At 59.4% G+C, this 450649-nt stretch carries 424 protein-coding genes, 7 tRNA genes, 3 rRNA genes, 5 pseudogenes and 2 riboswitches (1 of these 441 running past the window's edge); of the genes and pseudogenes, 231 read left to right on the top strand and 208 right to left on the bottom strand.

Annotation, left to right across the window (positions count from 1 at the left end):
* Nucleotides 1-17: 17 nt before the first annotated feature.
* Entirely contained in the window at nucleotides 18-1103 is a 1086-nt protein-coding gene (locus tag Q0V31_RS04095) for a GGDEF domain-containing protein (RefSeq protein ID WP_298184749.1), read from the top strand.
* A 130-nt stretch (nucleotides 1104-1233) separates the two neighbouring features.
* On the top strand, nucleotides 1234-2595 hold the full coding sequence (locus Q0V31_RS04090; protein WP_298184747.1) for an EAL domain-containing protein: 1362 nt from the start codon (nucleotides 1234-1236) through the stop codon (nucleotides 2593-2595).
* A 421-nt stretch (nucleotides 2596-3016) separates the two neighbouring features.
* On the opposite strand, the gene dsr1 is transcribed toward Q0V31_RS04090, so the two are convergent.
* Nucleotides 3017-6802 carry an anti-phage defense-associated sirtuin Dsr1 gene (gene dsr1 / locus Q0V31_RS04085; protein WP_298184745.1) on the bottom strand — a complete coding sequence of 1262 codons (3786 nt, stop codon included), beginning with the start codon at nucleotides 6800-6802 and terminating at the stop codon, nucleotides 3017-3019.
* An 80-nt stretch (nucleotides 6803-6882) separates the two neighbouring features.
* Entirely contained in the window at nucleotides 6883-7653 is a 771-nt protein-coding gene (locus tag Q0V31_RS04080; RefSeq protein ID WP_298184743.1) for an NERD domain-containing protein, read from the bottom strand.
* Nucleotides 7654-7879: 226 nt separating this feature from the next.
* Here Q0V31_RS04080 and Q0V31_RS04075 point away from each other — a divergent pair, with 226 nt between their 5' ends.
* The 3 genes and pseudogenes from Q0V31_RS04075 (at nucleotide 7880) to Q0V31_RS04065 (ending at nucleotide 9248) form a co-directional block, all read left to right on the top strand.
* A complete protein-coding gene (locus Q0V31_RS04075; protein WP_298184741.1) occupies nucleotides 7880-8131 on the top strand; it encodes a helix-turn-helix domain-containing protein in 252 nt (83 codons plus the stop codon).
* A pseudogene (locus Q0V31_RS04070) lies at nucleotides 8131-8964 on the top strand (HipA domain-containing protein); the annotation flags it as partial. The gene Q0V31_RS04075 and the pseudogene Q0V31_RS04070, both read left to right, overlap by 1 nt.
* A 207-nt stretch (nucleotides 8965-9171) precedes the next feature.
* Nucleotides 9172-9248: transfer RNA gene (locus tag Q0V31_RS04065), tRNA-Ile, on the top strand.
* A gap of 29 nt (nucleotides 9249-9277) precedes the next feature.
* Here the strand turns inward: Q0V31_RS04065 and Q0V31_RS04060 are convergent.
* From Q0V31_RS04060 to rpsU, 4 genes are all read right to left on the bottom strand, one after another.
* Nucleotides 9278-9553 (bottom strand): hypothetical protein, encoded by a 276-nt coding sequence (locus Q0V31_RS04060; RefSeq protein ID WP_298184739.1) that lies wholly within the window; start codon nucleotides 9551-9553, stop codon nucleotides 9278-9280.
* A gap of 307 nt (nucleotides 9554-9860) precedes the next feature.
* Nucleotides 9861-11708 (bottom strand): RNA polymerase sigma factor RpoD, encoded by a 1848-nt coding sequence (rpoD, locus tag Q0V31_RS04055; protein ID WP_298184737.1) that lies wholly within the window; start codon nucleotides 11706-11708, stop codon nucleotides 9861-9863.
* Nucleotides 11709-11775: 67 nt separating this feature from the next.
* The gene (gene dnaG / locus Q0V31_RS04050) at nucleotides 11776-13761 is read right to left on the bottom strand and encodes a DNA primase (protein WP_298184735.1); all 1986 of its coding nucleotides are present in this window, start codon (nucleotides 13759-13761) and stop codon (nucleotides 11776-11778) included.
* A gap of 140 nt (nucleotides 13762-13901) precedes the next feature.
* A complete protein-coding gene (gene rpsU / locus Q0V31_RS04045; RefSeq protein ID WP_003296736.1) occupies nucleotides 13902-14117 on the bottom strand; it encodes a 30S ribosomal protein S21 in 216 nt (71 codons plus the stop codon).
* Between the two features lie 206 nt (nucleotides 14118-14323).
* Between rpsU and tsaD the strand changes: the two genes are divergently transcribed.
* Nucleotides 14324-15349 carry a tRNA (adenosine(37)-N6)-threonylcarbamoyltransferase complex transferase subunit TsaD gene (gene tsaD, locus Q0V31_RS04040; RefSeq protein ID WP_298184733.1) on the top strand — a complete coding sequence of 342 codons (1026 nt, stop codon included), beginning with the start codon at nucleotides 14324-14326 and terminating at the stop codon, nucleotides 15347-15349.
* A gap of 45 nt (nucleotides 15350-15394) precedes the next feature.
* Here the strand turns inward: tsaD and plsY are convergent, their stop codons facing one another.
* Complete coding sequence (gene plsY / locus Q0V31_RS04035; protein ID WP_298184731.1) at nucleotides 15395-15964, bottom strand: glycerol-3-phosphate 1-O-acyltransferase PlsY; 570 nt, start codon at nucleotides 15962-15964, stop codon at nucleotides 15395-15397.
* A 73-nt stretch (nucleotides 15965-16037) separates the two neighbouring features.
* On the opposite strand from plsY, the gene folB reads away from it, so the two are divergent.
* Nucleotides 16038-16394: a dihydroneopterin aldolase gene (gene folB / locus Q0V31_RS04030; RefSeq protein ID WP_090243999.1), complete on the top strand. Its 357-nt coding sequence runs from the start codon at nucleotides 16038-16040 to the stop codon at nucleotides 16392-16394.
* A complete protein-coding gene (gene folK / locus Q0V31_RS04025) occupies nucleotides 16385-16921 on the top strand; it encodes a 2-amino-4-hydroxy-6-hydroxymethyldihydropteridine diphosphokinase (RefSeq protein ID WP_298184726.1) in 537 nt (178 codons plus the stop codon). The genes folB and folK overlap by 10 nt, the downstream gene beginning before the upstream one ends.
* Here the strand turns inward: folK and Q0V31_RS04020 are convergent.
* The 11 genes from Q0V31_RS04020 to Q0V31_RS03970 all read right to left on the bottom strand — a co-directional run bounded on the left by Q0V31_RS04020 (nucleotide 16918) and on the right by Q0V31_RS03970 (nucleotide 31130).
* Nucleotides 16918-18171: a multifunctional CCA addition/repair protein gene (locus Q0V31_RS04020; RefSeq protein WP_298184724.1), complete on the bottom strand. Its 1254-nt coding sequence runs from the start codon at nucleotides 18169-18171 to the stop codon at nucleotides 16918-16920. The two genes, folK and Q0V31_RS04020, sit on opposite strands and share 4 nt — an antisense overlap.
* Nucleotides 18172-18328: 157 nt before the next feature.
* The gene (locus tag Q0V31_RS04015; protein ID WP_298184722.1) at nucleotides 18329-19897 is read right to left on the bottom strand and encodes a SpoVR family protein; all 1569 of its coding nucleotides are present in this window, start codon (nucleotides 19895-19897) and stop codon (nucleotides 18329-18331) included.
* Nucleotides 19894-21165 (bottom strand): YeaH/YhbH family protein, encoded by a 1272-nt coding sequence (locus tag Q0V31_RS04010; protein ID WP_298184720.1) that lies wholly within the window; start codon nucleotides 21163-21165, stop codon nucleotides 19894-19896. The genes Q0V31_RS04015 and Q0V31_RS04010 overlap by 4 nt, the downstream gene beginning before the upstream one ends.
* A 96-nt stretch (nucleotides 21166-21261) precedes the next feature.
* Entirely contained in the window at nucleotides 21262-23184 is a 1923-nt protein-coding gene (locus Q0V31_RS04005; protein WP_298184718.1) for a PrkA family serine protein kinase, read from the bottom strand.
* Nucleotides 23185-23460: 276 nt separating this feature from the next.
* A complete protein-coding gene (glpE, locus tag Q0V31_RS04000; RefSeq protein WP_298184716.1) occupies nucleotides 23461-23790 on the bottom strand; it encodes a thiosulfate sulfurtransferase GlpE in 330 nt (109 codons plus the stop codon).
* Nucleotides 23787-24608 carry a symmetrical bis(5'-nucleosyl)-tetraphosphatase gene (locus Q0V31_RS03995; protein ID WP_298184714.1) on the bottom strand — a complete coding sequence of 274 codons (822 nt, stop codon included), beginning with the start codon at nucleotides 24606-24608 and terminating at the stop codon, nucleotides 23787-23789. Before Q0V31_RS03995 ends, glpE begins: the two co-directional genes overlap by 4 nt.
* The gene (gene apaG / locus Q0V31_RS03990; RefSeq protein ID WP_298184712.1) at nucleotides 24608-24988 is read right to left on the bottom strand and encodes a Co2+/Mg2+ efflux protein ApaG; all 381 of its coding nucleotides are present in this window, start codon (nucleotides 24986-24988) and stop codon (nucleotides 24608-24610) included. The genes Q0V31_RS03995 and apaG overlap by 1 nt, the downstream gene beginning before the upstream one ends.
* 40 nt (nucleotides 24989-25028) lie before the next feature.
* Complete coding sequence (rsmA, locus tag Q0V31_RS03985; protein WP_298184710.1) at nucleotides 25029-25832, bottom strand: 16S rRNA (adenine(1518)-N(6)/adenine(1519)-N(6))-dimethyltransferase RsmA; 804 nt, start codon at nucleotides 25830-25832, stop codon at nucleotides 25029-25031.
* 108 nt (nucleotides 25833-25940) lie between these two features.
* Complete coding sequence (gene pdxA / locus Q0V31_RS03980; RefSeq protein ID WP_298184708.1) at nucleotides 25941-26942, bottom strand: 4-hydroxythreonine-4-phosphate dehydrogenase PdxA; 1002 nt, start codon at nucleotides 26940-26942, stop codon at nucleotides 25941-25943.
* 149 nt (nucleotides 26943-27091) lie between these two features.
* A complete protein-coding gene (locus Q0V31_RS03975) occupies nucleotides 27092-28384 on the bottom strand; it encodes a peptidylprolyl isomerase (RefSeq protein ID WP_298184706.1) in 1293 nt (430 codons plus the stop codon).
* A complete protein-coding gene (locus Q0V31_RS03970; RefSeq protein ID WP_298184705.1) occupies nucleotides 28365-31130 on the bottom strand; it encodes an LPS-assembly protein LptD in 2766 nt (921 codons plus the stop codon). The genes Q0V31_RS03975 and Q0V31_RS03970 overlap by 20 nt, the downstream gene beginning before the upstream one ends.
* A gap of 125 nt (nucleotides 31131-31255) precedes the next feature.
* Here Q0V31_RS03970 and Q0V31_RS03965 point away from each other — a divergent pair, with 125 nt between their 5' ends.
* The 3 genes from Q0V31_RS03965 to Q0V31_RS03955 are packed head-to-tail and all read left to right on the top strand — an operon-like array spanning nucleotide 31256 to nucleotide 33703.
* The gene (locus Q0V31_RS03965; RefSeq protein WP_298184703.1) at nucleotides 31256-32272 is read left to right on the top strand and encodes a phosphotransferase; all 1017 of its coding nucleotides are present in this window, start codon (nucleotides 31256-31258) and stop codon (nucleotides 32270-32272) included.
* On the top strand, nucleotides 32269-32940 hold the full coding sequence (gene murU, locus Q0V31_RS03960; protein ID WP_298184701.1) for an N-acetylmuramate alpha-1-phosphate uridylyltransferase MurU: 672 nt from the start codon (nucleotides 32269-32271) through the stop codon (nucleotides 32938-32940). The genes Q0V31_RS03965 and murU overlap by 4 nt, the downstream gene beginning before the upstream one ends.
* A gap of 1 nt (nucleotide 32941) precedes the next feature.
* Nucleotides 32942-33703 carry a DnaJ domain-containing protein gene (locus tag Q0V31_RS03955; RefSeq protein ID WP_298184699.1) on the top strand — a complete coding sequence of 254 codons (762 nt, stop codon included), beginning with the start codon at nucleotides 32942-32944 and terminating at the stop codon, nucleotides 33701-33703.
* Nucleotides 33704-33706: 3 nt separating this feature from the next.
* On the opposite strand, the gene Q0V31_RS03950 is transcribed toward Q0V31_RS03955, so the two are convergent.
* Nucleotides 33707-34723: an alpha/beta hydrolase family protein gene (locus Q0V31_RS03950; protein WP_298184697.1), complete on the bottom strand. Its 1017-nt coding sequence runs from the start codon at nucleotides 34721-34723 to the stop codon at nucleotides 33707-33709.
* Between the two features lie 135 nt (nucleotides 34724-34858).
* Between Q0V31_RS03950 and rpe the strand changes: the two genes are divergently transcribed.
* The 4 genes from rpe (at nucleotide 34859) to Q0V31_RS03930 (ending at nucleotide 39350) form a co-directional block, all read left to right on the top strand.
* Nucleotides 34859-35533 (top strand): ribulose-phosphate 3-epimerase, encoded by a 675-nt coding sequence (rpe, locus tag Q0V31_RS03945; RefSeq protein WP_298184695.1) that lies wholly within the window; start codon nucleotides 34859-34861, stop codon nucleotides 35531-35533.
* Complete coding sequence (locus tag Q0V31_RS03940; RefSeq protein ID WP_298184694.1) at nucleotides 35530-36249, top strand: phosphoglycolate phosphatase; 720 nt, start codon at nucleotides 35530-35532, stop codon at nucleotides 36247-36249. The genes rpe and Q0V31_RS03940 overlap by 4 nt, the downstream gene beginning before the upstream one ends.
* A gap of 213 nt (nucleotides 36250-36462) precedes the next feature.
* Nucleotides 36463-37956, top strand: coding sequence for an anthranilate synthase component I (trpE, locus tag Q0V31_RS03935; RefSeq protein WP_298184692.1), 1494 nt, complete (start codon nucleotides 36463-36465; stop codon nucleotides 37954-37956).
* A 188-nt stretch (nucleotides 37957-38144) separates the two neighbouring features.
* A complete protein-coding gene (locus tag Q0V31_RS03930) occupies nucleotides 38145-39350 on the top strand; it encodes an integrase arm-type DNA-binding domain-containing protein (protein ID WP_298184690.1) in 1206 nt (401 codons plus the stop codon).
* Between the two features lie 75 nt (nucleotides 39351-39425).
* Here the strand turns inward: Q0V31_RS03930 and Q0V31_RS03925 are convergent, their stop codons facing one another.
* Nucleotides 39426-40274, bottom strand: a complete 849-nt coding sequence (locus tag Q0V31_RS03925; RefSeq protein ID WP_298184687.1) for a hypothetical protein — start codon at nucleotides 40272-40274, stop codon at nucleotides 39426-39428.
* A 461-nt stretch (nucleotides 40275-40735) separates the two neighbouring features.
* Here Q0V31_RS03925 and Q0V31_RS03920 point away from each other — a divergent pair, with 461 nt between their 5' ends.
* Both Q0V31_RS03920 and Q0V31_RS03915 read left to right on the top strand, forming a co-directional pair.
* Nucleotides 40736-40936: an AlpA family transcriptional regulator gene (locus Q0V31_RS03920; protein ID WP_298184685.1), complete on the top strand. Its 201-nt coding sequence runs from the start codon at nucleotides 40736-40738 to the stop codon at nucleotides 40934-40936.
* Nucleotides 40937-41240: 304 nt separating this feature from the next.
* Entirely contained in the window at nucleotides 41241-41897 is a 657-nt protein-coding gene (locus tag Q0V31_RS03915; protein WP_298184683.1) for an inovirus Gp2 family protein, read from the top strand.
* A gap of 41 nt (nucleotides 41898-41938) precedes the next feature.
* On the opposite strand, the gene Q0V31_RS03910 is transcribed toward Q0V31_RS03915, so the two are convergent.
* The 3 genes from Q0V31_RS03910 to Q0V31_RS03900 all read right to left on the bottom strand — a co-directional run bounded on the left by Q0V31_RS03910 (nucleotide 41939) and on the right by Q0V31_RS03900 (nucleotide 44203).
* Nucleotides 41939-42193 (bottom strand): hypothetical protein, encoded by a 255-nt coding sequence (locus Q0V31_RS03910; RefSeq protein WP_298184681.1) that lies wholly within the window; start codon nucleotides 42191-42193, stop codon nucleotides 41939-41941.
* Nucleotides 42194-42259: 66 nt separating this feature from the next.
* Entirely contained in the window at nucleotides 42260-42463 is a 204-nt protein-coding gene (locus Q0V31_RS03905; RefSeq protein WP_298184679.1) for a hypothetical protein, read from the bottom strand.
* Nucleotides 42464-42517: 54 nt separating this feature from the next.
* Nucleotides 42518-44203, bottom strand: a complete 1686-nt coding sequence (locus Q0V31_RS03900) for an NUDIX hydrolase (protein WP_298184677.1) — start codon at nucleotides 44201-44203, stop codon at nucleotides 42518-42520.
* A gap of 161 nt (nucleotides 44204-44364) precedes the next feature.
* On the opposite strand from Q0V31_RS03900, the gene Q0V31_RS03895 reads away from it, so the two are divergent.
* The 5 genes from Q0V31_RS03895 to Q0V31_RS03875 all read left to right on the top strand — a co-directional run bounded on the left by Q0V31_RS03895 (nucleotide 44365) and on the right by Q0V31_RS03875 (nucleotide 52104).
* Nucleotides 44365-45240, top strand: a complete 876-nt coding sequence (locus tag Q0V31_RS03895) for a WYL domain-containing protein (RefSeq protein ID WP_298184675.1) — start codon at nucleotides 44365-44367, stop codon at nucleotides 45238-45240.
* An 81-nt stretch (nucleotides 45241-45321) separates the two neighbouring features.
* Nucleotides 45322-46902, top strand: coding sequence for a type I restriction-modification system subunit M (locus tag Q0V31_RS03890; RefSeq protein WP_298184673.1), 1581 nt, complete (start codon nucleotides 45322-45324; stop codon nucleotides 46900-46902).
* Nucleotides 46899-47900, top strand: a complete 1002-nt coding sequence (locus Q0V31_RS03885; protein WP_298184671.1) for a virulence RhuM family protein — start codon at nucleotides 46899-46901, stop codon at nucleotides 47898-47900. Before Q0V31_RS03890 ends, Q0V31_RS03885 begins: the two co-directional genes overlap by 4 nt.
* Nucleotides 47897-49066 (top strand): restriction endonuclease subunit S, encoded by a 1170-nt coding sequence (locus tag Q0V31_RS03880; protein ID WP_298184669.1) that lies wholly within the window; start codon nucleotides 47897-47899, stop codon nucleotides 49064-49066. The genes Q0V31_RS03885 and Q0V31_RS03880 overlap by 4 nt, the downstream gene beginning before the upstream one ends.
* Nucleotides 49063-52104: a type I restriction endonuclease subunit R gene (locus tag Q0V31_RS03875; protein WP_298184667.1), complete on the top strand. Its 3042-nt coding sequence runs from the start codon at nucleotides 49063-49065 to the stop codon at nucleotides 52102-52104. Before Q0V31_RS03880 ends, Q0V31_RS03875 begins: the two co-directional genes overlap by 4 nt.
* Before the next feature lie 77 nt (nucleotides 52105-52181).
* Here Q0V31_RS03875 and Q0V31_RS03870 read toward each other — a convergent pair whose 3' ends face one another.
* The 9 genes and pseudogenes from Q0V31_RS03870 to Q0V31_RS03830 form a co-directional block, all read right to left on the bottom strand.
* Nucleotides 52182-52361, bottom strand: a complete 180-nt coding sequence (locus tag Q0V31_RS03870) for a hypothetical protein (protein ID WP_298184665.1) — start codon at nucleotides 52359-52361, stop codon at nucleotides 52182-52184.
* Nucleotides 52362-52373: 12 nt separating this feature from the next.
* On the bottom strand, nucleotides 52374-52871 hold the full coding sequence (gene radC, locus Q0V31_RS03865) for a DNA repair protein RadC (protein WP_298184663.1): 498 nt from the start codon (nucleotides 52869-52871) through the stop codon (nucleotides 52374-52376).
* Nucleotides 52852-53793 carry a hydrolase or metal-binding protein gene (locus tag Q0V31_RS03860; protein ID WP_298184661.1) on the bottom strand — a complete coding sequence of 314 codons (942 nt, stop codon included), beginning with the start codon at nucleotides 53791-53793 and terminating at the stop codon, nucleotides 52852-52854. The genes radC (Q0V31_RS03865) and Q0V31_RS03860 overlap by 20 nt, the downstream gene beginning before the upstream one ends.
* Nucleotides 53794-53882: 89 nt before the next feature.
* A complete protein-coding gene (locus Q0V31_RS03855) occupies nucleotides 53883-54884 on the bottom strand; it encodes a lambda-exonuclease family protein (RefSeq protein ID WP_298184659.1) in 1002 nt (333 codons plus the stop codon).
* 79 nt (nucleotides 54885-54963) lie between these two features.
* Entirely contained in the window at nucleotides 54964-55932 is a 969-nt protein-coding gene (locus Q0V31_RS03850; RefSeq protein ID WP_298184657.1) for a DUF932 domain-containing protein, read from the bottom strand.
* A 95-nt stretch (nucleotides 55933-56027) separates the two neighbouring features.
* A complete protein-coding gene (locus Q0V31_RS03845; RefSeq protein ID WP_298184655.1) occupies nucleotides 56028-56357 on the bottom strand; it encodes a hypothetical protein in 330 nt (109 codons plus the stop codon).
* A 140-nt stretch (nucleotides 56358-56497) separates the two neighbouring features.
* On the bottom strand, nucleotides 56498-56716 hold the full coding sequence (locus Q0V31_RS03840) for an SOS response-associated peptidase family protein (RefSeq protein WP_298184653.1): 219 nt from the start codon (nucleotides 56714-56716) through the stop codon (nucleotides 56498-56500).
* Between the two features lie 172 nt (nucleotides 56717-56888).
* Nucleotides 56889-57074: pseudogene (locus Q0V31_RS03835) on the bottom strand (integrase core domain-containing protein); the annotation flags it as partial.
* 341 nt (nucleotides 57075-57415) lie between these two features.
* On the bottom strand, nucleotides 57416-58435 hold the full coding sequence (locus tag Q0V31_RS03830) for an AraC family transcriptional regulator (RefSeq protein WP_298184652.1): 1020 nt from the start codon (nucleotides 58433-58435) through the stop codon (nucleotides 57416-57418).
* A gap of 179 nt (nucleotides 58436-58614) precedes the next feature.
* On the opposite strand from Q0V31_RS03830, the gene Q0V31_RS03825 reads away from it, so the two are divergent.
* From Q0V31_RS03825 to Q0V31_RS03810, 4 genes are read left to right on the top strand one after another with little or no spacing between them, the layout of a single operon-like run.
* Nucleotides 58615-59799: an acetyl-CoA C-acyltransferase family protein gene (locus Q0V31_RS03825; RefSeq protein WP_298184651.1), complete on the top strand. Its 1185-nt coding sequence runs from the start codon at nucleotides 58615-58617 to the stop codon at nucleotides 59797-59799.
* A 17-nt stretch (nucleotides 59800-59816) separates the two neighbouring features.
* On the top strand, nucleotides 59817-60668 hold the full coding sequence (locus Q0V31_RS03820; protein WP_298184649.1) for a 3-hydroxybutyryl-CoA dehydrogenase: 852 nt from the start codon (nucleotides 59817-59819) through the stop codon (nucleotides 60666-60668).
* Nucleotides 60669-60722: 54 nt separating this feature from the next.
* Nucleotides 60723-61406, top strand: coding sequence for a TetR/AcrR family transcriptional regulator (locus Q0V31_RS03815; RefSeq protein ID WP_298184647.1), 684 nt, complete (start codon nucleotides 60723-60725; stop codon nucleotides 61404-61406).
* Between the two features lie 55 nt (nucleotides 61407-61461).
* A complete protein-coding gene (locus tag Q0V31_RS03810) occupies nucleotides 61462-63240 on the top strand; it encodes an acyl-CoA dehydrogenase C-terminal domain-containing protein (RefSeq protein ID WP_298184645.1) in 1779 nt (592 codons plus the stop codon).
* Between the two features lie 446 nt (nucleotides 63241-63686).
* On the opposite strand, the pseudogene Q0V31_RS03805 reads toward Q0V31_RS03810, so the two are convergent.
* Nucleotides 63687-64271 (bottom strand): annotated as a pseudogene (locus tag Q0V31_RS03805) (IS66 family transposase); the annotation flags it as partial.
* Between the two features lie 147 nt (nucleotides 64272-64418).
* Here Q0V31_RS03805 and Q0V31_RS03800 point away from each other — a divergent pair.
* The 6 genes from Q0V31_RS03800 (at nucleotide 64419) to Q0V31_RS03775 (ending at nucleotide 75140) form a co-directional block, all read left to right on the top strand.
* The gene (locus Q0V31_RS03800) at nucleotides 64419-66092 is read left to right on the top strand and encodes a DUF1302 domain-containing protein (RefSeq protein ID WP_298184644.1); all 1674 of its coding nucleotides are present in this window, start codon (nucleotides 64419-64421) and stop codon (nucleotides 66090-66092) included.
* A gap of 16 nt (nucleotides 66093-66108) precedes the next feature.
* Nucleotides 66109-67479 carry a DUF1329 domain-containing protein gene (locus Q0V31_RS03795; protein WP_298184642.1) on the top strand — a complete coding sequence of 457 codons (1371 nt, stop codon included), beginning with the start codon at nucleotides 66109-66111 and terminating at the stop codon, nucleotides 67477-67479.
* Between the two features lie 145 nt (nucleotides 67480-67624).
* Entirely contained in the window at nucleotides 67625-68842 is a 1218-nt protein-coding gene (locus Q0V31_RS03790; RefSeq protein WP_298184640.1) for a YCF48-related protein, read from the top strand.
* Nucleotides 68839-71202 (top strand): efflux RND transporter permease subunit, encoded by a 2364-nt coding sequence (locus tag Q0V31_RS03785; RefSeq protein ID WP_298184638.1) that lies wholly within the window; start codon nucleotides 68839-68841, stop codon nucleotides 71200-71202. Before Q0V31_RS03790 ends, Q0V31_RS03785 begins: the two co-directional genes overlap by 4 nt.
* A 78-nt stretch (nucleotides 71203-71280) precedes the next feature.
* The gene (locus Q0V31_RS03780) at nucleotides 71281-72330 is read left to right on the top strand and encodes an MBL fold metallo-hydrolase (protein ID WP_298184636.1); all 1050 of its coding nucleotides are present in this window, start codon (nucleotides 71281-71283) and stop codon (nucleotides 72328-72330) included.
* A 17-nt stretch (nucleotides 72331-72347) separates the two neighbouring features.
* The gene (locus tag Q0V31_RS03775) at nucleotides 72348-75140 is read left to right on the top strand and encodes a LuxR C-terminal-related transcriptional regulator (RefSeq protein WP_298184633.1); all 2793 of its coding nucleotides are present in this window, start codon (nucleotides 72348-72350) and stop codon (nucleotides 75138-75140) included.
* Nucleotides 75141-75163: 23 nt separating this feature from the next.
* Here Q0V31_RS03775 and Q0V31_RS03770 read toward each other — a convergent pair whose 3' ends face one another.
* The 6 genes from Q0V31_RS03770 to Q0V31_RS03745 form a co-directional block, all read right to left on the bottom strand.
* Nucleotides 75164-76339 carry a CaiB/BaiF CoA-transferase family protein gene (locus tag Q0V31_RS03770; protein WP_298184631.1) on the bottom strand — a complete coding sequence of 392 codons (1176 nt, stop codon included), beginning with the start codon at nucleotides 76337-76339 and terminating at the stop codon, nucleotides 75164-75166.
* A gap of 521 nt (nucleotides 76340-76860) precedes the next feature.
* Complete coding sequence (locus Q0V31_RS03765; RefSeq protein WP_298184629.1) at nucleotides 76861-78102, bottom strand: thiolase family protein; 1242 nt, start codon at nucleotides 78100-78102, stop codon at nucleotides 76861-76863.
* A 122-nt stretch (nucleotides 78103-78224) separates the two neighbouring features.
* Nucleotides 78225-79790: an AMP-binding protein gene (locus Q0V31_RS03760; protein WP_221104601.1), complete on the bottom strand. Its 1566-nt coding sequence runs from the start codon at nucleotides 79788-79790 to the stop codon at nucleotides 78225-78227.
* 207 nt (nucleotides 79791-79997) lie between these two features.
* Nucleotides 79998-80774 (bottom strand): SDR family NAD(P)-dependent oxidoreductase, encoded by a 777-nt coding sequence (locus Q0V31_RS03755; RefSeq protein WP_298184625.1) that lies wholly within the window; start codon nucleotides 80772-80774, stop codon nucleotides 79998-80000.
* Between the two features lie 90 nt (nucleotides 80775-80864).
* Nucleotides 80865-81653: an enoyl-CoA hydratase/isomerase family protein gene (locus tag Q0V31_RS03750; protein WP_298184622.1), complete on the bottom strand. Its 789-nt coding sequence runs from the start codon at nucleotides 81651-81653 to the stop codon at nucleotides 80865-80867.
* 29 nt (nucleotides 81654-81682) lie between these two features.
* Nucleotides 81683-82828, bottom strand: coding sequence for an acyl-CoA dehydrogenase family protein (locus Q0V31_RS03745; protein ID WP_298184620.1), 1146 nt, complete (start codon nucleotides 82826-82828; stop codon nucleotides 81683-81685).
* 468 nt (nucleotides 82829-83296) lie between these two features.
* On the opposite strand from Q0V31_RS03745, the gene Q0V31_RS03740 reads away from it, so the two are divergent.
* From Q0V31_RS03740 to trpC, 4 genes are all read left to right on the top strand, one after another.
* On the top strand, nucleotides 83297-83578 hold the full coding sequence (locus Q0V31_RS03740; protein WP_298184618.1) for a hypothetical protein: 282 nt from the start codon (nucleotides 83297-83299) through the stop codon (nucleotides 83576-83578).
* A gap of 462 nt (nucleotides 83579-84040) precedes the next feature.
* On the top strand, nucleotides 84041-84634 hold the full coding sequence (locus Q0V31_RS03735; protein ID WP_298184616.1) for an aminodeoxychorismate/anthranilate synthase component II: 594 nt from the start codon (nucleotides 84041-84043) through the stop codon (nucleotides 84632-84634).
* Entirely contained in the window at nucleotides 84634-85683 is a 1050-nt protein-coding gene (gene trpD / locus Q0V31_RS03730; protein WP_298184614.1) for an anthranilate phosphoribosyltransferase, read from the top strand. The genes Q0V31_RS03735 and trpD overlap by 1 nt, the downstream gene beginning before the upstream one ends.
* On the top strand, nucleotides 85680-86516 hold the full coding sequence (gene trpC, locus Q0V31_RS03725) for an indole-3-glycerol phosphate synthase TrpC (protein WP_298184612.1): 837 nt from the start codon (nucleotides 85680-85682) through the stop codon (nucleotides 86514-86516). Before trpD ends, trpC begins: the two co-directional genes overlap by 4 nt.
* 60 nt (nucleotides 86517-86576) lie before the next feature.
* Here the strand turns inward: trpC and crp are convergent, their stop codons facing one another.
* Nucleotides 86577-87221 (bottom strand): cAMP-activated global transcriptional regulator CRP, encoded by a 645-nt coding sequence (crp, locus tag Q0V31_RS03720; RefSeq protein ID WP_298184610.1) that lies wholly within the window; start codon nucleotides 87219-87221, stop codon nucleotides 86577-86579.
* Nucleotides 87222-87456: 235 nt separating this feature from the next.
* Here crp and Q0V31_RS03715 point away from each other — a divergent pair, with 235 nt between their 5' ends.
* Nucleotides 87457-87882 (top strand): OsmC family protein, encoded by a 426-nt coding sequence (locus Q0V31_RS03715; RefSeq protein WP_298184608.1) that lies wholly within the window; start codon nucleotides 87457-87459, stop codon nucleotides 87880-87882.
* Nucleotides 87883-87951: 69 nt separating this feature from the next.
* Here Q0V31_RS03715 and coq7 read toward each other — a convergent pair whose 3' ends face one another.
* The 3 genes from coq7 to Q0V31_RS03700 form a co-directional block, all read right to left on the bottom strand.
* Entirely contained in the window at nucleotides 87952-88599 is a 648-nt protein-coding gene (gene coq7, locus Q0V31_RS03710; protein WP_298184605.1) for a 2-polyprenyl-3-methyl-6-methoxy-1,4-benzoquinone monooxygenase, read from the bottom strand.
* 113 nt (nucleotides 88600-88712) lie between these two features.
* Nucleotides 88713-89552, bottom strand: coding sequence for a formylglycine-generating enzyme family protein (locus tag Q0V31_RS03705; protein WP_298184603.1), 840 nt, complete (start codon nucleotides 89550-89552; stop codon nucleotides 88713-88715).
* The gene (locus Q0V31_RS03700) at nucleotides 89537-89875 is read right to left on the bottom strand and encodes a histidine triad nucleotide-binding protein (RefSeq protein ID WP_298184602.1); all 339 of its coding nucleotides are present in this window, start codon (nucleotides 89873-89875) and stop codon (nucleotides 89537-89539) included. Before Q0V31_RS03700 ends, Q0V31_RS03705 begins: the two co-directional genes overlap by 16 nt.
* Nucleotides 89876-89931: 56 nt before the next feature.
* On the opposite strand from Q0V31_RS03700, the gene Q0V31_RS03695 reads away from it, so the two are divergent.
* Nucleotides 89932-91413, top strand: coding sequence for an AAA family ATPase (locus Q0V31_RS03695; protein WP_298184600.1), 1482 nt, complete (start codon nucleotides 89932-89934; stop codon nucleotides 91411-91413).
* Between the two features lie 9 nt (nucleotides 91414-91422).
* Here the strand turns inward: Q0V31_RS03695 and Q0V31_RS03690 are convergent, their stop codons facing one another.
* The 4 genes from Q0V31_RS03690 to hemJ all read right to left on the bottom strand — a co-directional run bounded on the left by Q0V31_RS03690 (nucleotide 91423) and on the right by hemJ (nucleotide 94788).
* Nucleotides 91423-92214, bottom strand: a complete 792-nt coding sequence (locus Q0V31_RS03690) for an SDR family oxidoreductase (protein ID WP_298184598.1) — start codon at nucleotides 92212-92214, stop codon at nucleotides 91423-91425.
* Nucleotides 92215-92270: 56 nt separating this feature from the next.
* Entirely contained in the window at nucleotides 92271-93203 is a 933-nt protein-coding gene (locus Q0V31_RS03685) for a DUF805 domain-containing protein (RefSeq protein WP_298184595.1), read from the bottom strand.
* 167 nt (nucleotides 93204-93370) lie between these two features.
* Nucleotides 93371-94333: a nitronate monooxygenase family protein gene (locus Q0V31_RS03680; protein ID WP_298184593.1), complete on the bottom strand. Its 963-nt coding sequence runs from the start codon at nucleotides 94331-94333 to the stop codon at nucleotides 93371-93373.
* A gap of 26 nt (nucleotides 94334-94359) precedes the next feature.
* On the bottom strand, nucleotides 94360-94788 hold the full coding sequence (gene hemJ, locus Q0V31_RS03675; RefSeq protein ID WP_298184591.1) for a protoporphyrinogen oxidase HemJ: 429 nt from the start codon (nucleotides 94786-94788) through the stop codon (nucleotides 94360-94362).
* Between the two features lie 135 nt (nucleotides 94789-94923).
* Here hemJ and argC point away from each other — a divergent pair, with 135 nt between their 5' ends.
* The 4 genes from argC (at nucleotide 94924) to erpA (ending at nucleotide 97536) form a co-directional block, all read left to right on the top strand.
* Entirely contained in the window at nucleotides 94924-95958 is a 1035-nt protein-coding gene (argC, locus tag Q0V31_RS03670) for an N-acetyl-gamma-glutamyl-phosphate reductase (RefSeq protein ID WP_298184589.1), read from the top strand.
* A 53-nt stretch (nucleotides 95959-96011) separates the two neighbouring features.
* Nucleotides 96012-96689 carry a DUF6776 family protein gene (locus Q0V31_RS03665; RefSeq protein ID WP_298184587.1) on the top strand — a complete coding sequence of 226 codons (678 nt, stop codon included), beginning with the start codon at nucleotides 96012-96014 and terminating at the stop codon, nucleotides 96687-96689.
* A gap of 9 nt (nucleotides 96690-96698) precedes the next feature.
* On the top strand, nucleotides 96699-97109 hold the full coding sequence (locus Q0V31_RS03660) for a polymer-forming cytoskeletal protein (protein WP_298184585.1): 411 nt from the start codon (nucleotides 96699-96701) through the stop codon (nucleotides 97107-97109).
* 76 nt (nucleotides 97110-97185) lie between these two features.
* A complete protein-coding gene (erpA, locus tag Q0V31_RS03655) occupies nucleotides 97186-97536 on the top strand; it encodes an iron-sulfur cluster insertion protein ErpA (protein WP_298184583.1) in 351 nt (116 codons plus the stop codon).
* Nucleotides 97537-97605: 69 nt separating this feature from the next.
* On the opposite strand, the gene Q0V31_RS03650 is transcribed toward erpA, so the two are convergent.
* Together Q0V31_RS03650 and Q0V31_RS03645 are read right to left on the bottom strand one after the other, a co-directional pair.
* On the bottom strand, nucleotides 97606-98697 hold the full coding sequence (locus tag Q0V31_RS03650; RefSeq protein ID WP_298184581.1) for an anhydro-N-acetylmuramic acid kinase: 1092 nt from the start codon (nucleotides 98695-98697) through the stop codon (nucleotides 97606-97608).
* 3 nt (nucleotides 98698-98700) lie between these two features.
* Nucleotides 98701-100107 carry a peptidoglycan DD-metalloendopeptidase family protein gene (locus Q0V31_RS03645; protein ID WP_298184578.1) on the bottom strand — a complete coding sequence of 469 codons (1407 nt, stop codon included), beginning with the start codon at nucleotides 100105-100107 and terminating at the stop codon, nucleotides 98701-98703.
* Nucleotides 100108-100319: 212 nt separating this feature from the next.
* Between Q0V31_RS03645 and tyrS the strand changes: the two genes are divergently transcribed.
* The 56 genes from tyrS (at nucleotide 100320) to bfr (ending at nucleotide 144104) form a co-directional block, all read left to right on the top strand.
* Nucleotides 100320-101522, top strand: a complete 1203-nt coding sequence (gene tyrS, locus Q0V31_RS03640) for a tyrosine--tRNA ligase (protein ID WP_298184576.1) — start codon at nucleotides 100320-100322, stop codon at nucleotides 101520-101522.
* A 702-nt stretch (nucleotides 101523-102224) separates the two neighbouring features.
* Nucleotides 102225-103761: ribosomal RNA gene (locus tag Q0V31_RS03635) — 16S ribosomal RNA — on the top strand.
* 65 nt (nucleotides 103762-103826) lie between these two features.
* Nucleotides 103827-103903 (top strand) — tRNA-Ile (locus Q0V31_RS03630).
* A gap of 31 nt (nucleotides 103904-103934) precedes the next feature.
* A tRNA-Ala gene (locus Q0V31_RS03625) sits at nucleotides 103935-104010 on the top strand.
* Nucleotides 104011-104254: 244 nt separating this feature from the next.
* Nucleotides 104255-107144 (top strand): 23S ribosomal RNA (locus tag Q0V31_RS03620).
* A 138-nt stretch (nucleotides 107145-107282) separates the two neighbouring features.
* Nucleotides 107283-107398, top strand: a 5S ribosomal RNA gene (gene rrf, locus Q0V31_RS03615).
* Together the 16S, 23S and 5S rRNA genes with 2 tRNA genes alongside form the textbook arrangement of a ribosomal RNA operon.
* 142 nt (nucleotides 107399-107540) lie before the next feature.
* Complete coding sequence (gene birA, locus Q0V31_RS03610) at nucleotides 107541-108512, top strand: bifunctional biotin--[acetyl-CoA-carboxylase] ligase/biotin operon repressor BirA (protein ID WP_298190903.1); 972 nt, start codon at nucleotides 107541-107543, stop codon at nucleotides 108510-108512.
* Nucleotides 108502-109248 carry a pantothenate kinase gene (locus Q0V31_RS03605; protein ID WP_298184574.1) on the top strand — a complete coding sequence of 249 codons (747 nt, stop codon included), beginning with the start codon at nucleotides 108502-108504 and terminating at the stop codon, nucleotides 109246-109248. Before birA ends, Q0V31_RS03605 begins: the two co-directional genes overlap by 11 nt.
* Before the next feature lie 7 nt (nucleotides 109249-109255).
* Nucleotides 109256-109927, top strand: coding sequence for an SPOR domain-containing protein (locus tag Q0V31_RS03600; protein ID WP_298184572.1), 672 nt, complete (start codon nucleotides 109256-109258; stop codon nucleotides 109925-109927).
* A gap of 141 nt (nucleotides 109928-110068) precedes the next feature.
* Nucleotides 110069-110153, top strand: a tRNA-Tyr gene (locus tag Q0V31_RS03595).
* A 24-nt stretch (nucleotides 110154-110177) separates the two neighbouring features.
* A tRNA-Gly gene (locus Q0V31_RS03590) sits at nucleotides 110178-110251 on the top strand.
* 25 nt (nucleotides 110252-110276) lie between these two features.
* A tRNA-Thr gene (locus tag Q0V31_RS03585) sits at nucleotides 110277-110352 on the top strand.
* An 83-nt stretch (nucleotides 110353-110435) separates the two neighbouring features.
* Complete coding sequence (tuf, locus tag Q0V31_RS03580; RefSeq protein WP_298184550.1) at nucleotides 110436-111629, top strand: elongation factor Tu; 1194 nt, start codon at nucleotides 110436-110438, stop codon at nucleotides 111627-111629.
* 54 nt (nucleotides 111630-111683) lie between these two features.
* Nucleotides 111684-111759: transfer RNA gene (locus Q0V31_RS03575), tRNA-Trp, on the top strand.
* A gap of 43 nt (nucleotides 111760-111802) precedes the next feature.
* Nucleotides 111803-112171 (top strand): preprotein translocase subunit SecE, encoded by a 369-nt coding sequence (gene secE, locus Q0V31_RS03570; RefSeq protein WP_298184570.1) that lies wholly within the window; start codon nucleotides 111803-111805, stop codon nucleotides 112169-112171.
* A gap of 9 nt (nucleotides 112172-112180) precedes the next feature.
* Nucleotides 112181-112714 (top strand): transcription termination/antitermination protein NusG, encoded by a 534-nt coding sequence (gene nusG, locus Q0V31_RS03565; protein WP_298184568.1) that lies wholly within the window; start codon nucleotides 112181-112183, stop codon nucleotides 112712-112714.
* 116 nt (nucleotides 112715-112830) lie between these two features.
* Nucleotides 112831-113262: a 50S ribosomal protein L11 gene (rplK, locus tag Q0V31_RS03560; protein ID WP_298184566.1), complete on the top strand. Its 432-nt coding sequence runs from the start codon at nucleotides 112831-112833 to the stop codon at nucleotides 113260-113262.
* Nucleotides 113262-113957: a 50S ribosomal protein L1 gene (gene rplA, locus Q0V31_RS03555; RefSeq protein WP_274087698.1), complete on the top strand. Its 696-nt coding sequence runs from the start codon at nucleotides 113262-113264 to the stop codon at nucleotides 113955-113957. Before rplK ends, rplA begins: the two co-directional genes overlap by 1 nt.
* Before the next feature lie 199 nt (nucleotides 113958-114156).
* Nucleotides 114157-114657: a 50S ribosomal protein L10 gene (gene rplJ, locus Q0V31_RS03550; protein WP_298184563.1), complete on the top strand. Its 501-nt coding sequence runs from the start codon at nucleotides 114157-114159 to the stop codon at nucleotides 114655-114657.
* Between the two features lie 79 nt (nucleotides 114658-114736).
* On the top strand, nucleotides 114737-115102 hold the full coding sequence (rplL, locus tag Q0V31_RS03545) for a 50S ribosomal protein L7/L12 (RefSeq protein WP_298184561.1): 366 nt from the start codon (nucleotides 114737-114739) through the stop codon (nucleotides 115100-115102).
* A gap of 219 nt (nucleotides 115103-115321) precedes the next feature.
* Complete coding sequence (gene rpoB / locus Q0V31_RS03540; protein ID WP_298184559.1) at nucleotides 115322-119395, top strand: DNA-directed RNA polymerase subunit beta; 4074 nt, start codon at nucleotides 115322-115324, stop codon at nucleotides 119393-119395.
* Between the two features lie 64 nt (nucleotides 119396-119459).
* Nucleotides 119460-123659, top strand: coding sequence for a DNA-directed RNA polymerase subunit beta' (gene rpoC / locus Q0V31_RS03535; RefSeq protein WP_298184557.1), 4200 nt, complete (start codon nucleotides 119460-119462; stop codon nucleotides 123657-123659).
* Between the two features lie 152 nt (nucleotides 123660-123811).
* Complete coding sequence (rpsL, locus tag Q0V31_RS03530; protein ID WP_003463319.1) at nucleotides 123812-124183, top strand: 30S ribosomal protein S12; 372 nt, start codon at nucleotides 123812-123814, stop codon at nucleotides 124181-124183.
* 120 nt (nucleotides 124184-124303) lie between these two features.
* Nucleotides 124304-124774: a 30S ribosomal protein S7 gene (gene rpsG / locus Q0V31_RS03525; RefSeq protein ID WP_073269011.1), complete on the top strand. Its 471-nt coding sequence runs from the start codon at nucleotides 124304-124306 to the stop codon at nucleotides 124772-124774.
* A 30-nt stretch (nucleotides 124775-124804) separates the two neighbouring features.
* Nucleotides 124805-126910 carry an elongation factor G gene (fusA, locus tag Q0V31_RS03520; protein WP_298184552.1) on the top strand — a complete coding sequence of 702 codons (2106 nt, stop codon included), beginning with the start codon at nucleotides 124805-124807 and terminating at the stop codon, nucleotides 126908-126910.
* 30 nt (nucleotides 126911-126940) lie between these two features.
* Complete coding sequence (gene tuf, locus Q0V31_RS03515) at nucleotides 126941-128134, top strand: elongation factor Tu (RefSeq protein WP_298184550.1); 1194 nt, start codon at nucleotides 126941-126943, stop codon at nucleotides 128132-128134.
* 141 nt (nucleotides 128135-128275) lie between these two features.
* Nucleotides 128276-128587: a 30S ribosomal protein S10 gene (rpsJ, locus tag Q0V31_RS03510; protein ID WP_010486970.1), complete on the top strand. Its 312-nt coding sequence runs from the start codon at nucleotides 128276-128278 to the stop codon at nucleotides 128585-128587.
* An 84-nt stretch (nucleotides 128588-128671) separates the two neighbouring features.
* Nucleotides 128672-129307: a 50S ribosomal protein L3 gene (gene rplC, locus Q0V31_RS03505; RefSeq protein ID WP_298184548.1), complete on the top strand. Its 636-nt coding sequence runs from the start codon at nucleotides 128672-128674 to the stop codon at nucleotides 129305-129307.
* 12 nt (nucleotides 129308-129319) lie between these two features.
* Nucleotides 129320-129922 carry a 50S ribosomal protein L4 gene (rplD, locus tag Q0V31_RS03500; protein ID WP_274087706.1) on the top strand — a complete coding sequence of 201 codons (603 nt, stop codon included), beginning with the start codon at nucleotides 129320-129322 and terminating at the stop codon, nucleotides 129920-129922.
* On the top strand, nucleotides 129919-130218 hold the full coding sequence (gene rplW / locus Q0V31_RS03495; protein WP_274087707.1) for a 50S ribosomal protein L23: 300 nt from the start codon (nucleotides 129919-129921) through the stop codon (nucleotides 130216-130218). The genes rplD and rplW overlap by 4 nt, the downstream gene beginning before the upstream one ends.
* Nucleotides 130219-130232: 14 nt before the next feature.
* Nucleotides 130233-131057, top strand: coding sequence for a 50S ribosomal protein L2 (rplB, locus tag Q0V31_RS03490; protein WP_298184545.1), 825 nt, complete (start codon nucleotides 130233-130235; stop codon nucleotides 131055-131057).
* A gap of 16 nt (nucleotides 131058-131073) precedes the next feature.
* Nucleotides 131074-131349: a 30S ribosomal protein S19 gene (gene rpsS / locus Q0V31_RS03485; RefSeq protein WP_010486981.1), complete on the top strand. Its 276-nt coding sequence runs from the start codon at nucleotides 131074-131076 to the stop codon at nucleotides 131347-131349.
* An 11-nt stretch (nucleotides 131350-131360) separates the two neighbouring features.
* The gene (gene rplV, locus Q0V31_RS03480; protein WP_003210077.1) at nucleotides 131361-131693 is read left to right on the top strand and encodes a 50S ribosomal protein L22; all 333 of its coding nucleotides are present in this window, start codon (nucleotides 131361-131363) and stop codon (nucleotides 131691-131693) included.
* A 13-nt stretch (nucleotides 131694-131706) separates the two neighbouring features.
* The gene (rpsC, locus tag Q0V31_RS03475; RefSeq protein WP_069519907.1) at nucleotides 131707-132393 is read left to right on the top strand and encodes a 30S ribosomal protein S3; all 687 of its coding nucleotides are present in this window, start codon (nucleotides 131707-131709) and stop codon (nucleotides 132391-132393) included.
* Nucleotides 132394-132405: 12 nt separating this feature from the next.
* Complete coding sequence (rplP, locus tag Q0V31_RS03470) at nucleotides 132406-132819, top strand: 50S ribosomal protein L16 (protein WP_042552939.1); 414 nt, start codon at nucleotides 132406-132408, stop codon at nucleotides 132817-132819.
* Entirely contained in the window at nucleotides 132819-133010 is a 192-nt protein-coding gene (gene rpmC / locus Q0V31_RS03465) for a 50S ribosomal protein L29 (protein WP_002555481.1), read from the top strand. The genes rplP and rpmC overlap by 1 nt, the downstream gene beginning before the upstream one ends.
* Nucleotides 133011-133012: 2 nt before the next feature.
* Nucleotides 133013-133279: a 30S ribosomal protein S17 gene (gene rpsQ / locus Q0V31_RS03460; protein ID WP_090243097.1), complete on the top strand. Its 267-nt coding sequence runs from the start codon at nucleotides 133013-133015 to the stop codon at nucleotides 133277-133279.
* A gap of 23 nt (nucleotides 133280-133302) precedes the next feature.
* Nucleotides 133303-133671, top strand: a complete 369-nt coding sequence (gene rplN / locus Q0V31_RS03455) for a 50S ribosomal protein L14 (RefSeq protein ID WP_014854220.1) — start codon at nucleotides 133303-133305, stop codon at nucleotides 133669-133671.
* An 11-nt stretch (nucleotides 133672-133682) separates the two neighbouring features.
* The gene (gene rplX / locus Q0V31_RS03450; RefSeq protein ID WP_274087708.1) at nucleotides 133683-133997 is read left to right on the top strand and encodes a 50S ribosomal protein L24; all 315 of its coding nucleotides are present in this window, start codon (nucleotides 133683-133685) and stop codon (nucleotides 133995-133997) included.
* Between the two features lie 20 nt (nucleotides 133998-134017).
* The gene (gene rplE / locus Q0V31_RS03445; protein ID WP_298184537.1) at nucleotides 134018-134557 is read left to right on the top strand and encodes a 50S ribosomal protein L5; all 540 of its coding nucleotides are present in this window, start codon (nucleotides 134018-134020) and stop codon (nucleotides 134555-134557) included.
* Nucleotides 134558-134570: 13 nt separating this feature from the next.
* Complete coding sequence (gene rpsN, locus Q0V31_RS03440) at nucleotides 134571-134876, top strand: 30S ribosomal protein S14 (RefSeq protein WP_090243102.1); 306 nt, start codon at nucleotides 134571-134573, stop codon at nucleotides 134874-134876.
* 181 nt (nucleotides 134877-135057) lie between these two features.
* Nucleotides 135058-135450 (top strand): 30S ribosomal protein S8, encoded by a 393-nt coding sequence (gene rpsH / locus Q0V31_RS03435; protein WP_090243103.1) that lies wholly within the window; start codon nucleotides 135058-135060, stop codon nucleotides 135448-135450.
* 13 nt (nucleotides 135451-135463) lie between these two features.
* Nucleotides 135464-135997 carry a 50S ribosomal protein L6 gene (gene rplF, locus Q0V31_RS03430; protein ID WP_090243104.1) on the top strand — a complete coding sequence of 178 codons (534 nt, stop codon included), beginning with the start codon at nucleotides 135464-135466 and terminating at the stop codon, nucleotides 135995-135997.
* A 10-nt stretch (nucleotides 135998-136007) separates the two neighbouring features.
* Nucleotides 136008-136358, top strand: a complete 351-nt coding sequence (gene rplR / locus Q0V31_RS03425; protein WP_079204532.1) for a 50S ribosomal protein L18 — start codon at nucleotides 136008-136010, stop codon at nucleotides 136356-136358.
* Between the two features lie 3 nt (nucleotides 136359-136361).
* On the top strand, nucleotides 136362-136862 hold the full coding sequence (rpsE, locus tag Q0V31_RS03420; protein ID WP_090243105.1) for a 30S ribosomal protein S5: 501 nt from the start codon (nucleotides 136362-136364) through the stop codon (nucleotides 136860-136862).
* 2 nt (nucleotides 136863-136864) lie between these two features.
* Nucleotides 136865-137044 (top strand): 50S ribosomal protein L30, encoded by a 180-nt coding sequence (gene rpmD / locus Q0V31_RS03415; protein WP_090243106.1) that lies wholly within the window; start codon nucleotides 136865-136867, stop codon nucleotides 137042-137044.
* Nucleotides 137045-137047: 3 nt separating this feature from the next.
* A complete protein-coding gene (gene rplO / locus Q0V31_RS03410) occupies nucleotides 137048-137482 on the top strand; it encodes a 50S ribosomal protein L15 (RefSeq protein ID WP_090243121.1) in 435 nt (144 codons plus the stop codon).
* Nucleotides 137483-138811, top strand: a complete 1329-nt coding sequence (gene secY / locus Q0V31_RS03405) for a preprotein translocase subunit SecY (protein ID WP_298184531.1) — start codon at nucleotides 137483-137485, stop codon at nucleotides 138809-138811.
* Nucleotides 138812-138837: 26 nt separating this feature from the next.
* The gene (gene rpmJ / locus Q0V31_RS03400) at nucleotides 138838-138954 is read left to right on the top strand and encodes a 50S ribosomal protein L36 (RefSeq protein ID WP_014854209.1); all 117 of its coding nucleotides are present in this window, start codon (nucleotides 138838-138840) and stop codon (nucleotides 138952-138954) included.
* 130 nt (nucleotides 138955-139084) lie between these two features.
* On the top strand, nucleotides 139085-139441 hold the full coding sequence (rpsM, locus tag Q0V31_RS03395; protein WP_298184526.1) for a 30S ribosomal protein S13: 357 nt from the start codon (nucleotides 139085-139087) through the stop codon (nucleotides 139439-139441).
* Between the two features lie 30 nt (nucleotides 139442-139471).
* Nucleotides 139472-139861 (top strand): 30S ribosomal protein S11, encoded by a 390-nt coding sequence (gene rpsK / locus Q0V31_RS03390; protein ID WP_013789773.1) that lies wholly within the window; start codon nucleotides 139472-139474, stop codon nucleotides 139859-139861.
* A gap of 17 nt (nucleotides 139862-139878) precedes the next feature.
* Nucleotides 139879-140499: a 30S ribosomal protein S4 gene (gene rpsD / locus Q0V31_RS03385; protein ID WP_298184524.1), complete on the top strand. Its 621-nt coding sequence runs from the start codon at nucleotides 139879-139881 to the stop codon at nucleotides 140497-140499.
* Nucleotides 140500-140521: 22 nt separating this feature from the next.
* Complete coding sequence (rpoA, locus tag Q0V31_RS03380) at nucleotides 140522-141523, top strand: DNA-directed RNA polymerase subunit alpha (protein ID WP_136665573.1); 1002 nt, start codon at nucleotides 140522-140524, stop codon at nucleotides 141521-141523.
* A gap of 42 nt (nucleotides 141524-141565) precedes the next feature.
* Complete coding sequence (rplQ, locus tag Q0V31_RS03375) at nucleotides 141566-141952, top strand: 50S ribosomal protein L17 (protein ID WP_069519894.1); 387 nt, start codon at nucleotides 141566-141568, stop codon at nucleotides 141950-141952.
* Nucleotides 141953-142118: 166 nt separating this feature from the next.
* Nucleotides 142119-143498, top strand: coding sequence for a Na+/H+ antiporter NhaC family protein (locus tag Q0V31_RS03370; protein WP_298184523.1), 1380 nt, complete (start codon nucleotides 142119-142121; stop codon nucleotides 143496-143498).
* Between the two features lie 141 nt (nucleotides 143499-143639).
* Complete coding sequence (gene bfr / locus Q0V31_RS03365; RefSeq protein WP_298184522.1) at nucleotides 143640-144104, top strand: bacterioferritin; 465 nt, start codon at nucleotides 143640-143642, stop codon at nucleotides 144102-144104.
* 73 nt (nucleotides 144105-144177) lie between these two features.
* Here bfr and uvrA read toward each other — a convergent pair whose 3' ends face one another.
* Entirely contained in the window at nucleotides 144178-147012 is a 2835-nt protein-coding gene (uvrA, locus tag Q0V31_RS03360) for an excinuclease ABC subunit UvrA (RefSeq protein WP_298184521.1), read from the bottom strand.
* A 134-nt stretch (nucleotides 147013-147146) separates the two neighbouring features.
* Here uvrA and Q0V31_RS03355 point away from each other — a divergent pair, with 134 nt between their 5' ends.
* From Q0V31_RS03355 to Q0V31_RS03340, 4 genes are read left to right on the top strand one after another with little or no spacing between them, the layout of a single operon-like run.
* Entirely contained in the window at nucleotides 147147-148535 is a 1389-nt protein-coding gene (locus Q0V31_RS03355; protein WP_298184520.1) for an MFS transporter, read from the top strand.
* Between the two features lie 17 nt (nucleotides 148536-148552).
* Nucleotides 148553-149047: a single-stranded DNA-binding protein gene (locus tag Q0V31_RS03350; protein ID WP_298184518.1), complete on the top strand. Its 495-nt coding sequence runs from the start codon at nucleotides 148553-148555 to the stop codon at nucleotides 149045-149047.
* Nucleotides 149048-149069: 22 nt separating this feature from the next.
* Nucleotides 149070-149954, top strand: a complete 885-nt coding sequence (locus tag Q0V31_RS03345; RefSeq protein ID WP_298184516.1) for a sugar nucleotide-binding protein — start codon at nucleotides 149070-149072, stop codon at nucleotides 149952-149954.
* Nucleotides 149947-150882: an NAD-dependent epimerase/dehydratase family protein gene (locus tag Q0V31_RS03340; protein WP_298184514.1), complete on the top strand. Its 936-nt coding sequence runs from the start codon at nucleotides 149947-149949 to the stop codon at nucleotides 150880-150882. The genes Q0V31_RS03345 and Q0V31_RS03340 overlap by 8 nt, the downstream gene beginning before the upstream one ends.
* A 57-nt stretch (nucleotides 150883-150939) precedes the next feature.
* Here the strand turns inward: Q0V31_RS03340 and Q0V31_RS03335 are convergent, their stop codons facing one another.
* Nucleotides 150940-151626: an OmpW family outer membrane protein gene (locus tag Q0V31_RS03335; RefSeq protein WP_298184512.1), complete on the bottom strand. Its 687-nt coding sequence runs from the start codon at nucleotides 151624-151626 to the stop codon at nucleotides 150940-150942.
* Nucleotides 151627-151863: 237 nt separating this feature from the next.
* Here Q0V31_RS03335 and Q0V31_RS03330 point away from each other — a divergent pair, with 237 nt between their 5' ends.
* The 6 genes from Q0V31_RS03330 to Q0V31_RS03305 are packed head-to-tail and all read left to right on the top strand — an operon-like array spanning nucleotide 151864 to nucleotide 156721.
* Nucleotides 151864-152634, top strand: a complete 771-nt coding sequence (locus Q0V31_RS03330; protein WP_298184510.1) for a DUF3450 domain-containing protein — start codon at nucleotides 151864-151866, stop codon at nucleotides 152632-152634.
* Nucleotides 152631-153977, top strand: a complete 1347-nt coding sequence (locus Q0V31_RS03325) for a MotA/TolQ/ExbB proton channel family protein (RefSeq protein ID WP_298184508.1) — start codon at nucleotides 152631-152633, stop codon at nucleotides 153975-153977. The genes Q0V31_RS03330 and Q0V31_RS03325 overlap by 4 nt, the downstream gene beginning before the upstream one ends.
* Nucleotides 153970-154518 (top strand): MotA/TolQ/ExbB proton channel family protein, encoded by a 549-nt coding sequence (locus tag Q0V31_RS03320; protein ID WP_298184506.1) that lies wholly within the window; start codon nucleotides 153970-153972, stop codon nucleotides 154516-154518. The genes Q0V31_RS03325 and Q0V31_RS03320 overlap by 8 nt, the downstream gene beginning before the upstream one ends.
* A 10-nt stretch (nucleotides 154519-154528) precedes the next feature.
* Nucleotides 154529-154939 (top strand): biopolymer transporter ExbD, encoded by a 411-nt coding sequence (locus Q0V31_RS03315; RefSeq protein WP_298184504.1) that lies wholly within the window; start codon nucleotides 154529-154531, stop codon nucleotides 154937-154939.
* Nucleotides 154939-155622 (top strand): energy transducer TonB, encoded by a 684-nt coding sequence (locus tag Q0V31_RS03310; protein ID WP_298184495.1) that lies wholly within the window; start codon nucleotides 154939-154941, stop codon nucleotides 155620-155622. The genes Q0V31_RS03315 and Q0V31_RS03310 overlap by 1 nt, the downstream gene beginning before the upstream one ends.
* A 1-nt stretch (nucleotide 155623) precedes the next feature.
* Complete coding sequence (locus tag Q0V31_RS03305; protein WP_298184482.1) at nucleotides 155624-156721, top strand: hypothetical protein; 1098 nt, start codon at nucleotides 155624-155626, stop codon at nucleotides 156719-156721.
* A 17-nt stretch (nucleotides 156722-156738) separates the two neighbouring features.
* Here Q0V31_RS03305 and Q0V31_RS03300 read toward each other — a convergent pair whose 3' ends face one another.
* The 4 genes from Q0V31_RS03300 to Q0V31_RS03285 are packed head-to-tail and all read right to left on the bottom strand — an operon-like array spanning nucleotide 156739 to nucleotide 159864.
* On the bottom strand, nucleotides 156739-157260 hold the full coding sequence (locus tag Q0V31_RS03300) for a DUF3299 domain-containing protein (RefSeq protein WP_298184480.1): 522 nt from the start codon (nucleotides 157258-157260) through the stop codon (nucleotides 156739-156741).
* Nucleotides 157261-157268: 8 nt separating this feature from the next.
* Nucleotides 157269-158534 (bottom strand): ABC transporter permease, encoded by a 1266-nt coding sequence (locus Q0V31_RS03295; protein WP_298184478.1) that lies wholly within the window; start codon nucleotides 158532-158534, stop codon nucleotides 157269-157271.
* A gap of 2 nt (nucleotides 158535-158536) precedes the next feature.
* Entirely contained in the window at nucleotides 158537-159244 is a 708-nt protein-coding gene (locus Q0V31_RS03290) for an ATP-binding cassette domain-containing protein (RefSeq protein ID WP_298184476.1), read from the bottom strand.
* Between the two features lie 47 nt (nucleotides 159245-159291).
* Nucleotides 159292-159864 carry a DUF2796 domain-containing protein gene (locus tag Q0V31_RS03285; protein WP_298184474.1) on the bottom strand — a complete coding sequence of 191 codons (573 nt, stop codon included), beginning with the start codon at nucleotides 159862-159864 and terminating at the stop codon, nucleotides 159292-159294.
* Nucleotides 159865-159991: 127 nt separating this feature from the next.
* On the opposite strand from Q0V31_RS03285, the gene Q0V31_RS03280 reads away from it, so the two are divergent.
* A complete protein-coding gene (locus Q0V31_RS03280; protein WP_298184472.1) occupies nucleotides 159992-160345 on the top strand; it encodes a hypothetical protein in 354 nt (117 codons plus the stop codon).
* Nucleotides 160346-160450: 105 nt separating this feature from the next.
* On the opposite strand, the gene trxA is transcribed toward Q0V31_RS03280, so the two are convergent.
* From trxA to Q0V31_RS03265, 3 genes are all read right to left on the bottom strand, one after another.
* Entirely contained in the window at nucleotides 160451-161323 is an 873-nt protein-coding gene (trxA, locus tag Q0V31_RS03275) for a thioredoxin (protein ID WP_298184470.1), read from the bottom strand.
* Between the two features lie 87 nt (nucleotides 161324-161410).
* On the bottom strand, nucleotides 161411-162067 hold the full coding sequence (locus tag Q0V31_RS03270; RefSeq protein ID WP_298184468.1) for a 50S ribosomal protein L11 methyltransferase: 657 nt from the start codon (nucleotides 162065-162067) through the stop codon (nucleotides 161411-161413).
* A complete protein-coding gene (locus tag Q0V31_RS03265; protein ID WP_298184466.1) occupies nucleotides 162064-162522 on the bottom strand; it encodes a YbaY family lipoprotein in 459 nt (152 codons plus the stop codon). The genes Q0V31_RS03270 and Q0V31_RS03265 overlap by 4 nt, the downstream gene beginning before the upstream one ends.
* A 113-nt stretch (nucleotides 162523-162635) precedes the next feature.
* Here Q0V31_RS03265 and nrdR point away from each other — a divergent pair, with 113 nt between their 5' ends.
* From nrdR to Q0V31_RS03200, 13 genes are all read left to right on the top strand, one after another.
* Nucleotides 162636-163100 (top strand): transcriptional regulator NrdR, encoded by a 465-nt coding sequence (gene nrdR / locus Q0V31_RS03260; RefSeq protein ID WP_298190900.1) that lies wholly within the window; start codon nucleotides 162636-162638, stop codon nucleotides 163098-163100.
* Nucleotides 163100-164218 carry a bifunctional diaminohydroxyphosphoribosylaminopyrimidine deaminase/5-amino-6-(5-phosphoribosylamino)uracil reductase RibD gene (gene ribD / locus Q0V31_RS03255; RefSeq protein WP_298184464.1) on the top strand — a complete coding sequence of 373 codons (1119 nt, stop codon included), beginning with the start codon at nucleotides 163100-163102 and terminating at the stop codon, nucleotides 164216-164218. The genes nrdR and ribD overlap by 1 nt, the downstream gene beginning before the upstream one ends.
* A gap of 82 nt (nucleotides 164219-164300) precedes the next feature.
* Nucleotides 164301-164463: riboswitch (FMN riboswitch) on the top strand.
* A 171-nt stretch (nucleotides 164464-164634) separates the two neighbouring features.
* Complete coding sequence (locus Q0V31_RS03250) at nucleotides 164635-165297, top strand: riboflavin synthase (RefSeq protein WP_298184458.1); 663 nt, start codon at nucleotides 164635-164637, stop codon at nucleotides 165295-165297.
* A gap of 12 nt (nucleotides 165298-165309) precedes the next feature.
* Nucleotides 165310-166389, top strand: a complete 1080-nt coding sequence (gene ribBA, locus Q0V31_RS03245) for a bifunctional 3,4-dihydroxy-2-butanone-4-phosphate synthase/GTP cyclohydrolase II (RefSeq protein WP_298184456.1) — start codon at nucleotides 165310-165312, stop codon at nucleotides 166387-166389.
* An 81-nt stretch (nucleotides 166390-166470) separates the two neighbouring features.
* Complete coding sequence (gene ribE, locus Q0V31_RS03240) at nucleotides 166471-166947, top strand: 6,7-dimethyl-8-ribityllumazine synthase (protein ID WP_090243179.1); 477 nt, start codon at nucleotides 166471-166473, stop codon at nucleotides 166945-166947.
* Nucleotides 166944-167435, top strand: a complete 492-nt coding sequence (nusB, locus tag Q0V31_RS03235; protein ID WP_298184442.1) for a transcription antitermination factor NusB — start codon at nucleotides 166944-166946, stop codon at nucleotides 167433-167435. Before ribE ends, nusB begins: the two co-directional genes overlap by 4 nt.
* A gap of 15 nt (nucleotides 167436-167450) precedes the next feature.
* Nucleotides 167451-168419, top strand: coding sequence for a thiamine-phosphate kinase (gene thiL / locus Q0V31_RS03230; RefSeq protein WP_298190898.1), 969 nt, complete (start codon nucleotides 167451-167453; stop codon nucleotides 168417-168419).
* Nucleotides 168412-168942 carry a phosphatidylglycerophosphatase A gene (locus tag Q0V31_RS03225; protein ID WP_298184440.1) on the top strand — a complete coding sequence of 177 codons (531 nt, stop codon included), beginning with the start codon at nucleotides 168412-168414 and terminating at the stop codon, nucleotides 168940-168942. The genes thiL and Q0V31_RS03225 overlap by 8 nt, the downstream gene beginning before the upstream one ends.
* Before the next feature lie 53 nt (nucleotides 168943-168995).
* Nucleotides 168996-169688 (top strand): transporter substrate-binding domain-containing protein, encoded by a 693-nt coding sequence (locus Q0V31_RS03220; protein WP_298184438.1) that lies wholly within the window; start codon nucleotides 168996-168998, stop codon nucleotides 169686-169688.
* A 17-nt stretch (nucleotides 169689-169705) separates the two neighbouring features.
* A complete protein-coding gene (locus Q0V31_RS03215) occupies nucleotides 169706-170353 on the top strand; it encodes a TIGR02281 family clan AA aspartic protease (RefSeq protein ID WP_298184435.1) in 648 nt (215 codons plus the stop codon).
* Nucleotides 170354-170475: 122 nt separating this feature from the next.
* Complete coding sequence (gene ribA, locus Q0V31_RS03210) at nucleotides 170476-171096, top strand: GTP cyclohydrolase II (protein ID WP_298184433.1); 621 nt, start codon at nucleotides 170476-170478, stop codon at nucleotides 171094-171096.
* Entirely contained in the window at nucleotides 171093-171509 is a 417-nt protein-coding gene (locus Q0V31_RS03205; RefSeq protein ID WP_298184431.1) for an MFS transporter, read from the top strand. The genes ribA and Q0V31_RS03205 overlap by 4 nt, the downstream gene beginning before the upstream one ends.
* On the top strand, nucleotides 171509-172306 hold the full coding sequence (locus tag Q0V31_RS03200; RefSeq protein ID WP_298184429.1) for a cobalamin-binding protein: 798 nt from the start codon (nucleotides 171509-171511) through the stop codon (nucleotides 172304-172306). The genes Q0V31_RS03205 and Q0V31_RS03200 overlap by 1 nt, the downstream gene beginning before the upstream one ends.
* A gap of 64 nt (nucleotides 172307-172370) precedes the next feature.
* Here Q0V31_RS03200 and Q0V31_RS03195 read toward each other — a convergent pair whose 3' ends face one another.
* The 4 genes from Q0V31_RS03195 to Q0V31_RS03180 all read right to left on the bottom strand — a co-directional run bounded on the left by Q0V31_RS03195 (nucleotide 172371) and on the right by Q0V31_RS03180 (nucleotide 181697).
* Nucleotides 172371-174326, bottom strand: a complete 1956-nt coding sequence (locus tag Q0V31_RS03195) for a TonB-dependent receptor (protein ID WP_298184426.1) — start codon at nucleotides 174324-174326, stop codon at nucleotides 172371-172373.
* Between the two features lie 98 nt (nucleotides 174327-174424).
* A riboswitch (cobalamin riboswitch) is annotated at nucleotides 174425-174640 on the bottom strand.
* Between the two features lie 66 nt (nucleotides 174641-174706).
* Nucleotides 174707-176608, bottom strand: a complete 1902-nt coding sequence (gene dxs, locus Q0V31_RS03190; protein ID WP_298184425.1) for a 1-deoxy-D-xylulose-5-phosphate synthase — start codon at nucleotides 176606-176608, stop codon at nucleotides 174707-174709.
* Nucleotides 176609-176730: 122 nt separating this feature from the next.
* Entirely contained in the window at nucleotides 176731-180009 is a 3279-nt protein-coding gene (locus Q0V31_RS03185; RefSeq protein WP_298184423.1) for a carboxyl transferase domain-containing protein, read from the bottom strand.
* Nucleotides 180006-181697, bottom strand: a complete 1692-nt coding sequence (locus Q0V31_RS03180) for an AMP-binding protein (protein WP_298184421.1) — start codon at nucleotides 181695-181697, stop codon at nucleotides 180006-180008. The genes Q0V31_RS03185 and Q0V31_RS03180 overlap by 4 nt, the downstream gene beginning before the upstream one ends.
* A 160-nt stretch (nucleotides 181698-181857) precedes the next feature.
* Here Q0V31_RS03180 and Q0V31_RS03175 point away from each other — a divergent pair, with 160 nt between their 5' ends.
* Nucleotides 181858-182808 carry a LysR family transcriptional regulator gene (locus tag Q0V31_RS03175; RefSeq protein WP_298184419.1) on the top strand — a complete coding sequence of 317 codons (951 nt, stop codon included), beginning with the start codon at nucleotides 181858-181860 and terminating at the stop codon, nucleotides 182806-182808.
* On the opposite strand, the gene ispA is transcribed toward Q0V31_RS03175, so the two are convergent.
* Together ispA and Q0V31_RS03165 are read right to left on the bottom strand one after the other, a co-directional pair.
* Nucleotides 182784-183671, bottom strand: coding sequence for a (2E,6E)-farnesyl diphosphate synthase (ispA, locus tag Q0V31_RS03170; RefSeq protein WP_298184417.1), 888 nt, complete (start codon nucleotides 183669-183671; stop codon nucleotides 182784-182786). The two genes, Q0V31_RS03175 and ispA, sit on opposite strands and share 25 nt — an antisense overlap.
* Nucleotides 183668-183913, bottom strand: coding sequence for an exodeoxyribonuclease VII small subunit (locus tag Q0V31_RS03165; protein ID WP_136665536.1), 246 nt, complete (start codon nucleotides 183911-183913; stop codon nucleotides 183668-183670). The genes ispA and Q0V31_RS03165 overlap by 4 nt, the downstream gene beginning before the upstream one ends.
* A gap of 319 nt (nucleotides 183914-184232) precedes the next feature.
* Here Q0V31_RS03165 and Q0V31_RS03160 point away from each other — a divergent pair, with 319 nt between their 5' ends.
* On the top strand, nucleotides 184233-185504 hold the full coding sequence (locus tag Q0V31_RS03160; protein WP_298190896.1) for a serine hydrolase domain-containing protein: 1272 nt from the start codon (nucleotides 184233-184235) through the stop codon (nucleotides 185502-185504).
* 188 nt (nucleotides 185505-185692) lie between these two features.
* On the opposite strand, the gene Q0V31_RS03155 is transcribed toward Q0V31_RS03160, so the two are convergent.
* From Q0V31_RS03155 to Q0V31_RS03145, 3 genes are read right to left on the bottom strand one after another with little or no spacing between them, the layout of a single operon-like run.
* A complete protein-coding gene (locus Q0V31_RS03155) occupies nucleotides 185693-186148 on the bottom strand; it encodes a DUF2214 family protein (protein ID WP_298184412.1) in 456 nt (151 codons plus the stop codon).
* A 28-nt stretch (nucleotides 186149-186176) separates the two neighbouring features.
* Nucleotides 186177-187205 (bottom strand): sensor domain-containing diguanylate cyclase, encoded by a 1029-nt coding sequence (locus tag Q0V31_RS03150; protein ID WP_298184410.1) that lies wholly within the window; start codon nucleotides 187203-187205, stop codon nucleotides 186177-186179.
* A complete protein-coding gene (locus Q0V31_RS03145) occupies nucleotides 187192-188562 on the bottom strand; it encodes an MATE family efflux transporter (protein WP_298190894.1) in 1371 nt (456 codons plus the stop codon). The genes Q0V31_RS03150 and Q0V31_RS03145 overlap by 14 nt, the downstream gene beginning before the upstream one ends.
* A 187-nt stretch (nucleotides 188563-188749) precedes the next feature.
* Between Q0V31_RS03145 and Q0V31_RS03140 the strand changes: the two genes are divergently transcribed.
* Nucleotides 188750-193672, top strand: coding sequence for an alpha-2-macroglobulin (locus Q0V31_RS03140; protein WP_298184408.1), 4923 nt, complete (start codon nucleotides 188750-188752; stop codon nucleotides 193670-193672).
* Between the two features lie 50 nt (nucleotides 193673-193722).
* On the opposite strand, the gene Q0V31_RS03135 is transcribed toward Q0V31_RS03140, so the two are convergent.
* Nucleotides 193723-194016, bottom strand: a complete 294-nt coding sequence (locus Q0V31_RS03135) for a hypothetical protein (RefSeq protein ID WP_298184406.1) — start codon at nucleotides 194014-194016, stop codon at nucleotides 193723-193725.
* 137 nt (nucleotides 194017-194153) lie between these two features.
* Between Q0V31_RS03135 and pbpC the strand changes: the two genes are divergently transcribed.
* Nucleotides 194154-196535 carry a peptidoglycan glycosyltransferase PbpC gene (gene pbpC, locus Q0V31_RS03130; protein ID WP_298184404.1) on the top strand — a complete coding sequence of 794 codons (2382 nt, stop codon included), beginning with the start codon at nucleotides 194154-194156 and terminating at the stop codon, nucleotides 196533-196535.
* A gap of 189 nt (nucleotides 196536-196724) precedes the next feature.
* A complete protein-coding gene (locus Q0V31_RS03125; protein WP_298184401.1) occupies nucleotides 196725-198656 on the top strand; it encodes a methyl-accepting chemotaxis protein in 1932 nt (643 codons plus the stop codon).
* A gap of 160 nt (nucleotides 198657-198816) precedes the next feature.
* On the opposite strand, the gene Q0V31_RS03120 is transcribed toward Q0V31_RS03125, so the two are convergent.
* The 12 genes from Q0V31_RS03120 to Q0V31_RS03065 form a co-directional block, all read right to left on the bottom strand.
* Nucleotides 198817-199938, bottom strand: coding sequence for a GGDEF domain-containing protein (locus tag Q0V31_RS03120; RefSeq protein WP_298184399.1), 1122 nt, complete (start codon nucleotides 199936-199938; stop codon nucleotides 198817-198819).
* 143 nt (nucleotides 199939-200081) lie between these two features.
* Complete coding sequence (locus tag Q0V31_RS03115; protein WP_298184397.1) at nucleotides 200082-200933, bottom strand: universal stress protein; 852 nt, start codon at nucleotides 200931-200933, stop codon at nucleotides 200082-200084.
* Nucleotides 200934-201090: 157 nt separating this feature from the next.
* Nucleotides 201091-202578: a SulP family inorganic anion transporter gene (locus Q0V31_RS03110; protein WP_298184395.1), complete on the bottom strand. Its 1488-nt coding sequence runs from the start codon at nucleotides 202576-202578 to the stop codon at nucleotides 201091-201093.
* Nucleotides 202579-202877: 299 nt separating this feature from the next.
* On the bottom strand, nucleotides 202878-203327 hold the full coding sequence (locus Q0V31_RS03105; protein WP_298184393.1) for a DMT family transporter: 450 nt from the start codon (nucleotides 203325-203327) through the stop codon (nucleotides 202878-202880).
* A gap of 108 nt (nucleotides 203328-203435) precedes the next feature.
* Nucleotides 203436-203999, bottom strand: coding sequence for a DUF4136 domain-containing protein (locus Q0V31_RS03100; protein WP_298184391.1), 564 nt, complete (start codon nucleotides 203997-203999; stop codon nucleotides 203436-203438).
* A gap of 23 nt (nucleotides 204000-204022) precedes the next feature.
* Nucleotides 204023-204616, bottom strand: a complete 594-nt coding sequence (locus tag Q0V31_RS03095) for a DUF4136 domain-containing protein (protein ID WP_298184389.1) — start codon at nucleotides 204614-204616, stop codon at nucleotides 204023-204025.
* A 30-nt stretch (nucleotides 204617-204646) separates the two neighbouring features.
* Nucleotides 204647-205396 carry a methyltransferase gene (locus tag Q0V31_RS03090; protein WP_298184387.1) on the bottom strand — a complete coding sequence of 250 codons (750 nt, stop codon included), beginning with the start codon at nucleotides 205394-205396 and terminating at the stop codon, nucleotides 204647-204649.
* The gene (locus Q0V31_RS03085) at nucleotides 205389-205709 is read right to left on the bottom strand and encodes a nucleotide pyrophosphohydrolase (RefSeq protein WP_298184385.1); all 321 of its coding nucleotides are present in this window, start codon (nucleotides 205707-205709) and stop codon (nucleotides 205389-205391) included. Before Q0V31_RS03085 ends, Q0V31_RS03090 begins: the two co-directional genes overlap by 8 nt.
* A 102-nt stretch (nucleotides 205710-205811) precedes the next feature.
* Nucleotides 205812-206582 carry a sulfite exporter TauE/SafE family protein gene (locus tag Q0V31_RS03080; protein WP_298184383.1) on the bottom strand — a complete coding sequence of 257 codons (771 nt, stop codon included), beginning with the start codon at nucleotides 206580-206582 and terminating at the stop codon, nucleotides 205812-205814.
* 82 nt (nucleotides 206583-206664) lie between these two features.
* Nucleotides 206665-207312 (bottom strand): class I SAM-dependent methyltransferase, encoded by a 648-nt coding sequence (locus Q0V31_RS03075; RefSeq protein WP_298184381.1) that lies wholly within the window; start codon nucleotides 207310-207312, stop codon nucleotides 206665-206667.
* A gap of 33 nt (nucleotides 207313-207345) precedes the next feature.
* Nucleotides 207346-209433: an LTA synthase family protein gene (locus tag Q0V31_RS03070; protein ID WP_298184380.1), complete on the bottom strand. Its 2088-nt coding sequence runs from the start codon at nucleotides 209431-209433 to the stop codon at nucleotides 207346-207348.
* 3 nt (nucleotides 209434-209436) lie between these two features.
* Nucleotides 209437-210363, bottom strand: a complete 927-nt coding sequence (locus Q0V31_RS03065) for a hypothetical protein (protein WP_298184378.1) — start codon at nucleotides 210361-210363, stop codon at nucleotides 209437-209439.
* Nucleotides 210364-210608: 245 nt separating this feature from the next.
* On the opposite strand from Q0V31_RS03065, the gene eptA reads away from it, so the two are divergent.
* Both eptA and Q0V31_RS03055 read left to right on the top strand, forming a co-directional pair.
* Nucleotides 210609-212282 (top strand): phosphoethanolamine transferase EptA, encoded by a 1674-nt coding sequence (gene eptA, locus Q0V31_RS03060; RefSeq protein ID WP_298184376.1) that lies wholly within the window; start codon nucleotides 210609-210611, stop codon nucleotides 212280-212282.
* Nucleotides 212283-212315: 33 nt separating this feature from the next.
* Entirely contained in the window at nucleotides 212316-213095 is a 780-nt protein-coding gene (locus Q0V31_RS03055; RefSeq protein WP_298184375.1) for a hypothetical protein, read from the top strand.
* A 39-nt stretch (nucleotides 213096-213134) separates the two neighbouring features.
* Here the strand turns inward: Q0V31_RS03055 and Q0V31_RS03050 are convergent, their stop codons facing one another.
* A complete protein-coding gene (locus tag Q0V31_RS03050; RefSeq protein WP_298184373.1) occupies nucleotides 213135-214259 on the bottom strand; it encodes a class I SAM-dependent methyltransferase in 1125 nt (374 codons plus the stop codon).
* Between the two features lie 71 nt (nucleotides 214260-214330).
* Between Q0V31_RS03050 and Q0V31_RS03045 the strand changes: the two genes are divergently transcribed.
* A complete protein-coding gene (locus tag Q0V31_RS03045; protein ID WP_298184371.1) occupies nucleotides 214331-215107 on the top strand; it encodes a ferredoxin--NADP reductase in 777 nt (258 codons plus the stop codon).
* Here the strand turns inward: Q0V31_RS03045 and Q0V31_RS03040 are convergent.
* The 3 genes from Q0V31_RS03040 to Q0V31_RS19690 all read right to left on the bottom strand — a co-directional run bounded on the left by Q0V31_RS03040 (nucleotide 215098) and on the right by Q0V31_RS19690 (nucleotide 216983).
* Nucleotides 215098-216135, bottom strand: a complete 1038-nt coding sequence (locus tag Q0V31_RS03040; RefSeq protein WP_298184369.1) for a CNNM domain-containing protein — start codon at nucleotides 216133-216135, stop codon at nucleotides 215098-215100. The genes Q0V31_RS03045 and Q0V31_RS03040 overlap by 10 nt on opposite strands.
* 134 nt (nucleotides 216136-216269) lie before the next feature.
* Complete coding sequence (mscL, locus tag Q0V31_RS03035; RefSeq protein WP_298184366.1) at nucleotides 216270-216683, bottom strand: large-conductance mechanosensitive channel protein MscL; 414 nt, start codon at nucleotides 216681-216683, stop codon at nucleotides 216270-216272.
* Nucleotides 216684-216752: 69 nt separating this feature from the next.
* On the bottom strand, nucleotides 216753-216983 hold the full coding sequence (locus Q0V31_RS19690; RefSeq protein WP_366915229.1) for an EAL domain-containing protein: 231 nt from the start codon (nucleotides 216981-216983) through the stop codon (nucleotides 216753-216755).
* A 209-nt stretch (nucleotides 216984-217192) separates the two neighbouring features.
* Here Q0V31_RS19690 and Q0V31_RS03030 point away from each other — a divergent pair, with 209 nt between their 5' ends.
* The gene (locus tag Q0V31_RS03030) at nucleotides 217193-217435 is read left to right on the top strand and encodes a DUF465 domain-containing protein (protein WP_298184364.1); all 243 of its coding nucleotides are present in this window, start codon (nucleotides 217193-217195) and stop codon (nucleotides 217433-217435) included.
* 166 nt (nucleotides 217436-217601) lie between these two features.
* On the top strand, nucleotides 217602-218966 hold the full coding sequence (radA, locus tag Q0V31_RS03025) for a DNA repair protein RadA (protein ID WP_298184363.1): 1365 nt from the start codon (nucleotides 217602-217604) through the stop codon (nucleotides 218964-218966).
* A gap of 45 nt (nucleotides 218967-219011) precedes the next feature.
* Here radA and Q0V31_RS03020 read toward each other — a convergent pair whose 3' ends face one another.
* Both Q0V31_RS03020 and Q0V31_RS03015 read right to left on the bottom strand, forming a co-directional pair.
* Nucleotides 219012-219383, bottom strand: coding sequence for a PilZ domain-containing protein (locus tag Q0V31_RS03020; RefSeq protein WP_298184361.1), 372 nt, complete (start codon nucleotides 219381-219383; stop codon nucleotides 219012-219014).
* A gap of 155 nt (nucleotides 219384-219538) precedes the next feature.
* Nucleotides 219539-220147: a TetR/AcrR family transcriptional regulator gene (locus Q0V31_RS03015; protein ID WP_298184359.1), complete on the bottom strand. Its 609-nt coding sequence runs from the start codon at nucleotides 220145-220147 to the stop codon at nucleotides 219539-219541.
* 99 nt (nucleotides 220148-220246) lie between these two features.
* On the opposite strand from Q0V31_RS03015, the gene Q0V31_RS03010 reads away from it, so the two are divergent.
* From Q0V31_RS03010 to Q0V31_RS02995, 4 genes are all read left to right on the top strand, one after another.
* On the top strand, nucleotides 220247-221089 hold the full coding sequence (locus Q0V31_RS03010; protein WP_298184357.1) for a crotonase/enoyl-CoA hydratase family protein: 843 nt from the start codon (nucleotides 220247-220249) through the stop codon (nucleotides 221087-221089).
* 646 nt (nucleotides 221090-221735) lie between these two features.
* Nucleotides 221736-222707 carry an inovirus-type Gp2 protein gene (locus tag Q0V31_RS03005; RefSeq protein ID WP_298184355.1) on the top strand — a complete coding sequence of 324 codons (972 nt, stop codon included), beginning with the start codon at nucleotides 221736-221738 and terminating at the stop codon, nucleotides 222705-222707.
* A 285-nt stretch (nucleotides 222708-222992) separates the two neighbouring features.
* Nucleotides 222993-223325, top strand: a complete 333-nt coding sequence (locus Q0V31_RS03000) for a DUF2790 domain-containing protein (protein ID WP_298184353.1) — start codon at nucleotides 222993-222995, stop codon at nucleotides 223323-223325.
* A gap of 173 nt (nucleotides 223326-223498) precedes the next feature.
* Entirely contained in the window at nucleotides 223499-224824 is a 1326-nt protein-coding gene (locus Q0V31_RS02995; protein WP_298184351.1) for an OprD family porin, read from the top strand.
* 347 nt (nucleotides 224825-225171) lie between these two features.
* Here the strand turns inward: Q0V31_RS02995 and Q0V31_RS02990 are convergent, their stop codons facing one another.
* The 6 genes from Q0V31_RS02990 to Q0V31_RS02965 all read right to left on the bottom strand — a co-directional run bounded on the left by Q0V31_RS02990 (nucleotide 225172) and on the right by Q0V31_RS02965 (nucleotide 230112).
* Entirely contained in the window at nucleotides 225172-225627 is a 456-nt protein-coding gene (locus Q0V31_RS02990; RefSeq protein ID WP_298184348.1) for a DUF411 domain-containing protein, read from the bottom strand.
* Nucleotides 225617-226480, bottom strand: coding sequence for a cytochrome c (locus Q0V31_RS02985; protein WP_298184346.1), 864 nt, complete (start codon nucleotides 226478-226480; stop codon nucleotides 225617-225619). Before Q0V31_RS02985 ends, Q0V31_RS02990 begins: the two co-directional genes overlap by 11 nt.
* A gap of 18 nt (nucleotides 226481-226498) precedes the next feature.
* A complete protein-coding gene (locus Q0V31_RS02980; RefSeq protein WP_298184344.1) occupies nucleotides 226499-227509 on the bottom strand; it encodes a copper resistance protein B in 1011 nt (336 codons plus the stop codon).
* A complete protein-coding gene (locus tag Q0V31_RS02975; protein ID WP_298184342.1) occupies nucleotides 227499-227816 on the bottom strand; it encodes a hypothetical protein in 318 nt (105 codons plus the stop codon). Before Q0V31_RS02975 ends, Q0V31_RS02980 begins: the two co-directional genes overlap by 11 nt.
* A gap of 12 nt (nucleotides 227817-227828) precedes the next feature.
* Nucleotides 227829-229709, bottom strand: coding sequence for a copper resistance system multicopper oxidase (locus tag Q0V31_RS02970; protein WP_298184340.1), 1881 nt, complete (start codon nucleotides 229707-229709; stop codon nucleotides 227829-227831).
* Between the two features lie 196 nt (nucleotides 229710-229905).
* Nucleotides 229906-230112, bottom strand: coding sequence for a co-regulatory protein PtrA N-terminal domain-containing protein (locus tag Q0V31_RS02965; RefSeq protein ID WP_298184338.1), 207 nt, complete (start codon nucleotides 230110-230112; stop codon nucleotides 229906-229908).
* A 318-nt stretch (nucleotides 230113-230430) separates the two neighbouring features.
* On the opposite strand from Q0V31_RS02965, the gene Q0V31_RS02960 reads away from it, so the two are divergent.
* From Q0V31_RS02960 to Q0V31_RS02945, 4 genes are all read left to right on the top strand, one after another.
* The gene (locus Q0V31_RS02960) at nucleotides 230431-230691 is read left to right on the top strand and encodes a hypothetical protein (RefSeq protein ID WP_090250697.1); all 261 of its coding nucleotides are present in this window, start codon (nucleotides 230431-230433) and stop codon (nucleotides 230689-230691) included.
* Nucleotides 230692-230736: 45 nt separating this feature from the next.
* Entirely contained in the window at nucleotides 230737-231579 is an 843-nt protein-coding gene (locus tag Q0V31_RS02955) for a DUF692 domain-containing protein (protein ID WP_298184333.1), read from the top strand.
* Entirely contained in the window at nucleotides 231570-232385 is an 816-nt protein-coding gene (locus tag Q0V31_RS02950; RefSeq protein ID WP_298184331.1) for a DNA-binding domain-containing protein, read from the top strand. The genes Q0V31_RS02955 and Q0V31_RS02950 overlap by 10 nt, the downstream gene beginning before the upstream one ends.
* Before the next feature lie 164 nt (nucleotides 232386-232549).
* Nucleotides 232550-232942: a YkvA family protein gene (locus Q0V31_RS02945; protein WP_298184328.1), complete on the top strand. Its 393-nt coding sequence runs from the start codon at nucleotides 232550-232552 to the stop codon at nucleotides 232940-232942.
* Between the two features lie 146 nt (nucleotides 232943-233088).
* On the opposite strand, the gene Q0V31_RS02940 is transcribed toward Q0V31_RS02945, so the two are convergent.
* Genes Q0V31_RS02940 through Q0V31_RS02930 form a run of 3 tightly spaced genes read right to left on the bottom strand, consistent with a single transcriptional unit; the run spans nucleotide 233089 to nucleotide 234908 of the window.
* Nucleotides 233089-233751, bottom strand: coding sequence for a transmembrane anchor protein (locus Q0V31_RS02940; protein ID WP_298184326.1), 663 nt, complete (start codon nucleotides 233749-233751; stop codon nucleotides 233089-233091).
* Nucleotides 233752-233763: 12 nt separating this feature from the next.
* Entirely contained in the window at nucleotides 233764-234501 is a 738-nt protein-coding gene (locus Q0V31_RS02935) for a HupE/UreJ family protein (RefSeq protein ID WP_298184324.1), read from the bottom strand.
* Between the two features lie 47 nt (nucleotides 234502-234548).
* Nucleotides 234549-234908: a hypothetical protein gene (locus Q0V31_RS02930; RefSeq protein WP_298184322.1), complete on the bottom strand. Its 360-nt coding sequence runs from the start codon at nucleotides 234906-234908 to the stop codon at nucleotides 234549-234551.
* A 119-nt stretch (nucleotides 234909-235027) separates the two neighbouring features.
* Here Q0V31_RS02930 and Q0V31_RS02925 point away from each other — a divergent pair, with 119 nt between their 5' ends.
* The 5 genes from Q0V31_RS02925 (at nucleotide 235028) to Q0V31_RS02905 (ending at nucleotide 237855) form a co-directional block, all read left to right on the top strand.
* Nucleotides 235028-235315, top strand: a complete 288-nt coding sequence (locus tag Q0V31_RS02925) for a metal-sensing transcriptional repressor (RefSeq protein ID WP_298184320.1) — start codon at nucleotides 235028-235030, stop codon at nucleotides 235313-235315.
* Between the two features lie 9 nt (nucleotides 235316-235324).
* Nucleotides 235325-236455, top strand: a complete 1131-nt coding sequence (locus Q0V31_RS02920; protein WP_298184318.1) for a nickel/cobalt efflux transporter — start codon at nucleotides 235325-235327, stop codon at nucleotides 236453-236455.
* 4 nt (nucleotides 236456-236459) lie between these two features.
* Nucleotides 236460-236900, top strand: a complete 441-nt coding sequence (locus Q0V31_RS02915) for a YqaA family protein (RefSeq protein WP_298184316.1) — start codon at nucleotides 236460-236462, stop codon at nucleotides 236898-236900.
* Complete coding sequence (locus Q0V31_RS02910; RefSeq protein WP_298184314.1) at nucleotides 236897-237613, top strand: TraX family protein; 717 nt, start codon at nucleotides 236897-236899, stop codon at nucleotides 237611-237613. Before Q0V31_RS02915 ends, Q0V31_RS02910 begins: the two co-directional genes overlap by 4 nt.
* A gap of 107 nt (nucleotides 237614-237720) precedes the next feature.
* Nucleotides 237721-237855: a YHYH domain-containing protein gene (locus Q0V31_RS02905; protein ID WP_298184313.1), complete on the top strand. Its 135-nt coding sequence runs from the start codon at nucleotides 237721-237723 to the stop codon at nucleotides 237853-237855.
* A 294-nt stretch (nucleotides 237856-238149) separates the two neighbouring features.
* Here Q0V31_RS02905 and Q0V31_RS02895 read toward each other — a convergent pair whose 3' ends face one another.
* From Q0V31_RS02895 to Q0V31_RS02875, 5 genes are all read right to left on the bottom strand, one after another.
* Nucleotides 238150-239472 carry an OprO/OprP family phosphate-selective porin gene (locus tag Q0V31_RS02895; RefSeq protein WP_298184312.1) on the bottom strand — a complete coding sequence of 441 codons (1323 nt, stop codon included), beginning with the start codon at nucleotides 239470-239472 and terminating at the stop codon, nucleotides 238150-238152.
* Nucleotides 239473-239670: 198 nt separating this feature from the next.
* On the bottom strand, nucleotides 239671-240585 hold the full coding sequence (locus Q0V31_RS02890) for a LysR family transcriptional regulator (protein ID WP_298184311.1): 915 nt from the start codon (nucleotides 240583-240585) through the stop codon (nucleotides 239671-239673).
* A 227-nt stretch (nucleotides 240586-240812) separates the two neighbouring features.
* On the bottom strand, nucleotides 240813-242072 hold the full coding sequence (locus tag Q0V31_RS02885) for an OprD family porin (RefSeq protein ID WP_298184310.1): 1260 nt from the start codon (nucleotides 242070-242072) through the stop codon (nucleotides 240813-240815).
* Nucleotides 242073-242205: 133 nt separating this feature from the next.
* Complete coding sequence (locus Q0V31_RS02880) at nucleotides 242206-243609, bottom strand: heavy metal sensor histidine kinase (protein ID WP_298184309.1); 1404 nt, start codon at nucleotides 243607-243609, stop codon at nucleotides 242206-242208.
* Nucleotides 243606-244280 (bottom strand): heavy metal response regulator transcription factor, encoded by a 675-nt coding sequence (locus tag Q0V31_RS02875; RefSeq protein WP_298184308.1) that lies wholly within the window; start codon nucleotides 244278-244280, stop codon nucleotides 243606-243608. Before Q0V31_RS02875 ends, Q0V31_RS02880 begins: the two co-directional genes overlap by 4 nt.
* Before the next feature lie 641 nt (nucleotides 244281-244921).
* Between Q0V31_RS02875 and Q0V31_RS02870 the strand changes: the two genes are divergently transcribed.
* From Q0V31_RS02870 to Q0V31_RS02855, 4 genes are all read left to right on the top strand, one after another.
* Nucleotides 244922-246124, top strand: coding sequence for a TolC family protein (locus tag Q0V31_RS02870; protein WP_298190891.1), 1203 nt, complete (start codon nucleotides 244922-244924; stop codon nucleotides 246122-246124).
* Nucleotides 246125-246276: 152 nt separating this feature from the next.
* Complete coding sequence (locus Q0V31_RS02865; protein WP_298184306.1) at nucleotides 246277-247866, top strand: efflux RND transporter periplasmic adaptor subunit; 1590 nt, start codon at nucleotides 246277-246279, stop codon at nucleotides 247864-247866.
* A 14-nt stretch (nucleotides 247867-247880) separates the two neighbouring features.
* A complete protein-coding gene (locus Q0V31_RS02860; protein ID WP_298184304.1) occupies nucleotides 247881-248222 on the top strand; it encodes a P-II family nitrogen regulator in 342 nt (113 codons plus the stop codon).
* An 11-nt stretch (nucleotides 248223-248233) separates the two neighbouring features.
* Nucleotides 248234-251356: a CusA/CzcA family heavy metal efflux RND transporter gene (locus tag Q0V31_RS02855; protein WP_298184302.1), complete on the top strand. Its 3123-nt coding sequence runs from the start codon at nucleotides 248234-248236 to the stop codon at nucleotides 251354-251356.
* Nucleotides 251357-252168: 812 nt separating this feature from the next.
* Here the strand turns inward: Q0V31_RS02855 and Q0V31_RS02850 are convergent.
* The 4 genes from Q0V31_RS02850 to Q0V31_RS02835 all read right to left on the bottom strand — a co-directional run bounded on the left by Q0V31_RS02850 (nucleotide 252169) and on the right by Q0V31_RS02835 (nucleotide 257518).
* Nucleotides 252169-252402, bottom strand: a complete 234-nt coding sequence (locus tag Q0V31_RS02850) for a hypothetical protein (RefSeq protein ID WP_298184300.1) — start codon at nucleotides 252400-252402, stop codon at nucleotides 252169-252171.
* Nucleotides 252403-252622: 220 nt separating this feature from the next.
* Complete coding sequence (locus Q0V31_RS02845; protein ID WP_298184297.1) at nucleotides 252623-253948, bottom strand: OprD family porin; 1326 nt, start codon at nucleotides 253946-253948, stop codon at nucleotides 252623-252625.
* A gap of 908 nt (nucleotides 253949-254856) precedes the next feature.
* The gene (locus Q0V31_RS02840; RefSeq protein WP_298184295.1) at nucleotides 254857-255219 is read right to left on the bottom strand and encodes a DUF3703 domain-containing protein; all 363 of its coding nucleotides are present in this window, start codon (nucleotides 255217-255219) and stop codon (nucleotides 254857-254859) included.
* A 16-nt stretch (nucleotides 255220-255235) separates the two neighbouring features.
* Complete coding sequence (locus tag Q0V31_RS02835; protein WP_298190889.1) at nucleotides 255236-257518, bottom strand: heavy metal translocating P-type ATPase; 2283 nt, start codon at nucleotides 257516-257518, stop codon at nucleotides 255236-255238.
* A 235-nt stretch (nucleotides 257519-257753) separates the two neighbouring features.
* Between Q0V31_RS02835 and cadR the strand changes: the two genes are divergently transcribed.
* Complete coding sequence (cadR, locus tag Q0V31_RS02830; protein WP_298184292.1) at nucleotides 257754-258206, top strand: Cd(II)/Pb(II)-responsive transcriptional regulator; 453 nt, start codon at nucleotides 257754-257756, stop codon at nucleotides 258204-258206.
* A 298-nt stretch (nucleotides 258207-258504) separates the two neighbouring features.
* Here cadR and Q0V31_RS02825 read toward each other — a convergent pair whose 3' ends face one another.
* Nucleotides 258505-258873 carry a DUF3302 domain-containing protein gene (locus Q0V31_RS02825; protein WP_298184290.1) on the bottom strand — a complete coding sequence of 123 codons (369 nt, stop codon included), beginning with the start codon at nucleotides 258871-258873 and terminating at the stop codon, nucleotides 258505-258507.
* A 132-nt stretch (nucleotides 258874-259005) separates the two neighbouring features.
* Nucleotides 259006-261582: a heavy metal translocating P-type ATPase gene (locus tag Q0V31_RS02820; protein WP_298184288.1), complete on the bottom strand. Its 2577-nt coding sequence runs from the start codon at nucleotides 261580-261582 to the stop codon at nucleotides 259006-259008.
* A gap of 287 nt (nucleotides 261583-261869) precedes the next feature.
* Between Q0V31_RS02820 and Q0V31_RS02815 the strand changes: the two genes are divergently transcribed.
* From Q0V31_RS02815 to Q0V31_RS02805, 3 genes are all read left to right on the top strand, one after another.
* Complete coding sequence (locus Q0V31_RS02815) at nucleotides 261870-262475, top strand: DUF6088 family protein (RefSeq protein ID WP_298184286.1); 606 nt, start codon at nucleotides 261870-261872, stop codon at nucleotides 262473-262475.
* Between the two features lie 103 nt (nucleotides 262476-262578).
* Complete coding sequence (locus Q0V31_RS02810; protein WP_010490707.1) at nucleotides 262579-263562, top strand: AAA family ATPase; 984 nt, start codon at nucleotides 262579-262581, stop codon at nucleotides 263560-263562.
* Nucleotides 263563-263756: 194 nt separating this feature from the next.
* Complete coding sequence (locus Q0V31_RS02805; RefSeq protein ID WP_298184281.1) at nucleotides 263757-266009, top strand: S8 family peptidase; 2253 nt, start codon at nucleotides 263757-263759, stop codon at nucleotides 266007-266009.
* A gap of 201 nt (nucleotides 266010-266210) precedes the next feature.
* On the opposite strand, the gene Q0V31_RS02800 is transcribed toward Q0V31_RS02805, so the two are convergent.
* The 6 genes from Q0V31_RS02800 to Q0V31_RS02775 all read right to left on the bottom strand — a co-directional run bounded on the left by Q0V31_RS02800 (nucleotide 266211) and on the right by Q0V31_RS02775 (nucleotide 271060).
* Entirely contained in the window at nucleotides 266211-266411 is a 201-nt protein-coding gene (locus Q0V31_RS02800) for a heavy-metal-associated domain-containing protein (RefSeq protein ID WP_298184279.1), read from the bottom strand.
* A 157-nt stretch (nucleotides 266412-266568) separates the two neighbouring features.
* Nucleotides 266569-268947, bottom strand: coding sequence for a heavy metal translocating P-type ATPase (locus Q0V31_RS02795; RefSeq protein WP_298184277.1), 2379 nt, complete (start codon nucleotides 268945-268947; stop codon nucleotides 266569-266571).
* 5 nt (nucleotides 268948-268952) lie between these two features.
* Nucleotides 268953-269198, bottom strand: a complete 246-nt coding sequence (locus Q0V31_RS02790) for a DUF2933 domain-containing protein (RefSeq protein ID WP_298184276.1) — start codon at nucleotides 269196-269198, stop codon at nucleotides 268953-268955.
* A 103-nt stretch (nucleotides 269199-269301) separates the two neighbouring features.
* A complete protein-coding gene (locus Q0V31_RS02785) occupies nucleotides 269302-269835 on the bottom strand; it encodes a cupredoxin family protein (protein ID WP_298184275.1) in 534 nt (177 codons plus the stop codon).
* A gap of 145 nt (nucleotides 269836-269980) precedes the next feature.
* A complete protein-coding gene (locus Q0V31_RS02780; protein ID WP_298184273.1) occupies nucleotides 269981-270538 on the bottom strand; it encodes a plastocyanin/azurin family copper-binding protein in 558 nt (185 codons plus the stop codon).
* Nucleotides 270539-270700: 162 nt separating this feature from the next.
* On the bottom strand, nucleotides 270701-271060 hold the full coding sequence (locus tag Q0V31_RS02775; protein WP_298184271.1) for a co-regulatory protein PtrA N-terminal domain-containing protein: 360 nt from the start codon (nucleotides 271058-271060) through the stop codon (nucleotides 270701-270703).
* A gap of 206 nt (nucleotides 271061-271266) precedes the next feature.
* Between Q0V31_RS02775 and Q0V31_RS02770 the strand changes: the two genes are divergently transcribed.
* The 6 genes from Q0V31_RS02770 to Q0V31_RS02745 all read left to right on the top strand — a co-directional run bounded on the left by Q0V31_RS02770 (nucleotide 271267) and on the right by Q0V31_RS02745 (nucleotide 276502).
* Entirely contained in the window at nucleotides 271267-271950 is a 684-nt protein-coding gene (locus tag Q0V31_RS02770) for a heavy metal response regulator transcription factor (protein WP_298184269.1), read from the top strand.
* Nucleotides 271947-273323, top strand: a complete 1377-nt coding sequence (locus Q0V31_RS02765) for a heavy metal sensor histidine kinase (protein ID WP_298184267.1) — start codon at nucleotides 271947-271949, stop codon at nucleotides 273321-273323. The genes Q0V31_RS02770 and Q0V31_RS02765 overlap by 4 nt, the downstream gene beginning before the upstream one ends.
* 10 nt (nucleotides 273324-273333) lie before the next feature.
* Nucleotides 273334-273531: a hypothetical protein gene (locus Q0V31_RS02760; RefSeq protein WP_298184265.1), complete on the top strand. Its 198-nt coding sequence runs from the start codon at nucleotides 273334-273336 to the stop codon at nucleotides 273529-273531.
* A 9-nt stretch (nucleotides 273532-273540) separates the two neighbouring features.
* Nucleotides 273541-274275, top strand: coding sequence for a helix-turn-helix domain-containing protein (locus Q0V31_RS02755; RefSeq protein WP_298184263.1), 735 nt, complete (start codon nucleotides 273541-273543; stop codon nucleotides 274273-274275).
* Nucleotides 274276-274404: 129 nt separating this feature from the next.
* On the top strand, nucleotides 274405-275262 hold the full coding sequence (locus Q0V31_RS02750) for a sterol desaturase family protein (RefSeq protein ID WP_298184260.1): 858 nt from the start codon (nucleotides 274405-274407) through the stop codon (nucleotides 275260-275262).
* Between the two features lie 892 nt (nucleotides 275263-276154).
* Nucleotides 276155-276502, top strand: coding sequence for a helix-turn-helix transcriptional regulator (locus Q0V31_RS02745; RefSeq protein ID WP_298184258.1), 348 nt, complete (start codon nucleotides 276155-276157; stop codon nucleotides 276500-276502).
* On the opposite strand, the gene Q0V31_RS02740 is transcribed toward Q0V31_RS02745, so the two are convergent.
* From Q0V31_RS02740 to Q0V31_RS02700, 9 genes are all read right to left on the bottom strand, one after another.
* Nucleotides 276489-276794, bottom strand: coding sequence for a hypothetical protein (locus tag Q0V31_RS02740; protein WP_298184256.1), 306 nt, complete (start codon nucleotides 276792-276794; stop codon nucleotides 276489-276491). The two genes, Q0V31_RS02745 and Q0V31_RS02740, sit on opposite strands and share 14 nt — an antisense overlap.
* A 60-nt stretch (nucleotides 276795-276854) precedes the next feature.
* On the bottom strand, nucleotides 276855-277064 hold the full coding sequence (locus tag Q0V31_RS02735; protein WP_298184254.1) for a hypothetical protein: 210 nt from the start codon (nucleotides 277062-277064) through the stop codon (nucleotides 276855-276857).
* Between the two features lie 12 nt (nucleotides 277065-277076).
* On the bottom strand, nucleotides 277077-277574 hold the full coding sequence (gene radC, locus Q0V31_RS02730) for a DNA repair protein RadC (RefSeq protein ID WP_298184252.1): 498 nt from the start codon (nucleotides 277572-277574) through the stop codon (nucleotides 277077-277079).
* The gene (locus tag Q0V31_RS02725) at nucleotides 277546-278496 is read right to left on the bottom strand and encodes a hydrolase or metal-binding protein (protein WP_298184250.1); all 951 of its coding nucleotides are present in this window, start codon (nucleotides 278494-278496) and stop codon (nucleotides 277546-277548) included. Before Q0V31_RS02725 ends, radC (Q0V31_RS02730) begins: the two co-directional genes overlap by 29 nt.
* Nucleotides 278497-278587: 91 nt before the next feature.
* Nucleotides 278588-279589, bottom strand: coding sequence for a lambda-exonuclease family protein (locus Q0V31_RS02720; protein WP_298184248.1), 1002 nt, complete (start codon nucleotides 279587-279589; stop codon nucleotides 278588-278590).
* A 79-nt stretch (nucleotides 279590-279668) separates the two neighbouring features.
* A complete protein-coding gene (locus tag Q0V31_RS02715; protein WP_298184245.1) occupies nucleotides 279669-280637 on the bottom strand; it encodes a DUF932 domain-containing protein in 969 nt (322 codons plus the stop codon).
* A 94-nt stretch (nucleotides 280638-280731) separates the two neighbouring features.
* Nucleotides 280732-281004 (bottom strand): hypothetical protein, encoded by a 273-nt coding sequence (locus Q0V31_RS02710; protein WP_298184243.1) that lies wholly within the window; start codon nucleotides 281002-281004, stop codon nucleotides 280732-280734.
* Nucleotides 281005-281175: 171 nt separating this feature from the next.
* On the bottom strand, nucleotides 281176-282594 hold the full coding sequence (locus tag Q0V31_RS02705; protein ID WP_298184241.1) for a YfjI family protein: 1419 nt from the start codon (nucleotides 282592-282594) through the stop codon (nucleotides 281176-281178).
* Between the two features lie 70 nt (nucleotides 282595-282664).
* On the bottom strand, nucleotides 282665-283009 hold the full coding sequence (locus Q0V31_RS02700; protein WP_298184239.1) for an AlpA family phage regulatory protein: 345 nt from the start codon (nucleotides 283007-283009) through the stop codon (nucleotides 282665-282667).
* A gap of 374 nt (nucleotides 283010-283383) precedes the next feature.
* Here Q0V31_RS02700 and Q0V31_RS02695 point away from each other — a divergent pair, with 374 nt between their 5' ends.
* Nucleotides 283384-284481, top strand: a complete 1098-nt coding sequence (locus Q0V31_RS02695) for a hypothetical protein (RefSeq protein WP_298184237.1) — start codon at nucleotides 283384-283386, stop codon at nucleotides 284479-284481.
* 357 nt (nucleotides 284482-284838) lie between these two features.
* Here the strand turns inward: Q0V31_RS02695 and Q0V31_RS02690 are convergent, their stop codons facing one another.
* The 8 genes from Q0V31_RS02690 to Q0V31_RS02655 form a co-directional block, all read right to left on the bottom strand.
* Nucleotides 284839-286041: an integrase arm-type DNA-binding domain-containing protein gene (locus tag Q0V31_RS02690; RefSeq protein ID WP_298184235.1), complete on the bottom strand. Its 1203-nt coding sequence runs from the start codon at nucleotides 286039-286041 to the stop codon at nucleotides 284839-284841.
* Between the two features lie 216 nt (nucleotides 286042-286257).
* On the bottom strand, nucleotides 286258-286785 hold the full coding sequence (gene ppa, locus Q0V31_RS02685) for an inorganic diphosphatase (RefSeq protein ID WP_298184234.1): 528 nt from the start codon (nucleotides 286783-286785) through the stop codon (nucleotides 286258-286260).
* A 78-nt stretch (nucleotides 286786-286863) separates the two neighbouring features.
* Nucleotides 286864-287703 carry a M90 family metallopeptidase gene (locus Q0V31_RS02680; protein WP_298184233.1) on the bottom strand — a complete coding sequence of 280 codons (840 nt, stop codon included), beginning with the start codon at nucleotides 287701-287703 and terminating at the stop codon, nucleotides 286864-286866.
* A gap of 191 nt (nucleotides 287704-287894) precedes the next feature.
* Entirely contained in the window at nucleotides 287895-288362 is a 468-nt protein-coding gene (locus tag Q0V31_RS02675) for a GNAT family N-acetyltransferase (RefSeq protein WP_298184231.1), read from the bottom strand.
* Between the two features lie 135 nt (nucleotides 288363-288497).
* Entirely contained in the window at nucleotides 288498-289310 is an 813-nt protein-coding gene (gene eutC / locus Q0V31_RS02670; RefSeq protein ID WP_298184229.1) for an ethanolamine ammonia-lyase subunit EutC, read from the bottom strand.
* A 14-nt stretch (nucleotides 289311-289324) separates the two neighbouring features.
* Nucleotides 289325-290719, bottom strand: coding sequence for an ethanolamine ammonia-lyase subunit EutB (locus tag Q0V31_RS02665; protein ID WP_298184227.1), 1395 nt, complete (start codon nucleotides 290717-290719; stop codon nucleotides 289325-289327).
* An 84-nt stretch (nucleotides 290720-290803) separates the two neighbouring features.
* Nucleotides 290804-292084 (bottom strand): ethanolamine utilization protein EutH, encoded by a 1281-nt coding sequence (eutH, locus tag Q0V31_RS02660; RefSeq protein ID WP_298184225.1) that lies wholly within the window; start codon nucleotides 292082-292084, stop codon nucleotides 290804-290806.
* Between the two features lie 171 nt (nucleotides 292085-292255).
* On the bottom strand, nucleotides 292256-293776 hold the full coding sequence (locus Q0V31_RS02655; RefSeq protein ID WP_298184224.1) for an aldehyde dehydrogenase family protein: 1521 nt from the start codon (nucleotides 293774-293776) through the stop codon (nucleotides 292256-292258).
* Between the two features lie 302 nt (nucleotides 293777-294078).
* On the opposite strand from Q0V31_RS02655, the gene Q0V31_RS02650 reads away from it, so the two are divergent.
* The 4 genes from Q0V31_RS02650 (at nucleotide 294079) to Q0V31_RS02635 (ending at nucleotide 298497) form a co-directional block, all read left to right on the top strand.
* Entirely contained in the window at nucleotides 294079-295983 is a 1905-nt protein-coding gene (locus Q0V31_RS02650) for a sigma-54-dependent Fis family transcriptional regulator (protein ID WP_298190887.1), read from the top strand.
* A 115-nt stretch (nucleotides 295984-296098) separates the two neighbouring features.
* Entirely contained in the window at nucleotides 296099-297451 is a 1353-nt protein-coding gene (gene mpl, locus Q0V31_RS02645; RefSeq protein WP_298184222.1) for a UDP-N-acetylmuramate:L-alanyl-gamma-D-glutamyl-meso-diaminopimelate ligase, read from the top strand.
* A gap of 121 nt (nucleotides 297452-297572) precedes the next feature.
* Nucleotides 297573-298205, top strand: coding sequence for a flavin prenyltransferase UbiX (gene ubiX / locus Q0V31_RS02640; RefSeq protein ID WP_298184220.1), 633 nt, complete (start codon nucleotides 297573-297575; stop codon nucleotides 298203-298205).
* Nucleotides 298198-298497, top strand: coding sequence for a YceK/YidQ family lipoprotein (locus Q0V31_RS02635; RefSeq protein WP_298184218.1), 300 nt, complete (start codon nucleotides 298198-298200; stop codon nucleotides 298495-298497). Before ubiX ends, Q0V31_RS02635 begins: the two co-directional genes overlap by 8 nt.
* Before the next feature lie 8 nt (nucleotides 298498-298505).
* On the opposite strand, the gene Q0V31_RS02630 is transcribed toward Q0V31_RS02635, so the two are convergent.
* From Q0V31_RS02630 to Q0V31_RS02610, 5 genes are all read right to left on the bottom strand, one after another.
* A complete protein-coding gene (locus tag Q0V31_RS02630; protein ID WP_298184216.1) occupies nucleotides 298506-299372 on the bottom strand; it encodes an MBL fold metallo-hydrolase in 867 nt (288 codons plus the stop codon).
* Nucleotides 299373-299473: 101 nt separating this feature from the next.
* Nucleotides 299474-300652 (bottom strand): acetyl-CoA C-acetyltransferase, encoded by a 1179-nt coding sequence (locus Q0V31_RS02625; protein ID WP_298184214.1) that lies wholly within the window; start codon nucleotides 300650-300652, stop codon nucleotides 299474-299476.
* 124 nt (nucleotides 300653-300776) lie between these two features.
* The gene (locus Q0V31_RS02620; protein ID WP_298184212.1) at nucleotides 300777-302549 is read right to left on the bottom strand and encodes an acyl-CoA dehydrogenase C-terminal domain-containing protein; all 1773 of its coding nucleotides are present in this window, start codon (nucleotides 302547-302549) and stop codon (nucleotides 300777-300779) included.
* 192 nt (nucleotides 302550-302741) lie between these two features.
* Nucleotides 302742-304112, bottom strand: a complete 1371-nt coding sequence (locus Q0V31_RS02615; RefSeq protein ID WP_298184210.1) for a solute carrier family 23 protein — start codon at nucleotides 304110-304112, stop codon at nucleotides 302742-302744.
* 173 nt (nucleotides 304113-304285) lie between these two features.
* A complete protein-coding gene (locus Q0V31_RS02610; RefSeq protein ID WP_298184207.1) occupies nucleotides 304286-305908 on the bottom strand; it encodes an acyl-CoA synthetase in 1623 nt (540 codons plus the stop codon).
* 245 nt (nucleotides 305909-306153) lie between these two features.
* Here Q0V31_RS02610 and Q0V31_RS02605 point away from each other — a divergent pair, with 245 nt between their 5' ends.
* On the top strand, nucleotides 306154-308427 hold the full coding sequence (locus Q0V31_RS02605; protein ID WP_298184205.1) for a PAS domain S-box protein: 2274 nt from the start codon (nucleotides 306154-306156) through the stop codon (nucleotides 308425-308427).
* 40 nt (nucleotides 308428-308467) lie between these two features.
* Nucleotides 308468-309115, top strand: a complete 648-nt coding sequence (locus tag Q0V31_RS02600; protein ID WP_298184203.1) for a response regulator transcription factor — start codon at nucleotides 308468-308470, stop codon at nucleotides 309113-309115.
* A gap of 43 nt (nucleotides 309116-309158) precedes the next feature.
* Here Q0V31_RS02600 and Q0V31_RS02595 read toward each other — a convergent pair whose 3' ends face one another.
* The 5 genes from Q0V31_RS02595 to Q0V31_RS02575 all read right to left on the bottom strand — a co-directional run bounded on the left by Q0V31_RS02595 (nucleotide 309159) and on the right by Q0V31_RS02575 (nucleotide 313204).
* Nucleotides 309159-309770: a class I SAM-dependent methyltransferase gene (locus Q0V31_RS02595; protein ID WP_298184201.1), complete on the bottom strand. Its 612-nt coding sequence runs from the start codon at nucleotides 309768-309770 to the stop codon at nucleotides 309159-309161.
* Between the two features lie 21 nt (nucleotides 309771-309791).
* Nucleotides 309792-310142, bottom strand: coding sequence for a DUF5629 family protein (locus Q0V31_RS02590; RefSeq protein WP_298184198.1), 351 nt, complete (start codon nucleotides 310140-310142; stop codon nucleotides 309792-309794).
* Between the two features lie 15 nt (nucleotides 310143-310157).
* Nucleotides 310158-310799 carry an oxidoreductase gene (locus tag Q0V31_RS02585; RefSeq protein WP_298184197.1) on the bottom strand — a complete coding sequence of 214 codons (642 nt, stop codon included), beginning with the start codon at nucleotides 310797-310799 and terminating at the stop codon, nucleotides 310158-310160.
* 84 nt (nucleotides 310800-310883) lie between these two features.
* Nucleotides 310884-312611, bottom strand: coding sequence for a C13 family peptidase (locus Q0V31_RS02580; RefSeq protein ID WP_298184195.1), 1728 nt, complete (start codon nucleotides 312609-312611; stop codon nucleotides 310884-310886).
* A gap of 137 nt (nucleotides 312612-312748) precedes the next feature.
* Nucleotides 312749-313204: a MaoC family dehydratase gene (locus Q0V31_RS02575; RefSeq protein WP_298184193.1), complete on the bottom strand. Its 456-nt coding sequence runs from the start codon at nucleotides 313202-313204 to the stop codon at nucleotides 312749-312751.
* 216 nt (nucleotides 313205-313420) lie between these two features.
* On the opposite strand from Q0V31_RS02575, the gene Q0V31_RS02570 reads away from it, so the two are divergent.
* Genes Q0V31_RS02570 through Q0V31_RS02560 form a run of 3 tightly spaced genes read left to right on the top strand, consistent with a single transcriptional unit; the run spans nucleotide 313421 to nucleotide 315091 of the window.
* On the top strand, nucleotides 313421-313780 hold the full coding sequence (locus Q0V31_RS02570) for a CidA/LrgA family protein (RefSeq protein ID WP_298184191.1): 360 nt from the start codon (nucleotides 313421-313423) through the stop codon (nucleotides 313778-313780).
* A 2-nt stretch (nucleotides 313781-313782) separates the two neighbouring features.
* Nucleotides 313783-314493 carry an LrgB family protein gene (locus Q0V31_RS02565; protein WP_298190885.1) on the top strand — a complete coding sequence of 237 codons (711 nt, stop codon included), beginning with the start codon at nucleotides 313783-313785 and terminating at the stop codon, nucleotides 314491-314493.
* A 10-nt stretch (nucleotides 314494-314503) separates the two neighbouring features.
* Complete coding sequence (locus Q0V31_RS02560; protein WP_298184189.1) at nucleotides 314504-315091, top strand: LON peptidase substrate-binding domain-containing protein; 588 nt, start codon at nucleotides 314504-314506, stop codon at nucleotides 315089-315091.
* Here Q0V31_RS02560 and Q0V31_RS02555 read toward each other — a convergent pair.
* Nucleotides 315085-316401: a bifunctional DedA family/phosphatase PAP2 family protein gene (locus Q0V31_RS02555; RefSeq protein WP_298184187.1), complete on the bottom strand. Its 1317-nt coding sequence runs from the start codon at nucleotides 316399-316401 to the stop codon at nucleotides 315085-315087. The two genes, Q0V31_RS02560 and Q0V31_RS02555, sit on opposite strands and share 7 nt — an antisense overlap.
* Nucleotides 316398-317114: a DNA-3-methyladenine glycosylase gene (locus tag Q0V31_RS02550; protein ID WP_298184184.1), complete on the bottom strand. Its 717-nt coding sequence runs from the start codon at nucleotides 317112-317114 to the stop codon at nucleotides 316398-316400. The genes Q0V31_RS02555 and Q0V31_RS02550 overlap by 4 nt, the downstream gene beginning before the upstream one ends.
* 183 nt (nucleotides 317115-317297) lie before the next feature.
* Here Q0V31_RS02550 and Q0V31_RS02545 point away from each other — a divergent pair, with 183 nt between their 5' ends.
* The 11 genes and pseudogenes from Q0V31_RS02545 (at nucleotide 317298) to lipB (ending at nucleotide 327506) form a co-directional block, all read left to right on the top strand.
* The gene (locus Q0V31_RS02545) at nucleotides 317298-318563 is read left to right on the top strand and encodes a glutamate-5-semialdehyde dehydrogenase (protein WP_298184182.1); all 1266 of its coding nucleotides are present in this window, start codon (nucleotides 317298-317300) and stop codon (nucleotides 318561-318563) included.
* Nucleotides 318563-319222 (top strand): nicotinate-nucleotide adenylyltransferase, encoded by a 660-nt coding sequence (gene nadD, locus Q0V31_RS02540; RefSeq protein WP_298184180.1) that lies wholly within the window; start codon nucleotides 318563-318565, stop codon nucleotides 319220-319222. Before Q0V31_RS02545 ends, nadD begins: the two co-directional genes overlap by 1 nt.
* Nucleotides 319223-319265: 43 nt before the next feature.
* Nucleotides 319266-319637 carry a ribosome silencing factor gene (gene rsfS, locus Q0V31_RS02535; RefSeq protein ID WP_298190882.1) on the top strand — a complete coding sequence of 124 codons (372 nt, stop codon included), beginning with the start codon at nucleotides 319266-319268 and terminating at the stop codon, nucleotides 319635-319637.
* A 12-nt stretch (nucleotides 319638-319649) separates the two neighbouring features.
* Nucleotides 319650-320117: a 23S rRNA (pseudouridine(1915)-N(3))-methyltransferase RlmH gene (gene rlmH / locus Q0V31_RS02530; RefSeq protein WP_298184178.1), complete on the top strand. Its 468-nt coding sequence runs from the start codon at nucleotides 319650-319652 to the stop codon at nucleotides 320115-320117.
* 27 nt (nucleotides 320118-320144) lie between these two features.
* Nucleotides 320145-322034, top strand: a complete 1890-nt coding sequence (gene mrdA / locus Q0V31_RS02525) for a penicillin-binding protein 2 (RefSeq protein WP_298184176.1) — start codon at nucleotides 320145-320147, stop codon at nucleotides 322032-322034.
* A 38-nt stretch (nucleotides 322035-322072) separates the two neighbouring features.
* Nucleotides 322073-323176 carry a rod shape-determining protein RodA gene (rodA, locus tag Q0V31_RS02520; RefSeq protein ID WP_298190877.1) on the top strand — a complete coding sequence of 368 codons (1104 nt, stop codon included), beginning with the start codon at nucleotides 322073-322075 and terminating at the stop codon, nucleotides 323174-323176.
* A gap of 17 nt (nucleotides 323177-323193) precedes the next feature.
* A complete protein-coding gene (gene mltB / locus Q0V31_RS02515) occupies nucleotides 323194-324204 on the top strand; it encodes a lytic murein transglycosylase B (protein ID WP_298184174.1) in 1011 nt (336 codons plus the stop codon).
* Nucleotides 324204-325209 (top strand): annotated as a pseudogene (locus Q0V31_RS02510) (septal ring lytic transglycosylase RlpA family protein). The gene mltB and the pseudogene Q0V31_RS02510 overlap by 1 nt, the downstream one beginning before the upstream one ends.
* Before the next feature lie 119 nt (nucleotides 325210-325328).
* Nucleotides 325329-326504 (top strand): D-alanyl-D-alanine carboxypeptidase family protein, encoded by a 1176-nt coding sequence (locus Q0V31_RS02505; protein WP_298184172.1) that lies wholly within the window; start codon nucleotides 325329-325331, stop codon nucleotides 326502-326504.
* 73 nt (nucleotides 326505-326577) lie between these two features.
* Entirely contained in the window at nucleotides 326578-326853 is a 276-nt protein-coding gene (locus tag Q0V31_RS02500) for a DUF493 domain-containing protein (RefSeq protein WP_298184170.1), read from the top strand.
* Complete coding sequence (gene lipB / locus Q0V31_RS02495) at nucleotides 326853-327506, top strand: lipoyl(octanoyl) transferase LipB (protein ID WP_298184168.1); 654 nt, start codon at nucleotides 326853-326855, stop codon at nucleotides 327504-327506. The genes Q0V31_RS02500 and lipB overlap by 1 nt, the downstream gene beginning before the upstream one ends.
* A 64-nt stretch (nucleotides 327507-327570) precedes the next feature.
* On the opposite strand, the gene lipA is transcribed toward lipB, so the two are convergent.
* The 6 genes from lipA to leuS all read right to left on the bottom strand — a co-directional run bounded on the left by lipA (nucleotide 327571) and on the right by leuS (nucleotide 334733).
* Nucleotides 327571-328623 (bottom strand): lipoyl synthase, encoded by a 1053-nt coding sequence (gene lipA, locus Q0V31_RS02490; protein ID WP_298184166.1) that lies wholly within the window; start codon nucleotides 328621-328623, stop codon nucleotides 327571-327573.
* Between the two features lie 160 nt (nucleotides 328624-328783).
* Nucleotides 328784-330067 (bottom strand): lytic murein transglycosylase, encoded by a 1284-nt coding sequence (locus Q0V31_RS02485; RefSeq protein WP_298184164.1) that lies wholly within the window; start codon nucleotides 330065-330067, stop codon nucleotides 328784-328786.
* A gap of 72 nt (nucleotides 330068-330139) precedes the next feature.
* Entirely contained in the window at nucleotides 330140-330298 is a 159-nt protein-coding gene (gene arfA / locus Q0V31_RS02480) for an alternative ribosome rescue factor ArfA (RefSeq protein ID WP_298184162.1), read from the bottom strand.
* A gap of 82 nt (nucleotides 330299-330380) precedes the next feature.
* Nucleotides 330381-331412, bottom strand: coding sequence for a DNA polymerase III subunit delta (gene holA / locus Q0V31_RS02475; protein WP_298184160.1), 1032 nt, complete (start codon nucleotides 331410-331412; stop codon nucleotides 330381-330383).
* A 39-nt stretch (nucleotides 331413-331451) separates the two neighbouring features.
* Complete coding sequence (lptE, locus tag Q0V31_RS02470) at nucleotides 331452-332063, bottom strand: LPS assembly lipoprotein LptE (RefSeq protein WP_298184158.1); 612 nt, start codon at nucleotides 332061-332063, stop codon at nucleotides 331452-331454.
* 57 nt (nucleotides 332064-332120) lie between these two features.
* Nucleotides 332121-334733, bottom strand: coding sequence for a leucine--tRNA ligase (leuS, locus tag Q0V31_RS02465; protein ID WP_298184156.1), 2613 nt, complete (start codon nucleotides 334731-334733; stop codon nucleotides 332121-332123).
* Between the two features lie 198 nt (nucleotides 334734-334931).
* On the opposite strand from leuS, the gene Q0V31_RS02460 reads away from it, so the two are divergent.
* Both Q0V31_RS02460 and Q0V31_RS02455 read left to right on the top strand, forming a co-directional pair.
* Nucleotides 334932-335375, top strand: a complete 444-nt coding sequence (locus tag Q0V31_RS02460) for a hypothetical protein (RefSeq protein WP_298184154.1) — start codon at nucleotides 334932-334934, stop codon at nucleotides 335373-335375.
* A gap of 26 nt (nucleotides 335376-335401) precedes the next feature.
* Nucleotides 335402-336181, top strand: coding sequence for a YdcF family protein (locus Q0V31_RS02455; protein ID WP_298184151.1), 780 nt, complete (start codon nucleotides 335402-335404; stop codon nucleotides 336179-336181).
* Nucleotides 336182-336196: 15 nt separating this feature from the next.
* On the opposite strand, the gene Q0V31_RS02450 is transcribed toward Q0V31_RS02455, so the two are convergent.
* The 6 genes and pseudogenes from Q0V31_RS02450 to Q0V31_RS02425 form a co-directional block, all read right to left on the bottom strand.
* On the bottom strand, nucleotides 336197-337168 hold the full coding sequence (locus Q0V31_RS02450; protein WP_298184149.1) for a peptide ABC transporter ATP-binding protein: 972 nt from the start codon (nucleotides 337166-337168) through the stop codon (nucleotides 336197-336199).
* Nucleotides 337168-338143 (bottom strand): annotated as a pseudogene (locus tag Q0V31_RS02445) (ABC transporter ATP-binding protein). The gene Q0V31_RS02450 and the pseudogene Q0V31_RS02445 overlap by 1 nt, the downstream one beginning before the upstream one ends.
* Nucleotides 338144-338153: 10 nt before the next feature.
* Entirely contained in the window at nucleotides 338154-339062 is a 909-nt protein-coding gene (locus tag Q0V31_RS02440) for an ABC transporter permease subunit (protein ID WP_298184147.1), read from the bottom strand.
* Between the two features lie 151 nt (nucleotides 339063-339213).
* Entirely contained in the window at nucleotides 339214-340224 is a 1011-nt protein-coding gene (locus Q0V31_RS02435; RefSeq protein ID WP_298184146.1) for an ABC transporter permease subunit, read from the bottom strand.
* Nucleotides 340225-340509: 285 nt separating this feature from the next.
* A complete protein-coding gene (locus tag Q0V31_RS02430; RefSeq protein WP_298184142.1) occupies nucleotides 340510-342108 on the bottom strand; it encodes an ABC transporter substrate-binding protein in 1599 nt (532 codons plus the stop codon).
* Nucleotides 342109-342331: 223 nt separating this feature from the next.
* On the bottom strand, nucleotides 342332-343045 hold the full coding sequence (locus Q0V31_RS02425) for an SIMPL domain-containing protein (protein WP_298184140.1): 714 nt from the start codon (nucleotides 343043-343045) through the stop codon (nucleotides 342332-342334).
* A 206-nt stretch (nucleotides 343046-343251) separates the two neighbouring features.
* Between Q0V31_RS02425 and Q0V31_RS02420 the strand changes: the two genes are divergently transcribed.
* From Q0V31_RS02420 to Q0V31_RS02410, 3 genes are all read left to right on the top strand, one after another.
* The gene (locus tag Q0V31_RS02420; protein ID WP_298184138.1) at nucleotides 343252-344505 is read left to right on the top strand and encodes an ATP-binding protein; all 1254 of its coding nucleotides are present in this window, start codon (nucleotides 343252-343254) and stop codon (nucleotides 344503-344505) included.
* A 13-nt stretch (nucleotides 344506-344518) separates the two neighbouring features.
* Nucleotides 344519-345079: a response regulator transcription factor gene (locus Q0V31_RS02415; protein ID WP_298184137.1), complete on the top strand. Its 561-nt coding sequence runs from the start codon at nucleotides 344519-344521 to the stop codon at nucleotides 345077-345079.
* 349 nt (nucleotides 345080-345428) lie between these two features.
* Entirely contained in the window at nucleotides 345429-346370 is a 942-nt protein-coding gene (locus Q0V31_RS02410; RefSeq protein ID WP_298184136.1) for an AEC family transporter, read from the top strand.
* Between the two features lie 80 nt (nucleotides 346371-346450).
* Here the strand turns inward: Q0V31_RS02410 and Q0V31_RS02405 are convergent, their stop codons facing one another.
* The 5 genes from Q0V31_RS02405 to gatC form a co-directional block, all read right to left on the bottom strand.
* Nucleotides 346451-347539: a calcium/sodium antiporter gene (locus Q0V31_RS02405; RefSeq protein ID WP_298184135.1), complete on the bottom strand. Its 1089-nt coding sequence runs from the start codon at nucleotides 347537-347539 to the stop codon at nucleotides 346451-346453.
* Nucleotides 347540-347639: 100 nt separating this feature from the next.
* Complete coding sequence (locus tag Q0V31_RS02400; protein WP_298184134.1) at nucleotides 347640-348011, bottom strand: septal ring lytic transglycosylase RlpA family protein; 372 nt, start codon at nucleotides 348009-348011, stop codon at nucleotides 347640-347642.
* Between the two features lie 146 nt (nucleotides 348012-348157).
* On the bottom strand, nucleotides 348158-349606 hold the full coding sequence (gene gatB, locus Q0V31_RS02395; protein WP_298184133.1) for an Asp-tRNA(Asn)/Glu-tRNA(Gln) amidotransferase subunit GatB: 1449 nt from the start codon (nucleotides 349604-349606) through the stop codon (nucleotides 348158-348160).
* Nucleotides 349607-349617: 11 nt separating this feature from the next.
* Nucleotides 349618-351069, bottom strand: a complete 1452-nt coding sequence (gene gatA, locus Q0V31_RS02390; protein ID WP_298184132.1) for an Asp-tRNA(Asn)/Glu-tRNA(Gln) amidotransferase subunit GatA — start codon at nucleotides 351067-351069, stop codon at nucleotides 349618-349620.
* Between the two features lie 15 nt (nucleotides 351070-351084).
* The gene (gatC, locus tag Q0V31_RS02385) at nucleotides 351085-351372 is read right to left on the bottom strand and encodes an Asp-tRNA(Asn)/Glu-tRNA(Gln) amidotransferase subunit GatC (protein ID WP_298184130.1); all 288 of its coding nucleotides are present in this window, start codon (nucleotides 351370-351372) and stop codon (nucleotides 351085-351087) included.
* A 238-nt stretch (nucleotides 351373-351610) separates the two neighbouring features.
* On the opposite strand from gatC, the gene mreB reads away from it, so the two are divergent.
* The 9 genes from mreB to Q0V31_RS02340 all read left to right on the top strand — a co-directional run bounded on the left by mreB (nucleotide 351611) and on the right by Q0V31_RS02340 (nucleotide 362887).
* A complete protein-coding gene (gene mreB / locus Q0V31_RS02380) occupies nucleotides 351611-352648 on the top strand; it encodes a rod shape-determining protein MreB (protein WP_108096189.1) in 1038 nt (345 codons plus the stop codon).
* Between the two features lie 135 nt (nucleotides 352649-352783).
* The gene (mreC, locus tag Q0V31_RS02375; protein ID WP_298190875.1) at nucleotides 352784-353743 is read left to right on the top strand and encodes a rod shape-determining protein MreC; all 960 of its coding nucleotides are present in this window, start codon (nucleotides 352784-352786) and stop codon (nucleotides 353741-353743) included.
* 5 nt (nucleotides 353744-353748) lie between these two features.
* Nucleotides 353749-354228: a rod shape-determining protein MreD gene (gene mreD / locus Q0V31_RS02370; RefSeq protein WP_298184125.1), complete on the top strand. Its 480-nt coding sequence runs from the start codon at nucleotides 353749-353751 to the stop codon at nucleotides 354226-354228.
* Between the two features lie 45 nt (nucleotides 354229-354273).
* A complete protein-coding gene (locus Q0V31_RS02365; RefSeq protein WP_298184123.1) occupies nucleotides 354274-354876 on the top strand; it encodes a nucleoside triphosphate pyrophosphatase in 603 nt (200 codons plus the stop codon).
* 79 nt (nucleotides 354877-354955) lie between these two features.
* A complete protein-coding gene (gene rng / locus Q0V31_RS02360) occupies nucleotides 354956-356413 on the top strand; it encodes a ribonuclease G (RefSeq protein WP_298184122.1) in 1458 nt (485 codons plus the stop codon).
* 31 nt (nucleotides 356414-356444) lie between these two features.
* A complete protein-coding gene (locus Q0V31_RS02355; RefSeq protein WP_298184120.1) occupies nucleotides 356445-360278 on the top strand; it encodes a YhdP family protein in 3834 nt (1277 codons plus the stop codon).
* 87 nt (nucleotides 360279-360365) lie between these two features.
* The gene (locus Q0V31_RS02350) at nucleotides 360366-361214 is read left to right on the top strand and encodes a carbon-nitrogen hydrolase family protein (RefSeq protein ID WP_298184118.1); all 849 of its coding nucleotides are present in this window, start codon (nucleotides 360366-360368) and stop codon (nucleotides 361212-361214) included.
* A gap of 2 nt (nucleotides 361215-361216) precedes the next feature.
* Entirely contained in the window at nucleotides 361217-362674 is a 1458-nt protein-coding gene (gene tldD, locus Q0V31_RS02345; protein ID WP_298184116.1) for a metalloprotease TldD, read from the top strand.
* Nucleotides 362675-362677: 3 nt separating this feature from the next.
* Nucleotides 362678-362887, top strand: a complete 210-nt coding sequence (locus Q0V31_RS02340) for a hypothetical protein (RefSeq protein ID WP_298184114.1) — start codon at nucleotides 362678-362680, stop codon at nucleotides 362885-362887.
* A gap of 86 nt (nucleotides 362888-362973) precedes the next feature.
* Here the strand turns inward: Q0V31_RS02340 and yjgA are convergent, their stop codons facing one another.
* Nucleotides 362974-363492, bottom strand: coding sequence for a ribosome biogenesis factor YjgA (gene yjgA, locus Q0V31_RS02335; protein WP_298184111.1), 519 nt, complete (start codon nucleotides 363490-363492; stop codon nucleotides 362974-362976).
* A gap of 103 nt (nucleotides 363493-363595) precedes the next feature.
* Here yjgA and pmbA point away from each other — a divergent pair, with 103 nt between their 5' ends.
* Nucleotides 363596-364942 carry a metalloprotease PmbA gene (pmbA, locus tag Q0V31_RS02330; RefSeq protein ID WP_298184108.1) on the top strand — a complete coding sequence of 449 codons (1347 nt, stop codon included), beginning with the start codon at nucleotides 363596-363598 and terminating at the stop codon, nucleotides 364940-364942.
* Between the two features lie 61 nt (nucleotides 364943-365003).
* Here the strand turns inward: pmbA and Q0V31_RS02325 are convergent, their stop codons facing one another.
* The 10 genes from Q0V31_RS02325 to Q0V31_RS02280 all read right to left on the bottom strand — a co-directional run bounded on the left by Q0V31_RS02325 (nucleotide 365004) and on the right by Q0V31_RS02280 (nucleotide 372137).
* Nucleotides 365004-365276: an HPr family phosphocarrier protein gene (locus Q0V31_RS02325; RefSeq protein WP_298184107.1), complete on the bottom strand. Its 273-nt coding sequence runs from the start codon at nucleotides 365274-365276 to the stop codon at nucleotides 365004-365006.
* Between the two features lie 12 nt (nucleotides 365277-365288).
* A complete protein-coding gene (gene rapZ / locus Q0V31_RS02320; RefSeq protein WP_298184105.1) occupies nucleotides 365289-366146 on the bottom strand; it encodes an RNase adapter RapZ in 858 nt (285 codons plus the stop codon).
* 2 nt (nucleotides 366147-366148) lie between these two features.
* Complete coding sequence (ptsN, locus tag Q0V31_RS02315; protein ID WP_298184103.1) at nucleotides 366149-366622, bottom strand: PTS IIA-like nitrogen regulatory protein PtsN; 474 nt, start codon at nucleotides 366620-366622, stop codon at nucleotides 366149-366151.
* A 15-nt stretch (nucleotides 366623-366637) separates the two neighbouring features.
* On the bottom strand, nucleotides 366638-366946 hold the full coding sequence (gene raiA, locus Q0V31_RS02310) for a ribosome-associated translation inhibitor RaiA (protein ID WP_298184101.1): 309 nt from the start codon (nucleotides 366944-366946) through the stop codon (nucleotides 366638-366640).
* Nucleotides 366947-367135: 189 nt separating this feature from the next.
* On the bottom strand, nucleotides 367136-368650 hold the full coding sequence (locus Q0V31_RS02305) for an RNA polymerase factor sigma-54 (RefSeq protein ID WP_298184098.1): 1515 nt from the start codon (nucleotides 368648-368650) through the stop codon (nucleotides 367136-367138).
* A 138-nt stretch (nucleotides 368651-368788) separates the two neighbouring features.
* Nucleotides 368789-369514: an LPS export ABC transporter ATP-binding protein gene (lptB, locus tag Q0V31_RS02300; RefSeq protein ID WP_298184096.1), complete on the bottom strand. Its 726-nt coding sequence runs from the start codon at nucleotides 369512-369514 to the stop codon at nucleotides 368789-368791.
* 2 nt (nucleotides 369515-369516) lie between these two features.
* Nucleotides 369517-370059 (bottom strand): lipopolysaccharide transport periplasmic protein LptA, encoded by a 543-nt coding sequence (lptA, locus tag Q0V31_RS02295; RefSeq protein WP_298184094.1) that lies wholly within the window; start codon nucleotides 370057-370059, stop codon nucleotides 369517-369519.
* Complete coding sequence (gene lptC / locus Q0V31_RS02290) at nucleotides 370046-370615, bottom strand: LPS export ABC transporter periplasmic protein LptC (protein WP_298184077.1); 570 nt, start codon at nucleotides 370613-370615, stop codon at nucleotides 370046-370048. Before lptC ends, lptA begins: the two co-directional genes overlap by 14 nt.
* A gap of 8 nt (nucleotides 370616-370623) precedes the next feature.
* A complete protein-coding gene (locus tag Q0V31_RS02285; RefSeq protein WP_298184068.1) occupies nucleotides 370624-371163 on the bottom strand; it encodes an HAD family hydrolase in 540 nt (179 codons plus the stop codon).
* Complete coding sequence (locus Q0V31_RS02280; protein ID WP_298184060.1) at nucleotides 371163-372137, bottom strand: KpsF/GutQ family sugar-phosphate isomerase; 975 nt, start codon at nucleotides 372135-372137, stop codon at nucleotides 371163-371165. The genes Q0V31_RS02285 and Q0V31_RS02280 overlap by 1 nt, the downstream gene beginning before the upstream one ends.
* A 246-nt stretch (nucleotides 372138-372383) precedes the next feature.
* On the opposite strand from Q0V31_RS02280, the gene Q0V31_RS02275 reads away from it, so the two are divergent.
* From Q0V31_RS02275 to hisC, 10 genes are all read left to right on the top strand, one after another.
* The gene (locus Q0V31_RS02275) at nucleotides 372384-373193 is read left to right on the top strand and encodes an ATP-binding cassette domain-containing protein (RefSeq protein ID WP_298184054.1); all 810 of its coding nucleotides are present in this window, start codon (nucleotides 372384-372386) and stop codon (nucleotides 373191-373193) included.
* On the top strand, nucleotides 373193-373990 hold the full coding sequence (gene mlaE, locus Q0V31_RS02270; protein ID WP_298184052.1) for a lipid asymmetry maintenance ABC transporter permease subunit MlaE: 798 nt from the start codon (nucleotides 373193-373195) through the stop codon (nucleotides 373988-373990). The genes Q0V31_RS02275 and mlaE overlap by 1 nt, the downstream gene beginning before the upstream one ends.
* Nucleotides 373990-374460: an outer membrane lipid asymmetry maintenance protein MlaD gene (mlaD, locus tag Q0V31_RS02265; protein WP_298184051.1), complete on the top strand. Its 471-nt coding sequence runs from the start codon at nucleotides 373990-373992 to the stop codon at nucleotides 374458-374460. Before mlaE ends, mlaD begins: the two co-directional genes overlap by 1 nt.
* A 14-nt stretch (nucleotides 374461-374474) precedes the next feature.
* Nucleotides 374475-375107 carry a phospholipid-binding protein MlaC gene (locus Q0V31_RS02260; RefSeq protein WP_298184049.1) on the top strand — a complete coding sequence of 211 codons (633 nt, stop codon included), beginning with the start codon at nucleotides 374475-374477 and terminating at the stop codon, nucleotides 375105-375107.
* On the top strand, nucleotides 375104-375412 hold the full coding sequence (locus Q0V31_RS02255; protein ID WP_298184046.1) for a lipid asymmetry maintenance protein MlaB: 309 nt from the start codon (nucleotides 375104-375106) through the stop codon (nucleotides 375410-375412). Before Q0V31_RS02260 ends, Q0V31_RS02255 begins: the two co-directional genes overlap by 4 nt.
* 131 nt (nucleotides 375413-375543) lie before the next feature.
* Nucleotides 375544-375783: a BolA family protein gene (locus Q0V31_RS02250; protein WP_298184044.1), complete on the top strand. Its 240-nt coding sequence runs from the start codon at nucleotides 375544-375546 to the stop codon at nucleotides 375781-375783.
* A gap of 12 nt (nucleotides 375784-375795) precedes the next feature.
* Nucleotides 375796-377061 carry a UDP-N-acetylglucosamine 1-carboxyvinyltransferase gene (gene murA, locus Q0V31_RS02245; RefSeq protein ID WP_298184042.1) on the top strand — a complete coding sequence of 422 codons (1266 nt, stop codon included), beginning with the start codon at nucleotides 375796-375798 and terminating at the stop codon, nucleotides 377059-377061.
* Between the two features lie 4 nt (nucleotides 377062-377065).
* Nucleotides 377066-377701, top strand: a complete 636-nt coding sequence (gene hisG / locus Q0V31_RS02240; protein ID WP_298184040.1) for an ATP phosphoribosyltransferase — start codon at nucleotides 377066-377068, stop codon at nucleotides 377699-377701.
* Nucleotides 377702-377822: 121 nt separating this feature from the next.
* The gene (gene hisD, locus Q0V31_RS02235; protein WP_298184038.1) at nucleotides 377823-379133 is read left to right on the top strand and encodes a histidinol dehydrogenase; all 1311 of its coding nucleotides are present in this window, start codon (nucleotides 377823-377825) and stop codon (nucleotides 379131-379133) included.
* A gap of 83 nt (nucleotides 379134-379216) precedes the next feature.
* On the top strand, nucleotides 379217-380269 hold the full coding sequence (gene hisC / locus Q0V31_RS02230) for a histidinol-phosphate transaminase (protein WP_298184035.1): 1053 nt from the start codon (nucleotides 379217-379219) through the stop codon (nucleotides 380267-380269).
* 127 nt (nucleotides 380270-380396) lie between these two features.
* Here hisC and algW read toward each other — a convergent pair whose 3' ends face one another.
* Nucleotides 380397-381539 (bottom strand): Do family serine endopeptidase AlgW, encoded by a 1143-nt coding sequence (gene algW, locus Q0V31_RS02225; protein WP_298184030.1) that lies wholly within the window; start codon nucleotides 381537-381539, stop codon nucleotides 380397-380399.
* A 112-nt stretch (nucleotides 381540-381651) separates the two neighbouring features.
* On the opposite strand from algW, the gene Q0V31_RS02220 reads away from it, so the two are divergent.
* The 3 genes from Q0V31_RS02220 to cysN all read left to right on the top strand — a co-directional run bounded on the left by Q0V31_RS02220 (nucleotide 381652) and on the right by cysN (nucleotide 385512).
* Nucleotides 381652-382410 (top strand): Nif3-like dinuclear metal center hexameric protein, encoded by a 759-nt coding sequence (locus tag Q0V31_RS02220; protein WP_298184028.1) that lies wholly within the window; start codon nucleotides 381652-381654, stop codon nucleotides 382408-382410.
* A 276-nt stretch (nucleotides 382411-382686) separates the two neighbouring features.
* Nucleotides 382687-383604: a sulfate adenylyltransferase subunit CysD gene (gene cysD / locus Q0V31_RS02215; protein ID WP_298184026.1), complete on the top strand. Its 918-nt coding sequence runs from the start codon at nucleotides 382687-382689 to the stop codon at nucleotides 383602-383604.
* 12 nt (nucleotides 383605-383616) lie between these two features.
* The gene (gene cysN, locus Q0V31_RS02210; protein WP_298184024.1) at nucleotides 383617-385512 is read left to right on the top strand and encodes a sulfate adenylyltransferase subunit CysN; all 1896 of its coding nucleotides are present in this window, start codon (nucleotides 383617-383619) and stop codon (nucleotides 385510-385512) included.
* A gap of 85 nt (nucleotides 385513-385597) precedes the next feature.
* Here the strand turns inward: cysN and Q0V31_RS02205 are convergent, their stop codons facing one another.
* A complete protein-coding gene (locus Q0V31_RS02205; RefSeq protein WP_298184022.1) occupies nucleotides 385598-386035 on the bottom strand; it encodes a DUF1043 family protein in 438 nt (145 codons plus the stop codon).
* Nucleotides 386036-386162: 127 nt separating this feature from the next.
* Between Q0V31_RS02205 and Q0V31_RS02200 the strand changes: the two genes are divergently transcribed.
* From Q0V31_RS02200 to Q0V31_RS02185, 4 genes are all read left to right on the top strand, one after another.
* The gene (locus Q0V31_RS02200) at nucleotides 386163-386792 is read left to right on the top strand and encodes an alpha/beta fold hydrolase (protein ID WP_298184019.1); all 630 of its coding nucleotides are present in this window, start codon (nucleotides 386163-386165) and stop codon (nucleotides 386790-386792) included.
* 45 nt (nucleotides 386793-386837) lie between these two features.
* Nucleotides 386838-388184: a tryptophan--tRNA ligase gene (locus Q0V31_RS02195; protein WP_298184017.1), complete on the top strand. Its 1347-nt coding sequence runs from the start codon at nucleotides 386838-386840 to the stop codon at nucleotides 388182-388184.
* 433 nt (nucleotides 388185-388617) lie between these two features.
* Complete coding sequence (gene zapE / locus Q0V31_RS02190) at nucleotides 388618-389712, top strand: cell division protein ZapE (RefSeq protein WP_298184015.1); 1095 nt, start codon at nucleotides 388618-388620, stop codon at nucleotides 389710-389712.
* Between the two features lie 147 nt (nucleotides 389713-389859).
* Nucleotides 389860-391200, top strand: a complete 1341-nt coding sequence (locus tag Q0V31_RS02185) for a DEAD/DEAH box helicase (protein ID WP_298184012.1) — start codon at nucleotides 389860-389862, stop codon at nucleotides 391198-391200.
* A 2-nt stretch (nucleotides 391201-391202) separates the two neighbouring features.
* On the opposite strand, the gene Q0V31_RS02180 is transcribed toward Q0V31_RS02185, so the two are convergent.
* The 3 genes from Q0V31_RS02180 to Q0V31_RS02170 all read right to left on the bottom strand — a co-directional run bounded on the left by Q0V31_RS02180 (nucleotide 391203) and on the right by Q0V31_RS02170 (nucleotide 394025).
* The gene (locus Q0V31_RS02180) at nucleotides 391203-391664 is read right to left on the bottom strand and encodes a PAS domain-containing protein (RefSeq protein WP_298184010.1); all 462 of its coding nucleotides are present in this window, start codon (nucleotides 391662-391664) and stop codon (nucleotides 391203-391205) included.
* A gap of 11 nt (nucleotides 391665-391675) precedes the next feature.
* Nucleotides 391676-392695 (bottom strand): response regulator, encoded by a 1020-nt coding sequence (locus Q0V31_RS02175; protein ID WP_298184007.1) that lies wholly within the window; start codon nucleotides 392693-392695, stop codon nucleotides 391676-391678.
* 85 nt (nucleotides 392696-392780) lie between these two features.
* Nucleotides 392781-394025 carry a TIGR03862 family flavoprotein gene (locus Q0V31_RS02170; RefSeq protein WP_298184004.1) on the bottom strand — a complete coding sequence of 415 codons (1245 nt, stop codon included), beginning with the start codon at nucleotides 394023-394025 and terminating at the stop codon, nucleotides 392781-392783.
* 115 nt (nucleotides 394026-394140) lie between these two features.
* On the opposite strand from Q0V31_RS02170, the gene Q0V31_RS02165 reads away from it, so the two are divergent.
* Nucleotides 394141-395274 carry an aminotransferase class V-fold PLP-dependent enzyme gene (locus Q0V31_RS02165; RefSeq protein ID WP_298184003.1) on the top strand — a complete coding sequence of 378 codons (1134 nt, stop codon included), beginning with the start codon at nucleotides 394141-394143 and terminating at the stop codon, nucleotides 395272-395274.
* A 13-nt stretch (nucleotides 395275-395287) separates the two neighbouring features.
* Here the strand turns inward: Q0V31_RS02165 and Q0V31_RS02160 are convergent, their stop codons facing one another.
* The 4 genes from Q0V31_RS02160 to Q0V31_RS02145 form a co-directional block, all read right to left on the bottom strand.
* On the bottom strand, nucleotides 395288-396130 hold the full coding sequence (locus Q0V31_RS02160) for a DMT family transporter (protein WP_298184001.1): 843 nt from the start codon (nucleotides 396128-396130) through the stop codon (nucleotides 395288-395290).
* A gap of 96 nt (nucleotides 396131-396226) precedes the next feature.
* Nucleotides 396227-396628, bottom strand: a complete 402-nt coding sequence (locus Q0V31_RS02155) for a DoxX family protein (protein ID WP_298183999.1) — start codon at nucleotides 396626-396628, stop codon at nucleotides 396227-396229.
* 72 nt (nucleotides 396629-396700) lie between these two features.
* Nucleotides 396701-397378, bottom strand: coding sequence for a haloacid dehalogenase type II (locus tag Q0V31_RS02150; protein ID WP_298183997.1), 678 nt, complete (start codon nucleotides 397376-397378; stop codon nucleotides 396701-396703).
* An 88-nt stretch (nucleotides 397379-397466) separates the two neighbouring features.
* On the bottom strand, nucleotides 397467-398018 hold the full coding sequence (locus tag Q0V31_RS02145; protein ID WP_298183995.1) for a carboxymuconolactone decarboxylase family protein: 552 nt from the start codon (nucleotides 398016-398018) through the stop codon (nucleotides 397467-397469).
* Nucleotides 398019-398158: 140 nt separating this feature from the next.
* On the opposite strand from Q0V31_RS02145, the gene Q0V31_RS02140 reads away from it, so the two are divergent.
* Nucleotides 398159-398767 (top strand): TetR/AcrR family transcriptional regulator, encoded by a 609-nt coding sequence (locus tag Q0V31_RS02140; RefSeq protein WP_298183989.1) that lies wholly within the window; start codon nucleotides 398159-398161, stop codon nucleotides 398765-398767.
* Between the two features lie 56 nt (nucleotides 398768-398823).
* Here the strand turns inward: Q0V31_RS02140 and Q0V31_RS02135 are convergent, their stop codons facing one another.
* Nucleotides 398824-399753, bottom strand: coding sequence for a histone deacetylase (locus tag Q0V31_RS02135; protein ID WP_298183987.1), 930 nt, complete (start codon nucleotides 399751-399753; stop codon nucleotides 398824-398826).
* A 183-nt stretch (nucleotides 399754-399936) separates the two neighbouring features.
* Between Q0V31_RS02135 and tesB the strand changes: the two genes are divergently transcribed.
* On the top strand, nucleotides 399937-400806 hold the full coding sequence (gene tesB, locus Q0V31_RS02130) for an acyl-CoA thioesterase II (protein WP_298183984.1): 870 nt from the start codon (nucleotides 399937-399939) through the stop codon (nucleotides 400804-400806).
* Nucleotides 400803-401390 (top strand): HAD family hydrolase, encoded by a 588-nt coding sequence (locus Q0V31_RS02125; protein WP_298183982.1) that lies wholly within the window; start codon nucleotides 400803-400805, stop codon nucleotides 401388-401390. The genes tesB and Q0V31_RS02125 overlap by 4 nt, the downstream gene beginning before the upstream one ends.
* 12 nt (nucleotides 401391-401402) lie before the next feature.
* Here the strand turns inward: Q0V31_RS02125 and cueR are convergent, their stop codons facing one another.
* Together cueR and Q0V31_RS02115 are read right to left on the bottom strand one after the other, a co-directional pair.
* Nucleotides 401403-401795 carry a Cu(I)-responsive transcriptional regulator gene (gene cueR / locus Q0V31_RS02120; RefSeq protein ID WP_298183980.1) on the bottom strand — a complete coding sequence of 131 codons (393 nt, stop codon included), beginning with the start codon at nucleotides 401793-401795 and terminating at the stop codon, nucleotides 401403-401405.
* Nucleotides 401796-401932: 137 nt separating this feature from the next.
* Nucleotides 401933-404320, bottom strand: coding sequence for a heavy metal translocating P-type ATPase (locus Q0V31_RS02115; protein ID WP_298183978.1), 2388 nt, complete (start codon nucleotides 404318-404320; stop codon nucleotides 401933-401935).
* 252 nt (nucleotides 404321-404572) lie between these two features.
* On the opposite strand from Q0V31_RS02115, the gene Q0V31_RS02110 reads away from it, so the two are divergent.
* On the top strand, nucleotides 404573-404746 hold the full coding sequence (locus tag Q0V31_RS02110; RefSeq protein WP_298183975.1) for a heavy-metal-associated domain-containing protein: 174 nt from the start codon (nucleotides 404573-404575) through the stop codon (nucleotides 404744-404746).
* Here the strand turns inward: Q0V31_RS02110 and Q0V31_RS02105 are convergent.
* Entirely contained in the window at nucleotides 404725-405387 is a 663-nt protein-coding gene (locus Q0V31_RS02105; protein WP_298183973.1) for a TetR family transcriptional regulator, read from the bottom strand. The two genes, Q0V31_RS02110 and Q0V31_RS02105, sit on opposite strands and share 22 nt — an antisense overlap.
* Before the next feature lie 137 nt (nucleotides 405388-405524).
* Between Q0V31_RS02105 and Q0V31_RS02100 the strand changes: the two genes are divergently transcribed.
* From Q0V31_RS02100 to Q0V31_RS02090, 3 genes are all read left to right on the top strand, one after another.
* Nucleotides 405525-406664: an efflux RND transporter periplasmic adaptor subunit gene (locus tag Q0V31_RS02100; protein ID WP_298183971.1), complete on the top strand. Its 1140-nt coding sequence runs from the start codon at nucleotides 405525-405527 to the stop codon at nucleotides 406662-406664.
* Between the two features lie 13 nt (nucleotides 406665-406677).
* Complete coding sequence (locus Q0V31_RS02095; RefSeq protein ID WP_298183969.1) at nucleotides 406678-409806, top strand: efflux RND transporter permease subunit; 3129 nt, start codon at nucleotides 406678-406680, stop codon at nucleotides 409804-409806.
* A gap of 130 nt (nucleotides 409807-409936) precedes the next feature.
* Nucleotides 409937-411154, top strand: a complete 1218-nt coding sequence (locus tag Q0V31_RS02090; RefSeq protein WP_298183967.1) for a multidrug effflux MFS transporter — start codon at nucleotides 409937-409939, stop codon at nucleotides 411152-411154.
* A gap of 51 nt (nucleotides 411155-411205) precedes the next feature.
* On the opposite strand, the gene Q0V31_RS02085 is transcribed toward Q0V31_RS02090, so the two are convergent.
* From Q0V31_RS02085 to Q0V31_RS02075, 3 genes are all read right to left on the bottom strand, one after another.
* Nucleotides 411206-413047, bottom strand: coding sequence for a PAS domain S-box protein (locus Q0V31_RS02085; RefSeq protein WP_298183965.1), 1842 nt, complete (start codon nucleotides 413045-413047; stop codon nucleotides 411206-411208).
* A gap of 154 nt (nucleotides 413048-413201) precedes the next feature.
* Nucleotides 413202-414218: a zinc-binding alcohol dehydrogenase family protein gene (locus Q0V31_RS02080; protein WP_298183963.1), complete on the bottom strand. Its 1017-nt coding sequence runs from the start codon at nucleotides 414216-414218 to the stop codon at nucleotides 413202-413204.
* 12 nt (nucleotides 414219-414230) lie between these two features.
* Complete coding sequence (locus Q0V31_RS02075; protein WP_298183959.1) at nucleotides 414231-414524, bottom strand: putative quinol monooxygenase; 294 nt, start codon at nucleotides 414522-414524, stop codon at nucleotides 414231-414233.
* Nucleotides 414525-414629: 105 nt separating this feature from the next.
* Here Q0V31_RS02075 and Q0V31_RS02070 point away from each other — a divergent pair, with 105 nt between their 5' ends.
* The 3 genes from Q0V31_RS02070 (at nucleotide 414630) to Q0V31_RS02060 (ending at nucleotide 416621) form a co-directional block, all read left to right on the top strand.
* Nucleotides 414630-415547: a LysR family transcriptional regulator gene (locus Q0V31_RS02070; RefSeq protein WP_298183957.1), complete on the top strand. Its 918-nt coding sequence runs from the start codon at nucleotides 414630-414632 to the stop codon at nucleotides 415545-415547.
* 82 nt (nucleotides 415548-415629) lie between these two features.
* Nucleotides 415630-416013 (top strand): DUF2946 domain-containing protein, encoded by a 384-nt coding sequence (locus tag Q0V31_RS02065; RefSeq protein WP_298183955.1) that lies wholly within the window; start codon nucleotides 415630-415632, stop codon nucleotides 416011-416013.
* 140 nt (nucleotides 416014-416153) lie between these two features.
* A complete protein-coding gene (locus Q0V31_RS02060; protein ID WP_298183953.1) occupies nucleotides 416154-416621 on the top strand; it encodes a copper chaperone PCu(A)C in 468 nt (155 codons plus the stop codon).
* Between the two features lie 238 nt (nucleotides 416622-416859).
* On the opposite strand, the gene Q0V31_RS02055 is transcribed toward Q0V31_RS02060, so the two are convergent.
* The 9 genes from Q0V31_RS02055 to Q0V31_RS02015 form a co-directional block, all read right to left on the bottom strand.
* On the bottom strand, nucleotides 416860-417807 hold the full coding sequence (locus Q0V31_RS02055; protein ID WP_298183950.1) for an adenosine deaminase: 948 nt from the start codon (nucleotides 417805-417807) through the stop codon (nucleotides 416860-416862).
* 182 nt (nucleotides 417808-417989) lie between these two features.
* Nucleotides 417990-418955, bottom strand: a complete 966-nt coding sequence (locus Q0V31_RS02050; protein ID WP_298183936.1) for a 2-oxoglutarate and iron-dependent oxygenase domain-containing protein — start codon at nucleotides 418953-418955, stop codon at nucleotides 417990-417992.
* A 218-nt stretch (nucleotides 418956-419173) separates the two neighbouring features.
* Complete coding sequence (locus tag Q0V31_RS02045; RefSeq protein ID WP_298183934.1) at nucleotides 419174-420256, bottom strand: BMP family ABC transporter substrate-binding protein; 1083 nt, start codon at nucleotides 420254-420256, stop codon at nucleotides 419174-419176.
* Nucleotides 420257-420458: 202 nt separating this feature from the next.
* Nucleotides 420459-421385 carry an ABC transporter permease gene (locus Q0V31_RS02040; protein WP_298183932.1) on the bottom strand — a complete coding sequence of 309 codons (927 nt, stop codon included), beginning with the start codon at nucleotides 421383-421385 and terminating at the stop codon, nucleotides 420459-420461.
* Between the two features lie 61 nt (nucleotides 421386-421446).
* Nucleotides 421447-422550, bottom strand: a complete 1104-nt coding sequence (locus tag Q0V31_RS02035) for an ABC transporter permease (protein WP_298183930.1) — start codon at nucleotides 422548-422550, stop codon at nucleotides 421447-421449.
* A gap of 11 nt (nucleotides 422551-422561) precedes the next feature.
* Nucleotides 422562-424136 (bottom strand): ABC transporter ATP-binding protein, encoded by a 1575-nt coding sequence (locus tag Q0V31_RS02030; protein WP_298183928.1) that lies wholly within the window; start codon nucleotides 424134-424136, stop codon nucleotides 422562-422564.
* Between the two features lie 301 nt (nucleotides 424137-424437).
* The gene (locus tag Q0V31_RS02025; RefSeq protein ID WP_298183922.1) at nucleotides 424438-425022 is read right to left on the bottom strand and encodes a YigZ family protein; all 585 of its coding nucleotides are present in this window, start codon (nucleotides 425020-425022) and stop codon (nucleotides 424438-424440) included.
* Nucleotides 425022-425696, bottom strand: a complete 675-nt coding sequence (locus Q0V31_RS02020; RefSeq protein ID WP_298183920.1) for a TetR/AcrR family transcriptional regulator — start codon at nucleotides 425694-425696, stop codon at nucleotides 425022-425024. The genes Q0V31_RS02025 and Q0V31_RS02020 overlap by 1 nt, the downstream gene beginning before the upstream one ends.
* 118 nt (nucleotides 425697-425814) lie before the next feature.
* On the bottom strand, nucleotides 425815-426669 hold the full coding sequence (locus Q0V31_RS02015; RefSeq protein WP_298183917.1) for a LysR family transcriptional regulator: 855 nt from the start codon (nucleotides 426667-426669) through the stop codon (nucleotides 425815-425817).
* Nucleotides 426670-426766: 97 nt separating this feature from the next.
* Here Q0V31_RS02015 and Q0V31_RS02010 point away from each other — a divergent pair, with 97 nt between their 5' ends.
* Nucleotides 426767-427231: a multidrug/biocide efflux PACE transporter gene (locus Q0V31_RS02010; RefSeq protein ID WP_298183915.1), complete on the top strand. Its 465-nt coding sequence runs from the start codon at nucleotides 426767-426769 to the stop codon at nucleotides 427229-427231.
* Between the two features lies 1 nt (nucleotide 427232).
* On the opposite strand, the gene Q0V31_RS02005 is transcribed toward Q0V31_RS02010, so the two are convergent.
* Nucleotides 427233-428150: a LysR family transcriptional regulator gene (locus Q0V31_RS02005; protein ID WP_298183913.1), complete on the bottom strand. Its 918-nt coding sequence runs from the start codon at nucleotides 428148-428150 to the stop codon at nucleotides 427233-427235.
* Nucleotides 428151-428298: 148 nt separating this feature from the next.
* On the opposite strand from Q0V31_RS02005, the gene Q0V31_RS02000 reads away from it, so the two are divergent.
* The 3 genes from Q0V31_RS02000 (at nucleotide 428299) to Q0V31_RS01990 (ending at nucleotide 432307) form a co-directional block, all read left to right on the top strand.
* On the top strand, nucleotides 428299-429645 hold the full coding sequence (locus Q0V31_RS02000) for an aspartate aminotransferase family protein (RefSeq protein ID WP_298190873.1): 1347 nt from the start codon (nucleotides 428299-428301) through the stop codon (nucleotides 429643-429645).
* Nucleotides 429646-429744: 99 nt separating this feature from the next.
* A complete protein-coding gene (locus Q0V31_RS01995) occupies nucleotides 429745-431241 on the top strand; it encodes a CoA-acylating methylmalonate-semialdehyde dehydrogenase (protein WP_298183909.1) in 1497 nt (498 codons plus the stop codon).
* A gap of 283 nt (nucleotides 431242-431524) precedes the next feature.
* On the top strand, nucleotides 431525-432307 hold the full coding sequence (locus Q0V31_RS01990; protein ID WP_298183907.1) for a gamma-glutamyl-gamma-aminobutyrate hydrolase family protein: 783 nt from the start codon (nucleotides 431525-431527) through the stop codon (nucleotides 432305-432307).
* A 133-nt stretch (nucleotides 432308-432440) separates the two neighbouring features.
* On the opposite strand, the gene Q0V31_RS01985 is transcribed toward Q0V31_RS01990, so the two are convergent.
* A complete protein-coding gene (locus Q0V31_RS01985) occupies nucleotides 432441-433523 on the bottom strand; it encodes a type I restriction endonuclease (RefSeq protein ID WP_298183905.1) in 1083 nt (360 codons plus the stop codon).
* 94 nt (nucleotides 433524-433617) lie between these two features.
* Nucleotides 433618-434154, bottom strand: coding sequence for a transposase (locus Q0V31_RS01980; protein ID WP_298183903.1), 537 nt, complete (start codon nucleotides 434152-434154; stop codon nucleotides 433618-433620).
* 821 nt (nucleotides 434155-434975) lie between these two features.
* Between Q0V31_RS01980 and Q0V31_RS01975 the strand changes: the two genes are divergently transcribed.
* Nucleotides 434976-435947 carry a mechanosensitive ion channel domain-containing protein gene (locus Q0V31_RS01975; protein WP_298183899.1) on the top strand — a complete coding sequence of 324 codons (972 nt, stop codon included), beginning with the start codon at nucleotides 434976-434978 and terminating at the stop codon, nucleotides 435945-435947.
* Nucleotides 435948-436072: 125 nt separating this feature from the next.
* On the opposite strand, the gene Q0V31_RS01970 is transcribed toward Q0V31_RS01975, so the two are convergent.
* The 4 genes from Q0V31_RS01970 to Q0V31_RS01955 all read right to left on the bottom strand — a co-directional run bounded on the left by Q0V31_RS01970 (nucleotide 436073) and on the right by Q0V31_RS01955 (nucleotide 438783).
* Complete coding sequence (locus tag Q0V31_RS01970) at nucleotides 436073-436651, bottom strand: HD domain-containing protein (protein ID WP_298183897.1); 579 nt, start codon at nucleotides 436649-436651, stop codon at nucleotides 436073-436075.
* Between the two features lie 185 nt (nucleotides 436652-436836).
* Nucleotides 436837-437241 carry a hypothetical protein gene (locus Q0V31_RS01965; RefSeq protein WP_298183893.1) on the bottom strand — a complete coding sequence of 135 codons (405 nt, stop codon included), beginning with the start codon at nucleotides 437239-437241 and terminating at the stop codon, nucleotides 436837-436839.
* A gap of 150 nt (nucleotides 437242-437391) precedes the next feature.
* Entirely contained in the window at nucleotides 437392-437973 is a 582-nt protein-coding gene (locus tag Q0V31_RS01960) for a DUF1415 domain-containing protein (protein WP_298183888.1), read from the bottom strand.
* Nucleotides 437974-438057: 84 nt separating this feature from the next.
* On the bottom strand, nucleotides 438058-438783 hold the full coding sequence (locus Q0V31_RS01955) for an endonuclease I family protein (RefSeq protein WP_298183885.1): 726 nt from the start codon (nucleotides 438781-438783) through the stop codon (nucleotides 438058-438060).
* A 296-nt stretch (nucleotides 438784-439079) separates the two neighbouring features.
* Here Q0V31_RS01955 and Q0V31_RS01950 point away from each other — a divergent pair, with 296 nt between their 5' ends.
* A complete protein-coding gene (locus Q0V31_RS01950; protein ID WP_298190871.1) occupies nucleotides 439080-439823 on the top strand; it encodes a hypothetical protein in 744 nt (247 codons plus the stop codon).
* 29 nt (nucleotides 439824-439852) lie between these two features.
* Here the strand turns inward: Q0V31_RS01950 and Q0V31_RS01945 are convergent, their stop codons facing one another.
* From Q0V31_RS01945 to Q0V31_RS01920, 6 genes are all read right to left on the bottom strand, one after another.
* Entirely contained in the window at nucleotides 439853-440044 is a 192-nt protein-coding gene (locus Q0V31_RS01945; RefSeq protein ID WP_298183880.1) for a hypothetical protein, read from the bottom strand.
* A gap of 28 nt (nucleotides 440045-440072) precedes the next feature.
* Nucleotides 440073-440795, bottom strand: a complete 723-nt coding sequence (locus Q0V31_RS01940; RefSeq protein WP_298183878.1) for a transporter substrate-binding domain-containing protein — start codon at nucleotides 440793-440795, stop codon at nucleotides 440073-440075.
* Nucleotides 440796-440950: 155 nt separating this feature from the next.
* A complete protein-coding gene (locus Q0V31_RS01935; RefSeq protein ID WP_298183876.1) occupies nucleotides 440951-441292 on the bottom strand; it encodes a zinc ribbon domain-containing protein YjdM in 342 nt (113 codons plus the stop codon).
* A gap of 66 nt (nucleotides 441293-441358) precedes the next feature.
* Entirely contained in the window at nucleotides 441359-441853 is a 495-nt protein-coding gene (locus Q0V31_RS01930) for an LEA type 2 family protein (protein ID WP_298183874.1), read from the bottom strand.
* A gap of 148 nt (nucleotides 441854-442001) precedes the next feature.
* Complete coding sequence (locus Q0V31_RS01925; protein WP_298190869.1) at nucleotides 442002-442796, bottom strand: outer membrane protein OmpK; 795 nt, start codon at nucleotides 442794-442796, stop codon at nucleotides 442002-442004.
* A 299-nt stretch (nucleotides 442797-443095) separates the two neighbouring features.
* Nucleotides 443096-443383: a hypothetical protein gene (locus Q0V31_RS01920; protein WP_298183871.1), complete on the bottom strand. Its 288-nt coding sequence runs from the start codon at nucleotides 443381-443383 to the stop codon at nucleotides 443096-443098.
* A gap of 490 nt (nucleotides 443384-443873) precedes the next feature.
* Between Q0V31_RS01920 and putA the strand changes: the two genes are divergently transcribed.
* Complete coding sequence (putA, locus tag Q0V31_RS01915; protein WP_298183869.1) at nucleotides 443874-447815, top strand: trifunctional transcriptional regulator/proline dehydrogenase/L-glutamate gamma-semialdehyde dehydrogenase; 3942 nt, start codon at nucleotides 443874-443876, stop codon at nucleotides 447813-447815.
* A 502-nt stretch (nucleotides 447816-448317) separates the two neighbouring features.
* Here the strand turns inward: putA and Q0V31_RS01910 are convergent.
* Nucleotides 448318-450285: an alkyl sulfatase dimerization domain-containing protein gene (locus Q0V31_RS01910; protein ID WP_298183867.1), complete on the bottom strand. Its 1968-nt coding sequence runs from the start codon at nucleotides 450283-450285 to the stop codon at nucleotides 448318-448320.
* 92 nt (nucleotides 450286-450377) lie between these two features.
* On the opposite strand from Q0V31_RS01910, the gene Q0V31_RS01905 reads away from it, so the two are divergent.
* Nucleotides 450378-450649, top strand: partial view of a LysR family transcriptional regulator gene (locus tag Q0V31_RS01905; RefSeq protein WP_298183865.1) — the start only. The gene runs 676 nt beyond the window's last position; only the first 272 of its 948 coding nucleotides appear in the window; it begins with the start codon at nucleotides 450378-450380; its stop codon lies off the right edge, out of view.

The raw sequence follows: 450649 nt of genomic DNA, 5'->3' as shown, positions 1-450649 counted from the left end.
TTATGCAGTGGCGAAGCATGTTCTTCCAACCGCAAGACACGCCGGATGATGACAGCAGTGCGGCCGTCAATGATCTGCAGGATGTAGGTCGGCGTTCGCTGGTCCGGATCATCTTTGCCATCACCGGGCTGACGCTCGGGGTGTTCTGCGCGCTGCAGTTTATGGCCGGCAATTACCTGTTCGCCAGCCTGGAGCTGACTCTCAGCGTGTTACTGCTGTGGGGCGCGTGGCGCATCGTCAGGGCGCACAATCTGTTGCCCTGGATCTACCTCTACCTGCTGCCGACCTTCAGCTTTCTGCTGTACATCATCGTCATTCCTAATGCCTCCAAGACAGCATTCGTTTGGGTCTACAGCATCCCCGTCGTCTCCTACCTGCTGCTCGGGCGTAAGCGCGGTAGCCTGCTGGCGCTGCCCTTTGTACTCGGTGCCTGCCTGCTTTACCTGTACACCTACCCGGTGCGCCTGGATGCAGAAGGCTTGATTGACCTGGGGAATGCGCTGTTCTGCGGGGTTTTGCTGATCGTCTTTGTGCACCTCTATGAGTCCCGCCGCGCCTCGGCGCACAAGCAGTTGCGGCGGATGGCCCGCACCGACGCCCTGACTGGCGTGGCTAACCGTGGCTCCTTTCAGCAAAGCCTGGAGCTGAGCATTCGTGAGGCGCAGCGTAGTCAGGCGAAGTTGGTGCTGGTGATTCTTGATGTTGACCACTTTAAGGGGGTCAACGACCAGCATGGCCATGCCGCTGGCGACCAGGCGCTGCGGCATATCTGCAACACCCTCAACCAGCGCCTACGCAGCACCGACACCCTGGGGCGGCTGGGCGGCGAGGAGTTTGGCCTGTTGCTACGCAGTACCGAGCACAGCGCGGCCGAGCCCTTGGTGGAAATGCTGCGTGAGCAAATCGCCAGCACCCCACTGCACTATGGCGACCAGCAGATCTTCCTCACGGTGACCTTTGGCATGGCCGAATGGCCCAGCGATGGGCAAACCGTAGAGCAGCTTTACCACTGTGCCGACCAGCGCCTGTATCGCGGCAAAACGCTAGGCCGCAATCGGCTCGTCGGCCGCGCCATGCCTGAGGTTCAGCTCAGCGCTTTCTAAGCGCCGTCCGCTGCCGCGCAAAGCACTCAAGCAGCGCCGGCTACACTCACTGGTTAATACCCCGTGGCCACTGCAACGCAGGTGCGCCGGCGTACTGTTTGCCGATCAATAAGTTCATCAGGGGTCTTCCATGGCCATTCTTTCGACCTTTGCCAGGCAGGTCGTCACGCTTTGGCATTCATCTGATCTGGTCTTAATCGGTCAGCGCCGGGAGCGGCGCATGCGCCTGCTGGCCAGCCTGGTGTTGCTGTTGGTGGGTGGCTTCTGGTGCATCTTTTTTACCCTGAAAGGTGCTTGGGGCATTGTCCTGATGGACCTGGTGTTGATCCTCAGCGGCCTTGGCGTATTTATCCTGACCCTGCGTCACCAGGCGCGCTTCGCTAATTTGTTGCTGTTCGGCGTGATCATCTCGGTGATCGTCGGCATGACCTTACTGCTGGACCCGCCCAGCGCAGCAGCGCCACGGGCCACCCATCTGTACCTGCTGCCTTTCGCGGTCATGGCGCTGATGGCTTTTCGTGATGAGCCCGTGTGGCTGCGTTACGGCGTCAGCGTGCTGTGCCTGGGGCTGTTCACCGTACTGGCGTCATCCTCCTGGGCCCCGGCCAGCACCTATAGCCTGCCAGATGACGTGCGGGTGATTGGCTCTTGGCTGCAGAGCATTGCGGCGATGCTGATGCTGTTTGTGCTGCTGCATATTCTGCAGAGCGATGCGGCCGAGCGCTCGATACTCGACCGCGACTTGCACCTGGCCCTGCGTGAGCAGCAGTTCGTGCTGCATTACCAGCCTCAGTTGAACCAGACCGGCAAGGTGATCGGCGCCGAAGTGCTGATCCGTTGGCAACACCCGCAGCGCGGGCTCGTGGCACCCGCGGAGTTTATTGCGCATGCCGAGCAGACGGGAATGATCATCCCGATGGGGCAGTGGGTGCTGGAGCAAGCGGTTAAGCAGCTGCGCTGCTGGAGGCATGACCCACTGTACGCAGGGATTAACCTCGCGGTGAACATCAGCCAGAAGCAGTTTCGCCAGCCCGGTTTTGTCGCCGAGGTACTCACACTGCTGGATGCACACGCTATCGATGCGCACCTTCTCGACCTGGAACTGACCGAGACCTTAGTCGTGCAGGACATCGACGACCTGCTACGCAAGATGGCCGCCTTGGCCGAGCGGGGAGTGCGCTTCTCCCTGGATGACTTCGGCACCGGCTTCTCGTCCCTCAGTTACCTCAAGCGCCTGCCCCTCGACACCCTGAAAATCGACCGCTCATTTATCTGCGACGTGCTCACCGACAGCAGCAGCGCCACCATCGTGCGCAGCGTAATTGGCTTGGGGCAAAGCATGGGCATGACCGTAATCGCCGAAGGCGTCGAGACCGCCGCCCAGCAACAGTTCTTGCTCAGTTGCGGCTGCACGCAATTCCAGGGTTACCTATTCAGCAAACCGCTGCCGCTAGAGGCGTTCGCGGCATTCGTCGCCCAGCAAAACGGCTAAGCGAGAGCGAGCCTGCAAGGGCGTGTTGGCGGCAATGAAAAAGCCGCGCAGTGCGCGGCTTTAAAGGTGCTGGGCCCACACGGACTCGAACCGTGGGGCAAAGGATTATGAGTTGCCTAGAAACGCTGCAAGCCCAGTGGAATCGTGCGTAGCTTAACGTAGGTACAGTTAGCTGAAAGTATCGTCGTAGAGCGTGTTAAGCGAGATTTGTAAAAGCTGGTCACTGTACCGTCAGCGTACTGTTTTTTGTACCGTTAAGGCTTCAGATGCCAAGCGATCAGCCTTGCTGTTGAGAAGTGCGGCTTGTCGATAAGCTGATGGCCTACGCGCGAGTCTAGGTGGCTTGGGCTGCGAATTCGCAGTTGTGCCGGTATGAATGCCTGCGTTGGATGAAATCCAGAGGATGAAAGAGAGGGCAGCCCTATCTCTCTCTTCCATGTTTGCGTAAATACACCATCAGCTGATCAAAGCGCGGGTTAGCCTCGAGTTCCGGCGCGGCTGTCCGGATTGCCTCAAGGCAGGTGCCGAGGTCGCGCGGAGGCCATTGGGTCTGATCTCCTATCACCAGACTCAGAAACTCCAGAGCCTGCTCCGGGAATTTACCGCAAAGAGCTGCGTCATGAAGGCGATGCACTAGGTAGTCGGGGTGGGCCGGCGGTTGCAGCCAGGCACGAAGCAGCGCCAAGGCTTCGGGGAACGCATCTTGGGCCGCTACGCACAGGCGGCCGAGGCTTTCTGCAATGGCTGGTGAAATATTGTCCCGGGTTTTGGGCCAGATGGCGTGGAGGTAAGGGACAACGCGGTTGGTCCAGTAGTCGGCCCGTTGATCGCCCGATCCCTCGAACGCTCTCACCAGCGTTTGCGCAGCGCTTTGTAGACCGTCCGGCGGAAGTGAGCGTGTAGCGACGGCCAACTCGACGGTTGTGAACGTATCACCCGGCTCGAGGGCTGCGAATGTAAGTAGAGCAGCGTATTGTCCGTCGTGTTTTCCTAATGCCGCATAGTGACTAGCGGTGACGAGGAAGGCTGGTTTGAGCATTTCCATCAGAGGACGGTATAGGCGTGGTGACGATAGGAAGCCCTCCCACGCCGCTCGTGCTTCGGCTTCGGAACGTCGCCAATCAAAATGCGGCAACAGGTGTTGTGTTGCCCAATCGCCATCTACGCGGAACAGCGCAATGATATTGGCTGCCAGCAGTACTCGGCCATGTCGGAACTTGTCGATACGGGTGTCGCAAAGTTCGGTGAGTGTGGGCTTGAGTTCTTCCGGTAAGCCTTGTCCATCCTCCAGCGAGCGTCGATACCACCAGCGAAGCAGTGCCTCGGTGGCGTGGCCCACTGGATGGTTGATAGCGCGCATTACAGGTTCGTCGGTATCGACGCCGTCCTGATGATCCAGAGCCAGGACAAGGCGAGCGAGCACAAAGAAGAGTGCTTCGTGGCCTTCGAAGGTCTTCGCAATAGCCTGCAGCCACCAGCTGACGCCGTGGGCGAGCGTCTGTAGTACCTCGCCAGGCGCGGTAGCTAGGGTCGGCGCCATGTAGTGCCAAGAGCGCTTCAGGAGCTTCTCCTCTGACCAGGCCTGCAGGGCTTCGCGCCAGTGTCTCGTCGGCCAGATGCCTTCCCGGGCTAATGCGTACAAGGCACACGCAGTGGTGGCGAAGTCATCGCGGCAGCGCTGCCGCCAGTCATCCTCCTGTCTAGGATCTGGGGTCGGTTGCTGCCTCAGCCACTCGATCAGTTCACGCCGAAGACGCGGAGTAGCGATGAACTTGCGCCACTCGTCGCTCTCGCCCATCCAGAAAGGAAATTCATCGCGCTGATCCGCTGCGAGCTTCCACTCCTGATACTTTGCCGAGAGCCCTTTGAGTCGATCATTACCGTCAGCACCCAAGACTGCGCCAGTGTCAGCCATTTTAGCCAGCCGCAGCCAGACCTCATGTCCGACGATACGGGTCCAGCGCTCCGGCTCGATGTCCTCCTTGAACATGTCGCGCGGAGGCCCGGTGAGTACGGCCTGTTCCAGTTCCTGCTGCATCACCTCATCTAAATGTGGCGTCATCGCCACTAGTAAGCGCATGGCTTCCCGTTGGGTTTCCACCGACCACAGCCACCAGTGATCGTCCGCCAACAGCCAATCGAGTGCCTGGCGATGGGGGATCACATTGCCCTGCGCCGCGGCAAAGAAGGCGAGGCGCCGGAACAGCGGATAGGGCGTGTGCCACCAGGACTGTGCCACCAGTGCTGCCAGCGCCTGTGATTGCGCAACAGTGGCGAGCCACGCATCCCGAGTCAGGTCGATCAATGCGGTCCAGTCGTGGAAGTCTTGGTTCTGTGGGTGTTCACTGATCGAGGGGTGATGCATGTAGGACAGGTCGCTCCTGTCCTCTGCACTGCCAAGTTCGCACATAAGATCGAGCGCATCGCGTAACAAGCCGCTGGCATCGGACAGCAGCGCTGGCAATGCGGCGTCCCAGCGCTCATCTTTTGGCAGATCGCGCAGGCTGGAATGGACATGATCCGTCGAGAGCACGACTTCCCATTCCACTAGATCCTTGATGCGCTCCGACTCACTGCTTTCACCGTCATCGGTGTGCCAGCGCAACGGTGCGCGCAAAGATACGCGAGGCGTCAGCATCTCCCGTAGTTCCACGCGTAGGGTAGCGGTGAGCCCATCGCGATTGAATCGGTCCCTCCAGCGGTACAAGTCGAAGTCGCGCAGCCATGACTTCACGCGCCCAGTTAGCAGTAGCCGCCATAGTGTGCGCATCAGCGGACCCGGGATCGCGTTGGGTGCAGCCTCACCAATGCGCGTCAGCTCGGCGGTGTTGCCATCTCGTTCAAGTTTGGCCAGCTCGTCCAGGCGATGTTCAATCCACCACGCTAGGTCGTCATGAAGCTGCCCGCCGTACTTGACCAACCAAAGCAGCAGCGCAGGGTCGTTCAGATGACGGGTCAGCCATCGCGCTAGCTGCCGCATTACCTCGTCCCAGCGGCTGCCGCGCACACCTGCATCGGAGATGCACATCAACGGTGCGAGCGGATAGGGCGAAGGTCGGCGAGTCAGGCTGAATGTGAGCTTTTCATCTACGGTCGTTCTGGACGGGACACCGAAGCGGCTCAGGTCGGTATGCCGGTAGCGTTCCTCGCACAGCGGCTCCAGCCAGTCCAGTGACGGCACTGGATCAAGGTCGGCAAATCGCCTGGCGGGCAGCCCGCCTGGATCGCTCAGAGCCCACAGCAGGCGGCCCACGAAGTCGTCCTGCCGGGTGCTTGCCAAGGGGCGGGCCATGGCGCATTCGACCACGATGCGCTCCTTGCCTCGCACTCCGTCCCGATAGGTTTCGGCCCACGCGCGCAGAGTCTTGTGCAGGTAGGCATGCCGGTTGTGCTCGCGGTAGAGGATGGGTGTGACGTTCTTGGCCCGCCACTCGTTGCTCCGTTCTTCCTCTTTTCCTTTGGAGAAACTGCCGAAGGCGAACATCTCTGGCGGGGACTCACCCAGCAGACGGTCGGCAGCGAGCGCGTCCATCATGTAGCGCAGCACGGGGTCGTTGATGCTGTAACCGACGAAGCATACGGTGTAGTTGCGGAGTAGTTCGCTGACAAAACGTGCTGCCCAGCGTTCGGTGAGATAGGCCAGGCCGAAATCTCCGCTTGATACGACCAGACGATCCAGCTCGCTCCCTGTCGGTGTGGTGCCAAGCTGACCATGCAGATACACCAGTCCATCCCAGCGGTTTTTCGGCACTGGTAAAAGGGGCGCTTTGAACTGCTTGATGGGCAGCGACTTTGCCGCAATCACCTCCTCGAAGAGGCGGTCGAAGTTGGTCGTAATAAGGCGGTTATAGCCATTGCGACACTTGCTCAGGGTCAGCAAGGCTTCATGTGTTGCAGTCGCGTTTGGTGCGCTGAGATTGGGGGTCAGGATGCTGGCCAGTGCCATGCGCACTGTCTCGCGGCCGCCGACGATGTCTGCTTCTAGTAGGCCGATGGCAGTGTCGAACTGCCCGGCCTTGATTGCCGCCTGCTGCACCGCGTTGGGTATGGTGCCCAGGGCTTCATACACCTTCGTTACCAGCCCGGCGAAGCCAGGCAAGCGCGCGGGGTATGAGATGCCTGCACCGCAAAAGAATACGACGCGTCCGTCCTCATGTGCCTGCAGCAGGCGTTCAGGTATATCGGGGCCTTGGCGGACAAACTGCATTCAGAGAGCCTCGGAAGAGATAAGGAGCGCAGATTTATTCGTTGACGGGAACCATCTTGATCGTCTCACCGCTCTACCTCTCAAAGAATCTGCATCGTTCGGCACTTGGGAAACCCCGAGCAGCCCCAAAACTGCTGCCCCAATTTCGCCCCTGATTTCACGGTGCGAATCAGCAGCGCGCTCCCACATTTCGGACATTGCCGCTCGGCTGTTGGATCGCTACGGCGCTTAAGGTTTTGCACGTGCTTACGATGGGTGGCGAGGGCCGGCGCGCGGCGGCCGGTTTGCAGGGCGTGCAGCATGGCGTCGACTTCAGCCGCGCTGAATACCGGCTGCTGGAATGATTGGATATAACGGATAAAGCCGATGCCCTGGGTCACGTTGGCCGGCACTTCGGTTTTGAAGGTGCTGCCGCCGACAAAGGTGATGACCGAGTGCAGGTGCTCGGGGTTTACGTCAAGGGTGGCTTCCAGCGCTTTGAGGTGTTTGTAGTTCTGCCGCAGCGGGTTCTGGAATTTGAACGTGCGTTTGTAGAGCTTCTGCGTCCACTGCGCCTGCTTCTCGCTGCCGAAGATCCAGCCGCTCATGTTCTTCGTTTCCAGCACGAAGATGCCGTAGGGGGAGAGGAAGACGTGGTCGATCTGCGTGGTGCCGTCTGGCGTGCTCAGGGTGACGTTGTGCAGGCGGCGGTAGGTCTGCTTATACAGCTGGAAGTGAGCGAACAGACGTACCAGCAGTTCGCCAATATAGCCCTTGGCCCAAGGCGACTTGAGCAGGCCGATCAGCAATACGCCTGGGATAAGCCAAGCCAGCATGCCCCAGACCTGGGCGATGACAGGGGTGAAGTCCATTTCTCAACCTGCAGTAATCCTGAGTTAACCGGATAGTACCGAAACTAAGCGTAATTGGACGAACGTATTCAACGACGACATTCGGCTTATTGCGTGAGCCGAATAGTCAGGCTATTCGGCTCACAAACCCTTTAGCGCATCCCTGGCTGAGTAACCGCTGCGACGTTGATTTTCTGCTGGGTCAGGTATACGTTACATTCAATCAATTTAGTAACGTATTCATGACATGGACTATTCCCTAATCACGCAACGCCTCGGTGAGCAGCTTCGGCAACGTCGCTTAAATCGCGGGCTAACTCAGGCCGCGCTCGCTTCCCTGGCTGGCATTACCCGGCAAAAGGTTATCGCTATCGAGAAGGGCGACCTCTCGGTGGGGATGATGGCCTATGCACGCGTGCTGGCTGCCCTCGACGCTGAGCTCACTGTGGTGTCGGCAGCCATGCCCACGCTGGATGAAATCCATGGAGTATTCGATTGATGCCAGCCGTGCTGCACGTTGCAACTCCACAAGGCGAGAGCGGGAAGATCCTGACCAGCGCCGGGGACTATTTGTTCCGTTACCACGAGGATGCAAAGGCGCGTGCAGCAATCAGTTTGCTGATGCCGGTGCGCCTGGATGAATACCGCCATCGGGAACTGCACCCAATTTTCCAGATGAACCTGCCGGAAGGCTACGTCCTGGAGCAGCTGCGCAACCGTCTGGCCAAGGTAGCAAACGTTGATCCAATGCTGTTGCTGGCACTGTCTGGCAGCAGTTCGCCTATCGGGCGGGTGGCGGTCAGCTCGCCTGAGGTTGATGCGCTGCTGGCACGTCAGCAGTTCCCTGGCGAAAAGCTGGAAGAAATACTGGCCTGGGATGGTGCAGAGGATATTTTTGTTGGCCTGGTGGATCGCTACATCCTGCGCGCCGGTATATCGGGCGTGCAGCCCAAAGTACTGGTGCCAGAGCATCAGGATTCCGCGCCACAGCGCTTCACCTCGAAAACTTCTGACTTGATCATCAAGAGCGGTCGGGATGAATTTCCGGGGCTGGCAATCAATGAGTTCCTTTGCATGTCTGTAGCAAAGGAAGCGGGCATTGCAGTGCCGGAGTTCTATCTGTCCGATAACGCCAAGCTGTTCGTGATGCGCCGCTTTGACCGAGATGAACAGCTGAACCCGATCGGCTTTGAGGACATGGCGGCACTGATGGGGTTGGCTGCGGAGCAGAAGTACAGCAAGAGCTATTCGGCCATCGCCAAGGCCATCCGTATGTACCGCCCACCTGAGCACGTGCAGGGCTCCTTGGCGCAGCTATTCGCTATGGTCACTTTTATCGAGCGCCCGCAGCACCCCGAGGATGCAGGCCATAGAAGCCAAAGGCCAGGAGCTGTTCCTGGCCGCCAAAAGCTGCGAACAGGCCCAGGGTTTATCATCAGCCGCGCCATCCATAGCGAAGCCATCGCACAAAACTTCCTCACCCCGCGCCATTCGGTTGGCGCTAGCGAGAAGGCCCCGTTATAATCCGCCGGCTTCTGAGGGCCCATAGCTCAGTTGGTTAGAGCAGAGGACTCATAATCCTTTGGTCCACGGTTCGAGTCCGTGTGGGCCCACCAACTCCAAAGCCGCGCACTGCGCGGCTTTTTCATGTCTGCAGCAAGCGCGACGCCGAAGGCTGGGTACGCCGCACCGCAGGCGAAATGGTCGGGGCGGGTGCATCCAGCGCAGCGGCTGCGAATGCATGACCTTGGAAATGGCGCTGAAACGCGACCTCAGTGAAGTCAGCCCGCCCAAGCAGCCGACCACCCAGCGTGCCGAAGTCAGCAAACCCCAGCAACTGATCAGCCATCTGGGCAAATACGTCATGGCCGCCCTCTGCGCTGCAATCATCGCGGCTAAAGCGCAGGTCGTTCGGGTCCATTTGCCAGGCGCTGGCATTCAGGTTTACACCAGGCGTGATAGTGCTGCTCGCTGTTGCGCCGCTCACCTTCCAATAAGGTGTGGTTAAGCACTTTGCTGCATAGGCGGTGGTTGATGCGCAGGATGCTGAAGATGATCAGCAGTGCGCCCAATAGTCCAAGTAAGCCAAACAGTGCAGGGTGCGCCTGGGGGAGGGTTGCAGCATGGGGTGGCTCGTTTGGCGGGCAGTGGGGGCGTGTAGGCCCGTCTGGTTGGTTTTGTTGGATGCCCAGAATGCAAAACCCCCGGCAGGGCCGGGGGTTTTGGTGTTACTCGTCGAGGAAGGAGCGCAGATGCTCGCTTCTCGTCGGGTGGCGCAGCTTGCGCAGCGCCTTGGCTTCGATCTGACGAATCCGCTCGCGGGTTACGTCGAACTGTTTACCAACCTCCTCAAGGGTGTGGTCGGTATTCATGTCGATGCCGAAGCGCATGCGCAGTACCTTGGCTTCACGTGCAGTGAGGCCGGAGAGTACATCGCGGGTCGCTTCTTTAAGGCTCTCTACAGTGGCGACATCGATTGGCGACTGCATGGTCGAGTCTTCGATGAAGTCACCCAGATGGGAGTCTTCGTCATCACCGATCGGGGTTTCCATGGAGATCGGCTCTTTAGCGATCTTCAATACCTTGCGGATCTTGTCCTCAGGCATTTCCATGCGTTCGCCCAGCTCTTCCGGGGTCGGTTCGCGGCCCATTTCCTGCAGCATCTGCCGGGAAATACGGTTGAGCTTGTTGATCGTCTCGATCATGTGCACCGGAATACGAATGGTGCGGGCCTGGTCGGCGATCGAGCGAGTGATCGCCTGACGGATCCACCAGGTGGCATAAGTCGAGAATTTGTAGCCGCGGCGGTATTCAAACTTGTCCACCGCCTTCATCAGGCCGATGTTGCCCTCTTGAATCAGGTCGAGGAACTGCAGGCCACGGTTGGTGTACTTCTTGGCGATCGAGATCACCAGACGCAAGTTGGCTTCAACCATCTCTTTCTTCGCGCGGCGGGCCTTGGCCTCACCGATCGACATGCGACGGTTGATGTCCTTGATCTCAGCCAGGGTCAGCTCGCACTCGGCTTCCAAGGCAGACAGCTTTTGCTGGCAGCGCTGGATGTCGCCTTGCAGGTTACCGATGGCTTCTGCGTACTTGGCTTTGCCTTTGGCGAGGCCGGTAGACCACTCGGGGTCGATTTCATTGCCTGGGAACAGGCGCAGGAAGTCGGCACGTGGCATCCGCGCATCACGAACGCAGAGCTGCATGATGGCGCGTTCTTGGGCGCGCAGGCGCTCAAGGGAGCTACGCACACGCACAACCAGCGCTTCGTACTGCTTGGGGATCAGCTTGATCGGCATGAACAGCTCGGCCATTTCTTTCAGCGCGGCAATGCCTTGCTTACTGTCGCGGCCATGCTTCTTCAGGGCTTTCTTGGCAAGCTCGAGGGCTTCGCCAATCGCGGTGAAGCGGCGCAGGGCCTCTTCAGGATCCGGACCGCCGTCGCCTTCTTCTTCTTCCTCGTCGTCACTGTCATCGCTATCGTCGTCGTCGCTGTCTTTATCAGCGTCGCCGTCTTTGGCGGGCACAGGCGCGGCTGTTTCGGCCGGGGCGATACCATCGTCCGGGTCGATATAACCGTTGAAGACTTCAACCAGGCGACCACCGTCGGTGGTGACACGGGTGTATTCGGCAAGAATGCTGTCGACAGTGCCGGGGAAATGAGCGATAGCGCCCATCACTTCACGGATGCCTTCCTCGATGCGTTTGGCGATTTCGATCTCGCCTTCGCGGGTCAGCAATTCCACGGTACCCATTTCGCGCATATACATGCGCACCGGGTCCGTCGTGCGGCCGATATCCGTCTCAACCGCAGCCAGCGCGGCAGCTGCTTCTTCAGCGGCTGCCTCGTCGGTGTCGGCGTCGGCCAGCATAAGAGAATCCTTATCTGGCGCAACCTCGAATACGTTGATCCCCATGTCGTTAATCATGCGGATGATGTCTTCCACCTGTTCCGGATCAGAAATATCTTCCGGCAGGTGGTCGTTGACCTCGGCGTAAGTCAGGTAACCCTGCTCACGACCTAGTGTGATCAACTCTTTGATACGAGACTGCTGTTGCGCTTTTCCGGACATAACACCCTATCCACTGAAGGTCTTGGCGGGCAAAAAACAAGCCGCGGATTATACCCGAGTACTTCCCCTAAGCGCCAGTTGGGCTTGGGATTACCGGTGACGCATTACGGCTCAGCAAGTTGCGCAGCTGGTCTTTCTCTTCTGCGCTCAACTCACTTTGACGGGCTTTGCGCAGCAAATGTTCCAAGCTGCGCTCGCGTTGGCGGGCTACTAGACTAGTTATAGTGTCGAAAAACTGTTGTTCAAGGTTATCGGCTGAAATTAGCCATTCCTTTTCTGCCAGGGCGCGTAATAAACGCCCCTGCTCGGTTCCGTGCCAGCGGGCGATCAGTTGCAGCGAGCGCATATTGGGATTCTTTTGCAGGGCGCCGAGCAGGGCGACCAGTAGTTGCGCGTAGGTGTCGTCTTCGCCGGCAAAATGACTGACATCTTCGACCTTCTGCGCCAATTGTGGGTGGTGCAGCAGGGTGCGTAAGGCGCTCAGATGTGGCGACTCGACGCTGACGGCGGTGCGTGGTGCGCGCGGCGCGAATTCGCCCTGGCCTTTCTTGCTCCACTTGCCGCCGTCTTTCTTCCAGTTGCCTTTGCTTTTATTGCGCTCGAGCTCGGGTGCGGGGCTGGGATTTTCGTATTCGTTGCGGCTTGGCTCGACATCGTAATAGGCGCTGTCGGGAATACTGGTGTAGTCCGGGTAGTCGCTGGGTGGTGCGCTGCTGTGGCTGAGTTGGCTGCTGTGCGCGGCCGGGGTCATCTGCTGCATGGCTTCGCCGGACAGGCCGGTGATCTCGCTCAGGCGCTGGCGCATCAGGGCGCGCAGGTTGTTGCCGGGGATCTTGTCGATCAGCGGTGCGGCCAGGGTCATCAGGTGCGCTTTGCCTTCCAGGGAGCGCGGGTCGGCTTCTTCGCTGAGCTGTTGGAAGAAGTAATCGGCCAGTGGTTGGGCGTGTTGATTGATGCGGGCGCGAAAGGCGTCGGTGCCCTCGCTGCGTACCAGGGTGTCGGGGTCTTCGCCGTCGGGCAGGAACAGAAAGCGTGCGCGGCGGCCGTCTTGCAGGCTCGGCAAGGTGGCTTCCAGGGCGCGCCAGGCGGCGTTGCGACCGGCGGCGTCGCCATCGAAACAGAACAGTACGCTCGGTACGACGCGGAACAGGCGCTTGAGGTGTTCTTCGCTGGTGGCGGTGCCGAGCGTGGCGACGGCATTGCGCAGGCCTTGTTGGGCTAGGGCGATAACGTCCATATAGCCTTCGACTACCATGATCTCGTCGAGGTCGCGGTTATGTTTGCGTGCTTCGAACAGGCCGTAGAGTTCCTGGCCTTTGTGGAATACCGGGGTTTCCGGGGAGTTCAGGTATTTGGGTTTTTCGTCGCCGAGCACGCGGCCGCCAAAGGCGATGACGCGGCCACGGCTGTCGCGAATGGGGAACATGATGCGGTCGCGGAAGCGGTCGTAGCGCTTAACTTTTTCCGGATTGTCGGCGTTTTCAATCAGCAGGCCGGCGTCGATCATGGCCTTCTGCTGCAGGCTGTCGCTGGCCAGGTGCTTGAGCAGGTTGTCCCAGCCGGGTGGGGCGAAGCCCATGCCGAAATCGCGGGCGATTTCGCCTGAGAGGCCGCGGCCTTTTAGGTAGTCGATAGCTGCTTTGCGTTGCGGGTGGCCTTTCAATGCCTGCTTGTAGAACTCGGCGGCAGCAGTCAGTAGCGGGTACAGCGGTGAGTCGGTGGGCTGGCGCGGTTTGTTATTGCGTCCGCCTTCCTCGCGTGGCACTTCCATGCCGGCGCGCTTGGCCAGGTCCTCGATTGCCTGGGGAAAATCCAGTTGGTCGTGGTCCATGACAAAGCCCAAGGCGTTGCCGCCCGCGCCGCAGCCAAAGCAGTAATAGAACTGTTTGTCCGGGCTGACGCTGAACGAGGGGGTCTTTTCTTTGTGGAAAGGGCAGCAGGCGGTGTAATTCTTGCCGGCCTTTTTCAGCTGGATGCGCGAAGCAACCACGTCGACGATGTCGGTGCGGTTGAGTAGGTCATCGATAAAAGACTGCGGGATCAGGCCGGCCATAGGCGCTCAGAATACTGTCATGCGCTGAGGCAGAACAGGTATGGGCAAAAACTAAAAGACTCCGATCGTCACCCGAAGGTTACGCGGAGTCTAAAAGCGAAACCCGGCCGAAGCCGGGTATCAGGCGCTGCTTGTACTGATTAGTACAGGCGAACGCTGCGGCGCTGTTCGCGCTGCACTTTCTTGGCGTGACGCTTAACAGCGGCTGCTGCCTTGCGCTTACGCTCGGAAGTCGGCTTCTCGTAGAATTCACGGCTGCGAACTTCAGCCAGAACACCGGCTTTTTCACAGGAGCGCTTGAAACGACGCAGAGCTACGTCGAAGGGTTCGTTCTCTTTAACTTTGACGGCTGGCATCCAGGGCGTACCTTCTTTCATTACCGGTGAGTAACGTTACTCCTGGCAGATGGCGCTGGAGAACGTAGTTTTTAAGGGTTGCGGATGTTACCGCCTCATCACGAGGAATGCAAAGCCTCTGATCGAAAAGCGCTGGCCGGCGTGCGGTAGCCGCCATTATCATGCGCGCCTTCGAAGTTGCACACTCTACTACAAAGGCACAGCCCATGCTGGTTCTGGGATTGGAAACCTCTTGCGATGAAACCGGTGTCGCGCTCTACGACAGCGAGCGTGGTCTGCTGGCCGATGCGCTGTTCAGCCAGATTGATCTGCACCGCGTTTATGGTGGCGTGGTGCCGGAGTTGGCTTCGCGCGATCACGTCAAACGCATGCTGCCACTGATCCGCGAGGTGCTCGAGGAAGCTGGCAAGCGCAACTTAGACATCGATGCGATCGCCTATACCGCGGGCCCCGGCCTGGTTGGCGCGCTGCTGGTCGGCGCTTCCTGTGCGCAGGCGTTAGCGTTCGCCTGGGGCATCCCGGCGCTCGGCGTGCACCACATGGAAGGTCATTTGCTGGCACCGATGCTGGAGGAGCAGCCACCGGCTTTTCCGTTCGTCGCTTTGTTGGTGTCAGGCGGCCATACCCAGTTGGTGCGCGTCGATGGTATCGGCCTTTACCAGCTGCTCGGTGAGTCGCTTGACGATGCGGCCGGTGAGGCGTTCGACAAGACGGCCAAACTGATGGGTCTGCAATACCCGGGCGGGCCGGAAATTGCCAAGTTGGCGCTGAACGGCACGCCAGGGCGCTTCAAGTTCCCCCGGCCGATGACCGACCGGCCCGGGCTGGAGTTCAGCTTCAGCGGCCTGAAGACCTTTACCCTGAATACTTGGCAGCAGTGCCAGGCCGCAGGCGACAACTCCGAGCAGACCCGCTGCGACATCGCCTTGGCGTTCCAGCAGGCGGTGGTCGATACCCTCACCATCAAGTGCAAGCGTGCGCTTAAGCAAACCGGGTTGAATAATCTGGTAATCGCCGGCGGAGTGAGCGCCAACCAGGCGCTGCGTCAGTCGCTGGAGAAAATGCTCGCTGAGCTGAAGGGCGAAGTGTTCTACGCGCGCCCGGCATTCTGCACCGATAACGGCGCGATGATCGCCTACGCGGGTTGCCAGCGTTTGCTGGCGGGGCAGCATGAGGATTTGAGTATCAAGGTGCAGGCGCGTTGGCCGATGGAGCAACTTCCGGGGCTGTAAGTATGGCGCGCTGCTCGGGTGAAGAGCTGGGTTCAGCGTGCGGGTTTAGAAATGCCGCTCACGGCCGGCATAAAGATCGCGTAAATTGCTCCGGTGCCGCCAGACAATCAGCCCGGTCAGTACACAGACCGGGATAAGCGCCGCGGGTTGTTGCCAGGCTAACAGTGGCAGCGTCAGTGGTGTGGCAATCAGGGCCGCCAGTGAGCTGGTCCGGGTCAGGATGAAGGTCAGCAGCCACGCGGCAATCGCCAGCAAGGCGGCGGGCGGATACAGGCCCAGTAGCATGCCGGCAGCCGTGGCGACGCCTTTGCCGCCATGGAAGTTAAAGTACAACGGGTACATGTGGCCGATGATCGCGGCTAAACCGATCCAGGCTTGCTGCTGCAAGCTGAAGTCGAGCAGGTTGGCGATCAACACCGGTAGTAGGCCCTTGAGCAGGTCACCGATCAGCGTCAGGATGGCCAGGCGTCTGCCAGCTAGCCGGAACATATTGGTGGCACCGGGGTTGCCTGAACCGCTGGCGCGCGGATCGGGTCCGCCGGCCAGGCGGCTGAGCAGAATGGCAAAGGACAACGAGCCGAGCAGGTAGGCGAGGGTCGCCAGCAGCCAAAACATGGTATCCATTCCGGGCAAGGGAGCCCTGATTCTAACTAGGTGCGACAGCCTTGTCGTGCCGCGGAGAGCGTGCTTGGACACAGTTTTTATCGAGGGTCTGGAAGTCGATACGGTGATTGGTGCCTACGACTGGGAGCGGACCATTCGCCAATGTTTGCGTTTGGACCTGTATCTGGGCTGGGATAACCGTCCAGCGGCGGCCGGCGATGAGCTGGACAAAGCGCTGGATTACGCCAGCGTATCGCAGCGTATTCAGGCGTTTGCCAGCGAGTCGCAATTCATCTTGGTGGAAACCTTTGCCGAGCGTCTGGTGCAGGTGCTGATGAGCGAATTCCATATCCCTTGGGTACGCCTCAAGCTGACCAAGCCTGGCGCGGTACCCGCAGCCAGTGGCGGTGTTGGTGTGGAGATCGAGCGCGGATGTCGCTAACTCGGGTTTTTTTGGGGCTGGGTAGCAATATCGAGCGCGAGGCGCACCTGCATGCCGGGCTCGAAGCCGTTGCCGATTTATTGCGCGAGATGCGTTGCTCGCCGGTATTCGAAAGTCAGGCGGTAGGCATCAAGAGCGGGCCGTTCTTCAATCTCGTGGTGGCCGGTTACAGCGAGCTGTCGCTGGCGGATCTGGACCGGCGGCTGAAATTTATCGAAGCCGACAACGGCCGCTATGCGCCAGAACGCAAAGGCCTGCCGCTGGACATTGATGTATTGCTGTATGGCGATCTGGTCGGCAACTTTGACGGCCTGATTCTGCCGCGTGCGGAAATTCTGAAGAATGCCTTTGTGCTCTGGCCGCTTTCGCTGCTCGCGCCGGATATTCTGCATCCGGCGCAACAGTGCAGCTTTGCCGAGCTCTGGCAGACGGCACAGATTGAGCAGCAGCTGTGCCCGGTGGCGTTCAGCTGGCGTGACCAGCCGTTGACCCCGGCGGAGTTGCTCCAGGCGCATCCCGCCTGTTAGTTAGCTCCGTGCGGCATGGGTTGCGCGGCAGCGTTCGCCTTGTAGGCGCTGAGTGCATTCAGCCGCTCTCGATTTAACGCCTCACCCAGTTCCGCGCCCTTGAACCCCTGCGCCAGCAGTGGCGGCACAGCCACCGCGCGGGCTGCGTGCATGGCGGCGCGCAGATAGTCGGCCTGCGGGTAGGGGCGTTGCTCCAGGCCTAGCCGACCGCGCGCATCCATTTCGCAGGCGGCGATAAACTCTTCAAAGCGTTGCGGGCGGCGAAACACATCGAAGCCTTGCAGCAGCTTGAGCAGGGTCGCGGCCTTCAGCTCCAGAGCGCGGTGGCCGTGTGTGTGGAATTCGCCGACTTGCAGGGCCAGTTCCTGGCAATCCTTGGGTGCCTTGCAGCGCTGGTTGATCGCGCGGATCAGCTTCAAGCCTTTGACCTCATGGGCGATATGCCGCGGCCACTCGGCCTCGGGCGTCAGCCCCTTGCCGACATCATGCAGCAGGCAGGCCCAGCGTACCGTCAGCGGTTGTTGGTGCTCGGCGCACTGGCGCAGCACGCTGAGGACATGCACGCCGGTGTCGATTTCCGGGTGATGGGCAGGTGGCTGCGGGATGCCGAACAGACAGTCGACTTCAGGCAGCAATACGCGCAATGCGCCGCAGTCACGCAGCACCTGGATAAAAACGTCCGGGCGCGGCTCCATCAGTGCGCGGGATATTTCCTTCCAGCTGCGCTCGGGCGTCAGCGCGGTCAACTCACCGGACTCACTCAGCTCGCGCATCAGGCCCATGGTCTCGTCGGCCACACGGAAGCCCAGCGGCGCGTAGCGTGCGGCAAACCGCGCGACGCGCAGCACGCGCAGGGGGTCTTCGGCAAAGGCCGGGGAGACATGCCGCAGCAGCTTGGCGTCGAGGTCGTGCTGGCCGCCATAGGGGTCGATCAACGCGCCCTGTGCGTCTTCAGCCATGGCGTTGACGGTGAGGTCGCGGCGAATCAGGTCTTCTTCCAGGGTGACTTCAGGGCTGGCGAAGAAGGTAAAGCCGCCGTAGCCGTGGCCGCTCTTGCGCTCGGTGCGCGCCAGGGCGTACTCCTCGCCGGTTTGCGGGTGCAGAAACACCGGGAAGTCGGCACCGACCGGGCGATAACCTAATTCGAGCATCTGTTCGGCGCTGGCCCCGACGACGACCCAGTCGATTTCACTGATGTGTCTGTGCAACAAACGATCGCGTACTGCGCCGCCCACTTTGTAAATCTGCATGCCAAATCCTCCGTTGCGCAAAGCATAACGGCTGGCTGGCGTGGTTGTCTGGATAGTGCCGTGGTCGAGCACGATTTTCCCCGCTTAAGCCACACCGAGGCTTGCCCATTGTGGGGCTTAAGGCGGTTGGTTGCGCCGCATCAACGCGGGCAAGCGCTCAAATGGGCGGAATCATCAGGTCGAGGCGTGGATAGTCGCTGCCTTGTTCCGCGTCATGCTGGGGCGGTACGTGCTGGGTGCCGATCAGCTGATCGCCTTGGTACATCTCCAGGTGGATATTGAAGCCCCACAGGCGATGCAGGTGCTTCAGTACTTCCTCGGTCGAACTACCCAACGGTTTGCGCTCGTGCTGCTGGTGGCGCAGGGTTAGCGAGCGGTCGCCACGCCGGTCGATGCTCCAGATCTGCACGTTGGGCTCACGGTTGCCCAGGTTGTATTGCGCCGCCAGGGTTTCGCGGATGGCCTGGTAGCCGGGTTCATCGTGGATCGCCGGGACATAGAGTTCATCTTTCTGGTCGTCATCGAGAATGCTGAACAGCTTGAGGTCGCGAATCACCTTGGGTGACAGGTACTGCAGGATAAAACTCTCATCCTTGAAGCTGCTCATGGCGAATTTCACGGTGCTCAACCAGTCGCTGCCGGCAATCTCCGGGAACCAGCGGTGATCTTCTTCGGTCGGCTCTTCGCAGATCCGGCGGATGTCGCGGTACATCGCAAAGCCCAGGGTGTAGGGGTTGATGCCGCTGTAATGGGGGCTGTCGAACGGTGGTTGGTAGACCACGCTGGTGTGCGACTGTAGGAACTCCATCATGAAACCTTCAGTAACCAGGCCCTCGTCGTACAGGTCGTTCATCAGGGTGTAGTGCCAGAAGGTCGCCCAGCCTTCGTTCATTACTTGGGTCTGGCGTTGCGGGTAGAAGTATTGGGCGATCTTGCGCACGATACGAATGATCTCGCGTTGCCAGGGTTCCAGCAGCGGTGCGTGTTTTTCCAGGAAGTAGAGGATGTTTTCCTGCGGTTCGGCGGGGAAACGCGTGTTGTCTTTATCGTCGTTCTTGCTGGCGCTCTTCGGAATGGTGCGCCAGAGGTCGTTGATCTGTTTCTGCAGGTGTTCTTCACGGTCCTTCATGCGCCGCCGTTCTTCCTCGGCGGAGATTGGGTAGGGGCGCTTGTAGCGGTCGACGCCATAGTTCATCAGGGCATGGCAGGAGTCGAGCAGGTCTTCCACGGCATCGATGCCGTGGCGCTCTTCGCACTGCATGATGTACTGCTTGGCGAACACCAGGTAGTCGATGATCGAGCTGGCATCGGTCCAGGTGCGGAACAGGTAGTTACCCTTGAAGAAGCTGTTGTGGCCGTAGCAGGCGTGGGCAATCACCAGGGCCTGCATGCAAATGGTGTTTTCTTCCATCAGGTAGGCGATGCACGGGTCGGAGTTGATCACGATCTCGTAGGCCAGGCCCATCTGCCCGCGCTTGTAGCCTTTTTCGGTGCTGAGGAAGTGTTTGCCATAGGACCAGTGGTGATAGCCCAGCGGCATGCCGACCGAGGCGTAGGCGTCCATCATCTGTTCGGCGGTGATCAGCTCGATCTGGTTCGGGTAGGTGTCCAGCGCGTAGCGTTCGGCCAGTCGGCTGATTTCGCGGTCGTACTGGCGAATCAGCTCGAAGGTCCACTCCGAGCCCGTTGAAATCGGTTGGCGTCGTTTCTCTTGGCTGTTGCTCATGTGGCAAGCCTCCGCTGGAACAGGTCGCGGAATACTGGGTAGATATCACCGGCGGAAACCAATTGCTGTTGAGCGAAGGTGTCGGCGAATGCCTCGCTGACCTGTTCGTACTCGAACCACAGCGCCTGGTGCTCGCGCGGGGTGATTTCCACGTAGGTGAAGTACTGCACAAGCGGCATGATCTGATTGATCAAGATATCCCGACACACCGGCGAATCGTCATTCCAGTTATCGCCATCCGAGGCTTGGGCGGCATAGATATTCCATTCATTGACGGGGTAGCGCTCGACCATCACCTCCTGCATCAATTTCAGGGCGCTGGAGACGATGGTGCCACCGGTCTCGCGTGAGTAGAAAAACTCCTCTTCGTCGACCTCTTTGGCGCTGGTGTGGTGGCGGATAAACACCACGTCGATCTTGTCGTAATTGCGCTTGAGGAACAGGTACAGGAGGATAAAGAAGCGCTTGGCGATGTCTTTGGTCGACTGGGTCATCGAACCGGAAACGTCCATCAGGCAGAACATCACCGCCTTGGAGCTGGGGTTGGGTTGTTTGACCAGCAGGTTGTACTTGAGGTCGAAGGTGTCGAGGAACGGCACCCGCTTGATCCGCGCGCGCCACTTGCAGATGTCTTCTTCAAGCGCCTGAATGTCGCCGAGATTGTCCGGTTGCTCCAGTTTGAGTCGCTCAAGCTCGGCCTCGGCGTCTCTCAGTTTGTGGCGGCTGCTGCCGGACAGGGCAATGCGTCGGGCGTGAGCCGAACGCAGGGTGCGGACGATATTGATGCGCGAAGGGTTGCCTTCGTTGCTGATCCCCGCGCGCACGTTTTTAAACGTATCGCTGCCGGTTAGGTGGCGTTTGATCAGGTTGGGCAGTTCCAGGTCCTCGAACATAAAGTCGAGAAACTCTTCCTGGGTGATCTGGAACACGAATTCATCCAGGCCTTCCCCGGAGTTGCTCGCCTTGCCCGCGCCTTGCCCGCCACCGCCGCCTTGCGGCCGGGCAATGTGTTCGCCGGTGGTGAATTCACGGTTGCCGGGGTGCACGGTGGTCTGCCGGCCACCGCGGCCGTGGTGCAGCACCGGCTCGTCGATGTCGCGGCCGGGAATGCTGATTTGCTCGCCGTGCTCCATGTCGGTAATGGAGCGGCGGCCGACCGCCTCTTCCACGGCCTTCTTGATGTGGTCACGGTAACGCCGCAGGAAACGTTGGCGGTTCACCGTGCTCTTGTTCTTGCCGTTCAGGCGTCGGTCGATCACATGGCTCATAACTGCCCTCCGTGCGCTGCAGGCATCAGGCGCGGATACGGCAGAGTGGCTGATATCTACTCTGCACGAATCCGCGACCTGGCGCGTCAGGCCGTTTTATTGCGATTTACGAACCCGCAGGTACCACTCGGAGAGCAGGCGCACCTGCTTGTCGGTGTAGCCGCGCTCGACCATGCGTGTGACGAAGTCGTTGTGTTTCTGTTGATCCTCCTTGCTGGCCTTGGCGTTGAAGCTGATGACCGGCAGCAGATCCTCGGTGTTGGAGAACATCTTCTTCTCGATCACCACGCGCAGCTTTTCGTAGCTGAGCCAGGTTGGGTTCTTGCCATTGTTGTTGGCGCGGGCGCGCAGCACGAAGTTGACGATCTCGTTGCGGAAATCCTTGGGGTTGCTGATGCCCGCAGGTTTCTCGATCTTCTCCAGCTCTTCGTTGAGCGCCACACGATTGAGGATCTCGCCGGTTTCCGGGTCGCGGTATTCCTGGTCCTGAATCCAGAAGTCGGCGTACAGCACATAACGGTCGAAGATGTTCTGCCCGTACTCGCTGTAGGACTCCAGGTAGGCCGTCTGGATTTCCTTGCCGATAAACTCGATATAGCGCGGCGCCAGGTATTCCTTGATAAAGCGCAGGTAGCGTTCGCGGGTTTCTGCGGGGAACTGCTCTTGCTCGATCTGCTGCTCCAGCACATACAGCAGATGCACCGGGTTGGCGGCGATCTCGTGGGGGTCGAAGTTGAACACCTTGGAGAGGATCTTGAAGGCAAAGCGGGTCGACAGGCCGTTCATCCCTTCATCAACGCCGGCAGTGTCGCGGTACTCCTGGATCGACTTGGCTTTGGGGTCGGTGTCCTTGAGGTTCTCGCCGTCATACACGCGCATCTTCGAGTAGACGTTGGAATTTTCCGGCTCCTTCAGGCGGCTGAGGACGGTGAACTGGGCGAGCATTTTCAGCGTGTCCGGCGCGCAATGGGCCTTGGCCAGGGAGCTGTTGAACAGCAGCTTGTCGTAGATTTTGATCTCGTCAGTTACCCGCAGGCAGTACGGCACCTTGACGATGTAGATGCGGTCGATGAAGGCTTCGTTGTTCTTGTTGTTGCGGAAACTGTGCCATTCCGACTCGTTGGAGTGGGCCAGCAGAATGCCGCTGTAGGGGATCGCACCGAGGCCTTCGGTGCTGTTGTAGTTACCTTCCTGGGTGGCCGTGAGCAATGGGTGCAGCACCTTGATCGGTGCCTTGAACATCTCGACGAATTCCATCAAACCCTGGTTGGCTCGGCACAGTGCGCCGGAGTAGCTGTAAGCGTCGGCGTCGTTCTGTGGGTATTCCTCCAGCTTGCGGATATCTACTTTGCCGACCAAGGCGGAGATGTCCTGGTTGTTCTCATCGCCCGGTTCGGTCTTGGCCACGGCAATCTGGTTGAGGATCGAGGGGTAGAGTTTGACCACGCGGAACTGGCTGATGTCGCCACCGAACTCCTGCAGGCGCTTGGTCGCCCAGGGCGACATGATGCTGCCGAGGTAGCGCCGTGGGATGCCGTAATCCTCTTCGAGGATGGCACCGTCTTCGGCGTCGCTGAACAGCCCCAGCGGCGACTCGAACACCGGCGAGCCCTTGATCGCGTAGAACGGTACTTTCTCGATCAGGTGCTTGAGCTTCTCTGCCAGCGACGATTTACCGCCGCCGACCGGACCGAGCAAATACAGGATCTGTTTCTTCTCTTCCAGGCCCTGCGCGGCATGGCGGAAGTAGGAGACGATCTGGTCGATGCATTCTTCCATGCCGTGGAAGTCGGCAAAGGCCGGGTAGCGGCGGATAACCTTGTTGGAGAAAATTCGCGACAGCCGCGAGTTGTTCGACGTGTCGAGCAGTTCGGGCTCGCCGATGGCCATCAGCAGGCGCTCGGCCGCTGAGGCATAGGCGCTGCGGTCCTGCTTGCACAGTTCGAGGTACTCCTGGAGGGAGAATTCCTCCTGGCGAGTCGCTTCGAAACGTTGTTGGAAGTGGCTGAAAATGCTCATGACTTCACCTCGCTCGATGCGCAGAGCCGGTGCGGGGTCGGTCAGGTGCTTGGTTGCTCCGGTGCGAATGCAGCCGGGATGAATTCCCCAGATCACCTAAAAGTCATACCGATGGCCCGATGCCGTTTGGCCGGCTCTACCTTGTTTTGGATGGCCTGAGCTAAAGGATAGTTCGAATTCGGCGGGGGCAAGTGGCGCGCAACGATAACAGGATATTACCGTCGGTCGGGAGTCGCCGGCAGGCCGCTGCTGGTGCGGCCTGGGCACTGGGAAAATTTATTCTTCAGGTGCTTGGGCGGTGTCGTCAGGGAAGGTCGCTCGCCACAGCTCGAAACCGCCATCGAGGCTGTAGACCTCAGTGAAGCCCTGGCCGATCAGGTAGGCGGCCGCGCTTTGGCTGGAGTTGCCGTGATAGCAGGCGACAATTAGCGGCGCATCGAGGTCGGCCTGGGTGATAAAACCGTGCAGTGAGTGGTTATCGAGGTGTTGCGAGCCACTGATGTGGCCAGCGGCGAAGCTCTGCGGGTCGCGGATATCGACCACCACTGCGCCTTGCTGACGTAAGGCCTGAGCCTGCTCGGGGGGAATGCGTTTGAATTCGCTCATCGTTGCTCCTTACAGTCGCAGCTGTATTTCTCGCCGCTGTCGATATTCATCAGGGTCATGCTGGCGCCCCATACACAGCCGGTGTCCAGGGCTACCACGTCGGGTTCTTGGGCGTGGCCTTCGAGCGCTGCCCAGTGGCCGAAGATGATCCGCTGGCCACGGGTTTTACGCTGTTTGTAACTGAACCAGGGGGCGTAGCCGGCTGGCGCGCTGCCTGCGCCTTCCTTGGTTTTCAGGTCGAGGGTGCCATCGGCTTTGCAAAAGCGCATCCGCGTGAAGTAATTGGTGATTACCCGCAGGCGGGTTACGCCTTGTAGATCACCATCCCAGCGGGCGGGCTCATTGCCATACATGCCGTCGAGAAATAGCGGCATGCGTGCATCGTCGCGCAGTGCTTCTTCGACTTCGGCGGCGCGCTTGAGCGCTTTGCCCATGGTCCATTGTGGCGGGATGCCGGCATGCACCAGTGCGGTGTCGCGGGTTTCATCGTAGTGCAGAAGCTTCTGCTGGCGCAGCCAGTCGAGCAGGTCGGCGGCATCCGGCGCATCAATAATCTCGCGCAGGGTGTCGCCTTTTTTCAGTCGCTCGATATTGTGCGCCACGGCCAGCAGGTGCAGGTCGTGATTGCCCAGCACACAGGTCAGGGCGTCGCGGATGCTGTAGAGAAAGCGCAGGGTGGCGAGTGATTCGGGGCCGCGATTGACCAGGTCGCCGACCAGCCACAGTTTGTCCTGAGTCGGGTCGAAAGCGACGCGTTCGAGCAGGCATTGCAGGGGTTTCAGGCAGCCTTGCAGGTCGCCAACGGCATAAGTCGCCATTAGTGCAGCGAGCCCGGCACCGCCAAGCGGAAGGGCGCAATCATGGCGTCAAAGCGTTTGCCGTCCTCGGCGAGCATTTGATAGCTGCCCTGCATGATGCCGACGCGGGTGGTCATCACCGTGCCGCTGCTGTAGGTGTAGCTTGCGCCCGCCTCAATCAGCGGTTGCTGGCCGACCACGCCGGCACCGCGTACTTCCTGCACGCGGCCATCGCCATCGGTGATCACCCAATGCCGCGAGAGCAGCTTGGCCGGCAGCTCACCGGAGTTGCTCACCGTTACGGTGTAGGCGAAGGCGAAGCGGTTTTGCTCCGGCTGCGATTGTTCCGGCAGGTAGCGGGTCACGACGCTGACGTCGATGTTGTAGCGCGAATCGCTCATGCGTAATCACTCGGTAGGCGAAAAGCCAATCTAGCCGCGGTCAGTCGGCGATGGTTTGCTCAGCCAGTTTGTCGGCCAGGCGTACAAATGCCGCCAGGTCCAGTTGTTCGGGGCGCAAGCTGCCATCCACGCCCGCCGCTGCAATGGCGTCGGCCGGCAGCAGATTCTTCAGGGTGTTGCGCAGGGTTTTGCGCCGCTGATTGAAGGCTTCGCGTACCACGCGTTCGAGCAGGCGATGGTCCTTGGCCGGATGCGGCAGCACCTCATGCGGTACCAGGCGGACAATGGCCGAGTCGACCTTGGGTGGCGGGTTGAATGCGCCCGGACCGACGTTGAACAGGTGCTCTACGCGGCAATGGTACTGCACCATGATCGACAGGCGGCCCCAATCGCCACCGCCCGGCGTTGCGGCGAGGCGCTCAACCACTTCCTTCTGCAGCATAAAGTGCATGTCGCGAATCAGCGCGGCGTTATTGAGCAGGTGGAAGATCAGCGGGGTGGAGATGTTGTACGGCAGGTTACCGACCACGCGCAGGCTGTGCGGAGCGGCTTGCAGCTGGTTGAAGTCGAACTTGAGGGCGTCGCCCTGGTTCAGGCGAAAGCGTGGGTTATCGCCGAACTGGCCTAGCAGGATCGGGATCAGGTCACGATCGAGCTCAATCACGTCGAGCTGCGCGCCGCTGTTCAGCAGACCTTCGGTCAGCGCACCTTGGCCTGGGCCAATCTCCAGCATGTGCTCGCCTTCGCGGGCGTGGATGGCGCGCAGAATGCGGTGAATCACCCCAGCATCGTGCAGGAAGTTCTGGCCAAAACGCTTGCGCGCGCGGTGTTGGTATTCGGACATGCAGCAGCTCCAGGCTTCAAGCCAAGGGCTTGAAGCGAATGTAACGCGTGTAGAAAGCCCGGCAGTTTAACAGCATTGGCGGCGTTCGCCCCTTACCGGCTGTAGCCGTCAGTGGCTTGCTACTTGGCTGGCGGCCATGGTGTACGCGGTTTGTAGGGCGACTTGCAGGCTGCCGCTGTCAATCTTGCCGCTACCAGCGAGATCCAGTGCTGTGCCATGGTCAACCGAAGTGCGGATGATCGGCAGGCCCAGGGTGATGTTCACCGCCGCGCCAAAGCCTTTGTACTTGAGCACGGGTAAACCCTGGTCGTGGTACATCGCCAGCACCGCGTCACAATGCTCGAGGTGTTTGGGGGTGAATAGGGTATCGGCCGGTAGCGGGCCGATCAGGTTGATGCCTTCGCTGCGCAGTTGTTGCAGGGTCGGCTCGATGATCTCGATTTCTTCGCGCCCCAGGTGGCCGCCTTCGCCTGCATGTGGGTTAAGGCCGCAGACCAGAATGCGTGGCTGGGCGATGCCGAACTTGCCGCGCAGGTCGGCGTCGAGAATACGCGTCACCCGGGCGAGACGTTCGGCGGTGATGGCTTCGGCAACATCCTTGAGCGGCAAGTGTGTCGTTACCAGGGCCACGCGCAGGCCGGTTGTTGCCAGCATCATCACCACCTGTTCGGTGTAGGTCAGCTCGGCGAGAAACTCGGTATGCCCAGAGAACGCAATCCCTGCTTGGTTGATCACACCCTTGTGCACGGGGGCGGTGATCATGCCGGCGAAGTGCCCGTCTAGGCAGCCTTGGCCCGCGCGGGTGAGGGTTTCCAGGACATAGGCTGCGTTGCTTTCGTTCAGTGTCCCAGGTTTTACCGGCGCGGCCAGTGGCGTGTCCCAGACATACAGGCTGCCTGCTGGTGCCGCTTGGGTTGGCCAGTGCTCAGGGCTGACTGCGATCAGTTGGATGCTCAGGCCCAGCAGTTGCGCCCGCTCGGCCAGTAAATCCCGGCTGGCGATGGTGACCAGGGCGTGTGGCTGCGCCTCGCGGGCCAGCAGCAGGCACAGGTCTGGACCTATGCCGGCGGGTTCGCCAGGGGTTAGGGCAAAAAGACGGGTGGCGGTCATCGGCGGGCTCTCGGTTATGCGCCAACTCAGTTGGGCGTCAGTTAAAAGTAGCGGCGCGGTTATCGTCCGGCATTAAAAAGCCCGGCTATGCATGTGCATGAGCCGGGCTTGAGCTGTAACGTTGCTGAGCGTGGCTCACGCCTAGCCGGTCAGAGCTTGGTCTCAACGTAGGCTTCGTCACGAATCTGGCGCAGCCAGGACTGCAGCTCTTCATCGTACTTGCGGTTGCGCAATACCGTCATCGCCTGCTGCTCGCGGTACTGCTCGCTGCTGTCAGTGGCGCGGCGGCCCATAACTTCCAGCACGTGCCAGCCGAACGGGCTCTTGAAGGGCTTGGACAACTCACCCGCTGGCGTGTTGTTCATGACTTCGCGGAACTCGGGGACCAATACGTTCGGGTCGATCCAGCTAAGTGTGCCGCCATTCAGCGCCGAGCCTGGGTCTTCGGAGAAATTCTTTGCCAGTTCGGCGAAGTCTTCGCCAGCCACAATGCGCTGATACAGGCGCTCGACCAGGCGTTTGGTTTCGCCTTCGCTGCGGATTTCGCTGGGTTTGATCAGGATATGGCGAACATTCACTTCGTCACGTACCTGGCTGTCGCCACCACGTTTTTCCAGCAGCTTGATCATGATAAAGCCGCCAGGGGTGCGCATCGGCTCGGTCACCTGGCCAACTGACAAGGCGCTGAGCATGGCATCGAACGGCGGTGGCAGTTGCCCGGCTTTACGCCAGCCCATTTCGCCGCCTTCCAGTGCGGTTTCACTGGCCGAGCGGGCAATGGCCAGTTGAGCGAAGTCGGCACCTTGTTGCAGTTGTTTATAGACCTCGCTGGCTTGGCGATCAGCTGCCTGAATGTCCTCGGGGGAAGCACCTTCGGCCACCGGGATGAGGATGTTGGCGAGGCGGTACTCCTCGGAAAGCTGCATCTTGCCCAGATCCGAAGCGAGGAAGTTCTGCACTTCCTGATCCGTTACCTGGATGCGCTCGGCCACGCGGCGCTGGCGCACGCGGCTGATGATCATCTCGCGGCGCACCTGATCACGCGCATCGGTGTAGGACAGGCCGTCTTTCGCCAAGGCGGCGCGGAACTGTTCGATGCTCATGCCATTGCGCTGGGCAATCGTGCCGATGGCCTGATTCAGTTCTTCGTCAGTAATCCGAATGCCTGAGCGCTCACCAATCTGCAGCTGAATGTTCTCGATGATCAGGCGCTCCAGCACCTGCTGACTGAGTACTTCTGCTGGCGGTACGGCTGCGCCACGCTGAGCAATCGTCTGCTGCACTTCACGCAAGCGAGCGTCGAGTTGGCTTTGCATGACAACATCGTTATCAACAATCGCCACGACACGGTTGAGAGGTCGTACTTCGGCATGTGCCGCAGTACCCAGAAACAGCGCGCCCAACAGCAGGGGGCGCACGCAATCAGAAAGCTTGATCTTCACGTTCACGATAACCTTGAATGCCTTGGTCGAGGAAAGACTCCACTTTATTGCCGGTAACACCGCCGAGACCTTTAAGGACGATCTGCAGGAAGATGCCGCGGTCAGCCTGGTCGTTCAGTGACGGGTTCAGGCTGACTTCGTCATAGTCGATCCAGTAGCGGTTGATCAGGCGTAGTTTCCAGCAGCAACTGTCGTACTCGAAGCCGGCAAAGGCTTCCAAGGTACGGTCGCGGCCGTAGTCATACTGCCAGCGGGAGATTGCGTTCCACTGCGGCACGATTGGCCAGATAACCGAAAAATCGTGCTGGCTGATCTTGTAGTAGTCCTTGATGTACTCAGGTGAACCCGGTGTCCCGTAATCGCTGCCGAAGCCCCATTCGCCTTTGGATTCATCAAAGCGCACGGTGTCATTGCGATAGCGGTAACCGGCGTTGACCACCTTGTTCGGGTTGTCTTCTGGCTGGTAGTGGAACATTGCACTGCCGGAGCGGGTGCTACCGCTATCCGGGTCCCAGTTGAAGTCGGACGAGAAGCGCCAGTCGCGGTTAAAGCGATACAGGTATTCGAGGGCATAGGGTGAAACCGAGGCGGTTGCCTCGCCGCGCGTGCGGTAGTCGATGCCCGGCATCTGTACCTGGCGATCTTCGAAGTAAATCGCCTGGCCAATGCTGAAGCGCTGGCGTTCAAAGCCATTCGGTTCAATCCAGCGGTTGGTGACGCCCAGCGACAGTTTGTTCTCGTCACCGATGCGATCCTTGCCGGAGAAGCGATTCTCACGCCACAGCGAGGAGTAGCTGAAGGTGCTTTCGCCCGTGTCGAAGACCGGAATATCGGTCTGGTCTTCTTCTGGCACATAAAGGTAGAAGGCGCGTGGCTCCAGTGTTTGGCGGTACTGTCTGCCGAACAGCTGGGTGTTGCGGTCGAAGTACAGGCCGCTGTCTAAGCTGAACATGCCTACGCCACGGCTCTGGCTGCTCTTATATTCCTGCTCAGCCAGCAAGGTATTTTTACCTTGTTGATCCAGGCTCAGGTCGTAGTTGGTCTGCAGGTATTTGACCTGCGGCTTGATATAGCCCCAGCTCCAGTTCAAAGGCAGGCTAATACCAGGCTCAACATGCAGGCGGTCACCGTTGGCGCGGGCCAGGCCTTTCAGGTTGGTGTCGTACCAGTTGGTAAGCGCGCCGTTTTCGTCGGAGAACTGGCCGCTACGCAGGCTGCGATCGAAGCGCACAAACTCCGTGCCGTAGGTCATGTTGAGACCTGCCGGCTGGAAGGGTAGCTTGCCGTCCAAGGTGATCTGCGGCAGGCGGTTGTACGGCGTGATATCGGTGATATTGGCCAACTCGTAAGCGTGCGCGTTCAGTCGCGCGGTATAGCTGTCGCCACGGTAGGTCAGGGTGCCGCGTTGGTTTAAGTAGGTATCGAGGCCAATGCCCAGGTCTGTGCTCAGGTCTTGGAAGTAATACGGGTCGCTAATGTCGGTGTAGTCAACTTCAGCCAGCAGGCGATCGTTGAGGCCCTGCTTGTGCTGCCAGCTGTACATCCAGCGCTGGTCTTGGTACTCGGACTGCAGTTTGCGGTCGTCGTTGCTGTCTTGCAGGATGCCGCCGCCGACCTGGCCTTCGCTGTTCTTGGTGAGGTAGCGGAATTCGCCTTCCATCAGCAAGCCGCGGTCGCTCATATAAGTTGGGTACAGCGTGGCGTCGTAGTTCGGTGCCAGGTTGAAGTAGTAAGGCGTCTGCAGGGTCAGGCCGTTATCGCCTGAGCTGCCGATGCTTGGCGGCAGGAAGCCGGACTGGCGACGGTCATCAATCGGGAAGTAGATATAGGGTGTGTAGAACACCGGAATATTCTTCACGCGCAGGGTGACGTTGGTCGCGGTGCCGAAGCCGGTAGCCGGATTCAGGGTGATGTTATTGCCCTTGAGGTGCCAGGTGTTGCTGCCAGGTTCGCAGCTGGTGTAGGTGCCGTCTTTCAGGCGAATAATCGCGCTTTCTTCACGCTTGGCGTAGAGCGCATTACCGCGGATATGACTCTTGTGCAGCACATATTCGGCGTTATCGACTTTGGCTTCGCCGTTGTCCAGTTGCAGTTCGGCGCGATCACCGACCACCAGCATGCCCTGATCTCGCAGGCGTACATTGCCGATCAGCTCGCCACGGTTTTCCGCCTGGTGCAGGTTGGCCTCATCGGCTTCGACCTGCATACCGGCCTGGCGCAGCACAACATCTCCGGCGAGGGTCGCGACCTGCTCTTCCTGAGCATAGCGCGACGCTTTGGCCGAGATAAACATCGGCGCTTCATCCATCGGCGTCGTGTCGTTCATGCCTGGGCGGGTTGGCTCTACGTAAGCACCGGCGCAGTAAGGGCCGGTTTCAGCCAGCTGGGCAGCGCTGAGGCTCTCACGTGGGACCCAGTCGAGGTGGCTGTAATCCGCGCTGCGCGCAGCCAGGCCTTTACCACGGCTTTCGGTAACCAGAGTGGCTTGCGCGGCTTTAGCTTGGCGGGGTTCGGCGTTGCCGTCAGCCGCCTTGCTACTGGCGAGCGAATCACGTTGTACTGGCCGGGCTGGCAGTGCAGCATTGCTGGTTTTCGGGGCGCATGCCCAGCCGCCGGTGGCGGAAACCTGGCAATCGTACTGCTCGGCAGCGACAGCAAAAGGAATGGCTACGGGTTGCAGCGCCAGAAGGCTGCTAGTAACCAGTAGGGGGAATTTTTTACGAAACGCGGGGTATTTTACTGCCATCTTATTTTATCCGGGCTTCCTGCGCGCCATTGGCCCTGAGGCCGCACGCCTCTCGATGGGCTTGAAAAGATGCTGGATAATAAAGCATGACCCGCGCAACGGCTAGCGCCGTCGGAGACCTTGTAATGCCTGATGAAGATGTACGCCTGAAACTCCTTGAAAACTGGCTGGATCAATTGCTGCCTGAGCTGTTTGCCGAGCAAGGCTGGGGCGCTGTGCCGGCTGCGACACTGACGTCGGCCAGCAGTGACGCCAGTTTTCGCCGTTATTTCCGCTGGCAAGGCGCGGCGCGGACGCTGATCGTGATGGATGCGCCGCCGCCGCAGGAAGACTGCCGGCCCTTCGTTAAAGTGGCGCAGTTACTGGCCGAGGCGCAGCTCAACGTGCCGCAGATCCTCGCCGCTGATCTTGAGCGGGGCTTTCTCTTGCTCAACGATTTAGGTCGGCAGACTTACCTGGATGTCATCAATGATGACAACGCCGATGGATTGTTTGCCGATGCCGTGCAGGCGTTGCTGGCATTTCAGCGGCTGCCGATGAGCACGCCATTGCCCAGTTATGACGACGCCTTGCTGCGCCGCGAGCTTCAGCTATTCCCTGAATGGTATGTGCAGCAGCATCTGGGTGTTGCGTTCAGTTCGCAGCAGCAGGCACTCTGGCAGCGGGCGAGCCAGTTGTTGATCGATAGCGCTCTGGCCCAGCCCAAGGTGTTGGTGCATCGCGACTACATGCCGCGCAATCTGATGCTCAGTGAGCCGAATCCCGGAGTGCTGGATTTTCAGGATGCGGTCTATGGTCCGGTGACCTATGACATCACCTGCCTGTTCAAGGATGCGTTCCTCAGTTGGCCGGAAGCGCGTGTACGCAGTTGGCTGGAGCAGTACTGGCAGCAGGCGCGTGATGCCAGCGTGCCCGTTCAGCCAGTATTAGACGACTTTCTCCGGGCCAGCGACCTAATGGGCGTGCAGCGCCATCTCAAAGTGATCGGCATCTTCGCGCGCATTTGCCACCGTGATGGCAAGCCCAAGTACCTGGCTGATGTACCGCGCTTCTTCTCCTATATAGAGGCAGTCCTGGTGCGCCGACCGGAGTTGGCTGAATTGGCTGAGCTGCTGGCCAGCCTGCAGCGGGAGCCGGCATGAAAGCGATGATTCTGGCGGCGGGCAAGGGCGAGCGGTTGCGTCCGCTGACATTGCACACGCCGAAACCTTTGGTGCGCGCGGCCGGTGTGCCGTTGATCGAGTATCACCTGCGCGCCTTGGCGGCGGCCGGCTTTACCGAGGTGGTGATCAATCACGCCTGGCTCGGTCAGCAGATCGAGGATTACCTCGGTGATGGCTCGCGCTTTGGCCTGAGCATTGCCTATTCCGCGGAGGCTGAGCCGCTGGAAACCGGCGGCGGGATCTTCCAGGCCCTGCCGTTGTTGGGTGATCAGCCGTTTGCGCTGATCAATGGCGATATCTTCACCGATTACCCCTTGGCTGAGCTGCGTCGACCACTGACTGGGCTGGCGCATCTGGTCCTGGTGGCTAATCCCAGTCATCACGCGGGCGGTGATTTTTGCCTGCGAGACGGGCAGGTCAGCGATGCGCAGGCCGCGCCGGACAGTCTGACCTACAGCGGCATGGCCGTGTTGTCGCCGGCGTTGTTTGCCGACTGCCAGGCCGGAGCCTTCAAACTTGCCCCCTTGCTGCGTGCGGCGATGGCGGCTGGACAGGTCAGTGGCGAGTCGTTTGCCGGTTGCTGGGTGGATGTCGGTACCCATGAGCGGCTGGCCTATGTCGAGTCCTTGCTTGAGGCGCGCGGTTAGGATGCTCTGGCCAGCGACCCTGTTGGGGGCCGTTGCCGGGCTGGCCGTCGCGAGTATTCCGGGTGCGCTGCTGGGCGGTCTGCTGGGTCAGGTGCTGGATCGGCGCTTGCGTTTGCAGTCCTGGGCGGCCTTGCGCGAGCGCTTGGGCGGTCGCGCCGAAACGCGCGGTGAGTGGTTGCTGTTTGTCTTGCTGGGACGCTTGGCCAAGAGCGGCGGGCGGGTCATGCCTGCGCACATTCAGCAAGCGCGGGCGGAAATGCAGCGCCTGGGGCTGGATGCTGAAGGGCAGCGTCAGGCAATCGCGGCCTTTGCCCAAGGCAAGACGGGGCGCGACAGTTTGCGCGCACCTCTGCAGCGTCAGCGTCAACGTAGCGACGCACTGCTGCGTGCCTGCTGGCGGATGGCCTGGGTTGATGGGCGGGTTGATCAGGCCGAGCGCGAGCTGATCATGCTGTGGGGCAAGTGGTTGCAGGTCTCGACAGCCACCCAGGTGCAGCTCAGTGATGCTTATGCGCCGCAGCGCAGGCCGCTGACGCCGAGCGCGAGCAATGCCTATCAGCGTGCCCTGAGCCTGTTGAATGTCAGTGCCGATGCCGAGCCTGCGCAGATCAAGCAGGCGTATCGGCGTTTGTTAAGTCGCCATCATCCCGACAAGTTGGCCGGTAGCGGCGCTTCTGCAGAGCGGGTGCGCGAGGCCACTGAGCGCACCGGTGAATTGCATCAGGCCTATGACCTGGTTCGCCAGCGCCACGGTTTTCGCTAAAGCCTATTGCGCCTCAAGCCTCATCGTCAGCCAGCCGCGGATGCGCCGGTAGAGTTGCTCCTGCTCAGCGTCGCGGTTGCCCGGCAGGGCCCGCATGGCAATCTGCACGTACGCAGGATGCTGCTGGCGTTTGCTGGCCTGTGAGCGTTTGAGTGCCGCCAGTCGGTCGCTAGGCAGGTCTTTGTAATAGAAGTCACCGGTGGCCAACTGCAGCTGCGCGATCAGCTCATCCAGAGATGGCGCGTAGCCGGTGGGTAATGCGGCGGCCACCCATAACAGGTTGCGGATATTATCGGGTTTGCGCTCGGCCAGGTAGCGCGCCGCCCAGTAGGCCCCGCTGCCGTGTCCAAGCAGGACGACGGTCTTGGCTTGCTGTTGCTCGGCAAAGCCGATGGCTGACTCGATACGCGCCATGACGCGCTGTGCGTGGGCCTGCTGTTGCTCTTCGCTATTTTTCGCTTTGCTTGCAGTGGCTTCGGCGCTGTCGATCGGTTTGCTGTTAGCTACTGTGTTGGTCTGATCTGCGCTTGTGCTGAGCTCTGCTGTCGGCGTGCTTGCCGGGCCACTTTCGGCTGAGTCGTCAGGGTCTGGCGCTGGGCTGCGCAGTGGCGCGGCATCACCCTTCGGGTCGGGCAGCGTCAGGCTGAGGCTGTGCCAGCCATTGTTGGGCAGCTTGCGGCGCAATGGGCCGACACTTTGCGGCCAATCGGCATGTTCAGCGTCGCCCGGCACGATAATTACTGCGCCGCTGGGCTCGGGCGTATTGGCCGGTAGCCAGAGCGCCAGAAAGCGTTCATCGCCAGCCTGTAGCTGCTGCTGTTCTTTTTGCCCCAGTTGCTGCTCAAGTGCGCTGGCTTCCACTTCGCTGCGCTCGGCCAGGGGCGCGCGTGCGGCTGCGCTCGGTTCTGCGGTGGTGTCAGTCGCAGTTGGGGCTTGGTTCGCGGTGTCTGGCTCTTCGGCATGCAACGGGCCGGTCAGTAGCAGCAAGCTCAGGGCAAGTGCGGCAGGGGGCGAAAGCATCGGGCTCTCCAGCGAGTATCGTGTTTGCCCAGCCTAGCCTTTTCAGACCTGTCTTGTCAGGTGTCGGTGAGCGCGCCAGGCCTGGGATGGGGCTGGTACAATGCGCGCCATCCGTGAATGCCACCGAGGTGCGTTATGCAACCCTTCGCCATTGCTCCGTCGATTCTTTCCGCTGACTTCGCTCGCCTGGGTGAGGAGGTGGATAAGGTGCTCGCCGCCGGGGCTGACATCGTGCACTTCGATGTAATGGATAACCATTATGTGCCGAACCTGACGATTGGCCCGATGGTCTGCGCGGCGCTGCGCAAGTACGGCATCACCGCGCCAATCGACGCGCACCTGATGGTCAAGCCAGTGGATCGCATCATTGGCGACTTTATTGAGGCGGGCGCGAGTTACATCACCTTTCATCCGGAGGCGTCCGAGCATATCGACCGCTCCCTGCAGCTGATCCGTGAGGGCGGTTGCAAGGCCGGCTTGGTGTTCAATCCCGCCACCCCGCTGGATGTGCTCAAGCACGTGATGGACAAGGTCGATATGGTCCTGCTGATGAGCGTCAACCCAGGCTTTGGCGGGCAGAAATTCATCCCGCATACCCTGGAAAAGCTTAAGCAAGCACGTGCGTTGATCGATGCCAGCGGCCGTGACATTCGCCTGGAAATCGACGGCGGGGTCAATGTGCAGAACATCCGTGAAATCGCGGCGGCCGGTGCTGATACCTTCGTCGCGGGCTCGGCGATTTTCAATCAGCCGGACTACAAAACGGTGATTGACGCCATGCGCACCGAACTGGCTCTGGCGCGCGGGTGAGCCTGCTACGCGAGCTGTTTCACGGCGAGTTGCCGCGCCTGGTGATGTTTGACCTGGACGGCACGCTGGTCGACTCAGTCCCGGATCTGGCAGCGGCGGTCGACAAGACCCTGCTGCTGCTGGGGCGGCCTGCTGCAGGCATTGAGCGAGTGCGTGACTGGGTGGGCAATGGCGCGCGGGTGTTGGTGCGCCGTGCCCTGGCTGGCAGCCTGGAACATGCGCAGGTCGATGAGGGGCACGCTGAACAGGCGTTGCAACTGTTTATGCAGCATTACGCCGAAAGCCATGCCCTGACCCAGGTCTACCCCGGGGTGAAGCATACGCTGGACTGGTTGCGCGAACAGCAGGTCGAGCTGGCGCTTGTCACCAACAAGCCAGAGCGTTTTGTTGGGCCCTTGCTGGATGAAAAGGGCTTGGGCGGCTATTTCCGCTGGATTGTCGGTGGCGATACCTTGGCGCAGCAGAAGCCCGACCCGGCGGCGTTGTTGCATGTCATGCGGCTAGCGCGGGTTGATGCCGCGCATGCGCTGTTTGTCGGCGACTCGCGTAATGATGTGCGTGCGGCCAAGGCGGCCGGCGTGCCTTGCGTGGCGTTGAGCTACGGCTATAACCATGGCCGGCCGATTGCCGAAGAGAACCCCGCGCACGTATTGGACAGCCTGATGGGTTTGCTTTGCCCGGCTGAGCCGCCGCTTTTGCCGGGCCTTGCGGGTTGATTCGGCTCTGACCCTGCGCTAGTGTGGCCGGATTCCTATCCCGCCTGAATTAAGAGAGCTTCGTGGTGGCTACCTGCATGCGTTGGTCGACACGCACCGACATGAACATCATCAAGGCCCTGGCCCGTTGGCGCTGGCGCCTCTGACCTGATCTTGGCCGCACAGTCGGCACGCTTGCACACGACCGAATTACCTCAAGCCACGAGGCTGATCATGACCCGCGATGAATTCCTGCGTTTAGCCGCTGCCGGCTATAACCGCATTCCTGTTGCCTGCGAAACCCTGGTGGATTTCGATACGCCACTGTCCATTTATTTGAAGCTGGCCGATGAGGCCAACACCTACCTGCTTGAGTCCGTCCAGGGCGGCGAGAAGTGGGGGCGTTACTCGATCATCGGTCTGCCGGCACGTACGGTGCTGCGCGCCTATGCGCACGACGTGTCGATCAGCGTGGATGGCGTGGAAGTCGAACGCCACCACTGCGAAGACCCCTTGACCTTTGTCGAGCAGTTCAAGGATCGCTACAAGGTACCGACCCTGCCAGGCCTGCCGCGCTTCAATGGTGGCTTGGTCGGTTATTTCGGTTACGACAGCGTGCGCTACGTCGAGCCCAAGCTGGCCAAAGGGGTGAACCCGGACGCACTGGGGACCCCGGATATTCTGCTGATGGTCTCCGATGCCGTGGTGGTGTTCGACAACCTGGCCGGCAAGATGCACGCCATCGTCCTGGTTGACCCTGCCGATAGCGATGCGCTTGAGCAAGGCCATGCCCGGCTACAAGAAATTCTGCACAAGCTGCGTCAGCCGATTACCCCGCGTTTGGGCGTCGACCTGGCCGCCCCTGTGACTGCCGATCCGGATTTTGTCTCCAGCTTTAAGCGTGACGATTACGAACAAGCGGTTAAGGCGATCAAGGAATACATCCTCGCCGGTGACTGCATGCAGGTGGTGATCTCGCAGCGCATGTCGATCCCGTTCAAGGCCGCGCCGATTGATCTATACCGCGCCCTGCGCTGCATCAACCCGACGCCTTATATGTACTTCTTTAACTTCGGCGACTTCCATGTGGTCGGCAGTTCACCGGAAGTGCTGGTGCGTCTGGAGGATGGCTTGGTGACAGTGCGTCCAATTGCCGGCACCCGCCCACGCGGCGCCAATGAAGAGGCCGATCTGGCCCTGGAAGAAGACCTGCTGTCCGATGCCAAGGAAGTCGCCGAGCACCTGATGTTGATCGACCTGGGGCGCAATGACGTCGGCCGGGTGGCGAGTACGGGCAGCGTCAAGCTCACCGAAAAGATGGTCATTGAGCGCTATTCCAACGTCATGCATATCGTCTCCAACGTCACCGGCCAACTCAAGGAAGGCCTTACGGCGATGGATGCCCTGCGCGCGATTCTGCCGGCGGGCACCCTGTCCGGTGCGCCGAAGATTCGCGCCATGGAAATTATCGACGAGTTGGAGCCGGTCAAGCGCGGTGTTTACGGTGGTGCGGTGGGTTACCTGGCCTGGAACGGCAATATGGACACCGCCATCGCCATCCGTACGGCGGTAATCAAAGACGGTGAGCTGCATGTGCAGGCCGGTGCCGGCATTGTTGCCGACTCGGTGCCCGCGCTGGAATGGGAGGAAACGCTGAACAAGCGTCGCGCCATGTTCCGTGCTGTGGCCCTGGCCGAGCAAACCGTTCCTGACCAGACTAAGCGCTGAGGAGTCCTGCCATGCTGCTGATGATTGATAAGCAGCATCGACTTCTTTTGATGTCCACTAACGTCTACGGATTTTTCTGGGGGGCAGTGTTTTCGGGGATTTTAAGTCCTCTCTCGTCCATGGCGTTCGTTGGCATCTATGGATAATGCGGGTATCGTTGCGGGTATCAAAGTACGGATACCCGCACCATGCCCTTGACCGATGCCAAGATTCGCAACTCCAAGGCTGGCGACAAGCCGCTAAAACTCACCGATGGTGGTGGGTTGTATCTGGAGGTTCGTCCGACCGGTGCCAAGCTATGGCGGCTACGCTACCGCATAGATGGCAAGGAGAATGTGTTCGCCATCGGTGGCTATCCGGAGATCGGGCTGGCCGATGCGCGTAACGAGCGGGAAAAGGCTAAGCCGCTGATTCGCCAAGGTATCCATCCTTCGCACAACCGGCAAGCTGAGCGGCTGGCTACCAGCGTTGCGAATGCGAACACCTTCGAGGCGGTGGCGCGCGAGTGGATCAAAAAGAAGACACCAGGCTGGACGCCTTACTACTTGCGGCAGGTTGAGAGGTTCATGGCGGCAGACGTCTTCCCTTTCGTGGGTAAGCTGCCGATACGCAATGTTTCGGCCGCACACCTGTTGGAGATTCTCGGCCGGATTGAGACCCGAGGTGCTGCAACGGTGGCGCTGCTCGTAAGGCAGTGGTCATCGGCAGTCTTTCGATATGCTGTCGCGACATTGCGTGCTGATGCTGATCCAGCTGCGGCTCTGAAAGGCGCTATCCATCGCCCCAAGGTGCAGCATCACAAGCCGCTCACTCGTGAGCAGATAGCCGACTTCTCTAAAGCCCTGGAACAATACGGCGGCTACAGAACAACGGTGATCGCGCTTCGTATAATGCTGCTTACATTCGTGCGCACTGTAGAGCTCCGCAAGGCGGAGTGGATCGAATTCGATCTGGATCGTGCCGAATGGCGTATTCCAGCTGAGCGCATGAAGATGCGCGAGTCGCACATAGTTCCTCTATCGAGGCAAGCGGTCGAGCTGCTGCGTGAGCTGCACACTCACACAGGCGGTCGCCGGCTGCTATTTCCGAACTATCGCAAGCCGAACGAATGTATGACAGCAACGACGCTGAACCGGGCACTTGAGCGCATGGGGTTCAATGGCAAGGACAGCATCGGTTTTTCGGCCCATGGCTTCCGCGCGACAGCCTCGACCATGCTGAACGAAATGAGATATCGCTCAGACGTTATCGAGCGTCAGTTGGCTCATGCCGAGAGAAACAAAGTTCGAGCAAGCTACAACCAAGCTGAGTATCTGGAAGAACGACGCCAGATGATGCAAGCCTGGGCCGACTATATTGATGAGGAAGTTGCGATTAAACTTCAATTGGTTTAGTTTTCCGGGCTTGTGTCTAATTTGGTTTGTATTTGATTTCTGTTAAGTAAATATTTCCTGTCACGGTTGCCCTGTTTAGATGTCTCTCAGGGGCTTCAGTTTTTCTGGTATATAAATTCCTTTTTCTTCCTCTATCTGTAGCAGTATCTCCAAGACTTCGGTTCTTTTTAAGTCGTATTTATCGGCTAGCTTGTCAAGCCGCTTAATGGTCTTGTCGGATAGGATGAAGTTGTACTGCTTCTTGCCTGTCTGTTTGGCGCGATATTTATTTTGGCTCCATCGCTTCTTGATGGAGTCCATGAGTAGTGTCTTTTCGGGTGCGGTGATGGGTTGAGCATCAAGAAAAATTACTAAATCATCTTTTTCTCGGGGTGGGTTTTGCTGGAAAGTTAGGAGTGGATATTTGCTTTTTATTATCTCCCATGCCGTGTTTAGTTTTTGTTCGGTGTCTGGTGTGTCGAACCATTTGAATATATGGTCTTGGCTTGAGTGTTGTTCCCACTCGGTTTTTATTTGATAGATTATCGATGATTTTAGATTTTGGTCTATTGCCAGAATATCAATCATTGCAATGATTAGATCTCTGCCGGTCAGGTTTATTGGTCCAATAATTGGGGTGTTCCCATTCCTTTCGATCAGCTTTCTGGTTAGAAATAAGTTTTGTCTTTTGTTGCTTGTTATCCACTCTAAATATTCCTTTGGTAGCAGGAATGCGGCGCTTTGAGCCTCAATGCTTTCTGCACCTGTCGGGGTGTTTTGGATGAGCTCTGCCATGCGATCTCGCATACCTGGGCTGCCGAGCTCCCCCAGATTGGCCTGAGGAACTCGCCCCTTTAGAAATAGCCATAGCCAGGTGCTTAGCCTGCTATCGACATTGAGGCCGTTAAGTGTCTTTTGGAGCTTGTCGTTGATTGGGTTGGTCATGCTGAAGGCTCTGTCCGGATGGAATCTCTAGTGGATTTATAGCGTTTAATTAGAGGCTTTAGTGTTGTTTTATGACGATATTTTAATGGTTTTCAAGAGGTCTTAATTCATTTGAGCTCAGTATACATGCGGATTCATTGAGGAGATCTAGCTCTGAATAGCTTTATGCCTCCCCTAGAAAGGTGCGCTGGCATTGACGGGGATGCGGCATGTCGTGCTGTGAGGCCTGTACTGACGCCAGGTGATAATCGGCTGGCGGCTCGCTTTGGTTGCAGCATGGCTGAGCGCTCAGTCGTTATGTCTGAGTGCCGACCTCCAGGGTCGCTCGCCTTTTAGGTTGAGACGTATGAGGCGGTGGGGCTGTTGTGGGATGGGCGATGCTGCCGCCCAAACTGGTGCTCTGATGGGGTGTAAAGAAATACGGGGAAGCCAGATCTGATGAGTCAAATTAGGAGCTCATCATGAAAGTGATTCGATTGCAGCACGTAATGGAGATGACTGGCCTCGGGCGCTCCACGATTTACAAATATGTCTCAGAAAGCTGGTTTCCGAAGCCGATTCCCTTGGGTGGGCGGAGTGTGGGGTGGCTGGAGAGCGAGGTCAGTGAATGGATACTGGAGAGGGTGGCGGAGCGGGATGCACAAGAAGTCGTTTTGGCGTGACTTGTAGCCTACCTTTGGGGATTGGTAATGCTTGTCAAAGTCGGAATGCTCCGGCTTTGACAATATTTTCCCAGAGTTGATTTTTCATGTTTTTCTTGGCTCTTACCTAGATGTTTAAGGTGATTAGCTTGTGGTTTTCGGGGTTTGGTTCTCGGTATTGGTATTATGCTTTACTCATCTTGTTTTAGTGTTGTTGGTAGTGCATGGCAGGCACTTATTGGTGCCTGTCTTAGGTTTGTAAGTTGGGCTGTAAAAAACTACTTGCTGTTAGAAGTATATGAAACTAACAGCGAGGTATTCAGTAATGCAGCGTCATAATCAAAACCATAATCTGATAATCCATGAGGGGAGTGGGTATTGTGGACTGCCGATTCAGGGCGATAAGGGGCCATTTTTTCAGCAGTATCTAAGAAGACTCCGTGATACGGTAGAGCAGGCTGTGCAGCAATATTCTAGAGTATTGGCTTTTAGGGTTGATCTAAGGTTTCCTGCTGGAATAGATCTGCCTGAGTGCTATTACCTGAATCAGGTGGTAGAGCGCTTTTTAGAATCGTTTAAAGCGAAGATACGTCACAATCGCCGAATGGCGCGCGTAGATAACAAGAATGCGCATGACAGCAATGTACGGTTCGTATGGGCGCGGGAGGTAGGGCTGTATGGAAGACCCCACTATCACATGGCTATTCTGCTGAATTTTGATGCGTTTAATGCCCTCGGTAAATTCGAGACCGGAAGGGGCAACATGTTCAATCGTCTCGAACAGGCATGGGCAAGTGCCTTGGGGCTATCAGTGGAAGCGGTCAGGGGGCTGGTAGAGATACCGGCCAATCCAGCCTATTGCGTACGTCGCAATGATCCGCAGAGCCAGGCCGAATTTTTCTATAGGGCCAGCTACCTCTGCAAGGTCGCCACCAAGGTCTACGGGAATGGCCTGCATGGTTTCGGGGCAAGCAGGCTCTGATTACCTGTTGCGCTGTCGCTTGCGTTGAGCCCCGGCTGGGCTCAATCGCGCTGGCAGGTTTGGCAAGGGGAGTCACTATGGCGCTGGGTGGATGGCAAGGAGCTTGTTCCAAGCACCGCCTGGGCCTTGTGGATCACTTCCGTAAGCAGGAGCTCTTCCGGTTCGCTGCCCGGTTTATCTGAAAGCTGGCGCAGCCGATCTCGAGCTTTGCGCAAAATCTCTCTTTCCACGCGGTCTGTTTCGCGAGCCAGACGGTCTAGGTCAATCAGCCGCGTTTGTATCTCGTCGGCACTCATCGCCGCACCTCAGCCAGGCACCGGCTGCGCAACGCAGAATCTTGAATCGCACAGCAGCGACCTGAGTCATTGTGCGCGAGAGCCAGGCAGTAGGTCCTGGCATCCCCATATACTGCCCAGCTCATCGAGCCGCGATTCGATCCAGTAGGTGAAGCTCTCCTTCGAGCCGGCCTGGGTGTATTCATCCAGCGTCATGGTTGCCAGTCGTGAAGCCGGCCAGGCTGTCAGAAACTCATCCCACAGGGCGTATTTTGGGGCGAAGTCACTCATCGTGTAATTGCCTTATATGTGCTGTTGGCAGGCTTGGTGGCATGGGATGTTCGATTATTCCCAACTAAAGTCCCTGAGCGTGATACCTGGATGTGTCACGCTGTTGGTGCCGAGCATCACTGCCGTGGCGAATCGGTGCAGTTCGTTGAGCTGAGGTAGGGCATCTCGCTCCCATTGCGCGTCGTCATCTGTTTCAAAGCCGCTAAGCAATTCGCCAATCGTCAGCTGCAGTGCAGCCAATCCCTCTGAGACCAAGCAGCAGAGGTTCTCTCCTTCGCAATAGTCTTCATCCAGATTGCAGGAATGCACCAATGCTTTACCAAGTTGCTGCTCGCTGTGCCATCCAGGCATGCGGATATAGCCTTCCGTATCCTCAGAAAAAATCACGGAAAGTTTTTTGATCACGGCAAGCGGTGCTCCCCTTTCCACTGTGCCTTTGCGCTGCTCGACGACGGCGATAAACAACTCTTGCAGCAGCTCGCCGACGACTTGAGGTGACCCCAGGTAGCCAGGCTGAGTCGACTGCAGCAGCGCCTGAGCAAAGCCATCGACCGTCGGCTCTACTGGGCCATGGATCAATAGGTGTTCGATGATTGAGTCCAGTAGTGCCAGATCTTCTCGGTCACTGGTCGCGTTGTATTGCCCAGGGTGCCGGTTGATTTCCACTTGCCATGCTTGCCAGCCGCTATCGCAGGGCTTGAAGTGAACTCGGAAAATGCAGATGCCTGTCCAGCTGCGGTGACAGTGCAACACGCCGTCTTCGTAGAAGATGAACCACTTCTCTTCCATCGCGGTCGGCACGAAGCCGCGGATAATGGTGGCCATTTCCTGAAGCGAGTAGCGAGTTTCCAGAGGCACAGTTACCCGTGCAGCGGGCATGAATTTGCTTTGCCAGTCGGTACGGCGAGCCATAGCACGTTTCAGTGGTGGTTCGGCAGGCAGAAGGGCCAGCGCGGCCTGAAGAATGGCAAGGTCGCGCTCTAATCCTTTACTGTTGGTTGATTGCGCGATCAGTCGCTTGGCTTCCTCTGGGGTTGCCCAGATCAGGCGCTCAGTCTCCCGGTTACTAAAGGTGAGGTCTGGTGTTCCACGGTCTGTCAGCATCAGGAAGTAACGATTGATCGTGGTGCCGCCAGCAAATTCGCCGTGTATGGCTGAGAGAATGGTGGCATCTATGCCCATCTCTTCGCGGACTTCGCGCAGTGCGGTCTGCCTTGGACACTCCCCTTTATCCTGGCGGCCTTTGGCAAATGTCCACACATAGCCATCGAAGTGGTTTTTCACCTCGCGCATCAGCAGGTAGCCATTGGGGTCGATCACCACGCCGCCATATGCCAAGGCTTTGCCGGTGCTGGCGCTTTGTTGCCAGGATAGGCCCTCGAAGCCGTCCGGATGGGGTTCGTGCAGATCATCCGGCATATCGTAAAGCGCCGACCAGATTTTGCCGTAGCGCTTGGCACGATCCTTCCCTAGGCCAAGTGCTACTTCGTCCTTGAAGATCGCATAGTCAATGTCCTGCGCAATAACGCGCATTGCCTCGCCCAAGGCGGTGGGTGATGTGGTGGCCCGCCAAGGGTAGTCGGTGCCTTCGTGGGCGCGGGAGGGCGAAAGCGAGGGCAGATAGTGATTGCGGAGTCGGTCCAGATCACTCTTGGTGCGGCTGCGCACCGTGAGTTCATCGTTATCGCCCTTGTTCACGACTGAAAAGAAGCCGAATTTGGTAAACAGCCACATGTACATGCCCGTCCCTGAGTTTGTGGGTCGGGCAGCGGGTCGCCCGAAGATTGCCTTAGGCTATTACGAATCAAAATGATCTGTAAATGGTGTGTTCGTGATTTTTAATTGCGGGTGTTGTGATCGCAATTTATGCTGTCCCGGCTTTAACTAAGGCCAGTCCAAGAATGACCACTGAAGCTCTCTCGCAACTAACGCAAGCCCAGCGCGATCGCCTGGCCTACCTGGAGTTGCGCCTGCGATTCGTGGGGGAGATAGGCCGGCAGGACCTGATTCAGCGCTTCGGCATTCAAACGGCGGCCGCCACCCGTGACCTCGCCACCTATCGTGAGCTCGCCGGCAACAATTTGGCGTATGACCGCAGCAGTAAAATTTACACGCCGACCAAGGAGTTCCGACCGATCTTCACCTTCTCTGCTGACCGGGTACTGGCCTGGCTGGCAGAGGGTTTTGGTGATGGCGAGCCTGCAAGCAGTGCGCCGGGAATCTCCTGCGTAACGTCCGGGCGTCTTACCCAGCCGGATCTGGATACGCTGGGTATCGTGACTCGTGCCATTTACCACCGCTGCGCTCTGCGCGTGGAGTACTACTCCCTAGGCAGCGGCAAGACCCAGCGGGAGATCGTGCCTTTTGCCCTCATCGATACGGGCTTGCGCTGGCACGTGCGCGGCTATGACCGCAAGCGCGGTGCGTTTCGGGACTTCGTGGTCACCCGCATCAAGCGGCCGAAGCTGCTGATGGAGTCTCCCGTCGCCGAGAACGAGCGACCGGAGCAGGATGTCCAGTGGAGCCGGATATTGGAGGTCGAACTGGTGCCGCACCCCGACCAGCCGCATCCGGACATCACCGCCATGGATTACGCCATGCAAGACGGTGTGCTGCGCCTGAGGTTGCGCGGGGCCACGGCGGGTTACGTACTGCGCAAATGGAGCGTCGACTGCTCGCCGGATCATCGGCTGCGTGATCCGGAGTACCGCCTCTGGCTGAAAGATCCCCTGCTGCTCTACGGCGTGGAAACAGCGGTGCTGGCGCCCGGTTACTGAGCAGCCTGAGCGAACGATTACATACACGCCGCGATGCGTTAGTCATCCGGCGACACGAAAACTGAGAGTGATTACCGTCCCATGAGCAACACCAGAGATCTTGAACGCGCCGAACTGCACAAAACCATCTGGCGCATCGCCAACGACCTGCGTGGCAGCGTCGATGGCTGGGACTTCAAGACCTACGTTCTTGGCATGCTGTTCTACCGCTTCATCTCGGAGAACCTGACCAACTACCTCAACGCACAGGAGCGCCGCGCGGGTAGTGCGGATTTTGACTACAGCGATTTGGCAGACGCCCACGCTATCGTGGGCCGTTACGAAACGGTTCAGGAAAAGGGCTTCTACATCCTGCCGTCGCAACTGTTTGCCAATGTGCGCAAGCGCGCCCGCCATGATCCGAACCTCAACGAAACCCTGTCGAAAGTGTTCAAGGACATTGAGGCCTCGGCGTCGGGCGCTGGTAGCGAGGATGACTTCAAAGGGCTGTTCGATGATCTGGACGTCAACAGCAGCAAGCTCGGCCACACCGTGGCCAAACGCAACGAAAAGCTGGTGAAGCTGCTCGACGCCATCGGCGATCTGCCGCTGGGCAACAGCTCGGGCAATTTTGCCGACAACAGCATCGACCTGTTCGGCGACGCCTACGAGTACCTGATGCAGATGTATGCCTCCACCGCCGGCAAGTCCGGTGGCGAGTTCTATACCCCGCAGGAGGTCTCAGAACTGCTGGCCCGCATCACGGTGGTGGGCAAGAAGGAGGTCAACAAGGTTTATGACCCAGCCTGTGGCTCCGGTTCGCTGTTGCTGAGCTTTTCCAAGGTGCTAGGGCACAACAAGGTGCGTCAGGGTTTCTACGGCCAGGAAATCAACCTCACCACCTACAACCTGTGCCGGATCAACATGTTCCTGCACAACGTGAACTATGAGAAGTTCAACATCGCCCACGGCGACACGCTGACCGACCCGGCGCACTGGGATGACGAGCCTTTCGAGGCCATTGTTTCCAACCCGCCGTACTCGATCAAATGGGATGGCGATGCCAACCCGCTGCTGATCAACGACCCGCGCTTCGCTCCGGCCGGCGTGCTCGCGCCCAAGAGCAAGGCCGACCTGGCCTTCACGTTGCACATTCTAAGCTGGCTGGCGGTCAACGGCACGGCTGCCATTGTCGAGTTCCCCGGCGTGCTCTATCGCGGCGGTGCGGAAGCCAAGATTCGCAAATACCTGATCGACAACAACTACGTCGATGCCGTTATCCAGTTGCCACCGGATCTGTTCTTCGGCACCACCATCGCGACCTGCATCATCGTGCTGAAGAAGTCCAAGCGCGACAACGCCACGCTATTCATCGACGCCTCCAGCCTGTTCGTGCGCAGCGGCAACAAGAACAAGATGTTGCTCGATCACCAGCGGAAAATCCTAGACGCATTCACCGGTCGCCAGAACATCGACCATTTCGCACGTATGGTTGAGAACGGCGACATCGCCGCCAACGGCTACAACATCGCCGTCTCCAGCTATGTCGAGCAGGCCGACACCAGTGAAGTGGTGGATATTCGTGAGCTCAATGAAAAAATCAGCGGCATCGTTGTCAGGCAAACGGAGTTGAGAAAGCAGATCGACGCCATTGTTGCGGATCTGGAAGGAGCCCAGGCATGAGCGAGCAGCCTGCAGGGGAGATCATTCTTTACCAACGTGGCGATGCAACCGCCATCGATGTGCGGCTAGACGGCGATACGGTCTGGCTGACGCAGGAGCAGATGGCAGAGCTGTTTGGCAAGGCGAAGTCGACCATCAACGAGCACATCAAGAACGTCTTCGAAGAGGGCGAGTTGGTGCCGGAGCAGGTGATGAGAAAAATCGGAATTTCCGAATTTTCTACCAAGCCGACCAACTTCTATAACCTCGACGTCATCATCTCGGTCGGCTACCGGGTCAAGTCGCAGCAGGGCACGCGCTTCCGCATCTGGGCCACCGAGCGCCTGCGCGAGTACCTGGTCAAGGGCTTCACCATGGATGACGCGCGCCTGAAGAACCTGGGCGGCGGCAGCTACTGGAAAGAACTGCTGGATCGCATCCGCGACATTCGCTCCAGCGAGAAGGTGCTCTACCGCCAGGTGCTCGACCTGTACGCCACCAGCGTGGATTACGACCCTAAGGCCGAAGCCAGCGTGGTGTTCTTCAAGGCCGTACAGAACAAGCTGCATTATGCGGCCCACGGTCATACAGCGGCGGAAGTGGTCAGGCAGCGTGCCGATGCCGGTAAGCCCTTCATGGGCCTGTTGTCCTTCAGCGGCAAGCAGCCCACCAAGGCTGAAGTCGCCAACGCCAAGAATTACCTCAACGCTGACGAGCTAAAACGGCTGAATACGCTGGTTTCGGCTTATTTCGACGCCGCCGAATTTCGGGCCATGAACCACGAACCGACCTATATGAAGGATTGGCTCGCGCACCTGGAGCAACTAATCCTGGCCATGGGCGGCAAGGCCCTGGAAGGTGCCGGCAAAGTCAGCCACCAGCAGGCCATTACTCACGCCGAAAAGGAGTACGCCAAGTTTCGCGCCCAGTTGGCCGAGCAGCCGAGCGAGGTGGAAACGGCCTATCTGGAAACCGTGAAGACGGTGCAGAAGAAAATTACCAGGAAGAAAGAGCCATGAGCCGGATCGATGCGTTGATCGCCGAGATTTGCCCGGAGGGGGTGGAGTTCAAGGAGATTGGCTCTCTAATAAAAATAAATTTTGGTGAGCGAATCACGAAGCTGGAGCACTTAGGCACCCTTTACCCTGTATACGGTGGCGGAGGTGAGAGCTTTCGTACGGATCTTTTCAATCGTGAAAATGAATATGTCGTGTCCCGTTTTGCTATGTCGGAGCGGTGCGTACGCCGTGTCGCAGGTAAGTTCTGGATGCTCGACTCGGGGTTCACCTTTGATCCGATAGATGAGTCTATCGATAAGGATTTCATCGCTTACCTTCTGTTCAACATGCAGGCAGAGATATATGCCTGTAGCAGCCAAGGTGCGCAGAAGAATTTACAAACTGATGCCTTCAAGCAGCTTCGAATTCCTGTGCCGCCCTTGGAGGTTCAGCTGCAAATCGTGAAAGTTCTTGACGCTTTCACGGAGCTTGAGGCGGAGCTTGAGGCGGAGCTTGAGGCGGAGCTTGAGGCGCGTCGCCGGCAGTACAAGTACTACCGCGACGCCTTGCTCGCTTTCAGCGATCAAGATATTCGCTGGGCCGCGATGGCCGAGGTGGGAGAGTTCTTCCGGGGGCGGCGGTTTACCAAAGCAGATTATGTGGATGCCGGAATTGAGTGCATTCACTATGGTGACATTTATACGCAGTATGGCACCGTCGCCGAGACGGCGGTTTCCCATGTGCGTACCGATATGCCATCTACCTTACGCTTTGCACGTCCAGGCGATTTGATAATCGCTGGCGTGGGCGAGACGGTTGAGGATGTGGGCAAGGCAGTGGCATGGCTTGGCCATGGTGAGGTGGCGATTCATGACGACTGCTTTGCCTTCCGGCATTCGCTGAATCCTCGGTTCGTTTCCTATTACTTCCAGAGCACAGCGTTTCACGCGGAGAAGAACAAGTTTGTCGCCCGAGCCAAGGTGAAGCGCTTGTCCGCAGAAAGCTTGGCCAAGCTGACCATCCCTGTTCCCTCGCCTGAGGAGCAGGCACGCATCGTCGCAATCCTCGACAAGTTCGATGCGCTGGTAAATGACATCTCTGTCGGTCTGCCTGCCGAGATCGCCGCCCGTCGCCAGCAGTACGCGCATTACCGCGCCCGTTTGCTCACTTTCAAGGAAGCCGCATGAGCATTGAGAACCAGCCCTATCGCTACGAGGCCATTGCACTCTCCAACGAGAGCACCGTGGTGGCCGAGTTTCTGCCGGATGCGCTGGGTGTACGCGAGACCGGCTACCAGAGCGAGGCGGCGCTGGAGAGTGCTTTTATCGAACAACTGCAGCGGCAGGCCTACGAGTACCTGACGATCAGTTCGGAGGCCGAGCTGGTCGCCAACCTGCGGACTCGGCTGGAGCAGCTCAACAAGATCGTGTTTTCCGACGCCGAGTGGCAGGGCTTCTTCGCGACCTGCATTGCGGGCAGCAATGACGGCATTCTGGAAAAAACTGCGCGCCTGCAGGAAGACCACGTCCAGGTCCTGAAGCGCGATGACGGCAGCAGCAAGAACATCTACCTGATCGACAAGGCCAATATTCACAACAACGTCTTGCAGGTGATCAATCAGTACGAAACGCCAACCGGCGAGCAGGGCGGCAGGCACGCCACGCGATTCGATGTGACAGTGCTGGTCAACGGCCTGCCGATGGTGCATGTCGAGCTCAAACGCCGTGGCGTGGACATCCGCGAAGCCTTCAACCAGATCAACCGCTACCAGCGCGACAGCTTCTGGGCGGGCTGCGGTTTGTTCGAGTACGTGCAGCTGTTCGTGATCAGCAATGGCACGCTGACCAAGTACTACAGCAACACCGTGCGCGACGGGCACTTGAAGGAGCAGTCCGGCAAGCGCAGTAAAAGCAAAACATCCAACAGCTTTTCCTTCACCAGTTGGTGGGCTGACGCGCGCAATCAGCCGATCACCGAGTTAGTGGGCTTTACCAAGACCTTCTTCGCCAAGCATTCGCTGCTGAACGTGCTGACCAAGTACTGCGTGTTCGATGTGGATCGTAAGCTGCTGGTGATGCGGCCCTACCAGATCGTTGCCGCCGAGCGCATCCTGCAACGCATCGCCACCTCAACCAACCACCGGCAATTGGGAACGCTGGCAGCGGGTGGTTACATCTGGCACACCACCGGCTCGGGCAAGACGCTGACCAGCTTCAAGGCTGCCCAGCTCGCCCGTGGCCTGCCGGACATCGACAAGGTGCTGTTCGTGGTGGATCGCAAGGATCTGGACTACCAGACCATGCGCGAATACGAGCGTTTCGAGAAGGGCGCGGCCAACTCCAATGCCTCCACCTCGGTGCTGCAGAAGCAGCTGGAAGACCCAAACGCGCGGATCATCATCACCACCATTCAGAAGCTCTCGCGCTTCGTGGCCAAGAACAAGAAGCACCCGGTGTACGAGGCGCATGTGGTGGTGATTTTCGACGAGTGCCACCGCAGCCAATTCGGCGACATGCACAGCGAAATCACCCGTGTGTTCAAGCGCTACCACCTGTTTGGTTTCACCGGCACGCCGATCTTTGCGAAGAACTCGGGAACCGGTGGCAACCCGTTGCGCCGCACTACCGAGCAGGCCTTTGGCGACAAGCTGCACACTTACACCATCGTCGATGCGATCAACGACAAGAACGTCCTGCCGTTTCGTATCGACTACATCAATACCCTCAAGATGCAGGCGCGGATCAAGGACAAGCAGGTCTCGGCCATCGACACCGAGCGCGCCCTGCTGGCGCCGGAGCGTATCGGCCAGATCGTCGGTTATATCCGCGAGCATTTTGATCAGAAGACCAAGCGCGCCAGCACCTATCGTCATGATGGTAAGCGGGTGGCGGGCTTCAATTCGCTGTTTGCCTGTGCCTCGATTGATGCGGCCAAGCGTTACTACGCTGAATTTGCCGCGCAGCAGCAGCAGGAACTGCCCGAGGCCCAGCGGCTCAAGGTTGGGCTGATCTACAGCTTTGCCGCCAACGAGGACGACGAAGACGGCCTGCTTGGCGAGGAGGAGTTCGAGGCCGAGGGGCTGGATCAGAGCTCGCGGGATTTTCTGGATGCCGCGATCAAGGATTACAACGCGCTGTTCGGCACCAGCTTCGACACCTCGGCGGACAAGTTCCAGAACTACTACAAGGATCTATCGCAGCGCCTGAAGAAACGCGAGCTGGACCTGGTCATCGTGGTCAACATGTTCCTGACCGGCTTCGACGCCACCACGCTGAACACGCTGTGGGTGGACAAGAACCTCAAGGCGCATGGCCTGATCCAGGCGTATTCGCGCACCAATCGCATCCTCAACTCGGTCAAGACCTACGGCAACATCGTCTCCTTCCGCAATCTGGAACAGGAAACCAACGATGCGTTGGCCCTGTTCGGCAACAAAGACGCCAAAGGGATCGTGCTGCTGAAGCCTTATGCCGAGTATTACGCTGAATACCAGGCGCGAGTCGGCGAGCTGCTCGACAAATTTCCACTGGGGCAGGCCATCGTTGGCGAAGCGGCGCAGAAGGCATTTATCAAGCTCTTCGGTTCGATCCTGCGGCTGAAAAACATTCTGACGGCCTTCGACGATTTTGCCGGGCATGAAATTCTCAGCGAGCGGCAGTTCCAGGATTACCAAAGTCTTTACCTGAATCTGTATGCCGAGTTTCGTGCTACGTCAGAGGCGGAGAAGGAGTCGATCAACGACGACGTGGTCTTCGAGATCGAGCTCATCAAACAGGTGGAAATCAACGTCGACTACATCCTGCTGCTGGTCGAGCAGTACCTGAAGAAAAAGGGCTCGGGGGACGACAAGGAAATCCGCGCCACTATCGAGCGCGCCATCAACTCCAGCCTCAGCCTACGCAACAAGAAGGATCTCATCGTTCAGTTCGTGGAGTCGGTCAATACCACGGCCAGGGTGGATGCTCAGTGGCAGAGCTTCATGGCGGCCAAAAAGACCGAGGAGCTGGAGCGCATCATCACGGAGGAAAACCTCAACGCCGAAGCGGCGCGGGAGTTTATTGATAATGCTTTCCGTGACGGCGGTATCCCTACTAATGGCACTGCCATCACCAAGATTCTGCCGCCCGTGTCGCGGTTCTCGCAGAACAACGGGCATGCGTCCAAGAAGCAATCGGTACTCGGCAAGCTGGCAGTGTTCTTCGAGCGTTATTTCGGACTGGCTTGACGCTGAGTGAACCAAAAAAAATGAGCAAATCAGCAGCATGGGCAGCCCAAAGGCTGCCCATGCTGTATTTGTTGTGTTTATGGAGATGGTTTTTCTCTGGCGCTCAACAACCTGCTGACAATCCAGCAGGTCAGCAACACAGCGACCAGTAGCGGTGGAAAACGCACCATCAGAATCACCAACAGCAATAATGCCAGGCACCCGGACAGGATGCAGGTGAACATGGCTGCGGCAGTCAAGACGCGTAGTAGCTTCATCGTTTGCTTTCCTCACAGGTCGCCCTGTTCCGCCAACGACACGCAGCCTTCGCGACCCACGACGACGTGGTCCAGCGTCCTCACCCCGACTAGATTTAGAGCGTCCCTCAGTTTGTGGGTCAGATTGCGGTCAGCCTGGCTGGGCTCGGGATCACCGGAAGGGTGGTTGTGTACCAGCACCATTGCTGCAGCGTTGTGCTCCAGCGCAACCTTGACGACCTCCCGTGGGTAGACGCTGGCACCGTCCAGGGTGCCCCGGAACATCTCTTGGAAGGCAATCACCCGATGTCGGCTGTCGAGCATGAGCAGGGCGAATACCTCATGTTCGTAATCGCCCAGCAGCGTCTGCAGGTGGCTGAACACTTCCGTTGGTGAGGTCAGTGCTCGCCCCCGTCGCAGACGCAGATTCGCCAACTGCCGGGCCATCAGAAGGATGTCGGTTTCGGTGACCGGCGACTCGACTAGGTAGGTGCCGGTCGACTCACTGGCCTTAAGCTTGTGCAGGCGCATGGTGGGCTCCTTGATGGTTATCTGTCGGTGGGGTACGGCGCTGGGCTTGCGCGTCCAGCTTCTCGGCCAGGCTGGCTTTCGCAGATCGCTGGGGAGTGTTGGTGGCTGGAGATGGGTTTTCTTCGGCGGGGTAGAACTCCTCGGCGATGGCGCCAGCGTCTTCCTCGCTGTCCTCGAAGGCGCCATTGCCAAAGCCACGCTGCGCCGCTTCATCCAGTGCTGCTTGATCGAAGCCTGCAGCTTGCCGCTGCGCATCGAGCTCGTTGGCTGCCTGCAGAGCCTCCGCCACGTCCATACCGCTGCGCACCGTGAGGTCGACGTAGAAGATCGGCGTGCCATGGCTCTGCCGTGTCGATTTCCCGCGCAAACGCAGCTCCAGCGGCAGGCAGGCCAAACGGTTGCCCGAGATGGCCTGGAAGTAATGCAGGCGTGCAACCAGGGTACGGATGCTGTTGAATCCGGTGGTGCGGAACACAAAACTGCCCAGGGGATCGTCATCACCAATCAGCACATTCATCCGGCCGTAAGGCTTACAGGCACCGCCTTTGGCGAGTGGGCAGGCATCTGGCGAAGGGCAGGGCAGTGATTGCATGCCGTCTTGAGTGGCCCGCTTGCAGGTCTCACCATTGCCCACGCACAACGGCCTGCCAGACTGCCGGTCGAACAGCGTGTAGTCGGCGCGGAAATTCAGCTCCGGCTCGTTGAACAGCAGGCGTACCGGAATGCTGCGGAGTTTGTCGTCCTTGCTTTGGCGCAGCTCATCATTGAGCGGATGCAGCAGCCAGCCTTCCTTACCTTGCACCTGAGACGTGATAGTGAACTGGTCATCCTTTTCCGGCAGGCGTTTGCCGTTTCTCTCGATGACCTTGCCAATGGAAATGCGCCCGAGCACGGGTGGAGTGATCGCCAAACCTTTGAGCATGGTGGTTCTCCTGCAAACGAAAAAGGCCAGCCACGCAGCGCGAACTGCATGGACTGGCCAAGGGGAGGGAATGGTTGAGCGGGGTGGGATTAGCCGACCAAGAAGCGCCGGCTGCCTTGCTTTTGCTTGGTGTAGCGGGCCTGCAGGTAGGGTTTGTCCTTCAGCATGCTTTCGACATCGAGAACGGTGCTGTCTTTGGACTTCTTCCAGCTGATAAAGCCGTGGCTGAACTCCGCGCGGGTAGCGTCACCCATGGCCTGTTGCAGCATCTGCTTGAGCTGGGCTTCACGGGTTTCTTTCTCGGCAATCGACTGACGCACCACCTTCAGCTCGATGTAGGCAGCGGTCAGCCCAGCATGATTGCTGAGGTCCAGCGTCTGGCCGTTGTCCTCCGGATAGAGTGCGCGCAGTGCCATTTCAGCCGAAGCTGATCCATCGGCAGGCGGTGGCGTATCGGTTTCCACGTAGTGCCAGAACTTACGCTCCAATTCGATCAGGCGAGCAATCATCTGCTCGTCCCGTTCTATACGGTGGATCTCCAGCGTCTGACCACCGAGCAGTACAGCGACATCTGCCGCCTGCTTGCCAGTGACCGCGAGCTGGTGCATCACTTGTAACTGCACATACTCAGGCACGCCCTCCTTCCAGAGGCGTGCACCGTTTATACCGGCGGTTTTGCATTCGAGGATCTGCACATCGTCGGCCCCGATCACCTCGCGGTCGATGTTGGCCAGCATCCAAGGCAACTCCGGATCTGGGTGCTGCAGCACGGCGTTGATGCGCCGCACGCGGTTGCTGGTGCGCTTGCTGTAATGCCAGGCCACGACCGGTTCCAGCACATTGCCCCAATACATCGGACTTTCCTCATCGTGCGGATCGGCCTTGGGTAATGTGGTGTCGCGGCCGGTTTTCTCCAGCCATAGCTCGAGCTGCGATTTATAGGGATTTAGGCCTACCGCAGCGCCGGCATCCGAGCTGCCGATACCCTGTTTACGCACGGCCAACCAATCTTCACGCGGTAATTCCTTGGTCCTGATCAAGCGCAGCGCCGGGCGCGGTTTGCTGGCGCAGCTCATCGAAGTAGCTTTCATAGCGTTCACCTTGCGAAATTAGAAACGCCCGATCAGCAACTAGACTGATCGGGCGTTATGGGGTGGCGTAAGTAAGCGGTCAGGCGACCAGTTGCAGAGCGGTGTCCAGTGCACGCTGTTTGATCTGCGCGCCCTGGCCAAACCAGGCCGAATCCAAACGGTATTCGGTACTGCGTGCACGGCGCTCGTGGTCGACGTACTCCGTGACTGCGTTGAGCAGGCCCCATGCAGTACCGCGCGCTGATTCCAACTGACTGCCACGGCCACGTCCTTCGTAAAGCTCCTGCACCTTGTGCAGGGCGCGTTCGTTAGGAAGCTGTTCCGGTAACTGGCTGTTCGGACTGACGTCGCACATGACGTTCATGAAGAAACCCATCGCCTCATGCCACTGCACCTTACGTTCAGCTAAGTGGCGCATGCGGTACATGAAGTCGTCCCATTGCGAGACGGCGATACCCAGCTGCTTCTTCACTGCCTGAGAATTGAAGCGCGTGTTGTGCGGCACCTTGATGGCGCGGCTGGTGCCATCCAGGGCGATGGTCAGGGTGTTGTTGCATACCACACGAACGGTAGTCGGCGTTGCTGTTGTGGCCAGCGTGCCGTCACAGGACGTGGCCAGCAGCAGGTAGCCGTTGACCTGATCGTTCCCCTTGATCGACGTACCTTGGCCGGTGCGTGCCAGCGCCCAGAACTTACGACCACCCTTGAGCACCCCTGCCGTCTCCAACTCGTAGCCGGAAACCTCGGTGAGATCTCGGTAGAACTCCAGTACCTCACGCGGCTGCACGGTGTGGTAGCGCTGGGAAACTACCGACAGAGGGGCCTTAGTGTCTGAGCGAAACAGTACTTTTTGCTCGGGGAAGGAGTGGATTGTGCCCAGGTGGCCAATGGCATCCGACTTGAAGTGCACCGGGCTTTCTTGGATCTGCCAGTCCATACCGGCTTCACGTTGCCAGATTTCAATGGGCTGTTTCTTGGGAAGGTTGTTGCCCAGACCGTGCCACGGGGTAGCGCCGACGTAGGCCATTTGTTCGATGAGATGAGCCATGGTTGAGATTCCTTTGGTTGCAGGCCGGCATAACGCGCCGCGCATTGCGCAGCACCGTCCGGGCGATATGAATAGATAGAAGTGGTACGGCCAGATCAGGCCGTTAGGTTGAAGCGGTGACCGCAGAGCAAGCAGAGGTTGTGAGCCAGAACGTGTCGGTCGAGCGTGTCGCCCAGCTGCGCGCCGAGCGCACAACCGCCAACACCTCCGGCCAGACCGCCGAGGATGGCGCCCGACACAGAGCCGAACGCGATGCCGGCAGGGCCAGCGAAAGCACCAATAAGCGCACCAGCCTGACTACCTGCCAGTGCAGCGCTTACACCGCGCGCAGCACCACCCACGGTGCCGATAGCCGCGCCGACTTTCATGGCGTGATGGAAGGAAGCAACTTTTGGGGAGTGACAGCGAGGGCATTGCAATGACATGGGGCGAACTTCCTTGGTGGTGATGTCATTGCAGTTATGTAGGGCTGAGATTTTTTGGAATCGAAAACGGCTATTCCTCTAGTGGCGGAGAGGGGCTGATTTTACTCAAGGTGTTGATGGGAGTCGTAGATTTCGCTGATTCACGGTTTAGACAGGCTGACCGCCTGAATCAGCTCGGGCGAATCGTGCTTCACATTGCCAACAGCCTTGGTCACCGGGTACCAGATGAAGGCAGTTGCGGGTAACCCTTGGCTCTGCGCCAGCTCTTCCGCTTTAACGGGGGTTAACTCTGAGTCTATCCAGCGGCGGGCCGCATCTGGTGCCAGCACCACGGGCTGTCGGTCATGAATGGCCTGCATGTCGCCATTGCTGGCCTGGGTGATGATGACCACACCATCGCCTTCTCTCTTCGCCATCGTCTATTGGGTATTGCCCCAGCGCAGCAAAGAACAGCGGCGCACCGCTTTTGAGTTTGATGAAGTAAGGCTGGTTCCTCTTCGGGTCGGCTTCATCCTTTACGTCGAGTGGGTGCACCTCGGCGATGCGCTTGGACAAGTAATGCCCCAGCCAGTAGTAACGCACCGTGCGGTTGTAGCGCTCGACATAGGCGTTCTGCTGTGGATTTCCAGGCTGGATATGCTCTAAATGAATACCGTGCTTTTCAGCCCACAGCAGTAGCTAGATGCTGATGTACTCCGGGCCGTTATCGTAGCGTATGGCGTATGGCGTATGGCGTATGGCGTATGGCGTATGGCGTATGGCTTGCCGCGCCACTCGAGCGGTTCGGATTTACACCAGGCGCCTATCGAGTGCGGTTTTACTTGCCATGGTTGAATGAGCTGAAATGATTATTGGAGGGGTTGATCGGGTCAAGTTATGTCGAACTCTGGTTTTTCCTGAATAGCAATGACGCTCAGCAACTACTTCCAGCGATCCTTCGCGAACGTACCGGGAGGCGAAAATAACTGTTTTACCCGCAGTTTTTTCTGCAGTGAGCTGGAAAACAGCTGTGCTGTGATCTCCGGCCGGCTGGCGATGGCGCGGGTAGAGGTTCATTGCTAATCAGGTTGATTTCTAAGGCGTATATCTATTCTGAAGTGCCCTGGGCTTTTTCCGGTCCATTGTTTGAACGCCCGGTGAAACGCACTTGCTTCACGAAAGCCGGCCTTCTCGGCGATCGCGGTGATACTCAGATCGGTGTTGCGCAAGCATTCGAAGGCGATGGCGCGGCGAACCTCGTTTTTCAACCCCTGGAAGGAGGAGCCCTCTCGTTGCAGCTTGCGGCGGAAGCTGGCGATGCTCAGTGCACGTTCCTCGGCCATATCGGCTAGGGTAGGCCAGTGCTCGTAACTGCAGTTGCGCAACTCTTTGTATACCTGGGAGCTTAGCCCCTGGCGGTTGCTGAAGCGCACTATCAGCCATTTCGGTGAGGTGCGCAGGAAGGTTTTCAGTGTCGCCAGATTCTGTACCACCGGCAGGTCGAGATAGCTGACGGCGAACTCGATTTCGCTATGGGCGGCCTCGAAGGTCAGGTTGGGGCCCCAGAACAGGTGATCGTCACCATGCTCCGGTCGCGGGTGGGAAAATTGCGAACGGTCGATGGGAATGCGCCGGCCCGCCAGCCAGCAGACCAGGCCAAGCACCACGGTCAGGTAGATTTCCTCGATCGCGCTGCGCGCCAGCGGGTCTGGCTGGCAATTGTGCAGGCTGATCACTGCGCGGTCGCCGCGTACCGACAGGCTGCCGCGGATATCCCGCAAGAACAGACCGAGGCCGCTCAGACACTGACGCAATGCCTGGCCGATGTTGTCTGATTGGATCAGGCTGCGGCAGATCAGGGCAAAGCTACCTTGGGGCATACCGTGTGAATCATGGCCGAGGAACTCGTCGTCCAGTTCCTCGGCGACGGCCAGCCACAACTTAGCCAGCTGCGTGGCTGCGACCCGGGCCTGGCCTTCCAGTAGTGGCTCGGCAATGCCCGCCTGGGCCAGCAACTGCGCACTGCGTTGCGGGTTGTCGCGCAGCCCGTAGAGGGCGGCCCGGACGAAATACACGGCCACCGAGTCCTTCTCTTGCATAACGTTCGCTCGCTGCGTGTCAGTTGCCAGGGGTTGCAAAAAGTATCAGTAAAATCGGTGATTTTCGGCATAGGCCGGCGTTCATCGGCTCCCTAGACTACCCAAGCCAGAGCAGTGCGCCGCCAAAGCTTGCGCGCCGTCTACGCATCAGTTGGATCTCAATGCCACCGGAGTCTCCTATGCCTAACCCCGAAGTCTATATCGTCAGCGCTGTCAGAACTGCAATCGGTTCCTTCGGCGGTACGCTCAAGGATACCCCGCCATGCGAACTGGCCACGACCGCGGTCAGCGCCGCCCTGCAGCGCAGCGGTTGTGCTGCCGAGCGCATCGGACATGTGGTAATGGGCAATGTCATTCCTACTGAGACGCGAGATGCCTACATTTCCCGGGTGGCCGCGATGAATGCCGGTATCCCCCAGGAAACCCCCGCATTCAACGTCAATCGGCTCTGCGGTTCCGGCCTGCAGGCGATCATCTCGGCGGTGCAGAGCCTGCTGCTGGGTGACTGCGACATCGCCATCGGCGGTGGTGCCGAATCCATGAGCCGCGGTGTCTATTTGCTGCCCGGCGCACGCTGGGGTGGTCGCATGGGTGACATGCAGGTAGTGGACTACATGCTCGGCATCCTCCACGACCCGTTCCAGCGGATTCACATGGGCATTACCGCCGAGAATATCGCCGAACTGCATGGCATCAGCCGCGCAGAGCAGGACGCCCTGGCGCTGGTCAGCCAGCAGCGTGCGGCGCAAGCGATTGCCGAAGGACGTTTCGCCGGCCAGATCGTGCCGGTGGAAATCAAGACGCGCAAAGGCACGCAGCTGTTCGAGGTCGATGAGCATGTGCGTGGCGACATCTCGATCGAGCAACTGGCGGACATGAAGACCGCATTTAAGCAGGGCGGCACGGTCACCGCCGGCAACGCCTCGGGACTCAACGACGGCGGGGCGGCGGTAGTCTTGGCCACCGGCGCAGCGGTGCAGGCCGATAACCTGCGCCCGCTGGCCCGTCTGGTCAGCTACGCGCATGCCGGTGTCGACCCCGTGCTGATGGGCTTGGGGCCGATCCCGGCAACCCGCCTGGCCCTGCAACGCGCCGGCCTTAAGGTCGCCGACCTGGATGTGATCGAGGCCAACGAAGCCTTTGCCGCCCAGGCCTGCGCCGTGGCCCGCGAGCTCGACTTCGACCCAGCCAAGGTCAACCCGAATGGCTCGGGCATTTCCCTCGGCCACCCGGTCGGTGCCACCGGAGCGATCATTGTCACCAAGGCCATCCACGAACTGCATCGCACCCAGGGCCGTTATGCCTTGGTGACCATGTGCATCGGCGGCGGCCAGGGTATTGCCGCAATCTTCGAGCGCGTTTGAGCGGGCGGGAGACGACCATGAGCGACGAGACTATCGGTGTCATTGGCGGCGGCATCATGGGCAGCGGTATTGCCCAGGTGTGTGCCCTTGCAGGTCTGTCCGTCGCGCTGGTGGATATATCCGAAGTCGCCTTGGCCAAGGCGCTGGCGAGCATTGATCGCAGCCTCGAACGGCAAGTGGACAAGGGCACGCTGACGGGACAGCAGCGCATTGCCGCGCTGGGACGCATCAGCACCAGTAGCGACTATGCCAGCCTGAGCGACGCCGGCTTGGTGATCGAGGCGGCCACCGAGAACCTGGACCTGAAGCTGTGCATTCTCAAGCAGATCAGTGAGCAGGTCGGTGCCGAGGCCATCATCGCCAGCAATACCTCGTCGTTGTCGATCAGTCAGTTGGCCGCCCAGGTGCAACGTCCCGAGCGCTTTATCGGCCTGCATTTCTTCAACCCGGTAGCGCTCATGACCCTGGTGGAAGTGATTCGCGGGCTGGCAACCGCCGAGGTTTTCCATGCCCGCACCCTGGCGTTCGCCGAGCGCATTGGCAAGACCGCGATCAGCGCCGGTAACCGCCCGGGCTTCGTGGTCAACCGGATTCTGGTGCCGATGCTCAACGAAGCCATCTTCACCCTGCAGGAAGGCCTGGCCACTGCCGAGGATATCGATACCGGCATGCAGCTCGGTTGCGGCCAGCCCATGGGGCCGTTGGCGCTGGCGGACCTGATTGGTCTGGATACTCTGCTGGCGATTCTGGAGTCTTTCCAACAGGGGTTCGGCGATTCCAAATACCGCCCGGCCCCCTTGCTCAGGGAGCTGGTGGCCGCCGGTCGCCTCGGGCGCAAGAGCGGTCATGGTTTTTATCGCTATAGCTGATCAGCGGTTGCCAGGGATGGGCTACCGCTGGCTTTTTCCGAGAGACATGTGGCCATGAATACCAAGCGATCACTCGTCTCGGCATGCCCTGACTCGCCAGGCGAGGCACCGTTCTCGCGCCTCGAGCAGATCCGCGGCAAGGCGCTCGAGCTGTTCGCCGAGCGCGGTTTTGCTGAGGTGGGCATGCGTGAACTGGCTCTGCACCTGGGGATTGGCACGGGGTCCTTTTATCACCATTTCGAGAACAAGGAACAACTGCTTTTCGAGCTGATCGAGGAACTCTATGAGGACCTGCTTGACGCGGTCCTGCTCACCGACCACGGCCACGGCCACGGCCGCCTTCAGGCGCTGTTACGGGCGCATATCGCCCTGCACGAGCACCGCGGCCTGCATTTCCTGATAGCCGAACGGGAGTATCGCTGTCTCTCGCCGCAGCACCAGGGACAGATCCAGCAGATGCGCAGGCGCTATGAGGATAAGCTCCTGGCGCGCTTGCTGGAGGCCGGCGCTACAGGCCCGCTGCCGGTGCTCAAGGCGACCGTGCAAGGTGTCGTCGCCTGGCTGAATAACCTGTCGGCCTGGCTGGATCAGTCTGGTTTACTCCCGGCGCAGAGGTGGGAGGTGATCGGCGGGATTGTCCTCGGTTCTCTATCAGGCGCTCTCAAGCAGCCGACAGCGGCTGAAGATAGCGCAACCGTAGTTCCCTTGCGCGTCCCTGGGACTGGCCTACGAGGCTGACCTTTCTATTAACCGGGGCATGCCAATGCCCGCACACTGTCTGAGTAATTCAATCATGGCTGACTACCAAGCTCCCCTGCGCGATATGCGCTTCGTACTCAATGAAGTGTTTCAAGTCTCCAAGCTATGGGCCGAACTGCCGGCTCTGGCCGAGGTGGTGGATGAAGACACCGCCAACGCCATTCTCGAAGAGGCCGGCAAGGTCACTGCGGGCGTGATCGCACCGCTGAACCGCAGCGGCGACGAGGAGGGCTGCAGCTGGGACAATGGCGCGGTGAAGACCCCCGCCGGCTTCCAGGCGGCCTATCGGACCTACGCCGAAGGTGGCTGGGTCGGCGTCGGTGGCGACCCGTTGTTCGGTGGCATGGGCATGCCCAAGGTGATCTCCGCGCAGGTCGAGGAAATGGTCAACTCGGCCAACCTGTCCTTCGGCCTGTACCCGATGCTCACGGCCGGCGCCTGCCTGTCGCTCAACGCCCACGCCAGCGCCGAGCTGAAGGACAAGTACCTGCCCAATATGTACGCCGGCACCTGGGCCGGCTCCATGTGCCTGACCGAGCCCCACGCCGGCACCGACCTGGGCCTCATCCGCACCAAGGCCGAGCCGCAGGCTGACGGCAGCTACAAGGTCAGCGGCACCAAGATCTTTATCACCGGCGGCGAGCACGACCTGACCGAGAACATCATTCATCTGGTGCTGGCCAAGCTGCCGGACGCCCCGGCCGGGCCCAAGGGCATCTCGCTGTTCCTGGTGCCCAAGTTCCTGGTCAACGCCGACGGCTCGCTGGGCGAGCGCAACGCCCTGTCCTGCGGCTCGATCGAGCACAAGATGGGCATCAAGGCCTCGAGCACCTGCGTGATGAACTTCGACGGCGCCACCGGCTGGATCATCGATGCGCCGAACAAGGGCCTGGCAGCGATGTTCACCATGATGAACTACGAGCGCCTGGGCGTCGGCATCCAGGGCCTGGCGACCGGCGAGCGCTCCTACCAGAGCGCCATCGAGTACGCCCGCGAGCGCATCCAGAGCCGCGCGCCGACTGGCCCCCAGGCCATGGACACGGCCGCCGACCCGATCATCGTGCACCCCGACGTACGCCGTATGCTGCTGACCATGAAGGCGCTGAACGAAGGCGGCCGTGCCTTCTCCAGCTACGTGGCCCTGCAGCTGGACACCGCCAAGTTCAGTGAAGATGCGCCCACGCGCAAGCGCGCCGAGGAACTGGTGGCGCTGCTGACCCCGGTGGCCAAGGCCTTCCTCACCGACATGGGCCTGGAAACCACTATCCACGGTCAGCAGGTGTTCGGCGGCCACGGCTTTATTCGCGAGTGGGGCCAGGAGCAGCTGGTGCGTGATTGCCGCATCACCCAGATCTACGAAGGCACCAACGGTATCCAGGCCCTCGACCTGGTCGGGCGCAAGGTGGTTGGCAGCGGCGGCGCGCTGTACAAGCACTTCGCCGAAGAGATCAAGGCCTTCACCGATTCGGCCGACAGCAGCCTCAGCGAGTTCAGCGAGCCGCTGAAGGCCGCTATCGCCAACCTCGAGCAGATGACCGCCGACCTGCTGGAACGGGCCAAGTCCAACCCCAACGAAATCGGCGCGGCCTCGGTCGAGTACCTGCACGTGTTCGGTTACACCGCTTACGCCTACATGTGGGCCCTGATGGCCAAGGCCGCGCTGGGCAAGGAGGCTCAGGACGACTTCTACGCCGCCAAGCTGGGCACCGCTCGCTTCTTTTTTGCGCGCATCCTGCCGCGCATCCACTCGCTCAGCGCCTCGGTCAGGGCCGGTAGCGAGAGCCTGTACCTGCTGGATGCCGCACAGTTCTAGGCACCGTTAATAGATGGGGCCGTGACGAGTGAGTCAGATAGGACGCATGAGGTCAGAAAGTAATCCGTCATGGTTTGTACTCGCCAGTGAAGACTCGAACTATATGACCGGCAGCGAGCTGGTGGTTGACGGTGGTTATTTGGCGCAGTGAACGGCCATGAAACGGGGACAAAAGAGTATGCATGATGCTGTCGGAGCTACGCTTCCTCGCCCTGGCAGCGATTGTACTGGTCTATGCCGCCTGGCCTGCTGTCGCCCCCGCAGGCTCAGCTCAACGGCATGTGCGGGGGGCTCAAGACCCACTAGTTTGTGAGCGTTTTGGCGGCCTTAGGGCCGCCATTTTTTTCGGTGGACATGTAGTCTGGCTGCAGCGAAGTCGAGTTCGACCTCGATAATAGCTGGAGCGGGTACTACCGTAAGCGTACGCCGAACTCACCTTGCGTGACTCAGGCAGGTACCCACTGATGCGGCAGCAGTTGGCCGATCTCACTCGCCCGCTGCGTCGGCAGTCGTGTCAATACGTCCTTGAGATAGGCATACGGATCATGTCCGTTCATGCGGGCCGACTGGATCAGGCTCATGATTGCCGCCGCCCGTTTGCCGCTGCGTAGCGATCCGGCAAACAACCAGTTCGAGCGTCCAAGGGCCCATGGCCGAATCTGGTTCTCGACCTGGTTATTGTCGATAGGCACAGCACCATCCTCGACATAGCGAGTCAGTGCCAGCCAGCGTTTTAGGCTGTAATCCAAGGCTTTCGCCGTTGCTGATCCGTTGGGCACCCGATCACGCTGGGCCAGCATCCAGTCATGCAGCGCGTCGAGGATCGGTGAGGCCTTTTCCTGCCGTATTCGCCAGCGTTCTTCATTGCTCATGTCCCGTGCTTGCCGTTCGATTTCGTACAGGCCGCCAATCGCGTGCAGTGCTTGTTCGGCCAACTGGCTTTTGTTCGCAGCGTGAAGATCGAAGAACTTGCGCCGCGCGTGAGCCATGCAGCCGATTTCGGTGATGCCCTGCGCGAAGCTGGCCTTGTATCGGGGGTGACCAGAATCATTGAGCTACAACAGTAGGCTGTCTCCATCCATACCCTTACCTATGGGGGGGGGGGAGTCACCCAGCCTTCGATAGCATTGAGGATGCTGCTACGAAAAGAACTTACGAGAGCGTTTGAAGGGATTTATATGAAAAATAAGAACAAGAGTCCGATTGCTCCAGGCTGGCTGATGCTACTCGGCTGCTCGACTCTCCTTGCCTTCCCCTGGGGCCATGCGCAGGCACAGAGTTTCGACCTGGAAAACGGCGTGACCATCGATTGGGATACTTCTCTGGCCTACGGCGCTGCCTGGCGGGTTCAAGGGCAAAACAGCCGTTTGCTGAACGGCTTTACTACTGCGGACAGTGGGTTCGTTCCATCGACGGTCAATACCGCGGTCGGACCTCTGCCGGTCAATGGGGCCACTAATTTCGCGACTGGTGGCAATAACAAGGACGATGGTAACCGTAACTTCAATAAAGGGCTGATCTCCAGCAGGATGTCCTTCGTCACCGAGGCCGATATCAAGTATTCCGATATGGGTCTGTTCGTCCGTGCCCGTGGTTGGTATGACTATGTCTATAACAAAAGCAATGATCACAACCTCCCCTCGACGGTCAATACGGTAGGTGATCGCAGCAATAGTTTCGCGAAGAATACCCGAAAGGTACATGGTCGGGACGCTGAGTTCCTCGATATGTTCGCTTATGGCAATTTCACGCTTGGCGACACGCCGGTAAGTGTTCGGTTGGGCCGGCAGACTGTGAGCTGGGGCGAGAGTCTTTTCATTCTCACCGGTATTTCTTCGGCCCAAGGGCCTCTGGATATCACCAAGGCCAATGTGCCAGGCGTCCAGATCAAGGAGATCTTCCTCCCGGTACAGCAGGCGTTCGCCCAGATAGGCCTGACTGAAAATCTCAGTTTAGAAGGTTATGTGCAGTTCGAGTGGGAGGCCCATCGACTGGATGAAAGTGGAGCCTACTTCAGTACCCTCGATTACCTTGGGGACGGAGCAGAGTGCGTATATCTTGGGCGCCTTCCCTGCTCTGCCATCCAGCGTGGAAAGGACGAGAAGGCCGGTGACTCCGGGCAGTTCGGAGTCGCGCTGCGTTATATGGCGGAAAGTCTTAACCATACTGAGTTCGGTCTCTACTACATCAACTATCACGACAAGCTGCCGCAGTTGGTGCTCGACCCTCTGGCGCTGGGTGTTCCAGGCTATCCGGAGCCTGCCAATTACCACCTGCGTTATAAGGAAAATATCAACTTAATCGGCGCCAGCTTCGGCACTGTCATCGGCAATACTAATGTTTCCGGTGAAGTGTCTTACCGCCGCAATCTACCGGTACTGCAACAGGATGCCGCGCTAGTGTTCGGTGCGTTGCCAGTAACAATCTATACAGAGGCGCCTGTCGTTCAGGCGCAGCTTTCGGCTGTGCATATTGTCGGCCCGACCAGCTTCGCCGATAACGTGACCGTCTTGGGTGAGGTGGGCATCAACAAAGTGAATGGCCTTGAGCGAAATGAATTGGAAAAAGACAAGTGGGGTTGGGGGTATACCGCTCGTGTGTCGCTCGACTACTACAACGTTATTCCGGGAGGCAACCTTTCCATCCCCGTCACGTGGAGCCAAAACGTCAAAGGCCGGTCTGCGGCCGGCCAGTTCAACGAAGGTGACAACCGTTTGGGCGTCAAGGCGGTATTGAACTATGGCGACCGTATGGCTTTCGACGTCGGCTACTCGAGGTTCATGGGGGACCCGGCGGATAGCGCTCTCACCGACCGCGACTTTATCGCTGTCAGCGCCTCCTACAGTTTCTAATTCAGCGGGGTAAGTTATGAAAAACTTCAAACAATGGAAAATAGCTTTCCTTGTGAGCGCGATAATAGGCTGTTCCTCCGCGAACGGAGCGGTTTCTCAAGAGGAGGCTGCGCGGCTGGGCAATGACCTGACACCATTCGGCGGTATCAAAGCAGGCAACGAAGAGGGCACCATTCCCGCATGGACCGGCGGTTTGACGAACGGCCCGCAGGGGTACACCTACAAGCCGGGCGATTTCCTGCCAAACCCTTTTGCGGATGAGAAGCCGCTTTTTGCTATCACCGCACAGAATATGACTCAGTATGCGGACAAGCTATCAGCCGGCCAGCGGGCCTTGCTGGAGAAGTACCCCGATAGCTACCGTCTGGACGTCTATCCGACTCACCGTACCCACGCCGTTCCTGACTGGGTGGCAAGGAACATCCGACAGAATGCCGTGAACGCGAAACTGGTGGACGGTGGCAACGGCATTGAGGGCGCCTATGGTGGTGCGCCTTTCCCGATACCTTCCAGTGGCGAGGAGGTGATGTGGAACCACTTGCTACGCTGGCAAGGGGAGTCTTCCGAGTATCGCTATCACGCATTGGTGGTACAGCCCAATGGCACCATAACCACTGGTGAAAGTATCGCAACCGAGCAGTCTGCCTTTTATCTGCCCAGCGGCTCGGTCGAGACCTTTGGTGGCGACTACTTCTCATTGCTGGTCAACTATCAGGCCCCTGCGCGGCGCAAGGGCGAGGTGCTGTTAATCGTTGATCCGATCAATCAGGTGAAGAGCCCGCGGAAGGCCTGGCAGTACCTGCCGGGGCAGCGTCGTGTCCGTCGGGCCCCGACGGTCGCCCACGATACTCCGAATCCCAATTTCAACGGTGTGGCGACATACGATGACACCTACATGTTCTACGGGTCGCTCGAACGTTATGACTGGAAGCTCGTAGGCAAGCGTGAACTCTATGTACCCTACAACAACTACAAGCAGGATTCTCCCGCCCGTTATACCGAGGTGATGAAAGGTGGTCATACCAACCCCGACTATGACCGCTGGGAACTGCACCGGGTCTGGGAAGTCGAGGCTACCTTGAAAGATGGTGAGCGGCATATATATGGCAAGCGAACCTTCTACATTGACGAGGACAGTTGGTTAATCGTTCTGACCGATAGCTCCGATACGCGCGGCAACCTCTGGCGCACAAATACCATGCATAACCTGGCCTATTGGACTGTGCCCGGGGTGATGCGTGGATCCTTCGTGCATCACGATCTGGAGAGCGGCGTCTACGGTGTTAACGTTGCGGTCAATGAGCAGGCTAGAGCAGCGGTGTTTACCGAGGCGCGTGAGGCGGAGTTCTTTACTCCGGCATCGTTGCGCAGACAAAGCCTTCGTTGATTTCTCGAGTTCTCCAGAGAGGATCTGGCTGCCCGTCCCGGATGGGGGGCAGCCATTTCTCTTGGGCGCTATATCAGGATCTGCGGTCAAGATTCTGGGGCGCACTGCAAGCGTCAAGGCAAGTTATAACAATGAAGAGCCATCTATGTCGCAGAAAAAGCTATCGGTCGAGTTTCACACGCTTCTTTCAAGGCTGCGGGCCGCTCCACTCCGGCTGGCTCGGCGGCTAATATCCGGATTGCTTGCGCTGTTACTGTCGGGGGCGAATGCCCTGCATGCTAGCGCTCTCGACCCTCTGGAAAGCTCATCGCTGGAGAGGTCGAATGTAGAGAAGTCCATTTTCATGGATATCGCTCTTGCCGGTAATCGGCTTGTGGCGGTTGGCGAACGCGGGCATATCCTTTACAGCGATGACGCTGGCTCGCATTGGCGGCAATCGGAAGTCCCTGTCAGCGTTTCGCTCACATCGCTACATTTCGTCTCACCTCTACAAGGCTGGGCGGTGGGACACGATGGTGCGATTCTCAACTCCATGGACGGTGGAGCCTCCTGGCGGCTTCGCTTCGACGGTTTCTCCCTCAATAAGTTGCTTCTTGAGAGTACCGAGAGGGCTTTTCTCGAGGCCGAGCAGGCCTTTGAGTTGGGCGAACTGGATGAGCGTACCTTCGAGGATCTGAGCTTCGCCCTGGAAGACCTGCAGCATATGACCGACATTGGCGCCACCCGGCCGCTGATGAAAATCTGGTTCGCCAATGCCAGGAGCGGTTTTGCGCTGGGCGCGTACAACACCTTGTTGAAGACTGCCGACGGTGGCGAGACCTGGCAGTCCTATGGCGCCAAACTGGACAATCCCCAGAATTTCCACCTGAACGCAATTACCGCGAGCGCCAACGGGGACTTGTTCATCGTTGGCGAGTCCGGTCTGGTGTTGCGCTCCAGTTACCAGGGGGAAGCATGGGAGCGACTGGACTTTCCCTATCGGGGTTCGTTGTTCGGCGTGCTGGCTAGCCGTGAGGGCTGGATAGTCGCATTTGGTCTGAGGGGGAATCTGTTTCTTTCTGGGGACAATGGCGATTCCTGGGAAAGGATCGACACTCATACGAGTGCTTCCATCTTTGGCGGAAGCCTGTTCGCTTCCGGCGCTGGAGCCGCATTAACAACCGAGGATGGAGAACTGCTCATCTTTGACAATGAGAGGAAACGCATCGGTAGGAAATCTCCCGATCAGGGCTACCCGCTCCTTGCCCTAGAGCATCTCCCGCGTTCTGATGACGATGTCCTTCGCTTTGCAGTCGCAGGCGCCAGAGGCATCCAGATAGTCGAGGTCGGCTCTGACTCGTTCGATATGGAGGCTGGAAAGTGAGTTTGTCCAAAGCGGCTGGCTATACAGCAAGAATTGAACCGGTCTTGGAGAACTGCATCTTCGTCTACCGGTTCTGGATTCTGGCGGGCTTCGTGCTGGCGACCTTGTTCCTCGGGCTGCGTGCAATGGATCTGCGTCTCGATGCCAGCTACACCAAGATGATTCCAACGAACCACCCCTACATCGTGAACTACTTGCAGCACCAGGATGACCTTGCCGGTTTGGGTAACGCTCTAAGGATCACTGTGTCTGCCAGGGAGGGGGACATATTCAATGCCCACTTTCTCGAGCGTCTCCGTGAGATTCACGATGAATTGTTCTATATCCCCGGCGTCGAACGGGCGTGGGTCCAGTCCATCTGGTCGCCTACCGTCCGCTGGACCGAGGTTACCGAGGATGGTTTCATCGGTGGTCAGGTCATGCCGGATGACTACGATGGCAGTGCGGCAAGCCTCGATACCGTAAGGGACAATCTCGGAAAGTCCGGGCAGATTGGTTCTCTGGTCGCCAACGACTTTCGTTCCGCCCTAATTTTCGTTCCGCTGCAGAATACTGCCCCTGAATCCGGAGAGCCGCTGAACTACCGGCATCTTTCGAAATTGCTCGAAGAAAGAATCCGCGATAAATACCAGGATGATGGAATAGACATCCGGATCACCGGCTTTGCCAAGCTGACGGGGGATCTAATCGAGGGCGCCTCCATCGTGATGCTGTTCTTCATGGGCGCCTGCGTGGTCGTGTTTACCTTGCTGCTGCTTTACAGTCGCTGCTTGAGGAATAGCGCCTTGGTGCTTCTTTGCGCGCTCGTCGCGGTGGTCTGGCAGCTTGGCTTGCTCAGCCTGTTCGGCATAGACCTCGATCCTTATTCCATGCTGGTGCCATTCCTGGTGTTTGCCATTGCGGTCAGCCATGGCGTCCAACTGGTCGGCAGTATTATCGCCGACGCCAGTCACGGCGTGGACAGGATGACCGCGTCGCGCAACAGCTTTCGTACCCTTTTCTATCCCGCCCTGACGGCCCTGATGAGTGACGGTATCGGCTTCGTCACCCTGGTGGCCATCGATATCGAGGTGATCAAGGGGGTGGCCTATGCCGCCAGTATCGGTGTGGCCACCATCGCCCTGACTAACTTGGCATTGCTGCCCGTGCTGTCGTCTTTCCTCGGTGTCAGTAAGCGAGGTATCGACTACCACAAGCGCATGGAAGTGGGGCGCCACCCGTTCGCCCATTACCTGGCTCACTTCACGCAGGCTCGTTATGCACTGCTGGCCATCGGGGCTTCTCTGCTGCTAGTGGGGTGGGCGGTATACCAGGCCCAGTCCCTGCAGGTCGGCGATCTGGATGAGGGGGCTCCCGAACTGCGCCCCGACTCCCGCTACAACCTGGACCAGAAGTTCCTTACCGAGAACTACTCCACCTCCACCGACGTGTTTGTGGTAATGGCCAAGACACCGGCTGATGGTTGTGCTTCCTTCGAAGCCCTAACGAAGCTCGACCGCTTGCACTGGGAGATGAGCAACCTGCCGGGCGTGCAGGCGGTCAGTTCGCTTTCCGGCGAGGCCCAGCGGGTCATAGTCGGCATGAACGAGGGTAATCTGCGCTGGCTGGGGCTCAGCCGGGACCCGGCGGTGCTCAATGCCTCCATCTCACGGGCGCCCGAAGGGTTGTTCAACCGGGACTGCAGCCTTTCCCCCGTACTGATTTACCTAAATGACCACAAGGCCGAAACCTTGAACTCGGTCGTGGCAGCGGTGCAGGACTTTTCGGATCGTCATAACAGTGAGGGGGTGGAGTTTCTGATGGCTGCGGGAAATGCGGGCATCGAAGCTGCGACCAATGACGTGATCAAGCATGCGCAGATCGTCATGCTGGTTCTTGTCTATGCAGTGGTGCTGGTGTGCCTGCTGACTTTCCGTTCATTGAAAGCGGTCATCTGCATCATGCTGCCGCTGATGATGACCTCGCTGCTGGCTCAGGCGCTCATGGCTCTGCTGGGGTTCGGCGTGAAGGTCGCCACGTTGCCAGTCATCTCGCTCGGTGTCGGTATAGGCGTGGATTATGGAATCTATATCTACGCCCGCCTCAAGGAGCGGCTCGATGCCGGCGAAAGTCTGGAGGATGCATACTATGCAGCCCTCAAGGCATCCGGCCGGGCAGTTGCTTTCACAGCCATCACGTTAGCAATCTGCGTGGGGTCATGGGCGTTCTCACCGATCAAGTTCCAGGCCGACATGGGGATACTGTTGGCCTTCATGTTCCTCTGGAACATGCTTGGCGCCCTGTTGCTGCTACCGGCACTGGCCTGGCTCACCGGCGGCAGGCGCAAGGCAGCGGGCAGATGGTTGAGCGTCCAGGCGTGAATTCCGCCTTTTTCTACTACTCACTGAGCCTGACTTCCATCATTTCAGGCGATATTGATCGAATCGAGGACGTTGCGAATGACCGGTTCTACATTTCTGCAGATCGATCCACCCAGTCCGGGCCACTGGGTTCAGGTCAGTGAGGGGCTACTCTGGGCTCGTATGCGGATACCGGCGAAGCTGGACCATATCAATATTTACCTGGTCGAGGATGATGATGGTTGGTTTCTGGTTGATACCGGGCCGGATACCTTAGTCAATCGTGACCTGTGGCGGGAACTGGTTACCGGGCTGCCGCGTCGGGCAAAGCTGAGTCGGGTCCTGGTTACCCACTCTCACCCCGACCATATTGGCCTGGCGGGCTGGCTGCAGGCCGAACTCGGCGTGCCGATCTACATCTCATCGGGGGCGCAGCACTGGGCACTTCGTGAGGCGGAAGAGAGGAAGGGCAGGAGCGCCCAGGCGGTAGCAGCCTTCTATGGCCGAATGGGCGTGCATCCCGAGGAGGTTGTTCACCTGCACGCGGCGTTGGGCCAGATGGACCCGCTGTTCGGGCCAGTAGCTAGCGAGGTCAGCCTGGTACAGGCCGGTGGGGTGATGCGGATCGGCGGCCGGGACTGGGAGCTGTGGGTGGGCTCCGGGCATTCGATAGAGCATGTCTGCCTGTATCAGAGGGCGTCGCGGCTGCTGATTGCCGGCGACCAGGTACTGGCGAAGATCACGCCTCTGGTAGGCGTGAGCTATATGAGCCCGGAGGGCAATCCGTTGGCGGAATGGTTCGCCTCCCTGACGGATATGCAGTGCTGGTTACCTAACGATGCCTTGGTGTTGCCGGCGCACGGTCAGCCCTTCTACGGCGGCGCCCGGCGTATCGGAGCGGTGCTCGAGCATCACGAAAGTTCCTTGGCGACGTTACGCAGCAACCTGGTAGACTGGTGCACAGTCCATGAGCTCAGCCACGTGCTCGGCTGGGGGGGGCTGAAAGGGATGGCGCGCTATATGGCGCTGGATGAAACCCTGGCCCACATCACCTATCTTGTCCGCAGAGGAGAAGTCGTCGAGTCACCCTCTACGATTGGTGGCGTGTATCGCTACCGCCTTGATCTGCCACCTTCCGCGCCATCCTGAATCGAAGGTGAGCTTTCGTGAAGCAATCTGACATAGACGATCCTATGGCCATGGGAGGTGTTAGAGGCTGGAAGCTGCCACTGATCCCGACCAAGCTTTCACCTCCCCGTGGTGCCGCGCAGCCTGTCGAGAGGGCTCGCCTCGACGCTCGCAGGAGCGAAATCCTCGATACCTCGCTAACTCTGGTCATTGCGCCGGCGGGCTATGGCAAGACCACTCTGCTGGCGCAATGGCGAGCGGGCCTGCAAGCAGCCGGAACCGCGGTCGCTTGGGTCAGCCTTGCAGAGGAGGATAACAGCCCGCACCGCTTGCTCTCCTATATAGCCGCCGCATTCTCTGCGGAGTGCCCGCATCTCTGCGATGGCACCAGCGAGATGCTGTGCGCCGGCCCCATGGTTCCGGTGCAGGCGGCGGAGGCTGTTCTGCTTACCGAATTGCAGGTCAGTGAAAGGGAACTGGTACTGGTTCTGGATGATTACCATTGCCTGGGTGGTTCGGGCGTCCAGCTCCTGATGGGGCATTTCCTCCACAACCTGCCGGCCAACGTGCACCTAGTGCTTTCCTCCCGCACCGAGCCGGCCCTGAATCTGACCCGCCTGAAGGTCAACCGGCAGTTGCTGCGGATCGGGGTTGAGGATATTAAGTTCGACCTTGGGGACCTCGGTCTCTTTGTGCGGAACTCGCTGAGCCTTGAACCCAGCTCCACGCTGCTGAGAGACCTCCATGATGTCAGCGAGGGCTGGATTGCCGGTGTTCAGCTCGCCACATTGTCACCCCGTTTCAAGAGCGAGCCTCAACTCTACCTGAAAGAGTTTTCGTCAAAGTCGAAGGACCTTCATGCCTACCTGGCGGAGATGGTGCTGGACCTGTTGCCGGGGGAGCTCGAGACGGTACTGCTGCGCTGCGCCATCCTTGATCGTTTCAGCGCCGAACTGTGCGAAGTGGTCGCCGGCGTGCCGGATGGCAAGGCACTGCTGGTCGAACTGATAAAGGTCAATCCGTTCATTTCGGCACTGGATGAGCAGGGCGAATGGTATCGCTTCCATCGCCTGTTTCTTGAGTTTCTGCGCGAGCGTCTGGAGCTCGCTCCGACCGAGGACGTCATGTCGCTGCACCGGGTCGCCTGCGACTGGTTCGCGGCCCGGAGCCTGTGGGCCGAGGCGGTACAGCATGCCCTGGCCTGCGGTGAGAACGAAAAGGCTCGGGACTTCATCGAGCGCTGCGCCCTGGACATGCTAGGGCGCAGCCGTACCGGGAAGCTGCTGAGCTGGGGACGGCGCTTGCCGGAGGACATGCTGCGCAAAAAACCGGAGCTGCGGCTGGCCATCGCACGCGCACAGGTACTAATGATGGACCTGCGTGGCGCCTCTACGCTGCTCGAGGGGTTGGCGGAGAGCCAGGCCGACCTGGGCGCCGGTGACGAAGGATTCGCTGTCCAACAGCAGATCATCCGTGGGCTGATATTTGCTCTTGACGATCACTTTGACGCCGCACTGGCGCAGGTGCTGCCCGTTTTCGAGAGGCTGCGGGATCTCAATATTACCGATCGGGAGATGCTGCTCAACACGTTGACCCTGGTCTACCTCTATCAGGGCAGGTTCGATCAGATCGACGCCGTGCAGTCATGGCAAATGCCGGACCCGGGCATGCATTTCGGCGTGGCCTACCGCCATCTGCTGGAGGGGCTCGGCTGGATGTGGCGGGGACGGCTGGACAAGGCGGAATACATTTTCAACAAGGCGCGGCAGTATTCTGAGCAGTATGCCGGGCGCCGCTCTATGGTTACGATTGCCTGTATTATCTGTCTGGCGGACCTCTACTACGAACGCAACCAGCTTGAAGAGGCCGAGGAACTGCTGACTTCGGTGCACACCGTCCCACTGGACCTGGGCATATTGGGAATTATCCAGAGTGGCTACAGGACCATGTCGCGCATCAACCAGATTAATGGTGCAAAGACTGAGGCCTGGGTGCTGCTGGATGAGATGGAGGCCGTGGCTTTCAAGCGGCGCTGGCCTCGTCTGGAGGCGAACTGCCGAGCACAGCGCATACAGTCGGAAATCTGGAGCGGAGACCTGAGCGCAGCCAGGAGCGAATTCGCCCGGCTGTCTTGCCTGTCGGACCATAAGCAGCTGGATCCTGTTGCGCTTAGGTTGATCGAGGATGAAACGCTGATCTCTAGGGCCAGGATCTGCTGTGTCACGGGCCTGAACGCCGAGCTGATCGAGAACCTGGGACGGAGAGTCGCTGATCTGGAGGCGGTGGGCGTGCATTATCTCGGTGCCCGCATGCGAATGCTGCTCGCATTGCTGCACTGGCACGCAGGAGAGCGGGTGGCGGCAACCCGGGCTCTTCTTCCAGTCTTGGCACTGGCCAAGGCGCAGGGGCTATGTCGTATCTTCATCGATGAGGTGCGCCACATGCCCGAGGCACTGGTTGGCATCTGCAACGAGTTGTCCCGCGTCGATGCCAGCCTCAGGTCTTACCTTGACAGTTTGCTCGCGGAGGCCGGGGCCGCCGGGCTTCCGCCAGAGGGCCAGGAAGGGACTGCTGGAGGCGGCCGGACGACAGAGGAGGGCGTTTGCGGGCTCTCCGATCTGGACCTGCTGAGCAGTTCCGAGATTACCGAGCGAGAGAAGGAGATTCTCACTCAGGTCGCCAACGGGCTCTACAACAAGGAAATTGCACGAGTGCTGGGCATATCTGAAGGCACGGTGAAGTGGCACCTGAAGAACTTGTATAGCAAGTTGTCTGTCTCCAGCAGAACTCAGGCCTTGAAAAAAGCCAAGCTGCTGGGGCTGATCGACTGAGCCCCGTTGGGGCTCCGCCCAGGTCAACCAACCACGCCTTTTTTTCTGAGGGCGTCGATGGCGTCCCTGTCGAAGCCGAGCTGCCCAAGCACCTGTTCCGTGTGGGCGCCGAGCTCGACTCCGGTGAATTTGTACTCATGGGCGTTGCGGGAGAAGCGTATAGGATTCGCAACCTGCCGTTGCACTTTGCCACCAGGCTCCCTCAGCTCGATCACCATTCCCCGAGCGCGCAGCTGTGGGTGTGCGGCCGCTTCCGAAACGCTAAGAACGGGTTCCACGCAGGCTTCGATGTCGGCAAAGACCCGTTGCCAGTCGGAGAAGCTTTGGCTCTTGAAAGTAGTGGCCAACACTTCGCGCAGTTCCTGGTGATCGGTGGGATTCTGGCTCAGGCCCTTACTGACCAGGTCCGGCCGTCCAAGCACCCCGCACAGTAGCCGCAGGAACTTGGGCTCCAGTCCGGCCACGGAGAAGTAGCGGCCGTCGGCTGTTTCGTAGTAGTCATAGAACGATCCGCCGTTGAGCATCATGCCCGGGCCAGGCTCGACCCTGGTGTTCAATGCGCTTACGCCGGCGAAGGTATTCAGCGCGAAGGCAGCATCGGTCATGCTGATATCTATGTGTTGTCCCAGGCCGCTGTTCTGGCGCTCAATGACCGCGCTGAGAATGCCAGTCATCGCCAGCAGCGAGCCGCCGGCGATGTCTGCGACAGCCACGCCCAGCGGCAGGGGGCCCTGGCCGGCCCGGCCGGTATGGCTGGCGACGCCCGAGATAGCGAGGTAGTTGAGGTCGTGCCCAGGCCGGCCGGCATAGGGGCCGGTCTGGCCGAAACCAGTGATCGAGCAATAGATCAGGCGAGGATTGATTGCTCGTAGCGCTTCGTAACCGAGCCCGAAGCGCTCCATCACACCGGGACGGAACTGCTCGAGCACGATATCGTACTCTTTGACCAGGGCCTCAACGATGGCGACCGCTTCCGGTTCTTTCAGGTTCAGTCCTATGGAGCGCTTGGAGCGATTGAGGTAAGTGTGGTTATAGGAGGCACCGTCTGCGTTGAAGGGTGGTAGCTGCCGGAGCAGATCGGCTCGCTCCGTCGCTTCTACCCGCAGCACATCCGTGCCCAGATCCGCCATCATCATGGTAGCGTAGGGGCCGGGAAGTAATGTCGAGAAATCCAGTACCTTCAGATTGCGTAAAGGCATTGCTTTGTTGTCCTTTTCAGTGAGCTGCAATTCGCGCGTTGCTGCAGGTAGCTTATTCTGGGCAGGTGGCGGTATAACCTCTCAAAGGGAGTGCTTGCGGGTTTTCCATGTGTAAGGAGAGGGCCGACGAGTGCATCGTACGCGCGCTATAACCCCCTCTTTTTATGATGGGCTTGGCTGTCAGGATGCGATTGCAGGTGTACAGCTCTAAGGTAGTAGCGCCTCGTAGCCTTCGACGTTGTTGACCTGAGGTAGGCGTTCGAGGATGTCGCGCAGTTAGGCATTAGGCTCCTGGCCATTGGCATCCTCATCCCATAATCCGCTTCGGCGTTAAAGCCCAAGGCAGGAGCCATATGCGTTAGTTCCGCACGTACGGATCTGTGCGGGGGGCTACCGCGGCCAGTGCATCACGGCCACTACCCTCTCCGGGTTGCGAAGCACCGATCCGCCGTGTCGCGCCCTGACAGAGACTAGGACCCCGGCATCAGGGGCTGCCGGGGGGGGGCTTGCAGTAGCTAGTCTTATTGTTTGGCGAAGATGTTAACGACCGCAGTCGCTTCTTCTATGCCATACAGCCCGCCACCATTCTCCTGGATAGCAATGCGGGCGCCTTCGACCTGGCGTTTGCCGGCCTCGCCGCGCAGCTGGCTAACCAGCTCGAAGACCTGACCGAGGCCCGTGGCCCCGATCGGATGGCCCTTGGACTCCAGGCCGCCGGATGGGTTGATCGGGATCCGCCCGCCAATAGTAAAGTCACCGCGTTCGGCCGCCGCGCCGGCCTCGCCGAAGGGGACCAGTTGCAGGTTCTCAGCCTGGATGATCTCGCCCATGGCGGTGGCGTCATGCACCTCGGCGACATCGATATCCGCCGGGGAGATGCCGCTCTTCTCGAAGGCTTCGGCCGCTGCAAGGGCGGTAATGTGGTTCCGGTAGTCACTATAGTGGCGGTCGGTGCTGGAGCGCACGACACTTCCGAGCAGTTTCACTGCGCGTGATGCATCACCTTTCAGGCGTTTCAGGCCACTGGCATTGCATAGCACCACAGCCGCGGATCCGTCCGAAATGGGAGCGCACATGGGGAGGGTGAGTGGATAGGTGATGGCCGGGGCCGCCAGGACTTCATCGATGCTATAAGCGTTCTGGTACTGGGAGCGCGGGTTGTGCATGGAGTGCAGGTGGTTCTTGGCCGAAACGGCCGCAATCTGGCGCTGGGTGGTGCCGAAGGTCTTCATGTGCTGGCGGCAGAAGGCCGCGTAAACATCCATGAACATGGAATAGGGACGGCTGGACTGTGAGCCTTCGGGGCATTCCACGTTGGCACCCATTTGCATCAGGGAATCGCGGTTCGCGTCGAGGGTTGATACATCCCAGGCCGAGTCGAAGGCCGCAAACATCTTGGCCTTGTCGGGGCTATTCATTTTTTCAGTGCCGACGGCAATGGCTATGTCGCAGCTCCCCGCCTTGATGGCTTGGGCGGCCAAGTACAGTGCCGTGGAGGCGGAAGCACAGGCCCCTTCCAAATTGAAGATGGGAATGCTGGAAAACCCCATCGAGCGCAGGGCCACCTGCCCGGGAATCATGTGCTGGTCTTGCATGAAGCCAATGACACAGGAAGCGAAGTAGGCCTGACGGACATCCTGCAATTCGGCCCCCGCATCGGTTAGGGCCTGCTCGACCGCTTCGCGGGTGAGGTCTTTGTAACTGCGCTGAAGGTGGCGACCGAATTTGGTCATGCCAATGCCGGCAATGAAAATATCGCTCATGCTGAAGTTCCTTGTTTTAAAGGTGGTATATCTGGAGCGCCAGAGCGCCAGAGCGCCAGAGCGCCGGCACGGTAACGCCAGTCAGGTGCCGCCTTGAGTGGCTCCTGGAATCGGTAGTGTGCTCAGGAGATCTTGCGTCCCTCGCCCCAGTAACGCTCGCGGACTTTTCGGCGCAGGATCTTGCCCACCACGCTCATCGGCAACTCTTTCACCACTTTTACGGATTTCGGGGCCTTATAGTTGCCTATCCTGTTTTTCACGAAGTTGATCAGTTCTTGCTCCGAGACCTCGCTGTGATCGTGCAGGACCACTTCTGCATGGACCGACTCCCCCCATTCCTCGTGGGGGATGCCGACAACGGCAGACATCAGGACGGCCGGATGACTGTTCACCGCCCCCTCAACTTCATTGGCGTAGATGTTGAAACCGCCGGAAATAATCATGTCTTTCTTGCGATCTATCAGGTGGATGAATCCATCTTTGTCCATGTAGCCAATATCGCCGGATTTCCAGAAGCCGTTATGGAATTCTTCCGCGGTCTTTTCCGGCGCGTTGAGGTAACCCAGGCAGATGCTACGGGAGCGCATCCAGATCTCGCCGCTTTCACCCGGGGCAACCTTCTGGCCATTCTCGTCGACAATAATGAACTCGACGCCGGAAGTGGGCTGGCCCGCGGAACTGAGACGCACTTCATCTTCTGGCGTTCTGATGATGTGCTGCTCGATACTCAGATTAGAGCAAAAGCCGAAGTGCTCGGTGGAGCCATATACCTGAACGAAAATGTTGCCCATCTTGGCCTGCAGCTGCTTGAGCTTGCTGGGGCTCATCGGGGCCGCGCCATATAGCATGTAGCGCATGGAGGACATGTCGGCGTCGATTTTGAGCAGGCGGTAGAGGATGGTAGGCACCAGGAAACTATGGGTGATCCGCTCTTTTTGGATATTCGTGCAGTAGTGTTTCAGATCCGGCGTATTCTGGGTCACATTGCAGCCGCCGGAATAGAAGCTCGGCAGGTATAGCATGCCGCTGCCATGGCTAATCGGGGCGATATGCAGGACCCGGGTCGCTTCCGACCACATGCCCTTGTCGGTAATGGCGAATGCCGTATCGCGGCAGCTCAGCCAGTTGTCGATGCTGTACATCGCAGGCTTGCCCTTGCCGGTCGTGCCGCCGGTAAAACGGATGATTGCGCAGTGGTCGCGGTCATCCAGTTCAACCTCGGGATTATGGTCGAGGGCGGTTTCGAGCAGATCCCAGAAATAGTGGACGCCTTCCTTCGGTTCATCTGGCCGGTCCATGACTACGACAGTAACCTGGCGCTCCCGCAGCATGTCGTAATGGGTGCCGAGCATCTCTTTCTCGATGAAGGCCACTTTTGCCTTGGCGCATTCGACCTGCCAAGTATGCTCCGGAAGGGGGTCCCGGTAGTTGCAGAAGGCGGCAGTGGCCGGACCTTTGAAAATTGTAGGGAAGTGCAGAAGCGATAGATTGTCGTTCTCGAGAATGTTGATGAACCTGTCGTTCAGGCCCAGCCCCAAGGTGGATTGCATCATGTTTACAATCCGGTTGGTTAATAGGTGGAACTCTCTGTAAGAGTATCGTCGGTTGCGCTCAGTATTGACGATGGCTTCTCGGTCTCCAAAGCGGTTGACCAGAGACTCGAAATGATTACTGAAGTTGATCAGCATAGGGCGTTCTCTATTGTGTTTGTTGTTAGGGATGGACTGAAGCAGCCATGTGTTTCTGGTTGTCTTCAGTCCCTGCCGATTTTGAAAGCAGCAAATCGATTGCGAAGGATCAGACTCACCGCTCGTTTCTGCGTTTATTGCCGCCACGGACGCCTCGCGGCGGTTGTTTCTCGTAGGCTAGTGTGTCGACAGCGAGCGCTGTGGTGGTTACTTGGCCTGCATGGTAGTGGCTGCATCTAGGCGGATGGTACGGCCATTCATGTAGCTGTTTTCGATAAGGAAGGTGCAAGCCATGGCAAATTCCTCCATCTCGCCCATGCGCTTCGGCGCCTCGCACATGGCAGTCAACGCCTCCTGCACCTTGGGGTTCAGGGACTTGATCATGGGGGTTGCGAACAGTCCTGGGGCGATCGAGTTGACGCGGATGCCCAGAGGTCCCAGTTCGCGGGCCGCTGGCATGTTCAGGCCGTTGATGCCCGCCTTTGAGGCGCTGTAGCCGCACTGGCCGATCTGGCCCTCGAACGCAGCACCGGAAGAAATGTTCACGATGACGCCGCGCTCGCCTTTTTCGTCGGGCTCGTTCAGCGCCATCCTTTCCGCACACTTCGCCATCACGGTGAACAGGCCGATAAGGTTGATGTTGACCACGCTCCGAAACTTCTGCAGCCCCGAGGCCTTGCCTTCCTTGTCGAGGAGCTTGGACGGCAGAGGAATCCCAGCAGCATTGATGCTTGCATGAATGGCGCCGAATCTGCCGATAATGGCGTCAAGCGCCGCTTCTACCTCCTGCTCGACCGTGACATCGACACGATAGAAGGCGGCATTCGCCTCGCCCAGTTCGTTCACTGCTTCCTTGCCAGCAGCTTCGTTGATATCCAGCAGTGCTACCTTGGCACCCTTTTCCCGAACCAGGTAGCACGCGGTTGCCTGCCCTAGGCCGGAGGCGCCACCGGTAATCACCACGACTTTGTTCTGTAGGTTCATTGTTCTTCTCCATATCGAATTTCGCGAATAAGCCCGGCTTTCAGGGAATCCTGAGAAGCGGGCCCATGCTCGAATATGTTCTGGCTAGGGTCAGTAGCCCTTGAAGCAGGGGGAACGCTTTTCGCTGAATGCCCGCAGGCCTTCGGTGACGTCGTAGGAGCGCATGTGCTTCCGGAACATTACCGACTCATGCTGCAATGCAGCGTCACGGCTCTTGTCGCCGGCCGTGTTCGCAACTTCCTTCATGCGCCGTAGGGCGATCGGGCTCTTCGCGGCAATTTCCTCGGCCAGGGACTGGGTTGCTTCGCGCAGAGCGTCGCCGCTCACCACTTGGTTGACGAAACCATAGGCTTTCATTTCTTCAGCTGACAATGTTTTGCCTGTGAGCAGCAGGTACTTGGCAACATTGAGTGGCACGATGCGCGGCAAGACGGCGGCGCCGCCAGCGCCGGGGTAAACACCATAGTTAGCGTGCGCGTCGCCGATCTTTGCGCTATCCGTTGCAAGCACTATGTCAGCGCACAGCGCCATCTCTAGGCCTCCTGCCATGGTAATGCCGTTCAACGCCGCGATTACCGGCTTGGGAAAGTCGCGCAAGGGGTTGATAACCCGATCGGTCAAGCGGTCGATGAAGTCCGGTTCGCCCGGCGGTAGCTGGGACGAGGCTAGTACTTCCTTCAAGTCTGCCCCGGCGCAGAAGGCCGGCCCCTGTCCGGTAATGGCCAGAACCCTTATGTCGTCGTTGTCTGCAATCTCCGGAAGCAACTCTTCAAAGGCAGCAATCATGGCGAGGTTGATGGCATTCATGGCCTTTGGACGGTTCAGGATTATCCAGCCAACCGGCCCAACCTGTTCAAACAACAGTGCAGCATCACTCATACTTCTCTCCTGCTATCGGATATCTGTTGTTATCTGAACGCCTGGATGCCCGTCAGCAGTCGGGCAATCAGCAGCTTCTGGATTTCCGTTGTGCCGTCGGGAATCGGGCCGATGATTGCCTCGCGCGCCAGGCGTTCAACAATGAATTCCTTGGTCACGCCGTTGCCACCGTGAATCTGTACCGCGTCACGGCAAGCTTTCACGGCCATCTCGGTGCTGTACCACTTGGCCATCGAGCACTCTTTGTCGCAGCGCTGGCCGTTATCGATCATCTCCGCGGCACGAAGGGTCAGCAGTCGGGCTGCATCGATGTGGGTGGCCATGTCGGCGATCTTTTCCGCTATCAACTGGTGGCCTGCAATCTGCTTGCCGTGCTGGCTGCGGATCTGGCTGTAATTGATGGACTCTTCAAGTGCGCGGCGGGCTATGGAGTATCCCCAGGCGGCCATGTGACAACGGGCACGCTCGAAGGTAACCAGGGTGTTCTTCAGGCCCAGGCCCACACCACCAATGGTGTTCTCCACCGGTACCCGTACATCCGACAGGAAGACCTGGGAGGTCGACTGGCCGTTTAGGGCCATCTTGGCGATACCGCGGGTTTCCAGGCCTGGCGTGCTGGCATCGATGGCGATATGGGTCAGCTCACCCTTGCCGGTCTTGCAGGTACAGATGAACAGATCCATATACTCACCGCTGGAAATCCAGGTTTTCTCGCCATTGATGACCCAGTGATCTCCATCGCGAACGGCACGGGTCTTGGCGGCGGCTACATCCGAGCCCACATCGGGTTCGGAAATGCCTATGCCGGCAAACATCTCGCCTGACAGTAGGCCTGGCAGGTACTTCTGCTGGATATGCCCGGGAGCCTGATTGATCAGTAGGTCGGCAGCGCACACATTGATCAGGATCGGCATGGCCAGATCCAGTGAACTGACGGCAACTTCCTCCCACAGCCGTAGATGAGTCACCCAGTCCATTCCCAGCCCCCCCCACTCTTCCGGATGCGGTGCTTTGATCAGGCCATACTCGGCCAGGGCGCTGACTAGGCTCTTCATCATGTTTTTGGGGATAAAGCTTTCGCCATGGGCGCGAATTTTCGGTTCGATCTCTTTATCCAGAAACTTTCGCAGTCCCTCTACGGCCATTTTCTGTTCTGCGGTCATCATCGTGCTCATGGAATCACCTTGTACTTTTTCATGGATCCGGTCAGCGCATGTTGCAATGTGTCAGCAATGGCTGTGGGTGCTAAATGGCTTGGCGTGTACCCGATACGGCGGCTGAAAACCGGTATGGCAGCACTGATTCCATATCTGGGAGTTCGCTGCTGCCACACTTTTTAAGCGAAGCCTTTTTGTTTCCTTCGCGAGATTGGCTACAGAGCCTTAGCCTCTTTCTCGGGCAAGGGGAGGAATCAGGCCGGGGGAGGTGGAGAGCTCTATTGCTTCCGCCGACGACTCAGGCTAACCAGTTCGTGTTTGGTGCAAACCTCTCAAAAGAGGGGGGGGCTCTGCGTTCTTATGGAGGGACTGAAATACACTTCTCGATCTGGTGAAGTAGGCCGCCAACCTCTCTGCAACCCCATTGCATGAAGTAGCGGTCTTTCGCCGATGTCGAATTCACCGGCAAGCGCAAACAGACTCGCTGTGAGCGCTTCCTCAGTGCAAATCCCGGAGCAACTTGCTGCGGACAAGAGCGTCGAGGTCCGCATTCAGCTCGCGAGCAACCCCTCGCTTCCCGAAGTCCTTCAACTTCGGCTTGCCATCGACAAGAGCTACGCCGTCGTAGCCGCTCTGATCGAGAGCTCGTCTCTGGTGATTCACTCCAAAGTCCTATGGTGGGCCTTAAGCGTTGAGGTTGAGGTGCTGTTTGGTGCTGGTTTCGGCATCAAGAGCGTCGTCAGTGATTACGCATGGCGGCGCGTATGATCGTCGTTACGACTGCCCCGAGAGCGCAGGCCCCAGAACCTGCCTAAGCTCGGTCGTTCTGTTCGTTGGTATGCTGCCGTATCACTGGCGGCTAGAGTCGGCCAGGTGCTGTGCTGCCGCGGTCGGCAATTGGTGTAGGGGCATGGAAAATATTAGATATAGTGATATTGCACCGTATTGCGTGCTGGGCTACTGTGCCCGAATCTCAACGCGAGATATCGCCGTGACCTCGAGCAGTACTCTCCTGATGCGCATCATCAAGGCCCACGCCCGTTGGCGCTGGCGCGCCTGACCTTCTCCTCGCCGGCTCGGCCGGTCTTTCTTTGTCCGCTTCTGTTTTCTTCGGCCGATGGCTGTTTTACCCCATGCTCTCCGCAGCAAAAGAAAGAGAGGGTATATATGCGGGTATCATGGCAGGAAGGTCTGATTAAAAATAAGTAAAATCAAAGGGTTGCACTTAAAATGCTGCTGATGATCGATAATTACGACTCCTTTACCTACAACGTGGTGCAGTACCTCGGTGAGCTGGGGGCTGATGTGCACGTGATTCGTAATGACGAGCTGAGCATCGCCGAGATCGAGGCGCTGCAGCCCGAACGCATCGTGGTGTCGCCCGGCCCATGTACACCGACTGAAGCCGGAGTGTCCATCGAGGCCATCCTGCATTTTGCCGGCAAGCTGCCGATTCTCGGTGTGTGCCTGGGCCACCAGAGCATTGGCCAGGCGTTTGGCGGTCATGTGGTGCGCGCGCGTCAGGTGATGCACGGTAAAACCAGCCCGGTGTTTCATAAGGATCAGGGGGTGTTCGCCGGCTTGAATAACCCACTGACGGTGACTCGTTACCATTCACTGGTGGTCGAGCATGCAAGCCTGCCGGACAGCCTGGAAGTGACTGCCTGGACCCAGCATGCCGATGGCGCTGTGGATGAAATCATGGGGCTGCGGCATAAGACCCTGCATATCGAGGGCGTGCAGTTTCACCCTGAGTCGATTCTCACTGAGCAGGGCCATGAATTGTTCGCCAACTTCCTCAAGCAACAAGGAGGCCTGCGCTGATGAATATTAAGGAAGCCCTCAACCGGGTGGTGAGCCAGCTCGATCTGAGCACCGCAGAAATGCAGGACGTCATGCGCGAGATCATGACCGGCCAGTGCACGGATGCGCAGATTGGCGCGTTCCTCATGGGCATGCGCATGAAAAGCGAAACCATCGACGAGATCGTTGGTGCGGTTTCGGTGATGCGCGAGCTGGCCAGTCACGTGCACCTGCAGACGCTCGACCATGTGGTTGACGTGGTGGGCACTGGTGGCGACGGGGCGAATATCTTCAACGTATCCACCGCCGCCAGTTTTGTTGTGGCCGCAGCCGGCGGCAAGGTCGCCAAGCATGGTAATCGCGCGGTTTCGGGCAAGAGCGGCAGCGCCGATCTGCTTGAGGCCGCGGGTATTTATCTGCAGCTGACACCCGAGCAGGTGGCGCGCTGTATCGACAGCGTCGGTGTCGGCTTTATGTTCGCTCAGGTGCATCATTCGGCCATGAAGTACGCCGCTGTGCCACGGCGTGAGCTGGGCCTGCGCACCATCTTCAATATGCTTGGCCCGCTGACCAATCCGGCCGGGGTCAAGCATCAGGTGGTGGGGGTATTCAGCCAGGCGCTGTGCCGGCCGCTGGCCGAGGTGCTCAAGCGCCTGGGTAGCCAGCATATTCTGGTGGTGCATTCGCGCGATGGGCTGGATGAGTTCAGCCTGGCTGCCGCCACCCATGTGGCCGAATTGAAAGATGGGCAGATCAGCGAGTACGAGGTGCTGCCGGAAGACCTCGGCCTGCAGAGTCAGAGTTTGGTTGGCCTGGCGGTGGAAAGCCCAGAGGCGTCGCTGGCGCTGATCCGCGATGCCTTGAGTAAACGCAAGACCGACGCCGGGCAGAAGGCCGCAGACATGATCGCGCTGAATGCCGGTGCGGCGCTGTATGCGGCGGACCTGGCGAGCACCCTTAAAGAGGGCGTGCAGCTGGCGCATGATGCCTTGCATACCGGGCTGGCCTGGGAAAAGCTGCAGGAGTTGGTGTCCTTTACCGCCGTATTCAAACAGGAGCATGCCGGGTGAGTATTCCAACCGTTCTGGAGAAAATCCTCGCGCGCAAGGCTGAGGAAGTAGCGGCGCGCCGCGCCATCGTCAACCTCGCTGAACTTGAGCAGCAAGCCCGCAGCGCCGATCCGGTGCGCGGCTTTGCCCAGGCGCTGCTGGCGCAGGCCAAGCGTAAGCAACCAGCGGTGATTGCCGAAATCAAAAAAGCCTCGCCGAGCAAGGGCGTATTGCGTGAGCACTTCGTGCCGGCTGAACTCGCCCAGAGCTACCAGAGCGGTGGCGCCACTTGCCTGTCAGTGCTCACCGATATCGACTTCTTCCAAGGTGCCGACCGTTACTTGCAGCAAGCGCGGGCGGCCTGTTCGCTGCCGGTGATCCGCAAAGACTTTATGCTCGATCCATATCAGATCGTTGAAGCGCGCGCGCTCGGTGCCGATTGCGTGTTGCTGATCGTTTCGGCGCTGGAAGATGGCCAGATGGCCGAGCTGGCCGCGACGGCCAAAGCTTTTGATCTGGATGTGTTGGTCGAGGTGCATGACGGCGATGAGCTAGAGCGGGCGCTGAAGACGCTGGACACACCGCTGGTGGGCATCAACAACCGTAACCTGCACACCTTTGAACTCAGTCTGGAAACCACCCTTGACCTGCTGCCGCGCATTCCGCGAGACCGCCTGGTGGTGACCGAGAGTGGCATTCTCAATCGTGCCGATGTCGAGCTGATGGAGATCAGTGAGGTGTATGCCTTTTTGGTCGGCGAGGCGTTTATGCGCGCCGATAATCCGGGGGCTGAGCTGGAGCGGCTGTTCTTCCCCGAGCGTAAGCGGCTGATTGCCTCGTCAGACGTGGACTGAGCGATCAAGCCAGAAAAAAGCCGACGCATGCGTCGGCTTTTTCATGGGCGCTTACTCGGTTTAGCGGGTGCCGAAGACCACCATGGTCTTGCCCTTGACGTTAACCAGGCCTTGCTCCTCCAGGGCTTTGAGTACGCGGCCGACCATTTCCCGCGAGCAGCCAACGATGCGGCCGATTTCCTGGCGGGTAATCTTGATCTGCATGCCGTCTGGGTGAGTCATGGCGTCGGGTTGCTTGCACAGGTCGAGCAGGGTGCGTGCAACGCGGCCGGTAACATCGAGGAAGGCCAGGTCGCCCACCTTGCGCGTGGTGTTGCGCAAGCGTTCGGCCATCTGGCTGCCCAGGGCGTAGAGGATGTCCGGATCTTGCTGGGTGAGTTCGCGAAACTTGGCGTAGCTGAGCTCTGCCACTTCGCATTCGGTCTTGGCACGGACCCAAGCGCTGCGTTCTTTCTCGGTACCGTCCTTTTCGAACAGGCCCATTTCGCCAAAGAAGTCGCCGGTGTTGAGGTAAGCGATGATCATTTCCCGACCATCATCGTCTTCGATCAGAATAGTGACCGAACCTTTGACGATGAAGAACAGCGTTTCGCAACGGTCGCCTGCGTAGATGATGGTGCTCTTGGCGGTGTAGCGGCGGCGGTGGCAGTGTGCGAGAAGCTTGTCGAGATTTTTTATTTTAGGTGTGAGGGTAATAGCAACCATGCCCGAATCCCGAATATATAAAAAGTAAGCCGTTGTTTGGCTGGCGTTTCTAATAATAGTTATCTGTACAAGTGTGCCAGTTATCCGACGCCAGCTTAACAAACAGTTCTAAGCGAGGTGCAGTTTTGCGACCTGGCTAACATATAGCTGTGGAACTTAAGCGGGAATGGGGGGTGGCCGCTTGGCAAAAGTGCTGTGCTAAGCTGCGTTCCTTTTTAACAGCGGAGCCTGGGTAATGAAAGCGCGTATTCAGTGGGCCGGCGAAGCCCTGTTTATTGGTGAGTCGGGCAGTGGTCACGCGGTGGTCATGGACGGCCCGCCGGAGAGCGGTGGGCGTAACCTCGGTGTGCGGCCGATGGAGATGGTGCTGATTGGCCTAGGCGGCTGCAGTAACTTCGATGTGGTCAGCATCCTGAAGAAGTCCCGTCAGGCCGTGGAAAGCTGCGAGGCTTTTCTCGAGGCTGAGCGGGCCACGGAAGAACCTAAGGTGTTCACCAAGATCCACCTGCATTTTGTGGTCAAGGGCCGCGGCCTGAAAGAAGCCCAAGTCAAGCGTGCGGTCGAGCTTTCGGCCGAGAAGTACTGCTCGGCTTCGATCATGCTCGGGCGTGGCGGTGTTGAAATTACTCACGACTACGAAATTATCGAGTTGGCTGAGTAAACCGCTGTATTGATCGCGTGATAGGCAAAAGGGCACCGAGGTGCCCTTTTTTGTGCCGCTGACTTAGCGCTAGACGCGGTAAGTGGTGCTGGTCATCACCTTGGCCAGCAGGCTCATGCCGAACTTCACTGGCGCCGGGAAGCGCAGGCCGCCGGCAGCCAGCGCATTGCAGGCATGCTGTTCTTCATCGCTGCGCATCTGCTCGAGAATCGCCCTGGACTTTTGGTCTTCTTGGGGGATTTGCTGCAGGTGCTCGTCGAGGTGTTTGACCACCTGATCTTCGGTGGCGGCGACAAAGCCGAGGCTGACCTTGTCGCTGATCAGCCCAGCCGCTGCGCCTACGCCAAACGACAAGCCATAGAACAGTGGGTTGAGCAGGCTCGGCTGGCTGCCGAGCTGGCGGATGCGCTGTTCACACCAGGCCAGATGATCGATCTCCTCATCGGCGGCGTGCTCCATGGCTTTGCGTATCTGCGGCAGTTTGGCGGTCAAGGCCTGGCCTTGATACAGCGCCTGAGCACAGACCTCACCGGTATGGTTGATGCGCATCAGGCCCGCGACATGCTGCGCCTGTGCCTCATCCATCTCGGCTTCTGGCTGCACGATGCCGGGTGACGGCCGAGATGGTTGGCCGCTGAAGGGCAGCAGGGTGCGCAGCGCGGCATCGGCTTGCAGTAACAGACGATCAACAGGTGAGAAGTGACGTTCGCTGGCCATAGGGACCTCCGGCGCTGACTACGGCGGCCAGTTTACTCCAAACCATGCAGAGGGTCTGTTGACGTTTCGTCGCAGCCGCCGCGCCGCGCCAACCGCTCTGCACCTACGCGGGTTCAGGGCAACTCACGGAGTACGCGAAAACCCAGGGCGTAGTCTTTGTACTGAGGCTGCTTCATGTCCCGCTGACTGCTGCGCAGGTAGCTGGGGCCGCTGTTCCACGCGCCGCCGCGTACCGCCCTGGGGCTGCTGTCGAGCAAGCTGGCGGTATGCTGCTCACTGCCGTCGAAGGGGCTGGCAAAACGTGAGGCGGTCCATTCCCAAACATTGCCCGCCGTGTCGTACAGGCCAAAGGTGTTGGCGGCAAATTGGCCGCCGCGTGCGGTTATGTTCTGAATCAGGCGTGAGGTGGCGCAGCCGCGACAGTGGGCGCGCGGCCGGGTTTCCGGGCTGTCGAGCTGTTCGCCCCACCAGTAATAGCTGTCAGTACCGGCGCGCGCGGCATATTCCCATTCGGCCTCGGTGGGCAGTCGATAGCGCTGCCCTGTGACCTTGGACAGCCATTGGCTGTAGGCCATGGCTTGGTGCCAGGACACATGGATTACCGGTCGCTGTGACGATAAGCCCCAGCCTTCGTTATCCGGCATCGCCGTGGCCGTTGCCTCTGCGTAGTGCTGCCAGTCGGCAAAGCTGACTTCGTAGCGAGACATGGCAAACGGGCGCTCGATTGCAATGGGCGTCAGTGGGCGCTCGTTGTGATTGCCGCGGCCGCTGTGGTCGCCCATCAGGTAACCGCCGGCGGGCACCACAATCAGAGACGGCCCATGTTGGCCTTTGTTCAGGCGATCGCTGAATACGCGGCCAGGGGGTTGCGTTTGCGCGTGCGCCGGGATGCCGCTCAATAGGCCGAGCAGTACCAGTGTGGTGAGGTGCTGGCGCTTCAACCCGGCGGCCATGCCAGCTGGCGTTGACCCAGCACGTGCATATGGATGTGGTACACGGTCTGGCCGCCCAGTTCGTTGCAGTTCATGACTACGCGGAAGCCGTCATCGCAGCCTTGCTCCTTGGCCAGGCGTTGAGCCGTCAGGAAAATATGCCCGGCCAATGGTTTGTCGGCCTCGCTGAGATCGTTGAGGGTGCTGATATGTTTTTTCGGGATGACCAGAAAGTGCACCGGCGCCTGTGGGCCAATATCGTGGAAGGCAATCACTTGGTCATCTTCATAAAGCTTGCGCGCGGGTATTTCACCAGCGACGATCTTGCAAAACAGACAGTCCATGGACAGTCTCCTGGCCGGTCAAAAGAGGCACCGAGTTTAGTAGACAAGGAGTGCGGGTGAAAAACGATATTCACGATCTGGGCTTGGTGCTGGATTCCAAGACCAAGCTGGTGCTGATTGAGTCCTGGGATGAGGCGCGGGTTCTGCAGACCCTGACCAGCCTCGCCGTGCGCCGCGGACTGGGTTTGCAGGTGTGGTCAGTAACCGAGGGTTTGCAGCGCCTCGGGTTCTCCGTGCAAGAACCGGTCGACAGCAGCACCTTGGAGCCGGAAACCGCGCTGCGTCTGATCAAGGCTGATCCGCAGCCGACCTTGTATGTGATGTGTGACCTGCATCCGTTTCTCGACGACAACCCCAAGCTGGTGCGCCTGCTCAAAGAAATCGCCATGAGCGAGTTGCCGAGCAAGCCGACGCTGGTGCTGGTTTCCCATGCGTGCAGGTTGCCGCCGGAGGTGCAGCGTTACGCCTCGCGCTTCAGCCTGTCGCTGCCGTCCGAGGAGGAGCTATTGGCGATTGTGCGCGACGAGGCCTCTGGCTGGAGCGCGCGCAACCGCAACGCGCGGGTGCGTACGGATAACCGTACCTTGCAACAGGTGGTGAAGAACCTGCGCGGCCTCAGTCACGCCGAGGCGCGTGCGCTGGCGCGTAATGTGATTTGGGATGACGGCGCGATTACCCAGGAAGATCTGCCGGAGCTGAACAAGACCAAGTTCAAGTTGCTCGATCTAGATGGTGTGCTGAGTTTCGAGTACGACACCGCCCGTTTCGCCGAGGTCGGTGGGCTGGGCAACCTCAAGCGCTGGTTGGCTGAGCGGCAAGGCATCTTCCTCGAAGGCAAAGGCGTCGATCTGCCCAAGGGCGTGCTGCTGGTCGGCGTGCAGGGCGGCGGCAAGAGTCTGGCGGCCAAGGCGATCGCCGGTCTTTGGGGGCTGCCCTTGCTGCGTTTGGATTTTGCCTGCCTGTACAACAAATTCTTTGGCGAAACCGAACGCAACCTGCGTGAAGCCTTGAGGCTGGCCGAGCAGATGGCGCCTTGCGTGCTGTGGATGGACGAGATCGAAAAAGGCTTGGCCAGCGGCGACCATGACGGAGGTGTCAGCCAGCGCGTACTTGGCACCCTGCTGACCTGGATGGCTGAGCGCAAGGCCCCGGTATTTATGGTCGCTACCGCCAACGTCATCTCACGGCTGCCTCCAGAGTTGGTGCGCAAGGGGCGCTTCGATGAGTTGTTCTTTGTCGATTTGCCGGATGCCAGCGTGCGTGCCGAGATTTTCCGCATTCACTTGGCGCGCCGTGAACTCGAGGTGAGTGCTTTCGACCTGGCGCAACTGGCGGCTGCCTGTGAAGGTTTTTCCGGTGCGGAGATTGAGCAGGCGGTGGTCAGTGCCCTGTATGCCGCACAAGCTCAGCAGCAAACAGTCACCCAGGCCTTGCTGCAGCAAAGTATCCAGGGCACTGCGCCGTTGTCAGTGGTGATGGCGGAAGACCTGGCCGCCTTACGTGCCTGGGCCGATGGGCGCACGGTGAATGCCGGCTAGATATGTCGCTTAGAGCGGCTTGGCAAACCGGCGATTTATCTGCGCACTGATTCGTCGTACCAACCAGCGCGGTGCCAGGCGCGAGCTGAGGGCGAGCAGGCGGTTGCGCCAGCCGGGGATGATAATCGCGCGGTTTTTCTCCAAGGCCCTAACGGTGATCAGCGCCACTTCTTCGGCGCTCAGCATCAGCGTGCTGTCCTGCAGGGCTGTGGCATCCATATGGGCTGTGCGGAAGAATGCGCTGCGGGTTGGCCCCGGGCACAGCACGGATACGTTGACGCCGTAGGGTTTGAGTTCCTCGCGCAAACCTTCGGAGAAGTGCAGCACGTAGGCCTTGCTGGCGTAGTAGTTGCTCATGCCAGGGCCTGGCTGAAAGCCGGCCAGCGAAGCCACATTGAGAATCTGCCCGCTGCCCTGGCCGGCCATGATGGTGCCGATGGCGTGGCAGAGGCGGGCGAGGGCCAGGATATTCAGCTCAATCAACTGCTGTTCACGCGCCCAGTCTTGGGCCACATACACCCCGGCACTGCCTATGCCGGCGTTGTTGACCAGCAGGTCGATATGCAGCCCGCTTTCTTCCAGTTCATGCAGCAGGCCGCTGACGCGCAGTGGCTTGCTCAAATCGCAGGTGCGAAACAGCACCTCCACGGCAAAGCGCTGAGTCAGTTCGCAAGCAATGCTTTCCAGTGCGTCGCGTTGCCGTGCCACTAGAATAAGATTACGACCCCGCCGGGCCAAGGCTTCAGCCAGGGCCAGGCCGATGCCGCTGGAGGCACCGGTGATCAGCGCGTAACGGGGCATAGGATTCTCCGTGACGGGGCCTTTCGACCCCGACTACCGCGTAACAAACGTACGAGTTACAGGCCCGAGCCGGAGTAACCCATAAGGGCCGGTATAGTGATGGCCGCGATGATGCCGAGGGCAATCATCGCCAGCCACAGCAGGGCGAGGACTTTTACCGCGCGGCTGTTGGGCGGCGGCGGTGAGCCAAAACGGTTAGCCTCGGTGCTGCCGGGGATGATAAACAGCAGCAGCGAGAACACCCCGCCGACCACTGGCACCAGGCTAACCAGCAGCAGCCAGCCAGACCAGCCGATGTCATGCAGGCGCTGCACACCAAACATGATGCCGACCACGGCGACCGCGATACCCACCACGACCATCAGTAAACCGCCGAGAATCTCCGAGGCGGCGAAGAAGCCGGCCGCGATCGCAAACAGCGGCATACACGCCAGCATCAGCACCATCGACCAAGCCAGGTAGCGCAAGCGGCCAATTCGCCCATCGGTGGTAAAAGCCTTCAATTCGCCGAACTCCGGCAGGTCTGCGGCCACGGCGGCTTTCGGTGTGGCATAAGGTGTGGCCGCTGGCGGCGGGTTTTCCGCGAGCATGGCCTGGCGCGCAATGAATTTCTCGATGACGATGCCGCACACCGAGCACTCGATGGCCTTGGCTTGCGTGTGGGCGCATTTGGGGCAGGTCATTTGAACGTTGCTAACCGCTTCACTGCCAGGCTCGCGGTGGTCATCGGTTTCCACCAGGCTCAGGCTGGCAGCCAGGTCCGATTCCTTGCGCACTTTTGCCCCGGCACCCTGCAGGGCTTTGAGGTATTGATCGGCCTCATTTTCGCTGAGGTCGCGCTTGATATCGACAGTGGCGCCGTTAAACAGTGAGTTGATTCGGGTGTGGTCGCTCTTGAACAGGCGCACGAGATTTTCTTTGGCTGTTTCCAGGCTTATGTCAGGCATTAACTCGCCGTTAAACACAATCTTGAAGCGGGCTTGGGTCATGTCGGCGTCCTTGTCGGTGCCAGAATTGAGTCGCGTAACAGACTAGCTGGCCGGGCGGTCAGTCAACAAGCTGCGCAGTGTGCAAATGTGCGTTGGCTTACGCTCTTGCCGCAGGCGGCTATGGCGCGGCCGGAGAGGCTGGCCACAGTCCCATCGGCGCTATCGACTCAGCGCGCCCAGCGTTTCTGCAAGCTCAGGTTGTGCTTGAGCGCCTCGCGGTATTCATTGTCGAGGCGGGCGATCAAGTGCGCAACGCTCGGCAGGTCGCGGATGTTGCCCACGCCTTGGCCGGCAGACCACACGGTTTTCCAAGCCTTGGCTTCCTCATCCATAGGCTTGAGCTTCTCGCCATAGTTGACCTCGCCTTTGCTTTGCAGTTGTTTGAGGTCGTAACCGGCCAGCGCCAGGCTTTGGCGCATAAAGCTCGCCGGCACCCCGGACACCGCTGGGGTGTGAATGATGTCGGCGGCTTTGGCGTCGAGGATCATCTGCTTATAAGCCTCGGAGGCTCCGTTTTCCTTGGTAGCGATCAGGCGGGTGCCAAGGTAGGCCAGGTCGGCGCCGAGCAGTTGCGCGGCCAAGACTTCATGGCCTTGGTTGAGGCAGCCAGCCAATAGCAGGGTTTTGTCGAAGAACTGACGGATCTCGGCGATCAGCGCGAACGGACTCCAGGTTCCGGCATGCCCGCCGGCACCTGCGGCCACAGCAATCAAGCCGTCGACACCGGCTTCGGCGGCTTTCTCGGCATGCCGGCGCGTGGTCACGTCATGGAACACCAGGCCGCCATAACTGTGCACGGCGTCAACCACTTCCTTCACCGCGCCCAGGCTGGTGATGACGATCGGTACGCGTTGTTCGACGCAAATTGCCAGGTCTGCCTGCAGGCGCGGGTTGCTACCATGCACGATCAGGTTGACCGCATAAGGCGCCGCCGTACTGTCCAAACCAGCGGTTATTTCTTGTAGCCAGGCCTTGAAACCACTGCTCTCGCGCTGGTTCAGCGCAGGGAAACTGCCGACGATGCCATTGTTGCAGCAGGCCATTACCAGTTGCGGGTTAGATACCAGAAACATCGGCGCGGCGACGACGGGCAGGCGCAGGCGTTGTTCGAGCAGGGCCGGAAGGGACATGCAGAAATCCTCTTGTTGTAGGCAGGTTAGAAAGGCCGAACCACGACCAAGATGACGATGCCGAGCAAGGCCAGCACGGGCGCCTCATTGAACCAGCGGTAGAACACATGGCCGCGTTGGTTCTCGCCACGGGCAAAGGCCTTGAGTTGAGCGCCGCACATCAGTTGGTAAACCACCAACAGCGCCACCAGGCTCAGCTTGGCATGCATCCAGCCCTGAACGAAGTAGTGGCTGGGGTTGAGGCTGATCAGCCACAGGCCCAGGCCCAGGGTCGCAATCAATGAGGGCCACATAATCCCGCGGTAGAGTTTGCGCTCCATGATGCAGAAGCGTTCGCGGCTCACCGCGTCGGTGCTCATGGCGTGGTAGACAAACAGACGTGGCAGATAGAACAAGCCGGCGAACCAGCAGACCATGGCAACGATGTGCAGGGCCTTGAGCCATAGGTAGAGCATTATTAGAACTCGTGCAGAAAAGTGCCCCGATAGTAGTGCTCGTGAACGTCGCCGTCATCACTGGCGGTTGGCCCCTGGCCGAAGCAGCCGTATCATCGTCATCTTTCCACTGCTGGTATTGCAAAGGGGCAAGTGATGATCAAGGTCGGAATCGTCGGCGGCACAGGGTATACCGGAGTCGAATTGTTGCGTTTGCTGGCGCAGCACCCGCAGGCGCAGGTCGAGGTGATTACCTCGCGCTCCGAGGCCGGCATGCGTGTCGACGAGATGTACCCGAATCTGCGCGGTCATTACGACAGCCTGGCGTTCAGTGTGCCGGACGTCGCCACCTTGGGCGCCTGCGATGTAGTGTTCTTCGCCACCCCGCACGGCGTGGCTCACGCGCTGGCCGCTGAGTTGCTGGCGGCGGGCACCAAGGTGATCGATCTGTCGGCCGACTTCCGCTTGCAGGACGCCGCCGAGTGGGCCAAGTGGTACGGCCAGCCGCACGGCGCGCCGGACTTGCTCCCCGAGGCGGTTTACGGCTTGCCAGAGGTCAATCGTCAGGCGATCAAGCAGGCGCGTCTAATTGCTGTGCCGGGTTGCTACCCTACTGCCGCGCAACTGGCGCTGATCCCGCTGCTGGAGGCCGGCCTGGCCGATACCGCGCAGATTATTGCCGACTGCAAATCCGGCGTCAGTGGTGCCGGGCGCGGTGCCAGTGTCGGCTCGTTGTTCAGCGAAGCGGGCGAAAGCATGAAGGCCTACGGGGTTAAAGGTCATCGGCATCTGCCGGAGATTCGCCAAGGGCTGCGTCGGGCCGCCGGTAAGGATGTCGGCCTGACATTTGTGCCGCACCTGACGCCGATGATTCGCGGCATTCACGCCACGCTTTACGCCACCGTGCTCGACCGTTCGGTAGACCTGCAGGCGCTGTTCGAGAAACGTTATGCCAATGAGCCGTTTGTGGATGTGATGCCTGCCGGCAGTCATCCAGAAACCCGTAGCGTGCGTGGGGCCAACGTCTGCCGTATCGCTGTGCACCGGCCGCAGGATGGCGACCTGGTGGTGGTGTTGTCGGTAATCGACAATCTGGTCAAGGGCGCGTCGGGTCAGGCGGTGCAAAACATGAACATTGTCTTCGGCCTCGACGAGCGCCTGGGCCTTTCTCACGCCGCCATGCTGCCCTGATGGCAGGCTGGGAGGTTCTGCCAAGCGACCCCAGGCGCGCACGGCGGCAGCGTATGCTCGGCTGGCTGCTGCTGCTGAGCATTCCGTTGGCGTTCTACGCTGGCAGCTTGTGGCGGTTGCATCTGCAGTCTGCTGCAGTTGCTGGATATGCCAGCGAGCAAGGCCGTGATGAACAGTTAGCCCGCGAGGTCGAGGAGTTGCGCCAGCGCGTTGTGGTATTGAGCAGCGCGGAGAAGGTTAGCCAGCAAGCGAATGAGCAGAGCCGTCTGACGATCAAGTTGCTGGAAGAACAAATCTACAAACAGCAGCAAGATTTGGCTTCCTACAAGGGCGTGTTGGCACCTGCCAGTCGTCGTGAAGGGTTGCGCATTAAGACCTTTGAGTTGCAGGCCACGGACAGGCCTGGGCATTTCCGCTACAAGATACTGCTGAGCCGCGTGGGTAAAGGCGAGAAGCCACTCGAGGGCCAGTTGCAGGTCTCGATTGTTGGTGCGCAAGCCGGCAAGAACGTCACGCTAGAACTGGCGGCGTTGAGCGCAGACTTGCCGGATGCGTTGCCTGAGCAACCGATTACCTTCGCTTTCAAACACTTTCAGGCAATTCCAGAGGCCGGGCGATTCGCCGAGTTGAAGCTGCCTGAGGGGTTTGTCCCGAGCGAGATCAAGGTGCGCGCTGAAGTGAAGGGCGAAAAGCCTTTGCTGCGCACATTCAAATGGAACAAAGAGGGGTAGCTGTTCCTTATGTGGAATAAAGACAAGGCGCGCACTGATGTGCAGCGCTTCGCGGGCAAGACCAGCCTCATTGCAGTGGGTGCCGAGTTGCATGGTGACTTGCACTTTCAAGGGGCTGTGCAGGTCGATGGTAAGGTTGTCGGTAACCTGGTGGCCGGTGAAGGTATGGTGCGTGTCAGCGTGCAGGGCCAGGTTGAAGGTGAGATCCGTGCACCCCATATAGTGATTGATGGTGAAGTGGTCGGCGATGTGCACGCCAGTGGCCATCTTGAGCTGGGTGCACGCGCACAGGTGCGCGGCAATCTGTACTACGCGCTGATGGAAATGGCCATGGGGGCGCAAATCGAGGGTCGCCTTTGCCGTTTACCTGACGAGGCGCGTCCGTTGGAGTTACCGCAAGGACTCGTTGAAGCACAATAGTTGACCGCTTTTGTAGGGTAAGCGGATAATGCCCATCAAAATGCAGTATGGCGCGTAGCGCCGGGAGTTAATCAGCATGAGCGTCGAAACCTTCACCCCTAGTGCTATGCAATTTACGCAGGGCGCGGCGAACAAGGTGAAGAACCTGGTCGATGAAGAGGGCAACCCGCGCCTGAAGTTACGTGTGTTCGTAACGGGCGGCGGCTGTTCCGGCTTCCAGTATGGTTTCACCTTCGATGAAGACGTCGCAGAAGATGACACCATCATCGAGCGCGAAGGCGTGAGCCTGGTGGTCGACTCGATGAGCTTTCAGTACCTGGCTGGTGCCGAGGTCGACTATCAGGAAGGCTTGGAAGGTTCGCGGTTTGTCATCAACAACCCGAACGCCACGACCACTTGCGGTTGCGGGTCCTCATTTTCGATCTGATTTACAGGCTGTACACATCAACGCCGTGCCTTGTGCACGGCGTTTTCGTTTGTGCGCGCAGTTGAGTTACTAGGCGGGATAGATTGCGCCGAGTACGCGCAGCCCCTGCGCGCCGGTGACACTCGGCCGGTTGGCGGCTATGCCCTCTAGGCAGCAATGTGCCAGCCAGGCAAACGCCATGGCTTCGACCCAGTCAGCGGGTACGCCATGCACATCGGTACTGCTTACCTGGCTGTTGGGGAGTAGCTGTGCAAGACGACGCATCAAGGTGCGATTGTGTGCGCCACCACCACACACCAGCAGCATCTCGGTGTTCTGCTGGGCAGCCTTGAGCGCTTCGCTAATGCTGATTGCGGTCAGTTCCAGCAGGGTTGCTTGCACATCCGCTGCAGCGAATGCTGGCTGGCTCTGCAGGTGCTGGTCCAGCCAGGCAATGTTGAACAGTTCGCGACCCGTGCTTTTCGGGCCTTGGGTCTGGAAGTAAGGATCACCCAGCAAGGCGTGCAGAAGCAGCGGTTGCACCGAGCCACTGGCGGCCCATTGACCGTCTTGATCGTATGCCAGGCCTTGGTGGCGTTGAATCCAGGCATCCAGCAGCACATTACCTGGGCCGCAATCGAAGCCATGTACCGGGCGATCCGGCGCTAGCAAGCTGAGGTTGCTGAAGCCCCCAATATTGAGAATGGCGCGAGTGCTGTTTGGGTGTGCGAACAAGGCATCGTGGAACGCTGGAACCAGCGGTGCACCTTGGCCGCCGGCTGCTACATCGCGACGGCGGAAGTCGCTGACGACGCTGATGCCGGTTAATTCGACCAATAGGGCGGGGTTTCCGATTTGGATACTGAAGCCGCGAGTGGGCTCGTGGCGCACGGTTTGACCATGGCTGCCGATGGCGCGAACACTGCTTGCCTCTATATTGTGCTGCGCCAGTAGCTCATTGATGCCTTGAGCCGCGAGTTGCACCCACTGTTGCTCGGCAATAGCTGCGCGCGCCAGTTCATCGGGGCCTGAGGCGCACAGGCTAAGCAAGGTGCAACGCAGCTGATCTGGCATAGGCAGGTAGCGCGTGCCGATGAGGCGGGTGCTGTGATCTTGCTCGACTAGCGCAATGTCCAAGCCATCCAGGCTGGTGCCGGACATTACGCCGAGGTAGAGAGGCATGCTTTAGCGTTGATTGTTGAGAGCGAGCATTGTCGACTTCTCTTTGTCCATCTGCGCCATCAGCGGTTTGCTCAGTTGCATAAACCGGGCTTTTTCGTTGCTGGCGATAGGGTCTGCCATTGGCAGCTTCTGGCTCAGAGGGTCAACGTGTACGCCGTTGACCTGGAACTCATAGTGCAGATGCGGCCCAGTGGACAGCCCAGTGGTGCCAATGTAGCCAATGATTTGCCCCTGCTTGACGTTGCTGCCGCTGCGGATGCCCTTGGCAAAGCCGTTCATGTGCGCGTACAGCGTGCGGTAGCGTTGGCCGTGCTGGATCACCACTGCATTGCCGTAGCCACCATGGCGACCGGCGAGTGTGATGCGACCATCGCCGGCAGCCTTGATCGGAGTGCCGCGCGGAGCAGCGTAATCCACGCCCTTGTGTGCGCGGATCTTGTTCAATACGGGGTGGCGGCGGCCCGTGGAGAAGCGTGAGCTGATGCGGGCGAAGTCCACCGGCGTGCGGATGAAGGCCTTGCGCATGCTCTCGCCATTGGCGCTGTAGTAGCTGCTATTGCCTTGTTTGTTGGTATAGCGCACGGCGGTGTACGTCTTGCCGCGGTTGGTGAAGCGTGCGGAGAGGATGTTACCGGTGCCTACCTGCTTGCCGTTAACCACTTTCTTTTCGTAGATCAGTTCGAATTCGTCGCCTTCGCGAATATCCATGGCGAAGTCGATGTCGTAACCGAACACGTTAGCCAGGTCCATCGTCAGGTTATGCGACAGGCCGGCACGCTTGGCCGAGAGAAACAGTGAGCTATTGATCACGCCGTGGCTGTAAGCAGTTTTGACTTCGGGCTTGACCAGGTCACGTTTAAAGCTGAAACCTTTCTCGCTCTTGGTCAGGACAATGCTTTCCAAGTCGCTGAGTTTGCTATGCAGGCTTTCCAGCTGGCCGTCAGCGCTCAGGTTGAACTCAAGGGCCTGGCCTACTTTGAGGCGTGTCAGCTGCTTGGCTTCCTTGCTGCTGTTGATCACTTCATGCAGGGTGGTGGCGCCTAAGCCGACTTTGGCAAATACAGTGGACAGCGTGTCGCCGTTTTGCACATTAATAATGCGGTGCAGCGGGTCGGCTTCTTGCGGTTTCTCAGTCTGAGTCGTTTGCAGTTCATCGACTGCTGAGGAGTCTGTTGCGGCCGTATTGGCGAAGGGCGACTGACGCGAGGATGAAGTGGCTGGTTCCGGTTCACTCTGTTGTTCGGCGTACCCCGAGCCATTGTCAAGCTCAAGGTCGATGTAGGTCTTTTTGGCTTCAACTTCGCGTGTGGGGAATACCAGTAGGGCTAGGCTCAGTAGGGCGGCGACGCCACTGGCCGCCAAAATATGGCTTTTTGGGTACAAGGGTGGCGCTTTAGTTGTAGAGGTCATAGGTGGCTTTTGACTTTGGAAAATGGAAAGAAATAGATAAAAAAATGATGAATATGCAGTAACTGTATAAAATATAACCAAATCGCTTGCTAGGCAACCCCGGTTGTTGCAAGCAGGTCTTAGCTGACGCGGGTGGTGGGCAGAACTTGTGATTTGTCCGCGATCTTGTATGGTTGGTTCCCTTTTGTTTTTGAGTGGTCGTGAGTCCTGTCATGAAGTCGGTTGAAGAGCAGTTGGCGCTGATCAAGCGTGGCGCGGAAGAGGTTCTGGTTGAGGCTGAGTTGATTGAAAAGCTCAAGCGTGGTCAGCCGCTGCGCATCAAGGCAGGTTTTGATCCGACTGCGCCGGATCTACACCTTGGGCATACCGTGCTTATTAATAAGCTACGGCAGTTCCAGGATCTGGGGCATCAGGTGATTTTTCTGATTGGTGATTTCACCGGGATGATTGGTGATCCCAGTGGTAAGAGCGCGACGCGTCCGCCACTGACGCGTGAGCAGGTTCTAGAGAACGCGGAGACCTATAAAACGCAGGTGTTCAAGATTCTCGACCCAGCGAAAACCGAGGTTGCGTTTAACTCCACGTGGATGGACAAGATGGGGCCGGCCGACTTCATTCGCCTGACCTCGCAATACACGGTCGCCCGCATGCTTGAACGCGATGACTTCAGTAAGCGTTACTCGACCCAGCAGTCGATTGCTATTCATGAGTTTCTCTACCCGTTGGTGCAGGGGTATGACTCGGTTGCGCTGCGTGCCGACGTCGAGCTGGGTGGTACTGATCAGAAATTCAATTTGCTCATGGGGCGCGAGTTGCAGCGCGCCTATGGGCAGGCGTCGCAGTGTGTAGTGACCATGCCATTGCTCGAAGGGCTGGATGGCGTGAAGAAGATGTCCAAGTCGTTGGGCAACTATATAGGCATCCAGGAAGCGCCGGGCGTCATGTACAACAAGCTTGTATCGATGCCTGACGCTTTGATGTGGCGCTACTTCGAGCTGCTCAGCTTTCGCTCAATGGAAGAAATCGAGCAGTTCAAGTACGAGGTTGAGCTGGGGGCTAATCCGCGCGATATCAAAATCAAGTTGGCCGAAGAAATCGTTGCGCGCTTTCATGGTGAGGAAGCTGCGCTCTCTGCGCATCGTTCGGCGGGAAACCGCATGAAAGAAGGCGAACTGCCGGAAGACCTGCCAGAAATCGTGGTGGTGTCTATCGAGGACATGCCTATTTCCGCGCTGCTTAATAAGGCGGGCCTGGTCAAGAACGCAGCTATGGCGCGTGATCTGCTCGGCTCAGGCGGTGTGCGCGTGGATGGTGAGGTGGTGGATCGCACCTTTATATGTAAGGTAGGTGCTGTGCATGTCTGTCAGGCCGGCAAGAAAGCATTTGCGCGCATTACGCTCTCGTTCGAGAAATAAGGTGAGGTATTTGCCTCATGACCTTGGCCGGCGCTAGCGCTCCAGTTGTTGCTAGGCACGACAAAGCCGTTGAAGCGTCAGATTCAACGGCTTTGTCGTTTCTGTAGATTGCACGCGTTGCTGGGTGGCTAGGTCGTAAATTGGAGTGTGAAGGTAAAAACCTAATAAAGGATTGAACTTCTATAGGTAATCTCTATACTGCGCAGCTGTTCAGGCGCATACGGCCCTTAAATCTCTTGCAAAACAAGAGGTTAGGTTTAGTAGAGGGGTTGCAAAGCAGCGAAAGCTGCGTAGAATGCGTCGGGCTGACAGGGTGGTGGTTTTGCTCTGTTGGTTGTTCGGTCGAGTAGATCGGAAGCGGTAAAAGAGGTGGTTGACAGCGGTTTGAAACGCTGTAGAATTCGCCTCCCGCTGACGAGAAGCTAGAGGTTGATCGAAAGCGCAAGTGGTTGAGTTTGAAAAGAAATTTTCGAAATCACTTGACGAAAGAAGAGGTTGCTGTAGAATTCGCGCCTCGGTTGAGACGAAAGACTTAACCACCCGCTCTTTAACAACTGAATCAAGCAATTCGTGTGGGTGCTTGTGAAGTAAGACTGCTAGTCGCAAGATTATCAGCATCACAAGTTACTCCGCGAGAAATCAAAGATGTAACCAACGATTGCTGAGCTAAGTTTAGGGTTTTCTCAAAACCCAAGCAGTATTGAACTGAAGAGTTTGATCATGGCTCAGATTGAACGCTGGCGGCAGGCCTAACACATGCAAGTCGAGCGGTAGAGAGAAGCTTGCTTCTCTTGAGAGCGGCGGACGGGTGAGTAATGCCTAGGAATCTGCCTAGTGGTGGGGGATAACGTTCGGAAACGGACGCTAATACCGCATACGTCCTACGGGAGAAAGCGGGGGACCTTCGGGCCTCGCGCCATTAGATGAGCCTAGGTCGGATTAGCTAGTTGGTGAGGTAATGGCTCACCAAGGCTACGATCCGTAACTGGTCTGAGAGGATGATCAGTCACACTGGAACTGAGACACGGTCCAGACTCCTACGGGAGGCAGCAGTGGGGAATATTGGACAATGGGCGAAAGCCTGATCCAGCCATGCCGCGTGTGTGAAGAAGGTCTTCGGATTGTAAAGCACTTTAAGTTGGGAGGAAGGGTAGTAACTTAATACGTTGCTACTTTGACGTTACCGACAGAATAAGCACCGGCTAACTTCGTGCCAGCAGCCGCGGTAATACGAAGGGTGCAAGCGTTAATCGGAATTACTGGGCGTAAAGCGCGCGTAGGTGGTTCAGTAAGTTGGATGTGAAATCCCCGGGCTCAACCTGGGAACTGCATCCAAAACTGCTGAGCTAGAGTACGGTAGAGGGTAGTGGAATTTCCTGTGTAGCGGTGAAATGCGTAGATATAGGAAGGAACACCAGTGGCGAAGGCGACTACCTGGACTGGTACTGACACTGAGGTGCGAAAGCGTGGGGAGCAAACAGGATTAGATACCCTGGTAGTCCACGCCGTAAACGATGTCAACTAGCCGTTGGGAGTCTTGAACTCTTAGTGGCGCAGCTAACGCATTAAGTTGACCGCCTGGGGAGTACGGCCGCAAGGTTAAAACTCAAATGAATTGACGGGGGCCCGCACAAGCGGTGGAGCATGTGGTTTAATTCGAAGCAACGCGAAGAACCTTACCTGGCCTTGACATGCTGAGAACTTTCTAGAGATAGATTGGTGCCTTCGGGAACTCAGACACAGGTGCTGCATGGCTGTCGTCAGCTCGTGTCGTGAGATGTTGGGTTAAGTCCCGTAACGAGCGCAACCCTTGTCCTTAGTTACCAGCACGTAATGGTGGGAACTCTAAGGAGACTGCCGGTGACAAACCGGAGGAAGGTGGGGATGACGTCAAGTCATCATGGCCCTTACGGCCAGGGCTACACACGTGCTACAATGGTCGGTACAAAGGGTTGCCAAGCCGCGAGGTGGAGCTAATCCCATAAAACCGATCGTAGTCCGGATCGCAGTCTGCAACTCGACTGCGTGAAGTCGGAATCGCTAGTAATCGTGAATCAGAATGTCACGGTGAATACGTTCCCGGGCCTTGTACACACCGCCCGTCACACCATGGGAGTGGGTTGCACCAGAAGTAGCTAGTCTAACCTTCGGGAGGACGGTTACCACGGTGTGATTCATGACTGGGGTGAAGTCGTAACAAGGTAGCCGTAGGGGAACCTGCGGCTGGATCACCTCCTTAATCGAAGACTTCAGCTTCTTCATAAGTTCCCACACGAATTGCTTGATTCATTGAAAAAGACGATTGGGTCTGTAGCTCAGTTGGTTAGAGCGCACCCCTGATAAGGGTGAGGTCGGCAGTTCGAATCTGCCCAGACCCACCAATTGTTGTGGGGTTTGGCCTTGTACGAATATGGGGCCATAGCTCAGCTGGGAGAGCGCCTGCCTTGCACGCAGGAGGTCAGCGGTTCGATCCCGCTTGGCTCCACCATATACAGCACCGTAAGAGTTCAGAAATGAACGTTCCTGCTACAAGCAGATGAATGTTGATTTCTGGTCTTTGACCAGTAAGAAAATCGTTCTTTAAAAATTTGGGTATGTGATAGAAGTGACTGATTGATTACTTTCACTGGTAATTAATTTGGTCAAGGTAAAATTTGTAGTTCTCAATTGCAAATTTTCGGCGAATGTCGTCTTCACGTTAGAGACAGTAACCAGATTGCTTGGGGTTATATGGTCAAGTGAAGAAGCGCATACGGTGGATGCCTTGGCAGTCAGAGGCGATGAAAGACGTTGTAGCCTGCGATAAGCTCCGGGGAGTCGGCAAACAGACTTTGATCCGGAGATCTCTGAATGGGGGAACCCAGCCAGCATAAGCTGGTTATCACACACTGAATACATAGGTGTGTGAGGCGAACCAGGGGAACTGAAACATCTAAGTACCCTGAGGAATAGAAATCAACCGAGATTCCCTTAGTAGTGGCGAGCGAACGGGGACTAGCCCTTAAGTTGATTTGAGAATAGTGGAAGGCTCTGGAAAGTGCCGCCGTAGTGGGTGATAGCCCCGTACACGAAATTCTCTTATCAATGAAATCGAGTAGGACGGAGCACGAGAAACTTTGTCTGAATATGGGGGGACCATCCTCCAAGGCTAAATACTACTGACTGACCGATAGTGAACTAGTACCGTGAGGGAAAGGCGAAAAGAACCCCGGAGAGGGGAGTGAAATAGATCCTGAAACCGTATGCGTACAAGCAGTGGGAGCCCACTTTGTTGGGTGACTGCGTACCTTTTGTATAATGGGTCAGCGACTTATATTCAGTGGCGAGCTTAACCGAATAGGGGAGGCGTAGCGAAAGCGAGTCTTAATAGGGCGACAGTCGCTGGGTATAGACCCGAAACCGGGCGATCTATCCATGGGCAGGTTGAAGGTTGGGTAACACTAACTGGAGGACCGAACCGACTACCGTTGAAAAGTTAGCGGATGACCTGTGGATCGGAGTGAAAGGCTAATCAAGCTCGGAGATAGCTGGTTCTCCTCGAAAGCTATTTAGGTAGCGCCTCGTGTATCACTGCTGGGGGTAGAGCACTGTTTCGGCTAGGGGGTCATCCCGACTTACCAAACCGATGCAAACTCCGAATACCAGCAAGTGTCAGCACGGGAGACACACGGCGGGTGCTAACGTCCGTCGTGAAAAGGGAAACAACCCAGACCGTCAGCTAAGGTCCCAAAGTTATGGTTAAGTGGGAAACGATGTGGGAAGGCTTAGACAGCTAGGAAGTTGGCTTAGAAGCAGCCATCTTTTAAAGAAAGCGTAATAGCTCACTAGTCGAGTCGGCCTGCGCGGAAGATGTAACGGGGCTCAAACCATACACCGAAGCTACGGGTTCATCTTAGGATGAGCGGTAGAGGAGCGTTCTGTAAGCCTGTGAAGGTGAGTTGAGAAGCTTGCTGGAGGTATCAGAAGTGCGAATGCTGACATGAGTAACGACAATGGGAGTGAAAAACTCCCACGCCGAAAGACCAAGGTTTCCTGCGCAACGTTAATCGACGCAGGGTGAGTCGGCCCCTAAGGTGAGGCAGAAATGCGTAATCGATGGGAAACGGGTTAATATTCCCGTACTTCTAATTACTGCGATGGAGGGACGGAGAAGGCTAGGCCAGCACGGCGTTGGTTGTCCGTGTTTAAGGTGGTAGGCTGATTTCTTAGGTAAATCCGGGAGATCAAGGCCGAGAACTGATGACGAGTTATCTTTTAGATGACGAAGTGGTTGATGCCATGCTTCCAGGAAAAGCTTCTAAGCTTCAGGTAATTAGGAACCGTACCCCAAACCGACACAGGTGGTTAGGTAGAGAATACCAAGGCGCTTGAGAGAACTCGGGTGAAGGAACTAGGCAAAATGGCACCGTAACTTCGGGAGAAGGTGCGCCGGTGAGGGTGAAGCATTTACTGCGTAAGCCCATGCCGGTCGAAGATACCAGGCCGCTGCGACTGTTTATTAAAAACACAGCACTCTGCAAACACGAAAGTGGACGTATAGGGTGTGACGCCTGCCCGGTGCCGGAAGGTTAATTGATGGGGTTAGCTAACGCGAAGCTCTTGATCGAAGCCCCGGTAAACGGCGGCCGTAACTATAACGGTCCTAAGGTAGCGAAATTCCTTGTCGGGTAAGTTCCGACCTGCACGAATGGCGTAACGATGGCGGCGCTGTCTCCACCCGAGACTCAGTGAAATTGAAATCGCTGTGAAGATGCAGTGTATCCGCGGCTAGACGGAAAGACCCCGTGAACCTTTACTATAGCTTTGCACTGGACTTTGAGTTTGCTTGTGTAGGATAGGTGGGAGGCTTTGAAGCGTGGACGCCAGTTCGCGTGGAGCCAACCTTGAAATACCACCCTGGCAACCTTGAGGTTCTAACTCTGGTCCGTTATCCGGATCGAGGACAGTGTATGGTGGGTAGTTTGACTGGGGCGGTCTCCTCCTAAAGAGTAACGGAGGAGTACGAAGGTGCGCTCAGACCGGTCGGAAATCGGTCGTAGAGTATAAAGGCAAAAGCGCGCTTGACTGCGAGACAGACACGTCGAGCAGGTACGAAAGTAGGTCTTAGTGATCCGGTGGTTCTGTATGGAAGGGCCATCGCTCAACGGATAAAAGGTACTCCGGGGATAACAGGCTGATACCGCCCAAGAGTTCATATCGACGGCGGTGTTTGGCACCTCGATGTCGGCTCATCACATCCTGGGGCTGAAGCCGGTCCCAAGGGTATGGCTGTTCGCCATTTAAAGTGGTACGCGAGCTGGGTTTAGAACGTCGTGAGACAGTTCGGTCCCTATCTGCCGTGGACGTTTGAGATTTGAAAGGGGCTGCTCCTAGTACGAGAGGACCGGAGTGGACGAACCTCTGGTGTTCCGGTTGTCACGCCAGTGGCATTGCCGGGTAGCTATGTTCGGAAAAGATAACCGCTGAAAGCATCTAAGCGGGAAACTTGCCTTGAGATGAGATCTCACTGGAACCTTGAGTTCCCTAAAGGGCCGTCGAAGACTACGACGTTGATAGGTTGGGTGTGTAAGCGCTGTGAGGCGTTGAGCTAACCAATACTAATTGCCCGTGAGGCTTGACCATATAACACCCAAACAATTTGATGTTTGTGTGTCTCTATGAAGACTGCAACAGCCGAAAATTTGCACAACTACAAACCAAATCACATACCCAATTCGAGGTAGCGAGCCGCGCAAGCAGCACGACATCTCAGCTGAATCGCTTGACGACCATAGAGCATTGGAACCACCTGATCCCATCCCGAACTCAGTAGTGAAACGATGCATCGCCGATGGTAGTGTGGGGTCTCCCCATGTGAGAGTAGGTCATCGTCAAGCACCTATACCAAAACCCCCGATCGTGAAAACGGTCGGGGGTTTTACTTTTGCGCGCGATAAATCTACGGCAACGTGCAGACCTGGATAGGCAACTAAACAGTGCGTCGTTATCATGCGTGCCTTATTGCGTGGCGGGATTCTAATGCTTGCATTGTTAAGGCTTCTTCAAGACGGGCGCTTCCATTCTGGCGAGGAGCTCGGTGCTGCTTTGGGTGTCAGTCGTTCGGCGGTATGGAAACAACTAAAGGTTCTTCAGGCCGAGTTGTCATTGCCGCTGCATAAGGTGCGAGGGCGTGGCTATAGGCTGGCGGCGCCTTTACAGCTGCTGGATGCTGATTGGTTGGCGGCCCAGGCGGAGTCTCCGCAGTGGCGGGCTTGTGTCATGCCAAGTGTGGGCTCGACCAATGCTGAGGCGCTGCGACTGCTGGCTGGGCCGCCAGTGCCTGCGCTACCGTTCTATGTATTGGCAGAGCGGCAAACAAGTGGTCGGGGAAGGCGCGGGCGCAGTTGGGTCAGTCCTTTTGGCGAGAATCTGTATTACAGCCTAGTCGTGCGTGTCGACGGTGGTATGCGTCAGCTTGAGGGCATGAGTCTGGCTGTGGGCTTGGCGCTGCTCCAGGTTATACGCGGGTTTGGTGTGGTCGAGGCTGGGCTGAAATGGCCCAATGATGTGCTGGTTGGTGAGCGTAAGCTGGCGGGAATTTTATTGGAGCTGTCGGGTGATCCCGCGGATGTTTGTCATGTGGTCATTGGAATTGGCTTAAATGTGAACATGCTGGCAGCTGGGTCAGCGAGTATTGATCAGCCGTGGACCTCAATGTGCGCAGAGCTAGGGCGTCCGTTAAACAGGAACGAGCTGGTTAGTGAGCTGAATAAGCAGTTGTCGCGCTACTTGGAAATACAGTTGCGTACTGGCTTTGGCGCGCTGCGTGATGAGTGGCAGGCTAGTCACCTCTGGCGGGGGCGAACGGTTTCGATAACAGCAGGTGCTGAGCCTGTAGAGGGTAAGGTTTTAGGGGTAGATCATTCTGGAGCCATTCAATTATGCGTTGATGGGATTGAGCGAAGCTTTAGTGGTGGTGAGATTAGCTTGAGGCTGCGTGATGATTCTTGAACTCGACTGCGGTAATACCCTAATAAAGTGGCGCCTGCTCAGTGGTTGCAATACTGCAGCCAGTACGGGTGGTGTAGTTGAGTCTGATCAGGCGCTTATAGAGGTTGTCCGCAAGCAGGGTGTGTATCTGCGTGCCTGTCGCTTAGTAAGTGTGCGCAGCGATGAAGAAACTGCCCAGTTAGTCTCGCTGCTTGAGCAAGCCTTTGCTGTTAAGTGTTGCTGTGCTCAATCCACAGTATCTTTAGCAGGTGTGCGTAACGGTTATGAGCAGCCTGAGCGCCTCGGGCTTGATCGTTGGCTTGCGGTGGTCGGTGGCTATCAGTTGTCGCGCAAGGCTTGTCTGGTTGTCGACCTCGGCACCGCCGTCACCTCTGATTTCGTCGGTGCGGATGGTGAGCATCTCGGGGGTTATATCTGCCCTGGTGTGCCCTTGATGCGGACGGAGTTACGCACCCATACGCGGCGAACGCGCTACGACAGTCGTGAGGCTGTCAGGGCGCTTGAGGAGTTGCTGCCTGGGCGTGCAACTGCGCAGGCTGTGGAGCGTGGCTGCTTATTGATGTTGCGTGGCTTTGTGGCTGGACAGGCAAGCATGGCGGCCGAGCTCTTTGGGGGGGATTTCCATGTGTTCCTTACGGGGGGGGATGCTGCCTTGGTGAGGGATGTAATTCCGGGCGCGCGAGTTGTGCCTGATTTGGTATTTATCGGCTTGGCGATCGCTTGCCCCATCGATTGAGGTCTGCATGCGCTGGATGTTCTTGTGGTTAATTGTGCTGAATTTGTTCTATTACGTTTGGCATCAGCAGCAGGCGCCGTTGCGTGTTACCGAAATTGCGCCACTTAACATGGCTCAAGGCAGTAAGCGCGACATCCGTCTGTTGAGCGAGTCGAGTGCGCCGGCACGCAGAGAGCGGGTGGAGGCGCAGCCTGTTGAGGCGGTGTGCTTGTTTCTCGGCAGTTTTGAGTTGATGGCGGATGCGTCGGCGGTCGAGCAGCGCTTGCTTAGTCTGGATATTCAATCGCGAGTGCAGAGCATGGATGCAGCGGCCGGGGTTGATTATTGGGTCTACCTGCCGCCTTTGGCCTCGCGGCAAGCTTCGCTACGTCAGCTGCGTGAGCTGCAGGCAAGGAAAATAGATAGCTACATCATTACTCAGGGCGACTTAGCCAATGGTATTTCCCTGGGTATCTTTCCGCGCAGTGATTCGGCACAGAGTGTTATGCAGCGCCTGCGGGACGCTGGCTATGAGCCGTCATTGCGCGAATTGACCCGTGCGCATCGTAGTTTCTGGGTGCGCGTATCCCCGCAAAGTCGGCGTTTGGCGGATGATTCGGTGTTGCAACGTTTAGCTTTTGACTTCAAAGGCTTAGAACAGCAATTAATGCCGTGCGAGGGGGTTGCAAGGTCTTTGTAGAATGCATAGAATGGCGCCCGCTCAGCAGGGTGGCGCTTACAAGTGCTCTGCAGGGTTGCTGTCAATGTAGCTAACCTCAGGTTTTTTAATGAGAAATTGCTTGACAGTAGGTCGGCATCGAATGAGAATGCCGCCCCGTTTGGAGGGATTCCCGAGTGGCCAAAGGGATCAGACTGTAAATCTGACGTCATCGACTTCGAAGGTTCGAATCCTTCTCCCTCCACCAGATTTAGCAAGAGCTGTAAATTGAGCGGGTATAGTTTAGTGGTAGAACCTCAGCCTTCCAAGCTGATGATGCGGGTTCGATTCCCGCTACCCGCTCCAGTTTTCTGCTCTTGCATTGTGTTTTGCTCATGTAGCTCAGTTGGTAGAGCACACCCTTGGTAAGGGTGAGGTCAGCGGTTCGAGTCCGCTCATGAGCTCCATCTAATAAAGGCAGATATGCAAGTATCTGCCTTTGTTTTATGGCGGTGATGCTGAGTTAATTCTTCTCTCGGAGGCAGTCAAAATGGCTAAAGAAAAGTTTGAGCGTAACAAGCCGCACGTCAACGTTGGCACTATTGGTCACGTTGACCACGGTAAAACCACGCTGACCGCTGCTCTGACTCGCGTCTGCTCCGAAGTATTCGGTTCTGCCGCTGTTGCTTTCGACAAGATCGACAGCGCGCCGGAAGAGAAGGCTCGTGGTATCACCATCAACACTTCGCACGTAGAGTACGATTCCACTATTCGTCACTACGCCCACGTTGACTGCCCAGGCCACGCTGACTATGTGAAGAACATGATCACCGGTGCTGCGCAGATGGACGGCGCTATCCTGGTTTGCTCTGCAGCTGACGGCCCGATGCCACAGACTCGCGAGCACATCCTGCTGTCCCGTCAGGTAGGTGTTCCGTACATCGTCGTGTTCCTGAACAAGGCTGACATGGTTGATGACGCCGAGCTGCTGGAGCTGGTGGAAATGGAAGTGCGCGATCTGCTCAGCACTTACGATTTCCCAGGCGACGACACTCCGATCATCATCGGTTCTGCGCTGATGGCGTTGAACGGTCAAGATGACAACGAAATGGGCACTACCGCTGTTAAGAAGCTGGTAGAGGTTCTGGATACTTACATCCCTGAGCCGGTTCGTGCGATCGATAAGCCGTTCCTGATGCCAATCGAAGACGTGTTCTCGATCTCCGGTCGCGGTACTGTTGTTACCGGTCGTATTGAGCGCGGTATCGTCAAGATCCAGGAAGAAATCGAGATCGTTGGTCTGCGTGACACCACCAAGACCACCTGTACCGGTGTTGAAATGTTCCGCAAGCTGCTCGACGAAGGTCGTGCTGGTGAGAACTGTGGCGTTCTGCTGCGTGGTACCAAGCGTGACGACGTAGAGCGTGGCCAGGTTCTGGTTAAGCCGGGTTCGGTTAAGCCACACACCACCTTCACTGCAGAAGTGTACGTGTTGGGCAAAGAAGAAGGCGGTCGCCACACTCCGTTCTTCAAGGGCTATCGTCCTCAGTTCTACTTCCGCACTACCGACGTAACCGGTAACTGCGAACTGCCGGAAGGCGTAGAAATGGTAATGCCAGGTGATAACGTTCAGATGACCGTTACCCTGATCAAGACCATCGCTATGGAAGAAGGTCTGCGTTTCGCCATTCGTGAAGGCGGTCGTACCGTCGGCGCCGGCGTCGTAGCAAAGATCATCGCGTAATCGATTGATCTGTTTTGATCGGGCCGGCATAATGGTCGGCCTGATTCAGTTTTTAGGTCAGTAGCTCAATTGGCAGAGCGACGGTCTCCAAAACCGTAGGTTGGGGGTTCGATTCCCTCCTGACCTGCCATATTCAATAGAATTTGGCGCGTCTTTTTACAGGATACTAGTAGATGAATGTTAAGGCTGAAGCCAAAGACTCTCGCTTTGATCTGCTGAAGTGGCTCTTAGTTGCTGCTCTGGTAGTTGTAGGCGTGGTTGGTAATCAGTATTTCTCTGCTGAGCCCATCTTGTATCGTGTTCTGGCTTTGCTGGTGGTTGCGGCATTGGCAGGCGTGATTGCCCTGCAGACCTCAAAAGGTAAGGCCTTCTGGGTTCTGGCAAAAGAAGCGCGCGTCGAAATTCGTAAGGTCGTTTGGCCTACTCGCCAAGAAACCACGCAGACAACTCTAATCGTTGTGGCTGTTGTTTTGGTTATGGCGCTGTTGTTGTGGGGGCTAGATTCCCTGCTTGGTTGGCTTGTTTCGTTGATTGTCGGTTAAGGGTGTCCCGTGGCTAAGCGTTGGTATGTAGTGCATGCTTACTCGGGTTACGAGAAGCATGTTATGCGTTCGTTGCTCGAGCGCGTAAAGCTCGCCGGTATGGAAGATGTGTTTGGCGAAATCCTTGTGCCTACCGAAGAAGTGGTAGAGATGCGCAATGGTCAGAAGCGCAAAAGTGAGCGCAAGTTCTTTCCTGGTTACGTGTTAGTCCAGATGGAAATGAGCGAGGCGACTTGGCACTTGATCAAGAACACCCCGCGCGTCATGGGCTTCATTGGTGGTACTGCTGACAAGCCGGCGCCGATCACTGAAAAAGAAGCGGATGCGATTCTGCGTCGAGTTGCTGACAGTGGTGATAAGCCGAAGCCGAAAACACTGTTTGAGCCGGGTGAGATGGTGCGCGTGACTGATGGTCCGTTTGCCGATTTCAGCGGTGTTGTAGAAGAAGTTAACTACGAAAAGAGCCGCATCCAGGTGGCAGTGACTATTTTTGGTCGCTCTACACCGGTCGAGCTGGAGTTCAGTCAAGTCGAAAAGGCATAACTGACATAAGCATCCCTTACCCCGCAGCCCTGGGCTGCGGGGTTTTGTCGTCACTGGGATAAATAGGTAATAACTGGGGAGCCGCAAGGCGCTAGAACCCAAAACTGGAGTAGCTCATGGCTAAGAAAATCACGGCTTATATCAAGCTGCAAGTAAAGGCTGCACAAGCCAACCCGTCGCCACCTGTCGGTCCAGCTCTGGGTCAGCATGGCGTGAACATCATGGAATTCTGCAAGGCGTTCAACGCCCGTACCCAGGGCCTTGAGCCGGGTCTGCCGACTCCAGTGATCATCACTGTCTATAGCGACCGTAGCTTCACCTTTGAAACCAAAAGCACGCCTGCTGCGGTTCTGTTGAAGAAGGCTGCTGGTCTGACCGCCGGTTCGGCTCGTCCGAACACCGTCAAGGTCGGCACCGTAACTCGTGCTCAGCTGGAAGAGATCGCCAAGACTAAACAGGCTGATCTGACTGCTGCTGATATGGACGCTGCTGTGCGTACTATCGCCGGCTCCGCTCGTAGCATGGGCCTCAACGTGGAGGGTGTGTAATGGCTAAGTTGACCAAGCGTCAAAAGGCAATCGCTGAGAAGGTTGAAGCTGGTAAGGCATACAACTTCGTTGAAGCGGCCGCCCTGCTGGCTGAGCTGTCGGCAGTCAAGTTCTCTGAGTCCGTAGATATCGCTGTTAACCTTGGTGTTGATCCGCGTAAGTCTGACCAAGTTGTGCGTGGCGCTACCGTGCTGCCGAATGGTTCGGGCAAAAGCGTTCGTGTTGCTGTGTTCACTCAGGGCCCGGCTGCTGAAGCCGCTCTGGCTGCCGGCGCTGATCGCGTAGGTATGGACGATCTGGCTGCTGAAATGAAAGGCGGCGACCTGAACTATGACGTGGTTATTGCTTCCCCGGATGCGATGCGCGTTGTTGGTCAGTTGGGTCAAGTGCTCGGTCCACGTGGCCTGATGCCTAACCCGAAAGTCGGTACCGTTACTCCTGACGTTGCTACTGCTGTGAAGAATGCCAAGGCAGGTCAAGTGCGTTTCCGTACTGACAAGAACGGCATTATCCACGGTTCCGTTGGCAAGGTCGGCTTCGACGCTGAGAAGCTGAAGCAGAACGTTGAAGCGCTGATTTCGGACCTTAAGCGTCTGAAGCCATCGACTTCGAAAGGTATCTACGTCAAGCGCGTAACCCTGAGCACCACCATGGGTCCAGGTCTGATCATTGATCAAGGCTCGCTCGACGCGTAAGGCATAGAAGTGGCGCAAGCGATTGCGCCACTTCGACACTTTGGGGTCCCTGCTTTGCGGGGGCTATCCAAGACCGTAGGTGGCGCAAGTCTTAAACTTAAAGCCTACGCAGATGGTGCTCCCGATTCTTACCGAATCAGACACCAAAACGACATCCAGCTTCGGCTAGATGAAACGGTAACAAGCAGGAGTTAAACCCGTGGCAATTAAACTCGAAGACAAGAAGGCCATCGTCGCTGAAGTCAACGAGGCTGCCAAAGTCGCTCTGTCCGCTGTCGTGGTTGATGCACGCGGTGTGACTGTAGGCGCTATGACCGGACTCCGTAAAGAGGCCCGCGAGGCTGGTGTATACGTGCGCGTTGTACGTAATACCCTGCTCAAGCGCGCTGTTGAAGGCACAGATTATGCTGTCCTCAACGACGTGTTCAAAGGCCCGACCCTGATTGCATTCTCCAAGGAACATCCGGGCGCTGCTGCTCGTATTTTCAAAGAGTTCGCCAAGGGTCAGGATAAGTTCGAGATCAAGGCAGCTGCGTTCGAGGGCAAGTTCCTCGCAGCAAACGAGATCGACGTGTTGGCTTCGCTGCCGACTCGCGACGAAGCTATTGCGAAGCTGATGAGCGTGATCCAAGGCGCTACCAGCAAGCTGGCTCGTACTCTGGCGGCCATTCGCGACCAGAAAGAAGCTGCTGCTGCCTAAGGCATCAACAGTTCTTTCAAAATCATATGTTTAATTTGATGGCTGCGTAGGCTGTCACCCCAATACAGGATTTAAAGTCATGTCTCTGACTAACGAGCAAATCATCGAAGCAATCGGCCAGAAAACTGTTCTGGAAGTTGTTGAACTGATCAAAGCAATGGAAGAAACCTTCGGCGTTACCGCTGCTGTTGCCGCTGCTGGCCCAGCTGCTGCCGCTGCTGTTGTTGAAGAGCAAACCGAATTCAACGTGATGTTGCTTGAAGCCGGCGAGAAGAAAGTAAACGTGATTAAGGCAGTTCGTGAACTGACCGGTCTGGGCCTGAAAGAAGCCAAGGCTGTAGTTGACGGCGCTCCTGCCATGGTTCTGGAAGCTGTTGCGAAAGAAGCAGCTGACAAAGCCAAAGCTGCTTTGGAAGAAGCTGGCGCTAAAGTCGAGCTTAAGTAAGCGACGACCTTGCGTCTACAGCCGAAGCGACTCGCGTAAGGCTGATGGCTGGTGGCTTTTGCCACCGGCCTTTTTCCGTTCTAGGTCGGCTAATCATAGGTTGGCCTGGGGTGTGAAAGTCCCGCCCGATGTGGCGGCGCAAACTTAGGGTTTGCAAGAGTTTCTGGCAACTCCCGTCGGAGGGGCCAAATAAGCAGGTGACCAAGCTGGGGAACGCTGATGGCTTACTCATATACTGAGAAAAAACGTATCCGCAAGGACTTTAGCAAGTTGCCGGATGTCATGGATGTGCCTTATCTCCTGGCCATCCAGCTGGATTCGTATCGCGAATTCCTGCAGGCAGGGGCGAGCAAGGACCAGTTCCGCGACATTGGCCTGCATGCGGCCTTCAAGTCTGTTTTCCCGATCATCAGCTATTCCGGCAATGCTGCTCTGGAGTATGTCGGTTATCGCCTGGGCGAGCCGGCTTTTGATGTCAAGGAATGTACGCTGCGTGGCGTAACCTATGCCGTGCCGTTGCGAGTCAAAGTCCGTCTGATCATTTTCGACAAGGAATCGTCGAACAAAGCGATCAAGGACATCAAGGAACAAGAAGTGTACATGGGCGAAATTCCGCTCATGACCGAGAACGGTACCTTCGTAATCAACGGTACCGAGCGCGTTATCGTTTCCCAGTTGCACCGTTCCCCTGGCGTGTTCTTTGACCACGACCGTGGCAAGACGCACAGCTCGGGCAAGCTGCTGTACTCGGCACGGATTATTCCTTACCGCGGTTCCTGGTTGGACTTCGAGTTCGACCCGAAAGACGCCGTGTTCGTGCGTATTGACCGTCGTCGCAAGCTGCCGGCTTCCGTGCTGCTGCGCGCACTGGGTTACAGCACTGAAGAAGTGCTGGACGCGTTCTATTCGACCAACGTATTCCATGTGAAGGGCGAAACCCTTAACCTGGAATTGGTGCCGCAGCGCCTGCGTGGTGAGATTGCCGTCCTCGATATCCTGGACGACAAGGGTAAGGTCATCGTTGAGCAGGGTCGCCGGATTACCGCGCGCCACATTAACCAGCTGGATAAGGCTGGTATTAAAGAGCTGGAAGTACCGATTGATTACCTGATCGGTCGTACCTCAGCCAAGGCCATCGTGCACCCGGCTACCGGCGAAATCATCGCTGAGTGCAACACCGAGCTGAACGTCGAAATCCTGGCCAATGTGGTCAAGGCTCAGGTTGTACGCATCGAGACGCTGTACACCAACGACATCGATTGCGGTCCGTTCATCTCCGATACCTTGAAGATCGACAGCACCACCAATCAGCTGGAAGCGCTGGTTGAGATCTATCGCATGATGCGTCCTGGCGAGCCACCAACCAAGGATGCTGCCGAGACCCTGTTCAACAACCTGTTCTTCAGCCCAGAGCGTTACGATCTGTCGGCTGTAGGTCGGATGAAGTTCAACCGTCGTATCGGTCGTACCGAGATCGAAGGTTCGGGCGTGCTGAGCAAGGAAGATATCGTTGAGGTGTTGAAGACCCTCGTTGATATCCGTAACGGCAAAGGCATCGTCGACGACATCGACCACCTGGGTAACCGTCGTGTTCGCTGCGTAGGCGAAATGGCCGAGAACCAGTTCCGCGTTGGCCTGGTGCGTGTAGAGCGTGCGGTCAAAGAGCGTCTGTCGATGGCTGAAAGCGAAGGCTTGATGCCGCAGGACCTGATCAACGCCAAGCCGGTTGCCGCTGCCGTTAAAGAGTTCTTCGGTTCCAGCCAGCTCTCGCAGTTTATGGACCAGAACAACCCACTCTCGGAGATCACCCACAAGCGCCGTGTTTCGGCTCTTGGTCCGGGCGGTTTGACCCGTGAGCGTGCAGGCTTCGAAGTCCGGGACGTACACCCGACCCATTACGGCCGTGTGTGCCCGATCGAAACGCCGGAAGGTCCGAACATTGGTCTGATCAACTCGTTGGCAGCCTATGCGCGCACCAACCAGTACGGCTTCCTCGAGAGCCCGTACCGTGTGGTGAAAGACACCCTGGTGACTGACGAAATCGTCTTCCTGTCCGCCATTGAAGAGGCCGATCACGTGATCGCCCAGGCTTCGGCGACCATGAACGACAAAGGCCAGCTGGTTGATGAGTTGGTGGCGGTACGTCACCTTAACGAATTCACCGTTAAAGCGCCTGAAGACGTCACCTTGATGGACGTGTCGCCTAAGCAGGTAGTGTCGGTTGCTGCTTCGTTGATTCCGTTCCTCGAGCACGACGACGCCAACCGTGCGTTGATGGGTTCGAACATGCAGCGCCAGGCTGTACCGACTCTGCGCGCTGACAAGCCGCTGGTAGGTACCGGTATGGAGCGCAACGTGGCGCGTGACTCCGGCGTTTGCGTCGTGGCACGTCGTGGCGGTGTGATTGATTCGGTGGATGCCAGCCGTGTTGTAGTTCGCGTCAATGACGACGAAGTTGAAACTGGCGAAGCCGGTGTCGACATCTACAACCTGACTAAGTACACCCGCTCCAACCAGAACACCTGCATCAACCAGCGTCCGCTGGTGAGCAAAGGTGACAAGGTTGAGCGCAGCGACATCCTGGCCGACGGCCCGTCCACCGATATGGGTGAGCTGGCGCTTGGGCAGAACATGCGCGTCGCGTTCATGCCGTGGAACGGTTACAACTTCGAAGACTCCATCTGCCTCTCCGAGCGCGTGGTGCAAGAAGATCGTTTCACCACTATCCACATTCAGGAACTGACCTGTGTGGCGCGTGACACCAAGCTCGGCTCGGAAGAAATCACTTCCGACATCCCGAACGTCGGTGAGTCTGCGCTGAATAAGCTGGACGAAGCAGGCATCGTGTATGTCGGTGCTGAAGTCGGTCCTGGCGACATTCTGGTCGGTAAAGTGACGCCGAAGGGCGAAACCCAGCTGACCCCAGAAGAGAAGCTGCTGCGTGCGATCTTCGGTGAGAAGGCGTCTGACGTTAAAGACACCTCCCTGCGTGTGCCGACTGGCACCAAAGGTACCGTTATCGACGTGCAGGTCTTCACTCGCGATGGCGTTGAGCGTGATGCGCGTGCCCTGTCGATCGAGAAGAGCCAGCTCGACGAGATCCGTAAGGACCTCAACGAAGAGTTCCGTATCGTTGAAGGTGCAACCTTCGAGCGTCTGCGTTCTGCTCTGGTTGGCAAGAAGGCCGAAGGCGGCGCTGGCCTGAAGAAGGGCGCAGAAGTCACCGACGAGTTCCTCGACGGCCTCGAGCGTGGCCAGTGGTTCAAGCTGCGTATGTCTGACGATGCGCTGAATGAGCAGCTGGAAAAGGCCCAGGCTTATATCTCCGACCGCCGTCAGTTGCTCGACGACAAGTTCGAAGACAAGAAGCGCAAGCTGCAGCAGGGCGATGACCTGGCTCCAGGCGTACTGAAGATCGTCAAGGTTTACCTGGCTATCCGCCGTCGCATCCAGCCGGGTGACAAGATGGCCGGTCGTCACGGTAACAAGGGTGTGGTCTCGGTGATCATGCCGGTTGAAGACATGCCGCACGACGTCAACGGTACGCCGGTCGACATCGTTCTCAACCCGCTGGGTGTTCCATCGCGTATGAACGTTGGGCAGATCCTCGAAACTCACCTGGGCCTCGCGGCTAAAGGGCTGGGCGAGAAGATCAACCGCATGCTCGAAGAGCAGCGCAAGGTCGCCGAGCTGCGTAAGTTCATGCAGCAGATCTACAACGAGATCGGTGGTCGTCAGGAAAGCCTGGATGAGCTGAGCGATCAGGAAATCCTCAAGCTGGCGCACAACCTCAAGGGCGGCGTGCCAATGGCTACCCCGGTGTTCGACGGTGCCAAGGAAACTGAGATCAAGGCCATGCTCAAGCTGGCAGATCTGCCTGAGAGCGGTCAGATGCAGCTGGTTGACGGTCGTACCGGCAACCTGTTCGAGCGTCCGACTACCGTTGGCTACATGTACATGCTGAAACTGAACCACCTGGTGGACGACAAGATGCACGCGCGTTCCACGGGTTCCTACAGCCTGGTTACCCAGCAGCCGCTGGGTGGTAAGGCGCAGTTCGGTGGTCAGCGCTTCGGGGAGATGGAGGTCTGGGCACTGGAAGCCTATGGCGCCGCCTACACCCTGCAGGAAATGCTGACCGTGAAGTCGGACGACGTGAACGGCCGTACCAAGATGTACAAAAACATCGTGGACGGTGATCACCGTATGGAGCCGGGCATGCCCGAGTCCTTCAACGTACTGATCAAAGAGATCCGTTCGCTGGGTATCGACATCGATCTGGAAACCGAATAACACGTGACGCGAATCGAGAGCGCGGCTGCATAGCCCGCTCTCTGCTCCGCCAGGAGGAAAGGCCTTGAAAGACCTACTGAATTTGCTGAAAAACCAGGGTCAAGTCGAAGAGTTCGACGCAATCCGTATTGCGTTGGCGTCGCCTGAGATGATCCGTTCGTGGTCGTTCGGTGAAGTTAAAAAGCCGGAAACCATCAACTACCGTACGTTCAAGCCTGAGCGTGACGGCCTGTTCTGCGCCAAGATCTTTGGCCCGGTAAAGGATTACGAGTGCCTGTGCGGTAAGTACAAGCGCTTGAAGCATCGCGGCGTGATCTGCGAGAAGTGCGGCGTTGAAGTGGCCCTGGCCAAGGTTCGTCGTGAGCGCATGGCGCACATCGAACTGGCTTCGCCAGTGGCGCACATCTGGTTCCTCAAGTCGCTGCCGAGCCGTATCGGTTTGCTGATGGACATGACCCTGCGTGATATCGAGCGCGTGCTCTATTTCGAGAGCTACGTGGTTATCGATCCAGGCATGACCACCCTTGAAAAAGGCCAGCTGCTGAACGACGAGCAGTACTTCGAAGCCCTCGAAGAGTTCGGTGATGACTTCGACGCCCGCATGGGTGCTGAAGCCGTTCGCGAACTGCTGCACGCGATCGACCTGGAGCACGAGATTGGCCGTTTGCGCGAAGAAATTCCGCAAACCAACTCGGAAACCAAGATCAAGAAGCTGTCCAAGCGCCTGAAGCTGATGGAAGCGTTCCTCGGTTCGGGCAACCTGCCTGAGTGGATGGTGTTGACCGTTCTGCCGGTTCTGCCGCCAGACCTGCGTCCGTTGGTGCCGCTGGACGGTGGCCGCTTCGCGACCTCGGATCTGAACGATCTGTATCGCCGCGTAATCAACCGTAACAACCGCCTCAAGCGCCTGCTCGACCTGTCCGCGCCGGACATCATCGTGCGCAACGAAAAGCGCATGCTGCAGGAAGCAGTCGACGCCCTGCTCGACAACGGTCGTCGCGGTCGCGCCATTACCGGTTCGAACAAGCGTCCATTGAAATCCTTGGCTGACATGATCAAGGGTAAGCAAGGTCGTTTCCGTCAGAACTTGCTCGGTAAGCGCGTGGACTACTCCGGTCGTTCGGTAATTACCGTGGGCCCAACCCTGCGTCTGCACCAGTGCGGCCTGCCGAAGAAAATGGCTCTCGAGCTGTTCAAACCGTTCATTTTTGGCAAGCTGGAAATGCGTGGTCTCGCCACCACCATCAAAGCTGCGAAGAAGATGGTTGAGCGTGAGCTGCCAGAGGTTTGGGACGTTCTCGCCGAAGTGATTCGCGAACACCCAGTGCTGCTTAACCGTGCACCAACCCTGCACCGTCTGGGCATCCAGGCGTTTGAGCCGGTGCTGATCGAAGGTAAAGCGATTCAGCTGCACCCGCTGGTCTGCGCCGCGTACAACGCCGACTTCGACGGTGACCAGATGGCCGTACACGTACCGCTGACGCTGGAAGCCCAGCTGGAAGCGCGCGCGTTGATGATGTCGACCAACAACATCCTGTCGCCAGCCAACGGTGAGCCAATCATCGTGCCGTCGCAGGACGTTGTACTGGGTCTGTACTACATGACCCGTGAAGCGATCAACGCCAAAGGCGAGGGTCGTGTGTTCGCTGATCTGCAGGAAGTTGACCGCGTATTCCGTGGCGGCGAAGCCTCGCTGCATGCTCGCGTTAAAGTGCGCATCAATGAAGTGATCAAAGATCGCGACGGCAGCATCACCAAGAACACCCGTATCGTCGACACCACTGTCGGCCGTGCGTTGCTGTTCCAAATCGTGCCGGCTGGCCTGTCGTATGACGTGGTCAACCACCCGATGAAGAAGAAGGCGATCTCCAAGCTGATCAACCAGTGCTACCGCACCGTTGGCTTGAAAGACACCGTGATCTTCGCTGATCAGCTGATGTACACCGGCTTTGCCTACTCGACTATCTCTGGTGTGTCGATTGGTGTGAATGACTTCGTTATCCCGGATGAGAAGGCGCGCATCATTGACGCCGCCACCGAGGAAGTTAAAGAGATCGAATCGCAGTACGCCTCCGGCCTGGTAACCCAGGGCGAGAAGTACAACAAAGTGATCGACCTTTGGTCCAAGGCCAACGACGAAGTCTCCAAGGCGATGATGGCCAACCTCTCGAAAGAGCCGGTAGTCGATCGCGACGGCAACACCGTTGAGCAAGAGTCGTTCAACTCGATGTACATGATGGCCGACTCCGGTGCGCGGGGTTCTGCTGCGCAGATCCGTCAGCTCGCCGGTATGCGTGGTCTGATGGCCAAGCCAGACGGCTCGATCATCGAAACGCCGATCACCGCGAACTTCCGCGAGGGTCTGTCGGTTCTGCAGTACTTCATCTCCACGCACGGTGCGCGTAAAGGTCTTGCGGATACCGCGTTGAAAACTGCTAACTCCGGTTACCTGACCCGTCGTCTGGTAGACGTTGCGCAGGATCTGGTGGTTACCGCGATCGATTGCGGCACCGAGCACGGTCTGCTGATGACGCCGCACATTGAAGGTGGCGACGTGGTAGAGCCGCTGGGTGAGCGCGTTCTGGGTCGAGTGATCGCCCGTGACGTATTCAAGCCAGGCACCGAAGACGTCATCGTGCCAGCTGGCACCTTGGTCGACGAGCAGTGGGTTGAGTTCATCGAGCTGAACAGCATCGACGAAGTTATCGTGCGTTCGCCGATCAGCTGTGAAACGCGCTACGGCATCTGCGCCAAGTGCTACGGTCGCGACCTGGCTCGTGGTCACCAGATCAACATCGGTGAAGCAGTCGGTGTTATCGCTGCTCAGTCGATCGGTGAGCCGGGTACCCAGCTGACCATGCGTACGTTCCACATCGGTGGTGCGGCTAGCCGGACCTCGGCGGCTGACAGCGTACAAGTTAAAAACGGTGGTGCGATTCGTCTGCACAACTTGAAGCACGTTGAGCGTCTCGACGGCAACCTGGTGGCGGTTTCCCGCTCCGGCGAGCTGGCGATTGCTGACGAGTTCGGTCGTGAGCGCGAGCGCTACAAGCTGCCGTACGGTGCTGTTATCTCCGTGAAGGAAGGTGACAAGGTTGACGCTGGCGCCATCGTCGCCAAGTGGGATCCGCACACCCACCCGATCGTTACCGAAATGAAAGGTACCGTGACCTACGTGGGCATGGAAGAAGGCATCACCATCAAGCGTCAGACCGACGAATTGACCGGTTTGACCAACATCGAAGTCCTCGATCCGAAAGATCGTCCGGCTGCCGGCAAGGACATTCGTCCTGCGGTGAAGATGGTTGGTGAAGATGGCAAAGATTTGCTGCTGCCAGGTACCGACGTACCGGCTCAGTACTTCCTGCCGGCTAACGCCCTGGTGGGTGTGGCAAACGGTGCTCAGGTGGGCGTGGGTGATGTAATCGCTCGTATCCCGCAAGAGACTTCCAAGACCCGTGACATCACCGGTGGTCTGCCGCGCGTTGCTGACTTGTTCGAAGCTCGTCGCCCGAAAGAAGCGTCGATCCTCGCGGAAATCAGCGGCACCATTTCGTTCGGTAAAGAAACCAAAGGCAAGCGCCGTCTGGTTATTACGCCGACCGATGGCAGCGATCCATACGAAGAGCTGATTCCGAAGTGGCGTCACCTGAACGTGTTCGAAGGTGAACAGGTCAACAAGGGTGAAGTTATCTCCGACGGTCCGAGCGACCCGCACGATATCCTGCGTTTGCTGGGTGTCAGCGCGCTGGCCAAGTACATCGTCAACGAGATTCAGGACGTGTACCGCTTGCAGGGCGTGAAGATCAACGACAAGCACATCGAAACCATCCTGCGCCAGATGCTGCGCAAGGTTGAAGTGGCTGAGTCGGGCGATTCCACCTTCATCAAGGGTGACCAGATGGAGTTGACCGCGGTGCTGGGTGAAAACGAGCGTCTGGCAGCAGACGATAAGTTCATCGCCAAGTACAACCGCGTGCTTTTGGGTATTACCAAGGCGTCGCTGTCCACCGAGTCGTTTATCTCGGCGGCCTCTTTCCAGGAAACCACTCGGGTTCTTACCGAAGCAGCGGTTACTGGCAAGCGCGATTACCTGCGTGGCCTGAAAGAAAACGTGGTTGTGGGTCGTCTGATCCCAGCCGGTACCGGTCTGGCCTACCACGCTGAGCGTAAGCGCAAGCGTGAAGCCGACAAGCCGGTACGTGTTAGCGCCAGTGAAGTGGAAGCTGCACTGACCGAAGCGTTGAACTTCAGCAGTAATTAAGTACAAAGCCCTGCTACTTCGGTAGCGGGGCTTTGTCTTGACTGGGGCGGTGAGTCTCATTAGACTCATGCACCCCTAAATTTGGCAGGGCACGTGCTCTGCCATTTTGTTTAGTAGGGTAATAGCGTCGCAAGACAACAGTGGAGCTTAAGATGGCAACTATCAACCAGCTGGTACGTCAGCCGCGTAAGCGTATCGTCGAGAAATCCGACGTGCCTGCGCTGCAGAACTGCCCGCAGCGTCGTGGTGTGTGCACTCGCGTGTATACCACTACGCCGAAAAAACCTAACTCGGCACTGCGTAAAGTATGCCGTGTGCGCCTGACCAACGGTTTCGAGGTTTCCTCGTACATCGGCGGTGAAGGTCACAACCTGCAAGAGCACAGCGTCGTTCTGATTCGTGGCGGTCGTGTAAAAGACTTGCCAGGTGTTCGTTACCACACCGTGCGCGGTTCGCTGGATACCTCCGGCGTTAAAGACCGTAAGCAGGGTCGTTCGAAGTACGGTACCAAGCGTCCGAAGTAATCGGCGCTTGTACTGAATAACGTGTTTCTATTTATCTGAGTCGATAAGAGTAAGGTCGGGCGTCCATCCGCAGCGGATGCAGTCCCGGGCTAACCTGAAGACCGTTTGAGGGCTTATCACATGCCAAGACGTCGTGTAGCAGCCAAGCGCGAAGTGCTTGATGATCCAAAATACGGAAGCCAAATCCTGGCCAAGTTCATGAACCACGTGATGGAAAGCGGCAAGAAAGCCGTTGCCGAGCGTATCGTTTATGGTGCTTTGGACAAGGTTAAAGAGCGCAAGAACAGCGATCCCCTGGAAATCTTCGAGAAAGCTCTCGACGCCATCGCTCCGCTGGTCGAAGTGAAGTCGCGCCGTGTAGGCGGTGCTACTTACCAGGTTCCGGTCGAAGTTCGTCCGTCCCGTCGTAATGCTCTTGCCATGCGTTGGTTGGTAGATTACGCCCGTAAGCGTGGCGAGAAGTCTATGGCTCTGCGCTTGGCTGGTGAGTTGCTGGATGCCGCTGAAGGCAAAGGTGCTGCAGTTAAGAAGCGTGAAGACGTGCACCGTATGGCTGAAGCCAACAAGGCTTTCTCGCACTACCGCTTCTAATTTTCGCGCTTCTAAATTTGCGAGGGCTTTATGGCTCGTATTACCCCGATTAGCCGCTACCGTAATATTGGTATCTGCGCCCACGTGGACGCCGGTAAAACCACTACTACAGAGCGTGTGCTTTTTTACACTGGCAAAAGCCACAAGATGGGCGAGGTGCATGATGGCGCCGCGACCACAGACTGGATGGTGCAGGAGCAGGAGCGTGGTATTACCATTACTTCTGCTGCTATCACCGCCTTCTGGAAAGGTTCCGAGAAGCAGTACAAGGACGAGCATCGCTTCAACGTTATCGATACCCCTGGCCACGTAGACTTCACCATTGAAGTTGAACGTTCCCTGCGCGTACTCGACGGCGCTGTCGTTGTGTTCTGTGGTACCTCGGGCGTTGAGCCTCAGTCGGAAACCGTATGGCGTCAGGCCAACAAGTACGGCGTCCCACGTCTTGTTTACGTTAACAAGATGGACCGTGCCGGTGCTGACTTCCTGCGCGTAGTTGAGCAGATCAAAAAGCGTCTGGGTCACACCCCGGTGCCGATCCAGCTGGCTATCGGCTCTGAAGACAACTTCCAGGGCCAGATCGATCTGATCAACATGCAAGCTGTTTACTGGGACGACGCTAACAAGGGTACCGTCCCTGTTCGCAAGGATATCCCGGCTGAGCTGTTGGCAGACGCTGAGAAGTGGCGCAGCAACATGGTTGAGGCTGCGGCCGAAGCCAATGAAGAGCTGATGAACAAGTACCTCGAGGGTGAAGAACTCACCATCGCGGAAATCAAGGGTGCTCTGCGTCAGCGTACTATCGCTGGTGAGATCGTTCTGGCTGTTTGCGGTTCTTCGTTCAAGAACAAGGGTGTTCCCCTGGTTCTCGACGCTGTTATCGACTTCCTGCCTGCGCCTAGCGATATTCCTGCCATCAAGGGTACTGACCCGGATGACGAGACTATCGAGTTGGAGCGTCATGCTACCGACGACGAGCCGTTCTCGGCGCTGGCGTTTAAAATCGCTACCGACCCATTCGTGGGTACCTTGACCTTCGTCCGCGTTTACTCGGGCGTGTTGAACTCCGGTGACGGCGTGATCAACTCGGTTAAGGGCAAGAAAGAGCGCGTGGGTCGTATGGTGCAAATGCACGCAAACGCCCGCGAAGAAATCAAGGAAGTGCGCGCTGGTGACATCGCGGCCTTGATCGGCATGAAGGACGTCACCACCGGTGAAACTTTGTGCAACGCTGACAAGCCAATCATCCTGGTTCGCATGGACTTCCCGGAGCCGGTTATTTCGGTTGCCGTAGAGCCTAAGACCAAGGACGATCAGGAAAAAATGGGTATCGCTCTGGGCAAGCTTGCTCAGGAAGATCCGTCTTTCCGTGTTAAGACTGATGAAGAGACTGGTCAGACGATCATCTCCGGCATGGGCGAGCTGCACCTGGACATCCTGGTTGACCGGATGCGCCGTGAGTTCAACGTCGAAGCCAACATTGGTAAGCCTCAGGTTTCTTATCGTGAGCGCATCACGAAGAGCTGTGAAATCGAAGGCAAGTTCGTTCGCCAGTCCGGCGGTCGCGGCCAGTTCGGCCATTGCTGGGTTCGCTTTGCCCCTGCTGACGAAGGTCAGGAAGGTCTGCAGTTCGTGAACGAAGTAGTGGGTGGTGTGATTCCTAAGGAATACATCCCGGCTATCCAGAAGGGTATCGAAGAGCAGATGAAGAACGGTGTTGTTGCCGGCTATCCGCTGATCGGCCTGAAGGCTACCGTGTTCGATGGTTCTTACCATGACGTCGACTCTAACGAGATGGCGTTTAAGGTGGCCGCTTCGATGGCAACCAAGCAGTTGGCCCAGAAGGGTGGCGGTGAGTTGCTTGAGCCGATCATGGCGGTAGAGGTTGTTACCCCTGAAGACTATATGGGTGACGTGATGGGCGACCTTAATCGCCGTCGCGGTATGATCTTGGGTATGGAAGACACGGTCTCCGGCAAAGTTATCCGCGCCGAAGTGCCGCTGGGTGAGATGTTCGGTTATGCGACCGACGTCCGTTCCATGTCTCAGGGTCGCGCAAGCTACTCTATGGAATTCAAAAAATACAATACAGCTCCGTCGCACATCGTCGAATCTGTAACCAAAAAACAAGGCTGATTCAGCCCTTTAGGCAAGGAGTTAATTGTCGTGGCTAAAGAAAAATTTGAACGTAACAAACCTCACGTCAACGTTGGCACCATTGGTCACGTTGACCACGGTAAAACCACGCTGACCGCTGCTCTGACTCGCGTCTGCTCCGAAGTATTCGGTTCTGCCGCTGTTGCTTTCGACAAGATCGACAGCGCGCCGGAAGAGAAGGCTCGTGGTATCACCATCAACACTTCGCACGTTGAGTACGATTCCACTATTCGTCACTACGCCCACGTTGACTGCCCAGGCCACGCTGACTATGTGAAGAACATGATCACCGGTGCTGCACAGATGGACGGCGCTATCCTGGTTTGCTCTGCAGCTGACGGCCCGATGCCACAGACTCGCGAGCACATCCTGCTGTCCCGTCAGGTAGGTGTTCCGTACATCGTCGTGTTCCTGAACAAGGCTGACATGGTTGATGACGCCGAGCTGCTGGAGCTGGTGGAAATGGAAGTGCGCGATCTGCTCAGCACTTACGATTTCCCAGGTGACGACACTCCGATCATCATCGGTTCTGCGCTGATGGCGTTGAACGGTCAAGATGACAACGAAATGGGCACTACCGCTGTTAAGAAGCTGGTAGAGGTTCTGGATACTTACATTCCTGAGCCAGTTCGTGCGATCGACAAGCCGTTCCTGATGCCAATCGAAGACGTGTTCTCGATCTCCGGTCGCGGTACTGTTGTTACCGGTCGTATCGAGCGCGGTATCGTCAAGATCCAGGAAGAAATCGAGATCGTTGGTCTGCGTGACACCACCAAGACCACCTGTACCGGTGTTGAAATGTTCCGCAAGCTGCTCGACGAAGGTCGTGCTGGTGAGAACTGTGGCGTTCTGCTGCGTGGTACCAAGCGTGACGACGTAGAGCGTGGCCAGGTTCTGGTTAAGCCGGGTTCGGTTAAGCCACACACCACCTTCACTGCAGAAGTGTACGTGTTGGGCAAAGAAGAAGGCGGTCGCCACACTCCGTTCTTCAAGGGCTATCGTCCTCAGTTCTACTTCCGCACTACCGACGTAACCGGTAACTGCGAACTGCCGGAAGGCGTAGAGATGGTAATGCCAGGTGATAACGTTCAGATGACCGTTACCCTGATCAAGACCATCGCTATGGAAGAAGGTCTGCGTTTCGCCATTCGTGAAGGTGGTCGTACCGTCGGCGCCGGCGTCGTAGCCAAAATCATTGCGTAAGTGATGGTTTAAGAAAAAGCCCTCGCTTGCGAGGGCTTTTTTATTGGGTTGACACCTGCTAGGGGCGTCTATAGAATCACGCCTCCTTTTAACGGGCGTATTGCGTCCGTTGGGAATAGCAGCTTGGAATCTGAGGTCAAAATGCAAAACCAACAAATCCGTATTCGGTTGAAGGCTTTTGACCATCGCCTGATCGATCAATCAACCCAGGAAATCGTGGAAACCGCGAAACGTACTGGTGCTCAGGTGCGTGGTCCTATTCCTCTGCCTACCCGCAAAGAGCGGTTCACCGTACTGACTTCACCGCACGTCAACAAAGACGCGCGCGATCAGTTCGAGATCCGTACTCATAAGCGTGTTCTGGACATCGTCCAGCCGACGGATAAAACCGTTGATGCGCTGATGAAGCTTGATCTTGCGGCTGGTGTGGAAGTGCAGATCAGCCTCGGCTAAGACCGCTTTAGGTTTTAGTCGTGTAACGCTCTGAAATGGGCGGCCATAGCGGGTGAAAGCCCCGTACACTCATGAGGTTACAACATGACAATTGGTGCAGTCGGACGTAAGTGCGGTATGACCCGCATTTTCACCGAAGAAGGTGTCTCCATTCCGGTTACGGTCATTGAGATCGAGCCGAATCGCGTCACTCAGTTCAAAACTGAAGAGACCGATGGCTATCGTGCAGTGCAAGTCACTGTCGGTGAGCGTCGCGCTTCTCGTGTCAGCAAGGCGCAAGCCGGTCACTTCGCTAAGGCGAACGTCGCGGCAGGTCGCACTGTTATGGAATTCCGTCTTGAAGAAGGCGAGTACCAGGCGGGCGACGTAATCAACGCTGAAATATTCCAAGCTGGTCAACTGGTGGATGTCACTGGTCAGTCCAAAGGTAAAGGCTTTGCCGGTACCATCAAGCGTTGGAACTTCCGCGGCCAAGACAACACTCACGGTAACTCCGTGTCCCACCGTGTTCCGGGTTCTATTGGCCAGTGCCAGACTCCAGGTCGCGTATTCAAGGGCAAGAAAATGTCCGGTCACATGGGTGCTGAGCGCGTGACTGTGCAGTCCCTGGAAGTAGTGCGCGTCGATGCTGAGCGCAACCTGCTGTTGGTCAAGGGTGCCGTTCCTGGCGCTACTGGCGGCAACTTGGTTGTTCGTCCGGCAGCCAAGGCTCGCGGTTAAGGGGAAGCTGACATGCAATTAAATGTAAATGGCGCTCAAGCAATCGAAGTATCCGAAGCCACTTTTGGCGGCGCATACAACGAGACCCTGGTTCACCAAGCAGTTGTGGCCTACATGGCCGGCGGCCGTCAGGGCAGCAAGCAGCAGAAAACCCGTTCTGATGTGTCCGGTGGCGGTAAGCGTCCATGGCGTCAGAAGGGTACCGGTCGTGCTCGTGCGGGTACCACTCGTGGTCCAATCTGGCGTGGCGGTGGTGTGACCTTCGCGGCTCGCCCACAGAATCACGATCAAAAGCTGAACAAGAAGATGTATCGCGCGGCCATCCGCTCGATTCTTGCTGAGCTGGTTCGTACTGATCGTATGATCGTTGTCGAAGACTTCAGTGTTGAAGCTCCGAAGACTAAAGATCTGCTGAACAAGCTCAATGGCATGGGTCTGACCGACGTGTTGATCGTGTCCGATGCTATTGATGAAAATCTGTACCTGGCTGCACGTAACCTGCCGCACGTTGAAGTTCGCGATGTGCAGGGTTCCGATCCGGTCAGTCTGATCGCGTACGAGAAGGTGTTGGTCACCGTATCTGCCGTGAAGAAATTCGAGGAGCTGCTGGGATGAACCAGGAACGCGTATTTAAAGTGCTGCTTGGCCCGCACATCTCCGAGAAGGCAACACTTCTGGCTGATAAAAAAAGCCAATTCGTTTTCAAGGTTGCAATTGATGCAACCAAGCTGGAAATCAAGAAGGCCGTCGAAAGCCTGTTCAGTGTGAACGTTGCTGCTGTCAACACCGTGAATGTTCTCGGTAAGACTAAGCGCACCGCTCGTGGTCTGGGCAAGCGTAACGACTGGAAGAAAGCGATCATTTCGCTTGAGCCAGGCCAAGATCTCGATTTCGCCAGCAGTGCTGAGTAAGGAAGGGGTGCATCATGGCAATCGTTAAATGCAAACCGACTTCCCCTGGCCGCCGTTTTGTGGTCAAGGTGGTCAATCAGGAGCTGCATAAAGGCGCTCCTTACGCTCCGCTGCTTGAGAAGAAGTCGAAGACTGGCGGTCGTAACAACAATGGTCGCATCACTACCCGTCATATCGGTGGTGGTCACAAGCAGCATTACCGCTTGGTCGATTTCCGTCGCAACGACAAAGATGGCATTCCAGCCACTGTCGAGCGTATTGAATACGATCCGAACCGTACTGCCCACATCGCTCTGATGCTTTACGCAGACGGCGAGCGCCGCTACATCATCGCCCCTAAGGGCGTGAGTGCTGGCGACCAGCTGATCGCTGGTATCATGGCTCCAATCAAGCCGGGCAACAGCATGCAACTGCGCAACATTCCAGTTGGTAGCACTGTGCACGGTATCGAGTTGAAGCCGGGTAAAGGCGCGCAAATCGCTCGTTCCGCTGGTGCTTCGGCTCAGCTGATTGCGCGTGAAGGTGTCTACGTGAGCCTGCGTCTGCGTTCCGGTGAAGTGCGTAAAGTCCTGGCTGAATGCCGTGCGACCCTGGGTGAAGTCTCGAACTCCGAGCACAGCCTGCGTTCGCTGGGTAAAGCTGGTGCCAAGCGCTGGCGTGGCGTTCGCCCAACCGTTCGTGGTGTTGCCATGAACCCGGTTGACCACCCACATGGTGGTGGTGAAGGTCGTACCTCTGGTGGTCGTCATCCGGTGTCTCCATGGGGCTTCCCGACGAAGGGCGCGAAGACTCGTGGTAACAAACGCACCGACAACATGATCGTCCGTCGTCGCAAGTAAATAGAGGGATACGACAGTGCCACGTTCTCTGAAAAAAGGTCCTTTTATTGATCTTCACCTACTGAAGAAGATCGAAGTGGCGGTGGAAAAGAACGATCGCAAGCCGGTGAAAACCTGGTCGCGCCGTTCCATGATCCTGCCGCAAATGGTCGGTTTGACCATTGCTGTACATAACGGTCGTCAACATGTCCCAGTTCTGGTGAACGAAGACATGGTCGGCCACAAACTGGGCGAATTTGCCGGCACTCGTACCTATCGTGGGCACGTGGCTGACAAGAAAGCCAAGCGTTAAGGGGTAGGGAAATGGAAGTAGCCGCTAAGTTGTCGGGCGCTCGCATCTCCGCCCAGAAAGCCCGCTTGGTCGCCGACCAGATCCGCGGGAAGAAGGTGGGCGAGGCGCTCAACCTCCTGGCTTTCAGCAGTAAGAAAGCCGCCGAGATCATTAAGAAAGTGCTGGAGTCGGCTGTAGCCAACGCCGAGCACAACGAAGGCGCAGACGTTGATGACTTGAAGGTCAGCACCGTTTTCGTCAACGAAGGGCGTTCGCTGAAGCGAATCATGCCGCGTGCCAAAGGCCGCGCTGATCGCATCGTCAAGCGGTCTTGCCATATCACTGTCAAGGTTGCGGACAAGTAACGGAGTCGATCAGATGGGTCAGAAAGTACATCCCATTGGCATTCGCCTGGGAATCGTCAAGGAGCACACCTCCGTCTGGTACGCCAGCGGTCGGACTTATGCGGACTATTTGTTCGCTGATCTGAAGGTGCGTGAGTATCTCCAAGACAAACTAAAAAGCGCGTCCGTAAGCCGGATCGACATTGCTCGCCCGGCTCAGACTGCACGTATCACCATCCACACTGCTCGTCCCGGTATCGTTATCGGTAAGAAAGGTGAAGATGTTGAGAAGCTGCGTCAGGACCTGACCAAGCAAATGGGTGTGCCTGTGCACATCAATATCGAAGAGATCCGCAAGCCGGAACTCGACGGTATGCTGGTTGCGCAGAGCGTAGCTCAGCAGCTGGAGCGTCGTGTGATGTTCCGTCGCGCTATGAAGCGCGCTGTACAGAACGCCATGCGTATTGGTGCCAAGGGCATCAAAATCCAAGTGAGCGGTCGTCTCGGTGGTGCTGAAATTGCACGTACCGAATGGTATCGCGAAGGTCGTGTGCCGTTGCACACCCTGCGTGCCGATATCGACTATGCCACGTACGAAGCGCACACCACTTACGGTGTGATCGGTGTCAAGGTTTGGATCTTCAAAGGCGAAGTAATTGGTGGCCTTAAAGAAGAACTGAAACCACAAGCACCTGCGCCTCGTAAAAAAGCTGCTAAGTAAGGGGTACGCCAAATGTTGCAACCAAAGCGTACGAAGTTCCGTAAGCAGATGACCGGCCACAACCGTGGTCTGGCTCAGCGCGGTAGCAAAGTCAGCTTCGGCGAGTTCGCGCTGAAGTCTGTTGCCCGCGGTCGTCTCACCGCCCGTCAGATTGAGTCCGCTCGTCGTGCTCTGACTCGTCACGTTAAGCGTGGCGGGAAAATCTGGATTCGCGTTTTCCCGGACAAGCCGGTAACCAAGAAGCCTCTCGAAGTGCGGATGGGTAAAGGTAAGGGTAGCGTTGAATATTGGGTAGCCCAGATCCAGCCAGGCAAGGTCCTGTATGAGATCGAAGGCGTTTCCGAAGAGTTGGCGCGTGAGGCTTTTGCCCTGGCTGCTGCAAAGCTGCCGCTCGCCACCACTTTTGTTAAGCGGACGGTGATGTGATGAAGGCGAATGAACTTCGTGAAAAATCAGCACAGCAGCTGAACGAGCAACTGCTCGGCCTGCTGCGCGACCAGTTCAATCTGCGTATGCAGAAAGCAACTGGCCAGTTGGGGCAGTCTCACCTGCTCTCGCAAGTTAAGCGCGACATCGCTCGTGTGAAAACTGTGCTCAACCAGCAGGCAGGTAAGTGATCATGGCTGAAGCCGAAAAAACAGTCCGTACGCTGACCGGCCGTGTGGTCAGCGACAAGATGGACAAGACCATCACCGTATTGATTGAGCGTCGCGTTAAGCACCCGATCTACGGCAAATATGTCAAGCGTTCGACCAAGCTGCACGCGCACGACGAAACCAACCAGAGCAAGATCGGCGACAAAGTTTCCATTCGTGAAACGCGTCCCGTAGCCAAGACTAAGTCTTGGGCGCTGGTTGAGATCCTCGAACGCGCAGTGGAAGTCTAAGGGCTAAGGGTCGGAGAAATTATATGATTCAGACTCAATCCATGCTCGACGTCGCTGACAACAGCGGTGCTCGTCGCGTTATGTGTATCAAGGTGCTGGGCGGTTCTCACCGTCGTTATGCTGGCATCGGCGACATCATCAAAGTGACCGTTAAGGAAGCAATTCCGCGCGGTAAAGTGAAGAAAGGCCAAGTGATGACTGCAGTAGTAGTCCGCACGCGTCACGGCGTTCGTCGCCCTGATGGCTCGATCATTCGCTTCGATGGCAACGCTGCTGTTCTGCTGAACAACAAGCAAGAGCCAATTGGCACTCGTATTTTTGGGCCAGTGACTCGTGAACTTCGTAATGAGAAGTTCATGAAGATCGTCTCGCTCGCCCCTGAAGTGCTCTAAGGAGATCCGACATGCAAAAGATTCGTCGTGACGACGAGATCATCGTGATCGCCGGTAAAGACAAAGGTAAGCGTGGCAAGGTGCTTAAGGTACTCGCTGACGACCGTTTGGTCGTTGGTGGGATCAACCTGGTAAAGCGCCATACCAAGCCGAACCCGATGTCGGGCGTTCAGGGCGGTATCATCGAGAAAGAAGCGCCTCTGCACGCTTCTAACGTTGCCATTTTCAATGGCGAAACCAGCAAGGCTGACCGCGTTGGTTTTAAAGTTGAAGACGGTAAGAAAATTCGTGTCTTCAAGTCGACCCAAAAAGCGGTTGATGCTTGAACACTGCTAGGTAGAAGACCATGGCACGACTAAAAGAGATTTACCGGAAAGAAATCGCGCCGAAGCTTAAGGAAGAACTTAAGCTCGCGAACGTGATGGAAGTTCCGCGCATTACCAAGATCACCCTTAACATGGGCCTGGGCGAAGCAATCGGTGATAAGAAAATCATCGAGCACGCTGTTGCCGACCTGGAAAAGATTACCGGTCAGAAAGTCATTGTGACTTATGCCCGTAAGTCGATTGCAGGCTTCAAGGTTCGTGAGGGCTGGCCGATTGGCGTCAAAGTTACTCTGCGTCGCGAAAAGATGTACGAGTTCCTGGATCGTCTGCTGTCTATCTCCCTGCCGCGCGTGCGTGACTTCCGCGGCCTGAATGCCAAGTCCTTCGATGGTCGTGGCAACTACAGCATGGGCGTTAAAGAGCAGATCATCTTCCCGGAAATCGACTACGACAAGATCGATGCTCTGCGTGGTTTGGATATTACCCTGACCACCACCGCCCGTTCGGATGATGAAGGTCGCGCCTTGTTGCGTGCTTTCAAATTCCCGTTCCGTAACTGATTGGAGTCCGATCATGGCCAAAACCAGCATGAAAAACCGCGAGCTGAAGCGTCAGCAAACGGTAGCTAAGTACGCTAAAAAGCGTGCTGAGCTGAAAGCTACCATCGCCGATCTGAACGCCAGTCCGGAAGCGCGTTGGGAAGCTCAAGTAGCGCTGCAGAAGCAGCCGCGTGACGCCAGCGCTTCGCGCCTGCGTAATCGCTGCCGCATTACCGGTCGTCCGCACGGCGTTTATCGCAAGTTCGGTCTGTCGCGTATCAAGCTGCGTGAAGCTGCAATGCGTGGTGATGTACCAGGTCTGGTTAAAGCCAGCTGGTAAAAAACAAAGCCGGCCTAGTGCCGGCTTTGTCTTATCTGTGAATCAAGCCCCTTTGGGGCTTGATTCATTTTTGATCAGTCTCTAGAATGCTCGGCTCGCCTGAGCCTGGGTTGGTTTTTCCAGAATTCTCAGCGACTGTAGCCGTAAGGCTAATTCTTTTTGTATCAGGAGCGTCTAGCCCATGAGTATGCAGGACCCGTTAGCGGACATGCTAACTCGTATCCGTAATGCCCAGATGGCTGAAAAGTCCGTCGTAAGCATGCCGTCTTCCACGTTGAAGGTGGCTGTAGCCAAAGTTTTGAAAGACGAAGGTTATATTGCGGGTTATCAGATCAGCGGTGAAGTTAAGCCGCAGCTGTCCATCGAGCTGAAGTACTTCGAGGGCCGTCCGGTTATCGAAGAAGTTAAGCGCGTGAGCCGTCCAGGCCTTCGCCAATATAAATCCTCTGATGACCTGCCGAAAGTTCGTGGCGGTCTCGGGGTTTCCATCGTCTCCACCAATAAAGGTGTGATGACGGACCGCGCTGCGCGCGCTGCCGGTGTCGGCGGCGAAGTGCTTTGCACAGTGTTCTAAGGGGGGAATAAGCATGTCTCGCGTTGCTAAGAACCCCGTTACGCTGCCCGCTGGTGTTGAGGTCAAACTCGCCGGCCAACAGCTTTCGGTAAAGGGTGCCAAGGGTACTCTCGAACTGAATGTTCACTCGTCCGTTGAAGTCCTGCATGAGGCCGGTGAGCTGCGTTTCGCTGCTCGCAATGGTGATCAGCAGACTCGCGCCATGGCCGGCACTACTCGTGCTCTGGTCAACAATATGGTGATCGGCGTCCACGCTGGCTTTGAGCGTAAGCTTCAATTGGTCGGCGTTGGTTACAAGGCGCAAGCCAAAGGTCAGGTGTTGAGCCTCTCTCTGGGCTACTCCCATCCGATTGAGTACGAATTGCCGGAAGGCATCGTGGCTGAGACTCCCAACCAGACCGAGATCCTGATCAAGGGTACGGACAAGCAAGTGGTTGGTCAGGTCGCTGCGGAGATTCGTGACTTCCGTCGTCCTGAACCTTATAAGGGCAAAGGTGTTCGTTACGCTGACGAAGTCGTCCGCCGTAAAGAAGCCAAGAAGAAGTAGGGCATAGCAAATGACCGACAAAAAAGTTACTCGACTGCGTCGCGCTCGCAAAGCACGCCTGAAAATGCACGAGCTCGAAGCCGTGCGTCTCTGCGTGTATCGCTCTTCGCAGCACATTTATGCCCAGGTCATTTCGGCCGACGGCAGCAAGGTTCTGGCCAGCGCCTCTACCTTGGACAAAGCACTGCGTGACGGCGCCACTGGCAACGTCGACGCGGCCAAGAAAGTTGGTGAGCTGGTTGCCGAGCGTGCGAAAGCCGCTGGTGTGACTCAGGTTGCATTCGACCGTTCTGGCTTCAAGTACCACGGCCGCGTCCAGGCGCTGGCTGATGCTGCTCGTGAAGGCGGGCTGGAGTTCTAAGTTATGTCAAATAACGACCAAAAGCGCGACGAAGGCTACATCGAGAAGCTGGTACAGGTTAACCGTGTTGCCAAAACCGTTAAGGGTGGCCGGATCTTCACTTTCACCGCGTTGACCGTGGTAGGTGATGGTAAGGGTCGCGTCGGTTTCGGCCGTGGTAAGTCCCGTGAAGTGCCAGCTGCTATCCAGAAGGCGATGGAAGCTGCTCGTCGCAACATGATTCAAGTAGATCTGAACGGTACAACCCTGCAGTACGCCATCAAGTCTAACCATGGCGCCTCCAAGGTTTACATGCAGCCTGCTTCGGAAGGTACCGGCATCATCGCCGGCGGCGCTATGCGTGCCGTTCTGGAAGTCGCTGGTGTGCAGAACGTTCTGGCTAAGTGCTACGGCTCGACTAACCAAGTGAACGTGGTTTACGCCACTTTCAAGGGTTTGAAAGCTATGCAGTCGCCAGGTTCTATTGCGGCCAAGCGTGGCAAGAGCGTCGAGGAGATTCTCTAATCATGGCTACTACCGTAAAAGTTACGCTGATCAAAAGCATGACCGGCCGCATCCCTAACCATAAGCTCTGCGTTAAGGGTTTGGGTCTGCGTCGCATCGGTCACACCGTAGAAGTACTGGATACTCCCGAGAATCGCGGGATGATCAATAAGGCTTACTACATGCTCCGCGTCGAGGGTTAATACATGTACCTGAACGATTTGAGTCCTGCGCCGGGTTCCCGTCGCGAGAAGCACCGTCCGGGCCGTGGTATCGGTAGCGGTTTGGGTAAGACTGGTGGCCGCGGCCACAAAGGTCAGACCTCCCGCTCCGGTGGCACCATTGCTCCGGGTTTTGAAGGCGGCCAGCAGCCTCTGCACCGCCGTCTGCCTAAGTTCGGTTTCGTTTCTTTGAAGGCTATGGACCGCGCACAAGTGCGTACTTCCGAGCTGAACAAGATCGAAGGCGGCATTGTTACTCTGCAGTCGCTGAAGGATGCCAACCTGATCAACCAAAACGTACAGCGTGTGAAAGTCATGCTGTCCGGTGAAGTTACTCAGGCAGTCACCCTTAAAGGTATCGCCGTCACCAAAGGTGCGCGCGCGGCTATCGAAGCAGCTGGCGGTAAGTTCGAGGAATAAATGGCTAAGCAAGGTGCTCTCTCAGCGCTCAGCAATGGCGGGTTATCCGAGCTCTGGGCTCGTCTGCGCTTTCTGTTAATGGCGATTATCGTCTATCGGATAGGTGCACACATCCCCGTTCCCGGTATCAACCCTGATCGGCTGGCGGACCTGTTTCGACAGAATGAGGGGACCATTCTTAGCTTGTTCAACATGTTTTCCGGCGGTGCGCTGGAGCGTATGAGCATTTTTGCACTGGGGATCATGCCGTATATTTCGGCGTCGATCATCATGCAGCTCATGACCGCTGTCAGCCCGCAGCTGGAGCAGTTGAAGAAGGAAGGTGAGGCTGGCCGTCGCAAGATTAGCCAGTACACCCGCTACGGCACCCTTGTCTTGGCTTTGGTTCAGGCTGTCGGCATGTCCGTTGGTCTGGCCAGTCAGGGCGTAGCGTTTTCGGTTGATTTCGGCTTCCACTTCGTTGCGGTCACCACATTTGTGGCGGGCGCGATGTTTATGATGTGGCTGGGCGAGCAAATCACCGAGCGCGGTGTTGGCAACGGTATTTCGATGCTGATTTTTGCAGGCATCGTAGCCGGTCTGCCGTCGGCGGTTGGGCAGTCTTTCGAGTCTGCTCGCCAGGGTGATATCAATATCTTTGCCCTGATCGCCATCGGTTTGCTGGCAGTAGCGATTATCGGTTTTGTGGTGTTCATTGAGCGTGGTCAGCGTCGCATTGCGGTGCACTACGCCAAGCGTCAGCAGGGTCGCAAGGTCTTTGCTGCGCAGACCAGCCACTTGCCGTTGAAGGTGAATATGGCGGGGGTTATCCCGGCCATTTTTGCCAGCAGCCTTCTGTTATTCCCGGCTTCGCTGGGTGCCTGGTTTGGTCAGTCTGAGGGTATGGGCTGGCTGCAGGATATTTCACAGGCTATCGCTCCTGGTCAGCCGTTGAACATTTTGCTGTTTAGTGCGGGAATTGTATTTTTCTGCTTCTTCTACACAGCGCTGATGTTTAACCCGAAAGACGTAGCGGAAAACCTGAAGAAGTCCGGTGCCTTTATTCCCGGTATCCGTCCAGGTGAGCAGTCTGCGCGCTATATCGATGGCGTGTTGACGCGTTTGACCATGTTCGGTGCTCTGTACATGACGGCCGTATGCTTGTTGCCCCAGTTCCTGGTGGTGGCTGCCAACGTACCGTTCTATCTTGGCGGGACCTCGTTGCTGATCGTGGTAGTGGTTGTGATGGACTTTATGTCGCAAGTACAATCGCACCTCGTTTCGCACCAGTACGAATCCCTGATGAAGAAAGCCAACCTGAAGGGCTACGGCAGCGGCATGCTGCGCTGAAGTCCATAAGGTTCGAGGAGTTGGTGATGAAAGTTCGTGCATCGGTGAAAAAGCTGTGCCGTAACTGCAAGATTGTTCGTCGCGAAGGTGTTGTTCGCGTGATTTGCAGCGCGGAGCCGCGTCACAAGCAGCGCCAAGGCTGAGTGTGAAGAAGTGATAAGCTCGGCAGCTAGTGCGCTGCCGGGTTGATTATTTGTTTTTACAGCGTTAATATCTCGCGCCCTATTTCTTGGCTTCCGGGGCGTAGGTAGCTGTCAATTGGAGTTCCACTGAATGGCCCGTATTGCAGGCGTTAACATTCCGGATAACAAGCACACTGTTATCTCGTTGACTTACATCTATGGTGTTGGTCGCACTACTGCACAGCAAGTCTGTGCTGCCGCCGGCGTTAATCCGGCTGCGAAAATCAAAGATCTCTCTGACGAGCAGATCGAGCAGCTGCGTGGCGAAGTAGCCAAGGTGAATACCGAAGGCGACCTGCGTCGTGAAGTGAACATGAAAATCAAGCGTTTGATGGACCTGGGTTGCTTCCGTGGTCTGCGTCATCGTCGCGGTCTACCGGTTCGCGGTCAGCGTACCAAGACCAACGCGCGTACCCGTAAGGGCCCGCGTAAGCCGATCCGCAAGTAATCGCATTCGCGCATCGACAGGAATTTAGTCATGGCAAAACCTGCTGCTCGTACTCGTAAGAAAGTCAAAAAGACAGTGGTTGATGGTATCGCCCACATCCACGCTTCATTCAACAACACAATCGTGACCATTACTGACCGTCAGGGCAATGCTCTGTCCTGGGCTACCTCTGGTGGTTCGGGTTTCCGCGGCTCGCGTAAAAGCACCCCGTTCGCCGCCCAGGTGGCTGCAGAACGTGCTGGTCAAGCTGCGCTGGAATACGGCCTGAAGAACCTCGACGTTAACGTCAAGGGTCCCGGTCCGGGTCGTGAGTCCGCTGTCCGTGCTTTGAACGGCTGTGGCTATAAGATCGCCAGCATCACCGATGTGACGCCCATCCCGCATAACGGATGCCGTCCTTCGAAGAAGCGTCGCGTGTAATCAGGAGACAGTGAGAAATGGCTCGTTACATTGGTCCCAAATGCAAACTGTCTCGTCGTGAAGGCACAGATCTTTTCCTGAAAAGCGGTGTACGCGCTCTGGAATCGAAGTGCAACATCGAAGCAGCCCCAGGTATTCACGGTCAGCGCCGTGGTCGTCAGTCTGACTACGGCACCCAGCTGCGTGAAAAGCAAAAAGTTCGTCGTATCTACGGCGTACTTGAGCGTCAATTCAGCGGTTATTACAAAGAAGCGGCCGGCAAGAAGGGCGCTACTGGTGAGAACCTGCTGCAACTGCTCGAGTGCCGTCTGGATAACGTGGTTTATCGCATGGGCTACGGCGCCACTCGCGCTGAATCCCGTCAGCTGGTATCGCACAAGTCGATCAGCGTAAACGGCAAAACTGTAAACGTTCCGTCCTACCAGGTTAAAGCTGGTGACGTTGTTGCAGTTCGCGAGAAGTCGAAGAATCAGCTGCGCATTGTTCAAGCTCTCGAGCTGTGTGCCCAGCGTGGCCGCGTTGAATGGGTAGATGTAGACACTGAGAAGAAGTCTGGCGTGTTCAAAAGCGTCCCGGCTCGCAGTGATCTCTCCGCTGACATCAACGAAAGCCTGATTGTCGAGCTCTACTCCAAGTAAGGGCTAGAAAATAGGTGCATCCATGCAGATTTCGGTAAATGAGTTCCTGACCCCCCGTCACATTGATGTGCAGGTGGTCAGTCCGACCCGCGCCAAGATCACTCTCGAGCCTCTCGAGCGTGGCTTTGGCCACACCCTGGGCAACGCGCTGCGCCGCATCCTGTTGTCCTCTATGCCTGGCTGTGCAGTAGTTGAGGCCGAGATTGACGGTGTACTCCATGAGTACAGCGCCATCGAAGGTGTTCAGGAAGATGTCATTGAAATCCTGCTCAACCTTAAAGGTCTGGCTGTCAAACTGCACGGTCGTGACGAAGTGACACTGACTCTGGCGAAGAAGGGCTCGGGTGTAGTTACCGCTGCCGATATTCAGCTGGATCACGATGTCGAAATCGTCAATGGCGACCACGTAATCGCCAATATGGCTTCCACTGGCGCGCTGAACATGAAGCTCACCATAGCTCGTGGTCGCGGCTATGAGCCGGCTGACGCTCGTCAGAGCGATGAAGACGAAAGCCGCAGCATTGGTCGCTTGCAGCTGGATGCTTCGTTCAGCCCGGTACGCCGTGTGTCGTACGTGGTGGAAAACGCTCGTGTTGAGCAGCGTACTAACTTGGACAAGCTGGTTATCGACCTGGAGACCAACGGTACTCTGGATCCTGAAGAGGCCATTCGTCGTGCCGCAACCATTCTGCAACAGCAGTTGGCTGCGTTCGTCGACCTCAAGGGTGACAGTGAGCCTGTTGTTATCGAGCAAGAAGATGAGATCGATCCGATCCTTCTTCGTCCAGTTGATGACCTGGAACTGACTGTACGTTCGGCTAACTGCCTCAAGGCAGAGAACATTTACTACATCGGTGATCTGATTCAGCGCACCGAAGTAGAATTGTTGAAAACGCCGAACTTGGGCAAGAAATCCCTGACTGAAATCAAGGACGTTCTGGCTTCTCGCGGTCTTTCCCTCGGTATGCGCCTCGACAACTGGCCGCCGGCAAGTCTGAAGAAAGACGATAAGGCGACTGCCTGATCGTCATCATCACCGAACGTGAGTTTGGTAAGGAATTGAACCATGCGTCATCGTAAAAGTGGCCGTCACCTCAGCCGCACCAGCGCACACCGCAAGGCCATGTTCCAGAACATGGCGGTATCGCTGTTCGAGCATGAGCTGATCAAAACTACTCTGCCGAAAGCCAAAGAGCTGCGTCGCGTTGCTGAGCCGCTGATTACTCTGGCTAAAGAAGACAGCGTTGCCAATCGTCGTCTGGCCTTCGACCGTACGCGTTCGAAAGCTATCGTCGGTAAGCTGTTCAACGACCTGGGCAAGCGCTACGCCACCCGTCAGGGCGGTTACCTGCGTATCCTCAAGTGCGGCTTCCGTACTGGCGACAATGCTCCAATGGCCTATGTTGAGCTGGTTGACCGTCCGGTCGCTGGTGCAGCTGTAGACGCTGAGTAAGTTGTTGGTTGTATAAAAAACCGGGCCTTGGCCCGGTTTTTTATTTCTAGTGGTGGTTAATATTGCGCACGCTGTGTTTGATATTGTGTGCGGGTGGTGGCTCGGGTAAGGTGCGTCGGTATTCCGTTCACGCCGCCTGGCGGCCCCTATAAGAACAATTCCCATCATGTCTGAACCTACCGCTTTAAGCTTGATCCCTCCTGCCGTCGTGCTGCTGTTGGCTGTATGGCTGCGCCGCCCCATCCTAGCCCTGATCTGCGGCGCCTCCGCTGGCCTGTTGCTGCTGTCTCCACAGGACGCGATGAGCAATTTCTCCGAGATTTCGCTCAAGGTTATGCAGGATGAAACCATTGGCTGGTTGATTCTGGTATGCGGCAGCTTTGGCGCTCTGATTGCTCTGCTGATCAGGACTGGTGGCGCCTTGGCCTTTGGTCGCGCTGCATTGCTGCTGGCCAAGGGCAAGCGTTCGTCCTTATTCATGACCTTCGTCCTTGGCCTGGTGATCTTCGTTGATGATTACCTCAATGCCCTGACAGTCGGTGAGACCATGAAGCGGGTCACTGACCGTTTCCGTATCTCTCGCGAGAAGCTGGCCTATGTAGTGGACTCTACTGCGGCGCCTATTTGTGTGTTGGTACCGCTGTCGACCTGGGCGGTGTTCTTCGGCGGGCTATTGGAAAACAATGGCATCGCCGCCACGGGGCAGGGCATTGCCACTTATATTCAGGCTATTCCGTACATGCTTTATGCCTGGGCCGCGGTGCTGTTGGTGCTGTTGGTAGTGCTCGGTTTAGTGCCGGATATTGGCCCGATGCGCACGGCTGAGATGCGTGCTCAGCATGGCTCCGCCGGCGCTATGCGCGTGGGTGAGCTGAACCCCGAACAGAACTTTTCGATGAAATCCATGGAAGAGGAGTTTGAAGGGGCCAACAAGGAAAGCGGCAAGCTTTATAACTTCTTAGTGCCGTTGTTGATGTTGGTGGGCTTTACCATTTACTTCGATATCGACGTGTGGATGGGCATGATCGCCACCATGCTGCTGACCGTTCCCTTCTACATGGTTCAGCGTCTGATGCCGTTGGCGGAAATGCTTGAGCAGATGATGGACGGCTTTAAAACCATGTTGCCTGCTATCGGCATCTGCGTTGCTGCCTTTATCTTCAAGGATGTCTGCGATCAACTGATGCTGCCGCAGTACGTGGTGAATAGCCTCAAGCCCTACATGACCCCGCAGATGCTGCCGGCTATGGTGTTTCTGTCTATGGCGGTGCTGTCCTTTGCCACTGGTTCGTCCTGGGGCATCTTTGCCGTGACCATTCCGATCGTCATGCCGCTGGCCTTTGCGCTGGAGGCCGATGTGCCATTGGTGATAGGTGCGTTGATGTCGGCCTCGGCCTTCGGCAGTCAGGCCTGCTTCTACAGCGACTCCACCGTGCTGGCGGCGCAAGGTTCGGGTTGCAACCTGATCAGTCATGCGGTGACCCAGTTGCCTTACACCCTGATCGCCGCAGCGCTGGCGTTTGTCGGCTTTATCCTGGTGGCCTAAGGATGTCTCCGCGTCAGTCGCGTTGCTGACGCCTGAGCCAAGCGCCTCCTTTATGGAGGCGTTTGGTTTTCTGCTTGACCGGCCTGCGGGCGGGGGGGAGCATGGTCGTCTGTTTATGCCGTGTGTTTAAGGATTTGCCCCATGAAAGGTCATGTAGAAGTCATTGATTACCTGAAAATGCTGCTTAAAGGCGAGCTGGCGGCGCGTGATCAGTATTTTGTGCATTCGCGCCTGTACGAGGACTGGGGCTTCAGTAAATTGTACGAGCGCATCAACCATGAAATGGAAGAGGAGACTCAGCACGCGGATGCGATCCTCAAGCGTATTCTGTTTCTTGAGGGCACGCCGGACATGGTTGCCGATAGCTTTAGCTTCGGGCAGACCGTGCCGGAGATGCTTAAGCTCGACCTGGCGTTGGAGTACCAAGTGCGTGCGGCCTTGAGCAAAGGCATTGCGCTATGTGAACAGCACCAGGACTATCAGAGCCGGGACATGCTGCTGGTTCAGCTCAAGGACACCGAGGAGGATCATGCTTACTGGTTGGAGGTTCAACTGGGGTTGATCGATAGAATTGGCCTAGAGAACTACCTGCAAGCGCAGATGTAAGAGGTTCTTCGATAACAAAAAGCCCCGGTTTTCCGGGGCTTTTTGTTATCGCCTACTGACTAACGGGGCGCGACTAGTCGCGGTCGCGTTCCAGCAGCGGCTTGAGGAAGTAGCCGGTATGCGACTGTGGCATTTCGGCGACTTCTTCGGGCGTGCCACAAGCAATAATCTGCCCGCCTTTGGATCCGCCTTCCGGGCCGAGGTCGACCAGCCAGTCGGCGGTCTTGATCACGTCGAGGTTATGCTCGATCACTACCACGGTGTTGCCGTGATCGCGCAGGCGATGCAGCACGTCGAGCAGCTGCTGGATATCGGCGAAGTGCAGGCCAGTGGTCGGCTCGTCGAGGATATACAGGGTCTTGCCGGTGTCGCGCTTGCTCAGCTCGCGGGAGAGTTTTACCCGTTGCGCTTCGCCGCCCGATAGGGTCGTCGCGCTTTGTCCCAGCTTGATATAGGACAGGCCGACATCCATCAGCGTCTGCAGCTTGCGCGCCAGCGCTGGCACTGCATCGAAGAACACTCGGGCTTCCTCGATGGTCATGTCGAGCACTTCTGTGATGCTCTTGCCCTTGTACTTCACTTCCAGGGTTTCGCGGTTGTACCGCTTGCTCTTGCACACGTCGCAGGGCACGTAGATGTCCGGCAGGAAGTGCATCTCGACCTTGATCAGGCCGTCGCCCTGGCAGGCCTCGCAGCGCCCGCCCTTGACGTTAAAGCTGAAGCGCCCTGGGCCGTAACCGCGTGAGCGTGATTCCGGCACGCCAGCGAACAGCTCGCGAATTGGGGTGAACAGGCCGGTATAGGTCGCCGGGTTGGAACGTGGCGTACGGCCAATTGGGCTCTGGTCGATGTCGACTACTTTATCGAGATGCTGCAGGCCGTCGATGCTGTCGTGCGCGGCAGCTTCCAGGGTCGTCGCGCCGTTAAGCGCAGTGGCGCTCAGCGGGTAGAGGGTATTGTTGATCAGGGTCGACTTGCCCGAGCCGGATACGCCGGTCACGCAGGTCAGCAGACCAATCGGAATGTCCAGGTCGACATTGCGCAGGTTGTTGCCGCGAGCCCCTTTAATCTTCAGCGAGAGTTTTGGGTCGCGCGGTGTGCGCTTGCCCGGCACGGCGATTTTCACCCGGCCGGAGAGGTACTTGCCGGTCAGTGAGTCCGGGTGCGCCATGACTTCGGCGGCAGTGCCCTGGGCGACGATCTGGCCGCCATGCACGCCAGCCCCTGGGCCAATATCCACCACGTAGTCGGCCATGCGGATGGCGTCCTCGTCGTGTTCCACCACGATCACTGTGTTACCAATATCGCGTAGGTGGCGCAGGGTGCCAAGCAGGCGCTCATTGTCGCGCTGATGCAGGCCAATGGACGGTTCGTCGAGGATGTACATGACCCCGACCAGGCCGGCGCCAATCTGGCTGGCCAGTCGGATACGCTGCGCCTCGCCGCCGGAAAGGGTGTCGGCGCTGCGGTCCAGGGTCAGGTAGTCGAGGCCGACGTTGACCAGAAACTGCAGGCGCTCGCGGATTTCCTTAAGGATTTTTTCAGCGATTTCACCGCGACGGCCCGGCAAGGCCAGGCTGCCGAAATACTCGGTGGCATCGCCAATCGGCATGCCGCTGACGGCGGGCAGGGTTTTCTCACCGACCCATACGTGGCGAGCTTCGCGGCGCAGGCGGGTGCCCCGGCAATCTTGGCAGGCCTGCGTGCTGAGGAACTTGGCCAGCTCTTCACGCACGCTGGTGGATTCGGTTTCGCGGTAGCGCCGCTCCAGGTTCGGCACGATGCCTTCAAAGGGGTGTGAGCGCTTGACGATATCGCCACGGTCGTTGAGGTATTTGAAGTCGACGTTCTGTGTGCCGCTGCCGAACAGGATGCACTTCTGGTGCTCGGCGCTGAGTTCGTCAAACGCGACTTCCAGGCTGAAACCGTAATGTGCGGCGAGTGAGCCGAGCATCTGGAAGTAATAGACGTTGCGCCGATCCCAGCCGCGGATTGCGCCCTCGGCCAGGGTCATCTCGCCATTGACCAGGCGCTTGGTGTCGAAGAACTGTTTAACCCCGAGGCCATCGCAGGTCGGGCAGGCGCCGGCCGGGTTGTTAAAGGAAAACAGCTTGGGCTCCAGCTCGCTGATCGAGTGGCCGCAGGTCGGGCAGGCGAAGCGCGCGGAGAAGATGATCTCCTCGTCTGGTTCACCTTCCATGGGGGCGATCAAGGCTAATCCATCCGCCAGTTTCAATGCGGTTTCGAAGGATTCCGCCAGGCGTTGCTGCAGATCGCCGCGGGCTTTGAAGCGGTCAACCACGGCATCGATGCTGTGTTTTTTCTGCTTGTCGAGCTTGGGCAGCTCATCCAGTTCGTAAATCTTGCCGTTGACCCGCACGCGCACGAAGCCTTGGGCGCGCAGCTCGTCGAAGATCGCCAGGTGTTCGCCTTTGCGCTCGCGAATCACCGGGGCCAGCAGCATCAGCTTGCTGCCTTCGGGCAGGGCTAGAACCTGGTCGACCATCTGGCTGACGGTTTGCGCTTCCAGTGGCAGGTCGTGGTCCGGGCAGCGCGGAATGCCGGCGCGGGCGTAGAGCAGGCGCAGGTAGTCATAGATTTCGGTGATGGTGCCGACGGTCGAGCGCGGGTTGTGCGAGGTGGATTTCTGTTCAATGGAGATTGCCGGCGACAGGCCTTCAATGGTGTCGACGTCGGGTTTTTCCATCATCGACAGGAACTGCCGGGCGTAGGCCGACAGCGACTCGACATAACGGCGCTGCCCCTCGGCATAGAGGGTGTCGAAGGCCAGCGATGACTTGCCAGAGCCAGACAGGCCGGTGATCACGATCAGCTTGTCGCGCGGCAGGGTCAGGTCGATATTTTTCAGGTTATGGGTGCGCGCACCCCGGATCAGAATCTTGTCCACAAACAGCAGCCTCGCATGGCGGGCGGAAAACCAACGAGTATACGGGGCCAAAGGCGGGCGCGGCAAAGCGTCACTGCTGTGCCGCGCCCATTGAGGCTGCTAGAATCGCCGCCTATTTCGACAGGGCGTTTCCTATGCATGATCCGCACAGCGAGCGCATGAGCGGCAGTGAAACCCGCGCGGCCGGTGGCCTGGCGTTGGTATTCGCGTTCCGCATGCTCGGTATGTTTATGGTGCTACCGGTGTTGGCGACCTATGGCATGGAGTTGCAGGGCAGCACGCCTGCCTTAATCGGCCTGGCCATCGGTGCCTATGGGCTGACTCAGGCGTTTTTGCAGATTCCTTTTGGTATGCTCAGCGACCGCATCGGCCGCCGCCCGGTGATCTATGCCGGGTTGGTGATCTTTGCCGCCGGTAGTCTGCTGGCGGCGAATGCCGACTCGATCTGGGGGGTGATCGCCGGGCGCGTGCTGCAAGGTGCCGGGGCGATCTCGGCGGCGGTGATGGCGCTGTTGTCTGATCTGACCCGCGAGCAGCATCGGACCAAGGCCATGGCCATGATCGGCATGAGCATCGGGCTGTCCTTTGCCGTGGCGATGGTGGTGGGGCCGCTGCTAACCCGCGCTTTTGGTTTGTCTGGATTGTTTCTCGCCACTGCGGCCATGGCGCTGCTGGGTATCGTTATCGTTGCAGGCCTAGTGCCGTCTTCCGCCGGACCGTTGCAGCATCGCGAGTCGCGGGTGAGCACGCAGGCGTTGCTGCCGACGCTCAAGCACGCCGATCTGCTGCGTCTGGATCTCGGCATTTTGGTGCTGCATGCCATCCTGATGGCCAGCTTTATCGCCTTGCCGCTGGCGCTGGTGGAGCAGGGCGGGCTGGCCAAGGAGGAGCATTGGTGGGTCTACCTGACTGCGCTGCTGGTTGGGTTCTTCGCCATGGTGCCGTTTATCATCTACGGCGAGAAAAAGCGCCGCATGAAGCAGGTGCTGCTCGGCGCGGTGAGCGTACTGCTGCTGTGTGAACTGTTCTTCTGGTGGTTTGGCACCAACCTGCGCGCGCTGGTGCTGGGCACTGTGGTGTTTTTCACCGCGTTCAACCTGCTGGAGGCGTCGCTGCCTTCGTTGATCAGTAAAGTCGCGCCGGCCGGTGGCAAAGGCACGGCAATGGGGGTGTACTCCACCAGTCAGTTCCTCGGTGCGGCCATCGGCGGCATCCTCGGTGGCTGGTTGTATCAGCACTACAGCTTGTCGGGCGTGTTCGCCGGCTGTGCCTTACTGGCTCTTTTTTGGCTGGCCTTTGCTGTTACTATGCGCGAACCGCCGTATGTAACCAGCCTGCGCCTGCCGCTTTCAGCGGCAGCCTTGCGAGAAGCTGGGTTGGCCGAGCGTTTACAGGCAGTGCCCGGAGTGGCGGATGCCGTAGTGGCGCGTGATGAAGCGGCCATCTATATCAAAGTGGATACCCAACAATTGGATCGTACGTCCCTTGAGCGCCTGATAGAGCCGGCGCCGGTGACGTGCTGACAGCCTAGGAGAACGTTATGGCCCGTGGGGTTAACAAAGTCATTCTGGTCGGTACCTGCGGACAGGACCCGGAAACCCGCTACCTGCCAAATGGCAACGCGGTCACCAACCTGAGCCTGGCCACCAGCGAGCAGTGGACCGACAAGCAAACCGGGCAGAAGGTCGAGAAGACCGAATGGCACCGCGTTTCGATGTTCGGAAAAGTTGCGGAAATCGCCGGTGAATATCTGCGTAAAGGTTCGCAGGTGTATATCGAAGGCAAGCTGCAAACCCGTGAGTGGGAAAAAGACGGCATCAAGCGTTACACCACTGAAATCGTTGTGGATATGCAGGGCACCATGCAGCTGCTCGGCGGTCGTCCGGACAACACCGGTGGCGATTCCGCGTCGCGTCAGCAGCGTCCGGCTGCGCCTCAGCGCGCGCCACAGCAACCTGCGCCGCGCCCAGCCCCGCAGCCGGCGGCTCAGCCTGCGCCGGACTTCGACAGTTTTGATGACGATATCCCGTTCTGATTAGCTGAGTTAGCGTTCAATTATGCGTATGCGGCTAATGCTGTTGGGTGGCGGTAATGCGTTAGGGCAGGCGTTGATCCGCCTTGGCGCTGAAGAAGACATCAGTTTTCTCGCACCCAGGCCGCCGGAATCGGGCTGGGATCCTGCCAGCCTGACCCAGTTGCTGGATGACACCCGTCCAGATGCCTTGATCAACCTTGCCTACTACTTCGACTGGTTCCAGGCCGAAAACGTCAGCGAGGCGCAATTTGCTGCCCAGGAGCGCTCTGTCGAGCGTCTGGCGGAGTTGTGCCAGCATCACCAGATACGACTGCTGCAACCGTCCAGCTATCGCGTCTTCGATGGCGTGCGCGCCACCGCCTACAGCGAGAAGGAAGAGACTCAGCCGCTTGGCGTGCGTGGGTCGGCACTCTGGCGTTTCGAGCAGCGCGTGCGCGCCACCTGCCCGCGGCATGTGTTGCTGCGTTTTGGCTGGCTACTGGACGACAGTGCCAATGGCTTGCTCGGGCGTTTTCTTGTGCGCGCCGCAGAGGATTCGCCGCTGCTGTTGGCCGATGACCGGCGGGGTAACCCGACTCCGGTCGACGATGCCGCCCGGGTGATTCTTGCGGTACTCAAGCAGCTGGATTGCCAGACGCCCTTGTGGGGCACCTACCATTACGGCGGGCATGAGGCAACCACGTCGCTGGCGCTGGGGCAGGCCGTGCTCAGTGAGGCGCGCAACTTTCGTAGCAACCTTATCGACGAGCTGAGCCCGCAGGCCCACAGCGCCCGTACGGATGCTGCCGAAGAACCGCAGCATGCGGTGTTGTCCTGCAAGAAAATTCTGCACACCTTCGGTATTAAGCCGCGCGCCTGGCGCTCGGGTTTGCCGAGCCTACTGGATCGCTACTACCGCCATGTCTGATTCCCGCCCTATCTTGGTTACTGGGGGAGCCGGCTTTATCGGCTCGCATTTGGTCGACGCGTTGCTGGCGCAGGGTCGCCATGTGCGTGTGCTGGATAACCTGTCGATGGGCCGGCTGGAGAACCTGCCGCTGGATAATCCCCGGCTGCAGTTTATTCAGGGTGACGTGGCCGATGCGGTTGTCGTGGCTCAGGCGGTTGCCGGCTGTGCGGCTGTGGCGCACTTGGCTGCGGTGGCCTCGGTGCAGGCGTCGGTGGACGACCCGGTGAGCACCCACCAGAGCAATTTTGTCGGCACCTTGAACGTCTGCGAGGCGATGCGCCTGCATGGCGTCAAGCGCGTGCTGTTTGCCTCCAGTGCGGCGGTCTACGGCAATAATGGTGAGGCCCTGGCGATTGATGAGGATACGGCGAAGGCTCCGCTGACGCCCTATGCGGCTGACAAGCTGGCCAGTGAGCAGTACCTGGATTTCTACCGCCGCCAACATGCTCTGGAGCCGGCGATCTTCCGCTTCTTCAATATCTTCGGGCCGCGCCAGGATCCGTCGTCGCCGTATTCTGGGGTGATCAGCATCTTCACTCAGCGCACCCAGCAGGGTCTGCCGATCAGCGTGTTTGGTGATGGTGAGCAGACCCGTGACTTCTTTTTTGTCGCCGATTTGGTGCACGTGCTGATGCAGGCACTGAATGCGCCGCAAGTGGTGGCGGGGGCGGTGAATGTCGGCTGGAATCAGGCGGTTAGTTTGAACCAGTTGCTGGCAGAAATTGGCCAGCTATGCGGCGGCTTGCCTGCCGTTAGTTACCAGGCGCCGCGTGCCGGCGATATTCGCCATTCGCGCGCGAATAACCAGCGTTTGCAAGCGCACTATCAGCTCCCCCAAGCAACGCTTATGCAAGAAGGTTTGCGGCGTTTGTTAGCGCAGTCTTGAGGTGTAGGTAAACGAACAAGCCGGCCACCTAGGCCGGCTTTTTTCTGCCGTTTAGTCTTAGAACTTGTAGCCCAGACCGACCATGTAAACGAGCGGGTCGACATCGACGTCGACTTTAACCTTCTGGCCGCCGAATGAGGTGGTGCCGGTGGTTTCGATATCGATGTAACGCACTTGGGCATTGAACATGATGTTGTCAGTCAGCAGGTAGTCCATGCCCACTTGCGCCGCCAGGCCCCAGGAGTCCTGCATATCCAGCCCGCTGAAACCTTTGCTTTGCGCCTCGCTGCTTAGCTTGGTGTCGAAGAACCAGGTGTAGTTAATGCCTGCGCCGACGTAGGGCTGGAAGGCTGAGCCGGCATCCAGCGGGTAGTACAGCACGCTCAGGGTTGGCGGCAGGTGCTTGAGTTCACCCAAGTTGCCGTTCAGGCCCGCGAAAGCACCGGGCATGCCTTTTACGCCCACGTTATGGCTGAACGGGGTGGCTGCCAGTAGCTCAATGCCGATGTTGTTGGTCAGCATGTAGGCGAAGTTCAGGCCCAGCTGGGTGTCGCTGTCCAGGGTCGCCTGGGTGCCGGCCACGTCAGTGTTAAGCGCACCCACCCAGATGTCACTGCTGCTTTCCTGCGGGTCAACGCTGATGGCCCCGGCACGTACGATAATCTCGCCTGCCTGGTGCGCCTGCGCCAGCGGGGTAGCGATGGTCAGAGCCAGCAGTGAGGCGGTAAAAAGTGAAGTACGCATGGTGTGCTCCCATAAAGCATCGGTTCGTATTGGCTGAGCGCAATGTTAGGGGCGCGGAAAAAGCGACTGTTGATCCAGCTCAATAAAGTAGTTAGCTATCTATTTCTTCGTGTTGGTGGCTTTAGATCGCATGGCTCGCGAGCCATGGCTGGAAATGCTTGGCTGTGCGGGTTGCTTGCGATGAAGATGCGGTTGATAATGGTTCTCTTTACTGTCGCATTTAACAAGGAATGCCCCATGATCCCTCTGCCGAAGCGCCTGCTGGCAGTCGCTCTGGTTCTGGTCAGTGCGCCACTTGCGGCCACTTCTCTGGATGCCGCACTGGATGAAAGTCAGCAGCTGGCTAGCGAGGCCAAGGCCTCGCAAGCGCGTATCGATCAGCTTGATGACAGCAGTCGGGAAATGCTTAGCGAGTACCGCAACGCCCTGCAGCAGGCCGAAGCCCTGCAGGGTTACAACGCTCAGTTGCGCGAGCTGGTCGCGGCGCAGCGCAAGGAGCTGGCCGGTTATCAGCAGCAGCTGGACGGCATTGAGCGCACGCAGGAGGCGGTGACGCCGCAGATGCGCCGCATGGTTGAGGTGCTGGGCGAGTTCATTGCCGCTGACCTGCCGTTCCTTCCCGATGAGCGCAGTGACCGTTTGGCGCAGTTGCAGGATCTGCTGCCGCGTGCCGATGTCAGCCTGGCGGAAAAATACCGGCGCATTCTTGAGGCGTACCAAGTGGAGAGCGATTACGGCCGCACTCTGGAAGCCTGGCGCGGTGAGCTGCCGAGTGAAGGTGTCTCGCGCAGTGTCGAGTTCCTCCGTCTGGGTCGGGTGATGCTGTACTTCCAAACCCTCGATGGCCATGAAAGCGCTTGGTGGAACCCGCAATCCCGTAGCTGGCAAATCCTCGATGGCAGTGCGCGTCGCCCATTGCGCCAAGCCATTGCGATTGCCCGTCAGGAGCAAGCGCCTACCTTGCTTGAACTGCCCGTGAAATCCCTGGTGCTGGAGGCCAAGCAATGAGTCGTCGTGTTCTCGCTTTTACTCTGGCGCTGCTGCCCGCCCTGGCTGGTGCTGCCGAACCCCTGAGCCCAGATCAACTATTGCAGCGCATCCGCAGTGAGCGCGCCGCAGAAGTCAGCGCCATGCACAGCCGTGAGCAGGCGTTTATTGCCGAGCGCGGCGAGCGTGCGCAACTGTTGGCCACTGCGCGTAGCGCCCTGGCCACGCAGAAGGCTGAAGCCGAACGGTTGAAGGCCGAGTTCGACCGTCAGGAAAGCCTGCTGGCCGAACAGGAAAAGCTACTGACCCAGCGCGTCGGTCACCTCGGTGAGTTGTTCGGTGTGGTGCGGCAAAGTGCCGGTGATGTGGCGGGGCAGTGGCAAGACAGCCTGCTCAACGCCCAATACCCCAAGCGCCTGGCCAGTCTCAAGGCGCTGGCTGAGAGTCGCACGTTGCCATCGGCCGCTGATCTCGACGGCTACTGGATGCTGCTGCTTGAAGACCTGATTGCTAGCGGCCGGGTCGAGCAGTTGCAGTTGCCGGTGGTCGCGGCGGATGGCACACGTACGCCGCAAAACGTGCTGCGCGTCGGCGCGTTTTCCGCCTATGGTGCTGATGCGTTCCTGCGCTACGACGCCGATGCGGGCGAGCTGCTGGCACCGCCGCGTCAGCCGTCCGGGTTCGGCCAGGTGGCGGATTACCTGGACAGTAGCGACACCGTTGCCAGCCTGCCAGTTGACCCGAGTCGCGGCACGTTGCTGGCGCAGTTGCAGCGTCAGCCTGGGTTGTGGGACCGCGTCCAGCAAGGTGGTTTGGTCGGTGGGGTGATTCTTGCCCTGGGCCTGTTTGGTCTGCTGTTGGCGCTCTGGCGCATGGTCTTTTTGACCCGTGTGGGCCGGGGCGTTAATGCACAGATGCATGACCTCAGTGCGCCGCGTGCGGATAACCCGTTGGGGCGGATCATCGGTGTGTTGGGGCCCAAGCCGCAATTGTCCGACCTGGAAACCCTGGAGCTCAAGCTCGATGAGGCGATCCTGCAGGAAACCCCGCCGCTGGAAAAAGGCCAGGGCTTGCTCAAGCTGCTCTGTGCCGTGGCGCCGCTACTCGGTCTACTGGGTACTGTGACCGGCATGATCGTCACCTTTCAGGCGATTACTCAAGGCGGCGGCGGTGATTCGCGGTTGATGGCCGATGGTATCTCGCAAGCGCTGGTCACCACCGTGCTGGGCCTGGTGGTGGCGATTCCGCTGCTGTTCCTGCACACCCTGTTGGCCAGTCGCAGTAAGGGTTTGATCCAGCTGCTTGAACAGCAGAGTGCCGGCTTGATTGCCCTGCACCTGTCAGGCGCTCCGCGTCGTGACTGATTGGCTGGCGCTGTGGTTGCGCCTGGTTGACAGCAGCCATGCCCTGCTCGATTTCATGAGTGCGGGCGGCGTGGTGATGTGGGCGCTGGCGGGGCTCTGCGTAGTGTTCTGGACCCTGGTGTTCGAGCGCTTCTGGTACATGCGTCGAGTCTTTCCGGAGTGGGTGCGCGAGCGCCGTCAGGCCTGGCAACAGGTGCTCAGTGATGACCCCGGCAACTGGCAGCGGGCGGTGCGCAGTGCCTGGCTGGCGCAAGCGCAGCAGCACTTGCTCGGGCCGTTGCGCCTGGGTAAGACCCTGGTGGCGATGTACCCGCTGCTGGGCTTGCTCGGCACGGTCAGTGGCATGGTCGCGGTGTTTGACGTGTTGGCCATCAACGGCACCGGCAACCCGCGCGGCATGGCCGCTGGTGTCTGGCAGGCGACCCTGCCGACCCTGGCCGGCATGGTGCTGGCAATTACTGGATTGTTCAGCCTGGCGCGTCTTGAACGTGACGCGCGCCGGGCACTAGAGCGGCTGGCTGACCAGCTGCGGCATGACTGAGATAACTGACATGAGAATGCGTCGTCACCACCAGCAAGACGAAGACACCGGCATCGACCTGACACCGATGCTCGACGTGGTCTTTATCATGCTGATCTTCTTTATTGTTACCAGCTCCTTTATCAAGGAAGCCGGTGTAGAAGTGCAGCGGCCCCAGGCAGAAACTGCCAGCCCGCAGGACAAAGGCAATATCCTTATCGCCATCACCGCCGACGGGCAGGTGTGGATGGACAAGAAAGTCGTCGATGTGCGCAGTGTGCGTGCGCATGTTGAGCGTATGCGCGTCGACCAGCCGGACGGCGCGGTGGTGGTGCAGGCCGATCAAGACGCGCGCACGGGGTTGGTGGTGCAGGTGATGGATCAGGCGCGTCTGGCCGGTGTGCAGGATGTGGCCTTGGCCGCTACGGCGGGAACGCACTGATGCGTTTGCCCCTGTCGTTTGCTGCCGCCTGCGTGATGGCGCTGGCGCTGTTTGGCCTGATGCTTTACATGGTCGCGCCGCCCAGCAGCCAGCCCAGCGATGAGCCGCTGACGGTGGCCAATTTCGTCCGTCTGGACGGTAAGGTCAGTGAGGCCGCGACGCGTAGCCGGCAACAGGCACCGCAGCCACCACAGCCGCAGACGCCACCAGCACCGACCCCGCCGACGCCAATGGCCGCCACCCCCAGTGCCAATCTACCAGCGCTGGATTTGCCCGTGCCGAGCCTGAGCAGCGCTGTCGCGGTTAACAGCGCCCCCACGCCGAGTTTGGCCGGGCTGGCAGCGGGGGCTGCGGCACCGAGCGCCCCGGCACCCAGCGCTGCCGACGGACAACCCGCGGGCCCGGAGAGCGAGGTGATGCCGCTCAATGATGTCAGCCCGGAGTACCCGCGCTATGCCCTGCAGCGCGGTATTGAGGGGCACGTGAAACTGGCGTTCACCATTAACCGCGCCGGGACAGTGGAAAACGTCCGGGTGGTTGAGGCTTCCCCGCAGAACGTATTCGAGCGTGAGGCGCGGCGTGCGGCCGTGCGTTGGCGTTTTGCACCGCGTACTGAGGGTGGTTTGGCGGTGGCCCGTGAGGCGGTGAAAACCTTGTACTTCCGCTTAGAGGGAGGCCGCTGATATGTATCGCTTACTGCTGCTGATTGCGCTGTGTGGCGCGGGCACGCTACAGGCGGCCGGGCAGGTGGTAGACCCGGCGGTGTTTCGCGCCCTGAATACGGCGCAAAGCGCGCAGGAAAAAGGCGATTACGCCGCCGCGCGCCGCGCCCTGGATGCCGCCCAACCCCAGTCCGATAGCCTGGAGGAAACCCTGCTGTGGCGCAGTCGCGGCTACCTGGCCTGGGCCGAAGGGCAGAGTCCCCGGGCAATTGAGTGGTTGGAGAAGGCGTTTAACAGCGGCAAGTTGGATGCTGAGCTACAGGCTGCCGAGGCGCTTAATCTGGCGCGCCTGAACCTGGCTGAGCGGCGTTATGCACGGGTGGTGAGCCTGCTCGCGCCAGTGTCGGCGAATGCCGGTGAAGAGGTTCTGCAGATGCTGGTGCAGGCTTACCAGGGGCTCGCTCAGCCAGCCAAGGCGCTGCCGCTCGCCGAACGTTATGTGCAGGCCAATCCGCAGGCCGCTGATAGCTGGTTGCAGTTTCTGGTGGCGATGAATGCCGAGCTGAAAAAATATGCCGCCGCCGAGCGCTGGCAGCGCCAGTTGCTGGCGCGCCAGCCAGACAATGCCCAAGGCTGGCGGCAGTTGGCGGCGTTGCAACAGCTGAGCGGGCGTCATGACAAGTCACTGGCAACCCTGCGCACGGCGTATCACAAGGGCCTGCGCTTTAACGAAAGCGAGCTGGATAACCTGGTGCTGCTGGCTGGGGCTGCCGAGCAACCCTGGCAGGGCGCGACGTTGCTCGCCGGTATGCTCGATCAGCAGTTGCTGCCGCGCAGCAGTGCCCGCGAAGAGCGTCTGGCGCTGTTGTGGTGGCAAGCCCGCGAGCGCGCTAAGGCTGCGCTGATCTTTCGCGAGCTGGCTGCGCGTACGGGCAGCGCTAAGCATTGGCTGTACGTGGCGCAATTGGAACTGGAGCAAGCGCGCTGGCAGGCCGGCCTCAACGCCTTAAGCAAGGCCGAGCGAGCGGGTGCTCAGCGAAGCAAAGTGCGCGCCTGGCGTAACTGGGCGGAAAGCGAATTGAGTGTTGAGCGGGAAAAGCGCGTGGCCAGCGCCGGCTAGTGGCTGCGTCATAGCGCTTAGCTGTCTGGCAGTTCGTAGGCGTAAATTTTCTCGGCCTGCATCTGATAGCCCGCTTCGGCCAGCTCGCTGCTGGTCTGCTCGACCTTGAGCGGGCCTTCGATCCAGAACGGCTGATACAGCGCATCCATCAAAACGCCCAGCTCGGCCGTCACATGCACGATCTGGTTCGAAGGCGGTGGCGGTACATGGATGCACGCGCCGAAGTAAGGCACCAAGAGAAACTCGATCACCCGGCCTTCCTCGGTGACATCCAGCGGCACGATATAGCCTGGCAGCTTCACCGCTTGGCCATCCAGCGTCTTTACCACCGGCGCTGCCGGGGATTGCTGCATGGCTGCCGGGCCGGACTCGGCCAGGGCATCGGCCAGCTGCGACAGGTCGTGCATGGGCCTCGCTTCTATGATCTGCGGCGGCGCATCAGGCGGAATCATTTCCGACCAGGTCAGCTCGCGCACCTCGGCAGCTGCCAGCGGCAGGGCCAAAGTGAACAGCAGGGTGGCGAGCAGAGAGCGGTGCATGGTCAGCCTCATAAACGAATCGATAAACCATCGGCCAGGGATTGCCGGTACGCGCGCCAGGCCGGTATACAGCCCATCAACAGGGCGGCGCTGAGGATAGCGCCGAGCAGCGTCCACTCATAGCGGCTCGGCAGATTCAGTGGCAGATACAGGCCGTAACCTGCCTGGATATAGCCCTGGGCGCCGGCGATGCCGAGATACAGCAGCAGTAGGCCGAGTAGCACCCCGGCCAAGGCCAGGGCAAAAGCCTCGACAATCAACAGGCTGGCGATATGCCAAGGCCGCGCACCGACCGAGCGCAGAATGGCCATTTCCCGGCGGCGCTCATTGAGGCTGGTGAGAATGGCGGTGAGCATGCCGATCAGCCCAGTCAGCACGACGAACAGCGACACCACAAACAGGGCTTTTTCGGCGGTGCCCATCAGGCTCCACAACTCCTGCAACGCCACGCCGGGCAGGATCGCCAGCAGCGGCTCGCCACGGAACTCGTTGATCTCCCGTTGCAGGCTGAAGGTGGCGATCTTGCTATTTAGGCCAAGCAACACGGCGGTGATCTGCTTGGGCTGCAGGTCCATGGCGCGCGCCTGTTCAGCGCTGACCTTGGCTGCGCCGCGCGCCGGCATGCCGTTTTGCCAGTCGATATGCAGCGCCTCCATGCCCGCCAGGGAGACATGCAGGGTGCGGTCAACCGGGGTGCCGGTGCGCGCTAGGATGCCGACCACCTTGAACGGTTTGTCGTCATGGTTGACCAGGCTGATGCTGGCCACGCCATGGGCCAATACCAGCTCGCTGCCGAGGGTGTAATCCAGCGCTTCGGCCACTTCCGCGCCGAGCACCACTTCGAACGGGTCATCGTTAAAGGCGCGGCCGCTGCTCAGTTGCAATGCCTGCTTGCGCGCATAGCGGTAGTGTTCGAAATACGCCGGGCTGGTGCCCATCACCCGGTAGCCACGGTGTGAGTCGCCCAAGGAAATCGGGATGGCCCATTTCACCTGGCGGTGCTCGGCGAGGTGCTCGAAGCTGTCCCAGCGGATGTTGTTGGTGGCATTGCCAATGCGGAATACCGAGTACAGCAGCAGGTTAACGCTGCCCGAGCGCGCGCCAACGATCAGGTCGGTGCCGCTGATGGTGTTGGCAAAGCTGGCGCGCGCTTCGGTGCGCACCCGCTCGACTGCGAGCAACAAACACACCGATAACGCGATGGCGAAGACGGTGAGCAGGGCGGTAAAGCGGCGGTTGTTCAGGCTGGCCAGGGCGAGGCGCAGAAGGTACATGGTTAAATCTCCGCCAGTTGTGTGGCACGGTTGAGTTCGGCCAGCGACAGGCTACGGTCGAACAGGCGCGCCAGGCTCTGGTCGTGGCTGACGAACAGCAAGCTGGAACCGGCTTCGCGGCATTCGGCGAACAGCAGTTCGAGAAAGGCTTCGCGGGCGTCGGCATCCAGTGCCGAGGTGGGTTCGTCGGCGATCACCAGTTCCGGTTGGCCAATCAGTGCGCGCGCGGCGGCGACGCGCTGCTGCTGGCCGATCGACAAGTCACCGGCGCGGCGCTGCAATAGCTCTGGTTGCAGGCCCAGGTGGGCGAGCAGGGTGCTGGTGGCTTTGGCCACACTGCCATGCCGTTGCACCGCACGACGGGTGCGCAGCGTGGAGAAGTGGCAGGGCAACTCGACGTTCTCGCGTACCGAGAGAAACGGCAGCAGGTTGAACTGCTGGAAGATATAGCCGGTGTGATCGACGCGAAAACGATCGCGCGCGCCGGCAGAGAGTTTGCTTAGTTCTTGGTCGAGTAGCTGAATGCTGCCGCGATTGGGCAGCTGCACGCCGCCAAGCAGGCCCAGCAAGGTGGTCTTGCCGCTGCCGCTGGGGCCTTTGAGGAACAAGCTTTCGCCGCGTTGCAGGCTGAACGCGGCGATGTCCAATAACTCGGGCTGGCCGGGCCAGGCAAAACCAAGATTGGACAGGTGGATCAGGGCTGTACTCATAAAGTAAGCGGCCGGGTTGCCCCGGCCGATCTGCTGCAAAGGAGTGATTAGAAGCTCAGGGTCGGCTGTGCGGGCGTTAGTTCAAGGCCCTGCTGGCCATTCGGGCCGATCAGTTGTACCTGAATTTTATCGGTGGCGGGGAAGCGCTTGAACAGCTCGCGTAGGTCAAGTTGTTGCAAATCGTCAGGCTGATCACAGGTGAATGTGTAGTGCGCCTGGATATCACTGTGCTCGCTGGCATGCTCATGCTCATGCTCATTCGAGTCGACATGCGCGGCGAACATCGGGCTTTCCAGCTCTTGCTTGGCGACGGTGCAGTCACCAGCGCTCAGCCCGAACAAAGCTTGGGGTTGTTCCAGCTGGCTGCGTACAGCCGCGATCTTGGCTTTATCTGCCGTGCTCTTGGGCGCATGTTCGAAGCCCACTAGGTTCATGGCCGGGCTTTGCAGCTGCAACTCCAGCGCCTGGCCGTCGAGCACGATGTTGAGTTGCGCGGCGCCGTGCTGGTGGGCGGCCAGGCTGCCGTGTTCTCCGTGCTCATCGTGCGCGTGGTTATGTTCGGCGGCGCTCACGGCAGGTGGCAGTAAGGCAAAAGGCAGGGCGAGTAACAGGTGGCGCATGGCTGTCTCCGGTCAGGCAGGTAATTGTTGTTACGTTATAACAACTTTTCGCGGGTCATGACCAGTCCTGCTTGGCGCTGCTGGGCGGACGTGGGAGCATCGCTGCTGATTAAGTGAGGGCAGAGTGATGGTGCGAATTCGTGGGCAGATCGGGGCCTGGCCGGTGGACCTGACGGTTGAGCTGGATGCACAGGATTGGGCACAGTTGGCGCAGCACATCAGCCTTGATACGCCGCCTGTTGAGGTCGTGCCTGAGCGTGCAGCGGCAGCCACACCGGCAGCAGGTGATGCCTTGTGGCAGACCACGCTGGAGTTGTTGCGTAAGGCTGGGCAGGTCGAGGGGCCGCACTTGCTCGCGCAGCTGACGGCTTTGGCGGGCGGGGAGGCGGCGGGTAAGCGCCTGCTGGTGCGCTTACGCCACTGTACGCAGGTGCGCATGGAGGCCGGCGTGGATGCGCCAATCTATCACTGGATTGGCTGACGATAACCGGCTTACCTGTCGCGGCTAACGCCCCTGCCACAGTTGCAACCAACTTCGTGGGCAGGGCGTTAGCCGCAAGATCCGCTGCAAGCGCCAGGTAGGCGCTTAGTAAATCGCCTGGTACAGCTTGCGGCGGTAGGCCGTGACCAGCGGGTGGTCATTGCCCAGTAGCTCGAAGACCTGCAGCAGAGTTTTGTGCGGCAGGCCGTCGGCGTAGTTGCGGTTGTGGATAAACAGCTTGAGCAGCGCCTCTAGCGCCGGCTCGTAGTGTTGGCGCGCCAGTTGTTGAATGGCCAATTGGTAGCTGGCTTCCTCGTCCTCTGGGTTTTGCGCCAGGCGGCTTTTCAGGCTGGCTGCGTCGGGTAGTTCGGCTGCCTGGCGCAGAAAGGTCAACTGTGCGCGGGCACCGGCTAAGGCTGGTTTGTGCTCGTCGCCTTTGACCGCGCCGAGTACGCTCTCGGCTTCGTCCAGTTCGCCACGTTCGGCCAGGCAGCGGGCGTAAAGAATCAACGCCGCGGCGTGTTCATTGTTTTCCGTCAGCAGCGCCTTGAGCACGGCTTCGGCGTCAGCAAAGCGACCCTCGCTGAACAGCGCTTGCGCCGCTTCCATCGGGTCGGCAGCCGCCGGCGCAGGCTCGGCGACATGCGGTTTGAGCAGCTCGCGGATCGCCGACTCAGGCTGCGCCCCGGCGAAGCCATCGACCGGCTGACCGTCCTTGAACAGCACCACGGTGGGCAGGCTGCGGATGCCGAAGCGGGCGACGATATCCTGCTCGAGGTCGCAGTTGACCTTGGCCAGCAGCAGCTCGCCCTGATACTCCTCGGTGATCTTCGCCAGCAGCGGCATGAGTGCCTTGCAGGGCGCGCACCATTCGGCCCAGAAATCCACCAGCACGGGTTTTCTAAAGGAGTTCTCGATGACCAGCTGCTCGAAGCTGGCACTGCCTGCGATATCAAAAATGTAAGGGGAGTCGCTCATGGTCGGTCTCGGCTGGGCGCAAGTGGGGATGGGCGGGAATGCGATGGACTATAAATGCGGGCGCGGTGCGCCGGATACAAGGGGGCGTCAAACGCGCGTTGCGTGATACAGGCTGACGTGGCGAAATTCGGCAGGTTCGGCCAAGTCCGGCCAGGTGCAGGCCTCCAGAATGCCGAGGCGTTGATACAGCGGGTGCTGGAAGTCGCGTACCCGTGAGTCGGCCACCAGTGCCTGGCGGCCACGGCTGAGAAACTGGTCGAGCAGCGGCAGGTTGGCGCGGTCGTAAAGCACGTCGGCGACGATGATCAGGTCGAAGCGGTCGGCCTCCTGAAAGAAGTCCGCTGAGTAACTGAGCGCCACGTCATTCAACGTGGCGTTGGCCCGGCAGGCCTCGATAGCCAGCGGGTCGAGATCGCAGGCCACCACTTCCAGCGCGCCGGCTTTCGCTGCCGCGATCGCCGCTACGCCAGAACCGGCACCGAAATCCAGCACGCGTTTGCCGCGCACCCACTCCGGGTGTTCGGCCAGCCAGCGTGCCAGTACCAGGCCGCTGGCCCAGCAGAAACTCCAGTAGGGCGGCTCCTCGAGGATACGTCGGGTTTCTTCCGGGCTGAAAGCGCGGTCCATGTTGTTGGCATCGATCAACCAGAGTTTGAGGTCAGTGCCGGGCAGGGTTTCCGCGCTGAGCTGGGCGTCGCCGAGCAGCTCGCTAAGCGCCGCTTGCAAGGCGGCGGGGGGCGTCATGGTGCCGGTACCAGGCTCAGTTCGCCGAGTGCCTGGGTTTCGCTGCGGGCAATCGGTTGTGGCGGCAAACGCAGAATCAGCCGGCCGGCCTGATTGGCGCGGCCATGCAGCTCGACGCGCGAGTGTTTGTTGAAGGTCTGCGGATTAAACGGCAGGCGAAACTGCAGCGGCTTGCCGGTACCACGCAGCTGGATATTGCCCAGTAGCGCCTGAGGCTTGCCGCGCGGGTCGACCGCTAACAGGGCCAGCTCGACCTCCGCCTCATTGGGCACATTGAGCAGGCTGCCGCTCAGCTCGCGTTGGTGGGCCGGCAGTGGCGCTGCGGTTGCCGGGGCCTGAGGTGTTGTGGCTGTTTGCGCCGGCGCCGTGGAGGGCTGGCCATCGCTGGCGCAAGCTGTCAGCAGGGCGATCAGGCTGAGTAAAAGCAGTGGGCGCAACGGCGTATGGGCGTTCATCGAGGTCATTCACTCCGTTGGTTTGGATGGGCGCCTGTATACCGCAAAGCCCTCGGTTTGTCTTGCCAGAGGGATGCGCTAACATGGCCGCTTTCGTCCGAGGCTGCTTCTATATGCACTGCCCTTTTTGCGCTGCCAATGACACCAAGGTGATCGACTCACGGCTGGTTGCCGAGGGAGGCCAGGTGCGTCGTCGGCGCGAATGCCTGGCCTGTGAAGAGCGTTTTACCACCTTCGAGACCGCCGAGCTGGTGATGCCCCGGCTGATCAAGCAGGACGGCAGCCGTCAGCCGTTTGATGAGGACAAGCTGCGTGCCGGCATGCAGCGCGCGCTGGAAAAACGCCCGGTGAGTATCGAGCGCCTGGAAGCCGCCATTGCCCACATCAAGCACAATCTGCGCGCCACCGGTGAGCGAGAGATCAAATCGCTGGTGCTCGGTGAGCTGGTTATGGGCGAACTGCAGAAGCTTGATGAAGTGGCGTATATCCGTTTCGCCTCGGTGTACAAACGCTTTCAGGATCTCAACGAGTTCCGCGAGGAAATCGACCGGCTGTCCCGTGAACCTGCCAAAGGCTGATGATGAATTCCGATCACGCCTTTATGGCCCGCGCGCTGGAACTGGCCCGTAAAGGCCTGTACTCCACCCACCCCAATCCCCGTGTCGGCTGTGTGATCGTCCGTGATGGCAAAGTTGTCGGCGAAGGCTGGCATGCCCGCGCGGGCGAGCCCCACGCGGAAGTGCATGCGCTGCGTCAGGCTGGGGACAAGGCCCGTGGTGCAACGGCTTATGTGACTCTGGAGCCCTGCAGCCATCACGGCCGCACGCCGCCTTGCGCCGATGCGTTGGTCAATGCCGGTGTCGTGCGCGTGGTGGCCGCCATGCAGGACCCTAACCCGCAGGTCGGCGGTAATGGCCTGCTGCGGTTGATGCAGGCTGGTATCGCGGTGCAGAGCGGCGTGCTGGAAGCTGAAGCGCGGGCGCTGAATGCCGGCTTTATCAAGCGCATGGTGCAGGGCCTGCCGTTTGTGCGGGTCAAGCTGGCGATGAGCCTGGATGGACGTACCGCCATGGCCAGTGGTGAAAGCCAGTGGATTACCGGCCCGGCGGCGCGCGCGGCGGTGCAACGCCTGCGTGCGCGCTCAAGCGTGGTGCTAACCGGTGCCGATACGGTGCTGGCCGATGCTGCGCGCTTGACCGTACGCCCCGATGAATTGGGCCTGGGCGCCGAGTTGACCGCCCTGGCGCAGGCGCGTCCGCCATTACGCGTGCTGGTCGATGGGCGCTTGCGCGTCCCGCTGAGCGTACCGTTTTTTCAGGCGGGTGCGGCCATGGTGGCGACCTGTGCAGCGGCCTCAGCACGTGATCGCTATCTCGACGATGGGCACGAACTATTGGCGGTGCCAGGCAGCAACGGGCATGTTGACCTGCGCAAGCTGCTGGTCGAGCTGGCCGGCCGGGGCGCCAACGAGGTGTTGGTGGAAGCGGGGCCGCGACTGGCAGGGGCGTTTGCTCGCTTGGGCCTGGTGGATGAATATCAGTTATTCGTTGCGCCTAAGCTGCTCGGCTCAAGTGCCAGGCCGTTGCTTGACCTGCCGTTGGCGCGCATGGCCGATGCGCCGGCGCTGAAAATTGTCGAGATGCGCGCAGTCGGTGACGACTGGCGAATCATCGCGGTGCCGCAACCGGCTGGCTGATTGCGAGCCATTCAGGCGGTCGCTTGGCCATGCAGGGTGGTGGCAAATGTGGTAAAACGCGTCTCGGCTACGCAGGTGGCCGTAACGTTCTCAGGGCGGGGTGTAATTCCCCACCGGCGGTAATGGTGCGCAAAGTGTCTAGCCCGCGAGCGCTTGTCCGAGGTGTGTAAGCCCCAGGGCAAGGTCAGCAGACCCGGTTTGATTCCGGGGCCGACGGTTAAAGTCCGGATAAAGAGAGAGCGGGATTGCCTCAATTAGGCGCATTTTATAACTGCGTCTTGAAATCCCTATCGATCAAACACGCCCTGTTTTTTTATAAAACAGGAGTTGGTCTAAATGTCTGATTTATTTTCCGTGCCGCGCACACTAGGCCCTATTCGCCAGTGCTTTGCCGTGGGCGCGACGCAGGGGGTGGCATGTTTACCGGCATAATCGAAGCCATTGGCAGCATCCGCGCACTGACGCCCAAGGGCGGGGATGTGCGGGTGTATGTGGAAACCGGCAAGCTCGACCTCGGTGACGTCAAACTCGGCGACAGCATTGCGGTGAATGGCGTGTGCCTGACTGCCGTGGAGCTGCCGGGTGATGGGTTCTGGGCGGACGTTAGCCGCGAAACCCTGGCACGCACCGCGTTTATCGACTTCAAGGCCGGTAGCAAGGTCAATCTGGAGAAAGCGCTGACCCCGACCAGTCGCCTGGGTGGTCATCTGGTCAGTGGGCATATCGACGGCGTCGGTGAAATCATCGCCCGTGCCGATAATGCCCGCGCCGTGCAATTCACCATTCGTGCGCCGCGCGAGCTGGCCAAGTACATCGCCCACAAAGGCTCGATCACCGTCGATGGCACCAGCCTGACCGTCAATGCGGTGAACGGTGCCGAGTTTGAGCTGACCATCGTGCCGCACACCCTGGCCGAGACCATCATGGTCGACTATCGCGCCGGTCGCTCGGTCAACCTTGAAGTAGACCTGCTCGCCCGTTACCTAGAGCGCCTGCTGCTCGGTGACAAGGCTGCCGAGCCTGCGGCCTCGAGCATGACCGCCAGTTTTCTCGCCGAACACGGCTACCTGAACAAATAAGGAATCGACAGCATGGCTCTTAACAGTATTGAAGAACTGGTCGAAGACATCCGCGCCGGCAAGATGGTCATCCTTATGGATGACGAAGACCGCGAGAACGAAGGCGATCTGATCGTCGCATCTGAGTGCGTCACCGCCGAGCACATCAATTTCATGGCGCGCTTTGCCCGCGGCCTGATCTGCATGCCGATGACCCGCGAGCGCTGCGAAACCCTCAAGCTGCCGCTGATGGCGCCACGCAACGGTTCCGGTTTTGGCACCAAATTCACCGTCTCCATCGAAGCCGCTGTTGGCGTCACCACCGGTATTTCTGCCGCTGATCGCGCCTGCACCGTGCAAGCCGCTGCAGCGAAGAATGCTCAGGCCGACGATATTGTCAGCCCCGGCCACATCTTCCCGCTGATGGCTCAGCCTGGCGGCGTGCTGGCCCGTGCCGGCCACACCGAAGCCGCCTGCGACTTGGCGCGCATGGGTGGTTTTGAACCGAGCGGGGTGATCTGCGAGATCATGAACGACGACGGCACCATGGCGCGTCGCCCTGAGCTGGAAGTCTTTGCCGCCGAACACGGCATCAAGATTGGCACCATCGCCGACCTGATTCACTACCGTTTGATTAACGAGCGCACGGTTGAGCGTGCCAGCGAGCAGGTGCTCGACACCGAGCTGGGCCAGTTCAACTTGGTGACCTATCGCGATGGCGTGGAGAACACCGCGCACATGGCTCTGACCCTGGGCACTGTTTCAGCCGAAGTGCCGACCTTGGTGCGGGTGCACAACATGGACCCGCTGCGCGACCTGTTTCTGGTCAATCAGCCGGGGCGTTGGAGCATGCGCGCGGCCATGGCCGAGGTGGCCAAGGCCGGTAGCGGCGTGGTGCTGCTGTTGGGCAACCCGCTGACCGGGCCGGAACTGATGGCCCTGCTGGATCGCCAGCAACCGGCCAGCCCGGCTATTTACAGCACGGTCGGTGCCGGTTCGCAGATTCTGCGTGACCTCGGTGTGCGCAAAATGCGCCTGATGAGTTCGCCAATGAAGTTCAATGCGATATCCGGCTTTGACCTGGAAGTTGTAGAATACCTGCCCGCTGAATAACGACTGCCGCGCTGTGCGCTGTTTCGTTGGGCTATACATTTTTTGCCCCCTGGCTCTTTAACGCTATATGAGAATTGTTCCATGACCCTGAAGACCATCGAAGGTACTTTCATCGCCCCACAAGGCAAATTCGCCCTGGTCGTCGGCCGCTTTAACAGCTTCGTTGTCGAAAGCCTGGTAAGCGGCGCCGTTGACGCCCTGGTCCGCCACGGCGTGAAGGAAGACGACATCACCATCATCCGTGCACCGGGTGCCTTCGAAATTCCACTGGTGGCACAGAAAGTCGCCCAGCGTGGTGACTTTGACGCGATCATCGCCCTCGGCGCAGTGATTCGTGGCGGCACTCCGCACTTCGAATACGTGGCGGGTGAATGCACCAAGGGCCTGGCCCAGGTGTCCATGGAGTTCGGCGTACCGGTTGCTTTCGGCGTGCTGACCGTCGACTCCATTGAGCAAGCCATCGAGCGCTCCGGCACCAAGGCCGGCAACAAGGGTGCAGAAGCTGCATTGTCTGCCCTGGAAATGGTCAGCCTGCTGGCGCAGTTGGAGGCCAAGTGAGCCAGACCGACGGTAACGGGCAGCCGCCACAAGCGCCGAAGAAAGGCCCCAGTACTAAAACCCTCGCGCGTCGTCAGGCGCGCACCTTGGCCATGCAGGCGCTGTATTCCTGGCACATGGCGGGCCAGTCGCTGAACGAGATCGAAGCGCAGTTCCGCGTCGATAACGACTTTACGGCCGTGGATGGTGCTTACTTCCACGAGATTCTGCACGGCGTACCGCGGCAGAAAACCGAGATCGATGGTGCGTTCGCGTCGTTGCTGGACCGCCCGCTGGATGAAATCGATCCGGTTGAGCTGTCAATCCTGCGTCTGTCGACCTTCGAACTGAAAAACCGCATTGATATTCCTTATCGCGTGGTGATCAACGAAGGTATTGAGCTGGCCAAGGTGTTTGGCGCAACCGACGGGCATAAGTTCGTCAACGGCGTGCTGGACAAGTTGGCTCCGCGCCTGCGTGCGGATGAAGTTCGCGCGCACAAGCGCTGATCGGGCTTGCCTGTTTTGGGTGAGTTCGAGCTGATCCGCCATTACTTCGCCGCTGCGTCCTGTGCGCAGGCCGGCGAAGGCGTGGCACTGGGCATTGGCGACGACTGTGCCCTGCTGGAATTGCCGGCTGGCGAGCAGCTGGCAATCTCCACCGACACCCTGGTTAGCGGGGTGCATTTTCCCGAATCAGCTGACCCTTTTCTGCTCGGCCAACGCGCGCTGGGTGTCTCGGTCAGTGATTTAGCCGCGATGGGCGCGACGCCTATCGGCTTTACCCTTGCCTTAACTCTGCCTAGCGCCGACCCAGACTGGCTGCAAGCCTTTGCCTGTGGCTTAGACCGGATGGCGCAGCGCTGTGCTATTCGGCTGATTGGCGGCGATACCACTCGCGGTCCTTTGAGTCTTACCCTGACGGTTTTCGGTCGTGTGCCGACGGGCATGGCGCTGACCCGCAAGGGCGCGCAGGTGGGTGATCTCCTGTGCGTCGGCGGTGAGCTGGGTGATGCCGCCGGTGCTTTGCCGCTGGTGCTCGGCCAGCAACAGGCCACGCCTGCTGTGAGTGAGGCGCTACTGGCGCGTTACTGGTCGCCCATGCCGCAGCTTGAGTTGGGCCAGGCCCTGCGTGGCAAGGCCACGGCGGCACTGGATATCTCCGATGGTCTGCTCGCCGATTGCGGGCATATTGCGGCGGCATCTGGCGTGGGGTTAGTTATCGAACTGGCGCAGGTGCCACTTTCCGCTGCCTTGCGGGCGTTCGCCGGGGAGTCGGCGGCGCGTCAATGTGGGTTAAGCGGTGGCGATGATTACCGACTGGCCTTTACCTTGCCGGCGCACTATTTGCCTGGGCTACAGCAGGCCGGTTTGCCAGTATGGGTGATTGGCCGGGTTGCGCCCGGTCAAGGCGTTACCCTGCTGGACCCGCAAGGTCAGCCCGTTCAGCCGTGCCAAAGCGGCTATCAACATTTTGGAAGTGCCCGTGACTGATCATCCCAACCAAGTACCCGCCGAGTTCGTGCCGCCTTCGGTATGGCGCAATCCCTGGCATTTCCTGGCCTTCGGCTTTGGCTCCGGCACCTTGCCGAAAGCCCCGGGTACCTGGGGCTCGCTGGTGGCGTTGCCGTTTATCCCGCTGTTTCAGCTGCTGCCGGACTGGGGCTACTGGCTGATGCTCGGCGTCACCATGCTGTTTGGCTTCTGGCTGTGCGGCAAGGTGGCCGATGACCTGCGTGTGCATGATCACGAAGGCATCGTCTGGGACGAAATGGTCGGCATGTGGATCACCTTGTGGCTGGTGCCGGAAGGTTGGGGCTGGCTGCTGCTAGGCTTTCTGATGTTCCGCCTGTTCGACATCCTCAAGCCGTGGCCGATTCGCTGGATTGATCGGCACGTGCATGGTGGTGTCGGCATCATGCTCGATGATGTGCTCGCGGGTGTGTTCGCCTGGATGGCGCTACAGCTAGTCGTTTGGGGTTGGGCTAACGGATTGTCCGCTGCGCTGGGTTGGTAATCAGGAAGGAATCTCTAATGAACCGCTGCTCTCGGTGGTTACTGTGTGTGCTAATGAGCGTTACCAGTGCGCTGGTTTGTGCTGCACCGCCCAGCCAGATCCGTATTGCCAGTGAGGCCTGGGCAGGGCGTACCAACGGCGATGGCAGTGGTTTGGCCTGGGATATATTGCGCGCCATCTATGAGCCGGCAGGCGTACAGCTGAGTATTCAGAGCGTGCCCTACACGCGCTCGATTGGCCTCGTGCAGCGCGGTGCTGCTGATGCTTGGGCTGGTTCCTACCTCAATGAAGTTGAGCATGGCGTGTTTTATCCGCGCTTGAGTTACGACGCTGACCAGATTGTCGCGCTCAGCTTGTTGGATCAGCCGATTCCCACTCTGGGCTCGCTTGGCGGGTTCCGCCTGGCGTGGATGCGCGGCTATGAATTCCAGCGTTATCTGCCAAATTTGCAGCAGTATCGCGAAGTGCTGCGGCGTGACGGTGTCCTCAGTATGCTGGACGCGGGGCGTGCAGACTTCTATCTGGACGCCCTGACCGAGGTCGATGATGTATTGAGCAAGGCGCGCCAGCCTGCTCGCTACCGCACTACCCTGTTGACCAAGCTGCCGATATATCTGGGCTTTGCCGAAACCCCGCGTGGCCACATCCTGGCCGAGCTGTTCGACAAACGTATGGAAACGCTGATCGCGGATGGCAGTTTGCGGCCAATTTTCCAGCGTTGGCAGCAACCCTATCCATTTGATTAATCTGTGCGAGACAGCCCATGTACGCCCTAAAACTAATCCTGTTGAGCGTGTCGCTGTTAGTGAGCAGCTGGACTATGGCGGCCACCCAGGTTCGCGTCGTCGGTCTGTTTCCGGGCGCGGCGGTGTTGAATGTCGAGGGGCAGCGCAAGCTGGTCAAAGTTGGTCAGGTTGGCCCGCGCGGTGTACAGGTGATCAGTGCCGACAGCCGTGGTGCGGTGTTGCGTGTCGACGGCGTGCAGCGCAGTTACAGCCTTAGCCGCGAATACAGCGACGGCTTTGCCGAGGCGCAGAAAAAGCAGCTCAGCGTGGCCAAGGGTATTGGTGGGCATTACTGGGTGGCCGGCTCGGTCAATAGTCAGTCCATCCAGTTTCTAGTCGATACCGGCGCCACCTCGGTGGCGTTGAATGATGAGCATGCGCGCCGCCTTGGTATCGATTATCGGGTTGTCGGCGTGCCCCTGCAGGTCAGTACTGCCAGCGGCACCGCGCGCGGTTGGCGGGTGACGCTGGATCGGGTCAAGATCGGTGAGTTGGAAGTCTTGGGCGTCGATGCCGTGGTGCTGGAAGGCGGCTCGCCAACCGAGGCGTTGCTGGGAATGAGCTTTCTTAGCCGAGTGGGCTGGAAGGTTGAACAAGATGTGCTGGTGCTGGAGTCCAAGTACTAACGCTTTAGCAGTCTTGCGTTGGCTCGATGTTTATCATCAGTAATTCAGGCTAAGCGGCTGTTAGGGCCTGCTGTTACAATGCCGGGCTTATTATCCCTGCCCATTTTCTTTAGGAGCATCCGGTGTCCGTCGTGTTTGTCGCCGCCTCCCAGTTGCCTACGCCTTTTGGCATATTCACCATGCACGGCTTCCTCGAAGAGGCCACAGGCAAGGAGCACGTTGCTCTGACCTTTGGTGATGTGGCCGATGGCGCCCCCGTATTGGGCCGTTTGCACTCCGAATGCCTGACCGGCGATGCCTTGTTCAGCTTGCGTTGCGATTGCGGTTTCCAGCTCGAAGCGGCGCTGCGCGCGATTGCCGATGAAGGCCGTGGCGTGCTGCTTTATTTGCGTCAGGAAGGTCGCGGTATTGGCCTGCTGAACAAAATCCGTGCTTATGAATTGCAGGATGGCGGTGCCGATACGGTCGAGGCCAATGAGCGCCTGGGCTTCGGCGCTGATCAGCGTGACTACGCGATTTGTCTGCCGATGCTCGATCACTTGGGCATTACTCAGCTCAAGCTGATGACCAACAACCCGCGCAAGGTCAAGGCGCTGGGCGATATGGGCATCAATGTGGCGACCCGTGTGCCACTGCAGATCGGCCACAACCCGCACAACAAAAAGTACCTGGCGACCAAGGCCGGCAAGCTTGGGCATATGCTCGGCAGCCTGCACCAGGGTGAGGTTGAGGAAAGCCTGTGACCCGCAGCGAAGTACGTCGGCGACTGGCGCTGGAGTGGTGGCGGCAGCTGGCCGTGACCTTGCTGCCGCTGTTTGTACTCAATTGGCTGTTTGCTGCCGAGCAGCAGACTGGCCTGCTGACCATGCCGCTGTTTATCGCCGGGCTGGCTTCAATGTTTGTCAGCCTGCCATTGTTCAGTGCTTACAAGCGCGCACTGATAGCGACTGAAAAAGCTCTCGATAGCGCGGCTGAACAGGATGCCTGGCTTGAGCTGGCGCGCGTGCGGCGCTTGGGGTTGCTCGGTGCCGCCCTGCCAGCCTGGATCGCTGCTGCTGCGCTGTTCGCCGGCCTGGAAGCGATCCCGCTGATCCTCCTGGCGATTTCCAGCGTCGTGATGTTGTACCTCTACCGCATCCCTCGCCAACTCGGCTAATGCGCGCGCTCGTGCTCGGCCTGTTGGCGCTGCTGGTTTGGCCGGCAGTGGCTGTCGAACGCGTGGTGACTCTGGCGCCATCCCTTACCGAAATCATGCTGGAGCTGGAAGCGGGCGATCTGCTGGTCGGTCTGCTGGATGGTGGGGACAGGCCTGTGGCGGTGCAGCATCTGCCGTCGGTCGGTAATTTTGGCCAGTTGGAGTTGGAGAGCCTGCTCAACCTGCAGCCCGACCTTGTGTTGCTCTGGCCGGATAGCATCAGCAACGCACAACGCGAGCAATTGCAGCGCCTGGGTATTCCGACAATGCTCGTCGAGCCCCGAAAATTGGCTGATCTGGCGGCGCAGTTTGCCGAGATCGGTGCGCGTATCGGGCGTGCCGAGCAAGGCCAGCGTCTGGCGCAGCAATTCAATCAGGGCCTGCAGCGCCTGAGCCAGCGTTACCAGCGCGAGCAGCCGTTGCGTCTGTTCTACCAGGTTTGGGATGTACCGCTGTACACCCTCGGTGGCCAGCAGATCATCAGCGATGCCCTACGTGTTTGCGGCGCCGAGAATATCTTTGCCGACCTAACCTTGCCGGCCCCGCAAGTCAGCGTGGAGGCCGTGTTGCAGCGCAATCCCGAGATTATTTTGGCCGGTGATCAGGCGCAGCTGGATGCCTGGCGGAACTGGCCAGTCGTGCGCGCCGTCGAATTGGACCAGCTCTGGCTGGTGCCCGACGATGGCCTGGAGCGGCCAAGCTTCCAGATGCTCGGGGCGATGGAGAAACTCTGTGAGCAGTTGGCCAAGGCGGAGTGAGCTGTTAAGAAAATTTAAATAAGAGGGCCGCCCAATAGGCGGCCCTCTTGTAGATGCGGCGTGGTTAGAAACGATAACCGACGCTTAGCTGTACCTGCTCTTCGGGGGCCGGGTAGCGGCTGCTGACAGAGGCAAAAGCATCGTATTGCTTGCCGGTGAGGTTATTAACCCGCAGCTTGCTGTTGAATTGCTTGTAGTCATAGCTGAGCGCGGCGTTGAGCAGGGTGTAGCTACCGGCTTTTTGTTGGTTGTTGGCATCATCGCCTGAGTAGTAGCGATTCCCGGTATATACCGCTTCCAAGTAACTTTTAAGACCTGGCAGGATTTCATAGCTCAGGTGAGCACTGGCGCTGTGTGGCGCAACCCAGGGCACGTCATTACCTTTGAAGCTTCCGGCGCGATACTTGGCATCGGTAAAGCTGTATTGGCCGCCGGCGCTCAAGCGCTCGCTTAGTTGACGCTCAGCTTCTAATAGCAGTCCATCGCGGCGGGTTTTGTCCAGGTTAATGTTTGCCCCGCGACCACCAAAAAAGCTATTGGGGTTTGTAATTATTGAGTCGTACATCAGCTCATCTTGTAGATCCATTCGATACAGCGTCGCTTGGTAGCGCTGTAGGCCGTCTTGCCACTCGATACCGCTTTCCCACGAGACGCCGGTTTGTGGTTTAAGAAACACGACGTCAGGCAAGGTAGCGGCATTGTCGTTAACGTTGGCCCAGCGCAGCACATCCTCACGCTTGATAAATACGCGGGTTTGCTGGTCAGCCTGCCAGCTAAAGCCGATGCTGGTGCTGTCTTCGCTATTGCGATGCTTGAGTTGTTTGGATTTGTTGTTGTCGTCAGCTTCGCTGTTGCGATAACCCAGGGTCAACGTCAGATCATTCCCGAGCTTCTGGCTGAGCTGGGTGTACCAGTCGCGCTGTGTCTGCTGCGCGACGGTACTGCTCCAGTCATCCTTATATTCGTAGTCACTGCTGATGTGGTCATGTCCAAGCAGCCACTCGGCATAACCCAGAGGTGAGTCAAAGCGTGCCGTGAGGCGTGGGCTGAAGGTCTCGATGCGAGTGCCTTGAGTAAAGGGCGAGATAGCTATGTTACCGGCCCAAGAATCGAAGTAACGGAACGCACCGACACCATCTTGGTCGCTCTGGCTGTAATCGAAATTGGTGGTCCAAACATCGTCTAGCTGTTGTTCAAGAGCGAAACGGTGAACTTGGGTTTTGCTGTTGTTGTAGCCATTGCTGTTTGCGTCATAGCTGGCTTTCCGGTCAGCCCTTCGCTCAGCAAGACTCAAGCTTCCTGGGTAAAGCAGTTCATCATCCACTGTCTGGTATTCGTACAGGGCCTGGCCGCTGTCATGGTCATGGCGCAGGCGAGCGAAGGCATTACTGTAGTTGGCGTTGTTATGGTCGCGGTAGTTGTCGGTGTTGCGGGTTTCGCCGCTGGCATACAGTGAGAAACCGGCGCCCAGCTGTTGGCTGATATGGCCGCGGTAGGCTTCGAGGTCGTGACTGCCGATGCTGCTCTCGATATAGGCTTCATTGCTAGAGGGCGTGCGGGTAATGATGTTGATCACCCCGCCTACGGCTTGGTCGCCATAAAGCACAGTGCCCGCGCCGCGAATGATCTCGATGCGCTCAATGTTGGCCAATGGCACGCTGTTAAAGTCTGGCCCGGCCTGTGACGGTTGGTTGAGGCGACGCCCATCAACCAGCACTAATGTGTTGTTCGCCGCGTTCTCGCCAAAACCGCGCAAACTTAGGGCCGCTCGGTTTCCGTCACCCATCGTGTCGCGTATCTGCAAGCCAGCCTGACTGCGCAGGACATCAATTAGCGAGCTGGCTGCGCTGGCCTCGATTTTTTCACGATCAATCACTCGGACGCTGGCGGGGGCAGCGGTTTGCAATGGAGTGGCGCGGGTGATCACCAGCGGCGGCAATTCATAACTGCCTGTATCGGTAGCAGCAACAGTGAGGCTCGGCGCCAGCGCCACAGCCAGGGCAAGACGGGATAATTTCATCTAAGAATCCTCAAAAGGTCGGAAGACTTTTGAGGAGGGCAGGTGCAAGAACGGGCGCGCAAAAGCCGCCTGAGCTTGACGGTGATGCCCTCCGCAACACCTGTCACATCCAGCAAGGCCGGTCTCCGGGCTCTCGACGTACGCCGCCTCGCCTTCCCGGAACACTCCAGTGGCTTATGAGTTGGCGTGCAGCATCATTCTGCAGTCGATTACCGTTGCGGGGGCAGCGCCGGGATGGCTCGTGATGAGCGCACCGGCTTCCCGTTTAACACCACTTCGTCGAAGAAGGGCGCACCTTGGCGGAAGTAAAACGCCGCGCACCTTAATGCGCGGGTGAGTGAATTACAAGCAAGCGAAGTTCAGCTTTGGATGAGCGGTGCTCATGCAGAAAGGCTGGCGAGTCGTGCGCGTACTGCCGTATCGATACCGGCGGCGTCTAGCCCGCATTCGGCGAGCATCTGCGTTGGTTTGGCGTGCTCGACATAGTAGTCAGGCAGGCCCAGGTGCAGCACCGACTTAAGCATGCCACTGGCGGCCAGGTATTCGCTGACTGCGCTGCCAGCGCCGCCCATCACGCTGTTCTCTTCGATGGTCACCAGCAGCTCATGGCTGGCGGCCAGCTCGCGAACTAGGGCTTCATCCAGCGGTTTGACGAAGCGCATGTCGACCACAGTGGCGTTCAGGGTTTCGCCAACCTTGAGCGCTTCACTCAGTTGCACGCCAAACACCAGTAGGGCCACTTGAGTGCCCTGGCGGCGGATGATGCCTTTGCCGATTTCCAGCGGTGCGAGGCCTGGCTCGATGGCGGCATTCGGGCCGCTGCCGCGCGGGTAGCGGACTGCCGCCGGCCCGTTGAACAGATGGCCGGTGCTGAGCATGCGGCGCAGTTCGTTTTCATCGCTCGGCGTCATCACCAGCATGCCGGGGATGCAGCGCAGGTAGGCAATATCGAAGCTGCCGGCGTGGGTCGGACCGTCTTCGCCGACCAGGCCGGCGCGGTCAATGGCGAACAGTACGTCGAGGTTTTGCACAGCGACGTCATGGATCAACTGGTCATAAGCGCGCTGCAGAAAGGTCGAGTAAATCGCCACCACCGGCTTAACCCCGTCGCAGGCCATGCCGGCCGCCAGGGTTACCGCATGCTGTTCGGCGATGGCTACGTCGAAATAGCGCTCGGGGTAGCGCTCGCTAAAGGCCACCAGATCTGAGCCTTCCTTCATCGCCGGGGTGATGCCGACCAGGCGTGGGTCTTCGGCGGCCATGTCGCACAGCCACTGGCCGAATACCCCGGAGTACTTGGGGCCGCTGGGCTTTTTCGGTTCGGCGCTGACGGCGGGGTTGATCGGTTCCAGCTTGGTGATCGCGTGATAACCAATCGGGTCGGCCTCGGCCGGGGCGAAGCCCTTACCCTTTTTGGTCACCACATGCAGGAATTGCGGGCCGTCGAGCTCACGCATATTGCGCAGCGTGGCCAGTAGGGTCGGCAGGTCGTGGCCGTCGATGGGGCCGATGTAGTTCCAACCGAGCTCTTCGAACAGGGTGCCGGAAACCAGCATGCCTTTGGCGTGCTCTTCGGTTTTACGGGCGATCTCCCAGGCGCCGGGCAGCTTCGACAGCACTTTCTTGCTGCCTTCGCGCATGTTGGCGTAGGTGCGGCTGGAGAGAATCTTGGCCAGATAAGTGGACAGGCCGCCGACATTTTTCGAGATCGACATGTCGTTGTCGTTCAGCACCACCAGCATATTGGCTTTGACATCAGAGGCGTGATTGAGCGCCTCGAAGGCCATGCCAGCGGTCAGTGCGCCGTCACCGATCACCGCGACTGACTTGCGCTTGCTGCCTTGCATGCGCGCGGCAATCGCCATGCCCAGCGCGGCGCTGATGCTGGTGCTGGAGTGGCCGACGCCAAAGGTGTCGTATTCACTCTCGCTGCGTCGTGGGAAGGCGGCAATGCCGTCCTTCTGCCGTAGGCTGCCCATTTGTTCGCGGCGCCCGGTGAGGATCTTATGCGGATAGGCTTGGTGGCCAACGTCCCACACCAGGCGGTCGTCCGGGGTGTCGAAGACGTAGTGCAGGGCTACGGTCAGCTCGATCACGCCGAGGCCCGCGCCGAAATGCCCGCCGGTCTGCCCGACTGTGTACAGCAGGTACTGGCGCAGCTCGTCGGCCAGGGTTTCCAGCTCGGCTTCGCCCAGGCGACGCAGCTGGTCCGGCGTGTTGGCACGGTCTAGAAGGGGCGTCAGCGGGCGCTCACGGGGAATCTCGTGGAAGGTCGTCGGCATCAGGCAGATCGTTATAGGCGTAAAAGATGCGGCAGTTTACCCGAAGCGCTGGAAACTGCCCAAACATGCTTCGGCTCAGCGCACCCCGTAGCCCGGATTGCATCCGGGCTACGTCGAGTCTGTTACCAGGTGTCGATCGAGCGCTTCTTGCCCTCGCGCTGCGCAGGCTTGGGCGCGGTATTCAGCCCGCGCAGCAGCCAGGCGCGGGTTTCCACCGGATCGATCACTGCATCGATCTCGAGGAAGCTGGCCATGTTGATGCCCTTGCCGCTCTGGTAGGCCTTAGCCACGAGCTTGTCGAACAGTTGCTGGCGCTCGGCGAGGTCGTCGAGGGCTGCCAGCTCCTTGGCAAAGCCCAGTCGCACCGCACCTTCCAGGCCCATTGCGCCAAACTCGGCGCTGGGCCAGGCAATGGTGAACAGCGGCGAATGGAAGCTGCCGGCTGCCATGGCCTGGGCACCGAGGCCGTAGCCCTTGCGCAGCACCACGGTGAAGAACGGCACCGTGAGGCTGGCGGCGGCGACAAACAAGCGCGACACATGGCGCACCGTGGCCTGTTTCTCCGCCTCCGGGCCGACCATAAAACCGGGGGTGTCGCACAGCGACAGCAACGGTATATCGAAGGCATCGCACAGCTGCATAAAGCGCGCCGCCTTGTCGCCGGCTACCGCGTCGATGGCGCCGCCGAGATGCGCCGGATTATTCGCCAGCAGACCAAAGGGCTTGCCCTCGATGCGAATAAACGCGGTGATCAGCCCAGGGGCGAATTGGCGGCGCAGCTCCAACACCGAGTCCTGATCCGCCAGGGTGGCGATGACCTGGCGAATGTCATACACGCGCAGGCGGTTCTCGGGGATTAGCTGGCGCAGCTGGCGTTGGTCCGCGCACTGCCAGTCACTCAGGCTGCCCTGGAAGTAGCTTAGGTACTGCTTGGCCATCCGCACCGCTTCGGCTTCGTCAGCCACCAGTACGTCGATCACGCCGTTGGGCCCTTGCACGCTGACCGGGCCGACTTGCTCCGGCTTGAAGCTGCCGAGGCCGCCGCCTTCGATCATGGCCGGGCCCGCCATGCCGATGCTGGCGTTCTCGGTGGCAATAATCACATCACAGCAGCCGAGCAAGGCGGCGTTGCCGGCAAAGCAACGGCCAGACACCACGCCCACCAACGGCACCAAACCGGAGAGCTTGGCCATGCCGACAAAGGTGTGGCAGTCCAGCCCTGCCACGCCGACGAAATCGGTGTCGCCAGGGCGGCCACCACCACCTTCGGCGAACAACACCAGCGGCAAGCGCCACTGCGCCGCGAGGCCGAGCATGCGGTCGGTTTTCTTGTGGTTCATCACGCCTTGGGTGCCGGCGAATACGGTGTAGTCGTAGGCGATGGTCATGCAGCGCGCGGCGTGATCACCGAAGAGTTCGGCATTCACCGTGCCGGTGCCGGCGACCAGGCCATCGGCCGGGCTTTGTTCAATCAGCTCATCCAGAGAGCGGCGTCGGCGTTGCGCAGCCAGGGCGAGCGCGCCGTATTCATTGAAGCTGCCATCATCGAGTAAGTCGGCAAGGTTCTCGCGCACCGTACGCTGGCCAGTCTTGCGGCGTTTCGCCACGGCCTGGGGGCGGCGCTCGTCGCGGGTGATGGCGTGGCGTTCGAGCACTTCGGCGAGATCCGCGCGAATGTGTGCCAGGTCCAGGCTCTGTTCGCTCTCGCTGTGCGCCGCCGCAACCTCGGCAGGCTCGATAAACAGCAGCGCCTGGCCTTCATTCAGCGCACTGCCGACCTCTACCGCCAGTTGGCGAACAATGCCGCTGTGGCTGGCTTTGAGGACAAACTCCATCTTCATCGCTTCCAGTACGGCGATGCTCTGACCGACGGCGATGGCGTCGCCTTCGGCCACGTCCAGGCTGACCACCACGCCAGTGCTGTGGGTCAGGAGCGGTAGGCAACCGGCGGGGGCGTCCTGTGCCTGTGCGCTGGTTTGGCTTGTCGCCTGCGCAGCGGCAAAGAAATGGTGCGGATGGGCCTGCGGTTGCGCCGCCAGGAGTTCGCTCAATTGGCTTTCGACAAAGCGCGTGGTCAAGTCATAGCTCACCACTTGCGGCAGGCGCAGCAGGTTTTGCAGCAGGTGCAGGTTGCTGGCTACGCCTTCCAGGCGGAACTCACAAAGGGCGCGGTAGGCGCGGCGCAAGGCGCTTGGGTAATCCGGCGCATGGGCAATCAACTTGGCCAGCAACGAGTCGTAGCTGGGGCTGACCGGGTAGCCGGCGTAGCCATAGCCATCCACGCGCAAACCTGGGCCGCTGGGCGGTTGGTAGGCGCTGAGTGTACCGGCAGCCGGGCGGGTGCTGCCGTCGGCGTTCATGCTTTCCAGGTTGATGCGCAGTTGTACGGCGCAGCCATTCAGCGCGGGCGGTTGCAGCAGGCCGAGATCGGCCAGGGTCTGCCCGGCGGCGAGCTTGAGTTGGGTGTGCAGCAGGTCAACGCCGGTGACCTGCTCGGTGACGGTGTGTTCAACCTGGATGCGCGGGTTGGCCTCCATAAAATAGAAGCGCTCGGGGTGTTCGGCATCCAGCAGAAACTCGAAGGTGCCCAGGCCCTGGTAGCGGGCGGCGCTGGCCAGTTGCAGCGCTGCGTCGATCATGCTTGCGCGGGTTTCAGCGGGCAGGTCCGGGCTGGGCGCGATTTCCACCAGCTTCTGCTGACGGCGCTGCAGGCTGCAGTCGCGCTCCCACAGGTGGCTGACCGCGCCCGTGGCATCGCCCAGTACCTGGATTTCGATATGCCGGGCGCGGCTGACCAGTTGCTCGATATACAGCGCATCGTTGCCGAAGGCGGCACGGGCTTCCGACTGACAGCGAGCAAAGGCTTCATCCAGCTCGGCAGGCGTGAGCACAGGGCGCATGCCACGGCCACCGCCGCCGGCCAGGGCCTTGAGCATTACTGCGCCATGCTCGGTGAGAAAGGCATGGGCCTGTTCCAGGCTGATCGCCTGATTGATCCCCGCGACCAGCGGCACGTTGCAGCGTTCGGCCAGTTCGCGCGCAGCGGCCTTGTCGCCAAACAGCTGCAGCACCTCGGCGCTCGGGCCGACAAAGCACAGGCCGACGGCCTGGCAGCGGCGGGCGAACTCGGCGTTCTCGGCGAGAAAGCCGTAACCCGGATGCACGGCATCGCAGCCTTCGGCCAGAGCGATGGCGATCAGCTGATCCATATCCAGATAGGCCGCGACGCCACGGCCCCTCAGCGCCACGGCGCTATCGGCCTGGCGCAGGTGCAGGGAGGCGGCGTCATCCTCGGCATACACGGCCACCGAGCGAATACCCAGCTCGCTGGCGGCGCGCGCGATGCGAATGGCGATTTCGCCACGGTTGGCGATCAGCAGGGCGGTAAAAGGCGCGCTCACAATTGGCTCTCCAGTTCGTTCTTCTTCACCTTGCCGGTGGCCGTCATGGGCAGTGCCTCGACCACGCGAATCTCCGGGACCTTGTAGCTGGCCATGACCTCTTTGCACCAGGAGTGCAGGCTGGCGGCGTTCTCGTGGCTACCTGCTTTGAGAACCACAAAAGCCACCGGGCGTTGGCCGCTGCTGGCATCTGCGCGGCCGATCACTGCGCTGGCAAGCAAGGAAGGGTGCTGGCCGAGCATGGCTTCCAGCTCACTGGGGAATACGCTCATGCCATTGACCTTGAGCATCTCCTTGCGCCGTCCCAGGTAGCGGATAAAGCCCTGTTCGGTGATCTGGCCGAGGTCGCCAGTGTGCAGCCAGCCGTCCTTGAGCACTGCAGCGGACTCTTCCGGGCGTTGCCAGTAACCGTGCAGCAGCGACGGGCTGCGCACGCACAACTCGCCTTCGCTGCCCAGCGGCAGCAATGCGCCGCTGTTGAAATCGCAGACTTTGAACGTGGTGCCGGGGACTGGTAGGCCGACGAAGGTCGGCGCGCTGGTCAGGTCAAAGTCGTCATCTTGCAGGCCGTAGGTGAAGGTGTCGCAGGTGTGGGTTTCGGTCATGCCAAAGCTGAACTCAAACAGCTTGCAGCCGGTCAGCGCGTGCCAGCGTGCACGGTAGTCGCGGGTGAGTTTTTTGATGAAGGAAATACTGCCGGTGCGCTGCAGGGAGTCGAAACGAAACGCGCCCACGTCGGGGTGCTCGAGCACCTCGGCGGCGCTGTCGACCAGCAAGCCGCAATGGCTGACCCGGTAATGCTCGATGGCCGCCATAAACGCCACGGCATCCCAGCGCGCCAGGAGTACCAGGCGACAACCGCTGAATACCGGGAACAACAGCCCTGCGTTTTCCCCGGCAATCCAGAACTCGGGCAGGAAGTTGAGCATCACGCTGTCAGTTTGTAGCCCCAGCGCGACGGGGACGAAGCTGGCGCAGGTGTAGAGCATGTCGCCGTGGGTGTGCACGCAGCCTTTCGGCAGGCCGGTGGTGCCGCCGGTGTAGTTGAGCGCGGCGATGTCATCCAGCTGTGGACGGTGGCTGGGCGTGGCGCGCTGGCAGTGTTCCAGCGCCGGGAGAAAGTCGATGGCGTCATCGGCCTGAACCTTGGGCGCGAGCAGCAGGTCGGCCACCGGGATGCTCGGCACGCTGGGGTGCAGTTCCGACAGGCTGGTGCTCAGTACCTGGCTGAGCGCGCAGTCCTCGCGCACCGCCCGGACTACGGGCAGCAATTGGTCAAAGCAGAGGATGACCTGCGCGCCGCTGTCCTTGAGTTGGTAAGCCAGCTCCAGCGGTTTGCTCAGCGGGCTGACCGGTGCATACACGGCGCCACACTTGAGGATGCCGTAGAAGGCGATGTGCAGTTGCGGGCAGTTGGGCATAAACACCGCGACCCGGTCCCCGGCTTTAACCCCCAGTTCGTCGAGCAGGGCGGCGCAGCGGTCGGACAAGCGGTCCAACTCGGCCCAAGTGATGCTGTGGCCGTAAAAGTCCAATGCCGGCTGGTCGGGCTGCTGTTTCGCCCAGGCGCGCAGGTACTCGCTGAGCGGTTGCTGGCCGTGTGGGTAGTGCGCTTCACGTGGGGTGTTGGCGGGCCATGCGGCGGCTTGCAGGCTGGCCAGGTGGTCGAGGTAAGCGTTTTCAAGCATGACGGGAGAGCCTCGGTGTTCTTGTTTGCGGGCATCTTAGGCAGCCTTGGAGGTGCGGTAGAACTGATGCTTATGCATCGTTATCCATGAGCTGAATTCATGGTTTATTCGATGCGCATGGCTGTTAGGCTGCGGCTATGTGCTATTTCAGGCGGTAATCATGAATCAGCAGCATGAATGGTCGAAGATGGAACGCATCGACCTGAACCTGTTTCGAGTATTTGAGGTGATTTACCGTGAGCGCAACCTGACCCGCGCCGCGGTTTTGTTGCACCTCAGCCAGTCAGCGGTCAGCCATGCGCTCAATCGTCTGCGCGAGCAGCTGGGCGATCCATTGTTTGTCCGTGAGGGGCGCGGCGTCGCACCGACCCTGTTGGCTACGCAACTGGCCCCCGGTATTCAGGAGGCGCTGGCCGGTTTGCTGCGTAGCGTGACGCGCGGGCAAGACTTCGACCCGCTGCGTGATCGGCGCACCTTCACCTTGAACATGCCCGAGCAGATGGAGCCGATAGTGCTACCAAGCATCGTCGCCCACCTGCGTGAGGTGGCCCCGCAACTGGAGGTGCGTTGCAGCAGCGTGCACTGGGCCGAGTTGCAAAAGGAATTAATGGTGGGGCGGGTCGATCTGGCCATTGAAATCGCCCGCCCCACGGACCCCGAGCTGCGCCAGCAGCTGCTCTTGAGTGACCCGCTGTGCGTGGTGGCCGGGCCGGGCTTTAGCGGGGAGTTGAGTGCGGCGGGTTATTTGGCTGCCGAGCACATTGCGGTGACGTCACGGCGGCGTGGTATCTGCGTGGAAGACCTGGCGTTAGCACGGCAGGGTTTAGCGCGACAGGTGCGGCAGCGTTGTCAGCATTACCTGTCGGCGGCTTTGCTGGTGGCACAGAGTGAGTGGCTGCTGACCATGCCGAGGCGTTACGCCGAGCTGATCAATGCCGGCTTGCCCAATCGGCTGCTGGATTTGCCGCTAGCTCTGCCGCCGGTGAACCTTAATCTCTATTGGTCCATGCAGGTGGAGAGCCAGGCGGGGCATAGTTGGTTGCGTGAGCAGATGCTGACATTGGCTGGCAGCCGCTCGGCAGTCAATCAGCTACGCCGCTCGACGATATAGCGGGCCAGCTCGCGCAGCGGCTCGGCGGTTTGGTCGAAGGTGCGCAAGGCATGCAACGCCTGGTCGCGCAGTTCCACGGCATACGCCTTGGCCGCGTCGAGGCCGAGCAGGGCCGGGTAGGTGGGCTTGTCGTGGGCTTGGTCCTTGCCTTGGGTCTTGCCCAGGGTGGCGGTGTCGCTCTCCACGTCGAGGATATCGTCCTGCACCTGGAAGGCCAGGCCGACTGCGCGGGCGTAAGTGTGCAACGCCTTCAGGGCATGCTCATCGGCGTGGCCGCTAGCGAGAGCGCCGAGTTGTACGCTGGCTTCGATCAGTGCGCCGGTCTTGTGCCGGTGCATGGTTTCCAGAGCTTTCTGGTCGAGGCTTTTGCCGACCGAACCGAGGTCGATGGCCTGGCCGCCGACCATCCCGGCCGGCCCCGCAGCACGCGCCAGGGCGCTGAGCATGCTCAGGCGCAATTCGGCATCAAGTGGGTTGTGCGTGGCGTCGGCGAGTACCTCGAAGGCCAGGCTCTGCAGGCCATCGCCGGCGAGGATGGCGCAGGCTTCGTCGAAGGCTTTATGGGTGGTCGGCTGGCCGCGGCGCAGGTCGTCATCGTCCATTGCCGGCAGGTCGTCATGCACCAGCGAATAGGCGTGGATCAACTCTACCGCGCAGGCGGCTGCATTGGCGCGCTCCGGCGTACCACCGAGGGCTTCGCAGGCTGCGTAGGTGAGCAGTGGGCGCACCCGTTTACCACCATTGAACAGACTGTAGCGCATGGCCGCATACAAACGTTCCAGCTCTGGACGCGGGCTGCTCAGCAGGCTGTCCAGGGCTGCATCGACGCGCTGCTGGCAGCTGCTCTGGTACGCCGCAATCATGCCTGTTGATCCGCGTCGAAGGGGGCTTCCTCCAGCTCGCCGTCGCGCTCCATGAGGATTTGCACTTTCTGCTCGGCCTGGGCCAGGGCGGTCTGGCAGTCGCGGGTCAGGCGCACGCCTTGCTCGAAGGCGGTCAGCGAGTCTTCCAGTGATAGCTCGCCGTTTTCCAGGCGCTCGACCAGGCTTTGCAGGTCGGTCAGGGATTGCTCGAAGTCGAGCGCGGCTTTTTTGCGGGCGGCCATGGCGAATTTCTCGGGGTAGAACGGGGGAGTTGGAACCGGCGCGACACTAGCAGAGCAGAACCGTGCGGGCAAATTGGCAGGCTTATGTCGGCTATGTGGCTGTTCGATGTTGCATACAGTCGGGGGTATGTTGGCGCTTAGCGCAGCGCAATTCAAAAGGCATTTGTATGCCTCGTTAGGGGCGAGCTGAAGGCACAGTTTGTGTGGGCGATATTCTGCCCCTGCAGGACGACAGTGCAGCTAATTGTCGTTATGGTTAGGCGCAAACACCCTGACCCCCTTTTCCACTAATAGCTAAAAGTAAGGACTTGAGATGTCGATGAAGATGCGAGCAGCAGGTGGTTTATTCACGATGACTGTTGGCCTGCTGCTGAGCGGGTGCGCGCAGACTGCCAGTACGCCAATCGAGGCTGCAAACGACTCATCCAAGCAGGAAAAACGCGCCTATATCGGGCGCGCCCAAGACCTGTACGATCTGTCGCCGCTGTATCAACCCGACACTTACCGCAACATGGATCAGCTGTATTTCACCCGTGACGTTGCGCGGGGTGAGAAGGTGTATCCGTTGCCGCAGAAGCCAAATATTGACGTCACCTATCAAGCTGACGGCGCCCAGCAAACGGCTGATGATTTTATGCGCCGCAACCATGTGGGCGGGGTATTGATCATCAAAGACGGCAACGTGGTGCTGGAAAAATATGGCCTGGGTAACGACGCCGATAGCCGTTGGACGTCATTCAGTGTGGTTAAGTCGATCTCGTCGACCTTGGTTGGCGCGGCCGTGCAGCAAGGCCATATCAATGTTAAAGCGCCAATAACGCAGTACCTGCCCGCGCTTAAAGGCGGTGCTTATGACGGCGTTACCGTGGAGCAGGTGTTGCGCATGAGTTCTGGCGCAGGCTGGAATGAAACTTACCGTGATCCTGCGTCTGATCGCCGCAGAATGTTCGAGCTGCAACTGTCGAACACGCCGGGTGCATTGGTTAAGCAACTGAGCCAACTTAAGCGCAAGTCGACGCCCGGAACTGTTTTCAAATACAGCACAGGCGAGTCGCATTTGCAGAGTGAGTTGATTCACGCCGCGACGGGCATGACCACCAGCGATTACTTGTCCGACCGTATCTGGGCGCGCATGGGCATGGAGCAGCCGGCTTACTGGCAACTGGATGCACAAGCCGGCCAAGAAATCGGCAGCAGTGGCTTTTCTGCAACGCTGAAAGATTACGGGCGTTTCGGCCAGTTCATTCTTAATGACGGCGTTATCGATGGGCAGCGTATTCTGCCTAAGGGCTGGCTGGATAAAGCCACCGAGGTAGACCCGGCTTCCTACCTAGCACCGGGCAAACTGTATGGCGGTGATTACATTCTCGGTTATGGCTACCAGTGGTGGTTGTTCCCTACTGGCGAAGCTGCGCGCGACCAGCATGATGGCGCCTTTGAAGCGCAGGGCATCTTCGGCCAGTTTGTTTACGTTAACCGCAAGGAAAACGTGGTGGCGGTGGTCTGGAGTGCATGGCCAGAACCGGAGATGGATAAGCGGGAGATGGAGACTTACGACTTTATCGCTGCCGCGATTAAAGCCTTGAAGTAAGCCTGTCGTCACCATCAGGCTAAACATAAAAAGGGGCAGGCCGAGAGGTCTGCCCCTTTTTATTGCGCCGCGATTGGGCACTGAAGCGTCGGGTTGTGCGGGTGTGGCAGCCATGAGTAGCACCGGCTCGGGGCTGGAGCGCTAGGACGATTTGCCTGGGCAGACGCATGGTCTGTCAGGGGGGCTGGTCAGGCGGTCACGCCATAACCGTTCGCCATAAGCACCGCTAACAGTGGGATAACCAGCAGCAATAGCAGTTCCAGACGAATCACCAGGATCACCAGGCGGCCCTGGCGTGCGCTGATCTGCGGCACCTCGCCGGCTTTGAGGCTGTTGCGCCAGTTGAGGAAGACGAAGGTCGGCAGCACAGAAATCAGCCCGAGCAGAATAAATAGGCCGACCTTGGCGTGAAACAGGCTGTTGCCCAGGTAGTAGTCCAGGCCCTTGCCATACCAGAGCACTCGGGCCAGGCCGCTAAACAGCACCACACCGGCGCAGATGCCGTAGGCGATATCGGTGATGATCAGGCTGCGCGCGCGGCGCAGATCCAACGGCAGCTTGAACTGCACGTGCTCGATGCTGAGCAGGGCGAATAGCAGAAAAATCGACAGGTAATGCAGGTAGGCGACGAGCGCGTGGCCCATGCTGGCGTCCTTTCACATACTCAGTGGTTTAGCTGGCCAACTCAACGCGGTTACGGCCGTTGCCTTTGGCCTGATAAAGCGCTTGGTCGGCGCGGTTCAGGGTGTCGCTTGGGTCTTCCTGCGCGGCACGCAGGGTAGCGCCGATGCTGATGGTCAGATTGTGTTGATGGTTGTCGATATCCAGTGGCTCGTTGCTCATGGCGCTGCGAACCCGTTCGGCAATCTGCAGCAGCTCACGCTCGTCACGCACATGGAGCAGCACCACAAACTCCTCGCCGCCACTGCGGGTCACGACGTCCTGCGGGCGCACGGCGGCGCTGATACGCCGTGCCGCTTCCCACAGCACCTGGTCGCCGGCGGCATGACCGTGGTTGTCGTTGACCAGCTTGAAGTAATCCAGGTCGCAGAACAGCACACCCAGTTGCAGGCCAAGGTCGTCGGCCTGTTGCTGGTGCAGCGGCAAAAAGTGGTTGAGACCGGCGCGGTTCCACACTTGGGTCAGCGGGTCGAGCATGGCGCGGCGCTGTTCGCGGCTTAGCGCCGCCCGCAACTGTGCGGTCTGCTCACTGTCGTTGCGCAGTTTCAGGTAGCCCTCAACCAATGCGGCCATGTCGTTAAACAAGTGTTGTTGTTTATCCGTGAATTTCTGCGGCAACGGGTCGATCAAGCACAGAGTACCCAGCGTTTGGCCTTCCTTGGACAGCAGCGGTCGGCCGGCATAAAAGCGGATCTGTGGGTTGTTGAGCACCAGCGGATTGTCGTGAAAGCGCGGGTCGCTATGGGTGTCTTCGACGATAAACGGCTGGGTGGCCAGAATCGCGTGGCCGCAGAAGGAGATGGCACGCGGTGTTTCGATGACATCCAGGCCAATGCGCGCTTTAAACCACTGACGATCACGGTCGATCAAACTGACCAGTACGGTCTTAACCGCAAACACCTCGCGTGCCACCCGCACTAACGTATCGAGGTAGGGGTCGGCAGGCGTGTCGAGCAGGTCTTGGTCATCGAGAATCTGCTGGCGCAGCACTTCATCGTCGGGCATTTCAGGACTGAGCATGGGGTGCACCTGAGGAACAGCGGGCGAACCATTGATCGGCCCTTGTTAGGCGATAAGCATAACCCCCTAGGCACAGGCTGCGTAGCCCCATAAAACTCAGGAAGGCCAACCATAAACCCTGGTTGCCCAGCGGTTGCAGGGCCCAGGCCAGCGGCAGGCTGAGCAGCAAGGCCAAGAGCATGGCGTCACGCATCTCGCGGGCGCGGGTGGCGCCGATAAACAGGCCGTCGAGCAGGTAACTCCAGACCGCGATCAGCGGCAATACAGCGAGGTACGGCAGGTAGACGAAGGCCGCTTCGCGTACCACCTCGATGTTGGTCTGCAAGCTGATAAACCACTGCCCAGCGAGCAGGAAGAACAGCGCAAAACCAAGGCTGGCGAGCAGCGACCAGCCGCCCGCGACGATCAGCGTTCGCCGCAGCGCGTGACGATCACGCGCGCCGAGGGCATGCCCGCACAGCGCCTCCAGAGCATGGGCCAAACCATCCAGGGCGTGGGCCACCAACAGCAGGCCATTGAGCAGCAGGGCGTTGGCTGCCACGGTGGCATCGCCCAGGCGAGCGCCCTGCACGGTGATCAGGAAGAACACCGCCTGCAGCGCCAGGGTGCGGATAAACAGGTCACGGTTGACCGCCAGCAAGGGCCGCCAATTCAACCAAAGGCGTAGCGCCGCCCAGTCCAGCGTGCCGGCGTAGGCGCGTAGGGCGCGGCGCGCCAGGTACAGGCCGAGCAGGGCACCGCTCCATTCGGCAATCACCGAGGCCCAGGCGGCGCCAGCCACGCCCCAATGCAGGCCGAGGACAAACAGCAGGTCGAGGGCGACATTCAGCAAGTTGGTGGTCAGCAGAATAGCCAGCGGCCCGCGCGCGTTTTGCGTGCCCAGCAACCAGCCGACCAGGGCATATGTGGTCAGCGCCGCCGGCAGGCCGAGCAGGCGGATATGCAGGTAGCCGCGTGCCAGCTCGTCGAGTTGCGCCGAGGGGTTCATCAGGCTCAGTGCCGCGCTGCTCAGGGGGATGGCCAGGCTGATTAACAGCACGGCCAGCAGCATGCCGAGCAGTAGGCCTTGCACCAGGACCTGACGCAGCGCACCGCCATCATCACGGCCGGCTGCCTGCGCACTGAAGCCGGTGGTGCCCATGCGCAAAAAGCCCACCGCCCAGGTCAGTAGGGTATACAGGCTGCCGCCCACGGCCACCGCGGCCAGTTGGTGGGCGTGTGGCAGATGGCCGATCACCGCGCTGTCGACCAGCGCCACCAGCGGCACCGAGAGGTTGCTCAGAATCATCGGCGCAGCCAGTGCCCAGACCCGCTTGTGGGTGGACGCATGCTGCCAGGCGTCGCGTACGGCGTTTATCACAGGCACTCCAAAGCGAATGGAACGAGCGCCAGGGCAATGCGCTGGCGCGTGTCACAGGCGGGCTATTAAACACTGATCGACGGGCGCGCGCTGATGAGCCGTTTTGCGCACGTCCGCTTAGTTGTCACTAAGCGCCTCGACTATAGTGTCAACCCTCTGCACTTATCCCCTGTTGGAGCCCGTAATGCCGAAGAATGGACTGCTTCTGGCACTTGTCCTGAGCCTGCTCAGCGCCTGTGATTCATCCTCCCCTGAGCCGGCCGAAGTAACGGCGACTCAAGCCGCTCCCGTCCGCAGTGAGGCGGCCAAGCCTGCGCTCGACCTTAAGGCACTGGCTGAGCGTTACGCCGGTCGTGAGTTGAGCGTGGTGGATGTTTCGGAAGTGCAGTTGGAGGGCGCGAGCACTCTGTCGGTGAGCTTTTCAGTGCCGCTTGATCCCGAGGAGAAACTCAGCGAGCGCCTGCACCTGGTCGACAGCAAAAGCGGCAAGGTCGATGGTGCCTGGGAACTCAGCGACAACCTGATGGAAGTACGCCTGCGCCATCTGCAGCCGCAGCGCAAACTGGTGCTGACGGTGGATGCCGGGCTGCTCGCACTGAATGGCAAAAAACTCGCCGCCGAGCAGGTGACCCGCCTGAAAACCCGTGACCTGCAGGCCAGTGTCGGTTTCGCCAGCCGTGGTTCCTTACTGCCCACGCGACTCGCCGAAGGCCTGCCGGTGATTGCCCTGAACGTCGACAAGGTGAATGTCGAGTTCTTCCGCATCAAACCCGAGTCGCTGCCGGCCTTCCTCAACCGCTGGGGCCGCTCCAGCAACCTGGATAACTGGGAAGCCCGCAGCCTGTTACCGATGGCCGAGCTGGTCTACGGCGGTCGCTTCGACCTCAACCCGGCGCGCAATATCCGTGAAACCTTGCTGCTGCCCATTGCCGGCCTGCAGCCCTTCAAGCAACCTGGCGTGTACTTGGCGGTGATGCGTGAAGCCGGCAGCTACAGCTATTCGCAGCCGGCCACGTTGTTCACCCTGAGCGATATCGGCCTGTCCGCGCGGCGCTACCAGACGCGCATTGATGTGTTTACCCAGGCGCTGGCCGGCGGCGCTGCCCTCAGCGAGGTGCGCCTGGAAATCCTCAATGGTGAGGGCCAGGTGCTGGCCGAAGGCGAGACCGACAGCGCCGGCCATGCGCAGCTGCCGCTGCCGGCCAAGGCCGAAGTGCTGCTGGCCCATCAGGGTGAGCAAACCAGCTTGCTGCGCCTCAACAGCTCGGCGCTGGACCTGGCCGAGTTCGATATTGCCGGGCTTGTCGCCCATCCCTTGCAGTTCTTTGTATTCGGCCCGCGTGATCTCTATCGCCCGGGGGAAGTCGTGTTGCTCAACGGCCTGCTGCGTGATGCCGATGGTCGCGCGCTAAAAGCTCAGCCGGTGAATGTTGAGGTGCGCCGCCCGGATGAGCAGGTCAGTCGCAAATTCGTTTGGCAGGCCGATGACGCCGGCCTTTATCAGTACCAATTACAACTGGCCGACGAAGCGCCGACCGGGCGCTGGCAGTTGCTGTTCGACCTGGGTGATGGCCGCCAGCAGTTGTATGAATTCTCCGTCGAGGATTTCCTCCCAGAGCGCATGGCGCTGGAGCTCAAGGGCAGTGATACGCCCTATATCCCCTCTGAAAGCGCCCAGTTTGAAGTGACTGGGCGCTACCTGTATGGCGCGCCGGCGGCGGGCAATCGCCTCAGTGGTCAGCTCTATGTGCGGCCGCTGCGTGAGGCGGTGGCCAGCCTGCCGGGTTACCAGTTCGGTTCGGTGACCGAAGAAGAGCTGAGCGAGGACATCGAGCTGGATGAAACCAGCCTGGACGAGCAGGGCATCGCCAATCTGGATATCGAAAGTCGCTGGGCCGACGCCAAGTCGCCGCTGCGCTTGATCCTGCAAGCCAGCCTACAAGAGTCAGGCGGCCGGGCGATTACCCGGCGGCTGATTCAGCCGGTCTGGCCGGCCGAGCGTCTGCCGGGCGTGCGTGGGCTGTTTGACGGCGAGGAAGTGGATGCCGACAGCCTGGCCGAGTTCGAAGTGCTAGTGGCCGATGCGGCCGGCAACAAGCTGGCGGCCGAGCAGCTCAGCGTGCGCCTGATTCGCGAGCGCCGCGACTACTTCTGGAACTTCTCCGAGAGCGATGGCTGGAGCCATAACTACAACGAGAAATTTCTCACCCTTAACGAGGAAACACTCGAAGTCGCTGCTGGCGGCACCGCGAAAATCAGTTTTCCAGTGGAGTGGGGCCCTTACCGCGTCGAAGTCATCGATGCGCAAACCGGCCTGCTCAGCAGTCTGCGTTTCTGGGCCGGTTACCGCTGGCAGGACAACGCCGACGGCGGCGCGGTGCGCCCGGATCAGGTCAAGCTGGCGCTGGATAAACCAGCGTATGTCGACGGCGAAACCGCGCAGGTCACTGTCACTCCGCCTGCTGCAGGCAAGGGCTACCTGATGGTCGAGTCCAGCGAGGGGCCGTTGTGGTGGCAGGAGGTCGAGGTGCCGGCCGAGGGCAAGGCCTTCGACATCCCGATTGCTAAGGACTGGGCACGGCATGACCTGTATGTCAGCGCCTTGGTGATCCGCCCCGGTGAGCGCCAGAGCAATGCCACGCCCAAGCGTGCGGTCGGCTTGCTGCATCTACCGCTGGAGCGCGCGCCGCGCAAGCTGGCGCTGACGTTGAGCGCCGCAGAGAAAATCCGTCCCAACCAGTCGCTCACTGTCAAGGTTCAGGCGCGCAACGCCGATGGCAGCATCCCGAAGCAAGCGCATGTGCTGCTGGCAGCGGTGGATGTCGGCATCCTCAATATCACCGAGTACGCCACGCCTGATCCCTTCGCCAACTTCTTCGGCCGTAAGGCTTATGGCGCTGATCAGCTGGATATTTACGGGCAGTTGATCGAGGCCGGCCAGGGCCGCGTAGCCAAGTTGGCCTTCGGTGGTGACGCGGCGCTGGCCGCCGGCGGCAAACGCCCGGACACCAGCGTGCTAATCGTCGCGCTGCAAAGCCAGCCGCTGGCGCTGAATGAGCTGGGTGAGGGCGAAGTCAGCCTAAATATCCCTGACTTCAACGGCGAGCTGCGCCTGATGGCGCAAGCCTGGACCGACGAGCATTACGGCATGGGCGAAGGCAAAACGCTGGTCGCCGCGCCGCTGATCGCCGAATTGTCGGCGCCGCGCTTCCTCGCCGGTGGCGATGAAACCACCCTGGCCCTGGACCTGAATAACCTGTCCGGGAGTGAACAGAAACTGGATGTACAACTGAGCGCCGAAGGCCAGCTGCGTTTGGCGCAGAACCCAGGCGTGGCGGTTGCACCTATCACCCTGGCCGATGGACAACGGAGCATTTTGCGCATTCCCGTGGTGGCGCTGGGTGGCTACGGTCAGGGGCGGATCAAGGTCAGCGTGAATGGTTTGCAGTTGCCAGGAGAGGAACTACCGCCGTTCAGCCGTGAGTGGCAACTGGGTATCCGTCCGGCTTATCCGGCGCAATTGCAACATTTTCGCGCCGTACTCAAGGACGAGCCCTGGTTGTTGCCGGCCGATGCCCTGAGTGCTTTCGAGGCGGCGGGGCTGGAAGCGCGTTTGGCGATTTCCAGCCGGCCGCCGCTGAACCTTGGCGAGCAAATTCGCGCCCTTAAAGCCTACCCCTACGGCTGCTCAGAGCAGACCACCAGTGGCCTGTATCCATCGCTCTACGCCGACGCTGGCACGCTAAAGCGCCTGGGTGTGGACGCTGAGCCGGATGAGCAGCGCAAACGCGCCATCGAACTGGGCATCGAGCGCTTGCTGAGCATGCAGCGTTACAACGGCAGTTTCGCGCTGTGGAGCGCGGACGGTGATGAAGAGTATTGGCTCACCGCCTATGTCAGCGACTTCCTCCTGCACGCTCGCGAGCAGGGCTTCGATGTGCCGGAAGAGGCGCTGAAAAAAACCAACGAACGGCTGCTGCGCTACCTGCAGGAGCGTCAGCTGATTGAGGTCAACTACAGCGACAACGCTAACCACAGCCGCTTCGCCGTGCAGGCCTACGCGGGTTACGTGCTGGCGCGCAGCCAGCAGGCGCCACTGGGCGCACTGCGTAGCCTGTATGAGCGGCGTAGCGATGCCTTGTCCGGCTTGCCGCTGGTGCACTTAGCCGTAGCCTTGCAGAAGATGGGCGACCAGCCGCGTGCCGATCAGCTGCTGACTGCCGGCCTGGCCCGTGGCCGCGAGAGCAACACCTGGCTGGCGGATTACGGCAGCCCGCTACGCGATCAGGCGCTGATTCTGGCACTGTTGGAAGAACACGATTTGGCAGGTGATCGTCGTGAGGAGCGCCTGTTCAATTTGGCTGATGAGGTGGCCGTGCAGCAGTGGTTATCCACCCAGGAGCGCAACGCGCTGTTCCTGGCCGGGCGCAATCTGCTGAGCAAGCCGGAGCCGAGCTGGAGCGCGCAGTTGCAAAGCGCCAGTTTGGCCTTCGAACTGAGCAATGCTCAATCGGGCCTCAAGTTGGAGGGTCGCGATCTGGCGGCACCGCTAAGCATCAGCAATTCGACGAGTAAACCAGCGGATACGCCGCTGTACCAGCAGCTGACCCTGTCCGGTTACCCGAGCCAAGCGCCTGCCGCCGGCGGCGAAAACCTCAGCATCTACCGCGAGTACCTGGGTATGGACGGGCGCAAGCTGGATCTAAGCAACTTGCGCAGTGGCGAGTTGGTGCTGGTGCATTTGGCTGTAGCGGCCAAGCAGCGGGTGCCAGATGCCCTGGTGGTCGACCTGCTGCCGGCGGGCCTGGAGTTGGAAAACCAGAACCTTGCGCAAAGCGCGGCCAGCTTGGAAGACGCCAGCAGCGCGGTGAAGGAGTGGCGTGAGTCGATGCAGAACGCCGCGATCAAACACCAGGAGTTCCGTGGCGATCGTTACGTCGCCGCTGTGGATATAAACGGCTACGACACCACTCACCTGTTGTACCTGGCCCGCGCCGTCACCCCCGGCAGCTACCGCGTACCGCCACCGCAGGTGGAGTCGATGTACCGGCCGAACTGGCAGGCACTGGGTGAAACACCGGGACGTTTAGTGGTTAGAGAACGTTAAAAGGTATAAGGCCCGCCAAGGTGGCGGGCCTTATTGTCTGCTCGGTAGGCTTAGCTGATTAGGCCGCTGAGCAACCACAACCCGAGCACCAGCCAGATCACCCCGGCAATGATCGAGCGACGGATAAAAGCGCGCACCGCCAGGTAAAGCAGCCACAGACCGGCCACCAGCACCACAATGCTGAGCAATGAGGGTGTCACCCCTAAGGCCTTGGACATGCCCGCGATAAAACTGCTGATGGCACCGCTGAGCATGCCGAAAAAACCGCCCAGGCCTTCGACGATAAAGCGGATTACCGAGCCGACGGCTTCGCCAAGGGATTCAAAAAAACCTTCTACAGCCATAATTTCTGTTCCAAACGAGCGTATGTGATGGTTGCTGCGCGTCAGTGTGCCAGCCATTTGGCAGAATGGCAGCGCTGTTGGTGGGGCGAGCCGCTAATTGGCAGAACACCCTCGCGATGCAAGGAATGGATCAGCGCATGACCCGCGTAAAGCAGTTCTACCTGTTGGCTCTGTGTGTTTGGCGTAAGCGGCTTTGGCCACTATTACGCCGCACCTGGCTGTGGCTGCCGCTGTGCCTGGCATTGCTGCTGGCGCTGGCTGATCGGTTGTTTCCGCTACCTTTACCCGCCGATGACCTGGCCCGAGTGGTGTTGGCCGAGGACGGCACGCCGCTGTGGCGCTTTGCCGACCATGACGGCGTATGGCGTTATCCCGTCAGTCCCGCTGAGGTATCGCCTTATTACCTGGACGCGTTGCTGACCTATGAAGACCGCTGGTTTTACCAGCACCCAGGGGTTAACCCGCTGGCGCTGGGCCGTGCTGCCTGGCAGAACCTTAAGGGTGGGCGGGTGCTGTCGGGCGGCAGCACGCTGTCGATGCAGGTGGCGCGCCTGCTCGATCCGCACGCGCGCACTTATCCCGGCAAGCTCAAGCAGCTGTGGCGCACCGCGCAGCTGGAATGGCACCTGTCCAAGGCTGAAATACTCACCCTCTACCTCAATCGCGCACCGTTTGGCGGCACCCTGCAAGGCGTGGCGGCGGCCAGTTGGGCCTACCTGGGTAAGTCGCCACGGCAGCTGACCCGTGCTGAGGCGGCCTTGCTCGCCGTCTTGCCACAAGCGCCGAGTCGCTTGCGTCCGGATCGTCACCCTGAGCGCGCCCAAGCCGCGCGGGACAAAGTGCTGCAGCGCCTGGCCGATTTTGCCGTGTGGCCACAAGCGGCGATCAACGATGCGCGGGAGGAACCGGTGCTGCTGGCGCCGCGTCAGGAGCCGCGTCTGGCCCCGCTGCTGGCGCGGCGTCTGAATACCTTCGGCAGCCCGCCGCTAATTCGCTCCACCCTTGATGCTGGCTTGCAACGGCGCCTGGAAGACCTGCTGCTGGGCTGGCGCGCGCGACTGCCGGAGCGCACCTCGGCGGCGATTCTGGTGGTTGAACAACCGAGCATGGCGGTACGTGCTTACCTCGGGTCGGTGGATATTGGCGATGCCAAGCGCTTCGGCCATGTCGACATGATCAGCGCGGTGCGTTCGCCCGGCTCTACACTGAAACCCTTTCTCTATGGCATGGCGTTGGATGACGGGCTGATCCACTCCGAATCCTTGCTGCAGGACGTGCCGCGCCGCTACGGCGATTACCGCCCAGGGAACTTCTCTACTGGCTTTAACGGTGCGGTGTCAGCCAGCCAGGCCTTGGCCACCTCGCTTAACTTGCCCGCGGTGCAGTTGCTGGAAGCCTACGGGCCGAAGCGTTTCGCCGGCGAGTTACGCAGCGCCGGCGTGCCCTTGCTGTTGCCGCCGCTGGCCGAGCCCAATCTGGCGTTGATTCTCGGTGGCGCGGGCAGCCGCCTGGAGGACTTGGTCAGCGGCTACAGCGCCTTTGCCCGTGGCGGCAAGGCCGCGCGGCTGCGCTTTCAGCCGCAGCAGCGCCTGCATGAACGACGCCTGCTGTCACCTGGCGCCGCCTGGGTCGTGCGGCGCATTCTCAGCGGCCAGGCACGGCCCGACCGTGACCCACGCGCGCAGTTGCTGCAGCGCCCCAGCCTGGCCTGGAAGACCGGCACCAGTTACGGCTTTCGCGATGCCTGGGCGATTGGGGTCGCGCCGCGTTACCTGATTGGTATCTGGATCGGTCGACCGGATGGCACCCCGGTGCCAGGGCAGTTTGGCCTGGCTTCAGCCGCACCCTTGCTGCTGCAAGTGCATGATTTGCTGGTGAACCGCGACAGCCAGCGTGGCATTGGCCTGCCGACTGATCCACAACCCGCCTCAGTCGGCGTGGCCGCAATCTGCTGGCCACTTGGGCAACCTATGGACAGCAGTGACCCCAACTGCCGCCGCCAGCGTTTTGCCTGGACCCTGGGTGGCACCACGCCGCCGACCTTGCTGGCGCAGGACCAACCGCTGGGTTTGGGCTTGCAGGAACGCTTTTGGGTTAACGCCGCTGGGTTGCGCGTCGATGCCCGCTGCCCCGGCGCGACCGCACAGCAGCTGGCGTTGTGGCCAGCGCCATTGGAGCCCTGGTTGCCGCGACGTGAGCGGCGCAGTGTGCGTTTGCCAGTTGTTGATCCGCAATGCCCTCCGCAGCACGTCGTTGCGGCGGCGCCGTTGTCGATTGTCGGGGTGCGCGACGGTGACCGCTTGCGCCGTCCTGTGGGCAGCACCGAGGCACTGCGTTTGCGCCTGTCGGCACTGGGCGGCCATGGTCGGCGTTGGTGGTTTGTCGACGGTCAGCCGGTTGCCGAAACCAGCGCGCAAGCGCCGCTTAGCCAGCGCTTTGAGCGCGCTGGCCGTTATCAGCTGAGCGTCCTCGATGAAAGCGGGCAAACCGCCCAGCTGAGCTTCAGCCTGCAGAACTAAAATCGCCGTGCGGCTGACCAGTAGGAGCATTGCTCGGCGCTTTTCCAGCTGTACACGCGGTAGCTGATAGATCGATTAAAGCTGGCAGATGGTGCGGCCGATAGCGGTTATACGTCGGTAGGAAATTGAATTTGTATACAAAATTGTATTCAATTGGCTTCTTGCAAAAATAACTAAAAGGTAGTCTCCATGGGCTTGTGGAAGCGCAGCATTCAGTGGCAACTGATTCTCAGCATGGGCGCGGCCCTGCTCGTCAGCATTCTGATCGTCGTGGGCGTTTACTCAGCAGTGGTTAATCGCCTCAGCGAACGCTTTCTGGTGGAAGAGGCGTTGCCGGCCAAGGTGTTGGCGATTCGCAATGACCTGGAGCGCGTACTCACTGCGCCGATCACCGCCAATGCCGGGATTGCCGCCAACGTGTTTATTCAGGACTGGCTGGGCGCAGGCGAAGACCCGGCGCTGCGTGATGCGGTGGCGCGTTACCTGGAAGGCGTGCGGCAACAGCAGAACGCCCTGACCACCTCGGTTGCCGTGTTGGAAAGCGGCAATTACTTCACCGGTGATGGGTTGAGCCGGGTGATCAACCGTAATCAGGCCGAGAATCAGTGGTTCTACCGGCTGGTCGACGGCAGCCGTGACCAGGTTATGGAAGTCGATATCGACAAGGCCACGCGCTTGCCGACGCTGTTTATCAACCAGCGGATCAAGCAAAACGGCAAAGTTCTGGGCGTTGCTGGCCTGGGATTCAGCCTGAAAGCCATGTCAGAAATGATTCGTGACTTTCGTTTTGGCGAGCGCGGTCAGGTGTTTTTGATCGATGCCAAGGGCGTTATCAAGGTGCATCCGCAGGCTGACTTGAGCGGCAGTGGCAGCCTCGCTGCGCTATTTGGTCAAGACCCGGCTGAGCAGCTGCTGAACAGTGACGGCCAGGCGGTGCGCTTCGAGCGTGACGGAGAGGTCTATCTGGCGGTGGCGCAGAAGCTCAGCAGCATCGACTGGTTGCTGGTTAGCGAAGTGCCGGAGGCAGAGATTTATGCTGAAGCGCGTCAGGCGCTGTTTATGACCAGCGCCATTGGCGTGGGGGTGGCGCTATTTTGTTTAGGCCTGGTGGTGCTGCTGGCGCGTGGTTTGGTGCGGCCGATCCGCCAGGTGACCACGGCGTTGGTGGAAATTGGTGGCGGCGGCGGTGACCTGACTCGGCGTCTGGATGAGTCGCGTGAAGATGAGTTGGGCGATCTGGCCCGTGGCTTCAATCGCTTTATCGGTGGCCAACGCAATTTGATCAGTGCCGTGCTGGCCACCAGCGAACGCTTGCGCGCCTCGGTCAGCCAGGTGGCGCAGGTGGTCGACAACACCGCCGGGCGCTCCAGTCAGCAGCAGGAAATGACCGACATGGTGGCCACTGCGGTGCACGAAATGGGCCTCACCGTGCAGGAGATCGCGCGCAATGCCAGCAGTGCCGCGCAGGCATCGCAAACGGCGCGCAGCGAGGCGCAAGGGGCGCGCAGTGAAGTTGGGCAGTCGATTGCGCACATTGAGGGTATGTCCACCGATATTGGTGATGCGGCTGCTGCGGTGAGTGAGTTGGCCGAGCAGGTGGCGTCTATCGATCAGGTGTTGGCGGTGATCCGTGGCATTTCCGAGCAGACCAATCTGCTGGCGCTAAACGCCGCCATTGAAGCCGCGCGCGCTGGGGAAATGGGCCGAGGTTTTGCCGTGGTGGCGGATGAGGTGCGTACCCTGGCCAGCCGTACACAAAGCTCCACCGATGAAATTCAGCAGATGATTCAGCGCCTCAAGCAGGGCGCGGACACGGCCGTGAGCTCCATGCATGCCGGGCAAAGCGCGACGGGTACCGGCGTTGCTGCCAGCCAACGCACCGGGCAATCGCTCAGCGCCATCACCGAGCAAATTGAACGCATCAGTGACATGAACACCCAGGTGGCCACCGCGACTGAGGAGCAATCCTCGGTGACCGAAGAAATTAACCGCAATGTGCAAGGTATTGCCGACTTGGCGCACGCCACTGCCGGTGAGGTGTTGGTGTGTAAAGAGGACTGCAAGACGCTGCGCGGTCTGGCCGATGACCTGGCCACGCAGATGGGCAGCTTCCGTCTTTAACGGTGGCCATGTTTGAGTGGGCTGCTGCGCGAACGGAGCCGGTAGAAGCTGCGCCGCCAAGGCCGCTCCTAGAGTTTGCGTAGAGCCCGCTAGCATGGCGGCACCCGCGGCTGGCTCGATTGCCTCAATGCTACCCGGCGGCCTGCTTATGCCGCCAGGCTCAGGCTAGCTGCAGGCGGTTGCGCCCGGCCGCCTTGGCTTGATACAGGGCATCATCGACCCGCTTGAAGAAACCCTCGGCGCTGCTGTCGCGCTGTCTGTCGTAACAGCCCACGCCCAGGCTGGCGGTCAGCGGCAGGGTCTCCCCCGAGATATTAAAGCCTTCGCGCTCCAGCGCCTGACGAAACTGCTCGGCGAGCAAGCGCGCCTGCTCCAGTGAGGTATTGGGCATCAGGATGCCGAACTCTTCACCGCCCAAGCGCAGCAGGGTGTCGCTGTCACGGCGGAAGCTCTGGCGCATGCGTTCGGCAAAGTCACTTAGGCAGCTGTCGCCACAGCCATGGCCAAACTCGTCATTGATCCGCTTAAAGAAGTCGATATCCAGCAGGACCAATGACAACGGCTGGTTCTGCCGTTGAGCGTTGGCCAGCAGCGCTGGGAACAGGCTGTTGAACTGATAACGGTTGCCCAGCTGGGTCAGGCTATCGGTACGGCTAAGGTGTTCGAGGCGCTCTTGCTGGTCGAGCAGTTGCAGCTCGAGGGCCAGGGTGTTGTGGTATTCGCGGTGGCTGCGGTTAAGCACCAGTAGCAAGTAGCTCAGGTAGAAGCTCAGGGTGATGAGGGTGGCGTACTGCTCGCGCCAGGCCAGTGCCAGGGTTAGCAGGCCGGGCAGGTAAATCAGCAGCAGCGCCAGGATGGCGTGTTGCTTGCGCATGGCAAAGCTGAAAGCCAAGGCGGTGCTGAAGGCGATGGTGCTGAGGGTGGCAATAGCCGCCGAGCTGCTGAACAGCGGGTTGATTTGCGCCTGGGCATTGATCAGTCCCCAACTCAGCGCAGTAATCAGCATCAGGCACCAGTGCAGGTTGATCCAGCGTTGCAGTGCTTCGCAGGTCTGCTCCTGAGGAAGCCGGTGCAGCACGCGCAAGGCCAGCAGCAGGGCAAATAGCGCAGCGCCGAGGATGCCGGGCAGCAGCAGTGCGCCAGGCGTATTGCTGAATATCCAGAGGAGTAGCCACGCCAGCAGGTAATAGATACCGCCCAGAGGCGAACGCGAGTGCGTGTCCTGGGCTTCGCGCCAGAGTGCGAAAACGTGTGGTTGGCGTGGGACGTGAACTTCAGTCATGGCCTGTGATCACAAAATAACGGCGTGATTGCAGCATAACGGGTTAATGGTGAAAAAGCTGTCAGAGGGCCAGCAGAAAATGTGTGTGGCTTTTTCGCTGTATGCCGCTACAGCGGCCAGCGATAGGCCGCTGTAGCGGGAGATCAGCGCAGGATTAGCAGTGCGCTGTTGCTGGTGCGCAGCAGGGTCGTGGTGGTGCTGCCAAGCAGAAACTGGCGAATCCGCGAATGCCCGTAAGCACCCATGGCCAGCAAGTCGATGCCTTGCTCAAGCTGGTAAGCGTGCAGCGCAGGTTCCACTTCACCAGCACGAATGACCTGATGCACTTCACTCGCCGAGTCTTGCACTACACGTGCAGCCGCTTTCAGTTGTTCGCGGGCATCGCTGGTGTCTGCGCCGATCATCACCAGATGGCAGGGCAGGCCTTTGAGCAACGGGCTGGCGGCGATCAACTCCAGGCTTTTACGCGCCGTGACGCTGCCGTCATAGGCCAGCATGTAGCTTTGCGGTGCCTTGAACTCGCCACAGCTGACCAGTATTGGACGGTGCAGGGTGCGGATGACGTTCTCCAGGTGGCCGCCGAGCAGTTGCTTGAGGCTGTCGCTGGCGGTGCCTTGGCGGCCGATGACCAGCAGGCGGATGTCTGCTTGCAGTTCATCCAGGCATTCGACCAAGTCACCATGGCGTTGGCGCAGTTGGGCCGTCTCGACGCCATCGGCCTGCACCCGCTCACGCGCCGCTTCGAGCATCAGGCGGCCTTGCTCCATGGCCAGCGTGTGGCGTTGCTGGTCCAGGCTGGCTAGCTCTTCAAGCAAATGCTCACGGCTGCCCAAACCAATCGTGCCGGACAGGTTCGACTGGGTCGGATACTGCATTGCATCCAATACGTGCAGCAGGGTCAGCGGCGCACTCAGGCGCTGGCTGGCCCAGGCGGCGTAATCACAGACCGCGCGCGTGGATTGCGAACCATCAATGCATGCCATTACTTGGGTCATCGTTGTTCTCCATGTTTAGAGGGAATTTACAAAAGTAGCGAGCGATGGACAGGCAAGGCGAAGTCAGCCGAAAAAGCGGAGTGTACGAGTAGTACATGAGCATTTTGAGGCTGACTTCAACACTGCATGGCCGAGCGCAGTAATTTGTAAACCCCTCTTAGTGGCCCGACAGCAGATCGGTGGCGTTGTCCTTATCGTGCACACCAAAGCGGTCGACGATGGTGGCGCTGGCTTCGTTGAGGCCCAGCACTTCGACTTCGGTGCCTTCGCGGCGCAGCTTGATCACCACCTTATCCAATGCAGCGACGGCGGTAATGTCCCAGAAGTGCGCACGGGACAGGTCGATAATGACCTTGCTCACGGCTTCCTTGAAATCAAAGGCTGCCACGAACTTGTCGGCCGAACTGAAGAACACCTGGCCGACAACGGTGTAGGTGCGCTGACTGCCATCGCTGTCGGCTTCTGAGTTGATGTAGAGGAAGTGGCCGATCTTGTTGGCAAAAAACATCGCGGCCAGCAGCACGCCGACGAACACGCCGTATGCCAGGTTATGGGTGTAAACGGTGACGGCCACGGTGGCGAGCATGACGATATTGGTCGAGAGCGGGAAGGTTTTCAGGTTGCGGATCGAGTCCCAGCTGAAGGTGCCGATCGACACCATGATCATCACCGCCACCAGTGCGGCCATGGGGATCTGGCTGACCCAGTCACTGAGAAACACCACCATCAACAACAGCACCGCGCCGGCCACCAGGCACGACAGGCGGCCACGGCCGCCGGATTTCACGTTGATCACCGACTGGCCGATCATCGCGCAGCCGGCCATGCCGCCGAGCAAACCGGACGCGATATTCGCTACGCCTTGGCCTTTGCATTCGCGGTTTTTGTCGCTGTTGGTGTCGGTGAGGTCATCAATGATGGTGGCGGTCATCATCGATTCCAGCAGGCCGACCACGGCCAATGCGGCGGCGTAAGGGAAGATGATGCCAAGGGTTTCCAGGTTCAGCGGTACGTCTGGCCAGAGGAAGATTGGCAGGGTGTCTGGCAGTTCGCCCATGTCACCGACGGTGCGGATATCCAGGCCGAAGTACATCGCCACGGCAGTCATGGTCAGAATGCATACCAGTGGCGAAGGGATCAGCTGGCCGAGCTTCGGCACATAGGGGAATAGGTAGATGATGCCCAGGCCTGCGGCGCACATGGCGTAAACGTGCCAGGTAACGTTGGTCAATTCGGGCAACTGCGCCATAAAGATCAGAATCGCCAGGGCGTTAACGAAACCGGTAACCACCGAGCGCGAGACGAAGCGCATCAGGCTGCCCAGCTTGAGGTAGCCAGCGAGAATCTGCAGTGCCCCGGTCAGCAGCGTGGCGGCCAGCAGGTATTGCAGGCCATGCTCCTTGACCAGTGTCACCATGACCAAGGCCATGGCCCCGGTCGCGGCGCTGATCATGCCTGGACGACCGCCGACAAAGGCAATCACCACGGCAATGCAGAACGAGGCGTACAGGCCGACTTTTGGGTCAACCCCGGCAATAATGGAAAACGCGATGGCTTCCGGGATCAGCGCAAGCGCGACGACGAGGCCGGCGAGTACATCGCCGCGAATATTAAAGAACCAGGTGTTTTTCAGGCTTTGTAGCATCGTGGGTTCCGAAGGCTGGGCTCCGCAAATGCACGCAAGGGCAGGGCGGATGGGCTAATAAAACGGGGTACATCGAGCGTAGCGCAGCCTAATTGGGCGTGCGCATGAGCAACGCCGGGCGCGGTGTTTAACCTGCCGGGCTTTGCGCGATAGGGGCAAAACGCTATGGCGGCGTAGGCAACCAACGTGATGGTCGGGCCAGTGTCATTGCGACCTGCCTCTATCCAGTCAGGCGAAAAGGGCGGCCACCTTAACATACCGAGTATCGGCAGACACCCTGGCAGGCCGCGGCCTCCGGCCTAGCCGCGGCGGATTAGCCAGATGCCGGCGATGATCAGCAGCAGGCCGCCAAGCTTGCCGGCGCTAATCGGTGCCTCGCGAAAGCCAGCCCAGCCGAAGTGGTCCAGGGTTACGGCCATGCTCAGTTGCCCGGCGATCACCAGTGCCATAAACAGCACGGCACCGACCTTGGGCCCGGCAAAGGCGGCGGTGGCGATAAACATCACCCCCAGAAAACCGCCGCTCCAATGCCACCAGCTCAGGCCTTTCAAGGCTCCGAGGCTGGGGACCTCACGTTGGGCCAGCACTAATATCAACAGGGCCAAGGTGCCTACGGCAAAGGACACCAGCGACGCGGCCAAAACACTGGAGACGTGCTTGGCCAGCTGACCATTGATGCCCGCTTGCAGCGGCAGGCAGGCGCCGGCAAAAAATGGCAGGGCCAGTAACCACCAGATTGGGGCAGGCATGGGGCGCTCCAGAACAGCTAAAGCGGGCGATTATGCCGCAAAAGCTGGTTGCCTCGTCAGCTTTAGGCTGCCTGGGTGCTTGCCTGACGTATCGCGAGTAAGCGTTGCTTAGCGCGGCGGGTATTGGCTCAGCACTTCGGCGACGGTCTGGCGAATCGCGGTTTCACGCTCGCGTGGGGTGGGTTGGCGGTTACGCAGCACCTGTTCGGCACTGCCGCGCCAGACCAGTTGGCCGTCTTTGCCGTCGAGCAAATCAATCTGCAAGGTGCTGACCTGATAGTCCACGTTGCGGGTTTCCACATAACTCGGCCCGCCCCAGAAGCCGCCGCCCCATGGGTCGCCCCAGCTCCCGCCAACCTGGGTGCTGACTTGCTGCTGGCGCTTGTCGACGATCAACCAGACCTGCACCTTGAGGTCGCCTGGGGTGTTGCCTGCCGCAGCGCGCAGGCCGCGCTGTTCGAGTTGCTCGCTGACTGCGGCGCGGATGCGCTGGCCGGTGAGGTCGCTGTTGAGGCGTGGGTCATCGGGCTTGTACTGCACGCCAGGTTCCTGCCAACTCCAGTTGCGGTAGGCGGCAAAGTCGCGGTTGGGATCAAAGTCGCGTTCCAGTAGTGGCGTCTGGCAGGCGCTGAGTATCAGCAGCAGGGGCAATAGCAACAGTAATGCACGCATGAGGCGCTCCTCGGAGACTGCGGTCAGTTCGGTGGGTAAGCCGTCATGGCCTGTTGAATAGCGTTGCGCAGGGCGGCCGCGCGTTCACTCTGGCTGCCGCTGCTCAGGGTTTCGGCGCTGGCGCTCCAGACGGGTTGACCATCTTGGCCGTCGAACAGGTCAATGCGCACCACGATGACCTCTTCGCTATAGCTGCGCACCAGCGGTGCGCTGCCCCACATGCCGTATTGGTCGCCATAACGGCTGTTACCGTAATGGCTGCCGTAGTCTTCGCGAACCTGACGGACACGCTGTTCCACGCGCAGCTCGGCAGTGACCTGTAGGTCGCTGCTGGCCCCTGCCCGGTACGGGCGCAGGCCGCGTTGGTCGAGGGCGTTGCTCAGGGCTTCCTGCACCTGTTCGGAACTGGCCCAGGCGGTAGCGGCCGGCAGGCGTTGCCAGCTCCAGGTGCGGTAGCGGGCGTAATCACGCGGCGGTGCCGGGTAGGCGCTGCGATCCAGCGGCTGGGCGGTGTGCGCGGGTGCTGGCGCCAGGCGCTGGCTATTGGGTGCATAGGGGTTCTGGCTCTGGCAAGCCGCCAGGGTGAGCAGTAGCAGTAGAACGCTGAACTTGAACATGTGCTGCCTCCAGAGCCGGTGGCGGTGAAATCATTGGGGCCGACAAATCCAGTGTAGATAACGACCTAGGCCGGCAAAGCTGGGATGGCGTCGGTAGGCCAGCTCCATTTCCAGCAGGTCGATCAGCTCGGCCTTGGCCTGGAACGGCTGCGGCATATAGTCGTGGAACACCCGTACACCACTCTGGCTTTCGACTCGCCAGCTCGGTTCAAGTTGCGCTGTCAGCTCGCGTGGATCAAGCGGCATTTGTGGGGTCAGGCTTTGTTTCTCGCCGGCGAACTCGGCTTTGCGCAGTTTGCGGAAGTGCCCTTTGAGCAGGTTGCGGTAGATCAAGGCATCCTTGTTGTAGAACGCCAGCGATAACCAGCCGCCCGGTGCGCACAGCTGATGCAGCACCGGCAAAATACTGTGCGGCTCGGCCAGCCATTCCAGTACCGCGTGGCAGATCACCAGGTCAAAGGGCTGCTCTAGTTGGCCGAGCAAGTCCTGCCATGGGGCTTGAATAAAGCTAGCCGGCTGGCCGGCGGCGGCAAAGCGCTCGCGGGCGCCGGCCAGCATCGGCGCGGCGGGTTCGGCCAGGGTCACCTGATGGCCGCGCTCAGCCAGCCATAACGACATATGGCCCAGCCCCGCGCCGATATCCAGCACCCGCAGCGGGCGGTCGGGCAAGGCTTCAGCCAGGTCCGCCTGCAGCACGGCGAGGCGAATCGCGCCCTTGGCGCCGCCATAGATCTTTTCCGCGAAGCGCGTGGCCATTTCATCGAAGTGCCGATCAGTCATTGTGCGCTGCCCCTAAAAAGCGGTTTTCGTTGTCGGCCAGTTTGGCGCGCACCACTTGCTCCATATCCAGGCCCAGCTCAGCGCAGAGGAGGATCAGATAGAGCACGATATCGCCGACTTCCTGGCCGGCATGCGCGAGTTGTTCGGCGGGCAGCTGGCGTGACTGCTGCTCGGTCAGCCACTGGAAAATCTCCACCAGCTCGGCCATTTCCACGCTGGCGGCCATGGCCAGGTTCTTCGGGCTGTGGAAGGGCCGCCAGTCGTTGCGATCACGAATGGCGTGCATGCGGGTGGTCAGTTCGGCGAGGTTCATCAGGCGCTCCAGTCAACAGGCGCATAGCTTCGGGGGTTCATCGACGCTGTGCAAGCGGCGGCTAGATCGCTGTTGTTGAGTGCCTGCGCTGGCTGGTCCCGGCTATTGAGCGAAGTAAGTGACCCAGAAGTAGTAGGCGGTCATGCCGCTGCCCACGCCGATCACCAGCAGACGCAGCAAGCCGGCAGGCAAGCGTTGCCCCAACGCGCCGCCGACATAACCGCCGACTGTCGCCCCGACCAGCAGAATCACCAGCTCATACCAACTGACCCGCCCGGCAATGATAAAAGTGGCGGTGGCCACGCTGTAGATCACCGCTGAAATCAGGTTTTTCAGCGCGTTGGCGCGGGCCAGTGGGTGGCCTTCGATGGAGAAGGCCGCCAGCTGCAAAATACCCATGCCGGCACCGAAATAGCCGCCATAAATTGACACGCCGACGTGGGCGGCAAGCGACAGGGGTGTGTGCGGTGGCTGCGCGGCTTCGGCGCGCCGCGCCGCCAGCCAGCGGCTGAGCCAGGGGCTGGCGGCAAACAGGCTGGTGGCGGCCAGCAGCAACCAGGGAATCAGCTTGGCAAATACCGCATCGCCGCCCACCAGCAGCAGCAGACCGCCGAGCAAACCGCCGGCCAGGCCGGCGGCGAGCAACGGCACTAAATAGCCGCCCAAGGGCCGCAGTGAGGCCCGCGCCGCCCAAGCCCCCGCCAGGCTGGCCGGCCACAGCGCCACGGCATTGGTGGCGTTGGCGGTTACTGGTGGCAGGCCGGCGGCGAGCAATGCCGGGAAGGAGAAAAACGTGCCGCCACCGGCCAGGGCATTCATCCCGCCGGCGGCAAAACCGGCAAGTACCAATAGCAGAATATCGGACACAGGCATGGCAATCGCTCGCACAAAAAAGGCGCAGCATACCCAGCCCCGTGCGGTTCGACCATGTCGATCAAGGTCGTAGGCGTTTTCGTTAGCTGCGTTTGTGCAGCACATACAGGCGCAGCATGGCCACGCCCGGGATAAAGTCGCGGTGGCCGCCGATGCGAAAGCCCGCCTCAGTGAACTCGCGCTCAATCTGCGCCCGAGGCTGAACCTGGCCGTTGCGCGGGCTGAGCGCGGTTTGGCGCGCCGCTTCGAGGTTGCCATCGACCCAGACTGAAACGATCACACTGTCGCGCGTGACCCGGTTGAACTCGCGCAGCAGGGCCAGCCGGCGCTGTGGATCGTCGACTAGATGCAGGGTGTGCATGCAGAAAATACAGTCCACGGCATTGGCCCCCAGGTCAATCGCCAGCAGCGAGGTTTGCAGGGGGTGAACCCGGCAGGCGAGGGCCGGCGCAAGCCCTGCCAGTGCGGCTGTCAGGCGCTCAGTAGTGGTCTCGGCGGCAATCACCACACGACTATTACTGGTGTGCAGCAACGGCCAGAAGCCGTCGGCGGCACAGGGCAGGTCGAGCACCAGGCTGGGCTCGTCGGCTAATTTCAGGGCGCTGCTGATCAGCTGCCGGGCGCGCCACTGTGCCGCACGGCGGACCATGCGGCTCAGCATGCGCCTGGCGGACGATTGGCCCACCCCGACGTTTGGCAGGTGTGGCGTGCTGTGCGGGTGGCTCGACATAGGGCGGTCCGGGGGCTCGCGATCACGGCTGGGTTATGGGCTGTTGTGCGCGGCGGTCTGCCCCGCGCTGGGCTGCGTGTTGCCGACCCCGGCGGTGTTGCTCAACAGGCTCTGGGTGGCGACTTGCAAAAAGGCCTGCAGGCGCGGCAGCAGGTGCTGTTGCAGTGCGGCGTTGTCGAGGGCTTGCACGCCTGCGTGCTCATGCAGCTTGTAGTCATACAGGCGCGGCGCGCCGTCGCGCGGCTGAATCAACAGGTTGGTCCCGGACACCAGGGCGACGGTCTGATCGCTGCCGGAGGGCTTGATCACGCCTATGCCCGGATCGGCCGGGTCCAGCGCCAACAGGTCGCGGCCCCAGCATTGCTGCTGCACCGGGCCGCCAAGCCGACCCATGATGGTCGGCACGATGTCCAGCTGGGTGCCGGCAATGTCATTGCGTGTGCCGAACTGTTCCTGAATACCCGGGGCAATCACCAGCAGCGGCACGTGGAAGCGATACAGGTCGATGTCGCTGAGCTGCTCGGGGCTGCCAAAGCCGTGGTCGCCGACGATCACGAACAGGGTGTCCTTGAAGTAGGGGGCTTTACGCGCCTTCTCAAAGAACTGGCCCAAGGCCCAGTCCGAATAGCGCATAGCCGTGAGGTGTTCGTCGTTGGAGCCGAAGCCGCTGACCGGCGCCACCGGCAGTGGGTCGGGCAGGGCATAGGGGGTGTGGTTGGACAGGGTTTGCAGCAGGGCATAAAACGGCCGCTGGCGATCCAGCTTGCGCAGTTCCTGGTCGGCGCGGGCAAACATGTCCTGGTCGGAAACGCCCCAGGTCGGGTCGGAAAACACCGGGTCGACGTAGTCATTGCGGCCAATAAAGTGGCTCATGCCCTGGTTGCCGAAGAAGCCTTTCTGGTTGTCCCAGCCAAAGTCGCCGTTGTACACATAGAGGTCGTCATAGCCGCGCTCGCCGAGCAACTGCGGCAGCCCGGAGAAGTTATTGGCCCCTTCCGGGCTTTGCATCAGGTACTCGAAGCCCGGCAAGTTGGGGAAGCAGGCCATGGTGGCGAACATGCCCTGGTGGGTGTGGGTGCCGTTGGAGAAGTAGCGGGTGAACAGCAGGCCCTCCTCAGTCAAACGGTCGAAGTTCGGAGTGATAGCGCCTTGGCCGCCGAGCGCGCCGACATAGTGGCCGGCGAAACTTTCCATCAGGATCACTACCACATTGCGCACCGGCAATTGCAGCTGTGGCTTGGGCGTACTGATACGGCGGATCGCCGCTTGGTCGGCGTCGATAAGCTGATCCTGCGGGGTCAGCAGCATCTGCCGCACCAGCGCTTGGGCTGCGTCTGCGGGCAGGCTGGCCTTCCATTGGTTGTCACGGTGATCGGACCAGCGCGCTTTGCCCGCATCGATCAGGCTCAGGGTGCCGTTGAGGCCCAGTTGGTTGGCGAACACCGACTCGGTGGTGCTGGCGTCGCCCCAGCGCAGCGGTGGGCCCTGGCGTAAGGTGCCGCGCGCCGAGACGACGGCGAGCAGCAGGCACAGGGTGAACACGCTGATGCGCCAGTACCAGCGCTCGCCCGCAACTGGCGTGAGGCTTGGGTCGGCCGGCGGTGCCAGGCGGTGGATGGCTTGCAGGGTCTTGAACAACAGCCAGCTGGCCAGTGCCCAGGCGATCAGGTAGCGGCCGACCGGGAAACCATGCCAGAGCATGCTCAGCACGGTGCCAGGGTCTTCGCCGAGGTACTGAAACACCAGCGCATTGAGACGCTGGTGAAATTCGCGGTAGAAGTCCAGCTCCAGCACGCCGAGAAACAGGGTCAGGCTGGCCACTGCGCTGAGCCAGATCAGTTGCCAGGTGCGCGCGGCCATCAAGCGCCGGCTGCCCATCACCAGCAGCAGTGGGGCCAGGGCAAAAACCACCAGGCGCAGATCAAAACGCAGGCCGTTACCGAAGGCTTCAAGCAGGTCGCGGGTGCTGGTGTCGCCGATCAGCTCATGGTTGTAAACCAGTAGCGCCGCACGCAGCAGGCTGTACATCAGCATCAGCAGAATGCCGCTCAGCGCCGTGAACAGCAGGTGTTGCTGCAAACCGTTGCGGCCTGAGGCGGAGCGGGTAGAGGTGGCGGGCATCAATCAATTTCCTGTCGGGTGGCGTTGCAGGCTCAGCACGCGGTTGCGGCCTTGTTCGGCGAGTAGGTAATGACCCGGGCGGGTTTCAATCAGGCTTTGTGCCGAGCGCAGGTGCGACAGCACCGTGTGCAGTTGGCCGTCCGGGGCAAGGCGTAGTAGGCGCGCCATGTGCGTGGCGTCTTCGGTAATCCACAAGCCCTCGCTGTTGCACAGGAGAAAGCCGGGTTGGTTAAGGCCGCTCAGCACCACGCTGTCATGGCCTTCTGCATGCAGCTGCGAGACCGTGCCGTTTTTCTTCTCGCTGTAGAACAGGCGGCCATCGGGGCAAGCGCTAATGGCTTCGGCTTGATCCAGGCCGGTGCGCAGCACCAGGGTGGTGTCGCTGACCGGGTCGTAGCGCAACAAGCGCCCATCGCCGTGGCGGTCCTCAATGGCATAGAGGTACTGGCCATCATTGGCGAGGCCTTCGACATTGCTGCCGGCGAACAGTTCGACGGTGCGTTCCGGGGTGCGCCAGAGTACGGCTTCATCGCCTTGCTCCTGGCTGAACACTACGCCGCCACGGTAGCTGATCATGCCGTCGGGCTTGGACAGGCCAGCCTCGACCGGCTCAAGGCTGCCGTCGGCGCTGTAACGCAGAATACGCCCCTCGCCGCTTTGCAGCTCTTCGCTGAGCAGCAAGCCGCCTTCGGCATCCAGGGCTATCGCGCTGACTTTCTCGATGCCGTCGAGGAACACCGCATAGCGCCAGTCCGTTTCCGCTACAGGTGGATACAGGTGACGCCAGCCCATGTAGGCGAACGTGGCAAGCAGCACCATCAGCGACAGCTGCGCCACCAGCAGGCCGCTGCGTTTACCGCTCGGCTTGAGCGCATTGAGCAGGTCGGCGGGCGCGGACAACGGCTTGTCGAGTAAGGATGTGGGCAGCATGGGCAATATCCATCGGTAGGCAGTGCTGCATCCTAGAAGCCGGGCATTCAATTTCGCGTCAAAAGAGTGTGAAAAATTCGTGAGTCGCCGGCGGCTCAACAATGGCCGGGCCTTGCGTGTTTGCACGGGGTTGAAAGTCGAAAGCTAGCGGATAAAACGCGACAGTTTTTTCACATATCGCCGACAGGCGTTTCACAAGCGCCTGAGTAGATTCGCTGCAGTCTTGTTATCTACTCGGGTGCGCTGTGAGCGAATCGATTGTGAAGCGGTTGGCCGTAAGCCGTAACGTGCTGACCATGCTGGTGGCGTTGTGGTTGATGGTCAGTATGAACCTGCCGTTCTGGCATACGGTCTGGCAGGGCGTGGGCGGCATGAGCAATGACAGCCCGCTGTTTTTGCTCAGCCTGCCGCTGTTTGTGTGGATCTGGCTGTACGTGCTGCTCAGCCTGCTGGCCTGGGGCCGTCTGACTAAACCGGTGCTGTGCGCGCTGGTGCTGGTGTCGGCCGGGGCCAGCTACTTTATGCACAGCTACGGCATCGTCATCGACTACAACATGCTGACCAACGTGCTGCAGACCGATAGCGCCGAAGCCAGCGAATTGTTCAATGGCCGTCTGCTGCTCTGGCTGCTGTTGCTGGGTGTGCTGCCTGCGCTGTTGATCAGCCGTATGCCGACTCGCGCCCTGACGTGGCGGCGCGAGCTGGCGGGCAAGCTGGCGAGCATGGCGGCGCTGCTGGGCGTATTTGCCGTGCTGGTCATGAGTCAGTACCAGCCTTATGCCTCGTTGATTCGTAATCACCGCGAGGTGCGCCTGATGCTGGTGCCGTCGAATGTGGTGGCGGCGGTGCACGGCTACCTCAAGCGTGAACTGGCCGCGCCAGCGGTGCTTGAAGTGGTGGGTGCCGACGCGCATCGCATCAGCGTGGTCAGCACCCAGCAGCGGCCGCGCGTCACCGTGTTGGTGGTGGGTGAAACGGCGCGTGCGGCGAATTTTTCCCTTAACGGTTATGCGCGGCCGACCAACCCGGAGCTGGCGCAGCGCGACGTGATCAACTTCCCAAATGCCTCCTCCTGCGGTACGGCCACGGCGGTGTCGGTGCCGTGCATGTTCCAGGACCTCGGCCGCGCCGATTACAAGGACGCGATGGCCAGTAATCGTGAAGGCTTGCTGGATGTGTTGCAGCGCGCCGGCGTCGGCGTGCTCTGGCGCGACAACAATTCCGGCTGCAAGGGCGCCTGTGATCGGGTGCCCCGTGAGGATGTATCGCACCTCAACCTGGCTGAGTTCTGTGACGCAGGTGAATGCCACGACGCGGCGCTGCTGCATAACCTGCAGACCTACCTCGACAGCCTGACGCGTGACAGCCTGGTGGTGCTACACATGAAGGGCAGCCATGGCCCGGCCTATTACAAACGCTACCCCGCCGCCTTCGAGCGCTTCACCCCGGTGTGTAAAGAGGTGCAACTGGATCGCTGTGACAGCGCCAGCATCGTCAATGCCTACGACAACAGCCTGCTCTACACCGACCATGTGCTGGCCGCCACCATCGACTTGCTGCGCAGCAATGCCGCGCGCCTGGACACGGCCATGCTGTACCTGTCGGACCATGGCGAATCGCTGGGCGAGCACGGCATGTACCTGCACGGTGTGCCCTACGCGATGGCACCGAGCGAGCAAACCCATATCCCCATGCTGCTGTGGTTCTCTGATGGCATGCAGCGCAGCAGCGGTATTTCCGCCGACTGCCTACGCCAGCAGGCAAGCCAGCCGGTGTCGCATGACAACCTGTTCCATTCGCTGATCGGCCTGATGGGGGTGCGTACTTCGGTTTATCAGCCGCAGCTGGATATCTTCCACGGCTGCATGCCGACCACTGTGGCTCAGCAGGTTGAGCACAGTGACCTGCGTGCCGACTGACGCAGAAACAGATGATTCGCGAGAGGTGATGTGATGCACGCTGCCCATGCTGTAGAGCCCGCGCTGAATAAAGTGCCGGCGGTGACACTGGTGTTCTGGTTGATCAAGATTATGTCCACCACGGTGGGGGAAACCGGTGCCGATTTTCTGATTTTCAAACTGCATGTCGGCCTGCCCGTCACCACCCTGATCATGGGTGCGCTGTTACTGCTGGTCATGGCCGTGCAGTTACGTCGCGCGCAGTACGAGCCCTGGGCGTACTGGTTGTGCGTGGTGCAGGTGAGCATCTTTGGCACGCTGCTGACGGACAGTTTGGTCGACACCTACGGCGTGGCGTTGACCAGCACTACGGTGTTTTTCAGCGTGGCGTTGGCACTGACATTTGCGCTTTGGTATGCCTGCGAACGCAGTTTGTCGATCCGCACCATCTATCGCGGGCGACGTGAGTATTTCTACTGGCTGGCGATCCTCATGACCTTTGCTCTCGGCACGGCGGCAGGCGACTGGGTGGCTGAGGAAATGCGCCTGGGCTATGCCGTGTCCGCGCTGTTGTTCTTGGCGGCGATTGGCTTGGTGGGCGTGGCGCATTACCTGTTCAAGCTCGGCGCGGTGCCGAGTTTCTGGATGGCCTACATTCTCACCCGACCGTTTGGCGCATCCTGTGGCGACTGGCTGTCGCATTCGGTGGCCAAAGGCGGGCTGGGCCTGGGTGTGGTCGGCACCAGCGAAGTATTTGCGGTGATTATTGTTGGCCTGGTGGCGTTGCTGACCTGGCAACAACGCCGTGCGGCGCTCTCTGCAACGCGGCGTTAATGGCTGCGCGGAACTGGGTGTGCAGGCGCGGCGTGGGGATTACTTGATCGCCTTGAGCACCACAAACTTCGGCGTCGCTGCCACCTGCTCGACGCCGCGGAACAGGCGCTTCAGCTTGGCGTGGTAGCCCAGGTGGCGGTTGCCGACTATCCACAGTTCGCCGCCTGTCACCAAGGCGGCGCGGGCCTGTTGGAACATGCGCCAGGCGAGGAAGTCGCCGACCACCTGTTGCTGGTGGAAGGGCGGGTTGCACAGCACCAAGTCCAGCGAGTCCGCAGGCTGTTCGGCCAAGCCATCCTCTGCGCGGATGTCTACTGGCCGTTCACCAAGGGCGGCGCGCCAGTTTTCCTCAGCGGACTGCACGGCCATATAGGATTCATCCACCAGCGTCAGTTCGGCCTGCGTGCTGCCCAGGGCGTAAGCGATAGCGAGCACGCCATTGCCGCAGCCGAGATCGGCCACGCGCATGCGGCTGAGGTGTTTGGGCAGGTGCGGCAGGAAGGCGCGGGTGCCGATATCCAGGTCTTCGCGGCAGAACAGGTTGGCGTGGTTGCGCAGCTCAATCGCGGGTTTATCCAAGCGGTAAGCCGTGGGGTAGGGCGATCGCGCCGCTGGTTTAGCTTCTGGCGTGGCGAACAGCAGGCGGGCCTTTTTCACCGCCAGCGAAGCCTGCACCGGACCGATGTAGCGCTCCAGCAGATCACCGGCGGCGCGTGGCAGGTGTTTGACCATGGCGGCGGCAATCACCTGTGCGCCAGGCGCGAGCTGGCCGTGCAGGCGTATCAGCTGCTCCTCCAGCAGTGCCAGGGTTTTCGGCACGCGGATCAGCACCAGATCAAATGGCCCCTGCGCGGTGGCACTGGCCGGGACAAAACGCACGGCATCTGCCGGCAGCTGGTTGCGCTGCAGGTTGACCTGCAAACCTAAGTGGCCGAGGTGCGAGTCACCGCTGCTGGTGATGTGCGCCTGACCGGCGAGGCTGGCCGCCAGTGCGCCGAAACTGTCATTCAGCACTAACACTCGCGCAGCGTCAGGCTGCCCGTGCTCATGCACATGGTTGAGCAGGTATTCGTCGGCGGCATCGAATGCCTGCAGCGGCTCATGCAGCTGGTCGGGTTGGCGAATCAGGTCGAGTTGGGCGAAAGGCGTAACGAATATAGGCATATAGGCTGCTGGTGTTTGTTCGAGGCGGTTTGCGGGACACTGGGCTGAGGTGTCACCAGAGTGGAGCCAGTATGACTGCCAGCGAAGACAAGTTCACCCAGCAAACCCTGACCGATATTCAGGTTTGGTCGCCCAGCCTGTTCAGCCTGCGCTGCAGCCGCGATGCGGGGTTTCGTTTTCGCGCCGGGCAGTTTGCCCGCCTGGGCGTGCAAAAGGCCGACGGCACCTGCGTCTGGCGGCCTTATTCGATGGTCTCGGCCCCGCATGATGAATTCCTCGAGTTTTTCTCCATCGTCGTGCCGGGCGGCGAGTTCACCTCCGAGCTGAGCCGGCTGCAGGTCGGCGATAGTTTATTGGTGGAGAAACAGGCGCAGGGCTTTCTCACCCTCGATCGATTTGCCGATGGCCACGATCTCTGGTTGCTCGCGAGTGGTACCGGCCTGGCGCCTTTTCTGTCGATTCTCCAGGGCCTGGAGGTGTGGCAGCGGTTCGAGCGGGTGGTGTTGGTGTACAGCGCGCGCACGGCCAGCGAACTGGCCTACCAGCCGCTGATTGAGGGGCTGATGCAGCAGGAGCATTTGCAGGAATACGCCGAGCGTTTCGTTTATCTGCCGTTGGTGACCCGCGAGCAGGTGCCCGGTTGCCTGGGCGGACGGATCACCACCTTGCTGGCGAGTGGCGAGTTGGAGCGCGCTGCTGGGTTACGCCTGGACCCGGCTCATTCGCGGCTGATGATCTGCGGCAACCCGCAGATGATCGACGATACCCGCGCGCTGCTGAAGCAGCGCGGCCTGCAACTCAGCCTGACGCGGCGGCCGGGGCAGGTGGCAGTGGAGAACTACTGGTAAGTGCTTTCACTGGCGATGGCCTTGACTCGGCTTTCCCAGCGACGTTTGGCAAAGCGGCGCATATTCGGGATGTCATCGGTTTCATCAAGGATCGCCTTACCAATGATGGTCTCCATGATGTCTTCCAGAGTGACCAGGCCGCGCCAGCTGCCGAATTCGTCATAGACCAGGCACATGTGCTGACGCTCCTGCATTAGCAAGGTCATCAGGTTTTCGACGTTCATGGTTTCCAATACCACTTTGAGTGGCTTGAGAATGCTGGTCACGAGTTCGTCGTCATTCTCAGCGGACAGCGCGTCATAGCGGAACACCATGCCCAGCGGCGACTCATTGGCGTCGATCACGGGGTAGCGAGAGAACTGGCTTTGCTTGATTCGCAGCTTGAACGCACTGATCGTTTCGCCTGGCGTCACGGACTCGCAGACGATGCGCGGGGTCATGATGTCGCGTAGCTTGATGTCGTGCAGGTCGAGGATATTGCTAATCACGCGTTGCTCGTCCTCATCCAGTTGGCCAGATTCGCGGCCTAAGAGTGTCAGCGCTTTAATTTCCTGGCGGATATCGTGCTCGGGCTCTTTACCGCCCAATAGACGCATGATCGAGTCAGAGAGAAAGATAAAGGGCTTGAGTAAGAGGATCATTGCGCCCAGCAGGCCAGGTAGAAAAGGCGCCAGTGTCCGCCAGTAACGTGCGCCAATGGTTTTGGGCAGGATTTCTGACAGCACCAGAATCAGTAAGGTCATAACGGCCGATGCCACGCCGAGGTAGCCATCACCAAAGACCACGGTCACTTGAGCTCCGACGCCGGTTGCGCCCACGGTATGGGCCACAGTATTCAGCGTAAGGATCGCGGCAAGCGGTTGATCGATTTGGTCTTTTAGCGCTTTCAGCCGCTCATAAAGCTTGGGCTTGGTTGCCCTCTGCTGGACGATATAGCTCGGTGTCAGCGAGAGCAGTGCGGCTTCGAGAATGGAGCAGATAAATGATACGAGGATGGAGAGAACAGCAAACGCCAGTAAGAGTGTCATTGGGCTGGGTGTGTGGCTAATGGGCGCTTAATGTACCTGACCACGCGGCACATTCGCGTTTTGCTGGGGCAGCAAGCTGCAACAAATCATGTACATGCCAGGGACCCCAGGCCCCGGGCATGTACTGAGCCGACTTACTCCTTGCCTTGCTGCGCCTTGAGTAGGTCACGGATTTCGCTGAGCAGCTGCTGTTCCTTGCTCGGCGCGGCAGGAGCAGCAGGGGCGGCCTCTTCTTCGCGCTTGAGCTTGTTGATCACCTTGACGCCCATAAAGATGGCGAAGGCGACGATCACAAAGTCGATGATGGTCTGGATGAACTTGCCATAGCCGAGGGTCACTGCCGCCACATCGCCTTCGGCGGCTTTCAGCACAACGGCGAGCTCAGAGAAATCCACCCCCCCGATGAGCATGCCCAGCGGAGGCATGATCATGTCGCCGACAAAGGATGAGACGATCTTGCCAAAAGCGGCGCCGATGATGATGCCCACGGCCATGTCGACCACATTGCCCTTAACCGCAAAGGACTTGAACTCGCTGATTATGCTCATGTTGTTTTCCCTAAGTAGATGAGGCGGGGCTGGTTTAAGTTTGGGTGATGGCAGTTTGCCGGCTAGATTTTAGGTCGTTAAGTGCGCGTCTGGAAGGGATCCGAACGCCGGTTTGGCCAATAGGTGGCTCTGCAATAGCGCCATGCCCATTGCCTGCAATGTACGCAGCTTGCCCAGGCTTTCAATGCCTTCGGCAATCACCTGAATGTTCAGTTTGCGGCACCTCTCCAAGCTCGTCTCGAGCAGAATCTGGCGTACGCTGTCTTGGTCGAAGTCCTGCGCCTGCTCATGCGTGGTGATCGCGACGGTGAGGCGCTCAGTGGTGAGCCTAGCACTTGGCTGTCACGGCAAGTCACGCATCCGGTTGTTGTACGCGAGGCCTGTTCTCGTGTGTGTTGCGATAGCTGGGCAAGAGAGTAGAAGTTGGCTGGCACCTTCATTTCAGGTGCGGCGGCAGAGCAGGCATGACTGGGCTAGGCTCAACCCAGGCCCACCATGAGGATGCCGTTATGCCACTGGAACATCACCCGTTGCACCGCGAGTTTTCCGAGTTCAAGACGCAGTTGCACACCTTGCTGTCCAGTGATGGGCATTTCGTGCGCTTGGCCGAGGAGTACGAAGAGCTGGATAAGCGCATCTATGAGGTTGAAAGCGGGCGCGTGGCCATGGATGAGATTCTGCTGCTCGGGTTGAAGATGCAGCGTGTCAGCCTCAAAGACGAACTCGCCGTATTTTTGCGTAACGTGCCATAGCGTTGCGGCCTGCCGACGCGCGTCGACCTTAAGGGTGAGCTGTCGCGGCAGCTCAAGTTGGCGGCTGTGGCAGAGGCAGCAACGCTTAAGCGCTCTAAGCTTGTTTGACTGTAAATATATCCAGCTATTTCGTATGATCCGGGCTTAGTTTTTATAGGAGTCCGGCATGGCCAAGGCCAAGCGCATGTATGGCTGCACCGAGTGCGGCGCGACCTTTCCCAAGTGGGCCGGCCAGTGCGGCGAGTGCGAGGCTTGGAACACCCTGGTTGAAACGGTGCTCGAAGCCCATGCGGCCACCCCAAGCGGGCGCGCAGGCTGGGCCGGTGAGCAGGTGCAGATCAAAACCCTGGCCGAGGTCAGCGTCGCCGAAGTGCCGCGATTTTCCACCGCCTCCGGTGAGCTGGATCGGGTGCTCGGCGGCGGTCTGGTGGATGGTTCAGTGGTGCTGATCGGCGGTGATCCGGGCATCGGTAAGTCAACCATCCTGTTGCAGACCCTGTGCAATATCGCCATTCGTTTTCCCGCGCTGTATGTCACCGGCGAAGAATCCCAGCAGCAGGTGGCTATGCGCGCCCGCCGCCTGGGTTTGCCGGAAGACAAACTCAAGGTGATGACCGAAACCTGCATCGAAAGCATCATTGCCACCGCGCGCCTGGAAAAGCCCAAGGTGATGGTGATCGACTCGATCCAGACCATCTTTACCGAGCAGCTGCAATCGGCTCCCGGTGGCGTTGCCCAGGTGCGCGAGAGTGCGGCGCTGCTGGTGCGCTTCGCCAAGCAGAGCGGCACGGCGATCTTCCTGGTGGGCCACGTGACCAAAGAAGGCGCGCTGGCCGGGCCGCGTGTACTCGAGCACATGGTCGACACGGTGTTGTATTTCGAGGGTGAGTCCGATGGTCGCCTGCGCTTGTTGCGTGCGGTAAAGAACCGTTTTGGCGCGATCAACGAGCTGGGTGTGTTCGGCATGACCGACAAGGGCCTCAAGGAAGTCACCAACCCCTCGGCGATCTTCCTCACCCGCGCCCAAGAAGAAGTGCCTGGCAGCGTGGTGATGGCCACCTGGGAAGGCACCCGGCCGATGTTGGTGGAGGTGCAAGCGCTGGTCGACACCAGCCATATGGCCAATCCACGCCGGGTGACGTTGGGCCTGGATCAAAACCGCCTGGCTATGCTGTTGGCCGTGTTGCACCGGCATGGCGGGATTCCCACCTATGACCAGGATGTGTTCCTCAACGTGGTTGGCGGGGTCAAGGTGTTGGAAACCGCCTCCGACCTGGCACTGATGGCCGCGGTGATTTCCAGCCTGCGCAACAAGCCGCTGGCGAATGATTTATTGGTCTTCGGTGAGGTGGGCTTGTCGGGTGAAATTCGCCCGGTGCCGAGCGGTCAGGAGCGGCTGAAAGAGGCTGCCAAGCACGGCTTTAAGCGCGCCATCGTGCCCAAGGGCAATGCGCCGAAAGATCCGCCTCCCGGCTTGCAGGTGATTGCCGTGACGCGTCTGGAGCAGGCGCTGGATGCGCTGTTTGAATAACTGAACGGTGAGGTATTAAAAAGGAGGACGAGGCCTCCTTGGGTTTTACTGCTCTTCGCCGAGTGCGGCGAGCTCGCGTTCGAGCAGGCCCTCATCGCCGAGGTTGAGCTCCACCAGGCGGCGTAAGTGACTGATCGAGTCGAGGTCGATATGCCGGCAGACAAAGCCAAGCAAGTCTGCCTGGATGCGGGTCAGCACCACTTCCATCGTCACGCGGGTGTCATCGGCCAGTTGGATGCTGGCTGTAAACGGCTGATTAGGGTCGCCGTTCCAGTCGTCGGGACGTTTGGTCAACAGGCCCTTCAGCGAAACGTCATGCAGCTCGACTGCCCAACGCCGCTGCCCTTGCACAATCTCGGTGGGGGCGTCGAAAGCGATGCGGTGGAAGCGCCGCCGCTCATTGGCTGTATCGCTCATGCAAATAAACTCCTGCGAGGTTTCAGCCACTATAGCCAAGGCCACTGCCAATGGCTTGGTTTTATCGGCGTGACGATGCCGTATGTGTGCAGGCTAAACCTTAGCGTTGGCGCTAAATGCGGCCCTGCAGCGTTACCCAGTGGCTGCCTGGGTGTTTATGAGGCTCGAAAGCGCGCAATCGTATAGCGGGCGATCTCTGCCAAGTCATCGTGCTTAACAAACAGGCCGTCTGAAGCCAAGTGGGCCAAGCCATGCATGGCCGCCCAAAGTAATTGGGCAAGGCGCAAGGTGTTTTCACTGCTGGGCAAGTCACCGGCCGCTTTGAGTAAGTCAAATAACTGCACGTATTGGCGGAAGCAGTCTTTCGCGTAGCGCTGAAATTCATCAGTGTCTTCGTGTGCGTGTTCGGCGCGCCAGAGAGTCTGGCCGAACATCAAGCGGTACAGCGCGGTGTGATCAAGGGCGAAGTTCAAGTAGCCCAATACGGCTTGATACAGGCGTTCATCCAGGCTCAATGTCTGATCATCGGTGACGATGGCGAGTATTTGATTGAGCCGTGAGAAACCCTCCTCACCAATCGCCGCCAGTAACGCCTGTTTGTCTCTGAAGTGGTGGTATGGCGCTTGCCGTGACACGCCAACTTCTTCGGCCAAGCGGCGGAGCGAGAGGGCATCAAAGCCTTCGTTATCCAGCAGCTTGATACTGGCCTCAAGCAGGCTTTGGCGCAGGTTGCCGTGATGGTAATCCGATGTGCTGCTGCTCATTACTGCGCGTTCCCCGCTAACTTGACAGTGTCAGGATGGCCCTTATATCTTGACGGCGTCAATATGTGGCCAATATACCGCCCTCTCTAAGGTGCCTCTATGTCTTACAAAAGTTTTAACGTCAGCCTGAACGATCGCGTCGCTCACGTGCAGCTTTGTCGCCCAGATGCGCTCAATTCGATGAATACCGATTTTTGGCTTGAGCTGCCGCAGTGCATGCGCGAGATAGAGGCCTCGGGTGAGGCGCGGGCCATCGTTATTTCCTCCACCGGCAAGCACTTCTCTGCGGGCATGGACTTAGGGGTATTCACTAACCCGAAAGCCGTTCCTATGGGCGGTGATCCGGGCCGCATGGCGGAAAACTTGCGCCGCACTGTCCTGCAACTGCAAGCCACCCTCAGCTCCCTCGAAGAGATCCGCGTACCGGTGCTGGTAGCGATTCAAGGCGGTTGCATCGGTGGCGCACTGGATATGGTTTGCGCCGCAGATAGCCGCTATTGCAGCGCCGACGCCTACTTCACCATCAAGGAAACCGAGCTGGGTATGACGGCGGATGTAGGCACCTTGCAGCGCCTGCCCAAGCTGCTGCCGCAAGGGGTGGTGCGCGAACTGGCCTACACCGGCCGCAAATTCAGCGCGGCCGAGGCCAAGGCGCTGGGTTTCGTCAATGAGGTGTACGAGACTCAGGAGGCCATGCTTGCAGGCGTCATGGCCATCGCCCAGCAGATTGCCCAACATTCACCACTGGCAGTCAGTGGCTGTAAGGAAATGCTCAACTACAGCCGCGACCACAGCGTAGAAGACAGCTTGAAGTATATGGCCACCTGGCAGTCCGGCATGTTCCGCCCCAATGACATGCTCAAAACCTTCCAAGCCAAAGCCATGAAAACAGCCCCAGCCTTCGATAACTTGTTCCCGGTTAAAGAACTGTTTTCCGAATAAGCACTGATCAGCACCTGCTGGCTGGGTTTCAGGCACCTCTACATAGGCGCATAGGCGTGTGTAGAGGTGCCTTTGCCGGCTTTGGCGTCTGCCTGGGCGTGACGTGGATATTGAGGCGAGCCTTGGCCTGGAGGCTATCGTTCCTGGGTTTTGTACGCTTGGCTGGTTTTCTTCAGGCAATAAAAAAGCCGGCTTGTGGGCGGCTTTTTCAAATATATAAGTATTTGATTAATATAATATTATTTTTTAATAATATATTTGTCCCCCCACTTGTCCCCCCATGCCAATTTTACGTGACAATATCCGCTCCTTGGGTGCATGGACAGTTGTGTTGGGCGCCTTCGACTGGTCATGGTGGTTATGCCGTTGCTAAGAGCGCTCTGCTCTCAGCTAACTCCCCCAAAGCTCAATACGGAAAAACTCTCGGCAGGCTTGGCAATCCTGCTCCCCACTACCCGGCCTGATCGGGGGGGCGGCAGTGGGCAATGCTGCATCTATTGATATAGCTATTAGCTATCTATTCAGCGCCTTCAATAGTAAGTAACAATATTCCTGCTCAGCATTGGCTACAAACACAGGAAAAGGAGAGCGGTTAAAAAATACACATCACGTACTTGGTATGAGTTCAACCAGCCAGGTACCCATCATGAGCAACCGGAATATTTACACTCACCTCTCTCAATCCGATATTGCCCTACAGATTGAGTCACTAGTCCAGGCCATCGAAAAGTCCGACACACCGGCATTTCGCATAACGCAAAGCCGCTCAGGTTACGAGCGCGTCGAGCAGACCAGACTCTCCCGGCATTTCACCCGCATTCAACAGATGATCGACCTTTTTGATGATCGCGTTGAGTACAGCTACAGCGAGCACCTGCAGGCGTTCAGCGAGGCATGCCAGGACATACGCCTTGAGCGTCATCCTGATGGTCCTGCCTGTCTGAATGAACGGGGTACGGCTTACCTCGACCACCACCACAGCATGAACGTCCTAGTCGCACGGATTCGTCAATTGACCCGTCAGCGGTGGTATCAGCGTAGGCCTGGGGATCGTCGCTTTGAGGCCCGTAAGCAGGAGAGGGAGATCGTTGAGTACACGGATGCTGTGAGGAGCCTTTACTCGCGTACTACGATCATCAGAGTCAATCTTTACTACCGTTCTGAAGCTCAGGCCAGGCTACGAGCGGAGCATGTCTTTGATGACCTGCAGCAGTTGGTTACCGCGCATAAACGTAATCCGATCTTCGAACATCTCATTGGCTACATCTATGCGGTGGAGCAGGGGGATCGTCAGGAAGGGAGGGGCTATCACATCCATGCAGCTTTCTTCTTCAATGGCAATGTGGTGTGCCGGGATGTCTGGAAGGCGATTGAGATCATCGATTTGTGGGAGGAAATCACGCGTGGTCAGGGCTATGCCCATAGCTGCAACCATGACAAGGAGCAATATGGTGAGAAGCGTGGCATCGGTCATATCGAGAGGGGAAATCAGGCGATACGGCCCCATGTACACGAGGCGATGAAGTATCTCGTCAAGGATAGCCAGCACCTGCTCTTGAGGCCTGAGGGTGCTCGATGCCTGCGGACGGGGCAGCTGAAGCGTCTCCGTCGAGGGTGAAGGTGTCTGAAAACCGCTGCCTTGCTAGCGACCTTGCAGAGGCCGCTACGAAATCCTTTGGTGTCTGCTTTCCTTATCGCGCGCCATGGCTGCTTAGGCGTGCTGGCTGCTGCGCTGTGGGTGAGTTCTTTTCTCAACGCGCAGGCGGAGCCCCTCACATTTCATATCTTCAACCACTGAAAAGCCCCTTTGATATTGCAATTACGAAGATGTAATTTTCGCTTCACTTTGATGACAGGTGCATACGTTTATATTTCCACTACAACCTAAGTAGAGGGATTAAACGTGAACATTCTTAAAGCAGTATTGGCGGTATCGGTTATTTCTGCATCGTCCCTGGTTATGGCCGAAGGCGGTGGTGATCGGGTCTATGGTCGAATGATTCAAGACAACGAAAGAGCGATGCAGGAATACGCTGCTGCTCGTGGCAAGACTCCGCCCGAGGTGACTCACTATCGCTACGGCATGAAGTTGGACATCGCTAAGGTCGTACATACGAGCCCTACAGGCTCCGGTTGCGAGGTAATGCCGGCTCAGATGACCTATGAGGACTCTAACGGCGATTTACAGACTGTTGAATATCGAGCGATGGGTACAGCTTGCCGCAACCAAAACTGAGCTATATAGGAGCTTACAGTTCACTGACTTAAAAGTAATTTTCAAGTCACCCTGATGTTATTTGGCATGTGGAAGTATGGCGCAAGCGCGCACGGGCTATGCCTGGCGCGCTACGGCAACTACTACAAGAAATCTCCCAGAGATAAAACTGCCAAATAATTCAGGAGCGTCACATGAATAATAAACCCCTGTTCTGCTTATCGCTGATAGCTCTGTGTATCGGCACCGGGCAGGTTGCCATTGCCTCCGAAGAAACGGCTGAAGGCTTCGTCGAGGGCAGCAGTTTCACCATTCTGAACCGCAACCTCTACTTCAATCGCGACTTTCGTAAGGGGCAGTCGAGCAGCACAGGAAATGGTTACTCGGAAGAATGGGCCCATGGAATCATCGGGCAGTTTGAGTCTGGATTCACCGAGGGTACCGTTGGCTTTGGCATCGACGCGTTTGCGATGCTGGGCCTAAAACTCGACTCTGGTGATGGGCGATCCGGCGCAGGCGGCTCCGTTGATGTGATGCCATACAACAGCGCAGGGCAACCCGAGGATGACTACTCCAAGGTGGGCGGTGCAGTTAAAGCCAGGTTCATGGATACAGTCATCAAAGCTGGCGACGTTTTTCCTGTCAGCCCCGTCGTTCAATACGGCGACTCGCGGCTCCTGCCCGAAAGCTTTCGCGGTATCACCGTGGCCAACAGCAGTATTGACGGCTTGGCACTGCAAGGTGGCCGCCTGCATTCAATGAGCGAGCCCAACTCAAGCAGCATGCGCGATGGCTTCGCAACGTTCTATGCCGGCTCCGTCGACTCCCCCTGGATCGCCTATTTTGGCGGCGATTACTCGGTCAACGGCAACATTGGCATCAGTCTCTATACCAGTCGTCTCAAAGATGCATGGAACCAATACTACGCTGGCACCACGTTGAGCTATCCACTTTCCGATGATGTCACCCTAATCGGTGGGCTCAATTACTACAAAGCTGTCGATGAAGGGAAACAACAACTGGGTAGCTTCGATAACAACATCTGGAGCGGCAAGGTCGGAGTGCAATTCGGTGCCCATACCGTCTCGGTTGGTGTTCAGCGTAACAACGGCGATGACGACTTCGATTATTTGCGTCAGTCCGACTCGATCTACCTGGATAACTCCATCCAGTACAGCGACTTCAACTCGCCCAAGGAAAAATCCTGGCAGGTGCGCTACGACTTGGACATGGAGCCTTTTGGTGTGCCCGGCCTGAGCTTTATGACCCGTTACGCGCAGGGCTGGGATGCGGACTACACCAACGCCAACGAGGTGTACATGCGCCGCGATGACGATGGGAATCCGCTGACCAACCAAAAGCGTTGGGAGCGAGATATCGAAGCCAAGTACGTCGTGCAAGCCGGCTCAATGAAAGACATGTCTTTTCGTATTCGCCAAGCGACTACCCGTGCAACAGATTTCGAATCGGACCTGGATGAGGTTCGTCTTATCGTCGAATACCCGCTCGAAGTGCTTTAAAGCGTAATCGGCGAGTGCCTGCGGGCACTCGCCTTGCTCGGCCGCTGTCTCCTTTAGTGCTCCTTTGGTTTGGAGACGGCCTTCGGCACCCTCGGGTGCCTTTTTTTTGCGCAATTTTCAACGGTTTTGACCGACCAGACATCGAAGCTAAGTGGCTCGTAGCGACCCAGAAGTGAAACTCACAGATATGTACTGAGTATGGAGTTTGAAAAGGGCGAAGGACTAAGCAGTCATGATTCCAAGCACTCGGCCTATAAAAGAGTGAGTGCTCGGTTTTAGCGGGGTGTTGTGGCTCAATGATTCTGGACACCCCGATAGGGCGTTATGCTTCGCTCAGCAATGAGGTGTTACTTCGCGGGATAGTCGGCAATCACTTGTTCAGTACCTGCCTTGGTCAATCCGATCACCTGATAGGCGTGCTGGGTACCGCCAACTTCCATACCCGGCGACCCAGCCGGCATCCCAGGAACGGCGATGCCAGCCAGATCATCACGCTTAGAAAGTTCGATGACCTGCGCGGCTGGCACATGGCCCTCGACGAATTTTCCGTCGATTACGGCGGTGTGGCAGGACGCCAGTCGGGGTGCAACGCCGAGTCGCTGCTTCACCGAGGTCATGTCGAGCTCGACATGGTCGATGACGTTGAAGCCATTCGCTTCCAGGTGCGAGATCCACTTCTTGCAGCATCCGCAATTTGCATCACGGTGTACGTCGATTGTCAGCGGGTCAGCTGAATGAACGGCGGAGGTCATAAACAAGGCGGCCAGCATCGCCACTCGCGCGCCTTTACGTTTAGCTGTCATGGAGGTGCTCCTTGCCATCGGCGTGGGTGTGGTTTTTGGGCGCGGCGGTCGGGGCCTGCTCCTGTTGAGTTGGCTCTGTTGCGTGATGATCAGCGCCACCCTGCGCTTTCTGGGCATCCGCCGCATGGTGGTCTGCGCCGCTATCTGATGGTGTCATATCTGCTGCGTGGTGATCCGTACTCTTCGCCGAATCGCCATGATGACTGGCACTTGCGTTCGCTTTTGGGCTATCTGGAGCATGATGATCTGGCGCAGCTTCAGGCTCGGCATGATGATCCGACTTGGCGCTGCCATGCTGGCCTTCGTGGTTATGCATCTGGGTCTCGCCACCGCCATGCTCGTGACCACCGCTCGATGCAACCAGTGCTTGATACTGCTGGGCATCCATTTTTGGTAACTGGTTGAGGAATGCGACCATGCCCCAGATGTACGGGTCGCCCATGCTCTTGCCCCAAGCCGGCATGCCAGTGGCCTTGATGCCATGTTTGATCACCCAGAACGCGGCGGCTGGACTGCCATCGATACCAACCTTCACGAGGTTAGGCGGAGCGGGGTAAAGTGCTTGGCTTAGCTCAGTTTCCGCGACGCCCGGTGCCAAATGGCAGCCGATGCACATCGAATTGTAGTTGCCTGCGCCAGCTTTAATCAGCGCCTCGTCATTCAGGTTAGGCACCTCAATGTTCTTGGCGCGTACTTCGATGGAGCGGTCTCGGGCCATCGCCAGGAATGCATGCACTGCTGGGAAGTGAGGGTCATCGGCCCCCACGTTGATCAGGCCCATATAGGCCACAGCACCTATCGCGAAACTTCCGACTACGCTCGCCGCCACCAGGGTTTTAATTGTTTTTTTCATGTCAGGCTCTTCAGGTTCTCAAAACCACATCCGAATACCGGCAACCAAGCGTGCCTCTTCAACATCCCCGCCCTCATCGCGCACTAAGTCGGCAGTGTTGCCGTAGGAGCGACTCCAGGAAACGCCGATGTAGGGTGCGAACTGGGGAATGATCTCGTAGCGCAGACGCAAACCGACCTCAGCATTGGCCAGGCCTGACCCTATGCCGCGCTCGGGATCGTTCTTGCCGTAGAAATTCATTTCTGCGGTAGGCTGGAGGATCAGACGGTTGGTCAGCAGGATGTCGTAATCGCCTTCTAAGCGTGCAGCCGTCTGGCCGTTTTCGCCGACAAAGGCGGTGGCCTCAGCCTCGAAGGCGTATAGCGCCATACCCTGAATGCCGAAGGCAGCCCAGGTCTGTGGCGACTCTGGTTTGAAGTCCTGGCGAACCCCCGCGACTACATCCCACCATGGGCCGATTGAGCGGCCGTACAGGGCCTGCAGCTCAGCGTCCTCAGTGACACCATTGGTGCGTTCACCCTCGGAGCGCAGCCACAAGCGATTGATGTCACCGCCAATCCAGCCGGAGGCATCCCAGGCCAAGGTGCTGCCTTCATCGGCATCCTGGTATTCGAGTTGGTCGAGCAGGAAAAAGCTGTTGATGGCGCTGTCGTGAACCTTGTGCCCGGGTAACGGCGGAAACGCGGCTTCACGGTCCGCATCTGTCAGAACCGGGATAGGCGTGCGACTGGTCGTTCTCGGGGTTACAGCGGAACCATGGTTCATCTTTGTATGATCCATACCCTCCATCTGCCCTTGCATGGCGCCGTGACCCATCTTGCTGTGGTCCATAGCCGGAGCTTTTTTTGGGGGCTGGCTTTGGCTGTGACCCATCTGGCTATGATCCATGCCCGGCATCGGCTCTTTGGCAGAGCCGTGGCCCATTGCCGAATGATCCATTTCTTCTGCAGCGTAGGTTAACCCGCTGCTAAGCATGCTCAGCGACACTGCCAGTGCTATTAGGGACGGGTGTAAAAGCTTAGTGGTCATGGTTCGAACCTGCTTCGGCTTCGGTGCCGCCATGCTTATCCATCATGTTTTCGTGATCCATGCCGCCTTGAGTCATATCCCCATGATTCATGGAACCATGATCCATTTGCTGACTAGCAGGAGCCGATTCCTTTGCTTGCGCGGCATTTCTTTCACCTGCGGCTTCAGACGCAGGTACTTCAGCAGCATGTTGTTCGTGCTCACTGTGACCTGCACCGGCCAATGACAGCGGAACATACAGAGCAGCCAAAAGGCTCAACATAGCAGCGCTGCTAACCAGGGCTTTTCGCTTCATTAAAGTGCTCATCAGATATCTCCTTTACTCATCCACACGAACTTCACGGAACATGCCCATTTCCATGTGGAGTAGCAGGTGGCAGTGGTAGGCCCAGCGACCCAATGCATCAGCCGTTACTCGATAGCTGCGTTTGGAACCTGGCGGCATGTCGATGGTGTGCTTTCGAACCATGAAGTTGCCGTTCGCATCCTCCAGATCACTCCACATGCCGTGAAGGTGGATGGGGTGCGTCATCATGGTGTCGTTGACCAGCGTGATGCGCACGCGCTCGCCGTACTTAAGGCGCAATGGCTCGGCATCCGAAAACTTGATGCCGTCGAATGACCAGGAAAATTTCTCCATGTGCCCGGTGAGGTGCAGCTCAATGGTTCGGCTGGGCTCACGGCCGTCCGGGTCGGGAAAGGTACTTTTCAAGTCGGAATAGGTCAGTACGCGACGACCATTACCACGCAGCCCGATGCCCGGATCGTCCAGCTTGTGGGTCGGGGTCATGGTCTGCATGTCGACCAGCGGGTTATTGGTTTCAGAGGCTGGGTGCGCTTGCATTGCTGCGCCTGCGCCCATCCCGGCCATGCCTGAGTGGTCCATGCTGGCCATTTTGCTGTGATCCATGCCCGCCATGTCACCTTGCATGGCACCAGGGATCATGCCAGCCATCTTGCTGTGGTCCATGCCGGCCATGTCACCTTGCATCCCGCCAGCGCCCATACCGGCCATCTTGCTGTGATCCATGCCGCTCATGTCGCCTTGCATGCTGCCATGGTCCATACCCGCCATGCTGCCGTGATCCATACCCATGTCACCCATGGCGATCAGGGGGCGAGGATCCGTTTCGGGTACTGCAGCGCTCAAGCCCTCTCGTATAGCCAGTGTGCCTCGGGCATAGCCGGTGCGATCCATGGACTGAGCAAAAATGGTGTAAGCCTCTTGCTCGGCGAGCTCGACAATCACGTCGTAGGTCTCGGCAACGGCGATACGGAACTCGTCGACACTGACCGGGCTTACGTACTGGCCGTCGGCGGCCACCACGGTCATCTTCAAACCGGGGATACGTACGTCGAAGTAGCTCATCGCTGAACCGTTGATAAAGCGCAAACGGAGTTTTTCACCCGGCTTGAAAATACCGGTCCAGTTGCCATTAGGTGCCTGGCCGTTCATCAGGTAGGTGTAGGTATAGGCGCTGACGTCGGCGAGATCGGTGGGGCTCATCTTCATTTCAGCCCACATCTTGCGATCTGCAATTGTTGCCGACCAACCTTGCTCGCTGACGTCGTTGATAAAGTCGCCAACGGTGCGTTTATGAAAGTTGTAGTAGTCCGACTGCTTTTTGAGCTTGGCCAATAACCGGGTTGGGTCCTCATCGGTCCAGTCAGTCAGCATCACCACGTAGTCACGGTCATAGCTGAATGGCTCAGGCTCTTTGGCATCGATGACCAAAGCGCCGTAAACGCCGATCTGCTCCTGCAACCCCGAGTGGCTGTGGTACCAGTAGGTACCGTTTTGATTGACCTTGAACCTGTACTCGTACATGCCATCGGGCGCGATGCCGTGGAAGCTCAAGCCAGGTACACCATCCATGTTGGCGGGCAAAATGATGCCGTGCCAGTGAATCGAGGTGTCTTCGGCCAAGCGATTTTTCACCCGCAACGTGACGGTGTCACCTTCCTTCCAGCGCAAAATTGGCCCTGGAATAGACCCGTTAATAGCCATCGCGGTGCGGGTTGCGCCGGTTATGTTTACTGGCGTTTCACCAATGAACAAGTCGAAGTCGGTGCCAGTCAGTACGTTGGGTTGGCCTGGGCTGGTCACCGCCCAAACGGGCGTGCGCCACAAGCCAAGGCCTCCGAGAATGCCGGTGGCTGCCAGGCCTTTAACGAAGGTTCGTCTTGAGCTTTTGTGCATACCGTTATGTCCAATCAGTTAGAGGTACCAGGGTAAACAACCGTGACTTTAGGTTGATTGTCAGCTTCATCCTGGGAGGGTTTTCCTATCAGCCTTGCCTACTGCCGTGATTATTCAACTCAATCCGACAGCAAGCTTGAGAAACTGCCATATCTCGACCGGCTAAGTGATTACATTTCTGTCAGGTTGGCCTGTACTAGCAGTTGGCGTGGTCGGCTGTTTGGGTTTTATTGCCTGCAACCGGAGACTCTTTTTTCTGTTGCTGGGCCAGTTGATAGGCTTCCATCGATACCTTGCTGGCCTGTTCCATGCGAGCAAAAGTACGATCAGCACCGCCTTCGGCCATCGCCAAGGAAGAAGCGGTAAGCGCGATAACCACGAACAGGGTTTTGATTGATTTCATCTTGGCGTTCCTCGATTCAGTTCAGTTCGCCCGGTGACCCAAGGTGGGTCGTTATCGGGCGTTGAGCTTCAGGCTCGAAGTAACCTTAACCAGAGCGCCCTGTCATAAACCTGAGCTGAACATTACAGTTCTGTCAGGTTGCTACTTCTCTCTTGTCGAGTCTCCACGGGCCTCTGTAGTGTCTACTCATGCCCGTTTATGAAGCCTGTGCGGATTCGTTTTATGGCATGCCCGGCAGCGATGCCTAAGCTTCTTCCGGTCAGTGGCGCTAACTAAATAGTCCTGACCCCCACACAACGCTCAAGAGAGATAGCCACTATGTCGACGAAAAATACTGTTGCTACCGGTGCTGCATTGGCGCTGGTTGCCGCCAGCCTATTCGCCACCCTGCCGGTTCAAGCGGCTCAGGACGCGAAAACAGCCGAAGTGAAATGCTTTGGTGTGAATGGCTGCAAAGGCCAAAACGATTGCATGACTGCGAAGAACGCCTGCAAAGGCCAGGGGGAATGCAAAGGCCAGGGCTTCAATTTGATGACCCAAGAAAAATGCGATGAGGCCGGTGGCAAAACCAGCGAGTAAGTCCATCCAAGGGAGTGCAAGTCACTCCCTTGACTCGGAGTTCTAATGAGCAAAAGCAACACGCTGGGTTTTGGCCTGGGCTTACGTAGCGAGTATTACCAGAAGATCCTGGAGCAGCGCCCTGCAGTCGACTGGTTCGAGATCATCTCGGAGAACTACATGGTCGGCGGGGGGAAAGCCCTCTACTTTCTCGATGCGATCAGAGAGCAGTATCCGCTGGTCATGCATGGGGTTTCTTTGTCGATTGGCGGCCCGCATGAGATCGACGCCGATTACTTGCGGCAATTGAAAACCTTGGCCGACCGAGTTCAGCCCTGTTGGGTCGCTGATCATCTGTGTTGGAGTCGGGGCAGTGCCCATCACCTGCATGATCTGCTGCCGCTGCCATTCACCCAGGAAAGCCTGCTGCATGTCGCGTCGAGGGTTCGGCTGGTTCAGGATGTATTGCAACGCCCCCTGGTGCTTGAGAACGTGTCGGCCTACGTGCAGTGGAAAACGTCCTGTATGAGCGAGTCCCAGTTTCTGGCCGAGCTGAGTAGTCTGACGGGCTGCGAGATATTGCTCGATGTGAACAATGTCTACGTCAGTTCGCGCAACCAGGGATTCGATCCTTGGCAATTCATCATGGAGTTGCCCCATGAGCGAATTCGCCAGATCCACCTAGCCGGCCATAGCGACTACGGCCATTACCTCATTGACACTCACGATCAGCCGATTGCCGATCCGGTTTGGGCCCTGTACGGCAAGGCGTTGAGCTACCTGGGCGCTACTGCCACCTTGATTGAACGAGATGATCATTTCCCGCCTTTCGACGAGCTTTTGGCGGAACTGTCCAAGGCACGTTCTATTGCCGCCAATGTTCTGAAGACTGCACCACCATGCGCCTGAGGGTTCAGCAAGAGGCGCTCGAAAATTACCTGGCCACAGGCGATAGCACGATCCCTCCTGAGCTATTGGCGCAGATTCAAGGCAGCAATACGCTGCCCGCCGCAGATGGTCTGATGATTTACCACAATGCCTATCGCGCCAGGCTTCTTTCAGTCATGAGGGACGACTTTCCAGCGCTGCATCGCTGGCTGGGTGACGAGTCATTCGAACAGCTGGCGTTGGCTTACATCAGTGCGTGGCCGCCGAGACATTTCAGCTTGCGCTGGCTGGGCGAAAAGCTGCCGGAGTTCGTCCGGGGCTATATTGCCGAGCCGCAGCGTTCTCCCATGCTGGAACTCGCCACACTTGAGTGGGCCTTTACCCTGGCCTTCGACGCAGCCGATACAGTGCCGCTGTCGTTGGATGTGATGAGTGGTTTTTCAGCCGATGACTGGGTCAATCTGCGGGTTTCCCTCATCCCCTCGGCTTGTTGGTTGCAGCTACAGCACAACACGGTGGATATGTGGAAGGCCGCCAAGGCAGAAGCCGATATTCCAGATGCTGTTGTTCTGTCCGTCCCCATGGACTGCCTGGTTTGGCGGCATGAGTTGGTGTGTCAGTACCGCACTCTAGAACCAAGTGAAGCCTCGGCTCTGCGGTTGCTCACCGATGGCGGCTCGTTCGCTTCGATGTGTGAGTACCTAGTAAGTACGCATGGCGAACAGGCACCGTTGCAAGCTGCTACCTGGCTGCAAAGATGGGTCAGCGATGGTCTTCTGGTGCGTACATGCCGAGTAGGGACTTTGGACGTAATTGCTCTGAATTGAGCAGATCGCTACGTCGCACTGGGTAAGGTCAACGGCATAGCCAAGTGCATTTCAAGCACGTTGGTGGGTGTACTCTGGACCGCTGTATCGCCAGTGATAGCGTTTACGGTGGCGGCGTTATTGATGTCCACCGGTACTTTCGCTCTGACCCGGATTTCTCGAAAGTGAGCAACGTATTGCAACGAATCCGCAGCTGGGCCAAGGCCCTGAAACGGCAGGTGATGATGTTGTGGTTTAGTTACCGGCATCCGCAAACACCATGGTTGCCGAAGATGGTGGCGATGATCGTAGTCGCTTATGCCCTGAGCCCTATCGATCTGATTCCAGACTTTATTCCGATTCTTGGCTACCTGGACGATGTGATCTTGCTACCTTTGGGCATCTGGCTAGTAATCAAGCTGATGCCCGCAGATGTACTGGAGGAATGCCGGCAGCTGACCTTGGCGTGGGAAAAGACTCAGCAACCGCGCCCGGTGAATCGAGTCGCAGCAATAGTGATCATCTTGCTCTGGTTGGTACTGTCGGCCGGGCTCTGGAAGTTTTACACCCGCTATTGAGTCGGGGTTGCATTCCCACATTTGGGCTCATGAGTGAAACTGCTCGATGTGTTGAGAGTGTAAACCTTGGCAGTTTGCCGATTAGTTCGCTGAGCGTTGAGGACATCAACGCCCAGCTACCATCCTGATAACGATTGGTGCGTGTTTTAAATAACTCGTTTAACGCTCAGGTACTCACCTTTGGTCTTGAGCGTGATGGTCACATCGCTATTGCTGCGGTTGCGCCAGAACCAGCCGTGGGTGCCGTCGAAGATGGCGGTGAATTCGCCCTTGTCGCTTTTGATCTGCTTACCCTTGCTGTAGCTGTGGTAGTAACCCTTGGGGCCGTTGTAGGGCTCACCGTGAGTGTCGTGGTTGACCGGAACATCATTAGTTGTCCACTCGTAACTGACTGTGGCTTTGTCGAGCATTTCCAGCTTGATTTCACTGGCCTCGCCCGGCTTCAGAGTGACGCTTATCTCATCGGACTTTAAGGCGGGCTCGGGCGCTGATGCCGGTTCGGCCACAGGTGCTGCCGCAACTTGCTCTTGAGCCACAGGCTGAGCAGGCGCAGGAGCCTGAGCGACTGGAGCCGTAACAGGCTGGACCGCTGCATCTGCTGCCGCTTCTTCTGCCAGGGTTATTTTCAATTCGCCCATCTGGGTCAGTCCGAGCACGCGGCCTGCGCCTGTTGGGTCGATAGCGTATTCCGATGGCATGACTACGGTGACCAGCAAGGCGGCGGCAACACCTATGGCTATCACGGTGGAGCGCAGCAGTTGGCGACTGGTCGGCAATTCATTAATGGTTGGAAGCTTGGTATTGAACATGCTGAGAATTCCTTATTGAGACACGATCAGGCCGGTGAGCTGGTAACCCATCAAGAGGAAACCGGCGCTCATCATGGCGACGTTGGCGGTGTAGGCATGACTCCAGAAGCTGGCGGTGCGCCGCCAGTAGCCCATGACAATCAGGATGGCGCTCAGGGCCAGGAGCTGGCCGATTTCAACGCCGACGTTGAAGGCGATCAGGTTAGGGATCAGGCCGTCTGCTGAGATCTCGTATTCCTGGATCTTGGTCGCCAGACCAAAGCCGTGCAGCAAGCCGAAGATCAGCGTGGCGGCTTTGGTGTTCGGCTGGTGGCCAAACCAGCGCTGGAATGCGCCCAGGTTATCCAGCGCCTTGTACACCACCGAGAAACCGATGATGGCGTCGATCACATAGGAGCTGATGCTGATTTCCGCCAGTACGCCCAGCAGCAGCGTCACGGTGTGTCCTACAGCAAACAGAGTGACGTAGAGCCCCACGTCTTTCAGGCGGTAGAGAAAGAAGATCACCCCGAACAGGAACAGCAGGTGGTCGTAGCCGGTGATCATGTGCTTTGCGCCCATGTAGATGAACGGCAGCACCATCACCCCGGAGCTTTCCTGGATAAAGCCCTTGTCGCCCTCGGCAACCGCGTGGGCCAGTGCGTCAGGCATGCCGAGAAACAGCAGAGCCGTGAACAACAGCAACAGTAGTAGCGAGCGATTCGGGCGCACGGCAGGTGCGTCCATTGCGCTCATAGATAGCGAATGCATGGTTGAGTCCTATATTGCAGTGGTCTTGGGCCGCACAGCGGCCTGTGTCAGAGCACGAATGTAGGGCGTGGTGGCCGCTCGATCAGGAAGATCGGGCTGGGGGGAATGGAGTGGCGCGGAGCATCTATTGGCTGAGCCCGCTCTGGCTGCGTGATGATGCTGAGCAGCGTGGTTAGGTGCGGTGTTTCATGCAGGTGATCGGCTGTCAGCGAAGAGTGGTAGTGATCCGCGCATGCCGCGCAGGCAAATGCGCCGTCGCTGTGAGCATGCGAATGAGTACCGTCATTGCCACTCGAAGCCGGCTGACTCGACCCCATAAACAGCGCAGAGGTATGCCCAGCCCAAGCCATCAAGATGGCGAGAGCAAGGGCAAAAATCACCTTAGTGCTGATGGGCTTTCTGAGCATTTCGTGGTTCTTTTGATGCCTACGCGGTTGGCCTTTTCTGGAGGGGCGGTACGTTTGACCATATCCCCCCCAGGGGGATAGCATGCGAGCGTAATTCATCGACGCATGAGACTCAAGGCATGAGCGATCACGAACACGGCCATCAGCACCAAAGCCATAAAGAAATCGTCAAAAGGTTGAAGCGGGCGGAGGGCCATCTGCGCAGCATCGTCACCATGATCGAAGACAGTCGGGCTTGCGTCGACATCGCTCAGCAGCTGCATGCTGTGGAAAAAGCCGTCTGCCAGGCCAAGCGTGTTCTGATCCAAGATCACATTGATCACTGCCTAGAGCACACAGTCGAAGCACTCGCGGCAGGCGAGCGCACATCTCTTGAAGACTTCAAGCAAATCACCAAGTACCTCTAGGTTCCTCTCATGTCGAGCTTCGCCGAACTGCTACAACAGGGGGCCTCGCAGGCCTGGCTGTACTTTCCCAGCGCTATCCTTCTAGGGGCCTTGCACGGTCTGGAACCGGGGCATTCAAAGACCATGATGGCAGCGTTCATCGTGGCCATTCGTGGCTCAGTGAAGCAAGCGGTGCTCCTGGGGCTGGCCGCGACGCTCTCGCATACGGCGGTTGTGTGGGCGGTGGCCATGGCCGGCATGTACCTCGGGCAGAACCTGGACGCCGAAACCACCGAGCCGTATTTCCAGCTGGCCTCCGCCGCAATCATCATTGTCATCGCGGTGTGGATGCTTTGGCGTACCTGGCGGGGCGAGCAGATGTGGCGTTTCGAGGAAGGTGATGATCATCCGCATGACCACCACCACGATGAAACGCAGCGCATTGACACCGGGCACGGTCGTGTCGAGCTGTCGATCTTCGAAGAAGGCGTCCCGCCGCGCTGGCGACTGAGGAACCTGGGTGGCCATGACTGGCCAGCTGCTGAAGTGAGCCTGCTGACGACTCGCCCCGATGGGTTGGCCAAGCAGTTTCGCTTCGTGGGTCGGGGTGACTACCTAGAGTCACTGGACGAGATTCCCGAGCCCCATGAGTTCACCGCACGCCTGAGCCTGGGCCATACCGGTCATTCACACGACTATGACCTGGAGTTTCGCGAGCACAGCCACGTTCATGACCATGATCACACTGAGTTGGAGGGGCTGGAGCTGTCGCTGGATGGCTATCAGGATGCCCATGAACGCGCGCACGCTAACGACATCCGCAAGCGCTTCAGCAACCGGAATGTCACCACTGGCCAGATCATCATGTTCGGCCTCACGGGTGGACTGATTCCCTGCCCGGCAGCGATCACCGTGCTGCTGCTTTGCCTGCAAGTGAAGGAAGTGGCGCTGGGGGCTGTCCTAGTACTTTGCTTCAGCATTGGCCTGGCCATTACCCTAGTCACTGTTGGTGCCGCCGCCGCTCTCGGCGCACGCAAAGCGTCCAATCGTTGGCCCTGGTTTGGCATCGTGGCGCGTCGCGCTCCGTACCTGTCCAGCTTGTTGATTATCGGCGTGGGGATTTACGTCGGCGTCCATGGCTGGATCGGCCTGAACGCCTAGCGTGATGTGGGAGTTATCCGGCTATGTCGGCCTGTTCCTCGCCGCCTTCGGTGCCGCCACACTTCTACCCATGCAGTCAGAGGCGGTGCTGGTCGGGTTGCTGCTAACTGACCGCTATGCGGCCTGGACACTGTTGGCGGTGGCGACCACGGGCAATGTGCTGGGCTCTGCGCTGAACTGGCTGCTGGGTCGCTCTATCGAACATTACCGGCACAAATGCTGGTTTCCTGTCAGCGAAGGCAAGCTGGAAAAGGCCCAGCTGGCTTATCACCGCTTCGGTCGATGGTCACTGCTGCTCAGCTGGGTGCCGATCATTGGTGACCCACTCACCGTCGTTGCCGGCGTCATGCGCGAACCCTTTTGGAGTTTTCTGTTGATCGTGACATTGGCCAAGGCCACCCGCTATCTGCTGCTGGCTGCCGTGACGTTGGGGTGGCTCGGATGAGCCCGCAGGTACGCGACGCGAACTTGGATCTGATCAAGTGGCTGGCGATGCTGACCATGTTGCTGGATCACCTACGCTACCTCTGGCCCGAAACCGAATGGTTGTTCATCGTCGGGCGTTTGGCGTTCCCGCTTTTCTGTCTGGGGATCGCGGCCAACGTCGCACGCTCGCGATCTAACGAGCTGTACACCGAGGACAACGTTCGCTACCTGGGCTGGATGGCTGCGTTTACCGTGATTTCAGAGTTGCCATATCGCCTACTTTCCAGCGACAGCAGCACGCTCAATGTAATGCCCTCACTGATGCTGGGTCTGCTCATCGCCTGGGGCGCGCACCACCGAGGACGCGGTGGCTTTATCCTGGCCATGGCCGGCGTAACCGTGACGGTGCTGATTCGGGAGCGCCTGATGTATGGCGTTTTCGGTACGCTGTTGCCGGCAGCATTGTTACTGGCCATTCAGCGCCCCGGTCTTGTGTGGCTATTGCCTGCCGCACTTTGCGTACTAGCCAACAGTCGCAACCGATGGGGCGCGGAGTGGGAGTTGCAGCCATATACGTTGCTAATCATGCTCACAGCGTTTTCCGCCCCCTTGCTTGGGCTATGGCTGCTTCGTCGGGTGCGTCATTTCAGAGTTTGGCCGGTCAAGCGCTGGGGCTATTGGTTCTACCCCGGCCATCTAGCAGCTCTGCACCTGATCCGCTCGCTCAGTTAGTGATGATGCCTCTCTTCAGAAACCTTCTTGCGCCATGAAGGCCTTTTGCCATACCGTTCAGGTGTGACGCGTGTCACATATAACAAGAGGCTGAAAAGGAGTTCCTCATGAAGAAGTTTTCTGCTGTCCTTATTGCTGCTGTTTTCGCCCTAACCTCCGTAGCAGCCCTTGCTCACAGCGGCGGTACGGACTCGAAAGGTTGCCACCGCAACCACAAAACAGGCGATTACCACTGCCACTGAGTCTTATCGCTCTGTAGCGCTACCATTTGCTTTGAAGTGCTACTGCGCCGACGCCGCCAGGCGTCTTACGCCTCTGAGGCTGCCAAGGTAGCCGAGCAGTTGGATCAGGTCAGGGCTCGCATTCGTGATTTACAGGTCCTTGAGCAGGAACTGCAACGACTGCTGTCCTGTTGCCATGGGGTGGCGATTGATGAGTGTCGGATTATTGAATCGTTGACCCGACAGTACGTCTGATATTTGAACGAACACTAGGGCGTCATGCACCCCAGTGTTCTGCAGTGAGGATAAGGGCAGTCAGAATGCGTACTGTAACCGCATCACCACACCGTCGCCGCTGTCATCGCCTACAACGTTGCTAACCTTTTCGGTGCTGGCCTTTACGTAGTTCGCACTGACTTTTACGGATTCATTCGCGTACCAGTTTACCCCCAGAGTATGCAGCTTGCCCTCGGCATCACCCACCTGACGAGTCGCACTGCTAGCGGTCAGGTTGTCATCCTCCACGGTAATGGAATCGTAGCGGTAGAATACTTCCCAGGCTCCAAGCTGCTTATTGGCAGGCTTGATGGAGTCGAATTTTGCACCGTCGAGCTTGTATATGCGTGGCTCGCCAGTGAGCGTGTAGGCCACCTGGGCGTAGTAGCCGCTGGCGTCGATATCGTTCTGCGCTGTATCGGCCTTCAGCGTGCGGCTCAGGTATTCGGCCTGTACTGATAGCGCGTCCATCGCCCAGGCACCCTCAACGCCCCACACCGAATCATCTTCCCACAATCCTTCGGTGGCGGTTGCGCCGCCGAATAGGCCGCGGTTGCCATTCGCGCCGGCGCTGCTGCCTCCATTGGTGTCGACGCCGCGCATACCCATGCGGGACCGAATGCGCGTGTCGACGGCGCTGTCTTGTAAGTCTCGGTAGGCATACTGCAGACCTACGTGCAGCACATTGCCCGGCTCACTCATCGGGGCGAACACGCCACGTAGGTTGTAGCGTTTGACGCTGTCGCCGTCGGTGTCGTTGTTGTTCTCGCTGAACAGGCTGCCAGAGAGGAATGCCATATTGCCTACCACGCTGTTGGCCTGCACACCCATACCGGAGTTGTCGTTGACCCACTCGGCCAGGTCATAGGACAAATTGCGTTCCAGCGCCGTAGTCCATTTCGAGCTGGTCGCCTTCTCTAGGCCGAAGTCTGTATAAATTCGGCCCATCTTCAAGTTCACCGGAGCGAAACCGGTATAGGTCACGCTTGCCTCATCGAGGTAACCGCTGCTGTCGTTGCCGGTGTTGCGCGAAAGATCGTAGTTGATCTGATACTTCCAGTCCTTGTAGGCCGTGCCGCCGAGCTCAAGGAAGGCCCGACGTAGGTAACCGGCATCCGCAGAGTTGCCGTTACGGGTGTAGTAATCGTCGAACATGGAGTAGTCCGCCTGCAGGCGTCCGCCGACTTTGAAGCTGAATTCCCTGTCAGTGGTGGCGACTTCAAGTCCCCCTTTGGTCTTGATGACCAGATCAGCGCCGTCGGTGGTGACCGTGCCGGCTTGGGCTGACAAGGTGCAGGCGCTCAGTAAGAGGCCCAAAGTGATGCGATTGAGCCATTGAGTGTTGGCGTGGGCAATGAACATGTACTTCTCCTCGTTGCTGCGTGTTGTGGTTGACGAGGCGCAGGCTCGGGGAGGCGTATGACGGTTCTGTATATTTTTAGTGGCGTTTTTATTTCAGCTTGCGTGTGTCGAATGAAAGCCACTGGGGACGAGGGTTGCAGCGTGCGGAGAGAGAATTTGGTTTGTTTCAGGCCAGTGACAATATGGAGAATCGTCGCGCTAGCGAGACTGTTCGGGATCAGCGAACCAGCTGCGGCGATCATCGAACGCCTTGTGGATGAGCGACACCAGAGTTTGTACTTCGGGCTGCTCTGCCGTCAGCGGTGACGTGGATATCCACACTACCCGCTCCAAGTCAGGCTCGAACAGTTTTTCGAGGGATAGCAGATTACGATCTATGCGAGAGATGTATTCGGGTAGTAGACCGATGCAGGACGTGTTTCGGACCAAATCCGCGACCCACTCTTGCGAGTACACCTGAGTGACCGAACTCTGACGCTGGCGGATCAGCCGATTCCATGGCTCGAAGCTGCCAATCGTGGCGTTCGCCGCGTGTTGAACCAGCATAAAGTCCTTCAGGTCAGCGGCTGTGCCGGGCAGGCGCTTGCCTGCAAAGCGCTTGGCCATATGAGCACGATAAGCAATGCGTGCCAGCATCAATGGCCTGCTCATTGCAAAGCCGGGATTCGGTCGTAGTCTGTCGGGATCAGCGATCCACACCATGACCTCGGCTAACTTATCCGGCTCGCCCTCCAGCGGTATTACCTCCAGCCTAACCGCAGCATCCTTACGCAGCCAGGAGATCAAATCACGGGCCAGCAGGTCGGTGAGCAGTGCTGACGGTACAGCCAGACGTACCAGCGGACGCTGGGCACTGACAACCTCCGGCTGCAGGTCGCCGAAGCGCTCCGTCAGTGCTCGTTGCAACTCGCGCCCAACTGAGCTGAGGCGAAGCTCCCGTCCTTCGTAGAGGAATAACGGACTGCCTACACAGGCTTCTAGTTTTTTGAGTTTTTTGCGCATCGATACGATGTGCAGGTTCAGGCTGCGTGCTGTCTGCCGAAAGCAGAGGCAGCGCGCGCTGGTTAAGAAGACCTGCGCCAGTTGGCGGTCGATTGTGAGTGGGTCGAACATGGGTCAATCGGAGCTCGTGCCAAGCAGGCTATATCAAAGCCCTGAGAGGTAAGAAGCTTATCGGTGTGAACCTAACGCGGGGATCGCAGCCGGATTACTAATTTGTAATGTGGTGGGCGTGAGCGCTCCGATGCTCTGGTTTTGTCTCACGGTAGTCATCACTTTTTATTAGTGAGGAGACCTAACGCGCGGCACTCTTAGTTGAGTGCCGCGCTGAGGATTGCTGATTACAACAGCGGAAGGGTGTAGCTGACGATCAAGCGGTTCTCGTCAACGTCGTTGCCGAAGTTGGTAGAGCGTAGTGTGGCGTTGCGCCACTTCACGCCGAGATTTTTCAACGCGCCGTCCTGGAAGACATAAGCAATATCCGTGTTGCGCTCCCATTCTTTGCCATCGGCTTTGCCAGCCCCTAGATCAATATTCTCCCCGGTCAGGTAACGGGTCATGAACGTCAGACCAGGAATACCCACGCTGGCGAAGTTGAAGTCATAGCGGGCCTGCCAGGAGGTCTCATCTTTATTGGCGAAGTCACCGATCTGCACGTAGTTGACCAGGAACGGATCGGTGCCGTTGATGTAGGCGTAACCGGTGTCTCCGCTCATGTTCTGGTAGCCAACACCCAATGCATGGCCGCCAAAGGCGTAGGTAAACATCGCACCGAATGCCTTGTTGTCGACGTTACTGTTGCCTTCATCGGTGGAGCGGGCATAGCGAAGATCACTCTTCAGCGACTGTTTTTCACCCAACGGCAACGTGTGCAGGACCGTGAAAATATGCTGCTTATAGAACTCATCCAGGTTGCCGTAGTTGTAGCCGGTGGCCAGGTTGCTGTTCCATTTGTAGGTCGCCCCAGCGAAGCTGAACTCATCGCTGCTCTGAGTTCCGCCACCACTGATAGCTCGGGCAGATCCGCTGGTGATACTGAGGTCTTCGCTGTCGGAGGAGTCGCGCTGGCTGACTTGCTTGAGCTGACCTGCATCGAAGGTCAGTCCGTCAATTTCCAGCGCGTTGAGATGGCCACCCTGAAATGTCTGCGGCTGCAGGCGCGAGTCGTTAGCTTGGACGGTTGGTAGCCTGGGCTGCAGCGTGCCCACTTTCAGTACACTGTTGGACGCACGAAGTTTGGCGGTTAAACCAATCTCGCCATATTCGTCTTGTGCGGCCCGAGGCGCTTCTTTATCGCGCTTGAGCAGGCCTGAACCTGAGCGGTCGGCACTGGAGTCGAGCTTGAGGCCAAGCATGCCGATGGCATCGACGCCTACGCCGACGGTTCCCTCGGTGAAGCCGGATTCGTAGCGCAGCAGGAAGCCCTGAGCCCATTCTTCTTGCTTTGATTGGTTGGCTGAATCTTGGCGGAAGTCGCGATTGAAATAGAAGTTACGCGCCTCCAAACCCGCTTTGCTGTCGGCAAAAAAGTCAGCGGCCGCTGGTTGGCTAAGACTGAGCCCTCCAGTGCTAATCACGACTGCCAAGGTGGTCTTTTTCATTGGTGTTTCTCCATGCTCAGGTGGTTGGCATATCGGGAGCCGTCGCTGTATGCCGTACTCTCCGAATAGGGTGACCCAGGCTCCTCTACGGCCAGCACTCGGCGGGTTGCTTCGCATGTTCGCTCGCCGGCTTCTAGACCGAAGAACCATTGCGAATTTTGGGGAAGATCAAGCGGAAAACGGTAAAGCTGCCTGGCAGACTGCTGACCTCAACCGTGCCCTGGTGCAGGCTCATGATTGAGCGAACAATTGCCAGGCCAAGCCCCGTTCCACCCTCTGCGCGTGAGCGGCTGGTATCGACGCGGTAGAAGCGTTCGAACAATCGGGGGATGTGCTGGGCGGGGATACCAATCCCGGGATTTCCGACCGAGAACGATACGGTTTCACTGTGCTTCTCGATCAGCAGCGAGATGTTTGCGCCGATGGGGCTATGCCGAATCGCGTTGGACAACAGGTTTGAAATGGCGCGTTGCACCATCAGCCGATCACCGAAGGTTCGGCCTGTTCCGGAAATGCTCAGGCTGATCTGTTTCTCTTCGGCGGAGATGCTCAACAGATCCACAACGCGGCGTGCCTCGTCTTCCAGTGCAATCTTCTCGAAGGGAACTAGGGACGCAGGGTGACTGACTTGAGCGAGAAACAGCATGTCGGACACGATTCGGGTGACGCGTTCAAGCTCTTCTGTGCAGCATTCCAGTACGGCTTTGTATTCCTCTGGAGGGCGTTCTCTGGAGAGCGTTACCTGGGCTTTACCCATCAGATTTGTGATGGGGGAACGAAGCTCATGAGCCAGGTCATCAGAGAACTGCGATAGCTGCTGAACACCCCCGTCAAGCCGATGCAGCATGAAGTTGATGCCATGGGCCAGCGCGCTCAGCTCTTGCGGAAGTTTGTCCACGGAAAGTCGATGAGTCAGATCTTGGGTGGAGATCAGTGAGGCTACCTGGCGAAACTGCCGGAGCGGAGCAAGGCCCCGCTGTACGATCCACCATGCGCCCATACCAATCAACGCGAGTAGTAGAGGGAGCGCGATCAGCGTTGACTTGAGGTAGGCACTGAGCAGTGCCTCGTCGGCGGATCGATTAATGGAGAGCAAGACACGGACGTGATCGCCGTCGTTGAGCAGCATCACTTTGGCTGCGGTCAGAAAGTTGTTTCCCTCGGTATCCGACCAGCTCTGGTAACTGGGGGTGTCGCCTGCCGGTATGCTGGCAAGAATGGGCTCTAGGGATTTCTCACCAAGGTTCAGGAGTAACTTGGTGCCTGATTTTTTCCCGTAAATCGTCAGGTGCAGGTTGTCATGCCCCATGACCAAGTCCAGCAGCTCGTGAGGCTGCTGGGCAATTGCATGGGCGCTAATGTCCTCGGCGAGATTGTGCTGAATTTGCTCCAGTTTGCCGTCTAGGCTCTTCTTGGCCAAAGAATCCAGCTCATGGGTCAGCGCGAAGTAGGCGAGTGCCGCAAGCAGAACCACCAGCGCCGCCCCCATTACGCTGACTGACAGGCCAAGGCGCATGGACAGGCTGGCCGGCTTCATGCGCGCTCCTCAAGTACATAACCGACGCCCCTTAGGGTGTGGATCAGTTTGTTATCGAATGGGTCATCGATTTTGGCGCGAAGCCGGCGGATGGAGACCTCGACGACGTTTGTGTCGCAGTCGAAGTTCATGTCCCAGACCAGCGAAATGATCTGGGTGCGCGATAGCACTTCTCCAGAGCGGCGCATCAGCAGGTGCAGTAATGCGAACTCTTTGGTCGTCAGGTCGATCCGCTGTTCACCACGGAACGCGCGGTGCCTGGCAGGGTCGAGCTCAAGGTCGGCTACCCGCAGCACTTCCGGTACCGGAATCTGCTCGCTGCGTCGTAGCAGCGTGCGAATTCGTGCAAGTAACTCAGGGAATTCAAATGGCTTGACTAAATAGTCATCCGCCCCCAAGTCCAGGCCTTTTATTTTATCCACTAAACGCCCGCGTGCAGTTAGCATTATTACGCGAGTACTGCTGTTGCTGCGTATATGCTCAAGCACGCCCCAGCCATCAATTCCGGGCAGGTTTACATCGAGAACAACTAAGTCGTAAGCATGTTGCCTGACAAGGTGGAGACCATCTACACCAGTAGCTGCTTTGTCAACTACATAACCACTTTCGCTTAAGCCTTGGTGTAAGTACTCGGCAGTCTTGGGCTCGTCCTCGATAATAAGGATTCGCATAAAAATTCACCTTGAGATATGCGGGAAAATATTAATTTGAATAGTTGTTTTATTGTAGAGGCAGCGTATTTTCAATTCGTTTTTTGGTGATCACGGAAAGCGCCGGTGGCCTTTCAGGTTGCTCCAAAGCTAAAGCCTGAAGGGGCTTCAGGGTCAAGGTGCAATCCCCGTTTTGCTTGGCTAAGAGGGGCTGGGTGACAACATGTCGCATGCGCTCGCAACTCTCCCATTACTCAAATTTTGACTGGCAGAGCAGCGCCGGTGGCGCTGCGCTTGGGGCAACCCTTTATTTGTCTGTGTGTGTTTCTAGTTGTTACTGGGCGCTAAGCTGTCCGCACTTTTGAACGCTAGCAATATTAATACAGGCCCGCCTGGAGTGGTGCTGGATAACGTATTTGTAATTTTCCAGTCACCTTGTTGATAGGCATCGGGAACTACATTCTGCCGGGAATTGGTCTTCTACTCGTATTCCTGAGCATTAATCGATAACCCCGCCAGGTTCATCTAGTAGTAAATTCTTTGTTTATCCGCGCGGCGCTAGTGCCGTAGAAGGTTTTAAAGTGTATGTAAAAAAATTAAGCGCTCGTGGAGAAAGCATAGTTAAGCGCTCTGTTTTTTCAGGCCTGTTGGCTGCATTGTTAATGACTCCAGCAATAACAATTGCAGCCGAGTCAGTCGGGCAAGCAATCACAATTGAGATCGCGTTGGCAAAAGCGCTAGCGGAGAATCCAGAACTCGCAGCAGCCCAGTGGAATACAGGCATTGCCGAAGGCTCGCGTGCTCAAGCTGGGCTGATTCCCAATCCGGAGTTGTCCTGGAGCGTCGAGGACACGCGTAGTGAATCGCGCGTCACCAGCATTCAGGTATCCCAGCCAATTGAGTTGGGTGGTAAACGTGGCGCGCGAATCGATGTTTCTGAGCGTGACCAGGACGCTGTAGCGATTGATCTTGAGCGTAGAAAAAACACCCTGCGGGCTGAGGTTATCCAGGCCTTTTATTCAGCACTGCGTGCCCAGGAAGGCTTGCAGCTGTCTACCCAGTCGCTGGACCTTGCCAATCGCGGACTCCAGGTGGCCGAAGGGCGCGTAAAGGCTGGCAAGGCATCCCCAATCGAAATTGCGCGTGCCCAAGTGCAGCGCTCTGAGATTCAACTGGAGTTGAACCGAGCTCGTCTCAGTCAAAGCAATGCCTACAAGCAACTGGCGCTCATAACGGGTGCTGCTACACCGAATTTCGCGCATGTCGAGGGTGATCTTGAGCGCCTGCCGTACCTGCCAGCGCAGACCGAGATGCTTGCACGCATAACGGATACCGCAGATGTGCGGTTGGCGGGCATGCAAATCCAGCGTGCCGAGTCCTCTTTGGCGCTGGAAAAGTCGCAGCGCATTCCCGACATCACAGTCAGCCTTGGCAGCCAATACGACGAGGGGCTGGGTGAGCGCGTCAATCTGCTCGGCTTGTCGGTGCCTATTCCGTTGTTCAACCGCAACCAAGGCAATGTGCTGGCTGCTGCTTATGGGGCTGACCAGGCGCGCGATCTGCGCAACGCCACCGAGCTTCGCCTACGAGCACAGGCCCAGCAGGCGTTTGAGCAGTGGGAAAGCGCCAGAAGCGAGGTCGATTCGATCCGCAGCACCTTGCTTCCCACTGCGCAGCAAGCGGTAGAGGGTGCCGTCCGTGGATTTGAGATGGGCAAGTTTGCCTTTATCGATGTGCTCGATGCTCAACGCACCCTTGTCAGCATGCGCTCCCAGTACCTAAACAGCCTGGATGAGGCTATTTCGGCGTGGGTGAGTTTGGAGAAGATTTATGGCTCCCAACTCAACGTCGAATTCAAAAAATAAGCACCCAGCGCCCCTATACAACGCTCCAGACGGTCGCGTCATGCGGCATGAGGCCTCGCCTGTTTACCAGACGGTTTCGTGCTTTTTGAGCGTGTTTAATCACCGCCGGGGCATGAGACACATTCAATACGTTTGATTATTTGGAGTTACCAATGGCATCAACAACTCCCAGAAAGCAGTGGCTAATGATTGCGGCTGTTGTCGCAATCGGTCTGGTCGTGGCGGTTCTGATTCTAAGTGGTAGCCCTGGTCAGTCCGGGGAAGAAGGCCATGGTCATGATGAAAGTCATGAAGATGCATCGGCTCACGCTGATCCCGAGCACCATGGGGAGGCTTCGGCCGAGGAGCACGAAGAGAACGACGAGCATGCGGATGGGGAACACCATGAGGCTGTAAAGCCTACAGCGGGCGAGCATGGCGGCAAGCTTTTCACTGAGGGTGATTACGCGCTTGAGGTGACGATTTTTGAGGCGGGCGTAGAACCACAATTCCGGCTTTATACCTATCTGGACGGCAAGCCTCTAGACCCCGCAGCCAGTACTGCGCAAGTAACTCTGGCGCGCTTGGGGCAGCCTGCGCAGATCATCAACTTCAGCAAAGAGAATGACTATCTGCGTGGTGATGCGGCGGTTGTAGAGCCGCATTCGTTCCAGGTTGCCATCAGCGCCAAGCACAGTGGCAAAAGCTATTCGTTCGCTTACGAGCAGGTTGAGGCTCGCGTGGCCATGACCGATGCCCAGCTTGAGCAGGGTGGCGTCACGATTGGCACAGCGGGTCCCGCGAAAATTGCTTCCACGCTGCAGGTGCTGGGCGAGGTTCGCTACAACGGCGACCGTACTGTTCAGGTAACTCCTCAGCTTGCCGGTCGGGTTGACTCGGTGGCGGTCAGCGCTGGTGATTCGGTTCGCAAAGGCCAGGTGTTGGCCAAGATATCCAGTCAGGCGCTTGCTGAACTGCGTGGCGAGCTGCTTGCCGCCCAGCAGCGTTCGGCGCTCGCCCGCACGACCTATGCGCGGGAAAAGCAGCTGTGGGAAGAGAAAATTTCCGCAGAGCAGGACTTCCTGCAGGCGCAGGTGGCCATGCAGGAAGCTGCTATCGCGGTGCAGCGCGTGCAGCAACAAATCGCCTCGCTGGGTGGTGCCCCGGCTAAAGGCCAGAACCTCACCGAGTTCGAGATTCGTGCCCCTATTGATGGCGTGATCACCAGCAAGAGCATATCGGTCGGTGAGGTTCTCAAAGAGGACTCTGCGGTCTTTACCGTTTCGGATCTGTCGACGGTGTGGGTGGATTCAACAGTCGCGGCGAAAGACCTGGGCGTAATCGCCGAAGGGCAAAAAGTTGTCGTGAGCTCCAGCGCATTCGCAGCCAAGGCTGAGGGCCGTATTTCGTATGTCAGCGCTCTAGTTGGGACGCAAACCCGCTCGGCTACGGCCCGTATCGTGCTCGATAACCCAGATAGGGTATGGCGTCCTGGTTTGCCGGTGACGGTCGAGGTGGTTGCTGAGGAGAACGACGTGCCTGTAGCTGTGGCAGTCGAAGCAATCCAGACCGTGCGTGATTGGCAAGTGGTGTTCGGCCGCTTCGATAACCAGTTGGAGGCCCGGCCTCTTGAGCTTGGCAAGTCCGACGGACGCTTCGTCGAGATTATCTCGGGTCTGAAGGTGGGTGATCGTTACGCACTGAAGAACAGCTTCCTGATCAAAGCTGAGCTGGGCAAAGCCGGCGCGAGCCATGACCACTAATTTGGAGTCGAGCCATGAAACAAGTGACAGCTATATTTCGCCCGATCCGGCTTGAGGCCGTCGAGCAAGCGTTGCACGCACTGCCGCATCTGCCTGGCTTTACCATTTTGCCGGCCCATGGTCACCCGCGTGGTCACGGTAAGGATCACAGCTTTATCGCTGACGAATGGAACCCCGACGCCCACCAGCATCTCGTGCTGTTGGCGTTCTGCTCCGACGAGGTTGCCGATGAGATCGTCCAGGCCATCGAAAAGGCTGCCCACACTGGTGTACCTGGTGACGGAATCGTCGCCGTATCCCCGTTGACCGACGCATTGCGCATCCGTACCGGAGAGCGCGGTGATGCTGCGCTTTAGGGGAAATTGACATGTACGAACGATTAATTCGCTTCGCCATCGATCAGCGCTGGCTGGTCTTGCTGGCTGTGCTCGGCATGGCAGCGTTGGGTGTTTACAGCTACCAGAAACTGCCGATTGATGCGGTTCCCGACATCACCAACGTGCAGGTGCAGATCAACACCGAGGCCAAAGGCTATTCGCCGTTGGAGACCGAGCAGCGTGTGACCTTCCCGATTGAGACGGTCATGGCGGGGCTACCCAACTTGCAGGAGACACGCTCCATCTCGCGTTATGGGCTGTCGCAAGTCACCGTCATCTTCGAGGACGGTACGGACATCTACTTCGCTCGCCAGTTGGTGAATGAGCGGATACAGGAAGCCCGTGGCAATCTACCCAGTGAGCTGTCGCCAAGCATGGGGCCCATTGCCTCTGGCCTGGGCGAGATCTACATGTGGACCGTCGAGGCGGAAGATGGCGCAAAAAAGCCGGATGGCAGCGCCTACACGCCGATGGATCTGCGTGAGATTCAGGACTGGATCGTCAAGCCGCAACTGCGCACCGTAAAAGGCGTTACCGAAATCAACACCATTGGCGGTTATGCCAAGGAGTTCCAGGTTTCGCCCATGCCGGACCGCCTAGTCGCCCATGGCCTAAGTTTGCCGGACATCGTAGCGGCGCTGGAAAACAACAATGCCAACGTTGGTGCGGGCTATATCGAGCGCAGCGGCGAGCAATACCTGATCCGCGCGCCAGGGCAGTTAGGCTCTATAGCCGACATCGCCAACATCATCATTAAGAGTACCGATGGTGTTCCTGTGCGTATCGGTGATGTTGCCGAGGTGGGTTTGGGTAAAGAGCTGCGTACCGGTGCTGCTACCGAAAACGGCCAGGAGGTGGTGCTTGGCACGGTATTTATGCTGATTGGCGAGAACAGCCGCGATGTGTCGCAGGCTGTCGATCAGCGGATGAAGGAGATCAATCGCAACCTGCCGAAAGGGGTCATGGCGAAGACGGTCTATGACCGCACTGTGTTGGTCGACAAGGCTATTAATACGGTAAAGAAGAACCTGATCGAAGGTGCACTGCTGGTTATCGCGATCTTGTTCCTGTTCCTGGGCAATATCCGTGCAGCCCTTATCACCGCAATGGTGATCCCATTGTCGATGCTATTCACCTTCACGGGGATGGTCAGTAATAAGGTCAGCGCGAACCTGATGAGCCTCGGTGCGCTCGACTTCGGCATTATCATCGATGGTGCCGTAGTGATTGTTGAGAACTGCGTGCGTCGCCTGGCTCATGCCCAAGCCGTCGCCGGAAGAACCTTGACTCGTAACGAGCGCTTCCATGAGGTGTTCGCGGCCTCGAAGGAGGCGCGTCGTCCGCTGTTGTTCGGCCAGTTGATCATCATGGTGGTTTATCTGCCGATCTTTGCCCTTACAGGTGTAGAAGGCAAGATGTTCCACCCGATGGCGTTCACCGTGGTGACGGCTCTCCTCGGTGCCATGATCCTTTCGGTGACGTTCGTCCCGGCGGCTGTTGCGCTGTTTCTCAATGGCAACGTCAGCGAAAAAGAAAACCGTTTGATGGTCTGGCTAAAGCAAGGCTACGCACCGTTGCTGGATTGGGTCATGGTCAGCAAGCCGCTGGTACTGACCATTGCGGCAGTCATCATGGTGCTGTCGGGCTTGACCGCTTCGCGGATGGGCAGCGAGTTTGTGCCGAGTCTGGATGAGGGCGATTTCGCGCTGCATGCCATGCGCATTCCAGGCACCAGCCTCACGCAGGCGATTGACATGCAGGTGCAACTCGAAAAAATAATCAAATCCTTTCCCGAGGTTGATACGGTGTTCGCCAAATTGGGCACCGCCGAAGTCGCGACCGACCCAATGCCGCCGAACGTGGCGGACAACTTTGTCATGCTCAAGCCGCGCGAACAGTGGCCCGATCCTGAGCGCAGTAAAGCCGATTTGGTTGCGGCGATTCAGGAGGCGGTCGAGCAGGTTCCCGGCAACAACTACGAGTTCACCCAGCCTATTCAAATGCGCTTCAACGAGCTGATTTCCGGTGTGCGCAGCGATGTTGCGGTCAAGGTGTTTGGCGATGACATGGATGTGATGAACGAGACTGCTGAGCAAATTGCAGAAGTCCTGGAAGGTATTCCGGGTGCCGCTGACGTAAAGGTTGAACAGACCACGGGTCTGCCGATGCTTAGCGTGCAAATCGACCGTGAAAAAGCCGCGCGCTATGGTTTGAATGTCTCGGAGATTCAGGATGCCATTTCCACCGCCATTGGCGGGCGCGAGGCCGGTGCATTGTTTGAAGGTGATCGACGTTTTGATATTCAGGTTCGCCTCGCGGATGAGTGGCGCAATGATGTCGACAAAATCCAGCAGCTACCGATTCGCCTAGCGAGTGGCGATGGTTTGGACGGCCCGGGGTTTGTGCGCTTAGCTGATGTCGCGAGCGTGGTGTCCGCACCCGGTCCGAACCAGATCAGCCGTGAGAGCGGCAAGCGCCGCGTGGTGGTCACCGCTAACGTTCGTGGTCGCGATATTGGCTCTTTTGTCGCCGAGGCCGAGAGCAAAATCGCCCAAGCGGTAAGCGTCCCTACAGGTTACTGGACGACCTGGGGCGGCACCTTCGAGCAGCTGCAATCGGCGGCCAAGCGCCTGCAGATTGTCGTGCCGGTGTCGCTGCTACTGGTGTTCACGCTGCTCTTCATGATGTTCGGCAACGTCAAAGATGGCCTGCTGGTATTCACTGGTGTGCCCTTCGCGTTGACCGGTGGGATCATGGCTCTGTGGCTGCGTGATATTCCGCTCTCGATCTCTGCAGGGGTGGGTTTTATTGCGCTGTCGGGGGTGGCGGTGCTCAACGGCCTGGTGATGATTTCCTTTATTCGCAGTTTGCGTGAAAACGGCATGGGGCTGGACGAGGCCATTCGCGAAGGCGCGTTGACGCGTCTGCGGCCGGTGCTGATGACTGCCTTGGTGGCGTCCCTGGGCTTTATTCCAATGGCCACAGCCATTGGCACCGGTGCCGAGGTTCAGCGGCCTCTGGCCACGGTGGTGATTGGCGGAATACTGTCCTCAACGGCGCTGACGCTGCTGGTGTTGCCACTGCTCTATCGATTAGCTCATCGCTTGCGTTAAGTGCGCACCGCTATTTGTGTACGACTGAAAAGCCCCGCTCTTGAGCGGGGCTTTTTGTTGCATGTACTGCTATGTCAAGATTGTGTGTATTACAGACTCTGCTTGTGTGTTGCCATCTCTGATGGCTAGTTTGTGCGGCACGCGCGACTCATCGCTGGTATTGCCGCAGGACTATTCGACGTTGAGACGGGGCGGGTCGAGTTTGGGAGCAGCTATAGCAGGATCACGTTGCCTGCTGTGCTGCTCGCACGGCGTGCACAAGCTTGGATATTTGAATCCAAAATAGTGACGCGTGTAAGGCGGCGAAAAGCTGGGACTGCTCAATCTGTGGGCGAAAATACGTGAATTTGTAAGTCAGGGTCGCGGCACTAAGTCCCACTCTATTCGTTAAATCTGTAAAAGCTATCGAGTGCGTATCGGGTTCTTTACGAAGGGAAACAGTTGCCGTCATGCTTTGGCGCAGTGACAGTCGGCCTCCGTGGCCCTCTCTCGATCCCCGTCCGCGCCCAGAGCGGTATCATTCAGCGCTGCGAGTTGCTGGTTTCGCCGATACTAGGCTGGCAAATATAAAAGCTTTCAATGCGTATCATTTTGCTCTGGTTGATACACGCTGATGGTGATGGTCGGTTTGAATTATTTGCGAAGGACTAGAGTTTTGTTCTCTACCGAGATAGCTTTTTATATTTGATAGCATAGCTATTGGGTATGAAATTTTTTGAATAAAAAAAGCGCCTCGAAGGGCGCTTAGGGTACACCTCTTTCCAAAGGAGCTCGGGAGCTTCTAGAGGTGAACATCGTTCGGAAGTGAGCGGTTATTCAGCTTTAGTTTCGTTATTCATGTCGGTGTTTTCCCGATCTCGGCTGATGGTCTTAACCTTTAACTCATCCGCTGGCCTAGCCGCGGGCTCAGTTCCGTGAATTCGTTTTTGATCTGCTTTGAACTGTGCTTGTCTCTTAATTGAACGGTCGTAGCCGTCTTCTGCATAAGTCTGTACGGATCCGAAAATAAGTACCGATCCAATAGCTAGGGCTTTCAATATGTTCATAAGGCAGGCCTCGTAAAATTCAATTAATAACTTGTCGAGATTTATGGGCAAGCTCTACAGGTTCGAGTGAAGTTTACGGGGGTAAAGCTAACAGCAAGGTGAGCCAAAAATTACATTCTTGAAATATAGTGAGTGATTTTATGGTGTCACTGAAGTTTGGTGCGTTGCCTTGGCATATATAAGCGGGCGGAGCATTGAGAGCCCGCCCGCTCATAGATTTTTAGAGCACGCTCAGTGGGTACTCGACGATCAGGCGAACCTCATCCAGATCCGACTCGTAAGCCGTTGCGCGGGTTGTCATCTGGCGAACGCGGAAGGACATATCTTTCAGCGAGCCAGTTTGTACGACGTACTTGGCTTCGATATTGCGCTCCCAGCGCTTCTGGTCTGTCAGTGGATTGCCATCAGCATCGCGACGCATATACACATTGTTGGCGTCGGAGTAGTCAGCATCTGTACCCAGCGCGTAGCGCGTCATAAAGGTCAGGCCAGGAACGCCATAACTGGCCATATCCAAGTCGTAGCGCAACATCCAGGACTGCTCCTTCGGCGAGTTGAAGTCGCTGTACTGGATGGAGTTGTCCAGGAAGATGGAGTCAGACTGGCGCAGGTAGTCGAAATCGTCGTCGCCGTTGTTGCGCTGGTGCGACAGGGCAACACTGTGTGCACCGAACTGCACGCCCACTTTGCCGCTGTAAATGTCGTTGTCGAACTTACCCAGCAGCTGCTTGCCTTCATCTACAGCCTTGTAGTAGTTCAGGCCGCCGAACAGCGACACTTCCTCAGACAGCTGATGGCTCCAAGACATGCCCGCGTAGTGCTGGTTCCAAGCATCCTTCAGGCGGCTGGAGTAGAGGCTGAACGCCAGATTGTCGTTCAGCGTGTAGTCGCCGCCGAAGTAGGCCGCCCACGGGGCGTTTACACCACCGGCATAGAAAGTGGCGAAGTCTTCATCCATGCCACTCTGTTGCGGCTGACTCATCGCGTGAACACGACCGCCTTGCAAGGTCAGGCCATCGATGCTGTTGTTGACGGCGGTTACACCCTTGAAGCTTTCCGGCAGCAAACGAGAGTCACCGTAGTGAACAACCGGGGTCATGGGAAAAACATCGCCCACTTTGACAACGGTGTCGAGTACGCGGGCTTTTACTGCACCGCCCACTTTTGAATAGTTGTCCTCTGCTTCGCCGTCACTGTTTACAGGAAGTAGGTTAACAGTGCCGCCTGGACCATAACGACCATCACCAGTATCTAGCTTAAGGCCGAGCATGGCGAAGGCGTCAATACCAAAGCCTACAGTGCCTTGGGTGAACCCAGACTCAAACTTACCGATGATCCCGTGAGCCCAAGCCTCAGTGTAACCATTACCAGTATTGCTGGACTGGCCCTTGCGGAAGTCGCGGTTCATGTAAAAATTACGGTTAAGAACATTGAAGCTACTGCCTTCTACAAAACCTTCGGCCTGTTCTTCTGCAGCCGCCATCAGAGGCGCTGCACCGACAATAGCCGAAAATACTGCAAGGGATAGTTTGGCTTTATTACGCATGTATTGCTCCTTTATTGTTGGCAGTTATTAGTGTGATTTTCGCCATGGCGTTCTTATTAGGTATTGCCCTCTCAAGCGCTCTGCGCCTTCGGAGAGCTGAGCCCTATCCTTGCAAGTCGAAGATAACTTGAAGATGATTGGAAAATTACAATTTTGTAATCTTCGTGAGGTGGTAATAAACTTGTGTCTGAGCGACATTTTTGTATAGCTTTCGGCGGGGATATTGCGCCGGTCTTGGGCGTAGTCACCACTGCTGGGCAGGGCTACTAGAGTGCGGGGAGTGGTTGACTCATCGTGATGATGTGCAGCTTATAGCTAGCCTGCTGCCTGGGGTGTTAATTGCCAAAGCACGATCGCCGCTGATTCAGCGCTTGCTGTGAGTTGGACGAGCATGCGCCAAGTACCGAGCGGGGTCTGGTTACTACTGGGGCTGAGTGCTTTCGTAGTTAAAGCCATTAGCCGCCAAGGTTGCCCAGCGCCCCTGACGGTGGGCGTAGAAAAAAGCGCGCAAAAAACCACACGAAAGGGGTGAGGATGCCTGCCTCGATAGTCACTCGATCCCGGTATAGCGTTCCACCACTGGCCTCTTGCACCGTAATCAGGTGATCCCACCTGCGAATAAGAGGGCTTTAGCCGTTGTCTCTAAGCATGAACGTGTCAGCGTTTTCCGCCTGGCGGTAGGTGATCACAATCGCCTGACGCCCGATGGGAAGTACGCCGAGTAGTTTTAAGTCTGGCCCAGTTAGTATCCTCACCCCAGGTCGTAGGAAATTCTGTGGAGCGCAGCGGGATAAAGCTCAGTAGTGGTGATGCTACCTGACGAAGCAGGCGTTGCGTGTGTACCTCGGCGATCACTTCAGCAGGTGAGCAAGGAAGCTGGGTAGCGAGATCAATTTGCATGAGCGTAATCACCGGCTGGGTGGATTCGGGTCGTCGTTTGCAAGCAAGATCTGCAGTTCTTCAGGAACCGGCATTGGCCTGAAGGCGCTGATCCTGGAGCGGCCTGTATTGCCGATGGGCACCCAGATTTTGGAAAACAGCAGGGCCGCGACAATACGCGGTAGTTGCCCTGCAACCTCGCGATAATCGCCAACCTGCCAGCCGAGTGTGAGCATCAGCCAATGTGACCTAGCATGCATTACGGGGTGGCGTTGGGTCAGGATGTGCGCGCGCTCCAGCCAGTGAAAGGCATCTGCACTGCGCTTCTCCTGCATGGCTTGCTCGGCCTGTTGAAAAGCTTGTTCAATCGCGAGTTGCAATGCTGCTTTCATTTCCAACCCTCCTTCCCTACTTTTTAAGTAAGCGTAGGCCGTTGAACACCACCAGTAAGCTCACGCCCATATCTGCAAAGACAGCCATCCACATGGTGGCTTGCCCCGTGAGGGTAATGACGAGAAACAGGGCTTTGATCCCCAGCGCCAACACGATGTTCTGCTTGAGGATGGCGGCGGTTTGTTGCGACAGGCGGATAAAGGTCGGGATCTTGCGCAGGTCGTCATCCATCAATGCTACATCCGCTGTCTCAATGGCCGTGTCCGTGCCGGCGGCGGCCATGGCGAAACCAATTTCCGATTTCGCTAATGCCGGTGCATCGTTGATGCCATCACCGACCATGCCGACGACGTAACCGCGCGCTTGCAATGCTTCAATAGCTTGCAGTTTGTCGACCGGCAGGAGGTTGCCGCGCGCCTCGTCGATGCCTACCTGCTTAGCAATAGCCTCTGCGGTGTGCGGGTTATCGCCTGTCAACATCGTGGTCTTCACCCCAAGCGCGTGAAGCTCCTCAATTGCCTCGCGACTGGAGTCCTTCACGGTGTCAGCCACGGCGAACATGGCTATGGCGCGCTGGGGGTTGCACAGGACTACCACCGTTTTGCCTTGGCGTTCGAGGCGTTCCAGCGTCGCTTCCAGCTCTGGAGAACAGAGGCCAAGCTCTTCCACCAGCCTGTGGTTACCTAGGTGAAAGTCCGTACCCTCAATGGAGCCTCGAACGCCTCGCCCCGCTAGGGCTTCGAATCCATCAACAGTGGCAAACGTCAGCCCATTCTCAGTGGCATGCTTGGCTATCGCTTGCGAGACCGGGTGGTCAGACCGGCTGGCGAGGCTGGCGGCATGTTTGCGGTAGGCTTCTGAGTCCTGCTCAGTCAATGGCATGTAATCGGTCTGTACCGGTTTGCCGTGAGTGATAGTCCCAGTCTTGTCTAGGGCCAGGAAACCAAGCTTGCCGCCGGACTCTAGGTAAACCCCACCTTTGATCAAGATGCCTTTACGTGCAGCGGCAGCCAGGCCACTGACAATGGTTACCGGCGTCGAGATAACCAAAGCGCAAGGGCAGGCGACTACCAGCAGTACCAGAGCGCGATAGATCCAGTCGTACCAGGGCGCGGCCATAAACAGTGGCGGCACAATCGCTATAGCCAGAGCGAACAGGAATACTACGGGGGTGTACACCTTGGCGAATTGATCAACAAAACGTTGGGTCGGGGCGCGCGAGCCCTGCGCTTCCTCAACCGCATGGATGATGCGGGCCAGTGTGGTGTTGGCTGCAGCTGCCAAGACCCGGTATTCCAGCGAGCCGGCTTCGTTGATGGTTCCAGCAAAAACCGGATCGCCAATGGTTTTCTCTACGGGCAAGCTCTCCCCGGTGATGGGCGCTTGATTGATGGTGGAGTTGCCGGCAGTTACTTCGCCATCGAGGCCAATGCGCTCGCCAGGACGAACCCTGACCAGCGCGCCCACTGCGATGGTTTTAACCTCGACCTCAAGCCATGTGCCGTCGGCCTGCTGCACCGTGGCGCTTTCTGGGGTTAGATCCATCAGACCACGGATGGCATTGCGCGCCCGGTCCAGCGATTTCGCTTCGATCAGCTCGGCGACAGCAAAGAGGAACATGACCATTGCTGCTTCTGGCCATTGCCCAATCAGCACCGCACCGGTCACCGCGATGCTCATTAGCGCATTGATGTTCAGGTTACGGTTCTTCAGGGCGATCCAACCCTTTTTATAGGTGGTCAGGCCGCATAGAAGAATGGCGAGCAGTGCCACTCCAGCCACTACCCACTCGGGCGCAAGTTCGGCAAAGTGGATCACCTCAGCCGATACGGCGGCCACGCCCGATAGCGCCAAGGGCCACCAGGCCTTCTTGCGAGGGGCTTCTTGCGAATCCTCGTTTGAGGTGGCTGATCCCTCAACCATTGGACTGAAACCAAGGTCGCGAATAGCTGCCAGTGCTGTAGGTAGAGCATCCGCTGTGTGGTGAAGTGTTAGCACACGCTGGAGCAGGTTGAACTCCAGCGCGCTGATGCCAGGCATCGAAGATAGCTTGTCACGGATCAGCTGTTCTTCCGTTGGGCAGTCCATCTGTTCGATTTTGATGCGGGTTTGCCCTTCAACGGATAGCGGTTCTGCCTGCATGCCCAAAGATGAAATCGCCGCTTCGATGGGCGCGGTCGACGGCAAGCTGTGCCATACCCCGAGAATGCGGTTAATCAGGTTGAATTCGAGCTTATCTACGCCTGCGAGCTTACTCAGCTTGTCCTGAATCAACGTCTGTTCGGTAGGGCAGTCCATTTGTTCAATGCGAAAGCTGGTGAGCCTTGAGCTGGCCATGGCGTTTACCGTTCTGGTTGCAGTGGAGGCGCACTTAATCGCTTCGCCGGGGTCACAGCTGGCATCCTTTGAAATTGCTTCAGGTTTGTGTTCGTCGCCGCAGCAACCAGTCATGGGGGTATCCTCATTGATCAGTGTCGTAGAGTGGACACCCTGAAGCCACTACAGGGTCAAGCGTTTGCAGAAGAGGTATTGCATGAAAATTGGAGAGCTGGCCAAGCTTGCTGATTGTCAGGTCGAAACGGTTCGTTACTACGAGCGTGAAGGACTGTTGCCGACCCCGGCCCGCAGTGAGGGTAATTACCGCCTGTACAGTAGTGAGCATCTAGTGAGGCTTACATTCATCCGTAATTGCCGAACACTGGATATGACTCTGGACGAGATCAGAAGCTTACTGGCGCTGATGGACAGTCCGGAGGAAAGCTGTGAGGGTGTGAATAGCTTAGTGGATGAGCACATTGATCATGTGCAAGCACGCGTGAACAGCCTAATTGCGCTGCAACAACAGCTGGTTGAGTTACGACATCGATGCGTTTCTAAGCAGGGCATGGATAAATGTGGAATCCTGCAGAAGCTTACGGTCAGTGGTGGGGTCAGAAATCTTCCAGATCATGGCCAAACACATGTTGGAAAAAGCCACAGCCATTAGCCTTAATGGTGGCCTAGTGATAGCTGCGCTGGCTCGATTAAAAGTCCAGTAGCTACTTGTGTTGTGTTGCCGCTCGTTGCCGCCAGCCTATTTGCCACTATGTCGGCTCAGGATGCGAAAACAGCCGAAGTGAAATGTTTTGGTGTTAGTGGCTGAAAAGGCCAAAACGATGGCATGACTGCAAAGTATGCCTCTAAAGACCAGGGTTTCAACTTGACGGCTCAGATAAATGCGACGAAGTTGGCGACAGCATCAGCGAGTGAGCACGGCTCACCTCTAACCATGATTAGTCGTACTACTAGCCAGGCTCTCTTACTTGCACTACTGCTTTATTTGGATGAGCCAGCCTGATCTGCTGCTCCAGCACGTCAACCTGCTCTTGCAGCGCTAACAGTCTATCTGTCAGATCATCATCGGCAGCAACGCTGCTCTTCAAGCCCTCCCCCCAACCTCGATCCTCTCGGTACAAGGTTGCCCATATCCACAGAAACGGCCAGATAACATTTAATGTGAGCAGGCTGATCCAGCCCGCCACATGGATAGTATCTTGGTGGGGATGGTTACGGTGTTTTGCTATTTCATAGGGGATGTCATGAATGACAATAACGCCATAAAAAAGGACGAGAGCAGTGAATATCAAAATACCGAGGGAGGTGTATTCCAGCATGAGTACTGCTCTCCATTCAGAACGAAGTTAACTCGCTTGCACTACCGACGCCGAGTTGACGCGTCTCCCCAGCACAGTAAGCACCAACAATAGCAACAGTCCGATTAATCAGGCAGTTATAGCTTCTGGTTTCTAGGATAAACGATTATTCAGTGTGTCTGTCTTGTCCGATTTCGGGCCGCTAATAGGCATATCGATACGAGGCTCAACCACCATAGGTGCCCGGAAGCGTTTGAGTCGGAGCGCGTTGCCGAGAACGAAGACGCTAGAGAACGCCATTGCGGCAGCAGCGAAGATTGGCGAAAGCAGCGTGCCGTTCACCGGGTAGAGCGCACCCGCCGCGACTGGGATAAGCACAGCGTTGTAGGCGAAGGCCCAGAACAGGTTTTGCTTGATGTTGCTGATCGTCGCCTTGCTTAGGGCGATTGCATTTGGCACGCCGCGCAGGTCACCCGACATCAGCACCACGTCAGCCGCTTCAATCGCAACATCGGTTCCAGTGCCGATGGCGAGCCCAACGTCGGCTTCGGCTAGCGCCGGTGCGTCGTTGATACCGTCGCCGACGAAGGCGACCCGTGCACCGTTACTGCGGAACTTCTTCAGCGCTGCGACCTTCCCGTCGGGCAAGACCTCGGCAGCGACTTCATCAATGCCTAGCTGCTTGGCGATTGCAGCGGCTGTAGCTGCGTTGTCGCCGGTGATCATCGCGACTTTGAGTCCGAGCGCGTGCAGCGCCTTGATCGCCGCGGGCGTCGTTTCCTTGATCGGGTCGGCGACCGCGATAACCGCTGCCAAGCGGCCGTCTATCGCAGCATAGAGCGGGCTCTTGCCTTGCTCGCCTAAGCGCTGGGCGGTCGGCAGGAAGCCCGACACGTCAAGACCGAGCTGCTTCATGAACCGGTCCGCGCCGACGGCGACAGTCCGACCGGCGACCTTGGCCGATACGCCGAAGCCCGGTGTTGCGTCGAAGTGCTCGATGGGGGCGAGCGCGATGTCCAGCAGCTTTGCGGCTGCGACGATCGCTTCGGCGATCGGATGCTCGGAGCGGGTCTCGATCGCCGCCACGAGAGCCAGAACTTCGTTGTATTCGAAGCCCTCGGCGGGAACGAGATCGGTCAGCTCGGGGCGTCCTTTGGTCAGCGTGCCGGTCTTGTCGAGCGCGATCACGCTCACATCGCGCAGCGCCTGCAAGGCTTCGCCCTTGCGGAAGAGAATGCCGATCTCGGCCGCGCGGCCCGTGCCGACCATGATCGAGGTCGGCGTGGCTAGGCCCATGGCGCAAGGACAGGCGATGATGAGAACCGCGACCGCATTCACTAGCGCGAAGGTAAGGGCCGGTTCCGGACCCAAGATCAGCCAGAATAGGAAGGTCAGCGCCGCCGCTGCCATCACCGCCGGGACAAACCACATGGTCACCTTGTCGACCAGCGCCTGGATCGGCAGCTTGGAACCCTGCGCTTCCTCGACGAGGCGGATGATCTGCGCGAGCACCGTGCTCGCGCCGACCTTGGTGACGCGGAAACTGAAAGCGCCCGTTTTGTTGATCGTGCCGCCCACGACCTCGGCTCCCGCCCCCTTGGATACAGGCACCGGCTCGCCAGTGATCATGCTCTCGTCAACATAAGAGGTGCCCTCGACGACTTCGCCGTCGACCGGAACCTTCTCGCCCGGACGAACGAGCACGACATCACCAGTCATTACCTGATCGAGCGCAATCTCGATCGTCTCGCCGTTGCGCTCGACGCGCGCGGTCTTGGCTTGAAGTCCAACGAGCCGCTTGATTGCTTGCGAGGTTCGCCCCTTGGCGCGAGCCTCCAGCGTGCGTCCGAGCAGGATCAAAGTCACGATGACCACGGCGGCTTCGAAATAGACGTTGGCGGTACCTTGCGGGAGCAATTTGGGTGTGAAGGTCGCGACCACCGAATAGCCGTAAGCCGCCGCAGTGCCGAGCGAAACCAGCGAGTTCATGTCGGGGGCACCGCGCAGCAACGCCGGCACGCCCTTGTGGAAGAAGCGCAAGCCCGGCCCGAACAGTACAAGGCTGGCCAGCGCGAACTGGACATACCAGTTCGTCTGCTGCCCCATGACGCCCATCACCCAATGGTGCATGGCGGGAATGAGGTGAGAGCCCATCTCAAGGATGAATACTGGCAAGGTGAGGACTGATGCCACAAGCAAGGCCAGCCGCAGTTCCCGTGCCTCGCTCTCACGACGCTCGGCGTGCTGATCGCTAGCAGTCGCCGTTTCGGCGGACAAGCGGCGGGACTTGTAACCCGCCTGCTCGACCGCAGCTTCAAGGTCGGTCGTGGATACGACCCCAGCAAGGTGGCGCACCCGCGCGCGCTCGGTTGCCAGATTGACAGTGGCTTCGAGCACGCCAGGGATTTTTACGAGCGCCTTCTCAACCCGGCCCACACACGACGCGCAGGTCATGTCCTCGATCGCGAGCTCAGTGGTCTCTTCGCGAACGGTGTAGCCGGCGCTCTTGATGGCGCGCACAGCCGCCTGCGGATCGGCCAAGCTGGTGAGCGTGATGTCGGCGCGCTCGGTGGCCAGATTGACCACAGCCGTCTGCACGCCGGGGACCTCCTTCAGCGCGCGTTCTACACGGCCGACACACGAGGCACACGTCATCCCTTCGACCGGTAGGCTCAGGCGAGAGACCGAGGGCAAGGATGGATTGACGCTTTTTTGGGCAACGGAAGCCATTGAGTTATCCCTTGGATGTTTCTGTTGAAGGGAAGTCTCAAGCTTCCCCGCATGGGAAGGTCAAGGCCTCTAAGTGATTTATTTCACGCGAAAGTTCGAACTGCCGCATTAGCCTGCGCGCACATTTCGCCTGCGCGCCGTCGCAGCGTTCAGCGCGACCTAGGACACCGGTAGCTCAATGAGAAAGAGCAGGCCAGCTAAGCCCTGGAGACAGTAGACGAGCGGCTGTTGATCAAATGTCAGATATATAATTAAATATCTGACATTAATAGGAGCCGAGTTTTCATATGCGATCGATTCCGCAAGCGATCTTGCAGCGCAGCCAATCCCTCGACGAGGGCGGAGTGCTCGCGCCCAAGGAGTTTCTTCATCTTGGTAGTCGTGCTGCGATTGATCAGGCGTTTTGTCGCTTGGCTAAAGCAGGGCAATTGATGCGGATCGCGCGTGGTACTTACGTTGCGCCGGTGCGCGCCAATAGCCGTACCAGAGTCCCGTCGACAGAGTCATTGGTGAAATCAATCGCCGCACAGGGCAAGCAGTGCATTTCGCCCGACGGTGCACGGACCGCAAAAGCAATGGGGTTGACGCGAGCGGCTTCGACGAGAGATGTGTACCTCACTACAGGGCGCAGTAAGCGGTTGGCAATCGGCTCACGGACAATTCACCTCCAGCACGCGCCATACTGGCTGTTTTCCTTGGGGGCGACACCAGCCGGGGATGCGCTCAGAGCAATGGCCTGGGTGGGCAAAGAACAGGCGGAAGGTTCGGCCCAGAAAATGCGCAGACGCTTAGCAAAAGCGGAGTGGGAAAGTCTGAGTTCGGTTCGTGCGAGCCTCCCCAGCTGGATGGCCGCCGCCCTTGGCAAGGCCTCGATGCAAGATGAAATGCGCTGAATTCAGCTCAGATACTGATCGTCGATACAAATAAAGTTGACGCATTCAAGGCCATAAGCGGGTCTTAACGATTAAACTAATTCCTACGGGAAGGTAGAAAACCATGGCTAGCGGCGAACAACTGAAAGCGCTTTTGCGCTCGCATATCAAGGGAGATGACACGCACTTCCTAGCCGTTGCTATGCAGATGGCGGCCCATGAGGCTAAGCAGGGGCACGGAAAGCTTGCAGAAGATCTGCGGGCCCTAATTGATTCGGCCAAGAAAAATCGCCTGCCCTCCGGCCAACCGGTGCCTATCGGCCAGCCTCGCGGTGAACTGAGCAACTTGCTTTCAGTAGCTCTTCCGAAAACTCGCTTTTCGGAAATGATTCTGGACGAGGCTACTCATGCCCGCCTCGGAAGAATCATCAATGAGCAGCGCAACTTCGAGAAGATTCGTGCCCACGGCCTCTCACCTCGCCGCAAGCTGCTTTTGGTAGGGCCACCTGGTACAGGCAAGACCATGACCGCCTCGGCGCTTGCCGGCGAACTCGGCATTCCGCTGTATATCGTTCGCCTTGATAGCCTCATCACCAAATACATGGGTGAGACCGCCGCTAAGTTGCGCCAGATTTTCGATGCTATCCGCGATACCCGCGGCATCTACTTCTTCGACGAGTTTGATGCCATTGGCTCTCAGCGTGGTCTTGCCAACGATGTAGGCGAAATCCGTCGCGTCCTGAACAGCTTTCTGCAGATGATCGAGCAGGACCAATCCAATAGCCTGATCATTGCTGCCACCAACCACCCTGAGATTCTTGACTACGCCTTGTTCCGGCGCTTCGATGATGTTATCGAATACGGGCTGCCCAATCAGGAACAGACCAAGGCTGTGCTCAAGAATCGACTAGCGAATTTTTCAAAGTCGATTCGCAGTTGGGACAAACTCTGCAAAGTCGCAGAGGGGCTCAGCCACGCAGAACTAGCGAGGGCAGCAGACGACGCGATCAAGGACACGATCATTCATGATCGTACCGAGATGGCAGTCAAGGACGTGGAAAGACACCTCGAAGAACGGAAGACTTTCCACGGGAGACGGCACTCCTAACGTAGTAGAGCATTTAGATGACGGAATCGATCAACGGACAACGGCCTCATTTTCACCTCCAGGGACAGGGACTACCCGAACGGTTCCGATCTACAGCATCAGCATCAGCAACACGAGACCCCCGCTACCCCACGCCAAACCGAGGGGCTCATGGCGGAAAACTACTCGCTCAACTCCAGCATGTCAGCGTCCAGATGGCCTCTGCAGTGCAGTTGCAGCGCGAAGCATCGGAAAGGCAATTGTTACAAGGAGGCAGGCCTGAAGGTGGATATGGCCTGCAAATAGAATTTCGCAGTGAGCCTGGTTACGCGCTTGCATTCGAAGGACTTGCCCGAGGCGCTCAGCGCATCGAGCTTATGAACCTGCGTCATGACCCCGCCACGAATACTGACTTCGCCACTGTGTTCGTTCCAGATGGTCAGCTCAAAGCCTTTGAGAACCTCGTAAGGCAGTACCTAGAGGCAGAAACCTCCAAAGGAAGTCCGCGCAACGCTCCGCTCCTGAATCCAATCCAAGAAATCCGAGTCGCAGCTTTCAACGCTCTGTGGACTGATGATCCCGCAGTGTTGCCGCTAGATGAAAACGAAACCATTTGGTGGGAATTCTGGCTCCCTATCAGGGAAGGCCGTGAAGCAGTGCTGAACCGCTTTACGTCGGTTGCCGAAGCATGTGGTTTTCATACCTCTGAAAAAGTGCTGAAGTTTCCTGAGCGGACAGTCCTCAACGTCTACGCCTCGCGAGCAGCTATCACTCAGTCACTCTTGTTGCTCAATGAAGTCGCCGAGATTCGTAGAGCCAAGGACACCGCCGAGTTTTTTGATGCCCTTGCGCCGCAAGAACAAAGAGAATGGGTCGAGAACCTGCTTGAACGAACCACACACGCAGGGGAAGACAGCATCCGCGTCTGCCTTCTGGATACTGGTGTCAATCGGGGTCACCCGCTCTTAGCTCAACACATAGGCGCGGATGACCTATATACAGTCGATTCCAATTGGGGTCTTGCGGACACGACGGGCCATGGTACGGAGCTAGCTGGAATCGCACTTTATGGTGATTTGTTTGACCCTCTTAGTGGACAAGGCCCCATTTCGATCGAGCACCGCCTTGAGTCGGTAAAACTGCTCCCTGCCGCCCAGGGAAATCAAAAGGAGCCCTACGGCGCACTGATGATCGACGCTGTAACCCAACCGGATACTGCCAAGCCAGAAGTGCGCCGTGTCTACAGCATGGCGATCACCAGTCTCGATTACCGAGATCGTGGCCGCCCTTCAGCATGGTCAGCCGCAGTTGATGAGCTTGCATCCGACGTATTGGGGGAGAGAGCCAACCCTCGGCTGATCGTCGTGTCTGCCGGTAATGCTGACAAGAACCAGGCCACCCTCTACCCGCATAACACCACCACAGACGGAATTCATGATCCGGCACAGGCCTGGAATGCGCTGTGCGTAGGTGCTTACACCCAAAAAGCCACTATCGACCCTCCCAATCCTGGATTGCGCCCGATCGCTGCCGCAGGCAGCCTAAGCCCATACAGCACGACTTCTGGGACCTGGACCAACTCGGCCTGGCCCTTGAAACCCGATGTAGTGTTCGAGGGAGGCAACCTGGCCACAGATGGGCAGACAGCGTACACCGAGCCCTGCCTATCCCTCGTAACCACTGCCCACGAACCAGAGCGGCGGCTGTTGACGACGACCAGCGCCACCAGTGCAGCATCCGCGCTGGCCGCTCGCATGGCAGCACAAGTAACGACGAATTACCCACAGTTCTGGCCCGAAACTGTACGGGCCCTAATCGTGCACTCGGCTGAGTGGCCTGATCGTATGCGACAGGATTTCCTTGCTGCTGGCACTAAGGCCGGCTACGAAAATCTGGTTAAGCACTGCGGCTTTGGCGTACCAGACCTGAGTCGTGCCCTGTGGAGTGCCGGCGACTCCTTGACCATGATTGTCGAGGACCATCTGAGGCCGTTCATGAGGCAGGGCACCAAGCCGCCCACGGCGCGGGACATGCATCTTCATCTGCTTCCCTGGCCGCAGGAGGAGCTGCTCAACCTAGGCAATATCGAGGTTGAAATGCGAGTGACACTTTCCTACTTCGTAGAGCCAAATCCCGGCATAGCCGAACGCGGTATCAAAGGGCGCTATCGCTACGAGTCGCATGGCTTACGCTTTGATGTCAGCCGCCCAAACGAAGACCGAGACCAGTTCCGCCAGCGCATCAACAAGCGTGCACGGGATGAGGAGGAAGGTGGTTACCAGGGCGGTGGCTCAGATCCGAATTGGTTGCTCGGTACCCAGACTCGGCATCGAGGCTCACTCCACTCGGACATCTGGCGAGGCACTGCAGCCGAACTAGCAGGGCGGGGAATGCTTGGTATCTATCCCGCTCTGGGGTGGTGGAAAACTCTTGTTAAGCAGCAGCGATATGACGACACCGTTAGGTAGAGTTTGGTGGTGTCGATCAAAACTCAGCAAACGGACGTTGACCTCTACGCAGCAGTGGAAAATCTGATCGAAGCACAGACAGCGGTACTGGTCTGACATCAAGAGTTTCAAATGAGGTCATGGCCCCGAAGCCATGACCTCAGCGTCGCAAAAGCTCGGATTAAGGGCGTCAAATGGTGTCGATCACAACCCAGTCGGCTTTTAGGCGCTGATCTGTGCGGCATAACCCAGGTCTTGAATCACCTTGCGGATAGATTCCGCAGGTTCTTGGCTGTCTACCGATACCTTACCGGCAGCCCGGTCAACTTCCACTTTTGCGTCTTCATCTACCGCCTGAATTGCCTTTGTGATCTTGCTAACGCAACTGCCACAACCCATTCCTGATACCTGTAGAACGAACATAAATTACCTCGTTGGTTAGGCGGCATAGATGCCGTAACCTGAGCATCAACCTTGACACGATGGTAAGGTCAAGCCTGTTTTTTAGCGTTGGTCGATGTTCTTTCGGAGTTGATGGAATTGCCGGCACCTGTCGACTGGTTTTAGATCCATGCTCATTTCAGTCGATGCGGATTTTCCGCAGCCTCAATGCATTGAATACAACCGATGCCGAGCTGACGCTCATGGCCAAAGCCGCAATCATGGGTGATAGCAGGTGACCGGTCAGGGGGTAGAACAACCCTGCCGCGAGTGGTATGCCCATTGCGTTGTAGATGAAGGCAAAGGCCAGGTTCTGGCGCATATTTTTCACCGTGGCTACGGACAAGGTTCTTGCCCGTAAGATGCCCATCAGATCACCTTTGACCAAGGTCACCTGAGCACTGTTCATGGCCACGTCAGTACCGGTTCCCATCGCGATACCGACATCGGCACGGGCCAGTGCGGGGGCATCGTTGATGCCGTCGCCAGCCATAGCCACTCGGCGGCCGTAGCTCTGCAGGTCGGCCACCAGCTTTTCCTTGTCCTGAGGTTTAACCTCGCCATGGACTTCTTCGATACCCAGTTCCTTGGCCACAGCTCTTGCGGTCGTGAGCCCATCACCGGTGGCCATGATGACTTTCACATCGACCTCTTGAAGCCGGATGACTGCTTGCTTGGCGGTCGGTTTGATCGGGTCAGAGACAGCCAGCAGCCCTGCCAGTACGCCATCTACCGCCAAGTAAATAATGCTGATGCCCTCCAGTCGAAGTTGCTCTGCACGGTTGCGCAGAGGGGTGACATCTACTCCGGCCTCTTCCATCAGCGCCGTATTACCCAGTTGAAGTTGTCGACCGTCCACGTGGCCACGCACACCAATGCCTGAGCCCGACTCGAAAGAACCCGGTTTGGCCAATTCAACGCCTTGTGCGCGGGCGTGGTCAACGATTGCATGGGCCAGCGGATGCTCGCTGCCTTGATCGAGGCTTGCAGCCAAGCGCAGCACCTCGTCCGGCGCGAACTGACCGCTACCCTCAGCGCTATGAAATACAGGCCGTCCCTCGGTCAGCGTGCCGGTCTTGTCGACGATCAGCGTATCGATCTTGCACAGGTTCTCTATGGCACTGGCATCGCGGAACAAGACGCCACTGGTGGCAGCTTTGCCGGTCGAGACCATCACCGACATGGGGGTCGCCAAGCCCAGTGCGCAAGGGCAGGCAATGATTAGTACGGCAACCGCGTTGATCAGGCCGAATACCCAGCCCGACTCCGGGCCGAACAAGCCCCAGCCGAAGAACGTGAGGATCGCGATGGCGATCACGCCGAGCACGAAATAGCCCGCGACTGCATCGGCCATGCGCTGCATGGGGGCCTTGGAGCGCTGCGCCCGGGCGACCATCTGCACGATCTGGGACAGCATGGTATCGGCCCCCACCTTCTCCGCCTGCATGACCAGGCTACCGTGGGTATTCATAGTTGCGCCGATCAGCGGATCGCCAACGCGCTTGGTTACCGGTAGCGGTTCGCCGGTCAGCATGGCCTCATCGACGGCGCTCTCACCTTCGAGAACGGTTCCGTCCACTGGGACTTTCTCACCGGGACGTACTCGCAGATGGTCGCCCAGGTGCACATGGGTCAACGGCACATCTTCTTCCTGGCCGTCAGGGTTGATGCGCCGCGCGGTTTTAGGGGCCAGGCCCAATAGCGATTTAATGGCGGCTGAGGTTTGTGAGCGGGCCTTGAGTTCGAGCATCTGGCCCAATAGCGTCAGCGAGATGATCACTGCCGCAGCCTCGAAGTAGACGCCAATACGTCCGTCCTGGAAGAACGCTTGGGGAAACAGCTGTGGGGCAAGGGTCGCTGCAACGCTGTATAGGTAGGCTGCCGCTGTGCCCAGGCCAATCAGTGTCCACATATTTGGGCTGCGATGGCGGATCGAATCGATGCCTCGGGCAAAGAATACCCAGCCGCCCCAGAGCGTCACAGGCGTCGCCAAGGCAAGCTCAACCCAGTTCTGCGTTGCACCATGGAATAGCGTTAATGAGTGGCCGGCCATCGCCAAGACCGTGACGATAATCGTGAGCGGGAGTGTCCACCAGAATCGCTGGGTGAAATCCTGGAGCTCTGAACTCTCCTCTTCCTCCAGCTCCGGAATCACTGCCTCCAAGGTCATGCCGCAGATGGGGCAATTACCAGGTCTTGGCTGGCGTATTTCCGGATGCATCGGGCAGGTGTATTCTGCAGCCCCTGTGGCACCTGGTGAGGGCGGCGCAGCTTCATGATGCTGATGTTCCGCATGCTGGGGAGGCTTCACATAGCGGCTAGGTGCTGCCCTGAACTTTTCCTGGCATTTCGCGCTGCAGAAGCGGTGTGTCTGACCTTCGTGGTTCTCACTAAATGGGCTGTCTGGCTTGACGGCCATGCCGCACACCGGATCGTGCTGGCCCCCATGTTGGTCTTCCTGATGCTTGGAATGGTCATGGTCATGGTCATGGTCAAGATGGCACGAGGTGGTGTGCATAGTGCTTACTTCCGGTTGTCGTCCTTGGGGGTATCGGCACCATCCTGATGGGAGTGCCCACCATGGTTGTGGCCGAACATGTGCATCAGTGGGCACAGCAGTAGAATCAAGTAAGGCAGTGCCTGAGACAGGTGGCCAAAATGCTCGCGGGCCACATAAAACACGCCGATGACGGCCAGCATGATCAGCGCAATGCCAATTTTGCTTTTCCAAAATGGCAATTCAGAGCCTGGGCGGTGGGAGTGGTCCATAGCTCGGTCCTCGTTTGAGTTGAGGCGGTACTGGTGGGATAGCAAATGATAATAGTCTCTACTGCGCTCAGGCGATTGACCTGTATCAATCCAAACTCAACGATTAGCGTACGTTCACTTTGCCGACCATCCCCGATTGGTAATGACCTGGGATGTTGCAGGCGAACTCAAGGCCCGTTGCCTTGGTAAAGGCCCATACCAGTTCTTCAGTGGCTCCCGGCTCGATCAAGACGCTGTTTGGATCGTCGTGTTTCATGCCGACCATCTTCATCCCGCCCATGGCGTGATCCATGTTGCTCATGTCCTGTGCGCCCGTTGGGGAAAGTGTGCCGTTCTGAAACATTGCGGCCATTTCTTTTTGATGGGCGGCATGTGCAGCTGCCATGCCCAGGTTGAATTCATGCAGCAGCGAGCCCTCATTCTTGAGCACGAAGCGGACGGTTTCTCCCGCTGTGATATCAATACTCTTCGGTTCGAAGAAGATATCGCCCATCTTGATTTCGATGGTGCGATCAGCTTGCTTGGCGTCTCCTGGTTGGCCTATAGCGCTTTTACTATGGCTCGGGTTAGCCATGGCAGCAGAGGCCGAGAAAACCAGGGTTGTGGCGAGAAAAAATGAAGTTAGTTTGGTTTTCATAATGAATCTCTGAAATGGAGTTGTTGGGCACAATATCGATGCTAACCAGGCAATGCTGTCAGTTGGCTTACGCGAAAACTACAAACTCGAAAGATGTACTGAAGTCAGGTGCGGCCTAGCTTTTGCTGGGCCGCTGGTTATTGAGTCAGCGAAGTACGAACTCACCGACCATCCCCGCTTGATAATGTCCAGGGAGGGTGCAGGCGAAGTTGAGGTTGGCCGAGTCGCTGAAGGTCCAGACAAACTCCTTGGTAGTTCCGGGCTCAACAAGTATGGCGTTAGGGTCATCATGTGCTGCTTCAACGACTTCAGGGATACCCGGTGGGTTGGAGTCTCCTAGGCCCGACCGTTCATGCCAGACGATGGACTTTGCTTTGCCTGTTGGCGTCAGTGTGCCGTCTTTGAACAAGGCTGCCATTTCGCGTTGATGATTCAGTTGCGATACGGCTTTACCGATATTGAATTCGTGCATCAGCGCTCCTTCATTCTTCAACACGAAGCGGACAGTTTCGCCAGGCCTCACATCGATAGATTTCTGGCCGTAGCTGATGTCATCCATCTTGATGAAAACGGTACGCGTAGAGGGGGTCGCTTGGGTCTGCTGGTCAATGTTGGGTGCACTGCTGGAAGTTTGCGCAGAGGCTTGAGTTACAGCTACGAAGAGAAGTGCTGTGACCAAAAGTTGTGACGGTGAACGTTTCATGATGAGACCTCATTGAGGTGGTTGGAAATCTCATGCTATTCCCCGCATCCTGCCGGGGGGCTTACCCCAAAACTACAAATTAGTAAGCTTGAAAAAATGCGGCACCGTCGAGGCGCCGCTAGGCCAAAGGAGCAATCATGAAGGCCTTGAAGATGGGAATTCTTAAGGGTGGCACTCTTTATCAGCCATCATGAGCTTGTGCTCACGAATCATTTGCGCGAGGACGTCATCAACCAGTTTGTCGTGTCGCTCCATCCATGCGAGATGTTCTTCAGTGGTAATACCTGGATCCGGGTGCTGACTGTGGAGCTGACTCATCATGTCGCCTAGCATCCCCATGTGCTCTTTCATGTGCACATGGCGCTCGCTTGCCGGGGCTTTTTCCGCCTGAATCAGTACCGCTTCAGCTTTGTCGCGCATATCCTCCATGCGCTCGAAGAGGCGGTCACCCCCACCCTCGGCCCAAACAACGGAAGAAAGTAGAAGTGAACCAACCAGAATTAAAGGCTTAAGCAATTTCATTGGGCAGTCTCCTCAGTTAAAACTGTGGCGGCTCTCGGCGTCGTTATGCACTCGAGGGCCAAGAGCACAACCTAGTGCTCATGCCTGCACCCTAGACAAGTCATCCTTACAGATACATGAGGCTAGGATTACATTTTCGTCAGCTTGTGGTTGGGAGGGGGATTTGACTGCACACTCAGGCTACTCAAAATTTGGGAACAGCCCGCATGAAACTTCTGGTCGCTGAAGACGAGCCAAAAACAGGCACTTACCTGCAACAGGGCCTCACAGAGGCTGGATTCAACGTCGACCGTGTTATGACGGGAACGGATGCGCTTCAGCATGCACTGAGCGAAGCCTATGACCTGTTGATTCTGGACGTGATGATGCCTGGCCTAGATGGCTGGGAAGTCCTGCGGATGGTTCGTGCTGCAGGCAAGGATGTGCCGGTACTATTTTTGACGGCCCGTGACGGTGTTGAAGATCGCGTGAAAGGCTTAGAACTGGGGGCGGACGACTACCTAGTCAAGCCATTCGCCTTTTCTGAGTTGTTAGCGCGCGTCAGAACATTACTGCGGCGCGGCAATAGTTCGCCCACGCAGACCACCATGAAAATAGCCGACCTTGAAGTTGATCTGCTTAAGCGGCGTGCCGTGCGCAGTGGCAAGCGAATTGACCTGACCGCGAAGGAGTTCGCGTTACTGGAACTACTGCTGCGCCGCCGCGGCGAAGTCCTTCCCAAGTCGTTGATCGCTTCTCAGGTATGGGACATGAATTTTGACAGCGACACCAATGTGATCGAGGTGGCTATCCGACGCTTGCGGGCGAAAATTGACGATGATTTTGAATTGAAGCTGATTCATACCTCACGTGGTATGGGTTATATGCTCGATGCACCGGAGTCTGAATGACGCATCTGTCGCTGACCGCACGTATGAGTTTGATGTTTATGCTTGCGGTTATTGCAGTCCTCACGGTGGCCGGCCTGGGCTTCAATCATTTTAGCCGGCATCATTTTATGATGCTCGACCAGCAGACGCTGGACGAGAAGCTTGAGTCGACCCAGGCAATCCTGAGCAACGCCCGCAGTCATGCAGACCTTGAAGGAGTGCTGCCTCAGCTAAAAGCGCTGTTAGGAGCCCACCACGATTTAGCGGCAATCATCCTGGCAAACGACGGTACGGTACTTTTTGCCGAGCCACAGCTGTTCAATGTTCCCGAGAAGTACCGCTTCAACCGTGACTACGGTATGTGGGAGTGGGAGCAAAATGGGCACAAGTACCGAGGTATGACTGCGCCGGTATCAACAGAGGATGAACCCGCGTTCCTAACGGTTTTGCTGATTCTCGATGTGACCAACCACGTGCATTTCTTTGAAACGTTGCAGCGGTGGTTCTGGATCGGTCTAGTAATTAGCGCACTGGTCAGCGCTGCGTTGGGCTGGGTGGTCGCGCGTAGTGGATTGAGACCCCTGCGACAGGTTACTCAGGTTGCAACGTCTATGTCGGCAAGGTCACTGAAAGAGCGTATCCCACTGGGGCCCGTCCCCCTTGAGCTTCAGCAGTTGGTGACTTCGTTTAATGCGATGCTTGCCAGACTTGACGACGCATTTGTTCGGCTCTCAAATTTCTCTGCCGATATCGCTCATGAGTTACGCACACCTCTTAGCAACCTGATGACGCATACCGAGGTGGTACTTACCCAAAAACGCAATCTCGAAGCTTATGAAGAGAATCTCTACTCAAATTTAGACGATCTGAAACGTATGTCGCGAATGATCGATGACATGCTGTTCCTGGCAAAATCGGACAACGGCTTGATCATTCCTCAGCAAAAGCGTATTGAGCTCAGCGAGGTAGCCACCAAGCTGATTGAGTACTACCACCTGTTAGCAGACGAGCAAGGCATCCAGTTGGTTGTGACCGGCACTGGCAGCGTGCTGGGTGACAAGCTGATGCTGGATCGGGCGATCTCGAACTTGTTGTCCAATGCTCTGCGCTATACACCTGCCGGACAGACGATATTAGTAACGGTCAAGTCGACCGCAAGTGCTGTCACGCTCACCATCGCGAACCCAGGTGAAACCATCAAACCGGAGCACCTGGATAAGCTTTTCGACCGGTTCTATCGAGTAGACCCGGCGCGTCGTGAAGGCAGTCCGAGCAATGCTGGGCTTGGCTTGGCCATTACTCGATCCATCGTTGAGTCCCACAAAGGAAAGATCTGGTGCACCTCCTGCGACGGAACCACAGCCTTCCACATGGAATTTCCCCAGCAGCCATAATAGGGGCATCATGACCAAAGACGAGTTGAGAGCTGAACTTGAGCGACAAGCACAAAGCTTTGTCGCCACCACGGGTGGTGAAATTTTGTTGTACGCCGCTCAGCGCAAGCCTGACCGCCAGCCCTGGCGCAAGAAGCCGAACCTGTTGGATGAGGCTTTTCAAGCCGAAATTCGCAAAATCGAACAGCAGCACGACACAAAAGTCTGAGGGGCTCAAATGGCCATTTCCGAAGGTGTCTGCTGGCGTGGAAAAGCTTGGGTGTCCCCAGGGCTAGGGATTTTCTTGGGGTACACCGGCAGCCATGAGCGGCATAGCCACATGGCGCACCAAGTGACCATTGGCCTTGGCGGCCAAGTAACGGTGCGAGCGCAGAGTCAGGCGCTTACTGCACCGGCCATCTGCATAAAGGCCGGCACACTGCATCAGATTGAAGGCGATGAAGTGCTTTCGATCTACCTCGATGCGCTGTCAGAAGAGGCCCGTGCCATGAACTGTATAGCGGCTGCCCAGCTGGTCTCGATCCCGGCAGGTAATACGTCGGCCATCGAGCAGCTACTTGAAACGCCGGAGTTACCTGCTCAACTGGTTCGCGAGGAGGTCAGGCGGTTGCTGGGTCTGAAAATGCCGCAGGCGGCTGATCCGCGTATGCGGGCTGTGCTTCAGGCGCTTGAGGAGCGGCAAGATGATCGGGCGCGACTGGCCGAGCTTGTGCATCTGTCGCCCACCCGTTTCTCTCATTGGTTTGTCGAGCAAACCGGCCTTCCACTGCGTAGCTATCGCAAATGGAGTCGGCTGGTCGTAGCGCTACGGTTCGTATCTGTCGGCCATAACCTGACAGCTGCCGCCCATGCCGCTGGATTTGCCGACGCAGCCCATTTTTCACGTTCGTTTCGTGCGCTGTTTGGGCTCGACCCCTCTTCAGCGCTCGGTCATGTGAGGCTAAGAAGCTGATATTCATTTCAACCGGGATATTTTTGCTGATGCGGTTTGCGTATCCGCATCCTAAGTGATCAGCTCCTTCGTTCAAGCCTGTAGCAGGCGAACAGTTCAAAGTGAAACCTACTGCATGGAGGGTTCACAATGGGCAGCACGTCGAGGTTTTTGCTTCGCTGGTTTAGTTATCCGGCGATTTTCGGTGGTATATCGGCAGTGATGATCTGGCTGCTCTATCAAGGCATTCCTTACTGGCCAAGTACAGCCATACTGGCAGCCGTGGGCGTCGGCTGCGTAGCTGGCCTGGAGCGACTCCAGCCTTTCCGGCAGGACTGGCTCAGCGATCACGATGACACCCTGACGGACTTTATTCACCTTGTCGTGAATTTATCGGTCATCCAGTTCACTGCCGCTGTTCTATCTCGCGTGGGGGATCTTGTGCCTGCTGAGCTGAGTGGGTTTCCTACCGGGCTGCCTCTCTGGTTACAACTGCTCATCGTGGCAGCTATCTTGGACCTGAGTTTGTATGCCATGCACCGCCTGAGCCATCACGTCCCCTGGCTGTGGCACCTACACGAGCCTCATCATAGCGCTGAGCGGCTCTACTGGATGAATGGAGAGCGTCGGCATCCTCTTCATGCCGCAATCATGGCCGGCCCTGGATTGCTCGTACTTTTCGCGATGGGCACGCCATCAGAATTGGTGGCAGCCTGGTTTGGGATACTTACAGTGCATTTGGCTTTCCAGCATTCCAATGTGGACTACTCGCTAGGATTGTTGCGGCGCATTATCGGCGTGGCTGAAACGCATCGCTGGCATCACAAGCGTGACTTTGAGGATGCCCAGGTTAATTTCGGTGAGTTCCTGCTGGTGTGGGATCTGCTCTTCAAAACCTTCTACGACAGTGCCAAGCAACCTAGTAGTAATGATGTCGGCCTGCGTGATCGTCGTTACCCCTCGGGATATGTAGATCAGTTGGCTGAACCATTCAGAGGTAACACTTAGAGTTACACGTGGTGATTCATTCATCGATTTTGGTCGGAAGGGTTCGCTAGCTGTCTAGCTAATTTGATTATCCAAGTGCTTGCATGTGCATCACAGATATAACTGCATTGCACTGCAGAGATTAAACTTACCGCAGTAATCTAAGTTATGCTGTTTTTTATCGAGCTTGCATTTCGTTTCGTAGAAATTTCTTCGCGGGATGAACGCTTACACGAGGCTTAGGTCAGTACCTTGAGTTTGCCGGCTTAGGAAATATATGGTCTGGTTGAAGTGCCCAAGAATGCGATTTGTCGTTTGAGTTCTGAGTCGCGCTATATATTTAGTCCTGACGATGCTGATGCCTTTAGTAAGCTTTACTAAATAGTGAGTTATCTCTTTAAGGCCAAGTATACGGTGATGACAGGCATGGCGTCGGTTCTAGTGCTCTGAAAAAAACGTAGGGAAAAGAAAAACCATTAACCAGTGCGGTCAGCCCATGGGCAGCCCGCACTGGATGACGGCAGAGCGGATATCCGCTTAATAGTACTCGTTACGGCAACCGCCCTTCGCTACACCAGTCTTGCCACTCAGTAAGCTGCTCGCTCACGATCATCGCATCCTCGCCCATATCTTCGTGGAAGGCGCTAATCCAAGCGTCAAGGCAGTTTTCATTAGTGGCTCCTGAGTTGTTTTCGCGTTGCTAATCGTTGCGGTTGAGGACATTTCCTTCATTTTGAATTTTCCTTTTGTGTTGGTACTTGCGCTGACGCGCTGTTCTTCATCTGCAGTTCCTCATTAGGGGAACTGAAAAGGACTTCAGGCCTTATCAACCTTTTGAGGTGAGTTTCGGTTCGTAAAGTCATTCATGTCAACGGGGTGGTGTTCGACCATTTGAGTTGACTTGGAGGGTGGGATGCCAAAAATCGATTCGAAGCAGTTAGCGACACTCGTTGGCCAGGCGATTGCTCGACAGCGTGTTCGCTGTGACCTGAGCCAGGAGCAGGTTGCCGAGAAGCTTGAGATTGGCAGTGAAGCGGTGTCGCGCATCGAGCGTGGGATCGTGATGCCCAACGTCGAGCGTCTGGTGGAGTTGGCAGCGATCTTTAACTGCGACGCGGCCGAGTTATTGACCGAGGGCAGCACGCGCCCGGAGGATCAGACGCGTCGACTGCAGGGGCTGCTGTCCACGCTGAACGTGGGTGATCGTGCGCTGGTACTGGAAGTAGTGGAGCGTCTGGTGGAACGCCTCAGCCGGGGCTAAGGCCCTCCTGACTTTCTGCTGTCTCATCAAACAAAGCGCCGCAGCGCAGGCACAGGCAGTCGAAGCCGGCGAAGTGAAACCGCGCGACATCCTCTGCCGCCTTCCGGGCCTCAGGGTAAGCAGGTTCGACTGCTGCCAGTCCGCTGAGGAGGTCGGCATGGCCGCTCCCTTTATGCGTGCGCTGAGCCCCCTTTATCGCGCCATTGAACAGCCCGACCAGTAGGGTCAGTCCTTTGGCTGCGTCCCGTGTCAGTACCGCCCGAGATTCGCAGATCAAACACTGTCTGTTCATCGTAATGCTCCCTATCGAGTTGAGGCGGCCAGTGCTTGTCTGGCTGCTCAGGGGTAGTGATTATTTTGGTGGTGCAGTGGTGGGTTTTGCCGTTGCTTTCCCTGGTGCCAATACCTTCACCAGGCGGCAGAAAATCCAGCTCGCCAGCAGCACAGCGATCAGCAGCGGCGGAAAGCGCACCATCAGGATCACCAGCAGCAGAAGGGCCAGGCAGCCGGCGAGGATGCCGGCAAACATGAAAACGGCAGCAAAGATCCGCAGTAGCTTCATCTTCGTTTCTCCTCACAGGTAACCCAGTTCCGCGAGCGACACGCAGCCTTCCTGGCCCACCACGATATGGTCGAGTGTCCGCACCCCCACCAGATTCAGGGCCTCCTGCAATTTGTGGGTGAGGGTGAAATCCGCTTGGCTGGGTTCTGGATCACCGGAAGGGTGGTTGTGTACCAGCACGGTTGCCGCGGCGTTGTGCTCCAAGGCAGCCTTGACGATTTCTCGGGGATAGACGCTGGCACTGTCCAGCGTGCCCCGGAACAGCTCGTGAAAGGCAATCACCCGGTGCCGGCTGTCGAGCAGGAGCAGGGCGAATACCTCATGCTCGTAATCGGCCAGCAGCGCCTGCAGGTGGTTGAACACATCCTTCGGTGAGGTCAGTGCTCGCCCCCGGCGCAGACGCAGGTTCGCCAACTGCCGGGCCATCAGCAGGATGTCGGCTTCCGTGACCGGCGACTCGACCAGGTAGGTTCCGGTCGAGTCACTGGCTTTGAGCTTGTGCAGGCGCATGGTGGGCTCCTTGATGGTTATCTGTCGGAGGGGTGTGGCGCTGGGCTTGCGCATCCAGCTTCTCGGCCAGGCTGGCTTTCGCAGAGCGCTGCGGCGTGTTGCTGGCTGGCGGTTGGCTTTCTTCGGTGGGGTAGAACTCCTCGGCGATTGCCCCCGCGTCTTCCTCGCTGTCCTCGAAGGCACCATTGGCCAAGCCACGCTGCGCGGCCTCATCCAGCGCGACCTGATCAAAGCCTGCGCTTTGCCGTTTGGCATCCAGTTCGGTGGCAGCTAGCAGCGTCTCGGCCATGTCCATGTCGCTGCGTACCGTCAGGTCGACATAGAAGATCGGCGTACCATGGCTCTGGCGAGTCGACTTGCCGCGCAGGCGCAGTTCCAGCGGCAGGCATGCCAGCCGATTGCCAGAAATAGCCTGGAAGTAATGCAGTCGAGCGGCCAGGGTGCGAATGCTGTTGAAGCCGGTGGTGCGAAACACGAAGCTGCCGAGCGGATCGTCATCACCAATCAGCACGTTTAGCCGGCCATAGGGCTTGCAAGCGCCGCCCTTGGCCAGTGGACAGGCATCCGGTGAAGGGCAGGGGAGCGACTGCATGCCGTCTTGGGTGGCGCGTTTGCAGGTCTCGCCATTGCCCACACACAGCGGTCGACCGGACTGCCGTTCAAACAGCGTGTAGTCGGCGCGAAAGTTCAGCTCCGGCTCGTTGAACAGTAGGCGTACCGGGATGCTGCGCAGCTTGTCGTCCTTGCCCTGGCGCAACTCGTCGTTGAGCGGGTGCAGCAGCCAGCCGTCCTTGCCTTGCACCTGGGAAGTGATGGTGAACTGGTCATCTTTCTCCGGCAGGCGTTTGCCGTTCTTTTCGATGACCTTACCGATAGAAATCCGCCCGAGCACCGGCGGGGTGATAGCCAGACCTTTGAGCATGGTGGTTCTCCTGGAAATGAAAAAAGGCCAGCCACGCAGCGCTAACTGCATGGGCTGGCCAAGGGGGGAGGGAATGGTTAAATGGGGGTAATCAGCTGACCAGGAAGCGCCGGCTGCCTTCCTTGAGCTTGGTATAGCGAACCTGCAGGTAAGGCTTATCCTTCAGCATGGTTTCCACGTCGAGCACGCTGCTGCCCTTGGCTTTCTTCCAACTGATAAAGCCGTGGCTGAACTCGGCGCGGGTGGCATCGCCCATAGCCTGTTGCAGCATCTGCTTGAGCTGGGCTTCGCGGGTTTCCTTTTCTGCCATCGACTGGCGTACTGCTTTCAGTTCGATATAGGCGGCTGCCAAACCCGCACGGCCACTAAAATCGACGGTCTTGCCGTTGTCTTCAGGATAGAGCGCGCGCAGAGCTATTTCAGCCGAGGCTGAGCCATCAGCCGGCGGTGGCGTGTCGGTCTCGACGTAGTGCCAGAACTTGCGTTCCAGCTCGATCAGGCGAGCAATCATCTGCTCGTCCCGTTCGATGCGATGTATCTCCAGCGTCTGGCCACCCAGCAATACCGCCACATCGGCCGCTTGCTTGCCGGTGACGGCGAGCTGGTGCATTACCTGCAACTGCACATACTCGGGCACGCCTTCTTTCCAGAGGCGTGCGCCGTTTATGCCGGCTGTCTTGCATTCGAGGATCTGCACATCGTCAGCACCAATGACCTCGCGGTCGATGTTGGCCAGCATCCAGGGCAGCTCAGGATCAGGGTGTTGCAGCACGGCGTTGATGCGCCGGACCTTGTTCTTAGTGCGTTTGCTGTAATGCCAGGCCACGACAGGCTCCAGCACATTGCCCCAGTACATCGGGCTTTCCTCATCGTGCGGATCGGCCTTGGGCAGAGTGGTGTCACGCCCGGTTTTTTCCATCCACAGCTCCAGCTGTGATTTATAGGGATTAAGGCCCACAGCCGCACCTGCATCCGAGCTGCCGATGCCTTGCTTGCGCACTGCCAGCCAGTCTTCACGTGGTAATTCCTTGGTGCTGATTAAACGCAGAGCCGGGCGCGGCTTGCTGGCGCTGCTCAACGGAGTAGCTTTCATAGCGATCACCTTGCGAAAATAGAAACGCCCGATCAGCAACTAGGCTGATCGGGCGTTATGGAGTGGTGGGGTTAAGCGGTCAGGCGACCAGTTGCAGAGCGGTATCCAGGGCACGTTGTTTGATCTGCGCGCCCTGGCCGAACCAGGCTGAGTCCATGCGGTACTCGTTGCTGCGGGCACGGCGCTCGTGATCGACAAACTCGGTCACGGAGTTGAGCAGGCCCCAGGCAGTGCCGCGTGCTGAGTCGAGCTGACTGCCCCGACCACGACCTTCGTACAGTTCCTGGACTTTGCGCAGTGCGCGCTCGTTGGGCAGCACCTCCGGTAGAGCACCGGTCGGACTGGTCTCGCACAGCACGTTCATAAAGAAGCCCAGTGCCTCATGCCACTGCACCTTGCGCTCGGCCAGTGCGCGCATGCGGTACATGAAGTCGTCCCATTGCGAGACGGCGATGCCGAGTTGCTTCTTCACCGCCTTTGGATCGAAGCGGGTGTTGTGCGGTACCTTGATAGCCCGGCTGGCACCGTCCAGGGCGATGGTCAGGGTGTTATTGCAGACCACCCGTACCGTGGTTGGCGTGGCAGTGGTGGCCAGGGTGCCGTCGCAGGATGTGGCCAGGAGCAAGTAGCCATTAACCTGATCGTTACCCTTGATCACAGCACCTTGCCCGGTACGCGCCAGCGCCCAGAATTTGCGCCCGCCTTTCAGTACACCAGCAGTTTCAAGCTCGTAGCCAGAGACCTCAGTGAGGTCTCGATAAAACTCCAGCACCTCGCGCGGCTGCACAGTGTGGTAGCGGTTGGAGACCACTGACAGCGGTGCCTTAGTGTCCGAGCGGAACAGCACCTTTTGCTCGGGAAACGAGTGGATAGCGCCCAGCGTACCGATGCTGTCCGATTTGAAATGCACCGGGCTTTCCTGGATCTGCCAGTCCATGCCGGCTTCGCGTTGCCAGACTTCGATGGGTTGTTTCTGAGTGAGTTGATTGCCCAGACCGTGCCACGGAGCAGCGCCAGCGTAGGCCATTGTTTCGACGAGATGAGCCATGGTTGAGATTCCTTTGGGTGCAGGACGGCATAAAGCGCTGCGCAAGGCGCAGCACCGTCCGGACGATATGAATAGAAAGAGAGTGGGAGCCGGATCAGGCCGGCAGGTTGAAGCGATGGCCGCAGAGTAGGCAGAGGTTGTTGGCTAGGACATGACGGTCGAGCGTATCGCCCAGCTGCGCGCCGAGCGCACAACCACCAACCCCGCCGGCCAGGCCACCGAGGATGGCACCTGATACATAGCCGAGTGTGATGCCGAAAGGTCCAGCGATAGTGCCAACTAGCGCACCTGCTTGGCCGCCGGCCAGTGCAGCGCTGACACCACGCGCAACACCGCCTACGGTGCCGATGGCTGCGCCAACTTTCATGGCTTGATGGAATGAAGCGACTTTGGGTGAGTGACAGTGAGGGCAGCGCAATGACATGGTAAAAAACCTTTTTGGTGGTGATGTCATTGCAGTAATGTGTGACTGAGATTATTTCGAATCGTATTACAAGTAAAAAAAGCACCGGCGCAAGGCCGGTGGTAAAGTGCTGGGTTATAAAAAGCTTCTGTTTATTTCAATCCGGACTGGTCTAACTTTATCATTCACAATTATTTTTCCCGAGGCCACTAAGCAGTCTAATGTGGGGTTGAGTTTCGAAACTGCGCGAAACTTTGATGGGCCTTTTCGGAGAATGTCGTTTTTATCAACCCAGTTAAATATATTCGAGTTTTTACAGTTGGATTGAATCCAGGCGAATAAAATTTCTGAATCACTGATGATCTTGGGCATAAATGTAAATTCATTTCGAAAAGTTTTTGAGCATTCGAGGACGATTTTTTCTGCCGCTTGAAGCTCTTCTAGGGTGATAAGCCCTTCGCCGAATTCGAAGTAACGTAAAAGTGCAGCTACGCGAGCAATATTCTCGCTGAGCTTAGATGCATGATCCTTAGATCTTTCATATGTGCCACCTACTTGCAGTTCTGACTCTATCTTGTTGTATGATTCAGTCCAGTACGCAGCTGCACTGGTTGATAAGCTTATTGTTTTCTTTTCTTCGGAAGTATTGCGTAGGCGGTGCATGCATTTTTCCAGCAGGTTGTGCACTCGTTCGTTATATTTTGCGATAACTTCGTTATTGATGGCTTTGTTCTTTATGAAGCGCGTTCCCTGAGTCGATTCTGGATGAAAAACTAAGGCGCGAGATAGTAATCCAACAGAGCGAGCAAGATCCCCCTTGCCCTCTAGATACTCTTTTAGTACTTCGAGCTGAATCATAATCCCTAAAGTCAGTCTTGCATCATGTAGTGAACAGCCTTCAACTGTTGCTCGTGATACGTCTATAGTGCTTCCGGTCCATAATGCATTAATCTTACCGAAGTCATTGAATACGCCTTTTAAAACCGAAATCCCTTCACTAGACATTAGTGCTGCCCAAGGCATGTCAAGTCGCATGCCCTTTATAAGGGCTGCTGTAGTAGCGTCTTCGTAAAACGGGTTGAATGCCCGTGGTCGTTCAGGTTTATGTTCTTGATGGCGTAGCAGCTCACTTTCATGTAATTGGTATTCTGGTTCAGTTTGAGGCGTATTGCTCATGTCTTTGATGATTTTCCGCTTTCGTGCTTCCCAAACTTCCAATTTAACACTCCAGGCGAGTAGTTCTTTCTGGTGTGTGATTAATGCATTCTTTACATATGTTCTAATATATCCTAGAAACATACTCTCGATTGTTGACTTTCTCTCGCCGGAGCTTGCAATGCTAATGATCAAAAGTGAAACTGGTCCGATCATATTTCCTGGTCGTTTTACATCTATTAATGGCTGGCATAGCATTGAGATTGTTGATAGGGCCGAAGCTAGGGCTAGCTCAAGCGGAGCTTGTGTGGTTTCGGCTACTTCAACAATAAATTCTTTCAGTAGGGGAAATTTATTAAGTGCTGAGAGGATTGTTTTATTTGTGGCTTCTTGGTTCATGTTAGTGTCTCTTTTCGGTTACATTTCCGTGATGCTTTTTCAAGGCACCATGTTTTCCATTTCTTGATAGTTAGCCGCGGCTGTCGAGCCATGCCATGATTGATTCCAATCGCCAGCCGACTGCACCGCCGTTTTTTCGTCCGGATAACCGAATTTGTTTCGGAAAGAGTGGGTCGTGCCTCGGTGATCTTGGGTTTAACCAGTCATACACGCAGGAGCGTGAGATCGACAGCATCTCAGTGAGTTGGCTTAACCGAATTATTTGGGGTTTTGATATTTCCTCTGCATGTGTGTTCGCCTCCTTTGTCCGTAGCTCGGATATCGAGTTGCGTACATTTGTGTAGCGCTCGGCTTGATGAAGAAAGGTTGCATGCCTTTCAGCAGTGCTCGCCTCGACTTCGTGTTTTTCAGTCATTTTTTTGCCTCCGATTTGGTAAGGCGATGCTATGCCTATGACCTTTCGCCTTCACTTGCTCTACTTAGCTGGAATTTTTTACCTGACACAGGGGCTGCAAGCATTGGTGTTGATTTTTATGTTCTTGCGTGGTAGTGGCTTGCGCGGTTGACTAAGGGGCAGGTGTCCAATACCCGCGATAGCTGCGACAGCTGTCGCAGCTATCGCGGGCTTTTGGCTCTTCCTCTATTTATTTTCTATGAAGAAAGCGGGCCGCCCCTGGGCGTGGGCTCAGATGGTGCTGAAGGAAGATGGAGGCCTGTTCCGCATGAGAAGCTGGTCTCATGGGACTATGGTGAGTGCTAGGCATGGTCGGGAATTGAGGAGATAGGCTAATGAAGCTTGCTGTGCCAGAAGCTGGTCATTACGGGGCATTAATTACTAATGACTCTTTTGAGGTTTTGATGCGTAAGGATATAAATTATTCGAAAGGTTTGTTTTTAAGATGGGAGCATAATTCAGATTGTGCACCAAGCAAGTTGGTCCGCTCTCGGTTGGCGGAAGATTTTTGTATTAGCGCCGACTTTATAAAAGTTCCTGTTCATTTGATATTTTTTAAGGGGGGTACGCTTGTTAACTTTCTTATGAGGTGTTCAGGTTGCGACATAGATTCTGCTGGTTTTAAGTGGGTTTCTATACGAGAGGCTTGGGACGAAGTAGCTAAATTGAATGGTGATGAGCTTCACGTTGGTGAGTGCAATTCGTTAAGTATTTTGAATGACTGGATTCATCACCAAAGGCGTAAAATTGCCTTAAAAGAAGTTACGGAAGGTCAAGTTGAGTATTATGAGAGGTTTGATGCGCTCTGTCATCGCGCGCGAGCCGCGCTGGATATGTACCCTAGATACTTTGATGGGGTTGGAATGTATTCAGAGTTTATGCAGTCAATGATTGAAGCGGCTGTGGGGGAAATAGATGGAATTGATAATTATCCTTTATATTTAGATGACTTGTGTTCCAAAGCAGAAAAGCCTGGCAGAAGTTCCATTCGGGAGAAGGATCTTGTAAAGATTGTTCGTTTCAGTCTCGCGAGTGCATATCGTCGTTTGTGCGAAGAGAATTCTGACGGTTTTTCAGCAGAGTGTTTTCGTGTTGAGAAATTTATAGGTTTTCTTGAGCATATTTATGCTAAGGGTTCGCCAGAAATGAGAGCTCGTGCCATTAAGGGTGGGGGTGCGAGGAGGAGAGGTCATGCTAACCCAGATGAGATCAAGAAGTTGGAGTCTGTTATTCTGAAGGTCCTTGGGAATGAAAAATTATATGGCAAGCATGATCAGCAATATGAGATTGCACGCAAGATAACAGCTAATGTATTGAGTGAAATTTCAAGTTTGGGTGTTGGTGATATTTTTAGTTCTGTGGATTTGCGTCAGTTTATCTGGGATTTTTTAATCGAGAACAAGTCTGCAAGAAAATTTTTGAAAGAAAAGTAGCGCATGATTGTGAGGTTTTTATTTACTCTGATGTGATTTTAAGTGTTTACCTAGTGCGTTCATCCCTTCTGGTATCCCTTCTGGTATCTCTTTTGAGTAGCTATGTCTTTGATAGGTTCTTTTGACTTTACTTTCCTCTGTATGGTTTAGGCATCTCTCGCAACTTCGGGTAGGACAGCCTAAGGCTGTTATTGTCGCCGCGCCGGTTCGTCTCAGGTCGTGAAGTCTCCACTTCCCGCCTTTCAGGCAAAGGGCCTCTGCCTTGGTGCTGTGGTCACTAAATGCTTGTTGTCTGACTGAAGTTTTCTTATCTTTTAAGTCATTTGATGTTGGCGCGACTGTATTTGCTCCTAGGGGTTAGAATGTTTTTGTGCTCAGATATTTCGCCCAATCTTCCATTAGTTCTCTGCGCTTTTCTAAATAGTCAGATCTGGAGTATGCCCCTTCGGTTTGATCGCGTTCGTCATGTGCAAGTGCCATTTCACAAATTTCACGTGGGTAGTGTGTGCGCTCACCAGCCCAGTCGCGAAATGATGAGCGGAAACCATGTCGCGTAATAGATTTATATCCCATGCCATGTAGTAGGGTGCGAATCGCATTTACATGCATTAAACCGCTTTTACCTTGGCCAGGGAATAAGAATGGACTGCCTTCAATACGTGGAATATCTCGCAGGCAATCAATTACCTGGTTAGCAAGTGGTATGACGAAGGCGACGCGCATTTTCATTCGCTCTTCGGGAAGTGACCACGTACGAGCTTCAAAATCAAACTCATCCCAGCGAGCGAATCGCACCATGTGCGCGCGCGCGGCGGTCATGATCAGCAATTGTGCGGCAAGAGATGGCGCTGTCATGTTCGCTTTCAATTGATGCATTAGCTTTGGTACGTCTTGCCACGGCATTGCGGGAAAGTGCTCGCGCTTTCGAGCTTTTTTCTTTTCCGCCCGACTGAGTAAGTTGTCCAGGTGGCCACGCCACCGTGCTGGGTTTTCTCCGTCACGAAGTCCGCGCGCTTTTGCTGCGTCCAGAATTTGTTCGATCTGTCCGCGTACCTCGTCAGCTGTCCGGGTTTTGGTGGTCCAGATGGGCTGCAGAACCTTGAGAATATACGCAGTGTCGATCTGCTCGGCAGCCAGTTTGCCGATGTGGGGGAAGGTATAGAGCTCTAGCTTGCGCATCCAGCCTTTACGCCACTGCGCAGACCAGCTCCCGCCGTGGGCTATCCAGTAATCTGTTGCCAGTACTTCAAACTTGAGCTGTTTTGCCTCTTGGGCTCGTTGAGCCTCGCGCAGGGCTTCACGTTCCTGATCTCGGGCGGCAAGTGGGTCGACACCGTCTATCAGCTGGCGGCGTTTAGTGCTTGCTTCGAGTCGGGCGCTCTTGAGGCTGATCTCCGGATACGAACCTAAACCCATTTCCCGGCGACGACCAGCGAGCTGGAAGCGCAGTAGCCAAGACTTGCGCCCTGTTTGTTTGACGACCAGGCGAAGCCCATCTCCATCTTCGTAGGTGCCAGGTTCTGTCAGGTTCTCGACCTGTTTCGGATTTAGCTTGCCCATAGTGTCCTCCGCCGAAATGCCATTTCTGCTTGTCCCCCCACTTGTCCCCCCACTTAGTCATCGGATGGGGTTGTATTGCATTGGACTCGGTTGGTTGGGTAAATGGCTGTAGACCTTTATTTATCAAGGCTACCAGCTTATGTTTCGGATTCGGTAGGACTATTTCGGGCATAAAAAAAACCGGCTTGTGGCCGGCTTTTAGGGGGTGGGCGCGACTTATTTTTGGTAAGCAGCGACCGCCTTCATAATTAGACCACGGGCTTCTTCAGCGCCGCCCCAGCCTTCAACCTTGACCCACTTGCCTTTTTCGAGATCTTTGTAGTTCTCGAAGAAGTGCTTGATCTGCTCGATCAGCAGGGGCGGCAGGTCGGTGTATTCCTGAACATCTTTGTACAGCACGGTCAGTTTGTCGTGCGGTACGGCAACCAGCTTGGCGTCGCCGCCGGCTTCGTCGCTCATGTGCAGTACGCCAACGGGGCGGGCGCGGATGACCGAGCCTGGGGCTACCGGGTACGGGGTCACAACCAGCACGTCGAGGGGGTCGCCGTCGTCAGCCAGGGTGTGAGGGATAAAACCGTAGTTGGCCGGGTAGAACATTGGGGTGGCCATAAAGCGATCAACCATCAGGCAATCAATGTCGTGATCGATTTCGTATTTGATCGGCGCGTGGTTGGCCGGGATCTCGATGGCGACGTAGATGTCGTTCGGCAGGTCTTTACCAGCAGGGATTTTGCTGTAGCTCATGGGGCGACTCCCGAGGGGTGGGCCAAAAAAGTGGCGCGATTATAGGCGTATTCCCCCAGCGTTGCTACGTCGGCTTATCTAGCCATTGGTCGTGAACGGGCTGTTTTTCGCCTGGCTTTGCTGGGGCGAATTACACGGGTGGAGTTGCTGCAGGCGCTGCAGCGGGTTCTGGCGGTAGAACAGTGCCAGTTGCGCGTAGACCGCCGGGTAGGCCTCGATGAGCAGGTCCGGCGCGCTGAAAAAGTATTCGCTGGTCACCGCGAAGAACTCCGCTGGGTTTTCCGCGGCATAAGGGTCAATGCGGGTGTCGGCCTCGGGGTTGGCATCCAGTTCGGCGTTCAACTGGTCGAACGCGCTCTGCATGGCCTTGGCCCATTCCTCGACAGGCATGTTGTTGTGCAGCGGTGGCAGGCCGTTGGCGTCGCCGTTGAGCATGTCCAGCTTGTGCGCCAGCTCGTGGATTACCAGGTTGTAGCCGTCCCACTGACCGCTGGCTAGCACCCCTGGCCAGGCGAGAATGACCGGGCCTTGCAGCCAGGCTTCGCCGCTGTGTTCGGCATCCCACTCATGCTCCACACCGCTGGCATCGCGGTGGCGCTGTGGGCTGACGAAGTCGTCTGGATAGAGAACGATCTCATGAAAACCCTGATACCAGTTGAGGTCGGCCAAATGCAGCAGTGGCAGCTCAGCCTGCACGGCCAGCAGCAAGCGAGCGTGGGCGTCCAGTTCAAGGCCGGGCAGGGCGCTAAGGTGCTTGTGGTGCAGAAACAGCACGGCCCGCTCACGCAGGCGCTGCTGCTCGGCGGCATCCAGGCCGTCGAGGATTGGCAGCTGTTGCAGGATGGCGTCCCACTGCGTGCGACTGATGGGGTGACGGGCAAGGATGCGCTGGCGACGCCAGGCACGTAGCGACCACATGGGCTGTGCTCAGGTTTTAGGAGGCGTCCACCATAAGCTTGAGGCGCGGCGCTGGGCAAGTCGATGCAACGGCTGCAATGGCCTGCCTGTCCGCGATCTACAGGCGGCTTTGCGCGCGGTGTCTGGCGGCTGAGGCCGGATGGCCCAGCACGAAAGCCCGCGAGCAGGGTCTCGCGGGCTTCGTCTGGCGCTTAGGGCGCGGTGAGGTCTTCGGTGATCGGCAGGGTGAAGTTCTTAAACTCGGTGTCTTCTTTGAAACCGATGGATTCGTAGAGCTTGTGCGCGACGTCGTTATCGACGCTGGAGGCAACGCGCAGGCGCACGGCGTTGGTTTCCTTGGCCATTTGCTTGGCGGCCTGGATCAGGCGATCAGCCACCAGCTGGCGGCGCGCATCCTGGCAGACGTAGATGTCGTTAAGAATCCACACGCGCTTGAGCGACAGTGAGGAAAAGCTCGAATAAAGCTGACAAAACCCGAGGATCTTGTCTTCATCATCGGGCATCGCCAGGTAAATCACCGACTCATTGCGGTTGATGCGGTTTTCCAAAAACTTGCGTGAGGATTCAGGGTAGAGCAGCTGACCGAAATGCTCGCGGTAAGTGGCGAATAGCGGGGCAAGTTGATCGAGATGCTCCAGGGTCGCTTGAACGATGCGCATGGTGAGCCTCTACTTCAGTCATATGGATGGCTTCGGCAACACGCCAGTGCTGCCTGCAAACGACCCGATGCTGCCTAAAGCTTTTGGAAAGTGCAATCCAAACAAGCGTTTGGTTGTAGTCGCCCATTTAGCGCTTTAGCCCAGCAGAAAGTTGTCATTACGAGCGGCGCCAGCCAGTACCGGCACTTCGGCTTCATCCTTCAGGTTGACCCCTGATAACTGGCGTCGGCAGGCTTCACGCATCAGGTACAGCAGGCGATGACTGGCCATGGCGTAGCTCAGGCCTTCCGCGCGCACGTTGGAGATGCAGTTGCGGTAGGCGTCGGTCAGGCCGACCTTGGGCGCGTAGGTGAAGTACAGCCCGAGGCTGTCCGGTGAGCTCAAGCCTGGGCGCTCGCCGATCAGAATTACCACCATGCGCGCACCCAGCCGCTCGGCCACTTCATCGGCGACAGCGACCCGGCCCTGGCTGACCAGGGCTACGGGGGCCAGGCTCCAGCCTTCGGCTGCGGCCTGTTCGCTGATGCGCTCGATCATGGGCAGGGCGTTGCGGTGCACGGCCAGTGCGGAGAGGCCGTCTGCGACGACGATGGCCAGGTCGTAACCATCCGGGTTGTTTTCGCGGTGCTGGCCCAGCACCTCGGCGGATTCAGGGCTCAGGCGCCGGCCTAAATCGGGGCGCTGCAAGTAAGTGTCGCGATCCACGGCGGCGCTATGCAGCAGTAGGCTCTGGCGATGCTGGCTGGCCAGACCGGCGGCCAATGCTGCATGGTCGAACGGCAAGTGCACAGCGTCGCGGGCCTGGGCGTGGGCGAACTGGAAATCCAGCTGCGCGCGGGTCGGCATGCTGGTGCCGGCGCGGCCTAGGGCGATACGCGCCGGAGTCAGGTTGCGCAGTTGCTGCCAGGGATTTTCACTGGTGCCGCTGAGTGGGCTGTCATCGTACATAAGCGGCTCCTTAATTAACCAAGCTGCGCCAGGGCCTGACGAAACGCCGGCGGCAGGCTATTGCCCATGCGCGGTGGCCCGTCGGTCTGAGTGAATATGCCCATGCGCTGCAGCCAGCCTTCGAACTCGGGGGCCGGTTTCAGGCCCAGGCTCTGGCGGGCATACAGGGCGTCATGAAAAGAAGTGGTCTGGTAGTTGAGCATCACATCGTCGGAACCGGGGATGCCCATGATGAAGTTGATGCCGGCCACGCCGAGCAGGGTCAGCAGCACGTCCATATCGTCCTGATCGGCTTCGGCGTGGTTGGTGTAGCAAATATCGCAGCCCATAGGCAGGCCCAGCAGTTTGCCGCAGAAGTGGTCTTCCAGGCCGGCGCGGATGATCTGCTTGCCGTTATACAGGTACTCGGGGCCGATAAAGCCGACCACGGTATTCACCAAAAACGGTTTGAAGTGGCGGGCCACCGCATAGGCGCGGGTTTCGCAGGTCTGCTGGTCGAGGCCATGGTGCGCGCCGGCCGACAGTGCGCTGCCTTGGCCGGTTTCGAAGTACATCAGGTTGTCGCCGAGAGTACCGCGCTTGAGCGACAGGCCGGCGTCGTAGCCTTCCTGCAGCACCTGCAAATTGATGCCGAAGCTGGCGTTGGCTGCCTCGGTGCCGGCAATCGACTGGAACACCAGATCCAGCGGCACACCGCGGTTGATCGCCTCGATTGAGGTGGTGACGTGGGTCAGCACGCAGGCCTGGGTGGGGATCTCATAGCGCTGAATGATGCCATCGAGCATGCGCAGCATTTCGCTGATCGAGCTGAGGCTGTCGGTGGCCGGATTGATGCCAATCATGGCGTCGCCATTGCCATACAGCAGGCCATCGAGAATGCTCGCGGCGATACCCGCAGGTTCATCGGTCGGGTGGTTGGGCTGCAGACGGGTGGACATGCGCCCGCGCAGGCCGACGGTGTTGCGAAAACGGCTGACCACGCGGATTTTCTGCGCGACCAGTACTAAATCCTGCACGCGCATGATCTTCGACACGGCTGCGGCCATTTCCGGGGTCAGGCCCGGTGCCAGCGCGCGCAAGCTGGTTTCGTCAGCGCTGTCACCGAGCAACCAGTCGCGGAAGCCACCGACGGTCAGGTGGCTGACCGGGGCGAAGGCGGCGGCGTCATGGCTGTCGATGATCAGCCGGGTGACTTCATCGTCTTCATAAGGGATCAGCGCTTCATTGAGAAAATGCTTGAGCGGAATATCCGCCAGGGCCATCTGCGCCGCGACCCGCTCACCGGCATTGCTCGCGGCCACGCCGGCGAGAAAGTCGCCAGAGCGCGCCGGGCTGGCTTTGGCCATGACTTCTTTGAGGTCGTCAAAGCGGTAAGTCATGGCGCCAGCAGTATGGGAAAAACTTGCCATTTAACGCTCCGTTTCAAATAGGGAGATGCGCGCGCCGCCATGCGATGTTCAGCTATGGGGCGGGCGCACCTCAATACAGCGGATTCAGGCCGTTACGTTTTGACCGGTCAGGGCAGGGGTTTCGGCGACTGGCAAATCCAGGTACTCGCCTTCGGCGATGATCCCGGCGGCGCGGTCTTCGGCTTCCAGTTGCAGGGCCTTGGGCACCGACAGCCAGTATGCCAACCCGACGGCGAGGAAACCTGCACTTATCTTGCCAATCAGCACAGGCACGATGATGGTGGGCTGGAAGTTAGCGGTGAACGACAGGTGATCGCCCAAGAGGAAGGCGGCGCACACACCGAAGGCGATGTTGATCACTTTGTCCTTGGGCGGCATAAAGCGAACCAGGCGGAACATGGCCAGGATGTTGGCGATGGTGGCCAGCATGCCGGCGCTGCCGACCGCACTCAGGCCGATCTTGCCGCCCAGGCTTTCCAGCGGCGTGCCGAGGTATTTGCGCAGCAAGTAGACCATCGGGAACGCGCCGGCCAGCATGATGCCGATGTAGCCGGCCGTTTCCAGTGCGCGGGTCTGGTCTTCGGCGTCGGCGATAATCGGGTGGAAGCCCCAGCCGCCGAAGACCAGGCTGAATACCCCGGTGAAGTATTCGACGATGGAGAACACCAGCACCAGTTTGATCGCCGCATCCAGTGTGCGGCCGAAGATGATGAAGCCCTTGATCATCATGTCCGGCAAAAAGCGTAAGCCCAAGGCCAGAGCTACGACGAAAATCAGAATCGGCAGCAAGTTGGCGAAAATGCTGCTCAGGCCCAAGGCCAGTTGGAAGGTCGCCTCGCCGTTGGTTGAAACCAGCTCGCGGACCAGCGGGTTGCTGAACGCCAGGATCACACTGGCAATCAATACGCCCAGGGGGATGGTCAGAATCCCCGACATGATGCCCAGAGCCATGTACTTGTGGTCGCGTTTATCAAGCATCGCCAGGCCCATGGGGATCGAGAAGACGATGGTCGCGCCGCCCATAAAGCCGGTAATCAGCGCCATTACCAGCGCTTCTTTGCTGGCCGCCAGGGCCGAGGCCAGGTGATAGCCGCCCATGTCTGAGGCGATGATCATGGTCGCGGCCAAGGCCGGGTCAGCCCCGAGGGCGCTGAAGAATGGACCGAAGACTTTTTCGATGACCACGGTCAGGTAGGGGATGGAGGCCATGATGCCCGCCGCTGGCACGAAGATGTAGCCAGTGGCGTGGATGCCTTCCATGAATTCTTTGCCAAGTCCTTCGTCGCTGTTGCGGATTGCCGCGAAGGCACCCAGCACGGCGCAGAACATGATGAGGTAGAGCACGTAATTACCGATCTGATCCATTGCGTTGTACCTTTTATTGTTGTTCTAGCACGCAGCGGTTGGTGCACGAGACGGCAAACGGTACGTTCGGTGAACGTCACGCTTGCCGAGCACTTGAGCCAAATACGTTGCGAAAAACTCAGAGCGAGGGGGTAAAACATCTCCCGGCGAGTGAGTCGCCGGGAGGGTCGATCAGAAGAAGCCCATCGGGTTGATGTCGTAGCTTACCAGCAGGTTTTTTGTCTGCTGGTAGTAGTCGAGCATCATTTTGTGGTTTTCCCGGCCTACGCCGGACTTCTTGTAACCGCCGAACGCCGCGTGCGCCGGATACAGGTGGTAGCAGTTAGTCCACACGCGGCCCGCTTTGATCGCCCGGCCCATGCGGTAGGCGCGGTTAATGTCGCGGGTCCACAGGCCAGCGCCGAGGCCGAACTCGGTGTCGTTGGCAATCGCCAGGGCTTCGGCTTCATCCTTAAAGGTGGTGACGCTGACCACGGGGCCAAAAATCTCTTCCTGGAACACGCGCATCTTGTTGTGGCCCTTGAGCAGGGTCGGCTGGATGTAGTAGCCGCCGTCCAGGGTGCCACTGAGTTTCTCTACTGCGCCGCCGGTGAGCAGTTCGGCGCCTTCTTGCTTGGCAACTTCCAGGTAGCTGAGGATTTTGTCGAACTGCTGCTCGGACGCCTGGGCACCGACCATGGTCTCGGTATCCAGCGGGTCGCCGCGCTTGATCTGGGCCACTTTCTTCATCACTTCCGCCATAAAGGCCGGGTAGATCGACTCCTGCACCAGTGCACGGGACGGGCAGGTGCAGACTTCGCCTTGGTTGAAGAAGGCCAGCACCAGACCTTCAGCGGCTTTTTCAATAAAGCTCGGCTCGGCCTGCATGATGTCTTCGAAGAAGATGTTCGGCGACTTGCCGCCCAGCTCTACGGTGCTCGGGATGATGTTCTCGGCGGCGCATTTAAGAATGTGCGCGCCTACCGGCGTGGAGCCGGTAAAGGCGATCTTGGCGATGCGCGTGCTGGTGGCCAGGGCTTCGCCGGCTTCTTTGCCGAAACCTTGCACCACGTTGAGCACGCCGGGCGGCAGCAGGTCGCCGATCAGCTCCATTAATACACTAATGCCCAGCGGCGTCTGCTCGGCTGGCTTGAGCACCACGCAGTTACCGGCGGCCAGCGCTGGTGCGAGTTTCCAAGCGGCCATCAGCAGCGGGAAGTTCCACGGGATGATCTGCCCGACTACGCCCAGCGGTTCGTGGAAGTGGTAGGCGGCGGTGAGTTCGTTGATCTCGGCGCTGCTGCCTTCTTGGGCGCGGATGCAGCCGGCAAAATAACGGAAGTGATCGGCGGCCAGCGGGATGTCGGCGTTGAGGGTTTCGCGCACCGCTTTGCCGTTGTCCCAGGTTTCGGTGATAGCCAACACCTCAAGGTTTTCTTCGATGCGGTCGGCGATTTTCAGCAGCACCCGCGAGCGATCCTGCGCCGAGGTTTTGCCCCAGGCGTCTGCTGCGGCGTGGGCGGCGTCCAGTGCCTTGTCGATGTCTTCGGCAGTGGAGCGGGGGAACTCAGCAATCGGCAGGCCGTTGACCGGCGAGGTATTGGTGAAGTACTGGCCTTTAACGGGGGCGACGAACTCGCCGCCGATGTAATTGCCGTAGCGGGACTTGAACGAAACGAGTGCACCTTCGGTGCCGGGATGAGCGTAACGCATGCTGAATATCTCCTGATTCTTATGTTTGTTCTGATGCTGCCGCGGAGAGCGCTGTGGCGCTTGCCGGAGAACCAGAGCAAGGGCCGGGCCAGAAGTTGCAAAGGCCTGATTTAGAAGGCTTGCGTCGATTTATCCGATGGCTATTGCGGTGTGCGTGTATCGGCTGTGGCGCAGCCCTGGTGACACTTTGTACCAAGGGCGATACGGCGCAGCGACTCAGCGGTCAGGCTGCCTTGCAATGGCCGGGCGGCTGGGCGATGCTCGGCCAATTACGTGCGGCTCCAGAGTGGAGAACAAGAACAATGCACAACCCAGCAAAGCTTCACGCCGAGCGCGTGCTCACAGCGGCTCAGGGCCGTGGACAGATCGCCGGCCCGGCGACTGATTCTTCAGTGGCGAAGTCCTGGCTGCGCTGCCTGCAGCAGCACAACCTCGACCCGGCGCAGGATCTACAGCCGGCAGTGGCCGAGCAGGCACGCCTGCTCGAGCGCCGCGAACAATTGCAGCAGGTGCTGGAAATCTCCACTGTTGAAATGAACAGCCTGCACCGCCAGTTGGCCAGCAGTGGCCACGCGGTGCTGCTGACCGATGCCCGCGGGATGATCCTTAACTGCATCACCGAGCAGGCGGAAAAGCGCACGTTCGAGCGCGCCGGCTTATGGTTGGGGGCCGACTGGAGTGAGGCCTGTGAAGGCACCAACGGCATTGGCACCTGCCTGGTCGAGCGGCAACCGCTGACCATTCATCAAAACGAGCATTTCCGCAGTCGGCACACCGGCTTGACCTGCTCGGCCAGCCCGGTGTTTGACCCGCACGGTGAGCTGCTGGCGGTGCTGGATGTGTCCTCGGCGCGCGATGATGTCTCGCGGCAGAGCCAGTTCCACACCATGGCCCTGGTCAACCTGTCGGCCAAAGCCATCGAGGGCTGCCATTTTTTGCGCAGTTTCGAGGATGAGTGGCTGTTGCGCTTCCACGTTCAGGCTGAATACATCGGCCAGTTCAGCGAGGGTTTGCTGGCGTTCGACGGCGATGGCCGGGTGCGGGCGGTGAACCAGAGCGCAATCAACCTGCTCGGTTTGTCCCGGCGACAACTGCTTGGGCGCACCTTGGTCGAAGTCTTCGACTGTCATCTGGATGATCTGCTCGGCCGCGCCTCGGCCCAACCAAGCGCCAGTTGGCCGCTGTATACCCAGCGTGGCCAGCTGCTCTTCGCCATGCTTCGCGGCCAGCCGCGGCGCAGCTTTAAAGTGCTTGGCACGCCGGCAGCGGCGCCGCCAGCGCTGTGTTTGGCCGACCCTGAGTTGCAGAACAACTTCCGCCGCGCTCAGAAGGTTTATGAGCGCGATGTGCCGTTGTTGATCGGCGGTGAAACCGGCACCGGCAAGGAGGCCTTTGCCAAGGCTTTGCATCAAGTCAGCTCACGCGGCGCTAAGCCTTTTGTCGCGCTGAACTGTTCGGCGATCCCCGAGAGCCTGATCGAGAGCGAGCTGTTTGGTTATCGCGGCGGCAGCTTTACCGGGGCCCTGAAAGAAGGCATGCGCGGTAAGTTGCAGCAGGCCGATGGTGGCACCCTGTTCCTCGATGAAATTGGCGACATGCCGCTGGCGCTGCAGACGCGTTTGCTGCGGGTGCTGGAAGAGCGCCGGGTCGAGCCGATTGGCGGCGAGTCGCAGGCCATCGATGTGCGGGTGATCAGTGCCAGTCACCGTGACCTGAATGAGCGGGTAGGCAATGGCCAGTTCCGTGAAGACCTGTTCTACCGCCTCAATGGCCTGATGGTCGAGTTGCCGGCGCTGCGTGAGCGGACGGATAAGCGCGAGTTACTGGAGTTTCTCCTGGCTGAGGAAGCGCGTGGGCAACCCGTTCACCTCGAAGCGCCCGCCCGTGAGGCGCTGCTGGCGTTCGCCTGGCCGGGCAATGTGCGGCAGCTGCGCAATGTGCTGCGCACGCTGTGTGCGCTCAGCGAGCACGGGGTGATCAAGCTTGCAGAGTTGCCTGTGGAGATTCGTCATGCACGGGCAGCGCCCACGCTGTCGTCCGTGGCGACGTCAGACCAGTTGGGCGACGCCGAACGACAGGCATTGCTCGCGGTCTTAGAGGCGCAGCACTGGCACATGAGCCGCAGTGCCGAGCAGTTGGGCATCAGCCGCAATACGCTGTATCGCAAGTTGCGCAAGCATGGGCTCAAGGTGCGCTCAGCAGTCTGAGATCAGCTGCGCAACGCAGCGCCTGGCCTCTGCTGGGCGGCGGCGCTGTGCTAACCTGCGGCCAGTTTTTAGCGCGCCTACTCCCCGGTTTTTGAGAGCACCTTCAAGGTAAATCATGCATATCCATATCCTCGGCATCTGCGGCACCTTTATGGGCTCGCTGGCGGTGCTGGCCAAAGAACTCGGCCACCGTGTAACCGGCTCCGACGCCAACGTTTACCCACCCATGAGCACCCAGCTGCAAGCTCAGGGCATCGAGCTGACCCAGGGCTATGACGCCGCCCAGCTTGAGCCCGCACCGGATCTGGTGGTGATCGGCAATGCCCTGTCGCGCGGCAACCCGGCGGTGGAATACGTGCTGAACAAAGGCCTGGCCTATGTCAGTGGCCCGCAGTGGCTGGCAGATCACGTGCTGCAGGGCCGCTGGGTGATGGCCGTGGCCGGCACCCATGGCAAAACCAGCAGTTCGAGCATGCTCGCTTGGGTGTTGGAGCATGCCGGCATGAGTCCGGGTTTCTTGATCGGTGGCGTGCCGCAGAACTTCGGCATTTCCGCACGTCTCGGTGGTACGCCATTCTTTGTGGTCGAGGCCGACGAATACGACAGCGCGTTTTTCGACAAGCGCAGCAAGTTCGTTCACTACCGCCCGCGCACCGCGATTTTGAATAATCTGGAATTCGATCACGCCGACATCTTCCCCGATCTTCCGGCCATCGAGCGGCAGTTCCATCACCTGGTGCGTACCATTCCCGGCGAAGGCCTGATCATTCACCCGACTAGCGAACCTGCGCTCAAGCGGGTGATCGAGATGGGTTGCTGGACGGAGGTCGCAACCACTGGTGAAGGCGGCCAATGGCAGGCGCGCCTGCTCAGCGCAGACGGCTCGCGCTTTGAAGTGAGCTTCGAGGGTAAAACGGCAGGCGTGGTGGACTGGCAGCTGACTGGCCAGCACAACGTCGCCAATGCCCTGGCCGTATTGGCCGCAGCGCGGCATGTCGGCGTGGTGCCGGAGCTGGGCATCGCCGCGCTGTGCAGCTTTATCAACGCCAAGCGGCGGATGGAGAAGGTCGCCGAAGTCAATGGCGTGACCATCTTCGATGACTTCGCCCATCACCCAACGGCGATTGCCACCACCCTCGATGGCCTGCGCAAACGTATCGGCACGGCCAAACTGATCGCGATTGTCGAACCGCGCTCCAACTCGATGAAGCTCGGTGCGCACCGCGATGGCTTGCCGGAGTCGGTGGTGCAGGCTGACTCGGTGTACTGGTACGCGCCGCCGAATCTGGGCTGGGACTTGGCCGGTACGGTGGCCACGTCGACGGTGCCGACTCAAGTCTGTGACTCGCTGGAGGTGATCATCGCCGGGGTCAAGGCCGAAGCAGCGCCGGGCACCCAGATTGTGGTGATGAGTAACGGCGGTTTTGGCGGGCTGCACGGAAAATTGGCAGTGGCCCTGGCTGAGTAGGATGGGTTGAGGCGCGCAGCGACGATACCCATCGAGCCGATATTGATGGGTATCGCTTCGCTCCACCCATCCTACGACCTAGTCGAGTAGATATCAGCGCAGCAGCTTTGAGAGTGAATTTATGAACGGTCCCGAACGCATTACCCTGGCCATGACCGGCGCTTCTGGCGCGCAGTACGGTTTGCGCCTGCTCGACTGCCTGGTGCGCGAAGACCGCGAGGTGCACTTTCTGATTTCCAAGGCCGCGCAGCTGGTGATGGCCACCGAAACCGACGTGACCTTGCCGGCCAAGCCGCAGGCCATGCAGATGTTTTTGAATGAATACACCGGCGCCGCACCAGGGCAGATTCGCGTGTATGGCAAGGAAGACTGGATGGCCCCGGCGGCCTCGGGCTCCGGAGCGCCTTCGGCGATGGTGGTGGTGCCCTGCAGCACCGGCTCGTTGTCGGCGATTGCCAATGGCGCGTGCAATAACCTGATCGAGCGCGCGGCGGATGTGGTGTTAAAGGAGCGCCGCCAGTTGATTCTGGTGCCGCGCGAAGCGCCGTTCTCCAGCATTCACCTGGAGAACATGCTCAAGCTGTCGAACATGGGCGCGACCATCCTGCCGGCGTCACCGGGCTTCTATCACCAGCCGCAAACCATCGATGACCTGATCGACTTCGTCGTGGCGCGCATTCTCAACTGCCTGGGTGTGCCGCAGGACATGCTGCCGCGCTGGGGTGAGCATCACCAGAGCACCCCGGATGAATAAGCAACTGGCCCGCGCGGCCGCCGCTGTGCTGTTGAGCCTGACCCTCAGCAGTTGCGCCACTGTGCGCACCCTCGATGCGGCCAAACCGGGCGCGCCGGTGGTGTATGCCGGTACGCGCCTGGATTGGTACGCGTTGCAGGGTGGTTGCTGCGCCATTGATCGCTTCGGTGCCGAAGCCCCGACTTACCCGGTTGTCGATCTGCCGGCCAGCGCCTTGCTCGACACCCTGCTGCTGCCGCTGTCCCTGGCCACTGCTATCGGCCTCAACCTGGGCGTCAGTGGCGGGCTGTAGCGCATCGCTCAGCTGGCCAGTTCTGCCACGTGGCTCAGCGTTTGCTGCAGGCCGTAGCGGCCTTTTTCATCGCGGGTAACCCGGCCCATGGCGGTCGCCGGGTCGTGGGTGAACACCAGGCGTCCGCCGCGCTCGAAGAGGTCGGCCAGCAGCGCTTCCTTTTCTTCGATCAAACCTTCGGGGAAACGGTCGTAGCCCATGGTGATCGGCAGGTGCACCCACGGCGCGCCGGGGATCAGGTCGGCGGGGAATACCACCGGGCCATCTGGCATGGCCACCTCGGGAATCAACTGGCCCGGCGTGTGGCCATCGCTCCAATGCAGGCGCCAGTCCGCGCCCAATAGCTCGCAACTCTCGGTTTCATCGAGCAGGTGCAGGCGGCCGCTGGCCTCCAGCAGTTGCAGCAACTCCGGGATATAGGACGCACGGTCGCGGGCGTGCGGCTGACAAGCGCGCTGCCATTGGCGGCGACCGGTGACGAACTGGGCGTTGGGGAACAGCAGGCGCGCCGGTTTATCGGCGTCCCACGCGGCGAGCAGGCCGCCAGCGTGGTCGAAGTGCAGGTGGGTGAGTACCACGATGTCGATATCCACATGGCTCAGGCCGGCCGCTGCCAGGCTGTCGAGCAGCACGTGGCGCTCTTCCTGCACGCCGAAGCGCTGTTTCATCTCCGGGCTGAAAAACGCGCCGATACCGGTTTCAACCAGAATATTGCGCTCAGCGTCCTGCACCAGCAGGGCGCGGCAGCCGAGGTCGATGCGGTTCAGTTCATCTGGGGTCATCCAGCGCTGCCACAGCGCCTTGGGCGCATTGCCGAACATGGCACCGCCGTCGAGCTTTTGGCTGTTGCCGGTCAGGGTTGTCAGGGTTCGCATGGGCTTCTCTTCTTGTTGTGCGGGTGTTGTTGTCAGGGTGGCGGGTGCCGCCGCCGGCGACTATTACACCTTAGGGTGATACCCGCTCGCGTCGTGCAGGTCTAGCGTTCGATGGCCAACGCTACACCTTGACCGCCGCCGATGCACAGGGTGGCCAGGCCTTTATGGGCGTCACGGCGGAGCATTTCATGGATCAGGCTGACCAGAATACGGCAGCCGGACGCACCGATCGGGTGACCCAGTGCGATGGCACCGCCGTTTACGTTGACCTTGGCGCTGTCCCACTGCAGTTCGCGGCCGACCGCAATGGCCTGGGCGGCGAAGGCTTCATTGGCCTCGATCAGGTCGAGTTGCTCCAGGCGCCAGTCGGCTTTCTCCAGGGTGCGGCGGGTGGCGAATACCGGGCCAATGCCCATGGTCGCCGGGTCGACGCCGGCACTGGCGTGGGCCTTGATCCGCGCCAGCACCGGCAGGTTCAGCTCGGCGGCCTTGCGCGCGCTCATCAGCAGCACGGCGGCCGCGCCGTCATTCAAGGTTGAGGCATTGCCGGCGGTGACGCTGCCGTCACGCTTGAACGCCGGGCGCACTTTGCCCAGGGCCTCCAGAGTGCTGCTGGCGCGCGGCTGTTCATCGGCGGCAACGATCAGGCTGTCACCCTTGCGCTGGGGGATTTCGATCGGGGTGATCTCGTTGGCAAAGCGCCCGGCCTCGACTGCGGCGCAGGCGAGCTGCTGCGAGCGGGCGGCGAAGTCATCCTGCTCGGTGCGGCTGATGCCGTATTGCTCGGCCAGGTTCTCGGCAGTGATGCCCATGTGGTAATCGTTGAAGGCATCCCACAGGCCATCGTGGATCATTGTGTCGAGCAGCTGGCCGTGGCCCATGCGCAGGCCATTGCGCGAACCGCTCAAGACGTGCGGTGACTGGCTCATGTTTTCCTGGCCGCCGGCGATGATCACCTCGGCGTCACCACAGCGGATCGCCTGGGCCGCCATGATCACGGCTTTAAGACCAGAGCCACAGACTTTGTTCAGGGTCAGCGCCGGCACGGTGTGTGGCAGGCCGGCTTTGAGTGTGCTCTGGCGAGCCGGATTCTGCCCGGCACCGGCGGTGAGCACTTGGCCGAGTATGACTTCATCCACCTGCTCGGCGGGCAGGCCAGTGTCTGCCAGCAGGCGGCGGATGACGGCGGCACCCAGATCAACAGCAGCAACGCTGCTCAACGTTCCCTGAAAGGCGCCGATGGCGGTGCGGGTGGCGGCGACTATGACGACTTCTTGCATGTGCTTCCTCGTGCTGCCGGGGCAGCCAGTGGCTCGAATAAAAAACGCGACGCCCAATCAGGGCGTCGCGCAAACGCTCAACCGTTGAGCGCAGTTGCCGCCATGTGGCGGTGGCGAGTGGGCGTCAGAATTGCTCGGCGCGCAGGCCGTAGAGCGAGTCGCTGCCGGCGCGGATGCTGGCTTCCAGGGTCAGGCTACGCGGCAGCAGGCGGGCGAAGAAGAACTCGGCAGTGGCCAGCTTGGCGCTGTAAAACGCCTCATCCTCGCTGCACTTGGCCTGAGCCACGGCGGCCATGCGCGCCCACATCCAGGCGTAGGCGGTGTAGCCGAACAGGTGCAGGTATTCCACCGAGGCCGCGCCGGTTTCGTGCGGGTTGCCGGCGGCGCGCTCCTGCAGCCAGCTGCTGGTGCGCTCCAGGCGCTCGACGGCATCCAGCAGAGCAGCGGCATACGGCGTGTCGGGCTGTTCGGCGAAGCGGCGGATCTCCGCGGTGAACTGGCGCAGGGCCACGCCGCCATTGGCGATCACCTTACGCCCGAGCAGGTCGAGGGCCTGGATACCATTGGTGCCTTCGTAGATCTGCGCGATGCGCACGTCGCGCACCAGTTGTTCCTGGCCCCATTCGCGGATATAACCGTGGCCACCGAAAACCTGTTGGCCATGGATGCAGCTGTCCAACCCGGTGTCGGTGAAAAACGCCTTGGCCACCGGGGTGAGCAGGGCGACCAAGGCGTCGGCGGCCTGGCGCTCGCTGCTGTCGTCGCTGAACTTGCTGAGGTCAAGCTGTTGGCCGACATAGCAGGCAAACGCCCGGCCGCCTTCGGTGAGGGCCTTCATGGTCAGCAGCATGCGCCGCACATCGGCGTGCACGATGATCGGGTCGGCGGCTTTGTCCTGCGCTTCCGGGCCGCTGGCGGAACGGCTTTGCAGGCGTTCGCGGGCGTAGTCGCGAGCGGCCTGGTAAGAGGCTTCGGCGCAACCAATGCCCTGGATGCCGATGGACAGGCGCTCGTAGTTCATCATGGTGAACATCGCCGCCAGGCCTTTGTTTGGCTCGCCGATCAGGTAGCCGGTGGCACCGTCGAAGTTCATCACGCAGGTGGCCGAGGCCTTGATGCCCATCTTGTGTTCGATCGAACCGCAGCTCACCGCGTTGCGCGCCGCCAGGCTACCGTCGGCATTGACCAGCACCTTGGGCACCAGAAACAGCGAGATGCCGCGTGCGCCGGCGGGGGCGTCGGGCAGCTTGGCCAGTACCAGATGGATGATGTTTTCGGTCAGGTCCTGCTCGCCACCGGTGATAAAGATCTTGCTGCCGCTGATCTGGTAGCTGCCATCGGCTTGCGGTTCGGCCTTGGTGCGGATGATGCCCAGGTCTGTGCCGGCATGGGCTTCGGTCAGGCACATGGAGCCGGCCCAGCGGCCTTCGTACATCGGCGGCAGGTAGGTGGTTTTCAGTTCTTCGCTGGCGTGGGCGTCGATGGCCAGGCAGGCCCCGGAACTCAGCGCCGAATACAGGGCGAAGCTGGAACCGGCGGCGTAGAGCATCTCTTCAAACGCCACGGCGAGCATCTTGGGCATGCCCATGCCGCCGTAAGCTGGGTTGCCGGCCAAACCGACCCAGCCGCCTTCAATGTAGGTGGCATAGGCTTGCTTGAAACCCGCCGGGGTGCGCACATCGCCATTCAGCCACTGCGCGCCTTCTTCATCACCACTGCGGTTGAGCGGGGCGATCAAGCCGCCGGTGACTTTGGCGGCTTCCTCCAGAATGGCATCGGCGGTGTCGGCATCGACCGTTTCGGCCAGGGCCGGCAGACGTGCCCACAGGCTTGGGGCATCGAACACTTCATGGAGGACAAAGCGCAGGTCGCGCAACGGGGCGTTGTACTCGGGCATCGACAGTTTCTCGCACAGATGCCGCGCAAGGCGCGGCGATTAAACGGCTCAGACGTCAGGGCGCCTGGGTTGTTGCAGAAATAAAACCATGGCCAGGCCATGGTTAACGCCGCGTGGCGACGACCAGCAGGGTCGCCGCCATGGGCGCTCGGGTATAAAAAAACGGCCCGCGATGACGTGGGCCGTGTAAGGTCAATCGGCCTCGGCTTGGCCTTTGACGGAGGTTTTAGTGGTGAATTTGAGCAGGTGAGTACGTTCGATCAGGATGTACAGCGCGGCACCTGCAGCCAGGCCCCAGCCCGCGCCGTAGACGGCCAGTACCACGCCCATGGTGCCGGCGACGCCGCGCTCGGTGTTGTTGCTCAGCTGCTCGAAGCCGACCATCAGGCAGATATAGCCGGTGAGGATCAGGGTCAGCGACAGGGCAACCGGCAGCACCGGCTGGAAGAAACTCACCAGCGGCAGGGCAAACAGGGCGATAAAACCGGTGATCCAGAAGGTACCGCCGCCGCTGTAGATCGAGTCCATGGCTTTGCGGCCGTACTTGTAGCGCTCGGCCATGGTCGCCGCTACGGCGGTCCATAGCGGCCCGGCCAGACCTGGGTAAGGCGCGAAGAATGCATGCAGGGCGTTGCGCAGGGCGGTGACCAGGTGCACGCGGTCGATGTTGTTCTCGATCACTTCATCGGTGCGCAGTTCATCGGCGCGCTGCATCAGTGACTGACCGACGATGATGTCGCCGAAGGCGATCACGTAAGCAATCACCGCCGTAGGCACGGCCAGCAGGAATACATCCAGGCTGGGGAAGCCAACGCTGAACGGCAGGTAGTTCCACATCTCGGCGAAGGCCGGCGCGGTGATGCCGAATTTTACGTCGGGCATCTTGTACTCGCCCACGGCAATGCCGATGAAAATCGCAATCAACATGCCCGGCACCATGCCGTAGTTGACGATCTTGCGCGCCAGCGGCACGCGCTCGGTGAGGCCTTTAAAGGACACCGAGAACATCAGGTACAGGCAGATCAGGCTACCCAGCACCAGAGAGATCGGCGTATTGGCCAGGCGCCCACCGGTAGAGATTTCACCCATCAGTGCGGCGATACCGGCACCGATGATGATCCCGCCTTTCATCGAGTTGGGAATCAGCCTGACCAGGGTGCTGCCCAGGCGGGTGACGCCGAGGAACAGGAAGATCACGAAGACCAGAAATTGCAGGGCAAACAGTGCCTGAATCGCCTCTGGGCCGGGCTTGAAGTTACCGAGAAACAGCAAGACCACCGGAATGCCGGGGGTGATCCAACCGGGCACGAAGGGCACGCCGAGCAGCGCTGGCAGCATAAAGCCGACACCGCACACCACCACATAGGCCAGGGCTACGTCGTAGGGCAGGCCGAGGTATTTTTCCAGCAGCGGGATCATCGCCAGGCTGACCACGAACATGATCAGCGCCTGGAGCATTTCCGCGGTTTCCCAGCGGTAGTGGACAAAGGGCAGGCGCACTTTGAACGGGCCGACTGGCCAGTGGGGCTGCTCGTCGCCGTCGCGGCGTTTATATACTTGCATCAGAAATCTCCGTCGGCCCTCGGGGCCGGTTTTATTGTTGTTGTACAAACGGTGTGTTGATCCCTTCCTCTGCGGCGGGCTTGCGTATGCACCGACCCGCCGCTAAGCCGACATGTCGGTGGTGCCGCTGCTGGGGGAGGGTGCATACACAAATGCTTGCTGAGGTTGGGCGCTTACAAGGCCTTGGCCATATCGCGCAGGACAAACTTCTGGATCTTGCCGGTGCTGGTCTTCGGCAGTTGGGTGAAGACCACGGTTTTTGGCACTTTGAAACCGGCCAGATGTTCTCGGCAGAAGCTGATGATGTTCGCCTCGCTGACCTGCTGTTGGTCGGCCTTGAGGGTGATAAAGGCGCAGGGCGTCTCGCCCCATTTCTCATCCGGGCGGGCCACCACAGCGGCTTCGAGCACCCCGGGGTGACGGTAGAGCACACCTTCCACCTCGATGGTGGAGATGTTCTCGCCGCCGGAGATAATGATGTCTTTCAGGCGATCCCTGATTTCCACGTAGCCGTTCGGGTGACACACCGCCAGGTCGCCGGTGTGGAACCAGTCGCCGGCAAAGGCCTCGGCGGTGGCGCTGGGGTTTTTCAGGTAACCCTTCATCACGGTGTTGCCGCGCATAAAGATTTCGCCGATGGTTTCGCCATCGCGCGGGGTTGGCTCGAGGGTTTTCGGGTCGGCCACCATCACCCCTTCCAGCGTTGGGTAGCGCACGCCCTGACGGGATTTGAGTACCGCGCGCTCGTCCAGCGGCAAGGCGTCCCATTCGGCATGCCAGGCGCACAGGGTCACCGGACCGTACACTTCGGTCAGGCCGTAAACGTGGGTGACGTGGATGCCCATTTCTTCGACCGCGCCAATCACCTTGGCCGGTGGTGCCGCGCCGGCCACCATGGCCTTGACCGGGTGATCGATGGCCGCCTTGGCTTCGGCTGGCATATTCACCAGCGCGTTGAGCACAATCGGTGCGCCGCACATGTGGGTGACCTGCTCGCTGCGAATCAGGGTGAGAATCTTCGCCGGGTCAACGCGGCGCAAGAACACATGCACGCCGGCCAGGGCGGTGATGGTCCAGGGGTAGCACCAGCCGTTGCAGTGGAACATCGGCAGGGTCCAGAGGTATACCGGGTGGTTGCCCATGGCCCAGGTCATCTGGTTGCCCAGCGAGTTCAGGTAAGCGCCACGGTGGTGGTAGACCACGCCCTTGGGGTTGCCGGTGGTGCCGGAGGTGTAGTTGAGGCTGATCGCCTGCCATTCGTCTGCCGGCCACTGCCAGGCAAACTGCGGGTCGCCCTCGGCCAGAAAGGCCTCGTAGTCGAGCTCGCTGACCGCTTGGCCTTCGCCGTACTCGGGGTCGTCGACGTCGATCACCAGCGGCGGATGATCGAGCATGCCCACGGCGGCCTGGATCACCTCAGAAAACTCGCGGTCGGTGATCAGCACCTTGGCTTCGCCGTGTTGCAGCATAAAGGCGATGGCTTCGGCATCCAGGCGCACGTTAAGCGGGTTGAGCACCGCGCCGATCATCGGCACGCCGAAATGCGCTTCGAGCATCTGCGGAATGTTCGGCAGCATCACCGCCACCGTGTCGCCTTTACCGATACCCCGGCCGGCCAGCGCCGAGGCCAGGCGCCGGCAGCGCGCGTAGGTCTCGGCCCAGTCGCGGCGAATCGAGCCGTGCACCACGGCCGGGTAGTGCGGGTAAACACTGGCGGTGCGCTCGATAAAGCTCAGCGGCGAGAGGGCGATATGGTTAACAGCGGCAGGCTCAAGGCCCTGTTCATAGATCGACATGCAAGTACCCACGGCAGATTGGATGCTCGGGCCGCTGTGCGTATTGGTTGAGTGCAGACCCGGTATTGTTCTGGTTCTAGTTATATATCCGTCTGCCTTTTTATGGAAGTTAAACTATAGTTGTATGGTATATGTACTATATATATTTGCTGGCGCTTAGCCCTTGGTCGCTTTGCAATTGGCGGCCGTTGGCCTGATGCTCGCCGACAGGCTGCGCCGCGTGGTGTATTGAGGAGCCAACCTGGATGAATGAAATCTCCGTGCAGCTGCACAGCTGGTTGCGCATGCAGCGCGAGTGCCTGCCGCTGGCGGTGCGCGCCGATGCCTTACTGCGGGCTCTGCATGCCTGTCCCGAGGTGCGCCAGGCGTTCTTTCTGCGCTGGCAGGCGAGCACGGCGACTTACAGTTATGAAGGCAGTGCGCCGCATCTGCCGCCGGGTTTTGGTGACCCGCTCGAGGCCAGTGATCAGCTGTTGTTCGAGCGCTTGCAGCACGAGCCACGGCTGGAGTTGGCCGCGTTACGCCAGCTGCCATGCTGGCTGGCCGGACGGGTGCGGCGTGCCGGGCTCAGTCATGGCCAGGCGTTGGCCCTGGCGCTGGATGAGGGGCAGGCCGATCTGCTGCTGATTGAGTTGCAGGAACAGGCTGGCAGCGATTGGCTTGGCCTGGTGCATCAGTTGCTCCTGGCGCTGCTCGCCACACTGCCGCAGCAGGCCCGTGGCAGCCTGTTGCTGGGCAGTGACCCGCAGCCCAGTTTGTTGCTGGATAGCGAGGCGCAGCCACTGCAGCTGAATGCGGCCATGCAGGCGCTGCTGGGCGAACGCCCGCTGGCGGTGGTGGCGGATTTGTTGCCGGTAAACGCCGCGCACCTAGTGCGCGCCTGCCTACAGCAGGACCGCGCGATTGAGGCGGTGGAGGCACAATATGCCGGCCAGGTGCTGATGTGGACCTTTATGCCCGATGCTGCCGAGCAGCAGGTACTGGCGCGCTGCCGACCGGCTACCGCCCAGGTGCAGGCCGAGCGTGACGCGGCCAAGGCCAGCCGCCTGTACCGACTGATTACCGAGAACACCACTGACCTGATTTCCCGGCACACCCCGGATGGGCGCTTTCTCGATGCCTCGCCGGCCAGCTGGACGCTGCTCGGTTACTGGCCGGAAGAGCTGCGCGGAACGCTGGTACAGGCGCTGTTCCACGAGCAGGATCAGCAGCATCTGGTGGACAGCACCCGTGAAGCCCTGGAGCAGGATGGCTACCACACCATGACCTATCGCATTCGCCGTCGCGACGGTCACTACTTGTGGTTTGAGACCGCCAGCCGTGGCATTCGCGAAACCTATACCGGCGCGGTGGTTGAGGTGGTCAGCGTGTCGCGCGATATCACTGCGCGGGTGCTGGCCGAAGAGAACAAGCGGCGGCTGGCCGAGGTGGTGGAAGCCAATACCGATTTGGTGTTGTTTATCGATCCCGACGGTCACCTGACCCACCTCAATCCCTCGGCCCGGCATGCGCTGAATATTCAGGATGATCAGCCGTTACCGCCGCTCGATCAGCTGTTGGCCGCGAGCGACTTTCAGCAATTGCAGCAGCACGGTTGGGCTGCCGCCGATACCGCCGGGGTGTGGAGCGCGGAAGTGCAATTGTTGCCGTTGGCCCCGCGTGCGCCGCTGCCGGTGTCGCTGGTGCTGCTGGCGCACCGCGGGCGCGATGGTGAGCATTACTACTCGCTGGTGGCGCGTGACATGACCGAGCGCGAACTGCGCGAGGCCGAACAGCGCCGCCATCAGGATGAGCTGGCGCACACCGCGCGGCTGGTCACCCTCGGCGAGTTGGCGTCGGGGATCGCCCATGAAATCAACCAGCCGCTGGCCGCGGTGGTCAATTATGCCAGCGCCAGCCAGCGCTACCTCAAGGCGCTGGGCGACAACCCCGAGGCGGCGGATAAGGTGGCTCAGGGTCTGGAGCGAATCAACGAACACGCCAAGCACGCCTCAGAAGTAATCAAGCGCCTGCGGGCCTTTCTGCGTAAGGGCCAGCGGCGTACCCAGGCGCTGGATATCGCCAGTGTGGCGCGCGAGGCGGTGCGCCTGTGCCAGTGGGAAGCGAGCAATTGGCAGGTGACCATCGCCGAGCAACTGGCGGACAATCTGCCGCGGGTGTATGCCGACCGGGTTTTGCTGGAGCAGGTGCTGCTCAATCTGCTGCGCAATGCGATTGATGCCAATCGCGAGGCCCATCCCGGCCAGGCGTCGCGCATCGAGCTCAGCGCCGTGGAGCAGGATGGCCAGTTGTGCGTGCGTGTGTGGGATCAGGGGCCGGGTGTGGCGCAGGGCGAGCTGGAGCATATCTTCACCCCGTTCTACACCAGCAAGGCCGAGGGCCTGGGGTTGGGGCTGTCGATGAGCCGCAGCATCCTCGAAGGCTTTGGCGGCGCGCTGGAAGCGCACCCAGGCACGGCCGGTGGTCTATGCCTGGAGTGCCGCCTGCCGCTGTTACGGGGTGATGGCGTCGAGGCCTGAGAGGTTCTGTGTCAATGCATAACAATAAAAGGAGCAGGGCATGAGCCTGCAGATGCAACAACGGGTGTATGTGGTCGACGATGACCAGGGCATGCTCGACTCCACCGTCTGGCTGCTGGAGTCGGTGGGGCTCAAGGCGCTGCCGTTCACCAGTGGGCAGGCGTTTCTCGATGCCTGTGACGAGCACAGCCAGGGCTGTGTACTGCTGGATGTACGGATGCCCGGCATGGGCGGACTGAACGTGCAGGAAACGCTGCGCGCGCGCGGTTTGCAGATGCCGGTGATCTTCGTCAGCGGGCATGCCGATGTGCCCATCGTGGTGCGCGCCTTCCGGGCCGGCGCCGTGGACTTTATCGAAAAGCCCTACAACGAACAGTTGCTGCTCGACAGTGTGCAACAGGCCTTGAGTCATGTGCCTGCGACGGCGCAGGCGGACCCACGCTTGCAGGCGGTAGAGGCATGTCTGGCCAGCCTGACCCCGCGTGAGCGTGATGTGCTGCTGCCGCTGGTGCGCGGTTACACCAACCGCGAGATGGCTGAGCAGCTGGACATCAGCGTCAAAACCATCGACCTCTACCGCTCGCGAGTGATGAAGCGCATGCAGGCGGAAACCCTTGCTGATTTGGTGGGGATGGCGATTGCGGCGGGGCTGGTGGACGCCTTGCAGTTGCGCGGCAAACAGCCTTGACCAAGGCCCGCCAGCTCCCCGCCCGGTAGCCGTCACTGAGCGCTTAGTTGGCCCAGCCCTGGTAGATATAGGTCATCGGTTTGGGGCCCTTGAGGTAGCGATTGTTCAGCTCGCCGATCTCAAAACCGCCGGCTTTGATCAGTGCGGCGATATCGCGATTGAGATGGCAGCCACCGGTCAGCGGTTTCCACCATGGCGTCAGCCGGTTCTGCCAGCGCAATACGGGCAGCTCGGGCGCCAGGCCGTGCTCGCAGAACAGCAGGCGTCCGCCTGGCTTGAGCACGCGGCGCATCTCGCGCAGGGCGCCAACCGCGTCGGGAATGGTGCACAGGGTGAAGGTGCAGACGATGCAGTCGAAGCTGGCGTCGTCCGCCTGGATTTGCCCCAGTTCGAGGGCGATCATCTCTACTGGAATGCTGATCGCCTCGGCGCGTTGCTTGGCCAGCTTCTGCATGTCGGCGCTGGGGTCGACGCCGACGATCGCTCTGACCTTGCTCGCATCGTAGAAGCTCAGGTTGAGGCCGCTGCCAATGCCGATTTCCAGCACCCGGCCGTAGGCCTGGGGCACCAGTTGCGAGCGGGCTTTCATCACCGCGCCCATGCCACAGGCGAAGTCGATCAGGTGTGGCAGTAAGTAGCGCTCGTACAGGCCCATGCGGCTTTCCTTGTCTGCTACTTAGTCGGCGTCGTTGCTGGCTTCGTCCGGCTGGTCGTGGTTGTCACCACTGATAGCGGCAAAACACTTGATCAAGTGAACGCCGGCATTGCCGCTGATGCTCCAGGCGTCGGCTTCACCATCGAAGCGCGCGGCCACCACCTGGGTCAGGCTGAAGTGCCATTTACGCAGGGCGCGGCCATCCATGCACTCGATGCTTAGCAGTGGTGCGTCACTGTTGGGCTGAGTGCCTGCGCGGTGCTGCGCGAGCAGTTCGTCGTCGAGCTGGAATTGCCAGGCATGCAGGTCGTCGATCTCCAGCATGTCGGCGTTGCACAGGGCGCTGATTAAGTCGTGGGGCGTGGTGCTCATAGGTGGGGTCTTCTGTTAGCGGCCGAGGCGGCGCAGTTGGTCAGATTCAATCACGCGGGTGCCGGCATCTTCTTCCAGCGCCAGACGCCACAGGGCGCGCGCCAGTACGGTGGCCTCGATGCCGCGGTATTTACCCGGCAGCCAGCGCATAAATGGCGCGGCAAGGCGCTCGCCGAGGCGGAACTCCTGGCGTGCGCCGAGCAGCAGCGACGGGCGGACGATGGTCAGCTGCGGCCAATCCTGCGCGCGCAGGGCGTGTTCCATTTCGCCTTTGACCTTGTTGTAGAACGCCGATGAGCTGGCGTCCGCGCCGAGGGCGCTGATCACCAGCAGGTGACGCGCACCGAGCGCCCGGGCGCGTTCGGCGAAGGCGATCACCAGGTCGTGATCGACGGCGCGAAAGGCGTTCGGCGAGCCGGCTTGTTTAATCGTGGTGCCCAGGCAGCAGAAGGCGGTGTCGACTTTGCCGTCGAGTTGCGGCAACAGGCTGAGCAGTTCGCCCTGCGGGTTTTCCAGGTGCGCGTGCGCGGCCAGCGGGCGGCGGCTGGGGGCCAGTACGCGGGCCACCGTGGGTTCGTTCAACAGGCGATCCAGCAGGTGTTCGCCGGTCAGGCCGGTGGCTCCGGCGAGGAGGATGTGCTGGGGCGTCAAATACATAACGTGGGGTTCTCCGCTGATATCAATCAGCTTAACAGGCGGTTGGCTGTTCGCACGCCGGCGCTTGCAGGCTGCGCATAACGGTTATGGGGTGACTGCAGAGTGGGCCTCACGTGGGTTGTTGAGGGCGCGCTCGGCCTGCTGCTCGCGTAACCTGCGCCACTGCGTGAGTACCGCCTTGGCGGGCCAGATTTGCGGTTCAGACGGCTCAAAGCCATCGGCTTTTTCGCGCGCGGAGACGCTGGCCTGAGCCAGTGTGAAGGCGCGTTGCAGGTCATCGGTTTGTTGCAGGGCTTCGGCAAACAAGGCGCGGCCGAAGTAGGTGAAGTCGTTTTCCTCCGAGCAGCCGAAGGACACCCTGTCGGCCCGTGCGGCGGTGATCACCAGGGTTTTCTCATCCTGCACCTTGGGGATAAAGCCGCCGGAGTAGCAGGCCGAGATCACCAGCACCTTGAGACGATCTTTCAGCGGTGCAAGCAGGCTGGCCAACTCACTGGCGGGCAGGTCATCGAGTTGCAAGCGTGGCTGGTCGAGGTTCAGCGCGTGCTGGGCCGAACCATGGCTGGTCAGGTAGATAAAGATCAGATCTTCCTGGCCGCTACGCTCGGCCAGGGCTTGCAGCGCGCGGCCCAGGCTGGCGCTGGTGGCCAGTGGTCGATCTGCGAGGTGATCGCGGTGGTTGACCAGGGTAATCCGGCCGTGGGCAGCGAAGCGCTCCTGCAGCAGATCGCCGACATAGTCGGCTTCGCGCATGAACACGCTTTGTTTACCGTCGCCGGCCAGGGTCAGTGCGTACAGCTCGATGGCTGGGGTCGAGGCCGGCAGCTGGGCAATGGCGGCATCAAGCAGTCGGCCTTGCTCGAGTAAGCCGACGGCCAGGGTGTCGGCTACGGTCTGGCCCTTGGCATCGCGGATCAGTCGGCCCTGGCGCCAGGTGCCGCTCTGCTGGCTACCGTCGGCCAGGGTCAGGCGGCCGTTGCCGTGGTATTTGCCGTAGGCAAAGTGGCCCTGGTAAACGCTGCCATCGGCCAGGCTCAAGCGCCCTTCGCCGTGGTAGCGCCAGTCGCGGAACTGGCCAGCGTAATGGCTGCCGTCGACGGCCTTGAATTGGCCCTTGCCGGTTAGGCTGCCGTCACTGAAGTGGCCACTCCATACGTCGCCATCTGCGCTTTGATAGCGGCCTTTGCCGTGAAACTGGTGGTCACGGAACTGCCCGCTGTAGAGGTCGCCGCTGAGGTTTTTGAAACTGCCCGGGCCGTTGAGTTGGCTGTTAGTGAAGGTGCCGACGAACTCATTGCCTTCGGCGTCGCTCAGTACGCCCTGGCCATTAGGTTCTCCTTGGCGGAACTGGCCCTGGAAGCTCGCGCCGTTGCGCCACTGCAGCTTGCCCAGGCCGCTGAATTGACCTTTGCGGAATTCGCCGCGGTAGTCCAGCTCACTGCTGCTGAGGTGGCCTTCACCGTTGGGCGTGCCGTTGGCAAAGCCACCTTCGTAGCGGCTGCCGTCGTTGTGGCTGAGGTTGCCTTGGCCATGAAAGCTGCCGCCTTGAAATTCGCCGCTATAGCGCTCGCCCTGCGCGCTGCGCCATTCACCCGGGCCGTTGAACTGGCCATCTTTAAACTGCCCCTGGTAATAGCTGCCGTCGCTGTAATCCAGGCGTCCCGGCCCTTGCAGCAGGCCGTTGATCACCTCGCCACGGTAGCGCCCACCATCGGGCAGCACGCCATCGGCCGGCAACAACGGTTCGCCATCACCGCAGGCGGCAAGCAGTAGGGTAAGGCTCAGGGGAGCCAGGAGGGAAAGGCGCAGCATGTAGAAATCCGGGCTGTAGGGTCGCGCTGAGTATGCCTTAAACCGCTGTGCGTGCCGTGATAGAGCGCTATGAAAATACTCGGGCCTAAAAAAGGCGCACTCGCCATTAGCGGTGCGCCTTTGTTGAACGGTGGTGATCAGACGAAGCAGAGCGTGAGCGGTTCAGCAATATAGGCGGGTTTTTCCGAGCCTTCGATTTCCAGCGCGACCTTGGCTTTGAGCAGCCACTGGCCTGGGTTCTTTTCCGTGGCATCGGTCAGGGTAACGATCAGGCGCACCTTGGAGTTGACCTTCACCGGCTGGATAAAGCGCACGCTGTCGAGGCCGTAGTTGACGGCCATCTTCAGCCCTTCAGGCATGATCATGATGCCTTCCATCAGCTTGGGCACCAGTGACAGCGAGAGAAATCCATGGGCGATGGTGGTGCCGAAGGGCGTGAGTTTGGCTTTTACCGGGTCGACGTGGATGAACTGGTGGTCGCCGGTGCATTCGGCAAACTGGTTGATGCGCTCTTGGTCGATGGTCAGCCAGTCGGAGCGGCCGAGTTCCTTACCGATATAACTGGGTAGTTCGGCGGCGGGTATTGAGGTCATGGTTTCTCCTAGAAGACGCAAGTGTTGTTTTTTTTGGGCGTTAATCCTTCTGGCCTAAGATCATCATGGGTTCGCCGCAGGGTCAAGTGGCTATTGCGGCGGCTGCTGGCATGCGCTTATGTCCGCAACAACCGCTGTAGACCGGCCTTGCTGGACGCTTTTGCTTATAATGCGTGGCATTGCGTTAGGGATCATACGATTCGGAGATTACCCATCATGCTTTTACGCGGCCTTTTTTGGCTGGTGCTGTGCCAGTTGCTCGGCACTGCACTGAATGTCCTGTTGATGCCAATGCTGCCCGGGCCGATCATCGGCATGCTGCTGCTGTTCGGCTTTCTGTTGCTGCGCGGCGAAGTGGCTGAGCCGCTGCGCGAGGCCTCCGGCAGCCTATTGAAATACCTGCCATTACTGCTGGTGCCGCCAGCGGTGGGGGTGATGGCTTATGCCGAGGCTATTTCTGCCGACTTCTGGGCGATTGCCGGTGCGTTGTTGCTCTCGCTGATGCTCTCGATTGTGTTTGCCGGTTGGTTGATGCAGCGGCTGATCGAGCGTCAACAACGCGGCAAGGGCGTATGACTGTGGAGTGGCAAGCGGCCGGGCAGGCACTGATTCACCATCCGCTGTTCGGGGTCGCCATCACCCTGGGGGCTTACCAGTTGGCAATGGCTGTGTACGAAAAGACCCGCTGGGTGTTTCTGCAGCCGGTGCTGGTGTCGACGCTCACGGTGATCGGCATTCTGCTGGCCTGCGGCCTGACCTTCGCTGAGTACAAAGACAGTGCCGCCGCGCTGACGCTGTTCCTTGGGCCGACCACGGTGGCATTGGCGGTGCCGTTGTTTGTCAATTTGCGGCGGATTCGTCAGCTGTTCTGGCCCACCTTTATCACCCTGCTGGTGGCTGGCGTGGTGGCTACGGTGCTGGGGGTCACCCTGGCCTGGGCCTTTGGCGCCGAACACATCATGTTGATGAGCATGGCGCCCAAATCGGTGACCTCGCCGATTGCCATGCTGGTGGCCAGTCAGATTGGCGGCATTGCGGCCCTGGCGGCGGTGTTTGTGATGCTCACCGGGATCATTGGTGCGATCGTTGGGCCGTCTTTGCTCAAGCGATTTGGCGTGCGCCATCCCGCCGCGTTGGGCATGGCCTTGGGCCTCACTGCGCATGCGGTCGGTACCGCACGGGCGCTGCAGGAAGGTGATGAGTGCGGCGCGTTTGCCGCCCTGGCGATGAGCCTGATGGGCGTGTTCACGGCCGTGTTGCTGCCGCTGGCTATTTTGTTGTGGTTATAAGGAGGTGCCTGTGACCCTGCCGTTGTTTCCACTGAGTGCCGTGTTGTTTCCGGGCTGCATGCTGGATTTGCAGATATTCGAGGCGCGTTATCTGGACATGATCAGCCGCTGCATGAAGCAGGAGCAGGGCTTTGGTGTGGTCTGCATCCTCGACGGGGCTGAGGTGGGTGAAGCCGCCGCTCAGTTCTCGGCGATAGGCTGCGAGGCGTTGATTCGCGACTTCCAGCAACTGCCCAATGGCTTGCTGGGGATTCGGGTTGAGGGTGGTCGGCGGTTTCGCGTACAGCGCGCCCGGGTGCTGCCGGATCAGCTGACCCTGGCTGAGGTCGAGTGGCTGGACGAGCAGCCGGAGCAACCCTTGACCGCTGAGCATGCCGATCTGGCCGCGTTACTCGGTGCGCTGAACGCCCATCCGTTGATGGCCGCGCTGGGCATGTCGAGCGAGCCGGCCGGCCAGGAAGCCTTGGCCAACCAGCTGGCTTATCTGCTGCCGTTGGCCGTCGAGCAAAAACTGCTATTGCTCGAAAGCGCCGAAGCACCGCAGCGGCTGGAGTTGCTGCAGCAATTGCTGGAGCAGTTGCAGGGCGAGCGTCAATAGCGGTACAGCAGCAGTCCGGCGGACAGTTGCCAAGTGGTGATGCCGCCGAGCAGGGCGATGACTGCGGGAAGTAGCAGCCACCAGACCTTGCCAGGCAAGGCCGGGAGCGCTGTGCGCCATTGCACCAGGGCCAAGCTTAGGGCGCAAAAACAGGCCGCCAGCATGGCGCCGGCGATGATGTCGCTGGGCCAATGCACCCCCAGATAAATCCGCGAACCGGCAATCGCCGCGGCGGGCAAGCTGGCCAGCAGTAACCAAGTCAGGCGCATGCGCGTGGGCTGTCCGCGCCCCGCCAACACCCCGAGTAATAGGCAGAAGGCGAAGGCCGCCGAGCTGTGTCCGCTGGGAAAGCTGAAGCTGCCCAGCGGCTCCAGCAGCACATCCGGGCGGGTGCGGGCAAACAGCGGTTTTAGCGCGCTGTTGGCCAGGGCTGTGCCGAGCAGGGTGCCAATCGCCAGACACAGTGTCCGCCACTGCCGCGTCGCCAACAGCACCAGGCACAGCAGTACGGCGGCGGCCAATTGGGTGCGCAGGTCTCCCAGGCGGGTGGTCAGGACCATCAGCGTATCGAGTGCCGGGTCGCGATGCTCCTGAACCAGGGCCAGCAGACCCTGATCGAGTTGGCTGAGGTGCGGCCAGCTGAGCATCAGGCCGATCAGCAGCACCAGGCTCGCGCCAGCCGTCATCAGGCTGGTACTGCGCTGGCTACGCAGGCTGCCTTGTACGCTCAGGCCAATCACCAGCGCTACGCCGCCCGCTACGGCCCCGGCCTGGGTCCAGAAACCTTCGGGTAGCGGCAGGCGCAGTGCGGCGCCAGTGGCCCAGCCAGGCAACATATAAGCAATGGACCAGCCGGCCCCAGCCAGCAGGCTGACGATCAGAAAGCGTGCGAAGGGCATGTCGAACATCCCGGCGACCATCGGCAGCATGGGCCGCAGTGGGCCGATAAAACGGCCAACCAGCAGGCTGGTGACGCCGTAGCGCAGGAAGTAGCCGTGCGCGCTGCTCAGCCATTGCGGGTGGTTACGCAATACCGGTAAGCGGCCGATGTCCTGGTGGAAGTAACGCCCGAGCGCATAGGACAGGCAGTCACCCAGCAGGCCGCCGAAAAACGCCAGCAGCAGGGTTTCGCCCAGGCCCAGTGCGCCGTTACCTGCCAGTGCGGCCACCGCGAACAGCAGCACGGTGCCGGGTACCAGAATGCCGACAATCGCCAGGCACTCAAAGCAGGCGAGCAGAAAGATCGCCAGGCCCAGCCATTGCGGGTTGGCGCTTAGCCAGAGCGTCAGTGTGTCGAACCAGTGGCTCATTGATGATCGTCCGTGCGGGAGAGTAAGTGATAGTCCTGCCCGGCCGTCTGCCCGCGCCGCAGTGGGTTGCGCGTGCAGTGGCGGGCAAAGGCGGCATCGACAAAGCGGTACAGCAGGTGTTCGTCGCGGCCGTGGGGGATGCCCAGGCGCGGGCATTGCACCACCTGTTGCGGCGGCTGGCCGAGGTCTTCAACAAACAGGCGTTGTTCATCGAAGGGCTGCGCGTCCCAGGCCGGCACTTTCAGGCCGAGTGCCTTGCACAGCAGGGTCTGGCCATTGCACAACTTGTCCACGGCGCGCGCTCGGCCTTGGCTGTCAGGGTTGTTGCGCTGCATCTGCGCCAAGGCGTCCGCGCCGCTGTAGGCATCCTGCCACGGGTAGGCGGATTTGATCAGCACGGCATTGCCCGGGCCTTGGGCGCTGAAATTCAGCGAGTCGCCGCCGCGCGCGTAGTACATATAGATGTGTCCGCCATCCATAAACAGTGCCCGGCGTTTGTGGGTGTAGCCGAGGGAGGCGTGGCTGCCTTTCTCGCTCAGGTAGTAGGCTTCGGTTTCGATGATGCGGGCACTTAGCCAGCGCTCGCCGGATTTGTGGCGAATCACCTTGCCGAGCAGTTCACGGGCCAGCACGCGCGCATCGCGGTCGAAAAAGCGCGCGGGCAGGGCGCGGCCTTGGGGCCAGGGCAAACTAAGGTTGAGGTCGGTTGGCATGCGCTGTCACGGCTGCTTGGCGGGGCGTTGGATGGGGCGATATTAACAATAAGCGCCTGAATCATGCCCGAATGTGCGCGAGTTAGCCGCTCCAGGCCTACCGTCCGCCGCGCAGCGCTGGGCGTGGAGCGGCGCGACCGTTATACTCAGCGACTTTTTTCAACCGCCAGACCCGCCAAGACCATGACTGAGTCCGTGCTTGAGTATATGACCCGCCTGGGACAGGCCGCCCGCAGCGCCTCGCGTGTGCTTGCGCGTGCCAGTACCGCGCAGAAAAACAGCGCCCTGCAGGCCGCCGCTGCGGCGTTGGATGCTGCCCGTGCCGAACTGACCGCAGCCAATGAGCTGGATCTGGCCGCCGCGCGTGCCAGTGGGCTGGAGCCGGCCATGGTTGACCGTCTGGCGCTGACCCCGGCGGTGATCGATTCGATGATCGAGGGCCTGCGTCAGGTCGCCACCTTGCCGGATCCCATCGGCGAGATTCGCGACATGCGCTTTCTGCCGTCTGGCATTCAGGTCGGCAAGATGCGTGTGCCGCTCGGGGTGATCGGCATCATCTATGAGTCGCGCCCAAACGTGACCATTGATGCCGCCAGCCTGTGCCTGAAATCCGGTAATGCCACGATTTTGCGTGGCGGCTCGGAAGCTATTCACTCCAACCAGGCCATCGCCCGCTGCATTCAGCTCGGTCTGGACGAGGCCGGGCTGCCCGCGTCGGCAGTGCAGGTGGTAGAAACCACGGACCGCGCGGCTGTTGGTGCGCTGATTGCTATGCCCGAGTTTGTTGACGTGATCGTGCCGCGTGGCGGCAAAGGGCTGATCGAGCGCATCAGTCGCGACGCCAAGGTGCCGGTAATCAAGCATCTGGACGGTGTTTGCCATGTCTACATCGACATTGCGGCTGATCTGGATAAGGCAATCCGGGTTGCCGACAACGCCAAAACCCAGCGCTATTCGCCGTGCAACGCCATGGAAACCCTGTTGGTGCATGCCGCCGTTGCTGAGCGTGTGCTGCCACCGCTAGCTGCCATTTACCGTGACAAGAGCGTCGAGTTGCGTGGTGATGCGGCAACCTGTGCGCTGCTCGGTAGCGACGTGTTACCCGCCAGCGAAGACGACTGGTTTGCCGAGTACAACGCGCCGATTCTGTCGATTCGCATCGTCGACTCGCTGGAGGCGGCCATCGAGCACATCAATCATTACGGCTCCAAGCACACCGACGCGATCATCACTGAGAACTTCAGTGATGCGCGGCGTTTCCTCACCGAAGTGGATTCCGCGTCGGTGATGGTCAACGCCTCGACCCGTTTTGCCGATGGTTTTGAGTACGGCTTGGGCGCGGAGATTGGGATTTCCACCGACAAACTGCACGCCCGTGGCCCGGTCGGTTTGGATGGCCTGACCAGCGAGAAGTACGTGGTGTTTGGCGACGGGCATATCCGTACCTGATGGCCAAACGCAGCGGCGTCCGACGCATCGGTGTGCTCGGCGGCACCTTTGATCCGGTGCATATCGGCCATTTGCGCAGCGCCGTGGAAGTTGCCGAGGCGCTGCTGCTGGATGAGCTGCGCCTGATACCCAGTGCGCGGCCGCCGCATCGCAGCGCACCGCAGGTCAGCGCGATGGATCGCCTGGCCATGGTTGAGCTGGCGCTCGCGGGTGCCGCTGTGTTGCAGGTGGATGATCGCGAACTCAAGCGTGATAAGCCGTCCTACAGCATTGATACGCTGGAGTCATTGCGCGCCGAGCTGGCCGCAGATGACCAGTTGCTGCTCATCCTGGGCTGGGATGCCTTCTGTGGTCTGCCCGGTTGGCATCGCTGGGAGGAGTTGCTGGAGCATTGCCATATTTTGGTGTTGCAGCGCCCGGATGCCGACAGTGAGGCGCCCGAAGCGCTGCGCAACCTGTTGGCGGCGCGCAGTGTGAGTGACCCGTCGGCCCTGAGTGGGCCGAGCGGGCAAATTGCTTTTATCTGGCAGACCCCCTTGGCGGTGTCTGCTACCCAGGTCCGCTCGTTACTGGCGAGTGGAAAGTCGGCGCGCTTTTTGGTGCCAGACGCGGTACTGGCCTATATCCATGCCCACGGACTGTACCGTGGCGCGAATTGAACATGAGACAAACGAGTTACTTATGACAAACGCAAAAAAAGTTATGCCGAGCGAAGATCTGGTCAAGCTGGCCACCGCCGCTCTGGAAGAAATCAAGGCCCAGGACATCACCACCATCGATGTGCGCGGCAAGACCAGCATCACCGATTTTATGCTGATCGCCAGCGGCACCTCGAGCCGTCACGTTAAGTCGCTGATCGACAACGTGCTGGAGAAGGTTAAAGAGCAGGGCGTGCGCCCGATCGGCACCGAAGGCATGGACACCGGCGAGTGGGCGTTGCTCGACCTCGGCGACATCGTGGTGCACGTGATGCTGCCGACTGCACGCCAGTTCTATGACCTTGAGCGTCTGTGGCAGGGTGCCGAGCAAAGCCGTGCGCAGTTCAGCGCCGAGCCGAGCCCAGAGCAGGAATAAGGACACGCAGCGGTGCGGATCAAACTGATTGCCGTCGGCTCGCGGATGCCGCGCTGGGTGGAAGACGGCTGGCAGGAATACGCCAAGCGCATGCCCAGCGAGCTGTCGTTGGAATTGGTGGAGATTCCGCTGACCACCCGCGGCAAGAATGCCGATGTGGCGCGGATGATCCGCCAGGAAGGCGAGGCCATGCTGGCCAAGGTCGCGCCAGGGGAACGGATTGTCACCCTGGAAGTCGAAGGGCGACCCTGGAGCACCGAGCAGTTGGCGGTGGAACTGGACAAATGGCGGCTGGACTCACGTACCGTCAACCTTATGGTCGGCGGCCCGGAAGGGCTGGCGCCTGAGGTGCAGGCGCGCAGTGAGCAGCGCTGGTCGTTGTCACCGCTGACCCTGCCGCATCCTTTGGTGCGTATCCTGATTGGCGAACAGATGTACCGCGCCTGGACCGTGTTGTCCGGCCACCCGTACCACAAATAACTCCCCACACATAACCAGCAGCCCCTGATGCCGCAGCCTATCCGCCTTAAAGACCATGAGAACGACGGCCGCCTGATCCGCAAGCGGGCGGTGGTGGGTGCTGCGCTGGTTTTGCTGCTGACCTCGGTGCTGCTGACGCGCCTGTATTACCTGCAAGTGGTGCAGTTCGAGTACCACACCACCTTGGCGGAAAATAACCGTATCCATGTGCAGCCGATTCCGCCCAATCGCGGGCTGATCTTCGACCGTAACGGAGTGATCATCGCCGATAACCGACCCAGCTTCAGTCTGACCCTGACCCGCGAGCGCGCCGGTGACTGGCTGCAGGTGCTCGACGTGATTGTTGAGGTGCTGGAGTTGGGCCCGGACGAGCGCGTGCTGTTCGAGCGGCGTGTGCGCCAAGGTCGGCGGCCTTTCGAACCGGTGCCGGTGCTGTTTGAACTGAGCGAAGAGCAGATCGCCCGCGTGGCGGTTAACCAGTACCGTTTGCCGGGCGTGGAAGTCGCGGCGCAACTGGTGCGGCATTACCCGCAGGGTGAGCATTTTGCCCATTCGGTGGGCTATGTCGGGCGGATCAACGAGAAAGAGCTGAAAGAGCTCGACCCGGTGTCCTACAGCGGCACGCACCATATCGGTAAAACCGGTATCGAGCGCTTCTATGAAGACGAGCTGCACGGCGAGGTGGGCTACGAGGAAGTCGAGACCAACGCCCGTGGCCGCGTGCTACGGGTGCTCAAACGTACCGACCCGACGCCTGGCAAGGACATTGTGCTGAGCTTGGACATCCGCTTGCAGGAGGCTGCCGAGGCAGCTCTGGCGGGGCGCCGTGGGGCGATTGTGGCAATTCAGCCGCAGACCGGCGAGGTGCTGGCGATGGTCAGTCAGCCGAGCTTTGATCCCAACCCCTTCGTTACGGGCATCGGTTTCAAGGCGTATGCCGATTTGCGCGACTCGATCGATCGGCCGCTGTACAACCGCGTATTACGTGGCCTCTATCCGCCAGGCTCCACGATCAAGCCGATGGTCGCGGTGGCGGGCCTGGATGCGGGTGTGGTGACGCCGCAGACCCGGGTATTCGACCCTGGCTTCTACCAGTTGCAGGGGCACAGTCACAAATACCGCAACTGGAACCGCAGCGGCGATGGCTGGGTGGACATGGATTTGGCCATTTCCCGCTCCAACGACACCTATTTTTACTCGCTGGCACACAAGATGGGCATCGACCGTCTGCATGACTACATGTCGCGTTTCGGTCTGGGTCAGCGCGTGTCGCTGGACATGTTTGAGGAAACCGCAGGGTTAATGCCCTCGCGTGACTGGAAACGCGCGCGTTACCGTCAGCCCTGGTATCCAGGCGAAACCCTGATTCTTGGTATTGGGCAGGGCTACATGCAAACCACGCCGCTGCAACTGGCTCAAGCCACGGTGTTGATGGCCACGCGCGGCAAGTGGATTCGCCCCCATCTGGCCAAGACAGTTCAGGGCCGCGTGCCCGTCGACACCAATCCGTTGCCGGATATCGTCCTGCGTGACCCGAAATTCTGGGATTACGGTCGGCATGGCATGGAGCAGGTGATGCACGGGCCACGTGGTACCGCGCGCAAGGTGGGCGATGCCGCGCTGTACCGGATTGCCGGCAAGAGCGGTACTGCGCAGGTGGTGGCGATCAAACAGGGCGAGAAATACGACCGCAGTAAGGTGGCCGAGCGCCATCGTGACCATGCCCTGTTTGTGGCCTTTGCCCCGGCGAATAACCCGCAAATCGTCGTGTCGGTGATGGTCGAGAACGGCGAATCAGGCTCCGGTGTCGCCGCTCCGGTGGTCAAGGAGGTCATTGATGCCTGGCTGCTGGATGACAACGGGCAGTTGAAAGCCGAATATGCTCCGCCTCTGGCGGCTGAGGTCGCCACACCATGAACAGTCATTTCGATCGCAACCTGTCCTCCGAAGACCTGCTGCGCCGGCGGGCGAGCCTGCTGCAGCGACTGCATATCGACGGCATCCTGTTGCTGCTGTTGTTGATTCTGGCGACGGGCAGCTTGTTTATTCTGTATTCGGCCAGCGGTAAGAACCTTGACCTGCTCACCAAGCAGGCCAGCTCTTTCGGTATCGGTCTGGTCGGCATGTTCGTCATCGCGCAGTTCGAGCCGCGCTTTATGGCGCGCTGGGTGCCGCTGGCCTATGTCGGCGGCGTCGCCTTATTGGTGGCTGTGGATGTGATGGGGCACAACGCCATGGGGGCCACGCGCTGGATCAATATCCCCGGGGTGATCCGCTTTCAGCCGTCTGAGTTTATGAAAATCATCATGCCGGCGACTATTGCCTGGTACCTGTCCAGCCGCAGCTTGCCGCCTCGGCTTAAGCATATTTGCATCAGCCTGGCGATGATCATCGTGCCCTTTGTGTTGATTCTGCTGCAGCCTGATCTCGGTACCTCCTTGCTGATCATTGCCTCTGGCGGTTTTGTGCTGTTTATCGCCGGCTTGCAGTGGCGTTGGGTGATCGGCGCGGTCGCTGCGGTGGTGCCAATAGCCATCGGCATGTGGCTGTTTGTCATGCGTGAGTACCAGAAGCAGCGGGTGCTGACCTTTCTCAACCCGGAAAGTGATCCGCTGGGCAGCGGCTGGAACATTATCCAGTCCAAGGCGGCTATCGGCTCAGGCGGTGTGTTGGGCAAGGGCTGGCTGCAAGGTACTCAGTCGCACCTGGATTTTCTGCCGGAGAGCCACACCGACTTCATTATTGCGGTACTGGCCGAGGAATTTGGCCTGGTAGGCGTGTGTTTGTTACTGCTGGTGTACATGCTGTTGATCGCGCGCGGCCTGGTGATTACCGTGCAAGCACAGACGCTGTTCGGTAAGCTTCTCGCCGGTGCGCTGACCATGACGTTCTTCGTTTATGTGTTCGTCAATATCGGTATGGTCAGTGGCCTGTTGCCGGTGGTGGGGGTGCCGTTGCCCCTTATCAGCTATGGCGGCACCTCGCTGATCACCTTGCTGGCGGGCTTTGGGATTTTGATGTCGATTCACACTCATCGTAAGTGGATGACACAGGCTTAATTGGGGTTATGAATTTAATGCAAAACGCACGTGGTTGGATGGTACGAACGGCACCTTGGCTGGCATTGGCAGGCGTGTGCGGGATGGCTCAGCCAGTGCTGGCTGGCGACTATCAGCAATCACCGCTGGTGGCTGAATTCGTTGGCGAAATGACCCGTGACTATGGCTTTGCCGGGGAGCAGCTGGTCAGCATGTTTGCCGAGGTTGAGCGCAAGCAGGCCATTCTCGATGCCATCTCGCGCCCGGCGGAGAAGGTCAAGCAGTGGAAGGATTATCGGCCGATCTTTATCACCGACGCCCGCATCAACAAGGGAGTTGAGTTCTGGAAACAGCACGAAGCCACGCTGGCCCGCGCCGAAGCTGAATACGGCGTGTCGGCTCAAGTGATTGTGGCAATCATCGGGGTGGAAACCTCCTACGGCGGCAATACTGGCAGCTACCGGGTGATGGATGCGCTGTCGACCCTGGCCTTCGATTACCCGCCGCGTGCGCCGTTCTTCCGCAAGGAACTGCGCGAATTTTTGCTGCTGACCCGTGAAGAGCAGGTCGAGCCTCTGAGCCTGAAGGGCTCCTACGCAGGCGCCATGGGCTTGCCGCAGTTTATGCCGAGCAGCTTCCGCGCTTATGCGGTGGATTTTGATGGCGACGGCCATATCAATATTTGGACCAACCCGGTGGACGCCATCGGCAGCGTCGCCAGTTACTTCAAACGGCATGGCTGGCAGCCTGGTCAGCCGGTGGTCAGCGCCGCTACCGTCAAGGGCGCGCAGGTTGAGCAGGGCCTGACCGTTGGTCTTGATCCCGTGAAAAATGCCGCTGAGTTGCGTGCGCTGGGCTGGAGCAGTGCCGACCCGTTGGCGGATGAGCTGCCGGTGACGGCTTTCCGTCTGGAAGGTGCCGAAGGCACTGAGCACTGGCTGGGCTTGCCTAACTTCTTTGTGATCACCCGCTACAATCGCAGTGTGATGTATGCCATGGCGGTTAATCAGCTGGCCGAGTTGCTGGTTGAGACACGGGGTAAGAATTGATGTTGCGTTTGCCTGCTAAGTTGGCTGTTTACGGTGGCCTGGCGTTGTTGTTGGCCAGTTGTTCGTCGAGTCGTGCGCCGCAGCCGGTCGCACCGATCAAGCCAGGCGGTGCTATTTCCGGGCCGGGGGACTTCAATCGGCCGCATAAGGATGGTGCGCCCTGGTGGGATGTTGATGTCTCGCGAATTCCCGACGCCGTGCCGATGCCACACTACGGCTCGGTCAAAGCCAGCCCCTACACCGTATTCGGCAAGCAGTACTACCCCATCCCCGATGCCCGGCGCTATCAGGCGGTCGGTCCGGCGTCTTGGTACGGCACTAAATTTCACGGTCAGGCCACTGCCAACGGTGAAACCTACGACCTGTACGGCATGACTGCGGCGCACAAGACCCTGCCGCTGCCGAGTTACGTGCGGGTGACTAACCTGGAAAACGGCAAGAGCGCTATTTTGCGGGTCAATGACCGTGGGCCGTTCTATTCCGATCGGATTATCGATCTGTCCTTTGCCGCAGCGAAGAAGCTCGGTTATGCCGAAAGCGGCACCGCGCGGGTAAAAGTCGAAGGTATTGATCCGCAGGAGTGGTGGGCCCAGCAGGGCCGTCCGGTACCCATGGTCTTGGCTGCGCCGCAGCAAGTGGCTCAGGCTCAGCCGATTGCGCAGCCTATCGCGGCTCCGGTTGAGCAGTATTCGCCGCCACCGCAGCAGCATGCCGCCGCGGTGCTTCCCGTGCAGATTGACGCAAAAAAAAAACGCTTCAGGCGGAGCCTCTGGCCTGTATCTCCAGGTGGGAGCCTTCGCCAATCCGGACGCTGCGGAGTTACTCCGTTCGAAACTGAGCGAAACGGTGACTGCCCCCGTGTTCGTCAGCTCAGTGGTGCGCAGCCAGCAGATACTGCACCGCGTGCGTCTGGGGCCAGTGAGCAGTCAGGGCGAGGCTGAGCAGTTGCAAGACAGTGTGCGCCTGGCCAATTTGGGTGAACCTACCCTGGTCAAGGCCGACTGACAGGGCACTTATGGTTTTTCTGCAGGACTAAACAAACAACCCCGGCCAGCCGCTGGACGGGGGGATAAGTAACTTATGCCCACTGGGCCTGATCGATCATCAGCAATCTAGAGAGACGGATGAATATCACCAGCTTTACGCAGCGCGTTTTCCTATCACTTTGCCTGCTCAGTGCACCGACAGCCTGGGCCAATCAGCCAGCCATTCCTTCCGCGCCACAGTTGGCTGCCAAGTCCTATGTGCTGCTGGATGCCGCCAGCGGCAAGGTGCTGGTTGAGAACAACGGCGACCAGCGTCTGCCGCCGGCCAGTCTGACCAAGCTGATGACCGCCTACATCGCTACCCTAGAAATTCGCAAGGGCAAAATCGGCGAGCAGGACTTGGTGCCGATCAGCGAGCATGCCTGGCGTACCGGTGGTGCCGCCTCTGGTGGTTCGACCATGTTCCTGCCGCTGAACAGCCAGGCGACCGTGGATGACCTGCTGCACGGGGTGATCATCCAGTCCGGCAACGACGCCAGCATTGCCTTGGCCGAGTACATCGCCGGCAGCGAGGATGCCTTCGCCGACATGATGAACGAAACCGCTGCGCGTCTGGGCATGAGCAACAGCCACTTTATGAATGCCACCGGTCTGCCCAATCCTGAGCATTACTCCAGTGCACACGACATGGCTATTCTGGCTCGTGCCATCATTAACGAAGACCAGCAGCACTACGCCATTTATGCGCAAAAAGAGTTCCTCTGGAACAACATTAAGCAAGGCAATCGCAACCTGCTGCTGTGGCGCGACAAGACGGTCGACGGCCTGAAAACCGGCCATACCGACGAAGCAGGCTACTGCCTGGTGGCCTCGGCTGTACGTGATGGCGCGCGCATGATCACCTCGGTGTTCGGCACCGTCAGCGAATCGGCCCGTGCGGCGGAAACGCAGAAGCTGCTGACCTATGGTTTCCGTTTCTTTGAAACTCGCTCCTTCTACAAAAAAGGCCAAGAGCTGGCGCAGGCGCAGGTGTGGAAAGGCACTGCGCGTCAAGTTAAAGCCGGTTTGGCCAATGACCTCACCCTAACCTTGCCGAAGGGCCAGCTGGATAAGCTGCAGGCAGGTATGGTTATCAATCCGCAACTCACTGCGCCGATTGCTCAAGGTGATGTGATCGGCAAGGTCCAGGTAAAACTGGGTGAGGAGCTGGTACACAGCGCCGACTTGATTGCCCTGGAGGCCGTCGAGGAAGGCAGTTTCTTCCGCCGTTTGTGGGACAGCATCAGCTTGTTCTTCTTCGGGCTATTCAACTGATATCGTGACCTGCACGCCCCTGCATAACCGCCGGGGCGTTGTAGTTGCCACGGCTTACGAGGCCGTTACCGCCATGAGTCAACCTGACGTCAAATCGCACAAAATCGAATTCCCCTGCGCTGATTACCCGATCAAAGTGGTCGGTGACAGTGGTGCCACCTACAAGAACACGGTGATCGAGGTCCTCAGTAAATATGCCAAGGTCGATCTTGCGACGTTGGCCGAGCGCCAGAGCAGTAATGGCAAGTACACCACCGTGCAGCTGCATATCGTGGCCACCAGTGAAGACCAGTTGCGTGATATCAACAGCGCCTTGCGCGCCACCGGTATCGTGCACATGGTGCTCTGATGAGCCTGCCGCTCGGCTTTCGCGAGCTGGGCCAGGTTGAGTACGAGCCGACCTGGCATGCGATGCAGCGCTTCACCGATACGCGCGGCGTGGATACGCCTGACGAGATCTGGCTGCTCGAACACTCCCCGGTATTTACCCAGGGCCAAGCCGGCAAGGCCGAGCATGTGCTGTTTCCGGGTGATATTCCGGTGGTGCAGGTCGATCGTGGCGGCCAGGTGACGTACCACGGCCCTGGCCAGCTGGTGGCCTATCTGCTGCTGGACGTGCGTCGCAGTGGCATAGGCGTGCGTGAGCTGGTCAGTCGCATCGAGCGCAGCTTGATTGAGCTACTCGCCAGTTATGGCGTTAGCGCTACTGCCAAGCCTGACGCCCCAGGGGTCTATGTCGACGGCGCGAAGATCGCTTCCCTTGGCTTGCGTATCCGCAATGGCCGTTCTTTCCATGGCCTGGCGCTGAATGTGGATATGGACTTGCAGCCTTTCCAGCGCATCAATCCGTGTGGCTATGCCGGTATGGCGATGACCCAGCTGGCTGATCAGGTGGCGCAGCCAATAGCGTTTGCCGAGGTCAGTGCGCGTTTGCGCGAGCAACTGGTCAAGCACCTCGACTACGCGCAGCAGCAGAGCCTGGCCGGCGCACTAGACTGCTAGACCGCGCATAAAAAAACGCCTGACTCCCGGATAGATCCAGGTGCCAGGCGTTTTTTTGCGCCTATCAGTTCAGATTAAGCGTCGGAATCAGGCTGTTGTCGAGTGGCTGTCCCGGCACCGGAACGGGAGCCGCTAGGCCCAGGTTGTTCTTCTCGAACACCTTGTCGGCGCGGTAGCTGGAGCGTACCAGTGGGCCGGCGGCGACTTCCATAAAGCCCTTTTGCAGGCCAAGTTCGCGGAACTGATTGAACTCTTCCGGGCTGACCCAGCGCTGCACCTTCAAGTGGTTGCGCGTCGGCTGTAGGTACTGTCCGAGGGTGAGGATGTCCACGCCGATGGCGCGCAGGTCATCCATGGTTTGCAGGATTTCCTCGTCGGTTTCGCCGAGACCGAGCATCAGGCTGGTCTTGGTCAGTACGTCCGGGCGATGGCGTTTGGCGTGCTCCAGTACGCGCAAGGTCTTTTCGTAGCCGGCGCGGGGGTCGCGTACAACATGCGTCAGGCGTTTGACTGTCTCGACGTTCTGCGCAAAAACCTCAAGGCCGGAGTCGACCACACGCTCGATGGCCTGCAGGTCGCCATCGAAATCTGGGGTGAGGGCTTCCACCACTACGTGGGGGGTGCGTTCCTTGATCGCCCGCACGCTGGCGGCGTAGTGCGCGGCACCGCCGTCGTCGAGATCGTCGCGATCCACCGAGGTCAGCACGATATAACGCAGCGCCATCAGCTCAACCGACTTGGCGGTGTTCTGCGGCTCTTCCAGGTCCAGCCAGCCATTGGGGTTGCCGGTGTCTACCGCGCAAAAACGGCAGGCACGGGTGCACACCGAGCCCATCAGCATGATGGTGGCGGTGCCGTTGGACCAGCATTCACCCATATTTGGGCAGTGGGATTCCTGGCACACGGTGCTCAGGCGGTGTTCGCTGACGTTGCGTTTGACTGCTTCGAAGCGGCTACCGCCAGGCGCCTTGACCCGCAGCCACTTGGGCTTGGGTTCGAATACCTGGGGTTCGCTAGAGGCGCGGCGTTTCTGCCCGTCCTTGATCGCGGTGATGCCTTGAGTGGTGCGAAATTTTTCGCCGCTGGCAACGGTTTTAGGCGGGGAGGTATCGGACATCGGCAATCTGGGCTCCGCTAGAGGCTCCGGGGGGACGAGGCGGCTTGTGGCCGCCGCGCAGTCTATCATAAGGGCTGACCGTGCAGTCAGTGGGGTGCCCTGTGGTGCAAGTGGCCGTCTGGCGGTTGCAGCTCAGGCGGCCGCGTCAGCAGGTGCGCGCTTATCTGAGCAGTTGGAGCAACTGGTAACTGGGGTAGCCGTCCGCAGGCAGCCCTTGTGTCTGCTGGAATGCGCGTACCGCTTTGCGTGTATTGGCACCGATAATGCCGTCCGCCGGGCCCGGCTCATAGCCTTTATTGCTGAGCAGGGTTTGCAGCTCGATGCGCTCGCTACGGCCTAACTGACGGTCGTTGCGTGGCCAGGCGGCTTGCACGCCAGCGTTGCCATCCAGCGCATCGCTGAGCAGGCCGATGGCCAGTGCGTAGGCGGTGGAGTTGTTGTATTTGAGAATGCTGCGGAAGTTGTTCAGCAACAGGAAGGCTGGGCCGCGGTGCCCCGCAGGTAGAAACAGCGTGGCCAGGCTTTGCTGATCGGCGTCGATGGTTCTGACTGCTTTGACCCCAAGCTCACGCCACTGTGCCAGGTTGCGGCGCACCTCAGGGTCGGCAAGGGCGTAATCGAAGCCTTTTGGTAGGTCCACTTCGAAGCCCCAAGGCTGGCCATTCTCCCAGCCCGAGGCCTGTAGGTAATGCGCGGCAGAGGCCAGGGCGTCTGGTGCGGAGTTCCACAGGTCACGTCGGCCGTCGCCGTCAAAATCTACGGCATGCTGATTGAAGGTGGTCGGCATAAATTGGGTCTGGCCCATCGCGCCGGCCCATGAGCCTATAAGCCCGGTTGCCGGGCCGTCGCCGGCTTGCAGTATTTGCAGGGCGGCGAGCAGCTGGCTGCGCCAGAACACTTGGCGGCGGCCGTCGTAGGCCAAGGTGGCCAGTGAGCGGATCACGTTGTGGCTGCCGATATTGCTGCCGTAGTTGCTTTCCATGCCCCAGATGGCGATCAGCACTTCATGGTCTACGGCATAGGTGCTGCGAATGGCTTTCAGCGTCGGCCGGTGCTGTGCCTTGAGCAGGCGACCTTGGGCGATGCGCGAAACAGAGACGGCGCCGTCGATGTAATCCCATACCGGGCGAGTGAACTCCGGCTGGCTGCTATCCGAGGTGACAACCCGTGGGTCAAGGGTGATGCCGGCAAATGTGCGGTCGAACAGGTCTGCGTCGATACCGGCGGCGATGGCATCGCTGCGTAGCAGCGTGCGCCATTCATCAAAGCTGAGCAGTGGCGTGGGGCTGAGGGCGGCGCTGGCAATTGGGCTCGCGGGGGCAGCGCTAGCCGTGATCGGGGTGGCGGCCAGCGGCTGTGCAGGCGCTTCGGCGCAGGCGGTCAGCAGCAGCAGGATGCAGGCGGTGGCGCTATGGGACAAGCCCCGAAGAAGCAGGTAAGGCATGGTGGTCTCGGCACGTTTTGCAGGCCGTAACCTTAGCATGATTGAGCGGTGATGCGGGCTGTGGCGGGCGTTTCAGGCGGCCAGAAAGTATGAAGCCTCCCAGTTGTGCTGGGAGGCTTCGCGGCGGTAGCTGCCTTTGCCTTTGCTGGGCGTTTCCTGACGGCTGCGAAACAGCGGTTGAGCGATCAGGGATTTGGCCTTGTTGGGGTCGTGCTTGGTCTTTTTCGCCATGACGTTTCCTCGGGAAATGACCTGTCGGGTACAGGCGAGAGGAGCATGATCCGTACTGCGGGGAAAGTCCAGCGACTGGGGTCTAGCCGTGGATTGCCAAATGCTGCCCGCAGAGGTTCAGGGTCAGCAGGCTTAGGCCGGTCCAGGGGTCGCCCTGCGCCTGGCCTTTGATCTGCGCGTCGATCTGTTGGGCGTCCTGCAACAAGGCTGCCCAGCGGGTGGCGGATAAGCGTTGCAGGGCTTTGCTGACCAGCGGACGGCGCTTATCCCAGACTGGTGGGCGCGCTGCGCTGAACGCTTTGTCCAGCGGCATGCCTTGGGCATATTGCTGGGCGATGGTGGCCAGCAGGCGGATTTCCCGAGCCAGCGCCCAGAGAATCACCGGCGGCTCCACACCTTCGCCGCGCAGGCCTTCGAGCATGCGCAGGGCATGGGCCGCCTCGCCATTCAGGGCCGCATCGATCAAACCGAACACATCAAAGCGCGCGCTGTCGGCGACCGCCGCTTGCACGGTGTCGACATCGATCTGCGTGCCTTCGGCGAGCAGTTTGAGTTTCTCGATTTCTTGCGCCGCAGCGAGCAGATTGCCTTCGACGCGTATGGCGATCATGTCCACTGCTTCGGCGCTGGCACTTAGGCCAGATTGCGCTAGGCGCTGGCGAATCCATTGTGGCAGTTGGTGAGCATCGACCGGCCAGATCTGCACGAACTGGGTGTGTGCGCCTTCGATCAGCGCCTTGCCCCACTTGCTCTTCTGCGCGTTGCCGTCGAGCTTGGGCAGGCTGATCAGCAGCACGGTGTCCTCGGCAGGGCGGGCCAGGTATTCGAGCAGCGCGGCACCCTTGTCGCTGGGTTTGCCGTTGCCAAGGCGCAACTCCAGCAGGCGTTTTTCGGCAAACAGCGACAGGCTGGCACCGGCTTGCAGCAGGTTGCCCCAGTCGAAGTTGTTGTCGGCGTTAAATACCAGGCGTTCGCTGAAGCCTTGCTCGCGGGTTGCGGCGCGAATGGCGTCGGCGGCCTCCTGGCACAGCAGCGGCTCGTCGCCACTGATCACATACACAGGCGCGAGAGCGCCCTGCAGGTTTTTGCCGAGCTGTGCGGGGTTGAGTTTCATCGCGGTGCGAAGCGGGGCCGCTTGCGCGGCCCGGCAGGCTTACTGAGCCGGAATCGGCAGCTGGATCGGCGACTGCTGCGGTTGTGCCGCTTGCTGCTGGCGAGCCGCTTCCAGGGCGTCGGCTTCAGCCTTGGCCTTGACTTCTGCGGTTTGCTGCAGCTGGTCGAGCTGTTGCGGGTTGATCTGCTGCAGGCGCAGAACCAGTTGCTGGATCAGCTCGCGGTTCATTTCCTGGCGAATCTGCGCCGCTTCCTGGTCGCCGCCGATCAGGTTGTTGCTGTCCTGGGTGTAGAAGCTCTGCGCTTCCACCTTGTCACTCAGCAGCAGCAGGTCTTTGCTGCCACGGATCTCGTATTCAAGGGTCTTGTTCAGTTCATACTCGGCGGTACGCGCCGAGCTGGTGAAGCTGGCCGCGCGACGGTTTTCCTGTTCGTTGCTCAATACCAGGCGGTACGGAGCGCCCGGGTATACGCGAACGTCGTTATTCTGCAGCACTTCGCGCAGCTGGTTGACGGTGTCGCCGTAGGCATTGCGCGCGCTGACATCGAGTTCTTTCAGGGCGAACTGCACGTCACCGGTGCCGCGCAGCTGAAAGCCGCAAGCGCTGAGCAGGGTAGCCAGGCCAATTACCAACAGATTCCGTTTGATCATCTTTTATCCCCTTGGCGTGTCTTGCGGCGCGCCGCTGTGCGGTCGCGCCGAGCTTAATCAGTTGGCTACGATGTTGACCAGTTTGCCAGGCACCACGATGACCTTGCGAATGCTCAAGCCTTCGGTGAAGCGCAGCACGCTTTCGTTGCTGCGGGCGCTGGCTTCAACTTCTTCGCGGCTGGCGCTGGCGGAGACTTCGATCTGTCCGCGCAGTTTACCGTTGACCTGGATGACCAAGGTCAGGGTGTCCTGCACCAGGGCCGATTCATCCACTTGTGGCCAGGGCGCGTCGATAATCGCGCCATCGTGGCCCAGCTCCTGCCAGAGCTGGTGGCTGATGTGCGGGGTGATCGGGGCCAGTAGCAGCGCCACGGCTTGCAGACCTTCCTGCAGCAGAGCGCGATCCTGGTTTGTGGCCTGCGGGGCTTTTTCCAGCACGTTCATCAGCGTCATCACCTGGGCGATGGCGGTGTTGAATTTATGGTGCTGGCCAATATCGATGCTGGACTGTTTGATTGCCAGGTGAGTGGCACGGCGCACGGCCTTCTGCTCGTCAGTCAGGCTGGCGAGGTCGAGTGCGTCAGTTACGCCCTGATTAACGTGGTTCTGCGCCAGGCGCCAAACGCGACGCAGGAAGCGGTGCGCCCCTTCAACGCCTGCGTCGGACCATTCGCAGCTCATGTCTGGCGGCGAGGCGAACATCATAAACAGGCGGCAGGTGTCGGCACCGAACTGGTCGATCATCGACTGGGGGTCGACACCGTTGTTCTTCGACTTGGACATCTTCTCGGTGCCACCAATTTCCACCGGCAAGCCGTCGGATTTCAATGTGGCACTGATGACCTTGGCTTTGCCGTCACGCTCAAGCTCGACATCCGCCGGGTTGAACCAGTCTTTGCCGCCGTTATCCAGGGTGCGGTAGTAAGTCTCGGCGACCACCATGCCCTGGGTCAGCAGGTTCTTGAATGGCTCGTTGGAAGACACCAAGCCTTCATCGCGCATCAGCTTATGGAAGAAGCGCGCGTAGAGCAGGTGCAGGATGGCGTGTTCGATGCCGCCGATGTACTGGTCGACCGGCAGCCAGTGGTTGGCGGCGGCTGGGTCGACCATGCCGCCGGTGTACTGCGGTGAAGCGAAGCGGGCAAAGTACCAGGACGACTCAACGAAGGTGTCCATGGTGTCGGTTTCACGCTTGGCTGCGCTGCCGCATTTCGGGCAGGTGCAGTTATAGAACTCAGGCATTCGCGCCAGCGGGCTGCCGGCGCCATCCGGCACTACATCCTCGGGCAGCACGACGGGCAGCTGGTCTTCCGGTACCGGTACATCGCCGCAGGTTTCGCAGTGAATGATCGGGATCGGGCAGCCCCAGTAGCGCTGGCGGCTGATGCCCCAGTCACGCAGGCGGAACTGGGTCTTGCGCGCGCCGTGGGCGCTGGCTTCCAGGTCGGCGACGATGGCGTCGAAGGCCGCGGTGAAATCGAGGTTGTCGTATTGGCCAGAGTTGACCGTGGTCAGCCCGGCCTTATCGCCATACCAGTCTTGCCACTGGCTGGCATCGTAATCCTTGCCTTCGCCGGCATACACCTGAGTAATCGGCAGGCTGTACTTGTTGGCAAATTCGAAATCGCGCTCATCGTGTGCCGGTACGGCCATGACCGCGCCTTCGCCATAGCCCCACAGCACGTAGTTGGCGACGAATACCGGCAGCTTGTCGCCGCTCAGTGGGTGGATGACGAACTGGCCGGTGGCCACGCCCTTCTTCTCCATGGTGGCCATGTCGGCCTCGGCCACGGAGCCACCTTTGCATTCGGCGATAAACGCGGCGATGGCCGGATTGCTCTCGGCCGCGCGCTGGGCCAGCGGGTGTTCGGCGGCCACGGCGACGTAAGTTGCACCCATCAGGGTGTCGGGGCGGGTGGTGTAAACCTTCAGCTGGCCGTCGATGCCGACGCTGCTGAGGTCATAGTCAAACACCACATCGGCGCCGAAGCTCTTGCCGATCCAGTTGCGCTGCATGGTCTTGACCTGTTCCGGCCAGCCGTCCAGCTCATCGAGGCTGCTCAAGAGTTCATCCGCGTAAGCGGTGATCTTGAAGTAGTACATGGGGATTTCGCGCTTCTCGATCAGCGCACCGGAACGCCAGCCGCGGCCGTCGATCACTTGTTCGTTAGCCAGAACAGTCTGGTCCACCGGGTCCCAGTTAACGCTGCCGTTCTTGCGGTAAATCACGCCTTTTTCGAACAGCTGAGTGAACAGCCACTGCTCCCAGCGGTAGTAGTCCGGCTTGCAGGTGGTGATTTCGCGCGTCCAGTCCACTGCCAGGCCCAGGCTCTTGAGCTGGGTCTTCATGTACTCGATGTTTTCGTAGGTCCACTTGGCCGGCGCGACTTTATTCTTCATCGCGGCGTTTTCCGCCGGCATACCAAAGGCGTCCCAGCCCATCGGCTGCAGCACGTTCTTGCCCTGCATGCGCTGATAGCGGGCGATCACATCGCCGATGGTGTAGTTGCGCACATGGCCCATGTGCAGCTTGCCGCTCGGATAGGGGAACATCGACAGGCAGTAGAAGGTCTCTTTGCCTGGCTGTTCACTGACTACAAATGAGTTCTGCGCATCCCAATGGGACTGCGCGGCGGCTTCGATTTCACGGGGCGAATACTGTTCTTGCATGGCTACCGGCGCTTGGAATGAGGGCTTGCGGGAAACGCCGTAGCATACATGACCCCCGCTTGCTCAGGGAAACCCTGATTAATCAGCAGGCTGTCGGTGCTCGTCGAGCTTTCGCCGTTTGTCGCCAGGGGCTGCTGGTTAAAGGCTGACCGCTAAGCTTGAAATATGGGGCGTAAAGATGCTCGCGTGAGGTGATGGATGGCAGAGTTAAAGTGCAGCGCACCTGTTGGTGGGCTCTACGAGCGGCTGTTACAGCGCCTCGCCACGGCATTGGATGAGGCGGATAACTTGAGCGTGCTGACTGCAAAGCAGCCGCTTGAATTAGAGTTGCGCGGCTTGACGGCGGCGGAGTTGGAGTTGATCCGGGCCTACCTGGAGCATGACTTGGACTGGCTGCGTGGCTGGCATGCGGCGGCTCAGGAAATGGCGCAGATCGAGCAGTTTCAACGCGTGCGCCAGAGCGGGCGCAATGGGCGCAAGGCCGCTGTGGCGCTGCCGAGAAAGGTTAAGCCGTTGCTCAAGCACCGCTTGCAACTGTGTTGCGCCCTGTGTGGCAAGTTGGCTGACTGGCAGTCAGGCAATGTTGTGCAGGTCTGCTCGGCGTGTGGCTCGCAGTTGTTTCGGGCGAGCAATCATCGTTAGGCTGCGCGCACCCTTGGAGGTGCTCAATGCCGATTCGCTACATCCTCAAACAGTTTTTTCTTCCTCCCGGTCTTTTTCTGCTTTTGCTGTTGGCCGCTTGGCGGCTGCGTGGTCGCTGGCCACGATTGGCGGCCGCCTGCCTGATTGCCGGGCTGGGCGGGATGTGGCTGTTCAGCTTGCCGGTGGTGGTCGAGCAGTCGGCGCGGCTGTTGGAAAGCGAGGCGGCATTGGCCGAGGCGCAGTGGGCCGGTCTGTCTCAGCATGCTGAGGTGATTGTGGTTTTGGGTGGTGGGCGCGAGCTGGCTGACCCCGGCTGGGGCGCGGATCAACCCAGTCTGCTGGCATTGGAGCGGGTACGTTATGCCGCCCGCTTGGCCAAGGCCTCGGGTTTGCCGCTGCTGACTTCCGGTGGGCTGCATTACGGTGCTCCGCCGAGCGAGGCCGCGCTGATGGCCGACGTGCTGGTGCGTGACTACGGCTTGCCGGTGCGTTGGCAGGAAGGCTTGAGCCGCACCACCTGGGAGAATGCGACCCACAGCGCTGAGCTGCTGAAGCAAGCAGGTATTACCCGCGTGGTGCTGGTGACTCAGGCTTGGCATATGCCCAGGGCGCGCTGGAGCTTCGAGCAGGCCGGTGTGCAGGTGGTCAGTGCGCCGATGGGCTTTCTCGGCACGCCGAATGGCCGCCCGTTGGGCGGCTGGTTGCCGGAAAGCAAGGCGCTCTGGCAGAACGGCTTGCTGCTCAATGAGGCTGTCGGTCTGCTGGGTTATCGGTTGTTCTACGGGGCGAATGCTGCGCAGCAATAAGCCCCGCACGGCGCTTTAACTATTGATCTGCTCGGCATGGTGGCAGGCCACCTGCCGCGTATCCAGCAAGCGCAGGGCGGGCTGTTCAGCCTGACAACGCGCGTTGGCATGTGGGCAGCGCTGGTGGAACGCGCAGCCGCTGGGCGGTGACAGGGGGTTGGGCAGTTCGCCACTGATCTTGATCTTGGCTTTGCTCGGGTCAGGGTGAATGGTCGGTGTCGCGGATAGCAGTGCCTGGGTGTAAGGGTGCAGCGGGCGTTGGTAAAGCTGCTCGCTGGGACCCATTTCCACCGGGCGGCCGAGGTACATCACCATCACATCGTCGGCCACATGCCGCACCACCGAGAGGTTGTGCGAGATAAACACATAGCCGGTGTTGAACTGCTCCTGCAGGTCCATAAACAGGTTGAGCACCTGGGCCTGGATCGATACGTCCAAGGCTGAGGTCGGCTCGTCCGCCACCAGCACCTTGGGCTGCAACATCATCGCCCGCGCCAGGGCGATGCGCTGACGCTGACCGCCGGAGAACATGTGCGGGTAGCGCTGGTAATGCTCGGGGCGCAGGCCGACCTGCTGCATCATCGCCTGGACTTTTTCCCTGCGCTCCAGGCGCGCCAGTGAGGTGTTGATCAGCAGCGGCTCAGCGAGTTGGTCGCCGACTTTTTGCCGAGGATTGAGTGAAGCGTAGGGGTTCTGAAAGACCATCTGCACGTCGCGGCGCAGCTGTTTGCGTTGCGCTTTGTTAGCGCCTGTCACTTCCTGCCCGGCGATCTGCAGCGAGCCGGAGCTGGGCTCTTCGATCAGCGTCAGCGCGCGGGCCAGGGTGGACTTACCGCAGCCGGATTCACCAACCACAGCCAGGGTCTTGCCCGCCTGTAGCTCGAAGGACACCCCATTCAGCGCCTGCACCTGGGCGTTGGGCTGGAACAGACCGCGCGAGATGTCGTAGTGCCGGGTTAGCTCGCGGGCAGTTAGAACAGTGCTCATCAGGCCACCTCCGCAGTCAGGTTGAGCGGATAAAAGCAGCGCACAGCGCCGCGTGCATGGCTATCCAGGCTTGGCCGCTGTTCGCGACAACGGGGTTGGGCGTAGGGGCAGCGGGGGTGACAGCAGGCAGCCTGCCGGGCGGTCGTAGCGACCTGGGACGATGCCGGGCAGGGTGGTCAGGCGGCGTTGGCCTTGGCTGTGCTCGGGGATCGCCTTGAGCAGCGCTTCGGTATAGGGGTGCGTTGGGGCGTTGAACAGTTGCGGCACGTGGCCGATCTCCACCGCTTGCCCGGCGTACATCACGCAGACCCGTTGCGCGGTTTCAGCGACCACGGCCAGGTCGTGGGTAATCAGCACCAGGCCCATATCCCGTTCGCGCTGCAGGCTGACCAGCAGCTCCATGATCTGCGCCTGAATGGTCACGTCCAGCGCGGTGGTCGGCTCGTCGGCGATCAACAGCTTGGGCTCGGCGGCAATCGCCATGGCAATCGCCACCCGTTGGCTCATGCCGCCGGAGAGCTGGTGCGGGTAGGTATTCAAGCGGCTGGCGGCGGCGGGGATTTCCACCCGATCGAGCAACTGTAGGGCGCGCTCGCGGGCGGCCTGGCCCTTGAGGCCCAGGTGCTGGCGCAACACTTCCTCGATCTGGAAGCCCACGGTAAAGCTCGGGTTGAGGGCGGTCATCGGGTCCTGAAAAATCATCGACAGGTCCTTGCCGACAATGTGCCGACGCTGGCGGCCCTTGAGGCGCAGCATGTCGGTGCCGTCGAACTGCAGGCTGTCGGCCGTGACGATGCCGGGCGCGTCGATCAGGCCCATCAGCGCCAGCATGGTCACCGATTTGCCCGAGCCGGACTCGCCAACAATCGCCAACACTTCGCCCTTTTCAACGCACAGATCGAGGCCATCGACGACGGGAACGGCAGTGGCGTCGCCGAAGCGCACGCTGAGGTTGTTAATATCCAATAGGCTCATGCGGGGTTCCTCACTGCGCATTCTTGAGTTTTGGGTCGAGTGCATCACGCAGCCCGTCGCCCATCAGATTGATCGCCAGCACGCTGAGCAGAATGGTCAGCCCTGGCAGCGATACCACCCACCAGGCGCGCTCGATGTAGTCGCGCGCCGAGGCCAGCATGGTGCCCCACTCAGGTGTTGGCGGTTGCACGCCGAGGCCGAGAAAGCCCAGGGCCGCGGCATCGAGAATTGCCGAGGAAAAACTCAAGGTGGCCTGCACGATCAGCGGTGCCATGCAGTTGGGCAGCACGGTGATAAACATCAGTCGTGGCAGGTTGGCGCCAGCCAGGCGCGAGGCGGTGACGTAGTCGCGGTTCAGTTCGCCCATCACTGCGGCGCGGGTCAGGCGCACGTACGACGGTAGCGAGACGATGGCGATGGCAAAGATGGTGTTGATCAGCCCGGGGCCGAGGATGGCGACGATGGCCACTGCCAGCAGCAGTGAGGGCAGGGCCAGCATAATGTCCATCAGGCGCATGATCGACGGGCCGAGCAGGCGCGGATAGAAGCCCGCGACCAGCCCCAGCAGGATGCCGGGGATCAGCGACATCAGCACTGAGGCCAGGCCGATCAGCAGTGACAGTCGCGCGCCGTGAATCAGCCGCGAGAGCAGGTCGCGGCCGACCTCGTCGGTGCCGAGGAAAAACTGCGCCTGGCCACCCTCCAGCCAGGCCGGCGGGTTGAGCATAAAGTCGCGGTATTGCTCGCTGGGGTCGTGCGGCGCAATCCACGGCGCGAACAGCGCGCAGATCACCAGCACGAGCATAAACAACAGCCCGGCGACCGCGCCCTTGTTATGGGCGAAGGCTTGCCAGAATTCTTTGAGTGGCGAGGGGTAGAGCAGGCTCTGGTCGAGGGGTGTGGTGTATTCAGTTGCCATGGTTGGCTCCGGAAAATCGCTTCATGGCCTCGCGAGCTAGAGCGAGGCAAGGAAAAAATCGTCGAGAGAGCGGAGTTGGCTCTAGCCAATGAGCATCTCGAGATGGATTTTGACGCGGTATCGCCGACGCGCAGCAGGTCATGGTCGATCCTCAGCGTTGGTGGCGAATGCGTGGATTAGCCAGGCCATAGAGGATGTCCACCACGAAGTTGACCAGGATCACCAGGCAGGCGATCAGCAGAATGCCGTTCTGCACCACCGGGTAGTCGCGCGCGCCGATCGACTCGATCAGCCATTTGCCGATGCCGGGCCAGGAGAAGATGGTTTCGGTCAGCACCGCGCCGGCCAGCAGCGCGCCGATTTGCAGGCCGAACACCGTGAGCACCGGGATCAGCGCATTGCGCAGGCCATGCACGAACACCACGCGGGCTGGCGACAGGCCTTTGGCGCGGGCAGTGCGCACATAATCCTCGCGCAGCACTTCGAGCATGGCCGAGCGGGTCATGCGCGCGATCACCGCCAGGGGAATGGTGCCAAGCACAATGGCTGGCAGAATCAGGTGGTGCAGCGCGTCGGCAAACGCCCCGGGTTCATCGGCCAGCAGGGTGTCGATCAACATAAAGCCGGTAACGGGCGGGATGTCGTAGAGCAGGTCGATGCGCCCGGACACTGGCGTCCAGCCCAGCCACACGGAGAAGAACATGATCAGCAGCAGGCCCCACCAGAAAATCGGCATGGAATAGCCGGCCAGCGAGATGCCCATCACCCCGTGGTCGAACAACGAGCCGCGCTTGAGGGCGGCGATCACCCCGGCAATCAATCCCAGGCTGCCGGCGAACAACAGGGCAGCTAAAGCCAGCTCCAGGGTGGCGGGAAACAGGGTGGTGAATTCACTCCAGACGCTGGTGCGGGTGCGCAGCGACTCACCCAGGTCGCCCTGAGCCAGCTGGCCGAGGTAGTCGAAATATTGGGCATACAACGGTTTGTTCAGGCCCAGGCGCTCCATGGCCTCGGCGTGCATCACCGGGTCAACGCGACGTTCGCCCATCATTACTTCTACCGGATCGCCGGGGATCATACGAATCAGTGCGAAGGTCAGCAGGGTGACGCCAAAAAAGGTGGGGATCAGCAGCCCCAGGCGGCGAGCAATAAAAGCCAGCATGCGAGTCAGTGCTCCATCAAGGGTAGGCGTGCGCGGGGCTGCATGGCCTGGCGCTGTTGTAGGGCGGCGTGTGGCTCGGCACTTGGGTGCCAGGCGAGCGTGCGCTTTGCAGGTAGGACGCGGCAGGCAACAGCGAGCCAGCCGGTTGGACGTAGCCAGATAGGTGCAGGCATTAACGCAATCCTCGGGTTATACGCAGCGTGCAAGCGGTGGCCGGGTAGGCTGCCGTTGTCCGGCTGGCGAGTGGTTGGATAAACCGCTCGCCAGCATGGTTGAGGGCTGCTGTTACTTGACGCCGACGCCGTAGAACGAGTTCAGCGCGAACGGACTGATCTTGAAGTCCACGACCTTCTTGCTCATCGGCTGGTAGACCGTGGAGTGGGCGATCGGGGTGATCGGTACTTCACGTTTGAGAATCACCTGGGCTTGCTTGTACAGCTCGGTGCGCTCGGCGGTGTTGGTCACGCGCTTGGCGGCTTTTACCAGCTTGTTGTAGTCGGCATCGCACCATTTGGAGAAGTTGTTGCCGTCCACTGCGTCGCAGCCGTACAGGGTGCCGAGCCAATTGTCCGGGTCACCGTTGTCGCCGCTCCAGCCGATCAGCATGGCGTCGTGCTCGCCGGCCTTGGCGCGTTTGAGGTACTCGCCCCACTCGTAGCTGACGATCTTGGCCTTGATGCCGACCTTGGCCCAGTCGCTTTGCAGCATCTCGGCCATCAGCTTGGCGTTAGGGTTATACGGGCGCTGCACGGGCATGGCCCATAGGGTGATTTCGGTGCCTTCCTTGATGCCGGCAGCCTTGAGCAGTTCCTTGGCTTTTTCCGGGTTGTAGGCCGGGTCCTTGATGCTCTGGTTATACGACCACTGGGTCGGCGGCATGCCGTTGACCGCCAGTTGGCCGGCGCTCTGGTACACCGCGTCGATGATGCCCTGCTTGTTCACCGCCATGTCCATGGCCTGACGCACTTCGAGCTTATCGAACGGCGGGTGAGTGACGTTGTAGGCGATATAGCCGACGTTGAACCCAGCTTGTTCCGGCATGTTCAGGTTCGGGTCTTTCTGCAGTGCATCCAAATCTGCCGGGCGGGGGAACAGGGTGACCTGGCATTCGCCGGCTTTGAGCTTCTGCATGCGCACCGAGGCGTCGGTGTTGATGGCGAAGATCAGGTTGTCGAGCTTGACCTCATCCGGCTGCCAGTATTCCTTGTTGCCCTTGAAGCGGATCACCGCATCTTTCTGGTAACGGCTGAATACGAATGGACCAGTGCCGATCGGCTTCTGGTTGATGTCAGCGGCCTTGCCGGCCTTGAGCAGGCTATCGGCGTATTCGGCGGACTGAATCGAGGCGAAGCTCATGGCCAGGTTCTGGATAAAGGCGGCGTCGACCTCGTTAAGACTGAACTTGACGGTCATGTCGTCGAGTTTTTCGATCTTGGCGATGTTGGCGTCCATACCCATATCAGTGAAATAGGGGAACTCCGTCGGGTAGGCTTTGCGGAACGGGTGATCCTTGTCGAGCATGCGCTGGAAGGTGAATAGCACGTCATCGGCGTTGAAGCTGCGGCTTGGGGTGAAGTACTCGGTGGTATGGAACTTCACGCCCGGGCGTAGATGAAAGGTGTAGTTCAGACCGTCTTCGCTGATGTCCCACTTCTCGGCGAGACCAGGAATCACTGCGGTGCCGCCACGCTCAAACTGACTCAAGCGGTTGAACACGGTTTCCGCTGCGGCATCGAAGTCGGTGCCGGTGGTGTACAGGCCCGGGTCGAACCCAGCTGGGCTGCCTTCGGAGCAGAACACCAGGTTATTGGCGGCGCTGGCAAGCGGGGTGCTGGCGATCAGCCCAGCGGCGAGTAAAGCCTGGATGACGGCGTTCTTACGCATAGTGACCTCATGGTTATTGTGGTTGTGATCCTGAGGGGGCTCTTGTGGAGACCTTGGGAGAAGCTATGCAGGGCGTGTGCCGCAGGCAAGCGGCATGTTGCAGTAGAGGCAGGATTTGCGGTGCAGTTATCTGTTGTTGTCGCATTTTTATAATTGTGCGGGGAACACATGGCAAAGCGCCGCTATCGTCGGACAACGGCGCTGCTTCTGTTTGTAGCAGTTTTTACGGCATCTGCACTTCGATCACCCCGTCAGCGTTGATGCTGACCTGGCTGGTGCCGGCTTCGATCTCGGGGGTAACTGCAGCATCCATCATCGCCGCACCTTTCATCATTTCCATGCGCATCGGCATCGGACGCTGGAAACCGCCCGTATTCAGGCTCAGGCTGACCAGCTTGTAGCCACTGCCGCCCAGCGCTTCGGTGGCAAGCTGGGCGCGCGCCTTGAACGCGGCCACGGCATCCTTGAGCAGCGCATCTTCGTGGGTCTTGCGGGTGTCGTCGGCAATGCTGAAGTTCATCCCGCCCATTTTCAGGGTTTGCAGCATTTCTCCGGTGAGCGTGGACAGGGCGCTGAAGTTAGCGCTTTCCAAACGCAATTCGGCGCGCTCGCGCCAGGCGGTGATTTTCTGGCCCTTATCGTCGTACACCGGGTAACTGTTACGGCTGCCAGAGGTGACGCTGACGCCTTTGACCTTGCGCGCCTGAGCGATGCTGGCGTTGAGGGTCTTGCTGATTTGCGCGGCGAGGGCGGCCGGGTCGCTGTCTTGGGCTTCGCTGTAGAGGGTGACGTGCATCAGGTCGTGGGCGATTTCCTGATTGACCTCGGCGCGCAGCGCGACCTGGTTGTAGCGTGCGTCGTCGGCCATGGCCGTAGCGCTTATCAGGGCAGTGGCACTCAGCAGTAGGGCGGTGGCGAGGCGGGACAATGGCAGCATGACGGTTCCTTTGAGTGATGGGCGCATGGGCTATGCGCGGCTTTCCTGAGGGTAGACGTAGCTATCTGACTGGTCGGGTTAACTCGGGTTCCACTTTTTCCTCAGCGTGTTGCCGCTGCGGCGTGTTGCCGCAGTTGGCTGCACAGGCGCTTGGTTATACTTCTGCGGCCCACCTGATGGGCACCTTTGAGCATCTGGGAGATTCTATGCTCGCACCTGTGCAGCTACTGTCGGCGAGCCGGCAAAACCTTTGGCGCCTGACCTTGATCCGCATTCTGGTGCTGGCCGCGCAGGCCGGTTCAGTGGGCCTGGCCTACAAGTCCGGGGCGTTGCCGCTGCCCTGGCTGGAGCTGAGCGTCACCCTCGGGGTTTCCCTGGTGCTGTGCCTGCTGACAGCGCTGCGCCTGCGCGGGCCGTGGCCGGTGACTGAGCAGGAGTACGCCGTGCAACTGGCCTGCGACCTGATCATCCACAGCCTGTTGTTGTATTACTCGGGTGGCTCGACCAACCCCTTTGTCTCCTATTACCTGGTGCCGCTGACCATTGCCGCAGCGATCCTGCCCTGGCTGTACACCATCACCCTGTCGGGGTTGGCGTTGGGCGGTTACACCTTTTTGTTGATCTGGTCGCACCCGCTGGATTTACCGCAGGGGCCACGGGAAAGCCTGCTGATCTATGGCATGTGGCTGAGTTTCGCCCTGGCTGCCGGCTTGATTACCTTCTTCGTGGCGAAAATGGCCGAAGAGCTGCGCCACCAGGAAGAGCTGCGCGCCGAGCGCCGTGAGGAAGGCCTGCGTGACCAGCAGCTGCTCGCCGTGGCCACCCAGGCCGCCGGTGCTGCGCATGAGCTGGGCACCCCCTTGGCGACCATGAGTGTGCTGATCAAGGAGCTGCGCCGCGAGCACCAGGAGCCGACCCTGCAGGAGGACCTGGCGGTGCTGCAGGAACAGGTCAAGTTATGCAAAGAAACCCTGCAGCATCTGGTGCGCGCCGCCGAGGCGGATCGGCGCCAGGCTGTGGTCGAGTTGTCGTCGGTGGAGTGGCTGGAGGCCGCCCTCAATCGCTGGCACCTGATGCGCCCGGAAGCCAGTTATCGTTATCAGTGCCTGGGGCGCGGCACGCCACCACGTTTGATGCCGCCGGCTGATCTGACCCAGGCGCTGCTGAACCTGCTGAACAACGCCGCCGATGCCTGCCCGGACAAACTGGATATTCGCCTGGACTGGGACCACCAGTGGCTGCGTCTGAGTATTCGCGATTTTGGCGACGGCGTACCGCTGGCGATTGCCGAGCAGCTGGGGCGGCCGTTCTTCACCACCAAGGGCAAGGGTTTTGGCCTCGGCTTATTCCTCAGTCAGGCCAGCGTCACCCGTGCCGGCGGCACGGTTAAACTGTATAACCACGAAGAAGGCGGCACGCTCACCGAGCTGAAGTTGCCGCGCGCCTATGGCCGAGCCTAAGGAAGCATTGAGTATGAGTGACGAAGTTCTGTTTGAAGGTGAGGAGCAACCGCACCTGCTGCTGGTCGATGACGACCCCACCTTCACCCGCGTTATGGCGCGCGCCATGAGTCGTCGTGGCTTGCGGGTTTCCACCGCCGGTTCCGCCGAAGAAGGCCTGGCCCTGGCTGAGCAGGATCTGCCGGATTACGCCGTGGTCGACCTGAAAATGGAAGGTGACTCCGGCCTGGTGCTGCTGCCCAAGCTGCTGGAGCTGGACGCGGAAATGCGTGTGGTGATTCTTACCGGCTATTCGAGCATTGCCACCGCCGTGGAGGCGATCAAGCGCGGGGCCTGCAATTACCTGTGCAAGCCCGCCGACGCCGACGATGTGCTGGCCGCGCTGCTGACCCAGCATGCCGATTTGGACAGCCTGGTGCCGGAAAACCCGATGTCGGTGGACCGCCTGCAGTGGGAGCATATCCAGCGCGTCCTCAGCGAGCATGAAGGCAATATCTCCGCCACGGCCCGCGCTCTGGGCATGCACCGACGCACCTTGCAGCGCAAGCTGCAGAAGCGCCCGGTTCGGCGCTAAGCCCCTGCTTAGGATCTGCAGCGTGGCGGCCATGCTGGGTAAAAATAGGCCCGGAAGCCGTTCGCGGCTGACACGCTTTAGCGAGCCCAGTCCGCTTCCTCGCTGTGTTGACCAGCCGCAGGCTGTGACTGACGTAGTGCCTTGCATGGATCTAACCGGCGAGAGCGTAAGCAGGCTCTAAAGATTATTTTTATCGCCGGCCATCCATGGCAGCCATCCTGCGGGCCGTCGCTGTGCGACGTTAAACATCGCTCCCGGCGTTTTCCCCTCCTGACAGGTTGCTGAAAGCTTTTTGCGAGGCGGCCTTGCTATCATTAGCGCCCTATCTAAGTAGTTGCCAGGGGCTGCCATGCTCGCCGTTGTCCAGCAAACCATCAGCGTTACGGCTCCGGTGTTTTCCATGCTGTTTCTCGGCGTGGTGCTCAAGCGCCTTGCGCTGATTGACGCGGCGTTTATCAACACCGCTTCGACGCTGGTATTTCGTGGCACCCTGCCGACCTTGTTGTTTCTGGGGATCATCAAGGCCGACCTGAGCACCGCGTTACAGCCGGCACTGCTGCTGTATTTTGCCCTGGCCACTCTGGGCTGCTTCCTGCTGGCGTGGGGCTGGTCGGTTCTGCGTTGCCCCGAGGCCGATCGCGGCGTGTATACCCAAGGCGCTTTTCGCGGCAATAACGGCATTGTCGGCTTGGCGCTGGCGACCAGCATGTACGGCGATTACGGGCTGTCGGTGGGTGCGGTGCTCGGCGGCGTGGTGATTCTTACGTACAACGTGCTGTCGGCGATCATCCTGGCGATCTACAGCCCGCAGGCCAAGACCGATGTGTGGAGCCTGGCGAAGAATATTGCGACCAATCCATTGATCGTCGGCGTATTGCTGGCGATTCCGTTTGCCGCCTGGAAAATCCCTCTGCCCGAGTGGTTGCTGACCTCCGGGGGCTATTTTGCGCAGATGAGCCTGCCGCTGGCGTTGATCTGCATCGGCGCCACGCTGACGTTGGATTCCTTGCGCCAGGGCAGTGGTGTGGCCGTCAGTTCGAGCCTGATGAAGGTGCTCTGGTTACCGCTGCTGGCGACGCTGGGCGCGGGGCTGTGCGGGTTTCGCGGTGCTGACCTGGGGATTCTGTTTCTGTATTTCGTCAGCCCGACGGCGGCGGCCAGCTTTGTCATGGCCAAGGCAGTGGGTGCTAACTATGAGCTGGCGGCCGCGATAATTGTCATCACCACCCTGGCGTCGGTGATCAGTACCAATCTTGGGTTGTTGGTGTTGCAGTTTGTTGGCTGGATCTAGCGCCGGACGTAGGGTCATCGCTGGTACAAAAAGCCGACGTTCGCGTCGGCTTCTTCGTTCTGGCGTTCTCCTCGTGCCTGTCAGGCTTTCTGCTTGTGCCAGGCGCGCGCCGCAATGATCATCAGGGTCACGGCCGTCAGCGGCAGGGCGTAGCCGAGCATGGCCTCGCCAAACACATCGGCGAAGGGGCGGCCGGTTGAGGACAGCACCAGGTACAGCGTGTAAGCCGCGTAGTAAGCGATAAACAGCAGGCCTTCCCAGCGGTTGATGCGGTAACCGGCGAAGAAGATCGGCAGGCAGGCCACCGCCACGGCAATCATGATCGGGAAGTCAAAGGCCAGCGCATTGGCCGCCACGTTAATCGCCTGTGGCGAAACCATTGAAGCCAGGCCCAATACGCAGAGCAGGTTGAAGATGTTGCTGCCGACGATATTGCCCACGGCGATATCACGCTCGCCCCGGATCGCGGCCATGATTGAGGTGGCCAACTCCGGCAGTGAAGTGCCGATGGCCACCACTGTCAGGCCGATCACCAGCTCCGATAACCCTAAGGCGCGCGCCAGGCTCACGGCGCCTTCAACCAGGAAGTTGGAACCGCTGACCAGCAGCACCAGGCCGGCGATGATCAGGCCCAGGTTGATCGCCCAGGCGTAGGGTTTGGCTGGCTCGTCGAGGCCGAACTCCTTGGCAAACTGATCGTCTTGCTCAGACGCTTTATCACGGCGTGAGCTGATGATCAGGAAGGCGGTGTAGGCGATGATGCCGGCAAACAGCAGCGCGCCGTCGAGGCGGCTGAGGCTGCCGTCCCAGGCCAGGGCATACACCACCAGGCTGGCACCGATCATGATCGGAACATCCAGGCGGATCAGTTGGCGCGAGACGATCAGTGGGGCGACCAGAGCGGTCATGCCGAGAATCAGCAGGACGTTGGCGATATTGCTGCCGACTACATTGCCGATGGCCAGGTCGCCGCTGTTGTTAAATGCTGCTTGCACGCTGACGGCGGTTTCCGGGGCGCTGGTGCCGAATGCCACGACCGTGAGGCCAATGACCAGCGGCGGAATGCCGAACTGCGCGGCCAGTTTGGCGGCGCCGCGCACCAATACTTCGGCGCCGGCGACCAGTAGCACCAGGCCGGCGATCAGGTAGACAAAGGTCATCAGGGTCATTGCAAGAAGCTCCAGAAAAGTGGCGCTAGTGTAATCATCGGCGTGCGTGGCGCCAGAGGGCTGAGCGGGCTGTTTACGGCTTCTTTGTAAACAGCTGTGTTTACTCGGCCAGTTGCTCCACGCGCACCGGTACCACGCCGTCACGGAGCATGCCGAGCTGCTCGGCGGCCTTGTGCGAGAGATCGATAATGCGCCTCTTGGCGTATGGGCCGCGGTCGTTGATGCGCACCACGACGGATCTGTCGTTGCGCAGGTTGGTGACCTGTACGCGGCTGCCGAATGGCAGGCTGCGGTGCGCGGCGGTCAGGGCGTGCTGGTCGAAGCGCTCGCCGCTGGCGGTTTTTTTGCCGTGGTGACGCGCGCCGTAATAGGACGCCTGGCCCTCGGCGCGATAACCATGTTGGTCGACTTGGCTCTGGCTGGCGCAGGCACTGAGCAGCAGGCTGGCGATGGCAATTAAAATTAGGCGCATAGGGTCTCCGCTGAATGGGGGGATGGGTGTCGCTGTGCTCGGGCTCCGCGTCTGCCTCGCCAAATCCTTTGAGATAAGCAACGCCGGGCTAGCCCGGCGTTGTTGTTGCGAGCCATCCATGGCTTGCGTGCGGATTAAAGGCTGGCTCAGCCTTCGAGCTTTTTCTTCAGCAGTTCGTTCACTTGGCCAGGGTTGGCCTTGCCTTTCGAGGCCCTCATGGCCTGGCCGACGAAGAAGCCGAACATCTTGCCGCGCTTGGCTTCATCAGCGGCGCGGTACTGTTCGACCTGCTCGGCATTGGCTGCCAGCACGTCATCCAGCATGGCTTCGATGGCGCCCGAGTCGGTGACCTGCTTGAGGCCCTTGTGCTCGATCACCTCATCCGCCGTTGCGCCTTCGCCTGCGGCCAGGGCTTCAAAGACCATCTTGGCGATCTTGCCGCTGATAGTGTTGTCCTTGATGCGCAGGATCATCCCGCCCAGCTGTTCGGCGGAAACTGGCGACTGCTCGATCTCCAGGTTGTCCTTGTTAAGCAGGCTGGACAGCTCGCCCATCACCCAGTTGGCGGCCAGCTTGGCATCGCCACACACGCCGTTGACCGCTTCGAAGTAGTCGGCCAGTTCGCGGCTGGCGGCCAGTACGTCGGCGTCGTAGGTGCTCAGGCCGAACTCGCGCTCGAAGCGCTCGCGTTTCTGTACCGGCAGCTCTGGCAGGGTGGCGCGGACTTCGTCGAGGAAGCTTTGCTCGATCACCACCGGCAGCAGGTCCGGGCAGGGGAAGTAACGGTAGTCGTTGGCTTCTTCCTTGCTGCGCATGGAGCGCGTCTGGTCCTTGTTGGGGTCATACAGGCGGGTTTCCTGCACGACTTTGCCGCCGTCTTCGATCAGCTCGATCTGCCGTTGCACTTCATGGTTGATGGCTTTCTCGATAAAGCGGAACGAGTTGACGTTCTTGATCTCGGCGCGGGTGCCGAACTCGGCCTGGCCTTTGGGGCGTACCGAGACGTTGCAGTCGCAGCGCAGCGAGCCTTCGGCCATGTTGCCGTCGCAGATGCCGAGGTAGCGCACCAGTGCGTGCATGGCCTTGACGTAGGCCACGGCTTCCTTGGCTGAGCGAATGTCCGGCTCGGAGACGATTTCCAGCAGCGGCGTCCCGGCACGGTTGAGGTCGATGCCGCTCATGCCGTGGAAGTCTTCGTGCAGGCTTTTGCCGGCGTCTTCTTCAAGGTGCGCGCGGGTAATGCCGATGCGCTTCTGCGTGCCGTCTTCCAGGGTGATATCCAAAAAGCCCTTACCCACGATGGGATGATCCATCTGGCTGGTCTGGTAGCCCTTGGGCAGATCCGGGTAGAAGTAGTTTTTACGGGCGAAGATATTCTGTGGAGCGATTTCGGCATCAATCGCCAGGCCGAACTTGCAGGCCATGCGCACCGCTTCGGCATTCAGCACTGGTAAGGTGCCGGGCATGCCCAGATCAACCAGGCTGGCCTGGGTGTTGGGCTCGGCACCAAAGGCGATGGCGCTGGCGGAGAAAATCTTCGATTGGGTGCTGAGCTGGGCGTGAATTTCCAGCCCGATTACGGTTTCCCATTGCATGCGTGTCGTCCTCAGAATCCAGCCGGAGCTTGTGTATGCCAGTCAGTAACCTGTTGGTACTGGTGGGCGACGTTGAGCAAGCGGCCTTCCTGGAAGTAAGGGGCAAGCAGTTGCACACCGACCGGCAGACCCTCGACGAAGCCCGCGGGCATCGACAGACCGGGGATGCCGGCCAGGTTGGCGGTGATGGTGTAGATGTCTTCCAGGTAGGCGGCGACCGGGTCGTTGTTCTTCTCGCCAAGCTTCCAGGCCAGGTTCGGCGTAGTTGGGCCGAGGATCACGTCGACGTCATTGAACGCGGAGACGAAATCATTCTTGATCAGCCGGCGGATCTTCTGCGCCTTCAGGTAGTAGGCGTCGTAGTAGCCGGCGGACAGCGCATAGGTGCCAACCATGATCCGGCGCTTCACTTCCGCGCCGAAGCCTTCACCGCGCGAGCGCTTGTACAGGTCTTCGAGGTTGACCGGGTTTTCGCAGCGGTAACCAAAGCGCACACCGTCAAAGCGCGACAGGTTGCTGCTGGCTTCAGCCGGGGCGATCACGTAATAGGCGGGTATCGCGTGCTGCATATTTGGCAGCGAGATTTCCTTGACGGTGGCGCCGAGCTTTTTCAGCTCCTCGACTACGGCCATGACTTTTTCGCCGATGCGCGCATCCAGGCCGGTGCCGAAGTATTCCTTGGGAAGACCGATACGTAGGCCGTTCAGCGGCTGGCTAAGGGCGGCCAGGTAATCGTCGACCGGTTGCTCAACGCTGGTGCTGTCCTTGGCATCGAAACCGGCCATGGCCTGCAGCATCAGTGCGCAGTCTTCGGCGGTGCGCGCCAAGGGGCCGCCTTGGTCGAGGCTGGAGGCGTAGGCAATCATGCCCCAGCGTGAGACGCGGCCGTAGGTCGGCTTGATCCCGGTGAGGTTGGTCAGTGCCGCCGGCTGGCGGATCGAACCGCCGGTGTCGGTGCCGGTCGCGGCTGGCAGCAGGCGCGCCGCGACTGCCGCCGCCGAGCCACCGGATGAGCCGCCCGGTACGCGGGTCAGGTCCCAGGGATTTTTTACCGCGCCGTAGTGGCTGGACTCGTTGGCCGAGCCCATGGCGAACTCGTCCATGTTCAGCTTGCCCAGGGTCACACTGCCGGCGGCGGCGAGTTTTTCGACCACGGTGGCGTTGTACGGGGCTTTAAAGCCGCTGAGGATCTTCGAGGCGCAGCTGGTCAGCACGTCTTGCGTACAGAACAGGTCCTTGTGGCCGATTGGCGCGCCCAGCAGTGCGCCGTTCTCGCCGGCGGTGCGGCGGGCGTCGGCGGCCTTGGCCTGGCTCAGCGCCAGTTCTTCGGTCACGGTAATGAAGCTGTTGAGCTGCGGGTCGAGCTGCTGAATACGCGCCAGCAGGCTGCGGGTCAGCTCTTCGGATGAAAACTTCTTGTCGGCGAGTCCGCGGGCGATCTCGGCCAGAGTCAGTTGATGCATGGCTAGGCGTTTCCCTTACTCGATGACTTTCGGAACCAGATACAGGCCGTTTTCGACGGCCGGGGCGATGGCCTGGTAGGCCTCGCGCTGGTTGCGTTCGGTGACCTGGTCGGCACGCAGGCGCTGAGTGGCTTCCAGCGGATGAGCCAGCGGCTCGATGCCGTCAGTAGCAACGGCCTGCATCTGGTCGATCAGGCCGAGAATGTTGTTAAGGGTCTCGGTGGTTCCCGGGATATCGGCTTCATTCAGGCCCAGTCGAGCCAGATGAGCGATTTTCTCCACGTCGGAGCGTTCAAGCGCCATCAGGTTTCTCCCTATATGAGGCTGCGCAGTGCTGGCCGCCTTTGGAAATGTGAACGGGTTACCATGCACAGATGCGCAGGGAACAGAGTGTGACAGGTGGTGGTCAAAGGCCGCGATGATGGGCCGTAATGCCCTGAAAAACCGGCAATCTAACATATTGGTGCCTTGCTCAAAATCCCTGCCGTTGTTAGAGTTTGCCGCACTTTTTTACCCACGCGTTGCCTAGGGTCCCTATCCCATGTTCAAAAAACTGCGTGGCATGTTTTCCAGCGATCTTTCTATTGACCTGGGCACTGCCAATACCCTTATTTATGTCCGCGAGCGCGGCATCGTTCTGAACGAGCCGTCGGTCGTCGCTATTCGTACCCACGGTAACCAGAAAAGCGTGGTGGCGGTCGGTACTGAAGCCAAGCGCATGCTCGGCCGTACGCCTGGCAACATCGCTGCCATTCGTCCGATGAAGGACGGTGTGATCGCCGATTTCAGCGTTTGCGAAAAAATGCTGCAGTACTTCATCAACAAAGTTCACGAAAACAGCTTTCTGCAGCCGTCGCCGCGCGTGTTGATCTGTGTGCCGTGCAAATCCACTCAGGTTGAGCGTCGCGCCATTCGTGAATCGGCCCTCGGTGCCGGTGCGCGTGAAGTATTCCTGATCGAAGAGCCGATGGCCGCTGCCATTGGTGCCGGCCTGCCGGTTGAAGAAGCCCGTGGCTCGATGGTCGTCGATATCGGTGGTGGTACCACTGAAATCGCGCTGATCTCCTTGAATGGTGTGGTTTACGCCGAATCCGTACGGGTGGGTGGCGACCGTTTCGACGAAGCTATCATCACCTATGTACGCCGTAACTATGGCTCGCTGATCGGTGAATCTACCGCTGAGCGGATCAAGCAGGAAATCGGCACCGCCTACGCCGGTGGTGAGCTGCGCGAAGTTGACGTGCGCGGCCGTAACCTGGCCGAAGGCGTGCCACGCAGCTTCACCCTGAACTCCAATGAAGTGCTCGAGGCGCTGCAGGAGTCCCTGGCGACCATCGTCCAGGCGGTCAAGAGCGCGCTGGAGCAATCGCCGCCTGAGCTGGCGTCTGATATCGCCGAACGTGGCCTGGTGCTGACCGGCGGTGGCGCGCTGCTGCGTGATCTGGACAAGCTGTTGGCACAGGAAACCGGTCTGCCGGTTATCGTCGCCGAAGACCCGCTGACCTGTGTCGCGCGCGGTGGTGGCAAGGCGCTGGAAATGATGGACCGCCACACCATGGACCTGCTCTCCTCGGAGTAAGGTGGTCGGTTAAACGTCCCGTGCAGCTAACGCATGTGCTGCACGCGGCGACCTTTCCTATTGAACCTAAGCTGCAGCCGGGTATCTTCCCGCTTGCAGCTTTTGTTTGCTGCCTGATGCTGTGAGGAGCTGCCGATCAAACCGCTATTTGCCAAAGGACCTTCGCTGGGTGTGCGCCTGTTGGTGTTCACCGTGCTGTCGACTGCGCTGATGGTGGTCGATGCGCGTTTCGCCTGGCTGCAGCCGATGCGTACGCAACTGGGGTTGATTGTTGAGCCGGTGTATTGGGTTGGGCGCTTGCCGGTGCAGCTGTGGGAAGGCGCGACGCAGGAACTAAGCACGCGCAGTGAATTGGCGGCCGAGAACGAAAAGCTCAAAGCCGAGCATCTGATCATGCAGCGCCGCCTGCAAAAGCTAGCGGCCTTGACCGAGCAGAACGTGCGCCTGCGCGAGCTGCTCAACTCGGCCGCGCTGGTCGATGATGAAGTGTTGGCCACCGAGCTGATTGGCATCGACCCTAACCCCTTTACCCACCGTATCCTGATCGACAAAGGCGCGAAGGATGGCGTGATTCTGGGGCAGCCGGTGCTGGATGCGCGTGGCCTGATGGGGCAGGTGGTCGAGGTAATGCCCTATACCTCACGCGTGTTGTTGCTGACTGACACCACCCACAGCATTCCCGTGCAGGTTAATCGCAATGGCTTGCGCGCTATCGCCAGTGGCACCGGTAACCCGGAGCGTCTGGAGTTGCGCCATGTGGCCGATACGGCGGATATCAAGGAGGGTGATCTGCTGGTCAGCTCCGGTATGGGCCAGCGTTTCCCGGCCGGTTATCCCGTGGCGATGGTCAGTGAAGTGATTCATGACTCTGGTCAGCCTTTTGCGATTGTCCGGGCGGTGCCTACGGCGACGCTGAACCGCAGTCGCTACATGCTGCTGGTGTTTACCGATCCGCGTTCGGCGGAGCAACGCGCCACCGAATCGGCGCAGGCGCAGGAAGCCCTAGACCGTGAAATTCAGCAGCAGGCACACCCTGCGCAGCCTGCAGAAAACGCACCTGCGGCTCCCGCTAATCCGCCGGAGGCAGCGCAATAATGGTCATGCGTTCACATAACACCTGGGTCATCTGGCTGACGTTCGCCCTGGCGCTGCTGCTCAGTGTGTCGAGCATGCCGCAGTTCATGGAGCTGGGGCGGCCGCTGTGGTTGGGGCTGTTTTTGACCTATTGGGTGCTGGCGTTGCCGCATCGCGTGGGCATGACCACCGCCTGGGGCATTGGCTTGTTGGCGGATGTGCTGAATGGCAGCCTGTTTGGCCAGAATGCGTTGATTTTGACCCTGATTACCTTTCTGGTGCTGACCCTGCATCAGCGCCTGCGCATGTTCCCCATGTGGCAGCAAAGCACCGTATTGTTGGTGGTATTCGGCCTGGCGCAGTTGGTGCAGCTGTGGCTGAACGCCCTGACCGGCAGCCGCCCACCCACCCTGGCGTTTGTCTTGCCGGCGCTGGTCAGCGCTTTGCTCTGGCCTTGGGTCAGTATGCTGCTGCGCGGGCTGCATAGACGCCTGGGCGTCAATTAAGCAAGGCCGCTGGGCCTTGCGTTTATCCGACAGGGAGAAGTCTGCATGGCCACCCTCTATCTCGCCTCCGGCTCGCCACGTCGTCGTGAACTGTTGGCGCAAATTGCTGTGCCCTTTCTCACGCAAATTGCTCCGGTTGATGAAAATACATTGCCAGGTGAGTCGCCAGTCGCCTATGTAGAGCGTCTGGCGCGCGCAAAAGGGCAAGCCGGGCTGGCCGCCTTAGCCGATACTCGGGATGCTGTTGTGCTCGGTGCCGATACGGTGGTGGTGCTCGATGGGCGGATTCTCGGCAAGCCCGCCGACCGTGACGAGGCGCTGGCAACCCTGGGTGCGTTGTCCGGGCGCAGCCATGAAGTGCTGACGGCGGTGGCGCTGGTCAGTGCTGAGCGGGTGGTGTCGCAGGTGGTCAGCAGCCAGGTGACGTTCCGCCCGTTGAGCCGGGCCGAAATCGAAGCGTATTGGGCCAGCGGCGAGCCGCAGGACAAAGCCGGGTGTTACGGTATTCAAGGTTTGGCAGCGGTGTTTGTCAGCCAGCTGCAAGGCAGTTATTCGGCGGTGGTGGGTTTGCCGCTGTGTGAAACTGCTGCATTACTCGCAGAATTTGCTATTCCGTGCTGGCAGTCACTGCCAGATCACAGTCAATAGGTTGCGGGTCGCGGGTGAGTGACCGTCTTTGTCGGCGCAGACCCTGGGCTTTCAGCTTTATCTCAGAAGAGATGAGCGCATGAGTGAAGAGATCCTGATCAACATCACGCCGATGGAGTCGCGCGTGGCGGTGGTGGAAAACGGCGTATTGCAGGAAGTGCATGTCGAGCGCACGCAAAAGCGTGGCATCGTCGGCAATATCTACAAAGGCAAGGTGGTGCGCGTACTGCCGGGCATGCAAGCGGCCTTTATCGACATCGGTTTGGAGCGTGCTGCGTTTATTCATGCAGCAGAGATTTCCAGCCGTGAAGGTTCGGCCGTGGAGAGCATCAGTGCGCTGGTGCATGAGGGTCAAAGCCTGGTGGTGCAGGTCACCAAAGACCCGATTGGCAGCAAGGGCGCGCGCCTGACGACGCAGCTGTCGATTCCTTCGCGTTATCTGGTGTACATGCCGCGCACTGCACATGTCGGCATCTCGCTGAAAATCGAGGATGAAGCCGAGCGTGAGCGCCTCAAGCAGGTGGTGACCGATTGTGTGGCGGCCGAAGGTATTGAAGAGGCCGGTGGTTTCATCCTGCGTACCGCTGCCGATGGTGCCGGTGCCGATGAGATCCTCGCGGACATTCGTTACCTGCGCCGCCTGTGGGGGCAAATCGCCACGCAGATGAAGGTCGGTCCGACGCCGCTGGTGATCTATGAGGACCTGAGCCTGGCGCTGCGCACCCTGCGTGATTTGGTTAACCCGAAGATCGAGAAAATCCGCGTCGATTCGCGTGAGACCTTCCAGAAAATCACCCAGTTCGTGGCTGAGCTGATGCCGGAAGTCGCTGACCGCCTGGAGCACTACCCCGGTGAACGGCCGATTTTCGACCTGTATGGCGTCGAAGATGAAATGCAGAAGGCTTTGGAGCGTAAGGTGCCGCTCAAGTCGGGCGGTTACCTGATCATCGATCCAGCTGAGGCGATGAGCACCATCGACGTCAACACCGGCGCGTTCGTCGGCCACCGTACGCTGGAAGAAACCATCTTCAAGACCAACCTGGAAGCCGCCACGGCGATTGCCCGGCAGCTGCGCCTGCGCAACCTCGGTGGGATCATCATCATCGACTTCATCGACATGGAAGATGAAGAGCACCAGCGTCAGGTCCTGCGCACTCTGGAAAAGCAGCTGGAGCGTGACCACGCCAAGACCAATATCATCGGTATTACCGAGCTGGGTCTGGTGCAGATGACCCGCAAGCGCACCCGCGAAAGCCTCGAACAGGTGCTGTGCGAGCCATGCAGCTGCTGCCAGGGGCGCGGCAAGATGAAGACGGCGGAAACCACTTGCTACGAAATCTTCCGCGAGATTCTGCGCGAGGCGCGTGCCTATCAGCCGGAAGGTTATCGGGTGTTGGCCAATCAGAAAGTGGTCGACCGTCTGCTGGATGAAGAATCGGGCAATGTCGCCGATCTCGAAGCCTTTATCGGCCGCACCATCAAGTTTCAGGTTGAGACCATGTACTCCCAGGAGCAATACGATGTGGTGTTGCTCTGATATGCGCTTTTTCCACTCGAGTGTGAGCTGAATGGCGGCATGGGCGCGAGGGCTTTCCCTGCTGCTGCGTATGGCATTGGGGCTTTGCGCCTTGGCGCTGGTGCTCGCCGCCCTGTACGTCAGCCTCGGCCGCGAGTTGGTGCCGCTGGTTGCCGAATACCGTCTAGAGGCTGAAGACAAAGCCCGCGCAGCGCTGGCCATGCCGGTGCAGATCGGCGCGCTGGAAGGCCTTTGGCAAGGCTTCTCACCGCTGCTGACGGCGCATGATGTGGCGATTGGCGAGGGGCCGGGCGCATTGCAGCTGGATCAAGTGCGGGTGGTGCCTGATGTGCTGGCCAGCCTGCTGGCGCGCCAGCTGCGGATTGCCCGGCTGGAACTGGATGGCGTGCAGCTGGTGGTGGCGCAGGGCGAAGACGGTCGTTGGTCGCTCAAGGGCTTGCCGCAACGCCGTGAGTCGGCACCGCTGGACCTGGCTCAGTTGCTGGCGCAGTCGCAGGCGGTCAAGCGGCTGTCGCTGTATAACAGCCAGGTGACCGTGCAGGCTTACGCTCAGCCAGTGCGCACGCTGACCTACGTCAATCTCACCTTGCGCAATGGCAGTACGCGCCAGCGTCTGGATGGTCGGTTGTTGTTACCGGACGGTCAGCCGCTGGCGCTGCAGTTACGTACGCGGCTGCGTGCCGAGCGCTGGCAGGAGGTCGAAGCCGACCTGTACCTGAGCCTGCCACAGAGCGATTGGGCGGCCTGGGTGCCGGCGAGCCTGCTGGCGCAATGGCAGCTTGCACAGTTGCAGCTGGGCGGTGAGGTCTGGCTGCGCTGGGCCAAGGGTGGCGTGCAGCGTGCCGTTAGCCGCCTGCATGTGCCGCAGTTCAAGGCGGGCTATGCCACGCGCGAGCCGGTTGCGTTAAGCAACCTGGCGCTGAACGCTTATTTCACCCGCACCGATTTGGGTTTCAAGTTGCTGTTGGATGATCTGGCGTTCAGCCGCGGTGATCAGCGTTGGGGCGAAGTCCGTCTGGCCCTGACCCAGCAGGCGGAAAGTAGCGAGGTACAGGAGCAATGGCTGCTCAGCGTCGATCAGCTCGATGTGGCTCCGTTACAACCGCTGGTAGCGGCGCTTGCGCCCTTGCCGGATAACGCGCTGGCGCTGCTCGAGCAGCTCAAGCCGCAGGGTACGCTGCAGAATATCCAACTCGACTACCGGCCGCGGTTGCGCGACAGCAAGCGCCTGCAGTTCTCCGCCAACTTGGCGCACGTAGGCTTTGCGGCGTGGCACGGCTCGCCAGCTGCGGAAAATGTCAGTGGCAGTATCAGTGGAGATCTGGGCCAGGGCGAGCTGCGCCTCGATAGCGAAGATTTCTCCCTGCATTTTGATACGTTGTTTCCCGCGCCCTGGCGCTACAAAACCGCCAATGCCCTATTGACCTGGCAGATTGATGAGCAGGCCTTCACCCTGCGCAGCCCGTACTTGCAGGTGGTTGGCGAAGAGGGCCCGGCAGCTGGGGACTTTCTCATCCGCCTGCGCTTCGACCCTGCCGAAGAAGACTATATGGACCTGCGTGTCGGCCTGCGTAACGGCGACGCGCGCTTTACCGAGAAATACCTGCCGAGCCGTTCGCCAGGCTTTAGCCGTGAGCTGGATGCCTGGCTGAAAAGCGCGATCCGTGGCGGTGTGGTCGATGAGGGCTATTTCCAGTACCAGGGCTCGCTGAATAAAGGCGCGGAGAATGCGGCGCGCAGCATCAGCCTGTTCTTTGCCGTACATGACGCCGAGCTGGCCTTCCAGCCTGGCTGGCCGGCGCTGCGCGAGGGCCGTGGCAAGGTATTTATCGAAGACACGGGGGTGCGGGTTCAGCTTGCTGAGGGGCGTCTGCTCAATAGCCAGGTGCGTAATGCGCAGGCGTTAATCGCCACTGCCTTGCCCGGTCAGCCCCCCCGTTTATTGCTGACCAGCGACCTCAGTAGCAATGTCGATGACGCCTTGCACATCCTGCAGCAGGCGCCGATCGGTACGGCCGCAACCTTTGCTGGCTGGAGTGGCAAGGGTGCGCTGACGGGTAAGCTCAAGCTCGACCTGCCGTTGCGCAAGGGACTGGCACCTGAGGTGGTGGTGGACTTCGCCACGCAAGGCGCACAGCTCAGCCTGCCCAATCCGTCGTTGCAGTTCAGTCAATTGCAGGGCGCGTTTCGCTACGACACCGCCAGCGGTCTCAGCGCGCCGGATATTCGCGCCCAGGTGCTCGACCATGCGGTGCGAGGCAAGGCGCTGGCCGAAGGCTCGCCTGGCAAGGCGCGCAGCCGTATCGAAGCCAGCGGGCAGATCGCCGTTGCGCAGCTGAGCACTTGGCTGGGGGTTACCCAGCCTTTGCCGGTCACTGGCAAGCTGCCTTATCGTCTGGACCTGACGCTGGATGGCGCGGATAGCCAGTTGCGCGTCAACTCGACGCTTAAAGGGGCCGTGATTGCACTGCCTGCCCCCTTCGGCAAGGCCGCGGCGGATGAGCGCAGCAGTGAGTGGCGCATGAGTCTGGGGGGCCGAGAGCAGCGCTACTGGCTGGATTACGCCGAGTTGTTGAGTCTGTCTTTCGCCGCTAGCCCCGGCCAATTTAATCAGGGCCGGGGTGAGATCCGCCTCGCCGATGGCCCGGCAAGTCTGCCAACCAGTCAGGGCCTGCGTGTGCGTGGGCGCGTGGCGGAGCTGGATTGGTCGGCTTGGCAGCAGGTGTTACAGCCCTATACCAATGTGCCGGTCAATGAGGCGCAGCGCTTGTTCAAGGATGCACAGCTGCGTATTGCCCGCTTCAGTGGCTTTGGGGTCAGCCTGGAGGCGTTGGAGGTCGGGGTTAAGCGCGACGCAGCGAGCTGGGCGGTCAGCCTCGACAGCGCACGGCTGAAAGGTCAGGTGGGCTTACCGGATGCCGCGGGTGCGCCGATTGCCCTGATGCTCGACTACCTGCGCTTGCCGCCGGCAGAACCGAAAGTTGCGGGCGCGCCTGTGGTGGATGCGCCAGATCCGCTGGCAAGCGTTGACCCGAGCCGCTTCCCGGCACTCGATGTGCGCATTGCTGAGGTCTATCAGGGCATTGAGCCGCTCGGCAGTTGGTCGCTTAAAGCGCGACCGGTTAGCGCTGGCGTGCACTTCAGTGAGCTGGATCTCAACCTCAAAGGCTTGCAGGTTGGTGGTCGGGCGACTTGGCTGCAGACCGCCAGTGGCATACGCACGACCTATAACGGTCGGTTGGGCGGCGCTGATCTGGCCGATGTACTGATTGCCTGGGGTTATGCTCCTACTGCCAGCAGCCAAAACTTTCATGTCGACGTGGACGGCGACTGGCCCGGTTCGCCAGCCTGGTTCAGCATGAAGCGTCTCAGCGGCACGCTGGATGCCTCCCTACGCAAAGGGCAGTTCTCTGAGGTCGAGGGGCCTGCGTCGGCCCTGCGGGTGTTTGGTCTGTTGAATTTCAACTCGATTGGCCGGCGCTTGCGCCTGGACTTCTCCGACCTGATCGATAAAGGCCTGAGTTATGACCGGGTTAAGGGCGTGCTGGCGGCCAAGGACGGGGTGTTTGTCACCCGTGAACCCATCACCCTTGAGGGGCCGTCGAGCAACCTGGAGTTGAACGGCACGCTGGACATGGCCAATGACCGCATTGACGCCAAGCTGCTGGTGACCTTGCCGGTGACCAACAACCTGCCACTGGCCGCGCTGATTGTCGGCGCGCCGGCCATCGGTGGCGCACTGTTTGTCGTCGATAAATTGCTGGGGGATCGCGTTGCGCGCTTTGCCAGTGTGCAATACGACGTCACCGGGCCTTGGCAGAGCCCGGATATCAGCTTTGATAAGCCCTTCGAAAAACCTCAGTAAACCCTGCGCGGCGCACATACAGCCGTGCAGTCTGCCGGTATGGCTTGTAAGCTGAGGCCTTGTTTCCGGGATTGAGATAAAACCGTCATGACCCTCGCCGTCATCCAAATGGTCAGCCAGGCCGACGTCCTGGCCAATTTGCAGCAGGCTCGGCAGTTGCTTGAACAGGCTGCCGCGCAAGGCGCGCGGTTAGTGGTGCTGCCGGAAAATTTCGCCGCCATGGGTCGAGGTGATCTTGCCGCGCTGGGGCGTGCCGAAGCGCTGGGTGAGGGGCCGATCCTGCCCTGGCTGCGGCAGGCCGCCCGCGACTTGGGGCTGTGGATTGTTGCGGGCACCTTGCCTCTACCGCCGCCTGGCCAGCACGAAGCCAAGGCCCATGCCTGCTCCTTGCTGATTGATGAGAGCGGTCAGCAGGTGGCGCGTTATGACAAGCTGCACCTGTTCGATGTGGATGTCAGCGACAGCCATGGCCGCTACCGTGAGTCGGATGATTATGCGTTCGGCAGCCAGGTGGTGGTCGCCGATACACCCTTCGGCCGTCTGGGTCTGACGGTCTGTTATGACCTGCGCTTCCCCGAGCTTTACAGCGCGTTGCGCGCCGCCGGGGCGGAGTTGATCAGCGTGCCGGCGGCCTTTACCGCCGTGACCGGCGCGGCGCATTGGCAGGTGTTGACCCGAGCGCGGGCGATTGAAACCCAGTGCTATGTGCTGGCGTCCGGGCAGGGCGGAGCGCATCCCGGCGGGCGTGAGACCTTTGGTCATTCGGCGCTGGTCGACCCCTGGGGGCGGGTGTTGGCGGAACTGCCACAGGGGCCGGGCGTGTTGTTGGCCGAGCGCGATGCCACTGAGCAAGCGGCAATTCGTCAGCGCATGCCTGTGGCACGACATAAACGATTTTTTGCAGCGGCCGAACCGCGGCTGCCAGGTTTGGAGTAGTTATGAGCGATAAGTTGGTATCCGTCAGTGAGCATCTGCTCGGCCCCGGTGGGTTGACCCTTGACCACCTGCCCGCGGTCTTGGTTGAGTTGGCCGGGCCGGGGATTGATGCGGCTGACCTGTACTTTCAGAGCCAGGTTTCAGAAACCTGGGCACTGGAAGATGGCATCGTCAAGGAAGGCAGCTTCAACCTCGATCAGGGTGTCGGCGTACGTGCGCAGTCGGGTGAGAAAACCGGCTTTGCCTACAGTAACGCGATCACCGCCGATGCCCTGAGCCAGGCCGCACGCGCTGCGCGCTCGATTGCTCGGGCTGGGCAAAGTGCCCGCGTGCAGGCTTTCAATAGCCCGCTGGTTAAACCGCTGTATGCCCAGGACAACCCGCTGGATGTGCTGGGGCGGGCGGAAAAGGTCGAGTTGCTGAAGCGCATCGATGTCGCCACCCGCGCCCTCGATCCACGTATTCAGCAGGTCTCGGTCAGCCTGGCGGGCGTCTGGGATCGCATTCTCGTCGCGGCGGCTGACGGCAGCCTGGGGGCCGATATCCGGCCGCTGGTGCGCTTCAATGTCAGCGTGATAGTCGAGCAAAACGGTCGCCGCGAGCGTGGCGGTCATGGCGGCGGCGGGCGCACCGATTACCGTTATTTCCTTGAGCAGACCAGCAATAACGAAGAGCGCGCCATGGGCTATGCCCGTGAGGCGCTACGCCAGGCGCTGGTTAACCTGGAAGCGATTCCAGCACCCGCTGGCAGCATGCCGGTGGTGATGGGCGCGGGCTGGTCCGGCGTGCTGCTGCACGAGGCGGTCGGCCATGGTCTGGAGGGCGACTTCAATCGCAAGGGCAGCTCGGCCTATAGCGGCAAAATGGGCGAGAAAGTCGCCTCCAGCCTGTGCACCATCGTCGATGACGGCACCTTGTTTGAGCGCCGTGGCTCACTGAGCATGGACGATGAAGGCACCCAGACCCAGTGCACCACGCTGATCGAAAACGGTGTGCTCAAGGGCTATATGCAGGACAAGCTGAATGCGCGCCTGATGGGCGTGGCGGCTACGGGTAACGGCCGGCGTGAGTCTTATGCGCACCTGCCGATGCCGCGCATGACCAACACCTATATGTTGGCTGGCGAGAGCGATCCGGAAGAAATCATCCGCTCGGTGAAGAAGGGCATCTACTGCGCCAATCTCGGCGGCGGCCAGGTCGACATCACCAGCGGCAAGTTCGTCTTCTCCACCAGCGAGGCCTACCTGATTGAGGACGGAAAAATCACCGCGCCGGTCAAAGGTGCGACCCTGATCGGCAATGGCCCGGAAGCCATGAGTCGGGTGTCGATGGTCGGCAACGACCTGGCGCTGGACAGTGGCGTAGGCACCTGCGGCAAGGATGGCCAGTCAGTGCCGGTAGGTGTTGGCCAGCCGACGCTGAAGATTGATGCGATTACCGTGGGCGGTACGGGGGCGTAGGTTGTGGCTGAGCTGCTTGGCGAACTGCTATTCGGTTGGTTCTTTGAACAGCTGTGCTATTCGCTGGGCCGCTGGACGATTATCGTGCTTTCGCTTGGGCGAATTCGTCCAAGCAAGACCGTGCGCAGTGTGCGTTGGTTAGGCACCCTAGGGTTTGTTGAGATGATTGTTGTAGTGCTGGGTGGTTTTGTCTACTGGCTGTACAGCGTTTAGCCCCGCGCCTTGTTGAAGCCCAATATTGCATTGGGCTTCGGCACGTTCATCGCAACCTACATACTAGGTTGCGGATTGGTACGGGCTCAACGCAAGCCGCGCTGAGCCTCATCCAGTTCACGGATGTATTTGAAGATTTTCCGTGAAGCCGCCGGCGCTTTGTTCTGTGCCAGTTCGTGTTGCGCTTGGCGGATCAGCTGGCGCAGGTGTTGGCGGTCCGCTTCGGCATACTGGCTAACAAAGGCTTCCAGGGTGTCATCGTTACCGTTGATCAAACGGTCGCGCCAACGCTCCAGGTTATGAAAACGTTCGTTGTACTGACGTGTGGAAGCATCCAGCTGGTCAAGCAGGGTCAGGATGGATTCGACGTCCTGGTCGCGCATCAGTTTGCCGATGAACTGCACGTGGCGTTTTTTCGCCGCATTGGCGGTGTGCTTGGGTGCTTCGGCAAGTGCGCGGCGCAGCTCGTCGGTCAGCGGTAGCTTGTTCAGCAGATCAAGCTTCAGGGTGGTCAGGCGTTGCCCCAGGTCTTGTAACGCATGAAACTCGCGTTTGACTTGGGTTTTACTCTTCTCGCCGGAGAAGTCGTCAAGGTATTCAGACATGGTGGCGGTCCAGTGGAAAACGCCGCCATGATAGCAGCAAGTTTCCAGCTGTAAGCGTCTGGCCTCTGTGGTCGCGCTTGCCGCTTATCGTTCAGGAGTTTTTATGAGTGCAGTAGACATCGTCGGGCCCCAGGCCGTGCCTTCATTACAGGCGCAGGTGGAGCAGATTATTGCCGAAGCGAAAAAGCAGGGTGCCAGCGCCTGCGAGGTGGCTGTATCGGTGGAGCAGGGTTTGTCCACCACGGTGCGCCAGGGCGAAGTAGAAACAGTTGAGTTCAACCGTGACCAGGGTTTTGGCATCACTCTGTATGTCGGTCAGCGCAAGGGCTCGGCCAGTACTTCTGCCAGTGGTGAGGCGGCGATTCGCGAAACGGTCGCGGCGGCCTTGGCGATTGCCAAGCACGCCTCCGAGGATGAATGCGCCGGGCTAGCGGATGCCGGACTGATGGCTCGCGAGTTGCCGCAGCTGGATCTGTATCACGCCTGGTCGATCACCCCGGAGCAGGCCATCGAGCAAGCGCTGAACTGCGAGGCTGCGGCCTTTGCCGCGGACCAGCGGATCAAGAACGCCGATGGCACCACCCTCAATACCCATCAGGGCTGCCGGGTGTATGGCAATAGTCATGGTTTTGTCAGCGGCTATGCCAGTACGCGTCACAGCCTGAGCTGCGTAATGATCGCCGAAGCGGACGGGCAGATGCAGCGTGACTACTGGTACGACGTCAATCGCCAGGGGGAGCTACTGGCGGATGCCGGCAGCATTGGCCGCCGCGCTGCCGAACGCGCGGTGAGCCGTCTGGGCGCGCGCCCGGTGCCTACCTGTGAAGTGCCGGTGCTATTTGCTGCCGAGCTGGCGGGCGGGCTGTTTGGCAGCTTTCTGGCGGCTATTTCCGGTGGCAATTTGTACCGCAAGTCGTCATTTCTTGAGGGGACACTGGGGCAGCAACTGTTTCCCGAGTGGCTGACCATCGATGAGCGCCCACATATTCCACGTGCACTGGGCAGTGCGGCCTTCGATGGTGACGGCCTGGCGACCTATGCCAAATCCTTTGTCGAACGTGGCGAACTGCAGTCCTATGTGCTGGGGACCTATTCCGGGCGCAAGCTGGGCATGCCTAGCACCGCCAACTCTGGTGGCGTGCATAACCTGTTCGTCAGCCATGGTGATGAAGATCTGCAGGCGCTGCTCAAACGTATGGGGCGCGGTCTGCTGGTCACCGAGCTGATGGGCCAGGGCCTGAATATGGTCACCGGTGATTACTCGCGCGGTGCCGGCGGTTATTGGGTGGAAAACGGTGAAATCCAGTTCCCGGTTCAAGAGGTCACTATCGCCGGCAACCTGCGTGACATGTTCAGGCAAATTGTCGCGGTGGGCAGTGATCTGGAGCTGCGCAGTAATATCCGCACCGGTTCGGTGCTGATCGAGCGCATGACGGTGGCCGGTAGCTAAGCGTGAGGGCACAAAAAAGGGCTGCCCATTTACCTGGGCAGCCCTTTTTATTACAGGCGGTTTACTCGCCCTCATCGAAGTAGTTGTTGATCAACTCGCTTAGCGCGTGCAGCGCTTCGGCATCCTGCTCACCTTCAGTATGCAGATGCACGCCAGTGCCTTTGCCGGCGGCGAGCATCATCACCGCCATGATGCTTTTGCCATCAACCAGGCTGTCGGCGCTGCGGCCGACTCTGACCTGGCAAGGATAGCGCCCGGCAACGCCAACAAATTTGGCTGCGGCACGGGCATGCAGGCCAAGCTTGTTGATAATGATGATTTCGCAGGCGGGCATCGCGGCAATTCCTTAACTGAGGTCGCGGTGGCGAATCTGAACGTTTTTCAGGATGGGTTTGAGGGTTTCACCCAAACGATTGGCCAGGTATACCGAGCGGTGGTGTCCGCCGGTACAGCCTATCGCTACTGTGACATAGGCGCGGTTGCTGGCGGCAAAGCGCGGTAGCCATTTGGTCAGGTAGGCGAGGATGTCCTGGTACATGTCTTCGACATCGGCCTGGGCTGTGAGGTACTCGACTACCGGCTGATCCAACCCAGAGAAATCACGTAAATCGGGCTTCCAGTAGGGATTGGGCAGGCAGCGCACATCGAACACTAGGTCGGCGTCCACCGGCATGCCGCGCTTGAAACCAAAGGATTCGAGCAGAAATGCGGTACCTGGCTCAGGCTGGTTGAGCAGGCGCAGTTTGAGGCTGTCCCGCAGCTGGTACAGGTTGAGGTGAGTGGTGTCGATCTTCAGGTCGGCCAAGTCAGTGATTGGCCCCAGCAGCGCGCTTTCATCGGCGATGGCTTCAGCCAGCGAGCGACTCTCGTTGGTCAGTGGGTGGCGTCTGCGGGTTTCCGAAAAGCGCTTGAGCAGGGTTTCTTCGTCGGCGTCCAGGTAGAGCACATCGCACTTGATGTGCCGGGCGCGAACTTCTTCGAGCAGCTCGGGGAAGCGCTTGAGATGGCTCGGCAAGTTGCGCGCATCAATGGATACCGCGACCTGCGGATGCAGCAGCTCAGTATGCAGCAGGGCGCGCTCAGCCAGTTCAGGCAGCAGCCCGGCGGGCAGGTTGTCGATGCAGTAGAAACCGTTGTCCTCGAGTACATCGAGGGCCGTGCTCTTACCGGAGCCGGAACGACCGCTAACGATGATCAGGCGCATGCTCAGGCTCTATTGAGTTGGCTTTGTATGTCGACGACCACTTGATACAAGGTTTCGCTGCTTTCGGCTTGGCGCAGGCTGGCGCGAACATCGCTGCGGTCGAGCATGCTGGCTATCTGCCGAAGCAATTCTAGGTGAGCATCAGTGGCGGCTTCTGGTACCAGCAGCACAAACAGCAGGTCGACTGGCGCGCCGTCGATGGCGTCGAAGTCCACTGCTGCGTCCAGGCGCAGTAAGGCGCTGATCGGTGCGGTACAACCCGGTAAGCGGCAGTGCGGAATGGCGATGCCATTGCCAAAGCCGGTCGAGCCGAGTTTTTCACGGGCAATCAGGCTTTCGAAAATATCTTGGCCGTCCAGGTCAGGCAGCTCGCGCGCCACCAGGTTGGCAATTTGTTCGAGAACACGTTTTTTGCTGCCGCCCGGCACGTTCACCAAGGAACGGCCGGGGGTCAGGATGGTTTCAAGTCGGATCATAGGAGATAGACGACGTCAGCGGGACATGGCGCCCTGTTGACGATCGAGCTGTTTTTCCTTGTATTTGATGAGTTGTCGATCGAGTTTGTCAGTCAGTAAATCGATGGCGGCGTACATGTCGTTATGCTCGGCATTGGCGACCACTTCACCGCCTGCAATATGCAGGGTCGCTTCGATTTTCTGCTTGAGTTTCTCGACCTCCATGATGACTTGTACGTTGGTGATCTTGTCGAAGTGGCGTTCTAATCGGCCGAGTTTTTCGCCGATATAGTCGCGCAGGGCGTCGGTCACATCCAGCTGGTGTCCACTGATGTTGACTTGCATACCGCTTTCTCCTTGTTACCGTGTGTAAGAGACAGGCGAGAGGCCTGCCGCCGGAACACTGTGGCATGGAAGACGTAGGCAGAACGTATCAGGGTTTACGCTGATTGCTCAGAGCTGTATGGCTGTTGAGCGATAAGACCGAGCCTGACGTGTTCTGCGCGGTGCGATCTGTCTTCCTTGTTCTGCCGCTTAAATCAATCGTTTGCGCTCGCTGGAGGGCGCAATGCCGAGGGACTCACGGTATTTGGCGACCGTGCGGCGAGCGACTTGAATACCTTGTGCCTCCAGTAGACCAGCGATCTTGCTGTCACTCAACGGCTTTTTCGCATTTTCCGCTGCGACCAGTTTTTTGATGATGGCGCGGATCGCGGTGGACGAACATTCACCGCCTTCAGAGGTGCTGACGTGGCTGGAGAAGAAGTATTTCAGTTCGTAAATACCGCGCGGGGTGTGCATGAACTTTTGCGTGGTGACCCGCGAAATGGTTGATTCGTGCATGCCGACGGCTTCGGCGATGTCATGCAGAACCAGCGGCTTCATGGCCTCATCGCCATAGTCGAGGAAGCCGCGCTGGTGTTCGACGATCTGCGTGGCGACCTTCATCAGGGTTTCGTTGCGGCTTTGCAGGCTTTTGATAAACCAGCGCGCCTCTTGCAGCTGGTTGCGCATAAAGGTGTTGTCGGCGCTGGAGTCGGCACGCTTCACAAAACCGGCGTATTGCGCATTGACCCGCAGGCGCGGCATGGCCTCCTGGTTGAGCTCCACCAGCCAGCGTTCATTGTGTTTGCGCACGATCACGTCGGGCACCACGTATTCCGGCTCGCTGGATTCAATCTGCGAGCCGGGGCGCGGGTTGAGGCTCTGAATCAGGTCGATAACCTGGCGCAGCTCATCTTCCTTGAGCTTCATGCGGCGCATCAGTTGGCTGTAGTCGCGGCTGCCGAGGAGGTCGAGGTAGTCGCCGGTGAGGCGCTGGGCTTCGCTCATCCACGGTGTGTTTGCGGGCAGCTGGCGCAGTTGCAGGAGCAGGCATTCACCGAGGTTGCGTGCGGCAATGCCGGTGGGCTCGAACTGCTGAATACGGTGCAGCACGGCTTCGACTTCGTCGAGCTCGATGTCCAGTTCTGGGTCAAAGGCCTCAACCACTTCTTCCAGAGTCTCTTCCAAATAACCCTGTTCGTTGATGCAGTCGATCAAGGTTATGCCGATCAGGCGATCCTTGTCTGACATTGGGGCCAGATTGAGTTGCCAGAGCAGGTGGCTCTGTAGGCTCTCGCCACTGGATGTGCGGGTGGTGAAGTCCCACTCGTCGTCATCGTTGGTGCTGCTGGGTAGGCTACTGGCACTGGTCTGGTAGATGTCTTCCCAGGCGGTGTCGACCGGTAGTTCGTTCGGGATGCGGTCCCCCCAATCACCCTCTTCCAGGTTGTCCACGGTTTGTGTGGCTTCCTGGTAAGTGGTTTCTTGATAGGGCGTCTCGGGCTGCTCGTTGGGCGTCGCGCTTTCTGCGCCATCGGCCATGGGGTCCGAGTTGTCGAAATCATCGCCTTCTTCTTGGCGTTCGAGCATCGGGTTGGACTCCAAGGCTTCCTGGATCTCTTGTTGTAGATCCAGGGTCGACAGTTGGAGTAGGCGGATGGCCTGTTGCAGCTGCGGTGTCATCGTCAGCTGCTGGCCCATTCTCAGGACTAGCGATGGTTTCATTGCAGACCTTATTTACCGGCGTCTGTGCGCAATCCACTACAGGGCGTTTTTGAAAAACGCCACCAGGAAGCAAATTATATGCCTGACTCTAAAGGTTTTGCCTAGCCTTGGCTGCAGTAGGCTTGAGAAAAGCCGTGGTTACAGCCTGAACTCATGCCCCAGATACACTTCTTTCACGGTCTGGTTGGCCAGAATCGTCTCGGCATCACCTTCCGCAATCAGCTGGCCATCGCTGACGATATAAGCGATTTCGCAAATATCCAGGGTTTCGCGGACGTTATGGTCGGTGATCAGTACACCGATGCCTTTGGCCTTGAGGTGGTGGATGATCTGCTTGATATCACCGACTGAAATCGGGTCGACGCCGGCGAACGGCTCGTCGAGCAGAATGAATTTGGGGTTGGTCGCCAGGGCGCGAGCAATTTCCACGCGGCGGCGTTCACCACCGGACAGGCTCATGCCGAGGTTGTCGCGGATATGGCTGATGTGGAACTCCTGCAGCAAGCCTTCAAGTTCCTTGCGGCGAGCGGCGCCGTCGAGGTCCTTGCGGGTTTCCAGGATGGCCATGATGTTGTTGGCCACGCTGAGCTTACGGAAAATCGAGGCTTCCTGCGGCAGATAGCCAATGCCGGCGCGCGCACGGCCATGCATCGGCTGATGACTGACGTCGAGGTCATCAATCATCACGCGGCCTTGGTCGGCTTGTACCAGGCCGACGATCATGTAGAAACAGGTGGTTTTACCGGCTCCGTTGGGGCCCAGTAGACCAACGATCTGTCCACTGTCGATGCTCAGGCTGACGTCGCGCACGACCTGGCGGCCTTTGTAACTTTTGGCCAAGTGTTGGGCTTTCAATGTGGCCATTATTACTGCGCCTGCTGTTCGGCTGGTTTGTTCTTCGGCTGGATCACCATGTCGATACGCGGGCGTGGCGCAGTGACATTGGTGCCTGTGGCGCGGCCGGCGTTAACGATCTGGCGCTGGGTGTCATAGACGATTTTCTCGCCTTCGAAGGTGTTGCCTTCCTGGATTACCTTGGCCTGATCGATCAGCACCACGCGCTCGTTGGCCATGAAGTACTGGATGGTCAGGCCGTAGGCCTTGACGATCTGCTTGTCGGCTGACGGCAGTTGTTCGTAGTAGGCCGGTTTGCCGACGGAAGTGAACACCTCGACATCGCCCTGGGCGTTCTGAGTGATGGTCACGGTATCGCCGGTGACCTTCATGCTGCCCTGGGTGATGACTACGTCGCCGCGATAAACCGCAACGCCTTGTTTGTCATCTAGCTCTGCGCTGTCGGCCTGAATACGGATTGGCTGTTCGCGGTCGGATGGCAGAGCCCAGGCACTGGCACTTCCGAGTGCGGCGCTGAGGCTGAGTAGTAGGGGGAGGGTGTTAACGAGCCTCATGCAGACCTCTTACGTTGGACAGCAGGAGCATCCGGCCGTCATTCATGTACGCTTTCATTCCTGTTGCCGTGGTCACCCCATTGGCCGCTTCGATTCTAACGGCTTGCTGGGTTTGCGCATATTCCTTCTCGGGGAATACGGTCAGGCGGCTGGTGGTGAGGATGGTCGGGCGACCTTTGGCGTCGGTGCGTTCGACGCGCACCTGCTCGATCAATTCGACCTCTGTGCCACCGGGCGAGACTTCGCCGCGCTCGCTACGGATTTTCCAGGGCAGTTCTGTGCCGCGGAACAGGTTCATGTTCGGGCTGGCCATCAGCGTAATGTCGCTGGCCTTGATGTGTTCGACCTTGTCGGCTGTCAACTCGTAGTGCAGCGTGCCGTCGGCTTGGTACTGCACGGTATAGGTATTGGTGGCGTAAAAGTCGATGGCGTTGTTGCTCGCAGCATTGCTGGGCTGCTGGCTAAAGCCTTCCGGGCTGAGGTTCCAGTAGCCGAGCGCTGCCACCAGCAGGGCGACGCAGGTGAATAAGGCGATGTTAAATAGCTTGCGGGGCATGGTCGGCCTTATAGGTAAGCGGCTTGAGCGGCTTCAAGCGTGTCTTGGGCGCGCATGATCAGCTCGCAAAACTCGCGCGCGGCACCTTCGCCGCCGCGAGCGCTGGTTACGCCATGGGCATGCTGACGAACAAATGCGTCGGCGCTGGCGACTGCCATGCCCAAGCCTACACGGCGGATCACCGGCAGGTCGGGCAGGTCGTCGCCGAGGTAGGCGACTTGTGCGTAGTCCAGGCCCAGTTCGCCGAGCAGCTCATCGAGTACCACCAGTTTGTCTTCGCGGCCCTGGTACAGGTGTTGAATACCCAGGTTCTGCGCGCGGCGCTCAACCACAGGGGTCTTGCGGCCACTGATAATCGCGGTGCGTACCCCTGAGTTGATCAGCATTTTGATGCCGTGGCCGTCGAGGGTGTTGAAGGTTTTGAACTCGCTGCCGTCGACGAGGAAGTACAGCTTGCCGTCGGTGAGCACGCCGTCGACGTCAAAGATCGCCAGTTTGATCGCCTTGGCGCGCTGCAGCAGGTCCGGGTTAGTTGCGTCAGCGGTCATCACATTACTCCGGCGCGCAGCAGGTCGTGCATGTTCAGTGCACCGACCGGCTGGTCGTTATTGTCGATTACCACCAGCGAACTGATTTTGTGGTCTTCCATGATTTTCAGGGCCTCTGCCGCGAGCATGTCGGCGCGGGCCGTTTTACCGTGGGCCGTCATAACGTCGTCGATAACGGTCTGGCGTACGTCGATATTGCGATCCAGGGTGCGGCGCAGGTCGCCGTCGGTGAACACGCCGGCCAGGCGGCCGTCATCTTCGGTGACTACGGTCATGCCCAGGCCTTTCTGGGTCATTTCCAGCAGGGCGTCGCGTAGCGAGGTGCCTCGGTTGACACGTGGCAGGCTGGCGCCGGCGTGCATGACATTTTCCACTTTGAGCAACAAGCGTCGGCCCAGCGCACCACCAGGGTGGGAGAAGGCGAAGTCTTCGGCGGTAAAGCCGCGCGCCTCGAGCAAGGCGATGGCTAGCGCGTCACCCAGTACCAGCGAGACTGTGGTGGATGAGGTCGGCGCCAGGTTCAGTGGGCAGGCTTCCTGGGCTACGCGGGCGTCCAAGTTGACTTCGGCAGCCTTGGCCAGCGGCGATTCTGGGTTGCCGGTTAGGCTGATCAGGGTGATGCCGAGGCGTTTGATCAGTGGCAATAGGGTGACAATTTCTGAGGTGGAGCCGGAGTTGGACAGCGCCAACACCACATCGTCGCGGGTGATCATGCCCATGTCGCCATGGCTGGCTTCGGCCGGGTGGACAAAAAAGGCGGTGGTGCCGGTGCTCGCCAAGGTGGCGGCAATCTTGTGGCCGACGTGGCCGGATTTACCCATGCCGACCACTACGACGCGGCCTTTGCTCGCCAGGATCAGCTCGCAGGCTTTGATGAAATCACCGTTGATACGCTGCAGCAGGTCTTCGATCGCCTCGATTTCCAAGCGAATGGTGCGCTGCGCTGACTGGATCAGGTCGGTTGATTGGCTCATGACTTCTCTGCGGCGTGCGGGCTAAAAGCTGCTGATTATAACGGTAAAGGTGCGCCTGCCCAGTGTTTCCAGTTGCGAGTTGGGCGCTGGCCCTCTGCGCGGCTGATCTTTGGCGACAAGATCAATCTTGGGCGGGGAGTTCCTCGATGCTATAGTTCGCGCCCATTTTCGGTGGGTTAGACGACCAGTGGTGTCCTTTGTTTGGGGCTGTGCGTCAGTCAGGCAAGCATTTAGCAAGGAGTCCAGATGAGCGCCGAGAGCCCGTATGCAGTCGAGCTTAAGCAGCTGAGCTTTAAGCGCGGCGAGCGGGATATTTTCAAAAACGTCGATATCAGTTTTTTGCGTGGCAAGGTCACCGGCATTATGGGGCCGTCTGGCTGCGGCAAAACCACCTTGCTGCGACTAATCGCCGCTGAGCTTAAACCCAGCGAGGGCGAGGTGTGGGTTAATGGGGTAAACCTGCCGACGCTGTCGCGCAGCGATCTGTTTGATATGCGCAAGCAGATGGGCGTGCTGTTTCAAAGTGGGGCGCTGTTTACCGATCTGGATGTGTTTGAGAACGTGGCCTTTCCGCTGCGCGTGCATACCCAGTTGCCGGAAGAGATGATCCGCGACATCGTTCTGATGAAACTGCAAGCAGTGGGGCTGCGCGGTGCCTTGGATTTGATGCCGGATGAGTTGTCGGGCGGCATGAAGCGTCGCGTGGCATTGGCGCGGGCGATTGCCCTAGACCCACAAATACTTATGTATGACGAGCCTTTCGTTGGTCAGGACCCGATTGCCATGGGTGTTCTGGTGCGACTGATTCGCCTGCTCAGCGATGCGCTGGGCATCACCAGCATCGTGGTCTCCCATGATCTGGCGGAAACCGCGAGCATCGCCGACTACCTCTATATAGTCGGCGACACCCAAGTATTGGGGCATGGTACGCCGGCTGAATTGATGGCCTCTGAGGACCCTCGTGTGAAGCAATTTATGCAGGGTATTCCGGATGGCCCCGTGCCGTTTCATTTTCCTGCGGCCAATTACCGCGACGATTTGCTGGGGGAGCGCTGATGCGCAAAACATCTGTGCTCGAGCGGGTGCGCCTGCTCGGACGTGCCGGTATTGATGTGCTGGCCACGCTGGGGCGCTCCGGGCTATTTCTGCTGCACGCACTATTTGGCCGCAGCTCGACCGGCAATGGCTTTCAGTTGCTGGTCAAGCAGCTGTATTCGATCGGGGTGATGTCGCTGGCGATCATTGTCGTGTCCGGCATCTTTATCGGCATGGTGCTGTCGCTGCAAGGCTTCAGCATCCTGGCCCAGTACGGCTCGGAGCAGGCGGTGGGGCAGATGGTCGCCCTGACCCTGCTGCGTGAGTTGGGGCCGGTGGTCACCGCCTTGTTGTTTGCCGGGCGTGCAGGGTCGGCGTTGACTGCGGAAATCGGCAACATGAAATCCACCGAGCAGCTGTCGAGCCTGGCGATGATTGGCGTTGATCCGCTGAAATACATTGTCGCCCCACGGCTCTGGGCCGGTTTTATTTCGATGCCGCTGCTGGCGATGATCTTCAGTGTGGTCGGTATCTGGGGCGGCGCGATGGTCGCCGTTGACTGGCTGGGCGTTTATGAAGGCTCGTTCTGGGCCAATATGCAAAGCAGCGTTTCGTTTCGCGAAGATGTGCTCAATGGTGTGATCAAGAGCATCGTTTTTGCGTTTGTGGTGACCTGGATTGCTGTGTTTCAGGGCTATGACTGTGAGCCGACGTCGGAAGGGATTAGTCGTGCCACCACGAAGACTGTGGTGTACGCCTCACTCGCCGTATTGGGGCTGGACTTTATTCTGACCGCTTTGATGTTTGGAGATTTCTGATGCAGAACCGCACGCTGGAAGTGGGTGTCGGCTTGTTCCTGTTGGCCGGGTTGTTGGCGTTGTTGTTGTTGGCCCTGCGCGTTAGCGGCTTGACCGTAGGCAGTGGTGATAATACCTACAAGGTTTATGCGCACTTTGAGAATATCGCCGGTTTGACGGTCAGATCAAAAGTGACCATGGCAGGCGTGACGATCGGCAAGGTCACCGCGATTGATCTGGACCGCAGCAGCTATATGGGGCGCGTCACTATGGTGCTGGACGATGCCGTGGATAATCTGCCGACAGACTCGACCGCCTCGATTCTGACCGCAGGTCTGTTGGGTGAGAAGTACATTGGCATTAGCGTGGGCGGCGAAGAAGAAGTGCTGCGCGATGGTGGCACTATCCACGACACGCAGTCATCGCTGGTGCTGGAAGACCTGATTGGCAAGTTTTTGCTCAACTCAGTCAACAAAGACCAGGCTAATTAATAGGGGAACTGAAGATGATCAAGGCACTGCGTAACAGTCTTTTGGTTTGCTTGGCAGCCATGTCCTTTTCGCTGCTGGCCGCGCCGGCGGCCCATGATGTGGTGCAGCAGACCACCAGCACACTGTTGGCTGATCTGAAAACCAACAAAGAGCAGTACCGCACCGATCCGGGCGCGTTTTACGACGCCCTGAACAACATTCTCGGTCCGGTCGTGGATGTTGACGGCATTTCTCGCGGCGTGATGACCGTGCGTTATTCGCGTCAGGCCTCGCCTGAGCAGATGCAGCGTTTTCAGGAAAACTTCAAGCGCAGCCTGATGCAGTTTTATGGCAATGCCCTGCTGGAATACAACAATCAAGATATCCGTGTGCTGCCGGTCAGCGGTCAGCAGGACCCGCGGCGCACCTCGGTCAACATGGAAATCAAGGACGGCAATGGCACGGTTTATCCGCTGTCCTACACCATGGTCAGCCAGGACGGCACCTGGAAGATGCGTAACGTGATCATCAACGGCATTAACGTCGGCAAGCTGTTCCGCGACCAGTTCTCCCAGGCCATGCAGGACAATCGCAATGACCTGGACAAGGTCATCGATAACTGGACCGAAACTGTGGCCAAGGCGCGCCAGGGGGCGGACGCATCGTGAGTCAGGCCAGTATCAGCGAGGCCTCCCCAGGTGTTTTCAGTCTGGCGGGGGTGTTGGATTACCAGACCGCCCCGGCGCTGCGTGAGCAAGGGGCGCGTTTGCTGAAGAACAGTCAAGCCGCTGTTTGCGTGCTCGACTGCAGCGCTGTGGCGAAGTCCAGCAGCGTGGGTGTGTCCTTGTTGCTGGCCTTTATGCGCGATGCCAGTGCTGCCGGTAAAAAATTAAGCGTGAGTAGCCTGCCCAAAGGCATGCACGAAATTGCCGGCGTTTGTGGTCTTTTGGAAATTCTGCCACTGCAAGCGTGAGCCACTGTCGTTCTGGTTTCGGTCGGCTGGCAGGAATGCGGGGTTCGCAGGCGGGGGGCTTTTTTGTATGATGCTCGGCCCGTGAGCGTACGCTCCGCTGTCGTTAATTGATGCATTGATCGAGGTTGAGCATGCAGGCCTTAGAAGTAAAAAGTCTCCTTGAGGCTAAATTGCCGGAAACCCAAGTGGAAGTTGAAGGCGAAGGCTGCAACTTTCAGCTGAACCTGATCAGTGATGAGTTGGCTGCCCTTAGCCCCGTCAAGCGTCAGCAGCAGATCTACGCCCACCTCAATGCCTGGATCGCTGATGGCAGCATCCATGCCGTGAGTATGAAATTCTTTAGCCGTGCCGATTGGGCCGCGCGCTCCTAGACCGAGAGAATCATGGACAAACTGATTATTACCGGCGGTGTGCGCCTTGATGGCGAAATCCGCATTTCCGGGGCGAAGAACTCTGCCCTGCCGATTCTTGCCGCGACCCTGCTCGGCGACGCCCCTGTCACTATCTGCAACCTGCCGCACCTGCACGACATCACCACCATGATCGAGCTGTTCGGGCGCATGGGGATCGAGCCGATCATCGACGAGAAGCTCAGCGTTGAAGTCGATGCGCGGGCGATCAAGACCCTGGTTGCGCCCTATGAGCTGGTCAAAACCATGCGCGCCTCGATCCTGGTGCTGGGCCCGATGGTCGCACGCTTTGGTTATGCCGAAGTGGCCCTGCCGGGTGGTTGCGCGATCGGCTCGCGTCCGGTTGACCTGCACATCCGTGGCCTCGAAGCCATGGGCGCGATCATTGATGTTGAGGCTGGCTACATCAAGGCCAAAGCCCCAGAGGGCGGCCTGCGTGGCGCGCACTTCTTCTTCGATACCGTCAGTGTGACCGGTACCGAAAACATCATGATGGCCGCGACACTGGCTAAAGGCCGTAGCGTGCTGGAAAACGCTGCACGCGAGCCGGAAGTGGTCGACCTGGCCAACTGCCTGATCGCCATGGGCGCGAAAATCAGCGGTGCCGGCACCGACACCATCATCATTGATGGCGTTGAGCGCCTGCACGGTGCGCGTTTCAGCGTGATGCCCGACCGTATCGAAACCGGCACCTACCTGGTGGCTGCGGCGATCACCGGCGGCCGCGTCAAGGTCAAGGACACCGACCCGACCACCCTCGAGGCGGTGTTGTCCAAGCTTCAGGAAGCCGGTGCGGAAGTCACCTGTGGCAATGACTGGATCGAGCTGAATATGCATGGCAAGCGGCCTAAGGCCGTGAACCTGCGCACGGCTCCGTACCCGGCGTTCCCGACTGACATGCAGGCGCAGTTCGTTGCGTTGAATGCGGTTGCCGAGGGCACCGGCACGGTGATCGAAACCGTGTTCGAAAACCGCTTTATGCACGTGCATGAAATGATTCGCATGGGCGCGCAGATTCAGGTCGAAGGCAACACGGCCATCGTCACCGGCACCGATAAGCTCAAGGGCGCGCCGGTTATGGCGACGGATCTGCGTGCGTCGGCCAGCTTGGTGATCTCGGCGCTAATTGCCGAGGGTGACACGCTGATCGACCGGATCTATCACATCGACCGCGGCTACGAGTGCATCGAAGAGAAGCTGCAAATGCTGGGTGCCAAGATTCGCCGGGTGCCAGGTTGATATCATGCTGACTATTGCTCTCTCCAAAGGCCGGATTCTCGACGATACCTTGCCGTTGCTGGCCGCTGCAGGTATTGAACCAACTGAGAATCCGGACAAAAGTCGCAAGCTGATTATTCCGACCACGCTGGATGATGTGCGCCTGCTGATTGTGCGTGCCACCGATGTGCCGACCTATGTCGAGCATGGCGCGGCAGACCTCGGTGTAGCCGGTAAAGACGTGTTGATGGAATACGGCGGTCAGGGCTTATATGAGCCGCTGGATCTGCGTATTGCCCAGTGCAAGCTGATGACCGCCGGGGCCGTGGGCGCGCCTGAGCCGAAAGGCCGGCTGCGCGTGGCGACCAAGTTCGTCAACGTGGCCAAGCGTTATTACGCGGAGCAGGGCCGTCAGGTCGACATCATCAAACTGTACGGCTCGATGGAGTTGGCGCCGTTGGTGGGCTTGGCCGACAAGATCATCGACGTGGTCGATACCGGCAACACTTTGCGTGCCAATGGCCTGGAAGCTCAGGAACTGATCGCCACGATCAGCTCCCGGCTGGTGGTTAACAAGGCGTCGATGAAGATGCAGCATGCACGTATCCAGCTGTTGATCGACACCCTGCGTGATGCAGTCGAAGCACGACACCCTCGCTGAGTCTCATGGCCGCCCCTGTGCGGCCTAGCCTATCCGCGTTATAGCCAAAATTCTCAGGTGCCCGCGCGGAGTGGTTGTTACTCTACGGGCGCCCGAGCATTTGCCAATTAAGAGGCCCGCTATGACCGCTCCTATCGCTATCCGCCGACTCAATGCCGCTGACCAGGACTTTGCCCAGCATCTGGATCATCTGCTGAGCTGGGAAAGTGTCTCGGACGATGCGGTCAATCAGCGCGTGCTCGACATCATCAAGGCCGTGCGTGAGCGTGGCGATGCCGCGTTGGTCGAGTTCACCAAGCAGTTCGACGGCTTGGATGTCGCTTCCATGGCGGATCTGATCCTGCCGCGCGAGCGTCTGGAGTTGGCCCTGAGCCGCATCACCCCAGAGCAGCGCAGTGCCTTGGAAGTGGCGGCCGAGCGTGTGCGCAGCTACCACGAGCGGCAAAAGCAGGACTCCTGGAGCTACACCGAGGCCGACGGCACGGTGTTGGGGCAGAAGGTCACGCCGCTGGACCGTGCTGGCCTGTACGTGCCGGGCGGTAAGGCCTCGTACCCATCTTCGGTGTTGATGAACGCCATTCCAGCCAAGGTCGCCGGCGTGCCGGAAGTGGTCATGGTGGTGCCGACCCCGCGTGGCGAGATCAACGAGATCGTCCTGGCGGCGGCCTGCATTGCCGGCGTTGACCGGGTGTTCACCATCGGTGGTGCCCAGGCTGTCGCCGCGTTGGCCTATGGCACCGAAAGTGTGCCACCGGTGGACAAGATCGTCGGCCCCGGCAACATCTATGTTGCCACCGCCAAGCGTCACGTGTTCGGCAAGGTGGGTATCGATATGATCGCCGGGCCTTCGGAAATCCTTGTGGTCTGCGACGGCCAGACCGATCCGGACTGGATCGCCATGGACCTGTTCTCCCAGGCCGAGCACGACGAAGACGCCCAGTCGATCCTGGTCAGCCCGGACGCCGCCTTCCTCGATCGCGTCGCTGCAAGCATCGCCAAATTGCTGCCGACCCTGGAGCGCGAAAGCATTGCCCGTACCTCCCTGGAAGGCCGTGGCGCGCTGATTCAAGTCGCGGATATGGCTCAGGCCATTGAAGTGGCCAATCGCATCGCCCCGGAGCATTTGGAGTTGTCGGTGGATAATCCCGAGCAATACTTGCCATTGATTCGCCATGCCGGCGCGATCTTTATGGGCCGTTACACCGCCGAAGCCTTGGGCGACTACTGCGCCGGGCCCAACCATGTGCTGCCGACCTCCGGCACCGCGCGCTATTCCTCGCCGTTGGGGGTGTATGACTTCCAGAAGCGCTCGTCGATCATCCATTGTTCAGCCGAGGGTGCGTCCGAGTTGGGCAAGGTCGCCAGCGTGCTGGCCCGTGGCGAGTCGCTGACCGCCCACGCCCGCAGCGCCGAGTACCGCATCAAGAACTAACGGGCGAATGTAGGATGGGTTGAGCGCCGCGATACCCATCAGCGCCGTCGATGATCGCAACGAATTCGAGGAGAGAAGGGCAGATGAGCAAATTCTGGAGCCCCTTCGTCAAAGACCTGGTGCCCTATGTGCCGGGTGAGCAGCCGAAACTGGCCAAGCTGGTCAAGCTCAACACCAACGAAAACCCCTACGGCCCGTCGCCCAAGGCAATCGCGGCCATGCAGGCCGAGCTGAATGACAGCCTGCGTCTGTACCCGGACCCCAATAGCGACCGCTTGAAGCAGGCTGTGGCCGATTATTACGGCGTGCAGACCGCTCAGGTGTTCGTCGGCAACGGCTCCGATGAGGTGCTGGCGCATGCCTTCCACGGCTTGTTTCAGCACGGCCAGCCGTTGCTGTTCCCGGATATCAGCTACAGCTTTTATCCGGTGTATTGCGGCTTGTACGGCATTGCCGCCGAGCAGATTGCTTTGGATGAGCAGTTCCAGATTCGCGTCGAAGACTATGCGCGGCCCAATGGCGGCATTATCTTCCCTAACCCGAACGCACCGACCGGCTGCGCCCTGGGACTGGACGCCATCGAGCGTTTACTCAAGGCGAACACCGATACGGTGGTGCTGGTCGATGAGGCGTATATCGACTTTGGCGGTGAGACAGCGATCAGCCTGGTGGACAAGTATCCGAACCTGCTGGTTAGCCAGACGTTGTCCAAGTCGCGCTCGCTTGCCGGTTTGCGCGTGGGTATCGCGGTCGGTCATCCAGACCTGATCGAGGCGCTGGAGCGGATCAAGAACAGCTTCAACTCTTATCCGCTGGATCGCATGGCGATTGCTGGAGCGGCGGCGGCATTCGAGGACAAGGCGTATTTCCAAGAGACCTGCCAGCGGGTGATCGACAGCCGTGACGCGGTAGTCGGCGGTTTGGAAAAGCTGGGCTTTGCGGTGCTGCCGTCAGCGGCGAACTTCGTGTTTGCCCGCCATCCGGATAAAGATGCGGCGACGCTGGCTGCTGGTTTACGTGAGCAGGGGGTGATCGTGCGCCACTTCAAACAGCCGCGTATTGCTCAGTTTCTGCGCATCACCATCGGCACGCCGGAGCAGAACCAGGCGTTACTGGATGCCCTGCAAGGCCTGTAATGAGTGCGTGTTAACCAAGCCGGAGCGCCGCAGCGCTCCGGCTTTTTTATTTCGCGTCAATGGTCCCGGCCAGTCATCGGCTTGCCTGGGGCAGCACGGCGCGAGTGGTGCGGCGGGCGGTGTCGGGTCAGTTGCCGTTGGCGGGCGGCCTTACGCCGACTTCTGCGGTCAATTGCAGTGGCTTGCCGTTGCGCAGGATGTCGATGCTGATCGTATCGCCGGGTTTAGTGCGCGCCACCTGATTCATCGAGCGGCGACCGTCACTGGAAGCCTCGCCGTCGATGCTGAGGATCAGGTCGCCCGGTTGCAGGCCGGCTTTCTGCGCCGGGCCGTCACGGTAAAGACCGGCCACCACGATGCCAGGGCGACCGTCCAGGCCAAAAGATTCGGCCAGCTCTGGCGTCAAGGGTTGCACCTCAATGCCCAGCCAGCCACGAATCACCTGGCCGTGCTCAATAATCGCCTGCATCACATCCATTGCCAGTTTGGTTGGAATGGCAAAGCCAATGCCTTGCGAGCCGCCGGACTTGGAGAAGATCGCGGTGTTAATGCCGACCAGGTTGCCGTAAGCATCCACCAGCGCACCGCCCGAGTTGCCGGGGTTGATCGCTGCGTCAGTCTGGATAAAGTCTTCGTAGGTGTTGAGGCCCAGCTGGTTGCGCCCGGTTGCGCTGATGATGCCCATGGTCACGGTCTGGCCGACACCGAAGGGGTTGCCAATGGCCAGGCTAACGTCGCCAATGCGGATGTTGTCGGAGCGGCCGAGGGTGATGAACGGCAGGTCAGGCAGATCAATTTTCAATACTGCGAGATCGGTTTCCGGGTCGCTGCCAATCAGTCGTGCCAGGGTTTCACGGCCATCTTTCAAGGCCACGACGATCTGGTCGGCATCGGCGACCACGTGGTTGTTGGTCAGCAGGTAACCTTCCGGGCTCATGATCACCGCCGAGCCGAGGCTCGACTCCATACGCCGCTGCTTGGGCAGGTTGTCACCGAAAAACTTGCGGAACTGCGGGTCTTCGAACAGCGGATGGCTCGGCTTTTTAGCGAACTTGGTGGTGTACAGGTTGGCTACCGCAGGGGAGGCGGTGGTGACCGCGTCGGCATAGGACACCGGGCCCTCCTGCATGCGGCTGTAGAAGGGCGCTTGGCGCACGTGCACGTCCTGCCTCGGTAAACCGACCCATTGCGGAAAATACTGCATGATCAGCAGTGCCAGGAGCACGCCGACCAGCAGGGGCCAGCCGAAGGGACGTAGGGCCTTGAGCATTGAAACAATCCTGAGGGTTGCAGGGCGGCAAGTGCGCCCCTTAAGGTGCGCCATTATAGAGAAGCGACTGACAATAAAGCAGCGCCTCGTAACGCTTGATTAAGGACACTTTATGGCCATTGCCCTGGCGACTCTGGTGGAAGAAGCCGATCGCTATCTTAACGCCGCGCGTATTAGCGATTACTGCCCCAATGGCTTACAGGTTGAAGGTCGGCCGCAGGTACGCCGCATCGTCAGTGGCGTCACCGCCAGCCAGGCGCTACTCGACGCCGCCGTCGAGGCCGATGCCGACGTGGTGCTGGTGCACCATGGTTATTTTTGGAAAGGCGAAAACCCCTGCGTCACCGGGATGAAGCGTCGCCGCCTGCAAACCCTGCTGGCTAACGACATCAGTCTGCTGGCCTATCACCTGCCGCTCGATGTGCACGCCGAAGTCGGTAATAACGTGCAGCTGGCCGCCCAGCTGGGTATCACCGTGGAAGGCCCGCTGGAGCCCGATAATCCGCGTACCGTGGGCCTGATTGGCTCGCTTGCTGAGGCCATGACCGCGCAGGACTTCGCGCAGCATGTGCAGCAGGTGCTCGGCCGCGAACCGCTGTTGGTCGAAGGCGATGGCATGATCCGCCGCGTGGGCTGGTGCACGGGCGGTGGTCAGGGCTATATCGATCAGGCCATCGCGGCCGGGGTCGACCTGTATTTGACCGGAGAAGCCTCTGAGCAAACCTTCCATAGCGCCCGCGAAAACGCCGTCAGCTTTATCGCCGCCGGCCATCACGCCACCGAGCGTTACGGCGTGCAGGCGCTGGGCGATTATCTGGCGCGGCGCTTTGCCATCGAGCACCTGTTTATTGATTGTCCCAACCCTATCTGAGAACCCGCATACGACCTGCTACACGGCGGCAATCCGGGGTTAAACATGACCTCGGGCGGTTAATTTGCAACCAGAAGCCTTCGTGCCCTCGGTGATTTTTGCCTGGTCTGGCTCGAGTTCGCGAGATCGTCAGCGGGTTATAGGTGCATATTTTTGCCGATATAAACCTAGATCTTTTCGATCTAACCAGGCTCCTGATTAGACGAAGGTGCTGTGCTAGAGTGCCGTCTAGTCCACGGCCCGCCGGCCTAAACACATCGCCATTCGTGAGTAGCCATGCTCGATAAACTGACCCACCTGAAACAGCTGGAGGCGGAAAGTATCCACATCATTCGTGAAGTGGCCGCCGAATTCGACAACCCGGTAATGCTCTATTCCATCGGTAAAGACTCCGCCGTGATGCTGCACCTGGCACGCAAGGCGTTTTTTCCGGGCAAGCTGCCGTTCCCGGTGATGCACGTTGATACGCGCTGGAAGTTTCAGGAGATGTATAGCTTCCGCGAGAAGATGGTCAACGAGTACGGCCTGGACCTGATCACCCACATCAATCCCGATGGTGTGGCGCAGGACATGAACCCCTTCACCTACGGCAGTGCCAAGCACACCGACGTGATGAAGACCGAGGGCCTCAAGCAGGCACTGGATCAGTACGGCTTCGACGCAGCCTTCGGTGGCGCGCGCCGCGACGAAGAAAAGTCCCGTGCCAAAGAGCGGGTGTACTCGTTCCGCGACAGCAAGCACCGCTGGGACCCGAAGAACCAGCGTCCCGAGCTGTGGAATGTATACAACGGCAACGTCAAAAAGGGCGAGTCGATCCGCGTATTCCCGCTGTCCAACTGGACTGAGTTGGATATCTGGCAGTACATCTACCTGGAAAGCATCCCGATCGTGCCGCTGTATTTCGCTGCCGAGCGCGAAGTGATCGAGATGAATGGTGCGCTGATCATGATCGACGACGAGCGCATTCTCGAGCACCTCACCCCCGAGCAAAAAGCCAGCATCCATAAAAAGATGGTGCGCTTCCGTACCCTCGGCTGCTACCCGTTGACGGGTGCGGTGGAGTCCACGGCAACCAGCTTGCCGGAGATTATTCAGGAAATGCTGTTGGCCAAGACCTCTGAGCGCCAAGGGCGAGTCATCGACCATGACTCATCCGGCTCGATGGAAGAGAAGAAACGTCAGGGCTATTTCTAAGCAGGGGTTAATATGTCGCATCAATCCGAATTGATCAGTGAGGACATCCTCGCCTATCTGGGCCAGCACGAGCGTAAAGAGCTGCTGCGCTTCCTTACCTGCGGCAACGTCGACGACGGCAAGAGCACCCTGATTGGTCGCCTGCTGCATGACTCCAAGATGATCTATGAAGACCATCTGGACGCCATCACCAAAGACTCGAAAAAAGTCGGCACCACCGGTGAAGAGGTCGACTTGGCGCTGCTGGTCGACGGCCTGCAGGCCGAGCGCGAGCAGGGCATCACCATCGATGTGGCTTACCGCTATTTCAGCACCACCAAGCGCAAATTCATCATTGCCGACACCCCCGGCCACGAGCAGTACACCCGCAACATGGCCACCGGTGCCTCCAACTGCGACCTGGCGATCATTCTCATCGACGCCCGTTACGGCGTGCAGACGCAGACCAAGCGCCACAGCTTTATTGCCTCGTTGCTGGGCATCAAGCACATCGTCATCGCGGTCAACAAGATGGACCTCAAAGGCTTCGATCAGGGCGTTTTTGAGCAGATCAAGGCCGATTATCTGGCGTTTGTCGAAGGCATTGCCTTCAAGCCAAGCTCGATGCACTTTGTGCCGATGTCGGCGCTGAAGGGCGACAACGTGGTCAACAAGAGCGAGCAGTCGCCTTGGTACACCGGTCAGTCGCTGATGGAAATTCTCGAAACTGTTGAAGTGGCGGGTGACCGTAACTTTGACGACCTGCGTTTCCCGGTGCAGTACGTCAACCGTCCGAACCTGAACTTCCGTGGTTTCGCCGGCACCCTGGCCAGCGGCATCGTGCGCAAGGGTGACGAAGTCATCGCGCTGCCGTCGGGCAAGGGCAGCAAGGTCAAATCGATTGTCACCTTTGAAGGTGAGCTGGAGCAGGCCGGTCCCGGTCAGGCCATTACCATCACCCTGGAAGACGAGATCGACGTCTCCCGTGGCGACATGCTGGTGCACGGCGACAACCGTCCACAGGTGGTCGACAGTTTCGACGCCATGTTGGTGTGGATGGCTGAAGAGCCGATGCTGCCGGGCAAGAAGTACGACATCAAGCGCGCCACCAGCTATGTGCCGGGCTCGATTGCCAGCATCGCCCACCGGGTGGATGTGAATACCCTGGAGGAAGGCGCGGCGAGCAGCTTGCAGCTCAACGAAATCGGCCGTGTGCGCCTCGCTCTGGATGCGCCGATCGCGCTGGACGGCTACGCACATAACCGCACCACCGGCTCGTTTATCGTCATCGACCGCCTGACCAACGGCACCGTCGGTGCCGGCATGATCATCGCCGAGCCGGTAGGCGGCAACAGCGGCCATCATGGTCCGCTGGCCCATGTGTCGACTGAAGAGCGTGCCACGCGCTTCGGCCAGCAGCCCGCCACCGTGTTGTTCAGCGGCCTGTCTGGTGCGGGCAAGAGCACCCTGGCCTATGCCGTGGAGCGCAAGCTGTTCGACTCCGGTCGCGCGGTGTATGTGCTGGATGGCCAGAACCTACGTCATGACCTGAACAAGGGCCTGCCGCAGGATCGTGCCGGGCGTACCGAGAACTGGCGGCGTGCCGCGCACGTGGCCCGGCAGTTCAACGAAGCTGGCCTGCTGACCCTGGCGGCTTTCGTTGCGCCGGATGCTGAAGGCCGTGAACAGGCCAAGGCGCTGCTGGGTGCCGAGCGGCTGATCACCGTGTATGTGCAGGCTTCGCCGCAAGTCTGCGCCGAGCGTGACCCGCAGGGCCTGTATGCGGCCGGTGGCGATAATATCCCGGGTGAGTCTTTCCCCTACGACGTGCCGCTGAATGCCGATCTGGTGATCGATACGCAGTCGCTGTCGGTGGAGGAAAGCGTCAAACAGGTGTTGGCACTGCTGCGTGAGCGTGGCGCGATCTAAATCCGCTGCGTATTAAAAAGCCCCGCCAAGTGCGGGGCTTTTTATTGTCGGCTTAAGCGCCAGATGCGGCGGCGCTGAGCAGCGCTTACTTTTTCTTCAAGCCGTAGTTCTCATCCAGCATGCCGGGTACATCGGCGCCTTTCGGGGCGTAGTCCTTGGGCATCTCTTGGTGGGCTGGGGCTTTCAGGCGTTCGCGCTTCTCGCCACTGTCTTCCGTATGCAAGGTGGCCAGCAGGCGTTGGCGGGTCAGCTCGTCGAGGGCCAGGCGATTAGCGCCTTCGGACAGGTGCTGTTGCACATCGAGCTGGGTTTGGCTGAGCTTTTTCACCAGATTGGCGGTGGTGTTGAAGTGGGTGACCACCTCGTTCTGGTAGGTGTCGAAGCGTTCTTGGATTTCGTCCAGCTGGCGTTGAGTACGGCTGGGGGCCGCATTGGGTGCCAGGCGGGCAATCAGGAAGCCAATGGCAATGCCAGCTACCAGGGTAATGGCGGGTAGCAGCCAGGCGGTGAGCGTCTGTTCCACGAGTCCTTCCTCTCTAAACGGCTTTGCTTTACGTTAACGGCTCGAACCTGCGCTGTATAGCCGAGATGTGTGCGGCGCAGGCTGTAGCTAGACGAGTCGACCCACTGCGAGGTCACGGAGTTCCCTGTTGCTCACCCGCGAAACCCCCATGATGATTGCTGGCCCCAGCGGCCAACTCGAAGCCCTGTGGCTGGACACCCCCGATGCCCGTGGCGTGGCGCTGATCTGCCACCCCAATCCGGTGCAAGGCGGCACCATGCTCAACAAGGTAGTTTCCACCTTGCAGCGCACTGCTCGTGACAGTGGCTTGGCCACCTTACGCTTCAATTACCGCGGTGTTGGTGCCAGCGCCGGCAGCCACGACATGGCCAGCGGCGAGGTGGATGATGCCGAGGCTGTGGCGCATTGGCTGCGCCAACAATATCCTGATTTGCCGTTGACCCTGCTGGGCTTCTCCTTCGGTGGCTTTGTCGCTGCCGCACTGGGTGCGCGCCTGGAGGCGCAAGGTGTGACGCTCAATAAGCTGTTTATGGTGGCCCCGGCGGTGCATCGGCTGCGCGAGGAAACACCACCGGCGAGCAACTGCCCGCTGATCCTGATCCAGCCTGAAGACGACGAGGTGATCGACCCGCAGGTGGTTTACCAGTGGTCGGCGGCACTCGGGCGTGCCCATGAGCTGCTGAAAGTGGCAGAATGCGGCCACTTTTTTCACGGCAAGCTGACGGACCTCAAAGATCTGTTACTGCCGCGTCTTTGAACTGCCTGCAGCGCTGATAAACGCTCAACCGAATAAGCGAACGCCATGACCACTCGTATCCTTACCGGCATCACCACCACGGGCACCCCGCATTTGGGCAACTATGCCGGTGCCATTCGTCCGGCGATTGTTGCCAGTCGCGCCGCCGATGCCGATTCGTTCTACTTCCTCGCCGACTACCACGCGCTGATTAAATGCGACGATCCGGCACGCATCCAGCGTTCGCGCCTGGAGATCGCCGCTACCTGGCTGGCGCTGGGGCTGGATACCGATAAGGCAACCTTCTACCGTCAGTCGGATATTCCCGAGATTCCCGAACTGTGCTGGCTGCTCACCTGTGTCGCCGGCAAGGGGTTGCTCAACCGCGCCCATGCCTACAAGGCTTCGGTGGACAAGAACGTTGAGCAGGGTGAAGACCCGGATGCCGGCGTCAGCATGGGTCTGTTCAGCTACCCGGTGCTGATGGCAGCGGACATTCTGATGTTCAACGCGCACAAGGTGCCGGTCGGTCGTGACCAGATCCAGCACGTGGAAATGGCCCGCGATATCGCGCAGCGCTTCAACCACCTGTTTGGTCAGGGCAAAGAATTGTTCACCCTGCCCGAAGCGGTGATCGAGGAAGACGTGGCGACCTTGCCCGGCCTCGATGGGCGCAAGATGAGCAAGAGCTACGACAACACCATCCCGTTGTTCGGCAGCGCCAAGCAGCTCAAGGATGCCGTGGCGCGTATCGTCACCGACTCGAAACTGCCGGGCGAGGCCAAAGCCCCCGACAGCTCGCACCTGTTTACCCTCTACCAGGCTTTTGCCGCACCCACCCAACAGGCGGATTTCCGTGCCGCGCTGGAAGGCGGGCTTGCCTGGGGCGAAGCCAAGCAGGCGCTGTGCAACCTGCTGGAAGCCGAGCTGGGTGAGGCGCGCGAGCGTTACCACGCGCTGATCAGCAAACCGGCGGATCTCGAGGATGTCCTCCTCGCCGGTGCCGCCAAAGCACGTAAGACCGCTACGCCGTTCCTTGGCGAGCTGCGCGAGGCGGTTGGCCTGCGTTCCTTCCGCAGTGAGGCAGTCAGCGGCGCTGGCGAGAAGAAAAAGGCCGGCAAGAGCGCGCGCTTTGTCAGCTTCCGTGACGAGGATGGCAGCTTCCGCTTCCGTCTGCTGGATGCCGCCGGCGAGCAGTTGTTGCTGTCCAAGTCCTTTGCCGATGGCAAGGCTGCGGGCATGGTCAACAAGCGCCTGCAGGCTGGCGACGTACTGGATGTGCGTGAGCAGGACGCTGGCTTCGGTGTCTGGCTGGACGATGAGTGCGTGGCGCAAAGCCCTGAATTCGCCGATAGCAGCGCCTGCCAGGCGGCGATTCAGCGTCTGCGCGAGGCCTTGGCCCCGCAGGAATAAACGCTCGGCAGGATGGGGGTGAGCAGCGCGATAGCCATCATTGATGGGTATCGCAGGTTCAACCCGTCCTACGACTGCATTAGCAGATTTCCGCCGAGCAGCCCTGCTGGCTGATTGCCAAGTAACGGGGGCGTCGCTAAAGTGACGCCCCCGTTTTACTTGCCCGGCTAAGAGCCTGCTCAAGGCTCGCGAGCTAGAGGCATGCAAGGCAGACACAGGCGAGAAACGTAGCGCAGCGTAGTAACAGCCAGCGGCTGGCCCATAGGGTGAGCGCAGCGAATCAAGCGGAGTGTACTGGTGTACATGAGCATGACTCGTTGCACTCGCCCTTCGGGCCGCGCTGAGGCGCGTTATCCGCAAGCGGCTTACCGAGCCTGTTTCTAACGCAGCAGGCCCGACGCGCAGCAGACTTTGAACAGGCTCTAAACGAATTATGACGCCCCTAGAACGTTACCAGGCTGACCTCAAACGCCCTGAGTTTTTCCACGATGCGGCCCAGGAAACTGCGGTGCGCCATCTGCAGCGCCTGTATGACGACTTGGTCGCCAGCGAAAATGCATCGACCGGTTTGTTTGGCAAACTCTTCGGCAAAAAGCCACAGGGGCCTGTGAAAGGGCTGTACTTCTGGGGCGGCGTGGGCCGTGGCAAGACCTATTTGGTGGATACCTTCTTCGACGCGCTGCCCTTCGAGCGCAAGGTGCGTACGCACTTCCACCGCTTTATGAAGCGCGTGCACGAAGAAATGCGCACCCTCAAGGGCGAAAAGAACCCGCTGACGATCATCGGCAAGCGTTTTGCCGATGAGGCGCGGGTGATTTGCTTCGACGAATTTTTCGTGTCTGACATTACCGACGCGATGATCCTCGCCACCCTGATGGAAGAGCTGTTCAAGAACGGCGTGAGCCTGGTGGCGACCTCCAACATCGTGCCTGACGGCCTGTACCGGGATGGTTTGCAGCGCGCGCGTTTCCTGCCGGCGATTGCCCTGCTGAAGCAGCACACCGAGATCGTCAACGTCGACAGCGGCATTGACTACCGCCTGCGCGCGCTGGAACAAGCCGAGTTGTTCCATTGGCCGCTGGGTGCTGCCGCTGAAGAAAGCCTGCAGAAGAGCTTTTTCAGCCTGCTCCCTGAGCATTGCGCGGTGCAGGAAAACGAGCCGCTGATGATCGAGAACCGGGCCATTACCGCGCGCAAGGTCGGCGATGACGTGGCCTGGTTTGAGTTCCGCGAGCTGTGCGACGGCCCGCGTAGCCAGAATGACTACATCGAATTGGGCAAGATCTTCCATGCGGTGATCCTCGCCAACGTCGAGCAGATGAGTGTGGCCAAGGAAGACATGGCCCGGCGCTTTATCAACCTGGTGGACGAGTTTTACGACCGCAACGTCAAGCTGATCCTCTCCGCCGAGGTGGAACTCAAAGATCTGTATACCGGCGGCCGCCTGACCTTCGAGTTCCAGCGTACCCTCAGTCGTCTGCTGGAAATGCAATCGCACGAATTCCTCGCGCGTCCGCACAAGCCTTAATTCGGCACTTGCATGCATGCCCACCGCGCCCGGATTTATCCGGGCGCGGTGTTTCTGGCCCGGCTGTTCGCTGAACACAAGCGGGCCCGCTGTGCTCAGGCAGGATAAACTCTGCGCCATCGACTTTTAGCCCTTTGTGGTAACCCTATGACCTTTGCCTCCCTCGGCCTGATCGAGCCTCTGCTGCGCACCCTCGACAGCCTCGACTACAAAACCCCCACCGCAGTGCAGGCGCAGGCCATTGTGCCGATCCTGCAAGGCCGCGACCTGATGGCCGCCGCGCAGACCGGCACCGGTAAGACCGCGGGCTTTGCCTTGCCGGTGTTGCAGCGGCTGATGATGGAAGGCCCCGAGGTGGCGAGCAACTCAGTGCGGGCACTGGTGTTGGTGCCGACCCGCGAGCTGGCCGAACAGGTGTTGCAGAGCTTTGTGACCTACGGCCAACACCTGCCACTGCGCAGTTTTGCCGCGTATGGCGGGGTGAGTATCAACCCGCAGATGATGAAGCTGCGCAAAGGTGTGGATGTGCTGGTGGCCACGCCGGGGCGTTTGCTCGATCTTTACCGGCAGAAAGCGGTGAAGTTCAACCAGGTACAGACCCTGGTGCTGGACGAAGCCGACCGCATGCTCGACCTGGGTTTTGCCAGCGAGTTGGAGGATGTGTTTCGTGTGTTGCCGAAAAAGCGGCAAACCTTGCTGTTTTCCGCCACGTTCTCCGACGTTATCCGCAGCATGGCCGGCGAGATGCTCAATGACCCGCTGAGCATTGAGGTCAGCCCGCGTAATGCGGCGGCCAAATCAGTCAAGCAGTGGCTGATTCCAGTGGATAAGAAGCGTAAGGGCGAGCTATTTCTGCATCTGTATCAGACCAAGCGCTGGAGTCAGGCGCTGGTGTTCGTGAAAACCCGCAAGGGTGTTGATGAGCTGGAAGCCGAGTTGCAGCGTCAAGGCATCAGCGCCGACGCGATCCATGGCGACAAGCCCCAGGCCACACGGCAGCGGGCTTTGCAGCGGTTCAAGGACGGTGAGGTCAAGGTGCTGGTGGCAACCGATGTGGCGGCCCGTGGTCTGGATATCGATACCATGCCGTTGGTGGTGAATTTCGACCTGCCCACCGTCGCTGAAGACTATGTGCACCGCATCGGCCGTACCGGGCGTGCCGGGTCTACAGGGCAGGCGGTGTCGCTGGTCTGCGCCGATGAGGTGCAACTGCTGTCGGCCATCGAAACCCTGACCCAGCAAGTGCTGCAGCGTGTCGACGAGCCGGACTTTATCCCCGATCACCGCGTCCCACAGACGCTGCCGGGTGGCCAGGTGGTGAAAAAGCCGAAGAAGGCCAAGAAGCCGAAAGTGGTCGGCGGCGGTAAGGGCGGCAGCTTAGGCCGTTGGATGGAAGCGGATGCGCCGGCGGCCCCGGTGGTCAAGGCTGTGCGCAAAGTGCCGAGCTTCGGCGGCAAAGCCGGCAAACCGGGTAAGTTCGTTAAATAACCTCAGGCGCGGCTGGTGGCGTGCGCTGCTGCCAGTTGCTTCTTGTGGGTCGCGGCGGCGGTCATGTCGTAGATCACCACACAGATATGTTCGACCTCACCGGTAGCACCTGCCAGGGGCAGTAAGGTGACGTTCTGGTACATAAAGTCTTCCTGCCCGGTGATCGGCTGGTAATTCTTGAAGTGCATCAGATAGGGGTGCTGCTCCCACAGGCTGAACGCACGGGTGCCCAGTTGCACCACGGTGTCGATCTTGCGCTTTAGCCAGCTTTCGTTGATTTCCGGAAACAGGCTGAACAGGGTTTTACCCTGTACCTCATCCGGGCCCATGCCGGAGTGGTTTTCCATAAAGCTGTTCCACACTTCAACGTGGTACTGACGGTCGAGCACGATGACGCCGACATCGATGCACTGCACGATGTCGAGCAGCCAGTGCACCTCTTTAATATCAATCTGTGCGGGCATTGGTGGGTGGCCTAGTTCATCAGGTAGTTGAGCTTGTTGGTCAGGCGCTTGAGCGAGTCTTCGGTGAACAGCAACAGCAGGTCGAAGTGGATGTTATGCGCCTCCAGGCTGTAGCTGACTTCCACCGCCAGGGTCTTTTTCCAGCGCCGCTGATTGAGGTGAATCAGTTGCTCGATGGAGGAGTGTTGGCCGAGCAGTTGCGGATGCCCCTGGGAAAAGCGCACATCGATCTGCTCAGCAATCCCGGAGAGGCAGGCACCGATGATGATGCTGGCCAGATCCAACAGCATTTCTGAGGTTTCCAGGTCGTCTTTGGGCTGCCAGTTGAGCAGACGCGCCATGTCGGCCACTTCCGAGTCATGAAACAGCAGCAGTGACTCGCCGGCGATGCCGTCACCGATAAAGCCCTGACACACCGCGCTCATGCGTTCGCCGTGCATGGCGTCGGTGAGGGTCATGTGCAGTTCGCTGACTTCGAAGATATTCACCTGCGGCACCGGCAGCTGCACGAAAACTCCGAGCGCCTTGGCCAGCAGCGCGGCGGCGCGGCCCATGGCGACGTTGCTGACTTCGCGCAGGGCATCGCGGAAACTTACCTTGAGGCTGTCGAGTACGGCGGTTTGCGCCACCGTGGTCGAGGTGGTCGAGGTGGTCGAGGTGGTCGTGGGGTCAAATAACCCCAGTTCAATCAGCGTGCTGCGCAGTAGTGCAGGGTCGGCGGGCTTTTTGATAAAGGCCACGGCACCCAGCGCTTTGACCCGGCGCAGGGCTTCATCCTGTACGTCGCCGGACACCACCAGCACCTTGCAGGCCAGGCCCTCGGCACGGATTGCCGCGAGGGTTTCATAGCCGTCCAGCACCGGCATGGTCAGGTCCAGCAGCATCACCTGGCCAAGGCCTTGGCGCAGTGCCGCTAGCGCTTCTTGACCATTAGTCGCCTGGCTGATGGTCACCGGCCATTCGGCGGGCAGGGCGCGAATCAATTGCTTGCGCGCCATGTTCGAGTCGTCGCAGACCACTAGAGGAATCAAAGCTAAGGATTACCTGTGCGCGTGGCAGAGCACTGCTCTGGGGCGGTTTGGTTCCAGCATAGCCGTTTGCGGCTGCGTGCGGGGCTTATTGGGCCTGGCTCTGCAGCCAGTCGTGGAGGCCTTGGGCCGCTGTGCGGCCGCTGGCAAAACAGGCCGTCAGCAGGTAGCCGCCGGTGGGTGCCTCCCAGTCGAGCATTTCGCCGGCGCAGAAGGTCCCTGGTAATTGCTTGAGCATCAAGTGCTCATCCAGTTGCTCGAAGGGTACGCCGCCGGCTGTGCTGATCGCTTCATCCAGCGGGCGCGGGCGGATCAGTTCAATCGGCAAGGCCTTGAGCGTTGAGGCCAGCTGCGCGGGATCGTTAAAGACCGCGCTGCTGGCCTGTTCGCGCAGCAGCGCCGCCTTGACCCCGTCGATCCCCGCCTGGCGGTGCAGGTGTTTGGCCATCGACTGCGAGCCGCGCGGTTTGCTCAAGGCGGCTTGCAGCTTGTTCAGCGCTGTTTGTGGCAGCAGATCGAGGTGGACAGTGGCGCTGCCGTGCTGGTTGATGGTTTCGCGAATGGCGGCGGACAGGGCATACACCAGGCTGCCCTCAATGCCACTGGCGGTGAGCACGAACTCGCCGAGGCGCTGCGCTGCGCCGGGTAGACACAGGCTGACATTCTTCAGCGGAGCGCCGGCGAATTTGTCGCGCAGAAAGGGGCTCCAGGCGGCGACGTCGAAGCCGCAGTTGCTCGCCTGTAAGGGCGCGATCGGTACGCCGCGTGCCTGTAGCAGCGGCACCCAGGCACCGTCCGAGCCCAGGCGCGCCCAGCTGCCGCCGCCGAGGGCTAGCAATGTGGCGTCGGTGTTCACAGCCAGTTCCCCCGCCGGCGAACTGATGCGCAATGCGCCCTGGGCGTCCCAGCCCAGCCAGCGATGGCGGGTATGGATCTGCACGCCCAACTCGCGCAGGCGCTTGAGCCAGGCGCGCAGCAGCGGCGCGGCCTTCATATCGGTGGGGAATACGCGGCCCGAGGTGCCGACAAAGGTGTCGATGCCTAGGTCGTGAATCCAGGCGCGCAGCGCGTCGGCATCAAAGTCTTGCAGCAGCTCGGCCACTGCCGCCTGGCGCTGGCCGTAGCGGCTGAGAAACGCCGGCTTGGCTTCGGCGTGGGTGATGTTCATGCCACCGACTCCGGCCAGGAGGAACTTGCGGCCTACCGACGGCATGGCGTCATACAGCGCGACCTGCACGCCGTTCCGCGCCAGCACTTCAGCCGCCATTAGGCCGGCGGGGCCGCCGCCGATAATGGCAACGCGCAAGGGGGGCTGTTGGGCAATGGTGGTCATGGCGAGATCGCGGCGGTCAATGGGCCGGCATTCTAACCGAGGCGGCGGTGACCTTGTCATTTTGCCGAGCTTCGGGCACGGTCGTGGCTAAGCCTTTTCTGACTGGAGCCTCATCATGTCTGACCTTTATCCCAGCATCGACCCTGCCGGCCTGATCGAGTATTCGGTGGTGTACACCGACCGCTCCCTCAACCACATGTCGCAGTCGTTCCAAGGGGTGATGAAGGACATCTCCAGCACCCTTAAGGATGTCTACAACGCCAACGCCGTGGCTATCGTGCCCGGTAGCGGCACTTACGGCATGGAAGCCGTGGCGCGGCAACTGGCGACCGGGCAGAAGTGCCTGGTGATCCGCAATGGCTGGTTCAGCTACCGCTGGACGCAAATTTTCGAGATGGGCCAGATTCCGTCCGAGTCGATTGTGCTTAAGGCCCGTCCGGTCGCTGGAGGCAGCCAGGCAGCGTTTACCCCACCGCCGTTGGCTGATGTGCTGGCGACCATCGCCGCTGAAAAGCCCCAGGTAGTCTTCGCTCCGCATGTAGAAACCTCTTCCGGAATGATCCTGCCGGACGGCTACCTGCGTGCCGTAGGCGATGCGGTGCATGCGGTGGGTGGCCTGTTTGTCCTCGACTGCATTGCCTCCGGTACCCTTTGGGTGGACATGCAGGCCTGCGGCATCGACGTGCTGATCAGTGCGCCGCAAAAAGGCTGGAGCGCCTCGCCGTGCTGCGCCCTAGTGATGCTCAGTGAGGCCGCGCAAGCCCGTGTTGAGGCGACCCAAAGCAGCAGCTTTGCCTGCGACCTGAAAAAGTGGCTGCAGATCATGCAGGCCTATGAGCAGGGCGGCCACGCCTATCACGCGACCATGCCCAGCGATGCCCTGGCGCGTTTTCGCGATGCCATGCATGAGGCCGCAGCCATTGGCTTTGCCAAGGTGCGCGAGCAACAGCAGGAACTGGGTGATCGAGTACGCGCCCTGCTGACCAGCAAAGGCTGCAAGAGCGTGGCGGCCGAAGGCTTCGAAGCCCCAGGTGTGGTGGTCTGTTACACCGACGATGGGCAGATCAAGAACGGCAGCAAGTTCGCCGCCTTAGGTCTGCAGATCGCCGCCGGTGTACCGCTGCAGTGCGACGAGCCCGCAGATTTTCAGACCTTCCGCCTGGGCCTGTTTGGCCTGGATAAACTGGGCAATATTGAGCGCACTGTGGCGACGCTGGAACAGGCGCTGGATAAGGTATTGGCCGGCTAACCAGGTTGCCGCTCTAGGGGTGTTGGTGTTTGGCGCTGAGCACCAAGGCGATCCCGCCGAGCACCGCCGCGCCACTGAGCAGCAAGTGCAGGCTCAAGGCTTCACCTAGGAGCAGGCTGCCGGCCAGTGCGGCGATAATCGGCACGCTGAGCTGTACGCAGGCGGCCTGGAAAGCCTGCAGGCCGCGCAATGCGCTGTACCAGATGGCGTAACCGACGCCGGAGGTCAGTGCGCCAGATAGCAGGGCATAGATCAGCCCCGGTGTATCCCAGCTCATTTGCTCGATAAACAGAACGCTCAGTAGCAGCGCCAAGGGTGCCGCCCGCAGAAAGTTGCCGGTTGTTGCGGCCAGCGCATCGCTCACGCCGCGGCCCAGTAAGGAGTAAGCGCCCCAGGCCACGCCCGCCAGCAGCATCAGCGAGGCGGCTTCTGTTGGCGGCCGGCTGGCGCCCGGTAAAAGCAATACGAGTAACCCCGCGAACGCCAGTAATAGACCGCTACAGCCCTTTAGCCCCAGGCACTCACCGCGATAGATTCCCCAGGCGAGCATGCTCAGTTGCACCGCGCCGAACAGGATCAAGGCCCCCGCGCCGGCATCCAGATGGATATAGGCGAAGGAAAACGCCGCCGCGTAAACAAACAGCGCGGTCGCTGCGGGCCAGCTGCCGGCTTTGAGGTTGCTAGGTGCGCGCAGGCGTAGCAGAAACCACAGCGTTACGGCGCCAGCGATAAGGCGCAGGCTGGTAAAGCTGGCTGCATCAATGGCGGTGTCACGCAGTGCCAGGCGGCAGAGCAGCGAGTTACCAGCAAAGGCCAGCAGCGCCAAGGCTGTCAGCAGTAAGGTTCGAGTGGTCATCAGGGCTACGCGAGGCGTGGGGGGAACCATCTAACCACAACCGCACACCAGGCACCGCAATGCGTGTGGTGCCTGGTGTGGTGGTGCGGTCACTGGTTAATACCTGTCCAGCACCCAGGTATCGTCTTCGCGCAAGGCGATCAGCAGCAGGCTGGCGGCGAAGATAATCAACGATGGATAGAACAGTGCATTGGTGCCGGTGAATACCCAGCCCCATGGATCCAGTACCGATTTGGACACTGCCAACAGCGAGGCGCTATTGAGCAGCGCCTGCGCCGGGTACACCCAGCGGCGTGCAAAACCCAGCACCACGGCCAGGCCTATAAGCATTTGCAGCACACCGGCGACTTGCAATGCGCTTTCTGCCGCCAGGAGGCCAAAGTAAAACTTGTTGGCCACGGCCAGGCCGTGTTCGACATTGAATACTTTGTCGGCCCCCCAAATCACCAGCAGCCAACCCAGCGAGACGCGCAGCAGTAACAGGGACATGTGTTTCATTGAGTAGCTCCGAGTGCCAGCCGCTCGTAGGCCATAGGCAATGGGTTGAACGATAGGGTTAGCGGCGCGGGGTTAGTTGATTGCAGTGAGTTGGCGGGCCAAATCACTGAAATCGTCGAGAAGGATGCTGGGCTGCACATCCCAGGGGTCGAAAATCGCCTGCGGATCACGCCGTAGCCAGGCCGTTTGCAGGCCTGCGTGGGCCGCGCCGAGAATATCGAACGGATTGGAGGAGACCAGATACACCCCATTGGCCGGTAGGCCGCAGCTGCGCAGCAGGTGCTGATAAACCTTGGGGGCGGGCTTGAAAGAGCGCACGTCCTCGACGCTGACCACGGCTGTAAAGTAGTCAGCGATGCCGGCACGCTCCAGCAAGTGTCGCACGGCTGCCTTGCTGCCATTGGAGAACGCATAGAGCGCTATGCCCTGTTGTTGCAGGGATTCAAGGCCGGCCGCTACATCGGCAAAAGCCTCCAGTTCGGCGTAGGCCTGCATCGCCTGCTCAACGGCGGCAGCGCTGATCTCCACCTGCTGTTGGCGGCAGGCAAACAACAACGCCTGGCGGGTGCAGACCGAGAAGTCGCAGTAGTCACCCATCAAGCCCCTGCGGAAGCTGTACTCCAGCTGTTTTTGCCGCCACAACTGGGAAACCGCAGGGGCCTTGTCGCCAACCAAGTCACTCAGGCGCGTGAGCACCGCCTGGGTGTCGATCAGTGTGCCGTAGATATCAAATGCCACTGCAGTGTGCATATAAGCCTCCACTGTTTGCTGAGAAATTGACTGTCAGGTTAGAGCAGGCACCTGCAGCGAGCTGGCAGGTGCCTGAATCATCTTCGGCTTAGTTCTTTTCCCAGGCGAATACTTTGAAGGCTTGATCAACCGGGGTTTGCGCAATGTGGTTGGTGTAGTTGCTCATGACTTTCTGGCTCAGGCCGAGAATCACTTCCAGCACGTTTTGCTGGGTGTAACCGGCGGCATAGAAGGCCTCCAGTTGCTTGGCCTCAACGTCGCCGCGCTGGCGCACCATGGCCAGGGTGAAGTCACGCAGGGCTTCGAGCTTAGGCGTTGGCAGCGGCGTTTCATCACGCAGCGCGTTGTTGATTTCATCGGAAACCTTCATCGCCTTGGCGATGCCGGTGTGCGCCGGTACGCAGTAATGGCAGGCATGCTCGACGTTGATGGTTTGCCACACCACGGTCTTCTCGTCGGCATCGAAGCTGCTGTCGAGAAACAAACCGTGCAGCACTTGATAGCCGTTGAGCAGTTCAGGGGATTCGGCCATTACCGCATGCAGGCCCGGCACTCGGCCAAAGGCTTTTTGTGATTTGTCGAGGAGGGCCTTGGCCGCTTCAGGTGCGCTGTTTTGGTCGTGTAGGGTAAAAGTGCTCATGGCATGGATCCTTATTTGAGTGATCGTTCAATAACTAGATGGCCACCCTAATTGATCAAGTGAAGGCAATCAAGTCATAATTGAGCGATCATTCAGAATTAACCCTGGCGGTTAGCCCGCCTTTCGCCCGAGAGTTGACGATGGCCCGCACCGCTCGTTTTGATCGACAGGTTGCTCTGCAAAGGGCCGTTGAGTTGTTTTGGTCGCGGGGCTATTACGCCTCCTCGATGAAGCACATCGAAGAGGCATTGGACATGCGCCCCGGCAGCCTCTATGCCACCTTTGGCAGCAAAAGCGGCTTGTTTAGCGAGGCGTTGGACGCCTATGCGGCGCGTAGCGGTGATGAGTTTCACCAGATAATCGAGAGCGCGCCGAGTATCGTCGAAGGGCTGAAGGGCTATTTGTATGCGCTGGCGTGCTGCTGCAGTGGCGCTGCAAAAGCCCCCGCACAGGCCTGCATGCTGATTAAAACCCTGCTTGAGGTGAACGCTGAAGATGCCGCCTTGTTGGCCAAAGTGGATGCCATGCTGGCGATGATTGAAACGCGGTTGCGCGAGACCTTGCAGCACGCCCAGGCGGCTGGGGAGTTGCGTGCAGACGTTGATTGCCCACGCTTAGCCCGTTTGCTGCAAGCGCAGATCATGGGCCTGCGCGCCTTCGCTACACGCGACGTGCCAGATGCGCAGATTGTTGCGCTTGCTGATGATATGGCGAGCCTGCTTGAGCATTTTCGCGTCCAGCCAGGCTAGCGGTTACAGCGCTCAGCGTCCTCATCGACGGGCTGTGATCGCGTCGCTTTAGCCCGTTAAGCCTTACCACCCAAGCCGTTCGCCCGCCAAACCTTGTCGGCGCTGTGGTGCAGGATGCCATGCCGGCGTGCCAGCGCCAGGCGGTCTTTATCGTAGCCGCCGCCGATTACCCCCACCACCGCAATATCGCGGCCGATGCAGTGATCGAGCACAGCTTCATCGCGGGCGGCAATGCCGGCATCACTGAGGTTGAGGTAGCCGAGGGCGTCGCTCTGGTGCACGTCGACGCCGGCGTCGTAGAGCACGATATCCGGCTGGTACAACGGCAGCAGGTAATTCAGGGTGTCATTCACCACCTTTAGATAGGCGGCATCGCCCATGCCGTTGGGCAGGGGAATGTCCCAGTCGCTGAGGGCCTTGCGTGCCGGGTAATTTTTTTCACAATGCAGGGACACGGTGATGGCGTCCGGGGTGTGCTCCAGCAGCCGCGCGGTGCCGTCACCCTGGTGCACGTCGCAGTCGAAGATCAGCACGCGCTGGGCCTTGCCACTTTGCAGCAAGTATTGGCTGATCACCGCCAGGTCATTGAAAATGCAGAACCCAGCCGGGTGGTCGTAATGCGCATGGTGCGTGCCGCCGGCCAGGTGACAGGCCATACCGTGCTGCAAGGCCAGTTCCGCCGCCAGCAATGAGCCGCCCACCGCGCGAAGGGTGCGCTGCGCCAATGCGGCGCTCCAGGGCAGGCCAAGGCGGCGTTGTTCTTCATGGCTCAGTTCGCCACTGACAAAACGCTCGATATACGCCGGGCAATGGGCCAGGGCCAGGACCTCGCTGGGACAGCGCTCCGGGCGCAGCAGTTCGGCATCGGTGCTCAGGCCACTGGCGATCAAGTGGTCGCGCAGCAAGCGGAATTTTTCCATGGGAAAACGATGATTGGCCGGGAAGGGCGGGCTGTAATCGTCGTGATAGACCAGCGGCAGGCGCATGGGGAAGGCTCGTGCGGAGAGGTCTAAAGTATGGCGGCAGGCTGGCGCCAGGCTCAAGCCCGTCTGCTGATTGGCCAGAATGCTGGCATGATTGTCTGTATCTAGCGTGCAGTCAGGCCGACAAGCGTTGGCAAAGTCTTTACCATCTCGTCCCCAGCCAGATGCGTTAACAGGAGAGCATGCATGAGTCAGGTGTTGAATGAGTTGGTCGCCCTGCTGACCCTGGAAACCATCGAAGAAAATCTGTTTCGCGGCGTCAGCCAAGACCTTGGCTTTCGCCAGCTGTTTGGTGGTCAGGTGCTTGGTCAATGCATCTCGGCGGCCAGCCAGACGGTCGAGGCGGCGCGCCATGTGCATTCCATGCACGGTTATTTTTTGCGTCCCGGCGATGCCACGTTGCCGGTGGTCTATCAGGTTGAGCGCGTGCGTGATGGCGGCAGCTTCAGCACGCGGCGGGTCACGGCGATCCAGAAGGGCAAGCCGATCTTTACCTGCAGCGCCTCCTTCCAGTTCGATGAGCAAGGCTTTAACCATCAAAACCTGATGCCTGATGTGCCGGGGCCGGAAGCGCTGAAGTCGGAAACCGAACTGGCGCGCCTGATCGTCGATGCGTTGCCGGAGCCCATGCGTGAGCGCGCGGTGAGCGCCAAGCCAATCGAGATCCGTCCGGTGACGGTGGATAATCCTTTTGCCCCGCAACCCTGCGAGCCGGTCAAGCATGTGTGGTTCCGCGCCGCCGGCGAGCTGCCGGATGATCCGCAACTGCACAAATACCTGCTGGGCTATGCCAGTGACTTCAATTTGCTGACCACCTCGATGCTGCCGCACGGCGTGTCGGTGTGGCAGAAGTTTATGCAGGTGGCCAGCCTCGACCATTCACTGTGGTTCCACGGCAACCTGCGCATGGACGACTGGCTGCTCTACAGCATGGACAGCCCCTGGGCCGGTAACGGCCGTGGCTTCGCGCGCGGCAGCATCTTCAATCGTCAGGGCCAGTTGGTTGCCTCGGTCGCACAAGAAGGCTTGATCCGTTTGCGTGAGGACTGGAAATGAGCCTCGCCGCCGCCCAGCACTGGGTGTTCGACATGGACGGCACCCTGACGTTGGCGGTGCATGACTTCGAGGCGATCAAGCGTGCCTTGGATATTCCACTTGCCGAGGACATTCTCGGTCACCTGGCCAGCCTGCCTGAGGCGCTGGCTACCGCTAAACATGCCTGGCTGCTGGAGCATGAGCGCGAGCTGGCGCTGACCTCGCAGCCGGCGCCGGGTGCGATTGAACTGGTGCGCGAGCTGCACGGCCGCGGCTGCCGGCTCGGCATCCTCACCCGTAATGCTCACGAGCTGGCGCTGCTGACCTTGCGCGCCATCGGCCTGGATGACTGCTTTGCCGTGGTCGATGTCATTGGCCGCGATGAAGCGCCACCGAAACCCGACCCGGGCGGCCTGTTGCATTTTGCCAAGGCATGGCAGGTGGCACCGAGCGAGCTGGTGATGGTCGGTGATTACCGTTTTGATCTGGAGTGCGCACGCGCCGCCGGGGCGCGCAGCGTGCTGGTTAACCTGGCGGAAAATCTCTGGCCGGAACTGACGGATCATTTTGCGGTGGATTGCCGGGCCTTGCAGCAGGCGCTGTAGGGGGGCGCCAGGTCAGCAACCGGACTCTAGATCCTTGAGGATTGGACAGTCCGGGCGGTCGTTACCCTGGCAGCTGTTCATCAACTCCCTGAGCGTGTTACGCAGGCTGCTGAGTTCGCTGATCTTGCGTTCCAGCTCTGTGATATGCGCGGCGGCCAGGGCCTTGACGTCGGCGCTGGCACGTTGGCGATCCTGCCATAGGGCCAGTAGCTGGCTGACTTCGGCCAGGGAAAACCCCAGGTCGCGCGAGCGCTTGATAAACGCCAGGCGGTGCAAATCCTGCGCATTGTACTGGCGGTAGCCGCTGTCCGAGCGGTCGGCGGCGGGCAGCAGCTCGATGCTTTCGTAGTAGCGGATCATCTTGGCACTAAGGCCGGTTTTCTTTGCGGCTTGGCCGATGTTCATGGGCGTTTCCTAAGCGATGTTCGGCGGATGGCATTGAGCGCAGCGATAGCCAGCAGACCGCGTCTGTATGCATCAGTTGGTACGGCGAATAACGCTGATGGGTTACGGCGCTTGCGCCTAACCCATCCAGCGGTTGTTCAGTTGTGCTCTTGGGGTTTCCAGGTTTTCAGCAGCAGGGCATTGCTCACCACGCTGACGCTGGACAGTGCCATGGCCGCGCCCGCTAGCATCGGGTTGAGCAGGCCAGCCGCCGCTAATGGAATGCCAACCAGGTTGTAGGCGAAGGCCCAGAACAGGTTCTGGCGGATTTTGTTGTAGGTGCGCTTGCTGATGTCCAGGGCGTCGGCCACCAGGCGCGGGTCGCCGCGCATCAGGGTGATGCCGGCAGCATGCATGGCCACATCGGTGCCGCTGCCCATGGCGATGCCGACATCGGCGGCGGCCAGTGCGGGCGCGTCGTTGATGCCGTCGCCAACCATGGCCACTACGGCCTGTTTCTTCAGTTCGGTGATGATGGCGGCTTTGTTCGCCGGCAGCACTTCAGCATGTGCTGTGGTGATGCCAAGGGCCTGCGACACGGCGTTGACGCTGCCTTGGTTGTCGCCACTGATCAGGTGGCTGGCAATGCCCTGTGCAGTCAGCGCGCTGATGGCCTCCGTGGCGCCGTCCTTGAGGGTGTCGCCAAAGGCAAACAGGCCCAACACCTGGGGCTGCGGCGTGAGCTCCATCAGCCAGGACAGGGTGCGGCCTTCGGCCTCCCAGGCCAACGCCTCGGCGATTAACACTTGATTCTGCAGCCAGTGTTCTTCCAGCAGGCGTTTGTTGCCCAGGGCCAGTTGGCGCTCGTCAATCCGTCCGGCAATCCCGCGCCCGGCCAGCGCTTTGCTGTCGCTGACCTCGGCCAGTGTCAGCCGCTGCTCCGCGCATTGGTCGAGCACCGCCTTTGCCAGTGGGTGTTCGCTGCCGCGCTGCAGAGCGCCGGCCAGTTTCAGCAACTGCTCGGTATCACCGTCGACGGCTTGCAGGTGGGCAATCTGGGGGGCGCCGGAGGTCAGGGTGCCGGTCTTGTCGAAGGCGACCAAGCTGACCGAGTGGGCGACCTCCAAGGCTTCGGCATCCTTGATCAGAATCCCGTGGCGTGCGGCCACGCCAGTGCCGGCCATGATCGCGGTGGGCGTGGCCAGGCCGAGGGCGCAAGGGCAGGCAATTACCAGCACGGCTACGGCGTTGAGCAGGGCGGTTTCAATCCCCGCGCCGAGCATTAGCCAGGTTACCAGCGTGGCCAGGGCGATCAGCAACACGCTGGGGACGAAGATTTGGCTGACTTTATCCACCAGTTTCTGGATCGGGGCCTTGGCGGCCTGGGCATCTTCGACCAGGCGAATAATCTTCGACAGCACGGTTTCTGCGCCCAGCGCGGTGGTTTCCACCAACAGCCGGCCCTCGCCGTTGATCGCCCCGGCGGTGACGGTGTCCCCCGGTTGTTTGGGCTGCGGCAGGCTCTCACCACTGATCAGCGCCTCGTCGGCGTGGCTCTGACCTTCCTGAACCAGGCCGTCGACCGGGAAGCGCTCGCCAGGTTTGACCACAATACGGTCACCCAGCTGCAATTCGTTGAGGGCCACCCATTGTTCGTTGCCATCACGCAGGCGCAGCGCGCGCTCCGGGCGTAAAGCCTGCAAGGCGCGGATGGCACTGCTGGTTTGCCGTTTGGCGCGGCTTTCCAGGTATTTGCCGAGCAGAATCAAGGTGATGATCACCGCCGAGGCTTCGAAATACAGGTGCGCCATCGCCCCGTTTGGGGTGACGGCCCACTGATACAGGCTCAGGCCATAGGCGGCGCTGGTGCCGATGGCGACCAGCTGATCCATGTTGCTGGCTTTGGCGCGCAGTGCACTCCAGGCTGCACGATAGAAGCGTGCGCCGAAGATAAACTGCACCGGCGTGGCGAGGGCAAACTGCGCCCAGGCCGGCAGCATCCAGTGCAGGCCAAAGGGTTCGACGAACATCGGAATGACCAGCGGCAGGGTCAGTACGATGGCCAGGAGCAGCATCCAGCGCTCGCGCTGCAATTGTTTGCCAGCGGTGGCCGGCGTGGCCTGTGTCTCGCTGACCGGGCTGGCCTGATAACCCGCTTGGCTGACGGCTTGCAGCAGGGCCTTCGGCTCAGTGCCGGGGAGCACCTGCAGTTGCGCACGTTCTGTGGCCAGGTTGACGCTCACTGCCATGACGCCTGGCTGTTGCGCCAGTGCGCGTTCGATACGGCCGGCACAGCTGGCGCAAGTCATGCCAGTGATCGCCAGTTCCAGGCGTTCACTGGGCACCTGGTAGCCGGCGGCGCTGACGGCCGCGACCAGTTGCTCCAAACTGGCCGCTGGCGCTTCGATGCGCGCCTGCTCGCTGGCCAGGTTGACGCTGACGCTACTGACTTCGGCGACCTTGGCCAGGGCGCGTTCGACGCGACCGACGCAGCTGGCACAGGTCATGCCGCTGATCGGCAAATCAAAGGTGGTGAGATTGGACATGCGGCAGCCTCCATTGAATTTCACCACAGGATCAACCTTGCCACCTTGGCAGGGTCAAGCGTTGTTTTCTGACCCTGTCATTTCTGGCCGCCACCCTTGGGTCGCTGCTGTGCCAGGTTAAAAATGCGGTCCGGCGCTTGTTTATGGCTTGACCTTACCCCGCTGGCAAGGAGGACACTGTGCACTTCAACAGGTTAATTCAGGTGATTAATGATGCAAGCAACCAGCGTTCATACATTTCGGGTCGAAGGCATGACTTGTGATCATTGCGTCAAAGCGGTGACCGAGGCCGTGCTGGCGCGCGATGCGGCGGCCGATGTCCGGGTAAAGCTGCAAGGCGGCGAGGTAAAGGTAGGTAGCCGCTTATCCAGTGATGAGCTGATTATCGCGATTGCCGAGGCCGGCTATAGCGCAGGCTTGGCCTGATCGGCACTGGGTGCTTCCTGGGCTGACCAGTCGCGGATCAGCCCACGAAAGCCGGCGTCGACCATCTTGGGGGTGTCTTGCAGAAGGTCGAACAGCGTGGGGTCGCGCAGCCAGTCATGGATCAGGCCGATAAGTAATCCGTGCACAGCCCGCGCGGCCAGGCGTGGGCTGATTTCCGCGTGCAGGCGCACGCTGACCGATGGCGCGCTGAACGACTGTTCACAGAGCTCGATAAACTGATTGATAAAGGCTTCATGGCGTTCTTCAGCGTCATGCAGCTCTTCGGTGAACTCGCAGCGGCGCAGCAAAATCGTGAAAATTCTGCGCTTCTGCTCGTCGTGCGCCAGGTTGGTGATCGCCTCAATACACAGGTCGCGCAGGGTTAGCAGCGGATCGTGCTCCGGGCAGCCACGCATGCGCTCGGCTAACTGCTCGGGCGGCAGGCGCACCTGGTTAAGCATGGCGTTGAACAAGTGAGCTTTGTTGGCAAAGTGCCAATACACCGCGCCGCGCGTGACGCCGGCCTGTCGGGCGATATGTTCCAGACTGGTATGCGCCACGCCTTTTTCCAGAAACAGCGATTCGGCGGCTTCGAGGAGCGCAATCCGGGTTTTCTCGGCATCTTCTTTGGTCCGGCGCATGGCAGCAGGCATATTTCTGGCTAGGCTGAGCACAAAGTGTAATGAAGTTAAGGGTAATGTTCTATTTACAAACACTTGTGTATGTAACTAGCATTGCCGGCTTTATATGCTGCACCCGCGTCCTTTCGGAGACACCCATGCTTTTTTCCCGTCATCTGCCGGCGCTTGCCGGTTCCTTGTTACTGGCTGTTCTGGCTGCTCCGTTGTATGCCGCCGACGCACCACGTGCGCCCGAAGTGGTGGTAGAAACCGTAAAGGTCGAAGCACTGCCATTGGAGTTTGAATATTCCGCGCGTACGGCCGGTTTTCGCGAAGTGCAGGTGCGCGCCCAAGTGAGCGGGATTCTGCAGGAGCGTACCTACCTAGAAGGTAGCCAGGTCAAACAGGGGCAGGTGATGTTTCGCATCGACCCGCGCATCTATCAGGCGGCGCTGAGTCGGGCTAAAGGCGCGCTGGCGCAGGAGCAGGCGCGCTACCGGCAAACCGCGCGTGACCTCAAGCGTATCCGTGAGCTGCAGAAGAAGGGCTTTGCCAGCGAGAGCGAGCTGGATAACGCGGTCTCCAACTTCGAGCAGAGCAAGGCGAATATCCAGGCTGCCGAGGCCGAGGTGCAGACCAAGCAGATCGACCTCGACTACACCACGGTGAAGGCCCCTATTTCAGGTATTACCAGCAAGGAAACCGTCTCCGAAGGCAGCCTGATGGTGGCCGGTGATCCGAATGCCAGCCTGCTGAGCAATATCACCCAGTTGGATCCGATTTACGTCAACTTTGCCGCCCCCGACTCCGATGTGGCGAGTGTTCGCAGTGGGCTGCAGAACGGCAGTCTGATACTGCCGGAAGACGGCAAAATGAGCGTGCAGATTACTCTCGGTGACGGCAGCGTGTATCCGCTGGAAGGCAAGGTGGATTTCACCGACAGCCTGGTGGATCGCGGTACCGGCTCGGTCAGCGCGCGCGCGGTGGTGCCTAACCCCGAGCAAAAGCTGATGCCCGGCCAGTTCGTCCGTGTTCAGGTCAAGGGCCTCAGCCTGCCGAATGCCATGACCCTGCCTGAGCGAGCAATTGCCCAGGGCCCGGCTGGCACCTTTGTGTATGTGGTGGATGAGGGTGGCGTGGCGCGCATGCGTCAGGTCACCACCGGACACACGGCCAAGGGCCGCTGGGTCATCGTGTCCGGGATCAGCGCCGGTGAGCAGGTCATAGTCGAAGGGTTGCCCAAAGTACGTCCGGACACCCCGGTAAAAGTTGTTGCCCCAGCTGTCAGCCAATCCTAAGGAGCGTTCCCAGGTGATTTCACGCTTCTTTATCGACCGTCCGGTATTTGCCACGGTTATCTCGGTCGTCATCGTGCTGGCGGGGCTGATGGCCATGCGCTCGTTGCCGATCTCCCAGTATCCGCAAATTCTGCCGCCGCAAGTGTCGGTCAGCGCCAACTATGCCGGCGCCAGCGCCCAGGTGATCGCCGAGACAGTGGCTGCGCCGCTGGAGCAGTCGATCAACGGCGTCGAGGGGATGATCTACCAGCAGTCCAACTCCGGCGGCAACTCGATGAGGCTGTCGGTGTATTTCAAGGTTGGCACTGATCCGGATCAGGCCACCATCGACGTCAACAACCGGGTGCAGGCCGCGCTAGCCAAACTGCCGGAAGAAGTACGCCGGCAGGGCGTCAAGGTACAGAAGAAGTCTTCCGATATCCTGCAGGTCGTCACCCTGTACTCGCCGGACGGCTCGCGCGACCCGGTGTTCATCAGCAACTACGCGCTGATTAACGTGATCGATGAACTCAAGCGCCTGCCCGGTGTGGGCGATGTCAGCCAGTTCGGCTCGAAAGACTACTCCATGCGCATCTGGTTACGCCCAGACAAGCTGGCGCAGTTCAACCTGACCCCCAGCGATGTGGTCAATTCGATCCGTGAGCAAAATTCGCAGTTCGCCGCCGGTAGCTTCGGCCAGCAGCCGTTGAAACAGGAGCAGGACTTCACCTACACCGTGACCACTCAGGGCCGCTTCACTGACCCTAAAGAGTTTGAGAACGTCATCCTGCGTACCGATGACACCGGCGCCAGCCTGTTGCTTAAGGATGTCGCACGGATCGAGCTCGGGGCGCAGGATTACTCGCTGATGACCTCGCTCAACGGTCAGCAGAACGCCGCCTTTGGTGTGTATCTGCAGCCGGGCGCGAATGCCCTTGAGACTGCCGATGCGGTCAGTAATGCGTTGCAGCGGTTGTCGAAGAGTTTCCCCAGTGGCATGACCTACAAGGTGCCGTACGACACCACCAAGTTCGTGCGGGTGTCGATCGATGAGGTGATCTACACCTTCTTCGAGGCGTTGGTGCTGGTGGTGTTGGTGGTGTTTATCTTCTTGCAGAACTGGCGCGCCACGCTGATCCCGGTGTTGGCGATTCCGGTCTCGTTGGTCGGCACCTTTATCGGCATGTACATGCTCGGTTTCTCGATCAACCTGCTGACTCTGTTCGGCATGGTGCTGGCCATCGGTATTGTGGTGGACGACGCCATTGTGGTGATCGAGAACGTTGAGCGGGTGATGGCCACTGACAAGGTTGGCCCGCGCGAGGCGACCATCAAGGCCATGGAAGAGGTAACCGGGCCAATCATCGCCATCGTCCTGGTGCTCTGCGCGGTATTCGTACCGGTGGGCTTCCTCGGCGGCCTCGCGGGTGAGATGTATAAACAGTTCGCCATCACCATTGCCGTGTCGGTGGTGATCTCCGGCATCGTCGCGCTAACCCTTAGCCCGGCCCTCTGCGCCCTACTGCTCAAACCGGGGCAGCACGAGCCGGCCGCCCCGTTCCGTGCCTTCAACCGGGTGTTTGACAAGCTGACCAACGGTTATACCGCCGGCGTGCGTTTCTTCCTCAAGCGCTCGGCAGTCGGTCTGCTGCTGTTTGGCGCGATGATTGCGCTGATGGTGGTGCTGTTTAACCGGGTGCCCAGCTCCCTGGTTCCCAGCGAAGACCAAGGGTATGTGATCAACGCCTACTTCCTGCCGCCGGCCGCCTCGCTCACCCGCACCGAGAAGCTGACGGGTGACGTGACTGAGCAGTTGATGGCGCACCCAGCCGTGGAGAACGTCGTGACATTTGCCGGTTTCGATATTCTGACGTCCGGTGTGCGCAGCAATGCCGGGGTGTCCTTTGTGCCCTTGAAGGACTGGAGTGAGCGCACCACGCCTGAATTGGATGCGCGCAACCTGACGCGTGAGTTCATGGGCATGGCCTCGACCCAGAAAGACGGCGTGATGATGAGTTTCAACCCGCCGCCGATCACCGGCATGAGCACCACCGGCGGTTTTGAAGGCTATATCCAGGATCGCAGCGGTGGTAGCACGGCTGAGTTGGCGAACAAGGTGCAGGCCTTCCTCGCCGCAGCAGCCAAGCGTCCGGAACTGGCTGGGGTGCAGAGCAGCTTCAATGCCAATGTGCCGCAGTACTACATCGATCTGGACCGGATTAAGGCCCGCGCGCTGGGGGTGTCGGTGAATGATGTATTCACCGCCATGCAGGCCACGTTCGGCAGCTACTACGTCAACGATTTCAGCCTGTATGGCCGCACCTTCCAGGTCAGCTTGCAGGCCGAAGCGGAGTTCCGCAGCAAGCCTGAGGACTTGTCCCAGGTGTATGTGCGCGCGGCGAGTGGCGAGCTGGTGTCGTTGGCCAGCCTGGTCAAGGTCAAGCGTATTCTTGGCCCGGATACCTACGCACGCTTCAACGTTTATCCGGCGGCAAAAATTCTCGGCGGGCCAGCCCCTGGCTACAGCTCAGGTCAGGCGCTGAGCGTCATCCAGGAGGTGGCGGAGGAAGTGCTGGGCAGTGATTACAGCATTGGCTGGACCGGTTCGGCCTTCCAGGAAGTGGCGTCACAAGGTTCGGGCAGCAGTGCTTTTGTCTTCGGCTTGATCATGGTGTTCCTGATTCTCGCCGCCCAGTACGAGCGCTGGACGCTGCCGCTGGCGGTGATCACGGCGGTGCCGTTCGCGGTATTCGGGGCGATCCTCGCGGTCTGGCTGCGCGGTATCGAGAACGACCTGTACTTTCAGGTCGGCCTGATCACGTTGATTGGCCTGGCGGCGAAGAACGCCATCCTGATCGTCGAGTTCGCCGTACTCAATCGGCACAATGGCATGGGCATTTTTGAGTCGGCGCTGGAGGCTTCACGCCTGCGCTTCCGTCCGATCATCATGACTTCGCTGGCCTTTATCCTTGGCGTTGTACCCTTGGCGATTAGCTCGGGCGCCGGCTCGGCCAGCCGTCATTCGATCGGTACCGGGGTGATTGGCGGCATGCTGGCGGCAACCTTCCTGGCGATCTTCCTGATCCCGATGTTCTACCTGCTGGTGGAGTCGCTGGCGGAGAAAATCGGCAAAGGCCGGAACAAGGCCGACACGCCGCTTTGACCCCAGGGCCCTGCGCTGGGGCCTGCAGGCCGTAGCCCGGATGCAATCCGGGAGCGGCCTGTGAGGTCGTGAGTTGCCCGGGTTATCCGGGTTGCGACGGCCCCATCTGCCCTCACTTACCTGGATATTCATGCCATTACGTCTGTTGTTGATTCTCGGCGCGCTTAGCGCATTCGGGCCGCTGGCCATTGATTTCTACCTGCCGAGTTTCCCGACCCTGGCGCGCGTGTTTGCCACTGACGTGGAGCATGTGCAGCTGTCGTTGGCTGTCTACTTTATTGGTCTGGCCATCGGGCAGCTGATTTACGGCCCGCTTGCGGACCGTTTTGGCCGACGCAAACCGCTGTTGGCCGGGGTCGCGTTGTTCAGTGTGGCTTCGCTGGCCTGTGCGCTGGCACCGAGTTTGGAATGGCTGATCGCCGCGCGTTTTGTGCAGGCCTTGGGCGGCTGTGCGGGCATGGTGGTGTCGCGGGCGGTGGTGCGGGATTTGTGCGATCCGATCAACTCGGCCAAGGTGTTTTCCCAGTTGATGCTGGTGATGGGTTTGGCGCCGATTCTCGCGCCGCTGGCCGGTGGCTTGCTGCTCAGTGCGCTGGGCTGGCCGTCGATTTTTATCAGCTTGACGCTGTTCAGCTTTATCTGCCTGCTGGCCGTGGCTAAATGGTTGCCGGAAACCTTGGCCAAGGATGTTCCGCCAGCGCCACTGCGCGGCGCGGTAGGCGAGTACAAACGACTGTTCGGCAACTTGCCATTCCTCGGCTATGCATTAACCGGCGGCTTTGCCGTGGCCGGGATGTTTGCCTACATCGCCGGCTCGCCGTTTTTGTTTATTCAGTTGTATGGCATACCCGCCGAGCACTACGGCTTGCTGTTCGGCAGCAATGCCCTGGGTTTTATCCTGGTGGCGCAGGTGAATGCCTGGCTGGTGGCGCGGCACGGCCCGGCGTATTGGTTGGCGAAAACGGTGTGGTTCTACCTGGCCAGCGGCCTGGTTTTACTGTTGGTTGCGCTGGCCAAGCCACAAGCGTTGTGGCCGTTGCTGATTCCACTGTTCGGCTGCATTGCCTGCTTGGGCATTCTGCTGCCCAATGCCTCGGCTTGTGCCATGGCGGGGCAGGGCCGGCATGCCGGTAGTGCCTCGGCATTGCTGGGTAGCCTACAGTTTGTCATCGCCGCCAGTGCCGCCGCCATGGTTGGCGTGCTGCATGACGGCAGTGCCTGGCCGGTTGCGGTGGTGATGTTTGGCTGCGGGGTCTTAGCCGTAGGTTCTTCCCTCTTTACCCGCTGGGCCGAGCGCGGCGCGCTGCAGGCAGTGGCTAAGGCAGAGCAATCTCGGCGCTCACTGTGAGCGCTCACAGAGCTTTAGCCATTCGTCATGGCTGACGCGGCGTTGCTCCGGTTAGCTCACAGTGGCGGCGCTGAGCTGCACCGCCAGTCCCGCTAAGCGGGTGAACTCGGTCACCAGGGCGATATCGGCAGCGCTCGGGCGACTTGGCTGTGAGTAGTAGATGCCGAAAGTGCCCAGCACCTGGCCGTTGTCATCCTTGAATGGCAGTGACCAGCAAGCGTGCAGTCCTGTTGCCAGGGCGACGGCTTGGTAGTCGCGCCAATAAGGGTGTTGGCTGAGGTCTTCGGCGATCACCAGTTCACCACTGGCGGCGGCATGCCCGCATGAGCCAACTTCCAGCGCGGCGGCAATCCCGTCGATGGCCTGGCAATACGCTGCCGGTAGGCTGGGTGCTGCGCCCACATGCAGGCGCTGGTGCTCGTTGAGCAGCATGATCGATACGCGCATCTGCGGTTGCAGGCTTTCCAGGCGGCGGGTGATGCCGAGGAGAATGCTGCGCAGCGGGTGTAGCCCCAGCAATTCATCGAGTACCGCATTACGCGCCTGTTGCAACTGTTGGGATTGATGGCGCTCGTGCACATCACGCAGGCTGCCGCGCAGGCCTTGCTCCAGCGTGCTGAAGTTGAAGTGCAATTCAACCTGGCGGACCTGACCGTTGCGGGTTAGCAGTGGGCACTCCACGCGCAGCTTATCCAGTTTGCCGCTGAGCAACTCTTGCAGCCTTTGCTTGAGTGGGGCCTGGCCTAACTCGGGCATAAACTGTTGCAGCGGGCAGCCCAGGCTTTTGTGAATGGGGTAGCCGCTGATTTGCTCCCAGGCCGGGTTGAGAAAGCTGAGTTGACCGACTGCATTGGTGATGAAAATCGCATCATCCAAGTGTTCGACCAGAGAGCGGTAGCGGTTCTCGCTGGCCTGCAGCTCGCTGTCGATCTTCTTATGTTCGGTGAGGTCGATATCGACGCAGTACAGCTCCAGTTGATCGAGGCTGTTGCGCAGGATTAAGTGGCTGGAGTAGACCCACACCAGGCTGCCGTCTTTGCGTTGTAGCTGCACCTCCGCGGGTGGGATCTGCGGGCCGCCGAGTTGCCACAGGTTGATCGCGTTTGCCACCTGACTGCGCGCCTGCGGCGGTACGATCAGTTCTTCCAGGCGCCGCCCCATCACCTCATGCACGGCATAGCCATAGAGCAGGGTGCTGGCCTGGTTCCAGTAGATCACCCGGCGTTCGCGGTCATAGCCCTGCACGGCAATCCGTGGGGTTTGCTCGAACAGTTGGCGAAAGCGCTGTTCACTCTCGCGCAGAGCGCTTTCGTCGCGTTTCTGCGGGCTTATATCCTGCACGGTACCCAGGATTCTGCCGTGCTCGTCGACCTCCCCGCGCAGCATCAACCAGGTGACTGGTTGATGCTGGGGTTTTAGCAGGCGGGCACTGATTGCCAATGGCGCGTGCTCTTCGATAAGGGCATTCAGCGCGCGGTGCACACTTGAACGCTCGGCAGGGTGCAGCCAGCCAAGAAGTTGCTCAAGGTTGCACTGTTGCTCGCCGTGCTTCAGGCCGAACAGGCTCAGCGCTTCCTCACTCAACAGAAACCCGCCGCTGTACTCCCAGCTGCCGAGTGATGCATTGCGTTGCGTCTGTTGCAGCAGGCTGCTGTTGAGTGTGAGCTCTTCGAGCAGTTGGCGTTGTGCCTGACGGTCACGGTAACTGACAAATAAGATCAGCCCCGTGCTGAGCACTACAAACAGCAGGCCTTTAACAATGTGCAGGTTGCCCATTAGCTCGTTGCTGCTGACAAGGGTAAGCAGCAGATAATCGCTGCCGACAATCCACAATGAGCTGAACAATAAGTACAGGCCGGCGAGGCGCAGTGGGCCTTTCAGATCGGGTCGCATCCCTTACCGCCAATGGTTGGCCAGTCGTAATACTGAGTAGGCTGTTGCCCGCCAAACCAGTCGGGCGACAGTTTTAGCGTAGTCGACCCTCAGGGATGTGCAGGCGCCGATGGCCGGCTACCCGGCGCTTGCTGACCGCGAGCCGGGCTTGCTTCTAGAAGCCTTCGAGGACGATCTTGCCCTTGGCAGTGCCGCTCTCCAGCAGGCTGTGGGCGCGGCGCAGGTTGGCGGCATTGATGCGGCCAAAGTGCTCGCCAAGGGTGGTTTTCAGGGGGCCGGCATCGACCAGTTCGGCAACTCGCTCCAGCAGCCGGTGCTGCTCGATCATGTCCGCCGTCTCAAACAGTGAGCGGGTAAACATCAGCTCCCAGTGCAACGACAGGCTTTTGCGCTTGAGCTGCATGATGTCCAGCGCCTGCTCGGGATCGTCGATCAGCGCCAGGCGGCCTTGCGGGGCCAAGGCTTCCACCAGTTGGGCGAAGTGTTGGTCGGTCTGGGTCAGGCTGGCGACGTGGGTCACCTGATTCACACCGATACGCTTGAGTTCTTCGCTCAGTGGCTGACGGTGGTCGATGACATGGTGGGCACCCAGTTCGCGCACCCAGGCCTGGGTTTCCGGGCGTGAGGCGGTGCCGATCACGGTCAGCCCGGTGAGCTGACGCGCCAGTTGCACCAGCATCGAACCCACGCCGCCGGCCGCACCGACAACCAACAGACTCTGGCCTTGGTCGGCGCTGTCCTGGCTGATCTGCAGGCGCTCGAACAGCAGTTCCCAAGCGGTGATTGCGGTCAGTGGCATGGCTGCTGCTTCGGCAAACGCCAGCGTCTTGGGCATGTGCCCGACAATGCGCTCATCCACCACATGCAGTTCACTGTTGGCCCCGGCACGGTTGATCGCGCCGGCGTAGTACACGCGGTCGCCCGGCTGGAACAGACTGACTTCGCTGCCCACGGCCTGGACGATACCGCTGGCGTCCCAGCCGAGTACCTTGGCGGCGCCGTCTTCGGGGGCAACGTTACGGCGGATTTTGCTGTCCACCGGGTTCACCGAAATAGCCTTTACCTCGACCAGCAGGTCGCGCGGGCCAGGTGTGGGTGCCGCAAGTTGCACGTCTTGCAGGGCATCGCTGTGGTCGATTGGCAGGGACTGGTAATAGGCGACGGCTTTCATCTGAGAGGCTCCTTAAATAATACGCTGCATGAGTTGATGATCGACCGGTTCCAACAAGCTGCCGCAGGTGTCGACGAAGTGCTTAAAGTGCGCGGTTTGCTGGTGTGCACTGAGGGCGGCGGCATCGCGCCATTGCTCAACCATGATGAAGCGGTTGGGCTGGTCCTGATGGCGGTGCAGGTTGTATTGCAGGCAGCCGGCTTCAGCCTGGCTGGGCGGCACCAGCTGGCGCAGGCTGGACTCAACCACGTCCGCGTGGCCGGGCAGGGCGGTAATGGTGGCAATGAGTGTGAGTGGGCTCGACATGCGTTGGCTCCGGTTGTAGAGGTGGCCATGCTCGCTTATTTGATTGACGAGAAAAACAGCCTGCTACTAGAGTCTCTTTCAATATTATTTTGATAATTAATCGCCATGCTGCGTTTTGATGACCTGCAATTGTTTGTCTGTACGGCGGATCTTGGCAGCCTGTCAGCGGCGGCTCGTCGGCTGGATATTTCACCGGCGGTGGCCAGTGCTGCACTCAAGCGCTTGGAGCAACAGCTGCAGGCGCGCCTGTTCAACCGCTCTACCCGCAGCCTACGGCTGACGCCCGAAGGCGAGTTGTTTCTCGGCAACGCGCGTTTGGCCCTGCAGAGCCTAGACGAGGGGCGTCAACAGTTGGCCGGCAGCAAGGTGGGGATCAGCGGCCCTTTGCAGTTGTCGGCACCTTCGGATTTCGGCCGCAACACCCTGCTGCCCTGGCTGGATGAATTTCAGCAGGCTCATCCGCAGGTGCAGTTGCGCCTGCTGCTTGGCGACCGGGTGGCGGATCTGTTTCGCGAGCCGGTGGACATTGCCCTGCGCTACGGTGCTCCCGAGGACTCCAGCCTGGTCGCCTTACCGGTGGCCGCATCCAACCGCCGGGTAGTGTGCGCCGCACCGCAGTACCTGCAGCGCCGGGGCGCGCCTGAGACTGTAGCGGCCTTGGCCGAGCACAATTGCCTGCTGTATATGCTTGGTGGGCGGGCACATGATCGCTGGCGTTTCAGCGACGGCAGGCGTGAGCAGAGCATCAGCGTGAAGGGTGATCGGGTCAGTGACGACGCCGATGTGGTGCGGCGCTGGGCGGTGAGTGGGGCTGGAGTGGTGTACAAATCCTGGCTGGATGTGGCCGGCGATGTGCAGGCCGGGCGGCTCAGGGTGTTACTGCCTGAGCTGCTGGGCGAGCGGACACCGCTCAACTTGATCTGTGCGCACCGGGCGCAGCTGAGCAAGCCGGTGTTGCTGTTGCGCGAGTTTGTACAAACGCGATGCGCTGAGTTGTTGGCGCATGCGCCATGGCCGCATTAAGATTGCCGCCAGCACGCTGCGGCAATCAACCACAGTCGAGCCGCGCGAATACCGCGCAGAAGCAATGCTAGAGTCGCGCCCCATGAAATTGCCCCATACTGACCGTCGCTTGCTGGCCTGGATGCTGTATTTCAGCGTGCTGTTCAGTGCGTTCGCCTGCAGTATCGGTCACGGGCAGATGGCCGGCTTGCAGCTCAGCGGCCTGAGCAGTCAGTACTGTTCCTTCGAGGGTAACTTCGGCGCCGGCGCGGATCTGGACGGCACCGGAGTGGTCGCGCCCAACCCGGCTACGGCAAGCGGTTGCAGCCTTACCAGCCTATTCAGCGCCATCATCCTGGCGGCCTTCTTCGGTTTACTCGGGCTGCTGGCGGCCAGCCGTGCGCCGCTGTCCGTCTACGCCTTTATTCCCCGTCCCGTCCGTTACCTCTGGCCTTCGGCCAACCCCCGCGCCTCTCCGTTGCGCTAACGCATAACCCGCGGGCTTAGGCCCAGCGTTACCACAGTCGCGATGTGCTTCTTGGCACGCGCGGGGCTGGCCTGCGCACACTGATTGACCCACTCTGCTGTGAATACCATGGACTGTCGGTCCATTAATGGAGGAACACCATGTTGTTGAAAAAGACCCTGCTGCTGGCTGCCTTATTGGCCCCGAGCCTGTTTGCCAGCGCCCATGAGTACAGCGCCGGTGAATTGCATATCGAGCACCCTTGGTCGCGGGAAATGCCGCCGGTCGCGCCTACAGCTGCGGCCTATTTTGTGGTGCATAACAAGGGTGGCGAGGCTGACCGGTTGCTCAGCGTGGCGACGCCTGTGGCCGGCAGGGCCGAGATGCACGAACACCTGCATGCCAATGGCCTGATGAAAATGCAGCAGGTACAGAGCGTGGCCATTCCCGCCGGTGGCGAGGTGAAATTCGCGCCGATGGGCTATCACGTGATGCTGTTCAACCTGAAGCAGCAGGCCAAGGACGGCGAGCGTTTCCCGCTGACCCTGACCTTCGAGAAGGCCGGTACGATTGAAGTGGAAGTCGCGGTACAGAAAGATGCGCCGGTGCAAGAAGCGGCGCACCACTGACAGTCTTAACTGTTGATCTGTATCCGGCTTACTACCAACTGCAGAACCTGTTTACGATTTAGCGAGCTAGAGCCAAGCAAGGCAAAAACAGCCGAGGAAGCGGAGTTTACTGGTTGTAAATGAGCATTACTTGTTTCACTCGTCCTTCGGGTCGCGCTAAAGCGCGTTAGCCGCGAACGGCTTCCGAGGCTGTTTTTAACGCCGGATGGCCGACGCGCAGCAGATCGTAAATAGGTTCTCAGACCAGTCGCGCGTCCAGGCTGTTCTGCGCCAGGCGCTTGGCCTGATCCTGAGTCATGCCCAGACTTTCGTGCAGCGCGGCGAAGTTCTCGGTGACGTAACCGCCGAAGTAGGCCGGGTCGTCCGAGTTCACCGTGACCTTCACCCCGCGTTCGAGCATTTGCAGGATGTTGTGCTGGCGCATGTCGTCAAACACGCAGAGCTTGGTATTGGACAGCGGGCACACGGTCAGTGGGATCTGCTCGTCGATGATGCGCTGCATCAGGCGCTCGTCTTCAATGGCGCGCACGCCGTGGTCGATGCGCTCGATTTTCAGCAGGTCCAGGGCTTCCCAGATGTACTCCGGCGGGCCTTCTTCGCCGGCGTGGGCCACGGTCAGATAACCCTCGCTGCGGGCTTTGTCGAATACGCGCTGAAACTTGCTCGGCGGATGGCCCATTTCGGAGCTGTCGAGGCCCACGGCGATAAACGCATCGCGGAACGGCACAGCCTGCTCCAGGGTTTTGAACGCTTGTTCCTCAGGCAGGTGGCGCAGAAAGCTCAAGATCAAGCCGTGGCTGATGCCCAGCTGTTTCTCGCCATCGACCAGCGCCTGCTTGATCCCGCGCAGCACCACTTCGAAAGGGATGCCCCGGTCGGTGTGGGTCTGCGGGTCGAAGAACGGCTCGGTGTGGATGACGTTTTGCTGCTTGCACTTGAGCAGGTAGGCCCAGGTCAGGTCATAGAAGTCCTGCTCGCTGCGCAGCACGTTGGCACCGGCGTAGTAGAGGTCGAGAAACTCCTGCAGGTTGTTGAAGGCATACGCACCGCGCAGCGCCTCGACGTCGCTCCAGGGCAGGGCAATCTTGTTGCGCTCGGCCAAGGCAAACAGCAACTCGGGTTCCAGGGAACCTTCCAAGTGCAGATGCAGTTCGGCTTTGGGCAGGGCGTTGAGCCAGTCGTACATGGTCAGATCTCGTTTTCAGGCGTGGTTAGCGCAAAGTTTAACCGTAAGGACAGGATTGCGCCGAATCGAACAGGCTATGTAGACGTTGGACTCTATGCAGGCTGGGCATCGCTTTTTATATCCACCAAGCGGTCTTTATGGTGCCGTAGGCGGTGGATGAAAAAGCGTCATCCACCCTAGGTTTAACTGGCCTGCTCTTCGCGCCGATAGGCATAGGTGTCGGCAAAGCGCGACAGCAGGTACTCGGCGCTGGTCACGCTCGGGTATCTCGGCGGGTTGCTGGCGTCCGAGCAGTTGGGCAGGCAGCTGATTACGGTGTCCGGGTGCGGCTCGGCGAAGAACGGCATGGAATAGCGATCCACCCCCAATGGGCTGACCACCCGGTGTGGGGTCGAGGTGTAACGGTCGTTGCTCCAGCGTGCGAGCATGTCGCCGATATTCACCACAAAGCTGCCGGCAATCGGCGGCGCGTCGATCCACTGGCCGTCGCGGGCGCGTACCTGCAGGCCGCCAGCATCGTCCTGATAGAGCAGGGTGATGCAGCCGTAGTCGGTGTGCTCGCCTGCGCCTTGCTGTTCGGCACTGCTGGCGGTGTGGCGCGGCGGGTAATGGATCATGCGCAGCACGCTGATCGGTTCACGAAAGCGTGTGTCGAAGAAGTCGCGTTCGATATCCAAAGCGAGAGTCATGGCACGCAACAGGGTGTTGGCCAGCGCCTGCATATCGCTGTAGTGCTGCTCCATCAGTGCCGCCCAGCCGGGTAGGTCCGGGTGACGGTTAGACCCGCGCAACGGCTTACCGGCCAATACCTCCGGGTGCTCGGCGGGCATGTGGAAACCCATGTCGAAGGTTTCCTTCAGGTCGCTCGGCTGGCTGGGGTCCAACTGTTCGGTGGCAATCGCACCGTAGCCGCGATGATGGGCGGTCTGGGTAATGTCGATCTTGAGTTTTTCCGCCGCCGGCAAAGCGAAGAAGGTCTTGGCGGCCGTCAGCAATTCGGCAATGCGCACTGGGCTGATCGGGTGCCCGGTGATGTAAAAAAAGCCCCACTCGCGACAGGCGCGGTCGATCTGTTCAGCCACGGCGGGCCAGGCAGACGGGTCGCTGTTGTAGAGCGGGGCGATGTCGATAAGCGGTAAGCGGTGCATAAAGGCTCCGGGTGGGGCGGTGCTGCGAGTCTTCTCGTACTGAGAAGCCTGTCGGATTTTACTCAGTAGCTCAGTGTTAAGTCCGACAGGCTCCTGGGCAGCGAAAAAGGACGCCGCCGGGTTAAGGCATTGTCCTGCTGATGCGGTTCTGCGCATCAGCGCAGGGACGGCATCGGTCATTGTTTAGCGCGATCGCGGCTGAAGCCGCGATTCTCCGTTTACTTCGGCAGTTCAGCCTTTACGTTTTCCACGTAGTAGTTCATCGACGCCAGCTCGGCGTTGCTTGCCGCGACCCCCGCTGGGATTTTTTCTACGCCGCTCTGGTCCTTGATCGGGCCGGTGAACGGGTGAAAAGCACCGCTCTTGATGTCGCCGATGATCTGCTCGGCCTCAGCCTTGACGTCAGCCGGTACCAGGTCGCTGATCGGTAAACGGATGGTGTCTTCAGTCAGGCCGCCCCAGAAGTCCTGAGTTTTCCAGGTGCCATCGATCACCGCTTGGGTGGATTTGACGTAGTGCGGGCCCCAGTCGTTGACGATCGAGGTGAGCACCGCTTTCGGCCCGAAATGCGCCATGTCCGAGGCGTAACCCACCGAGTACACACCGCGCCGCTCGGCGGTCTGGATCGGTGCCGGGCTGTCGGTGTGCTGGAACACCACGTCCACACCCTGGTCTATCAGCGCGTTGGCCGCGTCGGATTCCTTGCCTGGATCGAACCAGGAGTTGACCCATACCACTTTGATCTCGCTGCCCGGGTTGTACTTGTCGAGCGCCAGCTGAATGGCATTGATGTCGCGGATCACTTCCGGGATCGGGAAGGAGGCGACGTAGCCGATTTTCTTAGTCTTGGTCATCTTCGCCGCGAGGAAGCCGCCGACGTAACGACCTTCATAGGAACGCGACAGGTAGGTGGCAACGTTCTTGTCCTGCTTGTAGCCGGTGGCGTGCTCGAAGGTGACCTTGGGGAATTGCTTGGCCACTTTCAGCGTTGGGTTCATGTAGCCGAAGGAGGTGGTGAAGATCAGGTCATAGCCGCCCTTGGCCATGTTGCGGATGACCCGCTCGGCGTCAGCACCTTCTGGTACGTTTTCCACGTAGCTGGTTTCGACTTTGTCGCCCAGCTCTTTGATGACCGCCTGGCGACCCTGTTCGTGTTGATAGGTCCAGCCGTGGTCGCCAATCGGACCGATATACACGAAACCGACTTTCAGCGGGTCGGCGGCGGACGCGCCTAAGGTGGCACTAAAGCCTAGAGCGGCAACAAGGGCGCGCAGCAGGGGTTTTTTGCTCTTCTTCTGCATGGTCAATAGAACTCCGGATAGGTGTTGGATATGGCCTGTTAACGGCTGTCAGTTGGATTGCAAAAAGCTGACCAACTGGACAATTAGCGCGTGACCCCGCGTAAAACGCAGAACCCCGCAGGAGCGGGGTTCTGTCAGGGTGCTGTGCTGGTGCGTAAGGCGTTTGATGTGCTGCTAGATGGTGCGAAAGCGCAACGTGTCGTCAGTGCCCGGGTTGCCAAGGCTTGCCCAGTGAAACGGGGGCGAACAGGCGGGTTTTGATAGCGTCACGCGAGAGCAATACCAGCACCAGAATGGTTGCGACATACGGCAGCATGGCCAGCAGGTTAGACGGGAATGACAGGCCGATCCCTTGGGCCACCAGATGGATAATGCTGGCCAGGCCGAACAGGTAGGCGCCGAGCAGTACGCGCAGTACCCGCCAGCTGGCGAACACCACCAGGGCCAGGGCGATCCAGCCACGCCCGGCGGTCATGTTTTCCGCCCACATCGGCGTGTAAGCCAGCGACAGATAGCCGCCCGCCAGCCCGGCCATCGCGCCGCCGAACAGCACGGCCAGGGTGCGCACGCGCAGCACGGGCAGGCCCATGGCGCTGGCGGCATCGGGGTTCTCGCCGACGGCCTGGATGATCAAGCCAATGCGGCTTTTCAGCAGCACCCAGGCCACCAGACCGAAGAGCGCGAAGGACAGGTACACCAGTACGTCCTGAGCAAACAGCATGCGCCCGATCAGCGGGATCTCACTCAGCAGCGGAATGGCGATGGGCTCGAAACCGGCCAGTGGTTTACCCACCCAGGCCGCGCCGACAAAGGTCGATAGGCCCACGCCAAAGATGGTCAACGCCAGACCGGTGGCGACCTGATTGGCATTAAAACCCAGGGCCACGGCGGCAAACAGCATCGACAGCAGCATGCCGGCACTCATGGCCAACAGCACGCCAAGCCACAGGTTGCCGGTGGACAGGGCGACGATAAAACCGATCACCGCGCCAAACAGCATCATGCCTTCCTGGCCGAGGTTGAGCACGCCGCTCTTCTCGCACACCAGTTCACCCAGGGCCACCAGCAACAGTGGCGTGCCGGTGCGCACCATGGCGTAGAAAATATTGCTTAACAGGTCGAGATCCATGGGAGTTCCTATGTGTATGCCTTTTGTAGGCGCGAGCAAGCTCGCGCCTACCGGTTCTTTGTCAGGCCAAGGCCTCGGTAGTGGCTTTGGTTTTGCGCTGCGCCCACTTCAATTTCAGCCGTGGCCGGTAAAGGATCAGCACGTCGCAGGCGAGCAGGAAGAACAGCATCATTCCCTGAAACAGTTGGGTGATGGCCTGGGGCAGGTTCAGGGTCATCTGCGCGTTTTCGCCGCCCAGATACAGCAGGGCCATAAGCAGGCTGGCGAACAGAATGCCGAGCGGGTTGAGGCGGCCGAGAAAGGCCACGGTAATCGCCGCATAGCCGTAGCCAGGCGACACCTGTGGCACCAGTTGGCCAATCGGCCCAGCCACTTCGCCAACGCCGGCCAAGCCGGCCAGGCCGCCGCTGACCAGTAGGGCAAACCACGCCAGGCCTTTTTCGCGAAAGCCAACAAAGCCAGCGGCGCGGCGGTCGAGGCCGAGGACTTTGATCTGAAAGCCGAGAAAGCTTTTTTGCAGCAACACCCACACAGCCACCAACGCCAGCAAGGCGAAGTACAGGCCGCCGTGCAGGCGACCCTCGTCACTGACCAAGGGCAGGCGGCTGGCGTCGCCGAACATCGCCGACTCGGGGAAGTTGAAGCCCGCCGGGTCCTTCAGCGGGCCGTGCACGAAGAACAACAGCAGGTTCAGCGCGATGTAGTTGAGCATGATACTGGTGAGGATTTCGTTGGCATTAAACTGCGTGCGCAACCACGCCGTCAGCCCGCCCCAGGCTGCGCCGGCAGCAGTGCCGGCGAGTAACACCCAGGCCAGTGCCCAGCGGCTGTCCCAGTCAATCAGCTGAATCGCCATGGCACTGCCGGCCAGTGCGCCGAGCAGCAACTGACCTTCTGCGCCGATGTTCCAGATACGCGCCTGATACGCCACCGCCAAACCTAGGGCGCAGAGCAAAATCGGCAGCGCTTTAACCAGCAGCTCAGACACGCCGTACCAGTCGGCCAGCGGCGCGATCAACAGGGTGTGCAGGGTTTCCAGTGGGTCATGGCCGAGCAGGGTGAACAGCAGCGCACCGCTGAGCAGCGTCAGTACGGCGGCGAGCAGGGGCGACAACCAAAGCATGGCGCGTGATTGCTGGCCGCGTGGTTCGAGTGATAGCAACATCGGTAACTCCGTCAGCTCAGGCCGGCAGCAGGCGCTGCGGCGGGGCTCGTGATAGGGGCAATCGGGGCGAACTCACCGGCCATCCAGCGGCCGACAACAACCGCTTCGGTCTGCGCGGTCGCGGCCAGTGGCGAGAGCTTGCCGCTGCACAGCGCACCGATGCGGTCGCTGATCTGGAACAGCTCATCGAGGTCTTCAGAGATCACCAGGATCGCCGCGCCGGCATCGCGCAAGGCGATCAGTGCGCGGTGAATGGCGGCGGCCGCGCCGACGTCCACGCCCCAGGTCGGGTGCGCGGCAATCAGCAGCTTCGGGTTCTGCAGAATTTCGCGACCGAGGATAAATTTCTGCAGGTTGCCGCCCGACAGACTGCGCGCAGGCGCATCGGCATCTGGGGTTTTTACCGCGAAACGCTTGATGATTTCGTCCGCCAGCGCGCGCACCTTGCCGCGTTGAATCAGCCCTTTGCTCAGCAGGCCTTGTTGGAAGGCGGTGAGCAGGGCGTTATCGGCCAGGCTCATGTCTGGCACTGCGCCGTGGCCCAAGCGTTCGGCGGGGACAAAGGCCAGGCCCAACTTGCGCCGTGCATCCGGGTACAGATGCGCGATTGGCATGCTGTCCAGGCTGATGCGTTCGTGCTCACTGCGCGGCAGCCGGGTTTCGCCGCTGAGCAGGGCGAGTAGTTCGTCCTGGCCATTGCCAGCCACCCCGGCGATGCCGACGATCTCGCCGCTTCTAACCTCTAAGCGCAGGTGGCTCAGGGTGCAACCGAAGGGGTCGGCATTGCGCCAGCTGAGATCGTCCACGCGTAAGCGCGGCAGGCCACCCTCGGCCTTCGGGTAACTGCTTTCCAGGCCTTCGGCATCGCCGACCATCAGCCGTGCCAGCTCCAGATCAGAACACTCGGCGGGTATGCAGTGGCCGGATACTTTACCGGCGCGCAGCACCGTGGCGCTCTGGCACAGGGCGCGCACTTCACCGAGCTTGTGGCTGATAAACAGAATGCTGCAGCCCTCGTCGGCCAAGCGCCGCAGGGTGACGAACAGCTCGTCGGCCTCCTGCGGGGTGAGCACCGAAGTGGGTTCATCAAGGATCAGCAATTTGATGTCCTGCATCAGGCAGCGGACGATTTCTACCCGCTGGCGCTCACCGATGGACAGGCTGTGCACCAAACGGCTCGGCTCCAAGGCCATGCCATAGCGCTGCGACACCTCACGGATTTTCGGCTCCAGCTGCTTCGGCGTGCCGGCGATCGCGCCCATGGCCAGGGCGATGTTCTCCGCGACGGTCAGGGTTTCAAACAATGAGAAGTGCTGGAACACCATACCCACGCCCAGGCTACGGGCCATGGCCGGGTCACGCATCGTCAACGCTTCGCCCTGCCAGCGGATGTCACCGCTGTCGGGTTGGGTGACGCCATAGATGATCTTCATCAGGGTGCTTTTGCCGGCACCGTTTTCGCCCAACAGCGCATGGATCTCGCCAGGCGCGATGCTCAGGTCTATACGGTCGTTGGCCAGGCAGCCGGGGTAGCGCTTGCTGATGCTGCTGAGCTGCAAGCGTGGAACAGAGGGGAAAAAAGGCATGGGCAGTGGCTCAGAAAGGACAACTGCCTTGGTTAAAGCAAAAAGCTGGCCAGTGAGTCAGAAAAGCCACTTTCTGGGGGCTCGGAACCCCGTGTTGCACGCTAATCCAGCTGAACGGCTCCAGCTTGGTGCGCGGGTGTTCGCGTTGCTGCGCTGAAATGCAGCATCGCGGCCAAGGCCGCTCCTACAAAAGCGTGCCGTTACTGGCCATCGCAGTCACGCTGCTACCTTGTAGGGGCAGGCTTGCCCGCGATAAGTCAGACCTTGCGGGGGCATACCAAAGAAGCGTGGCGCAGTGCTCTTACTGCGGCTGCAACGCAACCCGCCCACGGCTGATATCCGCCAGCAGCCGCTGCAGCTCGGCAAAGCGTTGCGGTGGTACGCCCAGTTGTAATTCGGCGCCCGTGGCGTCGTAGTCTTCGTGTTCTAACAGGCAGTCGAGATCGCTCAGGCGCGCCTTGAGCAGCGGCAGTTCAGCGAACAGACAGTGACAGCGGTAATGCTCGCGGGTCACCAGTTCATGGCGCGGCGCAGCTTGTAGGCATTTGTTGGCGCTGCCGCCATAGGCGCGGGCCAGGCCGCCGGTACCGAGCTGGATGCCGCCGTACCAGCGGATCACCAGTACCGCGACCTGATCGCAGTCCTGGGCTTCGATGGCCGCGAGGATTGGCCGCCCAGCCGTGCCGCCGGGTTCACCATCATCACTGAAACGGTACTGTTGGCCGACCTTCCAGGCCCAGCAGTTATGGCTGGCGCTGGCGTCGCTGTGCGCGCTGATAAAGGCCTGCGCCTCGGCCGCGCTGGCAACCGGCGCGGCGAGGGCGAGGAAGCGGCTTTTACGAATTTCCTCGCGGTAGTCGCAAGGGCCGAGCAGGGTAAAGGGCATTAGGAGGCTTTGGTCGGCGGCGTCAGGCCGCAACCCTTGAGGATGATGTTGATCAACTGCTCGGCTGCTTCTTCATAGTCGGCCTTCACCAAGCGTGAGCGACCGGTTACGCGGCAGATTTGCGAGGCAAAATCGGCATAGTGTTGGGTACTGCTCCAAATCAGAAAAATCAGGTGCATCGGATCGACTGGGTCCATCTTGCCGGCGTCGCTCCAGGCCGTGAAGACTGCGGCGCGGCCACGGAACCAGGATTGGTAGTCTTGGCCGAACATGTCTGAGAGGTGCTCGCCACCACCGATCACTTCCATGGCATAGATGCGCGAGGCTTTTGGATAGCGGCGGGAGAATTCCACTTTTGCGCGGATGTAGCGTGCAATCACTTCGGCCGGGTCGTCATCGACGCTCAAGGTGTTAAAGGAGCTGTCCCACAGTTCGAGGATATTGCTTAACACGGCCTGGTAAAGGCCCAGCTTGTTGCTGAAGTAATAATGCAGGTTGGCCTTCGGCAGCCCGACACTCTGCGCGATGGTATTCATGCTGGTGCCTTTGAAGCCGTGCTTGGCGAACTCTTCTTCGGCGGCCTGGATGATCGCGTCTTGGTTTTTCTGGCGAATCCGCCCAGCCGGTTTGTGAGCCGGGTCGTCAGCGTTGTGCACAGCTACTTCAACAGTCATGAACGGTTCCGCAGTGGTCAGGTTTTTAGACGACAGCACAGATACCGCAACGTCGCCGGGGTGACAAGCACTGCGTGAGAAAACTACCGGGCCGCACCTGTTGCACTGCGGCGCCGGGCTAATCAGTCATCCGCTTCAGCAGCCAGCCACCGGCCGGCCCCAGGTTGTGCACGCGTGACGTGACTGCGTCGATGATGATCTGCCGTGGCCAGCCTGGCACTGTGAGTTCGCGCAGCGCGGCTGAACCAAAGCGCGCCACCAGGCGGCGCGGCAGCGGTGCCCAGCCAAAGCCCAGTTCGGCCATTTCCATCAACATCAGGTAGCTCGGCGCCGACCAGAAATAGCCCGGTGTGCTGGCGCTGGTGCTGTTGAGCACCGTACCCAGGCGCAGTTCGCGGTGCTTGTGCAGCTGCTGCGGGTCGATGTGCGCGAGCTGAGCCAGCGGATGGCTATGGGTGACGTAAAGAGCCATGTCGGAATCTTCTGCCAGGGCGCAGGCGCTGATTTCGCTCGGGTAGGTCGGTTGCGCCTCGATAAAGCCCAGTTGCGCACGACCTTGCTGCAGCAGTGCGAGGAGATCGTCGTATTCGGCAATCAGGCATTCCAGTTGCAACTGCGGGTAGCGCTGCTGGAAGTCATCCAGCGCCTGTTCAAAGCGCTCGGACTGATAGGTGTCGGACAGCACAATAGTCAGCTTTGACTCCAGCCCCTGGCCCAGCTCCATTGCGGCCCGCGCCAGTTGCTGGTTGGCCGTCAACACCGCTTCGGCTTTGCCCAGCATCACTTGGCCATGCTCGGTGAGCGTGGGTTTGCGGCTGCTGCGGTCGAACAGTTGCAGGCCCAGATCGGCTTCCAGGTTGGCGATGGCGGCGCTGATGGTCGACTGGCTTTTGCCCAGACGCCGCGCCGCCGCAGAGAAAGAGCCGCAGGAGACGGCTTGAACAAACGCGTGCAGCGCGTCGGAGGTGGGCATTGTCTATCGCTTTTATCGATGGTTATTAACTTTGAAGTATCTGTGCGGACGTTGACTATGGCAACTCATCCGGTTTAACCACAGTTGAGCGTCAGCCATGCACAGCGGTAAATCATTGCGCGAACGCGTCTTGCAAGCACTGGGTTTTGAGTTGTTAGCCATTGCCCTCAGTACGCCATTGCTGGCGTGGGCGATGGACGCCCGCTGGCAAACCATGGGCGTGGTCACCGTGGCCACCTGCGTAATCGCCTTGATTTGGAACGTGCTGTACAACCGCACCTTCGATTGGCTGTTGCAGCGCATGGGCAGGGTTAAAACGGCGTCGGTGCGCCTGGTGCATGCGCTGTTGTTTGAAGGTGGCTTGGTGGTGTTTTGCGTGCCGTTTGCCGCCTGGTGGCTGAGTATCAGCCTGTGGCAAGCGTTGTTGATGGAGATCGGCCTGCTGCTGTTCTTTCTGCCTTACACCTACCTCTACCACTGGGCCTACGACAGCCTGCGCGCTCCGGTGCAACGCTGGTATGGGCGGCGCAAGGCGTTGCACACCATCGACAACGCGTGTTGAGTCACACCTCATCCAGGGCCTTGAGAAAACTTTCCAGCACCAGATGTGGGCGGCGGCCTTTGCGGGTGACTGAGGCCAGGCTGACATCGTAAAAGCGGCTGTCGGGCTTGAGCACGCGCAGGCGGCCCTGCTGCACCCAGGCTTGGGCGTAGTGGTCGGGCAGGTAGCCGATGTAGCGCCCGGTCAGAATCAGAAACGCCATGCCTTCGCGGTCCGAGGCGCTGGCCGTGCAGTTGAGCACCTGATAGTGGCTTTGCGCGTCCGGTGGCAGGCGAAACGTAGGGGCGATGGCTTCCTGGCTGTTCAAACGCTGGTCATCCAACTGCAGGTCGTCGACATAGAACAGCGGGTGGCCGACCGCGCAGTACAGCAGCGAGCGTTCGTCATACAGTGTTTGGTATTCCAGGCCCGACAACGCGCCCACTTGTGGCACCACGCCGATGTGCAGGCGGCCGTCGAGCACGCCTTGTTCCACCTCGCTGGGCGGGGTCATGCGGATATGAATGCGCACATCCGGCCCCTGGGTCTTCAACTGCGCCAGGGCATTGGTGATGCGCATATGCGGCACCGTCACCAGGTTATCCGTCAGGCCGATATTCAGCTCACCGCGCAGGTGCTGGTGCAGGCCGTTGACCTCGGTACGAAAGCTCTCCAGCGCGGCGAGCAATTGCTGGGTGCTCTGGTACACCTCGCGGCCTTCCTCGGTCAGGGCAAAGCCGGCGCGGCCACGTTGGCACAGGCGCAGCCCGAGGCGTTGCTCAAGGTCGCTCATCTGCTGGCTGATTGCTGAGCGGCCAATCCCCAGGGCGCTTTCCGCCGCAGAAAAACCGCCGCACTCCACCACGCTGCGAAACAGCTTGAGTAGGCGAATATCAAAATCACTGACTTGAGCCAGCGGGTCGGGGCGGCGTGCACTCATTGTTCTGGGCTCTTTGTTTAGTGGGCGTTTAACTAAAGATATGAAGAGTCGTATTTTCAGGACTCTAAGCCCGTGGCACCTTGGCTGGCAACAGATGAGTGATTCCCCACTACCTCCACCGATCAAGTCGCCCATACGCGAGGCCGCCATGACCATGTTGCAGACCACAACCCCTTCTTTGGCCAGCCAGCTCAAGCTGGATGCGCATTGGATGCCGTTTTCTGCCAACCGTAACTTCAAGCGTGACCCACGCCTGATCGTCGCGGCGGACGGCAACTATTTTATTGACGACAAGGGCCGGCGCATTTTCGACAGCCTGTCCGGGCTGTGGACCTGCGGTGCGGGGCATAACCGCAAGGAAATCCAGGACGCGGTAGCCAAGCAACTCGGCACCCTGGATTACGCGCCGGGCTTTCAGTACGGGCACCCGCTGTCCTATCAGCTGGCGGAGAAAATCACCGAGCTGACTCCGGCCGGCCTCGACCACGTGTTCTACACCGACTCCGGCTCCGAGTGCGCCGACACCTCGGTGAAAATGGCCAAGGCCTACTGGCGCTTGAAAGGCCAGCCAAGCAAAACCAAGTTTATCGGCCGTGCCCGTGGCTATCACGGCGTGAACATTGCCGGCACCTCGCTGGGCGGCATCGGCGGCAACCGCAAGATGTTCGGCCAGATGATGGACGCCGACCACCTGCCGCACACTCTGCAAGCGCACCTGGCGTACACCAAGGGCATGGCCGAGACCGGCGGTGTGGAGCTGGCCAACGAACTGCTCAAGCTGATCGAACTGCATGACGCCTCGAACATCGCCGCCGTGATCGTTGAGCCAATGTCTGGCTCGGCCGGGGTTATCGTGCCGCCGGTGGGTTACCTGCAGCGCCTGCGTGAGATCTGCACCCAGCACAACATTTTGCTGATCTTCGACGAAGTGATCACCGCCTACGGCCGTTTGGGCAAGTGGACCGGTGCCGAATACTTCGGCGTTACCCCGGACATCATCAACACCGCTAAGCAGATCACCAACGGCGCCATCCCGCTGGGTGCGGTCATCGCCTCCAGCGAGATTTACAACACCTTTATGAACCAGGCGATCCCTGAGCACATGGTCGAGTTCGGCCACGGCTACACCTACTCCGGTCACCCGGTAGCCTGCGCCGCCGGTTTGGCGACCCTGGAATTGCTCAAGCGCGACAACCTGATCGAGCAGTCGGCAGCCCTGGCACCGATCTTCGAAGAGAAGCTGCACGGCCTCAAAGGCAGCAAGCACGTCATCGACATCCGCAACTGCGGCTTGGCCGGTGCACTGCAGATCACCCCGCGTGATGGCGACCCGGTGATTCGTCCATTCGAGGCCGGGATCAAACTGTGGGAGGCCGGTTTCTACGTGCGCTTCGGCGGTGACACCCTGCAATTCGGGCCAACCTTCAACACCACGCCCGAGCAGTTGGATTCGGTGTTCAACGCCGTCGGCGATGTACTCAACGGCCTCGATTAACCCATTTATGTGGGAGGGCCGGACGGCGTGCCGCCCGGCCCTCCCACAACAGAACACCCAGCGGCCAAGGTCGCCCCAAAATTTGCTAACGGAGTTTTTATGACCCTCGTAAACCACCTGATCCACGGCGAGCTGACCGCCGGCACCGGCCGCCGCGCCGACGTGTTCAACCCGTCCACTGGCGAAGTCAGCAAGCAAGTCGCCCTGGCCGACCGCGCCACCATGCAGCAGGCCATCGACTCGGCCAAGAGCGCTTTCCCGGCCTGGCGCAAAACCCCGCCGGCCAAACGCGCGCAGGTGATGTTCCGCTTCAAGCAATTGCTCGAAGATCACGAAGCAACCATCGCCAAGCTGATCAGCGAAGAACACGGCAAGACCCTGGAAGACGCCGTCGGCGAACTCAAGCGCGGCATTGAAAACGTCGAATTCGCCTGTGGCGCACCGCAAATTCTCAAGGGCGAGTACAGCCGCAACGTCGGCCCGAATATCGACGCCTGGAGCGACCTGCAAGCCATCGGCGTGGTCGCCGGTATTACCCCGTTCAACTTCCCGGCCATGGTGCCGCTGTGGATGTACCCGCTGGCCATCGTCTGCGGCAACTGCTTTATCTTGAAGCCGTCCGAGCGCGACCCAAGCTCCACTCTGTACATCGCCCAACTGCTGCAAGAAGCCGGCCTGCCGAAAGGCGTGCTCAACGTGGTGCACGGCGACAAAGAAGCGGTGGATGCGCTGATTGAAGCCCCGGAAGTCAAAGCCTTGAGCTTTGTCGGCTCCACGCCGATTGCCGAATACATCTACAGCGAAGGCACCAAGCGCGGTAAGCGCGTACAGGCCCTGGGCGGCGCGAAGAACCACGCCGTGCTGATGCCCGATGCCGACCTGGACAACGCCGTCAGCGCACTGATGGGCGCAGCCTACGGTTCGTGCGGCGAGCGTTGCATGGCCATCTCGGTGGCCGTATGCGTCGGCGACCAGATTGCCGATGCGTTGATCGAGAAGCTCACCCCGCAGATCAAAGCGCTGAAAATCGGTGCCGGCACCAGCTGCGGCCTGGATATGGGCCCGCTGGTTACTGCCGCAGCGCGCGACAAGGTCAAAGGCTACATCGACGCCGGCGTGGCCCAAGGCGCACGCCTGGTGGTCGACGGGCGTGATCTGGTGGTTTCCGGTAATGAAACCGGCTACTTCGTCGGCGGCACTCTGTTCGACAAAGTCACCCCGGAAATGACCATCTACACCGATGAAATCTTCGGCCCGGTGCTGTGCATCGTTCGCGTCGGCAGCCTGGAACAAGCCATGCAGCTGATCAACGAACACGAATACGGCAACGGCACCTGCATCTTCACCCGTGACGGCGAAGCGGCCCACCTGTTCGTCGACGAGATCGAAGTCGGCATGGTCGGCGTCAACGTGCCGCTGCCGGTGCCGGTCAGCTACCACAGCTTCGGCGGCTGGAAGCGCTCGCTGTTCGGCGACCTGCACGCTTATGGCCCGGACGGCGTGCGCTTCTACACCCGCAAAAAAGCCGTAACCCAGCGCTGGCCACAACGCGCCTCGCACGAGGCGGCGCAGTTCGCCTTCCCGAGTAATAACTAAGTAACTGCCGAGGGGCTGGTCGAAAGATCAGCCCCTTTTTTTGCTTTTCGTTTGTTCGGTGTGTGCTGTAGGCGCACCGTAGGATGGGTCGGGCCGCGCAGGTTGAGCAGCGCGATACCCATCAGCTTTACGCAACAAACCAGCCGCGCGGGCGCGGCGTTGGTGCAGTGCCCGGCCTGGCCGGTTACGGCACCCCTTGGGTGAGCGGGTCACAGTCATCGTGACCCGTAAGCCCGCTCTCCCAAGGGCAGCCCACTTCAACTATCTATGAAGAGGACTACCTATGAACAAGCCCTTTATTGGCCTTCCCCTGTGCCGCTGGCAGCTGACCGACCGTGATATCGGCTGGTTTCACCTGGTCGGCGAGAAGTACATCAGCGCCGTCACCGGTTACGGTGCCTTCCCGCTGATGATTCCGGCCTTTGGTGATGAGCTGGACATGGACACCGTGCTCGATAACGTCAGCGGCATCATGTTCGGCGGTTCACTGTCCAACGTGCACCCCAGCTTCTACGGTGATGAGCATCCCGGCCTCGGCCTGGCCGACAAGCCCCGCGACGCCACCGTGCTGCGCCTGATGCGTGCCTGCATCGAGCGCGGCATTCCCTTCCTCGGCATCTGCCGGGGCGTGCAGGAAATGAACGTGCTGTACGGCGGCACCTTGCACCGCGAAGTGCACGCCGTTGCAGGCCGTCTCGATCACCGTGAGGTCAAGGACGTACCAGACGACGTGGCCTACGGCCCGATGCACAACGTCACCCTGAGCGAAGGTGGTGTGCTGCACACGCTGCTCGGCGAGCGGCAGATCAAAGTCAACTCGCTGCATGGTCAGGGCATTGATCGACTGGGGGAAGGGTTGCAGATCGAGGCGGTGGCGGAGGATGGGCAGATCGAAGCCGTCAGCGTGATCGGGGCCAAGGCGTTTGCTGTTGGGGTGCAGTGGCACCCTGAGTATCGCTATTGGGAAAAGGCAGATTACAACGCGCTGTTGGGAGCGTTTCATCAGGCGGCGCGGGAGTATCTGGCTAAGAAACTTGAGTGCCGTCGCGAGGCAGCGGTGGCTTGATCCAGTGATGTGCTGAGCGGCGATTGAAGCAAAAAGGCCCATCGAGAGACGGGCCTTTTGGCTTTGGATTATTGATGGGTATCGCTGTGCTCAACCCATCCTACGGGCTATTTTCAACCCGGCTTGCATGCTGTTAATAGAAACCTATGGTTGTTTTCAATTGGTCAGCAAAATCATAGATTTCATCGAGTGAACTGATTGGGTGGCGTATTTCATTTTTCTCTCGATAAAAAATACCGATGTATTTCTGCGTGCGGTTGAAGTGTAAACGGCATATTGGTTTGCGGTTGTTGTCGTCTAGCAGTATTCCAAAGTAACTCTGGGTGTCGCGTTGAATGATGCGTTTAGAGTCAACAACGGAGCGCACGATTGCCTTGACGATATGATAACCCTCAAGTTCTTCTAAGGTTGTCAGGACCTTGTCTTCTGAGGTTTCGTCAATCTGTTCATTCGCAGGGTCTGCTGGTGACATATTCGTGGTCGTGTAACTGGGTTGGATCGCCCCGCTCATTGCTGATTTGAGACGATCATTTATTTGGTCGCTCAAGAACTGTGCGACTGCCTTACGGGTGAGCTCTGCAAACTGCTCGCGTACTTTCTGCGTGATCATTCCGTCGTAAACACGAGATGCGAAAAATTTAACGAAATCATCATCTGGTTTGGTGAATTGCAGTGCGATTTCTTTCTTTATTTGGCTAACGTATTTCAACTCTCCCGCAGCACTTACTATCGACTCAACATCAAAGGCTGACTTTGTTAGCTTTATAAGTTCGGGTACTGCGTGCTCGTCAATGTCTAAAAGATCGAGCTCAAGAAAGGGTTTTTCATCCATCTTGTTTGGTGCGTCAAGGTCAGTAAAGAACTTATATACTTGGCCGTTGGTGAGGATGGAAATTCGTGCATTTGTTACATGAAAGTAACGAAATAGTTGTGAGGCGTGGTTGATGTTGAGGGGTTCGCCAATTTTCTTGCATTCGATTAGTATCTGTACTGCACCATCTTTTAATATTGCGTAATCAATTTTCTCACCCTTCTTCGTGCCTACGTCGCAGACGAATTCAGGGGTTACTTCTCTAGGATCAAATACGTCATAACCGAGAACAGTATTTATAAACGGCATAACAAAGGCGTTTTTCGTTGCTTCTTCAGTTTTAATCGCACTTGCCTGCTGACGAATTTTTGCTGAAAGGCTGTTTAGCTTCTCGAATACTTCCATGTTTAGCTCCTTGCTATTGATGCGTTGTTGTTACCTGATTCCGTAGGATGGGTTGAGCGTAGCGATACCCATCAATAATGGCTATCTGAAATTATCATTCACTACGTTCGCCAACAGTTTTATTCATGTCTTCACTGCCTGCCCAATCCCTCGGTAACAACCCTACCTGCACATACCGATGAAACGACGACCACGGCCAATCTGCTATGCGCTGCACATGCCCATGTTTACGTGGGTTGTGGTGGATGTAATCGACGTGCCTGTTGAAATCCACTTGGTCGCGAATGCGATGCTCCCAATAACGCCGTTGCCATATGCCACGCTCGTCTTTGCGCTGTCGGCTGGCGGAAATGTATTCGCCATACGGCAGGGCGCGGGAAAAGCCGGTTTTGATCAAACGCCAACGCAGGGCGAAATCGCCATCGCCCGGTGGCAGGGTGCACAGGGCATGCAGGTGGTCGGGAAGGATCACGATGGCGTCGATGTGCCACGGATGTTGGCGCATGACCCTTTGGAAGCTGGTGCGCAGCAGGTTGATCTGCTCGGTTAATAACGCCCGGCGGCGGTCGGCTAGGTTGAGGGTAAAGAACCAGCTGGCGCCAGGGGTGTGATCGCGGCGGTAGTCAGACATGGCTGCAGTCCTTTGCAGATTCGGGGTTGGCTGAGTGTAGTAGCGGTTTTTTGTGGTTGGTTGATGCGTTCACGTTGCTCAACCCATCCTACGGGTGTGTTGCTTGGCGATTGGTGTGTGTCCGCCGCTTGGTCGGTGGTTTTTATATTGCTTCCGCCCTTACGGCGGCTCACTTTTGGCAAACGCCCCAAAAGTAAGCAAAAGGTCTTGCCCCTTGCATCCGGGTCTCGCTGCGCTCGACTTCCCTCGTTCCATCATTGCTCCAGGGGCCCGCCGCGAAGGGCCATCCCTGGCCTATCGCGGCTCTCGCGGCATCCATGCCGCTCAACCCCTTCCGCAACGATTCCACTCGGCCTCCTGATGGGGCGGAGGCATGCCGTGCCATGGATGGCCCGTCTTGCCGACCCTCGGAACAGCGCCGGAGCGAGGGGAGTTGAGCGCAGCGAAACCCGGATGCTGGGCGCGCTTTCTCTTTGGTTACTTTCTCTTTCGCGCGAGCAAAGAGAAAGTGACTCGCCGTAAGGGCGAAAAGCGTAATTCCGGTCAATAGAGCAGCTGCGGTTTACGTTCCTGTATTGGCTGTGACCACCATGCTGACCGTCGGCCAGCACGGCGAGGTGTTTTTGCTGGCGAGGGGCGGGGGGCTTGGCAGCCATGTTTCGTCCTTGAATGGTCTGGCTCGACCATTGCTGCGAATGGATGACCGTGCGCCAGGGGTGGCGTGCATGACGGTCGATTTAATCGCCAAGGCAGCGCTGAGCTAGGCTTAGGGGAAGGCGCACAGCGCCTTTCCTACCACGCGGTATATCAGGCCATCACTCATGCCGGCAGAGTCGCTCAGCGAGAATATTCAACAAACCCTGTTGCAGTGGGCAACCGCCCCTTGGTTCCAAATCGGCACCACGGACGTGCACATGGCCCGTTTGCTGGGTTTGATATTCATCCTGTTTTTCGCCTGGTGGTTTTCCATCCAGCTTGAGCATGGTTTACGCAACCTGGCGGCCCGCGGCAAAAAAGACGCCTACATGAATTCGGCCGGCGTGTACGCCTTCAACCGGATCATTCGTTACACCGTGTGGATTGTCGGCACGCTGGTGGGCTTGCGTTACTTGGGCCTCGATATCAGTAACTTTGCCCTGATCGGTGGTGCCATTGGTGTGGGGATTGGCTTTGGCTTGCAGGGCATTTTTGGCAACTTTGTCTCCGGCTTGATCTTGTTGCTGGAGAAGACTTTGAAGGTCGGGGATTTCGTCGATTTGCAGTCCGGGGTCATGGGCCGAGTGACCGAAATTGGGATGCGTTATACCCGCGTCACCACCAATGATTTGCTCGACATCATTGTGCCCAACTCGGAGTTTATAAACGGCCGGGTCACCAACTGGAGCTTCAATGAAAAGTACCGGCGCATTCATGTGCCGTTCTGTGTGGCCTACGGCACTGACAAAGACAAGGTCAAGCAGGCGGTATTGAAAGCCGTAGATGCTGTGCCGGGCTGCATCATCAGTGACCCCAGGCGCATGCCAGATGTGTGGCTGACCGGGTTTGCTGATAGCAGCCTGAGTTTTGAGTTGGTGCTTTGGGTTGAGCATGCGCTGATGGTTTCTCCCGGCGCCACCCAGGCGAAGTTTTTGTGGGCGATTGATGACCAGTTGCGTGCGGCGCAGATCGAGATTCCCTTCCCGCAGCGCGACCTGCATGTGCGTTCTGGCAGCTTGCGCTTGGAGTTGGATGACGCAGCAATTCTGCGGCTGCTGGACGCTCGGGCGCGTCAGCAGGAGCGCGGCGATGACTAGCGGCGCAATGCCGTAGCGGTTTTTTAGCCGAGCGGGCCACGCAGTCATTCGTTGATGAATACGGTCATGTCCCTGCGCGCGTCTTGCCTCGTACCCGCGTGCCGCGCGGGTACGGTCAAAACCGCTTAATCCAGCGCTACGGTTTTATAAAGCGACTGCTTCGGCTCGGCAAACACCCTTCTCAGCATCGGCGCAAAGAACTCCAGCGGCAGAATTTCACCTTGCGGGTCGAATGCCGCTGCGTCGTAGCGTGCGCAGAATTCGATGGTGGCTTGGTACTGCGGGTGGTCTTTGAATTGCTCGCGCAGGTGGCGGTCCATGCCCAGGTGATGGAAGAAGTAGTAGCCCTGGAACACGCCATGTTTCTCCACTATCCAGTGGTTTTCCGGGCTGACGAAGGGCTTGAGCATGGCGGCGGCGATGTCCGGGTGGTTGTAGCTGCCGAGGGTGTCGCCGATGTCGTGGAGCAGCGCGCAGACCACGTATTCCTCATCGCGGCCGTCGCGGTAGGCGAGGGTGGCGGTCTGTAACGAGTGGCTCAGGCGGTCAATCGGGAAGCCGCCAAAGTCGCCATCGAGCAGTTTCAGGTGGGCGAGGATGCGCTCGGGCAGCTTGGCCGCATGCGCCATAAAGTCCTCGGCGATGATGCGCCAGTCTTCGGCGCTGCCGTCTTCCATGTGGGTGAACTGCGCGTGAGTATTCATCTGGTGGTCTCCTCTGCGGGGGATTTTGTGGTCACCGCCAGCCTGGTGGACGGCAATCAGCCGTTTCTACTCTATGCGCCGCGCTGCTCGCACGCAGTGGCGTGCAGGGCCAGCGTGCTGTCCTTGGTAGCCAGGTTTGCTGGCCACTGAGTATGAAAAAGCCCCGCATGTGCGAGGCTTGTGGTTTACCGGCGATACCCACGCAGGTGTGCGTGACCGTGGTCGTGATCGCGGTACTGCTTGTGCCAGCGCTTGTGGCGTGGCCGTTCCTGCACGTAATACACCGGGGCGGGTTGGTAATACACCTGAGCGGGCGGGTAATACACCGGCGCTGGTTGGTAGTAGACCGGGCGGCGCTCGTAGTAAGCCGGGTGCGGCGGGTAATACTCCTGTGGGGGCGGGTAGTACGCGGGCGGTGGTGGGCTGTAGACCTGCACCGGGCGGCTCTGGCTGACAATAACGCCACCAATGACTGCACCGGCTACTGCGCCAATAATGGCTGCGTCGCGGTTGGACGCCTGTGCCGGGGCCTGGCCAAGTAGCGCCAGGCTGGCAAGCAGGCCAGTGATCAGGGGGATACGTGACAGCATGATCGAAACTCCTCTGCAAACCGGCTTTCCGGCTTGTTGTTTCGACACCGCTGAACGGCTGGCATTGCAAGTGGCAGTGTAAAGCTTGTGTAAAAGTGCCAACGGCAGGCGTTGGTGGGTTGGCTTTAGGTTTACCTGGGCGCTTGTGGCTTAGCTGTCTTGCGCATCTTTGCGGCACTGCGCCTGCAGGGCGGCCCAACCGTCGCTGCCGAGTTGTTCCAGGGTGTCAATATTGGCGTCGAAGATCGCCTCGGGCTCGGGGAAGGCCGCGACGGCGCGGTCGATGCTGGCTTCCCGAAGGATATGCAGGGTCGGGTAGGGTGCACGGTTGGTGGCGTTGCTGACATCGTTGACGTGGGTGTCGGCAAACTGGAACTGCGGGTGGAAGCTGGCCACTTGCAGAATGCCGCTGTAGCCGAGGTCGTCGACGGTGTTGTCGACCACGGCGAGAAAGTCGTTGAAGTCGAGAAAGTCGGTGAGCGCCGCCGGGTGGATCAGCAGCGTGGTGTCGGTTTCGCTCGGCTCGACGTTAGCCAGTGCGTGCAGTTCGTCGATCAAGGCGCTGAGCAGGTCTGCCGGCTCGGCGCTGGCGCACACCACATAACGCACCTGCCCTTTGACTTGCACGGCCTTGGCGAACGGGCAGAGGTTCAGGCCAATCACGGCGCGGTCGACCCAGGCGCGGGTTTCGGCGATGGCGTGGGCGGCGCTCGGGGTGACGGTGTTGGGCATGGAAGGCGACTCGGGCTGGCTGGGGTGGCTTAAGTTTAGCGGCAATCGCGCCGCTACAGGTGCTCGGCGCACGCGCGCTGGGGCTTAGCCGCTGTTGCGTTGCGGGTTGCCGGCGCGACGTTGTGGGTTGCAACTGCTGGCGTCAATGGCACCGACATAAGGATTGCCGTAGCCCATCACGCAGCCCACTTGCTGGTTACGCCAGCGCTCCCATTCGCTGATGGGGTACTGGCGGTTCCAGGCTTCGTAAGTGCGTCGGTCGAGTTTCGACAGGCGCAATTTGTAGTGATCAGCCATATACAGGTAGATGCGCGCCGCCGCGCCACGGGCATGGGCGGGCGGCATGGCGGTCTTGGCCTTGAAGTTGACCACCATGGGGCAGGCACCGTATTGCTGCGGCTTTTCGCTGAGCATGCCGAGGGCGTAGTTGGAGCGGTCGCCATTCACCTCGCCGATGCTCGGGACGAGGTTGTGCAGGTCGGCTTCGGCGGCTTTGAAGGTGGTGTCGTTACGTGCGCATTTTTTACGTCCGCCGTTCTGCCAGCACTGGCGCTGATGGCCAATCACCCAGGCCGGCACCACGTGTTCCCACTCCACGCGCTGGGCACGGCGCAGCTGTTTGCGCGGGCTGTAGCCGCAGCTGTTGAGGTCGACCCGGTTGCCGTTGTACGCGCAGTGGCAATAAAAGGTGTTGGGTCGTTCGGCGTAGAGCTTCCAGGCAATTTTCTTGGCGGCGCTGAAGGTTTTTGGTGCGTCGGCGAAGGTGGGCAGCGCAACTAGCAGGCAGAGCAGGGCAAACAGGCGGGGCATGGGTAACTCGACAGCAAAAAAGCTGCGGATCATACCGGTTTACACGCTCTGCAACGGGGCTTTTAGCGCTGCACTGCGCATCTGCCGGCAAGCTTTTATGCCTGGCAGTGGCTGTTAGCACGCCACCTGAGCTTGTGCTGCTAGGTATTTGATTGTGCTGTAAGTCATGCCTTTGGGCAGAAAAGCGGATCAACCTGGATTTTGTTGCTAGCGTTACCCCATCACACCGCAGCGGACGAACTCCACTGATGAGTACTGTGCAGCGTTTACCAAGGTTGGCAAGACGCGCCCACGGCATGCCCGGCTGCGGGATGGCGAGGCGGGGCAGGTGGGTGGCTGGCCTGCTGCTATTGAGCTGGCTGACCCTGAGCGGTTGCTCCACGCGCCAGGACCATAAGAGCATCATCAGTAACCAAAGCCCGATCAAACCCTCCGAGTTCTTCCAGAGCCACGCCGACCGCATGGCGACCCTGGGCATGCGCAACAACCTCAACAGCCTCTACCGTTTGATGGACAAGCTGTACCTGCGCAACCCGCGTGAGTGGCGCAAAACCGGCCTGGCCGATGTGCAGGCCGTGAAGCGTGGCGTGCACCGCGCCATTGAGTTGGACCAGCCACTGCCGCAACTGGCTGGCCGCACTGATGTCGCGGCCCTCAGCTATGCCTTGAGCGCCGAGTACCAGGGCGACCGTGTCGGCGCGTTTATCTATTCACTGGCGAGCATGCTGATTACCGCCCATGGCGGTCGCACCGAGTATTACCTCAGCGATACGCTGGACCCGCAGTTCATTCACAACGCCGCGCGTAATATTGAGAAGGCCAGCTGGATGCTCGCCCAGCGCACGGATGCCGGCGGCAAGCCTTGGCTGCTGTCCAACGAGATTTCTGCCGAGGGGCGCAACCTCAGTTACGCGGTGGAGTTCGGCAAGATAGTGGCGCGCCTGGATCTGCTCACCGATGTGCTGGATGAGCGCTACCGGCGCATGGGCGTGAGTTATGCCCAGGGCCTGTTGTTTATGAACTTCCTGCCGGTGCAGTAAGCCGGTTCTCGCGCTACTCCTGCGCGTGCTCAGTAAGCCTCTTGCAAGCGCTCCTGGTTTTGCGCGTTGGCCGCTTCGATTTGCTGTTTGAGTTGCGCTGTCTGCTGCTGCAGTTGCGCCGCTTGTTCGGCTTGCAGGCTCGCAGTGGCGGCGCTTTCGCCGAGGCCACAGGCGCTCAGCAGCAGGGTGGTCGATAGCAGGGTGAGGGTCAGGCAGCGCATGAAAACTCCGGGTTATTGGGCAGGCAAGCTACTGCCAGCGTTGGTAGATGGTGTCCAGTGTGCCTGCGTCTCTTAAGCGCTCCAGTGCGGCTGCGAATTGTTCGGCACGGCGGTGATCGCCCTTGGCGAAGGCCACATAGCGCGGCATTTCCACCAGCGGTGTGCTGAGGATGCGCACGCTTTGCTCAGCATGCTGCTCGCGCACGAAGTACATCAGCTGTGCGCGATCACCGACTATCAGATTAATGCGCCCGGCCAGCAGCATCGCCACCAATTGCCGTGGATTGTGCGCGTTGTTATCGCGGCGCAGGTCGGCCTTGTCGAAGTCTGACTGGTAGGCGTAACCGCGCACTTGGCCAATGATGTAGGGCGACAGGTCGTCGAACCCGCTCCAGTCAGTGAGGTTGGTTCTGCGCGAGGCCATAAAGACTGTGGAGCCGGTGCGGATTGGCCCGACTAATTCATATTGCTGCATGCGCTCGGGGGTGCCGGCGAACTGAAATGCCATGGCTACGTCCTTGCGCTCGAGCATGCGCTTGACCCGCTCCCAGGGATACAGGCGTAGGTTGTAGCTGATGTGAGCGGCCTGCAGCACCGTCTGTACCAGCTCAACATCCAGCCCGCGCGGTTGCTCATCCTCGAGGCTGATAAAGCTGTAGGGCGCGAACTGTTCGTCGCCTGCCACTTTCCAGACTTCGGCCTGTAGCGCGCAGGGCAGCAGCAACAACAGGCACAACGCAGCATTACGCATGAGCTCCTCCAGGCTTGGGCGCTCATCGCGCGGCATGCTCGCCCGTGAGGCTAGTCAAGGGCGGGCGGGGTCGCACGGAGTATGCCGGAGGAATGCTTGCCATAGAAAAGCCCCGGCTTGCAGATCGGGGCTTTTGGCGTCTGCAGCTCTGAAAATCAGACTTTGCGCACGAACTCGGACTTCAGTTTCATCGCGCCGATGCCATCGATTTTGCAGTCGATGTCGTGATCGCCGTCGCACAGGCGGATGCCTTTGACCTTGGTGCCAACTTTGACCACCAGTGAGGAACCTTTGACTTTCAGGTCCTTGATCACGCTGACGGTGTCGCCATCTTGCAGCACGTTGCCGACTGAATCCTTGATCACCTTGACCTCATCTACTGCTTCGCTTGCAGCGTCGGCCGACCACTCGTGGGCGCACTCGGGGCAGATCAGCTGAGCGCCGTCTTCGTAGGTGTATTCGGAATTGCATTTGGGGCAGGGCGGCAACGTGCTCACGGCGGGGTCCTTACTGGGTCAATAAGAAAAGGCCGCATAGTGTATAGGGTTTTGTCGTCCTTGGTTTTAGCGGGTCCGGCTCGGCGCTGGCAGCTGTGGCCAGTTGAGGATGCCGTGGTCCTCGAAGCGCCGGGTGCCAAACAGGCCGCCCGCGAGCTTGCCGTTTAGTTCGTAAGGCAGGCCTTTGCCGTCCGGATAACCGGCTACGCCCCAGGCTTGGCGCAGTGCGGCGTAGGCGGACAAGCTGACTGGAATTTGCAGGATGCGTTCACCATAACGCGGCACCTGGCCGCGCTGGTCACTGACGCCACTGAGCAGCGGCTGTTGGTTGACCTGCAGTTGCAGGGCGACGCCGTTGAAGTCGATCGGGTTGTCGTTGGGGTTTTGCACGCGCAGTTTGATCGCGAAGCGCATTTCCAGGCCTTCGCCGGGCAAGGGTTCGATGCCGACTAGCTGTATGCGTAGCGGGTCGCGAGGGGCCAGAGTGCCGCAGGCGGCCAGCGTGAGCAGCAGGCTGACGAGCAGGGCGCGGGCGAGTGTGCGGTGTAGGGCGTTAGGCATGCTGGGTATCCACTGCTGAGTCATCACAGAGTAGAAGACCCTGATACTGCGGCGATTACGCCGCAACTCCAGAAATAGCGTTGCCAAGGTGGTTGCCGGTGATGCCCGCCAGTCTGTTGTAACAGGGCTGGCGGGTAGCAGCTGAGAATCAGAAGTGCACTTTGACCAGCAGGCTGGCGGTGTTCTGATCGGTGCCCTTGAGAATGGTGTCACCGAGGAAACTGTTGTCATCGATGCCGTATTTGTCTTTCCAGTAGTCGTACTCGATGCCGACGTACAACTGCTTCTCGCCCCAGCTCATGGCTTTACCCAGGTCGTATTTGATCTGCGGGTTGAAGTGCAGGTTGGCGTGGTAGGTCTTGTCGTTGTCCACCACCCAGTCCATGAAGCCGTCGATGACGATGTCGGACTTGCCCACCGGAATGGTGTAGCTCCACACCGGAGTGATCTGCCAGACATTATCGCCGTCGCGCTTGCCGTCCGTGGTCCGGTTGTAGAAGTTCAGCGAGAAGTAGTCGAAGCCGGGGATCGCCAGATCAAAACCCGGGCCGATCAGGTAGGACTCAACGTCGTCTTCGCCGAACTCATAGGTGGTGGCCAGCAGCACGTCTTTGATCGGGCCGAACTCCAGTTTGCTGTTGAGCAGCTTGCCGAACGACAGGCGTGGCGAGAATTCACCGTAGAAGGTATGGCCGTCGCCCGCGCCATTGGTGGCGTCGGTGTTGTACTTGATGGTGTCGACGAAGAAGAACAGGTCACCGACGTTCCAGCCGCTGGCGTGCTCGAAGGTGATGGTCTGCTGAATTTCCGGGTCGATCTTAAAGTCCTGGCCATATAGGTAAGTCAGGCTGTTGTTCTGCCAGTGCAGTAAGTCACCGGCTACGGCCTGGCCGCCCGCCAGCAGCCCGCCGGCCAAGGCCAGAGAGGAAAGTGTACGGTTGATCATGTGTTGCTCCCCAAGTGCTGAATTATTGTTTAAACCTGTCCGATGGGTCAGGTTAGCTAGTATTTCAGCAAGAACAAGGCCAAGTCCTGAATTTATTTCGGTATCGCCACGTCAGCCATTCGCGAGCAGCGAGGGCGCGCACTTTAGTGATTTTTCGGCGGATGTAAATGCGCGAAATGCGCAAGTAACTGACCGGACGGGCAGGCTTTGCCTTAAGTTGGTGCATCGGCGCGCAGGAATGCTCACGCACAGCGCCGAACAGGCGCTGGCGTGCTGTTTATGGCGTGGGGTGTGGGTCAGCGGCTGTCTACTGCCGGGTCCAGGCCGCGCAGCATCACTTGCTCCAAGCTGTTGTTGGGCTCGGGCGGGGTGCCCTCCAGCTGGCCGAGCAGTTGCCATTGCTGGTCCAGTTCACTGTTGATCGCCAGCATGCGCTCGATCATTTTGCGCGCGCTGGCACGTACGGCGCGGTCCTGTGCATTCAACAATTCAAATGACATCGCGGTGGTGGCGGCAGTCAGGTGGGTGAGGGTGCGCGTGGACAATTTGAGCAACTCGGTCAATTGCGCTTCCTTGGCAGTCATGAACGTCTCCTTGTTAATCGCGACCTGAGCTTAGCCTGAGTGAAGCGTCACCGGCTATTCACGCCATCGTCTGCGTGTGTCGCCGAGCCTCTTTAATTGGCTCGACATGTTTCTGGATTGTCATCCGTGGTGGGAGGCGTTGACGCAGTGCGCGCACTCCGTCGGCTGACCTGCGCAAATGGGGCAACTGTGCTTTGCTGAAATAGCGTGACTTAGATAAATAGGTACAACCTTTTCTGGTCTTCGGGTTGCACCTGTTGTCGGAAAATTAATGCATTTTTAAAACAGCCGTTTTACCTCGCCACTGCGAGTTTCTCCTGCGGGCAGCCAGGTATTTGAGGCTTGCCCTAGGATGGGTGGGGTTGGCGGTGACTGGTGGACTGCAAATAGTGTGCATTTGCCGGGTTGCGCCTAGTTGCACCTTTAGCCTTGAGAGGTTTAATCTCGCGCCAGTTTTTTTGCCGTGCTCCAGCCCATACAGGACAAACCAATGGCCACCACTACCCTTGGCGTAAAGCTCGATGATGCAACCCGTGAGCGCCTCAAGCAGGCTGCGCAGAAAATTGACCGCACGCCACACTGGCTGATTAAACAGGCGATTTTCAATTATCTGGAACAGGTTGAGGGTGGATTGACCCCGGCCGAACATTCCGGCCTGGCCGCAGCTGCCGGTGAAGAGCCGGTTGAGGCGCTGACCGAGCAGGGTCTGCAGGTGTTCCTCGACTTCGCCGAAAGCATCCAGCCGCAATCGGTACTGCGCGCGGCGATTACCGCGGCTTACCGTCGTCCGGAAATCGAAGCCGTGCCGATGCTGCTGGAGCAGGCGCGTCTGCCCAAGGACATGGCCGAGGCCAGCAACAAGCTGGCCATGCGCATTGCCGAGAAGCTGCGCAGCCAGAAGAACGCCGGTGGCCGCCAGGGCTTGGTGCAGGGCTTGCTGCAGGAATTCTCGCTGTCCTCGCAGGAAGGTGTCGCGCTGATGTGCCTGGCCGAAGCGCTGTTGCGTATTCCGGACAAGGCCACGCGTGACGCGCTGATCCGCGACAAGATCAGCAACGGCAACTGGAGCCAGCACCTGGGCAACAGCCCGTCGATGTTCGTAAACGCCGCCTCCTGGGGGCTGTTGATCACCGGCAAGCTGGTCTCTACGCATAACGAAGCCGGCTTGGTCACCTCGCTCAATCGCATCATCGGCAAAGGCGGCGAGCCGCTGATCCGCAAGGGCGTGGACATGTCCATGCGTCTGATGGGCGAGCAGTTTGTTACCGGCGAAACCATCGCCGAAGCCCTGGCCAATGCCACCACGATGGAAGATAAGGGTTTCCGTTACTCCTACGACATGCTCGGCGAAGCCGCGCTGACTGACGAAGATGCCAAGCGTTACCTGGCGTCCTACGAGCAGGCGATCCATGCCATCGGCAAGGCGTCCCATGGTCGTGGCATCTACGAAGGTCCAGGCATCTCGATCAAGTTGTCGGCGCTGCACCCGCGCTATAGCCGTGCCCAGCACGAGCGCGTGATGGATGAGCTGTACCCGATCCTGCTCAGCTTGACCAAGCTGGCCAAGCAGTACGACATCGGCCTGAACATCGACGCCGAAGAAGCCGATCGTCTGGAAATCTCCCTCGACCTGCTGGAGCGCCTGTGCTTCGACCCGGCCCTGACCGGTTGGAACGGCATCGGTTTTGTCATCCAGGCTTACCAGAAACGCTGCCCGTACGTGATCGACTATGTCATCGACCTGGCCAAGCGCAGCCGTCACCGCCTGATGATCCGTCTGGTAAAAGGCGCGTACTGGGACAGCGAAATCAAGCGCGCCCAGGTCGAAGGTCTGGAAGGCTATCCGGTGTACACCCGCAAGCCGTACACCGACGTCTCCTACATTGCCTGTGCGCGCAAGCTGCTGGCCGTGCCGGAAGCCATCTACCCGCAGTTCGCCACGCACAACGCTCACTCGTTGTCGGCGATCTATCAGCTGGCCGGGCAGAACTACTACCCCGGTCAGTACGAATTCCAATGCCTGCACGGCATGGGTGAGCCGCTGTACGAGCAGGTCGTGGGCAAAATCGCCGACGGCAAGCTGAACCGTCCGTGCCGTATATATGCGCCGGTCGGCAGCCATGAAACCTTGCTGGCTTATCTGGTGCGTCGCCTGCTGGAGAACGGCGCGAACACCTCGTTTGTTAACCGCATTGCCGACCACAGCATCTCGATTAAAGAACTGGTGCTCGACCCGGTGCAGCAAATCGAGCAAATGGCCGCGCAGGAAGGTGGGCTTGGCCTGCCGCACCCGCGAATCGCGCTACCGTGCGCCCTGTATGGTGCTGCCCGGAAAAACTCAGAAGGCATCGACCTGGCCAACGAACATCGCCTGGGGTCGCTGTCTTCGGCGCTGCTGAGCAGCACTAACAACGCTTACAAGGCCATGCCGCTGCTTGGGTGTGACACGCCAGAGCTGGGCGAGGCGCAGCCGGTGCGCAACCCATCGGACCATCGTGACATCGTCGGCCATGTGCATGAGGCCAGCGTGCAGGATGTGCAAAATGCCGTGCTCTGCGCGGTGTCCAGTGGGCAGATCTGGCAGTCGACCCTGCCAGGTGAGCGCGCCGCAGTGCTCGACCGCGCGGCGGATCAGATGGAGGCGGAAACCCAACAGCTGATGGGCTTGCTGGTGCGCGAGTCGGGTAAAACCTTTGCCAACGCCATTGCCGAAGTGCGCGAGGCCGTGGACTTCCTGCGTTACTACGCGGCGCAGGCACGTAACCACTTCAGCAATGACAGCCATCGCCCGCTGGGTCCGGTGGTGTGCATCAGCCCGTGGAACTTCCCGCTGGCCATCTTCAGTGGCCAGGTGGCTGCGGCTCTGGCAGCTGGTAACACTGTGCTGGCCAAACCGGCCGAACAAACCCCGCTGATCGCTGCCCAGGCGGTACGCATTCTGCTGGAAGCCGGCGTGCCGGCCGGTGCCGTGCAGCTGCTGCCGGGCCGTGGCGAAACCGTGGGTGCCGGCCTGATCGGCAACGAGCGGGTGCGCGGCGTGATGTTCACTGGCTCCACCGAAGTGGCCGGGATTATCCAGCGCAACCTGGCCGGTCGCCTGGATGCGCATGGTCGTACCCTGCCGTTGATCGCTGAAACCGGCGGCCTCAACAGCATGATCGTCGACTCCTCGGCACTCACCGAGCAGGTGGTGGTTGATGTCGTGGCCTCGGCCTTCGACAGCGCCGGTCAGCGTTGCTCGGCTCTGCGTGTGCTGTGTGTGCAGGAAGATGTGGCCGATCGCGTGATCAACATGCTCAAAGGTGCCATGGCCGAATACAGCCTCGGCAACCCGGAGCGCTTGAGCACGGATATCGGCCCGGTAATCGACGCCGAAGCTAAGGCCAATATCGATCAGCACGTCGCGAAAATGCGCGACAAGGGCCGCAAGATTTTCCAGGCAGCGCGCAGCAATGGCGATGACCTGAGCCGCGGTACCTTCGTCACGCCGACGCTGATCGAACTGGACAGCTTCGATGAAATGACCCGTGAAATCTTCGGCCCGGTGCTGCACGTGGTGCGTTATGCCCGCGCAGACCTCGGCAAGTTGCTGCAGCAGATCAACGACAGCGGCTATGGCCTGACCCTGGGTGTGCACACGCGCATCGATGAAACCATCGCTCAGGTGGTGGGCAGCGCCAAGGTCGGCAACCTCTACGTCAACCGCAACATGGTCGGTGCCGTCGTGGGCGTGCAGCCGTTCGGTGGTGAAGGCCTCTCCGGCACCGGCCCGAAAGCCGGTGGCCCGCTGTACATGTACCGTTTGCTGGCCACCCGCCCGCATGATGCGGTGGCCAAGCAGCTGCAGCAGGAAGAGGGTGAAATCCAGCGTCCAGCGGCGCAGGCCAAAGTCATCCAGGCGCTGCAGGAGTGGGCGGCTGAGCATGAGCCGAGCCTGTCTGCCTTGAGCACGCAGTATGTAGAACTGGCGCAAAGCGGCACGGTGCAGCAGTTGGCTGGCCCGACCGGTGAGCGCAACAGCTACAGCCTGCTGCCGCGTGAGCATGTACTGTGCCTGGCCGATGAACGTGGCGATTTGCTGGTACAGCTGGCGGCGGCGTTGGCCGTGGGTTGCCAGGTGCTGTGGCAGGAAAGCGAGCTGACCCAGGCGCTCTTGGCGGCACTGCCCAAGCTGGTGCAGCAGCGCATTACCCTGCTCAGCCAATGGAGCAGCAGTGAGGTCGGTTTCGATGCGATCCTGCACCACGGTGACTCCGATCAGTTGCGTGAGGTCAGCCAATTGGCGGCCCAGCGCCCTGGCGCGATCATCGGTGTGCATGGCTTGAACAAAGGTGAGACTGACATCCCACTGGAGCGCCTGTTGATCGAGCACGCGTTGAGCATCAACACCGCAGCGGCCGGCGGTAACGCCAGCCTGATGACCATCGGTTAAGCCGCTGCCGCGCTAAGTGCCGGGCCGTTGTCCGCTACTCAGCGCACCGAGCATGACACCCGGCAGGTTTGCCTGCCGGGGTTGCACGCAACACCGGCTTACCGCCACCCCCAGGTACTTTGCCCAAGCACCTGATGCTGCACGCGGCACCTGCCGTTACGCAGCGCCCTTCGTACACCCGGTAACGGGGGCTACCCGCCGGTACGAGGCGTTTCTTCCCCTCTGGCATTTCGATGCGATGCACCGGCCTACCCGGCTGGTGCTGGAGCGGCGCTACCTGCGCCGCTCCAATCGATCGCCTGGCGCTTTCTCTTAAACCACCTGTCCACTGATTTTCGGCGATACCCATCGTCAGCGTCTGCAGTTGTGCACGACGCATATTCGCCTGGGCGTCACAGGCAGGTATTGCAGCAGGTGCCGCCCAATGGTCTGTCGTACAGGCCAAACAGCGCAGCGGTTTTGGCTGCGCTGCAGGCACATTTGACGGGCAAGCCGCGAGTGCTTACTGGCGGGTGACGATAGGGAAGCGTCCGTCCGGCTTATCCAGCAGGCTAAAGAAGCGCCCCAGCGCCAGTGCACTGCCGTCGATCGACACCTGGTCGGAGCTGAACAGGGCCGCGACACCGGCCTGGCCGGTGATCATTTGCAGGAAGAAGTCCTGGCTCAGATTGAGGCTGGCGTCGGCCTCAGCAACGTCGTCTGCCGCCACGCGACGGTGGTGCAATACGGCGTTTTCGATCCACAGGTGATAGCGCACGCCGCTGTCGGTGAAATTGAGATTGATCCGCAGCGCACTGTCGGCCGCTGCGATGCCGTCCAGTTTGCTGGCCATCACTTCCAGAAAGCGCTCGGGCTCCGTGTGCTTGAGCATGTCGAGCATCATCGCCGAGGTGAAGCCGTCTTGCGGCAGGCCGTGGCGCAGCTCATAGGCACCGCTCAGGTAGACGTTCCGCCACGCCGCAGACTCGGCTTGATAACCCAGTTGCTCGAAGCTGCGGGCTTGCAGGTCGCGCGCCGCCGCATGCTCAGGGTCGGCATACAGCAGGTGCTTGCCCAGCTCGGCCGCCCAGCGATAGTCACCCTCGGCATAGGCCTGTTCGGCACTCGCCAGCAATTGCTCGCGGCCCCCGGCGAGGGCCACGTACTTGGCGGCCGCGTCCACCGGTGGGAGTGGGTCGAGGTTGGCGGGGTTGGCGTCATACCAGCCCAGATAGAACTGATAAATGCCGCGCACGTTGTGCTTGAGCGTGCCGTAGTAGCCATGTACGTGCAGGTGTTGGTCGAGGCTTGGCGGCAGCCGCAACTGCTCGGCGATCTCCGGCGCGGTGAGTCCGGCATTCATCAGTCGTACGGTTTGGTCGTGCAGGTAGCGGTAGACATCACGCTGCGCGGTGAGAAACGCCTGGATGTTGGTTTGCCCCCACACCGGCCAGTGGTGTTGGTTGAACAGCACCTGGGCCTCGGCGGCGTGGGCACGGCTGGCGTCGATGTAGTTGGCCCACTGCAGGGCATCGCGCACCTTGGCGCCACGCAGGGTGTAGAGGTTGTGCAGGGTTTGTGAGAGCAGCTCAGCGCCGCCAAAGGCGTTTAGCTCTGGCAGGCTGAAAGTCATCTCCGCCGGGGCCTCGGCTCCGGGCGTGTTGTAGAAAACAAAGCGTACGCCATCGACGTCCAGCGTCTGTTCGCTGGCGCTGATCAGTTGGGTCGGCGGCAGAATGCCCATGTGACCAAACGCCACCGCCTTGCCCAAGCCGTTGTCGACCATGCCCTCGGCGGTACGTGGCAGGCGTTTGCCGTACATAAAGGTGGCGCGGCGGGTCATGGCAACGCCCATCATCAGGTTTTCGCTGGTGGCCTCCTGCATAAACCCGGCCGGGGCGATCACCGGTACCTGTCGAGCCTTGGCGTCTTCGGCAGTGAGCACACCGAGGGCACCGCCAAAGTGATCGACATGGCTATGGCTGAAGATCATCGCGCTCACCGGGCGCTGGCCCAGATGTTGTGCGACGAAGTCCATGGCGAAGGCGGCAGTTTCCCGGCTGGTCAGCGGGTCGATGACAATCCAGCCGCTGTCGCCCTCGATCAGGGTCATGTTGGCCAGGTCAAAGCCGCGCAGTTGATAGATTTTCTCGCTGACTTTGAACAGACCAATCTGGTTATTCAGCAGCGCCTGTCGCCACAGGCTCGGGTTGACGGTGGCAGGCGCTTCGTCATGGATAAACGCGAAGCTGTCGAAGTCCCAGATCAGTTGGCCCTCGGCATCGCGCACCTGGCCCTGCGGTGCGGCAATCAGGCCGCGCCGTGCCTGGGCCAAGCCCTCGGTGTGGCTCAAGTCGTATTGCTGCAGCACCTCAGCCTGGGCGGCTTGCGTGCTTGGCGTGGCGGCGCTGGTGCTGGGCGCGGAGCTGTCGCTGCAGGCGCTGAGAAACAACAGGGTGCTGGGTAATAACCAGCGCAAGGGCAGATTCATTGGCTTACTCCACGGGTTGACTGGTCAGAGCATGGGGTGCGGGATACCATGCGTCCAATGCAGCTAAAGCATCTTTTCAATGCGTGTAAGACATGAATATAGAGCTCCGTCACCTGCGTCATGCCCTTGCTCTCGCCGAACATGGCAACTTTGCCCGTGCTGCCGAGGCGCTTCACCTCTCCCAGCCGGCGTTATCGCGCAGCTTGCAGGCGCTTGAAGCGCAGGTTGGCGAGCAACTGTTTGACCGCAGTCACCGTGAAGTGACCCCCACGGCGATGGGCGAGTTGCTGTTGCAGCATGCCCGCAAACTGCTGCTGCATGCCCAGGACCTTAAGCATGACCTGCAATTGGCGCGCGGCTTGCA

This window comes from uncultured Pseudomonas sp. (assembly GCF_943846705.1).
GTDB lineage: Bacteria > Pseudomonadota > Gammaproteobacteria > Pseudomonadales > Pseudomonadaceae > Aquipseudomonas.
Note: the sequence above shows the minus strand (reverse complement) of the source record. Positions and strands in the feature narration are given on the sequence as shown.

Coding starts and splice junctions, on each gene's coding strand:
- Q0V31_RS04095 (WP_298184749.1), top strand. CDS start 18: ATGTTCTTCCAACCGCAAGACACGCCGGATGATGACAGCAGTGCGGCC.
- Q0V31_RS04090 (WP_298184747.1), top strand. CDS start 1,234: ATGGCCATTCTTTCGACCTTTGCCAGGCAGGTCGTCACGCTTTGGCAT.
- dsr1 (WP_298184745.1), bottom strand. CDS start 6,802: ATGCAGTTTGTCCGCCAAGGCCCCGATATACCTGAACGCCTGCTGCAG.
- Q0V31_RS04080 (WP_298184743.1), bottom strand. CDS start 7,653: ATGGACTTCACCCCTGTCATCGCCCAGGTCTGGGGCATGCTGGCTTGG.
- Q0V31_RS04075 (WP_298184741.1), top strand. CDS start 7,880: ATGGACTATTCCCTAATCACGCAACGCCTCGGTGAGCAGCTTCGGCAA.
- Q0V31_RS04060 (WP_298184739.1), bottom strand. CDS start 9,553: ATGGACCCGAACGACCTGCGCTTTAGCCGCGATGATTGCAGCGCAGAG.
- rpoD (WP_298184737.1), bottom strand. CDS start 11,708: ATGTCCGGAAAAGCGCAACAGCAGTCTCGTATCAAAGAGTTGATCACA.
- dnaG (WP_298184735.1), bottom strand. CDS start 13,761: ATGGCCGGCCTGATCCCGCAGTCTTTTATCGATGACCTACTCAACCGC.
- rpsU (WP_003296736.1), bottom strand. CDS start 14,117: ATGCCAGCCGTCAAAGTTAAAGAGAACGAACCCTTCGACGTAGCTCTG.
- tsaD (WP_298184733.1), top strand. CDS start 14,324: ATGCTGGTTCTGGGATTGGAAACCTCTTGCGATGAAACCGGTGTCGCG.
- plsY (WP_298184731.1), bottom strand. CDS start 15,964: ATGTTTTGGCTGCTGGCGACCCTCGCCTACCTGCTCGGCTCGTTGTCC.
- folK (WP_298184726.1), top strand. CDS start 16,385: ATGTCGCTAACTCGGGTTTTTTTGGGGCTGGGTAGCAATATCGAGCGC.
- Q0V31_RS04020 (WP_298184724.1), bottom strand. CDS start 18,171: ATGCAGATTTACAAAGTGGGCGGCGCAGTACGCGATCGTTTGTTGCAC.
- Q0V31_RS04015 (WP_298184722.1), bottom strand. CDS start 19,897: ATGAGCAACAGCCAAGAGAAACGACGCCAACCGATTTCAACGGGCTCG.
- Q0V31_RS04010 (WP_298184720.1), bottom strand. CDS start 21,165: ATGAGCCATGTGATCGACCGACGCCTGAACGGCAAGAACAAGAGCACG.
- Q0V31_RS04005 (WP_298184718.1), bottom strand. CDS start 23,184: ATGAGCATTTTCAGCCACTTCCAACAACGTTTCGAAGCGACTCGCCAG.
- glpE (WP_298184716.1), bottom strand. CDS start 23,790: ATGAGCGAATTCAAACGCATTCCCCCCGAGCAGGCTCAGGCCTTACGT.
- Q0V31_RS03995 (WP_298184714.1), bottom strand. CDS start 24,608: ATGGCGACTTATGCCGTTGGCGACCTGCAAGGCTGCCTGAAACCCCTG.
- apaG (WP_298184712.1), bottom strand. CDS start 24,988: ATGAGCGATTCGCGCTACAACATCGACGTCAGCGTCGTGACCCGCTAC.
- rsmA (WP_298184710.1), bottom strand. CDS start 25,832: ATGTCCGAATACCAACACCGCGCGCGCAAGCGTTTTGGCCAGAACTTC.
- pdxA (WP_298184708.1), bottom strand. CDS start 26,942: ATGACCGCCACCCGTCTTTTTGCCCTAACCCCTGGCGAACCCGCCGGC.
- Q0V31_RS03970 (WP_298184705.1), bottom strand. CDS start 31,130: ATGGCAGTAAAATACCCCGCGTTTCGTAAAAAATTCCCCCTACTGGTT.
- Q0V31_RS03965 (WP_298184703.1), top strand. CDS start 31,256: ATGCCTGATGAAGATGTACGCCTGAAACTCCTTGAAAACTGGCTGGAT.
- murU (WP_298184701.1), top strand. CDS start 32,269: ATGAAAGCGATGATTCTGGCGGCGGGCAAGGGCGAGCGGTTGCGTCCG.
- Q0V31_RS03955 (WP_298184699.1), top strand. CDS start 32,942: ATGCTCTGGCCAGCGACCCTGTTGGGGGCCGTTGCCGGGCTGGCCGTC.
- Q0V31_RS03950 (WP_298184697.1), bottom strand. CDS start 34,723: ATGCTTTCGCCCCCTGCCGCACTTGCCCTGAGCTTGCTGCTACTGACC.
- rpe (WP_298184695.1), top strand. CDS start 34,859: ATGCAACCCTTCGCCATTGCTCCGTCGATTCTTTCCGCTGACTTCGCT.
- trpE (WP_298184692.1), top strand. CDS start 36,463: ATGACCCGCGATGAATTCCTGCGTTTAGCCGCTGCCGGCTATAACCGC.
- Q0V31_RS03930 (WP_298184690.1), top strand. CDS start 38,145: ATGCCCTTGACCGATGCCAAGATTCGCAACTCCAAGGCTGGCGACAAG.
- Q0V31_RS03925 (WP_298184687.1), bottom strand. CDS start 40,274: ATGACCAACCCAATCAACGACAAGCTCCAAAAGACACTTAACGGCCTC.
- Q0V31_RS03920 (WP_298184685.1), top strand. CDS start 40,736: ATGAAAGTGATTCGATTGCAGCACGTAATGGAGATGACTGGCCTCGGG.
- Q0V31_RS03915 (WP_298184683.1), top strand. CDS start 41,241: ATGCAGCGTCATAATCAAAACCATAATCTGATAATCCATGAGGGGAGT.
- Q0V31_RS03910 (WP_298184681.1), bottom strand. CDS start 42,193: ATGAGTGCCGACGAGATACAAACGCGGCTGATTGACCTAGACCGTCTG.
- Q0V31_RS03905 (WP_298184679.1), bottom strand. CDS start 42,463: ATGAGTGACTTCGCCCCAAAATACGCCCTGTGGGATGAGTTTCTGACA.
- Q0V31_RS03900 (WP_298184677.1), bottom strand. CDS start 44,203: ATGTACATGTGGCTGTTTACCAAATTCGGCTTCTTTTCAGTCGTGAAC.
- Q0V31_RS03895 (WP_298184675.1), top strand. CDS start 44,365: ATGACCACTGAAGCTCTCTCGCAACTAACGCAAGCCCAGCGCGATCGC.
- Q0V31_RS03890 (WP_298184673.1), top strand. CDS start 45,322: ATGAGCAACACCAGAGATCTTGAACGCGCCGAACTGCACAAAACCATC.
- Q0V31_RS03885 (WP_298184671.1), top strand. CDS start 46,899: ATGAGCGAGCAGCCTGCAGGGGAGATCATTCTTTACCAACGTGGCGAT.
- Q0V31_RS03880 (WP_298184669.1), top strand. CDS start 47,897: ATGAGCCGGATCGATGCGTTGATCGCCGAGATTTGCCCGGAGGGGGTG.
- Q0V31_RS03875 (WP_298184667.1), top strand. CDS start 49,063: ATGAGCATTGAGAACCAGCCCTATCGCTACGAGGCCATTGCACTCTCC.
- Q0V31_RS03870 (WP_298184665.1), bottom strand. CDS start 52,361: ATGAAGCTACTACGCGTCTTGACTGCCGCAGCCATGTTCACCTGCATC.
- radC (WP_298184663.1), bottom strand. CDS start 52,871: ATGCGCCTGCACAAGCTTAAGGCCAGTGAGTCGACCGGCACCTACCTA.
- Q0V31_RS03860 (WP_298184661.1), bottom strand. CDS start 53,793: ATGCTCAAAGGTTTGGCGATCACTCCACCCGTGCTCGGGCGCATTTCC.
- Q0V31_RS03855 (WP_298184659.1), bottom strand. CDS start 54,884: ATGAAAGCTACTTCGATGAGCTGCGCCAGCAAACCGCGCCCGGCGCTG.
- Q0V31_RS03850 (WP_298184657.1), bottom strand. CDS start 55,932: ATGGCTCATCTCATCGAACAAATGGCCTACGTCGGCGCTACCCCGTGG.
- Q0V31_RS03845 (WP_298184655.1), bottom strand. CDS start 56,357: ATGTCATTGCAATGCCCTCGCTGTCACTCCCCAAAAGTTGCTTCCTTC.
- Q0V31_RS03840 (WP_298184653.1), bottom strand. CDS start 56,716: ATGCAGGCCATTCATGACCGACAGCCCGTGGTGCTGGCACCAGATGCG.
- Q0V31_RS03830 (WP_298184652.1), bottom strand. CDS start 58,435: ATGCAAGAGAAGGACTCGGTGGCCGTGTATTTCGTCCGGGCCGCCCTC.
- Q0V31_RS03825 (WP_298184651.1), top strand. CDS start 58,615: ATGCCTAACCCCGAAGTCTATATCGTCAGCGCTGTCAGAACTGCAATC.
- Q0V31_RS03820 (WP_298184649.1), top strand. CDS start 59,817: ATGAGCGACGAGACTATCGGTGTCATTGGCGGCGGCATCATGGGCAGC.
- Q0V31_RS03815 (WP_298184647.1), top strand. CDS start 60,723: ATGAATACCAAGCGATCACTCGTCTCGGCATGCCCTGACTCGCCAGGC.
- Q0V31_RS03810 (WP_298184645.1), top strand. CDS start 61,462: ATGGCTGACTACCAAGCTCCCCTGCGCGATATGCGCTTCGTACTCAAT.
- Q0V31_RS03800 (WP_298184644.1), top strand. CDS start 64,419: ATGAAAAATAAGAACAAGAGTCCGATTGCTCCAGGCTGGCTGATGCTA.
- Q0V31_RS03795 (WP_298184642.1), top strand. CDS start 66,109: ATGAAAAACTTCAAACAATGGAAAATAGCTTTCCTTGTGAGCGCGATA.
- Q0V31_RS03790 (WP_298184640.1), top strand. CDS start 67,625: ATGTCGCAGAAAAAGCTATCGGTCGAGTTTCACACGCTTCTTTCAAGG.
- Q0V31_RS03780 (WP_298184636.1), top strand. CDS start 71,281: ATGACCGGTTCTACATTTCTGCAGATCGATCCACCCAGTCCGGGCCAC.
- Q0V31_RS03770 (WP_298184631.1), bottom strand. CDS start 76,339: ATGCCTTTACGCAATCTGAAGGTACTGGATTTCTCGACATTACTTCCC.
- Q0V31_RS03765 (WP_298184629.1), bottom strand. CDS start 78,102: ATGAGCGATATTTTCATTGCCGGCATTGGCATGACCAAATTCGGTCGC.
- Q0V31_RS03760 (WP_221104601.1), bottom strand. CDS start 79,790: ATGCTGATCAACTTCAGTAATCATTTCGAGTCTCTGGTCAACCGCTTT.
- Q0V31_RS03755 (WP_298184625.1), bottom strand. CDS start 80,774: ATGAACCTACAGAACAAAGTCGTGGTGATTACCGGTGGCGCCTCCGGC.
- Q0V31_RS03750 (WP_298184622.1), bottom strand. CDS start 81,653: ATGAGTGATGCTGCACTGTTGTTTGAACAGGTTGGGCCGGTTGGCTGG.
- Q0V31_RS03745 (WP_298184620.1), bottom strand. CDS start 82,828: ATGAGCACGATGATGACCGCAGAACAGAAAATGGCCGTAGAGGGACTG.
- Q0V31_RS03735 (WP_298184616.1), top strand. CDS start 84,041: ATGCTGCTGATGATCGATAATTACGACTCCTTTACCTACAACGTGGTG.
- trpD (WP_298184614.1), top strand. CDS start 84,634: ATGAATATTAAGGAAGCCCTCAACCGGGTGGTGAGCCAGCTCGATCTG.
- crp (WP_298184610.1), bottom strand. CDS start 87,221: ATGGTTGCTATTACCCTCACACCTAAAATAAAAAATCTCGACAAGCTT.
- Q0V31_RS03715 (WP_298184608.1), top strand. CDS start 87,457: ATGAAAGCGCGTATTCAGTGGGCCGGCGAAGCCCTGTTTATTGGTGAG.
- coq7 (WP_298184605.1), bottom strand. CDS start 88,599: ATGGCCAGCGAACGTCACTTCTCACCTGTTGATCGTCTGTTACTGCAA.
- Q0V31_RS03705 (WP_298184603.1), bottom strand. CDS start 89,552: ATGGCCGCCGGGTTGAAGCGCCAGCACCTCACCACACTGGTACTGCTC.
- Q0V31_RS03700 (WP_298184602.1), bottom strand. CDS start 89,875: ATGGACTGTCTGTTTTGCAAGATCGTCGCTGGTGAAATACCCGCGCGC.
- Q0V31_RS03690 (WP_298184598.1), bottom strand. CDS start 92,214: ATGCCCCGTTACGCGCTGATCACCGGTGCCTCCAGCGGCATCGGCCTG.
- Q0V31_RS03685 (WP_298184595.1), bottom strand. CDS start 93,203: ATGACCCAAGCCCGCTTCAAGATTGTGTTTAACGGCGAGTTAATGCCT.
- Q0V31_RS03680 (WP_298184593.1), bottom strand. CDS start 94,333: ATGTCCCTTCCGGCCCTGCTCGAACAACGCCTGCGCCTGCCCGTCGTC.
- hemJ (WP_298184591.1), bottom strand. CDS start 94,788: ATGCTCTACCTATGGCTCAAGGCCCTGCACATCGTTGCCATGGTCTGC.
- argC (WP_298184589.1), top strand. CDS start 94,924: ATGATCAAGGTCGGAATCGTCGGCGGCACAGGGTATACCGGAGTCGAA.
- Q0V31_RS03665 (WP_298184587.1), top strand. CDS start 96,012: ATGCTCGGCTGGCTGCTGCTGCTGAGCATTCCGTTGGCGTTCTACGCT.
- Q0V31_RS03660 (WP_298184585.1), top strand. CDS start 96,699: ATGTGGAATAAAGACAAGGCGCGCACTGATGTGCAGCGCTTCGCGGGC.
- erpA (WP_298184583.1), top strand. CDS start 97,186: ATGAGCGTCGAAACCTTCACCCCTAGTGCTATGCAATTTACGCAGGGC.
- Q0V31_RS03650 (WP_298184581.1), bottom strand. CDS start 98,697: ATGCCTCTCTACCTCGGCGTAATGTCCGGCACCAGCCTGGATGGCTTG.
- Q0V31_RS03645 (WP_298184578.1), bottom strand. CDS start 100,107: ATGACCTCTACAACTAAAGCGCCACCCTTGTACCCAAAAAGCCATATT.
- tyrS (WP_298184576.1), top strand. CDS start 100,320: ATGAAGTCGGTTGAAGAGCAGTTGGCGCTGATCAAGCGTGGCGCGGAA.
- birA (WP_298190903.1), top strand. CDS start 107,541: ATGCTTGCATTGTTAAGGCTTCTTCAAGACGGGCGCTTCCATTCTGGC.
- Q0V31_RS03605 (WP_298184574.1), top strand. CDS start 108,502: ATGATTCTTGAACTCGACTGCGGTAATACCCTAATAAAGTGGCGCCTG.
- Q0V31_RS03600 (WP_298184572.1), top strand. CDS start 109,256: ATGCGCTGGATGTTCTTGTGGTTAATTGTGCTGAATTTGTTCTATTAC.
- tuf (WP_298184550.1), top strand. CDS start 110,436: ATGGCTAAAGAAAAGTTTGAGCGTAACAAGCCGCACGTCAACGTTGGC.
- secE (WP_298184570.1), top strand. CDS start 111,803: ATGAATGTTAAGGCTGAAGCCAAAGACTCTCGCTTTGATCTGCTGAAG.
- rplK (WP_298184566.1), top strand. CDS start 112,831: ATGGCTAAGAAAATCACGGCTTATATCAAGCTGCAAGTAAAGGCTGCA.
- rplA (WP_274087698.1), top strand. CDS start 113,262: ATGGCTAAGTTGACCAAGCGTCAAAAGGCAATCGCTGAGAAGGTTGAA.
- rplL (WP_298184561.1), top strand. CDS start 114,737: ATGTCTCTGACTAACGAGCAAATCATCGAAGCAATCGGCCAGAAAACT.
- rpoB (WP_298184559.1), top strand. CDS start 115,322: ATGGCTTACTCATATACTGAGAAAAAACGTATCCGCAAGGACTTTAGC.
- rpsL (WP_003463319.1), top strand. CDS start 123,812: ATGGCAACTATCAACCAGCTGGTACGTCAGCCGCGTAAGCGTATCGTC.
- rpsG (WP_073269011.1), top strand. CDS start 124,304: ATGCCAAGACGTCGTGTAGCAGCCAAGCGCGAAGTGCTTGATGATCCA.
- fusA (WP_298184552.1), top strand. CDS start 124,805: ATGGCTCGTATTACCCCGATTAGCCGCTACCGTAATATTGGTATCTGC.
- rpsJ (WP_010486970.1), top strand. CDS start 128,276: ATGCAAAACCAACAAATCCGTATTCGGTTGAAGGCTTTTGACCATCGC.
- rplC (WP_298184548.1), top strand. CDS start 128,672: ATGACAATTGGTGCAGTCGGACGTAAGTGCGGTATGACCCGCATTTTC.
- rplD (WP_274087706.1), top strand. CDS start 129,320: ATGCAATTAAATGTAAATGGCGCTCAAGCAATCGAAGTATCCGAAGCC.
- rplW (WP_274087707.1), top strand. CDS start 129,919: ATGAACCAGGAACGCGTATTTAAAGTGCTGCTTGGCCCGCACATCTCC.
- rplB (WP_298184545.1), top strand. CDS start 130,233: ATGGCAATCGTTAAATGCAAACCGACTTCCCCTGGCCGCCGTTTTGTG.
- rplV (WP_003210077.1), top strand. CDS start 131,361: ATGGAAGTAGCCGCTAAGTTGTCGGGCGCTCGCATCTCCGCCCAGAAA.
- rpsC (WP_069519907.1), top strand. CDS start 131,707: ATGGGTCAGAAAGTACATCCCATTGGCATTCGCCTGGGAATCGTCAAG.
- rplP (WP_042552939.1), top strand. CDS start 132,406: ATGTTGCAACCAAAGCGTACGAAGTTCCGTAAGCAGATGACCGGCCAC.
- rpmC (WP_002555481.1), top strand. CDS start 132,819: ATGAAGGCGAATGAACTTCGTGAAAAATCAGCACAGCAGCTGAACGAG.
- rpsQ (WP_090243097.1), top strand. CDS start 133,013: ATGGCTGAAGCCGAAAAAACAGTCCGTACGCTGACCGGCCGTGTGGTC.
- rplN (WP_014854220.1), top strand. CDS start 133,303: ATGATTCAGACTCAATCCATGCTCGACGTCGCTGACAACAGCGGTGCT.
- rplX (WP_274087708.1), top strand. CDS start 133,683: ATGCAAAAGATTCGTCGTGACGACGAGATCATCGTGATCGCCGGTAAA.
- rplE (WP_298184537.1), top strand. CDS start 134,018: ATGGCACGACTAAAAGAGATTTACCGGAAAGAAATCGCGCCGAAGCTT.
- rpsN (WP_090243102.1), top strand. CDS start 134,571: ATGGCCAAAACCAGCATGAAAAACCGCGAGCTGAAGCGTCAGCAAACG.
- rpsH (WP_090243103.1), top strand. CDS start 135,058: ATGAGTATGCAGGACCCGTTAGCGGACATGCTAACTCGTATCCGTAAT.
- rplF (WP_090243104.1), top strand. CDS start 135,464: ATGTCTCGCGTTGCTAAGAACCCCGTTACGCTGCCCGCTGGTGTTGAG.
- rplR (WP_079204532.1), top strand. CDS start 136,008: ATGACCGACAAAAAAGTTACTCGACTGCGTCGCGCTCGCAAAGCACGC.
- rpsE (WP_090243105.1), top strand. CDS start 136,362: ATGTCAAATAACGACCAAAAGCGCGACGAAGGCTACATCGAGAAGCTG.
- rpmD (WP_090243106.1), top strand. CDS start 136,865: ATGGCTACTACCGTAAAAGTTACGCTGATCAAAAGCATGACCGGCCGC.
- rplO (WP_090243121.1), top strand. CDS start 137,048: ATGTACCTGAACGATTTGAGTCCTGCGCCGGGTTCCCGTCGCGAGAAG.
- secY (WP_298184531.1), top strand. CDS start 137,483: ATGGCTAAGCAAGGTGCTCTCTCAGCGCTCAGCAATGGCGGGTTATCC.
- rpmJ (WP_014854209.1), top strand. CDS start 138,838: ATGAAAGTTCGTGCATCGGTGAAAAAGCTGTGCCGTAACTGCAAGATT.
- rpsM (WP_298184526.1), top strand. CDS start 139,085: ATGGCCCGTATTGCAGGCGTTAACATTCCGGATAACAAGCACACTGTT.
- rpsK (WP_013789773.1), top strand. CDS start 139,472: ATGGCAAAACCTGCTGCTCGTACTCGTAAGAAAGTCAAAAAGACAGTG.
- rpsD (WP_298184524.1), top strand. CDS start 139,879: ATGGCTCGTTACATTGGTCCCAAATGCAAACTGTCTCGTCGTGAAGGC.
- rpoA (WP_136665573.1), top strand. CDS start 140,522: ATGCAGATTTCGGTAAATGAGTTCCTGACCCCCCGTCACATTGATGTG.
- rplQ (WP_069519894.1), top strand. CDS start 141,566: ATGCGTCATCGTAAAAGTGGCCGTCACCTCAGCCGCACCAGCGCACAC.
- Q0V31_RS03370 (WP_298184523.1), top strand. CDS start 142,119: ATGTCTGAACCTACCGCTTTAAGCTTGATCCCTCCTGCCGTCGTGCTG.
- bfr (WP_298184522.1), top strand. CDS start 143,640: ATGAAAGGTCATGTAGAAGTCATTGATTACCTGAAAATGCTGCTTAAA.
- Q0V31_RS03355 (WP_298184520.1), top strand. CDS start 147,147: ATGCATGATCCGCACAGCGAGCGCATGAGCGGCAGTGAAACCCGCGCG.
- Q0V31_RS03350 (WP_298184518.1), top strand. CDS start 148,553: ATGGCCCGTGGGGTTAACAAAGTCATTCTGGTCGGTACCTGCGGACAG.
- Q0V31_RS03345 (WP_298184516.1), top strand. CDS start 149,070: ATGCGTATGCGGCTAATGCTGTTGGGTGGCGGTAATGCGTTAGGGCAG.
- Q0V31_RS03340 (WP_298184514.1), top strand. CDS start 149,947: ATGTCTGATTCCCGCCCTATCTTGGTTACTGGGGGAGCCGGCTTTATC.
- Q0V31_RS03335 (WP_298184512.1), bottom strand. CDS start 151,626: ATGCGTACTTCACTTTTTACCGCCTCACTGCTGGCTCTGACCATCGCT.
- Q0V31_RS03330 (WP_298184510.1), top strand. CDS start 151,864: ATGATCCCTCTGCCGAAGCGCCTGCTGGCAGTCGCTCTGGTTCTGGTC.
- Q0V31_RS03325 (WP_298184508.1), top strand. CDS start 152,631: ATGAGTCGTCGTGTTCTCGCTTTTACTCTGGCGCTGCTGCCCGCCCTG.
- Q0V31_RS03315 (WP_298184504.1), top strand. CDS start 154,529: ATGAGAATGCGTCGTCACCACCAGCAAGACGAAGACACCGGCATCGAC.
- Q0V31_RS03310 (WP_298184495.1), top strand. CDS start 154,939: ATGCGTTTGCCCCTGTCGTTTGCTGCCGCCTGCGTGATGGCGCTGGCG.
- Q0V31_RS03305 (WP_298184482.1), top strand. CDS start 155,624: ATGTATCGCTTACTGCTGCTGATTGCGCTGTGTGGCGCGGGCACGCTA.
- Q0V31_RS03300 (WP_298184480.1), bottom strand. CDS start 157,260: ATGCACCGCTCTCTGCTCGCCACCCTGCTGTTCACTTTGGCCCTGCCG.
- Q0V31_RS03295 (WP_298184478.1), bottom strand. CDS start 158,534: ATGTACCTTCTGCGCCTCGCCCTGGCCAGCCTGAACAACCGCCGCTTT.
- Q0V31_RS03290 (WP_298184476.1), bottom strand. CDS start 159,244: ATGAGTACAGCCCTGATCCACCTGTCCAATCTTGGTTTTGCCTGGCCC.
- Q0V31_RS03285 (WP_298184474.1), bottom strand. CDS start 159,864: ATGCGCCACCTGTTACTCGCCCTGCCTTTTGCCTTACTGCCACCTGCC.
- Q0V31_RS03280 (WP_298184472.1), top strand. CDS start 159,992: ATGGTGCGAATTCGTGGGCAGATCGGGGCCTGGCCGGTGGACCTGACG.
- trxA (WP_298184470.1), bottom strand. CDS start 161,323: ATGAGCGACTCCCCTTACATTTTTGATATCGCAGGCAGTGCCAGCTTC.
- Q0V31_RS03270 (WP_298184468.1), bottom strand. CDS start 162,067: ATGACGCCCCCCGCCGCCTTGCAAGCGGCGCTTAGCGAGCTGCTCGGC.
- Q0V31_RS03265 (WP_298184466.1), bottom strand. CDS start 162,522: ATGAACGCCCATACGCCGTTGCGCCCACTGCTTTTACTCAGCCTGATC.
- nrdR (WP_298190900.1), top strand. CDS start 162,636: ATGCACTGCCCTTTTTGCGCTGCCAATGACACCAAGGTGATCGACTCA.
- ribD (WP_298184464.1), top strand. CDS start 163,100: ATGATGAATTCCGATCACGCCTTTATGGCCCGCGCGCTGGAACTGGCC.
- Q0V31_RS03250 (WP_298184458.1), top strand. CDS start 164,635: ATGTTTACCGGCATAATCGAAGCCATTGGCAGCATCCGCGCACTGACG.
- ribBA (WP_298184456.1), top strand. CDS start 165,310: ATGGCTCTTAACAGTATTGAAGAACTGGTCGAAGACATCCGCGCCGGC.
- ribE (WP_090243179.1), top strand. CDS start 166,471: ATGACCCTGAAGACCATCGAAGGTACTTTCATCGCCCCACAAGGCAAA.
- Q0V31_RS03220 (WP_298184438.1), top strand. CDS start 168,996: ATGAGCGTTACCAGTGCGCTGGTTTGTGCTGCACCGCCCAGCCAGATC.
- Q0V31_RS03215 (WP_298184435.1), top strand. CDS start 169,706: ATGTACGCCCTAAAACTAATCCTGTTGAGCGTGTCGCTGTTAGTGAGC.
- Q0V31_RS03200 (WP_298184429.1), top strand. CDS start 171,509: ATGCGCGCGCTCGTGCTCGGCCTGTTGGCGCTGCTGGTTTGGCCGGCA.
- Q0V31_RS03195 (WP_298184426.1), bottom strand. CDS start 174,326: ATGAAATTATCCCGTCTTGCCCTGGCTGTGGCGCTGGCGCCGAGCCTC.
- dxs (WP_298184425.1), bottom strand. CDS start 176,608: ATGCCGACGACCTTCCACGAGATTCCCCGTGAGCGCCCGCTGACGCCC.
- Q0V31_RS03180 (WP_298184421.1), bottom strand. CDS start 181,697: ATGCTTGAAAACGCTTACCTCGACCACCTGGCCAGCCTGCAAGCCGCC.
- Q0V31_RS03175 (WP_298184419.1), top strand. CDS start 181,858: ATGAATCAGCAGCATGAATGGTCGAAGATGGAACGCATCGACCTGAAC.
- ispA (WP_298184417.1), bottom strand. CDS start 183,671: ATGATTGCGGCGTACCAGAGCAGCTGCCAGCAGCGCGTCGATGCAGCC.
- Q0V31_RS03165 (WP_136665536.1), bottom strand. CDS start 183,913: ATGGCCGCCCGCAAAAAAGCCGCGCTCGACTTCGAGCAATCCCTGACC.
- Q0V31_RS03160 (WP_298190896.1), top strand. CDS start 184,233: ATGAAGATGCGAGCAGCAGGTGGTTTATTCACGATGACTGTTGGCCTG.
- Q0V31_RS03155 (WP_298184412.1), bottom strand. CDS start 186,148: ATGGGCCACGCGCTCGTCGCCTACCTGCATTACCTGTCGATTTTTCTG.
- Q0V31_RS03150 (WP_298184410.1), bottom strand. CDS start 187,205: ATGCTCAGTCCTGAAATGCCCGACGATGAAGTGCTGCGCCAGCAGATT.
- Q0V31_RS03140 (WP_298184408.1), top strand. CDS start 188,750: ATGCCGAAGAATGGACTGCTTCTGGCACTTGTCCTGAGCCTGCTCAGC.
- Q0V31_RS03135 (WP_298184406.1), bottom strand. CDS start 194,016: ATGGCTGTAGAAGGTTTTTTTGAATCCCTTGGCGAAGCCGTCGGCTCG.
- pbpC (WP_298184404.1), top strand. CDS start 194,154: ATGACCCGCGTAAAGCAGTTCTACCTGTTGGCTCTGTGTGTTTGGCGT.
- Q0V31_RS03125 (WP_298184401.1), top strand. CDS start 196,725: ATGGGCTTGTGGAAGCGCAGCATTCAGTGGCAACTGATTCTCAGCATG.
- Q0V31_RS03120 (WP_298184399.1), bottom strand. CDS start 199,938: ATGACTGAAGTTCACGTCCCACGCCAACCACACGTTTTCGCACTCTGG.
- Q0V31_RS03115 (WP_298184397.1), bottom strand. CDS start 200,933: ATGACCCAAGTAATGGCATGCATTGATGGTTCGCAATCCACGCGCGCG.
- Q0V31_RS03110 (WP_298184395.1), bottom strand. CDS start 202,578: ATGCTACAAAGCCTGAAAAACACCTGGTTCTTTAATATTCGCGGCGAT.
- Q0V31_RS03105 (WP_298184393.1), bottom strand. CDS start 203,327: ATGCCTGCCCCAATCTGGTGGTTACTGGCCCTGCCATTTTTTGCCGGC.
- Q0V31_RS03100 (WP_298184391.1), bottom strand. CDS start 203,999: ATGCGTGCATTACTGTTGCTATTGCCCCTGCTGCTGATACTCAGCGCC.
- Q0V31_RS03095 (WP_298184389.1), bottom strand. CDS start 204,616: ATGTTCAAGTTCAGCGTTCTACTGCTACTGCTCACCCTGGCGGCTTGC.
- Q0V31_RS03090 (WP_298184387.1), bottom strand. CDS start 205,396: ATGACTGATCGGCACTTCGATGAAATGGCCACGCGCTTCGCGGAAAAG.
- Q0V31_RS03085 (WP_298184385.1), bottom strand. CDS start 205,709: ATGAACCTCGCCGAACTGACCACCCGCATGCACGCCATTCGTGATCGC.
- Q0V31_RS03080 (WP_298184383.1), bottom strand. CDS start 206,582: ATGCCTGTGTCCGATATTCTGCTATTGGTACTTGCCGGTTTTGCCGCC.
- Q0V31_RS03075 (WP_298184381.1), bottom strand. CDS start 207,312: ATGTCGAGCCACCCGCACAGCACGCCACACCTGCCAAACGTCGGGGTG.
- Q0V31_RS03070 (WP_298184380.1), bottom strand. CDS start 209,433: ATGCCCGCCACCTCTACCCGCTCCGCCTCAGGCCGCAACGGTTTGCAG.
- Q0V31_RS03065 (WP_298184378.1), bottom strand. CDS start 210,363: ATGCTGCCCACATCCTTACTCGACAAGCCGTTGTCCGCGCCCGCCGAC.
- Q0V31_RS03055 (WP_298184375.1), top strand. CDS start 212,316: ATGCACGCTGCCCATGCTGTAGAGCCCGCGCTGAATAAAGTGCCGGCG.
- Q0V31_RS03050 (WP_298184373.1), bottom strand. CDS start 214,259: ATGCCTATATTCGTTACGCCTTTCGCCCAACTCGACCTGATTCGCCAA.
- Q0V31_RS03045 (WP_298184371.1), top strand. CDS start 214,331: ATGACTGCCAGCGAAGACAAGTTCACCCAGCAAACCCTGACCGATATT.
- Q0V31_RS03040 (WP_298184369.1), bottom strand. CDS start 216,135: ATGACACTCTTACTGGCGTTTGCTGTTCTCTCCATCCTCGTATCATTT.
- mscL (WP_298184366.1), bottom strand. CDS start 216,683: ATGAGCATAATCAGCGAGTTCAAGTCCTTTGCGGTTAAGGGCAATGTG.
- Q0V31_RS03030 (WP_298184364.1), top strand. CDS start 217,193: ATGCCACTGGAACATCACCCGTTGCACCGCGAGTTTTCCGAGTTCAAG.
- radA (WP_298184363.1), top strand. CDS start 217,602: ATGGCCAAGGCCAAGCGCATGTATGGCTGCACCGAGTGCGGCGCGACC.
- Q0V31_RS03020 (WP_298184361.1), bottom strand. CDS start 219,383: ATGAGCGATACAGCCAATGAGCGGCGGCGCTTCCACCGCATCGCTTTC.
- Q0V31_RS03015 (WP_298184359.1), bottom strand. CDS start 220,147: ATGAGCAGCAGCACATCGGATTACCATCACGGCAACCTGCGCCAAAGC.
- Q0V31_RS03010 (WP_298184357.1), top strand. CDS start 220,247: ATGTCTTACAAAAGTTTTAACGTCAGCCTGAACGATCGCGTCGCTCAC.
- Q0V31_RS03005 (WP_298184355.1), top strand. CDS start 221,736: ATGAGCAACCGGAATATTTACACTCACCTCTCTCAATCCGATATTGCC.
- Q0V31_RS02995 (WP_298184351.1), top strand. CDS start 223,499: ATGAATAATAAACCCCTGTTCTGCTTATCGCTGATAGCTCTGTGTATC.
- Q0V31_RS02990 (WP_298184348.1), bottom strand. CDS start 225,627: ATGACAGCTAAACGTAAAGGCGCGCGAGTGGCGATGCTGGCCGCCTTG.
- Q0V31_RS02985 (WP_298184346.1), bottom strand. CDS start 226,480: ATGAAAAAAACAATTAAAACCCTGGTGGCGGCGAGCGTAGTCGGAAGT.
- Q0V31_RS02980 (WP_298184344.1), bottom strand. CDS start 227,509: ATGACCACTAAGCTTTTACACCCGTCCCTAATAGCACTGGCAGTGTCG.
- Q0V31_RS02975 (WP_298184342.1), bottom strand. CDS start 227,816: ATGAGCACTTTAATGAAGCGAAAAGCCCTGGTTAGCAGCGCTGCTATG.
- Q0V31_RS02970 (WP_298184340.1), bottom strand. CDS start 229,709: ATGCACAAAAGCTCAAGACGAACCTTCGTTAAAGGCCTGGCAGCCACC.
- Q0V31_RS02965 (WP_298184338.1), bottom strand. CDS start 230,112: ATGAAATCAATCAAAACCCTGTTCGTGGTTATCGCGCTTACCGCTTCT.
- Q0V31_RS02960 (WP_090250697.1), top strand. CDS start 230,431: ATGTCGACGAAAAATACTGTTGCTACCGGTGCTGCATTGGCGCTGGTT.
- Q0V31_RS02955 (WP_298184333.1), top strand. CDS start 230,737: ATGAGCAAAAGCAACACGCTGGGTTTTGGCCTGGGCTTACGTAGCGAG.
- Q0V31_RS02950 (WP_298184331.1), top strand. CDS start 231,570: ATGCGCCTGAGGGTTCAGCAAGAGGCGCTCGAAAATTACCTGGCCACA.
- Q0V31_RS02940 (WP_298184326.1), bottom strand. CDS start 233,751: ATGTTCAATACCAAGCTTCCAACCATTAATGAATTGCCGACCAGTCGC.
- Q0V31_RS02935 (WP_298184324.1), bottom strand. CDS start 234,501: ATGCATTCGCTATCTATGAGCGCAATGGACGCACCTGCCGTGCGCCCG.
- Q0V31_RS02930 (WP_298184322.1), bottom strand. CDS start 234,908: ATGCTCAGAAAGCCCATCAGCACTAAGGTGATTTTTGCCCTTGCTCTC.
- Q0V31_RS02925 (WP_298184320.1), top strand. CDS start 235,028: ATGAGCGATCACGAACACGGCCATCAGCACCAAAGCCATAAAGAAATC.
- Q0V31_RS02920 (WP_298184318.1), top strand. CDS start 235,325: ATGTCGAGCTTCGCCGAACTGCTACAACAGGGGGCCTCGCAGGCCTGG.
- Q0V31_RS02915 (WP_298184316.1), top strand. CDS start 236,460: ATGTGGGAGTTATCCGGCTATGTCGGCCTGTTCCTCGCCGCCTTCGGT.
- Q0V31_RS02910 (WP_298184314.1), top strand. CDS start 236,897: ATGAGCCCGCAGGTACGCGACGCGAACTTGGATCTGATCAAGTGGCTG.
- Q0V31_RS02905 (WP_298184313.1), top strand. CDS start 237,721: ATGAAGAAGTTTTCTGCTGTCCTTATTGCTGCTGTTTTCGCCCTAACC.
- Q0V31_RS02895 (WP_298184312.1), bottom strand. CDS start 239,472: ATGTTCATTGCCCACGCCAACACTCAATGGCTCAATCGCATCACTTTG.
- Q0V31_RS02890 (WP_298184311.1), bottom strand. CDS start 240,585: ATGTTCGACCCACTCACAATCGACCGCCAACTGGCGCAGGTCTTCTTA.
- Q0V31_RS02885 (WP_298184310.1), bottom strand. CDS start 242,072: ATGAAAAAGACCACCTTGGCAGTCGTGATTAGCACTGGAGGGCTCAGT.
- Q0V31_RS02880 (WP_298184309.1), bottom strand. CDS start 243,609: ATGAAGCCGGCCAGCCTGTCCATGCGCCTTGGCCTGTCAGTCAGCGTA.
- Q0V31_RS02875 (WP_298184308.1), bottom strand. CDS start 244,280: ATGCGAATCCTTATTATCGAGGACGAGCCCAAGACTGCCGAGTACTTA.
- Q0V31_RS02870 (WP_298190891.1), top strand. CDS start 244,922: ATGACTCCAGCAATAACAATTGCAGCCGAGTCAGTCGGGCAAGCAATC.
- Q0V31_RS02865 (WP_298184306.1), top strand. CDS start 246,277: ATGGCATCAACAACTCCCAGAAAGCAGTGGCTAATGATTGCGGCTGTT.
- Q0V31_RS02860 (WP_298184304.1), top strand. CDS start 247,881: ATGAAACAAGTGACAGCTATATTTCGCCCGATCCGGCTTGAGGCCGTC.
- Q0V31_RS02855 (WP_298184302.1), top strand. CDS start 248,234: ATGTACGAACGATTAATTCGCTTCGCCATCGATCAGCGCTGGCTGGTC.
- Q0V31_RS02850 (WP_298184300.1), bottom strand. CDS start 252,402: ATGAACATATTGAAAGCCCTAGCTATTGGATCGGTACTTATTTTCGGA.
- Q0V31_RS02845 (WP_298184297.1), bottom strand. CDS start 253,948: ATGCGTAATAAAGCCAAACTATCCCTTGCAGTATTTTCGGCTATTGTC.
- Q0V31_RS02840 (WP_298184295.1), bottom strand. CDS start 255,219: ATGAAAGCAGCATTGCAACTCGCGATTGAACAAGCTTTTCAACAGGCC.
- Q0V31_RS02835 (WP_298190889.1), bottom strand. CDS start 257,518: ATGGACTGCCCTACCGAACAGACGTTGATTCAGGACAAGCTGAGTAAG.
- cadR (WP_298184292.1), top strand. CDS start 257,754: ATGAAAATTGGAGAGCTGGCCAAGCTTGCTGATTGTCAGGTCGAAACG.
- Q0V31_RS02825 (WP_298184290.1), bottom strand. CDS start 258,873: ATGCTGGAATACACCTCCCTCGGTATTTTGATATTCACTGCTCTCGTC.
- Q0V31_RS02820 (WP_298184288.1), bottom strand. CDS start 261,582: ATGGCTTCCGTTGCCCAAAAAAGCGTCAATCCATCCTTGCCCTCGGTC.
- Q0V31_RS02815 (WP_298184286.1), top strand. CDS start 261,870: ATGCGATCGATTCCGCAAGCGATCTTGCAGCGCAGCCAATCCCTCGAC.
- Q0V31_RS02810 (WP_010490707.1), top strand. CDS start 262,579: ATGGCTAGCGGCGAACAACTGAAAGCGCTTTTGCGCTCGCATATCAAG.
- Q0V31_RS02805 (WP_298184281.1), top strand. CDS start 263,757: ATGGCCTCTGCAGTGCAGTTGCAGCGCGAAGCATCGGAAAGGCAATTG.
- Q0V31_RS02800 (WP_298184279.1), bottom strand. CDS start 266,411: ATGTTCGTTCTACAGGTATCAGGAATGGGTTGTGGCAGTTGCGTTAGC.
- Q0V31_RS02795 (WP_298184277.1), bottom strand. CDS start 268,947: ATGCACACCACCTCGTGCCATCTTGACCATGACCATGACCATGACCAT.
- Q0V31_RS02790 (WP_298184276.1), bottom strand. CDS start 269,198: ATGGACCACTCCCACCGCCCAGGCTCTGAATTGCCATTTTGGAAAAGC.
- Q0V31_RS02785 (WP_298184275.1), bottom strand. CDS start 269,835: ATGAAAACCAAACTAACTTCATTTTTTCTCGCCACAACCCTGGTTTTC.
- Q0V31_RS02780 (WP_298184273.1), bottom strand. CDS start 270,538: ATGAAACGTTCACCGTCACAACTTTTGGTCACAGCACTTCTCTTCGTA.
- Q0V31_RS02775 (WP_298184271.1), bottom strand. CDS start 271,060: ATGAAATTGCTTAAGCCTTTAATTCTGGTTGGTTCACTTCTACTTTCT.
- Q0V31_RS02770 (WP_298184269.1), top strand. CDS start 271,267: ATGAAACTTCTGGTCGCTGAAGACGAGCCAAAAACAGGCACTTACCTG.
- Q0V31_RS02765 (WP_298184267.1), top strand. CDS start 271,947: ATGACGCATCTGTCGCTGACCGCACGTATGAGTTTGATGTTTATGCTT.
- Q0V31_RS02760 (WP_298184265.1), top strand. CDS start 273,334: ATGACCAAAGACGAGTTGAGAGCTGAACTTGAGCGACAAGCACAAAGC.
- Q0V31_RS02755 (WP_298184263.1), top strand. CDS start 273,541: ATGGCCATTTCCGAAGGTGTCTGCTGGCGTGGAAAAGCTTGGGTGTCC.
- Q0V31_RS02750 (WP_298184260.1), top strand. CDS start 274,405: ATGGGCAGCACGTCGAGGTTTTTGCTTCGCTGGTTTAGTTATCCGGCG.
- Q0V31_RS02745 (WP_298184258.1), top strand. CDS start 276,155: ATGCCAAAAATCGATTCGAAGCAGTTAGCGACACTCGTTGGCCAGGCG.
- Q0V31_RS02740 (WP_298184256.1), bottom strand. CDS start 276,794: ATGAACAGACAGTGTTTGATCTGCGAATCTCGGGCGGTACTGACACGG.
- Q0V31_RS02735 (WP_298184254.1), bottom strand. CDS start 277,064: ATGAAGCTACTGCGGATCTTTGCTGCCGTTTTCATGTTTGCCGGCATC.
- radC (WP_298184252.1), bottom strand. CDS start 277,574: ATGCGCCTGCACAAGCTCAAAGCCAGTGACTCGACCGGAACCTACCTG.
- Q0V31_RS02725 (WP_298184250.1), bottom strand. CDS start 278,496: ATGCTCAAAGGTCTGGCTATCACCCCGCCGGTGCTCGGGCGGATTTCT.
- Q0V31_RS02720 (WP_298184248.1), bottom strand. CDS start 279,589: ATGAAAGCTACTCCGTTGAGCAGCGCCAGCAAGCCGCGCCCGGCTCTG.
- Q0V31_RS02715 (WP_298184245.1), bottom strand. CDS start 280,637: ATGGCTCATCTCGTCGAAACAATGGCCTACGCTGGCGCTGCTCCGTGG.
- Q0V31_RS02710 (WP_298184243.1), bottom strand. CDS start 281,004: ATGAAAGTTGGCGCAGCCATCGGCACCGTAGGCGGTGTTGCGCGTGGT.
- Q0V31_RS02705 (WP_298184241.1), bottom strand. CDS start 282,594: ATGAACCAAGAAGCCACAAATAAAACAATCCTCTCAGCACTTAATAAA.
- Q0V31_RS02700 (WP_298184239.1), bottom strand. CDS start 283,009: ATGACTGAAAAACACGAAGTCGAGGCGAGCACTGCTGAAAGGCATGCA.
- Q0V31_RS02695 (WP_298184237.1), top strand. CDS start 283,384: ATGAAGCTTGCTGTGCCAGAAGCTGGTCATTACGGGGCATTAATTACT.
- Q0V31_RS02690 (WP_298184235.1), bottom strand. CDS start 286,041: ATGGGCAAGCTAAATCCGAAACAGGTCGAGAACCTGACAGAACCTGGC.
- ppa (WP_298184234.1), bottom strand. CDS start 286,785: ATGAGCTACAGCAAAATCCCTGCTGGTAAAGACCTGCCGAACGACATC.
- Q0V31_RS02680 (WP_298184233.1), bottom strand. CDS start 287,703: ATGTGGTCGCTACGTGCCTGGCGTCGCCAGCGCATCCTTGCCCGTCAC.
- Q0V31_RS02675 (WP_298184231.1), bottom strand. CDS start 288,362: ATGCGCATCGTTCAAGCGACCCTGGAGCATCTCGATCAACTTGCCCCG.
- eutC (WP_298184229.1), bottom strand. CDS start 289,310: ATGTACGATGACAGCCCACTCAGCGGCACCAGTGAAAATCCCTGGCAG.
- Q0V31_RS02665 (WP_298184227.1), bottom strand. CDS start 290,719: ATGGCAAGTTTTTCCCATACTGCTGGCGCCATGACTTACCGCTTTGAC.
- eutH (WP_298184225.1), bottom strand. CDS start 292,084: ATGGATCAGATCGGTAATTACGTGCTCTACCTCATCATGTTCTGCGCC.
- Q0V31_RS02655 (WP_298184224.1), bottom strand. CDS start 293,776: ATGCGTTACGCTCATCCCGGCACCGAAGGTGCACTCGTTTCGTTCAAG.
- Q0V31_RS02650 (WP_298190887.1), top strand. CDS start 294,079: ATGCACAACCCAGCAAAGCTTCACGCCGAGCGCGTGCTCACAGCGGCT.
- mpl (WP_298184222.1), top strand. CDS start 296,099: ATGCATATCCATATCCTCGGCATCTGCGGCACCTTTATGGGCTCGCTG.
- ubiX (WP_298184220.1), top strand. CDS start 297,573: ATGAACGGTCCCGAACGCATTACCCTGGCCATGACCGGCGCTTCTGGC.
- Q0V31_RS02635 (WP_298184218.1), top strand. CDS start 298,198: ATGAATAAGCAACTGGCCCGCGCGGCCGCCGCTGTGCTGTTGAGCCTG.
- Q0V31_RS02630 (WP_298184216.1), bottom strand. CDS start 299,372: ATGCGAACCCTGACAACCCTGACCGGCAACAGCCAAAAGCTCGACGGC.
- Q0V31_RS02625 (WP_298184214.1), bottom strand. CDS start 300,652: ATGCAAGAAGTCGTCATAGTCGCCGCCACCCGCACCGCCATCGGCGCC.
- Q0V31_RS02620 (WP_298184212.1), bottom strand. CDS start 302,549: ATGCCCGAGTACAACGCCCCGTTGCGCGACCTGCGCTTTGTCCTCCAT.
- Q0V31_RS02615 (WP_298184210.1), bottom strand. CDS start 304,112: ATGCAAGTATATAAACGCCGCGACGGCGACGAGCAGCCCCACTGGCCA.
- Q0V31_RS02610 (WP_298184207.1), bottom strand. CDS start 305,908: ATGTCGATCTATGAACAGGGCCTTGAGCCTGCCGCTGTTAACCATATC.
- Q0V31_RS02605 (WP_298184205.1), top strand. CDS start 306,154: ATGAATGAAATCTCCGTGCAGCTGCACAGCTGGTTGCGCATGCAGCGC.
- Q0V31_RS02600 (WP_298184203.1), top strand. CDS start 308,468: ATGAGCCTGCAGATGCAACAACGGGTGTATGTGGTCGACGATGACCAG.
- Q0V31_RS02595 (WP_298184201.1), bottom strand. CDS start 309,770: ATGGGCCTGTACGAGCGCTACTTACTGCCACACCTGATCGACTTCGCC.
- Q0V31_RS02590 (WP_298184198.1), bottom strand. CDS start 310,142: ATGAGCACCACGCCCCACGACTTAATCAGCGCCCTGTGCAACGCCGAC.
- Q0V31_RS02585 (WP_298184197.1), bottom strand. CDS start 310,799: ATGTATTTGACGCCCCAGCACATCCTCCTCGCCGGAGCCACCGGCCTG.
- Q0V31_RS02580 (WP_298184195.1), bottom strand. CDS start 312,611: ATGCTGCGCCTTTCCCTCCTGGCTCCCCTGAGCCTTACCCTACTGCTT.
- Q0V31_RS02575 (WP_298184193.1), bottom strand. CDS start 313,204: ATGACCTCAATACCCGCCGCCGAACTACCCAGTTATATCGGTAAGGAA.
- Q0V31_RS02570 (WP_298184191.1), top strand. CDS start 313,421: ATGCTTTTACGCGGCCTTTTTTGGCTGGTGCTGTGCCAGTTGCTCGGC.
- Q0V31_RS02555 (WP_298184187.1), bottom strand. CDS start 316,401: ATGAGCCACTGGTTCGACACACTGACGCTCTGGCTAAGCGCCAACCCG.
- Q0V31_RS02550 (WP_298184184.1), bottom strand. CDS start 317,114: ATGCCAACCGACCTCAACCTTAGTTTGCCCTGGCCCCAAGGCCGCGCC.
- Q0V31_RS02545 (WP_298184182.1), top strand. CDS start 317,298: ATGACTGAGTCCGTGCTTGAGTATATGACCCGCCTGGGACAGGCCGCC.
- nadD (WP_298184180.1), top strand. CDS start 318,563: ATGGCCAAACGCAGCGGCGTCCGACGCATCGGTGTGCTCGGCGGCACC.
- rsfS (WP_298190882.1), top strand. CDS start 319,266: ATGCCGAGCGAAGATCTGGTCAAGCTGGCCACCGCCGCTCTGGAAGAA.
- mrdA (WP_298184176.1), top strand. CDS start 320,145: ATGCCGCAGCCTATCCGCCTTAAAGACCATGAGAACGACGGCCGCCTG.
- mltB (WP_298184174.1), top strand. CDS start 323,194: ATGCAAAACGCACGTGGTTGGATGGTACGAACGGCACCTTGGCTGGCA.
- Q0V31_RS02505 (WP_298184172.1), top strand. CDS start 325,329: ATGAATATCACCAGCTTTACGCAGCGCGTTTTCCTATCACTTTGCCTG.
- Q0V31_RS02500 (WP_298184170.1), top strand. CDS start 326,578: ATGAGTCAACCTGACGTCAAATCGCACAAAATCGAATTCCCCTGCGCT.
- lipB (WP_298184168.1), top strand. CDS start 326,853: ATGAGCCTGCCGCTCGGCTTTCGCGAGCTGGGCCAGGTTGAGTACGAG.
- lipA (WP_298184166.1), bottom strand. CDS start 328,623: ATGTCCGATACCTCCCCGCCTAAAACCGTTGCCAGCGGCGAAAAATTT.
- Q0V31_RS02485 (WP_298184164.1), bottom strand. CDS start 330,067: ATGCCTTACCTGCTTCTTCGGGGCTTGTCCCATAGCGCCACCGCCTGC.
- arfA (WP_298184162.1), bottom strand. CDS start 330,298: ATGGCGAAAAAGACCAAGCACGACCCCAACAAGGCCAAATCCCTGATC.
- holA (WP_298184160.1), bottom strand. CDS start 331,412: ATGAAACTCAACCCCGCACAGCTCGGCAAAAACCTGCAGGGCGCTCTC.
- lptE (WP_298184158.1), bottom strand. CDS start 332,063: ATGATCAAACGGAATCTGTTGGTAATTGGCCTGGCTACCCTGCTCAGC.
- leuS (WP_298184156.1), bottom strand. CDS start 334,733: ATGCAAGAACAGTATTCGCCCCGTGAAATCGAAGCCGCCGCGCAGTCC.
- Q0V31_RS02460 (WP_298184154.1), top strand. CDS start 334,932: ATGGCAGAGTTAAAGTGCAGCGCACCTGTTGGTGGGCTCTACGAGCGG.
- Q0V31_RS02455 (WP_298184151.1), top strand. CDS start 335,402: ATGCCGATTCGCTACATCCTCAAACAGTTTTTTCTTCCTCCCGGTCTT.
- Q0V31_RS02450 (WP_298184149.1), bottom strand. CDS start 337,168: ATGAGCACTGTTCTAACTGCCCGCGAGCTAACCCGGCACTACGACATC.
- Q0V31_RS02440 (WP_298184147.1), bottom strand. CDS start 339,062: ATGGCAACTGAATACACCACACCCCTCGACCAGAGCCTGCTCTACCCC.
- Q0V31_RS02435 (WP_298184146.1), bottom strand. CDS start 340,224: ATGCTGGCTTTTATTGCTCGCCGCCTGGGGCTGCTGATCCCCACCTTT.
- Q0V31_RS02430 (WP_298184142.1), bottom strand. CDS start 342,108: ATGCGTAAGAACGCCGTCATCCAGGCTTTACTCGCCGCTGGGCTGATC.
- Q0V31_RS02425 (WP_298184140.1), bottom strand. CDS start 343,045: ATGCTGCCATTGTCCCGCCTCGCCACCGCCCTACTGCTGAGTGCCACT.
- Q0V31_RS02420 (WP_298184138.1), top strand. CDS start 343,252: ATGCTCGCACCTGTGCAGCTACTGTCGGCGAGCCGGCAAAACCTTTGG.
- Q0V31_RS02415 (WP_298184137.1), top strand. CDS start 344,519: ATGAGTGACGAAGTTCTGTTTGAAGGTGAGGAGCAACCGCACCTGCTG.
- Q0V31_RS02410 (WP_298184136.1), top strand. CDS start 345,429: ATGCTCGCCGTTGTCCAGCAAACCATCAGCGTTACGGCTCCGGTGTTT.
- Q0V31_RS02405 (WP_298184135.1), bottom strand. CDS start 347,539: ATGACCCTGATGACCTTTGTCTACCTGATCGCCGGCCTGGTGCTACTG.
- Q0V31_RS02400 (WP_298184134.1), bottom strand. CDS start 348,011: ATGCGCCTAATTTTAATTGCCATCGCCAGCCTGCTGCTCAGTGCCTGC.
- gatB (WP_298184133.1), bottom strand. CDS start 349,606: ATGCAATGGGAAACCGTAATCGGGCTGGAAATTCACGCCCAGCTCAGC.
- gatA (WP_298184132.1), bottom strand. CDS start 351,069: ATGCATCAACTGACTCTGGCCGAGATCGCCCGCGGACTCGCCGACAAG.
- gatC (WP_298184130.1), bottom strand. CDS start 351,372: ATGGCGCTTGAACGCTCCGACGTGGAGAAAATCGCTCATCTGGCTCGA.
- mreB (WP_108096189.1), top strand. CDS start 351,611: ATGTTCAAAAAACTGCGTGGCATGTTTTCCAGCGATCTTTCTATTGAC.
- mreD (WP_298184125.1), top strand. CDS start 353,749: ATGCGTTCACATAACACCTGGGTCATCTGGCTGACGTTCGCCCTGGCG.
- Q0V31_RS02365 (WP_298184123.1), top strand. CDS start 354,274: ATGGCCACCCTCTATCTCGCCTCCGGCTCGCCACGTCGTCGTGAACTG.
- rng (WP_298184122.1), top strand. CDS start 354,956: ATGAGTGAAGAGATCCTGATCAACATCACGCCGATGGAGTCGCGCGTG.
- Q0V31_RS02355 (WP_298184120.1), top strand. CDS start 356,445: ATGGCGGCATGGGCGCGAGGGCTTTCCCTGCTGCTGCGTATGGCATTG.
- Q0V31_RS02350 (WP_298184118.1), top strand. CDS start 360,366: ATGACCCTCGCCGTCATCCAAATGGTCAGCCAGGCCGACGTCCTGGCC.
- tldD (WP_298184116.1), top strand. CDS start 361,217: ATGAGCGATAAGTTGGTATCCGTCAGTGAGCATCTGCTCGGCCCCGGT.
- yjgA (WP_298184111.1), bottom strand. CDS start 363,492: ATGTCTGAATACCTTGACGACTTCTCCGGCGAGAAGAGTAAAACCCAA.
- pmbA (WP_298184108.1), top strand. CDS start 363,596: ATGAGTGCAGTAGACATCGTCGGGCCCCAGGCCGTGCCTTCATTACAG.
- Q0V31_RS02325 (WP_298184107.1), bottom strand. CDS start 365,276: ATGCCCGCCTGCGAAATCATCATTATCAACAAGCTTGGCCTGCATGCC.
- rapZ (WP_298184105.1), bottom strand. CDS start 366,146: ATGCGCCTGATCATCGTTAGCGGTCGTTCCGGCTCCGGTAAGAGCACG.
- ptsN (WP_298184103.1), bottom strand. CDS start 366,622: ATGATCCGACTTGAAACCATCCTGACCCCCGGCCGTTCCTTGGTGAAC.
- raiA (WP_298184101.1), bottom strand. CDS start 366,946: ATGCAAGTCAACATCAGTGGACACCAGCTGGATGTGACCGACGCCCTG.
- Q0V31_RS02305 (WP_298184098.1), bottom strand. CDS start 368,650: ATGAAACCATCGCTAGTCCTGAGAATGGGCCAGCAGCTGACGATGACA.
- lptB (WP_298184096.1), bottom strand. CDS start 369,514: ATGGCCACATTGAAAGCCCAACACTTGGCCAAAAGTTACAAAGGCCGC.
- lptA (WP_298184094.1), bottom strand. CDS start 370,059: ATGAGGCTCGTTAACACCCTCCCCCTACTACTCAGCCTCAGCGCCGCA.
- lptC (WP_298184077.1), bottom strand. CDS start 370,615: ATGCCCCGCAAGCTATTTAACATCGCCTTATTCACCTGCGTCGCCCTG.
- Q0V31_RS02285 (WP_298184068.1), bottom strand. CDS start 371,163: ATGACCGCTGACGCAACTAACCCGGACCTGCTGCAGCGCGCCAAGGCG.
- Q0V31_RS02280 (WP_298184060.1), bottom strand. CDS start 372,137: ATGAGCCAATCAACCGACCTGATCCAGTCAGCGCAGCGCACCATTCGC.
- Q0V31_RS02275 (WP_298184054.1), top strand. CDS start 372,384: ATGAGCGCCGAGAGCCCGTATGCAGTCGAGCTTAAGCAGCTGAGCTTT.
- mlaE (WP_298184052.1), top strand. CDS start 373,193: ATGCGCAAAACATCTGTGCTCGAGCGGGTGCGCCTGCTCGGACGTGCC.
- mlaD (WP_298184051.1), top strand. CDS start 373,990: ATGCAGAACCGCACGCTGGAAGTGGGTGTCGGCTTGTTCCTGTTGGCC.
- Q0V31_RS02260 (WP_298184049.1), top strand. CDS start 374,475: ATGATCAAGGCACTGCGTAACAGTCTTTTGGTTTGCTTGGCAGCCATG.
- Q0V31_RS02250 (WP_298184044.1), top strand. CDS start 375,544: ATGCAGGCCTTAGAAGTAAAAAGTCTCCTTGAGGCTAAATTGCCGGAA.
- murA (WP_298184042.1), top strand. CDS start 375,796: ATGGACAAACTGATTATTACCGGCGGTGTGCGCCTTGATGGCGAAATC.
- hisG (WP_298184040.1), top strand. CDS start 377,066: ATGCTGACTATTGCTCTCTCCAAAGGCCGGATTCTCGACGATACCTTG.
- hisD (WP_298184038.1), top strand. CDS start 377,823: ATGACCGCTCCTATCGCTATCCGCCGACTCAATGCCGCTGACCAGGAC.
- hisC (WP_298184035.1), top strand. CDS start 379,217: ATGAGCAAATTCTGGAGCCCCTTCGTCAAAGACCTGGTGCCCTATGTG.
- algW (WP_298184030.1), bottom strand. CDS start 381,539: ATGCTCAAGGCCCTACGTCCCTTCGGCTGGCCCCTGCTGGTCGGCGTG.
- Q0V31_RS02220 (WP_298184028.1), top strand. CDS start 381,652: ATGGCCATTGCCCTGGCGACTCTGGTGGAAGAAGCCGATCGCTATCTT.
- cysD (WP_298184026.1), top strand. CDS start 382,687: ATGCTCGATAAACTGACCCACCTGAAACAGCTGGAGGCGGAAAGTATC.
- cysN (WP_298184024.1), top strand. CDS start 383,617: ATGTCGCATCAATCCGAATTGATCAGTGAGGACATCCTCGCCTATCTG.
- Q0V31_RS02195 (WP_298184017.1), top strand. CDS start 386,838: ATGACCACTCGTATCCTTACCGGCATCACCACCACGGGCACCCCGCAT.
- zapE (WP_298184015.1), top strand. CDS start 388,618: ATGACGCCCCTAGAACGTTACCAGGCTGACCTCAAACGCCCTGAGTTT.
- Q0V31_RS02185 (WP_298184012.1), top strand. CDS start 389,860: ATGACCTTTGCCTCCCTCGGCCTGATCGAGCCTCTGCTGCGCACCCTC.
- Q0V31_RS02180 (WP_298184010.1), bottom strand. CDS start 391,664: ATGCCCGCACAGATTGATATTAAAGAGGTGCACTGGCTGCTCGACATC.
- Q0V31_RS02170 (WP_298184004.1), bottom strand. CDS start 394,025: ATGACCACCATTGCCCAACAGCCCCCCTTGCGCGTTGCCATTATCGGC.
- Q0V31_RS02165 (WP_298184003.1), top strand. CDS start 394,141: ATGTCTGACCTTTATCCCAGCATCGACCCTGCCGGCCTGATCGAGTAT.
- Q0V31_RS02160 (WP_298184001.1), bottom strand. CDS start 396,130: ATGACCACTCGAACCTTACTGCTGACAGCCTTGGCGCTGCTGGCCTTT.
- Q0V31_RS02155 (WP_298183999.1), bottom strand. CDS start 396,628: ATGAAACACATGTCCCTGTTACTGCTGCGCGTCTCGCTGGGTTGGCTG.
- Q0V31_RS02150 (WP_298183997.1), bottom strand. CDS start 397,378: ATGCACACTGCAGTGGCATTTGATATCTACGGCACACTGATCGACACC.
- Q0V31_RS02145 (WP_298183995.1), bottom strand. CDS start 398,018: ATGAGCACTTTTACCCTACACGACCAAAACAGCGCACCTGAAGCGGCC.
- Q0V31_RS02140 (WP_298183989.1), top strand. CDS start 398,159: ATGGCCCGCACCGCTCGTTTTGATCGACAGGTTGCTCTGCAAAGGGCC.
- Q0V31_RS02135 (WP_298183987.1), bottom strand. CDS start 399,753: ATGCGCCTGCCGCTGGTCTATCACGACGATTACAGCCCGCCCTTCCCG.
- tesB (WP_298183984.1), top strand. CDS start 399,937: ATGAGTCAGGTGTTGAATGAGTTGGTCGCCCTGCTGACCCTGGAAACC.
- Q0V31_RS02125 (WP_298183982.1), top strand. CDS start 400,803: ATGAGCCTCGCCGCCGCCCAGCACTGGGTGTTCGACATGGACGGCACC.
- cueR (WP_298183980.1), bottom strand. CDS start 401,795: ATGAACATCGGCCAAGCCGCAAAGAAAACCGGCCTTAGTGCCAAGATG.
- Q0V31_RS02115 (WP_298183978.1), bottom strand. CDS start 404,320: ATGTCCAATCTCACCACCTTTGATTTGCCGATCAGCGGCATGACCTGT.
- Q0V31_RS02110 (WP_298183975.1), top strand. CDS start 404,573: ATGACTTGTGATCATTGCGTCAAAGCGGTGACCGAGGCCGTGCTGGCG.
- Q0V31_RS02105 (WP_298183973.1), bottom strand. CDS start 405,387: ATGCGCCGGACCAAAGAAGATGCCGAGAAAACCCGGATTGCGCTCCTC.
- Q0V31_RS02100 (WP_298183971.1), top strand. CDS start 405,525: ATGCTTTTTTCCCGTCATCTGCCGGCGCTTGCCGGTTCCTTGTTACTG.
- Q0V31_RS02090 (WP_298183967.1), top strand. CDS start 409,937: ATGCCATTACGTCTGTTGTTGATTCTCGGCGCGCTTAGCGCATTCGGG.
- Q0V31_RS02085 (WP_298183965.1), bottom strand. CDS start 413,047: ATGCGACCCGATCTGAAAGGCCCACTGCGCCTCGCCGGCCTGTACTTA.
- Q0V31_RS02080 (WP_298183963.1), bottom strand. CDS start 414,218: ATGAAAGCCGTCGCCTATTACCAGTCCCTGCCAATCGACCACAGCGAT.
- Q0V31_RS02075 (WP_298183959.1), bottom strand. CDS start 414,524: ATGTCGAGCCCACTCACACTCATTGCCACCATTACCGCCCTGCCCGGC.
- Q0V31_RS02070 (WP_298183957.1), top strand. CDS start 414,630: ATGCTGCGTTTTGATGACCTGCAATTGTTTGTCTGTACGGCGGATCTT.
- Q0V31_RS02065 (WP_298183955.1), top strand. CDS start 415,630: ATGAAATTGCCCCATACTGACCGTCGCTTGCTGGCCTGGATGCTGTAT.
- Q0V31_RS02060 (WP_298183953.1), top strand. CDS start 416,154: ATGTTGTTGAAAAAGACCCTGCTGCTGGCTGCCTTATTGGCCCCGAGC.
- Q0V31_RS02055 (WP_298183950.1), bottom strand. CDS start 417,807: ATGTACGACTGGCTCAACGCCCTGCCCAAAGCCGAACTGCATCTGCAC.
- Q0V31_RS02050 (WP_298183936.1), bottom strand. CDS start 418,955: ATGCACCGCTTACCGCTTATCGACATCGCCCCGCTCTACAACAGCGAC.
- Q0V31_RS02045 (WP_298183934.1), bottom strand. CDS start 420,256: ATGCAGAAGAAGAGCAAAAAACCCCTGCTGCGCGCCCTTGTTGCCGCT.
- Q0V31_RS02040 (WP_298183932.1), bottom strand. CDS start 421,385: ATGGATCTCGACCTGTTAAGCAATATTTTCTACGCCATGGTGCGCACC.
- Q0V31_RS02035 (WP_298183930.1), bottom strand. CDS start 422,550: ATGTTGCTATCACTCGAACCACGCGGCCAGCAATCACGCGCCATGCTT.
- Q0V31_RS02030 (WP_298183928.1), bottom strand. CDS start 424,136: ATGCCTTTTTTCCCCTCTGTTCCACGCTTGCAGCTCAGCAGCATCAGC.
- Q0V31_RS02025 (WP_298183922.1), bottom strand. CDS start 425,022: ATGCCCTTTACCCTGCTCGGCCCTTGCGACTACCGCGAGGAAATTCGT.
- Q0V31_RS02020 (WP_298183920.1), bottom strand. CDS start 425,696: ATGACTGTTGAAGTAGCTGTGCACAACGCTGACGACCCGGCTCACAAA.
- Q0V31_RS02015 (WP_298183917.1), bottom strand. CDS start 426,669: ATGCCCACCTCCGACGCGCTGCACGCGTTTGTTCAAGCCGTCTCCTGC.
- Q0V31_RS02010 (WP_298183915.1), top strand. CDS start 426,767: ATGCACAGCGGTAAATCATTGCGCGAACGCGTCTTGCAAGCACTGGGT.
- Q0V31_RS02005 (WP_298183913.1), bottom strand. CDS start 428,150: ATGAGTGCACGCCGCCCCGACCCGCTGGCTCAAGTCAGTGATTTTGAT.
- Q0V31_RS02000 (WP_298190873.1), top strand. CDS start 428,299: ATGACCATGTTGCAGACCACAACCCCTTCTTTGGCCAGCCAGCTCAAG.
- Q0V31_RS01995 (WP_298183909.1), top strand. CDS start 429,745: ATGACCCTCGTAAACCACCTGATCCACGGCGAGCTGACCGCCGGCACC.
- Q0V31_RS01990 (WP_298183907.1), top strand. CDS start 431,525: ATGAACAAGCCCTTTATTGGCCTTCCCCTGTGCCGCTGGCAGCTGACC.
- Q0V31_RS01985 (WP_298183905.1), bottom strand. CDS start 433,523: ATGGAAGTATTCGAGAAGCTAAACAGCCTTTCAGCAAAAATTCGTCAG.
- Q0V31_RS01980 (WP_298183903.1), bottom strand. CDS start 434,154: ATGTCTGACTACCGCCGCGATCACACCCCTGGCGCCAGCTGGTTCTTT.
- Q0V31_RS01975 (WP_298183899.1), top strand. CDS start 434,976: ATGCCGGCAGAGTCGCTCAGCGAGAATATTCAACAAACCCTGTTGCAG.
- Q0V31_RS01970 (WP_298183897.1), bottom strand. CDS start 436,651: ATGAATACTCACGCGCAGTTCACCCACATGGAAGACGGCAGCGCCGAA.
- Q0V31_RS01965 (WP_298183893.1), bottom strand. CDS start 437,241: ATGCTGTCACGTATCCCCCTGATCACTGGCCTGCTTGCCAGCCTGGCG.
- Q0V31_RS01960 (WP_298183888.1), bottom strand. CDS start 437,973: ATGCCCAACACCGTCACCCCGAGCGCCGCCCACGCCATCGCCGAAACC.
- Q0V31_RS01955 (WP_298183885.1), bottom strand. CDS start 438,783: ATGCCCCGCCTGTTTGCCCTGCTCTGCCTGCTAGTTGCGCTGCCCACC.
- Q0V31_RS01950 (WP_298190871.1), top strand. CDS start 439,080: ATGCCCGGCTGCGGGATGGCGAGGCGGGGCAGGTGGGTGGCTGGCCTG.
- Q0V31_RS01945 (WP_298183880.1), bottom strand. CDS start 440,044: ATGCGCTGCCTGACCCTCACCCTGCTATCGACCACCCTGCTGCTGAGC.
- Q0V31_RS01940 (WP_298183878.1), bottom strand. CDS start 440,795: ATGCGTAATGCTGCGTTGTGCCTGTTGTTGCTGCTGCCCTGCGCGCTA.
- Q0V31_RS01930 (WP_298183874.1), bottom strand. CDS start 441,853: ATGCCTAACGCCCTACACCGCACACTCGCCCGCGCCCTGCTCGTCAGC.
- Q0V31_RS01920 (WP_298183871.1), bottom strand. CDS start 443,383: ATGACTGCCAAGGAAGCGCAATTGACCGAGTTGCTCAAATTGTCCACG.
- putA (WP_298183869.1), top strand. CDS start 443,874: ATGGCCACCACTACCCTTGGCGTAAAGCTCGATGATGCAACCCGTGAG.
- Q0V31_RS01910 (WP_298183867.1), bottom strand. CDS start 450,285: ATGAATCTGCCCTTGCGCTGGTTATTACCCAGCACCCTGTTGTTTCTC.